The organism is Mycobacterium sp. NGS69, from assembly GCF_059812165.1.
In genome coordinates this window covers 1-454,275 of sequence record NZ_JCALCD010000005.1, presented here as the reverse complement: position 1 = coordinate 454,275, position 454,275 = coordinate 1, and the positions used below count along the sequence as shown (strand labels likewise).

At 68.8% G+C, this 454,275-nt stretch carries 428 protein-coding genes, 3 tRNA genes, 1 other RNA gene, 12 pseudogenes and 1 riboswitch (1 of these 445 only partly in view); of the genes and pseudogenes, 196 read left to right on the top strand and 248 right to left on the bottom strand.

From position 1 onward, the window contains the following. From AC5Y2S_RS18175 to AC5Y2S_RS18155, 5 genes are all read right to left on the bottom strand, one after another. Positions 1–870, bottom strand: the 5' portion of a protein-coding gene (locus AC5Y2S_RS18175) for an MCE family protein (protein WP_499957384.1). The gene continues 582 nt to the left of window position 1, outside the view; 870 of the gene's 1,452 nt are visible here — the first part of the coding sequence; its start codon is at positions 868–870; the stop codon falls past the left edge of the window. A gap of 16 nt (positions 871–886) precedes the next feature. After that, positions 887–1,738, bottom strand: coding sequence for an ABC transporter permease (locus tag AC5Y2S_RS18170; RefSeq protein ID WP_499957383.1), 852 nt, complete (start codon positions 1,736–1,738; stop codon positions 887–889). Then, the gene (locus AC5Y2S_RS18165) at positions 1,735–2,445 is read right to left on the bottom strand and encodes an MlaE family ABC transporter permease (protein ID WP_499901140.1); all 711 of its coding nucleotides are present in this window, start codon (positions 2,443–2,445) and stop codon (positions 1,735–1,737) included. The genes AC5Y2S_RS18170 and AC5Y2S_RS18165 overlap by 4 nt, the downstream gene beginning before the upstream one ends. A 181-nt stretch (positions 2,446–2,626) precedes the next feature. Further along, positions 2,627–3,082, bottom strand: coding sequence for a CAP domain-containing protein (locus AC5Y2S_RS18160; RefSeq protein WP_499957382.1), 456 nt, complete (start codon positions 3,080–3,082; stop codon positions 2,627–2,629). A gap of 41 nt (positions 3,083–3,123) precedes the next feature. Continuing rightward, entirely contained in the window at positions 3,124–3,510 is a 387-nt protein-coding gene (locus AC5Y2S_RS18155) for a SpoIIAA family protein (protein ID WP_499957439.1), read from the bottom strand. Between the two features lie 670 nt (positions 3,511–4,180). Between AC5Y2S_RS18155 and AC5Y2S_RS18150 the strand changes: the two genes are divergently transcribed. Continuing rightward, positions 4,181–5,710, top strand: coding sequence for an Hsp70 family protein (locus tag AC5Y2S_RS18150; RefSeq protein ID WP_499957381.1), 1,530 nt, complete (start codon positions 4,181–4,183; stop codon positions 5,708–5,710). Here AC5Y2S_RS18150 and AC5Y2S_RS18145 read toward each other — a convergent pair whose 3' ends face one another. Beyond that, positions 5,711–6,175 carry a cyclic nucleotide-binding domain-containing protein gene (locus AC5Y2S_RS18145; RefSeq protein ID WP_499901143.1) on the bottom strand — a complete coding sequence of 155 codons (465 nt, stop codon included), beginning with the start codon at positions 6,173–6,175 and terminating at the stop codon, positions 5,711–5,713. Positions 6,176–6,494: 319 nt separating this feature from the next. Here AC5Y2S_RS18145 and AC5Y2S_RS18140 point away from each other — a divergent pair, with 319 nt between their 5' ends. Beyond that, a complete protein-coding gene (locus tag AC5Y2S_RS18140) occupies positions 6,495–7,319 on the top strand; it encodes an oxidoreductase (protein WP_499957380.1) in 825 nt (274 codons plus the stop codon). Here AC5Y2S_RS18140 and AC5Y2S_RS18135 read toward each other — a convergent pair. The 6 genes from AC5Y2S_RS18135 to AC5Y2S_RS18110 form a co-directional block, all read right to left on the bottom strand. Further along, complete coding sequence (locus AC5Y2S_RS18135) at positions 7,303–8,838, bottom strand: AMP-binding protein (protein ID WP_499957379.1); 1,536 nt, start codon at positions 8,836–8,838, stop codon at positions 7,303–7,305. The genes AC5Y2S_RS18140 and AC5Y2S_RS18135 overlap by 17 nt on opposite strands. A gap of 3 nt (positions 8,839–8,841) precedes the next feature. Next, positions 8,842–10,359 carry an aldehyde dehydrogenase family protein gene (locus AC5Y2S_RS18130; protein ID WP_499957378.1) on the bottom strand — a complete coding sequence of 506 codons (1,518 nt, stop codon included), beginning with the start codon at positions 10,357–10,359 and terminating at the stop codon, positions 8,842–8,844. A 13-nt stretch (positions 10,360–10,372) separates the two neighbouring features. After that, positions 10,373–10,501 (bottom strand): hypothetical protein, encoded by a 129-nt coding sequence (locus tag AC5Y2S_RS18125; protein ID WP_499957377.1) that lies wholly within the window; start codon positions 10,499–10,501, stop codon positions 10,373–10,375. A 9-nt stretch (positions 10,502–10,510) separates the two neighbouring features. Further along, a complete protein-coding gene (locus tag AC5Y2S_RS18120; protein WP_499957376.1) occupies positions 10,511–11,617 on the bottom strand; it encodes an NDMA-dependent alcohol dehydrogenase in 1,107 nt (368 codons plus the stop codon). Between the two features lie 15 nt (positions 11,618–11,632). Next, positions 11,633–12,907, bottom strand: a complete 1,275-nt coding sequence (locus tag AC5Y2S_RS18115) for a cytochrome P450 (protein ID WP_499957375.1) — start codon at positions 12,905–12,907, stop codon at positions 11,633–11,635. An 88-nt stretch (positions 12,908–12,995) separates the two neighbouring features. After that, entirely contained in the window at positions 12,996–14,294 is a 1,299-nt protein-coding gene (locus AC5Y2S_RS18110) for a sensor histidine kinase (protein ID WP_499957374.1), read from the bottom strand. 36 nt (positions 14,295–14,330) lie between these two features. On the opposite strand from AC5Y2S_RS18110, the gene AC5Y2S_RS18105 reads away from it, so the two are divergent. Beyond that, complete coding sequence (locus tag AC5Y2S_RS18105; RefSeq protein ID WP_499957373.1) at positions 14,331–15,005, top strand: response regulator; 675 nt, start codon at positions 14,331–14,333, stop codon at positions 15,003–15,005. Here the strand turns inward: AC5Y2S_RS18105 and AC5Y2S_RS18100 are convergent. After that, complete coding sequence (locus tag AC5Y2S_RS18100) at positions 14,998–15,192, bottom strand: ferredoxin (protein ID WP_499880043.1); 195 nt, start codon at positions 15,190–15,192, stop codon at positions 14,998–15,000. The two genes, AC5Y2S_RS18105 and AC5Y2S_RS18100, sit on opposite strands and share 8 nt — an antisense overlap. A gap of 137 nt (positions 15,193–15,329) precedes the next feature. Here AC5Y2S_RS18100 and AC5Y2S_RS18095 point away from each other — a divergent pair, with 137 nt between their 5' ends. After that, the gene (locus AC5Y2S_RS18095) at positions 15,330–16,106 is read left to right on the top strand and encodes an enoyl-CoA hydratase/isomerase family protein (RefSeq protein WP_499957372.1); all 777 of its coding nucleotides are present in this window, start codon (positions 15,330–15,332) and stop codon (positions 16,104–16,106) included. Positions 16,107–16,128: 22 nt separating this feature from the next. After that, a complete protein-coding gene (locus AC5Y2S_RS18090) occupies positions 16,129–17,478 on the top strand; it encodes an acyl-CoA dehydrogenase family protein (protein ID WP_499957371.1) in 1,350 nt (449 codons plus the stop codon). Here AC5Y2S_RS18090 and AC5Y2S_RS18085 read toward each other — a convergent pair. Continuing rightward, entirely contained in the window at positions 17,475–18,161 is a 687-nt protein-coding gene (locus AC5Y2S_RS18085; RefSeq protein WP_499957438.1) for an MspA family porin, read from the bottom strand. The genes AC5Y2S_RS18090 and AC5Y2S_RS18085 overlap by 4 nt on opposite strands. A 164-nt stretch (positions 18,162–18,325) precedes the next feature. Between AC5Y2S_RS18085 and AC5Y2S_RS18080 the strand changes: the two genes are divergently transcribed. Further along, the gene (locus AC5Y2S_RS18080) at positions 18,326–18,571 is read left to right on the top strand and encodes a hypothetical protein (RefSeq protein WP_499957370.1); all 246 of its coding nucleotides are present in this window, start codon (positions 18,326–18,328) and stop codon (positions 18,569–18,571) included. A 7-nt stretch (positions 18,572–18,578) separates the two neighbouring features. Here the strand turns inward: AC5Y2S_RS18080 and AC5Y2S_RS18075 are convergent, their stop codons facing one another. After that, complete coding sequence (locus tag AC5Y2S_RS18075; RefSeq protein ID WP_499957369.1) at positions 18,579–19,523, bottom strand: phosphotransferase family protein; 945 nt, start codon at positions 19,521–19,523, stop codon at positions 18,579–18,581. Continuing rightward, positions 19,524–20,324, bottom strand: a complete 801-nt coding sequence (locus tag AC5Y2S_RS18070; RefSeq protein ID WP_499957368.1) for an SDR family NAD(P)-dependent oxidoreductase — start codon at positions 20,322–20,324, stop codon at positions 19,524–19,526. It abuts the gene before it with no gap. A gap of 150 nt (positions 20,325–20,474) precedes the next feature. Here AC5Y2S_RS18070 and AC5Y2S_RS18065 point away from each other — a divergent pair, with 150 nt between their 5' ends. Then, positions 20,475–20,720, top strand: a complete 246-nt coding sequence (locus tag AC5Y2S_RS18065) for a hypothetical protein (RefSeq protein WP_499957367.1) — start codon at positions 20,475–20,477, stop codon at positions 20,718–20,720. On the opposite strand, the gene AC5Y2S_RS18060 is transcribed toward AC5Y2S_RS18065, so the two are convergent. Then, a complete protein-coding gene (locus AC5Y2S_RS18060) occupies positions 20,677–21,126 on the bottom strand; it encodes a DoxX family protein (RefSeq protein WP_499957366.1) in 450 nt (149 codons plus the stop codon). The two genes, AC5Y2S_RS18065 and AC5Y2S_RS18060, sit on opposite strands and share 44 nt — an antisense overlap. After that, positions 21,123–22,019 carry an alpha/beta hydrolase gene (locus AC5Y2S_RS18055; RefSeq protein ID WP_499957436.1) on the bottom strand — a complete coding sequence of 299 codons (897 nt, stop codon included), beginning with the start codon at positions 22,017–22,019 and terminating at the stop codon, positions 21,123–21,125. Before AC5Y2S_RS18055 ends, AC5Y2S_RS18060 begins: the two co-directional genes overlap by 4 nt. Positions 22,020–22,075: 56 nt before the next feature. On the opposite strand from AC5Y2S_RS18055, the gene AC5Y2S_RS18050 reads away from it, so the two are divergent. After that, positions 22,076–22,789 carry a C39 family peptidase gene (locus AC5Y2S_RS18050; RefSeq protein WP_499957435.1) on the top strand — a complete coding sequence of 238 codons (714 nt, stop codon included), beginning with the start codon at positions 22,076–22,078 and terminating at the stop codon, positions 22,787–22,789. Here the strand turns inward: AC5Y2S_RS18050 and AC5Y2S_RS18045 are convergent. Both AC5Y2S_RS18045 and AC5Y2S_RS18040 read right to left on the bottom strand, forming a co-directional pair. After that, the gene (locus AC5Y2S_RS18045) at positions 22,779–23,624 is read right to left on the bottom strand and encodes an alpha/beta fold hydrolase (RefSeq protein ID WP_499957365.1); all 846 of its coding nucleotides are present in this window, start codon (positions 23,622–23,624) and stop codon (positions 22,779–22,781) included. The two genes, AC5Y2S_RS18050 and AC5Y2S_RS18045, sit on opposite strands and share 11 nt — an antisense overlap. Positions 23,625–23,882: 258 nt before the next feature. Further along, a pseudogene (locus tag AC5Y2S_RS18040) lies at positions 23,883–24,181 on the bottom strand (MFS transporter); the annotation flags it as partial. A gap of 30 nt (positions 24,182–24,211) precedes the next feature. On the opposite strand from AC5Y2S_RS18040, the gene AC5Y2S_RS18035 reads away from it, so the two are divergent. Together AC5Y2S_RS18035 and AC5Y2S_RS18030 are read left to right on the top strand one after the other, a co-directional pair. Further along, on the top strand, positions 24,212–24,817 hold the full coding sequence (locus AC5Y2S_RS18035) for a hypothetical protein (RefSeq protein ID WP_499957364.1): 606 nt from the start codon (positions 24,212–24,214) through the stop codon (positions 24,815–24,817). A gap of 217 nt (positions 24,818–25,034) precedes the next feature. After that, on the top strand, positions 25,035–27,482 hold the full coding sequence (locus tag AC5Y2S_RS18030; RefSeq protein ID WP_499957434.1) for a glycogen/starch/alpha-glucan phosphorylase: 2,448 nt from the start codon (positions 25,035–25,037) through the stop codon (positions 27,480–27,482). A 1-nt stretch (position 27,483) separates the two neighbouring features. Here AC5Y2S_RS18030 and AC5Y2S_RS18025 read toward each other — a convergent pair whose 3' ends face one another. The 3 genes from AC5Y2S_RS18025 to AC5Y2S_RS18015 form a co-directional block, all read right to left on the bottom strand. After that, positions 27,484–28,302 (bottom strand): SDR family oxidoreductase, encoded by an 819-nt coding sequence (locus tag AC5Y2S_RS18025; RefSeq protein ID WP_499957363.1) that lies wholly within the window; start codon positions 28,300–28,302, stop codon positions 27,484–27,486. Between the two features lie 18 nt (positions 28,303–28,320). Next, positions 28,321–28,563, bottom strand: a complete 243-nt coding sequence (locus AC5Y2S_RS18020; RefSeq protein WP_499880186.1) for a long chain fatty acid-CoA synthetase Faa4p — start codon at positions 28,561–28,563, stop codon at positions 28,321–28,323. 117 nt (positions 28,564–28,680) lie between these two features. Continuing rightward, on the bottom strand, positions 28,681–30,168 hold the full coding sequence (locus AC5Y2S_RS18015) for a PE family protein (RefSeq protein WP_499957362.1): 1,488 nt from the start codon (positions 30,166–30,168) through the stop codon (positions 28,681–28,683). A gap of 109 nt (positions 30,169–30,277) precedes the next feature. On the opposite strand from AC5Y2S_RS18015, the gene AC5Y2S_RS18010 reads away from it, so the two are divergent. Both AC5Y2S_RS18010 and AC5Y2S_RS18005 read left to right on the top strand, forming a co-directional pair. Further along, positions 30,278–30,559 carry a hypothetical protein gene (locus tag AC5Y2S_RS18010; protein WP_499957361.1) on the top strand — a complete coding sequence of 94 codons (282 nt, stop codon included), beginning with the start codon at positions 30,278–30,280 and terminating at the stop codon, positions 30,557–30,559. A gap of 325 nt (positions 30,560–30,884) precedes the next feature. Then, entirely contained in the window at positions 30,885–32,087 is a 1,203-nt protein-coding gene (locus tag AC5Y2S_RS18005; RefSeq protein ID WP_499957360.1) for a PPE family protein, read from the top strand. A 6-nt stretch (positions 32,088–32,093) separates the two neighbouring features. Here AC5Y2S_RS18005 and AC5Y2S_RS18000 read toward each other — a convergent pair whose 3' ends face one another. Genes AC5Y2S_RS18000 through AC5Y2S_RS17985 form a run of 4 tightly spaced genes read right to left on the bottom strand, consistent with a single transcriptional unit; the run spans position 32,094 to position 36,337 of the window. Further along, complete coding sequence (locus tag AC5Y2S_RS18000) at positions 32,094–33,374, bottom strand: amidohydrolase family protein (protein WP_499957359.1); 1,281 nt, start codon at positions 33,372–33,374, stop codon at positions 32,094–32,096. A 14-nt stretch (positions 33,375–33,388) separates the two neighbouring features. Then, positions 33,389–34,603 (bottom strand): amidohydrolase family protein, encoded by a 1,215-nt coding sequence (locus AC5Y2S_RS17995; protein WP_499957358.1) that lies wholly within the window; start codon positions 34,601–34,603, stop codon positions 33,389–33,391. A 4-nt stretch (positions 34,604–34,607) separates the two neighbouring features. Further along, complete coding sequence (locus AC5Y2S_RS17990) at positions 34,608–35,411, bottom strand: acetoacetate decarboxylase family protein (protein WP_499957357.1); 804 nt, start codon at positions 35,409–35,411, stop codon at positions 34,608–34,610. Continuing rightward, entirely contained in the window at positions 35,408–36,337 is a 930-nt protein-coding gene (locus AC5Y2S_RS17985; RefSeq protein WP_499957356.1) for an SDR family NAD(P)-dependent oxidoreductase, read from the bottom strand. The genes AC5Y2S_RS17990 and AC5Y2S_RS17985 overlap by 4 nt, the downstream gene beginning before the upstream one ends. Before the next feature lie 64 nt (positions 36,338–36,401). Between AC5Y2S_RS17985 and AC5Y2S_RS17980 the strand changes: the two genes are divergently transcribed. Continuing rightward, positions 36,402–37,304: an IclR family transcriptional regulator gene (locus AC5Y2S_RS17980; RefSeq protein ID WP_499957355.1), complete on the top strand. Its 903-nt coding sequence runs from the start codon at positions 36,402–36,404 to the stop codon at positions 37,302–37,304. A 64-nt stretch (positions 37,305–37,368) separates the two neighbouring features. Here the strand turns inward: AC5Y2S_RS17980 and AC5Y2S_RS17975 are convergent, their stop codons facing one another. Next, positions 37,369–37,713 (bottom strand): hypothetical protein, encoded by a 345-nt coding sequence (locus AC5Y2S_RS17975; protein ID WP_499957354.1) that lies wholly within the window; start codon positions 37,711–37,713, stop codon positions 37,369–37,371. 137 nt (positions 37,714–37,850) lie between these two features. On the opposite strand from AC5Y2S_RS17975, the gene AC5Y2S_RS17970 reads away from it, so the two are divergent. From AC5Y2S_RS17970 to AC5Y2S_RS17950, 5 genes are all read left to right on the top strand, one after another. Further along, positions 37,851–39,257: an adenylate/guanylate cyclase domain-containing protein gene (locus AC5Y2S_RS17970; RefSeq protein WP_499957353.1), complete on the top strand. Its 1,407-nt coding sequence runs from the start codon at positions 37,851–37,853 to the stop codon at positions 39,255–39,257. A gap of 71 nt (positions 39,258–39,328) precedes the next feature. After that, positions 39,329–39,964, top strand: a complete 636-nt coding sequence (locus AC5Y2S_RS17965; protein ID WP_499957352.1) for a TIGR03085 family metal-binding protein — start codon at positions 39,329–39,331, stop codon at positions 39,962–39,964. 119 nt (positions 39,965–40,083) lie between these two features. Next, complete coding sequence (locus AC5Y2S_RS17960) at positions 40,084–40,896, top strand: DUF1906 domain-containing protein (RefSeq protein ID WP_499957351.1); 813 nt, start codon at positions 40,084–40,086, stop codon at positions 40,894–40,896. Between the two features lie 296 nt (positions 40,897–41,192). After that, positions 41,193–42,251, top strand: a complete 1,059-nt coding sequence (locus tag AC5Y2S_RS17955) for a cytochrome P450 (RefSeq protein ID WP_499957350.1) — start codon at positions 41,193–41,195, stop codon at positions 42,249–42,251. A 319-nt stretch (positions 42,252–42,570) separates the two neighbouring features. Beyond that, a complete protein-coding gene (locus AC5Y2S_RS17950) occupies positions 42,571–44,802 on the top strand; it encodes a molybdopterin-dependent oxidoreductase (protein ID WP_499957349.1) in 2,232 nt (743 codons plus the stop codon). Positions 44,803–45,706: 904 nt separating this feature from the next. On the opposite strand, the gene AC5Y2S_RS17945 is transcribed toward AC5Y2S_RS17950, so the two are convergent. Beyond that, entirely contained in the window at positions 45,707–46,774 is a 1,068-nt protein-coding gene (locus AC5Y2S_RS17945) for a permease (protein WP_499957348.1), read from the bottom strand. Positions 46,775–46,869: 95 nt separating this feature from the next. On the opposite strand from AC5Y2S_RS17945, the gene AC5Y2S_RS17940 reads away from it, so the two are divergent. Next, entirely contained in the window at positions 46,870–47,025 is a 156-nt protein-coding gene (locus AC5Y2S_RS17940; RefSeq protein ID WP_499957347.1) for a hypothetical protein, read from the top strand. A gap of 602 nt (positions 47,026–47,627) precedes the next feature. Here AC5Y2S_RS17940 and AC5Y2S_RS17935 read toward each other — a convergent pair. Continuing rightward, positions 47,628–48,086: a DUF8243 domain-containing protein gene (locus tag AC5Y2S_RS17935; protein WP_499957432.1), complete on the bottom strand. Its 459-nt coding sequence runs from the start codon at positions 48,084–48,086 to the stop codon at positions 47,628–47,630. A gap of 256 nt (positions 48,087–48,342) precedes the next feature. On the opposite strand from AC5Y2S_RS17935, the gene AC5Y2S_RS17930 reads away from it, so the two are divergent. Continuing rightward, positions 48,343–48,567 (top strand): hypothetical protein, encoded by a 225-nt coding sequence (locus AC5Y2S_RS17930; RefSeq protein ID WP_499957346.1) that lies wholly within the window; start codon positions 48,343–48,345, stop codon positions 48,565–48,567. 221 nt (positions 48,568–48,788) lie between these two features. Here AC5Y2S_RS17930 and selD read toward each other — a convergent pair. Next, positions 48,789–49,758 (bottom strand): annotated as a pseudogene (selD, locus tag AC5Y2S_RS17925) (selenide, water dikinase SelD). Between the two features lie 86 nt (positions 49,759–49,844). On the opposite strand from selD, the gene AC5Y2S_RS17920 reads away from it, so the two are divergent. The 3 genes from AC5Y2S_RS17920 (at position 49,845) to selB (ending at position 53,080) form a co-directional block, all read left to right on the top strand. Beyond that, positions 49,845–49,940 (top strand) — tRNA-Sec (locus AC5Y2S_RS17920). Positions 49,941–49,967: 27 nt separating this feature from the next. Next, a complete protein-coding gene (selA, locus tag AC5Y2S_RS17915; RefSeq protein ID WP_499957345.1) occupies positions 49,968–51,287 on the top strand; it encodes an L-seryl-tRNA(Sec) selenium transferase in 1,320 nt (439 codons plus the stop codon). A gap of 2 nt (positions 51,288–51,289) precedes the next feature. Then, a complete protein-coding gene (gene selB, locus AC5Y2S_RS17910) occupies positions 51,290–53,080 on the top strand; it encodes a selenocysteine-specific translation elongation factor (protein WP_499957344.1) in 1,791 nt (596 codons plus the stop codon). A gap of 1,364 nt (positions 53,081–54,444) precedes the next feature. On the opposite strand, the gene AC5Y2S_RS17905 is transcribed toward selB, so the two are convergent. From AC5Y2S_RS17905 to pgm, 4 genes are all read right to left on the bottom strand, one after another. Next, entirely contained in the window at positions 54,445–54,744 is a 300-nt protein-coding gene (locus AC5Y2S_RS17905) for a protein kinase domain-containing protein (protein ID WP_499957343.1), read from the bottom strand. Between the two features lie 83 nt (positions 54,745–54,827). Continuing rightward, positions 54,828–54,900 (bottom strand) — tRNA-Ala (locus tag AC5Y2S_RS17900). 53 nt (positions 54,901–54,953) lie between these two features. Further along, positions 54,954–56,105: an MFS transporter gene (locus tag AC5Y2S_RS17895; protein ID WP_499957431.1), complete on the bottom strand. Its 1,152-nt coding sequence runs from the start codon at positions 56,103–56,105 to the stop codon at positions 54,954–54,956. A 71-nt stretch (positions 56,106–56,176) separates the two neighbouring features. Then, positions 56,177–57,808 carry a phosphoglucomutase (alpha-D-glucose-1,6-bisphosphate-dependent) gene (gene pgm / locus AC5Y2S_RS17890; RefSeq protein WP_499957342.1) on the bottom strand — a complete coding sequence of 544 codons (1,632 nt, stop codon included), beginning with the start codon at positions 57,806–57,808 and terminating at the stop codon, positions 56,177–56,179. Between the two features lie 80 nt (positions 57,809–57,888). On the opposite strand from pgm, the gene crcB (AC5Y2S_RS17885) reads away from it, so the two are divergent. Both crcB (AC5Y2S_RS17885) and crcB (AC5Y2S_RS17880) read left to right on the top strand, forming a co-directional pair. Continuing rightward, complete coding sequence (gene crcB / locus AC5Y2S_RS17885) at positions 57,889–58,287, top strand: fluoride efflux transporter CrcB (RefSeq protein WP_499957341.1); 399 nt, start codon at positions 57,889–57,891, stop codon at positions 58,285–58,287. After that, positions 58,284–58,652: a fluoride efflux transporter CrcB gene (gene crcB / locus AC5Y2S_RS17880; protein WP_499957340.1), complete on the top strand. Its 369-nt coding sequence runs from the start codon at positions 58,284–58,286 to the stop codon at positions 58,650–58,652. The genes crcB (AC5Y2S_RS17885) and crcB (AC5Y2S_RS17880) overlap by 4 nt, the downstream gene beginning before the upstream one ends. A 9-nt stretch (positions 58,653–58,661) precedes the next feature. Here the strand turns inward: crcB (AC5Y2S_RS17880) and AC5Y2S_RS17875 are convergent, their stop codons facing one another. Together AC5Y2S_RS17875 and AC5Y2S_RS17870 are read right to left on the bottom strand one after the other, a co-directional pair. Then, positions 58,662–59,291 carry a GNAT family N-acetyltransferase gene (locus AC5Y2S_RS17875; RefSeq protein WP_499957339.1) on the bottom strand — a complete coding sequence of 210 codons (630 nt, stop codon included), beginning with the start codon at positions 59,289–59,291 and terminating at the stop codon, positions 58,662–58,664. A gap of 26 nt (positions 59,292–59,317) precedes the next feature. After that, positions 59,318–59,683 carry a DUF488 domain-containing protein gene (locus tag AC5Y2S_RS17870; protein WP_499957338.1) on the bottom strand — a complete coding sequence of 122 codons (366 nt, stop codon included), beginning with the start codon at positions 59,681–59,683 and terminating at the stop codon, positions 59,318–59,320. Positions 59,684–59,711: 28 nt separating this feature from the next. Between AC5Y2S_RS17870 and AC5Y2S_RS17865 the strand changes: the two are divergent. Then, positions 59,712–60,967: pseudogene (locus AC5Y2S_RS17865) on the top strand (HNH endonuclease). Here the strand turns inward: AC5Y2S_RS17865 and AC5Y2S_RS17860 are convergent. From AC5Y2S_RS17860 to AC5Y2S_RS17850, 3 genes are all read right to left on the bottom strand, one after another. Continuing rightward, positions 60,929–61,645 (bottom strand): mycothiol-dependent nitroreductase Rv2466c family protein, encoded by a 717-nt coding sequence (locus AC5Y2S_RS17860; RefSeq protein WP_499957337.1) that lies wholly within the window; start codon positions 61,643–61,645, stop codon positions 60,929–60,931. The pseudogene AC5Y2S_RS17865 and the gene AC5Y2S_RS17860 overlap by 39 nt on opposite strands. Before the next feature lie 17 nt (positions 61,646–61,662). After that, positions 61,663–62,583 carry an HpcH/HpaI aldolase/citrate lyase family protein gene (locus AC5Y2S_RS17855; protein ID WP_499957430.1) on the bottom strand — a complete coding sequence of 307 codons (921 nt, stop codon included), beginning with the start codon at positions 62,581–62,583 and terminating at the stop codon, positions 61,663–61,665. A 73-nt stretch (positions 62,584–62,656) separates the two neighbouring features. Further along, entirely contained in the window at positions 62,657–63,481 is an 825-nt protein-coding gene (locus AC5Y2S_RS17850; protein WP_499957336.1) for a hypothetical protein, read from the bottom strand. A gap of 131 nt (positions 63,482–63,612) precedes the next feature. Between AC5Y2S_RS17850 and AC5Y2S_RS17845 the strand changes: the two genes are divergently transcribed. The 3 genes from AC5Y2S_RS17845 to AC5Y2S_RS17835 all read left to right on the top strand — a co-directional run bounded on the left by AC5Y2S_RS17845 (position 63,613) and on the right by AC5Y2S_RS17835 (position 66,041). Then, positions 63,613–64,179: a hemerythrin domain-containing protein gene (locus tag AC5Y2S_RS17845; protein ID WP_499901195.1), complete on the top strand. Its 567-nt coding sequence runs from the start codon at positions 63,613–63,615 to the stop codon at positions 64,177–64,179. Between the two features lie 28 nt (positions 64,180–64,207). Further along, complete coding sequence (locus AC5Y2S_RS17840) at positions 64,208–65,671, top strand: protein adenylyltransferase SelO (protein ID WP_499957335.1); 1,464 nt, start codon at positions 64,208–64,210, stop codon at positions 65,669–65,671. 118 nt (positions 65,672–65,789) lie between these two features. Continuing rightward, on the top strand, positions 65,790–66,041 hold the full coding sequence (locus tag AC5Y2S_RS17835) for a hypothetical protein (protein WP_499957334.1): 252 nt from the start codon (positions 65,790–65,792) through the stop codon (positions 66,039–66,041). Positions 66,042–66,050: 9 nt separating this feature from the next. Here AC5Y2S_RS17835 and AC5Y2S_RS17830 read toward each other — a convergent pair whose 3' ends face one another. Beyond that, on the bottom strand, positions 66,051–66,878 hold the full coding sequence (locus AC5Y2S_RS17830; protein ID WP_499901198.1) for an LLM class F420-dependent oxidoreductase: 828 nt from the start codon (positions 66,876–66,878) through the stop codon (positions 66,051–66,053). Continuing rightward, entirely contained in the window at positions 66,860–67,270 is a 411-nt protein-coding gene (locus AC5Y2S_RS17825; protein WP_499957333.1) for a DUF4267 domain-containing protein, read from the bottom strand. The genes AC5Y2S_RS17830 and AC5Y2S_RS17825 overlap by 19 nt, the downstream gene beginning before the upstream one ends. A 383-nt stretch (positions 67,271–67,653) precedes the next feature. Here AC5Y2S_RS17825 and AC5Y2S_RS17820 point away from each other — a divergent pair, with 383 nt between their 5' ends. The 5 genes from AC5Y2S_RS17820 (at position 67,654) to AC5Y2S_RS17800 (ending at position 71,194) form a co-directional block, all read left to right on the top strand. Then, positions 67,654–68,346: a TetR/AcrR family transcriptional regulator gene (locus tag AC5Y2S_RS17820; RefSeq protein WP_499957332.1), complete on the top strand. Its 693-nt coding sequence runs from the start codon at positions 67,654–67,656 to the stop codon at positions 68,344–68,346. A 125-nt stretch (positions 68,347–68,471) separates the two neighbouring features. Beyond that, a complete protein-coding gene (locus tag AC5Y2S_RS17815) occupies positions 68,472–69,119 on the top strand; it encodes a TetR/AcrR family transcriptional regulator (protein WP_499957331.1) in 648 nt (215 codons plus the stop codon). A 119-nt stretch (positions 69,120–69,238) separates the two neighbouring features. Then, positions 69,239–69,829: a DUF732 domain-containing protein gene (locus tag AC5Y2S_RS17810; protein WP_499957330.1), complete on the top strand. Its 591-nt coding sequence runs from the start codon at positions 69,239–69,241 to the stop codon at positions 69,827–69,829. 193 nt (positions 69,830–70,022) lie between these two features. Then, positions 70,023–70,490, top strand: a complete 468-nt coding sequence (locus tag AC5Y2S_RS17805; protein ID WP_499901203.1) for a DUF732 domain-containing protein — start codon at positions 70,023–70,025, stop codon at positions 70,488–70,490. Positions 70,491–70,501: 11 nt separating this feature from the next. Beyond that, positions 70,502–71,194 carry an N-acetylmuramoyl-L-alanine amidase gene (locus AC5Y2S_RS17800; protein WP_499957329.1) on the top strand — a complete coding sequence of 231 codons (693 nt, stop codon included), beginning with the start codon at positions 70,502–70,504 and terminating at the stop codon, positions 71,192–71,194. Between the two features lie 7 nt (positions 71,195–71,201). Here AC5Y2S_RS17800 and glnA read toward each other — a convergent pair whose 3' ends face one another. Continuing rightward, positions 71,202–72,638 carry a type I glutamate--ammonia ligase gene (gene glnA / locus AC5Y2S_RS17795; protein ID WP_499957328.1) on the bottom strand — a complete coding sequence of 479 codons (1,437 nt, stop codon included), beginning with the start codon at positions 72,636–72,638 and terminating at the stop codon, positions 71,202–71,204. 289 nt (positions 72,639–72,927) lie between these two features. Between glnA and AC5Y2S_RS17790 the strand changes: the two genes are divergently transcribed. Further along, the gene (locus AC5Y2S_RS17790) at positions 72,928–74,688 is read left to right on the top strand and encodes an NAD-binding protein (RefSeq protein WP_499957429.1); all 1,761 of its coding nucleotides are present in this window, start codon (positions 72,928–72,930) and stop codon (positions 74,686–74,688) included. Positions 74,689–74,714: 26 nt separating this feature from the next. Beyond that, a complete protein-coding gene (locus tag AC5Y2S_RS17785) occupies positions 74,715–75,437 on the top strand; it encodes a M15 family metallopeptidase (RefSeq protein ID WP_499957327.1) in 723 nt (240 codons plus the stop codon). An 8-nt stretch (positions 75,438–75,445) separates the two neighbouring features. On the opposite strand, the gene AC5Y2S_RS17780 is transcribed toward AC5Y2S_RS17785, so the two are convergent. The 15 genes and pseudogenes from AC5Y2S_RS17780 to prfB all read right to left on the bottom strand — a co-directional run bounded on the left by AC5Y2S_RS17780 (position 75,446) and on the right by prfB (position 89,339). Then, positions 75,446–77,029 carry a serine hydrolase domain-containing protein gene (locus tag AC5Y2S_RS17780; RefSeq protein WP_499957326.1) on the bottom strand — a complete coding sequence of 528 codons (1,584 nt, stop codon included), beginning with the start codon at positions 77,027–77,029 and terminating at the stop codon, positions 75,446–75,448. A gap of 28 nt (positions 77,030–77,057) precedes the next feature. After that, complete coding sequence (locus AC5Y2S_RS17775; RefSeq protein ID WP_499957428.1) at positions 77,058–77,957, bottom strand: N-acetylmuramic acid 6-phosphate etherase; 900 nt, start codon at positions 77,955–77,957, stop codon at positions 77,058–77,060. Positions 77,958–78,044: 87 nt separating this feature from the next. Further along, positions 78,045–78,662, bottom strand: a pseudogene (locus tag AC5Y2S_RS17770) (BadF/BadG/BcrA/BcrD ATPase family protein); the annotation flags it as partial. 115 nt (positions 78,663–78,777) lie between these two features. Then, the gene (lipY, locus tag AC5Y2S_RS17765; RefSeq protein ID WP_499957427.1) at positions 78,778–79,941 is read right to left on the bottom strand and encodes a triacylglycerol lipase LipY; all 1,164 of its coding nucleotides are present in this window, start codon (positions 79,939–79,941) and stop codon (positions 78,778–78,780) included. 135 nt (positions 79,942–80,076) lie between these two features. After that, a complete protein-coding gene (locus tag AC5Y2S_RS17760) occupies positions 80,077–81,102 on the bottom strand; it encodes an aldose epimerase family protein (protein ID WP_499957325.1) in 1,026 nt (341 codons plus the stop codon). 198 nt (positions 81,103–81,300) lie between these two features. Beyond that, positions 81,301–81,668, bottom strand: a transfer-messenger RNA (tmRNA) gene (gene ssrA / locus AC5Y2S_RS17755). Positions 81,669–81,810: 142 nt separating this feature from the next. After that, positions 81,811–82,779, bottom strand: coding sequence for a ferritin-like domain-containing protein (locus AC5Y2S_RS17750; protein ID WP_499957324.1), 969 nt, complete (start codon positions 82,777–82,779; stop codon positions 81,811–81,813). Between the two features lie 133 nt (positions 82,780–82,912). Then, positions 82,913–83,758, bottom strand: a complete 846-nt coding sequence (locus AC5Y2S_RS17745; protein WP_499957323.1) for a maleylpyruvate isomerase family mycothiol-dependent enzyme — start codon at positions 83,756–83,758, stop codon at positions 82,913–82,915. A 33-nt stretch (positions 83,759–83,791) separates the two neighbouring features. Beyond that, a complete protein-coding gene (locus AC5Y2S_RS17740) occupies positions 83,792–84,637 on the bottom strand; it encodes an EamA family transporter (RefSeq protein ID WP_499957426.1) in 846 nt (281 codons plus the stop codon). Then, positions 84,634–85,143 (bottom strand): SsrA-binding protein SmpB, encoded by a 510-nt coding sequence (smpB, locus tag AC5Y2S_RS17735; protein WP_499957322.1) that lies wholly within the window; start codon positions 85,141–85,143, stop codon positions 84,634–84,636. The genes AC5Y2S_RS17740 and smpB overlap by 4 nt, the downstream gene beginning before the upstream one ends. A 2-nt stretch (positions 85,144–85,145) precedes the next feature. Continuing rightward, positions 85,146–86,039, bottom strand: coding sequence for a permease-like cell division protein FtsX (gene ftsX, locus AC5Y2S_RS17730; protein WP_499880121.1), 894 nt, complete (start codon positions 86,037–86,039; stop codon positions 85,146–85,148). Then, a complete protein-coding gene (gene ftsE / locus AC5Y2S_RS17725) occupies positions 86,039–86,728 on the bottom strand; it encodes a cell division ATP-binding protein FtsE (RefSeq protein ID WP_499901835.1) in 690 nt (229 codons plus the stop codon). The genes ftsX and ftsE overlap by 1 nt, the downstream gene beginning before the upstream one ends. A gap of 43 nt (positions 86,729–86,771) precedes the next feature. Next, positions 86,772–87,248, bottom strand: coding sequence for an Rv3103c family proline-rich protein (locus AC5Y2S_RS17720; protein ID WP_499901216.1), 477 nt, complete (start codon positions 87,246–87,248; stop codon positions 86,772–86,774). Next, a complete protein-coding gene (locus AC5Y2S_RS17715) occupies positions 87,245–88,243 on the bottom strand; it encodes a mechanosensitive ion channel family protein (RefSeq protein WP_499957321.1) in 999 nt (332 codons plus the stop codon). Before AC5Y2S_RS17715 ends, AC5Y2S_RS17720 begins: the two co-directional genes overlap by 4 nt. Further along, positions 88,233–89,339 (bottom strand): peptide chain release factor 2, encoded by a 1,107-nt coding sequence (prfB, locus tag AC5Y2S_RS17710; protein WP_499957320.1) that lies wholly within the window; start codon positions 89,337–89,339, stop codon positions 88,233–88,235. The genes AC5Y2S_RS17715 and prfB overlap by 11 nt, the downstream gene beginning before the upstream one ends. 142 nt (positions 89,340–89,481) lie before the next feature. Here prfB and AC5Y2S_RS17705 point away from each other — a divergent pair, with 142 nt between their 5' ends. After that, complete coding sequence (locus AC5Y2S_RS17705; protein ID WP_499957319.1) at positions 89,482–90,852, top strand: FAD-dependent oxidoreductase; 1,371 nt, start codon at positions 89,482–89,484, stop codon at positions 90,850–90,852. 9 nt (positions 90,853–90,861) lie between these two features. On the opposite strand, the gene AC5Y2S_RS17700 is transcribed toward AC5Y2S_RS17705, so the two are convergent. After that, complete coding sequence (locus AC5Y2S_RS17700) at positions 90,862–91,503, bottom strand: response regulator (protein ID WP_499957425.1); 642 nt, start codon at positions 91,501–91,503, stop codon at positions 90,862–90,864. An 18-nt stretch (positions 91,504–91,521) separates the two neighbouring features. Continuing rightward, the gene (locus AC5Y2S_RS17695; protein ID WP_499957318.1) at positions 91,522–92,313 is read right to left on the bottom strand and encodes a universal stress protein; all 792 of its coding nucleotides are present in this window, start codon (positions 92,311–92,313) and stop codon (positions 91,522–91,524) included. 304 nt (positions 92,314–92,617) lie between these two features. Here AC5Y2S_RS17695 and AC5Y2S_RS17690 point away from each other — a divergent pair, with 304 nt between their 5' ends. The 4 genes from AC5Y2S_RS17690 (at position 92,618) to AC5Y2S_RS17675 (ending at position 97,636) form a co-directional block, all read left to right on the top strand. Further along, positions 92,618–94,834 carry a nitric-oxide reductase large subunit gene (locus AC5Y2S_RS17690; RefSeq protein WP_499957424.1) on the top strand — a complete coding sequence of 739 codons (2,217 nt, stop codon included), beginning with the start codon at positions 92,618–92,620 and terminating at the stop codon, positions 94,832–94,834. A 3-nt stretch (positions 94,835–94,837) separates the two neighbouring features. Next, positions 94,838–95,464, top strand: a complete 627-nt coding sequence (locus AC5Y2S_RS17685) for a hypothetical protein (RefSeq protein ID WP_499957317.1) — start codon at positions 94,838–94,840, stop codon at positions 95,462–95,464. Beyond that, the gene (locus AC5Y2S_RS17680; RefSeq protein WP_499957423.1) at positions 95,461–96,258 is read left to right on the top strand and encodes a slipin family protein; all 798 of its coding nucleotides are present in this window, start codon (positions 95,461–95,463) and stop codon (positions 96,256–96,258) included. Before AC5Y2S_RS17685 ends, AC5Y2S_RS17680 begins: the two co-directional genes overlap by 4 nt. A gap of 220 nt (positions 96,259–96,478) precedes the next feature. Next, positions 96,479–97,636: a PPE family protein gene (locus AC5Y2S_RS17675; RefSeq protein ID WP_499957316.1), complete on the top strand. Its 1,158-nt coding sequence runs from the start codon at positions 96,479–96,481 to the stop codon at positions 97,634–97,636. Here the strand turns inward: AC5Y2S_RS17675 and AC5Y2S_RS17670 are convergent. Next, positions 97,633–97,962: a hypothetical protein gene (locus tag AC5Y2S_RS17670; protein ID WP_499901222.1), complete on the bottom strand. Its 330-nt coding sequence runs from the start codon at positions 97,960–97,962 to the stop codon at positions 97,633–97,635. The genes AC5Y2S_RS17675 and AC5Y2S_RS17670 overlap by 4 nt on opposite strands. A 99-nt stretch (positions 97,963–98,061) precedes the next feature. On the opposite strand from AC5Y2S_RS17670, the gene hisN reads away from it, so the two are divergent. The 30 genes from hisN to nuoN all read left to right on the top strand — a co-directional run bounded on the left by hisN (position 98,062) and on the right by nuoN (position 128,372). Next, complete coding sequence (hisN, locus tag AC5Y2S_RS17665) at positions 98,062–98,841, top strand: histidinol-phosphatase (RefSeq protein WP_499957315.1); 780 nt, start codon at positions 98,062–98,064, stop codon at positions 98,839–98,841. A gap of 89 nt (positions 98,842–98,930) precedes the next feature. Next, on the top strand, positions 98,931–100,340 hold the full coding sequence (locus AC5Y2S_RS17660; RefSeq protein WP_499957314.1) for an acyl-CoA dehydrogenase family protein: 1,410 nt from the start codon (positions 98,931–98,933) through the stop codon (positions 100,338–100,340). 44 nt (positions 100,341–100,384) lie between these two features. Then, positions 100,385–101,590, top strand: coding sequence for an acyl-CoA dehydrogenase family protein (locus tag AC5Y2S_RS17655; RefSeq protein WP_499901225.1), 1,206 nt, complete (start codon positions 100,385–100,387; stop codon positions 101,588–101,590). Between the two features lie 116 nt (positions 101,591–101,706). Further along, positions 101,707–102,705 (top strand): acrylyl-CoA reductase family protein, encoded by a 999-nt coding sequence (locus AC5Y2S_RS17650; protein ID WP_499957313.1) that lies wholly within the window; start codon positions 101,707–101,709, stop codon positions 102,703–102,705. Positions 102,706–102,727: 22 nt separating this feature from the next. Further along, the gene (locus AC5Y2S_RS17645; RefSeq protein WP_499957312.1) at positions 102,728–103,699 is read left to right on the top strand and encodes an NADPH:quinone oxidoreductase family protein; all 972 of its coding nucleotides are present in this window, start codon (positions 102,728–102,730) and stop codon (positions 103,697–103,699) included. A gap of 92 nt (positions 103,700–103,791) precedes the next feature. After that, positions 103,792–104,883 carry a homogentisate 1,2-dioxygenase gene (locus AC5Y2S_RS17640; protein ID WP_499957311.1) on the top strand — a complete coding sequence of 364 codons (1,092 nt, stop codon included), beginning with the start codon at positions 103,792–103,794 and terminating at the stop codon, positions 104,881–104,883. Further along, positions 104,883–106,058, top strand: a complete 1,176-nt coding sequence (locus AC5Y2S_RS17635; protein WP_499957310.1) for an alpha/beta hydrolase — start codon at positions 104,883–104,885, stop codon at positions 106,056–106,058. The genes AC5Y2S_RS17640 and AC5Y2S_RS17635 overlap by 1 nt, the downstream gene beginning before the upstream one ends. Then, positions 106,055–107,254: a CaiB/BaiF CoA transferase family protein gene (locus AC5Y2S_RS17630; protein ID WP_499957309.1), complete on the top strand. Its 1,200-nt coding sequence runs from the start codon at positions 106,055–106,057 to the stop codon at positions 107,252–107,254. The genes AC5Y2S_RS17635 and AC5Y2S_RS17630 overlap by 4 nt, the downstream gene beginning before the upstream one ends. After that, positions 107,251–108,144 carry a hydroxymethylglutaryl-CoA lyase gene (locus tag AC5Y2S_RS17625; RefSeq protein ID WP_499957308.1) on the top strand — a complete coding sequence of 298 codons (894 nt, stop codon included), beginning with the start codon at positions 107,251–107,253 and terminating at the stop codon, positions 108,142–108,144. Before AC5Y2S_RS17630 ends, AC5Y2S_RS17625 begins: the two co-directional genes overlap by 4 nt. Continuing rightward, the gene (locus AC5Y2S_RS17620; protein WP_499957307.1) at positions 108,144–108,755 is read left to right on the top strand and encodes a TetR/AcrR family transcriptional regulator; all 612 of its coding nucleotides are present in this window, start codon (positions 108,144–108,146) and stop codon (positions 108,753–108,755) included. The genes AC5Y2S_RS17625 and AC5Y2S_RS17620 overlap by 1 nt, the downstream gene beginning before the upstream one ends. Positions 108,756–108,764: 9 nt before the next feature. Continuing rightward, positions 108,765–110,003 carry an acyl-CoA dehydrogenase family protein gene (locus tag AC5Y2S_RS17615; protein ID WP_499957306.1) on the top strand — a complete coding sequence of 413 codons (1,239 nt, stop codon included), beginning with the start codon at positions 108,765–108,767 and terminating at the stop codon, positions 110,001–110,003. Between the two features lie 38 nt (positions 110,004–110,041). Next, complete coding sequence (locus AC5Y2S_RS17610) at positions 110,042–110,995, top strand: phosphotransferase family protein (RefSeq protein WP_499957422.1); 954 nt, start codon at positions 110,042–110,044, stop codon at positions 110,993–110,995. After that, positions 110,992–111,333, top strand: a complete 342-nt coding sequence (locus AC5Y2S_RS17605) for a DUF6285 domain-containing protein (protein ID WP_499901235.1) — start codon at positions 110,992–110,994, stop codon at positions 111,331–111,333. The genes AC5Y2S_RS17610 and AC5Y2S_RS17605 overlap by 4 nt, the downstream gene beginning before the upstream one ends. 8 nt (positions 111,334–111,341) lie before the next feature. Beyond that, positions 111,342–111,743: a nuclear transport factor 2 family protein gene (locus tag AC5Y2S_RS17600; protein WP_499957305.1), complete on the top strand. Its 402-nt coding sequence runs from the start codon at positions 111,342–111,344 to the stop codon at positions 111,741–111,743. A gap of 34 nt (positions 111,744–111,777) precedes the next feature. Next, positions 111,778–112,314 (top strand): YceI family protein, encoded by a 537-nt coding sequence (locus tag AC5Y2S_RS17595; protein ID WP_499957304.1) that lies wholly within the window; start codon positions 111,778–111,780, stop codon positions 112,312–112,314. 29 nt (positions 112,315–112,343) lie between these two features. Then, on the top strand, positions 112,344–112,745 hold the full coding sequence (locus tag AC5Y2S_RS17590) for an Rv3143 family two-component system response regulator (protein WP_499957303.1): 402 nt from the start codon (positions 112,344–112,346) through the stop codon (positions 112,743–112,745). Between the two features lie 263 nt (positions 112,746–113,008). Further along, positions 113,009–113,386: an NADH-quinone oxidoreductase subunit A gene (locus AC5Y2S_RS17585; protein WP_499880145.1), complete on the top strand. Its 378-nt coding sequence runs from the start codon at positions 113,009–113,011 to the stop codon at positions 113,384–113,386. 7 nt (positions 113,387–113,393) lie between these two features. Next, positions 113,394–113,948 carry a NuoB/complex I 20 kDa subunit family protein gene (locus AC5Y2S_RS17580; protein ID WP_067150846.1) on the top strand — a complete coding sequence of 185 codons (555 nt, stop codon included), beginning with the start codon at positions 113,394–113,396 and terminating at the stop codon, positions 113,946–113,948. After that, positions 113,945–114,673 (top strand): NADH-quinone oxidoreductase subunit C, encoded by a 729-nt coding sequence (locus tag AC5Y2S_RS17575; protein ID WP_499957302.1) that lies wholly within the window; start codon positions 113,945–113,947, stop codon positions 114,671–114,673. Before AC5Y2S_RS17580 ends, AC5Y2S_RS17575 begins: the two co-directional genes overlap by 4 nt. Beyond that, positions 114,673–115,971 (top strand): NADH dehydrogenase (quinone) subunit D, encoded by a 1,299-nt coding sequence (gene nuoD, locus AC5Y2S_RS17570; RefSeq protein WP_499957301.1) that lies wholly within the window; start codon positions 114,673–114,675, stop codon positions 115,969–115,971. The genes AC5Y2S_RS17575 and nuoD overlap by 1 nt, the downstream gene beginning before the upstream one ends. Continuing rightward, positions 115,968–116,723, top strand: coding sequence for an NADH-quinone oxidoreductase subunit NuoE (gene nuoE / locus AC5Y2S_RS17565; protein WP_499957300.1), 756 nt, complete (start codon positions 115,968–115,970; stop codon positions 116,721–116,723). The genes nuoD and nuoE overlap by 4 nt, the downstream gene beginning before the upstream one ends. Next, positions 116,720–118,039, top strand: coding sequence for an NADH-quinone oxidoreductase subunit NuoF (gene nuoF / locus AC5Y2S_RS17560; protein WP_499957299.1), 1,320 nt, complete (start codon positions 116,720–116,722; stop codon positions 118,037–118,039). Before nuoE ends, nuoF begins: the two co-directional genes overlap by 4 nt. Beyond that, positions 118,036–120,453, top strand: coding sequence for an NADH-quinone oxidoreductase subunit G (locus tag AC5Y2S_RS17555; RefSeq protein ID WP_499957298.1), 2,418 nt, complete (start codon positions 118,036–118,038; stop codon positions 120,451–120,453). The genes nuoF and AC5Y2S_RS17555 overlap by 4 nt, the downstream gene beginning before the upstream one ends. Positions 120,454–120,461: 8 nt before the next feature. Continuing rightward, positions 120,462–121,721 (top strand): NADH-quinone oxidoreductase subunit NuoH, encoded by a 1,260-nt coding sequence (gene nuoH, locus AC5Y2S_RS17550; protein WP_499957421.1) that lies wholly within the window; start codon positions 120,462–120,464, stop codon positions 121,719–121,721. Further along, a complete protein-coding gene (gene nuoI / locus AC5Y2S_RS17545) occupies positions 121,714–122,259 on the top strand; it encodes an NADH-quinone oxidoreductase subunit NuoI (protein WP_499957297.1) in 546 nt (181 codons plus the stop codon). Before nuoH ends, nuoI begins: the two co-directional genes overlap by 8 nt. Beyond that, a complete protein-coding gene (locus AC5Y2S_RS17540; RefSeq protein ID WP_499901245.1) occupies positions 122,256–123,035 on the top strand; it encodes an NADH-quinone oxidoreductase subunit J in 780 nt (259 codons plus the stop codon). Before nuoI ends, AC5Y2S_RS17540 begins: the two co-directional genes overlap by 4 nt. Continuing rightward, a complete protein-coding gene (nuoK, locus tag AC5Y2S_RS17535; protein ID WP_007168303.1) occupies positions 123,032–123,331 on the top strand; it encodes an NADH-quinone oxidoreductase subunit NuoK in 300 nt (99 codons plus the stop codon). The genes AC5Y2S_RS17540 and nuoK overlap by 4 nt, the downstream gene beginning before the upstream one ends. Before the next feature lie 12 nt (positions 123,332–123,343). After that, on the top strand, positions 123,344–125,230 hold the full coding sequence (gene nuoL, locus AC5Y2S_RS17530; RefSeq protein ID WP_499957296.1) for an NADH-quinone oxidoreductase subunit L: 1,887 nt from the start codon (positions 123,344–123,346) through the stop codon (positions 125,228–125,230). Then, complete coding sequence (locus AC5Y2S_RS17525) at positions 125,227–126,786, top strand: NADH-quinone oxidoreductase subunit M (RefSeq protein ID WP_499901247.1); 1,560 nt, start codon at positions 125,227–125,229, stop codon at positions 126,784–126,786. Before nuoL ends, AC5Y2S_RS17525 begins: the two co-directional genes overlap by 4 nt. Further along, complete coding sequence (nuoN, locus tag AC5Y2S_RS17520) at positions 126,783–128,372, top strand: NADH-quinone oxidoreductase subunit NuoN (protein WP_499957295.1); 1,590 nt, start codon at positions 126,783–126,785, stop codon at positions 128,370–128,372. The genes AC5Y2S_RS17525 and nuoN overlap by 4 nt, the downstream gene beginning before the upstream one ends. A 1-nt stretch (position 128,373) precedes the next feature. Here the strand turns inward: nuoN and AC5Y2S_RS17515 are convergent, their stop codons facing one another. Genes AC5Y2S_RS17515 through AC5Y2S_RS17495 form a run of 5 tightly spaced genes read right to left on the bottom strand, consistent with a single transcriptional unit; the run spans position 128,374 to position 132,471 of the window. Next, positions 128,374–128,808, bottom strand: a complete 435-nt coding sequence (locus tag AC5Y2S_RS17515; RefSeq protein ID WP_499957294.1) for a hypothetical protein — start codon at positions 128,806–128,808, stop codon at positions 128,374–128,376. Next, positions 128,805–130,064: a DUF58 domain-containing protein gene (locus tag AC5Y2S_RS17510; protein WP_499957293.1), complete on the bottom strand. Its 1,260-nt coding sequence runs from the start codon at positions 130,062–130,064 to the stop codon at positions 128,805–128,807. The genes AC5Y2S_RS17515 and AC5Y2S_RS17510 overlap by 4 nt, the downstream gene beginning before the upstream one ends. Before the next feature lie 6 nt (positions 130,065–130,070). Next, the gene (locus tag AC5Y2S_RS17505) at positions 130,071–131,039 is read right to left on the bottom strand and encodes an AAA family ATPase (protein WP_499957292.1); all 969 of its coding nucleotides are present in this window, start codon (positions 131,037–131,039) and stop codon (positions 130,071–130,073) included. Continuing rightward, on the bottom strand, positions 131,036–131,518 hold the full coding sequence (locus tag AC5Y2S_RS17500) for a hypothetical protein (RefSeq protein ID WP_499957291.1): 483 nt from the start codon (positions 131,516–131,518) through the stop codon (positions 131,036–131,038). The genes AC5Y2S_RS17505 and AC5Y2S_RS17500 overlap by 4 nt, the downstream gene beginning before the upstream one ends. Next, complete coding sequence (locus AC5Y2S_RS17495) at positions 131,515–132,471, bottom strand: DUF4129 domain-containing protein (RefSeq protein ID WP_499957290.1); 957 nt, start codon at positions 132,469–132,471, stop codon at positions 131,515–131,517. The genes AC5Y2S_RS17500 and AC5Y2S_RS17495 overlap by 4 nt, the downstream gene beginning before the upstream one ends. 543 nt (positions 132,472–133,014) lie before the next feature. Here AC5Y2S_RS17495 and AC5Y2S_RS17490 point away from each other — a divergent pair. Genes AC5Y2S_RS17490 through AC5Y2S_RS17445 form a run of 10 tightly spaced genes read left to right on the top strand, consistent with a single transcriptional unit; the run spans position 133,015 to position 142,481 of the window. Beyond that, on the top strand, positions 133,015–133,824 hold the full coding sequence (locus AC5Y2S_RS17490; RefSeq protein WP_499901838.1) for an MlaE family ABC transporter permease: 810 nt from the start codon (positions 133,015–133,017) through the stop codon (positions 133,822–133,824). Between the two features lie 8 nt (positions 133,825–133,832). After that, positions 133,833–134,693, top strand: coding sequence for an MlaE family ABC transporter permease (locus AC5Y2S_RS17485; RefSeq protein WP_499901839.1), 861 nt, complete (start codon positions 133,833–133,835; stop codon positions 134,691–134,693). Positions 134,694–134,696: 3 nt separating this feature from the next. Further along, a complete protein-coding gene (locus AC5Y2S_RS17480) occupies positions 134,697–135,776 on the top strand; it encodes an MlaD family protein (RefSeq protein WP_499957289.1) in 1,080 nt (359 codons plus the stop codon). Then, entirely contained in the window at positions 135,773–136,783 is a 1,011-nt protein-coding gene (locus AC5Y2S_RS17475; RefSeq protein ID WP_499957288.1) for an MlaD family protein, read from the top strand. The genes AC5Y2S_RS17480 and AC5Y2S_RS17475 overlap by 4 nt, the downstream gene beginning before the upstream one ends. Next, complete coding sequence (locus tag AC5Y2S_RS17470; RefSeq protein ID WP_499957287.1) at positions 136,783–137,805, top strand: MlaD family protein; 1,023 nt, start codon at positions 136,783–136,785, stop codon at positions 137,803–137,805. Before AC5Y2S_RS17475 ends, AC5Y2S_RS17470 begins: the two co-directional genes overlap by 1 nt. Position 137,806: 1 nt before the next feature. Continuing rightward, positions 137,807–138,964 (top strand): MlaD family protein, encoded by a 1,158-nt coding sequence (locus AC5Y2S_RS17465; RefSeq protein ID WP_499957286.1) that lies wholly within the window; start codon positions 137,807–137,809, stop codon positions 138,962–138,964. Continuing rightward, complete coding sequence (locus AC5Y2S_RS17460) at positions 138,961–140,010, top strand: MlaD family protein (protein ID WP_499957285.1); 1,050 nt, start codon at positions 138,961–138,963, stop codon at positions 140,008–140,010. Before AC5Y2S_RS17465 ends, AC5Y2S_RS17460 begins: the two co-directional genes overlap by 4 nt. After that, positions 140,007–140,972: an MlaD family protein gene (locus tag AC5Y2S_RS17455; protein WP_499957284.1), complete on the top strand. Its 966-nt coding sequence runs from the start codon at positions 140,007–140,009 to the stop codon at positions 140,970–140,972. Before AC5Y2S_RS17460 ends, AC5Y2S_RS17455 begins: the two co-directional genes overlap by 4 nt. A gap of 20 nt (positions 140,973–140,992) precedes the next feature. Beyond that, positions 140,993–141,697, top strand: a complete 705-nt coding sequence (locus AC5Y2S_RS17450) for a hypothetical protein (protein WP_499957283.1) — start codon at positions 140,993–140,995, stop codon at positions 141,695–141,697. 46 nt (positions 141,698–141,743) lie between these two features. Continuing rightward, on the top strand, positions 141,744–142,481 hold the full coding sequence (locus tag AC5Y2S_RS17445; RefSeq protein ID WP_499957420.1) for a hypothetical protein: 738 nt from the start codon (positions 141,744–141,746) through the stop codon (positions 142,479–142,481). A 2-nt stretch (positions 142,482–142,483) separates the two neighbouring features. On the opposite strand, the gene AC5Y2S_RS17440 is transcribed toward AC5Y2S_RS17445, so the two are convergent. Beyond that, positions 142,484–142,870 carry a hypothetical protein gene (locus tag AC5Y2S_RS17440; protein ID WP_499957282.1) on the bottom strand — a complete coding sequence of 129 codons (387 nt, stop codon included), beginning with the start codon at positions 142,868–142,870 and terminating at the stop codon, positions 142,484–142,486. A 98-nt stretch (positions 142,871–142,968) separates the two neighbouring features. Here AC5Y2S_RS17440 and AC5Y2S_RS17435 point away from each other — a divergent pair, with 98 nt between their 5' ends. Next, a complete protein-coding gene (locus tag AC5Y2S_RS17435; protein ID WP_499957419.1) occupies positions 142,969–144,348 on the top strand; it encodes an HNH endonuclease signature motif containing protein in 1,380 nt (459 codons plus the stop codon). Between the two features lie 10 nt (positions 144,349–144,358). Here AC5Y2S_RS17435 and AC5Y2S_RS17430 read toward each other — a convergent pair whose 3' ends face one another. Both AC5Y2S_RS17430 and AC5Y2S_RS17425 read right to left on the bottom strand, forming a co-directional pair. Next, complete coding sequence (locus tag AC5Y2S_RS17430; protein WP_499957281.1) at positions 144,359–145,231, bottom strand: SDR family NAD(P)-dependent oxidoreductase; 873 nt, start codon at positions 145,229–145,231, stop codon at positions 144,359–144,361. After that, on the bottom strand, positions 145,228–145,830 hold the full coding sequence (locus tag AC5Y2S_RS17425; RefSeq protein WP_499957280.1) for a TetR/AcrR family transcriptional regulator: 603 nt from the start codon (positions 145,828–145,830) through the stop codon (positions 145,228–145,230). Before AC5Y2S_RS17425 ends, AC5Y2S_RS17430 begins: the two co-directional genes overlap by 4 nt. Positions 145,831–145,904: 74 nt before the next feature. Between AC5Y2S_RS17425 and AC5Y2S_RS17420 the strand changes: the two genes are divergently transcribed. Together AC5Y2S_RS17420 and AC5Y2S_RS17415 are read left to right on the top strand one after the other, a co-directional pair. Continuing rightward, positions 145,905–147,038 (top strand): phosphotransferase family protein, encoded by a 1,134-nt coding sequence (locus AC5Y2S_RS17420; RefSeq protein WP_499957279.1) that lies wholly within the window; start codon positions 145,905–145,907, stop codon positions 147,036–147,038. Further along, a complete protein-coding gene (locus AC5Y2S_RS17415; protein ID WP_499957278.1) occupies positions 147,038–148,153 on the top strand; it encodes an Rv3169 family protein in 1,116 nt (371 codons plus the stop codon). The genes AC5Y2S_RS17420 and AC5Y2S_RS17415 overlap by 1 nt, the downstream gene beginning before the upstream one ends. A gap of 3 nt (positions 148,154–148,156) precedes the next feature. Here AC5Y2S_RS17415 and AC5Y2S_RS17410 read toward each other — a convergent pair whose 3' ends face one another. After that, the gene (locus AC5Y2S_RS17410) at positions 148,157–149,146 is read right to left on the bottom strand and encodes a TIGR03617 family F420-dependent LLM class oxidoreductase (RefSeq protein WP_499957277.1); all 990 of its coding nucleotides are present in this window, start codon (positions 149,144–149,146) and stop codon (positions 148,157–148,159) included. Between the two features lie 80 nt (positions 149,147–149,226). Between AC5Y2S_RS17410 and AC5Y2S_RS17405 the strand changes: the two genes are divergently transcribed. After that, positions 149,227–150,573, top strand: coding sequence for a flavin monoamine oxidase family protein (locus AC5Y2S_RS17405; RefSeq protein ID WP_499957276.1), 1,347 nt, complete (start codon positions 149,227–149,229; stop codon positions 150,571–150,573). Here the strand turns inward: AC5Y2S_RS17405 and AC5Y2S_RS17400 are convergent. Next, entirely contained in the window at positions 150,568–151,515 is a 948-nt protein-coding gene (locus tag AC5Y2S_RS17400; protein WP_499957275.1) for an alpha/beta fold hydrolase, read from the bottom strand. The genes AC5Y2S_RS17405 and AC5Y2S_RS17400 overlap by 6 nt on opposite strands. A gap of 158 nt (positions 151,516–151,673) precedes the next feature. Here AC5Y2S_RS17400 and AC5Y2S_RS17395 point away from each other — a divergent pair, with 158 nt between their 5' ends. Beyond that, entirely contained in the window at positions 151,674–153,029 is a 1,356-nt protein-coding gene (locus AC5Y2S_RS17395) for a flavin monoamine oxidase family protein (RefSeq protein WP_499957274.1), read from the top strand. A 7-nt stretch (positions 153,030–153,036) separates the two neighbouring features. Here the strand turns inward: AC5Y2S_RS17395 and AC5Y2S_RS17390 are convergent, their stop codons facing one another. The 5 genes and pseudogenes from AC5Y2S_RS17390 to AC5Y2S_RS17370 all read right to left on the bottom strand — a co-directional run. Further along, positions 153,037–154,113 (bottom strand): helix-turn-helix transcriptional regulator, encoded by a 1,077-nt coding sequence (locus tag AC5Y2S_RS17390; RefSeq protein WP_499957418.1) that lies wholly within the window; start codon positions 154,111–154,113, stop codon positions 153,037–153,039. Next, positions 154,095–155,252, bottom strand: a complete 1,158-nt coding sequence (locus AC5Y2S_RS17385; RefSeq protein WP_499957273.1) for a glycosyltransferase — start codon at positions 155,250–155,252, stop codon at positions 154,095–154,097. Before AC5Y2S_RS17385 ends, AC5Y2S_RS17390 begins: the two co-directional genes overlap by 19 nt. A 248-nt stretch (positions 155,253–155,500) precedes the next feature. Next, positions 155,501–155,654: pseudogene (locus AC5Y2S_RS17380) on the bottom strand (CheR family methyltransferase); the annotation flags it as partial. 42 nt (positions 155,655–155,696) lie between these two features. Then, positions 155,697–156,467: an STAS domain-containing protein gene (locus AC5Y2S_RS17375; protein ID WP_499957272.1), complete on the bottom strand. Its 771-nt coding sequence runs from the start codon at positions 156,465–156,467 to the stop codon at positions 155,697–155,699. Further along, positions 156,460–156,795, bottom strand: a pseudogene (locus AC5Y2S_RS17370) (chemotaxis protein CheB); the annotation flags it as partial. The gene AC5Y2S_RS17375 and the pseudogene AC5Y2S_RS17370, both read right to left, overlap by 8 nt. Before the next feature lie 224 nt (positions 156,796–157,019). Here AC5Y2S_RS17370 and AC5Y2S_RS17365 point away from each other — a divergent pair. Continuing rightward, on the top strand, positions 157,020–159,149 hold the full coding sequence (locus AC5Y2S_RS17365) for a catalase (protein WP_499957271.1): 2,130 nt from the start codon (positions 157,020–157,022) through the stop codon (positions 159,147–159,149). Between the two features lie 20 nt (positions 159,150–159,169). Beyond that, complete coding sequence (locus AC5Y2S_RS17360) at positions 159,170–159,427, top strand: DUF7218 family protein (protein ID WP_499957270.1); 258 nt, start codon at positions 159,170–159,172, stop codon at positions 159,425–159,427. Between the two features lie 123 nt (positions 159,428–159,550). On the opposite strand, the gene AC5Y2S_RS17355 is transcribed toward AC5Y2S_RS17360, so the two are convergent. After that, positions 159,551–160,120, bottom strand: coding sequence for a nucleotidyltransferase (locus AC5Y2S_RS17355; RefSeq protein WP_499957269.1), 570 nt, complete (start codon positions 160,118–160,120; stop codon positions 159,551–159,553). 153 nt (positions 160,121–160,273) lie between these two features. Between AC5Y2S_RS17355 and AC5Y2S_RS17350 the strand changes: the two genes are divergently transcribed. The 3 genes from AC5Y2S_RS17350 to AC5Y2S_RS17340 are packed head-to-tail and all read left to right on the top strand — an operon-like array spanning position 160,274 to position 162,821. After that, positions 160,274–161,218 carry an acyl-CoA dehydrogenase family protein gene (locus AC5Y2S_RS17350; RefSeq protein WP_499957268.1) on the top strand — a complete coding sequence of 315 codons (945 nt, stop codon included), beginning with the start codon at positions 160,274–160,276 and terminating at the stop codon, positions 161,216–161,218. A 10-nt stretch (positions 161,219–161,228) separates the two neighbouring features. Continuing rightward, positions 161,229–162,002: a PIG-L deacetylase family protein gene (locus AC5Y2S_RS17345; RefSeq protein ID WP_499957267.1), complete on the top strand. Its 774-nt coding sequence runs from the start codon at positions 161,229–161,231 to the stop codon at positions 162,000–162,002. A 54-nt stretch (positions 162,003–162,056) separates the two neighbouring features. Next, on the top strand, positions 162,057–162,821 hold the full coding sequence (locus AC5Y2S_RS17340; RefSeq protein ID WP_499957266.1) for an endonuclease/exonuclease/phosphatase family protein: 765 nt from the start codon (positions 162,057–162,059) through the stop codon (positions 162,819–162,821). Between the two features lie 11 nt (positions 162,822–162,832). Here AC5Y2S_RS17340 and AC5Y2S_RS17335 read toward each other — a convergent pair whose 3' ends face one another. After that, positions 162,833–163,120: a DUF3349 domain-containing protein gene (locus AC5Y2S_RS17335; RefSeq protein ID WP_499957265.1), complete on the bottom strand. Its 288-nt coding sequence runs from the start codon at positions 163,118–163,120 to the stop codon at positions 162,833–162,835. Between the two features lie 101 nt (positions 163,121–163,221). Then, complete coding sequence (gene mbp1, locus AC5Y2S_RS17330; protein ID WP_499957264.1) at positions 163,222–163,458, bottom strand: microaggregate-binding protein 1; 237 nt, start codon at positions 163,456–163,458, stop codon at positions 163,222–163,224. A 356-nt stretch (positions 163,459–163,814) separates the two neighbouring features. Between mbp1 and AC5Y2S_RS17325 the strand changes: the two genes are divergently transcribed. From AC5Y2S_RS17325 to AC5Y2S_RS17310, 4 genes are all read left to right on the top strand, one after another. Beyond that, the gene (locus AC5Y2S_RS17325) at positions 163,815–164,213 is read left to right on the top strand and encodes a heme-binding protein (RefSeq protein WP_499957263.1); all 399 of its coding nucleotides are present in this window, start codon (positions 163,815–163,817) and stop codon (positions 164,211–164,213) included. 110 nt (positions 164,214–164,323) lie between these two features. Then, positions 164,324–165,379 (top strand): DNA topoisomerase IB, encoded by a 1,056-nt coding sequence (locus AC5Y2S_RS17320; protein ID WP_499957417.1) that lies wholly within the window; start codon positions 164,324–164,326, stop codon positions 165,377–165,379. Positions 165,380–165,865: 486 nt separating this feature from the next. Beyond that, positions 165,866–166,801 (top strand): sensor domain-containing protein, encoded by a 936-nt coding sequence (locus tag AC5Y2S_RS17315; RefSeq protein WP_499957416.1) that lies wholly within the window; start codon positions 165,866–165,868, stop codon positions 166,799–166,801. A 21-nt stretch (positions 166,802–166,822) separates the two neighbouring features. After that, on the top strand, positions 166,823–167,791 hold the full coding sequence (locus AC5Y2S_RS17310) for an aldo/keto reductase (RefSeq protein WP_499957262.1): 969 nt from the start codon (positions 166,823–166,825) through the stop codon (positions 167,789–167,791). Here the strand turns inward: AC5Y2S_RS17310 and AC5Y2S_RS17305 are convergent. The 5 genes and pseudogenes from AC5Y2S_RS17305 to AC5Y2S_RS17285 all read right to left on the bottom strand — a co-directional run bounded on the left by AC5Y2S_RS17305 (position 167,788) and on the right by AC5Y2S_RS17285 (position 173,575). After that, positions 167,788–168,555 carry an SDR family oxidoreductase gene (locus AC5Y2S_RS17305; RefSeq protein ID WP_499957415.1) on the bottom strand — a complete coding sequence of 256 codons (768 nt, stop codon included), beginning with the start codon at positions 168,553–168,555 and terminating at the stop codon, positions 167,788–167,790. The genes AC5Y2S_RS17310 and AC5Y2S_RS17305 overlap by 4 nt on opposite strands. 91 nt (positions 168,556–168,646) lie before the next feature. Beyond that, positions 168,647–170,428, bottom strand: coding sequence for a diguanylate cyclase domain-containing protein (locus tag AC5Y2S_RS17300; RefSeq protein WP_499957261.1), 1,782 nt, complete (start codon positions 170,426–170,428; stop codon positions 168,647–168,649). A 102-nt stretch (positions 170,429–170,530) separates the two neighbouring features. Continuing rightward, complete coding sequence (glgX, locus tag AC5Y2S_RS17295; RefSeq protein ID WP_499957260.1) at positions 170,531–172,690, bottom strand: glycogen debranching protein GlgX; 2,160 nt, start codon at positions 172,688–172,690, stop codon at positions 170,531–170,533. Positions 172,691–172,758: 68 nt separating this feature from the next. Then, positions 172,759–173,025 (bottom strand): annotated as a pseudogene (locus AC5Y2S_RS17290) (glutathione-dependent formaldehyde dehydrogenase); the annotation flags it as partial. Positions 173,026–173,212: 187 nt separating this feature from the next. Next, positions 173,213–173,575, bottom strand: a complete 363-nt coding sequence (locus tag AC5Y2S_RS17285) for a MerR family transcriptional regulator (RefSeq protein WP_499957259.1) — start codon at positions 173,573–173,575, stop codon at positions 173,213–173,215. 153 nt (positions 173,576–173,728) lie between these two features. On the opposite strand from AC5Y2S_RS17285, the gene AC5Y2S_RS17280 reads away from it, so the two are divergent. Then, positions 173,729–174,178, top strand: coding sequence for an Hsp20/alpha crystallin family protein (locus AC5Y2S_RS17280; protein ID WP_499957414.1), 450 nt, complete (start codon positions 173,729–173,731; stop codon positions 174,176–174,178). A 64-nt stretch (positions 174,179–174,242) separates the two neighbouring features. Continuing rightward, complete coding sequence (locus AC5Y2S_RS17275) at positions 174,243–174,932, top strand: PAS and ANTAR domain-containing protein (protein ID WP_499957258.1); 690 nt, start codon at positions 174,243–174,245, stop codon at positions 174,930–174,932. Here AC5Y2S_RS17275 and AC5Y2S_RS17270 read toward each other — a convergent pair. Next, positions 174,922–176,310 carry a WS/DGAT/MGAT family O-acyltransferase gene (locus tag AC5Y2S_RS17270; protein ID WP_499957257.1) on the bottom strand — a complete coding sequence of 463 codons (1,389 nt, stop codon included), beginning with the start codon at positions 176,308–176,310 and terminating at the stop codon, positions 174,922–174,924. The genes AC5Y2S_RS17275 and AC5Y2S_RS17270 overlap by 11 nt on opposite strands. A gap of 113 nt (positions 176,311–176,423) precedes the next feature. Here AC5Y2S_RS17270 and AC5Y2S_RS17265 point away from each other — a divergent pair, with 113 nt between their 5' ends. Genes AC5Y2S_RS17265 through ppsA form a run of 4 tightly spaced genes read left to right on the top strand, consistent with a single transcriptional unit; the run spans position 176,424 to position 185,096 of the window. Next, entirely contained in the window at positions 176,424–178,094 is a 1,671-nt protein-coding gene (locus AC5Y2S_RS17265; protein ID WP_499957413.1) for an NAD(P)-binding protein, read from the top strand. Beyond that, complete coding sequence (gene nifJ, locus AC5Y2S_RS17260) at positions 178,091–181,663, top strand: pyruvate:ferredoxin (flavodoxin) oxidoreductase (RefSeq protein ID WP_499957256.1); 3,573 nt, start codon at positions 178,091–178,093, stop codon at positions 181,661–181,663. The genes AC5Y2S_RS17265 and nifJ overlap by 4 nt, the downstream gene beginning before the upstream one ends. Continuing rightward, a complete protein-coding gene (locus AC5Y2S_RS17255) occupies positions 181,663–182,673 on the top strand; it encodes a dihydroorotate dehydrogenase-like protein (RefSeq protein ID WP_499957255.1) in 1,011 nt (336 codons plus the stop codon). Before nifJ ends, AC5Y2S_RS17255 begins: the two co-directional genes overlap by 1 nt. Positions 182,674–182,699: 26 nt before the next feature. Further along, complete coding sequence (gene ppsA, locus AC5Y2S_RS17250) at positions 182,700–185,096, top strand: phosphoenolpyruvate synthase (RefSeq protein WP_499957254.1); 2,397 nt, start codon at positions 182,700–182,702, stop codon at positions 185,094–185,096. Positions 185,097–185,175: 79 nt separating this feature from the next. Here the strand turns inward: ppsA and AC5Y2S_RS17245 are convergent, their stop codons facing one another. The 5 genes from AC5Y2S_RS17245 to AC5Y2S_RS17225 form a co-directional block, all read right to left on the bottom strand. Beyond that, on the bottom strand, positions 185,176–186,045 hold the full coding sequence (locus AC5Y2S_RS17245; protein ID WP_499957253.1) for a 3-oxoacyl-ACP synthase: 870 nt from the start codon (positions 186,043–186,045) through the stop codon (positions 185,176–185,178). After that, positions 186,029–187,132, bottom strand: a complete 1,104-nt coding sequence (locus tag AC5Y2S_RS17240) for a 3-oxoacyl-ACP synthase III family protein (protein WP_499879554.1) — start codon at positions 187,130–187,132, stop codon at positions 186,029–186,031. Before AC5Y2S_RS17240 ends, AC5Y2S_RS17245 begins: the two co-directional genes overlap by 17 nt. Positions 187,133–187,147: 15 nt before the next feature. Further along, positions 187,148–188,152, bottom strand: coding sequence for an Acg family FMN-binding oxidoreductase (locus tag AC5Y2S_RS17235; RefSeq protein WP_499957252.1), 1,005 nt, complete (start codon positions 188,150–188,152; stop codon positions 187,148–187,150). A 109-nt stretch (positions 188,153–188,261) separates the two neighbouring features. Beyond that, positions 188,262–189,728 carry a bifunctional aminoglycoside phosphotransferase/ATP-binding protein gene (locus AC5Y2S_RS17230; RefSeq protein ID WP_499957251.1) on the bottom strand — a complete coding sequence of 489 codons (1,467 nt, stop codon included), beginning with the start codon at positions 189,726–189,728 and terminating at the stop codon, positions 188,262–188,264. Positions 189,729–189,747: 19 nt separating this feature from the next. Beyond that, positions 189,748–190,635, bottom strand: coding sequence for a universal stress protein (locus AC5Y2S_RS17225; RefSeq protein ID WP_499901302.1), 888 nt, complete (start codon positions 190,633–190,635; stop codon positions 189,748–189,750). Between the two features lie 125 nt (positions 190,636–190,760). Between AC5Y2S_RS17225 and otsB the strand changes: the two genes are divergently transcribed. Both otsB and AC5Y2S_RS17215 read left to right on the top strand, forming a co-directional pair. Next, a complete protein-coding gene (otsB, locus tag AC5Y2S_RS17220; RefSeq protein ID WP_499957250.1) occupies positions 190,761–194,402 on the top strand; it encodes a trehalose-phosphatase in 3,642 nt (1,213 codons plus the stop codon). Between the two features lie 102 nt (positions 194,403–194,504). Then, a complete protein-coding gene (locus AC5Y2S_RS17215; RefSeq protein ID WP_499957249.1) occupies positions 194,505–195,299 on the top strand; it encodes a universal stress protein in 795 nt (264 codons plus the stop codon). Positions 195,300–195,328: 29 nt separating this feature from the next. On the opposite strand, the pseudogene AC5Y2S_RS17210 reads toward AC5Y2S_RS17215, so the two are convergent. The 14 genes and pseudogenes from AC5Y2S_RS17210 to AC5Y2S_RS17145 form a co-directional block, all read right to left on the bottom strand. Next, positions 195,329–196,631: pseudogene (locus AC5Y2S_RS17210) on the bottom strand (HNH endonuclease signature motif containing protein). Positions 196,632–196,719: 88 nt separating this feature from the next. Beyond that, the gene (locus AC5Y2S_RS17205) at positions 196,720–197,088 is read right to left on the bottom strand and encodes a SpoIIAA family protein (protein ID WP_499901305.1); all 369 of its coding nucleotides are present in this window, start codon (positions 197,086–197,088) and stop codon (positions 196,720–196,722) included. After that, positions 197,085–197,969 (bottom strand): universal stress protein, encoded by an 885-nt coding sequence (locus AC5Y2S_RS17200; protein ID WP_499901306.1) that lies wholly within the window; start codon positions 197,967–197,969, stop codon positions 197,085–197,087. The genes AC5Y2S_RS17205 and AC5Y2S_RS17200 overlap by 4 nt, the downstream gene beginning before the upstream one ends. Next, positions 197,957–198,505 carry a GNAT family N-acetyltransferase gene (locus tag AC5Y2S_RS17195; RefSeq protein ID WP_499901307.1) on the bottom strand — a complete coding sequence of 183 codons (549 nt, stop codon included), beginning with the start codon at positions 198,503–198,505 and terminating at the stop codon, positions 197,957–197,959. Before AC5Y2S_RS17195 ends, AC5Y2S_RS17200 begins: the two co-directional genes overlap by 13 nt. Before the next feature lie 58 nt (positions 198,506–198,563). Then, a complete protein-coding gene (locus AC5Y2S_RS17190; protein WP_499901848.1) occupies positions 198,564–200,216 on the bottom strand; it encodes a sensor histidine kinase in 1,653 nt (550 codons plus the stop codon). Between the two features lie 250 nt (positions 200,217–200,466). Then, positions 200,467–201,138 (bottom strand): response regulator, encoded by a 672-nt coding sequence (locus AC5Y2S_RS17185; RefSeq protein ID WP_499901308.1) that lies wholly within the window; start codon positions 201,136–201,138, stop codon positions 200,467–200,469. A gap of 59 nt (positions 201,139–201,197) precedes the next feature. Then, positions 201,198–202,028, bottom strand: coding sequence for a universal stress protein (locus AC5Y2S_RS17180; protein ID WP_499901309.1), 831 nt, complete (start codon positions 202,026–202,028; stop codon positions 201,198–201,200). A gap of 11 nt (positions 202,029–202,039) precedes the next feature. Beyond that, positions 202,040–202,810 carry a universal stress protein gene (locus AC5Y2S_RS17175; protein ID WP_499901310.1) on the bottom strand — a complete coding sequence of 257 codons (771 nt, stop codon included), beginning with the start codon at positions 202,808–202,810 and terminating at the stop codon, positions 202,040–202,042. A gap of 87 nt (positions 202,811–202,897) precedes the next feature. Next, complete coding sequence (locus tag AC5Y2S_RS17170; protein WP_499901311.1) at positions 202,898–203,890, bottom strand: 1-phosphofructokinase family hexose kinase; 993 nt, start codon at positions 203,888–203,890, stop codon at positions 202,898–202,900. Between the two features lie 25 nt (positions 203,891–203,915). Continuing rightward, complete coding sequence (locus tag AC5Y2S_RS17165) at positions 203,916–205,964, bottom strand: erythromycin esterase family protein (RefSeq protein ID WP_499901312.1); 2,049 nt, start codon at positions 205,962–205,964, stop codon at positions 203,916–203,918. Between the two features lie 4 nt (positions 205,965–205,968). Continuing rightward, positions 205,969–206,403, bottom strand: coding sequence for an Hsp20/alpha crystallin family protein (locus AC5Y2S_RS17160; protein WP_499901849.1), 435 nt, complete (start codon positions 206,401–206,403; stop codon positions 205,969–205,971). Positions 206,404–206,517: 114 nt separating this feature from the next. After that, positions 206,518–206,760, bottom strand: coding sequence for a hypothetical protein (locus AC5Y2S_RS17155; protein WP_499901313.1), 243 nt, complete (start codon positions 206,758–206,760; stop codon positions 206,518–206,520). Between the two features lies 1 nt (position 206,761). Further along, entirely contained in the window at positions 206,762–207,031 is a 270-nt protein-coding gene (locus AC5Y2S_RS17150) for a DUF1918 domain-containing protein (protein ID WP_499901314.1), read from the bottom strand. Next, positions 207,028–208,014 (bottom strand): Acg family FMN-binding oxidoreductase, encoded by a 987-nt coding sequence (locus tag AC5Y2S_RS17145; protein WP_499901315.1) that lies wholly within the window; start codon positions 208,012–208,014, stop codon positions 207,028–207,030. Before AC5Y2S_RS17145 ends, AC5Y2S_RS17150 begins: the two co-directional genes overlap by 4 nt. A gap of 176 nt (positions 208,015–208,190) precedes the next feature. Here AC5Y2S_RS17145 and acsA point away from each other — a divergent pair, with 176 nt between their 5' ends. The 7 genes from acsA (at position 208,191) to AC5Y2S_RS17110 (ending at position 215,061) form a co-directional block, all read left to right on the top strand. After that, positions 208,191–209,990 carry an acetate--CoA ligase gene (gene acsA, locus AC5Y2S_RS17140; RefSeq protein ID WP_499901316.1) on the top strand — a complete coding sequence of 600 codons (1,800 nt, stop codon included), beginning with the start codon at positions 208,191–208,193 and terminating at the stop codon, positions 209,988–209,990. A 50-nt stretch (positions 209,991–210,040) separates the two neighbouring features. Further along, positions 210,041–211,018: a pyruvate dehydrogenase (acetyl-transferring) E1 component subunit alpha gene (pdhA, locus tag AC5Y2S_RS17135; RefSeq protein WP_499901317.1), complete on the top strand. Its 978-nt coding sequence runs from the start codon at positions 210,041–210,043 to the stop codon at positions 211,016–211,018. Continuing rightward, complete coding sequence (locus AC5Y2S_RS17130) at positions 211,015–212,004, top strand: alpha-ketoacid dehydrogenase subunit beta (RefSeq protein WP_499901318.1); 990 nt, start codon at positions 211,015–211,017, stop codon at positions 212,002–212,004. The genes pdhA and AC5Y2S_RS17130 overlap by 4 nt, the downstream gene beginning before the upstream one ends. Then, complete coding sequence (locus tag AC5Y2S_RS17125) at positions 212,001–213,215, top strand: dihydrolipoamide acetyltransferase family protein (RefSeq protein WP_499957248.1); 1,215 nt, start codon at positions 212,001–212,003, stop codon at positions 213,213–213,215. Before AC5Y2S_RS17130 ends, AC5Y2S_RS17125 begins: the two co-directional genes overlap by 4 nt. A 6-nt stretch (positions 213,216–213,221) precedes the next feature. Beyond that, complete coding sequence (locus AC5Y2S_RS17120) at positions 213,222–213,476, top strand: acyl carrier protein (protein ID WP_499901320.1); 255 nt, start codon at positions 213,222–213,224, stop codon at positions 213,474–213,476. Between the two features lie 111 nt (positions 213,477–213,587). Beyond that, positions 213,588–214,565, top strand: a complete 978-nt coding sequence (locus AC5Y2S_RS17115; protein ID WP_499957247.1) for an Acg family FMN-binding oxidoreductase — start codon at positions 213,588–213,590, stop codon at positions 214,563–214,565. Between the two features lie 61 nt (positions 214,566–214,626). Next, a complete protein-coding gene (locus AC5Y2S_RS17110) occupies positions 214,627–215,061 on the top strand; it encodes a pyridoxamine 5'-phosphate oxidase family protein (protein ID WP_499901321.1) in 435 nt (144 codons plus the stop codon). A 1-nt stretch (position 215,062) separates the two neighbouring features. On the opposite strand, the gene AC5Y2S_RS17105 is transcribed toward AC5Y2S_RS17110, so the two are convergent. The 11 genes from AC5Y2S_RS17105 to AC5Y2S_RS17055 form a co-directional block, all read right to left on the bottom strand. Then, complete coding sequence (locus AC5Y2S_RS17105; protein ID WP_499901322.1) at positions 215,063–216,442, bottom strand: bifunctional lysylphosphatidylglycerol flippase/synthetase MprF; 1,380 nt, start codon at positions 216,440–216,442, stop codon at positions 215,063–215,065. Between the two features lie 48 nt (positions 216,443–216,490). Continuing rightward, on the bottom strand, positions 216,491–217,333 hold the full coding sequence (locus tag AC5Y2S_RS17100; RefSeq protein WP_499901323.1) for a slipin family protein: 843 nt from the start codon (positions 217,331–217,333) through the stop codon (positions 216,491–216,493). 59 nt (positions 217,334–217,392) lie between these two features. Then, positions 217,393–217,914 carry a hydrogenase maturation protease gene (locus AC5Y2S_RS17095; RefSeq protein WP_499957246.1) on the bottom strand — a complete coding sequence of 174 codons (522 nt, stop codon included), beginning with the start codon at positions 217,912–217,914 and terminating at the stop codon, positions 217,393–217,395. Then, positions 217,911–219,203: a Ni/Fe hydrogenase subunit alpha gene (locus AC5Y2S_RS17090; RefSeq protein ID WP_499957245.1), complete on the bottom strand. Its 1,293-nt coding sequence runs from the start codon at positions 219,201–219,203 to the stop codon at positions 217,911–217,913. The genes AC5Y2S_RS17095 and AC5Y2S_RS17090 overlap by 4 nt, the downstream gene beginning before the upstream one ends. Continuing rightward, complete coding sequence (locus AC5Y2S_RS17085; RefSeq protein ID WP_499957244.1) at positions 219,200–219,958, bottom strand: NADH-quinone oxidoreductase subunit B family protein; 759 nt, start codon at positions 219,956–219,958, stop codon at positions 219,200–219,202. Before AC5Y2S_RS17085 ends, AC5Y2S_RS17090 begins: the two co-directional genes overlap by 4 nt. Beyond that, the gene (locus tag AC5Y2S_RS17080; protein WP_499901327.1) at positions 219,959–220,813 is read right to left on the bottom strand and encodes an FAD/NAD(P)-binding protein; all 855 of its coding nucleotides are present in this window, start codon (positions 220,811–220,813) and stop codon (positions 219,959–219,961) included. After that, the gene (locus AC5Y2S_RS17075; protein ID WP_499901328.1) at positions 220,806–221,930 is read right to left on the bottom strand and encodes a 4Fe-4S dicluster domain-containing protein; all 1,125 of its coding nucleotides are present in this window, start codon (positions 221,928–221,930) and stop codon (positions 220,806–220,808) included. Before AC5Y2S_RS17075 ends, AC5Y2S_RS17080 begins: the two co-directional genes overlap by 8 nt. A gap of 42 nt (positions 221,931–221,972) precedes the next feature. Continuing rightward, positions 221,973–222,950 (bottom strand): Acg family FMN-binding oxidoreductase, encoded by a 978-nt coding sequence (locus AC5Y2S_RS17070; protein WP_499901329.1) that lies wholly within the window; start codon positions 222,948–222,950, stop codon positions 221,973–221,975. A 127-nt stretch (positions 222,951–223,077) separates the two neighbouring features. Further along, positions 223,078–223,302 carry an Rv2628 protein family gene (locus tag AC5Y2S_RS17065; protein WP_499901330.1) on the bottom strand — a complete coding sequence of 75 codons (225 nt, stop codon included), beginning with the start codon at positions 223,300–223,302 and terminating at the stop codon, positions 223,078–223,080. 99 nt (positions 223,303–223,401) lie between these two features. Further along, positions 223,402–224,550: a cation:proton antiporter gene (locus tag AC5Y2S_RS17060; protein ID WP_499901331.1), complete on the bottom strand. Its 1,149-nt coding sequence runs from the start codon at positions 224,548–224,550 to the stop codon at positions 223,402–223,404. Further along, positions 224,547–224,996 (bottom strand): cupin domain-containing protein, encoded by a 450-nt coding sequence (locus AC5Y2S_RS17055; RefSeq protein ID WP_499901332.1) that lies wholly within the window; start codon positions 224,994–224,996, stop codon positions 224,547–224,549. Before AC5Y2S_RS17055 ends, AC5Y2S_RS17060 begins: the two co-directional genes overlap by 4 nt. Before the next feature lie 131 nt (positions 224,997–225,127). Between AC5Y2S_RS17055 and AC5Y2S_RS17050 the strand changes: the two genes are divergently transcribed. Continuing rightward, positions 225,128–225,523: a hemophore-related protein gene (locus AC5Y2S_RS17050; RefSeq protein ID WP_499901333.1), complete on the top strand. Its 396-nt coding sequence runs from the start codon at positions 225,128–225,130 to the stop codon at positions 225,521–225,523. 14 nt (positions 225,524–225,537) lie between these two features. Then, on the top strand, positions 225,538–225,825 hold the full coding sequence (locus AC5Y2S_RS17045; protein WP_499901334.1) for a hypothetical protein: 288 nt from the start codon (positions 225,538–225,540) through the stop codon (positions 225,823–225,825). 13 nt (positions 225,826–225,838) lie between these two features. Here the strand turns inward: AC5Y2S_RS17045 and AC5Y2S_RS17040 are convergent, their stop codons facing one another. From AC5Y2S_RS17040 to AC5Y2S_RS16990, 11 genes are all read right to left on the bottom strand, one after another. Continuing rightward, entirely contained in the window at positions 225,839–226,165 is a 327-nt protein-coding gene (locus tag AC5Y2S_RS17040) for a hypothetical protein (protein WP_499901335.1), read from the bottom strand. A 51-nt stretch (positions 226,166–226,216) separates the two neighbouring features. Next, entirely contained in the window at positions 226,217–228,463 is a 2,247-nt protein-coding gene (locus tag AC5Y2S_RS17035) for an acyltransferase family protein (RefSeq protein ID WP_499901336.1), read from the bottom strand. Between the two features lie 142 nt (positions 228,464–228,605). Then, a complete protein-coding gene (locus tag AC5Y2S_RS17030; RefSeq protein WP_499901337.1) occupies positions 228,606–228,944 on the bottom strand; it encodes a hypothetical protein in 339 nt (112 codons plus the stop codon). Positions 228,945–229,093: 149 nt separating this feature from the next. Further along, positions 229,094–229,468, bottom strand: a complete 375-nt coding sequence (locus AC5Y2S_RS17025) for a DUF732 domain-containing protein (RefSeq protein WP_499901338.1) — start codon at positions 229,466–229,468, stop codon at positions 229,094–229,096. Between the two features lie 76 nt (positions 229,469–229,544). Continuing rightward, complete coding sequence (locus tag AC5Y2S_RS17020; RefSeq protein WP_499901339.1) at positions 229,545–229,847, bottom strand: hypothetical protein; 303 nt, start codon at positions 229,845–229,847, stop codon at positions 229,545–229,547. A gap of 593 nt (positions 229,848–230,440) precedes the next feature. Further along, positions 230,441–230,926 carry a MarR family winged helix-turn-helix transcriptional regulator gene (locus AC5Y2S_RS17015; RefSeq protein ID WP_499901340.1) on the bottom strand — a complete coding sequence of 162 codons (486 nt, stop codon included), beginning with the start codon at positions 230,924–230,926 and terminating at the stop codon, positions 230,441–230,443. Positions 230,927–230,965: 39 nt separating this feature from the next. Continuing rightward, positions 230,966–231,157 (bottom strand): SDR family NAD(P)-dependent oxidoreductase, encoded by a 192-nt coding sequence (locus tag AC5Y2S_RS17010; protein WP_499957243.1) that lies wholly within the window; start codon positions 231,155–231,157, stop codon positions 230,966–230,968. A 72-nt stretch (positions 231,158–231,229) separates the two neighbouring features. Then, on the bottom strand, positions 231,230–232,171 hold the full coding sequence (locus AC5Y2S_RS17005; RefSeq protein WP_499901342.1) for an NADP-dependent oxidoreductase: 942 nt from the start codon (positions 232,169–232,171) through the stop codon (positions 231,230–231,232). Between the two features lie 118 nt (positions 232,172–232,289). After that, a complete protein-coding gene (locus AC5Y2S_RS17000) occupies positions 232,290–232,673 on the bottom strand; it encodes a DUF4267 domain-containing protein (RefSeq protein WP_499957242.1) in 384 nt (127 codons plus the stop codon). A 22-nt stretch (positions 232,674–232,695) separates the two neighbouring features. Then, positions 232,696–233,013 carry an NIPSNAP family protein gene (locus AC5Y2S_RS16995; protein ID WP_499957241.1) on the bottom strand — a complete coding sequence of 106 codons (318 nt, stop codon included), beginning with the start codon at positions 233,011–233,013 and terminating at the stop codon, positions 232,696–232,698. 36 nt (positions 233,014–233,049) lie between these two features. Next, on the bottom strand, positions 233,050–233,526 hold the full coding sequence (locus tag AC5Y2S_RS16990; RefSeq protein ID WP_499957240.1) for a DUF1772 domain-containing protein: 477 nt from the start codon (positions 233,524–233,526) through the stop codon (positions 233,050–233,052). 100 nt (positions 233,527–233,626) lie between these two features. Between AC5Y2S_RS16990 and AC5Y2S_RS16985 the strand changes: the two genes are divergently transcribed. Continuing rightward, a complete protein-coding gene (locus AC5Y2S_RS16985; protein WP_499957239.1) occupies positions 233,627–234,217 on the top strand; it encodes a TetR/AcrR family transcriptional regulator in 591 nt (196 codons plus the stop codon). Positions 234,218–234,245: 28 nt separating this feature from the next. Here the strand turns inward: AC5Y2S_RS16985 and AC5Y2S_RS16980 are convergent, their stop codons facing one another. From AC5Y2S_RS16980 to AC5Y2S_RS16970, 3 genes are all read right to left on the bottom strand, one after another. After that, positions 234,246–234,980 (bottom strand): SDR family NAD(P)-dependent oxidoreductase, encoded by a 735-nt coding sequence (locus AC5Y2S_RS16980; protein ID WP_499957238.1) that lies wholly within the window; start codon positions 234,978–234,980, stop codon positions 234,246–234,248. Then, positions 234,967–235,866, bottom strand: a complete 900-nt coding sequence (locus tag AC5Y2S_RS16975) for a TIGR03619 family F420-dependent LLM class oxidoreductase (RefSeq protein ID WP_499957237.1) — start codon at positions 235,864–235,866, stop codon at positions 234,967–234,969. Before AC5Y2S_RS16975 ends, AC5Y2S_RS16980 begins: the two co-directional genes overlap by 14 nt. Before the next feature lie 100 nt (positions 235,867–235,966). Next, positions 235,967–236,590, bottom strand: a complete 624-nt coding sequence (locus AC5Y2S_RS16970) for an NADPH-dependent F420 reductase (RefSeq protein WP_499957236.1) — start codon at positions 236,588–236,590, stop codon at positions 235,967–235,969. 96 nt (positions 236,591–236,686) lie between these two features. Here AC5Y2S_RS16970 and AC5Y2S_RS16965 point away from each other — a divergent pair, with 96 nt between their 5' ends. Continuing rightward, the gene (locus AC5Y2S_RS16965) at positions 236,687–237,175 is read left to right on the top strand and encodes a MarR family winged helix-turn-helix transcriptional regulator (RefSeq protein WP_499957235.1); all 489 of its coding nucleotides are present in this window, start codon (positions 236,687–236,689) and stop codon (positions 237,173–237,175) included. Between the two features lie 56 nt (positions 237,176–237,231). Here the strand turns inward: AC5Y2S_RS16965 and AC5Y2S_RS16960 are convergent. The 5 genes from AC5Y2S_RS16960 to AC5Y2S_RS16940 all read right to left on the bottom strand — a co-directional run bounded on the left by AC5Y2S_RS16960 (position 237,232) and on the right by AC5Y2S_RS16940 (position 242,191). Next, positions 237,232–237,308, bottom strand: a tRNA-Met gene (locus tag AC5Y2S_RS16960). A gap of 65 nt (positions 237,309–237,373) precedes the next feature. Next, positions 237,374–237,985, bottom strand: coding sequence for a DsbA family oxidoreductase (locus AC5Y2S_RS16955; RefSeq protein ID WP_499957234.1), 612 nt, complete (start codon positions 237,983–237,985; stop codon positions 237,374–237,376). Beyond that, positions 237,978–239,123 (bottom strand): glycerate kinase, encoded by a 1,146-nt coding sequence (locus AC5Y2S_RS16950; RefSeq protein WP_499957233.1) that lies wholly within the window; start codon positions 239,121–239,123, stop codon positions 237,978–237,980. The genes AC5Y2S_RS16955 and AC5Y2S_RS16950 overlap by 8 nt, the downstream gene beginning before the upstream one ends. Further along, positions 239,123–240,820, bottom strand: coding sequence for an L-lactate permease (locus AC5Y2S_RS16945; RefSeq protein WP_499957232.1), 1,698 nt, complete (start codon positions 240,818–240,820; stop codon positions 239,123–239,125). The genes AC5Y2S_RS16950 and AC5Y2S_RS16945 overlap by 1 nt, the downstream gene beginning before the upstream one ends. Beyond that, positions 240,821–242,191, bottom strand: coding sequence for an FAD-binding oxidoreductase (locus AC5Y2S_RS16940; RefSeq protein WP_499957231.1), 1,371 nt, complete (start codon positions 242,189–242,191; stop codon positions 240,821–240,823). A gap of 248 nt (positions 242,192–242,439) precedes the next feature. Between AC5Y2S_RS16940 and AC5Y2S_RS16935 the strand changes: the two genes are divergently transcribed. The 4 genes from AC5Y2S_RS16935 to AC5Y2S_RS16920 all read left to right on the top strand — a co-directional run bounded on the left by AC5Y2S_RS16935 (position 242,440) and on the right by AC5Y2S_RS16920 (position 246,813). Further along, positions 242,440–243,300 carry a hydroxypyruvate isomerase family protein gene (locus AC5Y2S_RS16935; protein ID WP_499957230.1) on the top strand — a complete coding sequence of 287 codons (861 nt, stop codon included), beginning with the start codon at positions 242,440–242,442 and terminating at the stop codon, positions 243,298–243,300. After that, positions 243,297–244,181 (top strand): 2-hydroxy-3-oxopropionate reductase, encoded by an 885-nt coding sequence (locus tag AC5Y2S_RS16930; protein ID WP_499957229.1) that lies wholly within the window; start codon positions 243,297–243,299, stop codon positions 244,179–244,181. The genes AC5Y2S_RS16935 and AC5Y2S_RS16930 overlap by 4 nt, the downstream gene beginning before the upstream one ends. A 4-nt stretch (positions 244,182–244,185) precedes the next feature. Beyond that, positions 244,186–245,952: a glyoxylate carboligase gene (gene gcl, locus AC5Y2S_RS16925; RefSeq protein WP_499957228.1), complete on the top strand. Its 1,767-nt coding sequence runs from the start codon at positions 244,186–244,188 to the stop codon at positions 245,950–245,952. Positions 245,953–246,042: 90 nt separating this feature from the next. Then, positions 246,043–246,813: an IclR family transcriptional regulator gene (locus tag AC5Y2S_RS16920; RefSeq protein ID WP_499901363.1), complete on the top strand. Its 771-nt coding sequence runs from the start codon at positions 246,043–246,045 to the stop codon at positions 246,811–246,813. Between the two features lie 6 nt (positions 246,814–246,819). Here AC5Y2S_RS16920 and AC5Y2S_RS16915 read toward each other — a convergent pair whose 3' ends face one another. The 3 genes from AC5Y2S_RS16915 to AC5Y2S_RS16905 are packed head-to-tail and all read right to left on the bottom strand — an operon-like array spanning position 246,820 to position 248,753. Then, positions 246,820–247,356: a cupin domain-containing protein gene (locus tag AC5Y2S_RS16915; protein WP_499957227.1), complete on the bottom strand. Its 537-nt coding sequence runs from the start codon at positions 247,354–247,356 to the stop codon at positions 246,820–246,822. Between the two features lie 24 nt (positions 247,357–247,380). Continuing rightward, on the bottom strand, positions 247,381–248,085 hold the full coding sequence (locus tag AC5Y2S_RS16910) for a nitroreductase family protein (RefSeq protein ID WP_499957226.1): 705 nt from the start codon (positions 248,083–248,085) through the stop codon (positions 247,381–247,383). Positions 248,086–248,102: 17 nt separating this feature from the next. Continuing rightward, complete coding sequence (locus tag AC5Y2S_RS16905) at positions 248,103–248,753, bottom strand: HD domain-containing protein (RefSeq protein WP_499957225.1); 651 nt, start codon at positions 248,751–248,753, stop codon at positions 248,103–248,105. A gap of 79 nt (positions 248,754–248,832) precedes the next feature. On the opposite strand from AC5Y2S_RS16905, the gene AC5Y2S_RS16900 reads away from it, so the two are divergent. Further along, positions 248,833–249,807, top strand: a complete 975-nt coding sequence (locus tag AC5Y2S_RS16900; RefSeq protein WP_499957224.1) for a GlxA family transcriptional regulator — start codon at positions 248,833–248,835, stop codon at positions 249,805–249,807. A gap of 24 nt (positions 249,808–249,831) precedes the next feature. Next, positions 249,832–250,848 (top strand): TIGR03617 family F420-dependent LLM class oxidoreductase, encoded by a 1,017-nt coding sequence (locus tag AC5Y2S_RS16895; RefSeq protein WP_499957223.1) that lies wholly within the window; start codon positions 249,832–249,834, stop codon positions 250,846–250,848. 72 nt (positions 250,849–250,920) lie between these two features. Here the strand turns inward: AC5Y2S_RS16895 and AC5Y2S_RS16890 are convergent, their stop codons facing one another. Further along, entirely contained in the window at positions 250,921–253,923 is a 3,003-nt protein-coding gene (locus AC5Y2S_RS16890) for a UPF0182 family protein (protein ID WP_499957222.1), read from the bottom strand. Positions 253,924–254,291: 368 nt separating this feature from the next. Beyond that, positions 254,292–255,323 carry a YlbL family protein gene (locus AC5Y2S_RS16885; RefSeq protein WP_499957221.1) on the bottom strand — a complete coding sequence of 344 codons (1,032 nt, stop codon included), beginning with the start codon at positions 255,321–255,323 and terminating at the stop codon, positions 254,292–254,294. Positions 255,324–255,400: 77 nt separating this feature from the next. Between AC5Y2S_RS16885 and AC5Y2S_RS16880 the strand changes: the two genes are divergently transcribed. The 3 genes from AC5Y2S_RS16880 (at position 255,401) to AC5Y2S_RS16870 (ending at position 258,474) form a co-directional block, all read left to right on the top strand. Continuing rightward, on the top strand, positions 255,401–256,759 hold the full coding sequence (locus tag AC5Y2S_RS16880) for a zinc-dependent metalloprotease (RefSeq protein WP_499957220.1): 1,359 nt from the start codon (positions 255,401–255,403) through the stop codon (positions 256,757–256,759). 237 nt (positions 256,760–256,996) lie between these two features. Further along, on the top strand, positions 256,997–257,557 hold the full coding sequence (locus AC5Y2S_RS16875; protein ID WP_499957219.1) for a C39 family peptidase: 561 nt from the start codon (positions 256,997–256,999) through the stop codon (positions 257,555–257,557). Between the two features lie 56 nt (positions 257,558–257,613). Continuing rightward, positions 257,614–258,474, top strand: a complete 861-nt coding sequence (locus AC5Y2S_RS16870) for a cyclodehydratase (protein ID WP_499957218.1) — start codon at positions 257,614–257,616, stop codon at positions 258,472–258,474. On the opposite strand, the gene AC5Y2S_RS16865 is transcribed toward AC5Y2S_RS16870, so the two are convergent. Further along, positions 258,471–258,644 carry a hypothetical protein gene (locus AC5Y2S_RS16865; protein WP_499957217.1) on the bottom strand — a complete coding sequence of 58 codons (174 nt, stop codon included), beginning with the start codon at positions 258,642–258,644 and terminating at the stop codon, positions 258,471–258,473. The genes AC5Y2S_RS16870 and AC5Y2S_RS16865 overlap by 4 nt on opposite strands. Before the next feature lie 73 nt (positions 258,645–258,717). Here AC5Y2S_RS16865 and AC5Y2S_RS16860 point away from each other — a divergent pair, with 73 nt between their 5' ends. Beyond that, the gene (locus tag AC5Y2S_RS16860; protein ID WP_499957216.1) at positions 258,718–260,061 is read left to right on the top strand and encodes a macrolide-binding ATPase MABP-1; all 1,344 of its coding nucleotides are present in this window, start codon (positions 258,718–258,720) and stop codon (positions 260,059–260,061) included. A 3-nt stretch (positions 260,062–260,064) separates the two neighbouring features. Here the strand turns inward: AC5Y2S_RS16860 and AC5Y2S_RS16855 are convergent, their stop codons facing one another. Further along, complete coding sequence (locus AC5Y2S_RS16855) at positions 260,065–260,334, bottom strand: WhiB family transcriptional regulator (protein ID WP_499957215.1); 270 nt, start codon at positions 260,332–260,334, stop codon at positions 260,065–260,067. Between the two features lie 384 nt (positions 260,335–260,718). Further along, positions 260,719–262,830: an ATP-dependent DNA helicase UvrD2 gene (locus tag AC5Y2S_RS16850; RefSeq protein WP_499957412.1), complete on the bottom strand. Its 2,112-nt coding sequence runs from the start codon at positions 262,828–262,830 to the stop codon at positions 260,719–260,721. Between the two features lie 101 nt (positions 262,831–262,931). On the opposite strand from AC5Y2S_RS16850, the gene mrx1 reads away from it, so the two are divergent. After that, positions 262,932–263,174, top strand: coding sequence for a mycoredoxin Mrx1 (gene mrx1, locus AC5Y2S_RS16845; RefSeq protein WP_499901378.1), 243 nt, complete (start codon positions 262,932–262,934; stop codon positions 263,172–263,174). Positions 263,175–263,180: 6 nt separating this feature from the next. Here the strand turns inward: mrx1 and nudC are convergent, their stop codons facing one another. From nudC to AC5Y2S_RS16825, 4 genes are read right to left on the bottom strand one after another with little or no spacing between them, the layout of a single operon-like run. Further along, entirely contained in the window at positions 263,181–264,107 is a 927-nt protein-coding gene (gene nudC, locus AC5Y2S_RS16840) for an NAD(+) diphosphatase (RefSeq protein ID WP_499957214.1), read from the bottom strand. After that, positions 264,107–265,177, bottom strand: coding sequence for a potassium channel family protein (locus tag AC5Y2S_RS16835; protein ID WP_499957213.1), 1,071 nt, complete (start codon positions 265,175–265,177; stop codon positions 264,107–264,109). Before AC5Y2S_RS16835 ends, nudC begins: the two co-directional genes overlap by 1 nt. A 5-nt stretch (positions 265,178–265,182) precedes the next feature. Continuing rightward, positions 265,183–268,491, bottom strand: a complete 3,309-nt coding sequence (locus AC5Y2S_RS16830) for an ATP-dependent helicase (RefSeq protein WP_499957411.1) — start codon at positions 268,489–268,491, stop codon at positions 265,183–265,185. Continuing rightward, positions 268,458–271,577, bottom strand: a complete 3,120-nt coding sequence (locus tag AC5Y2S_RS16825; protein ID WP_499957212.1) for an ATP-dependent helicase — start codon at positions 271,575–271,577, stop codon at positions 268,458–268,460. Before AC5Y2S_RS16825 ends, AC5Y2S_RS16830 begins: the two co-directional genes overlap by 34 nt. 86 nt (positions 271,578–271,663) lie before the next feature. Here AC5Y2S_RS16825 and AC5Y2S_RS16820 point away from each other — a divergent pair, with 86 nt between their 5' ends. From AC5Y2S_RS16820 to AC5Y2S_RS16810, 3 genes are read left to right on the top strand one after another with little or no spacing between them, the layout of a single operon-like run. Continuing rightward, positions 271,664–271,861 (top strand): Rv3202a family protein, encoded by a 198-nt coding sequence (locus AC5Y2S_RS16820; protein WP_499957211.1) that lies wholly within the window; start codon positions 271,664–271,666, stop codon positions 271,859–271,861. Next, the gene (locus AC5Y2S_RS16815; protein ID WP_499957210.1) at positions 271,858–272,643 is read left to right on the top strand and encodes an alpha/beta fold hydrolase; all 786 of its coding nucleotides are present in this window, start codon (positions 271,858–271,860) and stop codon (positions 272,641–272,643) included. Before AC5Y2S_RS16820 ends, AC5Y2S_RS16815 begins: the two co-directional genes overlap by 4 nt. 2 nt (positions 272,644–272,645) lie before the next feature. Further along, positions 272,646–272,954 carry an MGMT family protein gene (locus AC5Y2S_RS16810; RefSeq protein ID WP_499957209.1) on the top strand — a complete coding sequence of 103 codons (309 nt, stop codon included), beginning with the start codon at positions 272,646–272,648 and terminating at the stop codon, positions 272,952–272,954. A gap of 139 nt (positions 272,955–273,093) precedes the next feature. On the opposite strand, the gene AC5Y2S_RS16805 is transcribed toward AC5Y2S_RS16810, so the two are convergent. From AC5Y2S_RS16805 to AC5Y2S_RS16795, 3 genes are all read right to left on the bottom strand, one after another. Next, a complete protein-coding gene (locus AC5Y2S_RS16805; RefSeq protein ID WP_499901386.1) occupies positions 273,094–273,948 on the bottom strand; it encodes a TIGR02569 family protein in 855 nt (284 codons plus the stop codon). A gap of 36 nt (positions 273,949–273,984) precedes the next feature. Beyond that, complete coding sequence (gene moeZ / locus AC5Y2S_RS16800; RefSeq protein WP_499957208.1) at positions 273,985–275,187, bottom strand: adenylyltransferase/sulfurtransferase MoeZ; 1,203 nt, start codon at positions 275,185–275,187, stop codon at positions 273,985–273,987. Positions 275,188–275,368: 181 nt separating this feature from the next. After that, positions 275,369–276,403: a DUF3152 domain-containing protein gene (locus AC5Y2S_RS16795; protein WP_499957207.1), complete on the bottom strand. Its 1,035-nt coding sequence runs from the start codon at positions 276,401–276,403 to the stop codon at positions 275,369–275,371. Positions 276,404–276,574: 171 nt separating this feature from the next. Here AC5Y2S_RS16795 and fasR point away from each other — a divergent pair, with 171 nt between their 5' ends. Further along, positions 276,575–277,261: an HTH-type transcriptional activator FasR gene (fasR, locus tag AC5Y2S_RS16790; protein ID WP_499901389.1), complete on the top strand. Its 687-nt coding sequence runs from the start codon at positions 276,575–276,577 to the stop codon at positions 277,259–277,261. On the opposite strand, the gene AC5Y2S_RS16785 is transcribed toward fasR, so the two are convergent. Next, on the bottom strand, positions 277,248–277,520 hold the full coding sequence (locus AC5Y2S_RS16785; RefSeq protein ID WP_499957206.1) for a DUF3107 domain-containing protein: 273 nt from the start codon (positions 277,518–277,520) through the stop codon (positions 277,248–277,250). The genes fasR and AC5Y2S_RS16785 overlap by 14 nt on opposite strands. A 202-nt stretch (positions 277,521–277,722) precedes the next feature. Here AC5Y2S_RS16785 and AC5Y2S_RS16780 point away from each other — a divergent pair, with 202 nt between their 5' ends. Beyond that, complete coding sequence (locus AC5Y2S_RS16780; protein WP_499957410.1) at positions 277,723–278,442, top strand: MmpS family transport accessory protein; 720 nt, start codon at positions 277,723–277,725, stop codon at positions 278,440–278,442. A 4-nt stretch (positions 278,443–278,446) separates the two neighbouring features. Here AC5Y2S_RS16780 and AC5Y2S_RS16775 read toward each other — a convergent pair whose 3' ends face one another. Beyond that, positions 278,447–279,154, bottom strand: coding sequence for a ferritin-like fold-containing protein (locus AC5Y2S_RS16775; RefSeq protein ID WP_499957205.1), 708 nt, complete (start codon positions 279,152–279,154; stop codon positions 278,447–278,449). Between the two features lie 267 nt (positions 279,155–279,421). Between AC5Y2S_RS16775 and AC5Y2S_RS16770 the strand changes: the two genes are divergently transcribed. Further along, positions 279,422–280,936: a DEAD/DEAH box helicase gene (locus AC5Y2S_RS16770; protein WP_499957204.1), complete on the top strand. Its 1,515-nt coding sequence runs from the start codon at positions 279,422–279,424 to the stop codon at positions 280,934–280,936. A gap of 15 nt (positions 280,937–280,951) precedes the next feature. Further along, a complete protein-coding gene (locus AC5Y2S_RS16765) occupies positions 280,952–282,166 on the top strand; it encodes an Rv3212 family protein (RefSeq protein ID WP_499957203.1) in 1,215 nt (404 codons plus the stop codon). Positions 282,167–282,287: 121 nt separating this feature from the next. Here AC5Y2S_RS16765 and AC5Y2S_RS16760 read toward each other — a convergent pair whose 3' ends face one another. Beyond that, positions 282,288–283,088: a ParA family protein gene (locus AC5Y2S_RS16760; protein WP_499901394.1), complete on the bottom strand. Its 801-nt coding sequence runs from the start codon at positions 283,086–283,088 to the stop codon at positions 282,288–282,290. Positions 283,089–283,201: 113 nt separating this feature from the next. Between AC5Y2S_RS16760 and AC5Y2S_RS16755 the strand changes: the two genes are divergently transcribed. Genes AC5Y2S_RS16755 through AC5Y2S_RS16745 form a run of 3 tightly spaced genes read left to right on the top strand, consistent with a single transcriptional unit; the run spans position 283,202 to position 285,386 of the window. Continuing rightward, on the top strand, positions 283,202–283,813 hold the full coding sequence (locus AC5Y2S_RS16755; protein WP_499957202.1) for an acid phosphatase: 612 nt from the start codon (positions 283,202–283,204) through the stop codon (positions 283,811–283,813). Next, positions 283,810–284,907, top strand: a complete 1,098-nt coding sequence (locus AC5Y2S_RS16750) for an isochorismate synthase (protein WP_499957201.1) — start codon at positions 283,810–283,812, stop codon at positions 284,905–284,907. The genes AC5Y2S_RS16755 and AC5Y2S_RS16750 overlap by 4 nt, the downstream gene beginning before the upstream one ends. Beyond that, positions 284,904–285,386: a GNAT family N-acetyltransferase gene (locus tag AC5Y2S_RS16745; RefSeq protein WP_499957200.1), complete on the top strand. Its 483-nt coding sequence runs from the start codon at positions 284,904–284,906 to the stop codon at positions 285,384–285,386. Before AC5Y2S_RS16750 ends, AC5Y2S_RS16745 begins: the two co-directional genes overlap by 4 nt. Here the strand turns inward: AC5Y2S_RS16745 and AC5Y2S_RS16740 are convergent. Then, complete coding sequence (locus AC5Y2S_RS16740) at positions 285,338–285,769, bottom strand: hypothetical protein (RefSeq protein ID WP_499957199.1); 432 nt, start codon at positions 285,767–285,769, stop codon at positions 285,338–285,340. The two genes, AC5Y2S_RS16745 and AC5Y2S_RS16740, sit on opposite strands and share 49 nt — an antisense overlap. A 69-nt stretch (positions 285,770–285,838) precedes the next feature. Between AC5Y2S_RS16740 and AC5Y2S_RS16735 the strand changes: the two genes are divergently transcribed. Together AC5Y2S_RS16735 and whiB1 are read left to right on the top strand one after the other, a co-directional pair. After that, on the top strand, positions 285,839–286,804 hold the full coding sequence (locus AC5Y2S_RS16735) for a diacylglycerol/lipid kinase family protein (RefSeq protein WP_499957198.1): 966 nt from the start codon (positions 285,839–285,841) through the stop codon (positions 286,802–286,804). Positions 286,805–287,074: 270 nt separating this feature from the next. Further along, positions 287,075–287,329 carry a transcriptional regulator WhiB1 gene (whiB1, locus tag AC5Y2S_RS16730; protein ID WP_066932419.1) on the top strand — a complete coding sequence of 85 codons (255 nt, stop codon included), beginning with the start codon at positions 287,075–287,077 and terminating at the stop codon, positions 287,327–287,329. 62 nt (positions 287,330–287,391) lie between these two features. On the opposite strand, the gene AC5Y2S_RS16725 is transcribed toward whiB1, so the two are convergent. Both AC5Y2S_RS16725 and AC5Y2S_RS16720 read right to left on the bottom strand, forming a co-directional pair. Next, entirely contained in the window at positions 287,392–288,894 is a 1,503-nt protein-coding gene (locus AC5Y2S_RS16725) for a sensor histidine kinase (RefSeq protein WP_499957197.1), read from the bottom strand. 31 nt (positions 288,895–288,925) lie between these two features. After that, positions 288,926–289,141, bottom strand: coding sequence for a biotin/lipoyl-binding carrier protein (locus tag AC5Y2S_RS16720; protein ID WP_066932464.1), 216 nt, complete (start codon positions 289,139–289,141; stop codon positions 288,926–288,928). A 173-nt stretch (positions 289,142–289,314) separates the two neighbouring features. On the opposite strand from AC5Y2S_RS16720, the gene AC5Y2S_RS16715 reads away from it, so the two are divergent. Further along, positions 289,315–289,389: a 50S ribosomal protein bL37 gene (locus AC5Y2S_RS16715; protein ID WP_003416889.1), complete on the top strand. Its 75-nt coding sequence runs from the start codon at positions 289,315–289,317 to the stop codon at positions 289,387–289,389. A 23-nt stretch (positions 289,390–289,412) separates the two neighbouring features. Here AC5Y2S_RS16715 and rsrA read toward each other — a convergent pair whose 3' ends face one another. Both rsrA and AC5Y2S_RS16705 read right to left on the bottom strand, forming a co-directional pair. Then, the gene (gene rsrA / locus AC5Y2S_RS16710) at positions 289,413–289,715 is read right to left on the bottom strand and encodes a mycothiol system anti-sigma-R factor (RefSeq protein ID WP_499957196.1); all 303 of its coding nucleotides are present in this window, start codon (positions 289,713–289,715) and stop codon (positions 289,413–289,415) included. Further along, positions 289,712–290,362 carry a sigma-70 family RNA polymerase sigma factor gene (locus tag AC5Y2S_RS16705; protein ID WP_499901853.1) on the bottom strand — a complete coding sequence of 217 codons (651 nt, stop codon included), beginning with the start codon at positions 290,360–290,362 and terminating at the stop codon, positions 289,712–289,714. The genes rsrA and AC5Y2S_RS16705 overlap by 4 nt, the downstream gene beginning before the upstream one ends. A 269-nt stretch (positions 290,363–290,631) precedes the next feature. Here AC5Y2S_RS16705 and AC5Y2S_RS16700 point away from each other — a divergent pair, with 269 nt between their 5' ends. Next, complete coding sequence (locus AC5Y2S_RS16700; RefSeq protein WP_499957195.1) at positions 290,632–291,480, top strand: SDR family oxidoreductase; 849 nt, start codon at positions 290,632–290,634, stop codon at positions 291,478–291,480. Between the two features lie 2 nt (positions 291,481–291,482). Further along, positions 291,483–291,968 (top strand): YbaK/EbsC family protein, encoded by a 486-nt coding sequence (locus AC5Y2S_RS16695; protein WP_499957194.1) that lies wholly within the window; start codon positions 291,483–291,485, stop codon positions 291,966–291,968. A 93-nt stretch (positions 291,969–292,061) separates the two neighbouring features. Here the strand turns inward: AC5Y2S_RS16695 and AC5Y2S_RS16690 are convergent, their stop codons facing one another. From AC5Y2S_RS16690 to AC5Y2S_RS16680, 3 genes and pseudogenes are all read right to left on the bottom strand, one after another. After that, positions 292,062–292,883, bottom strand: a complete 822-nt coding sequence (locus AC5Y2S_RS16690) for an alpha/beta fold hydrolase (protein WP_499957193.1) — start codon at positions 292,881–292,883, stop codon at positions 292,062–292,064. Between the two features lie 27 nt (positions 292,884–292,910). Further along, positions 292,911–294,603, bottom strand: a pseudogene (locus AC5Y2S_RS16685) (PHA/PHB synthase family protein). A gap of 2 nt (positions 294,604–294,605) precedes the next feature. Next, positions 294,606–296,117 carry a long-chain-fatty-acid--CoA ligase gene (locus AC5Y2S_RS16680; protein WP_499957192.1) on the bottom strand — a complete coding sequence of 504 codons (1,512 nt, stop codon included), beginning with the start codon at positions 296,115–296,117 and terminating at the stop codon, positions 294,606–294,608. 140 nt (positions 296,118–296,257) lie between these two features. On the opposite strand from AC5Y2S_RS16680, the gene AC5Y2S_RS16675 reads away from it, so the two are divergent. Next, entirely contained in the window at positions 296,258–297,490 is a 1,233-nt protein-coding gene (locus tag AC5Y2S_RS16675) for a PucR family transcriptional regulator (protein ID WP_499957191.1), read from the top strand. Here AC5Y2S_RS16675 and AC5Y2S_RS16670 read toward each other — a convergent pair. After that, positions 297,487–298,068, bottom strand: a complete 582-nt coding sequence (locus AC5Y2S_RS16670) for an HdeD family acid-resistance protein (protein ID WP_499957190.1) — start codon at positions 298,066–298,068, stop codon at positions 297,487–297,489. The two genes, AC5Y2S_RS16675 and AC5Y2S_RS16670, sit on opposite strands and share 4 nt — an antisense overlap. Positions 298,069–298,181: 113 nt before the next feature. On the opposite strand from AC5Y2S_RS16670, the gene AC5Y2S_RS16665 reads away from it, so the two are divergent. After that, entirely contained in the window at positions 298,182–299,600 is a 1,419-nt protein-coding gene (locus AC5Y2S_RS16665; RefSeq protein ID WP_499957189.1) for a phytoene desaturase family protein, read from the top strand. A 48-nt stretch (positions 299,601–299,648) separates the two neighbouring features. Further along, positions 299,649–299,879, top strand: a complete 231-nt coding sequence (locus tag AC5Y2S_RS16660) for a hypothetical protein (protein ID WP_499957188.1) — start codon at positions 299,649–299,651, stop codon at positions 299,877–299,879. 9 nt (positions 299,880–299,888) lie between these two features. Here AC5Y2S_RS16660 and AC5Y2S_RS16655 read toward each other — a convergent pair whose 3' ends face one another. From AC5Y2S_RS16655 to AC5Y2S_RS16645, 3 genes are all read right to left on the bottom strand, one after another. Further along, on the bottom strand, positions 299,889–300,752 hold the full coding sequence (locus AC5Y2S_RS16655; RefSeq protein WP_499957187.1) for a 3-hydroxyacyl-CoA dehydrogenase family protein: 864 nt from the start codon (positions 300,750–300,752) through the stop codon (positions 299,889–299,891). Beyond that, positions 300,749–302,149, bottom strand: a complete 1,401-nt coding sequence (locus AC5Y2S_RS16650; RefSeq protein WP_499957186.1) for a PE family protein — start codon at positions 302,147–302,149, stop codon at positions 300,749–300,751. The genes AC5Y2S_RS16655 and AC5Y2S_RS16650 overlap by 4 nt, the downstream gene beginning before the upstream one ends. Before the next feature lie 87 nt (positions 302,150–302,236). Next, on the bottom strand, positions 302,237–303,004 hold the full coding sequence (locus tag AC5Y2S_RS16645; protein ID WP_499957185.1) for an SOS response-associated peptidase: 768 nt from the start codon (positions 303,002–303,004) through the stop codon (positions 302,237–302,239). 36 nt (positions 303,005–303,040) lie between these two features. Between AC5Y2S_RS16645 and aroA the strand changes: the two genes are divergently transcribed. Then, positions 303,041–304,324, top strand: a complete 1,284-nt coding sequence (gene aroA / locus AC5Y2S_RS16640; RefSeq protein WP_499957184.1) for a 3-phosphoshikimate 1-carboxyvinyltransferase — start codon at positions 303,041–303,043, stop codon at positions 304,322–304,324. After that, positions 304,321–305,301: a ribosome small subunit-dependent GTPase A gene (gene rsgA / locus AC5Y2S_RS16635; protein WP_499957183.1), complete on the top strand. Its 981-nt coding sequence runs from the start codon at positions 304,321–304,323 to the stop codon at positions 305,299–305,301. Before aroA ends, rsgA begins: the two co-directional genes overlap by 4 nt. 77 nt (positions 305,302–305,378) lie before the next feature. Here the strand turns inward: rsgA and AC5Y2S_RS16630 are convergent, their stop codons facing one another. After that, positions 305,379–305,852, bottom strand: coding sequence for a winged helix-turn-helix transcriptional regulator (locus AC5Y2S_RS16630; RefSeq protein WP_499957182.1), 474 nt, complete (start codon positions 305,850–305,852; stop codon positions 305,379–305,381). A 94-nt stretch (positions 305,853–305,946) separates the two neighbouring features. Between AC5Y2S_RS16630 and AC5Y2S_RS16625 the strand changes: the two genes are divergently transcribed. Beyond that, positions 305,947–307,128 (top strand): thiolase family protein, encoded by a 1,182-nt coding sequence (locus tag AC5Y2S_RS16625; protein ID WP_499957181.1) that lies wholly within the window; start codon positions 305,947–305,949, stop codon positions 307,126–307,128. A 4-nt stretch (positions 307,129–307,132) separates the two neighbouring features. Beyond that, positions 307,133–307,618 carry a DUF302 domain-containing protein gene (locus AC5Y2S_RS16620; protein ID WP_499957180.1) on the top strand — a complete coding sequence of 162 codons (486 nt, stop codon included), beginning with the start codon at positions 307,133–307,135 and terminating at the stop codon, positions 307,616–307,618. Positions 307,619–307,637: 19 nt separating this feature from the next. Here the strand turns inward: AC5Y2S_RS16620 and AC5Y2S_RS16615 are convergent, their stop codons facing one another. The 9 genes from AC5Y2S_RS16615 to AC5Y2S_RS16575 all read right to left on the bottom strand — a co-directional run bounded on the left by AC5Y2S_RS16615 (position 307,638) and on the right by AC5Y2S_RS16575 (position 315,573). Further along, on the bottom strand, positions 307,638–308,609 hold the full coding sequence (locus tag AC5Y2S_RS16615; protein WP_499957179.1) for a carbon-nitrogen hydrolase family protein: 972 nt from the start codon (positions 308,607–308,609) through the stop codon (positions 307,638–307,640). Positions 308,610–308,649: 40 nt separating this feature from the next. Further along, entirely contained in the window at positions 308,650–309,036 is a 387-nt protein-coding gene (locus tag AC5Y2S_RS16610; protein ID WP_499957178.1) for a hypothetical protein, read from the bottom strand. A gap of 49 nt (positions 309,037–309,085) precedes the next feature. Further along, positions 309,086–309,418, bottom strand: a complete 333-nt coding sequence (locus AC5Y2S_RS16605) for a DUF732 domain-containing protein (protein ID WP_499957177.1) — start codon at positions 309,416–309,418, stop codon at positions 309,086–309,088. 88 nt (positions 309,419–309,506) lie between these two features. Next, the gene (locus AC5Y2S_RS16600) at positions 309,507–310,043 is read right to left on the bottom strand and encodes a hypothetical protein (protein ID WP_499901425.1); all 537 of its coding nucleotides are present in this window, start codon (positions 310,041–310,043) and stop codon (positions 309,507–309,509) included. A gap of 57 nt (positions 310,044–310,100) precedes the next feature. Beyond that, on the bottom strand, positions 310,101–311,381 hold the full coding sequence (locus AC5Y2S_RS16595; RefSeq protein ID WP_499957176.1) for a fatty acid desaturase family protein: 1,281 nt from the start codon (positions 311,379–311,381) through the stop codon (positions 310,101–310,103). A gap of 87 nt (positions 311,382–311,468) precedes the next feature. Beyond that, positions 311,469–312,614, bottom strand: a complete 1,146-nt coding sequence (locus AC5Y2S_RS16590; RefSeq protein WP_499957409.1) for a ferredoxin reductase — start codon at positions 312,612–312,614, stop codon at positions 311,469–311,471. Positions 312,615–312,743: 129 nt separating this feature from the next. Beyond that, positions 312,744–313,244 (bottom strand): DUF6912 family protein, encoded by a 501-nt coding sequence (locus tag AC5Y2S_RS16585; RefSeq protein ID WP_499957175.1) that lies wholly within the window; start codon positions 313,242–313,244, stop codon positions 312,744–312,746. Continuing rightward, complete coding sequence (ppk2, locus tag AC5Y2S_RS16580) at positions 313,241–314,110, bottom strand: polyphosphate kinase 2 (protein ID WP_499957174.1); 870 nt, start codon at positions 314,108–314,110, stop codon at positions 313,241–313,243. The genes AC5Y2S_RS16585 and ppk2 overlap by 4 nt, the downstream gene beginning before the upstream one ends. A gap of 44 nt (positions 314,111–314,154) precedes the next feature. Continuing rightward, positions 314,155–315,573 (bottom strand): WS/DGAT/MGAT family O-acyltransferase, encoded by a 1,419-nt coding sequence (locus AC5Y2S_RS16575; protein WP_499957173.1) that lies wholly within the window; start codon positions 315,571–315,573, stop codon positions 314,155–314,157. A gap of 163 nt (positions 315,574–315,736) precedes the next feature. Here AC5Y2S_RS16575 and AC5Y2S_RS16570 point away from each other — a divergent pair, with 163 nt between their 5' ends. Next, complete coding sequence (locus AC5Y2S_RS16570; protein ID WP_499957172.1) at positions 315,737–316,246, top strand: Rv3235 family protein; 510 nt, start codon at positions 315,737–315,739, stop codon at positions 316,244–316,246. Here AC5Y2S_RS16570 and AC5Y2S_RS16565 read toward each other — a convergent pair. From AC5Y2S_RS16565 to mddA, 5 genes are all read right to left on the bottom strand, one after another. After that, positions 316,243–317,382: a cation:proton antiporter gene (locus tag AC5Y2S_RS16565; RefSeq protein ID WP_499957171.1), complete on the bottom strand. Its 1,140-nt coding sequence runs from the start codon at positions 317,380–317,382 to the stop codon at positions 316,243–316,245. The genes AC5Y2S_RS16570 and AC5Y2S_RS16565 overlap by 4 nt on opposite strands. 4 nt (positions 317,383–317,386) lie before the next feature. Continuing rightward, a complete protein-coding gene (locus tag AC5Y2S_RS16560; RefSeq protein WP_499957170.1) occupies positions 317,387–317,869 on the bottom strand; it encodes a cation:proton antiporter regulatory subunit in 483 nt (160 codons plus the stop codon). Positions 317,870–317,911: 42 nt separating this feature from the next. Then, positions 317,912–319,852, bottom strand: coding sequence for a potassium transporter Kup (locus AC5Y2S_RS16555; protein ID WP_499957169.1), 1,941 nt, complete (start codon positions 319,850–319,852; stop codon positions 317,912–317,914). Positions 319,853–319,900: 48 nt separating this feature from the next. Beyond that, positions 319,901–320,374, bottom strand: a complete 474-nt coding sequence (locus AC5Y2S_RS16550; protein ID WP_499957168.1) for a GtrA family protein — start codon at positions 320,372–320,374, stop codon at positions 319,901–319,903. An 82-nt stretch (positions 320,375–320,456) separates the two neighbouring features. Beyond that, on the bottom strand, positions 320,457–321,221 hold the full coding sequence (gene mddA, locus AC5Y2S_RS16545; RefSeq protein ID WP_499957167.1) for a methanethiol S-methyltransferase: 765 nt from the start codon (positions 321,219–321,221) through the stop codon (positions 320,457–320,459). A 196-nt stretch (positions 321,222–321,417) separates the two neighbouring features. Between mddA and AC5Y2S_RS16540 the strand changes: the two genes are divergently transcribed. After that, complete coding sequence (locus AC5Y2S_RS16540) at positions 321,418–323,145, top strand: ABC transporter ATP-binding protein/permease (protein WP_499957166.1); 1,728 nt, start codon at positions 321,418–321,420, stop codon at positions 323,143–323,145. Positions 323,146–323,167: 22 nt separating this feature from the next. Here the strand turns inward: AC5Y2S_RS16540 and AC5Y2S_RS16535 are convergent, their stop codons facing one another. The 3 genes from AC5Y2S_RS16535 to AC5Y2S_RS16525 all read right to left on the bottom strand — a co-directional run bounded on the left by AC5Y2S_RS16535 (position 323,168) and on the right by AC5Y2S_RS16525 (position 326,625). After that, positions 323,168–323,962 (bottom strand): adenylate/guanylate cyclase domain-containing protein, encoded by a 795-nt coding sequence (locus AC5Y2S_RS16535; RefSeq protein ID WP_499957165.1) that lies wholly within the window; start codon positions 323,960–323,962, stop codon positions 323,168–323,170. A gap of 76 nt (positions 323,963–324,038) precedes the next feature. Then, positions 324,039–325,589, bottom strand: coding sequence for an HD domain-containing phosphohydrolase (locus AC5Y2S_RS16530; RefSeq protein ID WP_499957164.1), 1,551 nt, complete (start codon positions 325,587–325,589; stop codon positions 324,039–324,041). A 118-nt stretch (positions 325,590–325,707) separates the two neighbouring features. Further along, on the bottom strand, positions 325,708–326,625 hold the full coding sequence (locus tag AC5Y2S_RS16525) for an alpha/beta fold hydrolase (protein WP_499957163.1): 918 nt from the start codon (positions 326,623–326,625) through the stop codon (positions 325,708–325,710). 51 nt (positions 326,626–326,676) lie between these two features. Here AC5Y2S_RS16525 and AC5Y2S_RS16520 point away from each other — a divergent pair, with 51 nt between their 5' ends. Then, positions 326,677–327,294: a TetR/AcrR family transcriptional regulator C-terminal domain-containing protein gene (locus AC5Y2S_RS16520; protein ID WP_499957162.1), complete on the top strand. Its 618-nt coding sequence runs from the start codon at positions 326,677–326,679 to the stop codon at positions 327,292–327,294. On the opposite strand, the gene secA is transcribed toward AC5Y2S_RS16520, so the two are convergent. The 16 genes from secA to AC5Y2S_RS16440 all read right to left on the bottom strand — a co-directional run bounded on the left by secA (position 327,295) and on the right by AC5Y2S_RS16440 (position 345,769). After that, positions 327,295–330,135 carry a preprotein translocase subunit SecA gene (gene secA / locus AC5Y2S_RS16515; protein WP_499957161.1) on the bottom strand — a complete coding sequence of 947 codons (2,841 nt, stop codon included), beginning with the start codon at positions 330,133–330,135 and terminating at the stop codon, positions 327,295–327,297. It abuts the gene before it with no gap. An 85-nt stretch (positions 330,136–330,220) separates the two neighbouring features. Beyond that, positions 330,221–330,910 (bottom strand): ribosome hibernation-promoting factor, HPF/YfiA family, encoded by a 690-nt coding sequence (gene hpf, locus AC5Y2S_RS16510; RefSeq protein ID WP_499957160.1) that lies wholly within the window; start codon positions 330,908–330,910, stop codon positions 330,221–330,223. A 285-nt stretch (positions 330,911–331,195) separates the two neighbouring features. After that, positions 331,196–331,828: a ComF family protein gene (locus AC5Y2S_RS16505; RefSeq protein WP_499957159.1), complete on the bottom strand. Its 633-nt coding sequence runs from the start codon at positions 331,826–331,828 to the stop codon at positions 331,196–331,198. Between the two features lie 38 nt (positions 331,829–331,866). Beyond that, entirely contained in the window at positions 331,867–333,165 is a 1,299-nt protein-coding gene (gene oxlT, locus AC5Y2S_RS16500; protein ID WP_499957158.1) for an oxalate/formate MFS antiporter, read from the bottom strand. 402 nt (positions 333,166–333,567) lie between these two features. Further along, complete coding sequence (locus AC5Y2S_RS16495; protein WP_499957157.1) at positions 333,568–334,287, bottom strand: SDR family NAD(P)-dependent oxidoreductase; 720 nt, start codon at positions 334,285–334,287, stop codon at positions 333,568–333,570. A 31-nt stretch (positions 334,288–334,318) separates the two neighbouring features. Continuing rightward, a complete protein-coding gene (locus AC5Y2S_RS16490; protein WP_499957156.1) occupies positions 334,319–335,347 on the bottom strand; it encodes a nitronate monooxygenase in 1,029 nt (342 codons plus the stop codon). A gap of 150 nt (positions 335,348–335,497) precedes the next feature. Further along, entirely contained in the window at positions 335,498–337,255 is a 1,758-nt protein-coding gene (lpqB, locus tag AC5Y2S_RS16485; protein WP_499957155.1) for an MtrAB system accessory lipoprotein LpqB, read from the bottom strand. Further along, positions 337,255–338,922 (bottom strand): MtrAB system histidine kinase MtrB, encoded by a 1,668-nt coding sequence (mtrB, locus tag AC5Y2S_RS16480; RefSeq protein WP_499901447.1) that lies wholly within the window; start codon positions 338,920–338,922, stop codon positions 337,255–337,257. The genes lpqB and mtrB overlap by 1 nt, the downstream gene beginning before the upstream one ends. Positions 338,923–338,935: 13 nt before the next feature. Further along, positions 338,936–339,622 (bottom strand): two-component system response regulator MtrA, encoded by a 687-nt coding sequence (gene mtrA, locus AC5Y2S_RS16475; protein WP_055576516.1) that lies wholly within the window; start codon positions 339,620–339,622, stop codon positions 338,936–338,938. A gap of 80 nt (positions 339,623–339,702) precedes the next feature. Next, the gene (locus AC5Y2S_RS16470; RefSeq protein WP_499957154.1) at positions 339,703–340,335 is read right to left on the bottom strand and encodes a dTMP kinase; all 633 of its coding nucleotides are present in this window, start codon (positions 340,333–340,335) and stop codon (positions 339,703–339,705) included. A gap of 91 nt (positions 340,336–340,426) precedes the next feature. Beyond that, positions 340,427–341,899 (bottom strand): adenosylhomocysteinase, encoded by a 1,473-nt coding sequence (ahcY, locus tag AC5Y2S_RS16465; RefSeq protein WP_499901449.1) that lies wholly within the window; start codon positions 341,897–341,899, stop codon positions 340,427–340,429. A 52-nt stretch (positions 341,900–341,951) separates the two neighbouring features. After that, complete coding sequence (alkX, locus tag AC5Y2S_RS16460; protein WP_499957408.1) at positions 341,952–342,563, bottom strand: TetR family transcriptional regulator AlkX; 612 nt, start codon at positions 342,561–342,563, stop codon at positions 341,952–341,954. A gap of 35 nt (positions 342,564–342,598) precedes the next feature. Next, on the bottom strand, positions 342,599–342,781 hold the full coding sequence (gene rubB, locus AC5Y2S_RS16455) for a rubredoxin RubB (protein WP_068100530.1): 183 nt from the start codon (positions 342,779–342,781) through the stop codon (positions 342,599–342,601). Beyond that, complete coding sequence (locus AC5Y2S_RS16450) at positions 342,778–342,951, bottom strand: rubredoxin (RefSeq protein ID WP_499957153.1); 174 nt, start codon at positions 342,949–342,951, stop codon at positions 342,778–342,780. The genes rubB and AC5Y2S_RS16450 overlap by 4 nt, the downstream gene beginning before the upstream one ends. Further along, entirely contained in the window at positions 342,948–344,183 is a 1,236-nt protein-coding gene (locus AC5Y2S_RS16445; RefSeq protein WP_499957152.1) for an alkane 1-monooxygenase, read from the bottom strand. The genes AC5Y2S_RS16450 and AC5Y2S_RS16445 overlap by 4 nt, the downstream gene beginning before the upstream one ends. A 101-nt stretch (positions 344,184–344,284) precedes the next feature. Then, on the bottom strand, positions 344,285–345,769 hold the full coding sequence (locus AC5Y2S_RS16440; RefSeq protein WP_499957151.1) for an amino acid permease: 1,485 nt from the start codon (positions 345,767–345,769) through the stop codon (positions 344,285–344,287). Between the two features lie 107 nt (positions 345,770–345,876). Between AC5Y2S_RS16440 and AC5Y2S_RS16435 the strand changes: the two genes are divergently transcribed. Then, entirely contained in the window at positions 345,877–347,247 is a 1,371-nt protein-coding gene (locus AC5Y2S_RS16435; RefSeq protein ID WP_499957407.1) for an FAD-dependent oxidoreductase, read from the top strand. On the opposite strand, the gene manA is transcribed toward AC5Y2S_RS16435, so the two are convergent. The 4 genes from manA to AC5Y2S_RS16415 form a co-directional block, all read right to left on the bottom strand. Next, positions 347,225–348,451, bottom strand: coding sequence for a mannose-6-phosphate isomerase, class I (manA, locus tag AC5Y2S_RS16430; protein ID WP_499957150.1), 1,227 nt, complete (start codon positions 348,449–348,451; stop codon positions 347,225–347,227). The two genes, AC5Y2S_RS16435 and manA, sit on opposite strands and share 23 nt — an antisense overlap. Before the next feature lie 8 nt (positions 348,452–348,459). Beyond that, complete coding sequence (locus tag AC5Y2S_RS16425; RefSeq protein ID WP_499957149.1) at positions 348,460–349,560, bottom strand: TobH protein; 1,101 nt, start codon at positions 349,558–349,560, stop codon at positions 348,460–348,462. After that, the gene (locus AC5Y2S_RS16420) at positions 349,557–350,942 is read right to left on the bottom strand and encodes a phosphomannomutase/phosphoglucomutase (protein ID WP_499957148.1); all 1,386 of its coding nucleotides are present in this window, start codon (positions 350,940–350,942) and stop codon (positions 349,557–349,559) included. The genes AC5Y2S_RS16425 and AC5Y2S_RS16420 overlap by 4 nt, the downstream gene beginning before the upstream one ends. An 83-nt stretch (positions 350,943–351,025) precedes the next feature. Then, the gene (locus tag AC5Y2S_RS16415) at positions 351,026–351,475 is read right to left on the bottom strand and encodes a DUF3499 domain-containing protein (RefSeq protein ID WP_499901456.1); all 450 of its coding nucleotides are present in this window, start codon (positions 351,473–351,475) and stop codon (positions 351,026–351,028) included. A gap of 186 nt (positions 351,476–351,661) precedes the next feature. On the opposite strand from AC5Y2S_RS16415, the gene AC5Y2S_RS16410 reads away from it, so the two are divergent. Further along, on the top strand, positions 351,662–352,084 hold the full coding sequence (locus tag AC5Y2S_RS16410; RefSeq protein ID WP_499957406.1) for a metallopeptidase family protein: 423 nt from the start codon (positions 351,662–351,664) through the stop codon (positions 352,082–352,084). Between the two features lie 21 nt (positions 352,085–352,105). On the opposite strand, the gene AC5Y2S_RS16405 is transcribed toward AC5Y2S_RS16410, so the two are convergent. Continuing rightward, positions 352,106–352,444 carry a WhiB family transcriptional regulator gene (locus AC5Y2S_RS16405; RefSeq protein WP_066940771.1) on the bottom strand — a complete coding sequence of 113 codons (339 nt, stop codon included), beginning with the start codon at positions 352,442–352,444 and terminating at the stop codon, positions 352,106–352,108. A gap of 320 nt (positions 352,445–352,764) precedes the next feature. Between AC5Y2S_RS16405 and cofD the strand changes: the two genes are divergently transcribed. Genes cofD through AC5Y2S_RS16385 form a run of 4 tightly spaced genes read left to right on the top strand, consistent with a single transcriptional unit; the run spans position 352,765 to position 357,230 of the window. After that, a complete protein-coding gene (gene cofD / locus AC5Y2S_RS16400; protein ID WP_499957147.1) occupies positions 352,765–353,757 on the top strand; it encodes a 2-phospho-L-lactate transferase in 993 nt (330 codons plus the stop codon). After that, positions 353,754–355,103, top strand: a complete 1,350-nt coding sequence (locus AC5Y2S_RS16395) for a coenzyme F420-0:L-glutamate ligase (protein WP_499957146.1) — start codon at positions 353,754–353,756, stop codon at positions 355,101–355,103. The genes cofD and AC5Y2S_RS16395 overlap by 4 nt, the downstream gene beginning before the upstream one ends. A gap of 10 nt (positions 355,104–355,113) precedes the next feature. Continuing rightward, positions 355,114–356,688 (top strand): Eco57I restriction-modification methylase domain-containing protein, encoded by a 1,575-nt coding sequence (locus AC5Y2S_RS16390; RefSeq protein ID WP_499957145.1) that lies wholly within the window; start codon positions 355,114–355,116, stop codon positions 356,686–356,688. After that, entirely contained in the window at positions 356,631–357,230 is a 600-nt protein-coding gene (locus AC5Y2S_RS16385) for an NUDIX hydrolase (protein ID WP_499957144.1), read from the top strand. The genes AC5Y2S_RS16390 and AC5Y2S_RS16385 overlap by 58 nt, the downstream gene beginning before the upstream one ends. Positions 357,231–357,286: 56 nt before the next feature. On the opposite strand, the gene manB is transcribed toward AC5Y2S_RS16385, so the two are convergent. Genes manB through rfbD form a run of 3 tightly spaced genes read right to left on the bottom strand, consistent with a single transcriptional unit; the run spans position 357,287 to position 360,153 of the window. Then, the gene (manB, locus tag AC5Y2S_RS16380; RefSeq protein WP_499957143.1) at positions 357,287–358,366 is read right to left on the bottom strand and encodes a mannose-1-phosphate guanylyltransferase; all 1,080 of its coding nucleotides are present in this window, start codon (positions 358,364–358,366) and stop codon (positions 357,287–357,289) included. Position 358,367: 1 nt separating this feature from the next. Further along, positions 358,368–359,267: a glycosyltransferase family 2 protein gene (locus AC5Y2S_RS16375; RefSeq protein ID WP_499957142.1), complete on the bottom strand. Its 900-nt coding sequence runs from the start codon at positions 359,265–359,267 to the stop codon at positions 358,368–358,370. Beyond that, entirely contained in the window at positions 359,260–360,153 is an 894-nt protein-coding gene (gene rfbD, locus AC5Y2S_RS16370; RefSeq protein ID WP_499957141.1) for a dTDP-4-dehydrorhamnose reductase, read from the bottom strand. The genes AC5Y2S_RS16375 and rfbD overlap by 8 nt, the downstream gene beginning before the upstream one ends. A 74-nt stretch (positions 360,154–360,227) precedes the next feature. On the opposite strand from rfbD, the gene AC5Y2S_RS16365 reads away from it, so the two are divergent. From AC5Y2S_RS16365 to AC5Y2S_RS16340, 6 genes and pseudogenes are all read left to right on the top strand, one after another. Further along, positions 360,228–361,706: an LCP family protein gene (locus AC5Y2S_RS16365; protein ID WP_499957140.1), complete on the top strand. Its 1,479-nt coding sequence runs from the start codon at positions 360,228–360,230 to the stop codon at positions 361,704–361,706. Beyond that, the gene (locus AC5Y2S_RS16360) at positions 361,694–362,416 is read left to right on the top strand and encodes a TIGR03089 family protein (protein WP_499957139.1); all 723 of its coding nucleotides are present in this window, start codon (positions 361,694–361,696) and stop codon (positions 362,414–362,416) included. Before AC5Y2S_RS16365 ends, AC5Y2S_RS16360 begins: the two co-directional genes overlap by 13 nt. A 99-nt stretch (positions 362,417–362,515) precedes the next feature. Beyond that, positions 362,516–362,797 carry a DUF1490 family protein gene (locus AC5Y2S_RS16355; protein WP_499879391.1) on the top strand — a complete coding sequence of 94 codons (282 nt, stop codon included), beginning with the start codon at positions 362,516–362,518 and terminating at the stop codon, positions 362,795–362,797. Between the two features lie 58 nt (positions 362,798–362,855). Continuing rightward, positions 362,856–364,949: a manganese-exporting P-type ATPase CtpC gene (gene ctpC, locus AC5Y2S_RS16350; protein ID WP_499957405.1), complete on the top strand. Its 2,094-nt coding sequence runs from the start codon at positions 362,856–362,858 to the stop codon at positions 364,947–364,949. Positions 364,950–365,023: 74 nt separating this feature from the next. Then, a complete protein-coding gene (locus AC5Y2S_RS16345; protein WP_499957138.1) occupies positions 365,024–366,094 on the top strand; it encodes a helix-turn-helix transcriptional regulator in 1,071 nt (356 codons plus the stop codon). A 272-nt stretch (positions 366,095–366,366) separates the two neighbouring features. Beyond that, a pseudogene (locus tag AC5Y2S_RS16340) lies at positions 366,367–367,920 on the top strand (PE domain-containing protein); the annotation flags it as partial. Positions 367,921–367,947: 27 nt separating this feature from the next. Here the strand turns inward: AC5Y2S_RS16340 and AC5Y2S_RS16335 are convergent. After that, positions 367,948–369,591 carry an AMP-binding protein gene (locus AC5Y2S_RS16335; RefSeq protein WP_499957137.1) on the bottom strand — a complete coding sequence of 548 codons (1,644 nt, stop codon included), beginning with the start codon at positions 369,589–369,591 and terminating at the stop codon, positions 367,948–367,950. 91 nt (positions 369,592–369,682) lie between these two features. Further along, positions 369,683–369,846, top strand: a riboswitch (cobalamin riboswitch). Between the two features lie 42 nt (positions 369,847–369,888). On the opposite strand from AC5Y2S_RS16335, the gene AC5Y2S_RS16330 reads away from it, so the two are divergent. Further along, positions 369,889–371,454: a PPE family protein gene (locus AC5Y2S_RS16330; RefSeq protein WP_499957136.1), complete on the top strand. Its 1,566-nt coding sequence runs from the start codon at positions 369,889–369,891 to the stop codon at positions 371,452–371,454. Positions 371,455–371,458: 4 nt separating this feature from the next. Here the strand turns inward: AC5Y2S_RS16330 and AC5Y2S_RS16325 are convergent, their stop codons facing one another. Further along, positions 371,459–372,115, bottom strand: coding sequence for a cation efflux transmembrane domain-containing protein (locus AC5Y2S_RS16325; RefSeq protein ID WP_499957135.1), 657 nt, complete (start codon positions 372,113–372,115; stop codon positions 371,459–371,461). Positions 372,116–372,269: 154 nt separating this feature from the next. Between AC5Y2S_RS16325 and AC5Y2S_RS16320 the strand changes: the two genes are divergently transcribed. Together AC5Y2S_RS16320 and AC5Y2S_RS16315 are read left to right on the top strand one after the other, a co-directional pair. Further along, entirely contained in the window at positions 372,270–373,184 is a 915-nt protein-coding gene (locus tag AC5Y2S_RS16320) for a class I SAM-dependent methyltransferase (RefSeq protein ID WP_499957134.1), read from the top strand. A 13-nt stretch (positions 373,185–373,197) separates the two neighbouring features. After that, positions 373,198–374,373 (top strand): CoA transferase, encoded by a 1,176-nt coding sequence (locus AC5Y2S_RS16315; protein ID WP_499957133.1) that lies wholly within the window; start codon positions 373,198–373,200, stop codon positions 374,371–374,373. On the opposite strand, the gene AC5Y2S_RS16310 is transcribed toward AC5Y2S_RS16315, so the two are convergent. The 6 genes from AC5Y2S_RS16310 to AC5Y2S_RS16285 all read right to left on the bottom strand — a co-directional run bounded on the left by AC5Y2S_RS16310 (position 374,370) and on the right by AC5Y2S_RS16285 (position 380,667). Further along, positions 374,370–374,819, bottom strand: coding sequence for a response regulator (locus tag AC5Y2S_RS16310; RefSeq protein WP_499901474.1), 450 nt, complete (start codon positions 374,817–374,819; stop codon positions 374,370–374,372). The two genes, AC5Y2S_RS16315 and AC5Y2S_RS16310, sit on opposite strands and share 4 nt — an antisense overlap. Next, the gene (locus tag AC5Y2S_RS16305) at positions 374,794–376,377 is read right to left on the bottom strand and encodes a sensor histidine kinase (protein WP_499957132.1); all 1,584 of its coding nucleotides are present in this window, start codon (positions 376,375–376,377) and stop codon (positions 374,794–374,796) included. The genes AC5Y2S_RS16310 and AC5Y2S_RS16305 overlap by 26 nt, the downstream gene beginning before the upstream one ends. Further along, a complete protein-coding gene (locus AC5Y2S_RS16300; RefSeq protein ID WP_499957131.1) occupies positions 376,374–377,555 on the bottom strand; it encodes a PP2C family protein-serine/threonine phosphatase in 1,182 nt (393 codons plus the stop codon). Before AC5Y2S_RS16300 ends, AC5Y2S_RS16305 begins: the two co-directional genes overlap by 4 nt. A gap of 191 nt (positions 377,556–377,746) precedes the next feature. After that, positions 377,747–378,916, bottom strand: a complete 1,170-nt coding sequence (locus tag AC5Y2S_RS16295) for an acyl-CoA dehydrogenase (protein WP_499957130.1) — start codon at positions 378,914–378,916, stop codon at positions 377,747–377,749. Between the two features lie 25 nt (positions 378,917–378,941). Beyond that, entirely contained in the window at positions 378,942–379,457 is a 516-nt protein-coding gene (purE, locus tag AC5Y2S_RS16290) for a 5-(carboxyamino)imidazole ribonucleotide mutase (RefSeq protein WP_499957129.1), read from the bottom strand. Continuing rightward, positions 379,450–380,667: a 5-(carboxyamino)imidazole ribonucleotide synthase gene (locus tag AC5Y2S_RS16285; protein ID WP_499957128.1), complete on the bottom strand. Its 1,218-nt coding sequence runs from the start codon at positions 380,665–380,667 to the stop codon at positions 379,450–379,452. The genes purE and AC5Y2S_RS16285 overlap by 8 nt, the downstream gene beginning before the upstream one ends. A gap of 66 nt (positions 380,668–380,733) precedes the next feature. Between AC5Y2S_RS16285 and AC5Y2S_RS16280 the strand changes: the two genes are divergently transcribed. Then, complete coding sequence (locus AC5Y2S_RS16280) at positions 380,734–381,393, top strand: GtrA family protein (RefSeq protein WP_499957127.1); 660 nt, start codon at positions 380,734–380,736, stop codon at positions 381,391–381,393. Here the strand turns inward: AC5Y2S_RS16280 and AC5Y2S_RS16275 are convergent. The 3 genes from AC5Y2S_RS16275 to AC5Y2S_RS16265 all read right to left on the bottom strand — a co-directional run bounded on the left by AC5Y2S_RS16275 (position 381,348) and on the right by AC5Y2S_RS16265 (position 384,346). Further along, entirely contained in the window at positions 381,348–381,866 is a 519-nt protein-coding gene (locus AC5Y2S_RS16275) for a PH domain-containing protein (RefSeq protein WP_499957126.1), read from the bottom strand. The genes AC5Y2S_RS16280 and AC5Y2S_RS16275 overlap by 46 nt on opposite strands. A gap of 19 nt (positions 381,867–381,885) precedes the next feature. Beyond that, entirely contained in the window at positions 381,886–382,701 is an 816-nt protein-coding gene (locus AC5Y2S_RS16270; RefSeq protein ID WP_499957125.1) for a biotin--[acetyl-CoA-carboxylase] ligase, read from the bottom strand. A gap of 76 nt (positions 382,702–382,777) precedes the next feature. Next, entirely contained in the window at positions 382,778–384,346 is a 1,569-nt protein-coding gene (locus AC5Y2S_RS16265; protein WP_499957124.1) for an FAD-binding protein, read from the bottom strand. Between the two features lie 89 nt (positions 384,347–384,435). On the opposite strand from AC5Y2S_RS16265, the gene AC5Y2S_RS16260 reads away from it, so the two are divergent. From AC5Y2S_RS16260 to AC5Y2S_RS16230, 7 genes are all read left to right on the top strand, one after another. Further along, on the top strand, positions 384,436–386,076 hold the full coding sequence (locus AC5Y2S_RS16260) for an acyl-CoA carboxylase subunit beta (protein ID WP_499901484.1): 1,641 nt from the start codon (positions 384,436–384,438) through the stop codon (positions 386,074–386,076). After that, positions 386,073–386,291: an acyl-CoA carboxylase subunit epsilon gene (locus AC5Y2S_RS16255; protein WP_499957123.1), complete on the top strand. Its 219-nt coding sequence runs from the start codon at positions 386,073–386,075 to the stop codon at positions 386,289–386,291. The genes AC5Y2S_RS16260 and AC5Y2S_RS16255 overlap by 4 nt, the downstream gene beginning before the upstream one ends. Next, entirely contained in the window at positions 386,288–386,923 is a 636-nt protein-coding gene (locus AC5Y2S_RS16250) for a Maf family protein (RefSeq protein ID WP_499957122.1), read from the top strand. Before AC5Y2S_RS16255 ends, AC5Y2S_RS16250 begins: the two co-directional genes overlap by 4 nt. 10 nt (positions 386,924–386,933) lie before the next feature. After that, the gene (locus AC5Y2S_RS16245; RefSeq protein WP_499957121.1) at positions 386,934–387,824 is read left to right on the top strand and encodes a sulfurtransferase; all 891 of its coding nucleotides are present in this window, start codon (positions 386,934–386,936) and stop codon (positions 387,822–387,824) included. After that, entirely contained in the window at positions 387,824–388,243 is a 420-nt protein-coding gene (locus AC5Y2S_RS16240) for a SufE family protein (RefSeq protein WP_499957120.1), read from the top strand. The genes AC5Y2S_RS16245 and AC5Y2S_RS16240 overlap by 1 nt, the downstream gene beginning before the upstream one ends. A 130-nt stretch (positions 388,244–388,373) precedes the next feature. Further along, entirely contained in the window at positions 388,374–390,167 is a 1,794-nt protein-coding gene (locus AC5Y2S_RS16235; RefSeq protein ID WP_499957119.1) for an acetyl/propionyl/methylcrotonyl-CoA carboxylase subunit alpha, read from the top strand. Positions 390,168–390,359: 192 nt separating this feature from the next. Continuing rightward, the gene (locus AC5Y2S_RS16230; protein WP_499957118.1) at positions 390,360–390,779 is read left to right on the top strand and encodes an STAS domain-containing protein; all 420 of its coding nucleotides are present in this window, start codon (positions 390,360–390,362) and stop codon (positions 390,777–390,779) included. Here the strand turns inward: AC5Y2S_RS16230 and AC5Y2S_RS16225 are convergent. Beyond that, on the bottom strand, positions 390,750–391,538 hold the full coding sequence (locus tag AC5Y2S_RS16225; protein WP_067010372.1) for an RNA polymerase sigma factor SigF: 789 nt from the start codon (positions 391,536–391,538) through the stop codon (positions 390,750–390,752). The two genes, AC5Y2S_RS16230 and AC5Y2S_RS16225, sit on opposite strands and share 30 nt — an antisense overlap. Next, on the bottom strand, positions 391,535–391,972 hold the full coding sequence (locus tag AC5Y2S_RS16220) for an ATP-binding protein (protein ID WP_499957404.1): 438 nt from the start codon (positions 391,970–391,972) through the stop codon (positions 391,535–391,537). The genes AC5Y2S_RS16225 and AC5Y2S_RS16220 overlap by 4 nt, the downstream gene beginning before the upstream one ends. 254 nt (positions 391,973–392,226) lie before the next feature. Here AC5Y2S_RS16220 and AC5Y2S_RS16215 point away from each other — a divergent pair, with 254 nt between their 5' ends. Both AC5Y2S_RS16215 and usfY read left to right on the top strand, forming a co-directional pair. Further along, complete coding sequence (locus tag AC5Y2S_RS16215; RefSeq protein WP_499957117.1) at positions 392,227–392,649, top strand: hypothetical protein; 423 nt, start codon at positions 392,227–392,229, stop codon at positions 392,647–392,649. A gap of 36 nt (positions 392,650–392,685) precedes the next feature. Then, the gene (usfY, locus tag AC5Y2S_RS16210; RefSeq protein ID WP_499901492.1) at positions 392,686–393,003 is read left to right on the top strand and encodes a protein UsfY; all 318 of its coding nucleotides are present in this window, start codon (positions 392,686–392,688) and stop codon (positions 393,001–393,003) included. Position 393,004: 1 nt separating this feature from the next. Here usfY and AC5Y2S_RS16205 read toward each other — a convergent pair whose 3' ends face one another. Next, a complete protein-coding gene (locus AC5Y2S_RS16205) occupies positions 393,005–393,388 on the bottom strand; it encodes a hypothetical protein (protein WP_499901493.1) in 384 nt (127 codons plus the stop codon). Positions 393,389–393,752: 364 nt separating this feature from the next. Here AC5Y2S_RS16205 and AC5Y2S_RS16200 point away from each other — a divergent pair, with 364 nt between their 5' ends. From AC5Y2S_RS16200 to AC5Y2S_RS16185, 4 genes are read left to right on the top strand one after another with little or no spacing between them, the layout of a single operon-like run. Beyond that, positions 393,753–394,418: a TetR/AcrR family transcriptional regulator gene (locus AC5Y2S_RS16200; protein WP_499901494.1), complete on the top strand. Its 666-nt coding sequence runs from the start codon at positions 393,753–393,755 to the stop codon at positions 394,416–394,418. 49 nt (positions 394,419–394,467) lie between these two features. After that, positions 394,468–399,051: an ATP-dependent helicase gene (locus tag AC5Y2S_RS16195; protein WP_499957116.1), complete on the top strand. Its 4,584-nt coding sequence runs from the start codon at positions 394,468–394,470 to the stop codon at positions 399,049–399,051. Between the two features lie 3 nt (positions 399,052–399,054). Further along, positions 399,055–399,819: an endonuclease VIII Nei2 gene (gene nei2, locus AC5Y2S_RS16190; RefSeq protein ID WP_499957115.1), complete on the top strand. Its 765-nt coding sequence runs from the start codon at positions 399,055–399,057 to the stop codon at positions 399,817–399,819. Between the two features lie 59 nt (positions 399,820–399,878). Next, positions 399,879–400,199, top strand: a complete 321-nt coding sequence (locus AC5Y2S_RS16185) for a DUF732 domain-containing protein (RefSeq protein ID WP_499957114.1) — start codon at positions 399,879–399,881, stop codon at positions 400,197–400,199. A gap of 7 nt (positions 400,200–400,206) precedes the next feature. Here the strand turns inward: AC5Y2S_RS16185 and pstS are convergent, their stop codons facing one another. After that, positions 400,207–401,319 carry a phosphate ABC transporter substrate-binding protein PstS gene (pstS, locus tag AC5Y2S_RS16180; protein ID WP_499957113.1) on the bottom strand — a complete coding sequence of 371 codons (1,113 nt, stop codon included), beginning with the start codon at positions 401,317–401,319 and terminating at the stop codon, positions 400,207–400,209. A 44-nt stretch (positions 401,320–401,363) separates the two neighbouring features. Then, positions 401,364–402,221: an extracellular catalytic domain type 1 short-chain-length polyhydroxyalkanoate depolymerase gene (locus AC5Y2S_RS16175; protein WP_499957112.1), complete on the bottom strand. Its 858-nt coding sequence runs from the start codon at positions 402,219–402,221 to the stop codon at positions 401,364–401,366. A gap of 203 nt (positions 402,222–402,424) precedes the next feature. Between AC5Y2S_RS16175 and AC5Y2S_RS16170 the strand changes: the two genes are divergently transcribed. The 3 genes from AC5Y2S_RS16170 to AC5Y2S_RS16160 all read left to right on the top strand — a co-directional run bounded on the left by AC5Y2S_RS16170 (position 402,425) and on the right by AC5Y2S_RS16160 (position 403,567). Further along, positions 402,425–402,778 (top strand): DUF732 domain-containing protein, encoded by a 354-nt coding sequence (locus tag AC5Y2S_RS16170; RefSeq protein WP_499957111.1) that lies wholly within the window; start codon positions 402,425–402,427, stop codon positions 402,776–402,778. Positions 402,779–402,928: 150 nt separating this feature from the next. Beyond that, complete coding sequence (locus AC5Y2S_RS16165; protein ID WP_499957110.1) at positions 402,929–403,240, top strand: DUF732 domain-containing protein; 312 nt, start codon at positions 402,929–402,931, stop codon at positions 403,238–403,240. A 156-nt stretch (positions 403,241–403,396) separates the two neighbouring features. Continuing rightward, entirely contained in the window at positions 403,397–403,567 is a 171-nt protein-coding gene (locus AC5Y2S_RS16160) for a hypothetical protein (RefSeq protein WP_499901500.1), read from the top strand. A gap of 10 nt (positions 403,568–403,577) precedes the next feature. On the opposite strand, the gene AC5Y2S_RS16155 is transcribed toward AC5Y2S_RS16160, so the two are convergent. The 4 genes from AC5Y2S_RS16155 to phoU form a co-directional block, all read right to left on the bottom strand. Then, positions 403,578–406,481, bottom strand: a complete 2,904-nt coding sequence (locus tag AC5Y2S_RS16155) for an arylsulfatase (protein ID WP_499957109.1) — start codon at positions 406,479–406,481, stop codon at positions 403,578–403,580. A 54-nt stretch (positions 406,482–406,535) separates the two neighbouring features. Next, positions 406,536–408,053: an APC family permease gene (locus AC5Y2S_RS16150; protein ID WP_499957108.1), complete on the bottom strand. Its 1,518-nt coding sequence runs from the start codon at positions 408,051–408,053 to the stop codon at positions 406,536–406,538. A 15-nt stretch (positions 408,054–408,068) separates the two neighbouring features. Then, positions 408,069–410,711 carry a magnesium-translocating P-type ATPase gene (gene mgtA, locus AC5Y2S_RS16145; protein WP_499957107.1) on the bottom strand — a complete coding sequence of 881 codons (2,643 nt, stop codon included), beginning with the start codon at positions 410,709–410,711 and terminating at the stop codon, positions 408,069–408,071. A 131-nt stretch (positions 410,712–410,842) separates the two neighbouring features. Beyond that, the gene (gene phoU / locus AC5Y2S_RS16140) at positions 410,843–411,508 is read right to left on the bottom strand and encodes a phosphate signaling complex protein PhoU (protein ID WP_499957106.1); all 666 of its coding nucleotides are present in this window, start codon (positions 411,506–411,508) and stop codon (positions 410,843–410,845) included. A 193-nt stretch (positions 411,509–411,701) separates the two neighbouring features. On the opposite strand from phoU, the gene AC5Y2S_RS16135 reads away from it, so the two are divergent. From AC5Y2S_RS16135 to AC5Y2S_RS16125, 3 genes are read left to right on the top strand one after another with little or no spacing between them, the layout of a single operon-like run. Next, the gene (locus AC5Y2S_RS16135; protein ID WP_499957403.1) at positions 411,702–416,153 is read left to right on the top strand and encodes a cation-translocating P-type ATPase; all 4,452 of its coding nucleotides are present in this window, start codon (positions 411,702–411,704) and stop codon (positions 416,151–416,153) included. A gap of 16 nt (positions 416,154–416,169) precedes the next feature. After that, positions 416,170–416,778: a DUF5994 family protein gene (locus AC5Y2S_RS16130; RefSeq protein ID WP_499957105.1), complete on the top strand. Its 609-nt coding sequence runs from the start codon at positions 416,170–416,172 to the stop codon at positions 416,776–416,778. A gap of 17 nt (positions 416,779–416,795) precedes the next feature. Further along, positions 416,796–419,519 carry a cation-translocating P-type ATPase gene (locus tag AC5Y2S_RS16125; protein ID WP_499957402.1) on the top strand — a complete coding sequence of 908 codons (2,724 nt, stop codon included), beginning with the start codon at positions 416,796–416,798 and terminating at the stop codon, positions 419,517–419,519. On the opposite strand, the gene AC5Y2S_RS16120 is transcribed toward AC5Y2S_RS16125, so the two are convergent. Together AC5Y2S_RS16120 and AC5Y2S_RS16115 are read right to left on the bottom strand one after the other, a co-directional pair. Then, complete coding sequence (locus AC5Y2S_RS16120; RefSeq protein ID WP_499957104.1) at positions 419,438–420,976, bottom strand: FMN-binding glutamate synthase family protein; 1,539 nt, start codon at positions 420,974–420,976, stop codon at positions 419,438–419,440. The genes AC5Y2S_RS16125 and AC5Y2S_RS16120 overlap by 82 nt on opposite strands. Continuing rightward, a complete protein-coding gene (locus tag AC5Y2S_RS16115) occupies positions 420,973–421,389 on the bottom strand; it encodes a CBS domain-containing protein (RefSeq protein ID WP_499957103.1) in 417 nt (138 codons plus the stop codon). The genes AC5Y2S_RS16120 and AC5Y2S_RS16115 overlap by 4 nt, the downstream gene beginning before the upstream one ends. A gap of 132 nt (positions 421,390–421,521) precedes the next feature. Here AC5Y2S_RS16115 and AC5Y2S_RS16110 point away from each other — a divergent pair, with 132 nt between their 5' ends. Next, on the top strand, positions 421,522–423,816 hold the full coding sequence (locus AC5Y2S_RS16110; protein ID WP_499957102.1) for a heavy metal translocating P-type ATPase: 2,295 nt from the start codon (positions 421,522–421,524) through the stop codon (positions 423,814–423,816). Here the strand turns inward: AC5Y2S_RS16110 and AC5Y2S_RS16105 are convergent. From AC5Y2S_RS16105 to AC5Y2S_RS16050, 12 genes are all read right to left on the bottom strand, one after another. After that, positions 423,805–424,941: a PPE family protein gene (locus AC5Y2S_RS16105; RefSeq protein WP_499957101.1), complete on the bottom strand. Its 1,137-nt coding sequence runs from the start codon at positions 424,939–424,941 to the stop codon at positions 423,805–423,807. The two genes, AC5Y2S_RS16110 and AC5Y2S_RS16105, sit on opposite strands and share 12 nt — an antisense overlap. Before the next feature lie 4 nt (positions 424,942–424,945). After that, entirely contained in the window at positions 424,946–426,079 is a 1,134-nt protein-coding gene (locus tag AC5Y2S_RS16100) for a PPE family protein (protein ID WP_499957100.1), read from the bottom strand. A 241-nt stretch (positions 426,080–426,320) separates the two neighbouring features. Next, positions 426,321–428,081, bottom strand: a complete 1,761-nt coding sequence (locus AC5Y2S_RS16095; RefSeq protein WP_499957099.1) for a PE family protein — start codon at positions 428,079–428,081, stop codon at positions 426,321–426,323. Positions 428,082–428,325: 244 nt separating this feature from the next. Then, positions 428,326–429,042: a DinB family protein gene (locus tag AC5Y2S_RS16090; protein ID WP_499957098.1), complete on the bottom strand. Its 717-nt coding sequence runs from the start codon at positions 429,040–429,042 to the stop codon at positions 428,326–428,328. Positions 429,043–429,126: 84 nt separating this feature from the next. Continuing rightward, a complete protein-coding gene (locus tag AC5Y2S_RS16085) occupies positions 429,127–429,291 on the bottom strand; it encodes a hypothetical protein (RefSeq protein ID WP_499957097.1) in 165 nt (54 codons plus the stop codon). A 212-nt stretch (positions 429,292–429,503) separates the two neighbouring features. After that, complete coding sequence (locus AC5Y2S_RS16080) at positions 429,504–430,313, bottom strand: SDR family NAD(P)-dependent oxidoreductase (RefSeq protein ID WP_499957096.1); 810 nt, start codon at positions 430,311–430,313, stop codon at positions 429,504–429,506. Positions 430,314–430,412: 99 nt separating this feature from the next. Continuing rightward, positions 430,413–431,087, bottom strand: coding sequence for a TetR/AcrR family transcriptional regulator (locus AC5Y2S_RS16075; RefSeq protein WP_499957095.1), 675 nt, complete (start codon positions 431,085–431,087; stop codon positions 430,413–430,415). Beyond that, the gene (locus tag AC5Y2S_RS16070; RefSeq protein ID WP_499957094.1) at positions 431,080–432,333 is read right to left on the bottom strand and encodes a cytochrome P450; all 1,254 of its coding nucleotides are present in this window, start codon (positions 432,331–432,333) and stop codon (positions 431,080–431,082) included. The genes AC5Y2S_RS16075 and AC5Y2S_RS16070 overlap by 8 nt, the downstream gene beginning before the upstream one ends. A 292-nt stretch (positions 432,334–432,625) precedes the next feature. Further along, complete coding sequence (locus AC5Y2S_RS16065; RefSeq protein WP_499957093.1) at positions 432,626–432,769, bottom strand: hypothetical protein; 144 nt, start codon at positions 432,767–432,769, stop codon at positions 432,626–432,628. Between the two features lie 40 nt (positions 432,770–432,809). Next, positions 432,810–433,649, bottom strand: a complete 840-nt coding sequence (locus AC5Y2S_RS16060; RefSeq protein ID WP_499957092.1) for a pseudouridine synthase — start codon at positions 433,647–433,649, stop codon at positions 432,810–432,812. Between the two features lie 7 nt (positions 433,650–433,656). After that, on the bottom strand, positions 433,657–435,381 hold the full coding sequence (locus tag AC5Y2S_RS16055; RefSeq protein ID WP_499957091.1) for a glycerol-3-phosphate dehydrogenase/oxidase: 1,725 nt from the start codon (positions 435,379–435,381) through the stop codon (positions 433,657–433,659). 56 nt (positions 435,382–435,437) lie between these two features. Further along, positions 435,438–436,853 carry an NAD(P)H-quinone dehydrogenase gene (locus AC5Y2S_RS16050; RefSeq protein WP_499957090.1) on the bottom strand — a complete coding sequence of 472 codons (1,416 nt, stop codon included), beginning with the start codon at positions 436,851–436,853 and terminating at the stop codon, positions 435,438–435,440. An 84-nt stretch (positions 436,854–436,937) separates the two neighbouring features. Here AC5Y2S_RS16050 and AC5Y2S_RS16045 point away from each other — a divergent pair, with 84 nt between their 5' ends. Then, the gene (locus AC5Y2S_RS16045) at positions 436,938–437,417 is read left to right on the top strand and encodes a gamma-glutamylcyclotransferase family protein (RefSeq protein ID WP_499957089.1); all 480 of its coding nucleotides are present in this window, start codon (positions 436,938–436,940) and stop codon (positions 437,415–437,417) included. A 67-nt stretch (positions 437,418–437,484) separates the two neighbouring features. Here the strand turns inward: AC5Y2S_RS16045 and AC5Y2S_RS16040 are convergent, their stop codons facing one another. From AC5Y2S_RS16040 to AC5Y2S_RS16030, 3 genes are all read right to left on the bottom strand, one after another. Next, entirely contained in the window at positions 437,485–438,366 is an 882-nt protein-coding gene (locus AC5Y2S_RS16040) for a type IV toxin-antitoxin system AbiEi family antitoxin (protein ID WP_499957088.1), read from the bottom strand. 108 nt (positions 438,367–438,474) lie between these two features. Then, on the bottom strand, positions 438,475–439,641 hold the full coding sequence (locus AC5Y2S_RS16035) for a M20 family metallopeptidase (RefSeq protein WP_499957087.1): 1,167 nt from the start codon (positions 439,639–439,641) through the stop codon (positions 438,475–438,477). Further along, the gene (locus AC5Y2S_RS16030; RefSeq protein ID WP_499957401.1) at positions 439,638–440,825 is read right to left on the bottom strand and encodes a M20 family metallopeptidase; all 1,188 of its coding nucleotides are present in this window, start codon (positions 440,823–440,825) and stop codon (positions 439,638–439,640) included. Before AC5Y2S_RS16030 ends, AC5Y2S_RS16035 begins: the two co-directional genes overlap by 4 nt. A gap of 121 nt (positions 440,826–440,946) precedes the next feature. Here AC5Y2S_RS16030 and AC5Y2S_RS16025 point away from each other — a divergent pair. Continuing rightward, positions 440,947–441,051 (top strand): annotated as a pseudogene (locus AC5Y2S_RS16025) (PPE domain-containing protein); the annotation flags it as partial. Between the two features lie 139 nt (positions 441,052–441,190). Here the strand turns inward: AC5Y2S_RS16025 and AC5Y2S_RS16020 are convergent. Continuing rightward, positions 441,191–441,808 carry a cutinase family protein gene (locus AC5Y2S_RS16020; RefSeq protein ID WP_499901864.1) on the bottom strand — a complete coding sequence of 206 codons (618 nt, stop codon included), beginning with the start codon at positions 441,806–441,808 and terminating at the stop codon, positions 441,191–441,193. 88 nt (positions 441,809–441,896) lie between these two features. Here AC5Y2S_RS16020 and AC5Y2S_RS16015 point away from each other — a divergent pair, with 88 nt between their 5' ends. From AC5Y2S_RS16015 to AC5Y2S_RS16005, 3 genes and pseudogenes are all read left to right on the top strand, one after another. Beyond that, positions 441,897–442,703, top strand: a complete 807-nt coding sequence (locus AC5Y2S_RS16015; protein ID WP_499957086.1) for a purine-nucleoside phosphorylase — start codon at positions 441,897–441,899, stop codon at positions 442,701–442,703. A 13-nt stretch (positions 442,704–442,716) separates the two neighbouring features. Beyond that, positions 442,717–444,192: pseudogene (locus tag AC5Y2S_RS16010) on the top strand (phospho-sugar mutase); the annotation flags it as partial. A 35-nt stretch (positions 444,193–444,227) separates the two neighbouring features. Continuing rightward, positions 444,228–444,878, top strand: coding sequence for a hypothetical protein (locus tag AC5Y2S_RS16005; protein WP_499957085.1), 651 nt, complete (start codon positions 444,228–444,230; stop codon positions 444,876–444,878). On the opposite strand, the gene upp is transcribed toward AC5Y2S_RS16005, so the two are convergent. Then, complete coding sequence (upp, locus tag AC5Y2S_RS16000) at positions 444,875–445,498, bottom strand: uracil phosphoribosyltransferase (RefSeq protein ID WP_499957084.1); 624 nt, start codon at positions 445,496–445,498, stop codon at positions 444,875–444,877. The two genes, AC5Y2S_RS16005 and upp, sit on opposite strands and share 4 nt — an antisense overlap. 72 nt (positions 445,499–445,570) lie before the next feature. Here upp and AC5Y2S_RS15995 point away from each other — a divergent pair, with 72 nt between their 5' ends. The 3 genes from AC5Y2S_RS15995 to AC5Y2S_RS15985 are packed head-to-tail and all read left to right on the top strand — an operon-like array spanning position 445,571 to position 448,835. Then, positions 445,571–446,446, top strand: a complete 876-nt coding sequence (locus tag AC5Y2S_RS15995; protein ID WP_499957400.1) for an alkaline phosphatase family protein — start codon at positions 445,571–445,573, stop codon at positions 446,444–446,446. 44 nt (positions 446,447–446,490) lie between these two features. Beyond that, the gene (satS, locus tag AC5Y2S_RS15990; protein ID WP_499957083.1) at positions 446,491–447,795 is read left to right on the top strand and encodes a protein export chaperone SatS; all 1,305 of its coding nucleotides are present in this window, start codon (positions 446,491–446,493) and stop codon (positions 447,793–447,795) included. A gap of 56 nt (positions 447,796–447,851) precedes the next feature. After that, positions 447,852–448,835 (top strand): VWA domain-containing protein, encoded by a 984-nt coding sequence (locus AC5Y2S_RS15985; RefSeq protein WP_499957082.1) that lies wholly within the window; start codon positions 447,852–447,854, stop codon positions 448,833–448,835. Positions 448,836–448,839: 4 nt separating this feature from the next. Here AC5Y2S_RS15985 and AC5Y2S_RS15980 read toward each other — a convergent pair whose 3' ends face one another. Both AC5Y2S_RS15980 and AC5Y2S_RS15975 read right to left on the bottom strand, forming a co-directional pair. Next, entirely contained in the window at positions 448,840–449,847 is a 1,008-nt protein-coding gene (locus tag AC5Y2S_RS15980; protein ID WP_499957081.1) for a VWA domain-containing protein, read from the bottom strand. Between the two features lie 52 nt (positions 449,848–449,899). Beyond that, complete coding sequence (locus AC5Y2S_RS15975; RefSeq protein ID WP_499957080.1) at positions 449,900–450,121, bottom strand: hypothetical protein; 222 nt, start codon at positions 450,119–450,121, stop codon at positions 449,900–449,902. Positions 450,122–450,361: 240 nt separating this feature from the next. Between AC5Y2S_RS15975 and AC5Y2S_RS15970 the strand changes: the two genes are divergently transcribed. Continuing rightward, a complete protein-coding gene (locus AC5Y2S_RS15970; RefSeq protein WP_499957079.1) occupies positions 450,362–450,646 on the top strand; it encodes a GlsB/YeaQ/YmgE family stress response membrane protein in 285 nt (94 codons plus the stop codon). 35 nt (positions 450,647–450,681) lie between these two features. Here AC5Y2S_RS15970 and AC5Y2S_RS15965 read toward each other — a convergent pair whose 3' ends face one another. Further along, positions 450,682–453,309, bottom strand: coding sequence for a helix-turn-helix transcriptional regulator (locus AC5Y2S_RS15965; protein ID WP_499957078.1), 2,628 nt, complete (start codon positions 453,307–453,309; stop codon positions 450,682–450,684). A 271-nt stretch (positions 453,310–453,580) separates the two neighbouring features. Between AC5Y2S_RS15965 and AC5Y2S_RS15960 the strand changes: the two genes are divergently transcribed. Next, positions 453,581–454,275: PE family protein (locus tag AC5Y2S_RS15960; RefSeq protein WP_499957077.1), on the top strand; the 695-nt coding region annotated here is incomplete at its 3' end.

Genomic DNA, 454,275 nt, shown 5'->3' with positions numbered 1-454,275 from the left:
CATGCAGGTCAGCCCGGGGTTGTACTTCATCAGCAGACTGGTCGTCGGGTCGAGCAGGCTGGCGGCCTTGATGAGGTTGTCCTTGTTCGGGCCGATGAGCCGGATACCGCTGCGGGAGAGGCCGATGATCTCGGCGAGCAACGCGTCCAACGCCTGTGAATCGTCGGTGATGGTCGCACTGGTGACGGCCGAGGAGTCGAGTACCTTCAGGATGTCTTGCGCGGCAGCGCCGTAAGTATCGGTGAACCCCTTGGCGGCCCGCGCGTCCGCCCGGATGGTCTCGGTGCGCGGATTGACCTCGCGCAGCACCTGGTCGGCGTCGGTGATGCTCTGCCCGATGATGGCGCCCCGGCCGCGCAGGCCTTCGGCGAGAGCGGACAGCACACCGTTAAGCTTCGCCGGGTCAATCTGATCCAAGATCTTGACCAGGTTGGCGAACATGTTGTTGACCTCGGTGCCGACACTCTCGGCCTTGATCACACTCCCGGCGGCCAGGGGCTTGCGGCTGGGATCGCTCGGATAGACCAGGTCGACATATTTGGCGCTGAACAACGTCGTGGCGCGGATGCGGGCCCGCACGTTTGCCGGGATGTATCTGACTTCATCCGGGAAAATCTCCAGCTCGAGGCGCACCTGATCTTTCGTGGAGCTGATCTCGCTGACGCGGCCCACCTGCACGCCGCGCATCTTGACCTTGCTGCCGTGGTCCATCACCAGGCCCGCCCGGTCAGAGATCAGCGTCACCGAGACATACGACTTGAACGAGCCGCTGAACAACCCGGCTGTCAGGGCGACGATTCCACCGATCGCGACCACCAAAATGAGCGTCCACCATGCGGGATGCATTCCCTGCGAGCGTGATTCCGACATCGTTATCCCTACCGGGCTATCCCGAGAGGTTGAAGTGTCCGGACTGGCCGTGCACGGAAAGCGAGATCGCCAGCACTATGAGCGTCAACACGATGAGGGAGGTCCGCACCGAGTGGCCGACCGCCTCGCCCACCCCGGCGGGCCCTCCCCTGGCGTGGTAGCCGTAGTAGGTGTGCACCAGCATGATGGCGACCGCTGCGGTAATCACGGTGACAAACGACCACAGCAAATCCGTCGAGTTGAGGAAGGTGTGGAAGTAGTGGTCGTAGACGCCGGTGGACTGGCCGTAAATCCCCGTCGTGCCGAATCGGGCGGCCTGAAAAGCGCATACCACGGCCACGCAGTAGAGCGGAATTACCACCACCACGCCCGCCACGACGCGGGTGGAGACCAGGTAGGCGACAGACCGCACGGCCATCACTTCGAGCGCGTCGATCTCGTCGGCGATCCGCATCGCACCCAGTTGCGCGGTTGCTCCCGCGCCGATGGTGGCGGCCAGGCCGACGCCGGCCACCGCCGGTGAGATGATGCGCACGTTGACGTAGGCGGAGATAAAGCCGGTCATCGCCTCAACGCCGATGCCGGACAGCTGGTTATAGCCCTGCACAGCGATGACCGCGCCGGTCGACAAGGTGAGAAAGCCGACGATCACCACCGTGCCCCCGATCACCGCCAGCGCGCCGGTACCCAGGCTCATTTGGGCGATCAGCCGGAGGATTTCCTTGCCGTAGCGACCGAATGCGGTCCGCATCTCGGACAAGGTCTTCGCGTAGAAGGCCACTTGCGTGCCAACGTGATTCCAGCTGCCGGCAACGCCGCTCGCCGCGCGCGCCAACCACGCGAATCGCCGATCCACCGCGCTAGTCATTGGGGCCCGGTATAGAAGACGGCCGTCGCGATGATGTTGATCACGAACAGGGCGATGAACGAGTAGACGACGGTTTCGTTGACGGCATTGCCGACACCTTGCGGGCCCCGGCGGACCGAGATGCCTTTGTAGCAGGCGATAAGGGCGGCCGCCATACCGAACAGTGCGCCCTTGACCAGACCCAGCATCAGATCGGGCAGGCGGGTCAGCAGCGTCAGGCTGGCCGCAAAAGCGCCGGGCGTCACGTGCTGGACGAACACCGAAAAGACGAATGAGCCGGCCAGACCGACCAGCGTCACCAGCGACACCAATGACACCGCAACGACGGTGGCCGCCAGCACCCTTGGCGCAGCAAGCCGACGAACGGGGTCGACACCGAGAACCCGCAACGCATCGAGTTCGTCGTGGATGGCGCGGGAGCCGAGGTCGGCACACATCGCTGTCGCTCCCGTGCCGGCGACGACGAGGACCGTGACCACCGGCCCGATCTGGGTGACCGAGGCCGTCGCCGCCCCAGTGCCGGAGAAGTCCGCGGCGCCGAACTCGACCAGGAGAATATTCATGGTGAACACGACGAGCACGGTGAAAGGAATCGCGAGCAACAACGTCGGAATCACGGATACTCGCGCCACAAACCAGGTCTGCAACAGAAACTCACGCCACGGGAAGGGCAGCTTGAACATCGCCACGAAGGTGTCCAATGACATGGCGAAGAATTCACCTATGGAGCGGAGGGGCTTGACGGCCGCGTCATAAGACATCAGGGCCTTGACCTCCCGCGCTCATAATGTGATCGGCGAGCAAATACGAAATTCGTTTTTTCAGAACGGCATTCATCACCTGATAACACGTCCGGGCTTTCGAAGAGTGTAATCAGAATCCAACCGTTCATCTCGACGCCCGACCGGCTGGCGCCCCGTACATGGCAACGACCACGCTGCGGTCAAGGCTGTTCTGCGACCACACGCCCATCTGCGTGTAGGCGCAGTTCCGCATGATCGCCAAGTAGGCGGGGTTGTAGTACCACTGATTGATGACCTCGACGTTGTTGATGGCCATCGCAGGGTTGATCGCGACGGTCTCGGCGACACCGCCTTCATAGCCGGCCGCGTTTGCCCGCTGCTGTGGAGTCGAACCATCGGAGCCGATGTCGCCGTCCAGAGAGCGGTCGCCGAGTACGTCATCGGTGTGCCATTGCGCCGCCAGTTGCAGCTGTGGGTTGATTTTCACATCATTGGTGCAACCGGCATTGTGTTGGACGGTGTAGACGTTGGCGACAACGCCGTCGTTGAGTCGCTTGTTGTCCGCCTTCGCAATTGGTGTGCCGCCGAGGGATTGACCCATGACAACGACGGTCAGTATCGGCAGCCACGCGTCGTGAGGTTTCATTCGCCAACGCGCTTGCCGTGGGGTTGCACGATCCATTGGCGCGCATCATCGGCTTTCGCCTCGTCAAACGTGCGGTACCTCCCGGGCCAAAGAAATCCGAAAAGCTCACTGAATTTGGCCATCTGCTTGACCCATTCCACATCGCTGACGATCGCGCAGCGATCCCAGTCGAAGTAGTGGCCGATACCGAACTTGGAATCCGCCCAGACGGCTCCCGGACCGAAACTGGCAAAGTCGGGCGCGATCTCGAGATAGATCCCCACCCTGTCGTGCCGAGTCAGCTTGTCTTCGAAGCCGGGTATGAGAACACCGTCGTAATCCGCCTTGGTCACGTGCCCGTGGAAAGCAAACGCGGCGACGTCGTCGGGGAAACCCTCGAGCATCTCGATCACGCCGCCTCCTCACCGAACAAAATCGCAGGTGGAGACATCGTCTCTGCGACGGACGTGGCCGCCTAGGGGCCAAAGTCATCGGAAGATGCGACCGGTGGCAGCTATTTCGAAGCCCGCATTTGGACATCGGCGGCCCGCGCGCGCCGCGCGCGGTTGAGGTAGTCGACTACGCATGCCACGGAGCGATCGCCGACCTTACGGTGGTAACGCCAAAGACCCGCCCGGTCAAGGCGCCGCATCGGAAAGAAGGTGGACGATGTTGGTATCACCAACGGGACTCGACGAGCCCATCAGTCAACAGCCCTCGGCTGCTCCGCCCGTGGAGGTGACATCCACCGAGGTTCTGATCAGCACCCAGCAGGTGGTTTTCAGCACCGCGGCAGCTCTGGGCGCACGCCGCGACAGCGCCGGCCCGCCGCGAAGGCACTACCCGAAGCATTACGGGTTCCTCGAGAGCGCCCTGATGTCTCGCGAAATGGAAAGACTATGAACGTCGTCGTCACTCTCGCGTCCGCGGTCGTGATGGTGATGATCGCGAAGGGCACCTACAGCCTGCAATGGCGGCTCGAGCGCGCCGACTACAACCGCCATTTCGAGGATTGACCGCCCACGCCGGGAAAGGATGGTGCCGGAAAGCGTGGCGCAGTCCTAAAATTGCGCGATGAGAGTCGGCATCGACTTCGGCACCACTCACACCGTCGTTGCGGCCGTCGACCGGGGAAACTATCCGGTCATCTCGTTCGACGGCCTGGACGCGTGGCCTTCGCTCATCGCCGCCAACACCGACGGGCGGTTGCGGTTCGGGGTCGACGCCGCCGCCGCGCGCCACGAGCCTGGCTGGTCGGTGCTGCGATCGTTCAAACGCCTCCTCAACGACGCCGGCCCGCAGACCGAGGTGACCCTGGCCGGCCGTGACCACCGGCTGGCCGACCTGCTCACCGGTTTTCTGGCGCAGCTGAAGACCGACCTGCAAACCCGTTCGAACGCCACCCTCGCACCCGGCGAGACCGTCGAGGCCGCGATCAGTGTGCCCGCCAACGCCTCCAGCGCCCAGCGCCTGCTGACCCTGGACGCCTTCGTCGCGGCGGGTTTCCACGTCGTCGCGCTGCTGAACGAGCCGTCGGCCGCCAGCCTCGAGTACGCGCACCGGTACCGCTCCACCATCACCGCCAAGCGCGAGCATGTCCTCATCTACGACCTCGGCGGCGGCACCTTCGACGCGTCGCTGCTGCGGATGACCGGGCACGAGAACGAGGTCGTGGTCAGCGAGGGCATCCAGCGCCTCGGCGGTGACGACTTCGACGAGGCGATCGTCGACCTGGTCCTCGACCGGCTGAACCTGCGCGGGGTGGATCCCGCCACGCGCGAGCTGCTCAAGGACGAGTGCGCCGCCCGCAAGGAAGCGGTCGGGCCGCAGACGCGCCGCTTCCTGGTGGACCTCACCGGAATCGACCCGGTCGACCGGCCCCCGTTCTCCTGCGGCATCGACGACGTCTACTCGGTGTGTGCGCCGCTCGTCGACCAGACGACCGAACTGCTGCACCGGGTCCTCCACGATCCCGCGCGGGGCGGCAAGGACGTGGCCTGGTCGGAGGTGGCGGGCATCTACGTGGTGGGCGGGGCCGGGGGCTTCCCGCTGGTCGCCCGGATGCTGCGCACGGCCTTCGGCGAGAAGCGGGTGAAACGCTCCCCGCACCCCTTCGCGGCGACGGCCATCGGCCTGGCGGTCTTCCTGGACAAGGAAGCGGGTTTCGCGCTGTCCGAACGCTTTTCGCGGCACTTCGGGGTCTTCCGGGAGGCGCAGGCCGGAACCGACGTGGTCTTCGATCCGATCGTGCCCAAGGACGCGTCGCTTCCGGCCGACGGGCGCACCCCGCTGGTGATCCGGCGGACCTACCGGGCGGCGCACAACATCGGCCACTTCCGGTTCGTGGAGTGCAGCCGCCTGGTCAACGGGCGGCCCGACGGCGACGTCACGCCGTATGACCCGGTGCTCTTCCCGTTCGACCCGGCCCTGCGCGACCGCGACGACCTCGGGCGCCAGCCGGTCGGGCGGTGGAGCGAGGGCCCGGATGTCGAGGAGCGCTACGTCGTCGCCCCCAGCGGCGCGGTGGAGGTGACGCTGACGACGCGGCCGGCCGGCTTCGAGCGCACCTTCCGGCTGGAGCGCTGCGCCGCTCCGGGCGCGTGATCATTCGATGGCGTCGGCGTAAATGTCCAAGAGCCGGAACCGGGTCGCGTCGAGATGCTCGCCGAGAATCGCGATAACCCGCTTCTGCAACTCGTAACCGAGTTCGTGATCCTCCTCGCACTTCCGCCGCAGGCACTTGCCGTCGAAGACGATCGCTCGCGTCGGCTCCGCCGCGCGCGCATCGAACCGCGAATTGTACGGCGGCACCAGCCATGACCAGCCGAGGATCTCCCCGTCTCCGAGAGTCTGCACCGTCACAGGGCCGCGACCCGGAAGATGGGTTTCGAGCGCGATCCTGCCGCTGCGAATGAGATAGAAATGATCAGCCGGGCTGCCCTGCCGGAAGATCAACTCACCTGCGGCGAAGCGCACGTTGGCCGCGCACCCGACCGCCAATTCCAAATAGCGCGGTTCGATCCCGCCGAAGAACGGGTGCCCGGCCAGAACGCCTTCCAGCGTCCTCATCACTTCGTCCCTTCGCTGGTGGCAGTCAGCGCTGAACACTGACCCTTGATGACTATTAGGGCACCGTCGGGGTCCGGCCACAAGGCCTGCGACCCTGATGGCGGCGGCGTAGAGCCCGCCGCCCAAGCAACTCCAAATCGCGCGCTTGTTTCTTCATGGGTCGATGCCGCGCCGGGAATACCCGCACTATGGCAAAGATAGATCTGGACGCCCTTCGACTACGACGACAAGGACCATCAGGTCGTGGGCGAGCCGGACCCGCAGATCTTGGGACGCGCTTTGATGGACTGAGCCGCGCCCGACCGGAAGGAGACACGCCATGTCCACCTGGCTCATCACCGGCTGCTCGACCGGGCTCGGCCGCGCCCTCGCCGAGGCCGTCATCGCGGCCGGGCACAACGCCGTCGTCACCGCGCGTGACATCGCGAAGGTATCCGACCTGGGCCCGACGGAGCGGGTGCTCGCCGTCGCGCTCGACGTCACCGACCCCGCGCAGGTCGCCGCCGCGGTGCGGCAGGCCGACGAGCGGTTCGGCGGTGTGGACGTTCTGGTCAACAACGCCGGCTACGGCTATCGCGCCGCGGTGGAGGAAGGCGACGACGCGGAGGTGCGCGAGTTGTTCGAGACGCACTTCTTCGGCAGCGTCGCGATGATCAAGGCCGTCCTGCCGGGGATGCGCGCACGCCGCAGCGGCGCGATCGTGAACATCTCCTCGATCGGCGCAACCGTCACCCCGGTGGGATCCGGGTACTACGCGGCCGCCAAGGCCGCCATCGAGGGGATGAGCGGGGCCCTGCGCGGTGAGCTGGCGCCGCTGGGCATCTCGGTGACGGTCGTGGAGCCCGGCGCGTTCCGCACCGACTTCGCCGGCCGCTCGCTCGCGCAGACGGCCACCGTCATCGACGACTACGCGGGCACCGCGGGGCAGCGCCGCAAGGAGAACGACACGATGCACGGCAACCAGGCCGGCGACCCCGGCAAGGCGGCCACCGCGATCATCGCGGCGGTCGAGTCGAGCGAGCCGCCCGGATTCCTGCTCCTCGGGCCGGACGCCCTGGGCCTCTACCGCTACGTCGCCGATGCCCGTGCGGCCGAGATCGCGAAATGGGAACCGCTGACTACGGGAACTAACCTGGGACCGTAACCTTTTGCCGCAGCTTGCTTTTGACGAGCTTGCCGGTCGGGGTTCGGGGTAGGTCGTCGACGAAGTCGACCGTCCGGGGCGCCTTGTAGTGCGCGATCCGATCGCGGACGTAGTCGATGAGTCCTTTTGCGAGGGAATCCGATCCGCGCACACCGGGCGCGAGCTGGACGAGCGCTTTCACTTCCTCGCCCATCTCGGGATGCGGTACGCCGATGACGGCGACATCGAACACCGCGGGGTGCAAGGCGAGGGCATTCTCTACCTCCTGTGGGTAGATGTTGACCCCGCCGGAGATGATCATGAAGGACTTTCGGTCGGTCAGGTACAGGAAGCCCTCATCGTCGACATAGCCGAGGTCGCCGACGGTCGTCCAGAACGGATGTTTCGGGTGGCAGGCTGCGGCCGTCTTTTCGGCGTCGTTGTGGTATTCGAAGGGCAAATGATCGCGTTCGAAGTACACCGTGCCGACCGCACCCGCGGGCAGCTCGCCACCGTTGTCGTCGCAGATGTGCAACACGCCGAGCACGCTTCGGCCGACCGACCCGGGGTGGGTGAGCCATTGCCGAGAATCGATGAACGTAAGGCCGTGCGCCTCGGTGGAGCCGTAGAACTCGTAAAGGACTGGGCCGAGCCACTCGATCATCGCCCGTTTGACGTCGATGGGGCAGGGCGCGGCCGAATGCATGAGCATCCGCAGACTCGACAGGTCATAGCGGCGGCGGGTGGTCTCGCCGAGTGTGAGCAGGCGCACGAACATGGTGGGAACCAGCTGCGCGACGGTGACCCCGTACCGCTCGATGTAGCGCAGGGTGGCCTCGGCGTCGAACTTCTTCGCCAGTACCACCGTCCCACCGAGTGCCTGCACCATGCCGCACCAGCGCAGGGGCGCGGCGTGGTAGACGGGCGCCGGAGAGAGGTATACGTCGGTGGCTTGGATACCGTAAAAATGGCTGGCCATCGCCACGATCGGATCCCCCGGTTCGTCGACTCGCCGGTCCGGTAGCGGGGGCTTGACGCCCTTGGGGAATCCCGTTGTGCCAGAGGAGTACAGCATGACGGCGCCGGATGGTTCGCCGTCCAAGCGGGGACCGGCCTCGGCGAGGGCGGTTTCGTAAGAGGCGTAACCGGGCACATCGCCGGCGAAAGCCAACCGCAGTCCGGGGTTGTCGGCCTGCGCGGCGACTTGGGCCGCCAGGTCGGCCAGCGCAGCCGAGGCAATCAGGGCGCGCGCCCCAGAGTCGCGCACGATGTACGCGGCCTCCTGTGCTGTCAGATGGTGATTGACGGCCGTGATGTAGAGGCCCGATCGTTGCGTCGCCCAATACACCTCGAAGACCTGGGCGGCGTTGTCGGACAGCAGGGCGACGACATCGCCACGGCGGAGCCCGGCGTCGTGCAGCACCCGCGCCAGCGCTGCGGAGTTGTCGTCGAGTTGCCGGTAGGTCAACACATTCCCGGTCTCGGCGAGGACGACGGCTGGGCGATCAGGCCCTTTCTCCGCATGGGTGCCCGGATACACCGATCAGGCCGTTTCCGCGGCCGCCACCACAACGGCATAGACCCGCTTGGCACGGTCGTTCGTCAAATCCATATGCACGAACTTCTGTTCGGTGTACTCGTCGAGCGCGTGGGGCCCGAGCTCGCGCCCCAAACCGCTTTGCTTCATACCGCCGAAGGGGAACATCGCATTGACCATGTGCCAGTCGTTGATCCACACCGTGCCCGATTCCAACTGGCGGGCGATACCCAGCGCGCGTTCATTGTCCGTGCTCCACACGCCCGCGGACAATCCGTACTCGCTGTCGTTGGCGATGGCGACCGCCTCCGCGTCGTCGGCGTACTTGATCACCACCAGCACCGGCCCGAAGATCTCCTCGCGCGCCACCCGCATGTCGTTTGTCGCGTCGCTCAGAATGGTCGGCGCGACCCAATGGCCATCCGCGAGTTCGGCTTCGGCAGGCACCGCGCCCTGGAACGCGACCTTGCATCCGGCCTCTTGGCCGAGCGCGATGTACTTTTCCACTCGCGCCTTCTGTTCGGCGGATATCAGCGGGCCAATGTCCGTGGTCGGGTCCATCGGATTACCCACGACAAGCGTGGACGCGCGCGTGACCAGCCGTCGCACGAACTCGTCGTGAATTGATTCATGTAGCAACAGCCGCGTTCCAGACTCGCAGGCCTGGCCACCCATCAGCAGGAATCCGAACAACGTGCCGTCGACCGCGAGGTCCAGATCGGCGTCGTCGCAGACGATGTTGGCGCCCTTGCCGCCTAACTCGAGGGTGACCTTCTTCACGTTGCCGGCGGCGGCGCGCATCACCGTCTTACCGACCTCGGTTGAGCCTGTGAAGGCCACCTTGCGAACATCGGGGTGTTCGGCGAGCCGGGCGCCGACGACCGGGCCGGGTCCCGTGACAACGTTCAGCACACCCGCCGGCAGCCCGACTTCGTCTGCCGCCCTGGCCAATTCGAGCAGCGTTAGCGGGGTCTGATCGTCGGGTTTCAGCACGATCGTGTTGCCGGCGGCCAAAGCGGGGCCCAGCTTCCACACCGCCAGCAGCAAGGGAAAGTTCCACGGCACTATTCCGGCGCACACCCCCACCGGCTCCCGGCGAAGCACGCCGGCCGCCAGCGTGGGCGCTTCCATCAAGGGCCCGGTCTCCTCGAACGCATACGACCGCGCCAACGAGGCGAAGTATTTCAGGTGGGCGATCGAGTAGCCCAGAAGAAAGGCACCCGCGGACCGCACCGTTGCACCGTTTTCACGCACCTGCAGGGCGGTCAACTCGTCGAACCGTGCGGCGAGGTTGTCAGCGATCGCGTCCAGGATTCGAGCGCGCTCCGCCGCGGGTGTCAGGCGCCAGGTACCGGAAGCATGTGCCGCCTTGGCCGCTGTGACCGCCTCGTCGGCCACGGTGACATCGCCGTGCGCGACGGTCGCGACCAACTTATCGGTCGCGGGATCACGCACCTCCAACTTGCGTAAGGTGTCCCGCCAACGGCCGTCAATGTACATCGGATAGTGCGGAATTTCGGTCATCTCGCCCTCGCTTTCATCGGACCCGTCGGCGCCGTCGGGTGAAGCTCCTGAATCGGCCGGCGGCGTGATGCACGACGCTGACCCCCGCGGGAATGCCCAACGGGGCCGCATAGATGGCGGCGATGGTGATGAGACTGATCATCGAGGCGGCTCAAAACCGGATCAGCCCGCGGAGGTTCACCCCGGCGTGCATGTCGGCGTAGCCCGCGTTGATCTCCTCGAGCGTGTACTCGCGCGTGACGAGTTCGTCGAGCTTCAGCTGCCCGGCGCCATACAAATCGAGCATGCGGGGAATGTCCCGACGGGGATTGGACGAGCCGAAAAGCGATCCACGAACCTGCTTTTCGTACAGGGTCAAATCGAACAGCGACAGATCGACAGACGTGTCGGTCGGGTGCGGAATCGCGGTCATCACCACCCTGCCGCGCTTGCCGACCAGGCTCAGGGCCTGCGCCACATAGCTACCCTCGGCCGAATCGGTGCTGACCACGCAGACGTCGGCCAGCTGTCCGCGCGTGAGGTCGGTGATCAGGGCTTGGGCCTCGTCGATGGTCGCCGCGGTGTGGGTGGCGCCGAACTCGAGGGAGCGGCTCCTTTTGTACTCCACGGGATCGAGCGCAACGATGACGCGGGCGCCGGCGATCCGAGCGCCCTGCACCGCGTTCATGCCGATGCCGCCCACACCCATGACCACCACGGTGTCGCCGTCACGCGCTTCGCCGGTGCGCACCATGCTGCCGTAGCCGGTGGTGACCCCGCACCCGACCAGGGCGGCGGTGTCCAACGCGGTGGACCGATCCACCTTGATCACCGAGGCCAGCGGCACCACGGTGTATTCGGAGAACGTTCCCAGCACGCACATTTGGCCCAGGTCTTGGCCTTTCGCATGGAACCGGAAGGTGCCGTCGAGTTGCGGTCCGGCGATGATGGCGGCCCCGAGCACGCACAGGTTGCTCATGCCGCGCGAACACGGTTCGCAGCGACCGCAGGCCGGGATGAAACTCAGCACCACCGAGTCGCCCTGGGCGACTTCGGTGACGCCCGGGCCGACTTCGACGACGACACCCGCGCCCTCATGGCCACCGACCACCGGTAGCTGCATCGGCATGTCGCCCGTGATCAGGTGGTCATCGGAGTGGCACAGCCCAGCGGCCGCCATCTTGACCAGGACCTCGTTCTCCTTCGGCCCGTCAAGGTCGACCTCTTCGACTTCCCACTTGTGGTGCAGCCCCCAGAGCACCGCCGCTTTCGTTTTCATCGAAACTCCTCGCGATCAAGGCTTCTCGGGTGTCCAGGTCGCCGGCAGGCTGTTGACACCATTGATGAAATTGGCCAGGGCGTAGTTGGGCTCCGGCGCCGAGATGTCCGGGATGCGCGTATAGACCTCGGTCAGCAACGCCTTGAGCATGGTGCGGGCCAGCGCAGCGCCCAGGCAGAAGTGCGGACCACCCCCACCGAAGGCAATATGCGGGTTCGGGTTTCGCAGGATGTTGAACGAATGCGGATCCTCGAAGACGTCCTCGTCCCGGTTGCCCGAGTAGTACCACAGCACGACCTTGTCGCCGGCCTTGATGTCCGAGCCCCGCACGGTGATGTCCTGGGTGGCGGTGCGGCGCATGTGCAGCAGCGGCGATCCCCAGCGCAAGACCTCCTCGACGGCGGTGCCGACGCGACCCTCGACGTCCTCGACGAGCAGCGCGCGCTGGTCTTCGAACTTCGAAAGTGCGGCGATGGCATGGGCCGAGGCGTGCCGCGTGGTGTCGTTGGACGCGACGCCCATCAACACGAAGAACGCCTTCAGCTCGTCGTCGGTCATCTTCTTGCCGTCGAACTCGGCCTGCACCATCCAGGTCATCAGGTCATCACCGGGGTTGGCCCGCCGCTGGGGGATCAGCACCGTCGCCACCTCGTGCAGGTCCATCACGGCGCCCATGAACAGTTCGAGTTCGCTCTGCTCGCCGCGGATGTTCGGGTCTGTCCATCCGACGAGCCGCTGGGCGGCGGTCACTGCCTTGTCCCGCAGTTCGCCTTCGGGCAGCCCGAAGAAGCTGCCGAAGATGCGGCCGGGCAGCTTGACGGACACGAGCTGGACGAAGTCGCCCTCGCCGAGGCGGGCCATCTCGCTGACGAGGTCGTGGGCGTGACCGCGGATCCAGCCTTCCAGCCGGCGCACGTTCTTGGGCTTGAACGCCTCCGTGGTGATGCCGCGCAGCTGGGTGTGCCGGGGGGCGTCCATCGCGATGAACGACTGTGCGATCTCGACGGCTTCGGGGGCGAAGTCCTCCATCGTGATGCCTTGCGCCGACGAGAAGATCTCAGGGTGGCGGCTGGCCATCCGGATGTCCTCTTGCTTGGTCAGCGACCAGAAGCCCTTGGTATTGAGCTCGGGGGGCAGCAGATCCGACTCCGCCGGGCGGCTCCACGGCACGGGGTTCTCCGCGCGCAGGACGGCGAACGCGGCGTCCCGCTCTTCCGGGGGTTTCGCCCAGAACGCGCGGGCGCTCAGATCGATGTCCTTATGGGTGGGGGCCGTTGTGGGTGCGGTCATGTGGCCATGCTGACGAGCGCGGCGCCGACGCGGCACAGCCCCGAGTGCCAATCACTGGCCTGTACGGGCCAACGGGTGGAACCGGCGATCAGGCGATGGGTGCGCGGAAGGTGGCGACCAGTCCGCCGCCGTCGCGCGCGCCGAAGTTGACCCGGCCGCCCATCGCTTCGGCGATCTGCTGCACGATCCACAAGCCGAGCCCGGTAGTGCCACGTTGGCCGCCGACGCTGACGTACTTGGTGGTCAGCTCGCCGAAGCTTTCGGGCGGGACACCCGGCCCCCGGTCCGCCACCGTGAAGACCAACTCGTCACCTTCCCGCGAGCACGTGACGTCGACCGGCTCACGTCGGCCGTGCCGCGAGGCGTTCTCCAGCAGGTTGGTCAGCACTCGGCGCAGCCCCTGAGCGTTCACGGCCACGGCGTCGACGTCGCCGCTGACGCTCAGCCGCAACCGCGGTGCCGCGAGCCCTACAGCGTCGGCGGCGGCAACGATGAGATCGGCCACGTCGACGCGGCGAACCCGGCCCGCCGAGAACGTCGGCCTGCGGCTCAGCGCGACGTCGGACAGGGCGTCGAGCATGTCGGCCAGGTGGCGCACGTGCCGGGCCACCAGCTGCAGACTTGTGTCCCGGTCGACATCCGACATTGGTTGCGTTGAAGTCAGCGCCTCGGTCAGCGCCTCCAAGGACGTCACAGGGGTGCGGAATTCGTGCACCAGCACCTGCAATCCATCCTGCTGCGACTGGTAGGAGCGCAGCAGGCGCGCCCGCAGGTCGCGTTCCTCCTCGGCGGCGGCGTGCTCGGCCTCGGCCTCGACCAGCGCATGCAGCCGGGAGCGGTGTTCGCGTTCGGCGAGCGCGGACAGCCCCGCGGTGATGATCGCGACGAAGATCAGAAACACCGCCGACCAGCCCGCCTGTAGTCCCGGAGCCGCGGTCACCGGAAGCCTCGGCGACGACGTCAGCGCCACGGGGATGTAGGCGGCGCCCAAAAGCACCGCGACCAGCAGGGTTTCGCCGAACGACAGCCGCGCCGCCGAGGCGATCACCGCCAGCGCCAACACCGGGACCACCGGGCTGTACACGCCGCCGCTCAAGGCGATGAGCGCAAGCGTAAACGCCGAGTCGAAGCCGGTGACCAGCCACGAATACCGGGTGCGCCGGACCTCCAGCTGCGGATAGGCCATCACGACGCCCGCGTAGACGATCGCGGCGCCCAACACCGCCACGGTGGCCGCGGTGTGCTGACGGAGCCACTGGGGTCCGATCGCCAGCAGCACGCCGATTGATATGACCACGGCGACCCGCACCGCGACGACGGTGCGGGCCAGCCCGTAGTCCTCGCCGTCGAAGTCCACCGTGGTTCTGAGCTGATCGAGCGGTCTCACCCGGCTGACCATAGAGTTGGGGCTAGCATCGCGGCAATGACTCGCACGCCGTATGTCGTGGTGATCGTGGACGACCATGAGCTGTTCGCGCAGGGCCTGGCCCTGCTGCTCACCCGCGAATGGGGCGAACTGTTCACGGTCGGCGGCCAGACGACATACGTGGAAGAGGCCGCCGACCTGGCGGCCCGCTGTGACGCCGATGTCGCGATCATCGACCTGTCAATGCCGCCCCTGGGCGGGGTGGCCGCCATCCGCCACATCAAGGCACGCCGGCCAACGACCCGGATCCTCGCGCTGTCGGGGACCGACGACCTGGCGTTGGCCGAGGAGGCGTTGCGGGCCGGCGCCGACGGCTTTCTACCCAAAACCGCGCGGCCCGAGGCGCTGGCGGGGCCGCTATGGACGATCGCGGAGGGCCTGCGGGTCATCGACGGCGCGCTGCTCGATGCGCTGCTGAGCAACATCCGCAAGCCGCCGCCCGAGCTGCTCGACAACCTCAGCGCCCAGGACCTCCAACTGTGGACCCTTCTCGCTACCGGCATGGAAACCGGCGACATCGCCGACCGGATGCTGGTGTCCGAGCGCACCGCCAAACGCATGGTGGCGACGCTGCTGCACAAACTCGGTGTCAGCAACCGCGTTGCCGCCGCCGCATTGGCCGGGCGCTACCGGTTGCTCGACGACGTTGCGGAAACGGGCCGGATCAGTTAAGGATCCGGATCGCTTGGGCCGGGCACATCGCGGCTGCCCGAATCACCCGTTCGCGGTCCGCTTCGGGCGGGTCCGGCTGGAGTACCACCACTTGTTCGGCGCCGTCGGGAATGTCGAAAACATCGGGAGCCCCCAGTAGGCACTGCCCGTGTCCCTCACACAGGTCGTAGTCGACGGTGATGTGCATGCGAGCCAGTATCAGCCCCGGCCGGCCACCGCCGTCGGTCCGTAAGCGCCAGATATGGCCCGTTCGGGCCAGAGAATAGCTTCGCGTTTTTGGAGAAGATTATTCTCCTGAGCCGAGAGACGCTTTACGATCGGTGGGTGCCACACACGCTCGAACTCGACCGGCCGGCCGACGGCGTCGTCGTCGTGCGGCTGAACCGCCCGGAACGGCTGAACGCGATCAACGAGGCCATGCAATCCGAATTGGCCGCGGCGCTGGGTGATTTGGCGAGCGACCGGTCGGTGCGTGCGTTTGTCCTCACGGGCGCCGGTCGCGGCTTTTGCGCCGGGATCGACATGCGCGACTTCGGGCCCAATATGCCCGAGGCGAGCGCCCCCGCACTGGACCGGATGCGCTTCCAGGAGGGCATGGCCGCGCTCGCCGAGGGCGTGCGCAACCTCGCGCAGCCCGTCATCGCCGCCGTCAACGGCCCCTGCGTCGGCGCGGGGTTCGCGCTGTGCCTGGCCGCCGACATCCGAATCTGTTCGGCCGACGCCTCGTTCGGCAACGCCGCCATCCTGCTCGGGCTGTCCGGCGCCGAGATGGGCATGAGCTACCACCTCCCCCGCATCGTCGGCACCAGCGTCGCGGCCGACTGGATGCTCACCGGGCGCACGGTCTCGGCCGCCGAGGCCGATCGGCGCGGGCTGGTCAGCGAGATCGTCGAACCCGACAGGTTGCTCGAGCGCGCGACGGAGTTGGCAGAGCTGATCGCCGGCCTGGCCCCGCTCGGCGTGCAGCTGACAAAGCGTGCGCTGCAGGTGAATACCGACGCGGCGAGCCTGTCGTCGGCCCTGGAGCTGGAGAACCGCAACCAGGTGCTCTCGCACGCGACCGAGGAAGCGGCCGAACGCCGAAAGAAGTGGTCCGGGTGACCGAACCAAGGAAGGACGACGGATGTCGTGGGACTTCTCCACCGACCCGCAGTGGGCCGAGCAGCTGAACTGGGTCGAGGAGTTCGTGCGCAGCGAGTGCGAACCGATCGACCTGATCGTCAACGAGTCTCATGACCTGAACGACCCGGTGCGCCAGGCGCTGATCCCGCCGCTACAGGAGGTCGTGAAGGAGCGCGGGCTCTGGGCCACCCACCTCGGTCCGCACCTGGGCGGGCCGGGCTACGGTCAGGTGAAACTGGCGCTGCTGAACGAGATTCTGGGTCGTTCGGAATGCGCGCCGATCGTGTTCGGCTCGCAGGCGCCCGACTCGGGCAACAGCGAGATCCTGGCGCACTACGGCACCCCCGAACTCAAAGCGCGCTACCTCGAGCCGCTGCTGGACAACCGCATCGTGTCGTGCTTCTCGATGACGGAGCCGCAGGGCGGCGCGGACCCCAAGGTGTTCCGCACCACCGCGGTGCCCGACGGTGACCACTGGATCATCAACGGGGAGAAGTGGTTTTCGTCGTTTGCGTCGATGGCGTCGTTCCTCATCGTGATGGCGATGACCGACCCCGACGCGCCGCCGTACCAGCGCTACTCGATGTTCGTCGTGCCCGGCGACACCCCGGGCATCCATGTGATGCGCGACGTCGGGCTCGGGTATCAGCCGATGGGCGGCGGGCGCGAAGGGTACGTCCGTTATGAAAACGTGCGCGTGCCCGCGGATCACATGCTGGGCCCGCGCGGCGGGGCGTTCGTCGTCGCACAAACCCGCCTGGGCGGCGGGCGAATTCATCACGCCATGCGCACGGTGGGCCTGGTCCGCCGCATCTTTGAGATGATCTGTGAGCGCGCGGTGTCGCGCTACACCCAGGGCGAGGTGCTGGCCAACAAGCAACTGGTCCAGGAGATGGTCGCCGACTCGTGGATGGAAATCGAGGCCTTCCGGCTGCTGACCCTCCAAACCGCTTGGAAGATCGACCAACTCAACGATTACAAGGCGGTGCGGGCGGACATCTCGGCGGTCAAGGCGATGATGCAGAAGGTGTTGCACGACGTGTCGTCGCGGGCGCTTCAGCTGCACGGATCGCTGGGCACCACGCACGAGATGCCCTTCGTGCGGTACCTGGTCGAGTCGTTCGTGCTCGGCCTTGCCGACGGCCCCACCGAAGTGCACAAGGTGACGCTGGCCCGCCTGTTACTCAAGGACCGCCCGCCGGCGCCCGACCTCTTCCCCTCCGAGCACCTGCTCCGGTTGCGCGCGGCCGCCGAGGCGAAGTTCGCCGACAAGCTTGCGGGCATCCCCCGCGGCGTGGCGATCGCTAGCCCGGCGGAGCCGGGCGAAGCGGGTCGCCACCATCGGCCCTAGACGGCTTTGGTGGTGCCGACGTAGGACAAAATCACGTCGGACTGGTCGGTGATCCGCGTCAGCGTCGCATACGAGCGGATGAACGACTGGCCCACGCACCCGTCGATCTTGACGTGGAAGTTGCTGATCATCACCCACGGACTCGCGCCCTTGAACTCCTTCTTGATCACCGGCACCACGATCACCAGGCCGGGCTTGAGACCGACGCTGAGCACACCGTTAATCGGCGTGGAGATCAACGGCAGAATGCCCGCCGTCACACCGGGGATCAGGGCCGTGGCCCCGAGCGACGGCGTGACGCCCGCGCTACCCGCCATCGTGACGCCGTTGGAGGTGCTCATGTCGATGCCACAGCCGATCTCGTAGCCCACCTCGAGCTCGCCCCGCGGCTGTTCCGGCCCGATCAGCGAGCCGACGAAGATTCCGCTCGACAGGTATTCGCGGGACGACGCGGCGGTTGTCAACGGCGCCACCGGAACCTGCGACTCGTCCTTCGCGCCGAGGCCCAGGGTCCAGCCGTCGGGGGTTTGGAGGGTTGCTGGCGGGTTCGACGGGACCAGTCCGTCGGCCGGCGGCGTCGTGGCGGCGGCCGGGTCGACTTCGGGGTCGGCGCCGGCCTGGGCCGCGCTCGTCACGAGCGTGACAAGGCAGACCGCGACAGCCGCGGCGCGGCGGACGACCACGGCGATGGGCCTCACGCACGACACCGTAGGCAGTGCCGAATTCACCTCGCGGTATTTGCTGGCCGAACCGTCGCAGTTGTTTTGCATTCGTGATTGAAATGCGACTTCGGGCCGTATTGCTGAGGGCGACCATTTCCTGCTCCGGAGCGCTACGATCGTCTGCTATGAAACGTCACCCGTTCGCCCTGGGCCTGCTGGCCGGTGGGATGACGGCCGTGGCGCTCGCGGTCGGCGCCGGCACCGCAAACGCGGACCCGGTGGACCCCTTCACGCCGGGACCCGGCCTGATCGACCGAATAGTCACGGAGACGCCCGACCTGTACGCGTCGCCGCGCGACGAGGTCGGCCCGTCAAAGCGTTCGGATCGGGTCGGGATGGTTTGCCAAAATTTGTATGCGCGGTGCCGCTGAGCCGCTGCTAGTCCAGCAGTGACCGGGCGCGTTCCAGCAATCTCGGCAGACTCGCCGTCATCGCTTCCAATTCGGTTCGCGGGGAACGCCTTCGGCGGTTGTGCTTGACGATCAGCGACCAGGTCGCCGCCGACTTGAAGCATGCCAAGGCGGTGAACCAGCCCAGGTCGTTGACGTGGCAACCCAATTCGTGTTGATAGATGTCGGCGAGCTCGCCGGTCGGGGGCGCGATGCCGGACGATCCGCCGCGCCGGTAGGTGTCCGGGTCACAGATGATCAGGAACCAGCCCACGTCGATCCGCGGGTCACCGATCGCCCAGATCTCCCAGTCGATCACCGCATTGATTCGGGCCCCGGCGGCCAACAGGTTGCCCAGCCGGAAGTCACCGTGGACCACGCTGGGGCCCATGGCCGCCGGGGCGCAGGCCAGCAACGCGTCCCGCACCCCCGGCCAGCCGGGCACCAGCGCCGCGTCGACGGTCCGCAGCGTGTCGGACCAGCGCCGCACCTCCGCGACCGGTTCCATCAGCGGTTCATCGCCCAGGCCGAGGTCGGCCGGTGCCAACCGGTGCAGGGCGGCCATGACGCGGGAGGCGTTGCGGTAGCGCCCGGCCAGCTCGGCGACCGGCGGGCAACCGTCGAAAAGGGGCTCCACGCAGTCGCCTTCGACCCGCGACATCACGAAGAGCGGCGGGCCGCCCGCGTCCTCCCACAACACCTCGGGAACCGGAACCCCGCTCCCCGCAAGCGCTTTCATGACGCGCGCCTGCCGCAGCACGTCGCGGTGCGCGACCGGCTCCACACCGGGCGGCGCAACCTTGATCACCACCGCCCGCCCGCCGCGCACACCGGAGAACGTGAGGCTGGACGCGCCGCCGGCGAGCGGCGCGACGTCGGCAACACCCGCCGCCGCGAGCCGCGTCCGCAGCTCGTCCAGGTCGAGCTCGGTCACTCAGCCGGCCGGCTTCGACCAGCCGACTTCGGCCAGGAAGGGCTGGGTGTGCGCGATGCGCCCGGTCATGGACTTGGGATCTCCGGTGCACAGCCGCAGGGCGGTCTCGGTGATCAGTTCGATGTCCTCGGTGTCGGTCTTGGCCAGGTCCAGGGTGCCGGCCCCGGGGGTTGCGACCGGGTTGGACGGGGCGGCGGCGTTGACGGCGATGCCGTCGTCGTACAGTTCGGCGGCAAGGCTTTTGGTGAGCCGGTTGAGCGCGGCCTTGGCCGTTCCGTAGACGCCGAACCCCGCGGTCCGGTCGAATTCGGAGAACGGCGGTCCCGGCGGCAGGTCGCCGCCCACCGACGTCAGGTTCAGGATCCAGCCCCGCCCGCGCTCCCGCATCGCCGGGATCGCCAACTGGCTCAGATGCAACGGGCCGAGCACATGCATCTCGATCATCAGCCGGGCGCGCCGCTCGGGGAACCCGTCGAGCGGCCGCAGGAACGTGACGGCGGCATTATTGACCAGGATGTCCGGGGCGCCGACGGCGCTCACCACCTCCGCGAAAAGCCGTTCGCGCTCGTCCGATTGGGAAAGGTCCGCCGGGACCGCGATGGCGCGGCCACCGGCGGTCGCGATCTCGTCGCGGGTCTGGCTCAGCGATCCCTGGTATTTGGCGTCGGGTTCCATCGTGCGGGCGGTGAGCGCCACGGTGGCGCCGTGCGCGGCGAGTCGCGCGGCGATCGCCTTGCCCAGGCCGCGGCTGCTTCCCGTGACGAGCGCGACCATTCCGTCGCATCGTCGGTCTGCGCCCATTCGAATGTCCTCCAGTCCCGCCAGGTATGGAAATGGCTTCTCCAATACAGAGAATGCCATTATCACCGGGTCGAGCGGAAGCACGGGCCGGATCGGAGAACCTGTCGGTGACAAGATTCCCTGGTCATCCAAAGGGGAACCTGATGTGGCATGGCCACACCCCGGGAGGTCATCGAACTCATCGACGCGCTCGCCGAAGACATCTACGACGCCTACGACAACCCCCGCCTCTACCCCGCGCCCGAGAAAGCCAAGGCGCTGACGGCGTCGCGCTACCTGGCCAGAAAGCTGGTCAGGAAGGGCTGGCGCAAGGGCGGCGGCATCTATCTGCCCCGCTGCCCGTACGGAACCGTCACGTGCTTTGACCCGGAACCGCACCGGCACTGCGAAACGTAGGCCGCCCGGCGCGTGCGTCGATCGAATACGTCCCACCGCCCAGGAAGACGAGCAGGAAGAAAGCGAAGCAGAACAGGATCGCCAAAAGTCCACCGTTGCCCGCCGGTGGATCCCCCACGGGCCAGAGCGCTTTGGGTTGATGCATCCAGAAATAAGCGACCGCCATTTGCCCCGAGGCGATGAAAGCCGCGGCGCGGGTGAACAATCCGGCCGCGATCAGAAGCCCGGTGACAACCTCGATCACACCGGCGTACCAACCGGGCCAGGTTCCGGCCGCGACCGCATACGTCGGATGGACGGGCCAGGCGAACACGATATTCGAGCCACACGCGGCGAAGAGCAAGCCGTACACGAGACGGAAGAGGCTCAGCACGGCGGGCGAATACTGGTCGAGAGTTTTCGTCATGCCCCCGAGGTTACGGTCGCCGCCCAATCGAGCACGCGCCTCCACAGCCGCTGCCGGCTGGACGCCATGTTGTGGCAGTGCGCGCTGTCGGGCAGCACGACGGTCGTGAGGGCGGGGCTGCGGCGATACAGGCCGGCCTCCGTGCGGGGGTCCGGTGAGACGTCGACGACCCCGAAGCCGACGAGCACCGGAACGTCGATCTGTGCGGCGTGCTCGGCGACCACGCCGGGGATCATCGCGGTGCCGAATACCCTCGGTACCACCGACTTTGCCGTGACGCAGTCCGCCGCCACGACATCGGCGGGCACATCGGCCAGGTGGAACCAGCTCTGCAGGTACTCGCGCGGGCCCTCGGCATAGGGCTCGGGAAGGGCGGCGAGGATCTGGCGGGCCAGCTCGGCGCGGCCCTCGGCGGTCCCCGCCCGGGCGATGAAGGCGGCATCCAGGTTCAGCGGCGCGACGTGTTGATTGGTGCAGCCGAGGACCGCCAGCCCCGCGTAGCTGGAAAACAGGGACTGCTGAACGATGGCGAGATACCCGCCCAGCGAATGCGCCACGGCGAGGGTGGGGACGCGCTCGCCGGTTTCCTCTGGCAGCGTGGAGACGGCCCGCGCGAGCGCGGCGGCGATGTCGGTGAAGTCGAAATCGCATGCCGGCTTGGAACTTTCGCCGGTGCCCAGCGGATCGATGGTCACCACGCCGTAGCCGTTCCCGGTGGCGAAGTCGGCGAAGCTGTAGCCGCCGCGGCCCGGGAACTTCAGGTCCCAGTATTCGCGGCTGTAGGTGCCGCCCGGCAGGCAGACGAGCAGGGCGTCGGCGCCACGGGGCGCGGGGTAATAGGTCGCCGCCAACCATGCCTGTAGGCCGATGACGTCGCTGACGTCGAAGCGCATGGGACGTGGCACCTCAACAAAGTAACGCCGTGCCGCTCCGCTCGGATATTCACGGCATGATCGGCAACCGCACTGCGACCGCGGCCCGCGCCGCCGGCGTCGCGATGCTGGTCGGCGCCACCGCGCTGGGCCTGGCGGTGGGCGCCGCGCACGCCACGCCCGACCCGCCGCGCGGCGAGGGCACGCTTTACGGCAACCCGGTGGCCGCCGCCCCGTTCTGGCGCTACCAGGGATACGACGACGACTGCGTGGAGATGGCCGTCGCCGATGTCGTCGGTGAGCTGACCGGCAAGCCGCCCTCCGAGCAGGCCATCGTCAAGCTGGCCCAATCCACCCCGAGCACCGTCCACTCCGGGCCGATCTACACCAAGCCCAAGAAGCGCAAGCCCGGCAGCGGCACGTCGTTCGACGACGAGCCGGCGCTGCTGGCGCACTACGGCATCCACTCGACCTCAACCGACGAGCAAAGCGCCGCGAAGAGCGGTGTCGCAACGGGGATGTCGGCGCTGGAGCAGGATCTGGTCAAGGGCCGCAAGGTGATCGTCGGAGTCAACTCCGAAGTCATCTGGGGCGAGCCCATCGAGGACAAGACCCCGGACGGCCAGCCGGAAGCCAACCACGCCGTGGTGGTCACCGGCGTCGACACCGCGGCCGGCATCGTGCACCTCAACGACAGCGGCAGCGAGGAGGGCCGCGACGAGCAGGTGCCGATCGACGTCTTCGCCAGGTCGTGGGCCAGCAGCGACGACCAGATGACCGTCACCGGTTAGCGACGGGAGCGGCATTCAACAGGCCGACCAGTGCCGCGGTCACCTCGCGGGGGCGCTCCTCCATGACGTAGTGGTCGGCACCGGGCAAGTGGACCAGCCTGGCATTGGGAATGCGGTCGGCGAGTTCGCGCGCCGTGTCGAACGGGATGTAGGGGTCGCGCTCACCCCAGATCACCGCGGTCGGGCACCGGACGGTCGCAAGCCCGTCCGCCAGCCAGCCGACGGCGGGAACCGGGTAGTGGGCGAAGAATTCCCAAAACGTGCGCCGGCCTTGCGGTGTCCTCATCCAGCCCAGGTATTCGGCTTGCAGCGCGGTGTCGAAGCAGCCGAGTTTTCGGTAACGGGCCAGAGCCACGTGGTGTATCGCGGCCAACGGCAGCCGTCGCGCGGCCGCGGACAACACGGGGTTGGTCGCGATCCGGTGCTCCGCCGACGAGAACCGGTAGAACCACGGCCGGAAGATCCCATGCGCCCGGGTGTTCAGCAGCGCGAGCCGTTGCACCCGGTCGGGGTGGCGAATGGCGTAGCCGAGCCCGATGAAGCCGCCGTAGTCGTGGGCGCACAGGTTAAATCGCTGCCACCCCAGCCGCTCCACGAGCCGCTCGAGGCGGTCGACCTCGTTGTCGTACGTGGGCGGCGTCGACGGCGGGTCGGACCGGCCGAATCCCGGCCAGTCGGGTGCCACGACGTGATGGGTGTCGGCCAGCGCCGCGATCTGGTGGCGCCAGCAGGAGGCGCTCTGCGGATACCCGTGCAGCAGCAGCACCGGCTCGCCGCTGCCGGCAGCCACGCCAAACACCCTGCGCCCGTCGACATCCCACGTCGTCGCCGTCATGCCCGGAAATCTATTGGAAATTCACCGGGCGCCGCCCCACGTTTCGAGACGAACGCCGCTCGATTACGGCCGGCGTCTGGTGCACGGGTCCTGACAGGCGCGGTTGATGCCGGGCAGCATCTGATGCGCGAAGTCCGCGCCGGTGCGGACGGTCAATGCCACGACGACGGCGCCCACCAGGCATGCGGCGGCGGCGATGAACATCTCCACCGAGAACCCGGGACCGAGCGGCTGCCCGGGACCGGCGCTGATGCCGGCCGTCGGCGAAAGACCGCAGACCACCGAGGCGGCGGTGAACACGACCAGCCGGCGACGAAAACCCGCCGGCGGCCGTAGCGGTCGCCCGCGGCGCCGCCGGTGAGCAGCAGCGCACTCAGCGTCAGCAGGTAGCCGTCGAGGACCCACTGCTGACCGGTCAAACCGCCGCCGAGGTCGCGCCCGATCGCCGGCAGCGCCACATTGACGACGGTGCCGTCCAGCAGCGCGATGCCGGAACCGAGGACGGCCGCGGCAATCAGCCAGCGCGCCCCGGCCGAGGCCAACGGCAATTGGTCCATGATTGAGGATTCTGGCCTACGATCTCCCGCATGCCGATCCTCGGAAACGCGACGGCCGTCGCCGCGAAAGTGTCTCGGGCGACGTCCAACGCGTTGCGAGTTGAGCTCACCACCCCCGACGGCGCCGAAGTGGCGCGCGCTCAACAGAAGGGCGGCGTCGGCGTCCTGCTCGGATTCAAGAACGGCGGCAAGAGCGACTACACCCTGTCCAGCCCCGCCGGCGAGGAACTCAGGCTATCGGTGGCCGCGACGACCACCGTCACGAACCAGAACACACCCGTGGGAAAGATCGTCCCATCCGACGGCGCGGCACGGTTGGAAGACGGCGGCGGCACCGTCCTGGCGGCGATCCGGCCGCACACCGGGGCCAAGGGCGACAGCGCCTGGCATCACCCGATCGTGTCCCCCACCGGCGACCAGCTGGGCGTGCTCACGCTGATGAGAGTCCACACCGGTTGGCGCGACATCGAATTCGAGGCCGCCCAGTTGCTGTTCAACACGAACGTCGCCACCCTGAAAGCGCCGTCGGCCGGTGCGATGCTCGAACTGCGCGCGCCCGTCCATCCCGTGCTGGGCGACATGCTGGCCGCGGCGTGCGTCGACTTCTCCGTGCTGCCACGCGGATACATCGCATAACCCCGGAACGCCGTCTCGTCGCTCGCGCGTGGGCTGGCGTTCATTTCGGCGACGTCAGTTGCGCGCCTGATGTGCAAACACCGCTGCCACACTGACTCACCTGCCACCCATCCCTAGCGAGTAGGTATCCACGATGACCGATGTCGAGCAGACGCCCTCCGACGGCCTTTCCGCCAGCCCCACGCGGGCCGACCTGGCCGAGCACTCCCGCACCGGGATGGGAGCCGCGGCGCTGCAACGGGCAATCACCGATCACCTGCGCTACTCGGTCGGTCGCCCCGCCGCGGCGCTGCGCCCGGAGCATTACTACCGGGCGCTGGCCCTCGCGGTGCGCGACCGCATGCAGGACCGCCGGGTGGCCTCGACGCAGACCTCGCTGGACCTCGGCCGCAAGGTGACCTGCTATCTGTCGGCCGAATTCCTGATGGGCCCACAGCTGGGCAACAACCTGCTGAACCTCAACATGGAGCTGGCGGCAAAGACGGCGCTGGCGGCGATGGGACAGAATCTCGAGACGGTCCTGGCGTGCGAGGAGGAACCCGGACTGGGCAACGGCGGCCTGGGCCGGCTCGCGGCGTGCTACCTCGACTCGCTGGCCACGCTGGAGCGGCCGGCGATCGGCTACGGCATCCGCTACGAATTCGGCATCTTCGATCAGGAGATCCGTGACGGCTGGCAGGTCGAGCAGACCGACAACTGGCTGGACCACGGAAACCCTTGGGAAATACCGAAACCCGACGTCAACTACTTGGTCAAGTGGGGCGGCTACGCCGCGCACTACACCGATGACACCGGCCACGATCGCGTCCGGTGGGTGCCCGGGCGCGTCCTCAAGGGCGTCGCCTACGACACGCCCATTCAGGGTTACGGCGTCAACACCTGCAACGTGCTGACGCTGTGGAGCGCGCGCGCCGTCAAGTCGTTCGCGTTGGATGCCTTCAACACCGGCGACTACTACGGCGCGGTCGAGGACGAGGTCATGTCCGAGACCGTCACCAAGGTGTTGTACCCCAACGACGAGCCGGAGGCGGGCAAGCAACTGCGCCTGCTGCAGCAGTACTTCTTCGTGTCCTGCTCGCTGCAGCACGTCCTGCACATCATGGACGATCTCGCCGACGCCGGCGTGCGGGAACTCCCCCAGCGATTCGCCCTGCAGCTCAACGACACTCACCCCTCGATCGGGGTCGCCGAGCTGATGCGGTTGCTGGTCGACGAGCGGCAGCTGGACTGGGACGAGGCGTGGGACATCACGGTCGCGACGTTCGGATACACCAACCACACCCTGCTGCCCGAGGCGCTGGAGACCTGGCCGCTGGACATGTTCTCCGAGGCGCTGCCGCGCCACATCGAGATCATCTACGAGATCAACCGCCGATTCCTCGACGAGGTCCGCGCCCGCTTCCCCGGCGACGAGGACCGGCTGCGCCGGATGTCGCTGATCGGCGAGGACAGCGGCAAGAACGTCCGGATGGCCCACCTCGCCACGGTGGGCAGCCACGCCATCAACGGAGTCGCGGCGCTGCACTCCGAGCTGCTGAAAAGCAGTGTGCTCAAGGACTTTTACGAGTTGTGGCCGGAGCGGTTCAGCAACAAGACGAACGGCGTGACGCCGCGCCGTTTCCTCGCGCTGGCCAACCCCGGGCTGCGGGAGCTGCTGGACCGCACCGTCGGTGACGGCTGGCTGACGGACCTGAGCCGCCTGCGCGGGCTGGAGCCGTTCGTCGACGACGCGGCCTTCCGCCGGGAATGGCACGACATCAAACGCACCAACAAGGCGCGCCTGGCCAAGTACATCCGCTCGGTGGCGGGCGTCGAGCTGAGCCCGGACTGGATGTTCGACGTCCAGGTCAAGCGCATCCACGAGTACAAACGCCAGCACCTCAACGTCCTGCACATCGTCGCGCTGTATCACCGGCTCAAGCAGGACCCCGGGCTGTCGATTCCGCAGCGCGCCTTCATCTTCGGCGGCAAGGCCGCGCCGGGCTACTTCATGGCCAAGCGGATCATCAAGCTGATCAACGCCGTCGGCGAGACGGTCAACGCGGACCCGGACGTGAACCGCTTCATCAGGGTGGCGTTCGTGCCGAACTTCAACGTGCAGAACGCGCACATGATCTACCCCGCCGCCGACCTGTCAGAGCAGATCTCCACCGCGGGCAAGGAAGCCTCCGGCACCGGGAACATGAAGTTCATGATCAACGGCGCCCTGACCATCGGCACGCTCGACGGAGCCAACGTCGAGATGCGCGACGAGGTCGGCGCGGAGAACTTCTTCCTGTTCGGCCTGACCGAGCAGGAGGTCGAGGCCGTCAAGGCGAACGGGTACCGGCCCGCCGATTACATCGACGGCCCCCAAGCTGGAAACGACGAGCTGAGCGCCGTGCTGGATCTGATTGCGAGCGGCACCTTTTCGCACGGCGACACCGAGGTGTTCCGGCCGCTGGTGGACAACCTGCGCCACGACGACCCCTTCCTGGTGTGCGCCGACTTCGCGTCCTACCTGAGGTGCCAGGATCAGGTGAGCGCGGCGTGGCGGGACACCGAGTCGTGGACGAAGATGTCCATCCTGAATACCGCGCGCAGCGGCAAGTTTTCGTCAGATCGCGCCATCACGGAGTACTGCGACGAGATCTGGAACGTCTGGCCGCTGACCGTCAAGATGTGAATCAGTCTCGGTGATAGCCGGGCAGATCCGGCACCCCGTTGGCGGTCAACCAACCGCCGCCGTCGACGACCACGACGGCTCCCGTCACGTAGGACGCCGCATCGCTGGCCAAAAACAGCACCGCTTCGGCGACCTCGGTGGTGGAACCGGGGCGTCGCAGCGGGTTCTGGGTGGTGCGGTGCTGGGCATCGCCGGTGATTCTCTTGACTCCCTCGGTTCCCGACATCGCGCCGGGGGCAACGACATTCACCCGCACGCCGTCGGGGCCCCATTCGATCGCACAGGCGCGGCTGAACGCGTCGACGCCGGCCTTGGCCGAAACGACGTGCGCCTGCAGGGCCATGCCGCGGTACTGGATCGCGGCGCTGATGTTCACCACCGCGCCGCCGTGCTCGCGCAGCCAGAGTTCGTAAGCGGCCTTCGACACGTTGAAGGTACCCAGCAGGTCGATATCGACGACGGCCTTGAATCCCTTTGGGCTGAGGTCGCTGATCGGCACGGGGAAGTTTCCGGCGGCGTTGTTGACGACGATGTCGAGTTGGCCGAACGTTCGCAGCACCTGCTCGACGACGGCCGTCACCTCGTCGTCCCGACGGACGTCGCAGACGCCGTAGCAGGCCTCGATGCCCTCTTCCCGCAACGCCGCAACCGCCGCTTCGAGATTGGGTTCCTTGCGGCTGCAGATCGCGACGCTGGCCCCGTGTTTGCCGAGAACGCGGGCGACCTCCAGGCCGAGCCCGGTGGCGCCGCCGGTGACCAACGCGACCTTGCCTTGTAGGAGGTCGGTCCGGAACGGACTGCGGCGGGTGGTCACGGTCACGGCAACCGCTATTCGGTGTTAACCGCTCTCCCGCGAGACATAGACCGCGACATACCCGATCGGGATGCCGGTGCGGTTCGCGATGCACTTCCGCGCCCCGAGCTCGACCGCGGCCCGTCGGCTCACGCGGGTGACCCCACCGATCTCGGGGATCCGGATGATCCATCCGTCAGTGACGCGGCTGACCTCGATGTCGAAGCACTGGCCGACTGTCGGGCACTGCAGGCGGCGAGCGACCCGGCGCGTAGCGCTGGTGCGCATCAGGTTTGGCCGCCGCAAAGTGGGCTGTATGGGCATGGCTGCTTTCCCGAGTCGAAGAGGAACCGCGCGCAAGAGTAATGCGACTCGGGCCCAAAAACCTAATCGGCCGAGGCCGCCTCAGCTCTCCCAGGCGGGGATCAGACCCATCGCCCGCATCAGCTGGCCCTCGAAGCCGGTGAGCAGCGAGACGCCGGTCACCGACGACTGGGGCAGGGGGAAGTTCAGGCCGGGATCGAGCACCGGATTGAACGGGTAGCCGGTGGGCATCATCGACGGCGGCAGGAACCCGAGATCCACCAGCGCCGCCTGCGGGCCCTGGACCGAGCCGTGCACCAGATCCGGGACGATCGTGAACGGGTTCGGCAGTTCGAACAGGCTCGCGGGAGTGGGGATGTCGGCGTACTCCCCGGACCCGTAACCCATGTCGACGATCACCCGCAGGTCCGGCTGCAGCAGGTCGGCCAGCGCGTTGCCGAACGGCTGCGGCAGGACCAAGCGCAGCGGCGCGACCAGCGGCAGGTTCTGCGTCAGCAGCTCGTAGTACCTGGTTTCACCGGCGTAGCCCGGCGACGTCGGCAGTTGGATCGCGTTGGCGATCTGTCCGGGCGTCGGGTCGACGTAGTCGTGCGTGCCGTGGAAGAGCGCGAACCCCATGAACGCGTTGAGATCGCTGACCGGGTTGAGCACATACCGCGGCAAGTTGGTCACCATGTCGTACTGATTGCTGAAGATCACGGTGGGATACGGCGAGTTGGGCGGCGTCGCGCCGTTCATCAGTACGTCGAACAACGGGATGTACAGGCCGGGGAAGCGTTCGAAGAACCCGCCGTTGGGGTTGCCCGGGTCGCCGGTCAAGAAGAACGACAGTTTGCTTGGGTCCGGCGGGTTGGCCATCGCCATCAGGTTGCGGATGTCGTCGGTGGCGATCAGCGAACTTTGTGAGGTGCCGTAGACGACCACCTTGTTGCCCGCCGCGAGTTCGGTGTTGATGGCGGTGTTGAGCAACTGCACGCCCTGTGCCACCGACTGGCCCAGCGTCAGTTTTCCCAGTTGCGGGGTGAACGGCCAGAACTGCTCCGGCGTGTAAAGCGCCTGCCCCGACGCCCCGAGGAGTGGCGACAACGTGGGGTTGTCGAGGAAGTTGGCCATGATCGAGCTGACATACTTGCCGTCCGCCAGGGGGAACGTTGTGCCGCCGACGATCAGTGCCACCGAGCTGTTCTGCGGCACGTTCAGCGGCGGGATGCTCGTCGGCGCCGGGTTCTCGGCCAGCGTGGCGAACGGGGCGAGGGGCGCTTCCAGCTCGCCGATCGCGTCGCGCAGCGCCTGCAGCGCGGCCTGCTCGGTCGCAGTGTAGGCGACGCCCGCCTCGCTCAGCAGCTGCACGAACCGCTGCTCGAACGCCTGGCCCGCCGCGAGCAGTTCCCGGTAGATCCTGGACTGGTTGATGAACAACGGCGCGATCGCCGCGCTGACCTCATCGGCCCCGGCGGGCGGGATGCTGCTCGTCCGCAGCGCCGCGAGGGCGTTGGCCTCGTCGAGCGCGGCACCGATCTTGCCGACGTCCTCCGCCGCCGAAACCAGCCCCTCAGGAACGACCTGCACCCGCCCATTCTGGTCAACGACGGCGACGGCCGAGCCGTCTTCGATGAATTCCTGCCGACGCCGCGCCTTACACTGGGCCCTCGGAAGCGCGACCGAAGGTGATGAACCGGTGAGGACCCTGACGAAGATCGCCGCCGGCGGGCTGGTTGCCCCGGCGTTGCTGTTCGGCTCGGGCGTCGCCCGCGCCGATAGCTTCCAGGAAAAAGAAAAACAGGCCTGCCAGCTGATGGACGATCCGGCCGGCCCCGAATCGGGTTATGCGCCAGCCGAATATGCATTCATGACGCTGCGCGCCAAGATGTCGGCCGAGGACGCGCGGAATGCCATGTCACAGGGCGCCCAGGACTTTTGCCCGAACCACATAATCGACCTGCCGGCGAGCTGGCGGTAATAGCCGATCAACTCCAACCATTGCCGCTTCTAGCGCGCGGCAATCAAGATCGGCAATCTTATTTTTTCGCAGTTCAGCCCTATCTTTACTCAGTCGAAATTCATAGGGTTCACCAGAGATAGTCACCGAAACCGCAAAGGTGGCTGGACATGCACAGTTCGCGTGGACCGCCTAGACCCAAATAAACCGTCACTGCCCGGAAACCGGGCCGCGGTACCAATTCGTCCGATATCGCCCGGCGCATTTGCAAAGCAAACACGGCATATTTCCGCGCCGCCAAGAAGGGGGGTTTGCCACCGAAGTCAAGCTAAGGAGATGTGACACAATGGATTTCGCGATATTACCCCCGGAGATCAACTCCGCCCGGATGTACACCGGCCCGGGGTCGGGTTCGCTTCTAGCCGCCGCGGGCAGCTGGGATTCCCTGGCCGCCGAGTTGACCACCGCGGCCGAAACCTACCAATCGGTGGTCTCGGGCCTGACCACCTTGAACTGGCACGGCCCCGCGTCGGAGTCGATGACGGCCACCGCCACCCCCTACATAGGTTGGCTCTACACGACCGCCGAGCAGACGAAACAGACGGCCATGCAGGCCAGGGCCGCCGCGGCGGCCTTCGAGCAGGCGTTCGCGATGACCGTGCCCCCGCCGGTGATCGCGGCCAACCGCACCCAACTGGCTTCGCTGATCGCGACGAACTTCTTCGGCCAAAACACCGCGGCGATCGCGGCTACCGAGGCGCAGTACGCCGAGATGTGGGCCCAGGACGCCGCCGCGATGTACGGCTACTCCAGCGCCTCGACCGCCGCGGCGACGTTGGTGCCGTTCACCCCGCCGAACCAGGCCACCAACCCGGCCGGCGCGTCGGCCCAGGCCGATGCGGTCGCGCAGGCTAAGGCGTCGATACCCAACCCGCTGCAAGGACTCAGTAATTTGTGGACGAACCTCCAGCAGTGCCCATTAGTGCAAATCGTCGAAGGCGATTTTGGCCAGGGCACCTACAGCGCGTTTGACGGCTTGTATGGGCCCGACGCTCCAATGTGGGGCTTCCTAGCCTCAAGTGGGGTATTCCAGCTACCGACCGCGCTTAACATTGCCGGTTTTGTAGGCAAGAGCACCGCGGACGCAGACCAACTGGCGGGCGCCGCCGGGGCAGGAGCACAGGGTGCAACGAGCGCTGCCGCGGCGGCAACACGGGCCACAGCGGACGCCGCCTTGGGCGGGATCAGTGGCGGTGCAGCACACAGCGCGACTGAGGCGGCATTCACCGGAGGCGGCGTCTCAGCGATGCTTACCAGCGCCAAATCGATCGGCCCGCTATCTGTGCCGGCGAGCTGGTCCACCCCGGCGGTCAGCCACATATCGGCCCTGTCGGGCACCGGTTTAACCACGCTGCCGGGAACCGAGGAGGCAGTCGGGGCGGGAATACCCGGCGTGCCCGGAATGCCGGCGGCCACGCGAGCCTCGGGCGTCATACCGCGATACGGGACCCGGTTGACAGTGATGCCACGCCCGCCGGCGGCGGGCTGACACCCCTCAGTTCTCCACGAGGTCGGGGATAGGCTCCGCGTCGGTCAGCCAGTGCCGTCCGACCTGGCGGGCCGCCTCCCACTTGGGAATGCTCACCGCATCGTCCTGTCCCAGGTCCTCGGGGGTCGGGCCGATGCGCTCGACCAAGTCCGCGAGCGCACCCACATCGAAGTTGTACACCTCGGCTGCGGTAAGCCCGAGGATTTGTCGCGTCTCGTCTATTGGAATGTCCCAGAACGAGCGCCGCAACCAGTCGCGGGTATGCGGCCATGTTCCTTCCGGATGAGGATAATCGTTGCCCCACAGCATGTTTGGAACACCGATCTCGTAGCGACGGGCTAGTTCCCGGCGCTCGGTCGTGGTGGCACCGATGAAGCAGTTCCGGTCGAAGTACGCCGAGGGTGGCATCGTCAGATCGCCCTCCAGCAGACGGCTCATCTTCTTGGCCGAGTGCTCACGCATGAACCGGGTGTCCATCAGCCACAGCAGGTCGTTAGCCCAGTAGGCACCGCACTCGGTGGCCCCCCAGCGCAGGTTCGGGAAGCGCTCGAACACGCCGGCCCACAACGCGAACCACAGCGGCCGGACTCCCCACCAGCGCACCTCGGTCGTATAGATACCCAGGTGTGGGCCGTACTGCTCACTCGGTGCAGGACCGACGTGGGTGTGAACTGGCATCCGCAGGTCCTGGCAGGCGGCCCACACCTTGTCGTAACGCCGGTCATGGTAGGGCGGATAGTCACCCCAGAGCACCGGAATCATGATGCCGCCGCGCAACCCGGCTTCGGCCGCTCGAGCGATCTCGGCCACCGCCGCGTCGACGTCCGCCAGGATCGGCACGACGGCGACGCCGGCCCGCCGCTCGGGGCTGTGGCTGCATAGCTCGGCCAGCCAGCGGTTGTGGGCCCGTGCCCCGGCCATCGCACGTCCCGGGTCCAGGTCGCCAGACTGCCCCAGGCCCGCACCGAACGGAGCCCCGGCGACACCGGTGACGGCGTCCGCGTCGGGAAAGATGACCTCGCCGGCAACGCCGTCGCCGTCGAGTTCGCGGTCGCGCTGGGCGACGTCCCAGCCACCCGCGATGCCGTCTCCGTGTTCGTCGAACCACGCTTGCGCGAATTCCTCGTCGATGAAGCCGCTGGCCTGCGCCGCCGCGGCAATTTTCTCGGCGAGGAATGTTTCGAAGTCCTCCCGGTATTCCGGGTCGATGTACTCGCGGTACTGCTCAGTGGGCAGCTCGGCGTGGGTGTCTGCGGAGATGATCAGATAGGGCGCGGCGTCGTTCATGGAGGTCCTCTCGCTTACCAGGCACGAATCGGGTCGGGCTCGAAGACGGTGCTGCTGGCGCCGGCGGGCACGGCCGCCAGCGGCTCGGCAACCTCGGCCACGGTCGGGCCGATTCGGTCGACGAGGGGCGCGAGGGCGTCGAGGTCGAAGCCGTAGACGGCGGCCGCATTGCCGCCGACCATGGCCGCCACCTCGTCAGCCGGGACACCGCTGAAGGTGTGGCGCAACGCTTCTCGGGTGTAGGGGGCGGTGCCTTCCAGGTGCGGGTAGTCGCTTCCCCACATGATCTTCTCGACGCCGATCCGGTGACGCTCGGCGCACTCGACGGGCCGCATGAAGCTGGCCCCGACGTAACACTGGCGGGCCCAAAATTCGCTGGGCCGCAGCGTCAACGAGCCCGCGGTGGGCCCGGCGAATCGGGCGATCGCCGAGTTCGCTCTCCCGTAACGGGCCGCCGCCACATCGAGCGAGTCGAGGGTTGCCGGTATCCATCCGGCGCCCTGCTCGGTGAAGACGACGGTGAGGTCCGGATGGCGATCCAGTGCGCCGCTGAAGATCAGGTGCCACAGCGCTCGGTGCGCGAACCAATGCGTCTCATAAACCCATACCGCGAACGAGCTGCCCCATCCGTCCGTCGGGTTGGGTCCGGCGTTACCGCCGTGGTGGTTGACCACCAGGCCCGCGTCCGCGCACGCCGCCCAGAGCGGCTCCCAGTGCTCGGCGTAAAGCTGGGGAATGCCTGCGCCGGGCGGGATTCCGGGCAGCAGCACGCCGCCGCGCAGGCCCAACTTGGCGATCTGCGCTATCTCGGCGACGGCCTCGTCGAGGTCCCCGAGCAGGATCTGGCCCACCCCGGCGCGCCGCTCGGGCGAGGACGAGCAGAAGTCGGAAAGCCAACGATTGTGCGCACGCAGCCCGGCCCAGCGCAGCTCGAGCTCGCGGGCGTCCACCGGCTGGGGGGCGGCCAGACTTGCCTGCGGAAAGAACGGCGGCACGGTATTGGGGAAGATGACCTCCCCCGCGACACCTTCGGCATCCAGATCCGAGTTTCGTCGGGCACTGTTCCAGTTGCGCTGGGCGTCAGCCTCAGTGAGGTCGCCGAACGGGTTGACGTATGTCTTTGCCCAGCCGTCGAATTCGTCCCGGTACTGCGGATCGAGATATTCGCGGTAGTCGAGCAGGTCAGCGCCGGCGTGGCAGTCGGCCGAGATGACCGTGTACCGGTCCATGGCGCTAGGCCCGGGCCGGCTCGGGCCTAGGGGCCGCGAGCAGGGCCACGTCGTCGTAGCGCTGGTGCACGTACGGCAGCAGCCATTCCTGCGGCACCCGCTCCGCTATCCGGCCCACCTGGATGGTGCGCCGGCGACACCAGGTGATCGAGGTGATCCGGCGAATCACGATGTCGGCAACCGGGTCCAGCGGCGACTCACCCAATTCCACTGTGCCGTCGATGTTTTCCAGCAGCTCGTAGTGCCGGTGGTATTCGCCGTAGACCAGGTGGGGGTCGGTGATACCGCCGCCGTCGGGGGCCCGCAGGAACTTGAAGTAGAACTCGGTGTTCACCTGGTCGGGCGGCAACTCCGCCGGGCCGGTGATCCGCCCGGTCACCCTGATGAGCTGATAACCCAGCCGGTCAACGGCGGCGCTGACGCGATCGCCGTCGCGCTGCACCTCGATGTGGGCGAGCTTCTTTGGCTCACCGAACGTTTCGCGCCCGCCGGTGACCGACTGTTCGGTCGACTGGGGCATGAAGAGCGGGTAGTCGCCCGCCCGGTCGCCGTGCCGCGCGGTCACCGAGAACACCGCCGACCCGAACGGCGGCCTGCCCTCGATCTGCACCCGCTGAAGCTGAAGACGCACCAGCGGTTCGGCCGCCGGCTCCAGCGGCTTGGGCAGCACCGCCGCCACGATCTCCGGATCGGTGAGATACGTGACGGTGATCGCCTCGGTGGCGATCGGCGCCTTGGTGGCGTCGATCTCGTGGTCGACTTGCGCCTCGGGTGCGCGAGGACCGTAGCGAATTTCGTTGGCGCTCACCGTGTTCCTCCTTCGGTTTTTTCGGCATGCTGGCCCAGCACGTCAACCAGATAGTCGGGCTCGCCGCGGGCGAGGATCGACGCGGCCTTCTTGCTCACGACCTGATCGCCCGGAGTGGGCGGCTCCATCATCCAGAAGCGGTCCGCCCGAAGCCCTTCCACGACGAGGTCGGCGACCGTCTCGAGCGGGGTGAACTCGACATGTGCGCCGGCGGCCTCGAAGCGGGCCACCACCTTTTCCAGCGTCTGGTCGGGTGTGCGGCGTTCCTGCGTCGCGGCATAGCGCTCCGGTCGGTGCCGCCACGATTCCCAGATGCCGGTGTTCAAGAAGCCGCCGGGGAAAAGGACGTGCGCCCGCACCCGCGTCCCGGTCATCTGCAGGTGGGTGTAAAGGCTTTCGGTCAGACAGAGCACCGCGGCCTTAGTCATCGGATAGACGGCCGTGGCCGGTCCCCCCATGGCCCCCCGGGCAATCGGCGCGAACCCGCCGTTGCCCGAGCAGGTGTTGACCACGTGTCCGTCGCCCTGCTCGAGCAGGATGGGCACGAAGGCCTTGATGCCGTGGATGACGCCCAGCACGTTGACGTCGATCCCCCAGCGCCAGTCCGCCAGGTCGTGTTCCCACATGTAACCCTCGGAGACCCCGCCGGTGCCGGCGTTGTTGCACACCACGTGCACCGCGCCGAAGCGATCCAACGCCTCCTTGGCCAGCGACTCGACGGAGGAATAGTCGGTGACGTCGGTGACCACGCCGACCGCGTCGATGCCCTCGTCCACGAGCGCCTGGGTCGCCTCGCCCAGCGGTTCGTGCAGGACGTCGGCCAGCACGACCTTCATGCCTTCCCGGCCGAAGCGCCTGCCCATGGCCTGGCCGATGCCCCCGGCTCCCCCGGTTACGACGGCGGTCTTGCCTCGAAGGTCAGACATTGTGGTCATGGTCACACGGTCGCGCATGCCACCGCAAGAAGTCGCATTATGCGACCATTGACCGATGGCTCCGCGCCCTTCCCCGCAGACCGAACGGGTCGTGAACCTGTTCGAGCAGTTGGCGGGTGACGGCAGCCCGGGGATGACGTTGGCCGAGGTGTCGCGGCACTTGAGCGTTCACAAGGCCAGCTGCCACTCGATGCTGTCCGAGCTGCTCCGGGCCGGCTGGCTCCTGCGCGACCCGGTTCGCAAGACCTACCACCTCGGTCCCGCTCTGGTCCGCCTCGGCCGAGAGGCGGCGGGCCGCTACCCGGCCCTGGTGTTGGCCCGCTCAGCGATGGCCGAGCTGTCGGCCGCGACCGGCGCGCACTGCGTTGCCTTTTCGGTGAGCGACGACTACTCCACCGTCGTCGATCAGGTCCGAAGCCGTCGCGGCGGCGGCCACCCGATGCCCATCGGTACCCAGTTCCCGCACCGGCCGCCGTATGGGGCGTCGACCGTGGCCTGGGCCGGGCCGGAGGCTCGGGAGCGCTGGCTGGCCATCCTGCCCGAGGACGTGCAAGATCGCTATCGCCGGGCCATCGCCGCCGCCGGGCAGCGTGGCTACGCGGTGGGCCTGCACATCCTGCCCGATCTGCGCCTGCGGGAACTGGCGCAGATCGTGCGCAGCGCCGAGGTCCGCTCCACCCGGCTGAGCCAGCTCGCGCAGGAACTGACCGACGAACTGATCCATCAGGAGGAGTGGTTCCCGATCAGCCTGGACCCGGAGCGCACTTACGAGGTGAGCCACATCGACTCGCCCATCTTTGCGGCCGAATCCCGCATCGCCCTCATGCTCAGCCTGGTGCCCAGCGCCGAGCCGATGAGCGGCGCGGCGGTCACCGATATGGGCGCGCAGCTCGCTGCTGCGACCCGCCGACTCAGCGCCGCCTTGACCGAAGAGTCCCCGTCCCGGCGGACCAAATAGGTTGGTAGCCAACGCCTCCCGGCCCCCAAAGAATTACCGCCTTGCTGGCCGCGATTCCCAGTCCTCAGGACGACACCCCTCGGCCCCCTAGCCACAGCGGGGGCTCCTGCCCGTTGTACATGCTCTTGGGCTGCCAGCGCTGTCTGCGCAAGAGTCGACCGGCGTGGTGTTCGGCAACGTCCTTCAGGTACTCGACGTCGTCGCTGGTCCACGGGTGCTGGCCGGTCCCGTCCAACCACCACCTCGGTTGGCCGTCCTGCTCATACCGGGTTATCCGGTAACGCCAGGCGACGTGCCTACCCTTGGCGTCAATCTCCCAGTCCAGCAGCCGAGGGCGGACGGCCTCGGGCGTCGACCGGAGAGATTCCCAGGGAAGCGTTATGCGGATCTCGACGAACTCGCCACCCATGAATCAACCCTAATCGAGTTGATCGAGGCCGCATCGGATCAAATTCGAAGCGTCTGGTGTTGAAGGGCTTATGCCCAGGCACCTGTGTGTCAACGAAGCTTTAGCCGCCAGGTTGCGCTGATGTTTAGGTTGGAACCATGAGCGACCTCCAGTCGCAATTTTCGGCCCTGAAGCGAACCGCCGATCCGGACGTCGCGGACGCTATCGCGCGGCTGATCGAGGACGGCGAAGATCATGAGCTCAATCGAATCAACGCCCTGGACTTTTCCAAGCGCACCGGCCTCGACGAAGAGAAGGTGATTTCCGGCTTCCTGCATGCCTCGCGGCTTGGCCTGTTCGATCTCACTTGGAACGTGCTTTGTCCCGGTTGCAGCGGCGTGCTGGACGCGCATGACACGCTGAAATCGCTGCGTGATGACGACTATCGCTGTGGACTATGCGCCTGCGGTTATGAGCCTTCCGTCGATGAGCAGGTCGAGGTGGCGTTTACGGTCAGCCCCAAGGTCAGGCGGATTGCCGCCCACGATCCCAACACGCTCCCGCTATGGGACTACTACACGCAGGTGTTCTGGAGTTCGGGCATCGATCTCGGCGAGGATTCTTTTGCTTTGCTGACCGGCGAAGCGACGTTGGATGCCATGGAGCTGGCCGCCGGCGAAAAGGCTGTGCTGTCGTTGGAGCTTCCGCCGCAATTCATCATCGTTTTCGAGCCGGTGACACATACCGCACACTTCATCGACGTACAGGGCGAGCCGACCGAGGAAAGTCAGCAGCTCGGGCTGACCTTCGACAAAGGCCATCCGCCGACCGAGTCGATCACCTTGCGGCCAGGCCCGTTGCGGCTCGCACTCGACAATCGGTGCAGCGTGCGGACACTGCCCACCGTCTTTGTCGCCGACGAGCTCCACAATGTGCTGGCCAAGCGCCGGCCGTTCCTCACCGCCAAGCGGATGCTGTCGAATCAGACGTTTCGCGATGTGTTCAAAGCCGACAACCTCACCATCGATCAGCGTCTCAAAATCACCTCGTTGACCTTTTTGTTCACCGACCTCAAGGGGTCGACCGCGCTTTACGAGCGGGTCGGTGACCTCGCCGCTTTTGACTTGGTGCGCGCGCACTTTCATGCGCTCCTGGAAATCATCGCGGCCGAAAAGGGCGCCGTGGTCAAGACCATCGGGGACGCGGTGATGGCGACCTTTGTCCAGCCGGACCACGCGCTCGCCGCGGCATTGCGGATGCGGGCGGCGATGGACAAGCTCAATGCCGAGCGCGGCAGGACCGACCTGATCGTAAAGATCGGCATCCATGAGGGGCCGTGTCTCGCGGTGATGCTGAACGAGCGGCAGGACTATTTCGGCCAGACCGTCAACATCGCGGCGCGGGTGCAGAGCCTGTCCACCGCGCAGGAGATCCACATCACCGGTCCCGTGATCGACGCGCCCGGCGTCGCCGCGATCCTGGAGAAGGAGTCGATCCGACCGGTTCGGAAGGAGGCTGCCCTGCGCGGCATCGCCGACAAGATGGTCGTGTACGAGATCCCATAAGAACCTCGGTGGCACGTTCGGAGACTTCTGCGTCGCTGTGATCGACGAGGCCCTCGGCCTATCGTGGGGCGATGTCGATAGCCCAGCGCGAACGTTCCGCCATCGTCGGAATCATGCGAGCGGCGGGACCGGATGCTCCCACCCTGTGCGAAGGCTGGACCACCCGCGACCTTGCCGCGCACCTGGTCGTGCGCGAACGCCGCCCTGATGCGTTGCCCGGCCTCGTGTTCGGGCCGCTGGCGTCACACACCGCGCGCGTGCAAGACCGGTTGGCCGCCTCCACGACGTACGAGGACCTGGTCGAGCTGCTTGCCTCCGGCCCGCCGGTTCTTTCGCTGTTCAAGGTGCTCGACCCGCTGGCAAGTATCCACGAGATGTTCGTCCATCACGAGGACCTCCGCCGTGCGCAAACCGGCTGGAAGCCAAGGGAACTCAATGCGAGGACCACTGCAGCGGTGAGGCGGCGCATCCCTTGGGTCAGCCGAGTCGGGTTGTCGAAGTCAATGGCAGCGCTGCCCGCTCGACTGACGCTGAACACCCCCGACGGTCGGACGGTGGTGGCGGTCGGTAGCGGTTCGCCGGTAACCGTGACTGGCGAACCGCAAGAACTGTTGCTCTTCGCGTTCGGCCGCAACGCTGTTCACGTCGACTTCAGCGGGGACGACGACGTCGTCGCGGCGGTGCGGGCCGCCAAGCGGGGCTTTTGAGCGGTGCCCGCGTGACGTCTTGCGATGCTAGCTGCTGTCCGGTCAACGACACGGACGCGGTTTGATATCACTTCAAACACGCCATCTTTTAACACCAGTCACGTTGTTAACATCACGCGATGGACTTGTCGGCGTGTCTAAACCTCCGGCGGCCGCGCCCAATTTCCCGGCGTGACGTATTGCGCTACACCATCGCTATGTCCGCGCTGCCAGGATTGTCCGCGGCATCGGCCATGGCATCTGCCGCCGCCCCGGCGGCGGCCGCTGCGACTCCCAAACTGATCGACTTCGCCATGAGCCAAATTCCAGCGGAGCACATCCGAGCCGCCGGCTATTCCGGCGTCATCAACTACGTGTCGCTATCGCGTCCCGGCTCGTCCTTTGGCGCCAAACCGATCACCCGGCCCTACGCCGACCAACTGAAAGCAGCTGGGCTGATGATCGTCAGCAACTACCAATACGGCAAGCCAGGCGGGACAGCATCATCGGACTTCAAGCGCGGGTTCGACGGCGGGGTCGCGGACGCTCGCACCGCCTGGCAGCTGCATACCGCGGCGGGCGGCGGTCAAAGTGCCCCGATCTTCTTTACCATCGACGAGGACATCAACCACGACACGTGGAACAACCTGGCACTCAAGTGGTTTCGCGGCATCAATTCGGTATTGGGAGTGCAGCGTACCGGCGTCTACGGCGGTCTCGATGTATGCCAGTGGGCCGCCGCCGACGGCGTGATCGGAAGTTCTCGCACCCCGGGCCACCGGTGGGCCTGGCAGACCAAGGCCTGGTCGCGCGGGCAGATCGACCCCGCCGCAGTTCTCTACCAACGCGTGGTGAGTACGCCGTCGAATCCAGGTCCAGTTGTCGGGGGACAACAAGTCGACGTCAACGACGTCCTTGCCCGGGATTTTGGTCAGTGGAGCCTACATCCCTGAGCCTAGGGCGTCGTCGTCGCTCGTCAGCGACTCTTGACTGACGATATGGTCGTATGTGACGATTTCGTCACCTGAGGGTCGAAGCGCACAGTGCGTTGAGCGCAGCACCCTCGTCCTGTCCATGCACGCGGGCGGGAATCGAGCTCAACGATTAAGGCGATCTTGTGGTGCACCGACCTTGCGACATTCCGTCGTACCGGCCTGACGTCTACAGCACATCGGCCATCCTCGACCCTTACCCGCACTATCGGACTCTGCGACGCCTTGGCCCCCTCGTCTGGCTGCCTCGCCGCCGGATGATCGCTCTCCCCCGCTACGCCGAGTGCAAGGCCACCCTGCGAGCCGACGACTCGTACCTCTCCGGACATGGTGTCGCCGCCAACGCTGCCGCCAACCGGTTGTCCCGCGGCACCACGCTCAACAGCGACGGGGCCGACCACGACCGGCGTCGCAAGCTCGTTGCCCACCGTCTGATGCCCAGGGCGCTGCGTGGAGTCGCTACCTCCGTGGAAGACGCGGCGGGCGCCATCGTCGACGTCGCGCTCACCAGGGGCCGGGTCGACGGTGTCGCCGATCTGGCGACCGCGCTGCCGCTGGCTGTGGTCCCGGATCTGGTCGGCTGGCCCCAGGACCAACGCGAGCACCTGATCCCTTGGGCCGCAGCGACCTTCGACCTCCTCGGACCGCTCAACCGTCAGGCGATCCGAGCCATCCCGCGCAGCATGCAGATGCTGCGCTTCGCGCGTGCTGTGGTGCGTGACCGAAACGTCCTGCCCGGCAGCATGGCTCACGAACTATTGGCTGCCGTCGATGAAGGCAATTTGTCGTTCGAGGACGTGCCGCCGCTAGTAATCGACTACATCGCACCGTCGTTGGACACCACCATCAGCGCCATCTCCAGTGCGATCCACCTATTCGCGACCCACCCCGAGCAGTGGGAAATCCTCAGAGCGGAACCAGAATTGCTACCGAACGCGATCAACGAGGTGGTGCGGTACGAATCGCCGGTCCGGGCGTTCACCCGGAAGACCGCCCGCGATACCTCGATAGCCGGAACGAACATCCCCGCCGGAACCCGATTACTGGTGCTGTACGCCTCGGCCAACCGCGACGAACGCGAATGGGAGAACTCTGAGTTGTTCGACATCCGCCGTGACGCTGGACGCCACATCGGGTTCGGCAACGGCGCGCATGCCTGCGCCGGCCAGGGTCTGGCCAGGATGGAGACCGCCGCCATCCTCTCCGCGATGCTCGAACGCGTCAAGCGCATCGAAGTCGACGGGACTCCAAAGTGGGCAGTCAACAACGTGATTCGTCGGCTCGAACGGTTGCCGGTCACGCTGATTCCGGCGTGACCTCCCGGTCACGACGATTAGGCGGCAGAGTACGGCTGCGTCAGCTCGAGATACCGTGCAGCAGAGCGTCTATCACCCCGCGGTAACGCGTGGTCGTTTCTCGTCGCGGATCTGGCCGGCCGAGACTCCGACGCGCAAGCGGTGCGATACAGCTTCGTGGACGCGGCCGGTCGGTTGTCGTTACAGGGCGTCACGATCGCGTAGGTCAACGCGCGCGAGGCTGGCCGCTGGAACCGCGCACAAAGACCAGACCAGTGCGTCGCTCGGGGCGTACGCGTTTGCACTGGAAATCGCCAAGTCGCCGGGGCAGAATGCGTGAATGTCTGATACCCGGACGGCCCTGCGGATCTGCCCCTTGTGCGAGGCCACCTGCGGCCTGACGCTCACGATCTCCGAGGGCCGGGTGGTGGGCGCTCGCGGCGACCGTGATGACGTGTTCAGCGCTGGCTTCATCTGCCCGAAGGGCGCGAGCTTCGCCGAACTGGACAACGATCCCGACCGACTGTCTGGTCCGCTCGTCCGGCGTGACGGGGTGCTGACCGAAACCACCTGGGATGAGGCCTACGCGGTCGTCGCAGACCGCCTGGGTGAGGTGGTTCGCGAGCACGGCGGCCCATCCGTCGGCGTCTACTTCGGTAATCCGAGCGCACATACCATCGCGGGAAGCCTGTACGCGCCGTTGGTAATTCGCGGCCTTGGCACCAGGCAGGTGTACAGCGCAAGCACGCTCGATCAGATGCCCAAGCACGTCGCGCTCGGCCTCATGTTCGGCAGCCCGGTCGCGTTCACGGTGCCCGATCTCGACCGCACCGATTACCTGGTCATCATCGGCGCCAATCCCTTAGTGTCCAACGGCAGTTTGGCGACTGCCCCCGACTTTCCCGGTAAACTGCGGGCGTTGCGCAAACGCGGGGGCAAGCTCGTCGTCATCGATCCCGCCCGCACCCGCACGGCCGAACTGGCTGACCGCCACCTTGCGCCGCGACCCGGCACCGATGCCGTATTGCTGTTCGCCATCGTGCACGTGCTTTTCGAAGAGGGTCTCGTCGAACCGAATTTCGGCGGAATAGCGCAACACGTCAACGGCGTCGACGAAATTCGCGCGCTGGCCGATGAATTCGCACCGGAAGCCGTCGCTTCGCACTGCGGGATATCCGCCGATGACATACGCGTGCTGGCCCGCGAGATCGCGGCGGCGCCGACTGCGGCTGTGTATGGGCGAATCGGCACCTCCACAGTGGAATTCGGCACGGTTGCCAGCTGGTTGGTAGACGTGATCAACGTCCTGACCGGAAACCTCGACCGACCGGGCGGAGCCATGTTCCCCCTCGGCGCGACGGCGCCCGCGCCCCGCCCGCCCAAGCCGGGCCGAGGGTTTCGCATCGGGCGTTGGCACAGCCGCGTCTCGGGCCACCCGGAGGTGCTGTCCGAGTTTCCCGCCGCGGCGCTCGCCGAGGAGATCGACACCGCGGGTGAAGGCCAGATCAAGGCGATGATCACGATCGCCGGAAACCCCGTGCTGTCCGCGCCCGACGGCGATCGGCTCGACCGCGCGCTTGACAGCGTTGATTTCATGCTCAGCATCGACCCCTACATCAACGAGACCACCCGTCACGCCGACGTGATCCTGCCGCCGCCTGCGCCGGCGCAAAGCGCCCACTTCGACTTCGCGCTCAACAACCTCGCGGTGCACAACAACGTGCGCTACTCGCAGCCCGCTCTGCCGCTGGACGCAAGGCCGGACGAGCCGGAGATCCTGTCGCGCATAGCCCTGATTCTCTACGGCCTGGCACCGGACGCCGATGTCGCGCTAGTTGACGATCAGGTGATTGCGACGACGTTGACCAAGGAGACCGCCGACCCCGAGTCACCCGTCGCCGGCCGAGCGGTCGACGAATTGACCGCGATGCTCGTCCGGGGTCCAGGCTACGAACGACGCCTCGACATGATGCTTCGTCTCGGGCCGTACGGCGACGCGTTCGGCGCCAACCCCGACGGGCTTACCCTGGAGCGGCTTGAGGCGGCGCCGCACGGGGTCGACTTGGGTCCGTTGCAACCGCGGCTGCCCGAGGTGCTCCGAACCCCAACGGGGCGAATCGAACTCGCGCCCGAGCCGTTGATCGCCGACGTGGGGCGGCTGCGCGAATCTGTCGGCCGTGCAAACGATCCGTTCATGCTGATCGGCCGGCGCCATCTGCGCTCCAACAACAGCTGGATGCATAACGTGCCCGCGCTGTCGCGCGGCACCAACCGGTGCACATTGCAGATCCACCCTGACGACGCCGCCGATCTCGGGCTCAGCGATATTGCGGTAATCAAGGGCTCGGGCGGCGAGCTGATTGCTCCGGTCGAGCTGACCGACGGCATGCGCCGCGGCGTGGTCTCGCTGCCGCATGGATGGGGACACGATCGCGGCGGCACGGGACAGCAGCTCGCAGCAAGCCAGCCCGGTGTCAACGTCAACCAGCTCAACGACGGCACGCACCTCGACCCGCTGTCGGGCACCGCTGTGCTTAACGGCATCCCGATCGACATTGCCCCCGCGGGCTGATAAGCAGACCAGTCGGGGGTTCGGCCGGCGGCGGCAGCGCAAGCGGGGCATTGCCCCGATGTTATTTCGCGCCCTCGATGGGCGCGTGCCAAAGCGCCGAGGTCCGCAACTCGAAAAAGTGCCCCTGATCTGCGTGTTTTGTGGTGGAGCTAAGGGGACTCGAACCCCTGACCCCCACACTGCCAGGAGCAGGTCCCAGGCGTGACCAGGCACAATATCGGCGTTTTCATGCTGTAGCGGTGGTGGTTTGAGGAGGAATTGTCGTCACGGTTGTCGTCAGAACTGTCGTCAACGAGCGCACTCCGCGTCACCTGGCAAAGTCGCCATTCGACACGCTCTTTGCATTGGTGGGTAATGCAACCGCGTACGTCGCGAACGAGCCGTTAAGTCTGGACTTGCTCAATGACGAGGACAGGTTCGAGATCGACATGTCGCTGACCGCGACGCGAGCCCTAGAGTGTGGTTTGGTCGCGCGTGGCGGCTGGCGAAGCCGGTGTCCTGTACATGGCCGCCGATGATGAAGAAGTCCATTCAAGTTACGGGCGAAACCCAAAAGAACTGGCACTAACGAGCTGTTGGAGCAGGATGGTTTCCATCGGTGACGGACGCGGCGATCACGCCGAGATACTAGTGTCAGTGCTGGTCAATGCCGGTTTTTGCCCATAGCGGGCAATGGCCATGCGATCTGTGTGCGGTCTGATGCTCCGCTCAGGCGTCCAGTTCGGCTAGCCTGCCGGGATGCGTCGGCATGGTGGCGACGAAACGCTCCATCTGACGGACGAGTTGCCGACCGAGCCGCGGGCGGGGCTTGAACCCGCGACCGTCGGATTAGCCGTGCTCGGCGCACATTCCGCTGGCATCGTTGTCACTAGCACTTACGCACGCATTGCTCAGAAACGCAAACCTAAAACCCGAGTCCGACGGTCATTAGTCCGCCGACCACGCCCAAGACCACGACCACCGCGCCGACGAGCATGAGCAGGTGCCGCTGAAAAGAGCCTGCGAGCATCGCGAACGATGGAACGCTCACGGGCGGTAGCGTCATAAGCAGCGCCCCGGCGGGGCCTACACCCATGCCGAGCGCGAGCATAGCCTGAATGATCGGCACTTCGCCCGCGGTCGGGATCACGAACAACATCCCTGCCACCGCAAACGCGACGATCGAGCCGATACTACTGGTAACGCCAGGCCCGATATGTGGAAACAGCCACGCGCGTGTCGCGCCGAGCAGCAGCACCAGCACGATGTATTCGGGCAAGAGCCGCAGTGCCATGCGCGCGAAGATACGCAGCCAACGCATGAACACGTTTCCTTCCTCGGGCTGCGGCTGCGCGAGTAGCCCGGGGTGGTCGTCTGCGGCACGTGCATTCTGTCGCAAGAGGAGCCGGTTCGCGAGCCAGCCGAGGCCAAACACCGTCGGTACGCCCAGTACGACCCGCAGCGCGCTCCATTGCCAGCCGAGCACGAAACCCATGAAGACAAGCGTCGCCGGATTGAGGACCGAATTGCTGAGCCAGAACGCAATCGCGCCGCCGGGCGACGCGTTGCGCGCACGGAGGCCCGCCACGACGGGCGCCGAACAGCACGTGCACATCATGCTCGGCACTCCGAGCATGCCGCCGGCCGCGACGCTGCCGAAGCCGTACCGACCCAGCACGCGCGCGACCCAATGCACCGGTAATAGGGCCCGAACCGCGGAGCCGACCAGCAGGCCCAGCACCATCGCCTGCCAAATGGCCTTGCCGTACGCCCACGTGTACTCGAACGCGGCGGCAAGCGACGGCGCGGGTGGGTTCGCCCTACCGCCCGTTAGGATCGATTTGCCGATCGAGTGCGCCGTTTCAGCAGTGATGGCACGGTGATAATACGGAAACCACTTGACGTAGAAAAGACCGCCGATTACAAGCAGAATGAAAGTGAAGACGGCCCAGCTGTAAGAGAGCCACGATTGCGTTTTGGATGGGCTCGTCATTATGGCCTTCGCTAAAGCACTGTGTTGTTACTTCGCAAAGCTCAAACTAGTCCCCTCTCGGCAGGCGGCACCGAGCGGCGCTTCTAGGATCGCACATGTCTCCGGAATCGCCAACGGTTTTGGTGCGCGCGCACGTCGCACCGCGCCGCGACATCCGCAGGGACGCCATGATGGCGATTTCGCTGCGGCCGCCCTACACCCTACGCGGGGCCAGCGGGGAGGTCCGTCAGATGGGAACGGTGACAATGTGATCTGCATTTTCAGCAGCGTCCGCCACCAGTCAACTACCGACGTCATGCGCTGGCTGTACTACATCTCGGAACGTGCCGAAGTTGTGCGCGTAAATGCGGTGAACCGGAGCCCATCAGAGAAATCCGTATTACGAACAATTCCATTCGATTTTAGATCGATTAACCCGACATCGACGCCTCAGCCTCGGATTTGGTCTGGTATCGCAAGGGGAGATATTGACTCTGCAACCTCTTTTCCCCGATCGAATTGCCACACCTGCCGCAGCTGCAGCGCTACCTCGAAGTAAAGCTCGAGACTGAAATGATAAAAGCTGGTCACAGTGTGTCCATGCTGCGATAGAGCGATGTGTATGTCCCTATGGCTCAGAGATGAACTCAATAAGCTGCTCGTGCTCGATGCCACTCGCTCGGGCGGCCTAAAGATCCCCGAATTTCCCATCTCGACTAAGACAGGCTCACTCGCAGCACAACTTTCGACGACGCACGCAATGACAAAGGCCATCTTTGATGGTCTCTACTCATTTTGATAATGCTGAGAGCTGCCATGGTTATTACAGCTATACCTTCGCCGTGCGCCTAGACCTAGGCGCTTAGCCTTCGCATCAATAGTCGGGTCCGTCGTAACCAGCTCTGACCGTGTTTGTCGTTCCGCATGAGCTGCATGTGATCTCGAGCCCCCGCCCTTGCGGTTGGATGTGCAGATGACGCTCACCGCCTGCGAACACCTTGCGAACGTGGTCGTCGCCGTGCACTCTCCGTCCCGTCTGGAGAACGTCGTAGAACGTCAGTGTCCGCCCACACCCGGAGCAGCTGTGCGTCCCCCGCAATATGTAATCAGTCTCGATCCAGGAGGTACCAAGGAACTCGTTCAGCTCCTCACGCTCGGTTGGGCTGACGGGCACGGGATCGCCCGACATCTTCGACCGGAAGAGATCGAATGCCTGAGGGGTAACCTTGATCAGCACATCCCGGCTCGGCGCCTCGCGCACGTGATCCTCCGCGAAGCGAACGACCGCCTCGGGGTTCAGCTCGGCTGCGCTCAGGTCTACATGGATCGTCATCGTCACCGTCGCTTCTTTTCGGTAATAGCCATGCTTCGTACGAGGCTACCTTCGATCGCGTCGAGCTAACAGAGGTTGGGCAATCTCGGCAAGGCTACCTATTGACTACCGATGATCAAGAGAAGCGCAAATCTCGACGAACACCAACCTCGTCGACTTGACCATCGTTTTCGAGCCGTGCGATCGCACGGGCCCATCGTGTCTGGCTGACAATTAGCCTTGGACAGTAAAGCTCAGACCCGCCGACATTCGAATCGTGGAAGATATCGTCGGTGGGCGCACGTACCCCGACGACGGCTATCGCAGTGCTGTTGCGCGGAGTTGGATTCGCCGCGCCGAGGCATTGTTCAATGGCAGTACCCGCAGGAGCACGCCGGCAACGCGGAGCCGGATCGGGCTCACCTCTGCTGCTACGCGCGCCAGCACATCCGGCACAACAGAGACGGTATCTGGTGCGGTATTCGAGGAAACCAAAGTCTGACTAGCCCAGAGACTCAGCGAGCCACGCGGCTTCCTAGGACAGAGTCGATTGCCGCGTGCGCGCCCTCATTCAGACCGGCGTGGCCGAGCTCGAGCAGACTGATGTGCACATGGCCAAAAGTTTCGCATAACGGCATTGTGTAAGACCTGCTGTGATTCGGTTTTCACCTTCACCCGCGGCGGAAATCAGTTCGACGACTCGACCACTCCGCTGGCTGATGGTCAGCGCAAGCCGATGCCGTTACCGGCCACGGTGTGCCCTACGACCGGATAGCCGGGCAGTTCACCGACGACAAGCAGACCCCCTGAGGTCTGGGCATCGGCGAGCAGCAGCAGCTCCACATCGGTGACGCAGGACTCGGAACGCAGGTGCGGTCGGACCCAATCGAGGTTGCGGCGGGTGCCGCCCGAGATGAAGCCGTCGCACAGCGCTCCCGCGCACCTTCGACGACGGGCACCGCGCCGCAGTCGATGACGGCGCCCACCTCTGACGCACGGCACATCTTGTGCAGATGGCCGAGCAGCCCGAATCCGGTAACGTCGGTCGCCGCGCGTACGCCTGCGGTGACTGCGGCCGCAGCGGCATCACGGTTGAGCCGGGTCATGGTTTCCAGGGCTTGCGCGAACACCTCGCCTGTCTGCTTGTGCCGGTTGTTCACAGCCCGACACCGATGGGCTTAATGAGGGTGAGCGGCAGGTCCGGCTCGGCGGCGTCATTGCGCAGCAGCCGCGTGGGATCGGCCACCCCCGTCACCGCCATACCGTACTTCGGTTCCGGATCGTCGATGCTGTGTCCGCCGGTGACCGGACAGCCCGCCTCCCGCGCCACCGCCAGCCCGCCGCGCAGCACCTCGGTCATCAGCTCGAGGGGTAGCACGCCGCGCGGCCAGCCAACGAGGTTGATCGCTACGACTGGACGGCCACCCATCGCGTAGACGTCCGATAGCGCATTGGCAGCGGCGATGCGACCCCAGTCATAGGCGTCATCGACGACCGGGGTGAAGAAGTCCGCCGTCGAGAGCACCGCCAAGTCGTTACCGATCAGCACGGCGGCCGCGTCATCCCCGCTGTCGAGACCGACCAAAATATGGTCTCCAGACTGTCCGGTAAGGTCGCGGACCACCGCTTCCAGCTCGCCCGGGGGGATCTTGCAGGCGCAGCCGCCGCCGTGCGCATAGCCGGTCAACCGCACACGCCCCTCTGCACCCGCTGGCGTGGCCGTAATCGTGTACCCATCTCTAGAGCCTAAGACCGTGGCATTGGCTAGGTTTAACTCTCGGAGGCGTTTGGGTTCCTGGTGGTCCCCCCGGTCTTCAAAACCGGTGAGGCCGAGCAGCTCGGTCTGGCGGGTTCGATTCCCGTCCGCCTCCGCCAGCAGCCCTTCGGCGCCGAGGAGGACCCGTGCCCCAGGTCGATCAGCGCCGACATATCCCGCGCACTGATCAGCTGCTGGCGTTGCCGACAGTCCGTGCCGCGCGCGCCCGCCTAGGTGAACAGGTGGTTTACAAGCTCGTTACCGAGGCTCAGGAGCGGGCGCGGCGCCGCGAGCTGGCGCCCGACGAGGTGGAGGCGGTCCTAGCGGAGTCGCTGGCCGCGCGCACGGCGACGACGTTGCGCCCTGTGGTCAATGCCACCGGCGTTGTCGTGCACACCAACTTGGGCCGAGCGCCATTGTCTGCGGCCGCTGTCGAAGCGCTGATTGCTGCCAGCGGGTACGTCGACGTGGAGTTCGACCTTGCCACCGGCACCCGCTCCCGCCGTGGCGCCGCGGCTCGCGCGGCGCTGCTTACGGCATGCCCTGCAGCCGAAGACGCCCTCGTGGTCAACAACGGTTCCGCCGCTTTGGTGCTGGCCACCACGGCGCTGGCTGCTGGCCGCGAAGCGGTCGTAAGCCGGGGCGAGCTGATCGAGATTGGCGCCGGGTTTCGGCTGCCCGACCTGATCGCCTCCACCGGCGTGAGGCTGCGCGAGGTCGGGACCACCAACCGCACTCACCCGAAGGACTACGCCGACGCCATCGGCGAGCAGACCGGTTGCGTGCTCAAGGTGCACCCGAGCAACTTCCGGGTGGAGGGCTTCACCGCTGCCGTCGGACTGCGCGAGCTGCGGAAGCTGACCACGGCCCGTGGGGTAACACTGGTTGCGGATCTGGGTAGCGGATTGCTCGCACCCGATCCGCTGCTGCCCGACGAACCTGACGCTGCCACTTCGCTCGCCGACGGCGCCGACATCGTCACAGCGAGCGGAGACAAGCTGCTCGGTGGGCCACAGGCCGGCGTCATCCTCGGACGATCAGATGTGGTGGCCCGGATGGCGCGACATCCGCTGGCCCGCGCCGTTCGCGCCGACAAGCTGACGCTCGCCGCGCTGGAGGCAACCCTCTGTGGCGGCGTCGCGCCGGTCATGCAGGCCTTGCACGCCGATGGCAGCCAGCTGCGGGTCCGCACTGAGCGGTTGGCCGCCGCCGTGGGCGCAACTGTCGTCGCACACGAGGGGCGCGTCGGCGGTGGCGGCGCTCCTGGTGTGCCACTGCCGGGTTGGGCGGTACGGCTTCCCGAGGCGAGCGCTACCCTGCTGCGAGCCGGTGACCCCCCGGTGCTTCCACGGCTACACGGCGGCGCTTGCCTGCTCGACCTGCGCTGCGTTCCCGACACAGACGACGATCGACTACTCGCCGCGGTGCGGAGAACGTTGGCGTCCCTGGACGGCAGAGACCGCTGACGGTGTACGTCGTCGCCACCGCGGGACACGTCGACCACGGCAAGAGCACCCTCATCCGGGCCCTCACCGGCATGGAGCCCGACCGGTGGGAGGAAGAGCGCCGCCGCGGGCTGACCCTCGACCTGGGCTTCGCCTGGACCACGCTGCCGTCCGGTCACGAGGTGGCATTCGTGGATGTGCCTGGTCACCAACGCTTCCTCGGCAACACGCTGGCCGGCCTCGGCCCGGTACCGGTGGTCTGCTTCGTCATCGCCGCCGACGATGGTTGGCAGGCCCAATCCAGTGACCACCGCGACGCCATCGCGGCCCTCGGCATCCAGCGCGGCCTGATCGTCATCACTCGCGCCGACCGAGCCCCCGACCGCACCGGTGAGGTACTCGCACAAGCACGCGCGGAGCTGGCCGAAACCGGCCTGCACGACGCGCCGGCCGTCGTCGTGTCGGCCGTCGACGGCACCGGCATGACCCGGCTGCGCTCCGCCCTCGACGACGTTCTCGCCCAAGTGCCCGCACCAGCGGCCACAGGTCGGCTGCGGCTGTGGGTCGATCGTTCCTTCACCATCACCGGAGCGGGCACCGTGGTGACAGCCACACTGTCGACCGGCACCCTGGCCCGTGGCGAGCGGCTACAGCTGCTCGGCCCGGGGCCTGCTCGTACGGTCGTGATCCGTGGCCTGCAAAGCCGCGGCGCGCCATACCCAGCCCTCGGGCCCGTGAACCGGGTAGCGCTCAACCTTCGCGGGGTCTCCGCCGGTGAGGTAGCCCGCGGTGACGCGCTGGTCAGCCCGGACGCATGGCCCACCACCCAGACGCTCGATGTGCGCCGCACCACCGGCGATCCGCTGACCGAGGCTCCCGAGCAACTCACCGTGCATGTCGGCACCGCAGCAGTGCCAGCCCGGGTACGTCCCTTCGATCAGAATCACGCCCGACTCACCCTCGCCCGACAGCTGCCACTGGTGCTCGGCGACCGGCTAGTGCTGTGCCACCCCGGGAGCCGCCGAGTCCTCGGCGGGACACAAGTGCTCGACGCCGAGCCGCCGCCGCTGCGGCGACGCGGCGACAGTGCTCGCCGAACCGACGCGCTCGCCCGGATGGATCCAGGGGGCGACGTCGCCATCGAGGTGGCCCGCCGCGGTGCCGTCGAAGAGGGACACTTGCATCGACTGGGCCTGCTAGCCAGCGTCAACGAGCCACCTGCCAGTGTCCGGGTGATCGGCGGCTGGTGGGTGCACGTCCGAACCTACGACGCCTGGCAGCAGCGGCTGCGCACTGCGCTGCATGAACTGCATGCCCGAAACCCGTTGGCAGCCGGTCTGTCCCGAGGCGCCGTCCGCAACCTGCTGGCACTGCCCGACGAGGCCCTCGTCGACGCGCTCGCCCGTGACACCGGACTCGAACAAGGCAGTGGGCACATCCGGCTGCCCGGCACCGGGAGCGACCTTGGGCCCGCCGAAGCCGCGGTGGCCCAGCTCGAGGGTTGGCTGCGGACCGAGCCGTTCCGTGCACCGGAAGCCCAGGACCTGGCGAACCTGGGTCTGGGTAGCAATGAACTCGCCGCAGCAGAGCGTGCCGGACGGGTGCTGCGCTTGCGCGACGACGTCGTTCTGCTCCCGACAGCACCGGCCCTCGCGATGCGCGAGCTGGCTCGGCTAAAGCAACCCTTCACCACCAGCGAGGCCCGGCAGGCGCTCGGCACCACACGCCGCGTTGCGATTCCGCTGCTGGAACACCTCGACGACCGCGGCTGGACGCGTCGACTAGATGCCGGCCACCGCGAGACGGTGTGCTGACGTCAGATCGACTGCTGCATAATCCCTTTCACCTCACTGATACTCTGCACCACCACCGGCGACAACAGCCAGACACTCGGGGTGGTCGAGGGAGGTATATGTCGCCCCGCACGCGACGGTGGCGCCGCGTGGATCTCGGTCTGGCCACCGGGACATGCATGGAACGCCCTCTCCCTCACCAGCCATCATCCAGCGTCCCAGTTTTTGTGTCCAATGGACAAACACTGGACACAAAAACCGGGACATGGACACGAGAATGGGATTATGAAGGAGGGCTGCAGTTTGCAGCCGTTCAGATATGCCACAGCGCCGGATGGCTAGTACCCAAATTGGAGACTTGCGCGGTTGTCTGGGCATTTCGGGCCTCTAGTCCGTCCACCAAACTTGCCGTGCGCCTCCGGTATTACACTTCCTGCATACCATCCCTCTGCCAGACGTGCGTACGAATTCCACAAGGCAGCCAGAGGTTTTCCAATAATCACATTCTTTGTTCTTGCACCGCCAAAGTTCCCGAGCAGGCATACTGCAGGAGGGACATTTAGTCGACTCGAATGCCATTTATGGCCCTTCCTTACCATATTTTTGGGACCGGAAAACGCTTGAACACGTCGTTTACTCCACTGGGCAGCCCCCAACAAACTACCCAAGGCCACCACAGAAACTGCCAAATGAACAGGTCAACCCCTGGCGACCACCACCTCCGAACGTCGTCGGCTGGGCCGTTAATCCCTGGCGGTTTCACGCGGTGGATGCAACAGCCGGTGGTTTGAACGGGTCTGAGAGTAGTTCATCGAGCGCCTGCATCCCCTCAGTGGGGACCATATAGGCACTACAGCGGAACGAAGCGTTGCACCCAGCTGGTGTTCAAGCGCTACTCGGAACTATGCTTCGCAACAATGGTCGCAATAGCACTTACCGTTTCTCCACGTGCAGCAGCTGTGGCTGCCACCACATCCCGCGGCGTATTGGCACGCGCGCTCCTTTATAGGCTCACGTGGCTCCGAGGTGGAACCCGCAAGGGTCTCACCAATGCGGTGCATCTGCACCGACACGGTCTCAACGATAGCTCCGAATGGCAATGTGAGGCGGTAGCGCTCTTGGCCGACGAAGCCCGCCTGAGCTAACTCACGTTCGGTCCACTCGTGCACATCATCGTGCAAATCCGTTCTTAGTACCCGAAGATAGTGCCGTCTATCCAGCGGATCTGGATAGACGTCTATGAAGGTACTGTCTGGACGTGATTCCACAAGTCCATCTATGTGAAACAGTCCAGCTGGCGCAGGCGAAGAAACCGTCCTCTTTGCAAGTAGATCGGAAAGCTTCATCGATGTCCCCTCATAGGTGTCGGATTCGATCCCCCGCTGTCAAGTAGACCACCCGTGGCGTGCACACGCGAGTCCTCCTCGAAAGCCATGTCGCCGCCAGGCCACAACTGTCAACAGATGATAGCCGGTCGCGGCCACCAGCGAGTATTGGTCTGCCCGGCCGTCCATCGGCAAAGCCATAAGCTGTTCAGGAGCGGCGTAGGCCACCGTTCCGACGGTCATGTTGGTTGCGGTAAGACCGCTGACGTCCTTGACATCGCGAGCAATACCGAAGTCGCTCAACAGGATTCGTCGCTCATCATCTTCAAGTTCCGCGAGCAGGATGTTGGCCGGTTTCACATTTGTCGTCAAAACTGTCGTCAGAGCGACGTTAGGGGATCGTTCGGAGCGGCGAGATTCGGGAATCTGCCTGGTAAAACGAGTGGAGCTAAGGGGACTCGAACCCCTGACCCCCACACTGCCAGTGTGGTGCGCTACCAGCTGCGCCATAGCCCCAAGTCGTGCCCATCGAAGCTACACCACCCGCTACCGTCCTTCAAAGTTGCTGGTCAGGCGGGCTCGAGGGCCGTCCGCGTCTCCGGCGCCGGCACCCAGGCGACGGCGGCGACCAACAGAACAACCCCACTGATCGCGAACGCCCAGCCATAGCTCAGCCGCTCGGCGACCCAGCCGACCGCTATCGAGCCGACGATCGCGCCCAGATCCGACGCCATCTGCACGGCGGCCACCGGCGTGCCGGCGCGCGCCTCCCTGCCGAGGATGTCGGCGACGGCGGCCTGCATGGGCGACATGAAGATGCCCGTCGTCACGCCGGACACAAACCCCACGACCATGAACGCGGGCAGCGACGTCGCGATGCCCAGCCCGGCGGTGGCCGCACCGGACGCCGCCAGGCCGACGATCAACAACATGCGCCGACCCATCCGGTCCGATAAATAGCCGCTGGGAATGACGGCCACCGCATTGCCGGCCGCGAACGCCGCGAGCACCACGCCGATGACGCCGACGCTCCGCCCCATGACGTCGGAAATGAAGAGCGGGACCAGCGCGACGCGGAGCCCAAACGCCGACCAGCCCATCGCAAAATTGGACAACAGCGCCGACCGATACGCGCGGAACCCCAACGCCTCTCGGATCGTCACCGTCGACCGTGTCGGCGGCAACGGCGCGGCCAGCGCCGAGTTCCGCAGTCCGTAGAACAGCACCACGGCCACCCCCAGCATTGCGGCGCCGTAGACGATGAAGGGAGCCGTCAACCCCCAGCCCGCCACCAGGGCGCCGACCGCCGGCCCGCCGACCGCGCCGATCATGAACGAACTGGTAAAAATGCCCGCGATTCGCCCACGCGCGTCGGGCGGGCTGATGTGGATCATCAGCCCCAAGGCCGCGACGTAAAACAGCGTCGACCCCAAGCCGCTGAGGGCGCGGAAGAACAGCAGTTGCCAGTACGCCTGGGAGAACGCGCAAGCGGCGGTGGCCAACCCCACGATCAGCAAACCGCCGATGTAGATCCGCCGTTCACCCAACCGTTGCGCCAACAGTCCGCTTATCGGTGCGAAACACAGTCGGGTCAACGAGAAGACGGTGACCAAGAAAGTCACCGCCTCGATGCTGACCCCGAAAGTACGGGCGAAGGCGGGCATTGCCGGCGAAATGACGCCGTACCCCAGTGCCACCATGATGTTGGCCCAGCTGAGGATCCAAACTTCGCGCGGAAGCCGCGCAGAAGAAGAGCCGCGTCCCCCCGGGCGGGCAAGTCGGAGGGAACAAGTCACCCAATGACTTTATTAACTACCTCGCGCGCGGTTTCCTGCACCTCCACCAAATGCTCGGGTCCGTTGAAAGACTCGGCATAAATCTTGTAGACGTCCTCGGTGCCCGACGGCCGCGCAGCAAACCACGCGTTGGCGGTCGTCACCTTCAATCCACCCAGTGGCGCACCGTTGCCGGGAGCGGTGGTGAGTTTCGCGGTGATCGGCTCCCCCGCCAATTCGGTGGCGGTCACCTGCTCGGGCGAGAGCTTGGAAAGCCGCGCCTTCTGGTCCCGGTCGGCCGGCGCGTCGACGCGCGCGTAGAACGGGGTGCCGTACTCGGCGGTCAGCTCCCGATACCGCTGCGACGGGCTCAGGCCGGTGACGGCCAGGACCTCCGAGGCCAGCAGCGCCAGGATGATGCCGTCCTTGTCGGTGGTCCACACCGAGCCGTCGCGCCGCAGGAACGACGCCCCCGCGGACTCCTCGCCGCCGAAACCGATGGTGCCGCCGATGAGTCCGTCGACAAACCACTTGAACCCGACCGGCACCTCGACGAGCTTGCGGCCGATGCCGGCGACCACGCGGTCGATGATCGACGAACTGACCGCCGTCTTGCCGACGGCGATGCCGTCCGGCCACGAGGGCCGGTGCGTGTAGAGGTAGTCGATGGCCGCCGCCAGATAGTGATTCGGGTTCAGCAGACCCTCGTCGGGCGTGACGATGCCGTGCCGGTCGGAGTCGGCGTCGTTGCCCGTCGCGATCTGGTAGTGGTCGCGGTTGGCGATCAACGAGGCCATCGCGTCCGGCGAGCTGCAGTCCATCCGGATCTTGCCATCGTGGTCGAGCGTCATGAACCGCCACGTCGCGTCGACCAATGGGTTGACGACGGTCAGGTCCAGGCCATGCCGCTGGGCGATCTCGCCCCAGTAGTCCACGCTGGCGCCGCCGAGCGGGTCGGCACCGATCCGGATCCCGGCCTCCCGGATGGCCGCCACATCGACCACGTTGGGCAGGTCGTCGACGTAGGTGCCCAGATAGTCGTAGCGCTCGACGCTGTCCAGCGCGCGGGCCAGCGGGACCCGCTTCACCTCCGCGCCCCTGGCACGCAGAATCTCGTTGGCGCGCTTGGCGATTGCGTTGGTCGCGTCGGTGTCCGCGGGACCCCCGTTGGGCGGGTTGTACTTGAAACCGCCATCGGGCGGCGGGTTGTGCGACGGCGTGACGACGATCCCGTCCGCCAGGCCCTCGGTGCGCCCACGGTTGTAGGTCAGGATGGCGTGGCTGACCGCCGGCGTCGGCGTGTAGCGGTCGCGGCTGTCGACCATCGCCACCACGTCGTTGGCGGCCAGCACCTCCAGCGCGGAGACCCACGCCGGCTCCGAGAGGCCGTGAGTGTCGCGTCCGATGAACAACGGCCCCGTGGTGCCGTGAGCGGCGCGGTATTCGACGATGGCCTGGGTGATGGCCAGGATGTGCGCCTCGTTGAATGCCCCGTTGAGCGCCGACCCGCGGTGACCCGACGTGCCGAACACCACCTGCTGAGCGACGTCGTCCGGGTCGGGCTCGATCGAGTAGTACGAGGTGACCAGGTGGGGCAGGTCGACGAGGTCTTCGGGCTGGGCCGGCTGACCGGCGCGCGGGTGGGCCATGGTTACCAATTCTGCGCGTTGCCCCAGGCGCGTGTCCCTCTATGCTGCGAAGCGTTCATCCGCTGGAAAGGAAGCGATTCGTGGCACGACCCGACTATCGCGAGCTGGCCGCGGTTTTCGTCGGCGGGGCGATCGGCGCCGTGGCCCGCGCGGCGCTGAGCACGGTCCTCGTCCGCGACACCGAACAGTGGCCGTGGCCGACGTTCATCGTCAACATCGTCGGCGCCGCACTGGTCGGCTACTTCACCACGCGGCTGCTCGAGCGGCTGCCGGTCTCGAGTTACCGCCGCCCGCTGCTCGGCACCGGATTCTGTGGCGGCTTAACGACTTTCTCGACGATGCAGGTCGAAACCGTGCGGATGATCGAGCACGGCCACTGGGCGATGGCCGCCGCCTACAGCGTCAGCAGCATCGTGCTGGGGTTCGTGGCCGTCTATCTCGCCACGGCTTTCGTTCGTCGGGTCCGGGTGCGCGGATGACGACAGTCTTGGTCTGGTCCGGCGTAGCGCTCGTCGGCGGCATCGGGTCGGTGCTGCGGTTCGTGATCGACCGCGCGGTGGCCCGGCGCGTGGCCCGGTCGTTTCCGTTCGGAACGCTGGCGGTCAACATCAGCGGCGCATTTCTGTTGGGATTCCTCGGGGGGCTGGCACTGAGCAAGGACGCCGCGCTGGTCGTGGGGACCGGCTTCGTGGGCGCCTACACCACCTTTTCCACCTGGATGCTGGAAACGCATCGCCTCGGCGAGGAACGGCAGACGTGGACGGCGCTGGGCAACATCGTCGTCAGCGTCGCCCTCGGCATCGCCGCGGTGGTACTCGGGCAGTGGGTGGCGTCGCAGGTTTGAGCCCGGCGCTCAGGCCTCGCGGAGCTTGGGTACGTCGTCGGGGGTGCGGGGCAGCGCGTACAGCGCCATTCGCCGATTCGACATGTCGTGCTCGCCCAGGAACACGCAACCGGCGCGCTCACAAAATCGCCGTGCCGTCTTGTTCCGGTAGTCGGGATCGAACATGATCCGGCGACACCGTGGGTCCTGGCTGAGAACGCTGGCGACGAAGTAGGGCAATATGTATCCGGCGATGCCCCGATTCACGAATTCGTCGTCGGCGATGGCGGCATGTATCCCCAAGTCGTAGGGGTCGGCCTCATACCGGGTGGCAATGGAATCCTTTGCGGCCCGGTATAATTCGATGTAAGCGTGGTCTTGCCCATCCTGGCTGGCGAAAAACGGTCGAGAATAGCTTCCGTCGAGTTGCGCGCTGAGGTATCGATGCCAGCGCTGGGGCGGCCAGGCGTATTCCCATGATTCGACGAGGGCGGGCCGGTTCATCCACTCCGAGATCATCTCGGCATCGGCGTCCGGGTCGGCAAGCCGGAACGCATACGGGTCGGGAACCTCGGCGGCACCGGGCGGCGGCGGCACGCGACGCACCTCGTCGTCGATTTCGGTCAGTTCCCGCGGCAGGATCACTTCGGGTTCGCTCATATCAAATGCGCAGCCTACTTATCGGCTCACAGAAGCGTCGCCAGCACCGCCGCGTGGCTGCCATCCACCTCGCAGACGGCGGTCACCAGGGTCACGACGCCGCGCTTCGCCAGCCTGCGCAGCTCCGCCAGGGCCGCATTGCCATGCAACTCCTCGGTGTAGCGCGCCTTGAATTCGTCGAACCGTTCGGGGACATGGTGGTACCACTCGCGCAGCTCCTTCGACGGCGCGACGTCTTTGCACCAGATGCCCACCCGCGGGTCGTCCTTGCGGACCCCGCGCGGCCAGATGCGATCGACCAGCACGCGCTGGCCGTCGTCGGGATCGACGTCGTCATACACGCGCGCCACACGGATTCGGCTTTTGGCGCTCACACCGACCACGGTAGCCATGTCGGCGGCATCGGTTAGTATCGAAAGTATGTTCGAATGCAGTGGCGACGAGGCCGCCCTCATCGAGGGGATTGCCGAGTTGGAGCGGGAGAAGTCCGCGGCGGCCGCCGGCCAGGCGCGTTGGCAGCGGCGCTGGATGCGCTGCGCCGCTCGAACGAGGCCGAGGCCGGGGTGCCTGCCGCCCAGCGCGGCCGTGGGCTGGCCAGCGAGATCGCCTTGGCGCGACGCGATTCCCCGGCCAGGGGCGGCCGGCACCTGGGCTTCGCCAAGGCCCTGGTCCACGAGATGCCGCACACGCTGGCGGCCCTGGAATGCGGCGCGCTGTCGGAATGGCGGGCCACCCTGATCGTGCGCGAGAGCGCGTGTCTGGACGTGGAGGATCGCCGCACGCTGGACGCCGAGCTGTGCGCCGACCCGGCCGGCCTCGACGGCATGGGCGACGCGCGGGTGGCCGCCGCCGCCAAGGCGATCGCCTACCGACTCGACCCGCACGCCGTGGTCGAACGGGCGGCGAAGGCCGAGAACGAGCGCACGGTCACCATCCGGCCGGCGCCCGACACGATGACGTATGTGACCGCGCTGCTCCCGGTGACCCAGGGAGTTTCGGTGTACGCGGCGCTGCGGCGCGAGGCGGACGTCCGCTGTGACGGGCGCTCCCGCGGCCAGGTCATGGCGGACACCCTGGTGGAGCGGGTCACCGGACGCGACGCGGCGGTCCCCACCCCGATCGCGGTCAACTTGGTGCTGTCGGACGCGACGCTGCTGGGCGGTGACAACGCGCCGGCCGACCTCTATGGCTACGGCCCCATTCCGGCGGCGGTCGCCCGGGCGATGGTCGCAAGCACACTCGCCGACCGGCGCTCCCGGGCGACGCTGCGCAGGCTCTACGCGCATCCGCGTTCGGGGGCGCTGGTGGCGATGGAGTCACGGGCGCGCCTGTTCCCACGCGGCCTGGCGACCTTCATCGAGCTGCGCGATCAACGTTGCCGCACGCCCTACTGCGACGCGCCGATCCGGCAGCGCGACCACGCGCGGCCGTGGGCAGCGGACGGGCCGACCACCGCGGACAACGGCCTGGGCTGCTGCGAGCGGTGCAACTACGCCAAGGAGGCTGCCGGGTGGCGGGTTCGCACCAGCATGGACGAAAATCACACGCACACAGCCGAATTCACCACGCCGACGGGCAAGACCTACCGGTCGACAGCCCCGCCGCGCGCACCCACGATCGAATACACCGAGCTCGAACTACGAATCGGCGTCGCCCTGGCTCGACACGCCGCTTAGGCCAGCGAGGTCAATGACCTCACCGCGATTGATGCTGACCCAGTCGCGCCCATCGAGATACGGGCGAAGGCTTCGGCCGATGAGGTCGAGATCGGCCGGCGCCTTGGGTCGCTGCAGTTCGTAGACGTGCGGCAGCTCGGCCATCCCGGCCACGACGTTCCACAACGTCACGGCAGGCGGACCGGTCGGAGGATCCACCAACACGGGCCCAAACAGGCACTGCCCCAACAGAAACAGGGTCGGCACGCCGAACCCGCCCGCGTCGACGACGCGCTGATGGTCTTCGCGGATCTCGTCGTGGGTGGTGGGGTCGGCCAGGGCCTCGTCCAAGACCGCCGCGTCAACCCCGATGTCGCCCAGCAGCTTTCGCGCCACTGCAGGATCGTGCGGCTTGCCGCCCAGGGTGTGCAGTTCGCGTCCGATGGCGCCGTACCAGCGGTCCAGCAACGCCATGTCCGTCCGGCGCAGCAGCGCCCCGATCCGCATCAGCGACCAGCCGTAGGACCAGTCCCGCTCCCACGGGTGCTTTTGGCCCTCCGACCGGTTGATCTCCTCGAGGCTGAAGAAGCGCCAATTGACGGTTAGGCCGAGCTGCTCACGAACGTCGCGGATCCACAACGACGTCTGGTAGGCGAACGGGCACATGGGGTCGAAGTGAAAGTCCACGGTCCCGCTCATCGGACTCGCTCCCTGGCCTAGTAGTGATAGGTATCCGACGGCGCGGGCGAGTGAACCCGTTCCTCGTCGTCGAACTCCGACACCTCGATGCCGTACGCGCGGGCCAGCTCGAGGATCTTCGTGGCCCTCGCGATCCGCGGCAGGTCCGACCCGTTGCGGATCTCTCCCCCGTCACGTTCGAACTCGGCGAAAAACTCCTTGGCCCAGGAGATTTCGTCCTGCGAGGGGGACAGCCCCTCGTTCACCACCGCGCACTGATCCGGTGTCAGGCAGATCTTGCCGGTCATCCCGAATTCGACGGAAACGGCCGTGGCCTCGATGAGTTTCAACGCGTTGGAGCCGATCGTCGGCCCATCGATCGCGCTGGGTAGGTTGGCGGCCTTCGCGGCGATGGTGAAGCGCGAGCGGGCGTACGCCAGGGTGCTCGGGTCCTCCCCGAAGCCGGTGTCGCGGCGGAAATCGCCGATCCCGAACGCGAGCCGGAAGGTGCCTTTGGCCGCGGCGATCTCGGTGATGCGCTCCAGGCCCCGGGCCGTCTCGACCAGCGCCACAATGGGCACATTCGGCAAGCGTTGGGCGGTCTCTGTGACGTGGTCCACCGATTCGACCATCGCCAACATCACCCCGCCGACGGGCGTACCGGCCAGCGCCGCGAGATCGTCGGCCCACCATGGGGTGCCGAAACCGTTGATGCGGACCCAGTCGGTGTTGTCGGCGCCGAGCCAGCGCACCACGTTGTCGCGGGCGGCCTGCTTGTCCTTGGGTGCCACCGCGTCCTCGATGTCGAGGACGACGATGTCGGCGCGGGAATGCGCCGCGGACTGGAACCGGTCGGCGTGCGCGCCATTGACCAGCAGCCAACTGCGGGCAAGCACGGGATCGATGCGCCAGCCGATGTCGGCGGGATCCGGCGCCTGGTCGTCGACCTGTTCATACATCTGATCTGTCGCCATGTTCATTCCGTTGGGTGAAATTCGTGTTTCTTACCGTAGTCGCCGGGCGAACCGACGATCACACGGGCTTGTGCGAGCGCCGCCAGAGCAAGCCACCCACCGCCAGGACGGCGAACACCAGGAACGCGGCCAGCAACGACTGCAGCGCAAAGACCGCGAAGTCGTTGACGTCGTAGGAGTCACCGTCGGAGACACACTGGAAGCTGACGCTGGTCCCCGACTGGCCCGGCTTGTAGCTGTAGTGCGAGGTGTTGTACGCCATCTCGTATCCGCTGCGACACACGATGGGGCTCATCCACAGCGCGCTGGAAGGGATGAGGGCGGTGGCCGCCGCCGCGATGCCGACGCAGAGGCCGATCCCCCCGCCCACCAGCGCGACGATCGGCCCGATCCACCCGGCCCCGAATAGCTTGCGTCGCGGCGCGGCGAAGCCCTGACCGCCATAGGCTCCCCGCGGGCGCGGTGCCAGGAAAGCCGGATCTGAGGGGTCGCAACGCTGGAAAACGACCTGTCCCCCGACTTTGATGCCGTCGCCCGCGCGCAGGCCCGCGCGGTCCAGGGCGTCCCTGTACTGCTGCTGCGACAGGCCCGCATCGACGATTGCGCGTTTAAGGACCTCCCGCAGTGGCGTAGCACCCGGTCCCCCGAAGGGTTGCCCGCGATCGGCCTGCAGGGCCTGCGCCAGCCGGCGCGCGTGCTCGTCGATGGCGGCCATCTGCGCGGCGGAGACCTCGGCCGGCTCCGCATGGGGGCTTGGGGGCTGGACTGCACCCGCGGCCGCCCTGGCGTCGGCCAGCTGACGCTCCAGATCCGCGATGCGCTTCTGCTGGGCGAGCTGAAGCTCCAGCTCGGCGATGCGCTGTTGCGGGTCCTGCTGATCCATCAGCAAAACGATCGTACTTTGCAGACGGCCGCGTCTGCGCGTTTACGCGTCCCGCGGTCGGGTATGTCTGGCAAAGCGGTGCACAGCCCATAGCCCGCACCCCCAGTCCCCTATCAATGGAGGTATCGGCGATGGCCGAGATGATTGTCCAATCCCCCGAGGAGGTTGTCGCGTTCCTCAAAGCGCAGCACAACCTCATCGAGGACATGTTCGACGAAGTGCTGCACGCGTCGGATCCCAAGGCGCGTGAGAAGCCGTTCGTGGAGCTGCGTCAATTGCTGGCCGTGCACGAGACGGCCGAGGAGATGGTGGTGCATCCGCGGATGCGCCGCGAGGGCAACGACGGCGACGCGATCGTCGACGCCCGGCTGAAAGAAGAGCACGACGCCAAGGAGCTGCTGTCGCGGATCGAAAAGCTCGATACCACCTCACAGGAGTTCGTCGACGAGCTGACCAAGCTGCGCGACGCGGTGCTCGACCACGCCCGGCACGAGGAGGACGAGGAGTTCCCCGTGCTGCAGCGCGAAGTCGACCACAACGACCTCAAGCGGATGGGCTCGGCGGTGCGCGCGGCCGAGGCCATCGCGCCCACGCGCCCGCATCCGGGCGTGGAATCGGCGAAGCTGAATTTTGCCGTCGGGCCGTTCGCCTCGATGCTCGACCGCGCCCGGGACCTGATCGGCAAGGCCGTCGGATAGCGCACGGCTTTTCCGTAGTCTCGGTGAAGTGAGCGTTGCGCCGGGCACCACCGTTGCTTTGCAGGACCGGTTCTTTCGCCAGCTGCCGGAAATGGCCGTCCGCTGGCGGGCCGAAGCGACCCCCGACTTGCGGCTGCTCGCGATCAACGAGCCACTGGCCGCGGAGCTCGGCATCGACGACGGCTGGCTGCGCAGTCCCGACGGGCTGCGGTTTCTGGCGGGCAACCTCGTCCCCAGCGGCGCCACCCCGGTGGCCCAGGCCTACTCGGGCCACCAGTTCGGCGGGTACGTCCCGCGGCTGGGCGACGGGCGCGCCCTGCTGCTGGGCGAGCTCGTCGACGACGGCGGGCGCCTGCGCGACATCCACCTGAAGGGTTCCGGCGCGACGCCGTTCGCGCGCGGCGGCGACGGCCTGGCCGCGGTGGGCCCAATGCTGCGCGAGTACATCGTCAGCGAGGCGATGCACGCGCTGGGTGTCCCCACGACGCGATCGCTGGCCGTGGTCGCGACCGGACGGCCGGTGCAGCGCGAGACGGTGCTCCCCGGCGCGGTGCTCGCCCGCGTCGCCAGCAGTCACCTGCGGGTGGGCAGCTTCCAATACGCGTCGGCCACCGGCGACATCGATCTGCTGCGGCGCCTCGCCGACCATGCGATCGCGCGCCACCACCCCGGCGCGGCGGAGGCCGAGCGGCCCTGCCTGGCCCTGTTCGAAGCGGTGGTCGCCGTCCAGGCGTCGCTGGTCGCCCGGTGGATGCTGATCGGTTTCGTGCACGGGGTGATGAACACCGACAACATGACGATCTCGGGCGAAACCATCGACTACGGTCCGTGCGCCTTCATGGAGGCCTACGACCCGGACACCGTCTTCAGCTCGATCGATTTCTGGGGGCGCTACGCGTACGGCAACCAGCCGGTCGTCGCCGGATGGAACCTCGCCCGGTTCGCGGAGTCACTTATTCCGTTGCTCGCCAACGACGTTGAGGAGGCGGTGGCGCTCGCCGAGGAGGCGTTCGGAATCTTTCGACCCAGCTACGACGCGGTGTGGTCGGCCGGGATGCGCGCCAAGCTGGGCTTGTCCGACGACGTCGAGGCCGAGGTCCTCGGGCCACTGGTCGACGAGTTGCTCGCGTTGCTGAACGAGAGCAACGTCGACTACACGTCGTTCTTTCGCCACCTCGGGCGGGCGGCGCGAGGTGAATCCGCAAGCGCGCGCGGGCTTTTCATCAATCTCGCCGGTTTCGACGACTGGCTGTCACGCTGGCGAACCCTGCGCCCCGACGCCCAATCGATGGACCGCACCAACCCCGTCTACATTCCGCGCAATCACCTCGTCGAGGAGGCTCTGACCGCGGCGACGGCCGGCGATCTCGATCCGCTGACGCGCCTGCTCGCCGCCGTCACCGCCCCGTATGACGAACGGCCGGGCCTTGAGCGGTACGCCAGCCCCGCACCAGAGGATTTCGGGGCGTACCAAACGTTTTGCGGCACTTGAACTTATTGCACGACAGCGCGGTTCTCGTAGGCCGCCCCGCGCCGCGAGCGATAAGCCGCGATCGCCGATCGCTGGTCGGCCTCCTCGGGCGACGGGCGGGACGTCCCAGAAGACGAAGATGAACCTTGTTGCCATGGCGTTCGCCCGGGCCGCCAGGGTCGAGCCGAACCCGGATGATTGGCCGCAGTTGCGGCGCGCCCTGCTGTTCGGTCCGCTGGCACCGAGTTGTTTCCGGCTCGACGGCCCGGACGCGCTGCCCGACGCGCCGGCCCGGTTCGCGTGCGACGCCGCCACCTTCGGCGCGATCACGTCCAACGAGCTGACCGAGCGGGAGCGCAAGCATTTGTCACTGCTGCAAACGGCCGGTTAGGTCAACCGTTTACGCCAGCTGCGCGAACTCGGCGCGCAGCTCGTCCAACAGGCGAAGCGTCTCGTCGCGAGGCTCGGTGGGCAGCTCCACCAAAACCTGCTCGACCCCCAATTGGAGGTAGCCCGCGAGTTCCTTCGCCGAGTGCGTGCCCATGTGAGTGTTGATCACCGGCACGTCATGGTCGGCGATGGCGCGCAGCTCCTCAAGCTGGCCGGAGAGCGCCTGCGCCGACGGAGCCATCGCGAGCCAGCCGGCGTTGAGCCGGGCGATGCGCTTGAAGCCCGCCGGCCCGCCACCGAGATACAGCGGCGGATATGGCTTTGTCATCGGCTTGGGCCAACTGTAGATCGGATCGAAGTCCACGAATTCGCCGTGGAACTCGGCTTTCTCCTGCGTCCAGATCTCGATCATCGCGCGCAGCCGTTCCTCGACCACGCGGCCGCGCACCGCCGGATCGACGCCGTGGTTGGCGATCTCTTCGCGCAGCCAGCCGACGCCCACGCCGAAGCGGAATCGCCCACCCGACACCAGATCAAGCGAGACCACCTCCTTGGCCGTCAGGATCGGGTCTCGCTGCGGGACCAACGCGATCCCGGTGCCCACGACGAGTTTCTGGGTCGCCACCGCCGCCGCCGTCAACGCCACGAAGGGATCCAGCGTGCGGTAGTACTTCGGGGGAATCGGACCGCCCATCGGATACGGCGTCTTGGCGTCGACCGGGATGTGCGAGTGCTCGGCCAGGAACAGGGAGGCGAACCCGCGCTCCTCGAGCGCCCGGCCCAACTCGACCGGGCCGATCCCTTCGTCGGTGATGAAAGTCAGGACGCCGATTCGCATGTGCGCTCCCCCTTAACCCCACCCGGGGCCCGTCGAGTCGCGCCCCAAAGCCCAACGCCGATACCGGCGATGGCGCCCCCGAGCCCGATGAGCCGCTGAGACGGCTTCAACTTGTCGTGCACGCTCATCCCGCCGAGCAGGTCGGCCGCGTCGGCACCGCCGGAGGCCAGGAACCAGCCGCGGGTACCCTTGCCGCGCAGCGCCGCCGTGGCGAGCAGCCCGCCGATCAACGCATCGCGATAGCCCATGGAACGCAGCAACAGTCGCGCCGTCGGCGTCGGCTCCTCGGGATCTCCCCACAACCGGTTCGCCCCGAGCGGGTCGACAAGGAACGAGATGCCCGACGCCAGTCGGATGCTGCCCGCGAGGAGCGCAGCCCGGTCAATAGCCATGCCCGCAGCCTAGAGCCAATCGCTCCGGTCCACGAGTATGAGGGTTCGCCCGGCGGTGAACCATAGTTCACTGAAATCGCCGTTTTCAGTTAATAATTTGTTCCAACGGGGGTCACAACAAAGTTGTGGCTCGCTGGCCGACATCAGCAAACCTGTTCCTGTGAAACGCAATTGAGTTACCGCCGTTAACAACGTGCGCGCAGACCCGCCAAAATCCCCGAGACCAGCTACAAGTCCACAAGTTCAATATCGAGCGAAACAATTGTGCATTCGTCTAATAATGGTCTCGGCCAACATTTCTCGGACACACACGCAAACTCTCCCGACACGGGGTTCCCGAAAGTGGCAGTGCACGGGCGATCAGCAGATTATTTTTACTACCTATGACGGGACAGGGGGATCCGCGGGCGCGTCCGCAGCAATATGCCGGTCACACGGTCATGCCACGGCGCAGGAAGCTTCAGCCCGACCCCGACGTGCGCCGCGCGATCGTCGACGCCGCCTCGAAATCGGTTCGCGAGCAGGGGGTTCGGGGGCTCAGCGTCGCCACGGTGCTGGAACGCGCGCAGCTGAGCACACGGGCGTTCTACCGGCACTTCGAATCGAAGGACCAGTTGGTTGCGGCGGTCTTTCTTGAGATGACACGCAGCGAGGTGTCGCGGCTGCGGGCCAAGATGTCGGACGCCACCGACCCGATCAAGGCGGTGGCCGCATGGATCGACGGGCGGCTCGACCTCGCGTTCGACGAGGACATCCGGGCGGAGCTGCGGCAGGTGTCGCTGGAGGCCCAATCGAAAGCGTTCTCCACGCCCGAGACGGTCACGCCCGCGTATAGCGCCATCCTCGAGCCGCTCGTCGAGCAGCTCCAGCGGGGCCTGGAACTTGGCGTGTTCAAGGACATCGTCCCGACCGTCGCGGCCAAATCGATTCACGGCGTCGTATGGGCCGGCACGCAGCGGCAGTGGGCGACAAAACATTGGGACCGCGACGACGTCCGCGACCGCGCGGTGCGGTTCTGCCTGCGCGGGCTAGGCGTGGCGCCCCAGACGATCGAACAAGTCACCGCCGCGAGTTAGGCGACGCGGAGTGAAACCAACAATTTTGACTCGGTTGACATTGACAGGTTTCCGGGACCGGATCGGCGGGGTACCTAGGCATCTATGAAACGTCTGTATAACCGGGCCGCCCTCGTCTGACCCTCATGACCAGCTCGTTAACGCAACGACGGAACAAGCTCGCCCCCGATCCCGACGTGCGGTGCGCCATCGTGGACGCCGCCTCCCAGTCGATGCACGATCACGGCGTCCGGGGGCTCAGCGTTGCTGCCGTGCTGGAGCGCGCTCAGCTGAGCACCCGCGCCTTCTACCGCCACTTCGACTCGAAGGATCAATTGGTCGCGGCGGTCTTTCTAGAGCTGGCACGCCTGGAGACGCAACGGTTGAGAGGCAGGATGGCGCTTACCGCCAATCCGGTCGAAGCGGTGGTCGCCTGGGTCGACGGGCGACTCGAGCTCGCATTCGGCGAGAACGGCGACTCCGGTGCTCGCCGCCTGTCGCTGGAGGCTCATTCGAGGGCGTTCTCCTCCCCGGAGATGGTCGCGCCCGCAGACGGTGCGATACTCGAGCCGCTCATCGAGCAGCTCGAGCGCGGCCTCGAACTCGGCGTGTTCGAGGACATCGTTCCGTCGACCGCCGCGAAATCGATTCACGGCGTGGTGTGGGCGGGCACCCAGCGGCAGTGGGCCACGCATCGTTGGGACCGCGCCGTCGTTCGCGAACGCGCGCTGCGGTTCTGCCTGCGCGGGCTGGGCGTGGCGCCCCGCACGATCGAACGGGTCACCGCGGCCTAGTCACTTGGCCGGGTACCCCTCGGCGATTTGGATCGAAGCGGGCCACAACGCGGCCGTCAGGCCGAGGGCGGCCACGTCGGAGGCCGTCGGGAGCACGTTCTCCAGCTACGATGGCCGTCATGGCCGAGCCGTCTCCGGCTGCCGACGAAACGTTCGGGCTCAACCGCGCCGAGACGGTTGCCGTACCCAATCACGGGGCTTCGGATGAAGCCGACCGCACGTCCGCGCGCGACTACGACGACGTCACGGCCGAAGCGCCGGCCGAGCGCGAATCATGGAGCGCCACTTGGCGTAAGGCCGGCGCGCTACTGATGGGCGGTCTGGGGTTGGCCGGGGTGATCGTCCTGGGCTTCTGGCTCTTCAGCCCGCCCCCCAAGAGTCCGCAACCGGCCGCGCCCAACTCCAGCTCGACCACATCCGCGGCGCCGTCGGCCTCGGCGACGGGACCATCGTCAATCGTGTCCACGCCGGATCAGGACAACAAGTACGTGCAGAACCTGAACGACCACGGCATCTCGTTCGCCAATCCCGAGGCCGCCATCCACAACGGCAAGGTGGTGTGCGACGACATCCGCCAAGGGATGACGGTGCCGCAGATCGTCGGGGCGTTTCGGACGAGCAATCCGGGCCTCGACGCCGACACCTACGTGAGCATCTCCGTCCGCGCGTACTGCCCGCAGAACGCCAACCTGCTTGGCCCGGCGTCCTAGCGCGCACTGTACGGACCGCCGCCGCCGTGACAGACTGCGACATCGGCCATTGACGTGTCGTTGAACTCCGGAGCGCAAACGGTGCGATATTGATTGGACTTGGGGTTGCCTGGGGAGCCCGGGCGAGGGGTCGGCGTAGTCCACGAAGCGCGCGCGCCCTTGGCGACCATCCGGGAGTCGGAGGAGGCCGGGCATGACGGGAGGCCAAACCAGGCAGACGCCGGTTGGGGTCCTCATCGGAGGGGCGGCGCTCGCGGTGGCCGCCCTGGCGGGTCTCATCTCCGTGGGCGTGTACCTGTCGCGAGACAAAACGGCGATGTCGCCGGGGCCCGCAACGGTGACGGTCAGTGCCTCGAGCGCGGCCAACGCCCCGGCCGATGGGGCGGACGCTCAATTCCTGTCCACGCTCGACAGTTACGGCATCGGCGATAGCGGCAAGGAGGCCATCCGTCAGCGGTTCATGGAGCTCGGACACCACACCTGCTTCCTGATGTTGCCGCCACGGCCGGAGCCGCTCGAGTCCACGGTGAACAACATCCTGGCCGCACAGAATCAGGACAGAGCCGCGGGCAATCCGTGGCCGAAGCGGTTCAGTAACGACGACGCCCTGCATTTGGCGCAGGCCGCCGTCGCTGCGTACTGCCCGGGTGCGGCGAAGTAGGAGCATCGGCCATGGACCGCCGTCAGCTGCTCCGGCTGGCCGGCGGCGTCGGCCTGGCGTCCGCGGTCGGCGCGGGTGCGACACGGGTGGACGTCGCCTCGGCGGCCCCGACCGCTAGGTCGGCGCAATTGCTCTGCCGAGACGCATGGGGCGCGCGGCCTGCCCGCGCTGGCGGGAAGCCCCACACCATCACGCGGATGACGCTGCACCACGAGGCGGTCGTCCTCGGCGACAACCGTAATGCCCCGAGCCACTTGCGCCAGGACCAGCGGTACCACCAAGACGACAAGGGATGGATCGACATCGCGTATCACGTCGGCGTAGATCGCAACGGCAACGTCTACGAGCTGCGAAGCACTGAATTCGCGGGCGACACCGCGACCGACTACAACACGACGGGCCATTTCCTGGTCCTCTGCGAAGGCGACTTCGATCAAGAGGCCGTGTCGGAGGCCCAGCTTCAGGCAGCCGCTCTCGCGTTCGCCTGGGCCGCCCAGAACTTCCACGTCGCCAGCAGCACATTGGCGGGCCATCGCGACCTGGTCGCGACTTCGTGCCCGGGCGCGAACCTCTACGCCCATCTCTCGTCGGGTGACCTCAAGCGGCGCATTGACGACCTGCTGGCCGCAGGCCCGGTGGACCTCCAGCGGTTTTGCGGACCCGACGCGGCCGCGAAAGTCGCGGCCATCGAGGCGGGGAATTGACCACGCTTCACACGTCGTAATACAGCGCGAACTCGTACGGGGTCACGCGGAGGTTGAACGGCGCGATCTCGTAGTCGCGCTTGTAGTTGATCCACGTCTCGATCAGGTCGGGCGTGAAAACGCCTCCCTCGGTTAGATATTCGCTGTCCTCCTCGAGACGGTCGATCACCGTGGACAGCTGGGTGGGGGCCTGCACGATCTCCGCGGCCTCCTCGGGCGGCAGCTCGTAGAGGTCCTTGTCGATCGGGGGTGGCGGCTCGATCTTGTTCTTGATGCCGTCCAGGCCGGCCATCAGCATGGCCGAGAACGCCAGGTACGGGTTGCCCGACGAGTCGGGGCAACGGAACTCCAGCCGCTTGGCCTTCGGGTTGTTGCCGGTGATCGGGATGCGCACGCAGGCCGAGCGGTTGCGCTGGCTGTAGACCAGGTTGATGGGGGCCTCATAGCCGGGAACGAGGCGCTTGTAGGAGTTGACGGTGGGATTGGTGAACGCGAGCAAGGAAGGAGCGTGGTACAGCAGGCCGCCGATGTAGTGCCGCGCGGTATCCGACAGGCCGGCGTAGCCCTCCTCGTCGTACATCAGCGGGACCCCGTCCTTCCACAGCGACTGGTGGCAGTGCATGCCGGAGCCGTTGTCACCGAACAGCGGCTTGGGCATGAACGTCACGGTCTTGCCGGCCTGCCACGCGGTTTGCTTGACGATGTACTTGTACATCTGCAGGTCGTCGGCCGCGTGCAGCAGCGTGTTGAACTTGTAGTTGATCTCCGTCTGGCCGCCGCTGCCCACCTCGTGGTGGCCCTTCTCCAAAGAGAAGCCGGCGTTGGTCAGGTTCGTCAGAATCCTGTCGCGCAGGTCGACGTAGTGGTCGGTGGGGGCGACAGGGAAATAGCCCCCCTTGGGGCGGACCTTGTAGCCGCGGTTGGGGCTGCCGTCGGACTCGGTCTCTTCGCCGGTGTTCCACCACCCGGATGTCGCGTCCACCTTGTAGAACGAGCTGTTGATGTTGGAGTCGAACTTGACCGAGTCGAAGATGTAGAACTCGGCCTCCGGACCGAAGTAGGCGGTGTCCGCGATGCCGGAGCTGATCAAGTAGTTCTCGGCCTTGCGGGCGACGTTGCGCGGGTCGCGAGAGTACAACTCGAGCGTGAAGGGGTCGTGCACGAAGAAGTTGACGTTCAGCGTCTTGGCTTCGCGGAACGGGTCGACGGTCGCGGTTTCCGGATCAGGCAGCAGCAGCATGTCGGACTCATGGATCGATTGGAACCCGCGAATCGACGAACCGTCGAAGGCCAGGCCCTCCTCGAACACGTTCTCGTCGAACACATAGATCGGAATCGTGAAGTGCTGCATGGTGCCCGGCAGGTCGCAGAAGCGGACGTCGACGTACTCGATGTTCTCGTCCCTGACGAGTTTGAAGATGTCGTCGGGCGAGTGTTCTGACACGGCGTCCTCCTTCGCTTTGACGGGGCGCCCGGCGGACCTCGCCAGCGTTTTGTACACCTCGACTATTTCGTCAACGTGACGAGCGCGAGTCGAACCTGTTGCACCGCAGGACTTTCTGTATCCGCGCTCCTGCGGTGGCATGACCCGCACCGGTGGCCGATAGTCATAGGAACGAAAAGCGAAAGGCCGAACCATGAAGACGATGTCATCGGTTCCCGGGCTCAGGCCACAGATCGACCATATAGACGGGCGCATGGAGCAACCCGGTTCCCGCCCGGCGCGCGAGATCATGCATCGCGAGATCATCGTCGCCGGTGACGACGCGCTGTCGAGAACGATCGCCGAGGAGCTGCGGGGCGCCGGCGCGCGGATAATCAAGATCAACACCGCCGCCGATCTGCTCGGCGCCGGGGTACATCGCGCTCGGGCCGTCGTCTGCGCCGGGCCCAATGACGCGATAAATCTCGAAATCGCTTTGCTGGCAAGGCAATACAGCCCAAACGTCCGCGTGGTGGCCCGGCTGGCCAACGATGTGCTGCGCGAAGCGGTGTCGACGGTCAACGGCCCCGGCGCGATCCTGGACGTCGCCGAACTTGCGACGCCATCCCTCGTTGAGGCGGTGCTGTCGCGCAACGCGCACCAGTTCGAAACGGCCGGTATCGAATTCGTCGTCTGGGGAGCCGAGGCGCCGCACGACGGGACGCTGCGTGAGATCTACGGCGACCTGGCGCCGGTGGCGGTGGTCCACGGCAAGAAGTCACCCGCCCCCGGCGAGGTGGTGCCGTGTCCGGGACGGGATCAGCGCGTCTACGCCGGCGACTGGACCTCGATGATCGGCGTCAAAGACGAATTGGAAGCCCGTGGGATCAAGGTGCCCTCCGCGACCGCGACGCGCTCTCGCCACTCCCGGGTGCGGCGCATAATCGATGCCACACGCGCCATGCGCGACGACATCAACCCCATGCTTTATCCCTCGTTGGCATTCGCGCTATTCCTCACGCTCGGTTCGACAGCCGTGGTGCACTTCACCTACCGGAACCCGCGGATGTCGTGGATCGACGCCCTGTACTTCACCTCCGAGACGATTACCACCGTGGGCTATGGCGAATTCAACTTCACCCAACAACCCGTTTGGCTGCGACTGTTCGCTGTCGGGTTGATGTTCAGCGGCGCGATCGTCACGGCCATCCTCGTCGCGTTCCTAGCGGACCTGCTGCTGTCGCGCCGCTTCGTCCAGTTGGCCGGACTCCGGCGGGCCCGGCAAATGCGCGACCACGTTGTCGTCATCGGTCTGGGCTCCGTCGGCATCCGTGTCGTGAGCGACCTGGCCGCGGCCGGATATGACGTCCTGGTCATCGAGAACGACGAGAACAACCGCTTCCTGCCGACCGCGGCGGAACTCGACGTCCCCGTGATCTTCGGGGATCCAGCGATGCGCCAGACGCTGGAGTCGGCGCGCGTGGACCGCGCCCGAGGGGTGGCGGTGGTGACCGGCGACGACATGGAGAACATCGAGACCGGGATCGTCCTGCTGGAGATCCTGGGATCCAATACCAAGACGCCCATCGTCATGCGCGTTCAAGGCCGCGCGCTGGGCACCGCGGTGAATCAGCGTTTCGGTTTCGAAAATGTGCGGTCGATCGTCGATCTCGCCGCCCCCTGGTTCATCGGCGCCGCGATGGGACTGCAGGTGCTGGGGACGTTCTGGGTGGGACAGCGCTCGTTCATGGTGGGCGGGATGCTCGTTGCGGAGGGCAGCGAGTTGGACGGACTGACGATGATGCACATGTCCACCCAAACCCGCGTGATCGCCATCATCCGGCCGGAAGGGCCGATCAGGCTGCGGCCCCGCCGCGATGCCCGTTTGCAAGCCGGCGACACCGTTTACCTCATCGGCCCGTACCGCGAGCTGATCGCGACGCTGCGCAAGGGGCAGCCCCCGCCGCTGACCGCGATCAACGGTGGCAGCGCGGCCTCACTGGCCGCGGCGCGTTCGCCGCATGCCCGACAAGCACGCCGGCCCAGATGGGCGCAAGACACCGAGGTTTGAGTAAGTGGCGCGGTAGCGTTGGGACGATGCCCTTCCAGCGGCCGAGTGCAGTGCTGGCAGAAGTGCTCGCAGCCGGCGTCGTGCTGGTGCAATGCACTGCCGCGCCACAGCACACGGCCGCGCCGTCGCCGTCCGCCGCACCGTCATGGTCGGCCGCCGTGTCGTCGGCGGCGAGTCCACCGCCGGCACCCGCCGGTGCGATCGTGGAGCCGGTCAGCGCCGCCGAACTCGGCGCGACCTGGCGGCCGGGCTGTCCCGTCGAGCCGGAACAGCTGCGACGGGTCGACGTCAACTTCGTCGGCTTCGACGGCCAGACCCACCGCGGCCAGTTGATCGTGCACGAGGACCTGGTGCCCGACGTCATCGCGATCTTCGAGCAGCTTTACCGTCTGGGCTATCCCGTCGAAAAGATGCAAACGGTCGACCACTACGCGGACGCGGACGACGAGTTGTCGATGGAGGACAACAACACGTCGGCGTTCAATTGCCGACTCATCCCCGGCACCGACGAGTGGTCGCCGCATGCCTACGGGCGCGCGATCGATATCAATACGCGTCTCAACCCCTGCCTCTACGCCAGTGGATATTTCGAACCACGCAACGCCGCGGCTTACCTGGACCGCACCCGCACCGACCCGGGGCTCCTGCATATCGGCGACCCCGCGGTGCACGCCTTCACCGATCGCGGCTGGCGTTGGGGCGGCGAGTGGACGGCGCCCCTCGACTATCAACACTTCGAGCGGGTTTAGAGACCCCGCTAAAGACCTAGGGCTCGTGCCGCCGCCGTCGCCACTTCACCGCGCAAATCGGAGATCGGCTCGCTGCCCCGCGTATGGATCGAGTTCGTCAGCAGGACCACATAGGTGTCCGAGCGCGGGTCTATCCAAACCGAGGTCCCGGTGAAGCCGGTGTGGCCGAAGCTGCCGATCGGAAAACTCGCGCCGCGCGCCATCGACAACGGGGTGTCGATGTCCCAGCCAAAGCCGCGCAGGTTTTGCCCCGGTATCGCCGGATAGTGCGGGGCGAGCAGCGAACGCGTCGCATTCGGTCTCGTCGCGACCGCCTCCCGGATAGCGTCGTTGGCCGCCTGCAGTTGCCGAGGCGTGTGGCCCGGCTGCTGGGGAGCCGTCATCGCCTCCAAAGTCGTTTGGGTCAGCGGAAATTCGCTCGGGCGGCCCGCAAGCCGATCGAGCAACGCCTGTGCGAAGACGCCGATGTCGTGCGCCGTCGAGAACACACCGGCGTGCCCGGCCACCCCACCCATGCGCCGCGCCGTCGTGTCCTGCACCGTGCCCCGCAGCAGGTAGTCAAGGTCGGGATTCCTGGGCGGATCGGCCCTGCCCTCTTCATCGCGCGCCGTCGGCGCGATGCGCGGCAAGAGATCCGTGCTCCACGCGCCCGCGGGACACGCCTCCCCCGTTGACGTGGGAGCCCAGCCGATCGCGGCTCCCCGCACGGTGTGTGCACCGCAGGCCTTTGCGACCGGGAGATAGCGGGTGTCTTGCAGTCCGAGCGGCGCAAATACGTGTTCGGCGACGTATTCGTCTTCGGGCTCGCCGGTGAGTCTCTCGATCAGCGCGCCAAGCAGAATGAAGTTGATATCGGAGTAGCGGAAACCCTCGCCGGGCTCGGACTCCAGCGGCGTCGTGAGCGCACGATGAACGCCTTCCGCTTTGTCCGCCCCGTCCAGTCCCCATGGATCTTTGAGTTCGACGTCGCCCGTCTCGCCGGACGTGTGGGTCAGCAACATGCGAACGGTCACCTTCGTGCGCCGCGGATCGTTCGCCTCGTTGAAGTCAGGCAAGTACTGCTGCACGGGATCGTCGAACTGAACCTTGCCCTGTTCGTACAGCTGCATGACGGCCGGCGCGGTGGCGAGGATCTTCGTCAGGGACGCCATGTCGAAGATCGTGTCCTCGGTCATCGGCTCGGCCGGCGCGGGCGATCCGTCCAGCCCGGGTTCGCCCGCGAGCTTGCGCGAGCCATAGGCCTGGTGGAAGGCGATCCGGCCGGCGTGGCCGATCACGACGACGGCACCCGGCAGCCTGTTCGCGGCAATCGCATCGTTGATCAGCTTGGAGACCGTGGCGAAGTCAGCGGCGGGGGCCGCTTCGGGGGGCTTGGCGATTGTTGGTGGGATGGGCGCAGGCGCAGGCGCAGGCGCGGGAGCGGGAGCGGCGGCGGCAGCCGGCGACGGCGTCGGCTGCGAACTGTCGCTCACCGCCGTGTTCGACGCCTGGCCGCGTGAGCAACCCGCCACGAGCGCAAGCACGGCAACTCCAACGGCGATGGCCTTCCGCTTACCGAAGGCGTAGCCGTTGAACGAGCTGTCAACGTTCACGTGATTCCCCTGTGTCGGCCGGTGCCCATTATCGTGCCCTCCCGATAACTGCGTCACGCACGCGTCCCCGCGCCCGGTCGAGCCGCGCCGCGGCCTCGGCCGCGTCGACGCGGGCCAGCAGCGCCACAATCGCGGTCTTGGCGTGACCGCCCGCGGCGGCGAGCGCGGCGGCCGCGGACTCTTCGTCCACGCCGGCCGCGTCGCGGACGATCCGCACGGCGCGGCGGCGCAGCTTGGCGTTGGTGGCGCGGACGTCGACCATCCGCGGCCCGTAGGCCTTGCCGAGCCCGATCATCACGCTCGTCGAGAGCGCGTTGAGGACCACCTTCTGCGCCGTCCCCGCGGTCAGCCGTGTTGAGCCGGCGAGCATCTCCGGCCCGGTCGGCAGCTCGATCACGATGTCGGCGGATGCCTCGCTGCCCGGGTTGTTGACGATCGCGACCGTCAGCGCGCCCGCCGCGCGCGCATGCGCGAGCGCCCCGAGCACGTACGGCGTTCGGCCGGACGCCGTGACCCCGACGAGCGCGTCGGCAAAAGTCAGATCGGCGAGATCCGCGGCGTCGAACGCGTCCTCCGCGCCGTCGATCGCCTCGGTCAATGCCGCACTGCCCCCGGCGATTACGGCCCGCACCAGGTCGGTGCCGAACGTCGGTCCGCACTCGGCCGCGTCGAGCACTCCCAGCCGCCCGGGCGTGCCCGCGCCGGCATAGATCAACCGGCCTCCCCGCTCGAGCCGCGCGACGATGGCCTCGGCCGCCGCCGCGATCCGCGGAACCGCCGCCGCGACCGCGCCGTGCGCCTCACCCTCGGCGGCGACGAGCAGCGCCACGACTTCGCCGATGGGCCTCAAGTCGAGGTCGTCGAGGCCGGGCCGGGAGGCCTCGGTGGCGAGCGCGTCGAGACCATGGCGGGGAGCCGCCGACCGCACCCGGATCACGTGCGGCTCGTGAATCGCGCCGAGCCGCAGCGCGCCGTCGAGCGCGTCGCCGGCGGCCGGGATCAGGTCGAGCCGTTTGCGTAGCGCCGCCGCCCCCGCCAGGCCGCCGACCATCGCGACCGGGCCATCCCCGGCCGCTCGGGCCGTCGCGGCGAGCGCCTCGGCGGCGGCGCCGACGATCGCCGACGCGACCGGATCATCTTCCGCGGCGAGGACGGCGGGCGCGAACGACGCCAGCGCCGCGGCGTCGCAGAGCTGCGCCGGCCAGGTCTTCGGCGCACCGAATCGGGCGCGGGCCGCGTCGAGCAGTGCGGTGGACGGGCCGCGGCCGTCGTGGGCGCGCAGCGCGGCGCGCAGGCCCGCGGCGCCGATCCACGCGCCGCCACCCTCGTCGCCCAGCCACGGGCCCCAGCCGTCGGCGGTACGCAGCGCGCCGTCGGCGTCGATGGCGAGCGCCACGACCCCGGTGCCAGCGACCAACACGACACCCGGCTCCCCGTCGAGCGCGCCCGCGTGCGCCATCACGCCGTCGCTGGTCACCGTGACCCGCTCGGCCCGCAGCGAGGCCAACAACGCCTCGCCCAGCGCGCGCGCCGCGTCCGGCGCCGCCAGCGCCCCGGCCGCGCCCACGATCACCTCGTCGACCGGCCCGAAATCGCGCGCGACGGCCAGGATCGCCGCCTGCGCGGCCCGCATTCCGCCGGGCTCCGCGAGGCCCGGCGCGCCGGGCCCCTCGGCCCTGCGGCCGCCCACGGACGCCCGGCACGACGTCTTGCCCAAATCGATGGCGAGAATCATCGGATCACCCGCGTCAGTGCACGAGGCCAAGTTCCTGGTCGATCTGCGCCCAGAATCGGGGGCCGGTCGGGGTGAGCAGGATCCAGTCGTGCACCTGGCCCTGAGCCAGCACGAAGCCCATCGGTGCGTGGTCGGCCAGCGCCTCCTGCTGGAGGGCGAGCGTCTCGCTATAGAGCGAATCGAGCGAGCCCGAGTACACATACGTCGGCGGGAGCCCGGTGAGCGACCCATACAGGGGACTCACCTCATAGTTGGCCACCGGAAGGTTGTTCGCCCACACCCTGCCGATCTGCCCCCCGTCGTGCGCCAGGTCCAGCCAGGGGGACAGCAGCACAATCGACGCGGGGACGGCTTGGCCGTGGGCCACCAGGTATTCGGCGGACGCCAGGGCGAGGTTGCCGCCCGCGGAGTCACCGATCACGCTGACGTGCGAGGCCCCATGCAACCCGATCTCCGAGGAGATCAGGCCGGCAATGTTGGGCACCACCGTGCCGGCGGTGCCGCCCTGCTGCAGCAGCGGGTAGATCGGCACCTCGATGGTCGCGCCGGTCTGGTAGGCCATCACCGTGTAATCGATCCAATGGAAGATCGACGGCGGCAAGATGAACGCGCCGCCGTGAATGGCCACCACGTAGTCCCCGTTGGGATGGGCCGGCGTGATCTGCACGACGGGCATCCCGTTATACGTGGTCTGCTGCACCGTTTCGCCTAGCAGCGCCGGCAACCACCGCGGCGGGGTGTTGCTCCCGATGACACCGGTTAGCGGATTGTCGCCGGTAAGCAGCGCTAGGAGCGGTGAGTGTGGGTCCGCGAACAGAGCGTCGAATCCCTGGCTGAATCCGTTCCCCAGCGCCGTGGGGATCTGCTGGATTTCCTGCTGCACACCGAGCAACGCCTGCTCAAAGAGCGCCAGAGGCGATGCGTTGGCCGCCTCGGCGGCGGCATACGCGCCGGACGCGCCGGACAAGGCCTGCACGAACCATTTCTGGTAAGCCGCCGCCTGCGCGCTGAGAGCCTGGTAGCCCTGGCCGTGGGCGGAGAACACGGCGGCGATCGCCTCGGAGACCTCGTCCTGGGCCGCGGCCAAGACCCGCGTGGTGGCGGCCGCCACGCCTTGGTCCGCCGTCGCCACCGTCGAGCCGATCGAGGCGACGTTCGTGGCCGCGGCGGACATCATCTCTGGCACCGCAAGAACAAAGGACACCGCGCCGCTCCCATTACCCTCTGCGATCGCCGAACAGCCAGAGCTTATGCCCGCCGCGCGGAGTCAGGTAGCTGTTTGAAAGGACTAACCGGGCGCCGGCACCCACGCTCATTCCGTGCCGAAGGCAAAAACCGTTGTCGAATCGTAGGTCTGGCCGGGATTGAGCGTCGTGGTCGGGAAGTTCGGGTGGTTCGGCGAATCCGGGTAGTGCTGGGTCTCCATCGTGAATCCCGCCCCCTGCCGGTAAGCATGCCCGCTGGTGCCCGTGAACGCGCCGGCGAGGTAGTTGGCCGTGTAGAACTGCACCCCGGGCTCGGTCGTCGAGACGGTCAGGGTGCGCCCGGTCCGCGGATCTTCCGCCTTGGCCGCCTGGACCAGCCCGGTGTTGTTGGCGCGGTTGACCACCCAGTTGTGGTCGTAGCCATGGGCCAGCAACAGCTGCGGGTCATTGGCGGTGATGTGCGCGCCGATCGCGGTGGGTGATGTGAAGTCGAACGGTGTGCCCTGCACCGGGGCGATCTGCCCGGTCGGGATCTGCGTGGGGTCGGTCGGCGTGTAGTGGTCGGCATCGATGGTGACCTTCTCCTCGTAGACGTCGAGCGTTTCCTCACCCGCCAGGTTGAAGTAGCTGTGATTGGTCAGATTGATCACGGTCGGCGCATCGACGGTCGCGTGGTAGTCGACGCGCAGTTCGTTTTTCCGGTTCACGGTGTAGGTGACGGTGGTGGTCAGGGTCCCGGGATAGCCCATTTCGCCTGCGGGGCTGACGTATTGGAGCTTCACGCCCACGCCGTCGCCGCCGTTGTGCTGGCTGGCCTGCCACACCTTCGTATCGAAGCCCGCAGTGCCGCCATGCAGGCTGTTGCCGTTGTTGTTGATCGGCAGGTGATACTCGTTGCCGTTCAACGAGAAAGCCCCCTTGGCGATCCGGTTGCCGTAGCGGCCAATGATCGCGCCGAAGTAGGTCTTGGCGGGTCCGGTGTTGTCCAGGTAGCCGGCCAGCGTCGGAAAGCCCAGCACCACATTGCCGACGTGTCCGGCGCGATCGGGGACCTCGATCGACTGAATGATGCCGCCGTAGGTCAGGATTCGCACGCGCATGCCGTGCCCGCTGGTGAGCGTGTAGCGACTCACCGGGGTCCCACCCACCTGACCGAACGGCTCGCTGGTGATCGACGGCGCCTCTGCGGGTTTAGTCCTCGGGTGACTACATGCCGACAAGCCCGCTACAGAGGCGACGGCGATCAGTCGAAGCAATCGTTTGCCGCGCAGGGCACCCCTCGCACTCATTCGATCCGATCAACCGAAAGGGCCGCTGGGCGGCGGCCCGTTTGGTGGAGCTGCCGGGAATCGAACCCGGGTCCTACGGCATTCCCTCAAGGCTTCTCCGTGCGCAGTTCGCTATGCCTCTACTCGGATCTCCTGGTCACGCGAACCAGCCAGGATGACGATCCCAGTCGCTGTGTATGTCCCGATGAGTCCCGCGACCGGACTCACCGGTGGATCCCTCTAGCTGACGCCAGGCTCCGGGTCGAGGGCGTTCCCGGTCTGACGGACTAGCTGTCGCTTAGGCAGCGAGAGCGTAGTCGCGCTGATGTGAATCGGCGCTTATATGGTTGCAACGACGCTTACGGTGGTCTCTTGCCTGCACCGGCACGCTTCCCTTGATTCGATGCGCGAAGTCGAAGCCGTTCAGCCCCTCGCATCCCCGCCGACTTTCGGCAGGAGTATCAATGGTACGCGGTTAGCAACAACGGGCAACGCAATTAATTCCCGACAAGCCGAGTACCCCCTGGTCTGACGACTGCAGGGGGTACCCGGTTGCCTAGGCGGCGCTGTTGGCTATCGGTTACTTATGCCCACGACATCCTGCGCGATGGATGCGACGTGGGTCTGCGCGGCTGAAACGATGCGCTGCCGGTTCTTGTGCGCCTCCTCGTAGGCGATGATCGTGCGAACGTCGTCGGGAGCCGTCAGCTTCCTGATCGCGGCCACCGCGTCGTTGACGTTCAGGTCGTCGTACTTGCGGATCGGCAGCTCCCTGGCGTCCAGAACACCGGCGGCGCTGCGACCCGAGTGCAGCGCGTCGGCGGCCCCGTCGGCAACCTCGGAGCGGGTGACGCGCTCGGCGGCCCGCAGAGCGGCACTTTGCGACGCGGACAGCGCCTTGGCCGCGATCTCGCCCGCGTTGCCACCCCGCTTGACCAGGTCATTGAACGCCGGCCCCGCCGAGCGCAGCGCCTCAACGGTCCGATCGACCCCCCTCGCCGACCACGCGGCCGGCAGGTTGACCAGCTTCACCGCGGTGCCGGCGGCTGCCTGCAGCGGGGTGCGGCGCAGTGCGGCCGGCCCGCCGAGCGCGTCTTCGGCCAGCACGGTGGTCAGCCAGTCCACGGTGGCCGAGTGCGCGGTGATCAGGCGCTCCGCCAGGTTCTCGACGTCCTGGCGCTTGGCGGCGACGGCCAACGCCTTGGCATAGCGGGCGCGGTCCAGCAGCTGGTCCTCGAGCGCAAGGTCGCCCAACAGGGCCTCGTCGAACGGTTGCGCCTGCTCGGTCAGCGCCTTGACCGCCGCGGCGGCGCGGCCGAGGAACGGGCCGAGGACGTCGGGGTAGCCCCCCAGCTTGCGGATCGCGGCCTCGAGGGACTCGGCGCGCTTGCGGCCGTTCGCGGCGTTCTGCGAGAGCTCGCGGCGCACGGCCTCGGTGCGTGCCTGCACGACGCGGGTTTCCGCGACTTGGATTTCGGTGTTGGTCAGGTCGAGCAGCGTGCGCAGCTGCGCGAGCAATCGGGTGGTGTCGGGTGCAGTCATAGCTATCGGCCCTCCTGGCGTTGACGATTCGGTGTCGGCGCGAGGCGCGCCTGTACCTTTTCGGCTACCCAATGAGGCGGCATGGATACACCTACGCCGCGAAGTGTGATTCGCAGCGCGGCCAAAAGCGCTGTTAGATCACGAAATTGAGGTTTTCGACGATCTTGGCGCCCACCTCGTTCTCGCCGCCGAGCTCGACGTCCTGCGCGCGGGCCGGGCACATCGGCCGCCCGCCGGACAGCCTGGTGAACTGCAGGCCGTCCAGCCGGATCGTCGCCGTCGGTTCCCGGCCGCCGAAGTCGTCGACGAGCTGCGCGCGTCCGTCGACGTTGACGCGGATGTCGCGGGCCACCGGGCCGGTCAGCTCGAACAGGATGCGCGAGCCGTCGGGCGCCTTGCCGCGCTTGCCCACCACGTAACCCATGGTGGACGCGATCTCGTCGAGGGACAGTTCCGCCGCTGTCGAGTCGAGCTCGGCGTCGGACGACGGCCGCGCCAGCGCCTCCCGGATGTCCTGCTCGTGCATCCAGCAGTCGAACGCGCGCACCCGCATGAACCGGCCGTAGCTTTCCGGGCCCACCGGCGTCACGGTCACGGCGTTCCATTCCTCGTCCGACATGCTGGTCAGCGCCTTGCGCCGGTCGGCGGTGATGTCCCTGAACCGTGTCAGCACTTCGGCGCCCGACTCCCCGCGCAGGTGGCGCACCCAGCACTCGTTCATCACGCCGATGTCGTTGCGCACGTGGTCGAGCGCCGAGACGTCGATGTCGGGCGGCGGGGCGGCGATGCCGGCGAGGAACGACTCGGTGCCGATGATGTGCGACACCACGGCCTTGACGTCCCACCCGGGCAGCGGCGTCGGCGCCAGCCAATCGTCCTCGGGAAGCCCGTCGAGCAGCGCGTCGATGGAGTCCCACACGGCGAAGAGCCCGGACAGGACGTCGGATTTATCCAGCAGTGTGACGGGGCGGTCGGCCATGGTCGGATAGTAGGCCGACCGCGCGCCGATCCGTTAGCTTGCGGCGATCATCGCCACGGAACCCATGGCCATCACCATGCCGACGCCCTGGCATCGGCTCACCCGCTCCCGCAGCACCACCATCGCCAGCACGACCGTCGCCGCCGGATACAGCGAGATCAGGATGCTGGCCAGCGAGAGCAGCCAGGTGTGCAGCGCCAGCAGCATGGTCACGTTCGCGCAGATGTCCAATACGGCCACGCCCAGGGCCAGCTTGAACGGCTTGCCGCGCGGCATCTTGAGGTTCTTGCTCATCGCGGACATGGCGAACACCACCGCGGAGGCCGACAGCCGGGCGAACACCAGCGGCCAGAGTTTGGTCTCGTGCGGCGCCTGATGAAGGAACACCAGGTTCAGCCCCATCGCCGAGCCCGCCACGACCGTGAGCCAGGCGACCTTCGGCGTGAACCGATACGGCGTCACCCCCTCGACGGTGGCCTCGCGGCTGACCAGCATCACCGCGACCAGGGCCAGCACGACGCCCAGCGAGGCCGCCTGGCCGGGCCGCTCCCCCAGCGCCACGCCCACGGCCACCGGCACCGCGGCATTGAGCACGGCGGCCAAGGGCGAGACCACCGATATCGGCCCGGCACCCAGCGCGGCGAAGAACGCCCACATGCCGAACGCCATCCCGATGCCGTACAGGCCGCCCCAAATGATCGCGCCGGGCTGAATGGGCCCGCCCACCACGACGGCCAGCAGACCCAGCAATACCGCCTCGATCGGGTAGGCCACGAGCATCACCCGCAGCGCCGCTACCCGTCGAGCGGCCACACCGCCCACGAAATCGCTGACGCCGTACGTAACGGCAGACAGCTGGGCGTAAGCCGCCCCGATCAGCTCATGCCCTTGGCTCGCCGGCCCAGTTCGCGATGAACCTCGCGCTGGGCATCGCGGCGGGCCACGTCCTGACGCTTGTCGTAGGCTCGCTTGCCGCGCGCAAGCGCGAGCTCGACCTTGACCTTTCCTTCGGTGAAATACAGAGACAACGGCACGAGGGCGAGGTTACCATCCCGTATCTTGCCGACCAGTCTGTCGATTTGTTGCCTATGTAACAACAACTTTCGGTTGCGACGCGGATCATGGTTGGTCCAGCTACCGTGCTCGTACTCCGGAATGTGCAAGTTACGCAACCAGACTTCACCGTCGTCAACGGTTGCGAACGCGTCGGCCAGCGACGCATGGCCCTCGCGCAAGCTCTTCACTTCGGTGCCCTGCAGAGCCACGCCTGCCTCGAAAAGCTCGAGGATCGAATAGTTGTGCCGCGCTTTGCGATTGGTCGCCACGATCTGTTTGCTGCCGCGCTTGCCGCCCGTCGCCTTGGCCCGGCTGGAGTCGTTGGCCACAGCTACCGCCGTACGTACAGGCGCAACGTCACGTAGGCGGTCAACGCGGCCATCGACACGCCGAGCAGAAACAGCCACGGGGAAATGTAGATGATGTCGGCATAGTCGACCCGGGCGATCAGGTTGGCTTGGTAGAACTGGTTCAGCGCGTTGTCCAAAAACGTTGCCCGGACCAGGATTAACCCCGCGACCGCGATGGCGACACCGACCGCCGCGGCGACCATCGCCTCGACCAGGAACGGCAATTGGGTGTACCAGCGGCTGGCGCCGACCAGGCGCATGATCCCGATCTCCGTGCGGCGCGTATACGCCGCGACCTGGACCATGTTGGCGATCAACAGGATCGCGCCGACGGCCTGCACCAGGGCGACGGCGAACGCGGCCTTGCTCAGGCCGTCCAGGACCGCGAACAGCCGATCGATCAGGTCCTTCTGGTTGAGCACCGATAGCACCCCGGGCTGCCCCTGCATAGCGGAGTCAAAGTCCTTGTGCTGTTCGGGATTATCCAGCTTGACGATGAACGAGGCTGGGAAGGAATCCTTTCCGGCAACGTCCTTGTACTGCGGGAACTTCCGGATGGCGTCGTCGTAGGCGTCCTGGCGGTTGAGGAACCGCACGGATTTGACGTCTTGTCGGGCTTCGATCTTCTCGCGCAGCGCCTTGCATGGGTTGGTGCCACAGGACGGGTCGTTGGCCGATACGTCCTCGGTGAGGAAGACCTGCGTCTCGACCCGGTCGAGGTAGATGGCCCGCGAGTGGTCGGCCAACAGGACGACCAGCAGACCCCCGCCGAACAGGCCGATCGAAATGGCGGTGGTCAGGATCATCGCGGTAGTCATGGTGACGTTACGACGAAGGCCGGTCAGGACCTCGTTGAGCAGGAAGCCGAAGCGCACTAGCGATCCATCCCGTAGATGCCGCGCTGCTCGTCGCGAACGAGCCGGCCCAGCGACAGCTCGACGACCCGCTGCCGCATGGAGTCGACGATGTGGTGGTCGTGCGTGGCCATCAGGACCGTGGTGCCCGTGCGGTTGATCCGCTCCAACAAATCCATGATGTCCTTACTGGTGTCCGGGTCGAGGTTGCCGGTCGGCTCGTCGGCCAGCAGCACCAGCGGGCGGTTGACGAACGCGCGGGCGATGGCGACCCGTTGCTGCTCGCCACCCGACAACTCGCCGGGCAGCCGGCTGGCCTTGCCGGACAGGCCGACCGTTTCGAGCACCTCGGGCACGGTCCGGTTGATCGCCTCCCGGCGCTTGCCGATGACCTCCAGCGCGAACGCGACGTTTTCGTACACGGTCTTTTGCTGCAGCAGCCGAAAATCCTGAAACACGCAGCCGATGACCTGACGCAGCTTCGGGACGTGACGTCCCGGGAGCTTGTTGACGTGAAACTTCGAGACCCGAATGTCGCCGGTGTTCGGGCTCTCCTCGGCCAGCAGCAGCCGCATGAACGTCGACTTGCCGGAACCCGAAGGGCCGATCAGGAAGACGAATTCACCCTTGTCGATCTTGACGTTGATGTCGTCCAGCGCCGGCCGGGCCGACGCTTTGTACTTCTTGCTGACGTTGTCAAGGGTGATCATCACGGCACGCCAGTGTAGCCGTGAATTTCGCTGGCGAGCCAAGTCAGCCGGCCGGTGGCGGGGAACTCGGCGCCGGACCCGGCCCCGGCTGGGGCAGCTGCGGCGGCGGTGGCGTCGGGCTGGTACTGGGCGGGCAGAACGGCGGCGGCAGCAGACACGGCGGCGTGGGCAGCTGGAACGGCGGCGGCGTGGTCGTCGTCGTGGTCGGCGGCGTGGTGGTCGGCGGCACGGTCGTCGTCGGCGTGGGCGTGAACGTCACGGTGGCCGGCGGCTGCTGCACGCGGCTGCGTGGCACCCAGGTGTAGTTCGGGTCGGGCACGAACCCCGGCGGCACCACCTGCGGGGCCGGCGGCTTGGGTGCCGTTTCCGGACGGTAGGTGTCGTAGACCCACCACACGGCGAAGAACGCGACGATCAAAACCAGCGTGGACGTGCGCATCCGGCCGCCGAACAGGTGGCTCCAGCGCCGTCGTTGCTTGTCCTCGCTGCGCCTCTCGAGGATGCTCACGGTGAACTTCACCGCCGTTGCACCGCATCTTCGGCTTTGCCGTCGTTCGACTTCTCGGCGGCCTGGGCGGCCGGCACCGAGGGGTCGTCCTCAACCAGGCCTATCGTCGCGTCCGCCGCGGTCACGATGCCCACCCGGGCCAGCGCCCGAATGACCAGGACACGCAACTGCCGCCCGACCTCGAACTGTTTGCCGGGCAGGGTGCGGGCCACCACACGCAGGGTGACGGTGTCGACCTCGATGCTTTCCACGCCCATCACGGTCGGCGGGTCCAACAGCAATTCCCCGAGCACCGGGTTCTCCATCGCGCGGTCGCACTCCTGGTGCAAGACCTCGTTGACCCGGTTCAGGTCGGCGCTGGTCGACACCGGGATGTCCACCACCGCGCGCGCCCAATCCTTGGACAGGTTGACCACCTTGACGATCTGCCCATTGGGAATGGTCAGCACCTCGCCATCCGGCGAACGCAGTCGCGTCACCCGCAATGTCACGTTCTCGACGGTGCCGGTGGCTTCCGTAGCGGAGACGACGGTCAGGGTGACCAGGTCACCGAACCCATACTGCTTCTCCACCAGGATGAAGAAGCCGGAAAGCAGATCCCGCACCAACTGCTGGGCACCGAAACCCAGCGCGGCGCCGACCACGGTGGCGGGCGCGACCAGTCCCCCCACGGAAAACTGCAGCACGTCGGCGATCTGCATGATGACCCAGATGCCGATGATGACGACCGACACCCAGGAGATCACCGACGCCAGCGCCTGACGGTGCTTGGACGTCTCCGAGCGCACCAGCGCGTCGCTCTCGGCGAAGCCCTCGGTGAGCTGACGGGTCACCTGTTGCGCCACCCAGTTGACGAACCGGGCCATCAGCACCGCCGCGATCAGCACCATGACGATGCGCAGGCCGCGGGTGATGATCCATTGCCCGGCTTCGCCGCGCCAGAAGTCGTGCCAGCCCAGCGCCTTTAGCGAAGCGGTCGATGCAAGAACAGTCGTATTAGTCGTCATCTTTTCGGTTGCGCCACCGGATTCCCGCTTCCAGGAACCCGTCGATGTCTCCGTCCAGGACGGCGGCCGGATTGCCCACCTCGTAGTCGGTTCGCAAATCCTTGACCATCTGATACGGGTGCAGTACGTAGGAGCGCATCTGGTTACCCCAGGAGCTGCCGCCCTCACCCTTCAACGCGTCCAGCTCAGCGCGTTCTTCTGATCGCTTGCGCTCCAACAACTTTGCCTGAAGCACTCGCATCGCCGAGATCTTGTTCTGCAGTTGCGATTTTTCGTTCTGGCAAGTCACGACGATACCCGTTGGGATGTGTGTTAAACGAACCGCCGAGTCGGTGGTGTTCACCGACTGACCGCCCGGACCGCTGGAACGGTAGACGTCCACCCGCACGTCGCCGTCGGGGATGTCGATGTGGTCGGTGGTCTCCACCACCGGAAGCACCTCGACTTCGGCAAAGGACGTCTGGCGCCGGCTCTGGTTGTCGAACGGGCTGATCCGGACCAGCCGGTGCGTGCCCTGCTCGACCGACAGCGTGCCGTAGGCGTACGGCGCATGCACCGCGAACGTCGCGCTCTTGATCCCGGCTTCTTCGGCGTAGGAGGTGTCGAACACCTCGACGCCGTACTTGTGTTGCTCGGCCCAGCGGACGTACATCCGCATCAGCATCTCGGCCCAGTCGGCCGCGTCCACCCCGCCGGCGCCGGAGCGGATGGTGACCAGCGCCTCGCGCTCGTCGTACTCGCCCGACAGCAGCGTGCGCACCTCGGCGGCCTCTATATCGGCGCGCAGCGCCTTGAGTTCGGCGTCGGCCTCGGCCAGGGCGTCCGCCGCATCCTCCTCGGCCGCCAGCTCGTACATGACCGGGAGATCGTCGAGGCGCTGCCGCAGCTCCTCGATGCGGCGCAGTTCCCCCTGGGCGTGGGATAACTGGCTGGTCACCCGCTGCGCGTTGGCCTGGTCATCCCACAGTTTGGGATCGGACGCCTCGTGCTCCAGCTTCTGGATGCGGCTGCGCAGACCCTCCACATCGAGCACCCGCTCCACCGTGGTCAGGGCGGAGTCCAGGGCGGCGATATCGGCTTGACGGTCGGGTTCCACAGCCGCCCACGTTACCGGCGACGAATGCACAGCTCGTCGTCCGGGCCGCAGCGTTTAGCATCAGGTGACCAGTACGTGCAGCCCGGACCGCGACGCTCAGCCCCCTTCGCGCGTGGCCCGGCACGACCCAGAAGGCTGGAGCATGCGGCCATACCACATAGCGATCGTCGGCTCCGGGCCGTCGGGATTCTTCGCAGCGGCGTCCCTGCTCAAGGCGGCCGACGCGGCGGAGGACGTCGACGTGACCGTCGACATGCTCGAAATGCTGCCGACGCCCTGGGGGCTGGTCCGCTCCGGCGTCGCGCCCGACCACCCGAAGATCAAGTCGATCAGCAAACAATTCGAGAAGACCGCCGAAGACCCCCGGCTGCGCTTCTTCGGCAACGTGGTGGTCGGTGAGCACGTGAGCGCCGCCGAACTCGCCGAGCGCTATCACGCGGTGATCTATGCGATCGGGGCGCAGTCGGATCGGTCGTTGAAGATCCCGGGCGAGGATCTGCCGGGCAGCATGGCCGCCGTCGAATTCGTGGGCTGGTACAACGCGCACCCGCACTTCGAGCAGGCGACCCCGGATCTGTCGGGTGCCCGGGCCGTGGTCATCGGCAACGGCAACGTGGCGCTCGACGTCGCCCGCATCCTGGTGACCGATCCCGACGCGCTCGCCCGCACCGACATCGCCGACCACGCCCTGGAGTCGCTGCGCCCGTGCGGCGTCGAGGAGGTGGTGGTCGTCGGCAGGCGCGGGCCGCTGCAGACCGCGTTCACCACGCTGGAGTTGCGCGAGCTGGCGGACCTCGAAGGGGTCGACGTGATCGTCGACCCGGCGCAATTCGACGGCATCAGCGAGGAGGACGCGGCCGCGGCGGGCAAGACGACGAAGCAGAACATCAAGGTGTTGCGCGACTACGCCGCGCGCGCGCCGCGGCCCGGGCACCGTCGCATCGTCTTTCGCTTTCTGACCTCGCCGATCGAGATCAAGGGCGACGGCAAGGTCGAGAGCATCGTGCTGGGCCGCAACGAACTCGTCAGCGACGAGAGCGGGCGGGTGGCGGCCAAGGACACCGGCGAGCGCGAGGAACTGCCGGCCCAGCTGGTGGTGCGGTCCGTCGGATACCGCGGGATGCCCACGGCGGGGCTGCCTTTCGACGACGCCAGCGCCACGATCCCCAACACCGACGGCCGGGTGCATGGCAGCCGCAACGAATACGTCGTCGGGTGGATCAAGCGCGGGCCGACCGGTGTGATCGGTACCAACAAGAAGGACTCCCAGGACACCGTCGACACCCTGCTGAGCGACCTGGCCGGCTCCGAACAACAAGGGGCGCTCGCGGCGTTCCCCCCCGACCACGCCGGCACGCTGGCCGATTGGCTGGCGTCGCGGCAGCCGAAGGTGGTGACGTCCGCCCACTGGGAGGTCATCGATCGCCACGAGCGTGCGGCCGGCGAGCCGCACGGGCGTCCGCGCGTCAAGCTGCCGAGCGTGGCCGAGATGCTACGAATCAGCCACGGCTGACGGGGCGCCTCAAAACCATTGGCGGTAAGTGCGATTGGGCTGGCGCGCCAGACCCAATTTGACCAGCAGGCGCGACACGTGGTTCTTGACGACGTCTTCGGCAAGCAACGTCCGGTCGGCGATTTGCCGGTTGGTCAGGCCGTCGCCGAGCAATCCCAATAACGTTCGTTCCCGGTCGTTGAAGGCCCACACGCCGTCGCTGTTCTCGATGGTCCACCACAGTCTCGCCATCAGTGCCGCCGCGGCCTGGGTGTCGAGCAGCGAGCGTCCGGCGCCCACTTGTTTGATGGCGGAAGCCAATTCCATTCCCTTGACGTCTTTGACGACATAGCCGCTGGCGCCGGCCAGGATCGCGTTCAGCATCGCCTCGTCGGAGGTATGTGACGTCAGGATCAAGCAGCGCAGATCCAGCATGCACGACAACAGTTCGCGGCATAGTTCGACGCCGTTGCCGTCCGGCAACCAGTCGTCGAGCACCGCGACGTCCGGGCTGATCGCGGGAATCGCGCTCATCGCTTCGGCGACGGATCCGGCCTCGCCCACGCAGTCGAGTTCGGGGTCCGCACAAAGCAAATCGACCAGGCCGCGCCGCACCGGCTCGTGATCGTCGACCAGAAACACCCTCAGCGTTGTCCGGCCGGAGCCCAACAGACTTCCCACCCGCACGCCCTACAGGTTGCTCGAACGCGTGGCGAGAACGGAGGTTCCCGGGTTGTGCGCGCCGCACAGGTCGTGACAGGCGCGCACGTCGGTGACCAACAACTGGTCCCGCTCGCCATCGGCGGCCAGGTATTCCTCGAGGGTCCCGCGGACGACCGCGAACTCGACGCGCACCTTGGGATACGCGCGGGTCCAGCGTGCGAGGCGTCGCCTCAGCTGGGCCGCCGCCGAACGTTTCGTGTCGGCATCGCCCTCCCCCGCGGCCACCACGATTGCCAGCAGCGGAGCTTGCCGCAGTGTCGCTTCCTCGAAGGCGTGACCCAACGCTACGGCGTTGTCCGCCTGCACGATGACACGACTGACCTTGGCGGTTACCGGCCCGCCCGCCGGGCGGCGGACGACGGCCACCGGGCAGAGCGCTGACGCGGCCAGGCTCGCCGAAGTGGAGCCGACCCCATGCGCGGCGTGGTTGAGTCCGATGGAGCCGACACAGATCATCGCCGCCGACCTCGACTCTTCCATCAGCTTGGCAAGTGGGCTGCCCCAAAGGATTTCGGCTTCAATCTTCACCTGCTCCCCGGTCGCCTCGACCACCCGACGGGCGTCGTGCAACACGGCGCGGGCGGCGGCCAGTCGGCGGTCGTGGGCCCAGCGCGGCTGAGAATCCGGGCGGGCGACCACGTACACCAGTCGCAGCGGGATGTCGCGGCTGACCGCCTCGTCGACCGCCCAGCGCGCCGCATCGGTGGCGGCTTTCGACCCGTCGACACCGACGACGACAGTCGGGGCTGGCTGAAGCATCGCGGTCTCCTATTCGTCCCCCTCGACGCTATTGAGAAAAGACTGGCGCGACCCAGGGGCATTCGGTTCACAAATGGGGGCCATTGGTCCCTATCGATGACGGCGTGGGACTGTTGCCGCGCGCCGAGAACCGGTTGGATGTCTAGGTGGCATCGCCGCAAGCGAGACCCTGGGCGGTGCGGCCGTCGCCGAAAGGGTACAGCGCGAAATGACACCTCAGGATTTGTCGTCAACGCCGCAATCGAATCAGCCGTCGTCGCTACCCCTGGTTTCGAGAGCCTGGCTGCAGGGCGTCGCCCTGGTGATGATCTTCGGCTTCCTGGTGATGGGCATCCTGGCCTACCGCACCTACTCGGCATCGATGCCGCTGCCGGACCGGGTGGTCAACGAATCGGGCCAGCTCCTCTTCACCGGCGACGACATCACCCGGGGCCAGGAGATATACCAGGCCCGCGGACTGATGGAGTACGGGTCGGTGTTGGGACACGGCGCCTACCTGGGGCCCGACTACACCGCCGAGTACCTGCGGATGGCGACCGATGACGTCGCCGACCAACTGCGCGCGCAAGGCGTGGCCGACCCGCGCGATCGCGTGGTCACCGAGTTCCGGACCAACCGGTTCAACCCCGACACGAAGACGTTGGTGTTCACCGAGCGGCAGGTCGCCGCGTTCGACCGCATCCAAAGCCACTACGCGGCTTACTTCGGTGAGAACTCGACCAAGTACGGGCTGCTGCCCCAGATGATCACCGATAAGGCGCAGATCCGCGACCTGACGGCGTTCTATGCCTGGACGGCGTGGGCGGCGGCGGCCGAACGCCCGGGCCACAGGTACAGCTACACCAACAACTGGCCGGCCGAGCCGCGAGTCGACAACGGTCCCACCGCGCCGGTGATCGTATGGTCGGCGCTGTCGCTGATCGCGTTGCTGGGCGGCATCGGAATCATGTTCGCCGTCTACGGGCGGTGGAGCCAGAAGGTCGGCTGGCACAGCGCCGAGGCGTCGACGCTGTCGTTTCGCCAGCCCGGCGAGGTGAGCCTGACGCCCGCGCAGCGGGCCACGATCTGGTTTTTTGCGATCGTGTCGGTGCTGTTCTTGGCTCAGACGCTGTTGGGCGCCGCCGCCGAGCACTACCGCGCCGACCTGTCGACGTTCTTCGGCCTGGACCTGGCGCGCCTGCTGCCCTACAACCTCGCGCGCACGTGGCACGTCCAGCTGTCGCTCTTCTGGACCGCGGCGGCGTTCCTCGCGGGCGGCATCTTCCTGGTGCCGTTCATCGCCCGTCGGGAGCCGCGCCGCCAGGGCTTGCTGGCCTACGTGCTGTTGGGCGCGGTCGCGGTGGTGGTGTTCGGCTCGCTTATCTGCGAGGCCCTTTCGATCTACGGGGTGATTCCCCACGGCTCGCTGGTCTCCCAGCAGTGGGAGTATCTCGACCTGCCGCGACTGTTCCAGATCCTGCTGATCATCGGTCTGTTCGTATGGATCGCGATCATCTGGCGCGGCATGCGCTCCCGGCTCAGGGGCGAGTCAAAGATGAACATGCCCTGGTTGTTCTTCTTCTCCGGGCTGGCGATCCCGGCGTTCTACGCCGTCGGACTGCTGGCCAGCAGCGGCGCGCACTACACTGTCGCGGAATTCTGGCGGTTCTGGGTGGTGCACCTGTGGGTGGAGGACTTCCTCGAGCTGTTCACCACCGTGATGGTGGCGTACATGTTCGTGTTGCTGGGCGTGGTGCGCGAACGAATCGCGCTGGGCGTCATTTTCCTTGACGTCATCCTGTACTCCGCGGGTGGCGTCATCGGCACGATGCACCACCTGTACTTCTCAGGCACCCCGGTGGAACACATGGCGCTGGGCGCCTTCTTCTCGGCCGCCGAGGTCATCCCGTTGACCTTCCTGACCGTCGAGGCGTGGGCCTTCCTGCAGCTGGGTTCGCGCCAGCAGGCGGGTGACAGCAAGCCGTTCCCGCATCGCTGGGCGGTGATGTTCCTTGTCGCCGTTGGGTTCTGGAACTTCCTGGGTGCGGGGGTTTTCGGATTCCTGATCAACCTGCCGGTGGTGTCCTACTACCAGATCGGCACGGCGCTGACGGCCAACCACGCGCACGCGGCCATGATGGGGGTCTACGGCATGCTCGCCGTCGGGCTGGCTATGTTCGCGTTCCGCTACGTGATCCCGGCGGACAAGTGGCCGGAGAAGTGGGCGCGAATTTCGTTCTGGAGCATGAACGTCGGCCTGGCGTGGATGGTGTTCGTCACCCTGCTGCCGCTGGGTGTGCTGCAGCTCTACCATTCGGTCAGCGACGGCTACTTCGAGGCGCGCTCGCTCGGCTACATCACCAAACCCGGTAACGCGGTGCTCGAATGGCTGCGGCTCCCGGGTGACGTCATCATGATCGTCGGCGGAGTCCTGCCATTCGTCTGGATCGCCTGGACCGCGCTGCGCAACTTCCGATCCGGTTCGGCCGTTCGCGAGTGGACAGAGCACCCGCTCTACACCGATTCCGTGGCGAAGGACTGAACGGTGACTCCGCCGGCCACATCGGTGTGGCTGATCGCCGGGTACTCGCTGGCATTGGTGGCAGTCGGATGGAGCTTTGACGGGATGGCGCGACGAGCCTCGGTGCGGGCGGCGCGCTGGCGCACGGGTCAATTCACCTATCGGCCCGACCACGACGCCTGGGTGTGTCCCCAGGATCACTGGCTCTGGCCGAGCTCGTTCGATCCCCGGCACCGGGTGATGCGCTATCGGGCGTTGCCGGTGGTGTGTAACAGCTGCCCGGTCAAATCGAGTTGCACGACATCGGATCACGGCCGCGAGATCAGCCGGGAAGTCGATCCGTGGCCGCATTCGGATGCGGGGCGATTCCACCGGGGAATCGCCTGCTGCGTGGCCGCATTCGGCGTGGTGCTGCCGCTCGCGACGCTGATCACCAACCACTCCATCAGCGAGGCGCTGGTGCTGACGGGCGCGGCGGTGCTGGTCGGGCTGCTGGGACTGCCGCTGGCGCAACACCTTTGGAGCACCCCATGCAACGCGCCGGAACACCTGCCGCACCGCACTGCGTACGAGGATCAGGTGGCCGCCGCGATCGACCGATACTCGACCCGATGGGGCGGTTGGGAAGGCAAGGAGGACAAGGAGTCGTGACTGCATTTGTGATCGCCGTCGTCACCGCCGTCGTCACTATCTTGGTCGTGCTTTCGTTGCTGTCACTTACGGTGTTGCGCGAGTACGAACGCGGGGTCGTGTTCCGAATGGGCCATGTGCGGCCGCTCTACCGTCCCGGGCTTCACTTGCTGGTTCCGCTGGTTGACAAGATGATCAGGGTCGACCAGCGGCTGGTGACGCTGACCATCCCGCCCCAGGAGGTGATCACCCGCGACAACGTGCCAGCCCGGGTCAACGCCGTCGTCATGTTCCAGGTGATGGACCCGCTGAAAGCGATTCTGGCGGTGGAGAATTACGCGGTGGCGACCTCGCAGATAGCGCAAACGACGCTGCGCTCGTTGCTGGGCCGCGCCGACCTGGACACCCTGCTGGCACACCGCGAAGACCTCAACAACGACCTGCGCACGATCATCGAGAAAATGACCGAAGCGTGGGGCATCCTGGTTCGGGTGGTGGAGATCAAAGATGTCGAGATCCCCGAATCGATGCAACGGGCGATGGCCCGCGAGGCCGAGGCCGAACGCGAGCGTCGCGCCAAGGTGATCAACGCCCGAGGGGAACTGCAGGCATCGGAGGAGTTGCGCGAAGCCGCCGAGACCCTTTCGAAGAGCCCGGCTTCACTGCAGTTGCGCTATTTGCAAACGCTGCTGGAGTTGGGAGCGGATCAGAACTCGACGGTGGTTTTCCCCCTGCCGGTTGACATCATCACCCCGTTTCTGCGGCACCCCGAGATATTGCAGGGCATCGCCGACGGCTTCAGCCGCCCTGGGTGACAGTTCGCGGCGGCATTAACGAATTTGGCGATTTTCAGTTGTGGGCAAGATAGGGCGGCCGTCATCGTCTGACCCACTTGCCTTTTCGTCCTAAAACTCCAGTACAAACGCGGATTCGCGCCTACATTCTTATGACCACCGCCAATGGGACGGCGGAGGAAAAAGTGCCGATTCGGGTTCGGCACGGTTCACCAGGCACACCCATAAGGGAGATCTGACAATGGATTACGCCTTTTTTCCGCCCGAAATCAATTCCGCGAGGATGTACAGCGGCCCCGGTTCCGGGTCGCTCATGGCCGCGGCGGGAAGCTGGGACTCGCTGTCCGCCGAATTGGGCACCACGGCCGAGACCTATGGCTCGGTGCTCTCGACCCTGACCACCCTGCACTGGCACGGCCCGGCGTCGGCGGCGATGACCGCCGCGGCGACCCCGTATGTGGAGTGGCTGACCACGACCGCCCAGCAGACCAAGCAGACGGCCATGCAGGCCAGGGCCGCAGCGGCGGCGTTCGACCAGGCGTTTGCCATGACGGTGCCGCCGCCGCTGATAGCGGTCAACCGCGCGCAGCTGCAGGCGCTGATCGCGACGAACTTCTTCGGCCAGAACACCGCGGCGATCGCCGCCACCGAGGCCCATTACGCCGAGATGTGGGCCCAGGACGCAACCGCGATGAACGGCTACGCGGTCAGCTCGGCGGCCGCTTCCCGGTTGACCTCGTTTGCGTCCCCGCAGCAGAACACGAATTCCGACGGCGTGGCGGCGCAGAACGCCGCGGCCAACCAGGCGGCCGCCAACCCGTTTTCCGATTTGTACTCGACACTGCAGGCGTGGAGCGATGAGATTTACGACAACCTGAACGCCCTGCTGAAACTCAGCCCCATTCCCATCACCGCCAACGGCCTAGACAGCCTTAACGTGCTCGACGGCATCCTTGCCACGAACACGGCGACGAGCTCGCTGGCCAACATCGAGGGCATTCCGGTTTCGCTGATCGGCGCCCAAAGCAACCTGACGTATCTGGCCGGCGTGGCCGGGCCCGCGCCCGCGCTCGGGCCGATAGGGCTCGGGCAATTGCAGGGTGCGGCCAGCGCGACGGGGGCCGGCGGATTACCCAACGCGATCACGGTGGGCATGGGCCGGGCGAACGCGATCGGGCCGATGTCGGTGCCGGCCAGCTGGTCCGCGCCGTCGACCAGCAGCATCTCGGCGCTGCAGCCGGCCGGCCTGACCACGCTTGCGGGCACCGACGAGTTGGCCGGTTCGGGCTACCCGGGTGTTCCCGGGATGCCGGCGGGGACGTTGGCCCGGGCCTCGGGCGTCCTGCCGCGCTACGGAACCCGGCTCACCGTGATGACGCGCCCGCCCGCGGGAGGCTAGGCGGCCGGCGGCTGGGCCGGGGCGAACCTCCAGTTGTCCGGGTTCTTCGGCGAATACACGACCGGGAGCAGCTGGCCCACGGCCGGCCAGTGGTCGACGTCGACCGCCATGCGCTGATACACCTCGTGCTCGTTGACCGTTGGTCCGTTGATGACGCCGGCGACGGTGACGTATTGCTCGCCGGCCGCATCCGGCCGCGGGCTGACGCCGGTCACCAGCAGGGTGCCGCTCGCGAGCTCACCGCGGGGGCCACGCGGGGCGAACCGCTGGGCAAGCGCCACCCCGAGGACCGCCACGAGCAGGATCAGCACACCGTATTCCCACATCCGGCCATGGTAGGACTGCTCCATGAGCCGCGCCTGCGACGATGCAGAACGTAGTGATGTGGGGGTACCACCCGCTTGCGGGGGAGAGGAGCGGCGCCAATGACCGAGGACGATCTGGCGCTGGCGCTCGCGCTGGCCGACCGCGCCGACGCGCTGACCTCCGCGCGGTTCGGCGCGCTTGACCTGCACATCGACACAAAACCCGATCTGACGCCGGTCACGGACGCCGATCGCGCGGTCGAAACCGAACTGCGCGGCGTGCTGGGGCGCGAACGGCCCCAGGACAGCATCGTCGGCGAGGAGTTCGGCGGGACCGCCACCTTCAGTGGGCGGCAATGGATCATCGATCCGATCGACGGCACCAAAAACTTCGTGCGCGGGGTGCCGGTGTGGGCCAGTTTGATCGCGTTGCTCGAGGACGGCGTTTCGTCGGTCGGCGTCGTGAGCGCGCCGGCCCTGCACCGTCGCTGGTGGGCGGCGCGTGGCCGCGGCGCGTTCGCCTCCGTCGACGGCGGTCCCCCGCGATCGCTATCGGTTTCCTCAGTGGGACAACTGGATTCGGCCAGCCTGTCGTTCTCCAGCCTGTCGGGGTGGGCGCAGCGCGGGCTGCGCGATCGCTTCGTCGGGCTGACGGATGCGGTGTGGCGGGTGCGAGCCTACGGCGACTTCCTGTCCTACTGCCTGGTCGCCGAGGGAGCGGTCGACATCGCCGCCGAACCGGAGGTGTCGGTGTGGGATCTGGCGGCGCTCGACATCCTGGTGCGCGAGGCGGGCGGGACGTTCACCGGCCTGGACGGGACCGCGGGCCCGCACGCCGGCAGCGCCGTGGCGACCAACGGTCTGCTGCATGAGCAGGTGCTTTCGCGCCTGCGGGCCTAGTCTTTGTGAATTAGTTAACACGCGGTCGCTTCTATCTTACTCCGGAGTAAGATAAGTTCCATCCGCGACGCCCATCGACAGAGGCTGAAATGACCGACACCCGTTCCGGTTCAAAGCAGACTTCAGAAAACAACCGCTCACGGTCCAAGCGGCACGGCCGCAAGACCGGCGTCGGGCTGCAACCGCACAAGCGGACCGGCATCGACATCACCCTGGCGCTGCTCACCCCGCTGGTCGGCCAGGAGTTTCTGGACAAATACCACCTGCGTGACCCGCTCAACCGGGGCCTGCGCTACGGCACGAAGACCATCTTCTCCACCGCCGCCGCCACGTCCCGCCAGTTCAAGCGGGCCCAAAACCTGCGCGGCGGACCGGCCCGGCTGAAGTCCAGCGGCAAGGACTACTTCGACCTGACCCCCGACGACGAGCAAAGGATGATCGTCGAGACCCTCGACGAGTTCGCCGCGGAAGTCCTGCGTCCCGCGGCGCACGACGCCGACGAGGCCGCGACCTACCCACCCGATCTGATCGCGAAGGCCGCCGAGCTGGGCATCACCGCGATCAACATCCCCGAGGATTTCGACGGCATCGCCGCGCACCGCTCCAGCGTGACCAACGTCCTGGCGGCCGAGGCGCTCGCCTACGGCGACATGGGCCTGGCGCTGCCGATCCTGGCGCCGGGCGGCGTCGCCGCCGCGCTGACCCATTGGGGCAGCGCCGACCAGCAGGCCACCTACCTTCACGAGTTCGCCGGCGAGAACGTCCCGCAGGCCTGCGTGGCGATCGCCGAACCGCAACCGCTGTTCGACCCCACCCGGTTGAAGACCACCGCGGTGCGCACGCCGAGCGGCTACCGGCTCGACGGCGTGAAGTCGCTGGTTCCGGCCGCGGCCGAGGCCGAGCTGTTCGTCGTCGGCGCCCAGCTGAACGGGAAGCCGGCACTGTTCATCGTCGAGTCGTCCGCCAAAGGCCTTACCGTCAAAGCGGATCCGAGCATGGGAATCCGCGCCGCGGCCCTGGGCCAGGTCGAGCTGTCCGGCGTGTCGGTGCCGCTGAGCGCCCGGCTGGGCGAAGACGAGGCTTCCGACGAGGACTACTCCGAGGCGATCGCGCTGTCCCGGCTCGGTTGGGCGGCGCTCGCGGTCGGCACCTCGCACGCGGTGCTCGACTACGTCGTCCCGTACGTCAAGGAACGCCAGGCCTTTGGCGAGCCGATCGCGCATCGCCAGGCCGTGGCCTTCATGTGTGCCAACATCGCCATCGAGTTGGACGGGCTGCGGCTCATCACGTGGCGCGGCGCGGCCCGCGCCGAGCAAGGGCTGCCGTTTACCCGGGAGGCGGCGCTGGCCAAGCGGCTCGGCACCGACAAGGGCATGCAGATCGGTCTGGACGGCGTGCAGCTGCTCGGCGGCCACGGCTTCACCAAGGAGCACCCGGTAGAGCGCTGGTACCGCGACCTGCGGGCCATCGGCGTCGCCGAGGGCGTTGTCGTTATCTGAGTCGTCATCTAGGTCGTCATCTAACTCGAGCCGAAAGACCAATCATGGCAATCAATCTGGAACTGCCCCGCAAGCTGCAGTCGGTGATCGTCAAGACCCACCAGGGCGCCGCCGAGATGATGCGGCCGATCGCACGCAAGTACGACCTCAAGGAGCACGCCTACCCGGTCGAGCTCGACACCCTGATCAGTCTTTTCGAGGGGGCGTCCGAATCGGTGGCGTTCGCCGGGGCCGACGCGCTGCGGGACGAGGACGAGGACAGGGACCGAAACCACAACGGCGCCAACATGGCCGCGCTGCTGCAGACCATGGAAGCCTGCTGGGGCGACGTCGCGATGATGCTGTCGGTCCCCTACCAGGGGCTGGGTAACGCCGCCATCTCCGCGGTCGCCACCGACGAACAGCTGGAACGACTGGGCAAGGTATGGGCGGCGATGGCCATCACCGAACCCGGCTTCGGATCCGACTCGGCGGCGGTGTCCACCACCGCCAAGCTCGACGGCGACGAATACGTCATCAACGGAGAGAAGATCTTCGTCACGGCGGGCTCGCGCGCCACCCACATCGTGGTGTGGGCCACGCTGGACAAATCACAGGGCCGCGCCGCGATCAAGTCTTTCATCGTGCCGCGCGACCATCCCGGCGTCACCGTCGAACGCCTCGAACACAAGCTCGGCATCAAAGGTTCGGACACCGCGGCGATCCGGTTCGACAACGTCCGGATTCCCAAGGACAACCTGCTGGGCAATCCCGAAATCGAGGTCGGCAAGGGCTTTTCGGGGGTGATGGAGACCTTCGACAACACCCGCCCGATCGTCGCCGCCATGGCCATCGGGGTCGGCCGCGCCGCGCTGGAGGAAATTCGCAAGATCCTCACCGAGGCGGGTGTCGAGATCTGTTACGACCGGCCGTCCCACGCCCAAAGCGCCGCGGCGGCCGAGTTCCTGCGGATGGAGGCCGACTGGGAGGCCAGCTACCTGTTGTCGCTGCGGGCGGCGTGGCAGGCCGACAACAAGATCCCCAACTCCAAAGAGGCGTCGATGAGCAAGGCCAAGGCCGGCCGGATGGCCAGCGACGTCACCCTCACCTCCGTCGAATTGGCAGGCACCGCAGGGTATTCCGAGCAATCACTGCTGGAGAAGTGGGCGCGCGACTCCAAGATCCTGGACATCTTCGAGGGCACCCAACAGATTCAGCAGCTGGTGGTCGCCCGCCGCCTGCTGGGCCTGTCGTCGGCGCAGCTCAAGTAGCGACGCCGTTCAGCGCGGTTGCGGCGAACGCTCGACGGACGCGACGTCCACGCTCAGCGTCCACGCCGGGCCGGGCAGTGGACAGGATTCCATCCGGTGCGGTTAGCGTCGTCGGTATGGAAACGTTTCAAGCGCTGGTGGCGCGCCAAGACGGTGACCGGATAACCGCGTCGGTCGAGACGCTGAGCGCGTCCGACCTGCCGCCCGGCGAGGTGACGATCCGCGTGGAGTATTCGAGCATCAACTTCAAGGACGCGCTGGCGGTGACGCCCGGTGGGGGCGTGGTGCGCAACTACCCGGTCGTCCCGGGCATCGACCTGACCGGCGAGGTCGTCGAGTCGCACTCCCCCGACTTCGCCGTCGGCGACAAGGTGCTGGCGCACGGCTATGCGATCGGCACCGGCCACCACGGCGGCTACGCCGAGTACGCCCGGCTGCCGGCCGACCAGGTGGTGGCCCTCGGCAACCTGAGCCCGTATGAGGGCGCCGCGATCGGGACCGCCGGCTTCACCGCCGCCATGAGCGTGCAGGCGCTGATCGACTGGGGTGTCGAAGCCGGCGCCGGGTCGGTGGTCGTCACCGGCGCCTCCGGCGGCGTCGGCTCGGTCAGCGTGGACCTGTTGGCGGCCGCCGGCTACCGGGTGGTGGCCTCGACCGGCAAGGAAACGGCGGCCGGTCTGCTGAAAGGGCTTGGCGCCGCGGAGGTTATCGGACGGCTACCGGAAGACCCCGAGGCCAAGCCGCGGCCGCTGGCCAAGGCGCGCTGGGCGGCGGGGGTGGATTGCGTCGGCGGCGCGACGCTGGCCGATGTGCTGAGCGCCGTGGACTACGGCGGTGCGGTGGCCTGTAGCGGCCTGACGGGTGGTCCCGCGTTGCACACCACGGTGATGCCGTTCATCCTGCGCGGCATCGCGCTGCTCGGGATGGACTCGGTGCTGCTGCCGATCGGCCCGCGCCGCAAGCTGTGGGCGCGGCTGGGCGATTCGTTGCGGCCGCGTCACCTTGATTCGCTCACCAGCGACGTCGACGTCAAAGACGTGGTCGGCGTGCTCGATCAGCTGCGCGCGGGCGCGTTCACCGGCCGGGCGGTGGTGCGGGTCGCCGGCGGGTTTTGAGTCGGCGTTAGGCTGACCGACCATGCGGGCGGCACGGGTGACTCGGCTGGATGGTCCGGATGCGATCGAGGTGGCGGAGGTCGACGAACCCTCCGGCGACGGTGTGGTGGTCGAGGTGCACGCCGCCGGCGCGGCCTTCCCCGACGCGCTGCTGACCCGCGGTCTGTATCAGTACCGGCCCGAGCCGCCGTTCGTGCTCGGTGCCGAGATCGCCGGCGTGGTGAGGTCGGCGCCGGACGGCGCCCATGTGAAAGCCGGCGATCGGGTCGTCGCGTTGACGATGCTGTCCGGAGGCATGGCCGAGGTGGCCGTCGTGCAGCCCGACCGGGTGTTCAAGCTGCCGGACAACGTGAGCTTCGAGGCGGGCGCAGGCCTGCTCTTCAACGACCTGACGGTTTACTTCGCGCTGACCGTGCGTGGCCGCCTGGCCGCCGGCGAGACCGTGCTGGTGCACGGCGCGGCCGGCGGGATCGGGACCTCGACGCTGCGGCTGGCGTCGCTGCTCGGGGCGTCGCGAACCATCGCGGTCGTCAGCACCGAAGACAAGGCCGAGGTCGCGACGGCGGCCGGGGCCACCGACGTGGTGCTCGCCGAGGGGTTCAAGGACGCGGTCAAGGAGCTCACCGGCGGCCGCGGCGTCGACGTGGTGGTCGACCCGGTCGGCGGTGACCGGTTCACCGATTCGCTGCGCTCGCTCGCCCCCGGCGGGCGGCTGCTGGTCATCGGGTTCACCGGCGGGGAGATCCCGACCGTCAAGGTGAACCGGCTGCTGCTCAACAACATTGACGTCGTCGGCGTGGGCTGGGGAGCGTGGACGGCGACGCACCCGGACGCGCTGGCCGAGCAGTGGGCCGGGCTGGAGGCCCTGCTCAGCTCGGGCCGGCTGGCCGCCCCGACGCCCGAGGTCTACCCGCTGGAGCAGGCGGGCGCGGCGGTCGCCTCTCTCGAGAACCGCACCGCCAAGGGGAAAGTCGTGGTGCGCGTCCGCGATTGAGCGTCGCTCCTTTCGGCCCTTGTGCGCGGCGAAAACAAAAAGTAATGTCACTTTCAGTTTTTCTACCGATCGCCGGAGCCCGGGAGCCAGCCATGGAATCCTTCGTTCACTTGCGAAAAGGCAAGACGCCGCGCCGGCTTCATGCCGATCTCGACGGGCTCAAGGACGACGAGCTCGGCCGGGGCGGATTCACCGGCCGGACCGCCAACATGTACCGGCGCCACGACCCCACCGCCTATCGGGCGGTCGGCCCGCTGCGCCCCGTCGACGTGCTCGCCGGCGAGCTGAAGCCCAGCGACGCGACCGACGCCGGCGGCGGGCCCCTGCTGATCTTCAGCAACGACGACTGCCGAATCTCGTTGAGCCGCCGCCACGAGGCGATGCCGTTCTCCACCCGGCACGTCGACGGGGACCTGCTGTGCTTCGTGCATCGCGGCGCGGGCCTGCTGGAGACCGAGTTCGGGCCGCTGCGCTACCGGGAGGGCGACTGGGTCTACCTTCCGAAGGCGTGCACCTGGCGCCAGGCGCCCGACAGCGAGACCACGCTGTTGATGATCGAGGCCAGCGACGAGTTCCGGGTGCCGCCGCCGGGCGCGCTGGGTCGCCACTTCCCGTTCGACCCGTCGCAGGCCACCATCCCCGAACCCGCCCCGATCGCCGACGACGAACGCGACGAGTACGAAGTCCGGCTCATCCACACGGGCGGCCCGACAACGCTGTACTACCAACACAATCCGATCGACGTCGAGGGCTGGCGCGGCGACAACTTCGCGTTCACCTTCAACATTGCCGACTACAACGTGGTCACGTCGGACAGCGTTCACCTGCCGCCGACCGTCCATCTGTTCATGCAGGCCACCGGCGTCTACGTGATGAACTTCCTGCCCAAGCCCGCCGAAAGCGTGCCCGGCACCGAGCGCACGCCCTGGTATCACCGCAACGTCGACTACGACGAAATCGCCTTCTTCCACGGCGGGTCGCTCTACGGTATCCCGATGCCGCCGGGCCTGATCACCCATGCGCCGCAAGGGGTTCACCACGGCGCACCCGAGAAGGCTCGGGAACGGGCGCGCCGCAAGTTCGAGGAGCATTCACGGGTGGACTGGCAAGTCATCGCGGTCGACACCCGCCGGCGGCTGACACCGTCGCCCGAGGTGCTGGCGCACGACCTCGGACAGCACTGATGAAACACGAATACGACCGCATCCCCTATCTCGTTGCGTTTCAAAACAATTCCGGGGTCCGCGACGTGTACGGCGGGCTGGCGGAGATCACCGTGCTGGAGAGCTATCTGCTCAAGCCCAGGGACAAGCCGTCCGACACCGTGCTGGTGTTCATGCATCCCATCGGCGGCGGCGCGTACCTGCCGATGATCAATGCGCTGGCCCGCGCAGGCCACCACGTCATCTACTGCAACAGCCGGTTCCGCGGCACGGATTCGGCGCTGCTGATGGAGAAGGTGGTCGAGGACCTCGGCGAGTGCATCAGGGACGCCAAGAACCGGCTGGGCTACGCCAAGGTGGTGCTGGCCGGATGGAGCGGCGGCGGCTCGCTGTCGATGTTCTACCAGCAGCAGGCCCAGCACGCGACGATCACGGCGAGCCCGTCCGGGGACGGCCCCGACCTGACGCGGCTCGACCTGCCCGCGGCCGACGGCGTCATGCTGCTCGCCGCGCACATCAGCCGGCACGGCACCCTCACCGAATGGCTGGACGCGTCGATCCTCGACGAATCCGACCCCACCAAGCGCGATCCCGAGCTGGACCTCTATGACCCGGACAACCCCAACCAACCGCCCTACACCTCAGAATTTCTGGCGCGGTACCGGCAGGCGCAGATCGACCGCAACCGGCGAATCACCGCCTGGGTCAGGGACAAGCTGGCCGAATTGAGAGCCTCCGGCCGCCCGGACGACGAGTTCGGGTTCGTCGTGCACGGCACCATGGCCGACCCGCGCTGGCTCGACCCGAGCGTCGATCCCAACGAACGCACCCCCGGAACGTGCTACCTGGGCGACCCTCGGGTGGTGAACATGAGCCCGGTCGGGTTGGCCCGGTTCTGCACGCTGCGCGGCTGGCTGTCGCAATGGAGTTACGACGACGCCCGCGGCGACGGGGTGGCCTGCGGGCGTGATCTCGCGGTCCCGGCGCTGGTGATCGGTAACCTGGCCGATGACGCCTGCACGCCCAGCCACACCCGACGGCTCTACGAGGCGATCGGGCACCCGGACAAGGAGATGCACGAAATTCCCGGCGCCACTCACTATTACGCGGGCCCCGACCAACGGGACAAGTTGCGCCACGCCGTCGACGTCGTCACCGACTGGCTGGTCCGGCACGACTTCGCGAGCGCCGAATGACAGGTGCACTGGACGGCATCCGGGTGCTCGAGCTGGGCACCCTGATCGCCGGGCCGTTCGCCGGGCGGCTGCTCGGTGACATGGGCGCCGACGTCATCAAGGTGGAACCGCCCGGCGCGCCGGACCCGCTGCGCACCTGGGGCCAGGCCGAACTGGACGGGCACCACGTGTTCTGGACGGTGCACGCGCGCAACAAGCGAGCCATCACGCTCGACCTGCGCAAGCCCCGCGGCCGCAGGCTGTTCCTCGACCTCGTCGCGAAATCCGACATCGTCGTGGAGAACTTCCGCCCGGGCACGCTGGAGAAATGGGAGCTGGGCTACGACGCGCTGTCCGAGCGCAACCCGGGCATCATCCTGGTCCGGGTTTCCGGCTACGGCCAGACCGGGCCCGATGCGCACAAGGCCGGCTACGCGTCGGTGGCCGAGGCCGCCAGCGGGCTGCGGCACCTCAACGGCTTTCCGGGCGGCCCGCCGCCCCGGCTGGCGCTCTCCCTCGGCGACAGCCTGGCCGGCATGTTCGGCGCCCAGGGCGCGATGGCCGCGCTGTATCGCCGCACCATCACCGGGCGCGGACAGGTGGTCGACGTCGCGCTGACCGAATCCTGCTTGGCCGTGCAGGAATCCACGATCCCCGACTACGACGTCGGTGGCGTGGTGCGCGGGCCGTCGGGCACCCGGCTGGAGGGCATCGCGCCATCGAACATCTACCGCAGCGCCGACGGCTCCTGGGTAGTGATCGCCGCCAACCAGGACACCGTGTTCGCCCGCCTGTGCAAGGCGATGGGACGCCCGGAACTGGCCACCGACGACCGCTTCGCCAACCACGGCGCCCGCGGCCGCAACCAGGACGAGCTCGACGAGATCATCGGCGCGTGGGCCGCCGACCGCCAACCCGGCGAGATCATCGAAACCCTTTCCGCCGCCGGCGTGATCACGGGCCCCATCAACACCGTCGCCGAGGTGGTCGACGACCCGCAGCTGCGGGCGCGCGGCATGCTGGTCGAGCACTACGACGAACGGGTCGGCCGCAACGTGCTGGGGCCGGGCGTCGTCCCGGTGCTCTCGGAGTCCCCCGGCGGCGTCCGCACCGCCGGCCCCGCCCGCCCGGGCCAACACAACGACGACGTGTACATCGGGCTGCTCGGCAAGACCGCCGGCGAGCTCGACGAGCTGAGGGCGCAGGGGGTGCTATGACGCACGTGTACCTTCGCGAGGTGTCGCTGCGCGACGGCCTGCAGATCGAAAAACCAATCCCGTTGGCCGCCAAACTGGAACTGCTGGCGGCGGTGGCCGCCACCGGGGTGCGGGAGGTCGAGGCCACGGCGTTCGTGTCGCCGTCGAAGGTGCCGTCGATGGCCGACGCCGCCGAGCTCGCCGCGCACCTGCACGACTACCCGGACATCGAGTTCTCCGCGCTGGTGGCCAGCCCCAACGGCGCCCGGCGCGCCGTCGCCGCGGGGCTGCGCTCGGTCGAATACGTGGTGGCCGCCAGCGACGCGTTCAGCGAGGCCAACGTCGGGCGCGACAGCACCGAGGCCACCAAACAGATCGAGGAGATCGTCGCCATCGCGCACGACGCCGGCGTCACCGTCGAGGTCATCGTCGCCACCGCGTGGGACTGCCCGTTCGAGGGGCCGACCCCGCCCGAGCGGGTGCTCGAGATCGCCGCGGCCGCCAAGGATCAACGCGTCGACCGATTCTCGATCGCCGACACCATCGGCACCACCACCCCGCGCCGGGTAAGTTCGCTCGTCGCCCAACTGCGTCCGGTGATCGGCGACATGCCGCTGGGCGGGCACTTCCACAACACCCGCGGCACCGGGCTGGCCAGCGCCTACGCGGCCGTCGAATCCGGGGTCACCCGGTTGGACGCGTCGGTCGGCGGGCTGGGCGGCTGCCCGTTCGCGCCGGGGGCCACCGGCAACATCGCCACCGAGGACCTCGTCTACCTGCTGACCGACAGCGGCGTCGGCGTCGACGTGGACCTGCGGGCCGCGATCGCCGCCGCCGGAGTCGCCAAATCCCTTGTCGGCCATGATCTGCCGAGCGCCCTGTTGCGCGCCGGTGACCGGATCCGGAACTGATGCCGACCGAAACGCTGACCGCAAAGGGCCGCCAGACCAGGCAGGCCATCGAAGCGGCCGCGCGGAAACTGTTCGCCGAACGCGGCTTTCACGGCACCACGCTGGCCGACATCACGTCGGCCGCGGGCAAGTCGCCAGCGGTGTTCTACCGGTATTTCGCCGACAAGGAAGACCTGCTGGCCGCGCTGGCGGAGTCGTTTCTGCACGAGGTGGTGGCGCCGCCCGGGCTGCGGCTCGAGCTGCCCGAATCTCCAGATGACGACGCGTTCTTCACGTCAGTGGTCACCGGATACTGGAACATGTTCAAGCAGAACATCGGCATCATGATCGCCGTGGCGCAGTTGGCCGCCACCCAGCGGCGGTTCGCGGGCGTGCAGAACGAATTCCGGCGCTTCGGCATGGACATCGTGGCCGCGTCGGTGCGCCGCGCGCAGGAGCAGGGCTACGGAACCGAGCTCAACCCCCAACACACGGCGGCCGCGATCGCGCTGCTGTTCGAGAACTTCACCACAGTCTTCGCCGGCCCCTCCGGCCTGGGCCTTCAGATCAGCGACCAGGACGCCATCGCCACCCTGTCCACGGTCTGGAAGAAAACCCTCTACGGCACGTAAGGAGTTCACATGGATTTCACTCTGCCAGAACATCTTCCGGGACTGCTCGCCGAGATGGACGCGTTCATCGAGTCGGAGATCAAGCCGCTGGAACGCGACCACATCCAGTACTTCGACCATCGCCGCGAACATGCCCGCACCGATTGGGACAACGACGGCATCCCGACGCGCGAGTGGGAGGACCTGCTCGCCGAGATGCGCAGGCGGGCCGACAAGGCGGGCTGGCTGCGCTACGGCCTGCCGGCATCGCTGGGGGGCCGCGACGGCACCAACCTCGACATGGCCGTCATTCGGGAGCACTTGGCGCACAAGGGCCTTGGCCTGCACAACGACCTGCAGAACGAGTCGTCGATAGTCGGGAACTTCCCGCAGGTGATCATGATGGAGCGCTTCGGCACCGACGAGCAGCGCCGCGACTGGTCGGAGGCGTTGATCACCGGGGAACGGTCGATGGCGTTCGGGCTGACCGAGCCGCGGCACGGCTCCGACGCGACGTGGCTGGAAACCCGCGCCGCACGCGACGGGGACGGGTGGGTGCTCAACGGCTCGAAGCGGTTCAACACCGGGGTGCACCGGGCGACGCATGACCTGATCTTCGCGCGCACCTCCGGCGAACCGGGGGCCGCGCTGGGCATCACCGCGTTCCTCGTCCCAACCGATGCGCCCGGATTCCGCGTCCCCTACTACTGGTGGACGTTCAACATGCCCACCGACCACGGCGAGGTCGAGCTGACCGACGTCCGGGTGCCCGCCGACGGGGTGCTCGGCGAGGTGGACCGCGGACTGGAGGTCGCGCAAACCTTCCTGCACGAGAACCGGATCCGGCAGGCGGCGAGCAGCCTGGGCGCCGCCCAATACTGCATCGACCGCGCCGCGGAATACGCCGGCAGGCGCACGGTCTTCGGCAAGCCGCTGTCGGTCAACCAAGCCGTGCAATGGCCGCTGGCCGAGCTGCAGACCGAGGCCCAGATGGTGCGGCTGCTGGTGCAATACGCGGCCTGGCATCTGGACCGCAACCACCACATGGAGGTCTCCGACAAGGTGTCGATGGCCAACTACCGCGCCAACCGGCTGGTCTGCGACGCGGCCGACCGGGCCATGCAGGTCTATGGCGGCCTCGGCTACAGCCGCCATGAGCAGTTCGAGCACATCTACCGCCATCACCGCCGCTACCGCATCACCGAGGGCGCCGAGGAGATCCAGATTCGGCGGGTGGCGCAGCGGCTGTTCAAGTTTGGCCACAAGTGACCGACACCGGTGAGCTGGCCGCCAAGCTGGCCCGGGTTATGGCGCCGGCGCTGGGTGCGACCCCCGCGATCGAGAACCTGCGGGCGCTGACCGGCGGCGCCAGCCGCACCACGTGGGCGTTCGACGCCGTCACGGGCGAGCAGCGCCGTTCGCTGATCCTGCGCACCGGCCCGCCCGACGACATGCACGCCGGCATGGAGCTGGAGGCCCGCGCCCAGGCCGCGGCCGCCGCGGCCGGCGCTCCGGTCCCGCACATCCTGGTGGCCGAGGATTCGGTTGCCGCACTGGGCAATCCGTTCCTGATCTGCGACGAAATCAAGGGCGAGACCATCGTCCGGCGCATCCAGCGTCAGCTGGACGCCGGCGACGGGCACGCGGGCCGCACCCGGCTGCTGCACCAGTGCGCGCAGGCGCTGGCCGCCATCCACCGCGCCGACGCCAAGATTCCCGGACTGGCACAGGAGGACCAACTCGCGCACTGGCGCGAGCGGCTCGACGCCATGGGCGACACCACCGGCACCTTCGAGTGGGCGTTTCGCTGGCTCGAGGCGAACCGCCCACGAGAACCCGGGCCGTCGAGCCCCGTCCTGGTGCACGGGGACTACCGGATGGGAAACCTCATCGTCGACGGCTCCGACCTGGCGGCCGTCCTCGACTGGGAGCTGGTCCACCTCGGCGAGGCGTACGAGGACCTGGCCTGGTTCTGCATCCGGGCCTGGCGGTTCGGCGCTCCAGCCGGCCTGGCGGCCGGGGGCCTCGGCAGCATCGAGGCCTTCATCCGGGCCTACGAGGACGCCGGCGCCACTAGCGTCGACCGGGTGGCGTTTCACTGGTGGCTGGTGCTGGCCACGCTGCGCTGGGGTGTCATCTGCCGCTACCAGGCGGAGCGGCACCTGAGCGGCGAGTTTCGCTCGGTGGAGTTGGCGACGATCGGCCGCCGCGTCTGCGAGACCGAGTGGGACCTGCTCGACCTGCTGGAGCTGGGCGCGTGATCGGCGCGTACGGGCGCCCGCTCGCGGCCGAACTGGTGGCCGCGGTGGCCGAGTTTCTCGAAACCGATGTCCGGGCGGCCACCAGCGGGCAGGTCAACTTCCACGCCAGGGTGGCCGCCAACGCGTTGCGCATCGTCGAGCGCGAACTGCTCGACGAAAGCGATGCGGAAGCGGGCGCGGCGCTGGCCGGCCTGGGATTCGCCGACGAGGAAGAGCTCGCCGCCGCGATCCGGGCCGGCGAGCTGGACGGCCGCGCCAACGACGTCACCGCCTGCCTGCGCACCCTGGTCCGGCGTCGCCTCGCCATCGCCCATCCCGGATACGAGCAATCGGACTAGGAGGCCCCATGCCCGCTGCCACCGCCCAGACCATCGTCGGCGTGGCCGACCGCCTGTTCGAGGCGATCGAGAACGGCGACGCCGCCGCCGTCGACCGGCTGTGGAGCAATGACATCGCGGTCTGGCGAGTCGGCGCGCGCCGCGATAACGACAAGGCCCGCGCGATGCGGGTCATCGACTGGTTCATCACCGCCACCACCGAGCGTCACTACGAGATCCTCGACCGGCGGCTCTTCGACGATGGCCTCGTCGCGGGCTTCGTTCAGCAGCACATCCTGCACGCCACCGGCCATGCCGGCCAATCGATCTTCATGCGGGTCTGCATCGTGATCAGGGTGGGCGCCGACGGGCTCATCGATCGGATCGACGAATACTTCGACCCCGCCGAGATCGCGCCGTTGCTCGCCTAACGGCTAGATTCACCACGAGTCACGGGGGAGGACGATGACGACTCTGGAAATACTGCTGAGCGATCCCGACCTGGCCGGCGTGTGGAACCTGGTTCCCGATCGCTCGGCCATCACCTTCAAGGTCAGAAACTTCTGGGGCCTGCTGAACGTCAAGGGCCGCTTCGGCGAGTTCACCGGCGACGGGCAGCTCACCGGCAAGGGCGCGATCTTCGGCCGCCTCGACATCCGCGCCGCCTCGCTGTCCACCGGCATCGGCCGTCGCGACAAGCACCTGCGCTCGGCCGACTTCTTCGACGTCGAGCGTTTCGGTGAGATCAGCGTCGTCGTCACCGCGGTAAACCCGACCAAAGGCAGCGCCGCCGACCTTCGGGCCAGCTTCACCATCAAAGGCGTCACCGCGCCGCTGCCCCTGCCTGTCACGATCACCGAGCTGGACGACGGCTCAATTCGGGTCTCCGGCGAAACCAAGGTCGATCTCTCCCGATTCGACCTGGGCTGGAACAGGTTCGGCATGATCGGCCGGACGGCGACGGCGGCCGCACAAGCGGTCTTCGTTCGGGCGACCCGGTAGGGTTTGCCCGCCACCAGTACCATCTGAGCGTGCCCGACTCCAGCAGCGCCCTGCGGATCCTTGTCTACAGCAGCAACGTCGAAACCCGCGAACGGGTGATGCGCGCATTGGGCAAGCACCTGCACCCGGACCTACCCGAGTTGACCTACGTCGAGGTGGCGACCGGCCCCATGGTGGTCCGCACGATGGACGAGGGCGGCATCGACTTGGCCATCCTCGACGGCGAGGCGACCCCCACCGGCGGCATGGGCATCGCGAAACAGCTCAGGGACGAACTCGAAACCTGCCCGCCGATCGTGGTGCTCACCGGCCGCCGCGACGACGAGTGGCTGGCCACCTGGTCGCGCGCCGACGCGGCCGTGCCGCATCCACTGGACCCCATCGTGCTGGGCCGCACGGTGCTCGGGTTGCTCCGCGCCCCCACTCACTAGCGATTACCCCTCTCACCTGCGCCGACACGGAAACGTAGCCCGTGTGGGCGGGTGCTCAGCACCCCCGCGGCGACTCGCCCGGATGCGGGGACGTTAAAACCGGGCAAATAGCACCACCCCGAGCACGTGCGCCGACGCCAACGACGCTATGTTGAAAGTCACTGTGACGGGCCACAGACCCGGTTCGTCACAGCAGCCCGGTCACCGCCTGGCCGCCCGCTCAATTGAGAAGGCGGCCACATTACGACGGATCTTGGAGCGAGTTGAACGTCTACATACCCATCCTGGTGCTCGGCGGGATAGCCGCCGCCTTTGCCGTGGGCTCGGTCGCGATCGCGAGCATCGCCGGCCCGAAGCGCTACAACAAGTCGAAACTGGCGGCCTACGAATGCGGCATCGAACCCACGGAAACCCCGGTGAGCGGCCCGCACGCGACGGCCGGGCAGCGATTCCCGGTGAAGTATTACCTGACCGCAATGCTGTTTATCGTCTTCGACATCGAAATCGTGTTCTTGTATCCCTGGGCCGTTAGCTACGACGCGCTGGGAACCTTCGCGTTGGTCGAGATGGTGGTGTTCATGCTGACGGTGTTCGTGGCCTACGCCTACGTGTGGCGCCGCGGCGGCCTGACATGGGATTGAGGTAAAAGTGGGCCTGGAAGAACAGCTGCCCGGTGGCATCCTGCTGTCCACCGTCGAGAAGGTGGCCGGCTACGTGCGCAAGAACTCGCTCTGGCCGGCGACGTTCGGGCTGGCGTGCTGCGCGATCGAGATGATGGCAACCGCCGGACCGAGGTTCGACATCGCGCGCTTCGGCATGGAGCGGTTCTCGGCGACGCCCCGGCAGGCCGACCTGATGATCGTGGCCGGGCGGGTCAGCCAGAAGATGGCCCCGGTGCTGCGCCAGATCTACGACCAGATGGGCGAGCCGAAATGGGTGCTGGCCATGGGCGTGTGCGCATCGTCGGGCGGGATGTTCAACAACTACTCGATCGTCCAGGGCGTCGACCACGTCGTGCCGGTCGACATCTACCTGCCGGGCTGCCCGCCCCGCCCCGAGATGCTGCTGCACGCAATCCTGAAGCTGCACGAGAAGATTCAGGAAATGCCGCTGGGCGTCAACCGCGAAGAAGCCATCGCCGAGGCCGAGCAGGCCGCGCTGGCCGCCACGCCCACCATCGAGATGCGCGGACTGCTGCGATGAGCTCTCCCGACCACGACCCGACGGTGGCGGCCAGCGAAGTGGGTGGTTCCGTCCCCACCGCCGACGAAGAAGTCATCGACGTTCGCCGCGGCATGTTCGGGGTACGCGGCAGCGGCGACACCTCCGGCTACGGACGGCTGGTGCGCGAGATCACGCTGCCCGGCGGCAGCCCCCGGCCCTACGGCGGCTACTTCGACGCCATCACCGACCGGCTGGCGGAAGCGCTGGGCCGCAACGACATCGAATTCGACGACGCGATCGAGAAGGTCGTCGTCGACCGCGACGAGCTGACTCTGCACGTGCGCCGCGAACTGCTGCCGCAGGTCGCGCAGCGGCTTCGCGACGAACCCGAGCTGCGCTTCGAGATGTGCCTGGGCGTCAACGGGGTGCACTACCCGCACGAAACGGGACGCGAGCTGCACGCCGTCTACCCGCTGCAGTCGATCACCCACAACCGTCGGCTGCGGCTGGAAGTGGCTGCACCGGACAGTGATCCGCACATCCCGTCGCTGTATGGCGTCTACCCGACCAACGACTGGCACGAGCGCGAGACCTACGACTTCTTCGGGATCATCTTCGACGGGCACCCGTCGCTCACCAGGATCGAGATGCCCGACGACTGGCACGGGCACCCGCAACGCAAGGACTATCCGCTGGGCGGCATCCCGGTCGAGTACAAGGGCGCGCAGATACCTCCGCCCGACGAACGCAGGGGTTACAACTAATGACTCAAGCTGAAACGGTCCTGGTCGCCGGCGGTCAGGACTGGGACCAGATCGTCGATGCCGCCCGCAATGCGGACCCCGGCGAGCGCATCGTCGTCAACATGGGCCCGCAGCACCCGTCCACGCACGGCGTGCTGCGGCTGATCCTCGAGATCGAGGGCGAGACCGTCACGCAGGCCCGGTGCGGAATCGGCTACCTGCACACCGGGATCGAGAAGAACCTCGAATACCGCTACTGGACCCAGGGCGTCACCTTCGTGACCCGAATGGACTACCTGTCACCGTTTTTCAACGAGACCGCCTACTGCCTGGGCGTGGAGAAGCTGCTCGGCATCACCGACGAGATACCGGAGCGGGTCAACGTCATCCGCGTGATGATGATGGAGCTCAACCGCATCTCGTCGCACCTGGTCGCGTTGGCCACCGGCGGCATGGAACTGGGCGCGATGACCCCGATGTTCGTCGGCTTCCGGGGCCGCGAGATCGTCCTGAAGCTGTTCGAATCGATCACCGGCCTGCGGATGAACAGCGCCTACATCCGGCCGGGCGGCGTCGCGCAGGATCTGCCGCCGGGCGCGGAAACCGAGATCGCCGACGCCCTCAAGGAACTGAAGCAGCCGCTGCGCGAAATGGGCGAGCTGCTCAACGAAAACGCGATCTGGAAGGCGCGCACCGAGGGCGTGGGCTACCTGGACCTGACCGGCTGCATGGCGCTGGGCATCACCGGGCCGATCCTGCGTTCCACCGGGCTGCCGCACGACCTGCGCAAGAGCGAGCCCTACTGCGGCTACGAGAACTACGAGTTCGACGTGATCACCGACGACGGCTGTGATGCGTACGGGCGCTACATCATTCGCGTCAAGGAGATGTGGGAGTCGATCAAGATCGTGGAGCAGTGTCTGGACAAGTTGCGGCCGGGGCCGACGATGGTCGAGAACCGCAAGATCGCCTGGCCCGCCGACCTGAAGGTCGGCCCGGACGGCATGGGCAACTCGCCCGAGCACATCGCGAAGATCATGGGCAGCTCCATGGAGGCGCTCATCCACCACTTCAAGCTCGTCACCGAGGGCATTCGCGTTCCGGCCGGCCAGGTTTACACAGCGGTGGAATCGCCCCGCGGCGAGCTCGGCGTGCACATGGTCAGCGACGGCGGCACCCGGCCATACCGGGTGCACTACCGGGACCCGTCCTTCACCAACCTGCAGTCCGTCGCCGCGATGTGCGAGGGCGGGATGGTCGCGGACCTGATCGCCGCGGTCGCCAGCATCGACCCGGTGATGGGCGGGGTGGACCGATGACCGGGCCGCAGGGTCAGCCGGTGTTCATCCGGCTCGGACCGCCGCCCGAGGAACCCAACGCGTTCGTGACCGAGGGTGCGCCGCAGTCGTATTCGCCCGAGGTGCGCGCGCGCCTCGAGGTCGACGCCAAGGAGATCATCGGCCGCTACCCCAACAAGCGCTCGGCGCTGCTGCCGTTGCTGCACCTGGTCCAAGCCGAGGATTCCTACCTGACACCGGCGGGACTCGAATTCTGCGGCGAGCAAATTGGATTGACCGGTGCGGAGGTGTCGGCGGTCGGCAGCTTCTACACGATGTACCGCCGCGGCCCCACCGGCGATTACCTGGTCGGCGTCTGCACCAACACGCTGTGTGCGGTTATGGGCGGCGACGCGGTATTCGACGCGCTCAAAGAACATCTCGGCATTGGAAATGATGAGACCACCGACGACGGCTCGGTCACGTTGCAGCACATCGAATGCAACGCGGCGTGCGACTTCGCCCCGGTGGTGATGGTCAACTGGGAGTTCTACGACAACCAGACCCCGGAGTCGGCACGCGAACTCGTCGACTCGCTGCGGTCCGGAAATCCCAAGCCTCCCACCCGCGGTGCGCTGTGCAAGTTCCGCGAAACCTCGCGCATCCTGGCCGGCCTGCCCGACGAGCGCCCCGACGAAGGCCAAGGCGGCGCCGGTGCGGCCACTTTGGCCGGGCTGCAGGTGGCGAAGGAGAAGGGCATGGAAGCCCCGCAGGCTCCCGGAGGCGAGTCATGACCACCCCGCTGACCCCGGTCATCAGCCGCTACTGGGACGACCCGAAGTCGTTCACGCTGGAGACCTACCAGCGCCACGACGGATACCAGGCGCTGAAGAAGGCCCTGAAGATGGAGCCCGACGCGGTGATTGGGGCCGTGAAGGACTCGGGCCTGCGCGGTCGCGGCGGCGCCGGCTTCTCGACCGGGACGAAGTGGTCGTTCATCCCGCAGGGCGACTCGGGTCCGGCCGCCAAGCCGCACTACCTGGTGGTCAACGCGGACGAATCCGAACCCGGTACGTGCAAAGACATTCCGCTGATGCTGGCGACGCCCCACCTGCTGGTGGAGGGCGCCATCATCGCCTCCTACGCGATCCGGGCCAGCCATGCCTTCATCTACGTGCGCGGCGAAGTGGTGCCGGTGCTACGCCGGCTACAGAACGCGGTCGCCGAGGCTTACGCCGCCGGCTATTTGGGCCGCGACATCGAAGGATCCGGCTACGACCTGGAGCTGGTGGTGCACGCCGGTGCGGGCGCTTACATCTGCGGCGAGGAAACCGCGCTGCTGGAGGGTCTGGAGGGCCGGCGCGGCCAGCCCCGGCTGCGGCCGCCGTTCCCCGCCGTGGCCGGGCTTTACGGTTGCCCCACGGTGATCAACAACGTCGAGACGATCGCCAGTGTGCCGCCGATCATTCTCAACGGCGTCGAATGGTTCCGATCGATGGGCAGCGAGAAATCGCCTGGCTTCACGCTGTATTCACTGTCCGGGCATGTCACGCGCCCCGGCCAATACGAGGCCCCGCTCGGCATCACGCTGCGCGAATTGCTCGACTACGCCGGCGGGGTCCGCGCCGGGCATCGCCTGAAGTTCTGGACCCCGGGCGGGTCGTCGACGCCGCTGCTCACCGACGAACATCTGGACGTGCCACTGGATTACGAGGGCGTCGGTGCCGCCGGCTCGATGCTGGGCACCAAGGCGCTGGAGATCTTCGACGAGACCACCTGCGTGGTGCGCGCCGTGCAGCGCTGGACGTACTTCTACAAGCACGAGTCGTGCGGGAAGTGCACCCCGTGTCGCGAGGGCACGTTCTGGCTGGACCAGATCTACACCCGGCTCGAGACCGGCAAGGGCACTCACGAGGATCTCGACAAATTGCTCGACATCTCCGACGCGATCCTCGGAAAGTCGTTCTGCGCGTTGGGCGATGGCGCCGCCAGCCCGGTGATGTCGTCGATCAAGTACTTCCGCGACGAATACGTCGCCCACGTCGAGGGGGGCGGCTGCCCGTTCGACCCGCGCGACTCGATGCTCGTGCCCAACGGAGGTGGTAAGTGACCCAGGCGGCCAAGCCTCAGACCGGCGACGGGGTTAGCCAGCCGGAGATGGTGACATTGACCATCGACGGCAACCAGATCTCGGTTCCCAAGGGAACTCTGGTGATCCGCGCGGCCGAGCTGATGGGCATCCAGATCCCGCGGTTCTGTGACCACCCGCTGCTCGACCCGGTCGGCGCGTGCCGGCAGTGCATGGTCGAGGTCGAGGGACAACGCAAGCCGATGGCGTCGTGCACCATCGTGTGCACCGACGACATGGTGGTGCGCACCCAGCTGACCTCCGAGGCCGCGGACAAGGCCCAGCACGGCGTCATGGAGCTGCTGCTGATCAACCATCCGCTGGACTGCCCGATGTGCGACAAGGGCGGCGAATGCCCGCTGCAGAACCAGGCAATGTCCAACGGGCGGGCCGATTCCCGCTTCGCCGATGTCAAGCGCACGTTCGCCAAGCCGATCAACATCTCCTCGCAGGTGCTGCTGGATCGCGAGCGCTGCATCCTGTGCGCCCGCTGCACGCGGTTCTCCGAGCAGATCGCCGGTGACCCCTTCATCGACATGCAGGAGCGCGGCGCCCTGCAGCAGGTCGGCATCTACGCCGACGAGCCGTTCGACTCGTACTTCTCGGGCAACGCGGTACAGATCTGCCCGGTGGGCGCGCTTACCGGGACCGCGTACCGCTTCCGGGCCCGCCCCTTCGACCTGGTCTCCAGCCCGAGCGTCTGCGAGCACTGCGCCTCGGGCTGCGCGCAGCGCACCGACCACCGCCGCGGCAAGGTGCTGCGCCGGCTGGCCGGCGACGACCCCGAGGTCAACGAGGAGTGGAACTGCGACAAGGGCCGGTGGGCGTTCAACTACGCGACCCAGCAGGACGTCATCACCACTCCCCTGCTGCGGGACGCCGACGGGACGCTGCAGCCGGTTTCGTGGTCGCACGCGATCGCGGCGGCGACCCGGGGACTCGAGGCCGCCCGCGGGCGCACCGGCGTGCTGGTCGGTGGCCGGGTGACCTGGGAAGACGCCTACGCGTACAGCAAGTTCGCCCGAATCACGCTGGACACCAACGACATCGACTTCCGCGCCCGCCCGCACTCCGCGGAGGAGGCCGACTTCCTGGCCGCCCGCGTCGCGGGCCGGCCGGTGACCGTGAGCTACTCCGACCTGGAGTCGGCGCCCGTGGTGGTGCTGGTCGGTTTGGAGCCGGAGGACGAGTCGCCCATCGTGTTCCTGCGGTTGCGCAAGGCCGCCCGCAAGCACCGGTTGCCGGTGTACGCGATCGCGCCGTTCGCCACCCGGGCGCTGACGAAGATGTCGGGCCGACTGGTCAAGACCGTTCCCGGCGCCGAAGCCGCCGCGCTGGACGGGCTGACCACCGGCGAGGCCGGCGAGCTGCTCTCGAAACCGGGCGCGGTCATCATGGTCGGCGAGCGCCTGGCCACGGTGCCAGGCGGGCTATCCGCCGCGGCCCGCCTCGCCGACGCCACCGGCGCCCGGCTGGCGTGGGTGCCGCGCCGCGCCGGCGAGCGCGGCGCGCTGGAAGCGGGCGCGCTCCCCACGCTGCTGCCGGGCGGCCGCCCGGTCGCCGACGACTCCGCCCGCGCACAGGTCGCCGCGGCGTGGAACGTCGACGAATTGCCTTCCGCGCCAGGGCGCGACGCCGACGGCATCCTTGCCGCCGCCGCCGACGGGTCGCTGGGGGCGCTGCTGATCGGCGGCATCGAACCCAACGACTTCGCCGATCCGGAGGCGGTGCTGGCCGCGGTGGACGCCGCCGGCTTCGTCGTCAGCCTCGAGTTGCGGCACAGCCCGGTCACCCAACGCGCCGACGTGGTGTTCCCGGTCGCGCCCACGACGCAGAAATCCGGTGCCTTCGTCAACTGGGAAGGCCGCTACCGGGCGTTCGCGCCCGCGCTGCGCGGCACCACCGGCGAGGCCGGCCAGTCCGACCACAAGGTGCTCGACACGCTGGCCGACGAGATGGGTATCTACCTGAACACCGGCACCGTCGAGTCGGCCCGCGAGGAACTCGCCGCCCTCGGCACCTGGGACGGCGGACACGCCGACGACCCGCAGGTCGCGGCGCCGGAACCGGCCACCCCCGAGCAGGGGCAGGCCGTGCTGGCCGGATGGCGGCTGCTGCTCGACGAGGGTCGAATGCAGGACGGCGAACCGCATTTGGCGGGCACCGCGCGCAAGCCCGTCGTCCGGCTGTCGGCCGAAACCGCGGCCGAGATCGGCGCCGCCGACGGTGACAACGTCACGGTCAGCACGCCGCGCGGCTCGATCATGCTGCCGCTGGCCATCACCGACATGCCCGACCGGGTGGTGTGGCTTCCGCTGAACTCGCCGGGTTCGGCGGTGCACCGGAAATTGGGCGTAACCCTGGGCAGCATCGTCACGATCGGAGCGGGAACATGACCGTCCCCTTGTCCGCCTTCGGGCACGACCCCTGGTGGTTGGTGCTCGGCAAGGCGCTGGCCATCTTCGTGTTCCTGATGCTGAACGTGCTGGTCGCGATCCTGCTGGAACGCAAGATCCTCGGCTGGATGCAGCTGCGGCCCGGCCCCAACCGCGCGGGCCCGTGGGGCGCGCTGCAGAGCCTCGCCGACGGAATCAAGCTGGCGCTGAAGGAGAGCATCACCCCCGGCGGCATCGACAAGTTCGTTTACTTTGCGGCGCCGGTCATTTCGACGATTCCGGCGTTCACCGCGTTCGCGTTCATCCCGTTCGGTCCGGTGGTGTCGGTGTTCGGCCACCACACGCCGTTGCAGCTGACCGATCTTCCGGTCGCGGTGCTGTTCATCCTCGGCCTGTCGGCGATCGGGGTGTACGGCATCGTGCTGGGCGGCTGGGCGTCGGGGTCCACCTACCCGCTGCTCGGCGGGGTGCGCTCCACGGCGCAGGTCATCTCCTACGAGGTGGCGATGGGGCTGTCCTTCGCCGCGGTGTTCCTCTACGCCGGCTCCATGTCGACCTCTCAGATCGTCGGCGCGCAGGACCGGGTCTGGTACGTCTTTTTGCTGTTGCCGTCGTTCGTGATCTACCTCGTCTCGATGGTCGGTGAAACCAACAGGGCGCCATTCGATCTGCCCGAGGCCGAGGGCGAGCTGGTCGCTGGATTCCACACCGAGTACTCGTCGCTGAAGTTCGCGATGTTCATGCTGGCCGAGTACGTCAATATGATGACGGTCTCGTCGCTCGCCACCGCCATGTTCTTCGGCGGCTGGCACGCGCCGTGGCCGCTCAACATGTGGGCGGGCGCCAACACCGGGTGGTGGCCGGTGCTCTGGTTCACCGCCAAGATGTGGACCTTCCTGTTCATCTACTTCTGGCTGCGGGCCAGCCTGCCCCGGCTGCGCTACGACCAGTTCATGGCGCTGGGCTGGAAGCTGCTGATCCCGGCCTCGCTGGTGTGGGTGTTGATCGCGGCGGTGATCCGCACCGCGCGCAACCAGGGGTACGCGCATTGGACGCCGATCCTGGTGGTCAGCAGCCTGGTCTTCGCGGTGGTGCTGGTGCTGCTGTTGCGAAAACCGTTCAGCACGCCGACGATTCGCGCGATGGAGCGCGAGCTGCGCCGCCAGGGCGAGTCGATCCCCGCCACCGCGGCCGCCGAGCCGGCATTCCCGACACCGCCGCTGCCGGCGCAGAAAGTCGGCGCGAGCAAGGAGAAAGCACGTGCCTAAATTCTTCGACGCCGTAGCAGGTTTCGGCGTGACGTTCGGGTCGATGTTCAAGAAGAGGGTCACCGAGGAGTATCCCGAAAAGCCGGGCCCGGTCGCGCCGCGCTACCACGGGCGCCACCAACTCAACCGGTATCCCGACGGGCTGGAGAAGTGCATCGGGTGCGAGCTGTGCGCTTGGGCCTGCCCAGCCGACGCCATCTACGTCGAGGGCGCCGACAACACCGAGGAGCTGAGGTACTCGCCGGGCGAACGCTACGGCCGGGTCTACCAGATCAACTATCTGCGCTGCATCGGCTGCGGCCTGTGCATCGAGGCCTGCCCGACCAGGGCGCTGACGATGACCAACGACTACGAGATGGCCGACGACAACCGCGCCGACCTCATCTACGAGAAGGACCGGCTGCTCGCGCCGCTGCTGCAGGACATGCTCGCGCCGCCGCACCCCCGGGCGGAGGGCGCCACCGACAAGGACTACTACCAGGGCAACGTGACCGCGCAGGGGTTACGCCAGCGCGAGAACGCCGGGGACACAAGATGATCGCAACGCTCGCCTCCGAGACCATCGTTCGCACCTCCACCGGCGAGGCGGTCACGTTCTGGGTGCTGGGTGCGGTGGCGCTGATCGGCGCGCTCGGGGTGGTGCTCGCGGTCAACGCCGTGTACTCGGCGATGTTCCTGGCGATGACCATGATCATCCTGGCGGTGTTCTACATGATCCAGGACGCGCTGTTTCTCGGCGTCGTTCAGGTCGTGGTCTATACCGGCGCGGTGATGATGCTGTTCCTGTTCGTCCTGATGCTCATCGGCGTGGACAGCGCGGAATCGCTGAAGGAGACGCTGCGCGGGCAGCGCGTCGCGGCCGTGTTGACGGGCGTCGGGTTCGGCGTGCTGCTGCTGGCCGGCATCGGCAACGTGGCGACCGGTGGCTTTGTGGGACTCACCACCGCCAACGCCAACGGCAACGTGGAAGGCCTGGCGGCGCTGATCTTTTCGCGTTACCTGTGGGCCTTCGAGCTGACCAGCGCCCTGCTGATCACCGCGGCGGTCGGCGCGATGGTGCTGGCGCACCGGGAGCGCTTCGAGCGGCGCAAGACCCAGCGTGAGCTTTCCGAAGAGCGCTTCCGGGCCGGCGGGCGCCCCACCCCCCTGCCGAATCCGGGCGTCTACGCGCGCCAGAACGCGGTCGACGTCGCCGCGCTGCTGCCCGACGGCTCGTACTCGGAGTTGTCGGTGTCGCCCATCTTGCGGATCCGCGGCGCGGACGGCGGAGAGGTCCGGGAGACACGCCCCACGGTGAAAGGTGGTGCGTCGTGAATCCGGCCAACTACCTGTACCTTTCGGCCCTGCTGTTCACCATCGGGGCCTCGGGCGTGCTGTTGCGCCGCAACGCCATCGTGATGTTCATGTGCGTCGAGCTGATGCTGAACGCCGTCAACCTGGCCTTCGTCACGTTTGCGCGCATGCACGGCCACCTCGACGGCCAGATGATCGCCTTCTTCACGATGGTGGTGGCCGCATGCGAGGTCGTCGTCGGCCTAGCCATCATCATGACGATTTTCCGTGCCCGCAAATCCGCGTCGGTCGACGACGCGAACCTACTCAAAGGCTAAAAGAACGCCGAGATGACTGACTACACCTGGCTGCTGGTGGCGCTGCCGTTGGCGGGTGCCGCGATCTTGTTGTTCGGGGGCAGGCTCACCGACGCGTGGGGCCACCTGCTGAGCTGCGCCACCGCGCTGGCGGCGTTCGCGGTGGGCGCGACGCTGCTCGCCGACATGCTCGGCCGCGGCGAGGCCGATCGCACCATCCACCAGAAGCTGTTCACCTGGATTCCGGTCGGGCAACTGCAGGTGGACTTCGGGCTGCAGCTCGACCAGTTGTCGATGTGCTTCGTGCTGCTGATCTCCGGCGTCGGATCGCTGATCCACATCTATTCGGTCGGCTACATGGCCGAAGACCCCGACCGCCGAAGGTTTTTCGGCTACCTCAACCTGTTCCTGGCCTCGATGCTGCTGCTGGTGGTCGCCGACAACTACCTGGTGCTCTACGTCGGCTGGGAGGGCGTCGGCCTGGCCTCCTACCTGCTCATCGGTTTCTGGTACCACAAGCCGTCGGCGGCCACCGCGGCTAAGAAGGCCTTCGTCATGAACCGGGTCGGTGACGCCGGCCTGGCGGTGGGAATGTTCTTGATGTTCGGCACCTTCGGCACGCTGTCGTACGCCGGGGTATTCGCCGGCGCGCCTTCGGCTTCGAGCGGCGCGGTGACCGCGATGGGGTTGCTGTTGCTGCTGGGCGCCTGCGCCAAGTCCGCGCAGGTTCCGCTGCAGGCCTGGCTGGGCGACGCGATGGAGGGCCCGACGCCGGTGTCCGCCCTGATCCACGCCGCCACCATGGTGACCGCCGGGGTGTACCTGATCGTGCGGTCCAACCCGCTCTACAACCTCTCGCCGGGCGCGCAGCTGGGCGTCGTCATCGTCGGCGCCGTCACCCTGCTGTTCGGGGCGTTCATCGGCTGCGCCAAGGACGACATCAAGCGCGCGCTCGCCGCTTCGACGATGAGCCAGATCGGCTACATGGTGCTGGCGGCCGGCCTCGGCCCGGCCGGCTACGCCTTCGCGATCATGCACCTGCTGACCCACGGCTTCTTCAAGGCCGGGCTGTTCCTCGGGTCGGGGTCGATCATCCACGCGATGCACGAGGAACAGGACATGCGCCGCTACGGCGGGCTGCGCAAGGCGCTGCCGGTCACGTTCGCCACGTTCGGGCTGGGGTATCTGGCGATCATCGGCGTGCCGCCGTTCGCGGGCTTCTTCTCCAAGGACAAGATCATCGAGGCGGCGCTGTCGACCGGGGACACCCGGGGCTACGTGCTGGGCGGGGCCGCGCTGCTGGGCGCCGGCGTCACCGCGTTCTACATGACCCGGGTCATGCTGATGACGTTCTTCGGTGAAAAGCGTTGGGCCCCTGGCGCCCATCCGCACGAGGCGCCCGCCGTGATGGCGTGGCCGATGATCCTGCTGGCCGTCGGCTCGGTGTTCTCGGGCTTCCTGTTGTGGTGGGGCGGCGCCCTGCAGCACTGGCTCGAGCCCGTCGTCGGGGTGCACGAAGAGGCGGCGCACGCCCTGCCCGCCTGGGTCACCACCGTCGTCGCGCTGGGCGTCGTCGCCGTCGGTATCGCGGTGGCCTACCGCATGTACGCCGCCGCGCCCATCCCGCGGGTCGCCCCCGTAAGGGTGTCGGCGCTCACGACCGCCGCGCGCGCCGACCTCTACGGCGACGCGTTCAACGAGGAGGTGTTCATGCGCCCCGGCGCGCAGCTGACCGACGCACTGGTCGAAGTCGACAACGCGGGCGTCGACGGCTCGGTCAACGCCCTGGCGGCACTGGTGAGCCGGACGTCAAACGGCCTGCGGCGCTTCCAAACCGGCTTCGCCCGCAACTACGCGTTGTCGATGCTGGCGGGCGCCGTGCTGGTGGCCGCTCTGATCCTGGCGGTGAGGGTGTGGTGAGTAACGTGCCGTGGCTGAGCGTCCTGTGGCTGCTGCCGCTGGCGGGCTCCCTGCTGATCATCCTGCTGCCCCCGGGGCTGCGACAGCTCGCCAAGTGGACCGGCCTGGTCGTCGGCGTGCTGACGCTGGCCGTGGCGATCGTGGTCACCGTCGGCTTCAAGGCCGGCGGCCCCACCTACCAGTTCGTCGAAAGCCACCAGTGGATACCGGCGTTCGGCGCGGGCTACTCCCTCGGCGTCGACGGCATCGCGGTGGTGCTGGTGCTGCTGACCGCGGTGCTGATCCCGGTGCTGCAGGTGGCCGGCTGGAACGACGGCGGCAAAGGCACCCGGGGCGTGCATGCCTACGTCGCGCTGACGCTGGCCATCGAGTCGATGGTGCTGATCTCGGTGGTCGCCCTGGACGTGCTGCTGTTCTACGTGTTCTTCGAGGCCATGCTGGTGCCGATGTACTTCCTGATCGGCGGCTTCGGCCCGGGTCCCGGCAGGTCGCGCGCGGCGGTGAAGTTCTTGCTGTACAACCTGTTCGGCGGGCTGATCATGCTGGCGGCGGTCATCGGGCTGTACGTGGTCACGGCGCAGCACGGCTCGGGCACGTTCGACTTCCGCGACATCGTGGCGGGCGTCGCGTCGGGCCGCTACGGCGCCGACCCGGCGGTGTTCAAGGCGCTGTTCCTGGGCTTCATGTTCGCCTTCGCGATCAAGGCCCCGCTATGGCCGCTGCACCGCTGGCTGCCCGATGCCTGCGTCGAGGCCACCCCGGCGACGGCGGTGCTGATCACGGCCGTGATGGACAAGGTCGGCACCTTCGGCATGCTGCGCTACTGCCTGCAGCTGTTCCCCGACGCCTCAACGTATTTCCGTCCGGCGATCGTGACGCTGGCGATCATCGGCGTGATCTACGGCGCGATCGTGGCGATCGGCCAGGCCGACATGATGCGCCTGATCGCCTACACGTCGATCTCACACTTCGGGTTCATCATCGCCGGCATCTTCGTCATGACCAGCCAGGGGCAGAGCGGGTCGACGCTCTACATGCTCAACCACGGCATCTCCACCGCCGCGGTGTTCCTGATCGCCGGATTCCTGGTGACGCGGCGCGGCAGCCGGGCGATCGCCGACTACGGCGGCGTCCAGAAGGTCGCACCGATCCTGGCCGGCACCTTCCTGGTTTCGGCCATGGCCACCCTGTCGCTGCCCGGGCTGGCGCCATTCGTCAGCGAATTCCTGGTCCTGCTGGGCACTTTCAACCGGTACTGGCTGGCCGGTGCGTTCGGGGTGACCGCCCTGGTGCTCGCGGCCATCTACATGCTGTGGCTCTACCAGCGGGTGATGACGGGCCCGGTGGCCGAGGGCAACGACCGGATCACCGACCTGCGGGCGCGCGAATTGGTCGTCGTGGCACCGTTGCTCGCGCTGCTGTTCGTGCTGGGCGTCTATCCCAAGCCGGTGCTCGACATCATCAATCCCGCCGTCGAGAACACCATGACCACCATCGGCCAGCATGACCCAGCGCCGAGTGTGCCACCCCGGACTGCTGAAGGACCGCACCGATGACCCTGCCCACCCCAAGCGTCGAGTACTTCCTGCTGTGCCCGATGCTCATCGTCTTTTCCGTCGCGGTCGTCGGCATGCTCGTCGAGGCATTCGCACCCAGGCGGATTCGCTACGCCACCCAAATGACGCTGGCCCTGGGCGGCCTGCTCGCGGCGCTTTTCGCGGACATCGAAGTGGCCGAGTCGGTTCCGTCGTCCGGCCGCGCCGCGGTGCTGGGCGCGGTGGCCATCGACCGGCCGACGCTGTACCTGCAGGGCACCGTGCTGCTGGTCGCGGTGCTCGCGGTCATCTTCATCGGCGAACGGGCACAGGCCAAGGCGGAAGCCAAGGTCGCCGTGGGCGCCAAGGCCGTCGGGTCGGGCGGGCTGGATTCCTTTACGCCGCAGGCGTCCGCGGTTCCCGGCAGCGAGCCCGAGCGCGAGGCCGAGCGGGCCGGCGCCGCGCAGACCGAACTCTTCCCGCTGGTGATGCTGTCCGTCGGCGGCATGATGGTGTTCCCCGCCTCCAACGATCTGTTGACAATGTTCGTCGCGCTGGAAGTCCTGTCGCTGCCCCTGTACCTGATGTGCGGCCTGGCCCGTCATCGCCGCCTGCTGTCCCAGGAAGCGTCGATGAAGTACTTCCTGCTGGGCGCGTTCTCCTCGGCGTTCTTCCTCTACGGCGTCGCGCTGCTCTACGGCGCGACGGGCACGCTGCTGCTGCCCGGGATCCGGGATGCCCTTGCCGCCCATGGCGATAGCTCGATGGCGCTGATCGGCGTCGCGCTGCTGTCGGTCGGCCTGCTGTTCAAGGTGGGCGCGGTCCCGTTCCACTCCTGGATCCCCGACGTCTACCAGGGCGCGCCCACCCCGATCACGGGGTTCATGGCGGCGGCCACCAAGGTGGCGGCGTTCGGCGCGCTGCTGCGCGTCGTCTACGTCGCGCTGCCGCCGCTGCACCACGAGTGGCGCCCGGTGCTGTGGGCGATTGCGATCCTGACCATGGCCGTCGGCACCGTCACGGCGGTGAACCAGACCGACGTCAAGCGGATGCTGGCGTATTCCTCGGTCGCGCACGTCGGCTTCATCCTCACCGGCGTGATCGCCGACAACACCGCGGGGCTGTCCGCCACGCTGTTCTATCTGGTCGCCTACAGCTTCAGCACCGTCGGCGCGTTCGCCATCGTGAGCCTGATCCGCAACGCCGACGGCGTCGAAGACGCCAAGATCTCCCACTGGGCCGGGCTCGGGCAGCGCTCCCCCATTGTGGGCGTGATGTTCTCGATGTTCCTGTTGGCCTTCGCCGGCATCCCCCTGACGAGCGGATTCGTCAGCAAGCTGGCGGTGTTCAAGGCCGCCGCCCAGGGCGGCGCGGTGCCCCTGGTCATCATCGGTGTCATCGCCAGCGGTGTCGCCGCGTACTTCTACGTGCGCGTCATCGTGTCGATGTTCTTCACCGAAGCGACCGACGACACCCCGCACGTCGTGACGCCAGGCATCCTGAGCAAGATCGCGATCGCGGTATGCGCCGCGGTAACAATACTTTTGGGGATCTTCCCGCAGCCGCTGCTCGACCTGGCCGATCAGGCCGCCCAGCTGCTGCACTGAGTCAGCTCACGAACGGGCGGGTGGCCAGGACGTAGATCGCCAGGACCCCCAGCGGCGCGGCGAGCGGCAACCACGGCAGCTGCAGCGGGAACGACGTCGCGACCAGGCCGACGCAGGAAAAACCCACCGCCGCAACGACGGTCGGCCAGCTCCACATGACGCCGCCGGACGCCTCGACCGCGTGGCGGCACACCAGGTAGGCGACCGCGCACAGTCCGGACCAGGCGGCGAAGACGAGCGAGGGGTCCGACGCCAGGATCGTGACCGCCGCCAGCAGCACGGCGATCGTCGCCGCCGGCCGGTAAACCACCCCGGCGCCCACCGCGATCAGCGCTGCCGCCCCCGCGGCAACCGCCACGCCGTGCGACCCGGCGGCGGCCAAGCCCACCATCACAACGCCGATGATGGTTGAGACGACCAGGGCGATCCACTTCATGCCCGCAGCCGTCCCCGCACGCGATGGCGGCGGTCGGGCAGGACGGCCATCGACTGATCCAGCGTGCTGTCCCCCCGCCACGCCACGATGTCCACGCCGACGGTCGCCATGTCGCGATACATGGCCGAGCGCTGCAGCGCCCACATCCGATCGATCAGCGGATCCTGCTGGCTCTCGAAGGGCGAGCTGTCGAGGATGTCGACGGCGATCACCACGTGGCCGCGCTTGCGCAGGTCGATCAGCGCCAGCGCGAATTCCGTGTCGAGCAGCGTGGAGAACGCGATGACGATCGAGCCGACGGGGACCGCCGCGCGGGGCGCCAGTGTGCCGGTGGTGTTTTCGAATCGGTCGCCGGCCCCGAGCACGGTGTCGAGCACCCGGTAGAACTGGCGCTGTCCGATGTCGGCACCGAGCCAGCGCGGGCGGTTGCCGCCGAGGGCGACGATCCCGGCGCGGTCGCCGTGCCGCAGGGCGGTCTGCACCACCTGCGCGGCGCCGCGCACCACGCGTTCGGTGGCCTCGGTTGCCGGGCCCGCCGGCTGCCGGTAGGTGTCGATCAGCACCACCACGTCGGCGGCGCGGTCGGTCAATCGCTGCGTCACGTGCAGCTGGCGCCGGCGCGCGCTCACCGGCCAGTTCACCGCCCGCAGCTGGTCGCCGGGCACGTAGGGGCGGATGTCGGCGTACTCGACGCCCGGGCCGATATGCCGGGTCAGGTGGGCGCCCAACCGGTCGAGCAACTCGATCTGCGGGATCGGCGTCGGCTGCGGGGGCGTCAGCGGGAACACGATGACGTCGGCGGCGTCGACGGTGCCCGTCCCCGTCAGCAACCCGCCCCGCGCCAGCACCTCGACGCGCGCCCGGACGGGGTAGCGGCCCCAGCGCTGTGCCGTCACCGCAACGGTTTTCGCGTCGCGGGACTCCGCGTCGAGCGCTTCGAGCCGCATGCCCGCGACGGGCCGCACCGTCAGCTCCACCGCCGAGGCCGCGGTGTCGCCCTCTTCGCTCAGCCACACGCGGACCCGCGCCTGCTCGTTTTCGAAGCATCGCTGCGAATCGGGCTTTCCGTGCACCCGGACCTTCGGCACCGGAGGTTGCCAGCTGACCGAACACAGCACGCCGAGCAGCGGCGCCGCGAAGGCGAGCAGCTGCCAGCGCGCGCCGATCACGGCGGCGGCCAGCGCGACCCCGGCACAGGTCGCCACGGACCGGGCCAACGGCGATGCGCGCCAACGAAACTCGACCTCAGTGCCCATCGGAGATCAGCCCGTCCCGCCGCCCGTACGGGGCACCGGCAACCGCCGCAACAATTCTGCGACGACGTCGGCGCCCTGGATCTTGCGCACCCACATCTCCGGCCGCAGGGTGATGCGATGGGCGACGGCCGCCACGGCGAGGGCCTTGACGTCCTCGGGGATCACGTAGTCGCGGCCGAGCAGCAACGCCCGGGCGCGCGCGAGTTGAACGAGGTCGAGTTCGGCGCGGGGGCTGGCGCCGACCGCGACCTGCGGGTGGTGCCGCGTCGCGGTGGCCAGCGACACCACGTAGTGCAGCACGTCCTCGTGCACGGTCACCTGTTCGACCGATTCGCGCATCGCGAGCAGATCGTGCCCGTCCACCACCTGGTTGACCGTCGGCTCGGCCGACCCGCGTTCGAGGCGGCGGCGCAGCATCGAGGTCTCGTCCCGCTCCGAGAGGTATCGCAGTTCCAGCCGGATCGCGAACCGATCCAGCTGCGCCTCGGGCAACGGATACGTGCCCTCGTACTCGATCGGATTGTCGGTCGCCAGCACGATGAACGGTGTTGGCAGCTTGTGGGTTTCGCCGTCGATGCTGACCTGGCCCTCGGCCATCGCCTCCAGCAGGGCCGCCTGCGTCTTCGGCGGCGTGCGGTTGATCTCGTCGGCAAGCAACAGGTTGGTGAAGATGGGTCCGGACCGGAACGCGAAGTTGCCGGACTGCATGTCGTAGATCGTCGACCCGAGCAGGTCGGCGGGCAGCAGGTCCGGGGTGAACTGGACCCGGGTGAATCGGAGCCCCAGCGCGGCGGCGAAGGATCGCGCGATCAGCGTCTTGCCGAGGCCGGGCAGGTCCTCGATGAGCACGTGGCCGCGCGCGAGGACCGCGGTCAGGATGAGTGTCAGCGCCGAACGCTTCCCCACCACCACACGTTCGATTTCGTCGAGGACCGCGTCGCAGCGTGCGGTGGTGGTGGCGACCGGCAGCGTCATATTTGCTCCAACCTTCGCAGAATCTCTTCGAGCACCCCGCGGCCCGGCCCGGGTTCGCGGTCACCGGTGCGGGTGACGTTGTTGGGATTGACCCATTCCCACAGTTCCGGTCCGAAAAGCATTCGGCCGCTTGCGTGATAGGCGCCTGCGTCCTTGGATTGCTTGTGCCCCGTCGTCATTTCGTAGCGGCGCGCGAGCATGGGGCGCAGGTGCCGGTCCCAGTCCGCCCGCGTGGAGTCCGAGCGCCGGATCGTCGTCTCGGTGGTGGATAGCCAGCGGCGCAACGAGTCCCCCAGCTCGTCGTAGTCCGGCTCGGCCGCGGGTTCGTTGCCGCGCCCCACGTAGCGACGAACGGTGAGCAACACCAGGGCCAGGGCCACGCCCGAGGCGGCCAGCAGGAACCGGCGCCCGTGCAGTGTCAACGCCAGCAGCTCTATCCCCACGACGAGGCAAACACCCAGCACGATAAGCCTTTTCACACGGGGCTCCGCAACTCCGCCAGCACGAGCCGCAGGACGTTGACCGCCACCTCGCGATGCCCCTCGTTCATCACGTGCGGGGAGAAACGCGCCTCTTCGAACAGGTTGACCAGGCGCTCGGCGTTATCGGCGTGCAGCGCATGGTGTTCGACGGCCCGCACCAGCACCTCGGTCGGCGTATCGAAGTCCTGGGGGGCGGCCCCGGGCACCCGGGCGAGTTCGCGTTCCATGGCGGCGTAGCAGGCGATGATCGCCTCCCGGGGTTCGCGGTTGAGGTCGCCGATCTCGGCGAGTCCGACTTCGGCCGCGCGGGCCAGCGATTCCGAACGCGGCTCGGGGGCCGGCGGCGCGAGGCGGTCGGCGGCCGCGACGACCGGGCCGGCGGCGCGCCACCGCCGGCGCGCCATGAGCAACGACCCGGCGACGATCACCAGCATCATCGGGATCGTGCCGGCGAGCAGGACGCCGAACATGTCCCCCGAACCGTGGCCCGGATGCCGCTGGGTCGCCGAGCCGCTGTTCTGCCCCGGCGGCCGCGCGGCGGGGACTCCGGTGGGGGCCGAGGGGTTGGCGTCGTGCGGCATCAGGTGGTGAACCAGCAGGGTCACGATCAGCAGCCAGGCCACGATGAGCACGAGCCCGATCAGCAGCACGCGCCAGCTCGGCCGGCCCTTGCCGGTGCCGAGCAGGTCGGACAGATCCGCCTGCTTGGGTGCCGCGGCCCGCGGATCCCGCAGGCGGGCGATGACCGCGATCGTCAGCAGCGCGAGCGTCCCGCTCAGCGCCGCGATGACGAAAAGCAGAGCCGCCCGGCCGCCGCCCGGCTCGGCACGCGCCGCATGGCCCTGGGCCGGGAAGTACCCGCGGAGGGCGGCGGCGACGAGGATCAAGAGGACGATCAGGGCAACCACGCGCCCCGTCGGCTTGTCGATACCGGGCTTCATAACGGGCATGGGCACCACCCGACCGGTTGCGTACGGCGTTGCGGCTCTGTCTTGGTTCATACTGGCACGTCAGGAGGCCATCCCGCCAGGAACGACGCCCGCGCCCGGGCGCGGCGCCGGTCCCGCGCCGGTCCGCAGTTGCGGCTCTATCCACAGGCCAGGAGCGCCGCTGCCCGCGGTGCGGAGTTCTACGGATTGTGGCGTATGTCACACTCAACTGCTTCTGGGTAGAACACCCGTACTCGATGCCACTATTGAACGCACGTCGACCAAGCTCCCAATCTTTGATTGGCTGAGAATCCGTGGCAGCGATTAAGGAGGGACCCGCCGTTGACCGCTGTATACAACGCGACAGCGGCTGAACCACCGGGTGGGACCGCAGGCGGACCAGTCGCCTGCGTCGACGCCGACGCGGGCACCATCACGAACGGCGCGGACGTCACGAGTCCCGTCGTCGCCAGTCCCGTCGTCGCTGGTCCCGTCTCGGCGCCCACCGAGCCCGACGAGCGCCACGCCGCCGCCGAGGCGCCCACCCGCGGCCGAACCGCCGCGGTGCTGGGCAAGCCGTTTCGGTACAGCGCCAGGCAGCTCGATTCCTCGTTGCAGACGCTGGGCCGCTTCTTCGAGCTGGCCGCCCAGTCCTTCAGGTACCTGATCACCGATTTGATCAAGTTGCGCCACCCCTGGCGGGACACCGTCAACCAGGCCTGGTTCATCATCAGCGTCACGGCGATACCCGCGCTGCTGGTGTCCATCCCGTTCGGGGTCATCGTCGCGGTGCAGGTGGGCAACTTCATCCAGCAGGTTGGCGCATCGTCGGTCTCGGGCGCGGCCGGCGGCCTCGGGGTGATCCGGCAGGGAGCGCCGGTCGTGGCCGCGCTGCTGCTGGGCGGCGCGGCCGGTTCGGCGGTGGCGACCGATCTCGGCGCACGCACCATCCGCGAAGAGGTCGACGCGCTGCGCGTGATGGGCATCAACCCCGTGCAGCGGCTGGTCACCCCCCGGCTGGCCGCGATCGTGATCGTGGCGCCGGTGCTGTGCTCCTTCATCATCTTTATGGGGCTGGCGGCCGGCTACGCGATCAACGTGGGCTTCCAGTCCGGCACCCCGGGTAGCTACATCGCGTCCTTCGCGTCGTTCGCCAGCGTCAACGACGTCGTGGTCGCCGTCCTGAAGACCTGGCTCTTCGGCGTGGTGGTGATCCTGGTGGCCTGCCAGCGCGGCCTGGAGGCCAAAGGCGGCGCACGCGGCGTGGCGGACGCGGTCAACGCCTCCGTCGTCATCGGCATCGTCGCGGTGTTCGTGCTCAACCTGCTGATCACCCAGGGACTGTCGATGTCCATGCCGCTGAGGGTGGGCTGATGGCCCGGATGTCGGTGCCGGCACGTTACGTACCCACGCCGCTGCGGGCGTCGCGATGGGTCGCCGAGCGGGGCGACTCGCTGATCCAGCGCCTCGGCCACCAGGTCACCTTCGGCTCGCAGGTGCTCGGCGCGATTCCGCACACGCTGAAGCGCTACCGGCACCAGACCGGAGTGCTGCTGGTCGACATGATCTGGGGGAACGGCTCGCTCATCGTCGGCGGCGGCACCATCGGCGTGCTGGTGTTCATGGGCGCGGCGGTCGGCGGTTCGGTGGGGATCGAGGGATACGGGGCCCTCGACATGGTCGGGATGGGCCCGCTGACCGGGTTCGTCTCCGCCTATGCGAACACCCGCGAGATGGCGCCGATGATCGCGGGGATCGGCTTCGCGGCCCAGGCCGGGTGCCGGATGACCGCCGAGATCGGTGCCATGCGGATCTCGGAGGAGATCGACGCGCTGGAAGCCCTTGCCATTCAGTCGATCCCGTTCGTGGTCACGACCCGGGTGATCGCCGGGATGATCACCATCGTTCCGCTGTACGTGGTGACGCTCGCGTTGAGCTACGTGTCGTGCGCGACGGTGGTCAACGTGCTGCACGGGCAGTCGTCGGGCACCTACTACCACTATTTCGACTCGTTCATCCAGCCGTCCGACGTGGTGTTCTCGGTGCTCAAGGCCGCGATTTTCGTGACGCTGATCATCGCGATCCACTGCTATCAGGGCTATTACGCCAGCGGCGGTCCCGAAGGCGTCGGGCGGGCCTCGGGGCGGGCCATCCGGGCCAGCATCGTGACCGTGGTCGCCGCCGACATGGTGCTGACGCTGTTGTTCTGGGGCAACAACCCCGGCATCCGGATATCGGGGTAGCCCATGGGAGTATCTCCAGACCACGGAGCGCGCGCACCGAGTGCGCGCTCGTTGCGGATCCGGGGCGTGATCGCCGCGGCGGTGCTGGGCATCGCGTGCACACTTCTGTATCAGCTGGGCAACGGCGGCTACACCGACACGTTCCGGCTGACCGTGGTGGCCGATTCGATCGGCGAGGGTCTGACGCCGGGCGCGGAGGTGAAGTTCCGCGGCCTGACGATCGGATCGGTGAAAACGCTGCAATCGGTCGGATACAACAGGCAGAAGATTACGGTGGAGCTGGAGCCGCGACAGGCGCGGGCCCTCGCGTCGGACACCACCGCCAACTTCATGTCGTCCAACACCTTTGGGCTCGCGGCCGTCGAACTGGTCAGCAGCGGCACCGGCCCCCGGTTGAGGCCGAACCAGACGCTGTTGATCGGCGCCAACGCTCGGTCGGCGTCCATCACCGGACTGCTGCGCCAGGGCCAGAAGCTCGGCCGGCTCGCGGATTCGCCCGATGTCGACCGCATCATCGAGGTGGTGCGCCGGCACGCCGACCTGACCGAGCCGGTGACCCGGTCCTACTTCGATCTGGTCAAGATGCTCGTCGATTCCCAGAAAGTGCCGTTCTCCCATTCGCTTTCGGTGTTCGCCTCGGTGGTCAACGGGGCCAGTGACTCCATCCCGCTGATCGGGCTGGCGTATGACCTGCTGAACGGGATGGAATTCCTGGCCCATCCCGACGGGGTCGAACGGATGAATGTCATCCTGGACCAGACCGCGAAGCTGCTCTTCACCAGCGACCAGATGTTCGCGCGGAACGTCCCGTGGCTGGCCCCCTTCATGGGCTCGGTGATGAACGTCTTGCTGCCGATCTCGTACCTACAGGGCAGCATGGCGCCGGTCTACGACCGGCTCTCGGGCCTGCTGGACCGCACCAGCGCGGCGTTTCCCATCGTCGACGGCAAGGTGCGCATGCAGATCGAGGTGACGCTGGACGCGATGCCGGGGCTGGCCGCGGCCCTGCCGTCCCAGCCAGCCCAGCCGGCCCTGCCGTCCCAGCCGTCCCCGCCGCCCGCGCCGCAGGCGGGTAGCCGATGAGGAACGTCACGAAATCGGTTGTGTGGCTGACCATTTTCACCGCGGTCGCGGTGGTGTGCACGCTGATAGTGCTGACCGCCCTGCGCAGCCCGGTCACCGGGGCGCTCTCCCGTTACACCGCCGCGTTCTCCGATGTGTCGGGGCTCTACGTCGGTGACGACGTTCGCATCTCCGGCGTGCAGGTCGGCAAGGTGCAAACCATCCGGCTCGACGGGCGCACCGCCAAGGTGGATTTCACCGCGCAAGACGACCACCCGGTGTTCGCCAACACCGTCGCCGCGGTGCGCTACCAAACCCTGCTCGGCCAGCGCTACGTGGAGCTCGTCCAGCCGGCCAAGCCGGACCGGCGGTTGCGGCCCGGGGACACCATTGGCCTGGGGCAGACGATTCCGTCGTTCGATGTGGCGAAGCTGTTCAACGGGTTTCGGCCGATATTCCAAACCCTCGACCCCGCCCAGTTCAACCTGCTGGGCGAGAACCTACTTCGGCTGATTCAGGGCGACGAAAACGGCATCGGCCCGTTCCTGCACGACCTGGACGTCATTTCCAAGCTGGCGGTGAAGCGCCAGGCGGTCATCGCCGTCGTGCTGCGCAACCTCAGTGCGATCTCGGCGGACCTGGGCGGCAAGTCACAACAGCTGTTTCACCTCATCGCCACGCTCACCGATGTGGTGACGAAGTTCGGCTCCAAAGCCGAGGAGTTCCGCGAGGCGATGGAAACCGGACTGCCCGTCCTGCGCGACACCACCCACATCCTGCAATACAACGAGCGCATTTTTGACGGGACGACGGTCCCGCTCTACGACTTGTTCAACCGGATGTGGCCGCAGAGCGCGACGATCATCGCGGGCATGTCGCTGGCCCCGTCGTTGATCCAGGGCATGCGGGACTGGCTGGCCGACGACCAGCCCGCCGCACCGACGTTCTCCTGCTCGCGCGGCGAAGTCACCCTGCCGGGGATCGGGCAGGTGTCCTTCGCGCAACAGAACCTGGTGGTGTGCCGGTAATGGCGTTCGGCGACAAGCTGTTCGGACGACAGCGCGCCGTGCTCGATGAGCATGCGGCCGCCGGCCGCAATCGCCGGCACGGCATCGTCGGCGTCGTCGTCATCGTGTCGGCATTGGCCGCCACCGCGATGGCCTACCTGAATCCGACCGGTCAGACCGGCTACACCGCGCACCTGCCCAACTCCGGCGGCGTGCGCGCCGGCGACCAGGTTCGCATCGCCGGCATCCCGGTCGGGAAGGTCACCGGCGTCCGGCTCGACGGCGCGGTCGTCGAGATGAAATTCGACGTCGAGCGCTCGGTGGTGGTCGGTTCGGAATCCACCCTGGACGTCAAGCTGCTGACCCCGCTCGGCGGCCACTATGTGGCGCTCGACCCGAAGGGCCCGCTACCGCTGGGCCGCAACGTGATCCCGCCGCAACGCGTGGGGTTGCCCTTCGAGGTCAACGACATAATCCAGGCGGCGACGCCGCTGATCAAGGAAGTCGACGGCCAAGTCATCCACGACACCTTCACCGAGGTGGCCAACGCGGCGAACAGATACCCCGACGCGGTGCGCGACCTGCTGCGGTCGGCCAACGCGTTGACGGCTTCGTTGAGCAAGTCCACCACCGATTTCCATCGCGGGCTGGACTTCGCCAACAACGGCCTGCGGGCCACGGTCGCGCAACGTAAGCTGCTCATCACGCTGTTCGAGCAGCTCGACATCCTCGGCAGGTCGTACACCTCGAGGTCGGTCGACATCGTCGAGTTCTTCAGCCTGCTGAGCGAATTGGCCCGCATCATGGACCGCATAGTCGCGTTTTACGGCAGGGAGGTCGAGCCGATCGTCGACGGACTCGACGACATCACCACCACGCTGGCCGTCCATCCCGAGCGCTGGGGCCAGGCGCTCGACGGCCTGGGGCAGACCCTGGGCATCGTGGGGCCGATGCTCAGCGGGAACGGCGTCGTCTTCGACAAGCACAACCGGCTGGTTCCCGGGCAGGATCTGTGCCTGCCCAACATCATGAGGAACTGTTGACATGGCCAGGATGTCGGCGCCCGGCTCGCGGCTGCGTTCCCCGGCGGGCATCGCCACGGTGCTGGCCGTCGTCGCGGCCGTCGCGGCGGCCGTCGTCATCGGCGCCAAGCTCGTCATGCCCAAACCCACCAGGGCGATGTGCGCCGAATTCACCGACGCGGTAGGGCTTTACCCCGGCAACAAGGTGGCCCTGCTGGGCATCGAGGTCGGCTCGACGACCGCGATCGTCAACAAGCCCGACCACGTCGAGGTGGACTTCACCGTGCCCCCCGACCTCGACCTGCCCGCGGACGTCGGCGCGGTCACCTACTCGCAATCGATTGTCACCGACCGGCATATCGAGCTGACCAAGCCCTACACGTCGGGCCCGAAATTCACCGGGCCGGGATGCATCAAGCTGAGGTCGACCAGGACGCCGATCAGCGTCAGCGAAACCTTCTCCGCGATAGGCAAACTCGCCGACACGATCATGGGGCCCCAACCTGGCCAGGACCTGTCTCGCGCGCCCGGCGTTCAGGCCATCAACGACAGCGTGCGCGCGTTCAGCCGTTCCCTCGACGGCACCGGCCCCGCCCTCAACGAGACGCTGGGCAATTTGGTCACCATGCTCGCCGACCCCTACAAGGCCGACGCCGACTACCGGCAGCTGTTCGAGAACACCGAGATCCTCAGCTCCGAGTTTCTCAGGAACTGGAACAGCTTCGCCTCGGTGATCCAGACGCTGCCGGCCACCACCCAGCTGATCGAGGGCCTGTCGGACAACTTCGGTGCGGCCCTGAGCCATATGTCGCACCTGCTGCCCATCTTGGTCGAGGCGCTGAACCGGTGGGGGCCACGGCTCTACCAAAAACTGGACAAGGGCATCACCTGGCTGCGGGACATGCTGAACCGCCACACCCCAGCCATCCTCGCGATGATCAACTCGTGGCCGCAGTTCAGCCACTGGATCAGCGACATCTACGAACCGGCGTGGGGAACCCACAACGTCACCTATATCCCACCGCAAGTGGCGATTTCGCCGACGCAAGCCGGCGCCATCTGCGAGGGGCTGCGGCAGCGCAACGTCCCCGGCGCCGCGGCGGCGTGCGCGTCGGGCACCGCGTCGGATCCGGTCACCCTCGGCCTCACCAATCTCATCCTGGGGGCCGCGCTGTCATGACCCGACGACCGATGCGCGTACTGCCGGCCTTGCTGGCGATCGTTTTCGCGGCGGCGTGTTCGCTGGATCCGACCCGGCTGCCGGTCCCGGGCGCCTATAGCCCGCACGACGTCTACCGCATCAAGATCCAGTTCTCCAGCGTGCTCAACCTGCCCGCCCGGGCCAAGGTGGACTCCGGCGGGGTGCAGATCGGCGTGCTCGACCACGTCCAGCTCGACGGCACGATGGCGGTCGCATACGTCGATATCGCCGGGGGCAGCAGGCTTCCCGACAATACCCGCGCCGAGCTGCGCCAGGCCACCCCCCTCGGCGACGTCTACATCGCGCTGGTGCCGCCGGAGGGCCGAACCGGGGATCTGTCGGGTGCGCTGTTGCACGACGGCGACATCATCCCGTTGCGCAACACCGCGCCGGCCGACAACGTCGAAGACCTCCTGCGGTCGGTGTCGAACCTGGTGGCCGGCGGGGCAATCGGCACGTTGCAGAGCACCGTGGTCAACCTCAACAAGGCGTTCCCCAAGGACCCCGGCGAACTGACCCGGACGCAGCAGACCGTCGCCGGCGTGCTCAACGACCTGGCGGCCAACCAGGACACCATCGACGGCATCCTGTCCAGCATGGAGAACATCACCGCCAACGTGGCGGCCAACACCGGGGTGTTCAACCGGCTGGTCACCGAGGGCCCGCCGAAACTCGAAGGGCTATCGGCGATCACGGTGGCCATCCTCAACGTCGTCGGGGACTCCCGAGACATCGGCACCCTCGGCGGGCAAGTCATCGAACCGATCGTCGGCGACATCATGCAGATCATGTCCTACCTCACGCCGATGGTCGGAACCATCGCCACCGCCGACACCACCATTCCGGTGCTCGCCGACAAGCTGATCGCGTTCCTGCACTACAAGCTCCTCGGGTGGTTCCGCAACGGAGGCCCGAAATACATTGTCTCCGAACTACATCCCCCGACCGGGCGTGAGGGCGTGGATCCCGCCGACAAGGCCGACGCGGCCGTGAAGGCGATGCAGAGCATGGGGATGCTGCCATGAAGTTCAACGCCCGCGCGACGTTGATCATCCTGGCGGTGATGACGCTGCTGGGCGCGGCCTACATGTCGATCGGCGTACTCGACATCAGCCCGACCAAACAGGTCACCCGACTCACCCTGATGCTCAACACTTCCGGCGGCCTGATGCCCACCTCCGAGGTGACGATGCGCGGTATCAAGGTCGGCCGGGTGACCGGCATCCAGACCACGACGACCGGGCTGGCGGTCTCGATCGATCTCGACCGCGCGCACCCGGTGCCCGCCGACAGCGCGATCAGCGTGGAGAACCTCTCCGCGGCCGGCGAGCAGTACATCGACTTCAAACCGAAACTGATCGCGCCGCCTTACTTCGCCGACGGCGCGGTGATCCCCGCGGCCCGGGTCGCGCCGATGGTTACCGGCGCCGACTTGCTCACCAAGGCCAACGCCTTGGTCTCGGCGCTCAACCTCGACCAGGTGCACACGATCATCGTCAACGCCTCCGCGGCGCTCGGCGGCAACGACGACACCGTCGACTCGCTGGCCACCACCGCCGGGTTGACCGCCAAAGTGATCCGGGACGACAAGCAATTGATGGCCACCCTGTTCAACAACGTCTCCACCATGACCACCAACCTGGGCGACATCAACGCCGGCGAAGTGATCAGTGAGACGGGCAAATTGCTGCCGCGCTCGGTGCCGGCGTTCCTGAAGATGATCCACGAGATCGAGACGCTTTCGCATAGTGGCGTGGGGGTGGTCGGTCCGGACGATCCGGCCGGGATCCTGGTGGCCAAGATCAGCCAGTACCTCGACATGCTGGCCGGCCCGCTCAGCACCTTCACCACCGTCCTGCAACCCGCGCTCGCCCCGCTACACGACGTCAAGGTGGACGCCGGGCACTGGCTCGACTTCTGGGAATCGACCTTCAACGACACCGGCGGCATGCGGGTTCAACTCAACGTCCCCGAATGGCATCAATGATCAAGAAAGAAAGAACCGACGTGACCAACTCAACTGTCAGCGAAGACGAAAAAGTGGACGACACCGAGGGCGAGGCGGTGGCCCCCGAGGAGACCGCACGCCCGTCGCTAACGGCGCGGCTGCGGTCCATGGGCCGGAAGCAATGGGGCGCAGCCGTTCTCGTCGCGGCGGTGCTCGCCGCCGGGGTGTTCGGGTTCGTCAAATACCACCAGGTGACGGGCCAGCTCGCGCAGCTACGCCAACAGCAGGCCGATCGTGACGCCGTGGCGCAGCTGGCCAAGGAGTATGCGCTGAAGTCGCTGACCTACAGCTTCGAAGAACCAGACGCCTTCTTCCGCTCGGTCGAAGACGGTGTGTCGCAACAACTTAAGGACAAGTACGTCAACGCCAGTGACCTGCTGAAAAGCATCATGCTGCAGGCGCAGGTCACGTCCACCGGCGAGGTGCTGGCCACCGACCCCATGCCTCAGCCCGGCGGGGTCTATCAGGTGGTGGTGTCGGCCCATCAAACGACGCGCAATCTGCAAAACCCGACGCCGAAGGTGTCGATCATCCTGCTGCAGGTCACGGTGAACAAGGTGGGCAATGCGTGGCAGGTCTCCGATATAGGCCCCAAGACCGGCTCCCGCCCGCCGATCGAGGAGCAGCTGCCACCGGCCGGGCCCCCTCCCCCCGCGGCTCCGGCTCCGGCTCCGGCTCCCGTCAAGCCGGCACCGAGACGCTAGGCGCGCACCCGTGCAGCGGCTGCCAGTGCTGATCGCCGTCGCGGCGATGGCCACCGCGGGTGCCGTCGGGCCCGTCGCGTCCGCCGACACGTCGTTGCCGCCGTGCCCGCAGACGGCCGCGCTGATCAGCCCGACGGCCACGTCGCCGCATACCGACTGCCGAATGCATTCCGGCGCTTTGGATTTCGCGGTCACCTACTGGAGCTCGCCCGAGCTGACCGGGCCCGCGGCGGTGAAGATCGTCGTGACCGACCCGTCGGGCGAGGTGGTGCAAACGATCGATGAGCTACTGGAACCGTCGAGCCCGGGCGGAGTCGGGTTGCAGGATGTCGACGGCGACGGCCGCGACGAGCTGATCATCCCGATCGCCCGGCACCCGTTCAACGGCAGCCCGAACACCCGGTTCACGGTGTGGCGCGCGCCGGGCGACCGCAACCATTTCGAACGCACCCAGATGGTCGGACAGGCCCTCTATCCCAGCGGCGACGGCTATCTGGTGACCAACGGTGGGGCGCTGGACAGCCGAGACCTGACCTTCTATCTGCCGACGGGAGCCGGCTACACGCTGGTGGTGGTGCTGACCATCGAAGCCGAGCAGGTGGACCCGGACACCCACCGGGTTATGACCGTCATCTGCCGCGCCCACCAGGAAGACGGCCTCCATGCGGTCGACATGAGCCTGCGCCAGGCCGAGGAAGCCTTCTGCGCATCACCGGCCGCCAAAGCCATCTGGCCGGACGCCGAGCGCCTTGACATCAGGCGCTGGCGCCGAGGGCAGCAATAGCCCTACGGAGCGCAGTAGGCGCGGGCGGCGGCCAGCTGCTGTCTCGCCTTGGCGAGATCGCTCGCGAGTTGTTCCGGGCTCGCCGGCCGGTAGGGGTCACTGGCGTCGATCTGCGAGGCCAGCATGTCCGACCGAAGCCGGAGGTCGAGCGCCGCCGGACTGCGTAAGCCCTGCAAGGGAGACAGGGCGTTGCGGATCTGGCCCGCCAGATAAGGGGGCGCCCCGGACGGCGAAACCAGGTTGAACACGTTCTCCAGCCGATCGGCCGCCGGCAGGATGACGGCGCAGTCCCCGTCGCCGGCGGCCGCCGTCGGCGCGGCCGTCAGGCACATCGCGGCCGCGGCAACCGCCAGCGGAACACCGAGGATTCGTCGTGAAGGTTCGAGCATTGGCCCTACCTTTATCCACAGTTGCGGTTTTATCCACAGATTGGCCGTCGGCGGGCCTGATTCGCACGTTTGTTCGATAGGTTGGCGACGTGGGTTTCATCGGCGCAGAGGAGGCACAACAGCGGATCAACGCTGCTCTGGACGCCATCGACGCCGCCCACGACGTGTTGCGGGAGACCAGCTCGGATCTGGTCGGCAACGACATTCGGGTGGACGTGGCCGAGCGGCTCGAGACCCAGCAGCGGGTCAACCGGGGGTTGATGTACCGGGCGTTCGGCGAGATCGCCGAGCCCCCCGACGGCGCCGAGTTCCTGCCGGCGGTGCGGGGCCGGTTGTGCGCGCGGCTGCGCCTCACGCCCGGGGAGCTGACGCGCCGGTTCAAACTCGCCGCGCGGATTCGGCCGCGGCGCTCGCTAACCGGGCCCCCGCTGAGCCCACAGCTGGCCGAGGTGGCGGCGGCAGTCGAAGCCGGCGCGTTGGGCGAGGACCACATCCGCGCCATCTGCCACGCCCTCGACGTGCTGCCCGCCGCCACGGCACCGGCCGACGCGGCCGAAGCCGAACGCGTCCTGGTCGAACACGCCACCAAGCTCGACTCCGGGGTGGTGACCCGGCTGGGGCGGCGCATCGCCGACTACCTCAACCCCGACGGGCATTTCACCGACGAAGACCGCGCGCGGCGCCGCTCGCTGCGGCTGGGTCCACAAGGCCCCGACGGCATGTCACGCCTGTCGGGGCTGCTCGATCCCGAGGCCCGCGCCTACTTCGAAGCCATCGAGGCCGCGGTCCGGCCCGGACGCCACCAACCCGACGCCACCCCCACCGAGGAGCGCGACACCCGCTCACCCGCCCAACGCGGCCACGACGCCCTCAAACTCGCCATGCAGACCGCCATCGGCTCCGGCCAGCTCGGCACCCACCGCGGACACCCCGTCACCGTGGTGATCACCACCACCCTGGGCGAACTCAACCAGGCCGCCCACGCCGTGGTCGATCCCGCGATCCCGATGCCACCGCCCGCGCGCACCGGCGCCGGCTCCCGGCTGCCCATGGCCGACCTGATCCGCATGGCCGCCAGAGCGATTCACTACTTGGCCGTCTTCGACGACCACACCAGCCGCCCGCTGTATCTGGGCCGGCAAAAACGCGTCGCCACCGCCGACCAACGCCTCATCTGCTACGCCCGCGACCGCGGCTGCACCCACCCCAACTGCCTCGAGCCGGGCGACCACTGCGAGGTACACCACGCCCCGGACTGGGCGGCCGGTGGGCAAACCGACGCCGACAAACTCTTCTTCGCCTGCGGCCCCCACCACGCCGCGGCCAGCCGCGGCGACCAACAGACAACCGTCACCGACACCGGGCGCCTCGCCTGGACCGACGGCACCGGCCCCCCACAGACCAACCACGCCCACCACCCCGACGAACTGCTCCACAGCGATCCCGACCCACCCGGGTCCGACGAGAGCCAAGAGTGAACCGGCGCCTCTAGCCCAGGGTGAATGGGGAGAAGCTGCCGTCCAGCACGTTCAGGTGACCGATCGTGCGCCCGGTGACCACGGCCGGGTCCACCAGCGCCAGTTCGACTGCCGCGCGCGCGAATTCGTCGGCGGGGGCGGTGTCCACGAATTCGCGGGCGTAGTAGGCCAGGCCAGGCGTGAGGATCGGTTTCGACGGCGATAGCGCGTTCACCGCGATGTTGTGGTCGGCCAGATCGTAGGCCGCGCACTGGGTGAGGTGCTCGAGCGCCGCCTTGGATCCGCCGTAACCGGGCAGGACCCCGCCGCTGCGGTCGGCGTAGGGCCCGTCACCGGGCATCCGCGACGCGACGGAGGTGATGTTGATGATCGAGCCGCCGCCCGCGTCGAACATGTCGGGACACACCAGCTGCATCAGCTCGTAGGCGGCGAACACCGCGATGTCGAAATGCCGGCGAAACGCCTGCAGCGGCGTGCTGACGAACCCCGGCCAGGCGGGCTTGCCGCCACCATCGGCGGCCTTGGGGGGCTTTGCGCGGGGCTCCGCACCGGGCACCGGTGGGCGGCCGGGCGCGGTGAAGGCCGCGTTGTTGACCAGGATCGTGATGGGCCCCAACGCCTCTCGGGCCTCGCCCACCAGCCGGGCGACGTCGTCGCGGTCGGTCAGGTCGGCGCGGATCGGCACGGCCCGGCCGCCCGCCGCCTCGACCTCGGCGACCGTGTCGCCGATGGTCCCGGGCAGGCGGTCGTCCCAGACCTGTTCGGTGCGCCCGGCGACGGCCACCGCCGCGCCCTCCCCCGCGAGGGCCAGCGCGATCGCCCGGCCCAGGCCGCGGCTGCCGCCGGTGACGATCGCGGCCCGGCCCGCCAGTCGCCCCGTCATCCCGTCACCCCGTGCACGACGATGGCGGTCGTCTGCTCCACCCAGGTATCGTCCAGCTTCTCCTCCGGGCGCAGCAACATCCGCAGCATGGTCGCTCCCCCCATCAACTCGATCAACCGGTCGGGGTCCACGTCGGGGTGCGCCTCGCCCCGGTCGATGGCCTCGCGCAGTCGCACCCGCACCGCGGTGAACACGCCGGCGAAGCGCGACATCACCCGTGCGTTGAGGGCGGGATCGGCGGTCATGTCGGCCACCAGGCCGGGCAGCGCCGCGCGCACCACCGGCGTGGTGAACACGTCCCTGGTGGCCTCGATCATCATCCGGACGTCGGCGGCGATGTCGCCGGCCGGGGCCTCCAGGGCGGTGGGCGCCGTCGGGAACGCGGCCTCGTGCACCAGCTCCGCCTTGCTCGACCACCGCCGATACAGCGCCGATTTGGTGGTCCCGGCGCGTTCGGCCACCGCGGCCAGGCTGAGGTTCGAATAGCCGATCTCCACAAGCAGTTCCGCGGTCGCCGACAGGATGGCCGAGTCGATGCGCGGATCCCGGGGCCGCCCGGCGCCCGGGGCCTTGTCAAGGTAGGACGGGTCTGCTTTCATAACGCTACCTACCGTATCGTAATTGCCTCACTGAAGTCTCTAAGAACTGAAGTCTCTAAGAATGGAGGCACCCCATGCCGAACGAACCGGTGCTGGATCAAGTCGACCGACTTCAGCGCTCCAGCCGGGACGTCACCACGCTGCCCGCGGTGATGTCGCAGTGGCTGTCGACCGTGCTACCCGGCGGCGCGAAGCCCCAGGTGACGGTGGAAAGCGGCGTCGACTCGACCGGCATGTCGTCGGAAACCATCATCCTGACCGCGCGCTGGGAGCAGGACGGCGAGCCGATCGAGCAGAAGCTGGTGGCCCGGGTGGCGCCGACCGCCGAGGACGTGCAGGTCTTCCCGACGTATCGGCTCGACCACCAATTCGAGGTGATCCGCGAGGTCGGCGAACTCACCGACGTCCCCGTCCCGCGGGTGCGCTGGCTCGAGCCCACCGGCGACGTCCTGGGCACCCCCTTTTTCGTCATGGATTACGTCGACGGCGAGGTGCCGCCGGACGTCATGCCCTACACCTTCGGCGGCAACTGGTTCGCCGACGCACCCCCCGAACGCCAGCGCGAACTGCAGGACGCCACGGTGGGCGTGCTCGCCAAGCTGCACTCAATCCCGGACGCCCAGAACGTATTTGGGTTCCTCGCCGCAGGGGACGGCGACACCGCGCTGCGCCGGCACTTCAACTGGGTCCGCGGGTGGTACGACTTCGCGGTGCCCGACATCGGCCGATCACCGTTGCTGGAGCGGAGCTTCGCATGGCTGGAGGACAACTGGCCGGAGGAGGCCGCCGCCCGCGAGCCCGTGCTGCTCTGGGGTGACGCACGGGTGGGCAACGTGTTGTACCGCGACTTCGCGCCGGTGGCGGTGCTGGACTGGGAAATGGTGACGCTGGGGCCGCGGGAGCTCGACATCGCCTGGATGATCTACGCGCACATGGTCTTTCAAGAACTCGCCGGCCTGGCGACCCTGCCGGGACTGCCCGGCGTGATGCGCGAGGACGACGTCCGCGCCACCTACCGGCAACTCACCGGTATCGACGTGGGCGACCTGCGCTGGTTTTACGCCTACTCCGGCGTGATGTGGGCATGCGTGTTCATGCGCACCGGCGCGCGCCGGGTGCACTTCGGCGAGACCGATAAACCCGAAGACGTCGAATCGCTTTTCTACCACGCTGGATTGATGAGGCGTTTGATTGGAGAGGACAACTAATGCTTGGCCCGCTCGACGAGTTCCCGGTACATCAGGTTCCCCAGCCGATCGCGTGGGCGGGTTCCTCGGACCGCAACTTCTACGACCGCTCCTACTTCAACGCCCACGACCGCACCGGCAACATCTTCGTGATCAGCGGCATCGGCTACTACCCCAACCTCGGCGTCAAGGACGCGTTCTTCCTCGTCCGGCGCGGCGACACCCAGACGGCGGTGCACCTGTCCGACGCCATCGACCAGGACCGGCTCAACCAGAACGTCAACGGTTATCGCATCGAGGTCATCGAACCGCTGCGCAAGCTGCGGCTGATCCTCGACGAAACCGAGGGCATCGCAGCCGATCTCACGTGGGAGGGCCTGTTCGACGTCGTCCAGGAGCAGCCGCATCTGATGCGGTCGGGCAACCGGGTGACGCTGGACGCCCAGCGATTCGCCCAGCTCGGCAGCTGGAGCGGACGCATCGCCGTCGACGGCGACGAGATCGCCGTCGACCCCGCGACCTGGCTCGGCAGCCGCGACCGGTCCTGGGGCATCCGGCCCATCGGCGAGCCCGAACCGGCGGGCCGGCCCGCCGACCCGCCGTTCGAGGGCATGTGGTGGCTCTACGTGCCGATGGCGTTCGACGAGTTCGCGATCGTGCTGATCATCCAGGAGGAGCCCAACGGCTTCCGCTCGCTCAACGACTGCACGCGGGTGTGGCGCGACGGCCGCGTCGAACAGCTCGGCTGGCCCCGCGTCAAGATCCACTACCGCTCCGGCACCCGCATCCCGACCGGCGCGACCATCGACGCGACCGCCCCCGACGGCACCCCGGTCCACTTCGACGTCGAGTCCAAGTTGCCCGTCCCCATCCACGTCGGCGGCGGCTACGGCGGCGACTCGGACTGGCTGCACGGCATGTGGAAGGGCGAAAAGTTCGTCGAGCGACTGACTTACGACATGACCGACCCGGCCATCATCGGGCGGTCCGGCTTCGGCGTGATCGACCACGTCGGCCGCGCGGTGTGCCGCGACGGTGACGGCGATCCGGTGGAGGGCTGGGGGCTCTACGAGCACGGCGCGCTGGGCCGCCACGACCCGTCGGGCTTCTCCGACTGGTTAACCGTCGCGCCCTAAGCGTCAGCGCAACTCGTCGACGATCTCGGCCAGCGTCTCCACGCCGATCGGTGCCGGCTGGTACAGGCACACGGTGTCGGAAACGCCGGCCACGCGATCCCGGATATGGGCCGCGATCTCCTTCGGCGTCCCGCAGGCGGCGATGGTGTGCAGTATCTCGTCGTCGACGAGCCCGCCCATCTCCTCCCAGCGGCCCTGCTTGGACATCGCGTTGAGTTCGGGCTGCAGGTCCTCCCAGCCGTGCGCGGCCAGCACCGGCCGGTACGCCGGGGTCGACCCGTAGAAGGCCAGCAGCCGCCGGGTGCCCGCGTGATCGGGACCCCCGTCTGAGCCCGAAGAGACGATGATCTCGGGAATGACGGCGAACTCCGCGGGCCGCCGGCCGGCCGCGCGCAGGCCGTCGCGCACCGCGGGCATCGTGTGCTCGTGCAGAAAACGCTTGGAGCCGAACGGCATCACCAGCAGGCCGTCGGCGTGCTCGGCGGTGGCGCGGGTCAGCCGCGGACCCAGCGCGCCGACATAGATCGGCGGCGGACCGAAGGGATTGGGGCCGGGGCTGAACGTCGGCGTCATCAGGGTGTGCCGGTAGTAGTCGCCGCGAAAGTCCAAGCGGCCGCCGGTGTTCCAGGCCTCGAAGATCGCGCGCAGGGCCGCGATCAACTCGGTCATGCGGGCCACCGGGTGCTCGAACTGCGCGCCGAATCGCTTCTCGATCTGCGGACGAACCTGGGTGCCCAGGCCGAGAAAGAACCGCCCCCCGCTCAGCAGCTGGTGATCGTTGGCCTGGTGCGCCAGGTGGATCGGATTGCGCGGAAACGCGATGGCCACATTGGTCATCAGGTCCAGGCCGCCCACCGTGGCCGCCAGCGTCAGCGGGGCGAACACGTCGTGCTGCCCCTCGAAGGTGGCGACACCGCTGGCCCCGGCGTCGCGCAGCGCCCGCGCGCGTTCGGCCGCGTCCGTGGGCCCGTACAACGCCGTAAAGACCTTCATCTGCCCACCTTGAGCGCGTACTTAGACCAGCAATGGAAATTTATCCTACGAAATCGTCAAAATGCTGTTGACTAGACGGCGTGACAAAGCCGCCGCCGGTCGTCGACGTCGTCGTGGTCGGTGCCGGATTTGCCGGGCTGTCCGCGGCGCGCGAGCTGACGCGGCAGGGGCATGATGTTCTGGTCTTCGAGGGCCGGGACCGGGTGGGCGGCCGCTCGTTCACCGGCAGCGTCGCCGGGCTGCCCGCCGACCTGGGCGGCACCTTCGTCGGCCCGACCCAAACCGCCGTCCTAGCGCTGGCGGCCGAGCTCGAGGTGCCGACCACTCCCACCCACCACGACGGCAAGAACGTGATCCACTGGCGCGGCTGGGCCCGCCCCTACCGCGGCACCATCCCGCGCGTGTCGCTGACGGGACTGCTCGACATCGGCCGGCTGCGTTGGCAATTCGAGCGGATCGCCCGCAGCGTCCCGGTGGCGGCGCCCTGGGACGCCCGCCGGGCGCGCGAGCTGGACGGCATGTCGCTGGGCGGGTGGTTGCGCTCGGTGCGCGCGTCGGCGTCCTCGCACGACCTGATGGCCATCGTGGCCCGGGTGACGTGGGGGTGCGAACCGGACGAGGTGTCGATGCTGCACGCCGCGCGCTACGTGCACGCGGCCGGCGGCCTGGACCCGCTGCTCGACGTCGAAAACGGCGCCCAGCAGGACCGTTTCCCCGGCGGCACCCAGCAGATCGCCGAGGCCGCGGCCGCCGAGCTCGGCGCGCGCGTGGTGCTGGGCGCGCCGGTGCGGCGCATCGAGCGGCACGGCGCGGGGGTCACCGTCACGACCGACGCCGGCTCGGCCGAGGCCGGGTTCGTCATCGTCGCGATCCCGCCGGCCCACCGCGCGTCGATCGAGTTCGCTCCCCCGCTGCCCGCGGAATACGAGCAACTCGCCCGGCACTGGCCGCAGGGCCGACTCAGCAAGGCGTACGCGGCCTACGAGACGCCGTTCTGGCGGTCCGACGGGTTTTCCGGGCAGGCGCTGTCCGACACGGGCCCGGTGTTCATCACCTTCGACGTCAGCCCGCACCCCGACGGCCCGGGCATCCTGATGGGATTCGTCGACGCCCGCGCCTTCGACTCGCTGTCCAGCGAGCAGCGCCGCGAACACACGCTGCGTTGCTTCGCGTCGCTGTTCGGCGACGACGCGCTCAAACCCCTCGACTACGTCGACCAGCGTTGGGGCGCAGAGGATTTCGCTCCCGGTGGCCCCACTGCGGCGGTACCGCCGGGCTCGTGGACACGGTTCGGCCCGTTGTTGCGTGCGCCGGTCGGGCCGATTCACTGGGCCGGCACGGAGACGGCGGACGAGTGGACCGGGTTTCTCGACGGCGCCGTGCGGTCCGGGCAGCGGGCGGCCGCCGAGATCGCCGCCCTGCTATGAGCTGATCCGCTGCACCCGCGCGTCGTGGGTCATCCGGCCCACCGATTCCACCAGGGCCCGCAGGTGGCGGTTTACCTCGCGCGGCTGTTCCAGCATCGAGCAGTGGCCGCCGGGCAGCTCGACCAGGCCGACGACGTTGGGCGCGGTGTGCGCGATCCTGCGGGATTGGCCGATCGGTGTGAGGCGGTCGCGCTCGCTGCCGATCACCAAGGTCGGCACCGTCAGCCCGTCCAATTCGAGATGCCGCGACCCCAGCGCGTCGACGAGCATCTTGGCGCAGCCGCCGCGCCCGGCCGGCGAGGTCTGCGCGAACAGCTCGTAGACGACCCGCGCCGCGCCCGGGTCGGCGTCCTTGGCGACCGCCAGCATCGCGACCACATAGCGGCTCGGGATCCGCGCCGCGGCCGGCACGGGAAACCCGCCGAACGCGGTGATCAGACCCCGGGCCGCCAGGACCCGCGCTCCCGATAACCCAGAGAGCTCGCGCGGCACCGACAGCAGCTTCACCTCTCGCACCAGGTCCCCGGTGGTGGTGTTGATCAGCGCGACGGCGTCGGCGCGCCGGCGGACCTTGTCGCGGTAGTGCGCCGACCACGCGGCGATGGCGATGCCGCCCATCGAATGCCCGGCCAGCACCGCGCGCTCGCGCGGCGCCAACGTTGCCTCGAGCACCGAATCCAGGTCTGCCGCAAGGTGTTCGAGGCTGTAGCCGCCGCGCCGGGGCACGCCGCTACGCCCGTGGCCGCGATGATCGAACGCGATGACCCGGTAGTCGGTGGCCAGGTCCGAGATCTGGTGGGCCCAGGCGCGGATCGCGCAGGTGATCCCGTGTGTGAACACAATCGGATAGCCGTCGGGCGGGCCGAACACCTCGGCGTGCAGCGCGGTCCCGTCGGCCGCTCGCACGGTCAGGGTGCGGCTTGGTGGCAGCTCGGCACTCATCGCCGTTCCCCCTTCGAACACGGCCCCATCGCCAGTTCCGGACGTAGGCGAAGTGTAGCCCCGCCTCAACGAGGAACGGGTGAAAACGGCCCATTACACGCGGCGATTTCGGGCACGATCGTGCAACAACTTGTGAGACGCTGACTGCCGTGTACCCGATGTCCCGTCGGGAGTTCTTCGCGGCCACGACCACCCTCGTGGGCGGCGGGCTGGCGGCCGGCTGCGCCTCGGGCCCGCCGCCCGCGCCGGACACCAAGGCGGTGCTCGTCGTGGGCGCCGGCATGGCCGGCCTGTCCGCCGCCCGCAGCCTGGCCGACGCGGGATGGCCCGTGCGCGTCATCGAGGCCCGCGACCGCATTGGCGGGAGGGTGTACACCGACCGGGGCTGGGGCGCGCCGCTGGAGATGGGCGCGTCGTGGATCCATGGCACGACCGACAACCCGCTGATGGAGCTGGCGCAACGGGCACGCGCGCAGCTCGCCACGACCGACTACTACGGGTGGGCGAAGCTGGCCGTCGATCCGCGGCTCCCGCCGCTCGCCTACGACCCCCACACGTGGCGCACCTTCGTGAAACGGGCGCGCGGCCGCGTCGACGACGGGAGCCTCGGTGCCGCCGTCGACGCCGCGGCGACCCGCGCCGAACTCGCCGATTCCGAGCGCGCCCAATTGGCCTTCTACCTCACCTCCGAGATCGAGAACGAGTACGCCGCCGGCGTGGATCAACTGTCCGCCAAGACCTTTGACCGCGGCGAGTACGCCGATGGCGACCAGGACGTGATCACCAACGGCTACGACGCCCTGCCCCGGCTGCTCGCCGAGGGTCTGCCGATCCAGCTCAAGACGCCGGTCACCGCGATCGCGCGCCGCGACAGCTCCGTCGTGGTGCGGGCCGGCGACCGATCGTTCGAGGGTCCCGCCGCGATCGTCACCGTTCCCGTGGGGGTGCTCAAATCCGGCGCGATCGCCTTCGACCCGCCACTCCCGGACGAACATCGAAAAGCCGTGCAGGCGCTGGGCTTCGGCGTGCTGTCCAAGAGCTACTTTCGCTTCCCCCGGCGCACGTGGGACGTGGAGAACGCCTTCTACCAGTACATCGGCAGCCAGCCGGGCGCGCGGTCACAACTCTGGTCACAATGGTTCACGTTGCCGAGCGAGGCGGGCCCAATCGTGTTGGCGTTCAACGCCGGTGAGCGTGGCCGGTGGGCGGAGTCGGCCGCGCCGGGCGACCTGATCGCGAGCGCGCTGCCCATCGCGCGCCAGCTGTTCGGCGGCGCCGGCGCCGTCGACGTGCGAACGTCGAACTGGACGGTGGACCCCTACGCGCTCGGTTCGTACTCGTTTCACGCGCCCGGTTCCGGCCTGGCCGACCGGCGCCGGCTGGCCGAGCCGATCGGCGACCGGCTCTACCTGGCGGGTGAGGCCGTCGGCGTCAACAATCCGGCCACCGTCACCGGCGCCATGGCCAGTGGCCGATACGCCGCGGGCCAAGTCATGCACCGGCTGAGCGGGTGAAACGCCGCTACCTCGCCTGTTTGAGCGTGGCGTGGGGGCTCTGGCCATAGGTCTGCCGATACAGCACCGCGAACCGGCCGGTGTGCGCGAAGCCCCAACGCTGGGCGACTTCGGTGACGGTGGTGCCGGCACGCTCACCGGCGAGCAGATCCTGGTGCGCGCGATGCAGCCGGACGCGACGCATGTACTCGGTGGGAGTGGTGTCGAGATGACGCCGGAACAGGTATTGGACCGCCCTGGGTGTCAGGTGCACGGCCGCGGCGATGTCGTTGATGCTCACGTCGCCGGCGGCGTGCCGGTGGATGAAGGCCAACACTTCCTTCAGCGTTGCGGGCAGCGACGGGTCACCCGCCGGGTCCTGCTCGGTCACGTCGGAGGGGTAGCACTCGAGCAGCGCGCCGGCCAGCAGCGGTGCCATCGCCGCCACGATCATCGGCTGCTGGGCGGTGTCCGGCGCGGCCAGCGCGGCGGTCACGTATTCGAGTGCCCGATGCCACGCGCGCACGGCGGCCCGCGACCGTGGGCGCCAGTTGAGGAACCGGATGCGTTGCGACAGCGGCGCGTTCCAGTCCATGGTGATCTTGTGCAACGCGTCGGGCGCGATGGTCACCACATCGAAACGCGCGCCGTTCACCTGCATCGCACACGACATGCCGTGGGCGACCAGGACGGGGCAGTCGACGTTCGGGAACAGTCCACCCGTCACGGTCAACGATCCGGCCCGGGGCTGAATCACAAGAACGGTATCGGCGGGCGGGATTTCGAAGGTGGCCGGCCCGTGAATCAGCACTTCGTCGATCGTCAGCGAATCCGCCCCGCAACGCCGATGGGTGACGGCCGATCGGGTCGTGAGGCCGCCGACGCGCCAGCCCGGCCTGTACGCGCCGGCAAAGTAACGGCGCATCGCGTCGGGCTGGGCGGTGCGGAATTGCTGGTACGGGATCGCCGCCGCACTCTGGGGCGGCGCCGGGTCGCGCGCGACGGCGAGCCGCAGGTCGACCTGGATCTCGTCGGGTTCGCCCGCTATACCGACGGCGCCGGGCGCCGCGCCGTCGACGGTGGTCGTCACGGTCCGGCGGCCGATCGCCTCACCGACGCCCCCTGGCCCGCGAGTGCGACGGGAGCCGAAGTTTGCGTGACAAGTTGTCGATAGATGTTGAGCGCGTCGAGCCCGATCCTGTCCCAGGAGAAGCGGGATACCGCGCGGCTTCTTCCCGCCGCGCCCATGCTGTCGCACTGAAAGCTTTGGGCCAGAAGGCTTCTCAACGCCGCGGCCACCGCGGCGGGGCTGCGTCGCGACACCACCAGACCCGTGACGCCGTCCACCACCGCGTCGGTCAGGACACCGACCGGCAGCGCGACGACGGCCACCCCGCTGGCCATGGCCTGCAGTACCGGCGTCGCCCGCGGTGGCACTCGGGGTGTGCACGCAACCACGTCGGCGGATCGCAGCAGCGCTGGCATTTCATCGTCGCCGACCGTGCCCGCGAAGCGGACCCGGTCGGCGACGCCCGATTCGGCGGCGAAACGTTGCAGCTGGGCCCGCGCCCGGTCGTGGCCGGGCTCGCTCGCGGCGGTCTCGGCGATGACGAGCTCCGCGCCGACCACCTTGGGCAGTGCCCGAATGGCGACGTCGAACCCGTTGCTCGACAACGGATTCGGCGCCACAGAAACAATGCGGCGACTGGCATGGCGGGCGGCCGCGGGGCCGACCGGGCCGTATCGCTCGACGTCGACGCCGCCGCACAGGATGGAGACTCGAGCCCGTCCGTGCCGCAACCGGGCCAGCACGTCGGCGTCGGCGCTGCATTCACCCGTCGCCCACGCCGCACCGCGCGCCAGCAACGGCTCGATGCGTTCTCGTTCACGCCAATGGTGCGGGGTGGCGGCACCGCTGGTGCGTGACGTCACCGCCAAGCCCCGGAAGCTCTGCACCGTGGGTATCCGCAGCCGTCGTACGGCCAGCTGGGCGGCCAATCCGCCCAGCCAGCCGTACGCGTGCACAACCTCCGGGCGGTCCGCGGTCCACAGGCGCTCGAGCGCGGCCGCCCATTCTCCGACATACGGCAGCACTTCGCGGGCGGGGGCCGCGCCGAGGCCGAGGACGCCGCGCTGGCCTCTGACATAGGGCGTCGCCTGATGCCCCCGGGCCTCAAGAGCGGCGCAAAGTTGCTGAGGGTCATCGCCGACGATGTCGTCACCCGTGACGATTGCGATCTTCACCAAGGCGGCTCCCCTGGAAATCGGGCTACATCGGCCAAAGAGTCCTACCCGGAACGACAGAAACGAAACGCCACCTTCGCCCCCTTCGTCCGGTGTCCCATGTTGCGCACAGCGGATCGCCCGCGGGTGAACACCAGGGGCATGACGTCCGACGAGCAGCGTCCCTGCGGGCGGAATTTTCCGCCGCCGTCGTCGTGCAGCAGCACCTCGGCGGCCTGAGCAGCGTGCTGCCGACGATCCAGGACGTCGTACTCCTCGAAGGAAACAGATCCGGTTTGATCCATCCGGTGCCGGACGCGCCGCATCAGAGACGAGCGCTTATAGCCGGTGAAATCGAACCCCCGCGCGCCGCGCATATAGCGCAGCAAGGCCTCGAGAGGCCTCGTCGGTCGTGCTGTCCATCAATGTCGCATTCACAAGAGCATCGCTGAAGGACCTTGAACATTACTCGGAGCGATGGAAGAGATTCTCGCGCCCGACCATCGCCCACACCGTCTTCCCCGACGAGGTCGGGGTGGTGCCCCACGCCCGGCACAGTGCGGACACGATGGCGAGGCCGGACACGATTTCGGCACCGCGATCGGGGTCTTCGTGCCGACCCGGCAAGCGGTCGCTGCGATCCTCCACGGCGACGGTGACGGTATTCCGATAGCTTTCGACAATCAGCACCGGCGCGCTATCCGTGTGATCGAGGACGTTTTCGACGAAGACGGTCGCCACGGTCGACGCGACCGGAATCAGCTCACGCGCGTCCCAACGGGTGAGCCACTCGTTGACCATCGTGCGGGCCATACCGACGCCCATCCTCGTGGCGGGAAGTTTGGCGCGCGACCGGCGCCGGACGCACAACGACTGGCAGCGAACGGCGTCCAGCGCTTCCCGCCGGCTGGGATGCACCGGAACGTACCGGGTCACGCCGACGCCGGCGATCGCCCGGCGCACCTGAGGCCGCGTGCACACCAGCAGAATCGGCACGTCCGGCCAGACGCTGACGTGCCACCGGGCGCTGGTTAACACCGTCCAGGCCGAGGAGGACGGGACGGATAGCCCGTCGACATCGACGATGACCGCGGGCGGCTCGTCGAGCGCGGCCTTGATCACGGTGTCACGCACGGTCCGGTACGTGGAGCTGTCCAGCACCCCATCCATCACCAGGATCGGCACTTCGTGCTCGGGTGCCGCGTCGACACGGATCGTCGACCGCGGCTCAGCCACCGGAATCACCGCGATGAGGAGCGTGGGCCGCCCGCCGTTCGCCAAGCACGCCCAGCGCCCGTTCGCTTTCGTCGGCCAGGGCGCCGCAGTGCCGGGAAAGCGGGCCCGGGCCGGCTTTTTCGGCCAATCGCCGGGCCAGTTTGGCCTTCTCCCGCAGACTGCGCAGCGCGACCCAGAGCGCACCCTCGAGTTCCTGGTCGGGCGCGGCCAGCAGGGCGTCGGCCAGCCAGGCGTGACCGACGTGGCAGCGGAAGTGGCCCTCGCTGATCGAGATCAGCGCGCCGTTGCAGTCCGGGCAGGTGTAACCCGATGGGGCACCCAGGTCCTGCGGGTACGGCAAATCGGCCGACAGGCCGGCGGCCAGGCGCGAAAGGGCTTCGATTCCCCCGGACGAGGCGCCGACCGCGACCACTCCGTGCAACTCGTCGCCACCACTGGTCGCGTCAATCACCACCCTCGACTACCCCCCACCACGGTACGTAACCGCGCAGGCGGTTGGTAGATGCTTCGTCGCACCGGTTTACGACGGAGGAGCGGTGGTAATCGAACGCCATGGGAACCGACCACGCATCAGATCCGAAGCAGCGCGCACTCGATCCGTCGCGAGTCCGCCGCGACACCGGCTACCTGACCACCCAGCAGGGCGTCCGAGTCGACCACACCGACGACTCCCTGACCGCCGGCGAGCGGGGACCCACGCTGCTGGAGGACTTTCACGCCCGAGAAAAGATCACCCACTTCGACCACGAGCGAATTCCGGAGCGCGTCGTTCACGCGCGCGGCGCCGGCGCGTACGGGTTTTTCGAACCGTATGACGACTGGCTGGCCGAATACACCGCGGCGAAATTCCTGACCACGCCGGGCGCCCGGACCCCGGTGTTCGTGCGGTTCTCCACGGTGGCGGGATCGCGCGGCTCGGCCGACACCGTGCGCGACGTGCGCGGCTTTGCCACGAAGTTCTACACCGAGCAGGGCAATTACGACTTGGTGGGCAACAACTTTCCGGTCTTCTTCATCCAGGACGGCATCAAGTTCCCCGACTTCGTCCACGCGGTGAAACCCGAGCCGCACAACGAGATTCCGCAGGCGGCGTCCGCGCACGACACGCTGTGGGACTTCGTCTCGCTGCAGCCCGAGACGCTGCACACCATCATGTGGCTGATGTCGGATCGCGCGCTGCCGCGCAGCTACCGCATGATGCAGGGGTTCGGGGTGCACACCTTCCGGCTGGTAAACGCCGGCGGTGAGGGAACTTTCGTGAAGTTCCACTGGAAGCCCCGCCTCGGTGTGCACTCACTGATCTGGGACGAATGCCAGAAGATCGCCGGCAAGGACCCCGATTACAACCGCCGCGATCTGTGGGAGGCCATCGAGGCGGGCCAATACCCCGAGTGGGAACTCGGGGTGCAGCTCATCGCCGAGGCCGACGAGTTCAACTTCGATTTCGATCTCCTCGACGCCACGAAACTGATTCCCGAGGAACGGGTTCCGGTCCGGCCCGTGGGCAAGATGGTGCTCAACCGCAACCCCGACAACTTCTTCGCCGAAACGGAGCAGGTGGCATTTCACACGGCCAACGTGGTGCCGGGGATCGACTTCACCAACGACCCGCTGCTGCAGTTCCGCAACTTCTCCTACCTCGACACCCAGCTGATCCGCCTGGGCGGCCCCAACTTTGCGCAGCTGCCGGTCAACCGGCCGGTGGCCGACGTCCGCAACAACCAGCAGGACGGCTACTCCCAGCACGCCATCCCGCAGGGGCGGTCCAGCTACTACAAGAACACCCTCGGCAGCGGATGCCCCGCGCTGGCGAATGACGGCGTGTTCCGCCACTACACCCAGCACATCGACGGCGCCGCGATGCGTAAGCGCGCCAAGTCCTTCGAGAATCACTACAGCCAGGCGCGGATGTTCTGGAAGAGCATGTCGGCGGTCGAGGCCGAACACATCGTCGCCGCGTTCACCTTCGAACTGGGCAAGGTGGAAGTGCCCGACATCCGTTCGGCCGTGGTCGCCCAACTGGGTCGCGTCGACCACGGGCTGGCCACCCGGGTGGCGGCGAAGCTGGGGCTGCCCGCGCCGCCCGACGAGGCGGTCGACGGCGAGGTGGCCTCGTCACCGGCGCTGTCCCAGATCGGCGCTTCCAATGCCGGGGACACCATCGAGTCGCGCAAGATCGCCGTGCTGGCCGCCGACGGCGTGGATGTCGTTGGAACGCAACGCTTCAAGGAGCTGATGGCCCAGCGCGGCGCGATGGTCGAGGTCCTGGCCCCCGTCGCCGGCGGCACCCTGCGCGGCGGGTCCGGTGGGGAACTCCCCGTCGACCGGGCGTTCACGACGATGGCGTCGGTCCTCTACGACGCGGTGGTGGTGGCGTGCGGGCCGGATTCGGTGGCCACGCTGTCGGGCGACGGCTACGCCGTGCACTTCGTGGTCGAGGCCTACAAGCACCTGAAACCGATCGGCGCGTACGGCGCGGGCATCCGCCTGCTGCGCGCCGCGAACATCGACGCGCGGCTGGCCTCCGACAGCGACGCGGCCACCGACGTAATCACCGACCGCTCCGTCGTGACCACGACCGCGGCCGCCGACGACTTCCCCGACCAATTCGCCGAGGAATTCGCCGCAGCGCTGGCCCGCCACCGCTGCTGGGAGCGCCAGACCGACCCGGTGCCGGCATAACCGAGACAGGAGGATGAGCGATGCCACGGTCGTCGATCAAGAACGAGAAGATGTATCAGGAGCTGCGCAAAAAGGGCGATTCCAAAGAAAAAGCCGCACGGATCTCCAATGCGGCCGCGAGCCGGGGCAAGTCGTCGGTCGCCCGCAAGGGCGGCAAGTCCGGGTCCTATGCCGACTGGACGGTTCCGCAGTTGCGGAAGAAGGCCAAAGAGCTTGGCATGTCGGGCTATTCGAGCCTGACCAAGGACAAGCTGGTCGCCAAGCTGCGCAACCACTAACGGGCGGCGCGTGGGCCTTCGGACATTGCGTGTGAATTGTGGGCCTTGCGTGTGAACCCTGGGCGGAAAACTCGCCGGAATCCCGCCCGGAGCGCCCACCGAAAACCGCCACACTCAAAGCGACTAGCTGGTGAGCCCGAGCCGGTCGGCCAGCACCAGAAACGCTGCCGCGTAATCGTTGTCGGTGGCCCGCTCCCTGATGCGGTCCCAGTCCAGCCGTTCGCGGACCGCCCGCACCGGCGGCAGCAGCTTGGCGAAGTCGCAGTGATGTTCGTTCAGCGAGCGCAGCTTCTGGATGACGACCATGGTCGGCGGCAGCACCGGCATCGCGATAGCCAACACGTCGCGCTGTTCGGCGCAGTCCAGCGTGGCCGGCTCCACCCGCTCGCCGTTGATTCGGTGCAGGACGTCGACGACGGTATCGCCCGTGCGCGCCTTGAACAGCCAGTCCTCCGGGGGGTGTTCGACGGTGAATCCGGCGCCGGCGAGGGTGGCCTCGGCGCTCGCCACGTCGGTCTCGGCCACGACCAGATCGACGTCGTGGCTGGGTTCGGGCGCACCGAAGGCCCACAACGCATACGTGCCCGCCAACGCGAAGCGCGGCCCGTTCTCCTTGAGCGCTGACGCCGCGCCGCGCAACGCCTCCCGCAGTTGGCTGCAGGACACATCCGCGGGGGTCGGGGTGTGCGTCATCGTGCATAGGTGATACCCCGCCCGTCGGCCGGGCAACCTGTCCGGAATTCGCGTGACATCGTTCGTCCCCCGTTTAAGCGGCCGTCACACTGGCAAGTCTTGTGTTATGTCAGCCCCAGTGTTCCGCGGTAGTTCGGCGGCGGGGGCTTGCGCGTGACGGCGGGGTTGGTGAAGCACTGGCTGGAGACGGGACGGCTCGAGCTGCCGTTGCCCGCCTCCGGGCGAACCGCCGAACGGTGGCAACGCCTGGCCCGGCTGGCCGAGGAGGACATCGTGGCGGCGCGGATCGCCGAGGCGCACGCCGACGCCGTCGCGATCCTGCACGAGCTGGGCGGCAAGCCACCCGATTCCGATCAGCTGTGGGGCGTGTGGGCGGCCGAGTCGTCCGACGACGCGCTGATCGCCACCAGGATCCGCGGCGGCGCGATCATCCTCAACGGGACCAAGGTGTGGTGCTCGGGCGCCGGGTTCTGCACCCACGCGCTGGTGACCGCCCGGCTCGACGACGGACGATGCGGGCTGTTCGCGGTGCCGGTCACCGAACCCGCCGTCAAGGCGCTGCCGACCACCTGGTGGAACGTCGGGATGGCCGGCAGCGACACCCGGGCGGTGCAGTTCACCAACGCGCACGCCGTCGCCGTGGGTGACCCCGACGACTATCTGACGCGGTCCGGGCTATGGCACGGCGCCATCGGCGTCGCCGCATGCTGGCTCGGCGGGGCGCGCCGGGTTGCCGAGCCGTTATACCGCTGCGCCACAAGCGAATCGGCGGACGCCTACTCACTGGCGCACCTCGGGGCCGTGGACGCCGCGCTGGCCGCCGGCGACGCCATCCTGACCACGGCGGCGGCGCACATCGACTCCGATCCGTTCGACCGGTCCAACACCGCACAGCTGCTGGCCCGGCGCGCCCGCACGGTGGTGGAACACGCCGTCGACGAGGCCATCACACGCACCGGCCGCGCACTGGGGCCGGGGCCGCTGTGTCAGGACGGGCGGCACGCCCAGCGCGTCGCCGACCTGACCATCTACATCCGGCAGAGCCACGCCGAGCGGGACCTGGCCGAGCTCGGGCGCCTCGCCGGGCGACGATCATGAAAACCGGGCCATGAAAACCCTGCGGGCAAGCAATTGCGCCAAATTCGAGGCCAAGCCGCTGACCCGCGGCGGCACCCCGGTGCCGATGTGGCTGGCCGCCCTCGATTCCGAGCCGCTGCCCGCGCTGGACCTGAGCGCGTGTCCCGGGTTGGTCGTCGTCGCGGCCCACCCCGACGACGAGACGCTGGGACTCGGCGCGGCCTGCGCCCAACTGGTCGCCTCGGGCGTCGACGTGCAGGTGGTCTCGGTCACCGACGGCGGCGCGACCCGGCCGGGCGCGACGGCGCGCGAGCGCACGCGCTGGGAGATCACCCGCAGGTATGAACTTTGCCGGGCGGCAAGCATTTTGGGGATCCCGAAGCCGGTATCGCTGGGGCTGCCCGACGGGCGGCTGGGCGAGCGCGAGGGCGAAGTCGCCGACCTCCTCGCGGGCATCCTCGACGCCGCCGCGCCCGGGACGTGGTGCGCCGCCACCTGGCGCGGCGACGGGCACCCCGACCACGAAGCCGTGGGGCGCGCGGCCATCGAGGCGTGCCGGCGCACGGGCGCCGCGTTGCTGGAATATCCGGTGTGGATGTGGCACTGGGCCAGCCCGGCCGACCCCACGGTGCCCTGGCACCGCGCCCAGTCGGTGCGCGTGCCCGGTCGCGCGCTTGCCCGTAAACGCCTCGCCGCCCACTGTTTTCGCAGCCAGCTCGAGCCGGCCGCGGCCGGGGCGGCGCCGGCCGTCCCGCCGTTCGTGCTGCAACGGCTGCTCGCGGTGGGCGAGGTGGTGTTCCGGTAACGGCGGCCAGCCGCGATTGGTGAGCGCACTCCGGGAGTGGGTATCGAAAAGGGTATGCGCGTAGCGACCTTCAACATCCTGCACGGCCGCACCGTCGGAAACGGGGTGGATCCAGCGCGGCTGCGGGACTGCGTGCGCCGCCTGGATCCCGACATCCTCGGGTTGCAGGAGGTGGACTGCGAACAACCGCGATCCGACCGCGCCGACCTCACCGCGGTCGCGGCCGAAGCCATGGGGGCCGTGGAGCACCGGTTCGTGGCCGCGATCTCCGGCACGCCCGGCGCGACCTGGATGGCGGCCACCGGCCGCGAACAACCCGGCACGGCGGCCTACGGGATCGCGCTGCTGTCCCGCTTCCCGGTGGCCAGTTGGCAGGTGGTGCGGCTGCCGCGGATTCCCATGCGGTTTCCCATGTATCTGCCCGGACCGAACCGGGTGATGGTCGTCGACGAGGAGCCGCGCGCGGCGGTGATCGCGCAGCTGCACACGCCGTGGGGCGGGCTCACGGTGGCCAACACGCATCTGTCCTTCGTGCCCGGCTGGAATCGCCGCCAGCTGCGCCGGCTGGTCAGCGACCTGCACGGCTTTCCGGGCCCGCGGCTGCTCACCGGCGACCTCAACATGACGCCCCAGGCGGTGCGCCGCTGGTCCGGCATGCGGCCCCTGGCGGTGGCCGCAACCTTTCCCGCGCAAACCCCCAACCGCCAGCTCGACCACATCCTGACCGACGACCCCGGCCTGCGCGGCGGCGCCGTGCGCGCCGACGTGATGCCGATCTCCGATCACCGGCCGCTGGTGGTCGACCTGGAACACGCGTAACGCGGCGAGGCTTACCCGCCGGCCCATCCCATCCTGTCGAGCCGCCGGTGGACCCGATCGATGTCGTCGGGTGAGGGCAGCTCGTCGGTGACCCCGAGGATCTCCACCCCGACGTCGGCGTCGGCGATCGACCGGCGCTCGCGCCCAGCGAGGGTGGTCGCGATCGTAATGACCTCGTCGTCACACATTCGGCGCGGCAACAGCGCCAGCACCGGCGCGTAGCCGAAGCGCGGCGCGCCGCTCGGGTAACCGGCGCGCAGAAACGCGATGATGCTCGACACCGTGTCGCGCAAGACCATCTCTCACCTCCCGCCGGTTCTTGCCAGGAATAACCCGGCGTGCCGGTTTGAAACAACACGGGCCCGGTCCGACTGCCGGACCGGGCCCCAGTGGAATCGGCCTACTGGTTTTCCTTCTGGCGCTCTTCGGCGGCCTTCGCGCCGGCGCGCGCCGATTCGGCTTCGGCTTCCTTCTTGCCCGCGTCGCGTTGGGCGTCGGCCTTGTCCTGCTGCGCCTGGCCCTCTTCGACCAGGTCGTCACGACCGGTGACGGTCCCGCCGACCTCCTTGACCTTGCCCTTGACCCCTTCAACGGTGCCCCGCACGGCCTCTTGCGGTCCGCTCTTGTGATCGCCCATGGCTCGAACGGCACTCCCCCGGCGCGGCTGAGGGCGCGCGATCTCTCCCCCACCAGTCGTTAGTCCTGGCCGCGAAACGAACACTTCGCCCCACGCCGGGTCACGGTTGCGTCACGATCGGCGTCACGATTGCTTAAGAACCGGCTGCGTTCTCTAAGAATTCTCAACATTGCCGCGCAAATTTGTTTGCTCGCATAGCGAAATTGGGGCTGGTGAGGCGAACGAGCCCTGGGTGGTTCGTGGTGCCTCATTTCCGGCGAACCCCACCATTTTTAGCTTCCGCTACTTTGGTTTTCGAGGATCGGGAGCCTCTCTGAAAGAAATCAATTGATCAATTTCGAAGGACAACACTGATCATGAAAAACAGCAGTATCGTCGCGCGCCGGAAAGTTGCCGGCATCAGCGCCGGCTTCCTGCTCGGGGGATTGACCGTGGGCGTCATCGGCGCCGCGTCGGCGGCCGCAGCACCCGACTGCAGCCCCGCCGGCGTGAACGCCACCGTGTCGTCGGCGCAGGGCGCGGCGCAGCAGTACCTGGCCGCTCACCCGGACGCCAACCAGGTGGTCACGGCCGCCTACGGCCAGCCGCGCCCGGAAGCCGCGTCGAACCTGCGCGGCTACTTCACCGCGCACCCGCAGCAGTACTACGACCTGCGTGGCATCCTGGCACCGATCGGCGACACGGAACGGCAGTGCAACGTCACGGCCCTGCCGCCGTTCCTGGAGTCGGCCTACCAGGAGTTCATGGCCGGCTGATCCCGCCCAGAGACGACCCGCCACAACGCCGTGGCGGGTCGTTTCGCGTGTCCGGCCGGCGGGTACTGAGCGGGTAATTGTGCAGTCAGCCAATGCGACTGGAGGCAACGATGCGGCTGCGTCGCAGCGATCCGGGCAAGCCGGGGATCGCACGCAAGCGCCGGGGCAAGGGCTTCGCGTACTACGACCCCGAGGGCAACCTGCTGTCCGATCCGGACACCGCGGCGCGCATCAAGGACCTCGTCATCCCGCCCGCCTGGAAGAAGGTGTGGATTTCGCCCGATCCGAAGGGCCACATCCAGGCCGTCGGCACCGACGCGGCCGGGCGGCGCCAGTACCTCTATCACACCGCCTGGCAGCAGGAGCGCGCCGAGGAAAAGTTCGACCGCGTGCTGGAGCTGTCGGTGCAGCTGCCGATGTGGCGGGCGCGCATCGCGAAAGACCTGGCGCGGCGCGGCTTGACGCGCGAGCGCGTGCTGGCGGTCGCGCTGCGCCTGCTCGACCGCGGCTACTTTCGCGCCGGCGGTGAGCAGTACGCCGAGGAGCACGAGTCCTACGGACTGGCCACCCTGTTGTGCAGCCACGTGACGGTGCGCCGCGACGCGGTCGAATTCGACTTTCCGGCCAAGAGCGGGGTGCGGCGCACGGTGGAGATCCAGGATGCCGAGATCGTTCGCGCGGTGCGCGCCCTGATCCGGCGCCCGCAGCGCACCGACCGACTGCTGGTGTGCCGTAGCGGATCCGGGTGGGTCGACATCCGCTCCGAGGACCTCAATGCCCGCTTCAAGGAGATGGTGGGCGAGGAGTACACGGTCAAGGACCTGCGCACGTGGCACGGCACGGTACTGGCGGCGGCCGCGTTCGCGGAGGCCGACCCGCCCGTGTCACAGCGGGTGGTCAAGCGCGTCGAGACCGCCGTGATGAAGGAGGTCGCCGAGGAACTCGGCAACACCCCGGCGGTGGCTCGCGGATCCTACGTGGACCCGCGCGTCGTCAGCGGTTACGAGCAGGGGCTGACAATCGAAGCGGCGGTGCGTCGCGCCGAACGCCTCCGCCGACCCGAGGCCAAGCAAGAAACGCTGGAGAAGGCGACCCGCCTGCTCATTCGCCGAGTCGCCAAGGACCACAGCGCATCCGGCGCGTCCCCACTGCCCAGGAGCGCGTGAACCGACGACGCGGGTGAGCGCACGTTTGACCGGTTGCGCACCGAGCTGCGCGCACTGTCGCATCTGATCGATCGATTCCGGCTCGCGCAACCGAACTTCACGGCGTCCCCGCCCGTGACGACGAAGCGCCTCCCTCCCCGGATCTTGCACTGAGAAAGTCCTTCGCGGACAGGCCGATTGCGCTCCGCGCCGACCCAGCGTCCCTTGAGTGGCTAAGGCATAGACGTGCGTCGCCGCGACGCCGACGAGCAGGACCGCGCCCAGGCCCGTCACCACCTTGGGCAGGTTGAAGGCGACGTACCCGCCTGCGGTGCGCACGTACCCGGGCGCGGGTTTCTCAAGCACGGACTTAGAGGAATTGCCGCTTCGACGGCGCGCCGCCGCTCGGCTACATTCGGGTCAGGATGCCGGGCTAAGGAGGCCACTGGCGTGAATCCTCAGGATCCCGACGGGTACGGCCCGCTCAGTTACGACCCGCTCGGTCGCATGCCCCCCGCCGGCCCGCCGGTGCAGCCCGTCCTGCCGCTGCCGCCCGCCGAGCCGTACCGCCCGCCGACCAACGCGATGGCCACCCAGTCGCTGGTGTTCGCCTTCGCGTCCCCGCCCGTCGGCGCCGTGCTGGGACATCTGGCGCTGGCGCAGATCCGCCGCACCGGTGAGCTCGGCCGAAACCGTGCGCTCGCCGCGGTGGCGCTGTCCTACGCCTTCATCGGCCTTGTGGTCCTCGCCCTGGTCGCGTGGGGCACCGTGGCCGCGTTCACGTCCGCCCCGAATCGCAGGGCGCCACCGGCCACCACCGTGGCGGCGCCGCCGGGCCCCACGGTCGCGCCGGACACCGTCGCCACCGTCCTGCCCGGCCTGGGTGACCTGAAGACGATCACCGACGACCAGAACCTCGAGTCCGGCCAGACGTGGGACCATCCCTCCCGGTCCGACCGGGAGGGAACCATCGACCGTCCGGAGTGCTGGAGCAGCATCGGCCCCGGGACCCCGGACGCCTACAACGTCGAAGCCATCACCGGCTACCGCGCGGCGGAATTCTCCGACACCCGCAGCCTGCTCAAGTCGGTCCAGGTCATCGAGGCCGTCGCGGCCTTTCGCGACGCGCCGGCCGCGCAGGCGCAGCTGGCGAAGCTGCTGGACGGGTGGCACCGATGCGGCGGCACGACGGTAAGCGTGACGATCCCCGAGGCGGGGGCGATCCCGTTCTCGCTGAGCGCGCCCGCCGACGCGGGCAACGGCGTCACCACGATGGACCTGACGCCCAAAGGCCTCGAGGTGCGCTCCACCCGCGCGGTCGCGGCCAAGGCCAACGTCGTCGTCGACCTGTACGTGTCCTGCAGCGGCACCACCGACGGCACGCGGGCCCGGCAGGCGGCCGCGAGCGTCGCCAACGCGGCGCTGAACAAGATTCCGGGGTAGGGATCTCCTAGGGTGGGCAACATGAAATATCTCGACGTCGACGGGGTCGGGCGGGTCAGCCGAATCGGCCTGGGCACCTGGCAGTTCGGGTCGCGCGAGTGGGGCTACGGCGAGGGCTACGCCTCCGGCGCCGCGCGCGACATCGTGCAGCGCGCACGCGCGTTGGGGGTGACGCTGTTCGACACCGCCGAGGTGTATGGGCTGGGCAAGAGCGAGCGGATCCTCGGCGAGGCGCTCGGGGACGAGCGCGCCGAGGTCGCGGTGGCCAGCAAGGTCTTCCCGGTGGCGCCGTTCCCCGCCGTCATCAAGCAGCGCGAGCGCGAGAGCGCGCGGCGGCTGGGGCTCGAGCGCATCCCGCTCTACCAGATCCACCAGCCCAACCCGGTGGTTCCCGACTCGGTGATCATGCCGGGCATGCGCGACCTGCTCGACGACGGCAAGATCGGCGCGGCCGGCGTCTCCAACTACTCGTTGGCGCGGTGGAAGAAGGCCGACGCCGCGCTCGGGAGGCCGGTGATCAGCAACCAGGTGCATTTCTCGCTCGCCCACGCCGGCGCGCTGGAGGACCTGGTGCCCTTCGCCGAGCGCGAGAACCGCATCGTGATCGCCTGGAGCCCGCTCGAGCAGGGGCTGCTGGGCGGCAAGTACGGCGTGGACAACCGTCCCGGCGGCATCCGCGCGGTGAACCGCTACTTCGGCACCGAGAACCTGCGCCGCATCGAGCCGCTGCTGCAGACGCTGCGCGATGTCGCCGCGCAGGTCGGCGCCAAGCCCGCGCAGGTGGCGCTGGCCTGGCTGATCAGCCTGCCGGGCGTGGTGGCCATCCCCGGCGCGTCCAGCCTCGAGCAGCTCGAGTTCAACGTCGCCGCCGCCGACATCGAGCTGCCCCCGGAGTCCCGCGACGCCCTCACCGACGCGGCGCGCGCGTTCCGGCCGGTGTCCAACGGGCGATTCCTGGTCGACAAAGTGCGCGAACAGCTGGGGGTTTAGGACTGCGTCGTCTCCGCGAACGCCGGCGGGTTCGCCGGGGCGCCCCGCGCCACCACGAGCGGCATCGACGTCGACGCGTTGGTGCGCAGGATCGTGTGGACCACGTCGATCAGGTCTTCGACCGGCATCAGCTTGCCGGGCATGCAGCCGCGCGACGCCCACAGCGGGGCGGCCTTCATCGCGAGGTCCATGTCCCAGCCGGTGGTCATCCCCGTGGCCGCGTCGCCCTCGCCGCCCCCGCATTCCCCGACGATCAGGTTGGTGAAGCCGATGTCGGGATGTTCGGCCCGCCACGCCTCGACGAGCCGCTCGAGGGCCGCCTTGCTGACGCCGTAGGCGCCGAGGCCCGGCCAGGGCGGCCCAAAGGTACCGGCATCGGAGGCGAGGTAGACCACCTTGCCCGCCGACTCGGTCAGGTGCGGCACGGCGGCCGCCGTGACCAGCGCCGCGCCGATCACGTTGGTGTCGAAGACGCGCCGCCAGGTGTCGGCATCGGTGTCCACCAGCCGCGCGAGCGGGCCGATGGCCGGGGTGTAGACGAGGTTGTCGATGCCGCCGAACGCTGCGGCCACACCGGCGACCGCCGACCGGCAGGACCCCTCGTCGGTGACGTCGCATTCGATGGCGATCGCACCCGGGCCCGCCTCCTTCGCCGCGGCCTCGATGCGCTCGCGGCGCCGCGCGAGCAGCGCCACCTGATCGCCGCGCTGCGCCAGGCCGACGCCGATGCAGCGCCCGAGTCCGCTCGACGCGCCCACCACCACTGTCCTTGACATATTTGCCCTCTCTTGTAACGAGCTGCCGTCGGCCAAAACCTACCGGATATCGCCAGTCGCATGGCGAGAGCTCGGCTGATCAGTTGCTTACGACGGTGTTCCGGTGCCCCAACTTGGCCTGGTACATGGCCGCGTCCGCGCGGGCCGTGATCGTGTCCTCGGAGTCCCCGGGAAGGGCAAGCGTGGCGCCGATGCTCAGGGTCGCGGAAAAGGTCTTGCCGGATACGTGGATGGGTTCGGCGGCACTACAGCGAATCTTCTCCGCGATCTGGGCAAGCTCGTCGACGCCGCCGACGCCGGGCAGCAGGACGAGGATCTCGTCGCCGCCCGTGCGGCCGACGGTATCCCCGCGGCGAACGCTCGCTCGAATCCGTTCGGCCAGGGTTGCGAGCACGAAGTCGCCGATGCCGTGTCCCCACGTGTCGTTGATGTCCTTGAAATGGTCCACGTCGCAGAACAACACCCCGACGTGCGTTCCGGCGGGTCGCGTTTGCTCCAGCGCGGAGGCGAGCCGGTCCATGGCCTCCGCCCGGTTCACCAGGCCGGTGAGGGTGTCGAACCGCGCCAACCGTTCGAGCCGCTGCTCCGCCTCGACCTGATCGTCGACGATGCGCACCGCGGCGATCAGACCGTCGGTCTTGCCCTCGGCGTCGACGTACGGTTTCCCGTGGCCCTCGACCCAGTGGTAATGGCCGTCGTCGGAGCGAACCCGGAACCGTTGCAGGACCGATTCGCCGGCCGCGACCCGCCGCAGCGCGGCGATGACCGGCTCGAGGTCCCGCGGATGGATGTGGCGGTTGAAGTCCGAGCCGGTCCAGGCTTGCGGTGGCCGGCCCAGCGCGGCCTCCACGGACGGTGAGATCCACGCGATCTCGCCCTCGCGGAGGTGCACGATGATGTCGACCGCGTTCTCCGCGAGGATGCGATAGCGCATCTCGGCGTCGGCGCGTTCCTTGCTGACCAGCTCCTTCTCTATCAGCAGTTTCTGCTCGCGCTGGCTGAGGTAGAACGTCACCGCCCCGACGACGAGGGTCCCCAGCAGTACCGAAAAGGTCCACTCCGCGTGCTCGCCCAGCCCGAGCCCCAGGAAGACCGGCCGCGACACTGCGACGACGACCGGAAAACCGGCGAGGATCCCCACCAGCCTGAGCAATGACGTCCGGTCGGGCCGGGCGAGCAGCCAGGCGACCGGAAACCGGTCGGGGCGCGCCAGCGACGTCGCGGCGGCGAGCAACAGGAGCGCCAATGCGGTCATGAACGCCTGGCCGGTCGAAGGCGTGTAGCCCACCAGCGCCAAAGCGCCGAACAGGTACGCCCCGACGGTGACCAACGGGATGGCCGCACCCGCCGCCATGCAGGCGGGCCACACCACACGGGTCCACCGATCCGCTCGGATCAGCGCCGCCGCGGCCGCCAGGAGCAGCGCCGATGCCGCCGTCTGCGGGCTCGGGCGACCTGGCCAGGTCTGTTGCGACGCGCGCACGGCGTCGCCGAACCACACCTGGTCCAGGGCCGACGACCCACCCGCCACGTACTCCGCAAGGATCATGGCGGCGAGGCCGCCGACCACCAGGGCGAACCCGCGCCCCGCCCAGACGCGACCCCGCGACGGGCGGCCCGACTGTGCCAGGATCGCCGCACTCAGCGCCGCCAGCCACAACGCGGTCCACGGCATCATCTGCGGCCAGCTCGGATCGACCCGGGTCAGCCGGTCGACACCGGTCGCCCACCCCACCCACGTCGCGGCGGCGAGGGTGAACCCCACCAGCAGGGCACCCCGTCGGCACCAGGCCACATCATTCAGGCACGCCTCGTGTCCCGGCCCGTCCGTCGGCTGCCTTTTCCTCTCCCGCAGCGGCACAACCGAAATTGTGAGCGGGCAGCTAACCCATGTCTGGGGGAAAAGGTAATAGATCCCGGGGCGAAGGTCACCGATGCGTGACCGAGCAATCGTCCGGGCTCGTCAGTCGCCGTCGGGGGCCCGAAGCACCACGGCGGTGTGGGCGTCCACCGCGAGCGTGCCCCCGCCGGGCACCTCCTCGGCGGGCGTCTCCTCCTCGGGCCCGGTGAACACCACCAGGGTCCAGGATGCGCCGAATTCCTTTGGCGGAAGCGTGAATTCGATCAGCTCGTGGTGGGCGTTGAAACACAACAGGAACGAGTCGTCGAGCACCCGCTGCCCCCGCGCGTCGCTGTCGGGGATGCCGTGGCCGTTGAGGAAGACCGCGACGGACTTGGCAAATCCCGCGCCCCAGTCCTCGTCGGTCATCTCCGTGCCCTCGGGCGTGAACCAAGCGATGTCGGGCAGCCCCTCCGGGCCGCGCCGGCCCAGCGGCTTGCCGGAGAAGAACCGGCGCCGGCGGAACACCGGGTGCTGGGCGCGCAGCTCCGAGACCAGGCGGGTGAACTCGAGCAGGCCCGCGTCGGCGTGGGCCCAGTCGATCCAAATGAGCTCGTTGTCCTGGCAGTAGCCGTTGTTGTTGCCGTCCTGGGTACGGCCGAGCTCGTCGCCGTGGGAGATCATCGGCACTCCCTGGGACAGCAGCAGGGTCGTCAGGAAGTTGCGCTGCTGCCGAGCGCGCAACGCATTGACGCCGGGGTCGTCCGCGTCGTCGGTCGGCCCCTCCACACCGCAGTTCCAGGACCGGTTGTGGCTCTCGCCGTCCTTATTGTCCTCGCCGTTGGCCTCGTTGTGCTTTTCGTTATAGGACACCAGGTCGCGCAGCGTGAACCCGTCGTGGGCGGTGACGAAGTTGATCGAGGCCACCGGCCGTCGCGAGGTGTGCTCGTAGAGGTCGGCCGATCCGGACAGCCGGTAGGCGAACTCGTCGAGCGTGGCGGGCTCGCCGCGCCAGAAGTCGCGGACGGTGTCGCGGTACTTGCCGTTCCACTCGGTCCACTGCGGCGGGAAGTTGCCCACCTGGTAGCCGCCCGGCCCGACGTCCCACGGTTCGGCGATGAGCTTGACCTGGCTGACCGTCGGATCCTGTTGCACCAGTTCGAAAAACGTCGCCAGCCGGTCGACGTCGTAGAACTCGCGGGCCAGCGTCGCGGCCAGGTCGAAGCGGAAGCCGTCGACGTGCATCTCGGTCACCCAGTAGCGCAGCGAGTCCATGATCAGCTGCAGCGCGTGCGGGTGCCCGGCGTTGAGGCTGTTGCCGGTGCCGGTGTAATCCATGTAGTAGCGCTTGTCGTCGTCGACCAGCTGGTAGTACGCGGCGTTGTCGATCCCGCGCATGCACAGGGTCGGACCAAGGTGGTTGCCCTCGGCCGTGTGGTTGTAGACCACGTCGAGGATGACCTCGATGCCGGCCTCGTGCAGTGCGCGCACCATCGCCTTGAACTCCTGCACCTGGCCGCCCGGGGACGTGGCGCTGGAGTACTTGAAGTCGGGCGCGAGGAACCCGATTGTGTTGTAGCCCCAGTAATTTGACAGGCCCTTGTCGATGAGGGTCGAGTCGTTGGCGAAGTGATGCACCGGCATCAACTCGATCGCGGTCACGCCGATGCTCTTCAGGTGGTCGATGATCACGGGGTGCGCCACGGCCGCGTAGGTTCCGCGGATCTGCTCGGGGATGTCGGGATGGGTCTGGGTGAGGCCCTTGACGTGCGCCTCGTAGATGACGGTGTCGGCGTACTGGTGGTCCGGCGGCCGGTCGTTGCCCCAGTCGAAGTAGGGGCTGATGACCACCGACTTCGGCATGCTGGGGGCCGAGTCCTCGTCGTTGCGGCTGTCCGGGTCGCCGAAGTTGTAACCGAACAGGGACTGGTTCCATTCGAAGCTGCCGTCGATGGCCTTCGAATACGGGTCCACCAGCAGCTTGTTCGGGTTGCACCGCAGGCCGTTCTCCGGCTCGTAAGGCCCGTGCACGCGGTAGCCGTAGCGCTGGCCGGGTTCGATGCTGGGGATGTAGGCGTGCCAGACGAATCCGTCGACCTCGGGCAGGGCGATCCGGCTCTCGGTGCCGTCCGCGTCGAACAGGCACAGCTCGACGCGCTCGGCCACCTCGCTGAACACCGCGAAGTTGGTGCCCGCGCCGTCGTATGTCGCGCCGAGCGGGTAGGCCCTGCCCGGCCAGACTTCTCCGGTGGGTGTGGGCGCGTGGAGTCCGGGGCCGGTCATGGCGCACTTGATACCCCGCCCGCCCCGGGGTCAAACACTCGTTCGAAATCGCCTGTCTTACAAGGTGCTTAGGGCTTCAGCATGACCTTGACGGCCCCGTCCTGCTTCTTCTGGAAGATCTCGTAGGCGTGCGGGGCCTCGTCGAGCGGCAGCACGTGGGTGGCGAACGTGTCGACGCCCAGCGGATCGTCGTCGGTCAGCAGTCCCATGATGTCGTCGACCCACCTCTTCACGTTGGCCTGCCCCATCCGCAGGGTCACCTGCTTGTCGAACAGGGTGAGCATCGGCAGGGGGTCGGCCATCCCGCCGTAGACCCCGATCAGCGAGATAGTTCCCATCACCCCCTCGAGGGCTTTCCGGCCGGGGCGCCGCGGTGGCGAATCCAAGGCGTCGAGCCATGAAACGAGGCCTACGGGCCAAACAACGAAGTGCAAACATGTGAAACGAACCGCCCCGAAGGCGCCGGCCCGCCGATCATCGCACGGCTCGGTAACACCGTTGGTGGCCAACGGACTTCGCGGGTCAGTCCGCGTTCCTCTCGCCCCCCGCGCCCCTGGCCGCGTTGCGCAGAGTGCGGTTGGAGGACCGCAGATCGGTGTTGACCGCCGACAGCTCGGCGTTGTGGTCTTCCAGGCTCAGGATGCGCGCGATGCCGGCGAGGTTCACCCCGGCGTCGACCAGGGCGCTGATCCGCTGCAGCCGGGCCAGGTCGTCGGCGCTGTAGCGCCGGGTTCCGCCGTCGCTGCGGGCCGGCCTCAACAGACCGTGCCGTTCGTAGAGGCGCAGCGACTGCACCGGGATCCCGGAAAGTTCGGCGGCCACCGAGATTCCGTACACCCCGCGATCCGGCGCCGGCGCGCCGGGGTCGCCAGTGCTCTCGGTCATCGGACATCTCCCCAGGTGGTTCACTCAGGAAATCTGTTTATCACACTTGCGCTCTTCTGTCGACAGTGCTATATCAAATCTATGTCTTCTGACATAGAAAGACACGGAAATACGCCACTTCAGAACCGCAGATTGGAGTGAGAGGTGACCGCCATGCTGATGCGTACCGACCCCTTCCGTGACCTCGACCGATTCGCCCAGCAGGTGCTGGGCACGGCCGCCCGTCCGGCGGTGATGCCGATGGACGCCTGGCGCGAAGGAGAGCAGTTCGTCGTCGAGTTCGACCTGCCTGGCATCGACGCCGACACGCTCGACATCGACATCGAGCGCAACGTCGTGACCGTGCGAGCCGAGCGCCCCGGCGTCGATCCCAACCGGGAGATGCTGGCCACCGAACGGCCGCGCGGAGTGTTCAGCCGCCAGCTCGTGCTCGGCGAAAACCTGGACACCGACAGGATCGACGCGTCCTATTCCGAGGGCGTCCTGCGCCTGCGCATCCCGGTGGCCGAGAAGGCCAAGCCGCGCAAGATTTCCGTCGCGCGCGGCAACGGGCACAAGGCCATCAACGACGACACGGCCAAGAGGGAGGTGATCGACGCCTGACGACCGGCGGGTGGGGCGGCGTTCGACGCCGTCCCACCCTTGCCCAGTGAGGCGAGGTCCCACGATGAAATGGCATCTGGACGGGCAAGCGCCCGACATCGAAGCGGCGCTGGCGGGCGGCGTTCCGCAGCGCGTCGGCTGGTTCCGGTTCCACTTCACCGACCAGCGCTGGGAGTGGTCCGACCAGGTGCAGCGGATGCACGGCTACGAGCCGGGCAGCGTCACGCCGACCACCGAGCTGGTGCTCGCGCACAAGCACCCCGACGACCGCGGACAGGTCGCGGCCACGATCGATCAGATCCTGAACACCCGCCAGGCGTTCAGCACCCGCCACCGGATCATCGACACCGCCGGCAACGTGCGCCACATCGTCGTCGTCGGCGATCAGCTCTTCGACGATCACGGCGACGTGATCGGAACGTACGGGTTCTACGTAGACGTCTCGCCGTCCCGGGAACGTGCCCAGGAGGAGCTGGTCACCGCGCGGCTGGCGGAGATCCGCGAGAACCGCGCCAGCATCGAACAAGCCAAGGGCATGCTGATGCTGGTCTACCGGATCAACGACGACGCCGCGTTCAACCTGCTCAAATGGTTGTCCCAGGAGACGAACGTCAAGCTGCGGCTGCTGGCCGAGCAGATCGCCGAAGACTTCCTGGGCGCCGGCCTGCCGCTCAACTCGCAGGAATTCGACCACCTGCTGCTGACCGCGCACCAGCGCGTCAGCCGCTCCGACGATCGACCCGTCAAGGGCTGACGGAATCGCGGGCGGCGGCCACCAGCTGCGCGACGCCCTTCTCGATCCCGGCGGCGAGCGCCTCGATGTCGGGCGCGGTGTCGTAGTCGGCGGTGATGCCGAAGACGAACGTGTCCGCGTAGCTGAGCATCGCGATGCCGGTGCGCAATTGCAGGGCGATCGGCGGGATCGGAAAGATCTCCAGCACCCGCCGGCCCATCAGTTTCTGTCGCTTGCGTGGACCGGGAACGTTCGTCGCCAGGGCGACCACCGCCCGCTGGGGAAGCCGCGCCAACAGGCGAATCGCCCACGCGGAGAACGCGAACGGCACGTTCTTGGCCGCTGAGATCAGCGCGGTGCCACCCTCGCGCTGGCCGCTGGCCTTCGCCCGGGTAAGCCGGCCGTGCACCAGCCGCAGCTGCTCGACCGGGTCGCCCTCGTCGACCGGCAACAGCGGCAGCATCGCCGAGACCTGGTTGTCGGTCATGTCGAAGTTGTTGGTGGGGCGGACCGAGACCGGAACGAGCGTGCGCAACGAGTTGCGCGCCGGCTGTTCGCCACGATCGATCAGCATCGCGCGGTAGCTGTCGGTGATCGCCGCCAACGCCACGTCGTTGAGGGTCACGCCGAACGCCGTCGCGACCTCCTGCAGATCGGCCAGGCGGACCCGGGCGACACTGAAGCGGCGCATCGCCGTGACCGGACCGTTCAGCGAGGATCCCGGCGTGGGGCTGAACAGGCTGGCCGTCAGTTCGGCGGCGCCCACCGCGACCTGTTCGGCCGTCGCCGCCGCGGCGAGCGCGCTTCGCGCGATCCCACTCACCCAGCTCACCGGGTTGAAGCTGAACTTGGGCAGGCCCAGCCCGCGCGTCGCGGGCTCCTTGGCGGCGCGGATCTCGGTGGCGAACGTGTTGGGCTCGCCGTGTTTGTCGCGGTCGTCGCTGAACCTGGCCAACATCTGCGTCGTCGCGATGCCGTCGGCGATGCAGTGGTGGATCTTGGTCAGCACGGCCCACCGGTCGTCGCTCAGCCCCTCGATGACGTAGCACTCCCACAGCGGGCGCTCGCGGTCGAGCCGGCGCTCCATCACGGCCGCGATCGTCTCGAACAGCTCGGCGTCGCCGCCCGGGTGCGGCAGCGCGAGCCGGTGCACGTGGCGCGCGATGTCGAAGTGCGGGTCGTCCACCCACTCGGGTGCGCCGAGATCGAGCGGGTGCGTCCGCAGGATCTGCGTGCACCGCGGGATGGTCGGCGCGCGTTTGGCGAAGGCGGCGACGAACTCGTCGAAGGCGGGAGCGGGACCCTCCATGATCGATACGCCGCCGACCGCCAGGCTCACGTGTGGGTCGGAGTCCTCCACTTCGAGGAAGGTGGCATCGAGGGCGGTCAATTGCTCCATCTCGCCACTTTCCGCCCCCGGGCGGCCCCGCGGTCAGAGTCAGAAGTCCCCAACTTTCGGGGCCTAATGACGGCAGCGCGGCGGCATACCCCGGCCATATCGTGAGCACCATGATGGCCGGGCGGTCCAGCAGCGATTTCAACGGTTTCGGTGCCGTTGTTCGCGGCGACGCGACCGCCCTGCCCGACTTGCTGCACGGCAGGCCGCGCGCCGGCCCCGTCCGCGATCGCCGCCCGGTCTACGTCGACCTGAGGCCGCCGTGCAACGCCGGGTGCCCCGCCGGCGAGAACATCCAGGCATGGCTCGCGCATGCTCGCGCCGGGCGCGCCGAGGACGCGTGGCGTCAGCTCACCCTCGACAACCCCTTCGCCTCGATTCACGGCCGCGTCTGCTACCACCCGTGCGAATCCGTATGCAACCGCACACATCTCGATTCGTCGGTGTCGATCCACGCTGTAGAGCGGTTCCTCGGGGACACCGCCCGCGAACGGGGTTGGCTCTTCGGGCCGGCACCGCAACCGACGGGCAAGCGCGTTCTCGTCGTCGGGGCCGGGCCCAGCGGGCTGTCCGCCGCCTACCACCTGACGCGGCTCGGCCACCAGGTGGAGGTCCGCGACTCCGGCGCCGAGCCGGGCGGAATGATGCGCTACGGCATCCCGAACTATCGACTGCCCCGCGACGTACTCGACGCCGAGATCGACAGGATCGCCGCGCTCGGCGTGCAGCTGACGTGCGAGCACCGGGTTGACGATCTCGCCGCCGAGCGGGATGCCGGACGCTTCGACGCGGTATTCGTCGCGGTCGGCGCCCATCTCGCCAAACGCGTCGACATCCCGTCCCGCGACGCGGGATCGCTCCTGGACGCCGTGTCGTTCCTACGCGGCGTCGCCTCCGGCGAGCGACCTGACCTCGGCCGCCGCGTCGCCGTCTACGGCGGCGGCGACACCGCGGTGGACGCCGCCCGCGTCGCCCGCCGCCTGGGCGCCGAGGACACCGTCATCATCTACCGCCGTACGGCGGCCCAAATGCCCGCCCACCAGCACGAGGTCGACGAGGCCGAGCGCGAGGGCGTGCGGATCACCTGGTTGCGCACGATCACCGCCTTCGAGGGCCCCGAGCTGCGAGTGGAGCTGATGCGCCTCGACGAGTCCGGACGCCCGTCGCCGACCGGACAATTCGAGACGCTCGCTGCCGACACCGTGATCATGGCGCTGGGCCAGGAGACGGAGTCGGCGTTCATGCGCAGCCTGCCCGGCGTGGAGTTCGACGACGACGGGTCTGTGCGGGTGTCGTCGTCGCTGATGACCGGCTGCCCCGGCGTGTTCGCCGGCGGTGACATGGTGCCCTGCGAACGCACCGTCACGGTCGGCGTGGGGCACGGCAAGAAGGCGGCCCACCACATCGACGCGTGGCTGCGCGGCGGCTCGTGGGAGCGCCCGCCGAAGCACCCGACCGCGGAGTTCGACGGGCTGCACCTGTGGTACTTCGGTGATGCGCACCGGCGCCCACAGCCGGAACTCGCTCCCGCGCAACGGGTCACGGGGTTCGATGAGATCGTCGGCGGCCTGTCGGCGCAGGCCGCGGTATTCGAGGCCGGCCGGTGCCTGTCCTGCGGCAACTGCTTCGAGTGCGACGGCTGCCTGGGCGCCTGCCCGGAGGACGCGGTGATCAAGCTCGGGCCCGGTAACCGCTACCGCTTCGACTACGACAGGTGTACCGGCTGCGCCACCTGCTACGAGCAGTGCCCGGTGCACGCCATCGAGATGACGCCGGAGCCGAGATGACGCGTATCACGGTGGACGGCAACGAGGCCGCGGCCTCGGTGGCCTACCGGCTCAACGAGGTGTGCTGCATCTACCCGATCACGCCGTCCTCGCCGATGGCCGAGCTGGCCGACTCCTGGTCGAGCCAACGGCGGCCGAACGTGTGGGGCACGGTGCCGACAGTGGTGGAGATGCAAAGCGAGGGCGGGGCGGCGGGCGCCCTGCACGGCGCCTTGCAGGGCGGGGCGTTGGCGACGACGTTCACCTCGTCGCAGGGCCTGCTTTTGATGATCCCGAACATGTACAAGATAGCCGGTGAGCTGACCGCGGCGGTGATCCATGTCGCCGCGCGATCCATTGCCGCACAGGGCCTTTCGATATTCGGTGACCACCAGGACGTGATGGCGGTGCGCCAGACCGGCTTCGCGCTGCTGTCGTCGGCCTCGGTGCAGGAAGCCCACGACCTGGCGCTGGTCGCCCAGGCGGCGACGCTGCGCACCCGGGTGCCGTTCGTGCATTTCTTCGACGGCTTTCGCACCTCGCACGAGCTCAACACCATCGACTCCCTCGGCGACGACGACCTGCGCGCCCTGGTCCCCGAGCCGTTGATCCTGGCCCACCGCGACCGCGCGCTGTCGCCGGACCGGCCGTTCATCCGGGGCACCGCGCAGAATCCCGACACCTACTTTCAGGCCCGCGAGACCGTCAACCCGTTCTATGCCCGGGTGCCCGAGGTGGTCGAGGAACTGATGGACGAGCTCGGCCGGCGCACCGGCCGGCCGATGCGCATCGTCGAGTACACCGGGCATCCCGAAGCCGAGCGGGTGCTGGTGCTGATGGGATCCGGCGGGGAGACCGCGGCCGAGACCGTGTCGGCCCTGGGCGCACGCGGCGAACGCGTCGGGGTGGTGCAGGTGCGGCTGTATCGGCCGTTTCCCGCGAAGGCGCTGCTGACGGCGCTGCCCGCCACCGTCCGCGTCGTCGGGGTGCTGGACCGCACCAAGGAACCGGGTTCGCTGGGCGAACCGCTGTACCTGGATGTCGTTGCCGCACTGGCCGAGGCGTACAACGGCGGCGACCGGTCGTCGCTGCCGCGGGTGTGCGCCGGGCGGTACGGCCTGTCCTCCAAGGAATTCACCCCTGGAATGGTGGCGGGCGTGTTCGGCGAGCTGGGCCAGGAGCGGCCGCGGCCGCGATTCACCGTCGGCATCGACGACGACGTCAGCGGCACGAGCATCGACTACGACGCCCGCTTCGACATCGAACCCGCCGACACGGTGCGCGCGGTGTTCTTCGGGATGGGCTCCGACGGCACGGTCGGCGCCAACAAGAACACCATCAAGATCCTCGGCGCCGAGCAGAATCTGTACGCGCAGGGCTACTTCGTCTACGACTCCAAAAAGTCCGGTTCGCAGACCGTTTCGCATTTGCGGTTCGGGCCCGAGCCGATCCACGCGCCCTACCTGGTGCAGCACGCCGACTTCGTCGGCTGCCATCACGAACGGTTCATGCACCAGATCGACGTGCTGGGTCGCGCCGCCCAGGGCGCCGCACTGTTGCTCAACAGCAGGCATGCACCCGAGCGGGTGTGGGACAGCCTGCCGGGCACCGTGCAAAAGGAGATCATCGACAAACAGATCCGGTTGCATGCCGTCGACGCCAGCGCCATCGCCCGCGAGGTCGGGCTGGCCGGGCGGATCAACATCGTCCTGCAGACCTGCTTTTTCGCGATCTCCGGCGTACTGCCCACCGACGAGGCGCTCGCCCGGATCAAGGACAGTGTCGCCAAGTCCTACGCCGGGCAGGGCGCCGACGTGGTGGCCCGCGAAGTCGACGCGGTGGATCGCACCCTGCAGCGACTGCACCGGGTCGACGTCCCCGACCGGATCAGCTCCAGCTACGAGCCCGAGCCCCTCATCCCCGCCGGCGCACCGGATTTCGTGCGCAGAGTGACCGGTGAAATGATCGCGGGCCGCGGGGATGCCGTGCCGGTGAGCGCCCTGCCGGTGGACGGCAGCTATCCCAGCGGCACCGCCGCCTACGAGAAACGCAACATCTCCGACCTCGTCGCGGTGTGGGATCCAGACACCTGCATCCAGTGCGGCAATTGCGCATTTGTCTGCCCGCACAGCGTCATTCGCACCACCTTCTACGACCGGGAGCGACTGCGCGACGCGCCGGAGACGTTTCCCTCAGCGCCGCTCAACGCGGTGGGTGTGCCCGAGACCCGCTACACGCTGCAGGTCTATGTCGAGGACTGCACCGGATGCAATCTGTGCGCGGAGGCCTGCCCGGCCGTCGTCCCAGGCTCGCCGGTCACCAAGGCGATCAACCTGGCGCCGCGCGAGCCGCTGGTCGCCGCGGGACGCGAGAACATCGCGTTCTTCGAAACGCTGCCGGTGGCCAACCGCTCGATGGTGGACTTCGGGACCGTGCGCGGCGCGCAGTTCCTGCAGCCGCTTTTCGAATTCCCCGGCGCGTGCGCGGGTTGCGGGGAGACCCCCTACCTGAAACTGCTTTCGCAGCTGTTCGGCGACCGGTTGATGATCGCCAACGCCACCGGCTGCTCGTCGATCTACGGCGGCAACCTGCCGACCACGCCCTGGACGACCAACTCCGAGGGGCGCGGCCCCTCCTGGTCCAATTCGCTTTTCGAAGACAACGCAGAATTCGGCCTCGGCCTTCGGCTGGCCGCCGACGCTCACCTGCACCAAGCCCGTCAGCTGCTGACCGTACAACGCGAGGTCCTGGGCGCCGACCTCGTCGACGCCATCCTGGCCGCCCCGCAGCAGCGCGAGTCGGAGCTGCACGCCCAGCGCCAGCGCGTGGCCGAACTGGCCGACCGGTTCGACAGGCTTCCGCCCGCGCTCGGCGACGAGTTGCGCAGCGTCATCGATCACCTGATCCGCCGCAGCGTGTGGATCGTCGGCGGCGACGGCTGGGCCTACGACATCGGCGCCGGTGGCCTCGACCACGTGCTGGCCAGCGGGCGCAACGTCAATGTGCTGGTACTCGACACCGAGGTGTACTCCAACACCGGCGGGCAGATGTCCAAGAGCACACCGCTGGGCGCGGTGGCCAAGTTCGCCGCCGCCGGCAAGACGGTACCGCGCAAAGATCTCGCGCTACAGGCCATTTCGTACGGCAACGTCTACGTCGCACGCGTCGCAATGGGCGCCGACCCGCAACAGACCCTGCTGGCCTTCCGTGAGGCCGAGGCCTACGACGGCCCGTCGATCGTCATCGCCTACAGCCACTGCATAGCTCACGGATTCGAGCTGCGTTACGGACTCGACCAGCAACACCGTGCGGTGGCCAGCGGACACTGGCCGTTGATCCGGTACAACCCGGTGCTTCGTGCCACCGGCACACCTCCGTTCCTGCTGGATTCCCACCGCCCCCGCCTCCCGCTTGCCGACTACCGCTACCGGGAACTGCGCTACCGCAGCCTGGCCAACTCCGACCCCGATGAGGCCGAACGGCTCCTGGAGCTGGCGCAGGAGTCAATCGACCAGCGCTGGAGCACCTACGAGGACATGGCTTCCCTTGCCCCGCACCACTTTCCGTCCGACGCACGGAGGACGGACTGATGGACCTGTCCACCCGCTACCTCGGTCTGAACCTGCGCAACCCGCTGGTGGCCTCCGCGTCACCCCTTTCCGCCACGGTCGATGACGTGCGCCGGCTCGCAACCGCCGGGGTCGGCGCGGTGGTGCTGTACTCGCTGTTCGAGGAACAGCTGCGCCGCGAGGCCGCACACAACGAGCGGATGGCGACCCAAGGCAGCGAAAGCTACGCCGAGTCGCTCAGTTACTTTCCGGACACCGTCGACGATGGTCGCAGCGGTCACCGGTATCTGCGGCTCGTCGAGCGCGCGGCCGCCGCGATCGACATTCCCGTCATCGGCAGCCTGAACGCATCGACACCCGGCGGCTGGGCGCGCTACGTGCGCTGGATACAGGACGCCGGCGCGGCAGCGATCGAGCTCAACATCTATTACCTTCCCGGGGACACCGCCGTTACCGGCGCCGAGGTCGAGCAGCGCCACCTCGACGTACTGGCCGAGGCCAAAAGCGCGGCAACGATTCCGGTCGCCGTCAAGCTCAGCCCCTACTTCAGCGCCACCGCCGACATGGCGCACCGCCTGGACGCCGCGGGCGCCGACGGGCTGGTGCTGTTCAACCGGTTCCTGCAGCCCGACATCGACCCCGAGACGCTGTCCATGGTGCGCACCGTCTCCCTGTCAACGCCTTCGGACACACGATTGCCGCTGACCTGGATCGCGTTGCTGCACGGGCGGATACGCGCCTCACTGGCGGCCAGCACCGGCGTCGAGCACGCCGGCGACGTGGCCAAGTATCTGCTCGCCGGGGCCGATGTTGTCCAGTGCGCGTCGGCGTTGCTGCGCCATGGCCCCGACTATGCGGGTGTCCTGTTGCGGGAGTTGAAGAACTGGATGAACCGCAAGCGATTTCACGACCTCAACCAGGTTCGCGGGCTACTGGCCGCCGCCCAAGCGGAGGACTGCGAGGCACAGGAACGCGCGGACTACATCTGGGCATTGCGCAAAGCCAACAGCGGTATCTACGAAACCTATTGAACGCAGCAACCACGGAGGAACACATCATGGGCAGTTTCAACTACATTCGCTTCTTCGAAGAAATCGGCATCGACGACGTGCCGGTGGTCGGCGGCAAGAACGCCTCGCTCGGCGAGATGTACCAGAAGCTGTCCGGGCGGGGCATCCGCGTCCCGCACGGGTTCGCCACGACGGCCCAGGCGTACCGGCACATCCTGGACAGCGCCGGCGCCTGGGACGCGCTGCACGCCGAACTCGACGACCTCGACCCGGACGATGTCGCCGCGTTGGCCCGCCGGGGCAAACGCGCCCGCGAGATCGTCTACGGCGCGGGGCTTCCCGACGACCTGGCCGCAGAGATCGTGTCCGCCTACCGCATGCTGCAGCAGGAGTACGGCGAGGAGGTCAGCCTCGCGGTGCGCAGCTCGGCGACCGCCGAGGATCTGCCGACGGCGAGCTTCGCCGGCCAGCAGGAGACCTTCCTCAACATCAAGGGCCCGGAGAGCCTGCTCGACGCGTGCCGTCGCTGCTTCGCCAGCCTGTTCACCGACCGGGCCATCCACTACCGCATCGACCAGGGTTTCGACCACTTCAAGGTCTCGCTGTCGATCGGGATCATGAAGATGGTGCGCTCCGACCTCGCCTCGTCGGGCGTGATGTTCACCATCGACACCGAATCCGGCTTCAACGACGTCGTTTTCGTGACCGGCGCCTACGGGCTGGGCGAGAACGTGGTTCAGGGCGCCGTCGACCCCGACGAGTTCTACGTCCACAAGCCGACGTATCAGGCCGGCCACCGCGCCGTCCTGCGCCGCCTGGTCGGCGACAAGGCGGTGAAGATGGTCTTCGTCGAGGGCGGTACCAAGAACACGGTCCGAAACATCCCCACGCCGAAGGCCGACCGCGCCCGGTTCTGCATCACGGACGACGACGTCCTCGAGCTGGCCGGCTACGCGTGCACCATCGAGCAGCACTACGGGCGACCGATGGACATCGAGTGGGCCAAGGACGGTCTGGACGGGCGGCTGTACATCGTCCAGGCGCGCCCCGAAACGGTTGCCTCCCAACGCAGCCCGAGCACGGTGGAGACGTACGTGCTCGAGGGTCGCGGCGAGATACTCACCGAGGGCCGCTCGGTCGGCGAGAAGGTCGCGTCGGGTAAGGCGAAACTGATCGACAACCTCGAGCACCTCTCGGACTTCCAGCCCGGCCAGGTGCTGGTCGCCGACACCACCACACCGGACTGGGAGCCGGTGATGAAGATCGCCGCCGCGATCGTCACCAACCGCGGCGGGCGCACCTGCCATGCGGCGATCATCGCGCGCGAGCTGGGCATCCCGGCCGTGGTCGGCGCGGGCGACGCCACCACCAGCGTCCCGAACGGCGAGGCCGTCACCGTGTCCTGCGTCGAGGGCGACACCGGGCGCGTGTACCGCGGCGAGGTGGGCTTCCACGTGGATCGCACCGAAGTGGCCGGCCTGGCCCGGCCGCGGACCCAGATCATGGTCAACCTCGGCAATCCCGACCTCGCGTTCAAGACGTCGTTCTTGCCGAATGACGGTGTGGGACTCGCCCGGATGGAGTTCATCGTCAGCGAATACATCAAGGTCCACCCGTTGGCCCTGCTGCACCCGGAAAAGGTCGGCGACGCCGAGGCCCTCCGCACGATCGAACGGCTCACCCGCGGCTACCCCGACGGCGGCGCCTTTTTCGTCGAGCGCCTCTCCGAGGGTATCGGCACGATCGCGGCCGCCTTTTGGCCGAAGCCCGTGGTGGTCCGGATGTCGGACTTCAAGACGAACGAATACGCCAGCCTGATCGGGGGCAGCGCGTTCGAGCCGGTTGAGAGCAATCCGATGATCGGGTTCCGCGGCGCGTCGCGCTACGCCCACCCGGCCTACGCCGAGGGCTTCGCGCTGGAATGCCGTGCGATGAAACGGGTCCGCGAGGAGATGGGCCTGACCAACGTCGTCATCATGCTGCCGTTCGTGCGCCGGGTGACCGAGGCAGACCTGGTGCTGAAGACCATGGCCGAACTCGGCCTGCAGCGCGGCCAGAACGGACTCGAGGTGTACGCGATGTGCGAGATCCCGAACAACGTGATCCTGCTCGATCAGTTCGCCAAACGCTTCGACGGCTTCTCCATCGGCTCGAACGACCTGACCCAGCTCACCCTCGGCGTCGACCGCGACAGCGAGATCGTGGCCTTCGACTACGACGAGCGCGACGAGGGCGTCAAGGAGATGATTCGCCTGGCCGTGGAGGGCTGTCGGCGCAACGGAATTCACTCGGGGCTGTGCGGGCAGGCGCCCTCGGACTACCCGGACATGGCCGAGTTCCTGGTCCGCATCGGCATCGACTCGATAAGCCTGAACCCCGACGTGGTGGTGAAGACCACCCGCCAGATCCTCGAGTTGGAGCGCCAGGCGGTGCCGCTGCAGTGACGGGGCCCGGTCGCTAAGCCGAGCGTTACGCTGGCGTGGCGCTCGAGCTCCAGCGTTACGCTGGCGCGGATCTCGGCGGCTACGGCTGGCGATACAGCGCCGCACCGGCGGTGATGCCAGCGCCCGCCGCGACGAACAGCACCCGGGCGCCCCCCGGAAGCCGCTCGGCCTCGGGCTCGAAAGCCGCCGCCAGGGCGGCCGTGTGCATGCGGTGATCGGCTGCGACGCAGATCTTTTCGGCCGGCACGCAGAGCAGGCGGCTCAGCGCCGCGCGGTACTCGGGCCGGGCCGGGGCGGCGACGATCAGGTCGACGTCGTCCAGGCCCACGGATTGCGCGTCCAGGCACGCCCGCGCGGCCGCGGCGGCCGCCGCGGCGAACCGCTCGTCCATGTCGGCCGAACGATTGAATCGCAACACATTTCGCGCGTCGGCGAATCCGACCGTCGCCGAGAACGCGTCGGTGTCGTCGGTGTTCACCCAGGACACCCGGCTCAAGCCGGAGTCGTCGTCGGTCCAGCGGCACAGCAGGGCCGCGCCGGCGGCCGAGAACGGGAAGTGCTCGCTCATCCCATGACCCGGATCGGCGTCGCTGGCCACGACGAGCGCGCGGTCGATGCTGCGTGACCGCAAGAACCCGTCGACGATCTGCAGCCCGGTCAGGACCCCGCAGGCCCCGTTGGCGATGTCGAACGAAAAGGTGCCGTGCGCGCCCGCGTGCGGATCCTCCGGGTTGGCCCCGATGTCGTCCTGGATGAGCGCGGCCAGCGCCGGCTCCCCCAGGTTGCGGTCGCGGTAAATCCCGGCGTTGACGACCAGATCCAGGTCGTCGGGGTCACATCCGGCCCGGTGCAGGCAGTCCTTGGCGGCGGTTACCGCAAGATGCAGCGCGCTGTGCCGGCCCCGCAACCGCGGATGTGCGACGTCGACTCGATCAATCACCGTGCCCATAGCGCTTCACCAAATCCTCATCCAGTGTCAACAGGACAACGCCGATCTCCAGGCCGGAGGCCAGCGCGAGCAGGGCGACCCGTTCCCCGGGCCGGATGTTTCCGGCCTCGAGCTCCTCGACCAGGGCCACCGTGTGGGTCGTCGACGCGGTGTTGCCGTACCGGTCGACGGTGATCACCGCGTCGTGGCGCGGGCTGTCACCGAACGTCTCCGACATGCGCGCCATGCCCTTGCGGATGGCCCGCGCCGAGGTCTGGTGGGTGATGACGTGGTCGATGTCGTGAATCGAAAGGCCCACCGCGTCAAGCACTTCGCTCAACAACAGCGGGGTGTTGGAGATCGCAGCCTTCTGAATGGCGCGCGAGTTGGTGAACATCCGCGCGCCCGGGTCGTGGCCTTCGGGATAAGCCAGGCAGAGCCGGCTGTAATCGGCGACGGTGGTGAACCCGGCCAGGCCGATCCCGGCGGATCCCGCGGGGGCCCGCTCGAGCAGCAGCGCCGCACCGGCGTCGCCGAGGGTCAGGCAGGCGAGTTCCTTGCTCATGATGTTGCGGATGTGGCGGGCGGCGTTGTGGCTCAGCTGCGAGATGTACTCGCCGCTGACGACGAGCCCGCGTTCGACGATGCCCTGCCGGATCCAGTTGTTCAAAATGGTGACCCCGGTGAGCATCCCGGCGCACGCGTTGGACACGTCGAAGGTCATCGCCTGCGGCGCACCGATCGCGCGGGCCACCGCGCTGCTCATCGTCGGCTCGAGCCATTGGGTGAGCCCGCCGCGAAATTTCGTGATGCTGCAGCTGATCACCACGTCGAGCGCGGCGGGGTCCTGTTGCGCGGTGGCCAGGCAGTTCAACGCCGCCGAGGTGGCGAGGCTGTAGGAGTCCTCGTCGCCCACCGATACGCGGCGCTCGCGGATCCCGGTGAGCCGCTCCAGGTCGATGTGGGTGTGGTGGCGCGTGGTCGCCATCAATTCGTCCGTGGTGAGCCGGGTTTCGGGTAGTTGCCGGCCGGCGCCGGCCAGCCGGGCGACGAACGGGGCCGGGACGCCCTCCCCGGCGGTCTCCATCACGAGCCAGTGCCGAGCCATCGGCGCCACCTCCTTTCACTCCCCTCGCGGGTCGCTGCGAAACTTCAGGACCTCCGTCACCAGCCGCCGGGCGGTGGGCTCGACGTGGTGGCCGTTCGGCGCGGACTTGCCGACCCGGATCAGCAGCTGGGGCTGCCCGGCGGTCCCGGTGATCTGCGCGATGATGTGGCGGCTCATCGCCATTTCGGTCATGTGGGTCAGCGTGCAGGTGGCCAGGCCGGCCACCGTGCACTCGAGCAGCACCGCCGACAGCGCCTCGCCGCAGCGCAAGACGTCCAGCCGGTCGTCCTCGTGGAGGGTGGACAGCACGACGATCTTCGAGTGGTCGCGATCGAGGGCGGCACCGCGGTGGCCCCCGCCCGCCGGCGGGAAGGTCCGGGCCACGTCGACCTGGGCGGCCTCCGCGCTCGACACCAGCGAGCTTTCTGGCACGTGGGTGGCATCCGACTCGAACGGTGAAGTCCACCAGCGTAATTCGGACAGGTAGGCCGAGTCGTTACGCCGTAGCTGCTCGGTTACCGCGGACGCCTCCGCCAGGGTCGGCCGGTCATCGTCGGCGACCACGTCGAGCAGCACGTCATGTGGATGGACCGCGAGGCGTAGCTGCGCCTCCACCACCGGCCAGCCGGCGGGAGCGGCGAACGGCAGCCGGTCGGTACGACGGTTATGGATCGCGGCGGCGCGCAGGCGCTGCGACTCCGTCACGGTGTCGGCGGGCCGGAACTCGAGCGTCGCGAGGTGGTCCGGCTCGGCGGGATCCGGGAGGCGCTCGGTGGAGCTGTCCCAGCCGGCGGCGGCCATGGCGACCCGAAGATGGTCGAGGACCGCGCCGCAGCTCAGCGTCAGTTCCCGGCCGGAGCGGTCGGTGGCGTACATCAGCCGGCGGGGGTCGGCCCACAGCTGCAGCCGCGCGCCCTCGACCACCCACCGCCACGGCTGGCTGTTGTGCAGCGACGGGGCCCGGCTCGCCAGCATAACGGCGTCGCGGATGACTTCGGAATCCGGCGCTTTCAACAGCATCTCAACCACTCCACTCGGGTCTCTCGAACTGACCATAAGGAGCTGGTTCGCCGTGCTGACAGGGCCGTTGGTCCCCTACGACCGGGGCGTTCGACTCCTGGGATCGGACCTAAATCGCCCGGCGCCAGGCGTCGAGGGCCGCGCGCGCCGAGTCCTCGACGGCCCCCGAGGTGTCGATCCGGTGGGCGGTGTCCCAACCGGCGCGTTCGGCGGCCATCGCCGCGGCGATCTCGGGGGTCACCTCCGAATTGCCCGGCCGCCGGGTGGTGATTCGGCCGGCCGCCGTGTCGGCGGCCGACGCGCACATGAGTTCCACCGTCGCCGAATGTGTTTCGGAGGCGAGGTCACGGGCCCGCGCGCGGGTCCGGGGATCGCGCCAGGTGCCGTCGAGGATCACCGACTGCCCGTCGCCCAGCAGCGGGCGGGCCCGGCGCAGGGCGGCCTCGTACACCACCGCGACGTTGTCCGGGCTGTACAGTCCCTGGTCCAGGACGCCGGCGTCGCCGGCGATCGCGCCGGAGTCCCGCAGTTCGCGGCGCACGTCGTCGGTCGAGATGACCTGGGCCCCAGTCCGTTCCGCGAGTGCACGGGCGACCGTGGACTTGCCGGTGCCGGGGTTTCCGCCGACGAGGGCCAAGCGCACGGCGCCGCCGCGCAGGTGTTCGTCGGCGATCGCGAGGTGCCGGGCGGCGGCGTCGGCGGCCTGCGGCTTGCCCTGCGACAGCCGCACGCAGTCGGTCTTCGCCCGAACTCCGGCGCGATAGGCGACGTAGAAGTGGGCGAGCGCCGGCGGCGCCGTCCGCGCCGAGTGCGCCGAGTAGCGGTGCAGGAAGTGCTCGCCGAGATCCTTGCGGCCGAGGAACTCGAGGTCCATGGCGAGGAACGCGGCGTCATCGACGCAGTCGACGTAGCGAAGTTGGTCGTCGAACTCCAGGCAATCGAGCAGCGCCGGTTCGTCCTGGCCGCAGAAGATGTCGTCGGCGAGCAGATCGCCGTGGCCGTCGACGACGAGCCCGTCGGCGATGCGGCGCCGGAACAGGGGTCCGCGGCCGGCGATGAATTCGGTGACGAGCCGCCGGATTCGCGACAGCGTCTCGCTCGGCAGGGTGCCCGCGTAGCGGTCGAGCTCCGCCAGGTTGTCATTCCAGCGTTTCTCGATCGCCGCGGCCTCGCCCTGCGCGTCGATCGCCGGGCCGCGCTCGGCGCGCTCGTGAAAGCGGGCCAGCACGGCGGCGATGGTGTCCAGCAGCCCGCGCACCGAGCCGTCGGCGTCGCGGCCGACGATGGCCGCCAGCCGGTCCTCGTCGCGGTAGCGCCGCATCACGACGATCGGTTCGGCCGGCCCGCCGCCCGGGTCGGACAGGTGGGCGACCCCGAGGTAGCTGTCGGGTGCGAGCCGGCGGTTCAGCTCGACCTCGCGGCGGCACACGCGTTCGCGCCGCTCCGGCGTGCGAAAGTCCAGAAAGTCGGTCAGCACCGGCTTCTTCGCCTTGAACGCCCGATCACCGGCGAGCACCACCACGCCCGTGTGGGTTTCGTGCACAGCTGCATAGGGCACGAAGGGCACGTCGGGCACCGAATTATTGTGCCAAGCCTTACTCAGGCCGCGCCACGATCACCGGCATCCGGACCGAGTGCACGACGGCGTTGCTGACCGAACCCAGCAGCGTCCGGGCGATGCCGCCCCGGCCGTGACTGCCGACGACGACCAGTTGCGCGGCCTCCGATTTCTCGATCAACTGGCGGGCCGGCTGATCGCACACCAGGAGTCGGTGCACGGTGACGTCCGGATAGCGTTCCTGCCAGCCCGCGAGCCGTTCGGCGAGGCTGCGCTCGGCTTCGGCCTTCACCACCTCCCAATCGAACCCGGGCAGCTCGAGCACCTGAACGTCGCTCCACGCGTGCAGCGCATTCAGGTCGACCCCGCGCCGCGATGCCTCGTCGAACGCGATCGCCGTCGCGAGCTCGGAGGCCGGCGAGCCGTCGATGCCCAGCAGCACGGGAGCCTGCTGCGGGTGCGCCATCAACATGTCCTCGTCCCGGACGACGGCGACAGGGCACTTCGCGTGCCGGACGACGCCGGAACTGACCGAACCCAACAACGCCCGGCCCAAGGCCCCGCGCCCGTTGCTGCCGACGACGATCATCTCGGCCCCTTCGGACAGGTCGATCAGCGTCGGCACCGGCGGCGAGCACTTCAGTTCACTGGTCATGGCAAGCCGTTGGTGACCCTGAACGGCCTCCTCGGCGATCTTGAGCGCCTGCTCGAGCACCTGCTGTCCGTCCTCCTCCTGCCACACCGTGACGCCGGCCGGAAGTGGTATCTGGGGGAAGGTCGGCACGTACGTGCTGTACATGTGAACCAGCTTCAGCGGCACGTTGCGCATCGCCGCATCGCGGGCCGCCCAGCAGACGGCGGCATTGGAAGCGGGCGATCCGTCGACTCCGACGACGATGCCGTCGCGGTTCATGGGTGTAGACATCTTTTCCTCCCTTAGTCAGGAAAAACGCTATTGGCCGTACGGTGGCCGAGCATGAGGCTTTAGTCCCCAAAGCCATGGCCATCAGGCCCCGTTGACCCGGGCCGCGAAGTGGCATCGTCACAGGCGTGACCGAATGGCCCGCCACCGTCGACAAGCGCTACCACGATGCGGTGATCCTCGGCCTGGACAGCGTCGTGACGGAGACCGCGACGGGTGGCGTCGAGGCGCAGGATTCGACCGTCCCGTTGCTGCGGCGGCTGCGGGATGCCGGCGTCGCGACGGCCGTTTACGCGCCCGAGCGGGACTGCGTGCCCGTCCTGCGCAGCGCGGGAATCGACGACCTGGTGGGCGTCGCCAACGGCGACGTGGCCCAGACGGCGCACCAGCTGGGGGTGCACCCCGTCCGGTGCGTGGTCATCGGCCACGACCCGGCCGGCGTCAAGGCCGGCAGGGAGTCCGGCTTCGGCCTCGTCATCGGCCTTACTCGCAACGGAGACGCCGACGAGCTGCTGTCCTGCGGGGCCGACACCGTGATCGCCGACCTCGGCGGGATATCGGTGCGCAGCGGTGAAGCGACCCTGTCCACGATCATCGACGCCCTGCAGGCGTACAGCCAGGTGAAAGAACTGGTAGCGAACCGGCAACCGGTTATCTTCCTCGACTTCGACGGCACGCTGTCCGAAATCGCCGAACAGCCGGACTCGGCGTCTCTCGTCGAGGGCGCCGGCGACGCGCTGCGCGCGCTGGCCGCCCAGTGTCCCGTGGCCGTGGTCAGCGGCCGCGATGTCAGCGACGTCCGAGACCGGGTCAACGTCGACGGGGTCTGGTACGCCGGCAGCCACGGGTTCGAATTGGTGGCGCCGGATGGCACTAGCCACCAGAATGCCGCCGCCGGCGTCGCCGACGCCCTGGCCCGCGCCGCCAATCGCCTCGCCGAGACACTGAGCGCTATCCCGGGAATAGTGCTGGAACGCAAGCGCTTCAGCATCGCAGTTCACTATCGCCATGCCGATCCCTTTAACGTCGACCGGGTGATCAGGACCGCCCGTGAACTCGGCCGCTCCGAGGGCCTCCGGGTCACCCCCGGTCGCAAGGTGATCGAACTGCGCCCGAGCACGGACACGGGCTCGACGCTCACTTGGCTGCTCGAGCGCATCATCGGCGCCGATCCGGGTGCCGTGTTGCCGATCTATATCGGCGACGACATCACCGACGAGGATGCTTTCGACGCGGTCCAGTTCGACGGCGTGGGAATCGTGGTGCGGCACGAAGAGCATGGTGATCGCACGTCCGCCGCGCTGTTCAGCCTCGAAAGCCCCGCCGCAGTAGCCGAGTTCGTAGGCAGGTTGGCTCAGGACCTGGCATCCGCCGCGCCGAGAGCCGACGACGCGTGGGAACTCGTGTACGAGGGCTATGACCCGCAGTACGAGCGGTTGCGCGAGGCGCTGTGCACCGTCGGCAACGGCTACGTCGCGACCCGGGGCTGCGCACCCGAGGCGGCCGCGTCCGACTCCCATTACCCCGGCACCTACGCCGCCGGCGTGTACAACACGCTGGCGGATCGGGTCGCGGGCCGGACCATCGAGAACGAGAGCCTGGTCAACCTCCCGAACTGGCTGTCGCTGACGTTCCGGGTCAACGGCGGCCCGTGGTTCCATGTCGATGATGCCGAACTACTTTCCTATCGACAGACATTCGACCTGCGTAGCGCGACGCTGACCCGCAGTCTGCGATTCCGGGACGGATCCGGCCAGATCACAACGCTCGACCAGCAGCGCTTCGCGTCCATGCACCAGCCGCACCTGCTCGCCATGCAGACCACCGTCAGCGCCGAGAACTGGTCGGGCACAATCGAGTTCAGCTCCCTGCTGGACGGAAGCGTGCAAAACACCATGGTCGAGCGCTACCGGTCGTTGTCCAGCGCACACCTCACCGGAACGGTGATCGACGAAATAGGGCCCGACTCCGTGCTGTTGCGCACGGAAACGTCGCAGTCGCACATCTCGGTCGCGGTCGCGGCCCGCACCACCCTGTGGTGCGGGGACGGCCGAGCCGATGCCGAGTACACCGTCGTGGCCGACGGCGACCGCGGCGGTCACAACATCGCGGTCGCCCTCTCGGCGGGCCAGTCGGTCGCCTGTGAGAAGGTCGTGACGATCTTTTCCGGCCGCGACACCGCCATCTCCGAATCGGCAAGCGCCGCCCAGCAATACCTCGACGCCGCCGGCCGGTACGCCGACCTGCGCCGGCAGCACGCCCGGGCGTGGGACCGGCTATGGGAGCAGTGCAACATCGGCATAGCCGACAACACGCTGATGCTGCGGGTCCTCCGGTTGCATCTGGTGCATGTGCTGCAGACGATTTCGCCGCACACCGCCGAACTCGACGCCGGGGTGCCGGCGCGGGGGCTGCACGGCGAGGCCTACCGCGGGCACGTGTTCTGGGACGCGCTGTTCGTCTCGCCGGTGCTGAGTCTGCGTATGCCCAACGTCGCCCGCTCGCTGCTGCTCTATCGATACCGCCGGCTCCCCGAGGCGCGCCGCGCTGCGCGGCGGGCCGGGTATCGCGGCGCGATGTACCCCTGGCAATCGGGCAGCGACGGGCGCGAGGTGAGTCAGGAAGTGCACCTCAATCCGCAGTCCGGCCGGTGGAACCCGGACGCCAGTGCGCGCGCGCATCACGTCGGCCTCGCGATCGCGTACAACGCGTGGCAGCACTACCAGGTGACCGGTGACCGTCAGTGGCTTGGCGACTACGGCGCCGAGATGCTGGTCGAGATCGCACGCTTCTGGGTAGGCCTGGCGACGTTCGACGACACCCGCGACCGCTACACGATCCGCGGAATCATCGGCCCCGACGAGTTCCATTCGGGTTACCCCGGCAAGGAGTACGACGGGATCGACAACAACGCGTACACCAACGTGATGGCGGTCTGGGTGATCATGCGGGCCATGGACGCGCTGGACCTGCTGCCGCTGCGCGACAGGCTCGATCTGGTCGGAAAGGTCGACCTGACGGCCGACGAGCTGGACCGGTGGGATCACGTGACGCGGCGCATGTTTGTGCCCTTCCACGACGGGGTGATCAGCCAGTTCGAGGGCTATTCGGAACTGGGCGAACTGGATTGGGAGGGCTACCGACAGCGCTACGGGAACATCCAAAGACTCGACCGCATCCTGGAGGCCGAGGATGACAGCGTGAACAACTACCGGGCGTCCAAGCAGGCCGACGCGCTGATGCTCTTCTACCTGCTGTCCTCGGAGGAGTTGCTGGGCCTGTTCGGCCGGCTCGGCTACCGGTTCTCGGCCGAGCAGATTCCCAAGACGATTGAGTACTACCTGTCCCGGACCTCAGACGGATCGACGCTGTCCGCGATCGTCCATTCGTGGGTGCTCACCCGTGCCCACCGGCACCACGCCATGCGCTACTTCGTCCAGGTGCTGAGCTCCGATGTCATCGATATCCAGGGTGGCACCACTTCGGAAGGAATACACCTCGCGGCGATGGCGGGCAGCGTCGATCTGCTGCAACGATGCTTCACCGGGCTGGAAACGCGTGACGATCGGCTGGTGCTCGGCCCGCACTGGCCCGAGGCGCTCGGCCCCATCGAGTTCCCATTCGTCTACCGGGGTCAGCGGGTTCATCTGCGGATCAGTGGACGGACCGGCGTTCTGACGTCCGAGGCGGGCAATGCCGGCCCGATCATGGTCGAATGCCGCGGCCGCGTGCAGCGTCTCTCGCCCGGGCAGAGCATCGAGGTCGCGTGAAGCCCTAATGCTCCGGAATGTGGGTCGAACGACCCTGCCGAAAAGGTAGGTCGCGCAATAACGTCTGCGATTGGCGGCCCGGCCGCCGGATCGGGAGGAATCATGGACCAGACGCAAACACCGGCCAAGATCGTGGTAGGCATCGACGGCTCAGAAGCCGCCGTCAACGCCGCGAAATGGGCCCTTACGGAGGCGATAGGCCGCAACATCGCGCTGCGGCTGGTCCAGGCCGTGCCCGATCGATCCGGCGATTCGACAAGCATGGAGGTCCAGTACGCGCAGGGGGCGCTGCGCGACGCCGATGCAGCGCTGCAGGCCATGGGCAAGCCGGTCAAGGTCGAATGCGACATCGTGCGCGGGTCGCCGGAGGGCGTCCTGATCGACGAATCACGAAGCGCTGCCATGGTTTGCGCGGGTTCCGTGGGGATCGGACGCGTCGCTCGCAAGCTGCTCGGCTCGACCGTCGACGCCGTCGCCCGAAAGGCCCAATGCCCGGTCGCGGTCGTACGGGCCGACGGCCAGGAGGCGGAACCGGGATGGGTGGCCGTCGTCGTCGACGATTCGCCGGCCAACGATGCCGTGCTCGAGCTCGGCTTCCACGAGGCGCGGCTGCGTGGAGCACCGATCCTCGCGCTCGGGGTTTGGCGGTGGGGCCTGGGCGAGATCCCCTACCGCCAGCTCGAGCAGCGGCTTCGCCAGTGGGTATCCCGCTATCCCGAAGTGCATGTCATGCCGGCCGCCGCGAGGCGCGGGCCCGCCGAATTCCTCGCTCACACGCAGGAATCCGTCCAGCTGGCGGTGGTGGGCAGCGAGGACGCCGACAAGGTGTCGCAGATGATCGGCCCGCCGGGACAATCCGGCCATGACGGATGCTCGGTGCTGGTGGTGCGCGACTGAGGCCAGCGCCTCGCGAAAACTGCCCGGCGTCAAACGGGTTCGTCGTCGTCGGTGTCGCGGAGGAATCGTTCGGGGTGGTGAAAGCTGTTGGTGCGGGGTTGTCCGCGTCGTGGGGGTACCTCCCGCTTGCGGGGGAGTGTGGTGGGGGTAGCCATTCGGTTTCGCCGCGGGCGTTGGTGCGGGTGGTCCAGCCTTGTTCGGCGAGGCGGTTGTCGGGTCCGCAGGCCAGGGTGAGGTCGTCGATGTCGGTGCGGCGGGTGGTTTTCCAGCCGGTGACGTGGTGGACCTGGCTGTGATAGGCCGGGGCGTCACAGCCCGGTTTGGTGCAGCCGCGGTCCCTGGCGTGGAGCATGATTCGCTGTGCCGGGCTGGCCAGGCGTTTGGTGTGATAGAGCGCCAAGGGCTTGGCCTGGTCGAAGATGGCGAGGTAGTGGTGGGCGTGGCCGGCCCAGCGGATCACATCCGACATCGGCACCAGGCTGCCGCCGCCGGTCAGCGCCTTGCCGGTGGCTGCCTCCAGCTCCTGCAGCGTGGTGGTCACGATGATGGACACCGGTAACCCGTTGTGGGTGCCCAGCTTGCCGGAGGCGAACAGGGCAAGCAGCCCTGCGAGGAAGGCGTCGTGGTTGCGCTGGGCGCCGGTTCGGGTGTCGCGGCGCACCGCCTGTTCGTCGGGTGTCTCGTCGACGACCGGGTTTTCATCGTCGGGGTTGCACGCGCCGGGGGCGGCCAGCTTAGCCAACATCGCCTCGATCGCGGCCCGCAATTCGGGAGTCACCAGCCCGCTGATACGTGACATGCCGTCGAATTCCTGGTTGCCCAGCACGATGCCGCGTTTACGGGCCCGCTCGGCGTCGCTGAACTCGCCGTCGGGGTGCAGCCAGTCCATGATCCGGCGGGCGTACTTGGCCAACTCGTCGGGACGGTAGTGGCGGGCCTTGTCGGCCAGGTCGGCCTCGGCGGCTTCCCGGGTGCCCGGGTCGACCTCGGCGGGCAGGTGAGCGAAAAAGCTGCGGATCACCCGCACATGCCCGTCGCCGATCAGCCCCTCGCGTTGGGCGGTGGCGGTCGCGGGCATGAGCGGCGGCAACGACTCACCCGTGAGCGCGCGGCGTTCACCTAAAGTTCTTCGGCGCTGGCTTGGACGCCGACCTGATTGATCAGCGTGTGCTGCGGGGCGCGCAGCCCGCGCGCGAAGGATTCCAGTTGTTCTAGGGCCGAAAGTCGTTCCGGGGTGGTCAACACGTCAAAGGACAAATCGCGCAGCCGTTTCAGATTCCCCTTGAGATCGTCGAACACCTCGACGATCTCCTCACGACTGCCCGAACCCATACCCCAAGATTAGGAACACCCACCGACAAGAATCCCAGATTTGTGACGCCTGAAACCACGGTGACACAAGGGATTACGAATAGACCGCCTAGGCGGCGGCCCACTCCTTGGCGCGGTCAAGTTCGTCGAGCCCGAACACGGCGAGCTCGCCGGGCATCATCCAAGCGACCGCGTGCATCACATGGCCGACCCAGTCCTTGTCGGACACCACGGCGATCCGCTTGAAGTCCGAGTAATGCGTGAAAAGCATGCCGAACCCGAGCTTGAGGTCCTCGGCGAACCCGCCCGGCCCGAAGCCCTCGTAATCGGGCGCGATGACCTCCACGATCCTGATCTCGCCTTTTTTGAGCATCTCTTCCATCTCGGGCTTGAAGTGGCGTAGCTCGTCACCACGCAGCCGGCCCGACACACGGATGCCGGTCACCCCTTCCGGCATGTCCTCCAGCTGTTCGATCATCGATTCTCCTCACGGACAACAATCACGGGAACCTTCGCCGATTGCGCGACGGCCGAGCCCACCGACCCGAGCAGCATCCCGGGAAACCCGCCGCGCCCGCGGCTGCCGACCACCACCAGCTGGGCCCGCTCGGACTCCTTGAGCAGCCAGTGGGATGGCTTGTCGCAGAAGAGCAATCGCTCGACCTGCACATCCGGATACTGTTCCTGCCAGCCCGCCAGGCGTTCGGCGAGGATCTCCTGGCCCTCCCGCTCGCGGTCGTGCCAGTCCATCCCCAGCACCGGGAACACCGCGACGTCGCTCCACACGTGCAGCGCGCGCAGCCCGACGCCGCGGCGCGACGCCTCGTCGAAGGCCAGGGCGGTCGCCGCTTCCGACGCGGGCGATCCGTCGATGCCCAGCAGCACCGGCGCGTCGGCGTCCGCGGGGACATCGGAGTGGATGACCGCGACCGGGCAGTGGGCGTAGTGCACCAGCCCCGTCGTGACCGAGCCCAACAGCAAGCGGCCCATCGCGCCCAGGCCCTGGCTGCCGGCGACGATCATCAACGCGTCTTTCGAAGCCTCGATCAATGCCGGCACGACGCCGGAATAGACCGTCTCGGTGCGTGTTTCGGGTGGCTGTGCGCCCGCCAGGGCCGCGCTCAGCGTCTTGCGGGCCTGATCGATGACGTGCCGTGCGTCGTCTCGCTGCCACTCGGGCATCTCGTCGTACAACTGGCCCACCGGCCAGCCGACCACCACCGGTGCCACCGCGTGCATCAACGTGAGGGGCAGCTTGCGCATGATGGCCTCGCGCGACGCCCAGGCGACGGCGGCATCGGATGCCGGCGAACCGTCGACGGAGACCAGGATCCCGAATTTTTTTGTCACGCCAGACATTTCGCGTCCTCGTCGTCGAAGTCGGGCAGTTCGATCTCGAGGTGCCGGACGGATCCGTACTCCGCGGGCTCGCACCGCCAGCCGAGGTCGAACACGACCATCAGCATCAGGTGGTTCTCGCTCAGCACGTCGGCGACAAAGTGCCCGATTCGCCGGCCCCGCGCGATCCGGGCCAGGTGTTTGAGCAGGGCCGTTCCCACACCGAGCGAATGATCTTCGTGCGCGACCACGATCGCGAACTCGGCGGCCTTCGGGTGCTCGCGCACGACGGTGTAGTTGGCCACGCCGATCAGCCGGCCCGCGTCGAACGCCCCAAGCGCGTACCGGCCGGGGGCGGGTGTGGTCAGCTCGTCGACGACCTCGTCGAGCTGGACCGGCTGGAGCGTGAAGAAGCGGTAGTAGCGGTCGTGATCGCTGAGGTGTTGATGCAGATCCATGACGGCCTCCGCGTCCCCGGCGCCGAGTGGCCGCAACGACACGACACGTCCGTCGAGCAGTTGGACCGTGTCCGCGGCTTCCACCGCCCGATCGCTCATGATCCATGACGCTATTCGGATCTGGCGCCGCTCGGCAGGGCCGTTAGACCCCAGCCCGTTAGCCGTCGGTCAGCGGGGCGATCCAGTGGACGCGGGCGCCACCCTCCGGTGGATTGGTGACCTCGCAGGTGCCGCCGAGTTGTTCGGCGCGGTATTTCATATTGGCCAGCCCGCTGTTGCGGACGTTGTCGGCGGGGATGCCGCAGCCGTTGTCGCTGACGTCGAGGATGAACATGTCGGCGACGTCGACCTCGACGGTCAGCCGCGACGCACCCGAGTGGCGGAGGCAGTTGCTGACCGCCTCCGCGGTCACCGCCTCAGCGTGCTCGGCGAGTTCGCCGTCGACCGCGGTCATCGGCCCGTGCAGGCGCATCGTCGTGACGATCTCCCGATTTTGGGTGAGGTCGGCAACCACCTGCTGGATCCGCTGCCGGAAGTCGGCGCCCTTCCCCAACGGCGATTTGAGCTGGAAGATCGTCGTTCGGATCTCCTCGATGATGGTCTGCAGATCGTCCAGGGTGCGGTTCAGGCGCTCGGCCACCTCCGGGGAACGGGACCGGGCCAGCGTGCCCTGCAGGTCCATGCCGGTGGCGAACAGCCGCTGGATGACATGGTCGTGCAGGTCGTGGGCGATGCGCTCGCGTTCGGCGACGATGGTCAGCTGACGCGAGTCGTCCCGCGCCGCCGCCAGGACCAGGGCTATCGCGGCGTGGGTGGCGAAATCGCTGACCAGGTCGAGGTAGCTCTCGTCGAACGGTGGCGCCTCCGCGCCGCGTGCGATCGCGATCACGCCCGCGACTTGGTCGTCGGTGCGCAGCGGCATCAGGATCGCGGGGCGCTGCCCGACATCGGTGAAGGCCTGGATCGGGTAGCGCAACGACTCGGTGATCATCGGTTGGCCGGTCCGGAAGACCTCGCCGCTGGAGGAACCTTCCACCGGGACCTGGCGGCCGATTACCTCGTCGGCGTGAACACCCACCGCGGCGGACACCACCAGCGTGTCGGTTTCGTCGTACGGCAGGTCCGCGTCGGCCGGGACGAGGACGATCGCCTGTTCGGCGTCGGTCAGCCTGCGCGCGCTCTCGGCGATCAACTGCAGAGGGCGGCGGTGCGGCTCGGTGGTGGACAGCAGCGCGGTCGTGATCTCGCGGCTCGCATCCATCCACTTCACCGACAGCCGCTCGCGCTCGAAGAGTTGGGCGTTGTCGATGCTGGCCGCGGCCGCGAACGCGAGCGCGCGGGCGGCCACCTCGTCGGACTCGGAGAACACCCGCGTCGGATCGACGTGGGTCAGGTAGATGTTGCCGAAGACGATCCCGCGGATGGTGATGGGCACCGCGAGGAAGGCGCGCATGGGCGGGTGGTGCGCGGGGAACCCGGCGGCGGCCGGGTGTGCGCTCATGTCGTCCACGCGCAGGGCCGGGGTGTCGAGGAGCGACAGGCTAAGCAGGCCCTTGCCCACCGGCAGGGGTCCGATGCGTTCGACGGTGTCGGCGTCCATGCCCTCGTGGATGAACCTGAGCAACGTGCCGTCGGGATCGCGGATGGCGAGCGCGCCGTAGGGGGCGGAGGTCAGCTCCCTGGCCGCGCCGATGACCCGGTGCAACGTGGCGTCGAGGTTATCGACGTTCGTGCCGATCTCGACGAACACGCGCAGCAGGTGCTCCATTTGATCGCGCGCCGCCAGCAACTCGTCCAGCTGCGCGTGCATCCTGGTCACCAGCCCACGCCGGCCTAGCCCGGCTAACGCCGAGCTGCGATCGTCGCCGTCGGCCACCCGACCTCATACCTCCACGACAACTCAGCCATGAGGCAGCTCTGCGTTGGCAAACAGCCAGTATCCGCGAAACGCGAAGATGCCACAGTCAGCTTAACCCCAAGAGGTCGGGCACCCAAGGTGAGCGGCCGGGTGGGTGTCGGGCCAGCCCGCGAACCGGGCGGCGACTGTGTCGAGCTGTCGGCTATCCCCGCGGGGCGTCCGGCGGCGCGGGCGGCCGCCCGGACCGTTGGTCCAGCTTGGAGGCGAACACGGCCGCCTGCGTCCGGCGCTCCATGCCCAATTTGGCCAACAACCGCGACACGTAGTTCTTCACCGTCTTTTCGGCAAGGAACATCCGGGCGGCGATCTGCCTGTTGGTCAAGCCCTCACTGAGCAGCCCGAGCAGCGTTCGCTCCTGTTCGGTCAGCCCGGAGAGCGGGTCTTCGTGTTCCGTCGTCCCACGAAGCTTTGCCATCAAAGCAGCGGCGGCCCGGTTGTCCAGCAACGACTTGCCGGCGCCGACCTCTTTGATCGCGTGGGCCAGCTCCATGCCCTTGATGTCCTTGACGACGTATCCGCTGGCGCCGGCCAGGATCGCCTCCAGCATCGCCTCGTCGGAGGTGAACGACGTCAACATCAGGCACCGCAGATCCGGATGGTCGGAGACCAGGTCGCGGCATAGTTCGATGCCGTTTCCGTCGGGAAGGCGGACGTCGAGGACCGCAACATCTGGCCGCAGAGCCGGAATTCTCGCTTTGGCCTCCGATACGGAACCGGCCTCGCCCACGATCTCCAGTTCGGGGTCCGACGCGAGCAGATCGGCAAGACCGCGGCGGACGACCTCGTGGTCATCGACGAGGAACACCTTGACCATTAAGAGCCCTTTCTGCAGCGACCGACTCTCAATATCGCACGTTTTCATTATCGCCCGCCTCACAAATGCTGTTGGTTGACGACCAACAGCGAGCAGTCGGCTTCTTGCAGCACCGCACTGCCGGCCGGCCCGAGGAGCTCCCTGAGCCGCCGACGGTCGCGGGCGCCGGCGATCACCAGCCCCACCGACCGCCGGTTGCAGGCCAGGTACTCGAGCAGGCCGCCGTGCACGGCCACCGACTCCACCCGCAGGTCCGGATACTGCCGCGTCCAACGGGCCAGCCGGCGATCCAGGTCGGCGAGGGCTCGGCGATCGCCCTCGGCCCCGCCCGGCCCCGTTTCTTCCGTCGTCCTTCGGCAGGTGATCGCCCGGATGGCGGCGTTGCGCAGCCGCGCCTCCGCGGCGGCGGCGCCCAGCAGGACGCCGTTGTCGGGCGACCCGTCCAGCTCGACGACGATGCCGTCCGGGCGGTGCGGGTGGTCGTCGCGGGCGCGAATTATCGCCACCGGGCAGTGTGCCGACATCGCCACGGCCGCGGCGGTGGAACCCACCCGGCCCGGCCGGAAGTGACGCAAGCCGACCGCGCCGACGCACACCATGGCCGCCGACGCCGACGCGCTGATCAGGCAGCCGATCGCCGGACCGTGGACCACCTCGGTTTCGATCTTTACCGGCTTGCCCGCGGCCTCAATTGCCTTGACCGCCTGGCGAATTGCCGCCTGGCCGGCGGCCTGCCCGCGCTCCTGCTCGGACTGCTCGGTCGCGCAGACCAGGCGCAGGGGGGCAGCACGACTCACCGTCTCGTCGATGGCCCAGAGCGCCGCCCGTATCGCCGCCTTCGAGCCGTCGATGCCGACCACGATCGACCGCGGCGTAGCCAATTCGTTCACGGACTGGCCCTCTAATGGCGGACCACGAGCACGGAGCAGTCCGGATAGCCCACGATCGGGTGGCAGTTCGGCGTGGACAGACCGGCGATCTCGGCGGCGTCGGCGCTCCCCACCACTGCCAAACTGACGGCGCCGCCCTGCCTCTCGCCGGTTCTCACGCCGGTGCCCGCGGCGACGGTCTGGACCTGCACGTCAGGGTAGCGCCGGACCCAGCTGTTCAGCCGCCGATCGATCTGTCGCACGGTCGCGTGGCGGCGCCGCCCCTGTTCCATTGCCTGATGTACGACCTCGTCGTTGTCCGGCTCGTCGTTGAGCACGACGGCGATCACGCCGAGATCGGTCGGCGACCCGTCGGGGTTGGTGCGGATGATCGCCACCGGGCATTTCGCTTCCGCGACCAACGCGGTGGCGGTCGGCCCCAGCAGGCCGTCGGACGCCCACCCGCGCCGGGAGGTGCCCACACAGATCAGCGCCGCGTCCCGCGATTCGTCGACCAACACTTTCCCGGGATCGCCCGAGAGGATTGCCGTTTCGACCTCGACCGGCTTTTTCGCCTGTTGGATGGCGCACTCCGCCTGGGACAGCGCCATCTCGGCGCGCTCCAGCTCCCACTCGGAGACGGGGTGGGCGCCCGTTTGCCCGTCCCGGCGAGGCACGACATACACGAGGCGCATGGGCAGCTGCCGGCTCAGCGCCTCGTCGATCGTCCACTTGGCGGCGTTGACCGCGGCTTGTGATCCGTTGACGCCCACCACCACCGACTTGGCGTCCAGCTCGTTCATGTCGGCTCCTGAAACGTTCGAGTCCTCAAATTCAGGCTCTCAAATAGGCTATTGCCGCGCCGCTCGTTACAGAGGGGTCGTTAGGCCTCACCTGGGTAGCCGTTCGTCATCTGCGAGGTCGCACGGTTCCGCCGATTGGGCGAACAACTTCTCCACGTCCGCCCGAAGGCAGGCGGCCGTGCCGGGCGTCATCAGCATCGCCGCCCCCGCCGCGATGCCCAGCCGAACGGACTTGACCAGCGGCCAGCCACGGGTGAGCCCGACCGTGATCGCCGCGACCATCGCGTCGCCGGCCCCCACACCGCTGCCGCCGGGCATCGGAATCGCCGAAAAGCGCTGGCTGGCATGCGCTGTCGCGAGGAGCGCGCCTTTCGATCCCAGGGACACCAGCACCGCTTCCGCGCGACCGTCGTCGACGAGTTCGTGTGCGGCGGCGAGTTGTTCGGCCTCGGTTTCTAGCGGGCGCCCGACGCATTCCCGCAGCTCTCGCACGCTGGCCTTGAGGAGGAACACGCCGGAGGAGACGTGTCGCAGGCCGCCGCCGGAGGTGTCGAGGATGAGGCGGGCGCCCACGTGCCGGCACATGTCGGCGACCCGCTGGTAGAAGTCGGTGGTCACGCCCGGCGGCAGGCTGCCGCTGGCCACCACGTATTCGGCCGACTTCGCCGTCATGCGCAGCTGCTCGAGGCAGTGCGCCTGTTCGCGCAGCGTCAGTTGCGGCCCCGGCAGGACGAAGCGGTACTGCTTACCGCTGCTGCCCTCGTTCACGGTGAAGCTCTCGCGCGTGGCCGCCCCGATGGGAACCTGCCAGAACGGCACGCCCTCGTCGGCAAGCAGCTTTGCGATCAAGCCACCGGTCGTGCCGCCCGCGGGGAAAACCGCCAGCACCGAGCCGCCCAGCTCGTGCGCGACGTGCGCGACGTTGATGCCGCCACCGCCCGGGTCGTAACGGGTTTCGGCGCAGCGCAATTTGTCGGTCGGGCGCACGACGTCGACGCTCGTGGTGATGTCGAGCGCCGGGTTCATGGTCAGCGTGACGATTTGCGGTCGGCTCGCAGGCGGTCGTGCCGGCGTCTGCATGTTCGTTGGCTCCGCTCGTCGTCAGTTATAGGCCGGAGGGGTACGTTTCCGGGGTTTCGCCGGCGATCCACAGGCTCGTCACCTCGAGGGGTTCGAGCGCCGTGGTGGTGTCGATGTGGATCATCGCGTCGAATTGGTCGGCCGGACGCACGTGGAAGTAATGGCTTTGCCGTTCCGTCTCGGGCCGGTAGATCACGCCGATGGCGCGTCCCAATCGAACCGTGCTGAGCGGATCCGCGGCCGCGGGACTGATGGCCGCCGACACCAAGAACGCGCCCCTGCCGGTCTCGTGCAGCAGTTCCTCGATGCTGCCATTGAGCGCCGGGCGCACCGCCTTTCGCTCGGCAACGCCGCCCCATTCGCTGGCGGCGGTCACCGTGCCGGAGTAGGTGCTGAACCCGATGAGGCGCGAATCCTCGCCGTATCGCTGACGGGCGAGTTGGCCGAGCGTGAGTTGCCCGTCGGCCCACACTTCGGTGGCCCGGGCGTCCCCGACGTGAGAGTTGTGGGCCCACACCACGATTCGGGCGGGGGGCACATCCTGTGCGTCCTGGTGGCGGTCCAGGTGATTCAACAGCGCCTCGAGGGTCTGCGCCATGTGCTTGTCGCGCAGGTTCCACGAGTTGACACGCCCACTGAACATCGCGCGGTAGTACACCTCCGCGTTGCGCACCGTTTGCGCGTTCTGCTGGGCGTAGAACAGCTCGTCCTCGGCCAGCAGCCCGTCCCTGCGCGCGTAGGCCAGCGCGTTGCGCTGGATCTCCACCAGCTGCTCGATCGCCTGATTTTCACAGGACGGGCCCGCACCGTACGCCGCCGCAAAGCCATACGCCTGACCGTCGTCGGCCGACGCGTGGTCGAAGCAGGCGTAGCGCTCGCGTGCCCGCGCCGCCGCCTTGGGGTCGATCTTGTCAAGGTAGGCGATCACCTCGTGCATCGACCGGTGCAGGCTGTAGAGGTCCAGGCCGTAGAAGCCGGCCTGCCGGCCGTTCGACTCGTGGAGTTTGTTGTGCGCGCGCAGCCAGTCGACGAACTCGCACACGACGGTGTTGCGCCACATCCAGGCGGGAAAGCGCTCGAACCCGCTCAGCGCGTCGTCGGCGCTCTTGTCGTCGCCCAGGCCGCGAACGTAGCGGTTGACCCGGTACGCGTCGGGCCAGTCCGCCTCGGCGGCGACGGCACAGAAACCCTTTTCCTCGATCAGCCACTTCGTGATGACCGCCCGAGCCTCGTAGAACTCGTGGGTCCCGTGCGAACTCTCGCCGATCAGCACGATCCGCGCGTCGCCGATCAGCTCCTCCAGCGTTTCGCGCGACGGGATGCCCTGCGGCGCATCGATGGCCACGCTGCCGATTACCTCGGCCGGTGTCCGGGCCGCTGCTTTGTTTGTCGATGCCCCGGTGGTCGGGGTGGCGAGCAGCCGCCGAACCTCGTCGTCGGTGACCTGGCGGAAATCCCAGAACGACTCGCCCACCGCATGGAAGGGGGTGGGCATCGACGCGCACACGACATCGTCGACCTGGCCGGCGAGTTCCCGGCAGGTGGATTCCGGCGCCGCCGGCACGGCGACCACGATGTGTGCGGGCTCGGCCTCGCGCAGCGCCTGCACGGCCGCGAACATGCTTGCGCCGGTGGCCAAGCCGTCATCGACGAGGATGACCGTCTTGCCGGTCACGTCGACGGGCGGCCGACCGTCGCGATAGGCCGCCTCGCGCCGGACGAGCTCGCGGCCTTCGCGCTCGGCGACGGCGCGCAGTTCCTGCGGTGTCATCCGCAGTCCCCGCACGACGTCGTCGTTGAGCACGACGCGGCCGCCGCTCGCCAGCGCCCCGACCGCAAACTCTTCGTGGCCGGGGGCCCCGAGTTTGCGCACGATGAAGGCGTCCAGCGGGGCATTTAGCGCGGCCGCCACCTCCCAGGCAACCGGGAGGCCGCCCCGCGCCAGGCCCAGCACGATCACGCCCGGCCGGTCGCGATAGGCGCCGAGGAGGCTCGCCAGTACCCGGCCCGCCTCGGCGCGGTCACGGAACACGCGCCGCGGGGCGCGGCGGGTGGCATCAGCTGCTCTGGTCATGGCGTCAGTCGGCCGTTCGTACCTGGACGCGCCGCTCGGTCGGCTTCGGCTCCGAAATGCCCACGGAGACAGTCAGGATGCCCTTGTCGTAGGTGGCCTCGATGCTGTCTTCGTCTGCGCCGGCCGGCAGGGACACGGTGCGGGTGAACGAGCCGTAGGAGAATTCCGAGCGGCCGTCGAAGTCCTTCTTCTCGCTGCGCTCGGCCTTGATGGTGAGCTGTCCGTCGCGCACCGTGATCTCGACGTCCTTGGCCGGATCCACCCCCGGCATCTCGGCGCGCACCACGTAGCGGCCGTCCTTCATCTCGTCTTCGAGCCGCATCACGCGGGCCTCGTAGACGGGGCGGAGTCCGGCCAACGGGGGGAAGCCGGCGAACAGCTCAGAGAACTCAGGGAAGAGCGACCTTGGCTGACGCCTAACAGAAAGGGTGCTCATGATGTCTCCTAGAACTCGACATTTGTGGCAGTTACGAGTCCATCCGACCAGTCCGGCGCGACCGCCGGTAGGGACGGAAGTCCCGGCGTCGCGGGCCGTTCGTCGGCTCCGTCCCCGTCAGTCGGAAAGCCGGGCCCGGGCGGCGATGTAGGCCATCACGCGATCGAGAATCAGGTCGTACGTGTCGCCGTCCTCGACGAGGCGGGCCAGCCCCTCACGACGAAGGAAGCCGTCGAGGCGTCGGTCCAGCGGCCAGTCGGCGTAGCTGTCGTCCGCGTACGGCGAACGCAGGAACTGCCAAGCGAGCGTATCGACGTCACCGTCGGTCAGCAGCGGCGGACCGCCTGGCAGAAGGGACATTTCAGTGGCCCTTAGCCTGGCCCGCTATGGCCGCCTGCATCGCGGCGAACCGCGACCGCGCTCTCTCGTCGGCGGCCCGCTGCTCGGCCGCCGTGACGACGATCGCGTCCGGGCCCGGGAACACGGTCGCCCGTTCGCCGGTGTCCAGCCACCGAACCAGGAACGGCGGCTCGCCGTCCTTCGAGGGCACCGCGGTGATCAGCCCACGCAGGTCCCGACGCCCGACCGTGCCGCCCTTGATCACCAGCCAGTCCCCGACTTCGGCCTTCATCGCCGGATCTCCAACACGTCGCTCATGGGCCGCCGCGGCGTCGGGCCGGGCGTCAGCCCGCCCTCGGGTTCGATGCCGACCCGGATCAAAACCTGGGGTACCGCGGCGGGATCGGCCGTGAGATCGGAAATGACGTCGCGACTGGATTGCAGCTCCGTGAGATGCGTTACCGGGCAGGTGGCCAGGCCGGCCATCGTGCACTCCAGCAGGATCGCCGAAAGCGCCTCGCCGCAATTGAGCGCATCGACCCGCGCGTCCCGGGGTGTGGACAACACCAGGATCTTCGCCTGGTCGTAGGTGCCGGCGGAACTGTGCTCGTCGGCCGGGTCGATGGGGAACCGGCGGTTGACGTCGACACGGCGGGCGTCCGATTCCGAGGTGAGCGCGCTGTCGGGGATGCCCTCGGCCTCCCGCAACGGCGATGTCCACCAAAGCAATTCATTCTGATAGGAATCGTCGTAGCGGCGCAGCGCATCGGTGAGCCGCGACGCCTCGGCCAACCGCGGGCGCGCATCGTCGGTCAGCACGTCGAGGGTCACCAACTCGTTGTCGAACGAGCTGCGCAACACCGCTTCCAGCGACGGCCAGCGACTCGGCGCGCGAAACGGCAGCCGGTTGGTCCGGCGACGCGGTATCGCGTCGGCGCGATCGCGCCTCGCCTGCGTCACACAGTCCAGGGAAGTGAAGTCGGCCGAGGCGAGGTGGTCGAGGTTGTTTGGGTTGGGGAACTGATCGACGTTGGTTTCCCAACCGGCCGCGGCCATCGCGACGCGAAAGTGATCGAGCGCCGCGCCGCAGCTGATGATCGCCTCGCGACCCGACCTGTCGGTCGCGGTGACCGTCCGGTGCGGGTCGACGAACAGATCGACGCTCGCGCTGCCCGCCACCCATCGCCACGGCTGAATGTTGTGCAGCGAGGGAGCCCGGCACGCCAGCTCCACCGCACTGGTGATCACACCGATATCCACCATCGTCTGGGTCATTGCGCACTCTCACTTCCTGTCCCACGTCGACCCTCGGGCATGCGCGCCTTTGGCCGCCAGGGTCCTTGGTCCCCGGGTCGTGAGTTGATGACTTTTGTCTCTATTGCGGCATCGCGGGCCGGGCAAACGATGAACATGCCCAGGCGACAGCGCAGGCCATACCGCAAGGATCCCTTATGGATGTCATCCACAAAACCCTCGAGGACTGCACCGTCCGCCCCAACCTCACCGAATACGAACGGGCGCGCGCGCGGTTCCACTGGTCCGACGTGCCGCCCTTGTGCGAGGGCATGGGGCCCGGCCGGTGCAACATCGCCTACGCCGCCGTGGACCGTCACGCCGAGGGCCCGACCGCGACGCGCACGGCGTTGCGATTCGCCACCGACGGGGGCTGTGACGGCGCGATCACCACCCGCGACCTCAGCTACGCGGACCTCGGCCGGTTCACCAAACGATTCACCAGCGCGCTGCGCTCGCTCCGCATCGGCAAGGGCGACCGCGTTTTCACGATGATGAACCGCTCGCCCGAGCTGTACATCGCGATGTTGGGCGCGCTGCGCAACGGCAGCGTCGTTTCGCCGTTGTTCTCGGCTTTCGGGCCCGAGCCGATCGCGACCCGGGTGAACATCGGGCAGGCCGACGTCCTGGTCACCACCGCGACGCTCTACCGGCGCAAGATCGCCAAGATCCGCGATCGGCTGCCGTCGGTGCGGCACATCTTCGTCGTCGACCAGGACGAGACCGCCGATCCCCCACCCGGAACGCTCAACTTCTGGAACTGGGTGGACGCCGCCGACGAGAACGCGCCGATCGCGCCGACCACCGCCGAAGACCCCTCGCTGCTGCACTTCACCAGCGGCACCACCGGGACCCCGAAGGGCGCCGTCCACGTGCACGGCGCCGTGGCGATGCACTATGTCACCGGCCTGTACGCGCTCGACCTGCATCCCGACGACACCTATTGGTGCACAGCGGATCCCGGCTGGGTGACGGGAACGTCCTACGGCATCATCAGCCCGCTGCTGCACGGGGTCACCTCGATCGTCGACGAGGCCGAATTCGACGCCCAGCGGTGGTATCAGATCCTGCAGGACCAGGGCGTGTCGGTGTGGTACACGGCGCCGACCGCGATCCGGATGCTGATCAAAGCGGGTCCGGAGCTGCCCGCGCAGTATCGCTTTCCGCGCCTGCGTTTCATCGCCAGCGTGGGCGAGCCGCTCAACCCCGAAGCCGTCTGGTGGGGAAAGCGGGTGCTGGGCTTGCCGATTCACGACAACTGGTGGCAGACCGAGACGGGCGGCATCATGATCGCCAACACGCCGGCGTTCGACATCAAGCCCGGCTCCATGGGGCGGCCGCTGCCCGGCGTGGACGCGTTCATCGTGCGCCACAACGACGACGGATCGACCACGGTCCTCGACGAACCCGACGTCGAGGGCGAGCTCGCGCTCAAGCCGGGCTGGCCGTCGATGTTCCGCGGCTATCTCAACGCGGAGGAGCGCTACCGCAACGCCTTCGTCGACGGCCTCTACCTGAGCGGGGATCTCGCGAAAAAAGACGCCGACGGCTACTTCTGGTTCGTCGGGCGCAAGGACGACGTGATCAAGTCCGCGGGGCATCTGATCGGCCCGTTCGAGGTCGAAAGCGCGCTCACCGACCACCCGGCGGTTGCCGAGGCGGCGGTCATCGGCATCCCCGACCCGACGGTCGGCGAAATGGTGAAAGCCTTTGTCACGCTTAAGAACGGCGTGGTCGGCGACGAGGACCTGCGCCTGGAATTGATCGGCCACGCGCGCAAGCGGCTGGGGGCCACCGTGGCGCCCAAGGAGCTCGAGTTCGTCGACGCGTTGCCGCACACCAGCAGCGGCAAGATCATGCGCCGGCTGCTGAAGGCCCGCGAACTCGGGCTGCCCGAGGGCGACACCTCCACCATCGAAAGACAACCCGACCACCACGCCGAGGGGGTGCCGTCATGACGCGCGCCAGTGACGATGCAGAGCGAAGCGATGAGGAGGAGCGGCGCCCGATGGACGGTGTGAAGCTGGCCCATGAACTGTTGTCGGACATGGTTCGGGTGCGCCGCATGGAGGAAAAATGCGCGGAGCTGTACAGCGCGGCCAAGATTCGCGGGTTCCTGCATCTCTACGTCGGCGAGGAGGCCGTCGCCGCCGGGTCGCTGCGCGCGTTGGCCGACGATGACGCGGTGGTCGCGACGTACCGCGAGCACGCGCACGCGCTGCTGCGCGGGATCCCGATGACCTCGATCATGGCCGAGATGTTCGGCAAGCGGGAGGGCTGCTCGCGTGGCCGCGGCGGGTCGATGCACCTGTTCGACGCGGCCAAGCGGTTCTACGGCGGCAATGCGATCGTCGCCGGCGGTCTGCCGCTCGCGGTGGGCATCGCCCTGGCCGACTCAATGCTGCAGCAGAAGCGGGTGACGGCCTGCTACTTCGGTGACGGCGCGGTGGCCGAGGGCGCGTTTCACGAGTCGTTGAACATGGCCGCGCTGTGGCACCTGCCGGTGCTGTTCTGTTGCGAGAACAACCTTTACGCGATGGGCACCGCGCTGGACCGGGCGCAGTCGCAGACCGACCTCACCGTCAAGGCGGCGTCGTACCGCGTCCCCACCGTGGCCGTCGACGGAATGGACGTCGAGGCGTGCCATGTCGCCGCGCAGCAGGGCGTCGATCACGTCCGCGACACCGGCGGCCCGTTCTTCATCGAGTTCCGCACCTACCGGTTCCGGGCGCATTCGATGTTCGACCCGGAGCTGTACCGGGACAAGGGCGAGGTCGAACGCTGGCGCCAGCGCGACCCGATCCGGTCGTTCACCGACCGATGCCTGGGCGACGGCACACTGTCCGCCGACGACGTTCGGGAAATCGAGGATTCGGCCGTCGCCGAGATCGAGGCCGCGGTGGCGTTCGCCGAGGCGGGTACGTGGGAGGACGTGGCGGATCTCGAACGCGACGTGCTCACACCCACTGCGGAGGAGGCACGATGAAGACGGCGAAGACGACCTACCGGGCCGCCGTTCACGACGCGATTCGCGACGCGCTGCGCGACGACCCGCGCGTGGTGCTGATGGGCGAGGACGTCGGCCGGTACGGCGGGACATACGCGGCGTCCAAGGGCCTGCTGGACGAATTCGGACCGGAGCGGGTGCGTGACACGCCGCTGTCGGAACTCGGATTCGTCGGCATCGGCATCGGGGCCGCCCTCAACGGATTGCGCCCGATCGTCGAAGTCATGACCGTGAACTTCAGCCTGCTGGCGCTCGATCAGATCGTCAATACCGCTGCGGCCCTTCGCCATATGTCGGGCGGGCAGTTTTCGGTCCCGCTGGTCGTGCGCATGGCCACGGGCGCCGGACGCCAGCTCGCCGCGCAGCACTCGCACAGCCTGGAGCCGTGGTATGCGCACATCCCCGGCATCAAGGTGCTGGCGCCGGCGACCGTCGAGGATGCCTACGGCATGCTGGGCCCGGCACTGGCCGACCCGGACCCGGTGGTGATCTTCGAGCACGTCCAGCTCTACAACACCTCGTCGGACATCGAGGCCCTCGGCCCCACCGACATCTCCGGGGCGGCCATCCGGCGCGGCGGCACCGATGCCACCGTGGTGGCCTACGGCGGCTCGCTGTGGAAGGCGCTCGACGCGGCAAATGAGCTGTCGCTGGCCGGAATCGATTGCGAGGTAATCGATCTGCGGGTCCTGCGACCGCTCGACGAGGACACCATCCTGGAATCGGTGCGCAAGACGCATCGGCTGGTCGTCATCGACGAGGCGTGGCGCAGCGGCAGCCTGGCCGCCGAGATCACCGCGCGGGTGGTGGAGGGCGCGTTCTATGACCTCGACGCCCCCATCGCGCGGGTGTGCAGCGCCGAGGTCCCGATGCCGTATGCGAAGCACCTGGAGCAGGCGGCGCTGCCGCAAACCGCCCAGATCGTGGCCGCGGTCCAGAACCTGTTCGGCGAGCCGCAGCAATGATCGAGTTCAAGATGCCCGCTCTGGGCGCCGACATGGACGAGGGCACGCTCAACGAGTGGCTGGTGAAGCCCGGCGACAAGGTGACGCGCGGCCAGATCGTGGCGGTCGTCGAAACCACCAAGGCGGCGGTGGAAATCGAATGCTGGCAGGAGGGCACGGTCGGCGAGCTGCTCGTACCGGTCGGTGAAACCGTCCAAGTGGGAACCACTTTGGCGACTCTGCTGGCCGAGGGCGAGCGCGCCGAAAAGCGAAAGAAACAGCGGGCCCCGGTGAGCGACGAGAAACCGGCGGCGGCACCGGCCAAGACGCCCGTCGCCGTCCCCGCCGCCCCACAGCATCGTCGGTGGGTATCCCCGGCGGCTCGTCGCCTCGCGACGAGCCTGCACGTCGACATCGACGCGCTCGACGGCACCGGTCCGCAGGGCGCCGTCATCATCAGCGACGTCGAGCACGCCGCCGCCACAATCCAGCACGCCGCCGCGGTCCAGAAAGCGAAAGAACCGAAAGGCGGCGCGCCGAGCAAGAGCACGGCGGCCGACCGCGCGGCCGCGATGCGAAAGTCGATCGCCGCCGCGATGAGCCGGTCGAAGCGGGAGATCCCGCACTACTACCTCGCCGACGAGATCGTGCTGGAGAAGTCGCTGACGTGGCTGACCACCCGAAACGCGCAACGATCGATCGACGAACGCGTGTTGCCGGCCGTCCTGCTGTTGAAGGCCGTCGGCCTCGCCGCGCAGCGATTCGGCGAGTTCAACGGCTTTTGGCGCGACGACGGGTTCGAGCCCGCGAACGGGGTCCATGTCGGCGTCGGGATCTCGCTGCGCGGCGGCGGCCTGGTCGCGCCGGCCATCCATGACGTCCCGGAGAAGAAGCTCGACGAGTTGATGGAAGACCTCACCGATCTCGTGGCGCGGGCGCGCTCCTTCTCGCTGCGAAGTTCGGAAATGTCGGACCCGACGATTACCGTCACCAACCTCGGCGACAAGGGCGTCGACACGGTCTTCGGCGTCATCTACCCGCCCCAGGTGGCGATCGTCGGTTTCGGTCAGCCGGCCCAGCGGGTCTGCGTCATCGACGGCGGAATCCGGGTCGTGAGCACCGTCCAGGCGACGCTCGCCGCCGACCATCGCGCGAGCGACGGCCACCGGGGTGCGCTGTTCCTCACCGCGATCAACGAGCTGCTCCAGCAGCCCGACCTCTTGGAGAAGTGAGTGCAAATGACGACAACGAACGAAGACACCCGGGCGGCAGTCCTTTCCGTGCTGACCAGCATCGCCCCCGAGGTCGAGCCGGACGACATCAGCGACGACGTCCTGCTGCGCGATCAGGTCGACCTCGATTCAATGGACTGGCTGAGCTTTCTGCGCGGCATCCACCGGCAGCTGCACGTGGACATCCCCGAATCGGACTACGGATCGCTTCGCACGCTGGCCGACGTCGTCGGTTACGTCGAAAAGAACTCTTCTGCGTAGGCCTTTCGGCACCCGACCTGCCCCGCCGCCCGGGACAAATGACCCTGGCCACCAGCCGGGTTGCGGCCTACCGTGATGGCGAAGCGAAACTTCGGCAAGGAATTGGCGGCCATGAAAACGACCGTGGACACCCAGACTCTCAGCAAAGCGGTGCAGCTCGCGTGTAGGGCCCCGTCAGTGCACAACAGCCAGCCGTGGCGGTGGGTCGCCGAGGGCGGGGCTTTGCGACTGTTCGTCGACCGCGACCGGACGGTGCCGGGCACGGACCGCTCCGGCCGGGAAGCGATCCTCAGCTGTGGCGCCGCCCTGGATCACCTTCGGGTCGCCATGCTCGCCTCGGGTTGGGGCGCGGACGTCGAACGGTTTCCCAATCCCAATGACCCCGACCATCTGGCGACCGTCGAATTCCATCCCGTCGAGCACGTCACGCGCGCCCAGCGCGACCGCGCCAACGCGATCCTGCACCGCCGAACCGACCGGCTGCCGATGGGCGAGCCCACGTACTGGGACCTCTTCGAACCCGTGCTGCGCAGCACGGTCGACGAGGACCTGGTGACCCTCGACGTGCTCGGCGACCACGAGCGGCCCACGCTGGCCAAGGCCTCACAACTCACCGAAGCGCTGCGCCGCGACGACGCGTCATATCACGCCGAACTCGAATGGTGGACTTCGCCGTTCGCGGCGAACGCGGGCGTCCCGCCGAGCGCGCTGTTGTCCGGCAAGGAAATTGGCCGCGTGGATGTGGCGCGGGAATTCCCGGCGCGGACCGAGCAGGATCGGCGTCCCGAGGTCGCGGTGGACTGGTCGAAGATTCTGGTGCTGTCCACCCCCGAGGACACCAGGGCGGACGTGCTGCGGTGCGGCGAAGCGTTGTCGACCGTGCTACTGGAATGCACGATGGCGTTCCTGGCGACCTGCACGCTGACCCACCTGATCGAGCTGGACGAAAGCCGTGACGTCGTGCGCGGCCTGCTGGACCACGACGGCCAGCCGCAGGTGCTGATCCGCGCCGGCATAGCGCCGCCGATGGAGGCGGTTCCGGCGCCGACTCCGAGACGAGCGCCGAAGGACGTGCTGCGGATTCGCTAGCTACACTTGCACGAACGGCCAAGCGGTTGAATGACTTTGACCTATCGCAGAAGGGTGGCTGATGTCCATAACCGATGACGGCGTGACGATCCTGCCGGAACACGAATGCTGGGACCTGATGTCCGGGGTCGCCCTGGGACGACTGGTCACCAGCGTCGACGGCCTGCCCGAGATCTTCCCCGTCAACTTCGTCGTCCAGCACAAGTCCATCCTGTTTCGCACCTCGGAAGGCACCAAGCTGGTCAGCACTGCGATCAACAACCGCGTGCTGTTCGAGGTCGACGAGCACAACGTCGCCGAGGGATGGAGCGTGATCGTCAAAGGCCGGGCGCGCTCGCTGCGCACCGACGAACAGATCCAGGAAGCCGAACGCGCGCAGCTACTGCCGTGGCTGTCCTCCGAGAAGACGCATTACGTGCGGGTGCTTCCCGACGCGGTCACGGGGCGCCGGTTCCGGTTCGGCCCGCCGCTGCTGGGCAGCCGCGACCGCGCCTGAGTCATCTCACCAGCCGGTGACGGCGCGGGCGCGGCAGGAACTCCAGCGACAGCAACACGGCCAGCGCGGCCGGGATGTGGTGGGCACACAAGACCACGTAGCGCCGCTCGGCCACGCAATGGAACTTGTAGAGGTAGCGGTACAGCGACTCGAGGCGGATCAACGGGTCCAGCAGGTGGATCAACCGGTACGCGGCCCGTTGCAGCGGCGTCGGGTCCGTTGCGTCGAAGATCTCCGGGAACGCGGCGAAAGCCAGCGAAAGACGCAGCGCCCCGGCGGCTTTCGCGTCGCTGATCATGTCCACGCTGAGCCGCTCGTCGACACCGTTCGGCGCGTCGGGGCGGCGAAACGGCGCGTCGAGGCTGACCTCCAGACCCGCGTCGGCGGTCGTGTAGCGGTGAAAAGCCACCACCCGCCCGAACCGATCGCGCGCGATGGCCAGCTTGATACCCGGATAGCGGCCCTGCAGCGCGCCGTCGAGGTTCATGCAGAACCCGCGTTCGGTGCGCGCCGCGCGATGCGCGGCGTACAGCACGTCGGTCAGCTCGGCGCTCAGCGCACTGTCGAGCTGTTGCTCGTCGACGATCCGCGTGGTGACGCCGCTGTTGCGGGTGCGCTGCACCGCCTGGCGCAGGTTGCGAAAGCGGCGCCCCGCCAACGTGAAGTGGGGGACGTCGACGACGACGTCGCGGCCGATCGGCACCGCGAGCATCCGCTGACCGACGACCTCGTTGCGCCACAGGCTCACGTGCCGCTCGCCGGCGGCCAGCACGATGACCTGCCATCCCCGGCTTCGGCATATCCGGACGAAATCTGCCACCAGCTCGTCGAATTGGGTGGCGTCGCCGATCGGGTCGCCGCTGACGACCGCGAACCCCAGCCGGGTGCGGTATGCGATCGCCGCGGAGTCGTCGGCGTTGAAGTGGTAACTCTTGCTCGAGTGCATGGCGAAGGGCGACAACGGATCCTCGCGGGTGGCGTCGACGAGCGGCCACACCCGGTCCAGCAGCTCCGGTTGCGGCTTCGCCGTCGTCGGCACGACGAGCGCGAGCCCACTGCCGGCGATGAGGAAGTTCCCGAGCACGCCGTACGAAAGGAAGTGAGCAAACACTCCGGCGCCTATCGCGGCGGCGGCGATCGTCGCATGTCCGGCGGTGACCGGCCGGCCAAGAAACACGCCGCGCGCGATAAATGCGGCCGAGGCGAGCAACGCCACCGACCAGCCGAACCTGCCGGGCGCCGCCCGATAGAAGCCCAGGTGTTCGCGCACCTCCAGCAGTATCAACCAGCCCAGGGCGCAGAGCAGGATCACGACGCTGCCGATGCGGGCCGCCGGAATATCGGCTCTGACCAGGACCCGTTCGCGACTGCGTGCCGCCACGCCGCTGCCGCTTCCCTGGTTAGTTCTCACGGCGTGCTCGCGCCACGTTCACTGCAGGGTCGCGGCATGGACCAGCTTGTCGTCGGCCAGTTCGACGGCTTGCCGGGTGGACCTCGAGGCGTCCGACTCACGGGTCAGGAAGGCGGTGAGTTCTCCGATCGCGGTCATCAGCGGGGCGGGGAAGACGATGGTCGTGTTCTTCTCCACCCCGAGTTCGAGCAGGGTCTGCAGGTTGCGCAGTTGCAAGGCCAGCGGGTGCCTCATCATGGTGTCGGACGCATCGCCGAGGGCGGCCGCTGCCCGGGCTTCCCCTTCCGCGGCAATGATTTTGGCCCGCTTCTCCCGTTCCGCTTCGGCTTCGCGGGCCATCGCGCGCTTCATGCTGTCCGGCAGCTGGATGTCCTTGAGTTCAACCAATGTGACCTCGACACCCCATTCCACGGTCGTGGTGTCCAGGATCTGACGAATGCTGCCGTTGATCTTCTCGGTCTGGGCGAGCACCTCATCGAGGGAATGCTGTCCGACAACGTTCCGCAGGGTCGTTTGCGCGATCTGGTCGATAGCGGCGTTGACGTTTTCGATCACGACGACTGCCTTGCGGGCATCGACGACGCGGAAGTAAGCCACCGCGGCGATGTCGACACTGACGTTGTCGCGGGTGATGATGCCCTGCGACTGGATCGGCATCGTGACGATGCGCATCGAAATCCGCCACAGGCGGTCGATGATCGGGATGATGAACCGCAAACCGGGTTCGCGCACCGCGATAACCCGGCCGAGCCGAAAGTGCACGCCACGCTGATACTGCTGCACCACCCTGATCGACGCGAGCGCCAGCAGCAGCACCACCACCAACCCGGAAACCGTCCAAATCGCTGCGATCTGGCTCATGACGACCACCTCTCCATCGCACCAACCAGCGCTGCGGCGACAACGCCGTGTCACCAACGCTAGGGCAGCGGCCGGCGTCGGTCAGCGGCCAAAAGTCCCCGCCCGTCCGACCGAACGGCCCTTCCTGCTCGCCCCCGGTTGATTTCGGCCACCGTCATGCCCACGACCTCGGGGACGGCGCGAGCAACCTGGGGGGTCAAACCCGTCCCGTGATCGGTGTCGGCGACTTCCACCGTGAGCAGGACCAGTTCGGCGGGTACCCGGCCAAGCGCCTCACCCAGCGCGTGCGTGCGAACCACGTCGACGCTGTGCGAACTCAATCCGTCGCCCGCCGCCACGTCGCCCAGGCCGCACCGGCGGATGCGGCCCGGCGTCGGCGACCTGCCGACCGCGGCGTCGATCACCACGGCGAGCGTGGCGCCCGACCACGCCTCGAGCAGGCTCGTCGGTTCCGCGATGTCGGTCACCACGCGAACCCCGGGCAGCGCCATCCGGTCCAGCTCGGCGGCCGCGGCGACACCGACGCCGTCATCGCCGCGATAGCGATTGCCGAGGCCGATAACGACGACGGGTGCGGTCATCCCCGTTGCACCGTCAGCGTCAGGAAGTGCGCGGAACACGAGATGCACGGGTCGTAGCTGCGAATCAGCTGCTCGCACAACGCGGTCAGCGCGGCGTCGTCGAGGGCGAGGTTTCCGGAAACCAGGTTGGCCAGGTCGGCTTCGATGGCCGCCTGGTTCTGCGAGGTCGGCGGGACGATGGTCGCCGCCGAAATCAGCCCGTCCTCGCCGATGCGGTAGCCGTGGTAGAGCAGGCCGCGGGGGGCCTCGCTGACCCCGTGGCCGACGCCGGCGCGCGCCGGGACGTCGACGAACGGGCGCGCCGGGCGCTGGTATTCGTCGATGATGCGCAGCGCCTCTTCGATCGCGTAGACCACCTCGACGGCACGGACGATGATGCTGCGAAACGGGTTTCGGCATTCGCCCGACAGGCCGGCCTGCGCGGCGGCCTGCGCCGCGACGGGTGAAAGCGCCGCGGAATTCAGCGAGTACCGGGCCAACGGCCCGGTCAGGTGGCGGCCGCCGTCGAGCGTCGCGTGCAGGGCGGTGGAGTGGGGCACCTGGGACTCGACGACGTGGTCGGTGAACTCGGCCACCGGAAACGGCGGCCCGGCGCTGCGCGCGATGGTTCCGTTCTCGATCGCGTACCGGCCGGGTGCCGTGAGCGCGAGGAACTCGTGGTCCAGCTCGAGGTCGGGGAACTCGAAGCGCGACACCCACTCGACGGTCGCGATCGCGTCATCCAGGGCGCGGCGCAACTTCTCGGCGAGCGGCGCGAAGTCGGATCGCGTTGGCACCGAATAGAATCCCCCGAGTCGCACGTTGACCGGGTGGATCGCGCGCCCGCCGACGAACTCCATCAGCTGGTTGCCCGCCTTCTTCAGCGACAGCCCGCGTTCGACTTCCGGCGCGTGGTCGCGCGCCATCCCGATGATGTCGGGGTAGCCCAGGAAATCCGGTGCGTGCAGCAGGTAGACGTGCAGGATGTGGCTGTGGATCCATTCGCCGCAGTACAGCAGGCGGCGCAGCGCGACGATCTCCTCGTCGACTTCGACACCGCAGGCGTCTTCGATCGCGTTGCACGCGCTGACCTGATAGGCGACCGGGCAGATGCCGCAGACCCGCGCCGTCAGGTCGGGCGGCTCGGTGTGGGCGCGGCCGCGCAGGAACGCCTCGAAGAACCGCGGCGGCTCATAGATGTTCAGCTCGACGCTTTCCAGCCGCCCGTCCTTCAACGCGACGTGCAGCGCGCCCTCGCCCTCGACGCGGGTCAGCGTGCCCACGCTCAGGGTCCGCGTGGACGGGTTCACTGGTCGCTCCGCTCGGCGGCGAACGAGGCGACGTTGAACGTCGAGAACACCCGATCGATGTCGCCACCGGACATGCCGTCGCGGCGCAGCAGCGGGATCAACGTCGCCGTCTGGGGCGCCGCCGACGGCCCGAAACAGCCGAAGCAACCGCGGTGGTGCCGGGGGCACAGCGCCCCGCAGCCGGCGTGGGTGACCGGCCCGAGGCACGGAATGCCTTCCGAGACAACAACGCATGTGACGCCGCGGAGCTTGCACTCGGTGCACACCGTCTTGGCCGGGATCCGGGGTTTGCGCCCGATCAGCAGCGCGGCGAGGGTGTCGAGCAGTTGCCCGCGGTCGATCGGGCAGCCGGGCAGCTGGTAGTCGACCTTGACGTGCGCCGACGCCGGCGTGGAGGTGGCCAGCGTGTCGACGTACTCCGGTTTGGCGTAGACGACGGAGGCGAACTCGGCGACGTCGGCGAAGTTGCGCAGCGCCTGCACTCCCCCGGCCGTCGCGCACGCACCGATGGTGACGAGAACCTTTGACTGCTCCCGGATCTCGCGGATGCGCTGCTCGTCGTGGTGGGTGGTGACCGAGCCCTCGACCAGCGACACGTCGTAGGGTCCGCCGACCATCGCGCTGGAGGCCTCGGCGAACGTGGCGATCTGCACCTGGTCGGCCAGGGTGAGCAGCTCGTCCTCGCAGTCCAGCAGGGTGAGCTGACAGCCGTCGCAGGACGCGAACTTCCACACGGCCAGTGTGGTCGGGCTCATCTAAAGCTCCTTCACGGAAAGCAGTGGGCCGGCGACGTCGTAGCCGACGACCGGGCCGTCGCGGCACAACAGCAGCGGTCCCAGCTGGCAGTGGCCGCACCACCCGATTCCGCATTGCATGTTGCGTTCCAGCGAGACCCGAATGTCCTGGGCGGCCAGGCCTTTCGCCAGCAGGGCCTCCGCGCCGAATCGCAGCATGGGCTCGGGCCCGCACAGGAAGGCGGTGGTGCGGTCGGGGTCGATCGTGAGCCGACGCAGCGGCTCGGTGACCAGGCCGACCTCGCCGCGCCAGCCCTGGACCGGGACGTCGACCGTGACGTGCAGTTCGATTTGCGGGTCCGCGGCCCACTTTTCGAGCTGTTCGGCGAACACGAAATCCGCCCGCGAGCGCGCGCCCACGATCAGCGTCACCTTGCCGTAGCGCGATCGCCCGGCCAGCGCGCCCAGCACCGCCGGGCGCAACGGGCACAGGCCCACGCCCCCGGCGACCATGACCAGGTCGCGGCCGGCCGCCTCCTCCAGACCCCACGTGGTGCCGAAGGGACCGCGGACGCCGATGACGCTGCCGGGCTCGGCGTCGTGCAGCGCGCGGCTCACCGCCCCGACCGCGCGGATGGTGTGGGTGATCGAGCCGTCGGTCACGGTGGGGTCGCCGCTGATCGAGATCGCGGCCTCACCCACGCCGAACGCGTAGAGCATCATGAACTCCCCGGGCTGCGGGGGCCGCAGGGATTCGCCGACGGGTTCCAGGCACAGCGTCGCCGAATCGGGGCTCTCCACAATGCGGCTGCGTACCCGGTACGGCACCGGCGCCATGGCCGATGCGAGCTCGCCGCGTTCGGCCCGTTCACTCATCGCCGGCCATCTTGTTCATCTCCGCGGTGATGTCGATTCCGGTGGGGCACCAGGCGATGCACCGGCCGCAGCCGACGCAGCCCGAGGTGCCGAACTGGTCGTGCCAGGTGCTCAGCTTGTGGGTCAGCCAGTGCCGGTAGCGCGAGGCGCCGGACTGGCGCACGCTTCCGGCGCCGTGGACGTAGGTGAAGTCGAACTCGAAGCACGACGCCCAGTGGCGCCAGCGCTCGGCGTGCTCGCCGGTGAGGTCGCTGACGTCCTCGGTGGTGGTGCAAAAGCAGGTCGGGCACACCATCGTGCAGTTGCCGCAGGTCAGGCAGCGGCTGGCGACCTCGTCCCACTGCGGTGATTCGCGCGAGGCGATCAGCAGCTCGCGCAGGTCGGTGTCCGGCATGTGCCGCCCCATGTGATGCGCTGCTTCCTCGACATCGGCGCGCGCGGAAGCGATTTCGTCATCGCCGGCCGCCCGGTGCGCCACCGCCGCGAGCACGTCGGCGCCCTCCTCGCTGCCGACGTCGACGAGGTACGACGGCGCGTCCCCGTCGAGGCGCTCCGTCAGGGCCAGGTCGTAGCCCGGTCCGGCCGCGGGGCCGGTGCCCATCGACGCGCAGAAGCACAGCCCGCCGGGCTCGGTGCAATTCACCGCGACCACGAAGGCCCGCCGCCGGCGGCCCACGAAGGAGCTGTCCGGGTACTCGGAGCGGCCGAGCACCCCGCCGAGGGTCGCGATCGCGGCCAGGTCGCACCCGCGCACCCCGAGGAACGCGTAAGCCGGAACCGGGTCGTCGGGCAGGGCCTCGCCGGCCCCGTCCCGGGTGCCGGCCCACAGCCGCTGCCGCGGGGGATGCAGGAATTGTTTCCACGACTGCGGCCCGGCCGAGTGCCCGAACGCGGCGTCGTCGTCGCGGCGGCGTACCCGATAATGCCCCGGCCCGACGTCGACGCCCCAGCCGCGCGGCAGGTCGTCCGCGGACTGCAGTTCGGCCAGCACGATCGCGTTATCCCGCAACGTCGGGCCGACCACGCGGTAGCCCCGCTCGATCAGCACCTCGACCAGCCGCTGCAGCCCGGCCGCGTCGAACGACGCGACCTGATGGTGTTCGCCGTCTGCGTTCACCGACACATCATCCATCCAAATCGCGTGCGCTGCTTGCCTTCTTTATTCGTTCACCCAGTCGACGAAATCGGTTAGTTCGCGCCGCGGTGTCGCGGGCAACGGGTCGGCGTTGATGGGCGCCCAGCCCACCCGGAGCAGCATCTGCGGGTAGTTGCCCCCGCCGAAGATGTCGGAGCGAACCAGCTCGCGGGTGTCGGCGATCTCCAGTGGCTCGGTGACCGGGCAACTGGCCAGCCCCATCGACGTCGCGGTCAGCAGCACGACGCTGGTGGCCTCGCCGGCACGCAGCCGCGCCAGCCGGTCGTCGGCCCGCGTCCCCAGCGCGAGCACCACGGCGTTGTCCTCCGCGGACGACGCTTCGGGCGCCTGGTGCAGCGTGGGGCCGGCGAAGAACCGGCCCGGGATCTTCGCCGCGGGGTCCGAGGCCGGCGTGCTGTGCGCGGGAACGCCCGCCACCGACGCGTAGCGCCCGCTCCAGGCCGTCAGCTCGGCGAGGTAGTCGCGATTGAAGTGTTCCGCGACGGATTCGGCGACGATCTCGTTCAGCTTGTCGAGGTCCTCGACCTGGCACAGGGTCACGCCGTTTCGGGCGGCCCGCGCGGCCATCAGGGCGATGTCCCCGACCGGCACCGGCCACGCGCTGTAGTGGCGACGGTCGGTGCGGCGCCGCGGTATCGCCGCGGCGAGCGCGATGTCGACGGCGTCGGCGGGGTATGGCGACAACTCGATCGCGGCAAGGTGATTGGGGTCGTCGGGATTCGGCAGCCGGGTCACCTTGGACAGCCACCCGACGGCGGCGAAGGCGATGACGCAGTGATGCAGCGCCGTGCCGCAACTCAAGATCAGGTCCCGCCCGTCGGGGTCGGTGTTGGGCAGTTGGCGTTCCGCATCCGCGTACAGGTGCAGACTGGTGTCGTCGACCCGCCACCGCCACGGTTGCGTGTTGTGCACCGAGGGTGCGCGGCCCGCCAGGGTTAGGACAGTCCGGACTGTGCCGGCATCCGGAAAGCGCGCGTTCATCGCTCTGGTTCCCTTCGGTAAAGCTTCGTCACGTTCACGATGGCGTAATCACGTGCGGCGATGCGAGAGCAGGACGGCACTAGGCAAAAGGACTTTGGGCCAATTGCGGAGCTCGACATGACAAGTCCTAGGCCGCGATGACGGCCACGTCGACGGATAACTGGTCACCGACCATGCGGGCCGCCGCCCAGTCGCCGACGCGCACCGCCCGCTCGAGATCGTCCGCCAGTGGGCTGTCCGCGCCCAACTCGGCGAGCCAGCCCGACACCACGTGTGCGATCTCGTGACCGGGCACCGCGACGGTGCGGCCCTGGTGCAGGCGATCGGAGACCCGATACAAACGATCCCTCATGGTTGCCCCCTAGATCGGCCGAAGGTTTCATCCGACCACTGGGTCGAAGGCGGCCCGTAGGGCCGAATGGACCCGGATGGGAGTTCTTCGGTCCCTTCCTCACACGGCGGGGGCCGGCCGACCGCGAGCAGCCAGCGCGCCCGCGAGCGAGGTGCCGGCGATCGTCAGCAAGGCGCCGAACATCAGCGCCGATGCCTCGCCCGGGACGAGAAGGTGTTCCTCGTTGCCGATGGTGGCCGCGGCCACCGGCACGCCCAGCTGCGCGGCGGACAGCGCCGCGAGCGTCAGCGGCTGGCCGAGCAGCCGTCCCACGCAATGCGCCAGCACGGCACCCAGCCCCAGGCCCAGCCCCAGCAGGATGAGCTTGGGGTGCGCGCCCAACTCGCGCACCTGCAGCGAGGCGCCCAACCACACGAAGAACAGCGGGCTGAAAAACCCCTCGGTGATGCCGAACAGCTGACGCGCCAGCCGTCGCGGTTCGCCGACCATCGCGATCACCAGACCCAGGGCGAAGCCCGCCAGCATGATCGACACGTGGGTGCTGGAGGCCAGCGCCGCCAGGGCGAACAGCACGGCCAGGTTGGTGCGCAGTTCCAGCGCGAAGCGCTGCTTCTCGGAGTACTTGTGCAGGCGCTGACGCCAGCCCTTGCGGTCGGCAGCGTGCAGGAGGGCGAAGAACACCGCCGCGCAGGCCGCGACCGCAAGCCCGCCGAGCGCCGCGATCGGCGCGCGTTTCAGGTCAATTACTAACGGCAGCAACACAATACACGCGGCATCGGCGATGGCGATCTGCACGGTCACCGACAACACGTCGGGCCCCTGCAACCGCAGCGAATCGATCACCGGCAGCGCCAGCGCCGCCGACGACGACGCCATCAGCACCGCGTAGAGCGCGGCGTGGCCGGTGCCGAACGCCTCGCCCAGCCCGACACCGATCACCGCCGCGACCGCGCCGATCACGACCGCGCGCAGCAGCGCGCGCGGCGCCGCCGAGCGCAGCGCGGGATCGCGAATCGGGACGTGGGTGCCCACCACGAACATCACCAGCGCGAAGCCGATGTTCGCGAGCAACTGAAGGGTCGGGTTGGCGTCGTCGATGATGCCGAGGCCGGTCTTGCCGACGACGAGCCCCGCGGCCAGCTCGCCGATGATGATCGGGATTCGCAGCCGCGGCACGGACGCCAGCAGCGGCCCGGCGAAACCGATCGCGGTCAGCAGCGCCAGGGTGTGAAAACCGAATGTGCTCATGAGAAGTCGCAGCCGGGGTTGGCCGCGCTGTCGGAGGTCGGCGCGCCCGCCGGATCTATGTAGGTCACATCGAGGACCAGCGGCGTCGTTCCGAGGTTGCGGGCGAGGTGAACGTGCTCCGGGCCCGTGGGATCGGTGATGGCGGCCCCCGGGCCGTAGACGCCGTCTTCCCGGCAGTCCGACCCGTAGTGGGTCAGCATGCCGGACTTGATGACGCCGTAGATCTCACCTTGGTGGGTGTGCCAGCCGGTGCTCCCGTTCGGCGCGACCGTGATCTCGCTGACGATGTAATCCTTGCCGTCAATGGTTTGCTTCGACAGGGTCACCGCGGTGATCCCGATGGGCGGCGTCGCGTGTGCCGTCGCGGGCACCACAATGGCGGCGCACAGCCCTACTGCGGTTGCCACGGACGCGAATCCGGCGGCCCGCGGATGCAATCGGTTCATTGCGGTCCTTCCTGTCGGCCTTTGGACACTAACGGAACTTGGCGGCGATCAGCCTGGTCTTGGCTGCTCGCGACCCTTCCGCATCCGGCGACGTTGGCAGAAGATGGTCTATGCGCAGGAAGGGGCTCGCCATGTTTCTCCCAACCACCTCCATTCGGCGCCGGGTTGTCGTCGGTGCGATCGGTGCCGGCGCGGTCACCGGCACACTGCTGTTTGCCGCCGCGGGAACCGCCGCGGCCGATCCGCCACCACGGCCCGCCAACTGCACTGCCGGGGACGTGGCGGGTGTCGCCGCCGGTGTCGCGGCGTCGCTCTCGACCTATTTGTTCACCCACCCGGACGTCAATGGGTTCTACACCGGCCTTCAGGATCGGCCCAAAGATCTGATCCGCGACGACGTGCAGAACTACTTCAACGCCAACCCGCAAGAGCAGGCCGACCTGGAGAACATCCGTCAGCCGCTCGTCGACATCAGGCAGCGTTGCCAGTGGACTCCGCTGCTCGGCGACAGCGGCGCCACCCCGTAGGAAAGGAGATCGCGATGAATCTGTGGGCGCGGTCGTGGACCGTCGCGGGAGCCACGGTGCTGGCCCTTACCGCGATCCCGGAAATCTATGCCGTCGTGCAGCCCCCCGGCGTGGCCAACGCCGACGTCTGCGCGAGCGTCGGCCGGCGCGTTTCGGTGAGCGGGTGCACCAACGTCGCCGACACCGTCAACACCTACGCCCCGCCGCCGGGCGACTATGCGCCACTGCCGCAAGACTTCACGCCGAACGTGAACGTCTGCGCCGGGGTGGGCCGGCGAGTTCATGTGAGCGGGTGCTTCTAACAGCGCGACGGCACTAGTCCTCGGACTTGTCGGAGTCCTCTGACTTATCGGACTCGTCTGACTTGTCGGAGTCGTCGGACTCGTCCTCCGACTTATCCGCTTCGTCGGAGTCCTCAGACTTGTCGGAGTCGTCGGACTTCTCGGACTTATCCGAGTCCTCGGACTTCTCCGCTTCGTCGGCCTTGTCGGCGTACTTGGTCAGGAGCCCGGCTAGCTTGCGGGCCTCCTCGGGTGCCAACGTATCTTCGAATAACTGCTTGTCGCCGTCAGAGATGCGCTCAAGGCAAACCGCGTTGCTCTTGACGCTGACATCCCACCGGCCCTCCTCCTGACGAACCATGCGATTCGGTTACCCATTTCTGCGGCAGGACAACGGCTCAGCGGCGTCGTGTCAGTGCAACGCGCGGTCGGCCAGGGCCGCTATCGCCGGCGCCAGCAGCCGGGAGTATTCGAGCGTCAGGTGGCCCGCGTCGACATAGACCAGGGTGTTTCCGACGACGACGGGGCAGCGCTTCGCGGTGCAGAACAGCTCGGACAGGTCGGCGTACTGTCCGCCACCGGCCTTGACCGCGGCGGCCTCGGCCGCCATGCCGGGCCGGTCGAAGGCGTACGACATGGGCGGCGAGCAGGCCGTCGCGTCATCGAGGTGCTCGGACAGGCAGCCCGGCACCGAGGTCGTCAGGTGCGGGAGCGGCCCGAGCACCAGCACCTTGGCGCCGGTTTCGCGCAGTTGACGCACCAGGCGGGTCAGGCCGTCGTTCCATGCCTGGTCGTATGACGAGAACCCCGACAGGAATCCGTTGCTGTGGGTGGCCGTGTACCCGCGAAACACGCTCACCATGACGAGCGCCGGGTGCTCGGCGCGTAGCCGGTCCATGATCTGACCGCGCCATTGCCCGCATTTCTGCAGGTATTCGACCAGCGGACTGACGATCGGGTTGGCGACGGGCAGGTCCATCATCGGGCAGGCCGCCTTCGCCATGGCTTCGAGCCGCCACGGCCGCTGCTTGCCGATCTGCTGGAACGCCGGAATCCACATCGAGGAATGCGAGTCGCCGACCATGGCCACCGTCGTCTTGGAGGCGGTGTCACCCATCGCGCATTCGGGTTGTCCGCTCTGGAAGGGCGCGCGCAGGCAGCCGTTGAACAACATCGCCCCGATTTCGCCCGCCGCGTCGCCGAGCGTCGGGCTCATGTTCGACGGCACGGCCTTCACATCGGCGGACGACGCGACCGCGGCCTGCACCTGTGAGAACACGTCCTGCACCGCCGCGTCATAGGCCTCGATGCTGTCCCCGGTCGGGCGGGCAGGCGCGGTGATCGTCAGCGGCGTGGCCTGCGCGCCGCGCGCAACCGCGACGGGCATCGGCATGGACGACACCCACATCAGCAAGGCGACGCCGACACAGGCCGCGGCCGACGTGGCGACACCGCCGACCGCCAGGCTTTTCATCGGGGACTTGCGCAGCACAGCGGCGTATCGCAACGGGTTCTCGATGAACCGCAGCGTGAGCCACCCCAGCCCGCCAGAGACGACGACCGCCGCCACGAACCTGCCGGCCAGCCCCAGCGGGTGACCCACCAGGATCGGCGCGAACACCAGCACCGGCCAGTGCCACAGATACCACGAGTAGGACAGCCGCCCGATAAACCGCATCGGTGACCAGCCGAGGACGCGCCCCGCGCCCCGCGACGGGGTCGAACACCCGGCGCCGAGCACCAGCGCGGTGCCCACCACGGGCAACAGCGCGGCGGTGCCCGGATAGGGAACGTCCGGGGTCAAGAAGACGCAGGCCCACAGGACCATGGCCATCCCGCCCCATCCCGTGATCACCGCCGCTCGCGCCGGGAGCCGTCGCCAGTACTCGGCCGTGAGGGCCACCAAGGCGCCGGCGGCCAACTGCCAGGCCCGCGTGAACAGCGAGAAGTACGCCGCCAGCGGCATCACGTAGGTGATCAGCAGCGACAGCGCGAACGACACGGCCGCGATCACCGTCACGAGGACCAGGTACGGGCTTCTCGATGGACTCGGTGCAGGGGCCTCACCGGCCTTCGCGCGCCGCGGCAACCGCCGGATCAGCCACGCCGTGCCGACGATCATGGGCGGCCACAACAGGTAGAACTGTTCCTCCACGCCCAATGTCCAGTAGTGCTGGAACGGCGAGGGCGTGCCGCCGGAGAAATAGTCGACCTGCTGGACGATGAACCAGAAGTTCGGGACGTACAGCGCGCACGCGATCGCGTCCTTCAAGGCGCTTTGCGCCTGCACCAGGGGCAGCAGCAGGGCCGCGGCGATCGCGGTGGCGACGCCGACCGTGGCCGACACCGGCAGCAGCCGGCGGGCGCGGGCCCCATAGAACTTGCGCAGCCCGATGGTGCCGGTAGTGCTCACCTGGCGCCAGAGCTGCCCCGTGATGACGAAGCCCGAGATCTCGAAGAAGATGTCGGGACCGACGAAGCCACCGCTGACGCCGGGCATGGAGATGTGGAAGCCGAGAATGGCCAGCAGCGTGAAGCCGCGCAAGCCCTCGATATCGTCGCGGAACCCGGGCTCCGCCGGCCGCTGGGCCGACCCCCCTTGAGCATGGCTTACGACGCCGCGAGCGGTGCTTACGGCGTCGGCTTGGCGCACAGTCACGCGCTAATGGTCCCAGAGGTGTCCCCGTTGGGCAGGAAAATGGCCCCCGCAGTCACTCCGAGGGCCATTTCCGCTAGTGGCTGTCAAATGGACTTGGTCACACGCCGAGGAAGTGGAGTGAAAGCCACGAAGCCCGGTTGCGCTAACCGGCGGCGCCCCAAACCAGCAGTGACTGCGGATCTGCGGGATCCACCTTGACGTTGATCCGAGCCCCCTCGGAGATTCCGTTGAGGGTTACATCGTGCATCGACTGCGATACCCGCACCTGGTAGTCAGCACCGCTAGCCGGGTGCACTGTGAGCTCGAAATCGATTTGGTGCCCACCGCCGAGCTGAGTGCCCGTTTCACGCATCGAGTCCACCGTGGCCGGCGTCAGCACACCTGACTGGTTCAGCCTCATGATCTTGTCGCGCGTGGCCGCCTGGCCCACCGGGTTCATCGCCTGCATGGCGGTGCCCTTCAGCTTGTCCATAAATCCCATGTCGCCTGCTCCTTGTCTCGGGAAGCCTGTTCGTTCCTTGCAGTACGACTAGACGCCGCTCGCGCAGCTACCGATCCCAACGTGGCGCCGAGCACGGAAATGGCCCCCGGGCGGGTCTTAGGGGCCGACCGGCGTTATGGCCATTGCGATCACATCATCGGGGGAAACGGCAGCAGCCAGATCACCGATGGGTCGACAGAGCCTCGATATTGGGGGCAATATGCTGCCACCGAAGCGCCGACGAAGAACCCGGCGTCCCGCCTCGACGAGATGTCGAGCTTCGAGTCGTTCATCAGCTTGAGCGCAATGACGCTTGAGTCTTGGCCCTTGTCGAGTGCGGCGCACACCCCATGGCCGTGCGCAATCACGGTGTCGCGGTTGTCGGTGTTGATTCCGTAGTTCGACAGCGCCCCGATGAACGCATCATCGTTGGGGTCTGCCGACGCCGACGCTGCGGGAACCAGCGCGGTCGTGCATAGCAGCGCCGCGCAGACTCTCCACCACTTCACGGGACCGGCGTTCATGCGGGTCGCGGCCTCCTGTCTGTGCGGGCGATCGCATTCCAGTCAACGACGACCCAAATGAACGAGCGCTGCTCTATCAACCCGATTTTGACAGCGGCACTTGCGGCGGGCTCGCGCCTTGCTTGCTTTGCCCGTTTGTTTCAGGTGCGGTCACCTCGTGCAGCTTGACGGGCTGCGAGCGCCAGCCCAGGTACCCGAGGGCCACGCTGATGGCGGTGTAGACAATGGCCTCAGTCCACATGAATCCGACGCCCCACTTCCGCCCCAGGAAGATCGGCTCATCGATGATGCCGTTGGATGCGGCTATGGCGTAGCCTGCGTGGGCGTAGGCAATTCCACCGAAGGCTCCACTGAAGAATTTGCTCACTTCGCGGTTCATTTTTCTCTCCTGTCCGACCAAGCCAGCAGGTCGTGCGATCTCACTGTCGGCCCTCCACTTCCATTGGAAGTAGGGGCCAAAGTCCTTCGACGTCGGACCCTTTGTCGCATTCCGGTTGCCGCCGGCAGGGCGAGGAGGCCGCGATTCCCGGCGACCGGGATCTCCCCCGAAATTGGGAAACTCGAATACCGTTACGGAATATGGAGTTTCGCATCCCCGACGTGTCGCGTAGTAGTCGAGCGGGGCAACCCTTTCGAGCGACTAACGCTTAGGAATCCGGAATCAGCGGACCCAGCGGGATGGAGGGAGCGTCAACGATGCCAGGCGGGAGGTCGGGCCCCGGCGGCTTGGAGGGTTTGGTCGGGCGCGTGGGCGTGGGCACCGGAGACGACGGGTCGCTTTGTGCCACGCCCGCACCCAGTCCCACGGTGGCCAAACTCAGTCCGCCGGACACCACCGCCATAGCGACGAGTTGCTTAAGCTTCAGTTCCCAACTCCCGGTCCCGTTTTTCGTCCATGACCCAGTTTCTGCTCAACACTCGTTGAGCGCCTAGGGCCAAACGGCTCCACGTTTGACGGCAACACGCAGCCGGTCAGCGTGCGCGCCGCGCGCGTGCGGCGGAACGGGGTGGCCGAGAACGCATGTGGTCGCGGGCGCGGCCCATCATCTCGCCGAGGGTGCGGACGTCCCGATCGGAGAGCGAGTCGAACAGCGCGTCGCGCACGACGTCGATGTGGCCGGGTAGGACCTGGGCGACGCGGGCTCGGCCGTCGTCGGTGATGCTGACGACGGTGGCGCGCTGGTCGTCGGGCGAAGCGGCCCGCGTGATCAGGCCCTCCTTTTCCAATAGCCCGGCCTGATGGGTCAGGCCGGAGCGGCTGTACACCACGCCGTCGGCCAGGTCGGTCATGGTGAGTGGGCGCCCCGCGTCGGCAAGCTTGGCGAGGATCTCGAATTGCACGTAACTCAGGCCGCCGTCGGCCTGTAGCTGCTCGCGCACCGCGTACTGCAGCAGGCTGACGGCCTCCATCAGGGCGAAGTACGTCCGCAGCTGGACGGGGTTGAGGGCCTTGGCCACGGTTCGAGCGTAGTGCTTCGACATCGAAGCGCCATCGGTTCAGCCGGCGGTGTTCGAAAGATCCGCGACCACGGTTCGGACCTTCACCTCGGGGTGCGCGTCGGCGAATTGCGCCAACCGCTCAGCGCGCCTGCCGACGATCACCAGGTCGTAGCCTTCGGCGGCGAGGCGTTCGGCGTATGCGCGACCGATTCCCGAGGTGGCCCCGGTGACGAGTGCGAGCTTGCCCATGATGCTGTTCCTTTCGGGTGGGGCCGTCGCGGGCGACGGCCCCATCTCACTGAATGTGGTTGTGGCAGTGCGTTACTCGGCCGGAATGAGGATGGTCTTGCCGTGCAGGTGGCCGGCGTCGGAGTCGGCGTGCACGGCCGCGGCCCGCTCGAGCGGGCGGCGATCGGCGACCTCGATCCGCAGTTGACCGTCGTCGACGCGACTGACCAGGGCGGCGAGCTGGGCGGCATCGCTGCGGACGAAGACCCGCTGCGAGCGCACTCCCCGGCCCGGGTTTTCTGGTCCGAAAACCATTGTGCCGACGTGGAATCCGCCGTCGGTGACCACGCCGATGAGGGCTTCGGTCTGCTCGTCGGTGGTGCTGACCAGGTTGAGCACCACGTCGAACGGCCCACCCTCGACGTCGATCGGCGAGTGGGTGTAGTCGATGTAGTCGACGATGCGGTCGGCACCCAGGCCGCGCAGCCGCTCGGCGTCGCGCGCCTTGGCGGTCGCGGTCACCACTGCGCCGGCCTGCTTGGCCAACTGAACGGCGTAGCCGCCGACCGCACCCGAGGCCCCGTTGATCAGCACCGACTGCCCGGCGGTGAGCCCGGCGATCTCGAACAGGGCCTGCCATGCGGTCAGCGCCGGTTCGGGCAGGGCCGCCGCATCGGCCAGCGGGACCGACATCGGGGCGGCGGCCAGCGAGTCGGCCGGCACCAGCGCGTACTGGGCGGCGGCGCCGTCGGCGTCCAGGGGCAGGAACGCCACCACCGCGTCGCCGGCCTTCCAGCCCGTCACGCCCTCGCCGAGCTCGGCTACGGTCCCCGCCACGTCGACGCCGGGAGTGTGCGGGAAGCTGACCTGGTACACCTCGGCCAGATAGCCCCCGCGGATGCCGGCGTCGACCGGGTTTAACGAGGTGGCAGCGACCTTCACCAGCACTTGCTGCGGGCCCGGCACCGGGCGCGGGGCCTCCTCGTATCGCAGAACGTCGCTACCGCCGTACTCGTGGTACCGCACAGCCTTCATGGTGTCCCTCCTTGGTCGGTTGCTTCGAGTTCGAAGCAGTTACGCCGCTTACAACTCGCTTCGATATCGAAGCAATTCCCCGGGTGTTATGTGATCGTCGCCATACCGGCGTCGTCGCTCAGGACACCAACAGGAGCGCGGTCGTGACGAGCATGACGGCGGCGGTCCCGCCGTGGACACCCCAGGCGACCGACTTGGAGCCGCCGTTGCGCAGCACGATGGCGGCGTCGGCAACCGGAATGATCGTGGCGGCCAACATCACCCAGCCGACGAGGTGGGTCGCGCCCGCGATCATCAGGATGATGACGAACAGCCCCGAGGCGATGTCGCGCACACCCTTGACGCTGAGGTAGGCGCCCGCACCCGGTTGGTCCAGATCGGGTACCACGCCGTAGCCGGCGGCCGCGACGCGCGGCGCGGCGAGGAAGCGGGCGCCGATGAAGATGATGGCCGCGGCGAGCAGGCCGGCGAGGACGTAGCCGATGATGGCGATGACGGTCATGTCGAGCACTCCTAGAGTTTCGTCAGCGAATTGGTGAAAACGGTGTCGGGTCAAGCAGTCTCGTCTGGACATCGACGATGTCCTCGACGTCGAAGCCGGCCATGTCGGCGGCGAACTCCGGGCTGGCCATGATGTGGCGCGTGAGTTGGTCGGGGTCGGCGCCCGCGGGGTAGCCGATCAGCGCGACGAGTCGGTTCGCGTCGCCGCCGCGCTCGGTCCAGACACCGTGCGTGGCGACCCCGAACTTCTCGAAGGTGGGCAGGTGCCGCGCCCAGTGCACCGTCGCATATTGGTGCAGAGCCTCCGGCGATCGCAGCGTGTAGATCCTGAGCTGAAACATCGGAATCGGTCTCCTCGCAGTCGAATTCGGTTGGCATCAGAGCACCAGCGCCGCGCACAGGGCCGCCACCGCCAGACCTTGCAGCGTCGCGCGGACGGCGATGATCGAGTCCCATTTCGCCTGCAGCGCAATCCCGTTAGGGAGCACGTGGCCCGCGTCGCTGGCCGCCGTCATCTGCCGGTTGATCGGTGCGCTGATCCGGGTGTAGAGCACGAGCCACACCACCAGCAGGACCAGCGCGGCGCCCGCCGCGATCGCCTGCGCCCAGTGCGCGGAGACCGCGGCCAGTGCCGCGCTCACCGCCGCGGCCACGACGCCGAGCACCCCGGGCACCGGCATGCGCCGGTCTCCGTACCGGTGCACCCGTCCCATGACCGCGACCAGGGCATCGTTGTCCAGCGACGCCAGGGCCGGTCGCATCACCATGGCGCAAAACACGTCGGTGCCATAGACCGCGGCGGTGCCCAGCACCGCGATCAGCGCCGCGGCCCGGGTGATGTCGTCCAAGTTCATTTCGTAGCTCCCCTCGGTGGTAGGTGTTAGCAACGCTAACCCTTCGGCCGGGTCTGCGTCAATAGCATTGCTAGTCTTTATAGCCGTGATATCTTGGGCCATGCCCATCGAGGATCGTCGTGAGCGCGAACGGACCGCCCGCCGGCGGCTGATCGTCGGAACCGCACGCAGGCTGGCCGAGGCCGAGGGCTGGGATGCCGTCACCACCCGTCGGCTGTCCACCGAGATCGAGTACAGCCAGCCGGTGCTGTACAAGCACTTCGCCGGCATGGAACAGATCGCCGACGCCGTCGCCCTCGACGGGTTCGCCGAACTCGCCGAAGTGATCCGGGCCGCCCATTCCGACACCGGCGCGGCCGGTGACACCCTGACCCGGGTGGCACGCGCCTACCTGGATTTCGCCCGCGACAACCCGGCGGTGTACGACGCGATGTTTACCCGCACGACCACTTTGCAATTCGCCGCCCAGGACACCCCGCCCCAGCTGATGGAGGCCTTCTCCGCGTTGCATCAAGCGGTCGGCGCTGTCGCCGGTGAACAGGATGCAGACACGCTCACCGAAGTGTTCTGGGCCGCGCTGCACGGCCTGGTCACCCTGGGCCGTACCGGACGGCTGCGCCCCGAGTACGAGTCGGAGCGTCTCCAACTTCTCGTCGACGAGTTCACCGGCAGACTACAAAAGAGCCGCTAGGCCGAGCATCGATCCGAACAGTGCGTAGTCAGACTGCCGTGGTGCCGCCGTCGACAATCAACTCCATACCGTTGACATAGCTCGAGTCGTCCGAGGCGAGGAACAGGGCGACCGTCGCGATCTCCTCAGGGCGGCCCATCTTTCCCCGCGGGATCAGGGATTCAAACTGTGCCTTGGTCTCCTCGTCGAACAGCTGCTCCTGTATCGGTGTGGCGACTTGCCCCGGGGTCAGCACGTTGACCCGAATCCTCCTGCCCTTCAACTCGTTCAACCACACGCGCGCGTAGGCGTGCAGGACAGCCTTGCTGCCCGCGTACACACTCCAGGAAGGAAAACCCTTGACCGAAGCGATCGACCCGGTCATGAAGATCGAGCCCCCGTCGTTGAACAGGGGCAAGGCCTTCTGCACCGTGAACAGCGTGCCGCGTGCGTTCAGCCCGAAAGTCGCATCGAAGTGCTGCTCCGTGATCTCGCCAAGCTTGCGCGGCTCACCCATCCCGGCACTGGCCCACAACACGTCGACGGCGCCCTTTTCCCGCCCGACCGCGTCGAACAAGCGGTCCAGATCGTCCAGGTTGGCCGAATCCGCTTGCACGCCCGTCACGTTCCGGCCGATCAGCTCGACGGCTTCATCCAGCGCTTCCTGCCGCCGACCCGAGATGAAGACGTGAGCTCCCTCGTCGACGAACAACTTGGCACCAGCCACCGCCATCCCGCTTGATCCACCGGTGATCACCGCTACCTTGCCGTCAAGCTTTCCCATCATTACCCCATCGATCGATCACCTGGCCGGCGAAGTCGAGCATCTGGTCGAGGGTGGGAAACATTGCGAAGGCATCCAGGATCGCCTCATCAGCCCCCGACTGGGCGAGGCGCTCGAGCCTGACGGCAACCGAGTCAACGGACGTGCCCGGTTCGAGGTTGATCCGCATCGCCGTCTTCAGCGCGTCAGGATCGCGGCCGGCGTCCTTCGCCGCACGGCGCGCAATCGACCACAGGTGGTCGGTGACCTCGTCCTGCAGCCCCTCCACCCCGAGCCAACCGACGCCGCTGCGGCCGACCCGGCGCATCGCGGCCTCGCTCGCACCGCCGATCCAGATGGGCGGGCCGCCGGGCTGGACCGAACGCAGGTCGGCATGGACCGGCGGCAGCGAGAAGAACTCGCTATCCCAGGACACCGGGGTCGTCGTCCACCACTCGCGGAGGAACGCCAGCAGGTCATCGAGCATCTGCCCGCGCCGGCGCCAGTCCGCGCTACGGGCGATGTCGTGTTCGTCCTTCATCCACCCGATTCCCACGCCGACGTCGAGGCGGCCGTCGCTGAGCACGTCGAGCGTGGTCAGCAGCCGGGCCAGGTGCACCGGCTCGTAGTAAAACGTGCTGAGCGTGCTGGCGTTGAGCCGCACCCGGCTGGTCGCGGTCGCGGCGACCGTCCAGAGCAGCACCGGATCGAGGTAACGCGTCATTTGTGCCGGGTACGGCTGCTCTTTGCCCGGATAGGTGCTGTGCATGTCGACCGGCGTGACCAGCCGATCGCCGACCCACAGCGTGTCGTAGCCAAGGTCCTCGAGTCCGCGGCAGAACGCGCTCAGACCCGCGGCGCTGGTGATAGCGGGCCCGACTATGGGAAGTGCGAAACCGAGCTTCATCGCGGAAATCCTCTCCAAAATTCTTTAGATGATCCATCAACCATTATTTGGGTGCACGGCGCTCTTGCTGATTCACGGCTCGAACCCTCGGCAGCCCGGCTCAGCCCGGAACTGCGGCGCCGAGGGCGAAGTCGAAGCTCCCCACCCCGTGGCGGGCGAGGCCCATCACGACAAGGCCCGTTCCTTCCAGCCAATGCGCCATGTTCAAGCCGCCGACGTCCAGCGGACGCAGCCCGAGGCTCTCGACGAACTCCGCCACGCCCGCCTTGGCGCGCGCGTCGTCGCCGGCGATGAAGACGTCGAGGGGCCGGCCCTTGGACAGGACGACACCGAAGATGGTGTTGAACGCCTTCACCACGCTGGCGCTGGCCGGGGCCGCCTTGGCAACTTCCAGCGCGATCGAGGTGTCGTCGGGGATGGCCAGCCCGTCGGCGGCGGAATTGAAGGGGTTGCTGATGTCGACGATGACTTTGCCCGCGAGGGCGTCTCCGTACCGGGCGACGACCGGAACGACATCGGCGTACAACAGGGCCACGATGACGATGTCCCCGGCCGGGACGGCCCCGAACTCTCCCGTCGTGGCGCCGCCGCCGAGGACCTTGGCCAGGTCGGCCGCCTTGGCCGGGTCGCGGCCGATGACCTCGACGGTGTTGCCGCCCGCTACCGCCAGCGCGCCGATGGCGCGGGCCATGTTGCCGGTGCCGATGATGCTGATGCTGCTCATGGAGGTTCCCCCTGGAAAGCGATGATCGAAAGGTTGACGTGTCTACCTTAGGGATATTTTGGTGACGCGTCAACCAATCGGTTAACATGGGAGCTAATGGAACCGAACTGGCTGAACCCTGGTGAAGACCGCGCCTGGCGGGCCTTCCAGCATGCGCATCATCAGCTCGATGTGCACCTGAACCGGGGCCTGCAGAAATCGGGTCTGTCCGGGGCCGACTACGAGATCCTGGCGGTGCTCTCCAGTCACGACGGGGACCGCATGCCCGCCCGCGACCTGTGTAACGCGCTCGGCTGGGAGAAGAGCCGTGTCTCCCACCAGGTGCGACGCATGCAGAAGGCCGGGCTGATCTGTCGCGAGCCCAACCCCGGCGACGCCCGGAGCACCATGGTCTGCCTCTTGCCTGCCGGCCGCGCCGCCATCGAGAAGGCGGCGCCCGGGCACGTGGAGGACGTCCGCCGGAACTTCATCGACCTGCTCACCCCGGCAGAGCTCGACATGCTCGCCGCCCTCAACGAACGAGTCCTGCGCCACCTGGCCGAAGACGGCGACTCCCCCGCCGAAGACGAGCCCGGACGCGGGTAAGCGTCCCAGCGGGCACGAAAATGGCCCCCGGAGAAATCTCCGGGAGCCATTTCACCTGGTAGCGGGGACAGGATTCGAACCTGCGACCTCTGGGTTATGAGCCCAGCGAGCTACCGAGCTGCTCCACCCCGCGTTGGTAAATGACAGGTTACCGAACGCGCGTCGCGGCGGCCAAATCGCCGCCTGACCAGCCCGTTCTCACCGGCGCACGCGCGCGGTCAGCTCGCCGAGGCGCGCGAAGTCGCGCGCGGGCTGTAGGCCGACCATCAACCGCCCGTCGACCAGCCACGCCGGCGTGCCGTCGACGCCGCGGTGCCGCGCGACCCACTCGGCCTGGGCGACGGACGCCGCCGCGCCGCCGTCGGACAGGGCGGCGTGCAGGCGGCCCACGTCGACCCCGGCCAGGAGGGCGTGCCGGTCGACGACGGCCTGGTCGTCGATGTCCTCGCCGAAAACGAAGTGCGCGTCGAACAGCCGGCGGTGCAGTTCGGCGAACGCGTCGGGCTGATTGAGCCGCGCCCACTCGGCGGCGGCCAGCGCCCTGCGACTGTGCGGCATCCGCCTGGGCCAGTGCAGGGGCATCCCCACCGCTCGGGCCTGCCGTTCGATCAGCGCGTGCCTCGGCCCGTGGCCGAACCTCATCGGCACGCCGCCGGGCGGCATGCCCGGGTGCGCCTGGAACGGCAGCAGGACCACGTCGAACCCCGCCTCGACGAGGATGGCCGTCCGGTGCTGCCCGACATAGGAGAACGGGCAGGCGAAGTCGTACCAGTGCAACACCGTGCGTTCGTCGTAGTAGGGCTCACTCATCGTTTCCTCCCTGGCGCGGCGTGGATTCCCGGATCAGCGCTTCGGTGGCCCGCGTCAGCAGGCCGGCGGCGTGGGTGGTGCAGCGCCGAAGGTCGGGCTCCAATTCGTTCAGGGTGCGGACGGCGGCGAAGCCGGCCGCGCGAGCCTGGGCGCCGGTCAGGGTCGACACCCCGGCGATGGCGAACGTCGGCACGCCGTGCCGGTGGGCACGCCGGGACACGCCGACGGGCGCCTTGCCGCGCAGGGATTGGACGTCGAGCGAACCTTCCCCGGTCAATACCACCCTGGCGCCCAACAGGTTTCGGTCCAGCTCGATGAGTTCGAGGATCATTTCGATGCCGGGACGCATACGGGCACCCAGGACGGACAGCGCCGCGAAGCCGACGCCGCCCGCGGCGCCGGCGCCGGGTTGGTTTCGGCAGTCGGTACCGGTCGCCCGGTCGACGATGTCCGCCCACCGGGACAGGCCGCGGTCGAGCGCGGCCACCTGGTCGCCGTCGGCTCCCTTCTGGGGCCCGTAGACGATCGCGGCACCGTTCGCGCCGCACAGCGGGTTGTCCACATCGGCGGCGAGCGTGAAGGCGCTCCGCCCGATCGCGGGATGCAGCCCGCTCAGGTCGAGCCGATCGGCCCGCGCCAGACCGTGACCGTCGGGCGGGACCGAGTTCCCGTGGTGGTCAAGGACTTCGGCACCCAGCGCGACCAGCATGCCGGCGCCGCCGTCGGTGCTCGCGCTGCCCCCGACGGTGACGACGATGTCGCGGCAACCGTCGTCGAGCGCGCGGCCGATCATGCTGCCCAATCCGTAGGTGGTGGCGGTCATCGGGGCGGGCGTCGCGGACGGCAGCCGCTGCAGGCCGCACACGTCGGCCAGCTCGATGACCGCGCGCCTGCCCCTGCGCGCGTAGGCGGTGTGCACCCCCGCACCGGTCGGTCCGCTGACATAGGCGGGCATCCGCTCAAACCCGGTGGCCAGGACGGCATTTAGCGTGCCCTCCCCGCCGTCGGCGACGGGGCAAGCGACGATGGTCGCCCGCGGGTCGGCCCGCCACACGCCCTGCTCCATCGCCCGCGCGGCCTCGTCCGCCCGCAACGATCCCTTGAACTTGTCTGGCGCCAGGACGATGTGGCCGCCCATCAAACGACCATCCAGCCGAGCCACGGGGTGCTCTGCAGGTACACCAGGACACACATCAGCGCCAGCAACAGCAGGCTCCACTTGAGCACCGTGCGGAACAGGTCGCCCTCTTTGCCCTTCATCTGCACCGCCGCGGTGGCGATGACCAGACTCTGCGGCGAGAGCATCTTCCCGATCACGCCGCCCGACGAGTTGGCCGCCGCCAGCAGGGTCGGGCTGAGACCGGCCGCGTGCGCCGCGCTGACCTGCAGCACCCCAAAGAGCGAGTTGGAGGAGGTGTCGGAACCGGTGACCGTGACCCCCAGCCAGCCGATGATCGGCGAGACGATCCCCAACAGGCCGCCGGCGCCTGCGATCCACAGGCCCAGCGTGGTGGTTTCGCCGGACAGGTTCAGCAGATAGGCGAGCGCCAGCACCAATCCGACGGTGATTGCGGCGCTGCGCAATTGGATCGCCGCCTGCGCGTACGCGCGTCCCGCCTGGCGCGGGGAAGTGCGCAGCACGAGCATGGTGAGCAGGCCGCTGACGAGAAGCAACGTACCCGCGGCGGCAAGGAAGTCGAGCTTGTAGGTGGTCAGCGGCGAGGCCTTGTGCGCGGCGTTGGCGACGTGCAGGCCGGGCCAGGAGACGCTGGTACCGCCGCGCTTGAGCAGCGCGGTGAACGGCTTCCACATCGACAGCGAGAAGATCACGGTGACCATCACGTACGGCGCGTACGCCAGCAGGATGTCCTTGCGGGAGTCGGTCACCTCGTCGCGCACCCCGCTCGCCGGCTTTGCGGTCAGCACCGATCCATTCGGAAGCACGGCGTGCGGGCGACTCAACGGCCCTGCCGCGCCTTCGGTTTCGCTCCTGCCCGCAACCTCCGCGCCGTCCAGCGGGACCTTCGGGCGCCAGACCCGAAGCAGCAGCACGATGGAACCGGCGCTGATGATCGATCCGGCGATGTCGGTGAGCTCGACGGAAAAGAAGTTGGAGCAAAGGAATTGGACGATCGCGTAGACGCCGCCGCCCATCGCGGCCGCCGGCCACGCCTGCTTGAGGCCGTTGCGGCCGTCGACCATGAAGATCAGGATGAACGGGACGATGCACGCCAGGATCGGGGTTTGCCGCCCGACCATCGCGCCGAGCGTGTCGAGGGGCAGCCCGGTCACCCCCGACAGCGCGACGATCGGAATCCCCAAGGAGGCGAAGGCCACCGGGGCGGTGTTGGCCACCAGCGCCACGGCGGCGGCCCTCAGCGGCGAGAAGCGCAGCGCGACCAACATCAGCGACGTGATGGCCACCGGGGTCCCGAAGCCGGCCAGGCCCTCGATGAGCGCGCCGAAGCAGAAGGCCACGATGACGGCCTGAATCCTATGGTCCGGCGAGATCGACGCCATGGACCTGCACAACACGTCGCGATGGCCGGTCTGCACGGTCAGGTTGTAGATCCAGATCGCGTTGAGCACCAACCACATAATGGGAAACATGCCGTAGGCGAACCCGAGCGCGGCGGAGTCGGCGACCTGGGCCGCGGGCATGTGATAGACCCCCCACGCGATCAGCGCCGCCGTGGCGACCCCGACGGCGGCCGCGATGGGCGCCCGCACCCGGAGGCCGCCCAGCAGGACGAACATGATCACCAGCGGCACCGCCGCGACGGCGGCGCTCCACCCGAGGGAATGGGCGACGGGCGTGTAGTCGGGCTGAAACATTTAGAGCACCACCCCGGGGTTGAGGATGTTCTGCGGATCCAGGGCCGCCTTGATGCGCCGGGTCAGTTCCATCACGTCGGGGCCCACCTGATCCGGCAGCCAGGCCTTCTTGAGCCGGCCCACGCCGTGCTCGCCGGTGATGGTGCCGCCGAGTTCGATTGCCAGGTGCATGATTTCGCCGAAGGACAAGTGCGCGCGCCGAGACTGGTCGGCGTCGGCCGGGTCGTGCACGATCAGCGGATGGGTGTTTCCATCGCCGGCATGGGCGATGACCGCGCAGACGATGCCACGCCGGTCCGCGATGGCCTCGATGCCCTCGATCAGCGCCGGTAGCGCCGGCAGTGGCACGCCGACGTCTTCGAGCAGGAGGTCACCGAGGCGCTCGACGGCCGGGATGGCGAATCGCCGCGCGGCGGTGAAGGCCTCGCCCTCTTTCGGGTCGTCGGTGGCGAACACGTCGGTGGCGTTGGCGTGCGTGAAAGCCTGGGCGATGAAGGCCATTTCGTTTTCCCGGTCGCCGGGCGAGTCGGACTGGGCGATGAGCATCGCCCGGGCGCCGAGATCCAGGCCCATCCGGAGGTGGCTTTCGACCGCCGCGATCGCGGTGCGGTCCATGAACTCGAGCATCGCGGGCCGCATGACCCGGGTGATGTTGCAGACCGCTTCGGTCGCATCGCGCACCGAGGCGAACGACGCCACCACGGTGCTGGCCGGCGGCTGCGGCGGCAGCAGGCGCAGCGTCAGCTCGGTGATGACGCCGAGCGTCCCCTCGCTGCCCACGAACAGCTTGGTCAGCGACAAGCCAGCCGAGTCCTTGAGGCGCGGCCCGCCGAGGCGCACGACCGTCCCGTCGGCCAGGACCACTTCCAGCCCGAGAATGTAATCGGTTGTCACGCCGTACTTCACACAGCACAGGCCCCCGGCGTTGGTCGCGGCGTTGCCGCCGATGGAACAGAACTCGAACGACGACGGATCGGGGGGATACCACAGACCATGCTCGGCGACGGCTCGTTTGACGTCGGCGTTGATGAGCCCCGGCTGCACCACCGCGGTGCGCGTAACGGGATCGACGTCGATGCCGCGCATCAGCTCGGTGGTGAGCACGATGCCGCCGCCGACGGCCGTGGCGCCGCCCGACAGACCGGAGCCCGCGCCGCGGGGCACGACCGGGATGCCGGAAGCGCTGGCCCAGCGCAGCACCGCCTGGACGTCCTCCGTGCTCCGGGCGCGCACCACCGCCAACGGGCGCCCGGCGTCTGGATCCTTGGCCCGATCTTGTCGATAGCTCTCGACCACGTCCGGGTCGGTGAGCACAAGCACGTCTGGGATGCCGGTGAGCACGTCACCGCCGCGTTCGTCCAGTGCCGTCATTGGCGAGTTCCATTTCGTATGTCGGAATTTTCATTTCGCGTTTTTCACCGTGGCATGGCTCACGTTTGACTGTCAAAGGAAACCTCGGTTGTCAGTAAGTCCTTTCCCCAACTTCACCGCGCCTGACCGGCCATCACCGGAAAACCGACTCCGCGCCGGTTGACAACGGGCCCGAGGGGGGCCTTCACTGATTCCAGTATTCGACTTATCTATTTCGCATTACGAAATGACTGTGGGAGGGGAGTGCCGTGTCGCCTGCGACTTACACGGTGAACTGTTCGATCCTGTTCACCGACCTGCCCCTGCTCAAGCGGCCGGCGGCGGCCCGGGAGGCGGGCTTTGCGGCGGTGGAATTCTGGTGGCCGTTCGCCGAGGCGGCACCGCCGGACGGCGACGTGGATCCGTTCGTCCGCGCGATCCGCGACGCCGGCGTCCAGCTGAGCGGGCTGAACTTCGCGGCGGGTGACATGCCGGCCGGCGACCGGGGCATCGTGTCCGACCCCGCGTCGGTGACCGCGTTCCGGGACAGCGTCGACGTCGCGGTCGAGATCGCGAAGGCGCTCGACACCCGGGCCTTCAATGCGCTGTACGGCAACCGCATCGAGGATTTTTCGCCGGCGGCCCAAGACGACGTGGCGGCCGAGAACCTCGCGTATGCGGCCCAGGCCGCTCAGCGCATCGGCGCCACGGTGCTGATCGAACCGGTCAGCGGCGCGCCCCGCTACCCCGTCCGGACCGCGGCGGACGCGGTCCGGGTCGTCGAGCGCGTGCGCAGCCGGTCGGGGTACGAAAACCTGCGCGTGCTGGCCGATCTCTACCACCTGTACGTCAACGGCGACGACGTGGCGGCCGCGCTGCACGCGCATGCCGACCGGGTCGGCCACGTCCAGATCGCGGACGCGCCCGGTCGCGGCGAACCGGGCACCGGCGAGATCGCGCTCGACAAATACGTCGGAATACTGCTCGACCGCGGCTACGACGGGTACATCGGCCTGGAGTACAAGCCCAGCCGGCCCGACACCTTCGACTGGCTGCCGGCTACCGACCGGGGCCGCGGCGGCGTCAACATCGAATCCCTTGCGTTACAAGCGGGAATGAGGAGCAAATGAGCACCATCGCGTTCATCGGGTTGGGCATCATGGGCAGCCCCATGGCGTGCCACCTGGCCCGTGCCGGCCACCGGGTCGTCGGCTACAACCGTTCGCCGGAGCGCGCCGCCGCGCTGGTAGAAGCCGGCGGGGTCGCGGCGGAGTCGATCGCGGAGGCGGTGAAGGACGCCGACGTGGTGGCCGTCATGGTTCCGGACTCCCCCGATGTGCGCGACGTGTTGTCCTCGGATGGCGGGGTTTTCGCGCACGCCCAGCCCGACACCCTGGTGATCGACTTCTCCTCGATCCGCCCCGACGTCAGCAGGGAGCTGGCCGAGGAGGCGCGGCGGCGGGGCTTGCGCATGATCGACGCCCCGGTCTCCGGCGGGGAGGCCGGCGCCCAGAACGCGGCGCTGTCGATCATGGTCGGGGCCATCGACCGTGACTTCGACTCAGCCAAGCCGATTTTGGAGGCCGTCGGCAAGACGATCGTCCACGTCGGCCCCAACGGGGCGGGTCAGACGGTCAAGGCCGCCAATCAACTGATCGTCGCGGGCAACATCGAACTCCTCGCCGAGGCGATCACCTTCCTGCGGGCCTACGGGGTGGACCTCGACGCGGCGATCAAGGTGCTGGGCGGGGGCCTGGCCGGCTCGGCGGTCCTCGATCAGAAGGCCGCGAAGATGTTGGCCCGCAACTTCGACCCGGGCTTCCGGATCGAGTTGCACCACAAGGACATGGGCATCGTGACCGACGCGGCCCGCGAGGTCGACGTCGTCATCCCGCTGGGCGCCGTCGTGGCTCAATTGATGGCGTCCGCGCTCGCCAACGGCGACGGGGCGCTCGATCACTCGGGCCTGCTGCTGGGCGTCGAGCGGCTGTCGGGACGCGGGGAAAGTTAGCGCCATGACGCGGATGCGCACGGTCGACGCGGCCGTCAGGATTCTCGAGATCGAGGGTGCCACACAGGCGTTCGGCCTGCCGGGCGCGGCGATCAACCCCTTCTATTCGGCCATGCGCGCCCACGGTGGGATCAGGCACGTGCTGGCCCGCCACGTCGAGGCCGCCAGCCACATGGCCGAGGGTTACACCCGCGCCGCGCCCGGCAACATCGGCGTCTGCGTCGGCACCTCCGGCCCGGCGGGAACCGACATGATCACCGGGTTGTATTCGGCCAGCGCGGATTCCATCCCGATCCTGGCGGTCACCGGGCAGGCGCCGGTGAACAGGCTGCACAAGGAGGACTTCCAGGCCGTCGACATCGCGTCGATCGCGGCGCCGGTGACCAAGATGGCCATGACGGTGCTGGAGCCCGGGCAGGTGCCCGGCGCGTTCGCCCAGGCGTTTCACCTGATGCGGTCGGGCCGGCCCGGCCCGGTGCTGATCGACCTGCCCATCGACGTGCAACTCGCCGAGATCGACTTCGACCCAACGGCTTACGCCCCGCTGCCCGTCTACAAACCGTGTGCCGGCCCCGCGCAGATCAACAAGGCGCTCGACATGCTGCAGACGGCGCGGCGCCCGCTCATCGTCGCGGGCGGGGGCATCATCAACGCCGACGCGTGCGACCTGCTCGTCGAGCTGGCCGAGGTGCTCGACGTCCCCGTCGTGCCCACGCTGATGGGCTGGGGCGCGATCCCCGACGACCATCCCCTGGCCGCCGGCATGGTCGGGCTGCAGACCGCGCATCGCTACGGCAACGCCAGCATGCTCGAGTCCGATTTCGTGCTCGGGATCGGAAACCGCTGGGCCAACCGCCACACCGGCGGGCTGGACACCTACCGGCGCGGGCGTCGCTTCGTGCACATCGACATCGAGCCCACCCAGATCGGCCGCGTGTTTGCGCCCGACCTCGGCATCGTCTCGGACGCCAAAGCGGCGTTGGAGCTGCTGGTGGCGCTCGGGGCGGCGCGGGCCGCCGCCGGCTCGCTGCCGGACTGGAGCGGATGGGTCGGCGCCTGCCGGCATCGCAAGGAAACCCTGCACCGCAAGACCCACTTCGACGACGTTCCGATCAAGCCGCAGCGCGTGTACGAGGAGATGAACCGCGCCTTCGGCCGCGACGTCCGCTACGTCACGGCGATCGGCCTCTCGCAGATCGCCGGCGGCCAATTCCTGAAAGTGTTCAAGCCCCGGCACTGGATCAACTGTGGTCAGGCGGGACCGCTCGGATGGACGGTGCCCGCCGCGCTGGGCGTGGCCGCCGCCGACCCGACCGCCACGGTTGTCGGGCTGTCGGGTGACTACGACTTCCAATTCCTTATCGAAGAACTCGCCGTCGGCGCGCAATTCAACCTGCCCTACGTCCATGTGGTGGTGAACAATTCCTACCTCGGGCTCATCCGACAGGCCCAGCTGAATTTCGACATGGACTACTGCGTCTCGCTGGCCTTCGACAACATCAACGCCCAGGAATCCGGCGACACCGACCTGCCAAAGGGATACGGCGTCGATCACCGCAGCGTCGTGGAAGGGTTGGGCTGCAAGGCCATTCAGGTGACCGAGCCGTCCGACATCGGCCCGGCGCTGAGCCGGGCGCAACAACTGGCGCGCGAACACAAGGTCCCGGTTGTGGTCGAGGTGTTCCTGGAGCGGATCACCAACATCGCGATGGGCACCGAGATCGACAACATCACCGAATACGACGAGCTCGCGACGCTGCCCTCCGACTGACCGGCGGGCTGCTTGCTGCCGGCGCCAATTTCGTGATACGAAAAAGCGCAGGCGGGATGACGGGCCCTCGGGGCTGGATCGGAAGCGGTGATGGCTCGCGAAGCTGCACGTACGGGCGGCGTTCAGTCGGTAGAGCGGGCGTTCGAGCTGCTGGAGATCCTGGCGACCATGGGCGGTACGGGCGCGCTCGGCGACCTGGCGACGCGGGCGGACCTGCCGGCGCCGACCATCCATCGGCTCGCGCGCACCCTGCTGGGCATGGGTTACCTGCGGCAGCTGCCCAACCGCCATTATTCGTTGGGGCCCAAGCTGATCCGGCTCGGCGAGAGCGCGGCGCACCTCGTCGGTACCTGGTCGCGGCCGCACCTGCTCGAGCTGGTGGAGCGCACCGGTGAAACGGCGAACATGGCGCTGATGGACAACGACATGGCCGTCTACGTCGCGCAGGTGCCCTCGCCGCACTCGATGCGGATGTTCACCGAGGTGGGCCGCCGCGTCTACCCGCATTGCACCGGCGTCGGCAAGGCGCTGCTCATGCAGCTGCCCAACGACGCGGTTTGCGCCCTGGTGGCACGAACCGGGATGCCCGCCGCGACCGAGAACTCCCACACGACCCCCAAGGAGCTGCTCCGGGACATCGAGTTGTGCCGGTCACGCGGCTACGCCGTCGACGAGGGCGAGCAGGAGGTGGGCGTGCGGTGTTTCGCCGTGCCCGTGCCCGACGCGCCGTCGTTGACGGCGATCTCGATCTCGGGCCCCGCGGCGCGCGTCACGCTGAAATCCGCCACCGAGGTCACCCCCCTGCTCAAGCGCGTCGCCCGCGACATCGCCTCGGAGTTCGACAAGGAGGCCGCCGGGTAGGGGGGCTCAGTGCGACGGCGGGTTCAGCCCGTATCGCCGCGCGATGTCGTCCATCCACTCCGGGTTCCCGTACGTCAGCCCGTATTTGTCTGCCAGCTCGCCGAATTCGGGCAGCTCGTGCAGGGCTTTGCCGACGGGGTCGTTCGCGTGTTCGACGAGCAGCTCACCGAGCTCGCGGAAGTAGTTCTCGAATCCGCCGGGGGTGATGATCTCGATGATCCGGCCGGGCTCCGTGCCGGCGTTCCACATCGCGTGCATCTGCCCGCGTGGCTTGGTGATGTAGCCACCCGGACCGAGAACCACCTCGCTGTCGTCGGAGCGGAACCCGATCTCGCCCGCCAACACGATCGAATGCTCGTCCTCGCGGGTGTGCCGGTGCGCCGCGGTCAGCAGGCCGACTTCGAACGGGTGCTCGACGATGGAGACCTCGCCCCCGTTGTTCTTGCCGGACAGCTTGAACACCGCGCCGAAACCGGGCAGGGCTACGTAGTCACCCTGACCCGGCTGCACCACCGTGACCGGGATGCCATTCGCCTCGACCATCTGCTCACCCTCCCGTTTTCGGCTTCATCCCACGGCGGCCAGGCCGGTCGTCATGTCGTCTTGAGGCGACCATAGCGGTTGCGGCACCTCGACACCGAACGGCGCGTCCCAGCTGTTGCGGGACGAAACCTCGTGCACGGGGCGGCGATTGGCCGCCACGCCCCACTTGCCCAGTGGGTAGCCGAGGGTCAGCATGGCCGACATCTTCCAGCCTTCCTCGACGGGCACACCCAGCATCTCGTTCACCTTGTCCCGGAAGTTGTTGAGCACCATCGTCATGACGCCGCCGATGCCCTCGGCGCGGGCGGCGAGCAGGGCGCTCCAGATTGCGGGGTAGATGTTGGCGCCGCCGAGATCGTCGATCGCGAACACGAAGAGCAGCAGGGGAACTTCGTCGAAGTGGTCGGCCAGGTAGTTGCCGGAGCCCTTGATCCGGCGCATCGTCTCGGCGTGAGCGCTGAGGTCCGCGCCGGGCCCGGGCACGACCATCGGTCCCTGCCCCGTGCGGAACTTCTCGTATTCCAGCGCGCGGGCCTGCCGGAACAGTTCGCCGAACTCGTGGATGAGTTTGGGATCGTCGACCGCGACAAAGTGCCAGCGTTGGGTGTTACCGCCGTTGGGTGCGCGGACGGCCGCATCGAGGATGCGGGCCTGCACGTCCAGCGGGATCGGGTCCGGCCGCAACCGCCGCATCATCCTGGTGGTGTACAGCGCCTCGTGGATCTCCATTTGTCCGCTCCTCTCCGTTATTCGGGCCAGCCGTTGCTGAGAATGAGGTCGACCATGTTCCAGCGCTTGAAAGTGGGGTCGAAGTGCGCCAGCACGTCGGCGTTCATCGTCCCGAAAGTCGTGGCGGGGCGATGCTTCATGCCGTCGTTGAAGGCCGCCAGGATGCGGTTCTTGAAGTCGGGACGCGGGTGGGCGGCAGTCACCGCGTCGACCGCTTCCGGGTCCAGGGCCTCGAGGCCGACGCCGACCACGTCGGTCTCGACACCCGCTGTGACCAAGGCGATTTCGGGTTCGAGGAATTCGGGAATTCCCGGCGTCGTGTGCAGCGCGATGCCCAGCCACACCTTGTGGGCGTCGGCCTTGTCGACGCCGTGTTGCAGGAGGAAATCGCGCGCCGCGTTGGCGCCGTCCACCTCGAAGCGCTGGGTGGAGCTGCGGTAGCGCTCGGTGAGACCGAGGTCGTGAAACATGGCCCCGACGTAGAGCAATTCGAGGTCCGGTTGCAGTCCCCGGCGCCGGCCCTGCAGCGCACCGAACAGGAACACCCGGCGGGAATGGTCGAAGAGCAGATCGTCTTCGGCCTCGCGAATGTACTCGGTGACCTCGCGCACCAGCGGGGTGTCCGGGATGACGATGTCGGCGATGGTTTCGATCGGCTGAGTGAACATGCAGCCAGTGTGCGGGCGCGGGGTGCGGTCCACCCACGGCGATTGAGCCGTCTTTACCCCAGATTGAGACAATGGGCCCGTGGCGGAAGCCGGGGTGCGGTCGCGGGTCGTGGTCATCGTCGTCTTCGATGAGGTGACGATGCTCGACGTCGCGGGGGCCGGTGAGGTCTTCGCCGAGGCGAACCGATTCGGCGCCGACTACCAGCTGAAGATCGCGTCGGTGGACGGCCGCGACGTGACGACCTCGATCGGGACCCGACTGGGCGTCACGGACGCGCTGTCGACGATCGAGTCGGCCGACATCATCCTGGTCGCCGGCAGCGACAACCTGCCGCGGCGGGCCATCGATCCCGCGCTGGTCGACGCGGTCAAGTCGGCCGCGGAGCGGACCCGGCGCCTGGCGTCGATTTGCACAGGGTCGTTCATCCTGGCGCAGGCCGGCCTGCTCAACGGCAGGCGCGCCACCACGCACTGGCATGACGCCCGGCTGTTCGCCCGGGCCTTCCCCGACGTCGCCGTCGAGCCGGACGCGCTGTTCGTCCGCGACGGCGACGTCTTCACCTCGGCCGGGGTGTCGTCGGGCATCGACCTGGCGCTGGCGCTCGTCGAAATGGATCACGGCACCGAGCTGGTCCGCGACGTGGCCCGGTGGCTGGTCGTTTACCTCAAGCGGGCGGGCGGCCAGTCGCAATTCTCGACGCTGGTCGAGGCCGACCCCCCGCCGCAGTCCCCTCTGCGCAAGGTCACCGAGGCGATCGCGGCCGACCCGGCGGCCAACCACAGCGTGAAATCGCTTGCCGCGCAGGCCTCCCTGAGCACGCGGCAGCTGACCCGGCTATTCCAGTCCGACCTCGGCACGACGCCGGCCCGCTATGTCGAGATGGTGCGCATCGACGCCGCCCGCGCCGCGCTCGACGCCGGCCGCAGCGTCGCCGACACGGCCCGCATCGCCGGGTTCGGCAGCCCCGAAACCCTCCGGCGGGTGTTCGTCGACCACCTCGGCGTCTCGCCGAAGGCCTACCGGGACAGATTCCGGACCGCGTCCCGCGGCTGAGCGACGGGAGCATACTGTTCCGCCATGCACATTGACGTGATGGCGGTCCCGCAGCCGCTGGACAGGGTCGGCGACCTCGCCCGTCGCACCCAGGCGGCGGGGTTCTCCGGCCTGCTGCTCACCGAGACCGGACGCACGCCCTACCTCAACGCCGCCGTCGCCTCGCAGGCCGCGCCCGGCCTCGAGCTGTCCACGGGCGTCGCGGTCGCCTTCCCGCGCAGCCCCTTCATCACGGCGGCCACCGCCTGGGAGCTTCAGGAGGCGACCGGTGGGAAGTTCCGGCTCGGTCTCGGCACGCAGGTGCGCACGCACGTCGTGCGGCGATATGGCATGGCGTTCGAACGCCCGGGCCCACGGCTGCGCGACTATGTGCTCGCGGTGAAGGCGTGCTTCACCGCCTTCCGGACGGGCAAGCTCGATCACCACGGCGACTTCTACAGTCTCGACTTCATCAGCCCGCAGTGGAGCGCCGGACCCATCGACGCGCCGGACCCGAAAGTCGATGTGGCGGCGGTCAATCCGTGGATGCTGCGGATGGCGGGCGAGGTGGCCGACGGCGTGCATGTCCACCCGCTCGGCGAGCCGGGCTACCTCGCCCGTCACGTCGTGCCCAACATCGCGGACGGGGCGGCGAAGGCGGGGCGCGCGCCGTCGGACATCGCGGTGATCGTGCCGGTGATGGCGATCGTCGGGGACACCGACGAGGAGCGCGACAACGAACGCGAGTCGGTGCGCGCCAGCATGTCCTTCTACGGCAGCACACCCAACTACGCGTTCATCTGGGACGAGGCCGGGTTCGAGGGGACGACGGCGCGCATTCGCGAGAAGCAGAAGGCCGGGGACTTCGCCGGGATGGCGGCCCAGATCAGCGACGAGCACATCGCCGCCTTCGCCACCGAGTCCACATGGGACGGCCTGGCCGGCGCGTTGAGGAAGAAGTACGGTCGGATCGCGACGCGCCTGGTGTTCTACAACGCCCAGGGCAACCACGAGCGCTTCGAGCGCTACGGCGAGGTGGCCCGGCGGTTGCAGGCCCCTTAGCGCTGCGCGAGGGTGCGCAGAATGCCAACGTTTACAGCGTGTCGCCGTACCAACACGCGCGTTCGCGGCAAGTTATTTCGTGGCGTTGTACTTGTTGATCGCGTCGTCCAGCCGCTGCAGCGCCGCACCGTAGGCGGCGAAATCGCCCTTCTTCTGGGCGTCTTTCGCCGCGCCGATCGCGGCCTGGATCTCCTGCAGGGCGGCCGCCTTGGCCGGGGACAGCGTGGTCGAGCCGTCCGGGGATGGCGGCACGGCGGTGGGCGGCGGCGGGCCGGGTGGCGCCGCGGGCACCGGCGGGCCGGCGGGCCCGGCCGGGCTGGCCGGCGGGGTCGGGTTCGGGGCCGCGCCGGGCTCGGTGGGCTGTATCCCGGTCGCGGTCGCGCCCGCGCCGGGCCCGAAGAGCCCGTTGAGGGCGTCACCCACCGTCGGGCCGTATCCGATCTTGTCGTTGTACATCATCGCCACCCGGATCAACCGCGGGTACGACGACGCGGCGTCGCTGGCCCCCGGCGAGGCGTAGACGGGTTCGACGTAGAGCAGCCCACCTTGGCCAACCGGCAGCGTCAGCAGGTTGCCCCACCGGATCCGGTTCTGGTTGTCGCGCCCGATCACGCCGAGGTCCTGGGACACCGCCGGGTCGGTGGTGATCGCGTTGTTGGCCAGCTTCGGGCCGTTGACCTGACCCGGGATGGTCAACACGGTGATCTTGCCGTACGTCGCCGGGTCGGAGCTGGCGCTGATGTAGGCGGCCAGGTAGTCGCGCTTGAACCGGTTCATCGCGCTGATCAACTGGTATGACGCCGAATTGTCGTTCTTGGCAATGTTTTTCGCGACGATGTAATAGGGCGGCTGGTAGCTGCTGGCGGTGGGGTTCGGGTCCAGCGGCACGTCCCAGAAATCCGACGTGGAGAAGAACGTCACGGGGTCGTTGACGTGGTACTTGGCCAGCAGCATCCGCTGCACCTTGAACAGGTCCTCGGGGTAACGCAGGTGTTCGGAAAGCTCGGGGGTGATGTCGCTCTTGGGTTTGACGGTGCCCGGAAACACCTGCATCCAGGCCTTGAGGACCGGATCGGATTCGTCCTGCTGGTACAGCGTGACGGTGCCGTCATAGGCGTCGACGGTGGCCTTCACCGAGTTTCGGATGTAGGAGACCTTCTTGTCGGGCGCCAGGCGGTTGAACGCCACCTCGGTGGAGTCGGCGGTCGCGGACTCCAAGGAAGTCAGTTCCGAGTACGGGTAGTTGTCCAGGGTGGTGTAGCCGTCGATGATCCACACCAGCCGCTTGTTGACGATCGCCGGGTACACGGCGCTGTCGGTCGTCAGCCACGGCGCCACCGCCTCCACCCGGCGGGCGGGATCCCGATTGAACAGGATCTTGCTGTTGGACCCGATCACGTTGGAGAACAAGAAGTTCCGCTCGGCGAACTTCGCCGCGAACACGCTGCGCGAGATCCAGCTGCCGATCGGCACTCCCCCGAGCCCGCTGTAGGTGTAGTTCTTGGTTTCGGCGCTGGTCTCGTAGTCGTATTCGCGGTCGTTGCCGTTCTTGCCGACGATCGCGTAGTCGGCGGAGGTGTTGGAGATGACGGGCCCGTAGTAGATGCGCGGCTGGTCCAGCGGCGCCGGCCCGTCGGACACCACGCTGCCATTGGCGCCGACGACGTTGACCAGGAACTCGGGGTAGCCACCGTTTTGGTTGGGGTCGTTGGCGATTCCGCGCACCGTGTTGGCCGGCGACGCGATGAACCCGTTGCCGTGGGTATAGACGCTGTGCCGGTTGATCCAGTCGCGCTGGTTGTCGATCAGCCTGTCCGGGTTGAGCTCCCGGGCCGCGACGACGTAGTCGCGCAACGCCCCGTTGCGGTCGAGATAGCGGTCGATGGACAGCTGGTCGGGGAAGAAGTAGAAGTTCTTGCCCTGCTGGAACTGGGTGAACGCCGGGCTGACGATCGTGGGGTCGAGTAGGCGGATGTTCGAGGTCGTCGCGCGGTCGGCCGCGACCTGCTGGGCGGTGGCCTGCCCGTCGCCGGTGTAGTTGCGGTAGCTCACCTGGTCCGACGTCAGGCCGTAGGCCTGGCGCGTCGCGGTGATGCTGCGGCTGATGTATTCGCTTTCCTTTTGCGCGGCGTTGGGCCGGACGCTGATCTGCTCGACGATCAACGGCCACCCGGCCCCCACGATCAGCGACGACAGCAGCAGCAGGACCAGGCCGATGGCGGGAATCCGCAAGTCGCGCAGCACGATCGCCGAGAACACCGCGGCGGCGCAGATCAGGGCGATCGCCATCAGGATCAGCTTGGCCGGCAGTACCGCGTTGATGTCGGTGTAGCCGGCGCCGGTGAACGGCTTCCCGCCGCGGGTGTGCGACAGCAGCTCGTAGCGGTCCAGCCAATAGGCGACGGCTTTGAGCAGCACCAGCACCCCGACCAGGCTCACCAGCTGGATGCGCGCCGAGCGGCTCAGCGCCCCGGTCCGGCCGGACAACCGGATGCCGCCAAAGATGTAGTGCGCCAAGATGTTCGCCAATAACGCCAGGAACACCGCCACGAACATGTAGCTGAGCAGCAGCCGGTAGAACGGCAGCTCGAAAGCGTAGAACCCGAGGTCCTTGCCGAATTGGGGATCCCTGATGCCGAAGGTCCCGCCGTGCATGAACAGCTGGACCCGCACCCAATAGCTCTGCGCGATGATGCCCGCCAGCAGACCGACGGCAGCGGGGATTCCGATGCCGACCAGCCGTAGGCGCGACATCACGACGGCGCGGTAGCGCGCCACGGGATCGTTGGTGTTGCTCGGCACGAACACCGGCCGGGCGCGGTAGGCCAACGCGAGCCCGGTGAACACGATGCCGCCCACCAGCAGGCCCGCGACCAGGAACACGACGATGCGGGTGACCAGCACCGTGGTGAACACCGAGCGGTAGCCGAGCTCACCGAACCACAGCCAGTCGACGTAGGCGTCGATCAGCCGCGGACCGGCGAGCAGCAAAACGATCACACCCAGTGCGATCAGGATCAGAATCCGGCTGCGCCGGGTCAGCTTCGGCATCCTTGCGGTGGGCCGCATCCCCACTGGCTACGCTCCCTGATCTTGCTGGTTGCTAGAGATTTTCTAGAACGGTCACAACTCTACGCATTGCTGGACGCCGGGTGTGGTCTGCTTGGGCAGTGGCGGATCAGAGCGGAAGCGCCGGCCCGACAATCGCCAAGGCGGTGTGGACCGACGCGGACTTCGACCAGATGAGCTGGCACGACTGTGCCGTGCACGCCGTCGCGGTCGAGCCGGCGCCGCCCCATCCCGGCCGGTTGCTCGTCGACCTCGACTACATCGTCGAATGGGTTCGCCCAGTACCTGCGCCGCCCACCCGTTCGCAGCCCGCATCAGCGGCTCTCCGTTTCGGAGAGAGGGGGCCTCGGTTTCGACCGGCGGGGCTACACGGGCTAGCAGCTGGGGGTCTGACCGCCCGACTTGATGGCGTGCAGCGCGTCCACCGCCTGGCTGAGGTTTTCGACCTTCACCAGGCGCAGGCCGGACGGATTGTCCGAGGTCGCCTCGTAGCAGTTCTTCGCCGGCACCAGGAACACGGTGGCGCCGGCCGAGTGGGCGGCGGCCATCTTGTGCGTGATGCCGCCGATCTGGCCCACCTTGCCGTCGACGGAGATGGTGCCAGTTCCCGCGATGAACGTCGACCCGGCCAGGTCACCGGTGGTGAGCTTGTCGACCACCGCCAGGCTGAACATCAGCCCGGCCGACGGCCCGCCCACGTTGGCGAGGTTGAAGTCGACGGTGAACGGCGCCCACGGCGCGTCGAGGACCGCCACACCCATGAAGCCGTAGTCACGATCCTTGTTCGTGCCCAACGTGATTTGCGTGGTGCCGATCGGGCCGGACGCGTCGTTCTTGCGGCGATAGTCGATCGTCACCACCTGACCGGGTTTGGTGCCCTTCAAAAATCCGGTGAACTGCTCGACGCTGGCGACCGGGGTGCCGTTGACCGCGTCGATCGCGTCGCCGGACTTCAGCTTGCCCGCCGACGGGCCGGGGTCGGTGACCGTCGCGACGGTGACCGCGGCCGGGTACTTCAAGAACCCCAGCGCGGCATAGGCGGCGCTGTCCTCGGAGTTCTTGAAGTCGGCGTTGTTGGCCTTGTCGACGTCCTCGCGCGACTTGCCCGGCGGGTAGACGAGGTCGCGCGGGATCAGCTGTTCCTGGCCGGACAGCCACAGCGTCAGCGCCTCGCCCAGCGACAGGTCGTCGCGCTGGGAGACCGTCGTCATGTTGAGGTGGCCCGTCGTCGGTTGCGTCTGGGTGCCTTCGATCGCGACCACCTGCTTGCCGTCGACCTCACCGAGCGTGTCGAACGTCGGGCCCGGTCCCAGCGACACGAACGGCACCGTCACCACCGCGAGCAGCACGCCGAAGGCCACGATCGGCACCAGCGCGACGATCAACGTGAGAATCCGCCTGTTCACGGGCTTACCCTATCCGGCGCCCGCTCGGCCTCGTTCAGCTACGAGCGTGACCACAGATGGCGCGTCGGGTGCCCGCGGTGAGTACCGTTGACGTTATGCCTGACCTGCCATTCGGCTTTTCCTCCGGCGACGACCCGGAGCGGGAGAAGAAAGATCCCGGTTCCGGCTCGGGAGGATCCGACCCGTTGGGCGCCTTCGGCCTGGGCGGCGAGTTCGGCATGGGCGACCTCGGGCAGATCTTCACCCAGCTGGGCCAGATGTTTTCCAGCGCGGGCACCGTGATGGCCGGCGGCAAGGCGTCGGGCCCGGTGAACTACGAATTGGCGCGCCGGGTCGCGTCGAGCTCGATCGGGTTCGTCGCGCCCATTCCCGCCTCCACGACCAAGGCCATCGCCGACGCGGTCCACCTCGCCGAGACCTGGCTGGACGGCGCGACGGCGCTGCCCGCGGGCACGTCGAAGGCGGTGGGCTGGAGCCCCGGCGACTGGGTCGACAACACGCTGGAGACCTGGAAGCGGCTGTGCGACCCGATGGCCGAGCAGATCGCCACGGTGTGGGCGTCGTCCCTGCCCGAAGAGGCCAAGAGCATGGCCGGCCCGCTGATGGCGATGATGTCGCAGATGGGCGGCATGGCGTTCGGCTCGCAACTCGGCCAGGCGCTGGGACGGTTGTCCCGCGAGGTGCTGACCTCGACCGACATCGGCCTGCCGCTCGGCCCCAAGGGGGTGGCCGCGATCATGCCGGACGCCGTCGACTCCTTCGCCTCCGGACTCGAGCAGCCGCGCAGCGAGATCCTGACCTTTCTGGCCGCCCGCGAGGCGGCGCACCACCGGCTGTTCAGCCACGTGCCCTGGCTGTCCAGCCAGTTGCTGGGCGCGGTCGAGGCCTACGCCAGCGGCATGAAGATCGACATGTCCGGCATCGAGGAGCTGGCGCGCGACTTCAATCCGGCGTCGCTGTCGGATCCGGCGGCCATCGAGGAGTTGCTCGGGCAGGGCGTCTTCGAGCCGAAGGCGACGCCGGCGCAGAAGCAGGCGCTGGAGCGGCTCGAGACGCTGCTGGCGCTGATCGACGGCTGGGTGCAGGTGGTGGTCACCGCCGCCCTGGGCGATCGGATCCCGGGCACCGCCGCGCTCAGCGAGACGCTGCGCCGCCGCCGGGCCAGCGGCGGGCCGGCCGAGCAGACGTTCGCGACGCTGGTCGGCCTCGAGCTGCGCCCGCGCAAGCTGCGCGAGGCGGCCGCGCTGTGGGAGCGGCTGACGGAGGCCGCCGGGGCCGACGCGCGCGACGCCGTCTGGCAACACCCCGATCTGCTGCCCGGGGCCGAGGACCTCGACGAGCCGGCCGGCTTCATCGACCGGGTCATCGGCGGCGACACCAGTGGCATCGACGAGGCCATCGCCAAGCTCGAGGATCCCGATTCCCACGATGGCTGATTAGCTCGCGGCCGTTTGCTGGCGGTGCTACGTTGCACACCAGTCGAATGTCGGGCCGACTATTTGCGAGCGAACATGGTCAGGATTGCCACCGCTGTGCGCGCTGCCCTGGTTTGCGCTTGCATCGGTCTGGCGGGCGTTGCCACGGTGTCGGGATGCGGCCCGGCGACCCCGTCAGCCACCACAACCCACGGCAGCTCGCCGCCGACGGCGACGGTACGGAGTACCGCCGACGGCGTGTACGGCGACCCCGAGGCGGCGGCCAAATACTGGGTGCAGCAGTCGCTGGAGGACACCTGCGGGCTGGCGTCGGTGGCCGACGTGGTCGGCGAGGTCACGGGCAACGCCCCGACCGAGACGCAGATCATCAAGCTGGCCCAGAACACACCCTCGGTGATCCGCGACGGCCCGATCTACCTGCCCACCGGCGACCCCGGGCACGAGACGGAGAAGGGCGGCATCGACATGGCCGACACCGTCGTACTGCTCGAGCACTACGGCATCAAATCGCAGATGATCTACGACACCGAGCCCGACCAGACCGGGCTGCCGGCGCTGGAGCAGTACCTCGGCGCCGGCCGCAAGGTCATCGCGTGGGTCAACGGCGGAACCATCCTGGACGGCGACGACCAGCGCAGCGCGCCCGACCACCTGCTCGTGGTCACCGGGGTCGACACCAACAACGACACCGTTCACCTCAACGACCCCTACGCCGACCACGCGGACACGAAGGTCAGCATCAAACGCTTCATGACCGCCTGGAAGGTCGGGCAGAAATCGATCGTCGTCACCGGGTGACGGCGCTGTGGATAACCGAGCGCGGCGCGGCCGTCGGGCTGGCACAGTCTGGACCCATGACCCGGGCCGCCGTGCTTTCGCTGTACGCGCTGGATCCGGCGCTTCCGGTGCTGCTGCGGCCCGACGGCGCCGTGCAGGTCGGCTGGGACCCGCGCCGGGCCGTGCTGGTGCGCCCGCCGTGCGGCCTGGCCGCCGCCGAGCTGGCCACGCTGCTGCGGTCGATGCGGTCACCGACGCCGCTGTCCGAGCTGCGGCGCCAGGCCGTCGACCGCGGCCTGCGGGATTGTGACGGTCTGACACACCTCGTCGCGCAACTGGTGGGCGCGGGCGTCGCGAGCGAATGCCGTCGCCCCCGGGGCCGGGCGGCATCGATCCGCATCCATGGCCGCGGACCGCTGTCCGAGCTGCTCGTGGATTCGCTGCGCTGCTCGGGGGCCCGCGTGGCGCACAGCAGCCAGCCGCACGCCGCGGTGTCCCCCGACGCCGTCGACCTGGTGGTGCTGTCGGACTACCTGGTCGCCGACCCGCGCATGGTGCGCGAGCTGCACGCCCGGGGCGTGCCGCACCTTCCCGTTCGCGTGCGGGACGGCACCGGACTGGTGGGCCCGCTGGTCATCCCCGGCGTGACCAGCTGCCTGGGGTGTGCCGACCTGCACCGCAGCGACCGCGACGCCGCGTGGCCGGCCATCGCCGCCCAGCTGCGCGACACCGTCGGCGTGGCCGACCGGGCCACCCTGCTGGCGACCGCGGCCCTAGCCCTCAGCCAGGTGAACCGCGTCATCGCGGCGGTACGCGGCCAGCAGGCGGTGCCCGACCCCGCGCCGCCGCCCGCGCTGAACGCGACGCTGGAGTTCGACCTGGGCGCCGGGTCGATCGTCGCGCGTCAGTGGACCAAGCATCCACTGTGCTCGTGCTAGCCGAGCCGCCCCTGGTCCGGGACGCACGTCGAGACCGAGGCGTACGCCCTGGCCAGTTCCTCCAGCACCGGCGCCGTCAGGGTGCCGTCGTTCCGGTTCTTGTCCAGCGTTTCGATGATCGCCCGATACAGCGCGTCGGCGGCGTCGTGCTGGGCTTGCTTTGCTGCCATGGCTTTGTCTCCTCGTCTCCCAAGTGCAAAGACAACCTATGGTCCGGATCACGGGTCCCGCGCGCCGACCGTCGTGGATGATGGATACGTGGCAGACATCAAACGCGGCCGCGCTGCGCGCAACGCGAAGCTGGCCAGCATCCCCGTCGGCTTCGCCGGCCGGGCGGCCCTGGGCTTCGGCAAGCGGCTGACGGGCAAGTCCAAGGACGAAGTCCAGGCCGAGATGCTCGAGAAGGCCGCCAACCAGTTGTTCACCGTGCTGGGGGAGCTCAAGGGCGGGGCGATGAAGGTCGGCCAGGCCCTGTCGGTGATGGAGGCCGCGATCCCCGAGGAGTACGGCGAGCCCTACCGCGAAGCGCTGACCAAGCTGCAGAAGGACGCCCCGCCGCTGCCCGCCGCCAAGGTGCACCGGGTGCTGGACGCCCAACTGGGCACCAAGTGGCGGGACCGGTTCAGCTCGTTCGACGACACCCCGATCGCCTCGGCCAGCATCGGCCAGGTGCACAGGGCGGTGTGGTCGGACGGCCGCGACGTCGCCGTCAAGATCCAGTACCCGGGCGCCGACGAGGCGCTGCGCGCCGACCTCAAGACCATGCAGCGGATGGTCGGCGTCGTCAAACAGCTCTCGCCGGGCGCGGACGTCCAGGGCGTGGTCGACGAGCTGATCCAGCGCACCGAGATGGAACTCGACTACCGGCTGGAGGCCGACAACCAGCGCAAGTTCGCCAAGGCGTATCACGAGAGCCCGCACTTCCTGGTGCCGCACGTGGTGGCCAGCGCGCCCAAGGTGGTGGTCCAGGAGTGGATCGAGGGGATCCACATGGCGGAGATCATCCGCACCGGGACCCGCGAGCAGCGCGACCTGATCGGCACCCGGCTGCTCGAGCTCACCTTCGACGCGCCGCGCCGGCTGGGGATGCTGCACGGCGACGCCCACCCGGGGAATTTCATGCTGATGCCCGACGGCCGGATGGGCGTCATCGACTTCGGTGCGGTCGCGCCGCTGCCGGGTGGCTATCCCGTCGAGCTCGGCATGACGATCCGGTTGGCGCGCGACAAGAACTACGACCTGCTGTTGCCGACGATGGAGAAGGTCGGCTTCATCCAGAAGGGCCAGCAGGTGTCGGTCCGCGACATCGACGAAATGCTGCGCCAGTACGTCGAACCCATCCAGGTCGACGTCTTCCACTACACCCGTAAGTGGCTGCAGAGGATGACCCTGGTTCAGATGGACCGGTCGGTTTCGCAGATCAAGACCGCCCGGCAGATGGACCTGCCGCCCAAGCTGGCGATACCGATGCGCGTCATCGCGTCGGTCGCCGCGATCCTCTGCCAGCTGGACGCGCACGTGCCGATCAAGGCGCTGTCGGAGGAACTGATCCCCGGTTTCGCCGAGCCCGACACCGCGGTCGTCTAGGCGTTAGGCCGCCACGACATCCTTGCGCGGCCGGCCACGCGGTCGTTTGCGGCTGACGATCGAGCCGCGCTCGAGGATCTCGCCGCCCCACACGCCCCAGGGCTCGGCCCGTTCCAGCGCCGCCGTCAGGCACTGGCGGCGGACCGGGCAGCCCGCGCACAGCGTCTTGGCGCGCTCGAGGTCGGCCGGGGCCTCGGCGAACCACAGGTCGGGATCGTCGACGTGACAAGGCAATTCCGGCAGCGTCGGTCTTCGGACTGGCAGTGCCGACATGTCCTGCTCACCTGCTTCCTGGTCGGGTTTCCTTCGTGGTGATCCGGACCAGGCTGGGAGGCTTCCCAGATAACTGTGGCCACGGATCCTTTTGACTTCGGGTCCGTGGCCATCTGGGCAAAACCGGGCTAGTTAGGTATGACCCCGATTCACGGACGCGTCGGTCGCGGCGGCGACACGGTGCTTAACCGCTGCCGCCGACACGGCGGCGTGGGAGGCATGGGAGGTAGCCGCGGGGAACACCGCGGCGGCCACGCATACACCAAACGCGTTGGTGATCATCGTGGCGAACCTCCTCTCGGCTGGCAGCAGTCTGCGGTTTCGAGGGTAAATGTTAGCGGCCGCCGCCCACAACTTATTTTCTGACCTGGGATTTCGGCACCCTCAGCGGGCCTGGCGGACCAGCTCGAGCACGTCGGGCCCGTACTGCTCGAGCTTTCGCGCGCCGATACCCGGGATCGCGATGAGCGCCGCCTCGTCGTCGGGAAGCAGCTCGGCGATCGCGATCAGGGTGTTGTCGCTGAACACGATGTACGGCGGCATCTTCTGTTCGGTGGCGATGTTGAGGCGCCACGCCTTGAGCTTGAGCAGCAGGTCCTCGTTGACGTCGCCTGCGCACGTCGTGCAGCGGCGCAGCATGATGGCCGCCGGGGTGGTCAGGTTGTTGTTGCAGATCCGGCAGCGCGTCGCGGCCCCGCGGTTGCGCCGGGACCTGGCCGGCGCGGCGTCGCCGCGTGTCTGCGGCGCGATGCCGTTGAGGAACCGGGACGGCTTGCGGCTCTGCCGTCCGCCGGGGCTGCGGGCCAGCGCCCAGCTGAGCGCCAAATGTATTCGCGCCCTGGTGATTCCGACATACAGCAGCCGACGCTCCTCCTCGACGGCCTCGCTTTCGGGTCCGTGCGCCAGCGCGTGCGAGATGGGCAGCGTGCCGTCGGCCAGCCCGACCAAGAACACCGCGTCCCACTCGAGTCCCTTCGCGGCGTGCAGCGAGGCCAGCGTGACGCCCTGGACCACCGGCGGGTGGCGCGAGTCGGCGCGCATCCGCAGCTCGGCCAGCAGCCCGGGCAGGTCGAGCTGCGGGCGCTGCGCCACCTCGTCGTCGACCAGCTCGGCCAGCCCGGCCAGCGCCTCCCAGCGATCCCGGGCCCGGGTGCCGGTCGGCTCCTCGGCCGTCAGCCCCAGCCGCTCCAGGACCGCACGCACGACGTCGGGCAACGGGGCTTGCGGGTCCGGGTCGCCCCGGTCGGCCGCGCGCTGCAGCGCCAACAGCGCCTGCTTGATCTCCTGACGGTTGAAAAACCCCTCGCCACCGCGGATCTGGTAGGTGATGCCGGCCTCGGTCAGGGCCTCCTCGTAGACCTCGGATTGCGCGTTGACCCGGTAGAGCACCGCGATTTCCGATGGTGCGGTGCCGGATTCGATCAGCCGGGCGATCGACTTGGCGACCGCGGCGGCCTCGACGGTTTCGTCGGGGTGCTCGTGAAACGTCGGCGCGGGGCCGGGCGGGCGCTGGCCGGACAGCTGCAGCTTGCTGCCGGCGACACGGCCGCGCGCGGCGGCGATCACCTGATTGGCCAGCGACACCACCTGCGGGGTGGAGCGGTAGTCGCGTTCCAGGCGCACCACCGTGGCTTCCGGGAACCGCCGGGAGAAATCGAGCAGGAACCGGGGGGTGGCCCCGGTGAACGAGTAGATGGTCTGGTTGGCGTCGCCGACGACGGTCAGGTCGTCGCGGTCGCCCAGCCAGGCCGCGAGCACCCGCTGCTGCAGCGGGGTGACGTCCTGGTACTCGTCGACGACGAAGCAGCGGTAGCGGCCGCGGAACTCGTCGGCCACGGCCGCGTCGTTCTCGATGGCGGCGGCCGTGTGCAGCAACAGGTCGTCGAAGTCCAGCAGCGTCACCGACTCGTCGCGGACCTTCAGCGCCTCGTAGGCGGTGTAGACGGCGGCGATCTGCTTGGCGTCCATCGGGACGTCGCGGCCGGCGTCGGCGACGGCGGGCGCGTACTCCTCGGGACCGATCAGCGACGCCTTGGCCCACTCGATCTCCCCGGCGAGGTCGCGCACGTCGTCGGTGCTGACGTTCATCCGGCACCGGCTGGCCGCGCGGGCGACGACCGCGAACTTGCTGTCGAGCAGCTGCCAGCCCGTGTCGCCGACGACCCGCGGCCAGAAGTACCGCAGCTGGCGGTGCGCGGCCGCGTGGAAGGTCAGCGCCTGCACGGCGCCGACGCCGGGACCCGCGTCGCCGGAGTCGGCGAGCGCGCGCAACCGCGAGCGCATCTCCCCCGCCGCCCGCTGGGTGAACGTGACCGCGAGGACCTGGCCGGCGGCGACGTGGCCGCCCGCGACGAGCTGGGCGATGCGGTGCGTGATGGTGCGGGTCTTGCCCGTTCCGGCGCCGGCGAGCACACAGACCGGCCCGCGGGGCGCCAGCACGGCCTCGCGCTGCTCATCGTCCAGTTCCGCGGTCAGCGGATCGGCGAGCATCGGCATGGCGTCCATCTTGTCAGCGATGTCCGACAAACCGGGCGCATCGCCACGCGTGAATCGCGTCGCTTCGGAATTCATCGTCGACGCGCTACGTTAATGCGGCTATGTCCATCACCGTGTACTCGACGTCCTGGTGTGGTTATTGTCACCGGCTCAAGACGGCGCTGCGCTCCGACGGCATCTCCTACGACGAGGTCGACATCGAACAGGACCCGGCCGCCGCGCAGTTCGTCAGCTCGGTCAACGGCGGCAACCGGACGGTCCCGACGGTGAAGTTCGCCGACGGGTCCACGCTGACCAACCCGAGCGCGGCCCAGGTCAAGGCGAAGCTGGCCGAGGCCGGTTGACGGGGCTCAATCCAGCCCGGCCCACGACTCGATGATCACCCGGGCGATTGAAATCGAGCCGGGCAGTAGGAGTTTCGACTCCGAGGCGCTGGTCCAGTCGCCGGCCGCCAGCGCCGCGCGCACCTCGTCGCGGGTGAACCATTGCGCCTCGGCGATCTCGCCGTCGTTGAACGAGAACTCCTCGCCCGGGTCGCCCACGGCGTGGAAGCCGACCATCAGCGAGCGCGGGAACGGCCACGGCTGGCTGCCCAGGTAGCGCACGTCGCGCACGGTCAGGCCGATTTCCTCGCGGATCTCGCGGGCGACGCACACCTCGAAAGACTCACCGGCCTCGACGAACCCGGCCAGCAGCGAGAACATCCGCTCGGGCCACACCGCCTGGCGGGCCAGCACCGCGCGGTCGCCGCCGTCGTGGACCAGGCAGATCACCGCCGGGTCGATGCGCGGGAACTCCTCGTGGCCGGTGACGGGGTTGACGCGCGCCCAGCCGCCCCGGGCGGGTCGCGTCGGTGAGCCGTCCACCGAGCTGAATCGCGCGCTGTCATGCCAATTCAGCAGCGCGATGGCCGACGACACCAGCTGGCTGCTGGTGTCGTCGAAGATCGGGCCGAGGCTGCGCAGGTTCAGCACTTCGGTTTTCACGTCGGGGTCCTCGGGCGCCTGCAGCGCGCCACGGACGGCCCAGACGTGGCGGCCGCCCTCGATGCGGCCCAGGAACACCGCGTCGGGCGGCGGTTTGTCGGCCAGCGCGGCCGCGGCGCCGAGCACCACCCGCCCGTCGGCGACCAGCACCTGGTTGCGCGAATCCACCCGCAGCAGCGCCGCATCCGCCCATCCGGCCGTCGCCGCCTCGACGTCGGTGCGGAGTTGGTCGGCCCGGTCGGCGCCGACGCGCGACAGCAGTGGAACGCTCTGCAGCTGAAAATCCGGCACTAGTGCCCCGCGTGCTTGATGTAGAGCAGCCGGTCGGTGGCCTCGATGGCGTCCACTTCGGGGGCGCCGATGCGCAGCAGGTGGCCGTCGCGCACCACACCGAGCACGATGTCGCGCAGATGCCTTGGGGATCCACCGATTTCGGTCGGTTCGACCTCGCGTTCGGCGATGGCCAGCCCGGCGTCGGGAGTCAGCAGATCCTCGATCATCTCCACCACACTTGGGGTGCTGGTGGCCAGGCCGAGCAGCCGGCCGGCCGTCTCCGAGGAGACCACCACCGAGTCGGCGCCCGATTGCTGCAACAGGTGCTGGTTCTCGGCCTCGCGGATCGAGGCCACGATCTTGGCCTTGGGCGCGATCTCCCGCGCCGTCAGCGTGACCAGCACGGCGGTGTCGTCGCGGCTGGTGGCGACGACGATGGAGGCCGCGTGCTGCGCCCCGGCCAGCCGCAGCACATCGGATCTGGTGGCGTCGCCGCGCACGGTGACCAGCCCGGCCGTCGCGGCGTGTTCGAGGGCGGACGGATCCATGTCGACGACGACGACCTCGCCCTGGGAGGCCTCGTCGCCGAGGATGGCGCCCACCGCCGTTTTGCCCTTGGTGCCGTAGCCGATCACGATGGTGTGGTTGCGCACTTTGCTCCTCCAACGCTGAATCTTCCACGCCTGCCGGGACCGCTCCGAGAGCACCTCCAGCGTGGTGCCGACCAGCACCGCCAGAAACGCGATCCGCAGCGGCGTGAAGACCACCGTGTTGACCAGGCGCGCGGTTTCCGAGTACGCGGTGATGTCGCCGTAGCCGGTGGTCGACAGCGACACCGCCGAGAAGTACAGGCAGTCCAGGAACGTCAGGCGCCCGCCCCGCACATCGCGGTAACCGCCGCGATCCAGGTACACGACGACGGTGGCGGCCAACAACACCAGCAGCGCGATCGCGACCCGGCGGGTGATGACGCGGGTGGGGCTGGCGGGGTCCTCGGGGATGCGCAGCACGCCGACCAACTGGTGACCGGGCTGAGCGGTCAGGGTTTCGTCCAGGCCGCTGAGCTTGCGCGCCCTACCGTTGCCCACGACTCCTATGTAACCACGCTGGCTGGCCGCCCACCGGGTATCGGGTCGCCCAGCAATGCGGCCAGCTCGGCGGGATCCGGCAGTTCGTCGGGGGTGACGGTGGCGCCGGTGCGCACGTAGTAGAAGGCGGTGCGCACCGACGACTCCGGGACTTGCGTTAGCGCCGCCCAGGCCAGGCGGTAGACGGCGAGCTGGACCGCGGCCTGCCGCATGGCTTCCGCCCCGCGCGGGGGCTCGCCGGTCTTCCAGTCCACGACGGTGGCCCCGCCGTCGGGGTCGGCGAACACGGCGTCGATGCGACCGCGCACCACCGTCTCGCCGATCGGCATCTCGAACGGCACCTCGACGGCCACCGGCGTGCGGGCCGCCCACCGCGATTGGGCGAACGCCGCCTGCAGCGCGGCCAATTCCCGGGTGTCGCCGACCTCGGAGTCCGCCGCGCCGGGCAGGTCGCCGAGATCGAACAGCGAGTCGGCGCCGTAGAACCGCTGCACCCACGCGTGAAAGGCGTTGCCGAGCAACGCATGCGGGTCCGGGCGCGTGGGCAGCCGGTGCACCAACCGCTGCGCCGCGGCCACCGGGTCGCGCGCCAGGTCGACCAGCCCGCTCACCGAGACCTGGCTGGGCAGCGCGTGGACGGGTGGTGCGGCCGACCGCACCCGCTCGGCCAACAGCGCGTCGACGTCGGCCGCCCACCCGTCGACGTCGGCGCCGGCCCCGTCCAGCTCGCCCGCCATGGCCCCGGCCACCAGCGCGGCCCCGGCTTCGACGGCGGCGCGCCGCGCGGCCAACGGGTCGGCGGGCCACACCGCCTCGACGACGTTGTCGCGCATGGGATTTCGCTCGCCGTCGGCCGGGTCGGGCGCCCAGTGGTCCACCACCCCGCACGGATCGCCGTCGGCGGCCGAACGGTCGATGATGTCCTTGAGCTCGCATAGGAACTCCGACGGGCCGCGCGGTTTGACCCCGGTGGCTCCCCACTGGTGGCCGGACAGCAGCAGGGTGTCCTCGGCCCGGGTGATCGCCACGTACAGCAGCCGGCGTTCCTCGTCGACGCGCCGCTGCTCGAGTTGGCGCCGGTGCTCGAAGATCTTGTCCGACAGCTGCTTTCGATGGGTGACAGCCGAAGTGTCCAGCACCGGGATGCCCAGCGCGCCCGCCGAGGCGCGGTCGCCGCGCAACAGGGGCGGCAGCTCGGCGGGGTCGGTGAGCCAGGTGCTGCGCGACGCGGTCGACGGGAAGATGCCGCCCGACAGGTGCGCGACCGCAACGACCTGCCACTCCAGGCCCTTCGCCGAGTGCACCGTGAGGACCTGCACCCGGTCGCGCGCGACCGCCGCCGGGGCCGGCGGTAAACCGTTCTCCACCGCCTCGGCGGCGTCGAGGTAGGCCAGCAGGCCGGCGACCGACGCCGTCACCGGCTGGTCTGCCGCGGCGCGTGTTCGCTCGGCGTAGCCTGCGACGACGTCGGCGAAGGCGTCGAGTTGCTCGGCGCCGGTCCATCCGGCCGAGATCGCCGCGCCGGCGCGGACCTCGCAGTCGACACCCAGCGCCCGGCGCACCTCGGCGACCAGGTCGGGCAGCGAGTGACCGAGGTGGCCGCGCAGAGCGCCCAGTTCGGCGGCCAGCGCGGCGATGCGCCGATAGCCCGTGACCGAGTACGCGCCGGCCGGGCCGGGATCGCTGATCGCGTCGGCCAGGCAGGCCGTATCGGGGTCGGGCCCGGCCGCCATCGCGATCGACTCGGGCGACGTCGCGCCCGGGCGTTCCCCGGCCAGGGCCACCGCACGCTGCCACAGCGCGGCGATGTCGCGACCGCCGAGGCGCCAGCGCGGGCCGGTCAGCACCCGCATGGCCGCCGCGCCGGCGGTCGGATCGGCCACCAGCCGCAGCATGGCCACCACGTCGGCGACCTCGGGGATCGACAACAGGCCGGCCAAACCCACCACCTCGACCGGGATTCCGCGCGCGCGCAGCGCGTCGGCGACGGGCGCCGCGTCGGCGTTGCGGCGCACCAGCACCGCGGCGGTCGGCGGGGCGGCGCCGTCACCCTGCCGGTACCGCTCATGGATCTGGTCGGCAATCCATTCGCGCTCGGCCGCCACGTCGGAGAGCAACGCGCAGCGCACGGTGCCGGGCGCGGCGCCCGGGCGGGGGCGCAGGGCGCGCACCGCGACCGACCGGCGCCGCGCCTCCGCCGAGATCGCGTTGGCCACCCGCAGGGCGCGCGGCGGGTTGCGCCAGCTGGTCCGCAGCTCCAAGACCGGCGCCGGGGTGCCGTCGGAGCGGGGGAAGTCGGTGGAGAACCGCGGCAGGTTGGTCGCCGAGGCGCCGCGCCAGCCGTAGATCGACTGAATCGGATCGCCGACGGCCGTCAGCGCCAGCCCGTCGTCGGCGCCGCCGCCGAACAGCGCCGACAGCGCGATGCGTTGGGCGTGCCCGGTGTCCTGGTACTCGTCGAGCAGCACCACGCGGTAGCGGTTCCGCAGCTCCTGACCCACCTGCGGGAAGGCCACCGCCAGCCGCGCGGCCGACGCCATCTGCATGCCGAAGTCCATCGCCTTCGCGGCGTGCATCCGCTGGTGCAGCGCGTCGAGCAGCGGCACCAGCTCGGCGCGCTCGGTCTGGGTGGCCAGCAGCCGCAGCAGCCACTGGCTGGGCCCGCGGTCGCGCTGGTAGGGGCCTGCCGGCAACGCGTGGATCAGCCGCTCCAGCTCGACGTGGGTGTCGCGCAGCTGGCCGGTGTCGACGAGATGCTCGGCCAGCTGCCCCCACAGCCGCAGCACCATCGAGGTGACAGCGGCCGGTGTTTTGTCGGTCCGCAGCTCGCCCCGGTACCCACTGACCACGTCGAAGGCCAGCTGCCACAGCTCGGTCTCGCCGAGCAGCCGGGTGTCCGGCTCGACGGGCAGCAGCAGGCCGTGGTCGCGCAGCAGCGAGCCGGCGAAGGCGTGGTAGGTGCTGACCGCGGGGGTCGCGTCCGCTTCGCCGGTCGCCCCGAGGCCGATGCCGGCCAGCCGGGCCAGTCGGGACCGGACCCGGCGCAGCAGCTGCCCGGAGGCCTTGCGGGTGAACGTCAGCCCGAGCACCTGGCCGGGCGCCGCGTAGCCGTTGGCGACGAGCCACACCACCCGCGCGGCCATCGTCTCGGTCTTGCCGGCGCCGGCGCCGGCGATGACGACCAGCGGCCCCGGCGGTGCGGCGATGACGGCGGCCTGCTCGTCGGTGGGCGGGAAAAGCCCCAGCGCGCAAGCTAATTCGGCCGGGCTGTAGCGTGGGGTCACGGCGTTGCCCCGTCGACGTGGGCCGGGCAGCACCGCCGTATCGGGCAGTGGGTGCAGCCGTCGTTGCGCCGGGCGATGAACTGCGGCCCGGCCGTCGCGTCGGCGGCCCGCCGGACGAGGTCGCGCCAGTCGTCGAGCGCCGCCGCGGTCAGCGGATCCTGCTCACGCACCGTCGCGCCGCCGGCCCCGGTCTTGCCGACATAGACCAGCCGCGCCCCGCCGGGCTCGGCTCCCGCGTCGATCATGCCCTCGGCCACCGCCAGCTGATACATCGCGAGCTGCGCGTGTTGTTGGGCATCGTCCTTGCTGACGGGGCTCTTGCCGGTCTTGATGTCGACGATCACCAGCCGGCCGGCCGCGTCGCGTTCCAGCCGGTCGACTCGCCCGCGCAGCCGGATCTCGCCGCCGTTATCGCGCGGCTGGGTCAGCGTTCCGTCGACGCCCACCTCGACGCCGACCTCGGTCAGCTCGCCCCGGGTCTGCGCCCGCCACTGCACGAAGGCCGCGACCATCGCGCGGTGCCGGGCCAGCTCGTTGGCCGAATGCCACCGCGCGTCGAAGGGCAGGTGCTTCCAGGCCCGGTCCAGCTCGGCCAGCAGTTCGGATTCCGTCCTGGCCGGTTCGGCGATCAGCGCGTGCAGCACCGAGCCGATCGTGGACCGCAGATCCCGCGCGTCGGTTCCGCCGTGCCGTTCAGCCAGCCAGCGCAGCGGGCAGTCGTTGAGCGTCTGCAGGGTCGAGGGCGTCAGCGTGACGGGCGCCGCGGCGGACCGCAGCGGCTCCGTCGTGCTGACCGGGATCAGGCCATGCCAGCCGGCCGGGTCGGCGCCGGGCACACCCGCGTCGGCCAACCGGGCCAATTGCATTGCCGCGCAACGGCGCACGGCGTCATCCACCGCCCCGCCGGGCGCACACACGACGCCGCGCAGCCGGCCCACCAGCGCCGCCGCGGACAACACCCGGGGCGCCGAGATCGGTTGCCCGTCAACGGGATCGTCGTCGGCCCACTGCGCGACCTCGGAGAAGAACGCCGACGGCAGCGCGGCGTCCCCGTCGGTCCCGTCGGTGTCGCTGTCCACGGCCGTCACCAGCAGCCGGCGCCGGGCCCGGCCCATCGCCGCCACCAGCAGCCGGCGCTCCTCGGCCAGCAGCGGTGCCCGCACCGACGCGTCCGCGGTGACGCCGTCGAGCGCGTCGAGCAGCCGCTGCGTGTTCAGCACGCCGCCGCGCGGAATCGTGTTGGGCCACAGCCCTTCCTGCAGCCCGGCGACGATCACGAAGTCCCATTCGTGCCCCAGCGCGGCGTGGACGCTGAGCACCCTGACCTGCTCCGCCTGCGACACCGGCTCGGGGTTGGCGCCGGGCAGCTGAAGCGCGGCGACGTGCTCGACGAGCCCGCGCAGCGACGCGCCGGGCGTGCGGGACACGTACTGATCGGTGACGTCGAACAGGCCGGTCACCGCCTCGAGGTCCCGGGTGGCCTGGGCGCCGGCCGGGCCGCCGCGCTCGCTGGCCGACAGCCAGCGGCGCTGCAGGCCCGACCGATGCCAGGCGGCCCACAGGGTGTAGCGCGGGTCTTGGCCCGCGCCGTGGCAGCGCGCGGCCGCGTCCAGCACCGCGCGCACCCGCCCCAGCGCCCGGGCGTGCGGTCCGTGCGGCGGCGAGTCGGCCCGCAGGGCCTCCACCAGCAGGCCGCCGACGTCGCCGGGCGCACGATCAGCGTTGGCGCGCTGCAGGGTTCGGCGCAGCTGCCGCAGCGCCACCGGGTCGACGCGGCCAATGGGGCCGGTCAGCAACGCCAGCGCCTGGTCCCCGTCGAGACTTCCCGCGGTGGCGGCCAGAACGGTGAGCAGCGCGCGCGCCGCCGGCTCGTCGGACAGCGGTCCGCTTGACGCGGGTGCGGCCACCGGGACGCCGGCGGCGGCCAGAGCGCGCGGCAGCCGCGCCCCGGCGCGCGGCACCGACCGGACGATGACGGCCATCTGAGACCACGGGATCCCGTCGATCAGGTGGGCGCGCCGCAGCGCGTCGGCGATCAGGGCCGCCTCCGCGTGCGCCGACGCGGCCAGCCGCGCATGGACGGATCCGTCCTCGGGCCCGACGCCCTCGATGCACCTGCCGGCGCTGCCGCCGGGCAACCGGCGCGCGACGCCGCTGACGGCGCGCGCGACGGCTGGAGCACAGCGATGGGATCTCGTGAGCGTCACCGCCGGTGAATCGTCGGTCAGCAGCCCCGACGCCTCGCCGCCCCGGAAGCCGAACACCGCCTGGTAGGGGTCACCGGCGGTCAGCGTCACCTCGGTGCCCGCGGCCAGCACCCGAACCAGCCGGGCCGCCTGCGGGTCGAGCTGTTGCGCGTCGTCGATCAGCAGGACGCGGACCCGGGCGCGCTCGGCGGCCAGCAGTTCCGGATCGACGGCGAAGGCCTCCAGCGCGGCTCCGACCAGCTCCGCGGCGCCGAACGCCGGCGACGTGGCCTGCGGCGCCGCCGTCCCGACGGCCGCGCGCAGCAGCATCACCTGCTCGTACTGCCGCGCGAATTGGCCGGCAGCGGTCCATTCCGGGCGCCCGCAGCGACGGCCGAGCCGCTCCAATTCCTGCGGATCGACACCCCGTTCGGCGCAGCGCGCCAACAGGTTTCGCAGCTCGGTGGCGAACCCGGCGGTGGCCAGCGCGGGCCGCAGGTGGGCCGGCCACGCGCTCGCCCCGTCCTCGAGGTCACCGGCCAGCAGTTCCCGGATGATGGCGTCCTGTTCGGCGCTGGTGACCAGCCGCGGGGGGGCGTCGCCGGCGCGTTCGGCGGCCCGGCGCAGCACCGCATATGCGTAGCTGTGCACGGTGCGCACCAACGGCTCGCGAACCGCGGCCCGGGCCGCGCCGGCGGAACGCGATCCCAGCAGCGCCGTCGTCAACGCAGCGCGCGCCCTCGGCCCCATCCGGCCGGAACCGGTAAGCAGCAGAACCGATTCCGGAGCGACGCCCGCGCCGATCTGGGCGACGGTAGCGTCGATGAGCAGGCTGCTCTTGCCGGTGCCCGGCCCGCCCAGGACACGCACCCGGCCGCGCAGGCCGGGCGCCAGGAGCGCACCCGCCTCGTCGTCCCAGGTGTATGACATGGCTGCATGCAATCACGTGGGTCTGACAGAATCCGGATACTGGATAGAAGGAACCCGAAACGCCCCGCTAGGCAAGGAGAGATTGGATGGGTATTGGTCCCGACGACGTAGTGCCCGAGGCGGACGCGGCGGAGCAGCGTCAGGCTCTCGAAGCCGAGGACGAAGCCGGCCTGGACACCGACTACCTGGCCGACGCCGCCGATCGCGATGCCAACGAGGCGGACGTCATCGAGCAGGCGTTCGTCCTCCCCGCCGACGACGACCGGGATGACACCGCCGGGTGACCGCCGACCTGCACGTGCACCGCTTCGGCCCGGGCGGTCCGGTGCGGATGCTGGCCCTGCACGGCCTGACCGGTTACGGCGGGCGCTGGCAGCACCTGGCCGGCTATCTGCCCGAAATCGACATCGCCGCACCGGATTTGCTCGGCCACGGCGCGTCGTCGTGGGCGGCGCCGTGGACCATCGACGCCAACGTCTCGGCGCTGGCCGCGCTGCTCGACGACACCGCCGACGCGCCGGTGCTGGTGGTTGGGCACTCGTTCGGCGGCGCGCTGGCGCTGCAGGTGGCCGCGGCGCACCCGGAGCGGGTGGCGGCGCTGCTGCTGCTCGACCCGGCGGTCGGGTTGGACGGGGGCTGGATGCGTGACATCGCCGCGGCGATGTTCGCCTCCCCCGACTACCCCGACGTCGACGAGGCGCGCCTGGAAAAGGCCGCCGGCTCCTGGGCGGACGTCGATCCCGCGTGGCTCGACACCGAGATCGACGAGCACCTGATCGAGCTGCCCAACGGGCGCTACGGCTGGCGCGTCAGCCTGCCGGCCATGATGTCCTACTGGAGCGAGCTGGCCCGAAACGTCGTGCTGCCGCGGGCCGGAACCGCGACGACCCTGGTTCGGGCCAAGCAGACGTCGCCGCCGTACGTCAGCGATCAGTTGATCGAGGGGCTGCAAGGGCGCCTCGGATCCGATTTCCGGCTGCTGGATTTCGACTGCAATCACATGGTGCCGCACTCCAGGCCCACCGAGGTCGCGGCGTTGATCCGCGAGCTGTCAGAAGCCCGCTGACCGTGGCGCCGGTCACCGATGAGCAGGTCGAGCGGGTGCGTGCCCTGGTCGCGGCGATCCCGTCGGGCCGGGTCGCCACCTACGGCGACATCGCCGCTGTCGCAGGGCTTTCCAGCCCCCGCATCGTCGGGTGGGTGATGCGGACCGATTCCTCCGACCTGCCCTGGCACCGGGTGATCACCGCGTCCGGGCGCCCCGCGCGGCACCTGACCACCCGGCAGCTGGAGCTGCTGCGCGCCGAGGGCGTCCTCGCGAAAGACGGCAGGATCGCGCTGGACGAGGTCCGCTACGAGTTTCCCTCGGGGGCCTAGTGCACCCGCCGGAGCTTTTTACTGAATTCCATTGTGCGCTCATGGCTTTGAGTGAGCGTCTTCGGGGCACATTTCGCGGAAATACCGCTCCCATTGCACATTGAAAGCCGTGAGCTCACACTCCGGTGCGCGATCAGGCCTAGAGAACCAGCCGGACCAGGGCCGCGGTGCGGGCCAGGCCCGGGAATGCCTCGGCGGTAGACCGCGGGTGCAGCGCGTGCACGGCTAACCGAAACATCAACGCCCGCAACAACATCTGCGGCCACTCCGGCAGCGCGTTCCAGCGTTCGATGAGCCCGTCGTCGGCCTCGCCCCAGGACAGCGCGTCGACGACGACGACGCCGGCGGCCCACGACGCGGGCCGCCAGTAGGGGGTGATGTCGGTGATGCCGGGCGCCGCGGTGCCGATGAAGAGCACCGTGCCGTAAAGGTCCCCGTGGACCAGCTGGTTGGGGCTCTTGGTCGGCTTGCGCAGGCTGGCGAGCTGGCCGATCAGCTCGACCGACTTCTCGGCGTCCGACGACGGCGGCGCCGTGCGCGCGCCCGGCGGCACGGACGCCAGCGGCCGCTCTTCCCACGCGGCCCGGTCGGCGGCGATGAACACGTCGACGTCGCCCCAGGGTGCGGTGGGGCCCTGGGTCAGGAAGCGGGGGCGTTCCAGTTTTCCGGTCGCCTCGTGCAGGCGCACGGCCGCGGAGACGACCTCGTCATGGCGGGGCTCCGGCGTGCCCGCGACGAAGGTGTCCGCCCGCCATCCCGACACCACGTAGCGCCCGTCGGTGGAGCGAACCGGCCGGGCCAGCCGGACGCCGTCCACGAACAACGTCTCGCGCACCCTCGCCGACCAGGCGGCGCGGGCGTGGTCGGCGACGATCGACAGCACGACCTCGCCGCAGCGCCAGCCGCCCTCCCAGCTGGCCCCCAGCAGGACGGGCTTCACGCCGGTCAAACCAAACGCCGCCAGCACATGCTCCGGCGGTGGCTCGACTGTCACACCGGTAGCGTAATGGAGCCGATCGGCCGGATCGGGTCAGTACATCACCATGTCGGGCTGCATCTGTTTGGCCCACGCCACGATGCCGCCCTGCAAATGCACCGCGTCGGAGAAGCCGGCCTTCTTAACCGCGGCCAGCGCCTCCGCCGAGCGCACGCCGGTCTTGCAGTACAGGACGGCCTTGCGGTCGTGCGGCAGCCGCGCCAGGCCCTCGCCGGAGCTGAGCAACGACTTCGGGATCAGCTGGGCGCCGTCGATGTGGTTGATGTCCCACTCCACCGGCTCGCGGACGTCGATCAGGGCCAGCTTCTTGCCCGAGTCCAGCAACTCGCGCAGCTCGCGCGGGGTGATGGTGGAGTCGGCGGCCGCGGCGGCGCCATCTTCGGACACCGCGCCACAGAAGTCCTCATAGTCGATCAGCCCGGTGATCCTCGGCGTCGACGGGTCCTTGCGGATGCGGATCGTGCGGTAGCTCATCTCCAGCGCGTCGTAGATCATCAACCGGCCCAGCAGTGGCTCCCCGATCCCGGTGATCAGCTTGATCGCCTCGGTGCCCATCACCGACGCGATGGACGCGCAGATGATGCCCAGCACCCCGCCCTCGGCGCAGGACGGGACCATCCCGGGCGGCGGCGGCTCCGGGTAGAGGTCGCGATAGTTCAGGCCGCGCTTATTGCCGCCCTCATCGGCCGGCGCGTCCTCCCAGAACACCGACACCTGGCCCTCGAAGCGGTAGATCGACCCCCACACGTAGGGCTTGCCGGCCAGCACCGCGGCGTCGTTGACCAGATACCGGGTGGCGAAGTTGTCGGCGCCGTCGATGATCAGGTCGTACTGGCGGAACAGGTCGACCGCGTTGTGCGGCTCGAGCCGGAACTCGTGCAAGCGCACGTCGACCAGGGGGTTGATGGCGGCGATCGAGTCGCGCGCCGACTGGGCCTTGGACCGCCCGACGTCGGCGACGCCGTGGATGATCTGGCGCTGCAGGTTGGACTCGTCGACGACGTCGAAGTCGACGATGCCGATGGTGCCGACGCCCGCGGCGGCCAGGTAGAGCAACGCGGGGGCGCCGAGGCCGCCGGCGCCGATCACCAGCACCCGCGCGTTCTTCAGCCGCTTCTGCCCGTCGACACCCAGGTCCGGGATGATCAGGTGCCGGCTGTAGCGGGCCACCTCGTCACGACTCAGCCGGGCCGCGGGCTCGACCAGTGGCGGCAGTGACGTCTCGGATGTCGACACCGAACAACTCCTCGGTAACTTTCGTCAGCTCTATCCATCACAGCAGTTGCGCCAATCAACGGCAAACAAACCACCGTTGCTTCCCGCGGCCGGCGCGAACGCTGCGCCGGCGTGACGGTGGCCGGGCAGGGCCCGACAAACACCGCTGGATGTCGCGCTGGCGCGACGTTCGATGCGCGCGTCAGGCGATCGGATACGGCCAGGGGTTGAACCGGCAGGTCTTGCCGTCGGCCTTGACGAAATCGGGGTCGAACTTGGCCGCGTCGTCGTTGGAGGTGGAGAACGTCTGCTGCATCATCACCGGCGCCAGGCCGCCCTGCTGCTCGCAGGGCTCGTGCCGCACGTACCCGATGGCGTGGCCCACCTCGTGGTTGATCACGTACTGCCGATAGGAGCCGACGTCGCCCTCGAACGGCACGGCCCCACGAACCCAGCGCGCCTCGTTGATGAAGACCCGCGCCTGCCGGTCGGGCCCGAAAACCGGGTTGTAGCAGGAGGTCTCCAGCCGGAATTCGTAGCCGCATCCACCGCGCACCGTCACCGGGGACACCAGCGAGATCCGGAAGTCGGGCTTGGCCCCGCCCGTTCCGTCGATCCGGATGAACGCGAATTGCGGGTTGTGCGTCCAACCCTTGGGGTTGTCGAGCGTCTGGTCGACCATCTCGGCGAAGGCCTCGTCGCCGCCGAACATCGTTGGGTCGATGCCGTTTTCGACCTCGACGGTGTAGCGGAACACCTTGGCGGTGCCCTGACCGACCTGTGGCATCGCGCCCGGCACGATGTGCCACATCTTGTCGCCCGCCTCGGTGAACGGGCCGCCGTCCGGCAGGGTGCCGGCGGGCAGGTTGGCGTCGAAGGCGGCGAGCCCGCGGGGCGGCGCGTCGATGATCGACGTGCCCACCGCGCCGATGTCCGGCGTGCCCTGGATGGATTGCGTCGCCGTCGGTTTCGGCACGCTCGTTCCGGTGACGGTCTGATAGATCACCAACCCGGTGAGCACCGCCAGAACCGGCAACGCATAGGCCCGCCAGCCGTAGGTGGAGACGAAGCGCCCCAGCCACGTCTGCTTGCGCCACTGGCGCTGCCGCTCGCGGTCGGCGCGGGTGCGTCCAGCCCCGGGGCCGATCGGGTCACGCAGCGCGCGAAGTGGTTCTCGCCACTCGTCGCGCACCATGGGAACCCGACCGGTGCCGCGCACGGGCCGCTGGGACGTCATTGCCCCAGGATTGCACAGCAGGCACGGTGACCGCCCTTGGCGCGCCCGAATGCGGCCCGCGACACCGTGTCTGCCAGCGCAGACGGCGGCGATGACGATCACGAACGGACCACGGGTAGTAATGTCTTTGCGACGAGCCGCGAGCGGCGGCGACAAGCAGATGAGGACTCGATGAGCGATCTCGCCAAGCCGGCGGCACGACGCGCCGTCAAATCGGCCGACCGCGGTCGGCCGGGAGACGGCGTCGTGGCCGCCAACCGGCGCGGCAACCGCTTGCCCCGCGACGAGCGCCGCGGCCAGCTGCTGATCGTCGCCAGCGACGTCTTCGTCAACCGCGGCTATCACGCGGCCGGCATGGACGAGATCGCCGACCGGGCCGGGGTCAGCAAACCGGTTCTGTACCAACACTTTTCCAGCAAGCTGGAGCTCTACCTGGCGGTGCTGCACCGGCACGTCGAAAACCTGGTCTCCGGTGTGCAGCAGGCCCTGAGCACCACCACCGACAACCGGCGGCGGCTGCACGCGGCGGTGCAGGCGTTCTTCGACTTCATCGAGCACGACAGCCAGGGCTACCGGCTGATCTTCGAGAACGACTACGTCACCGAGCCCGAGGTCGCCGCGGAGGTGCGGGTCGCGACCGAATCCTGCACGGACGCCGTGTTCGATCTGATCAGCGCCGATTCCGGGCTCGACCCCCACCGCGCCCGAATGATCGCGGTGGGATTGGTCGGCATCAGCGTCGACTGCGCCCGGTACTGGCTGGACTCCGACCGCCCGATCTCCAAGGCCGACGCGGTCGACGGCACGGTCCAGTTCGCCTGGGGCGGGCTGTCACACGTGCCGCTTACTCGCCCTTAGCGGCCTTTCCCGCGTGCTTGCCCGCCGACTCGGCGCCGATGCCGAACCCGACCCGGCGCGCGTCCGCGACACCGATTTCGACGTAGGCGATCTTGGAGCTCTGAATCAGGAAGCGACGGCCCCGCTCGTCGTTCATGCTGAGCAGGCCTGAGCCGTCGCGCAGCGCGGCCGCCACGAGCTCTTCGACTTCGGCTTGCGTCTGCGTACTGGACAGGACCAGCTCCCGCGGACTGTCCGTGATACCGATTTTGACCTCCACGGTGGCCCCTTCCGTTCGTATCAAAGGCTTTGAAGTTCCTCAGACGTGTCAGCAGCAGGCTAGTGGACGCGCCTGGGCCGCATGTCTCCCCGGCCCCCCGGTTCGCGATAAGCGAACCGCGGCCCGACCGAAGATAACGATTCGCTCCCAGCTCGGCCAACATGGCCTTCGCCGCCCGGTTCGCGATAGTCACATCGGTAACATCGGCACCATCAGAAACATGCTCACCGATCGTCTCGGCCCGGTTTACGACTACCCCGACGACGACTACGACGGAGCCGACACCGACGTCCTGGGCGGCTACGGCGATCTGGCCTGGCCGGCCGACACGCGCTGGCGCCCGGCCGCCGCGATCCTCGGCGCGGTGGTGGCCATCGGCGCCATCGCGACCGCCGTCATCGTCAACAGCGGCGACAGCGCGTCGACGAAGGCGACCGTCGGGGCGACACCGCCCCGGACGCTGACCTCCGCGCCGCCCGCGCCCAGAACCCCTGTCGCCCAGCCCAGCCCGTCTCAGACCCCGTTGCCGCCCGAGACGGTGACCACCGTCGCCCCGCCGCCCAGCGCCTCGCCCAGCCCGTTGCCGACGCCGGCGCAGACGCCGACCGCCCTGCCGCCCCCGGCGGAAGCACCGCCGCCGGTCGCGCTGAACCCGCGCACCGTCGTCTACACCGTCACCGGGACGAAACAGCTGCTGGACCTGGTGAACGTGGCCTACACCGACGCCCGCGGCTATCCGCAGACCGAGTTCAACGTGTCGCTGCCGTGGTCGAAGATGATCGTCCTGAACCCCGGGGTCCAGACGGTGTCGGTGATCGCGACCAGCTTCTACGGCCGGCTCAACTGCTCGGTCGTCAACGCCGCCGGTCAGCCGGTGGTGACGTCGGCCAACAACGGCGTCGTGGCGACCTGTACCCGCTGAGGCGTCAGCTCAGGCCGAGTTCGCGCATCCGCCGGTCGTGCGTCTGCTGCAGGCGGTCGAAGAACGCGGTGAGCTGGCCCAGGCCGCCGGGCCCGGACACCACCAGGTCGACCAGCTCGTCGTGCTCGGCCAGCACGTACTGGGCCTGGGTGATCGCCTCTCCGAACAGCCGGCGGGACCACAGCGCCAGCCGGCTGCGCTGTTTGCCACTGGATGTCACCGCGGCGCGCACCTCGGCGACGACGAACTGCGAATGCCCGGTCTCCGACAGCGCCGCGCGCACCACGTCGGCGACCTCGTCGGGCAGCCCGTCGGCGATCTCCAGGTACAGGTCGGCGGCCAGCGCGTCGCCGACATAGGTCTTCACCAGCGCTTCCAGCCAGGTGCTCGGCATGGTCAGCCGGTGATAGTTCTCCAGCGCCGAGACGTACTTCGACATCGCCGGCACCACGTCGACGCCGCGGCGTTCCAACGCGTCCCGCAGCAGCTCGTAGTGCTGCATCTCGGCGGCGGCCATGCTCGCCATCGAGATCCGTCCCCGCAGGTCGGGCGCCATCCGCGCCTCGTCGGTGAGCCGGTAGAACGCGGCGACCTCGCCGTAGGCCAGCACCGCGAACAACTCGTTGACGCCGGGGTGATCCGCCGACAGCCGCGAGGCAGGCGGATCGTCCACCTGATCGGCATGGGAGGGCCCGGAAAGGGGCGGGGTCATGGCAACACTCTAGTCGGCGGGATTAGCACCAAATGGGCGCCAGCTTGCGACCAGCTATCATGGACACAGGTATTGGCTGAATTTTTACCGCCCGCCAGTATCTGCGAAATGTGCGTGCACAGCTGGCCCGCCCGTCCTGACCCGGTCAGGCCGTATCAAGGGCCGCGCCTCGGCGACGTATTCGGAGTCGGAACTCGTGCGCGCGTGACCGCGACAGAGAAACACCGACACAAACCGATATGTCACCGAAAGGCTTACCACCCACGCATGAGCACAACTGAACTGACTTTTGCCAACCTCGGCGTTCGCGACGAAATCGTCCGCGCCCTCGCCGAAAAGGGCATCGAGCGGCCCTTTGCCATCCAGGAACTGACCATGCCGCTGGCGCTCGCCGGCGACGACGTGATCGGCCAAGCTCGCACCGGCATGGGCAAGACCCTCGCCTTCGGCGTCCCGCTGCTGAACCGCATCACGTCCGGAATCGGCGTCCGGGAGCTCAACGGCACACCCCGGGCCCTGGTCGTGGTGCCCACCCGCGAGCTCTGCCTGCAGGTGACCGAGGACCTGGCCGCCGCTGCCAAGTACCTCACCGCCGACAAGGGCCGCCGCCTGTCCGTCGTCTCGATCTACGGCGGACGGGCCTACGAGCCACAGATCGAGGCGCTGCAGGCCGGCGCCGACGTCGTGGTCGGCACCCCCGGCCGGCTGCTCGACCTGGCCCAGCAGGGCCACCTGCAGCTGGGCGGGCTGTCCATGCTCGTCCTCGACGAGGCCGACGAGATGCTCGACCTGGGCTTCCTGCCCGACATCGAGCGCATCCTGCGCCAGATCCCCGAGGACCGGCAATCCATGCTGTTCTCGGCGACCATGCCGGGCCCGATCATCACGCTGGCCCGCACCTTCATGAACCAGCCCACCCACATCCGCGCTGAGGCGCCGCACTCGGCGGCCACGCACGACACCACCGAGCAGTTCGTCTACCGGGCCCACGCGCTGGACAAGGTGGAGTTGGTCAGCCGCGTGCTGCAGGCCGAGGGCCGCGGCGCGACGATGATCTTCACCCGCACCAAGCGCACCGCGCAGAAGGTCGCCGACGAACTGGCCGAGCGCGGCTTCAAGGTCGGCGCCGTGCACGGCGACCTGGGCCAGATCGCGCGCGAGAAGGCGCTGAAGGCGTTCCGCAACGGCGACATCGACGTGCTCGTCGCCACCGACGTCGCCGCCCGCGGCATCGACATCGACGACATCACCCACGTCATCAACTACCAGATCCCCGAGGACGAACAGGCCTACGTGCACCGGATCGGCCGCACCGGCCGCGCCGGCAAGACCGGTATCGCCGTCACCCTGGTGGACTGGGACGAGCTGCCCCGATGGTCGATGATCGACAAGGCGCTGGGCCTGGAAAACCCCGAGCCCGCCGAGACCTACTCGAACTCGCCGCACCTCTACGACGAGATGGGCATCCCCGCCGAGGCGGCTGGCACGGTCGGCTCGCCGCGCAAGTCACCGGTCAAGCGCCGCGACACCGACCGCGACGGCCGCCAGGGTGCGGACAAGCCGGAGAAGTCCGGCCGTTCGCGCTCCGGCGCGCCGCGCCGGCGCACCCGCGGCGGCCAGCCCGTCACCGCCCACCGCGCCACCGCCAACGGCGAAGCCGCCGTGACGACGTCGGAGACAGCCTCGGGCGCGCCCACCGGGACCTCCAGCAGCAGCCGGCGCCGCCGCCGGCGCCGCAAGCCCGCCTCGCAACCGAGTACAGCCCCCGCCGCAGCCAACTGAGGCCCGCGCCGCCGCATGGTCAAACCGGAGCGCCGCACGAAGGGCGATATCCTGGCCGCCGCGGCGATCGCGGTCGTCGTCGCCGTCGCGGCGGCGCTGATCTGGTGGACCAGCGACGCGCGGGCCACCGTCAGCCGTCCCGCCGCCACTCCGGCGCCCGCGCCGACGCCCGCCCGCGACGTCCCCGCCACCCTCAAGCAGCTGTGGACGGCGCGCAGCCCCGGCACCACCGCGCCCGTCGTGGTCAGCGGGACGATCGCGACCGCCGACGGCCGCCGGGTCGACGGGCGCGACCCCGGCACGGGACAGTCCCACTGGAGCTACGCCCGCGACAGGGACCTGTGCGGGCTGTCCTGGGTCTACCACTACGCCGTGGCCGTCTATCAGGACGACCGCGGGTGCGGGCAGGTCAGCACCCTCGACGGCGCCACCGGCCGGCGCGGCGCCGCCCGCAGCGGCTACGCCGACCCGAGCGTGCGCCTTTCCTCCGACGGCACCACGGTGCTATCGGCCGGCGACACCCGGCTCGAACTGTGGCGCTCCGACATGGTCCGGATGCTGGCCTACGGCGAGACGGACGCGCGGGTGAAACCGTCGGCGCGCGGGCTGCACTCGGGATGCCGGCTGATCTCGGCGGCGGCCAGCTCGTCGGCGGTGTCGGTGCTGGAGAGCTGCGCGCCCCAGGGCGACCTGCGGCTGGTCCTGCTGCGCCCGGGCAAGGAAGACGACGAACCTCAGCAACACGTCGTGGCCGAACCCGGGATCGGGGCCGATTCGGGCGCCCGGGTGCTGACGGTTTGGGAGAACAACACCGCGGTGTATCTGCCGTCCCCGCAACCCCGGATCGACGTCGTCGACGACACCGGCACCACCGTGGCGAGCACGCTGCTGGCCAAGCCACCGTCGAGCTCGGCGGCGGTGTCGCAGACCGGCAACCTGGTGACCTGGTGGACCGGTGATTCGCTGATGGTCTTCGAGGCGACCAACCTGACCCTGCGCTACACGATCGCCGCGGGCGAGACGACGGCGCCGCTGGGGCCGGGCGTCATGATGGCCGGCCGGCTGCTGGTGCCGGTCACCGGCGCGATCGGCGTCTACGACCCGCTCAGCGGCGCGAACGAGCGCTACATCCCGGTGAACCGGGCGCCGGGCGACGCGGCGGTGGTCCCGGCCGTTTCGGGCTCCCGGGTGTTCGAGCAGCGCGGCGACACCGTCGTGGCCCTGGGCTGAGCCCGGGGTTTGGGTGTGAATCCTGGGCTTCGGGTGTGAACCCTGGGCGGCGACACGCCGAACGGCGACGCCGTCAGCGCACACCCAACGCCGTCAGTTCACACTAACGCCGTCGCCGCGGCTAGATCTCGACGGCGAACGTCGGCAACGGTTTGCCGGTCTTCCAGTGCTTGAGCAACGCCTTCGCCAGCTCGGCGTAGGCCACCGCCCCTTTGTTCTTGCGCCCGGCCATCACCGACGACCCCGACGCGCTCGCCTCGGCGAACCGCACCGTGCGCGGGATCGGCGGGGCGAGCACCGGCATTTCGTAGCGGTCGGCGACGTCGACCAGCACGTCGCGGGTGTGGGTGGTGCGGGAGTCGTACAGCGTCGGCAGGGCGCCCAGCAGCCGCAGGTCCGGGTTGGTGATCTGCTGGACGTCGGCGACGGTGCGCAGGAATTGGCCGACGCCGCGGTGCGCCAGCGTCTCGCACTGCAGCGGCACGATGACCTCGTCGGCCGCCGTCAGCCCGTTGAGGGTGAGCACGCCCAGCGACGGCGGGCAGTCGATGACGACGACGTCGAACTGGTCGGAGAGCTTGGCCAGCGCGCGTTTGAGCGCGTATTCGCGCCCGGCCCGCATCAGCAGCATCGCCTCGGCGCCCGCGAGGTCAATGTTGGCCGGCAGCAGCGTCATTCCCTCCATCGTCGTGACGAGCGCGGCGTTCGGCTCGACCTCACCGAGCAGGACCTCGTGCACCGACACCGGCAGCTTGTCGGGATCCTGGCCCAGCGAGAAGGTCAGGCAACCCTGCGGATCCAGATCCACGAGCAGCACCCGCTGGCCCTCGTCCGCCATCGCCGCCCCCAGCGAGGCCACCGTGGTCGTCTTGGCGACCCCGCCCTTCTGGTTGGCCACCGCCAATACCCGGGTCTTACTCACGAACGCCCGCCCCTCCATTGTGTTGCCGCGGTCACAGTGCCCATCCTGGCATGTTCGACCGCCATGCGCTTCGGCCGACGGCCCGGCATGTCCGTCCGGCAGAATCGGTCGGCATGGGCATCTACAACCACCGGCTGGTGCTGCTCCGCCACGGCGAAACCCCGTGGTCCAAGTCCGGCCAGCACACCGGACGCACCGATCTCGAGCTCACCGATCACGGCCGCGTCCAGGCCGAGCTCGTGGGCCGCGTTCTGGCTGAACTGAATCTCGCCGACCCGCTGGTGGTCAGCAGCCCGCGCATCCGCGCGCTGACCACCGCCAAGTTGGCCGGCCTCACCGTCGACGAGGTGTCGCCCCTGCTCGCCGAGTGGGACTACGGCTCCTACGAGGGGCTGACGACCCCGCAGATCCGGGAATCCGACCCCGATTGGCTGGTGTGGACGCACGGGTGCCCGGGCGGCGAGAGCGTGGCTCAGGTCAGCGACCGCGCCGACAAGGCCGTCGAATTCGCGTTGGGGCACATGGGCACGCGCGACGTGGTGTTCGTGGGCCACAGCCACTTTTCCCGCTCGGTGATCACCCGCTGGGTCGAGTTGCCGCTCGTCGAGGGCAGCCGGTTCTGGATGCTCGCCGGCTCGGTCGCCGTGTGCGGGTTCGAGCACGGCGTGCGACAGCTCGCCGCGCTCGGATTGACGGGCAACCCTCAGGCGATCGCACCCGGGTGAGCACCGAACCGCCATTCGCGCTGTGCGGTCCCCGGGGGACGCTCCTCGCCGAGGGGGTGCGCGCAAGTTACCGCGACCTGGGCGCGGCCCAGGCCGCGCTGCGCTCGGGCTCGGCCCCAATAGTGTTGGGCGCGTTGCCTTTCGACGTGAACCGGCCCGCGGCCCTGCTGGTGCCCGGCGCCGTGATATCCACCGACGGGCCGCCTGACTGGCCGGCGGGCCCGCTGCCGCCGGTGCGCGTCGCCGCCGCGGTCCCGTCGCCGGCTGACTACCGCGCCCGGATCATTCGCGCGCGGGACGCACTCGCGGCACCCGACAACCCGCTGCACAAGGTGGTGCTGGCCCGTGCCCTGCGACTGGTCGCCGACGCGCCGCTGGATGCCCGCGAGATCCTGCGCCGCCTGGTCGCCGCCGACCCGGCCGCCTACGGCTACCTCGTCGACCTGACCGCAGCCGGCGACGACTACGCCGGCGCGGCGCTGGTGGGCGCCAGCCCCGAACTCCTGGTCGCGCGCAGCGGCGATCGCGTGGTGTGCCAGCCGTTCGCCGGTTCGGCCCCGCGGGCCGCCGACCCGGAGGTCGACGCGGCCAACGGGGCCGCGCTGGCCCGTTCCGCCAAGGACCGCCACGAGCATCGGCTGGTGATCGACACCATGCGCGCGGCGCTGGAGCCGCTGTGCGACGAATTGACCATCGCGGGAGAACCACAGTTGAGCCGCACCGCGGCGGTCTGGCACCTGTGCACCCCGATCAGCGGCCGGCTTCGCGAGAAGTCAACCACCGCAATCGATCTGGCGCTGGCGCTGCACCCCACCCCGGCGGTCGGCGGCGTTCCGACGAAGGCCGCGACCGAGCTCATCGCCGAGCTGGAGGGTGACCGCGGCTTCTACGCCGGCGCCGTGGGCTGGTGCGACGCCGGCGGCGACGGCCACTGGGTGGTGTCGCTGCGCTGCGCACAGCTGTCGGCCGACCGCCGCACCGCGCTTGCGCGCGCCGGCGGGGGCATCGTCGCCGAATCCGATCCCGACGACGAAGTCGCGGAAACCACAACGAAATTCGTCACGATATTGAACGCGCTGGAAGTTGAGCAATGACGGAAAACATCCGCCGCGCCATCCCGCAGGACGCCGGCGATATTGCCGACATGATTCACGCGCTCGCCGAATTCGAACACGCCGCCGAGCAATGCACCGTCACCGAACCACAAATTTCCACAGCGCTTTTCGGTAATTCGCCCGTCGTGCACGGGCATGTGGCCGAAGTCGACGGCGCGATCGCCGCCATGGCGTTGTGGTTCCTCAACTTCTCCACCTGGGACTGCGTCGCGGGCATCTACCTCGAGGACCTGTTCGTACGGCCCGGTTTTCGCCGCCGCGGCCTGGCCCGCAAGCTCCTGGCGGCGCTGGCCCGCGAATGCGTCGACCAGGGCTACACGCGGTTGTCGTGGGCGGTGCTGAACTGGAACGTCGACGCCGTCGCGCTCTACGAGGGCGTCGGCGCCGCGCCGCAGCGCGAGTGGACCACCTACCGGCTGTCCGGCCCGCCGTTGGCCGAGCTGGCGCGGCGGCCCTGATCGCCGGCGGCGGCCCAGCGCACGGCCGCCGGGGTGAAGAGCAGCACCAACACGCTCAGCGCCACCACCCCCACCGGGACGCCGAAGGCCGGCCGGTGCGAGCCGACTGCGATGTACCACGCCACGGGCAGCAACAGCAGCTGCGTGAAGACGCCCACCCCGCGGCCCCACCGCTTGCCGAGCAGCAGCGCGCGTCCCGCGGCCAGCACCACGCCGCCGACCAGAACGAACCACGCCGCCGTGCCCAGTCCGTCGACCACGCGCTGGTCGGCCCCCGCGATGCCGCGCACCACCAACACGATGGCCATGACCAGGGCGGCCGCGCCCTGCACCGCGACGATCACGCCCGCCGCACGGACGGGGGACGGGGCGCGCGGGGTCACAGCGACAGCGTAGTCAGGCCCGCTTGCCCCAAAGCGGGGCCTTAACCGCCACGCATAAGCTCGTGCATCATGCGCGCCGTGCTGATCGTGAATCCCACAGCCACGTCCACCACTCCAGCCGGTCGCGACCTTCTCGCGCACGCGCTCAAAAGCCGCCTGCAGCTGACCGTCGAGCACACCACCCACCGGGGCCACGGCACCGAGCTCGCGCACCGGGCGGTCCAGGACGGGGTCGACCTGGTCGTCGTGCACGGCGGCGACGGCACGGTGAGCGGCGTGGTCAACGGCCTGCTGGGCCATCCGGGCACCGCTGCGGCGGGGCCCGTGCCCGCCCTGGCGGTGGTGCCCGGCGGGTCGGCCAACGTGCTGGCCCGGTCGCTGGGCATTTCCCCGGATCCGGTGGCGGCGACCAACCAGCTCATCCAGCTGCTCGACGACTACCGCCGCCACCAGACGTGGCGGCGCATCAGCCTGATCGACTGCGGCGAGCAGTGGGCCGTGATCAACGCCGGGATGGGCGTCGACGCGGAGGTGGTCGCCGGGGTGGAAAAGCAGCGCAACAAGGGCGTCAAGGTCACCCCGCTGCGGTATTGGCGCGTGGCGATACCCGTCACGCTGGCCTTCCGCCGTCGCGAACCGCTCCTCACGGTGGAGCTGGCCGGCCGCGAGCCCGTCACCGGCGTGCACTTCGCCTGGGTGTCCAACACCAGCCCCTGGACCTACAGCAACAGCCGCCCGCTGGTGACCAACCCCGGCTGCAGCTTCGAGTCGGGCCTCGGGGTGTTCGCCCTGACCGAGATGAAGGTGTTCCCCACGCTGCGGCTGGTCAGCCAGTTGCTGGGCAGCGGGCCGAAGGGCGACCCGCCACAGCTCGTCCGCGACGACGACGCCGCCTGTCTGCGGGTGGCCTCGACCGCCGGCCCGGTGGCGAGCCAATTCGACGGCGACTACCTCGGGCTGCGCCAAACCATGACGTTCAGGTCGGTTCCGGATGCGCTGGCCGTGGCCGCCCCGCCCGGCAAAAATCACCTCTGAGCTGCGGCGACCAGCGTTCGGGAGCAATATCACAGCGGAAACGGCCCCGCAGTGTAGTACAACGGACTAAGGGCTTGAATAAGAAGTCGGTGAAGTGAGATAGCCCACGAGGCTGCGCACGACTATTGACATCTGTTGAGCCTGTGAAACGATCGAAAGGTTGCATGCAGAAATTCATGTAGGGGCGCGGACCCTTTTCTTGTGCACGCTTTAACAGCCGAAGAAAAAGACCGTGCGCCTTGCTGCGCACTCAGTGAGGAGTAACAACTTATGGATTGGCGCCACAAGGCGGTCTGTCGCGACGAGGATCCGGAGCTGTTCTTCCCGGTAGGGAACAGCGGCCCGGCGCTCGCGCAGATCGCTGACGCGAAACTGGTCTGCAATCGGTGCCAGGTGACCACGGAGTGCCTCTCCTGGGCCCTGAACACCGGCCAGGACTCGGGCGTCTGGGGGGGCATGAGCGAAGATGAGCGGCGCGCACTCAAGCGTCGCAACGCCCGGACGAAGGCCCGCAGCGGAGTCTGACGGCAGCTTGCATACGGTGCGGCCCCGACGGATCGTCGGGGCCGCACCGTTGTGTGGGGCACTTACAGCAACAGCCGCGTCCGCCGGCCGATCGGCACCCGCAGCACCACGTCGGTGCCCCGGGCCGGGGCGTGCCGCATCCCCAGCGTGCCGTCCAGCTCCGCCGACACCAGGGTCCGCACGATCTGCAGGCCCAGGCTGTCGGAGTTCTCCAGGCTGAACCCGTCGGGCAGCCCGCGCCCGTCGTCGTGCACGACGACGTCGAGCCAGCGCGCCGAGCGCTCGGCCCTGATGGTCACCGACCCTTCCTGGGCGGCCGGGTCGAAGGCGTGCTCGATCGCGTTCTGGACGAGCTCGGTGATCACCATGATCAGGGCCGTCGCGCGGTCGGAGTCCAGCACGCCCAGGTCGCCGACCCGGTTGATCCGGATCGGCCGGTCCACCGACGCCACGTCGTTCATGATCGGCAGGATCCGGTCGATGACCTCGTCGAGGTTCACCTGCTCGTCCACCGACATCGACAGCGCGTCGTGGACCAGGGCGATCGACGACACCCGGCGCACCGACTCGATCAGCGCCTCCCGGCCCTCGGCGTTGGCGGTCCGCCGGGCCTGCAGGCGCAGCAGCGCGGCCACCGTTTGCAGGTTGTTCTTCACCCGGTGGTGGATCTCGCGAATGGTGGCGTCCTTGGAGATCAGGGCCCGGTCGCGGCGCTTGACCTCGGTGATGTCGCGGATCAGCACCGCGGCCCCGGCGCCGGCGCCGTGGACCACCAGCGGCAGCGTCCGCAGCAGCACGGTGGCGCCCCCGGCGTCGACCTCCATGCGCATGCTCCGGCCGCCGGCCAGCAGGTCGCGCACGTGCTCGGCCACCTCCTGCGCCTCGAAGGGGTCGGAGATCAGCGGCCGCGTCGCGTCGACGAGGTGGTGGCCCTCCAAATCCGACGTCAGCCCCATCCGGTGGTAGGCCGACAGCGCGTTGGGGCTGGCGTACGCGACGACGCCGTCGACGTCGAGGCGGATGAAGCCGTCACCCGCGCGCGGCGTGGAGCGCGACATGACCACGTCGCCGACGTCGGGGAAGGTGCCCTCGGCGAGCATGTGCACCAGGTCCGCGGCGCACTCCCGGTACGCCCTCTCCAGCTGGCCGGACGCGCGGTCCGCGGCCTCCGCGGTCTGATGCCGCGTCAGCACCGCGACCACGTGGCCGCCGTACCGCACCGGGGAGGCCGCGACGTGGGTGCCGGGCAGCTCCCACGAATGTTGTTGGCCCGCATCGCTTTCGGGCGCGACGGCGCCGGTGTCGAAAGTCTCGGCGACGAGCGGCAGCCGGTCGGCGGCGACGACGGTCCCCACCGCATCGGTTTGCAGCACCGTGGGCGCGGTGTTGGGGCGGCACTGCGCCACGCACACCAGCTCGCCGTCATCGCGGCGAACCCACATCAGGTAGTCGGCGAACGACAGGTCGGCCAGCAGCTGCCACTCCCCCACCACCGCATGCAGGTGGTCCACCGCGTTGCCCGGCAGCATCGTGTGTTCGGCAAGCAGATCACCGAGCGTGGACATGCGGATACGAGGGTTTCGGGTGGCCCGGCGGCTAGCTGATCACGGCGATGAGGTCGCCTGCCTGGATGACGTCACCCACCGACACGCTCACCTTGCTGACGGTGCCGTCGACTTCGGCCAGGACCGGGATCTCCATCTTCATGGACTCCAGCAGCACCACGATGTCGCCCTTGCCGATCGAGTCGCCCTCGTTGACGACCACCTCGAGCACGCTGGCCACGATCTCGGCGCGAACATCCTCCGCCATCTTCACCCCACTCATCCTGGCCATCGACGCATGCTGGCTGCTGGTCTATCAAGCTCATGTATATCGAACCACAGGACCGGTGCGGGCCGCGGCACGCGGGGCGTGAGACAATGTGAGACAAGCTAACGGGTGCGCGGCGCCCGATCGATGCACAATCACGGAGGTTGGAAGAAATGGCCAAGCGTGGCCGGAAGAAGCGCGACCGCAAGTACAGCAAGGCCAACCACGGCAAGCGGCCCAATTCCTGACGGGCCCCATTCCTGAGGGGTAGCTACTCCATCCCGCGGATGATGGTGGTCCGGCGAATCTCCAGCCGGAGACGTTCCTTCAGGCCTTCGGGGGCCTTCTCACCCGTGCACTTGGTCGCGATCAGCGCCTTGAGCCGCTCCTCGATCCCGTAGTGCTGGAAGCACCCGGGGCACGCCTCGAGGTGCTGGCGCAGCCTCTCCTTCGCCTCGGGGGTGCACTCGCCGTCGAGCAGGGTCCATACCTCGGCGATCACCTCGGCGCAGCCCAGACCGTGGGAATGACTGTCGTCGGCGCGGGGCTCGGCGGGGCCGGCAGACTCGCTCATGACGGCACCTCCTCGTGCGCCTGTTGACCGCGGGTGAAGCCGCGCTCCTTGGCCACGTCGGCCAGGAGACCGCGCAGCTGACGTCTGCCGCGGTGCAGCCGAGACATTACCGTCCCGATGGGCGTGTCCATGATCTCAGCGATTTCCTTGTACGGGAAACCCTCGACGTCGGCGTAGTAGACGGCCATCCGGAATTCCTCCGGCAACGCCTGCAGCGCCTCTTTGATCTCGTTGTCGGGCAGCGCCTCGAGCGCCTCGACCTCGGCCGAACGCAGGCCGGTCGAGGAATGCTCGGCGTTGGACGCAAGCTGCCAGTCGGTGATCTCCTCGGTCGGATACTCCGCCGGCTGGCGCTGCCGCTTGCGGTAGCTGTTGATGTAGGTGTTGGTCAGGATGCGGTAAAGCCAGGCCTTGAGGTTGGTCCCGGCCCGGAACGAGCGGAACCCGGCGTACGCCTTCACCATCGTTTCCTGCAGCAGATCCTCGGCGTCGGCGGGGTTGCGCGTCATGCGCAGCGCGCCACCGTAGAGCTGGTCCAGCAGCGGAATCGCGTCGCGCTCGAAGCGCGCCGTGAGCTCCTCGTCGGTCTCCCGTGGTGGTGCCGGTTCGGCAGCCTCCAGGCCCGTCTCCCCGTCGGTGTCGGCCATCTCGATTAACACGGTCCCTTCTGCAGCGGTGACGCCGGTGGGCACCGAAAGCGCCGCCGAACTCGCAAGCGAGCGGGTCAACTGCTCGTCCTCCAAGAGGCACGTCGCGGTTGGCACCAGACTGCTCCTCCCAATCTAAAGGCTGCTCCCGACAGTGTCCGTCCGGGCTGCGCATCTGCATCAGAAACCGACTGTTTTAACAGCATCCGCCAGCCGGCTATTTCCCGGGCGGAATCGGGGCGGTTCGGGCATGGCGTTAATGTGACGCCATGTCCCTGAACGGCAAGACCATGTTCATCTCCGGAGCCAGTCGCGGAATCGGCCTCGCGATCGCCAAACGGGCCGCGCAGGACGGCGCCAACGTCGCGCTGATCGCCAAGACCGCCGAGCCGCACCCCAAGCTGCCGGGCACGGTGTACACGGCCGCCAAGGAGCTCGAGGAGGCGGGCGGGCAGGCCCTGCCGATCGTCGGGGACGTCCGCGACCCGGATTCGGTCGAGTCTGCGGTGGCCAAGACCGTCGAGCAGTTCGGCGGCATCGACATCTGTGTGAACAACGCGTCGGCGATCAACCTGGGCTCGATCACCGAGGTGCCGATGAAGCGGTTCGACCTGATGAACGGCATCCAGGTGCGCGGCACGTACGCCGTCTCGCAGGCCTGCCTGGCGCACATGAAGGGCCGGGAGAACCCGCACATCCTGACGCTGTCGCCGCCGGTGCTGCTGGGCAAGGAGTGGTTGAAGCCGACGGCCTACATGATGGCCAAGTTCGGCATGACGCTGTGCGCGCTGGGGATCGCCGAGGAGATGCGTGACGAGGGCATCGCCTCCAACACGCTGTGGCCGCGCACGCTGGTGGCGACCGCCGCGGTGCAGAACCTGCTCGGCGGGGACGAGGCGATGGGCCGGGCCCGCAAGCCCGAGGTGTACTCCGACGCGGCCTACGTCATCCTCAACAAGCCCGCGCGCGAGTACACCGGCAACATGCTGCTGTGCGAGGACGTGCTGGTGGAATCCGGCGTCACCGACCTGTCGGTCTACGACTGCATTCCGGGTTCGAAGCTGGGCGTCGACTTCTGGGTCGACGGCGTCAACCCGCCGGGGTACACGGGCCCCTAGCCGTGCCCGGCGCTGCCACGCCGGCTCTGGCCGCTCTGACCAAAGCCGGTGTGCCGCATGAGATCGTCAAGTTCGGTCACGATCCCCGGGAATCGTCGTTCGGCGTCGAGGCGGTCCAGGCGCTGAGCCGGGCCGGCGTGGCACCCGAGCAGATCTACAAAACCCTGATCATCGCCGTGCCCCACGGGCTGGCCGTCGCGATGGTGCCGGCGGCGGCGAAGTTGTCGCTCAAGGCCGCCGCCGCGGCGCTGGGGGTGGCCCGGGCCGGCATGGCCGAACCCGGTGCCGCCGAACGGGCGACGGGCTATGTGGTCGGCGCGGTTTCTCCGTTCGGGCAGCGCAACCGCTTGCCCACCGTCGTCGACGCGAGCGCGCTGGGCTGGGAACGCGTGTACTGCAGCGCGGGCCGGCGCGGCTGGGACGTCGCGGTCTCGCCGCACGACCTGATCCGGCTGACCGGGGCGGTCACCGCGGACATCCGGGCCTAGGCGCGTTCCGGCTCCGCGAGCCTAACCGCAGTGCGAAAATCCCCGCCGGATGTCGCAGCCGGGTTAGGCTCGTGCACCAGAAGGTGTTGCCGCCTAGGCGCGGTCGCCCGCCTCGCTGAGAAAGCCCTCGATGACGGGGGCGAGTTCGGTCGCGTTGTGCACGATGTCGATGTGACCGCCCGGATGCAGGTACAGAATCGAATGGGGCAGCAGCCGGTGCAGGATGTGGGCGTTGACCACCGGGATGATCGGGTCGTCGGTACCCGCGACGATCAGCGTCTCCTGGCGCACGGCGGGCAGCGCGAACAGGCTCGTCCAAATCGACCCGGCGAGCAGTTGGTGCAGGTAGCCCATCTTCGATCCGGCGTGCAACCGCCGCACGAACAGGCGCGCCACGTCTTCACCGTGGGCGCGCACGGTACCGCCGTAGAGGTCACCGGCGATCGAAGCGGCGTAGTCGGGATCCGAAAACCTGCGCGGGGTAATCATTTTGGACAGCACCGATAAGCGAGCGGGCACCATGAGCACGCCGGTGCCGGTCGCCACCAACACCATGCGACGGCAACGACGCGGGTTCTGGAAAGCGAACTGCTGCGCCAGGGCACCGCCCCAGGACAGCCCGAGGATGTCGACCACGCTGATGCCGAGTTGGGACAGCACCCGGCCCAAAACCCAGGCGAGGTAGGGAATCCCATACGGCAGCGGCGAGGTCGGCGATCCCCCGGTGCCCGGCACGTCGAACCTGATCACGGTCATCGGCAGCTGTTCGACCAGCGGATCGAGCACCTCGAGGCTGGCGCCGATGCCGTTGCACAGCACCAGCGGCACGCCCGTCCCCCGGCGCACGTTGACGCGGATGCGCTGCCCGCCCGCGCTGACGTAGCGCTCCTCGCCGAGCGTGCTCGGCGTAACCACCCGTAGCCGCCTGCGTTGTGCCGTCACTCACTTGTCCATCACGTAGCGGCCCGGGGCGGGCCCGAGCGGCGGGAGTCCTTCGCCGCCAAGCTGTTTCGGCGCCCTGACCTCGGGGCCGCTCCGCCCGGCGAGCCAATTCGCGTAGTCCGGCCACCAGGAGTCGCTGGACTTCTGCGACGACTCCAGCCACTGCTGGGGATCTTCGGCGTCGACGGCACCGGTCCGGAAGGACGCCTTCGGGTTGCCCGGCGGGTTGACCAGCGCCGCGATGTGGCCGCTGGTGGACAGCACGTAGCGGTTATCCTTGCTGCCGAGCAGGCGCGCGCTGCGATAGGTGGCCTGCCACGGCGAGATGTGGTCGGCGACCCCCCCCGACGACGTAGGCGTCGGACGTGACCTTGCCCAGGTCGACGGGGCTGCCCAGCATGCTGACCGCGCCGGGGGTGACCAGCGCGTTCCGCACCGCCATCAGCACCATGTCGCGGTGCAGCGCGGCGGCCATCCGGGTGGTGTCGGCGTTCCAGAACAACACGTCGAACGCCGCCGGCTTCCGGCCCTGCACATAGTTGTTCACCCAGTACCGCCACACCAGGTCGGTGGGCCGCAGCCAGGCGAACATCTCCGCCATGTCGCGCCCGTCCAGGTAACCCTTGCGGCCCGAAACCCGGATCGCCGCCTGGGCCGCGCGGTCGCTCATCGCCGCCGCGGCGAATCCGGCGCGGGTCTCGTCGAGCACGGTCACCGACAGGTTCAGGCCCGCAATGCGATCGCCCTGGCCGATGTCGGCGAGGTGGGCCGCCGTCATAGCGGCCAGGATGCCTCCCGAGCAGGTGGCCAGCAGGTGGGTGCTGTCGGTCCCGGCGATCTTCTGCACCGCGTCCATCGCCTCGACGATCGCGGCGCCGTACGCATCGAATCCCCAATCCCGGTGTCGCTTTTGCGGATTTCGCCATGAGATCGTGAAGACCTGTTGGCCCTGCTGGACGAAGTACTCGATCATGCTGCGGCCCGGCGCGATATCCATGATGTAGAACTTGTTGATCACCGGCGGCACCATGAGCAGCGGAACCTCGCGCACCTTGGCCGTCTGCGGGGCGTACTGGATCAGTTCGAACATCGGGGTCTGCAGCACGACCGCCCCCTTGGTGACGGCCAGGGTCTCGCCGACGGCGAACGCGTCGGGTTCGACCATCGCCGGCACCCGTGGCTTCGAAAGCATGTCCCGCGCAAAGGCTTTCAGGCCGCGGACCGCGCTCAGGCCCGCGGTGTCGATCATCGCCTTCCAGCCCAGCGGGCTGATCAGCGGGTTGTTGCTGGGGGCCAGGCCCTCGACGAGGTTGTCGAGGACGAACCGCATCCGCTCGTTGTCGCGCCAGTCCAGCTGGGCGTCGGCGAGCAGCCCGTCCGCGGTCTCGGCGCCGGCGAGGTAGGCCTGCATGATCCGGTGCAGCACCGGATTCTCCTGCCAGGCAGGGTCACTGAAGCGCTTGTCGGCCCGCGCCGGGACGCGGTGCGAATCCCCCACCGCGATGGCGCCCAGCTCGCGCGTCAGCGCGCCGATCCGGTCGGCCACCGCGCCCGGCCGCCGGGCGAGGCTCGCCCCGAAGTGGCTCCAGGTTGCATCGGGCATCATGCGGCTGACGAACGGTTTGGTAGCGCTGGTCAGCAGCAGGTCGAGCGGCGCGGCGAGCTCGTCGGGTTTCGTGTTTACAGTTGCCATGATTATCGTGCGCTTTCCGTTGTCGGAGGGGTGATTTCGCGTTTCAGGACCTTTCCGGTCGGCCCCTTGGGCAGCGCGTCGACGAGCCACACCAGGCGCGGGTACTTGTACGCGGCGACCCGCGCCTTGACGTACTCGCGCAATTCTTCCGGAGTTGCGGCCGCGCCCTTCTTGAGCGCGACGGCGGCGCCGACGTCTTCGCCGAGCGAGTCGTGCGGGACGCCGATGACGGCGGCCTCGGCCACCGCCGGATGCTCGTAGAGCACCTCCTCGATCTCGCGCGGATAGACGTTGTATCCGCCGCGAATGATCATGTCCTTGGTGCGGTCGACGATGTAGAAATAGCCGTCCTCGTCGACGCGCCCGACGTCGCCCGTGTTGAGCCAGCCGTCGGCGGTGATCGTGGCCTTGGTGGCGTCCGGCAGGTTCCAGTAGCCCTTCATCACGTTGTGGCCGCGGATCTGAATCTCGCCCGCCTCCCCGCGCGGAACCTCGACCCCGTTCAGGTCGACCACCCGCATCTCGACGCCCTCGATCGGGGTGCCGATCGAACCCGCCTTGCGGGGCCGGTCGGGATGGTTGAACGCGGCCGCCGGGGAGCTCTCGGATAACCCGTACCCCTCGAGAACGGAGCAGCCGAAAGCCTCCTCGAAGTCGGTGAGCACCTGGACGGGCAGCGCGGCGCCGCCGGAGACGCAGGTCCGCAAGCTCCGGGTGGCGTCGGGTCGGGCCTCGTCGGCGACGCCGAGCAGCGCCGAATACATCGTCGGCACCCCTTGGAACACCGTCACCGCGTCGCGCTCGATGACCTCGAGCGCCTTGCGCGGGTCGAATCGGGGAACGAGGGTCAACGTCGCGCCGGCGAGGACGGCGCCGTTGAGCCCGCAGGTGAGGCCGAAGACGTGAAACAGCGGCAGGCAGCCCATCACCACGTCGTCGGGACCGATCTCGACCAGGGTGCGCACGCTGACCTCGGCATTGCGACCCAGATTGCTGTGAGTGAGCATGGCGCCCTTGGGCTTTCCGGTCGTTCCCGAGGTGTGCAGGATGACCGCGACGTCCTCGTCGTCACGCCGCACCGGGGCGTGCCCGGCGGGCAGGTCGGCGATCAGGGCGCCCAGCGCGGCGTCGTCGACGAGCACGCATTGCGCCCCGGTCTCGGCGGCGCCCGCGGTGGCCTCCTCGCCGAAGGCCCGCGTCGCGAACAACGCCTTGGCGGCCGTGTTGGACAGGTAGTAGGCCACCTCGCGGCGCTTGAGCAGGGGGTTCATCGGGACCGCGACGGCGCCGCGGTACATGATGCCGTAGAACACGATCGCGAACGCGGGTGTGTTGGGCAGCATCACGCCCACCCGGTCACCGGGCTCGATTCCGGCACGTTCCAGCAGCGTCGCGACCCGGGCCGCGGCGGCGTCGAATTCGGCGTAGCTGAACCGCAATTCGTCACACCGCAGCGCCACCCGGTCCGGGTGACGGTCTTTCGACGCAACGAGATTGGCGCTCAAGGCGGTCATGGGGTGCCTCCGGGACGTGCTTTCCTGTGCTTCAAGCGTGATCCGGCCGTGCCCGGCCAGCAATGTTCGCGAAAACAACAACCGCGCCGGTTGGCTGTGACCGCTCACACTCACCGGCGCCCGGGCATAAGGTTTGCGGTATGGGCGTGGCATCGAAAAGCCGCGGCGTCCGGCCCGGCGCGACGACAGTGGACCCCCACGTCGTCGAGCTCGGCAGGCTCATGCTGTCCCGGGCACCGGAACTGGGACGAGCGATGGCGGACGTGCTGTGCCGCGACATCGACGCCTACCGGGACGGCACCGTCGTCACGACGGAGCAGGTGGCCGAAAGCTGCGTGGCGAACGTGACGTTCATATTCAACTCGCTCGCCGGCGCCGCCGACGTCGACGTCGATGTTTCGCGCGCGGAGCGTACCGGCACCGAGCGCGCGCTCGCCGGTGTGCCGCTGCCGGCGGTGATGACCGCCTACCGGATCGGTTTTCGGTTCGTGTGGGAGGAGACCCTGTCCGTCGCCCGCGCCGCGGCAATACCGACCGACGCGGTCCTGGACGCCACCGCCCGGATCTTCTTTGCGCAGGACACCTTCACCCAGGCGATGGCCAACGCCTACCGTCAACAGCTGACCGCGCAGATCGTCGAGCGGGAAGAAGAACGATCGGCGTTGGTCGAAGCGCTGCTGGCGCACCGGATCACCGACAAGCAAAGCCTCTGGGAGGCAGCCGATCTGCTGCGGCTGCCCACCGTGGGACCCTACGTCGTGGTGGCGGCCGAGCTGCCCGCGATCGGGAAGCTGGGGTTGCTGGCGATCGAGAACAAGCTGTCCGCCCGCGACATCCGGTCCGCGTGGCGGCTCCTGCCCGACCTGCAGGTGGGCATCGTCCATCTTCGCGGGCCGGCGAATTCGGCGACGGTGGAGCCCCTCGTCGAGGTGCTGCACGAGGCCGCGACGGCGCGAGTCGGCATCAGCCCGGCGTTTCGCGACCTGGCCGAGACCAGCGACGCGTTGCGACTGGCCAGGGTCGCGGTGACCGGCAAGCCCTCCGGCGACTCGCTGATCTCCCTGTTCGATGACACCCCACTGGCCGTCGCGGCGGTCAGCGCGCCCGAAGTGATGGCGAGGATCAAGGCGCTGGTGCTCTCCCGCGTCGAGGAACTGCCCGCCGAGGAACGCAGCATCCTGATCGACACTTTCCGGGCCTGGGTCGAGGCGGGCGGCTCGGCCAACGACACCGCGACGCGGATCTTCTGCCACCCCAACACGGTGCGCCACCGGCTGCACCGCATCGAGGAGCTGACGAGCCGCTCCCTCTCGCGGCCAAGGGATCTCGCCGAGCTGTGCCTCGCGTTCGAGGTCGAGCGCCGACTGCCCTAGCCGGGCAGGTGCTTCGCCCGGCTGCGGGTCTGGAACGCGGTGACGATGTCCATGACGCCGATGACGATCAACCACCAGCCGGCCACCAGGGTCAGGATCGCGATCGACCGGAGCGGCGAGACGATCATGACGGCGCCGCCGATCACGATGATCAGCCCGGTCAGCGCCTGCCAGGCGCGCCCCGGCATGTGGTCGAACGACAACGCCGCGGCGAGCAGCGTCATCCCGCGGAACAGCCAGCCGATGCCGATCCAGATGGCCAACAGCCAGACCGCCTCGAATTCTTCGCGGAAGCAGAAGAATCCCAGCACCAGCGAGACGACACCGGTGATGAATGTCAGAACTCTCATTGCCACCCCGGCGTGGGTGCCGAAGGCAGCAAACATGTATCCGATCCCGGACACCACCAGGTAGATGCCGAACAAGACCCCCGCAACGAACAGTGTCTTGCCTGGCCAGACCAGCACGATGACGCCCAGCGCCACGGCGGCGAGGCCGATGAGCAGCAGCAGCTGCCACGCGCTGCGAGCAAGCTGCTTCAGTGGACCTTCAAAAACGGTCTGATCGGTATTCGTCATGTGAATATGATTCGCCCTCGTCGGCGTAAAGAAAATGTCTCTGGCGACACGATTCGGTATCGCGCACGGGTATCGCGAACAACGTCCACCCAAAATTCCTGTTGTATGGAGGCATGACAACCGCGCTGGTGGTGGGCGCCGGGCCCAACGGCCTGGCGGCCGCCGTTTGCCTGGCCGCCGAGGGCGTGCAGGTGACGCTGCTCGAGGCCGCCGACGAGGTGGGCGGCGGCACCCGCAGCGGCGAGGCGATCGTCCCGGGTCTGCTGCACGATCACTGCTCCGCGATCCACCCGATGGCCGTCGGCTCGAGTTTCCTGGGCCGCTTCGACATGGCGCGGTACGGGCTGAGGTGGCGCTGGCCCGAGATCGATTGTGTGCACCCCCTCGACGGCGGCGGCGCGGGCGTGCTGCACCGCTCGGTGGACCAGACCGCGGCAGGCCTGGGCCCCGACGGGCCGCGCTGGCGGCTCGCGTTCGGTTACTCCGCCGCCCGGTTCGACGCCCTTAGCGAGGACATCATGGGGCCGCTGCTGCGGGTCCCGCATCACCCGATGATGCTGGCCCGGTTCGGCGCGCCCACGCTCCTTCCGGGATCGACGTTCGCCCGGCTGTTCCGCACCGACGAGGGCCGCGCGTTGTTCGGAGGCGTTGCGGCGCACACCTTTCGGCCGCTGCACTACCCGATGACCTCCGCCATCGCCCTGGGCCTGATCGCCGCGGGCCACCGGCACGGCTGGGCGGTGGCCGAAGGCGGATCGCAATCGATCGCCAACGCCCTGGCCGCGCTGCTGACCGACCTGGGCGGCAAGATCGAGACCGGCGTGCGGGTCAAGGCGGCCGCGCAGTTGCCGCCCACGGACATCACCATGTTCGACCTGGATCCGGGCGCGGTCGCCCGGATCCTGGGGGATCGCCTGCCACGCCGGGTTTCCCGCGCCTTCAGCAGGTTTCGCCGCGGCCCCGGCGCGTTCAAGGTCGACTTCGCCGTCGAGGGCGGCGTGCCGTGGGCGAACCCCGACGCGCGCCGGGCCGGCACCGTGCACCTGGCCGGCACCTACGCCGAGCTGGCCGCGACCGAGCGGGAGATCCACGCCGGCCGCATGCCCGAGCGGCCGTTCGTGCTGGTCGGTCAGCAGTATCTCGCCGATCCGCAACGCTCGGTGGGCGATACGCACCCGGTGTGGACCTACGCGCACGTCCCCAACGGCTACGCCGGCGACGCCACCGAGGCCATCGTCGCCCAGATCGAGCGATTCGCCCCCGGATTCACCGAACGCGTCGTCGGCCGCGCGGTTCGTTCGACCGCCCAGATGGCGACCTTCAACCCCAACTACGACGGCGGCGACATCATGACCGGCGCCAAGGACATCCGACAGCTGACGTTCGGACCCCGAATCACGCTGTCGCCCTATACCATTGGCGTTCCCGGGATGTACATCTGCTCCGCGGCGACACCGCCGGGCCCCGGGGCGCACGGCATGTGCGGCGCCAACGCCGCCCAGCTCGCGCTGCGCACCCTTGTGCGAGCGTAGTCATATGACTACGCTCGTCGCATGCATCGAGCGCGCTAGGAGGATGCGGTGAACAAGATTGTCGCAGCGGTCGTGCTGGCCTTTGCCGGGTTACTGACGACCGGCGTGGGCATCAGCAAGGCGGACACGATCCAGACCGAGGGCAGTTATCCGACCCGGGAGGCCTGCCAGGACGCCGGGCCGGGCGTGAAGGCATCGACGCCGGGGAACTGGAACAACTTCTGGTGTGTCCCCGACCGCACGGCCGCCGGCCAGTGGCGCCTGGTGCTCAGCAACTGAAAAGCCAAGTCAATACTTGTAGAAACCCTCGCCGGTCTTGACGCCGAGCTTGCCGGCATCCACGTAGGACGCCAGCAGGTCGCGCACGCTCTTCGGTAGGTGCGGAAACTCTGCGGCGTAATGGTTTTCGATGTCGAGCACCACGTCGAGGCCCACCAGGTCCATCATCTGGAACGGCCCGGCCGGCACGCCCCAGTTCGCCTTGAACATCCCGTCGACATCCTCCGGGCGGGCCACCCCCTCGGCGACCACGGCCAGCGACTCGCGCTTGATGGCCGCCCAGATGCGGTTGAAGATGAAGCCGGTGGACTCCTTGCGGGCCTCGAAGGGCGCAATGCCGAATTCGGGCAGCACGGCCAGCAGCGTGTCCAGCAGGCCGCGGTCGGTCTGGCCGTCCGACATCAGGTCGACCGCGTTGAGCTCCGGCGGCATGTAGAAGTGCATGTTGCACAAACGCGTTTTGTCGCGGACCTTTTCGGCCATCAGGCGCGACGGGTACGACGACGAGTTGGTCGCGAAGATCGTGCCCGGCGGCGCCGCCCGGTCGATCTCGCCCCACAGCGGGATCTTGATCTCGAGCTTCTCCGGGACGGATTCCACGACGAGCCACGCGTCCTCGAGCGCCTCGTCCAGCGATCCGACGCCCGTCGCGGCACCGGCTTCGCCAAAGCCCCTCTGCTGCAGCACCCTTGGCAGGGTCTCGTCCACATACCGGGTGGCCGCTTCCAGTTGCTCCGCACGCCGCGCGTGGATTCGCACGGTTCCACCGCGGCTGGCGAACATCACCGCGATGCGCCGGCCCAGCGTTCCGGCCCCGACCACCGCCACCGGGCGGTCGCGGACGTCCTCGAATGTGTACGTATAGGCGGTCACAGCACGATCCCGGCGGCGTTGCCGAGAATGATCGGCTGGCCGCCGGGGGGCAGGTAGCCGCCGGTGGGCCCGTAGACGCCGTAGATCGGGTCGGTCGGGCCCGCCCCGGCGTAGATGTCGTTGATCCAGCCCGTGGCCAGGGTGTACACCGCCGCGGTGTTGCCGGGCGGGGAGAACCTGGTCACCAGCTGGGCGACGAAGTCGACAAGGGGATGCCCGCCCACCATCGAGTCGACATGCGAGCCGTTGACGAGCTCGACCCCGACGAACTGCCCCGGGTACAGGCTGATCAGTTGGTTGGTGGTGGCGCCGAACGCGTTCCACGGCTGGGGCGGCGCGGCCACCACGTAGTCGGGAATGTGCAACGCCTGCAGGTTGGCCACCGCCGTCGCGAAGGCCGAGGAATCCATCGCGACCCCGTCGAACATCACCACGCCGAGGAGGTGATTGCTGGCGGTGTTCGTCCCGAGGTCCGCGATGTAATCGCCGGCGGCGATCGTGGCGAGGCCACCGCCGGCGGAGTGTCCGGCCAGGATGAAATCCACCGGCAGCGTGCCCTGGTAGCCGGCGTGGTTCGCGCTGATGTTCAGCGCCGTCTCGCTGCCGAGGAACAGCGAGGCCACGCCCTGCTGCAGCTGCGGGCCGCCCAGCCAGGCGCCGAACGGCAACGGAAGCGACGGCACGGTGGGCACCACCACGATGCTGTCGGTCTGCTGGGCCAGCTGCATGGCCAGCGGGTCGTAGAACCACCCGATCGCCCCGAAGCCGTGCTGCAGGTAGATCACGCCGTTGGCGTGCACCGAGCCGTCGGCCTGGGTCGGGAAGTACCAGTGCGCGGGGGCTGGGAGGCTGAGCTGACCAAGCGGAATTCCGAAGATCGAGGCCTCGCCGAGCGGGATCTGCAGGAAGGAGAACCCCGTCTTGACCCCGGTCACCCCGTTGGTGGTCGGCGCGGTGGTCACCGCCCCGCCGGTGGGGGTCGTGGCAAGCAGCGACCCGGTTTGACCGGCGGGGGTGGCGCTACCGAACAGCGGGTGCCCGAGCAGCCGCTCGATGGGCGCCAACACGCCCAGGCTCTCGACCTGTTGCTCCAGCGCCTGCAGCGGCGGCACGTTCGCGGCCTCGGCCGCCGCGTACGCGGCGCCGGCCGCACTCAACGCCCGCACGAACTGGGTCTGCATCGCCATCGTCCGCGCGGTCAGCGTCTGAAATTCCGTGGCGCAACTGCCGAAAACGTTCGCGACGGCCGCCGAAACCTCATCGCCCGCCGCGGCGACAACCCCCGTCGTCGGCGCAGCCGCCCCGGCGGCGGCCGCCTTGATCGCGTCCGCGATCCCGGTCAGGCCCTGCGACGCTTCGACAAGGGCCACGGGCGCGGCGATCACGTACGACGACATCGGTGGCTCCCATCTCCAGCACCGCCAGGCTCAAGATGCTAGCCAGGTTCGACCCGGCTTCGGGCGCGATCCGACAATCGGGGCGCGCTAGAGCAGCTTCATCTGCTCCGACTGCTCTTCGACCGGCTCGAGCAGCTGCGGCCCGTTGTTGCGCACGCTGTTGACCAGCGTCGACACCTCGCGCATGCGGATGTCCCGCACGTCGGGCGCGCGGGTGAGCAGCTCCTCGTCGACCGGGGCGTCCGGGTCCAGCCAGCGGTCCCAGTCGCGTTCGGGCAGCGCCAACGGCATCCGGTCGTGGATCTCCGCCAGCTCGCCGGGCGCGTCGGTGGTGATGATCGTGCAACTCAGCAGCGGCGCGGCGTCCTGCTGGTCCTTGGGCTTCCACACCGACCACAGGCCCGCCATGAACAGCGGCTCGCCGTCCTCGCGGTACATGAAGAACGGCGTCTTGCGCGACTTCTTGCCGTCGCGGTCGGGGTTGACGCGCCATTCGTAGTAGCCGTCCATCGGGATCAGGCAGCGCTTCGACTTGGCGCTGGAGCGGAAGGCGGGCGAATTGGTGACCTTGTCGGCGCGCGCGTTGATCAGCAGCGGGCCGTTGCCCTCCGGCGCCCCGTCGGGACCGGCCTTGACCCAGGGCGGGATCAGGCCCCACCGCATCAGCCGGACGCGCCGGGTGGGGTCGTCGTCGGGCTCGGTGTGCCGGGTGACCACGGTCGCGATGGTCGCGGTGGGGGCGACGTTGTAGTTGGGCCCGCCCGCGCGTTCAGACGTGCCGGTCGCCTCGTCGATCGCCTTGATCTTCTCGGCCAGCTTGGCCGGATCGGTCGTCACGGCAAAACGTCCGCACATAACACCCATGGTGCCCGGTACGGCAGGATGAAGCACGTGAGCTCGTGGACGGCCCCCCAGGCGACCGGACCGGTGCGCGCGACCGTCACGGTCCCCGGCTCGAAGTCGCAGACCAACCGGGCGCTGGTGCTGGCGGGGCTGGCGGCCGCGCAGGGACAAGGCACCTCGACCCTCAACGGGGCGTTGCGCAGCCGCGACACCGACCTGATGATCGGGGCGCTGCGCACCCTGGGCCTGCGTGTCGACGGGCCCGGCTCCGAGCTGACCGTCGGCGGCGGGATCGCGCCGGCGCCGGGCGCCACGGTGGATTGCGGCCTGGCGGGCACGGTCCTGCGGTTCGTGCCGCCGCTGGCGGCGCTGGCCGATTCGGTGGTCGAGTTCGACGGCGACGAGCAGGCCCGGGCCCGGCCCATCGCGCCGCTGCTGGACGCCCTGCGCGGCCTGGGCGTGAAGATCGACGGCAGCGGTCTGCCGTTTCGGGTCCACGGCGGCGGGTCGGTGGCAGGCGGCACCGTGGCCATCGACGCGTCGGCGTCCTCGCAGTTCGTTTCGGGCCTGCTGCTGTCCGCGGCGTCGTTCACGCAGGGCCTGACCGTCCAGCACACCGGGTCCGCGGTGCCGTCCGCGCCGCACATCGCGATGACGATCGTGATGCTGCGCCAGGCCGGGGTCGACGTCGACGACTCCGTCCCCAACCGCTGGCGCGTGCGCGCCGGCGCGGTCGCGGCCCGGCACTGGGAGGTCGAACCCGACCTCACCAACGCCGTCCCGTTCCTGGCGGCGGCCGTGGTCAGCGGCGGAACGGTGCGCATCACCGGCTGGCCGGCGACCAGCGTGCAACCCGCCGGCGACATCCTGAGCGTCCTGGGCAAGCTCAATGCCGTTGTGACGCAAACCGATTCGTATCTCGAGGTGAGCGGGCCGGCCGGGTACCCCGGCTTTGGCGTCGACCTGCGCGCGGTCGGGGAGCTGACGCCGTCGGTGGCGGCGCTGGCCGCGCTGGCCACCCCCGGGTCGGTGTCCCGGCTGTCGGGCATCGCCCACCTGCGCGGCCACGAGACCGATCGGCTGGCCGCGCTGAGCGCCGAGATCAACCGCCTGGGCGGCGACTGCGTCGAGACGCCCGACGGCCTGGTGATCACCGCGAAGCCGCTGCACGCCGGCACCTGGCGCGCCTACGCCGACCACCGGATGGCGATGGCCGGCGCGATCGTCGGGCTGCGGGTCCCCGGGGTGGCGGTGGACGACATCGGCTCAACCGGCAAGACGCTGCCGGAGTTTCCGCGGTTGTGGGCCGACATGCTGGAGCCCGGCGTTTGAAGCCCGGCGACTACGACGAGTCCGACGTCAAGGTCCGCTCCGGCAGGGGCTCGCGACCGCGAACGAAGACCCGTCCGGAGCACGCCGACGCCGAGGCCGCCATGGTGGTCAGCGTCGACCGCGGGCGCTGGGGGTGCGTGCTGGGCGGCCGGCCCGACCGCCGGGTCACGGCCATGCGGGCGCGCGAGCTGGGCCGCACCCCGATCGTCGTCGGCGACGACGTCGACCTGGTCGGCGACCTGTCCGGGCGGACGGACACCCTGGCCCGCATCGTGCGCCGCAGCGAGCGGCGAACGGTGTTGCGGCGCACCGCCGATGACACCGACCCCACCGAACGCGTGGTGGTCGCCAACGCCGACCAGCTGCTGATCGTCGTCGCGCTGGCCGACCCGCCGCCGCGCACCGGGCTGGTCGACCGGGCGCTGATCGCCGCCTACGCCGGCGGTCTGACGCCGATCCTGTGCCTGACCAAGACCGACCTCGCCCCGCCGGGGCCGTTCGCCGAGCACTTCGTGGACCTGGACCTGACGGTGGTCGCCGCCGGCGTCGACGATCCGCTGCTGGCGGTGGCCGGGCTGATCGCCGGGAAGATCACCGTGCTGCTCGGGCACTCCGGCGTCGGCAAGTCGACCCTGGTGAATCGCCTTGTGCCGGAAGCGGATCGGGCCGTCGGCGCGGTCACCGAGATCGGCCGGGGCCGGCACACGTCGACCCAGTCGGTCGCACTTCCGCTGGAAGGATCCGGCTGGGTGATCGACACCCCGGGAATCCGCTCGTTCGGGCTGGCCCACATCCGGCCCGACGACGTCCTGGACGCGTTCTCGGACCTGGCCGAGGCAATCGACGACTGCCCCCGCGGCTGCGGACACATGGGCCCGCCGGCCGACCCCGAATGCGCGCTGGACACCCTGTCCGGACCGGCGGCGCGCCGCGTGGCCGCGGCCCGGCGGCTGTTGGCCGTGCTCAGGGAGAGCTGACAAGCTCGGCGAGCGTGCGTGTTGGTGCGCCGACGCGCCGTAATAGGCGTACATTTTGCGCACCCTCGCGCCGGTGCTCAACCGGACTTGGCCAGCCGCATGCCCAGCTCGCCCGGCGGCACCAGATGCCCCTCGGTGCAGCGGATTTCGACGCTCGCCTCGGCGCCGCAGCCCACGTGCGTGAGCCGCAGCCGGTTGCGGCCGGGCAGATGGCGCCGGCCCCACTCGAACATCGCCCAAACCACCGGCATGAAGTCGACTCCCGCGTCGGTCAGCACGTACTCCTCGCGGCCGCGCTGCCCGGGTTCGCGGTAGGGCCGCCGCTCCAGCAGGCCCAAGTCGACGAGTTCGGCCAGCCGCGCCGACGTGGCCGCCTTGGTGATGCCGACCCGGCGGGCGAAGTCGTCGAACCGGGTGGTGCCGTAGTAGGCCTCGCGCATGATCAGCATCGCGGACTTGGTGCCGATCACCGCCATGGTCTTCTCGATCGCGCATTCGCCGACCGGCGACCACTTCTCGCGGTCCGCCAGCGCGCCCTGAAGAAATGTCACGCAGATCACCTCCCAGTCTGGGTTGATTTTAGTGTACCTAGATGTTTACCTGGGTACAGCTAGTGATACCCAGCTTCGGACTCGAGGAGGAGCCATGGTTCAAGGTCGCGACGCCGTCATCGTCGATGCCGTGCGCACCCCGATCGGCAAGGGCAAGGCCAGCGGCGCGCTGCACGACGTGCTGCCCGCCGACCTGCTGGCCCACAGCCTGCGCGAACTGGTGGCCCGCACGGGCGTCGACCCGGAGCGCGTCGACGACGTCATCGCCGGCGCCGTCACCCAGGTCGGCGACCAGGCCGTCAACATCGCGCGCAACGCGCTGCTCGGCGCCGGATTCCCGGATTCGGTCCCCGGTGTCACCATCGACCGCCAGTGCGGCAGCAGCCAGCAGGCCATCAGCTTCGCCGCCCAGGGCGTGATCGCCGGCGCGTATGACCTCGTCGTCGCCGGTGGGGTGGAATCGATGGGCCGGGTACCGATGGGCACCCAGGTGCTGCCCGGCAGCAACCCGTTCGGCGCGGGCATGGACGCGCGCTACCCCGACGGGCTCGTCCCGCAGGGCATCAGCGCTGAGCTGATCGCGGCCAAGTGGGGCTTCTCGCGCACCCAGCTCGACGAGTTCTCCGCCGGCAGCCACGACAAGGCCGCCCGGGCCACCAAGGACGGGCTCTTCGACAACGAGCTGATCCCGATCGCCGGGCTGACGACCGACGAGATCATCCGGCCCGGCACCACGGTCGAGACGCTGGCCGCCCTGCAGCCGGCGTTCTACAGCGACGCGATGAAAGAGCGCTTCCCGCAGATCAATTGGGAGATCACGCCCGGCAACTCCTCGCCGCTGTCCGACGGCAGCGCGGCGGTGCTGATCACCAGCAGCGAGGTCGCCAAGAAGCTGGGCTTGCGCCCGCTGGCGCGGATCCACACCACGACCGTGGTGGGCTCCGACCCGCTGTACATGCTGACCGGGGTCATCCCGGCCACCGAGAAGGTGTTGCAGCGCGCCGGGCTGACGCTGGCCGACATCGACCTGTTCGAGGTGAACGAGGCGTTCGCGCCCGTCGTCCTGGCCTGGGCGCACGACACCGGGGCGGATCTGGCCAAGACCAACGTCAACGGCGGCGCCATCGCGATCGGCCACCCGCTGGGCGCCAGCGGCGCGCGGATCATGACCACGCTGGTCAACGCGCTCGAGCAGCGCGGCGGACGGTACGGGCTGCAGACGATGTGCGAGGGCGGCGGCATGGCCAACGCCACCATCATCGAACGGCTGGGGTAGCCCGATGACCGAAATCAGGTTCGACGGCGTGCGGGTCCGGCACGACAGCGCCAAGGGTTTCGACGAGCTCCTAGCCGCGCTACTGGCCGACATCGGCGACAACACGGTGCCGATCAACGAGATCGCCAAGACGCATGACGACTGGGAGTCATATCGGCAAGAGGTCGGAAAATACGTCGGACCAAGCGGATTCATGTTGTTCGGTTTGTTCGACCACGGCGCATGGATCGCGAAAGCCGGCATCAACCGAAAGGTGTTACGCGTCATCCTCGGCAACCCGCTGATCGCGATCACGATGTTGCGCCACGACGTGAGCGCGGGCCTGTTCGCCCCGGTCGAGCTGCTGATCCTCGATGAGGGGGCCGGCTCCAGCCTGACCTATGTCAAGCCGTCATCGCTGATGGTGGTCGAACCCAACGCCGAATTACTGAGCGCAGCAGAAGAACTCGACGCCAAGCTGGCTGCGCTGGCCGAAAAGGTAACGGCCTGAATGCAAGCTGCGGCCCGAGTCAGCGAATGAACATCTCCCGGACGTAGGGCAGCGTGGTCGACAAGTAGTACTGGTGGCCGGTCTCGAGGTCACGTTCCCATTGGCGATAAACCGCTTCGGGAAAATCGGCGATCCAGAAGCTGTCCGGTATCGCTTCCGGCTCATTCGCTACGGGACCGAGCGTGACGTCAGCGGTGATGACGCCTTCGCCTTCTTCGCGGGACATCCGCGCGAGAATGCGGCCGTTACCGTCGACGATTTGAGCCTCGCCCAGGTAGCGAGACGGGTAGCTCTCGCCCGCATCGGGCCAGGACTCCCCCACGAACCGTCCCGCGTGCGCGGCGTGAACCACCGGCACGCCAAGCATTCTGGCGAATCGGCTCGGCGCGGCTTTCATCACTTCAAGGCCGAACTCGGCCGAAGGGCCATCCGATTGGCCGCTGTCCTTCCCGCCCCACCATCCCGAACCGCCCACCACGATGTCGACCTTTCCCTTCAACCGCGTCGCCGTCCTGGATCGGATGAACTCCCAACACAGCGCGGCGCCTATGGTGCCCTGGGGGGTGTGCAGAACGCCGTCATCGTCTCCTCCGATGTAATAGCAGTTCTCCCAGAAGGTTGGGGCATCCTTGTCGTGCCGGTGGGTGCTTCCGTCCGGCAGCGCCAGAACAAAGGTGTTATAGACGTGGCCGTCGCGCCACGCCAGAAACGAGCCGCCGACCATGGCGTTGCCTTCGCGCGCCAAGTCCACGAGCAACTGGGCCGGCGGGCCGTCGATCGCCCGAGTCGTCGACGCCATGTGGGGGAAAAACGCATTGCCGGAGGCAAACAGCTCCGGCAGGATGACCAAGCTTGCCCCGCGTTCGAAGGCGACCCGCACGAGGCGTTGCGCCATCGCCAGGTTGGCGTCGACATCGCCCAATTCGGCGAGCATCTGAATCGCCGCAACACGAATCGTCGGACAGCGGGCTGCCGCGTTGTCGTTCGGCATCGACCGGATGATACACGCCTGGCCGAACTACTTGCGCCCCTTACGGAGTGCCCTGCCAATGTTTGGCAAGCGGGGTGCCGGAGTACTTTTCGAGCATCAGACGGGAGAACGACAGCAACGCACTGCGAGGCCGGTGGTTCACCACGACTTGCTGCGTCTGCCCCGCGGCGTTGAAGCTGACCCAGACGATTACGTTGGTTCGCACGCCGCGGATCTCGGTCGTGTAGTCCTCGACGAAGCCGTAGTCGCCAGCGGGTCCGGCGAAATTGAACTCCTGGTCGTCGTACACGTCGCGGGCGGTCACCACGATTGAGCGAACGTCTTCCGCGCCGTGGGCGCTGCCGTCCATTGCCGCGGCTTCCAAGGTGACGTCCTCGGCGAGGTTGTCCAGCCATATCGGGTAATAGGGCTTGCCCATATAGGTCACGGGTGCGCCTCCCTCGAAACCCGGTCGGCCAGCTGGACGCTGCGCTCGCTCAGTCGAACTTGCTGGAGTACTGCGGGCAGTAAACGCCGGTCGCCGCACCCATGATCTTGGCCAGCGAGGTGTCCTGCAACTGCGGGAGCCCCTGTTTCGCATCGGCGAAGGTCTGCTCGAACGTGAACCCGTGAGACCAGTCCGTGCAAACGGCGTGCCCGATCTGGACCATCGTCTGGTCCGCGCTGCTCGGCCAGGTGATTCCCTTGTCCTTCAGCGTTTGCAGGTACGCGTCATCCATTGAGTCGGCACTCGCGATCGCGGCGGTGAAGACGGCGATACCGCCCACGACGGCGGCGAGCGGGGCGGTCAATCGTGCGGCCTTCTTCATTCGTTGACTCCTCGGTGTGGCCCCCCTGGTGCCTACGCGGCAGCAAATAGATTATCTGGATCCGGCTGCCTCGCAAATCGCGACGGGTCTACAGCCAGCCGGTGCGGGCGGCGGCAACCGGCTCGGCGGGGGCGGGGGCCAGCGTCCCGTCCCGCACGCCGTCGAGCATCCGTTTCACCGCGGCGACGATCTCCGGGGCCGCCGCGACCAGCCCGGCCAGATCGGCCTCGCTGACGTCATCCAGCGCGACGCCCGCCCGTTCCAGCACCGCGGCCGGGTCGGCCAGCTGGCCGGCGAGCCAGGCCACCGGGTCGGCCGACAGTTCGGGGACGAAGTGCCGGCGACCCGGCTCCCAGCCGTCGAACCGCGGATGGTGATGGGCCCGGTCCAGCGTCCCGGGCGGGCTCTCGGTGGACCCGAAGAGGTCCACCCGCCACACCGGGCGGGTGAAGGCGATCGGGACGCCCGCGTAGATCGATCCCTGCGGCTCGTCCTTGTCGATCAGGCGAAGTTCCAGCCTGACTCCCCGCTCCGGCGTTTCCTGTCCGGCCAGCGGGGTCGGGTCGACGAAATACATGTCCCCGACCACCACACCGAGGTTTTCGAATCCGAATGCAGCGAGCATCGCGTGCCTTTCTAGTCCCGGCGTCGAGGTCCCGCATCGAGCCTAGGACCCCGGACGTCAGGCGGCCAGGCCGTCGCGATACCCCTGCTTCAGCTGCTTCTTCGCGCGTCGCCAATCCCGCACGGTGGCGATGGCGGTCTTCAGGCCGCGGCGGCGTCCGGTGGCCGGATCGGTGCCGGCGAAACCGGGCTCCAATTCGGCGAACATCCGCTCGCTACGCGTCTCGGGCGCGTTGTCGGCGTCGTCGCGCAGGTACTTGTTCGGCAGCGACAGCTTGGCCAGCGTGCGCCACGTCTTGCCGTACTGCACCAGGAAAGAGCCCGTGGTGTACGGCAAGTCGTACTTGTCGCACAGCGCGCGCACCCGCACCGAGATCTCGTGCAGCCGGTTGCTCGGCAGATCCGGGTACAGGTGATGCTCGATCTGATGGCAGAGGTTGCCGCTCATGAACCGCAGCAGCCAGCCACCCTCGAAGTTGGCGCTGCCCAGCATCTGGCGCAGATACCACTGGCCCTTGGTTTCGCCGATCATGTCGGTCTTGGTGAATTTCTCGGCGCCGTCGGGGAAGTGGCCGCAGAAGATGACGGCGTTGGCCCACACGTTGCGAATGATGTTGGCGACCGCGTTGGCCGTCACCGTGGAGCGGTAGGTCGCGCCGGGCGACAGCGCGGTCAGCGCCGGGAACGCGACGTAGTCCTTGACGACCTGCCGGCCCGCCTTGGCCAGGAATTCGTCCACCCGCTGCCGGGCGTCGTCCTGCGCCATCCGCTTCTTGACGATCTTGCCGAGCTCCACGTGCTGCAGACCGACGCCCCATTCGAAGAGGAGCGCGAGCATGGTGTTGTAGAACAGGTTGAAGATGTTGAAGCGCTTCCAGCGCTGATCCCGGGTGACGCGCAACAGACCGTAGCCGACGTCGTCATCCATCCCGAGGATGTTGGTGTACTTGTGGTGCACGAAGTTGTGGGTGTAGCGCCAGTGCTTGGACGACCCGCTCATGTCCCACTCCCACGTCGAGGAGTGGATCTCCGGGTCGTTCATCCAGTCCCACTGGCCGTGCATGACGTTGTGGCCGATCTCCATGTTCTCGACGATCTTGGCCACGCCCAGCGTGACGGTGCCCGCCCACCAGGCCGAGCGGCGCGAGCTCGCGGCCAACAGCAGCCGGCCGGCCACCTCGAGCGCGCGCTGCGCGGCGATGGTGCGGCGGATGTAGCGGGCGTCGCGCGCCCCCCGAGAGTCTTCGATGTCCTGGCGGATGGCGTCCAGCTCAACGGCCAGGTTCTCGATGTCAGCGTCCGTCAGATGGGCGAATACGTCGACGTCTGTGATTGCCACTCGTCGTCATCTCCCTACGGTCGTCTTGTCGGTGCAATACCTACGCTATCGTAACCTACGAATCCGTAGGTTACCTTTGAGTAGCCTTTAGATGTCGAGCACACAATCGCCGGACGCGGCCGACACACAGGTCTGAATCCGGGTTCCGGGATCGTGTTCGGCGCCGGTTCGCAGATCGCGAACGTGGCCTTCCACCAGGCTTACCACGCAGGACTGGCAGATGCCCATCCTGCAGCCGAAGGGCATCTGCACACCGGCGCCTTCGCCGGCGTCCATCAACGACGTCGCGGCGTCGGCCGCGACCTCGCGCCCGCTGCGCACGAACGTGACGGTTCCGCCTGCCCCGGCGGGTGCGGCCTTGGTCACCGCGAACCGCTCCAGGTGCAGCCGGTCGCCGATGCCCGCCGACGACCACACCTTCTGCGCCTGGGTGAGCATGCCCTCCGGCCCGCACGCCCAGGTCTGACGCTCGCGCCAGTCCGGAACCTGTTGGTCCAGCGAGGAGAGGTCGAGCCGGCCCTGCGTGCGGGTTTCGCGGACCTGCAAGCGGTAGCCCGGCTGGTTGGCGGCCAGGGCGGCCAGCTCGGCGCGGAACATCACGTCGGATTCGGTGGGCGCCGAATGCAGGTGCGTGACGTCACCAATCTGGTTGCGGCGCACCAACGTTCGCAGCATCGACATCACCGGCGTGATCCCGGACCCGGCGGTCAGAAACAGGATCGACGGCGGCGCCGGGTCGGGTAGGACGAAGTTGCCCTGCGGCGCGGCCAGCCGCACGATGGTCCCGGGCTCGACGCCGGCCACCAGGTGGGTGGACAGGAACCCTTCGGGCATCGCCTTGACGGTGATGGTCACCGTGCGCGGCGAGCCGGAGGTCTCGGCCGGGCTCGAGGTCAGCGAGTAGGACCGCCAGCGCCAGCGCCCGTCGACGAGCAGCCCGATCCCGATGTACTGGCCCGGCTGGTAGTCGAAGCTGAATCCCCAGCCCGGTTTGATCACCAGCGTCGCGGAGTCTTCGGTCTCGCGGCGGACCTCGAGGACGCGGCCCCGCAATTCGCGCGCGGACCACAGCGGGTTGGCCAGATGCAGGTAGTCGTCGGGCAACAGCGGGGTGGTGATGCGGGCGGCGAGCTTGCGTAGCGCGTGCCAGCCGGGGTGCCGCTCGGCGCCGGCCACAACGGGTCGCTTGGTGTCGACGACGTTGCCCCGGATCGATGGGTTACGTCTGCCCAGCGGAAGCTCCTGCTCACTAGCCGGCGTCTGGCTTACGCCCAATATTGTCGCCGATTCTGTGCGCTTCACGAAACCTACGGTACCGTAACCTACGATGTCGTAGCTAGCTCGAATTCCTCACATTCGACGTCAGAGCAGGTCAAGCACGAACGGCAATTCCTGGTTCGCGTACCAGGCGAGGTCGTGATCCAGCGCGTCCCCGACGATCAGCTCGGCGTCCTCGTCGCCCAGGTCGGCGGCGTCGATGATCTCGATGGCCCGGATGACGTCCGGCTCGGCGGCGGCATTGTCGACGTAGGCGGCCACCACCTCGTCCATGGTGACGGGCCCGGCGAGCCGAACGACGGCGTCGTCGAGATCGGGGCGGTACGTGGCGTCCTCGACCTCGGCGGCCAGCACCGCGCGCCGGGGCGGCAGACCGGCGTCCACGCCGGCCGCGAGCAGCCGCAGCGACGCGAGCGCCGCCTCGCGCAGCGCCACGTCGGCAAGCTCGTCGTCGTCGCCCTCGGCGTAGGCCTCGCGCAACGTCGGCGTGACCGCGAACGCGGTGCCGTTGACCGGCCACAGGGAGCCGTCGGCGACGAGCCGCTGCAGCATCTCGAGCGTGGCCGGGATGTAGACCTGGATCATTGGCTCCCGACCAACGTGGCCGCATAGTCGTCGACGTAGTTCGACAGCTCGCGCGGCGGGCGCTGATAGTTCTCGGCCGCCACCGGCTCCTTGGGCAGCTTGACCTTGGGCCGGCCCACGTCGTAGTACTCGATCGTCGACAGCAGATGCGCCATCATGTTCAGCCGCGCGTGCTTCTTGACGTCGGATTCCACTATGTACCAAGGGCTTACAGGGGTGTCGGTGTGGACCATCATCTCATCCTTGGCGCGCGAGTAGTCCTCCCACCGATACAGCGACTCCATGTCCATGGGGCTGAGTTTCCATTGGCGGACAGGGTCATTCAGGCGCGCTTTGAACCGGCGCAACTGCTCGACCTCGGAGACGGAGAACCAGTACTTGCGCAACAGGATCCCGTCGTCGATCAGCATCTGCTCGAAGATGGGTGTCTGCCGCAAGAAGAGCACATACTCCTGCGGCGTGCAGAATCCCATCACCCTTTCCACGCCGGCGCGGTTGTACCACGACCGGTCGAAGAGCACGATTTCGCCCCGGGCGGGCAGGTGCTCGATGTAGCGCTGGTAGTACCACTGGCCCTTTTCCCGGTCACTCGGCGCGGGCAACGCCGCGATCCGGGCGACGCGCGGGTTCAGGTATTCGGTGATCCGTTTGATCGTTCCACCCTTGCCGGCCCCGTCGCGGCCCTCGAAGATGACCACGACGCGCGCGCCGACGTGCCGCGCCCACTCCTGCAATTTAACGAATTCCGTTTGCAACCGGAATATTTCGGTTCGGTAGACATCGTCGGGAATTCTGCGCACGGTCGCGGTGCTCGATTTCTTCGCGCTCGCCTTCGCCGACGCCCCGTCATTTGTCGCGGTGCTCACAAGAACGGATCATAGAACCAGGCACCGATTTTCACCCCGACTAATCAGCGGGAAGCTTCGAGAAGTTCCTCGAGCGATTGGCTCAACAGCCCGGGCAGCAGGTCGACGTCGCTCATCGCCTCACGGTCGGCGTTGATCCCGAAATACAGCATGCCGTTATAGGACGTCACGCTGATCGCCAGCGCCTGATTGTGCAACAGCGGTGGGACGGCGTAGGTCTCCAGCAGCTTGGTGCCGGCGATGTACATCTGCGACTGGGCGCCCGGGGCGTTGGTGATCAGCAGGTTGAACGTCCGCTTGGAAAAGCTCGGGAAGCCGGTAGCGACCCGGATGCCCATGGCGTGCAGGGTCGGTGGCGCGAATCCCGACAGGGTGACGATGGTGCGGGCGTCGACCAGGCTGCCGGCGGTCGGGTTGGATTCGGTGGCGTGGGCGATCTGCGACAGCCGCACCACCGGGTTCGCCTCCCCCACCGGCAGATCCACCAGGAACGGCGTGACCTGACTGATCGTCTGGCCCGGGCCGGTCGAGTCGAGGCCGTCGTCGGCGTAGATCGACAGCGGCGCCATCGCGCGGATCGTCGCCGTCGGTGACACCGCCACCCCACGGGACAGGAGCCAATTGCCCAGCGCGCCGGCCACCACGGCGAGCACCACGTCGTTGATGTCGCAGTCGTAGCGCGCGCGCACGGCCCGGTAGTCCTCGAGGTTGCCGCGTGCGACCGTGAACCTTCGGTGCCGCGACACGGTCGCGTTCAGCGGGCTGCTGGGCGCGGTGCCCCGCGTCACCGCGCGCGCGATGTCGACCGCGCGGCGGCCGGCTTCGAGCAGCTCGCCATAGTTCGTCACCAACCCGGCCACCGCCGACCCGACGGCCTGCAGCTGCGTGCCCGGCCCCGCCATCCAGTCGCCGATCGCGCCCAACACCAACCGCGTGTTGCCGGGGTCGCGTTCCGGTATCCAGATGTCTTCGGGGAACGGTGGCGGCCGGCGCGTCCGGTCGGCGATGACGTGGCCGATCTCCACCGCCGTCATGCCGTTGATCAGCGCCTGGTGGGACTTGGTGTACAGCGCGATCCGGTTCTTGGCCAGGCCCTCGACCAGGTACATCTCCCACAGCGGCCGCGACTTGTCCAACGGCCGCGCGGCCAGCCGCGCGACCAGCTCGTGCAGCTGCTCGTCGCTGCCCGGGGACGGCAGGGCCGAGCGCCGCACGTGATAGGTGATGTCGAAGTCGCTGTCGTCGAGCCACACCGGCCTGGCCGTGCCGATCCGCACCTGCCGAACCTTTTGCCGGTAGCGCGGTATCTGGGGCAGCCGCTGTTCGATGGTGGCCAGCAGCGTCTCGTAGCTCAGCCCGGCGCGCGGACGCTGCAGGATGGACAGCGACCCCACGTACATCGGGGTGGCCGTGTTCTCCAGCCGATAGAAGGACGCGTCCGTCGGGGACAACCGGGTCACCATTACGGCGCGTCCCTCCTGGTCAATTCGTCCTCGGTTCCTTGGGTGAACGGATGTACCCGCCCACGGTAATCGAGCGGATACGCGCCGGCCCGACCTGTGCCATGATGACCACTTACCAGCCCGTCTGCCACTCTCCAGCAGGCCTATCCATGGAGAGTGCGCGTTGACCGTTTTCGCTGTGACGCCCGTCGTCGACTACGAGCCGCCCAGGCGGGATGTCCCCAAACGCTGGCAGCCGCCCCGTGCGACGCCGCGCCGCCGCGCGCGTGCGCCCCGCCGGCCCTCGGCCGGGCAGCCGGCCGGGCCGCCGGGACCGTCCGCGCCTATGCGCCAGGCGGCCGCCTTCGCGGACGCCGCGCTGCGCCGGGTACTCGAGGTCGTCGACCGCCGCCGTCCCGCCGCGCAGCTGCGCCCGATGCTGGCGCCCGGCCTGGTGGACTCAGTGGTCGCGATCGGCGGTTCGGCGGGCGCCCGCGGGCGCGGACGGGACGGGGCGGCGGTGCTGCGCCGGTTGCGGCTGCAACCCTCCGGGCGCCGCGACCCGGAGGCCGCGGCCGAGGTGTTCGGGTCCTACAGCCGCGGGGACCGGATCCACGCAATCGCTTGCCGCGTGGAACGGGTCCCGTCCGGCGCCGGGACGCGCTGGCTGATGGTGGCCCTGCACATCGGTTAGGTGGCCGCGCGGCCACCCGCGTACCGGGCCAGCACCGGGCCCATGATCGCCATGACGAACACATACGACGTCGCCAGCGCGGCTACCACGGGGATCGAGGTGCCGACCAGGCCGATGATGATCAGCGAGAACTCGCCCCTGGCGATGAGCGCGGCGCCCGCGCGCAGCTGCCCGCGCCGGGCCACGCCGTCGCGCCGGGCGGCGAGCATCCCGGTGGCCACCTTGGTCGCCGCGGTGACGGCGGCCAGGACCAGCGCCACCGGGAGCATCGGAAGGAGCTCGTGCGGGTCGACCGAGAGGCCGATCGCCAGGAAGAAGATGGCGGCGAACAGGTCGCGCAGCGGGCCGAGCACCTCCCGTGCCCGGTCGGCCGTCGCACCGGTCAGGGTCAGACCCACCAGGAAGGCGCCGACGGCGGCCGACGCGTGCAGGACCTCGGCCACCGCCGCCACCATCAGAGTGATGCCCAGGACCCGCAGCAACAGCTGCTCGGAATCCGGGTGTTCGACCAGCCGGCCGACGTGGTGCCCCCACCGGTAGGAGGCGGCGAACGCGGCCAGCAGCGCGCCTACCGCGGCGGCCATGCCGACGACGGCGTGCACCCAGCCCCCACCCGACGCCAGCACCGCGAACAGCGGCAGGTAGGCGGCCATCGCGAAATCCTCGAGCACCAGCACCGAGAGCACCGCGGGCGTTTCCCGGTTGCCGAGCCGGCCCAGGTCGACCAGCACCCGCGCGATGACGCCGGACGACGAGATGTAGGTGACCCCGGCCAGGGCCAGGACGGCGACGCCGTCCAGCCCGAGCAGCCAGCCGGCCACCGCGCCGGGGGTGGCGTTGAGGACGATGTCGACTGCGGCCGACGGCAGGTGATGTCGCAGGCTGCTGGCGAATTCGGTCGCCGAGAATTCCAGGCCCAGGGTCAGCAGCAACAGCACAATGCCGATGGGCGCGGCCGTCTCGATGAACTCGCCGGCCGCGGCGACGGGCAGCAGGCCACCCTTGCCCAGCGAGAGGCCCGCCAACAGGTAAACCGGTATGGGCGAAAGCGCGAAACGCCTTGCGAGAGCGCCCAATACGGCCAGCGTGGCCAGGAGGGCGCCGAGTTGAAACAGTAGCGCCCCCGAAACCTGCATCGGCTCAACCCTTGTCGATGATCTGCTCGACACCGGCGATGCCGTCTTCGGTGCCGATCACGATCAGAACGTCTCGCGCGTGCAACATTTCGGCCGGGCCGGGCGAGGCGAGCACTTCCTCGTTGCGCACGATCGCGACGATCGACGCCCCGGTGCGGGTCCGGGCTCGCGTGTCACCCAACGGGTGGTCGACGAACGGGCTGCCGGCCACGATGTGGACCTGCCCGGTCTCGATGCCCGGCAGCCCTCGGGAGAGCTCGGTGAACCGCTCGGCGATGCGCGGCGCGCCCAGGATCTGGGCCACCGCCTCGGCCTCGGCGTCGGTCAGGTGCAGAACCGGCTTGGCCTGGTCGGGATCGTCGGGGCCGTACAGGACGACGTCGAAATCGCCGCCGCGGCGCGCGATGATCCCGATCCGCTCCCCGGTGTGGCTGGTGAATTCGTACCGAAGGCCGACACCGGGCAGCAACACCTCCTTGACATCCATACCGTCCATCCTTCCAGCCGGACGGCCCGCGCTACATCTGAGCTACACCTGAATTCGCGCGCCCATGATCACCGTCCGGTCGATGGGCAGGCCGAAATATTCGGCGGCGTCGGCGGCGATGTAGGCGGTGGCGATGAAGAGGCGCTTGCGCCAAGGTGCCATGGTCGGCGCGGTGCCGGCCCTCAGCTCCAGCTTCGAGAGGAAATACGAGGCCTCGTCGACGGCGATCCGGCCCTCGGTTTGCTTCGGGTCGAGCAGGCGCAGCGCGGCCGGGATGTTGGGCCGTTCCATGTATCCGAACTTCGCCGTGACGTGCACGACCCCGTCCTCGGCATAGCCCAGGGGATCGACCTCGATTCGTTCCTCGTCCGCCACGCGCGGCACCGGAAGCGTCTCGATCGACATGATCACCGACTGCTCGTGCAGCACACGGTTGTGTTCGACGTTGGCCCGCATCGCCAGCGGCGCGGTCTCCTTTCCGCGGTTGAGGAATACGGCCGTCCCGGGCGCTCGCACCAGCGGTGGCTTACAGCCGGCCAGCTGATCGACGAATTCGCGCAGCGGTCCCTCGGCCCGCGCCCGGGCCTGGGTGACCAGTTCGCGGCCCCGCTGCCACGTGGTCATCACGGTGAATGCCGCGGCGCCGATCAGCAGCGGCACCCACGCCCCGTGCACCAGCTTGGTCAGGTTCGCCGCCACGAACAGCAGGTCCACCGACAACAGGGCCCCGGCGCCGATGACGACCAGCCACACGGGCGTGCCCCAGCGGGTGCGGGCGATGTAGAAGAAGAGCAACGTGGTGATGGTGATCGTCCCGGTCACCGCCATGCCGAACGCGAACGCCAGCGCCGCCGAGCTGCGGAACGCGAAGACCAGGATCAGCACCGCGAGCATCAGCATGCCGTTGATCCAGGGCACGTAGATCTGGCCGATCGTCGACTCGGACGTGTGCACGACCCGCACGCGCGGCAGGTAGCCGAGCTGCGCGGCCTGCGACGCGACCGAGAAGGCGCCGGTGATCACCGCCTGGGAGGCGATGACCGTCGCGGCGGTCGCGAGCAACACCATCGGCAAGCGCGCCCAAGCCGGCGGGAGCAGGAAGAAGGGCGCGGCGACGACGCTCTTGTTGCCCAACAGCAGCGCGGCCTGACCGAAATAGCTGAGCACGCACGCCGGCATGACCACGAACAGCCAGGCCCGGGTGATCGCCGGCCGGCCGAAGTGGCCCATGTCGGCGTACAGCGCTTCGGCACCCGTCACCGCCAGCACGACCGCGGCCAGCGAAAAGAACGCGACGTCGAAGTGCCCGACCATGAACGTCAGCGCGTACGTCGGTGACAGCGCCTCAAGGATTTCCGGGTGGGCGGTGATCCCGGCGACACCGCACGCGCCGATCGCGACGAACCACACGACCATCACGGGTCCGAAGAAGCGCCCGATGGTGGCGGTGCCGCGGTCCTGAAAGGCGAACAGCGCCACGATGATCACCGCGGTGATCGGCACGACGAAGTCACCCAGGTGCGGCTGTATCACCTTGAGGCCCTCCACCGAGGACACCACCGAAATCGCCGGGGTGATCATGCTGTCACCGAAGAACAGCGACGCGCCGAAGATGCCGAGCACGGCCAGCATCGCCGCCGTGCGACGCCCCCGGTGGCCGCCCAACCGGCGCACGAGCGTGATGAGCGCCATGATGCCGCCCTCGCCGTCGTTGTCGGCGCGCATCACCAGGGTGACGTAGGTGAGGGTCACGATGGTCATCACCGACCAAAAGACCAGGGACACAACCCCGTACAGGTTGGCCGTGGTGATCGGTATCGGGTGCGGGTCGTGGGGGTCGAAGATCGTCTGGATCGTGTAGATCGGGCTGGTCCCGAGGTCTCCGAACACGACGCCGAGCGCGCCGATCACGAGCGACGAGCGAGCTTTTTCGGTGCCGAAGACGGCGCGCAGCGGCGACGCGGGCTTGACGGGCGTGGGCATGGCGGCGCTCCTCCACCGGGGGCTAGCGGGAGGTCGATCGTAAGGCGGTCAGCGCCGGAAGACCAACCACCGCATAGCGCAGTACATGTACACCGCTTCGCAGACACCCGCCAGCACCCGCGACAGCTGGTATTGCACCCCGATTGCCGTCAGCGCGCTGGACACACCGAGGATCAGCGCCAGGTAGTTGACGACGACCACCACGACGTACACAGCGACCTGTTGTCCGACCGGCGCGTGGGATTGAAAGTTGAAGGTGCGGTTGAGCACATAGCTGAGCGCGAAGGCGCACGCGTAGGCGACCGTGACGGCGATCGGCACCGGAAGGCCGAGCCCGCCGCGCAGGCCCGTGAGGATCGCCAAGTCGATGCCGAAGGTGAGCCCGTTGATCAGGCAGAAGCCGAGAAACGTGGGCGCGACGACCGATCCGAGCCCGAACGGCAGCCGATCGACGACCGCCTCGCACCACTGGTGGAACCGGTCCACCCGGCGCGCTTGACCGACCCGCGACCCGGTTTGCACACGAGTACCGTGCCATGTTCAGGTATCCGCCATGTGATCAATTGGCCAACGCCGGGCAGAGCGTTTGACGCTGCGTCGAGAGCTAGTGCTGGCCAACCGCTTCCGCCGAACGCCGGCGCGGCCGGTGCTTCAGCGGGACCAGCATGGGGACCTCGCGACGGTATTGGCGGTAGTCCTTGCCCAGCGCCTTGACGAGGCCGCGCTCTTCGATGTGCACGGCGATCAGAATGTACCCCGTCATGGCGATCGCGAAGAGCAGATGCCCGGTCGTCATGGTGGGGGCCGCCCAGAAGGAGATGAGGAATCCCAGCATCAGCGGGTGGCGCACCAGCCGGTAGAACAAATGGGTGCGGAAATGTAGTTCGGTGTAAGGCTTTTGGCGCCAGGCCAGATACACCTGCCGCAGCCCGAACAGGTCGAAGTGGTTGATCATGAACGTCGCGCCCAGCGCGATCACCCAGCCCAGCCAGAACAATGCCCAAACTGCCAGCCGCGCCGCCGGCTGCCGCACGTCCCATACGACGTCCGGCATCGTGCGCCACTGCCAATAAAGCAGCAGCAGCACGGCGCTCGACAGCACCACGTAGGTGCTGCGCTCGATCGACCGCGGCACGAATCGGGTCCACCACGCCTTGAACGCCGGCCGCGCCATGACGCTGTGCTGGATTCCGAACGCGCCGACCAGCAACACGTTGACCACAATCGCCTCGCCGATGGACGACGTGATCCCGTGATCGACGGTGCGCGGCACCCACAGGTTCGCCACGAACGCAACGAGATACAGGAAGGCGACGAGGAACAGCAGGTAAGCCGCCGCGCCGTAGGCAACAGTCAAGTAACGCTTCATGGCCCCAGTGTCGACCGCATCGGCAGCCCGGTATATAGGTCATCTGCCTCATCTTTGTGCGGCGGCGCCCTAGTTATTTTTGACTATTCCGTCCTGGGCTCGAGCATTTGAGGCAAACGCCTCATGCGGCCGTCGCAGCGGTGGACCGATGATCGCCCACGACAAGGCCACTTCGAGAAGACACGGAGACCGGATCATGAGCGAAACGACATGCGACACATCAGCCATCGAGGTACTCGGTACCCGGTCCGCCGAGCCGCCGGGTGGCGCGCGGATCGATGCGATCGACGTAGGCCGGCGCGTCGCCGGCCGGCAGATCCTCGACAAGCTGTCGCTCTCGGTGGAACCCGGCGAATTGGTCGCCATCGCCGGCGGCAGCGGAGCGGGGAAGACCACGTTGCTGGAGATCCTTGCGGGCCTGCAACCGCCGTCCGCCGGTGAGGTTCGGCACGACGGAGTCGTGCGCCGCGCGCGCGTCAGCGCCGATGCGAAAGTCGGCTTCGTGCCCCAGGACGACATCATCCACCTCGAGATGCCCCTGCGCCGGACGCTGCGCTACGCGGCGCTGCTGCGGCTCCCGGCGGGCACACCTGCGGTCGAAGCGGAGCGGATCGTCGAGGAGACCATGCGCGACCTCGACTTGGCCGATCGGGCCGACGTGCCGGTGCGTTCCCTGTCCGGCGGCCAGCGCAAACGGGCCAGCATCGCCGTGGAGCTCCTGACCAGGCCCCGCCTTTTCTTCCTGGACGAACCCACCTCCGGGCTCGACCCCTCGACTGCGGCTGACGTCATGCGCCTGCTGCGCCGGCTCAGCCAGCGCGGGGTCACCATCGTTCTCACCACCCACGAGCCCACCGGCATCGACCAGTGCGACCGGGTGGTCTTCCTGGCCCGCGACGGCCACCTGGCCTTTGCCGGCAGTCCGGCCGCGGCGCGGCACTACTTCGGCGTGGAGAATCTCACGGCGGTCTACGAGCGCCTGGCCGCGGAGCACACCCCGCGGATCTGGGCCGAGCGTTTCGCGCAGAGCCGCGCGAGGTCAAACGCCCGGCCCGGCTTCCCCCGGCAGGCCGTCTCGGCGACCAAATCCGACGTCAGGCGAACCGGCATGGTCCGGCAATGGTGGCTCCTAACCCGGCGCAACGTCGACGTTCTCGTCCGCAACCGGCTGACCCTTGCGATCCTGCTCGGATCACCGGTGCTGGTGACGGCGATGATGGCGACACTGTTCAAGCGCGGTGCGTTCGATCCTGGTGGCGCGGCCGACATCGGCCCGGCCCAGATCGTGTTCTGGATCGCTTTCGACGGCTTCTTCTTCGGGCTGACGTACGGCCTGCTGCAGATCGTCGGCGAGATGGCCGTCTTCCGGCGTGAACGCTTTGCCGGGCTCAGCGTGGGCGCGTACGTGGCGTCAAAGGTGACGGCGCTGCTTCCGATTCTCGCGGGCGTGAGCGCGGTGTTACTGCTTGTGCTGCGCGCGCTCGGGAGGCTGCCCGCGGCGGGATGGGACGTCTACGCCTCGCTGTTCGCGACGATTGTGATCGAAGCGATCTCGGCGCTGGCCCTGGGCCTCTTCGCCTCGGCCGCCGTCTCCAACGCCGCGCAGGCGGCCCTCGCCCTGCCGATGCTGTGCTTCCCTCAGGTGCTGTTCGGCGGTGCGATCGTGCCCACCGACCAGATGGCCACCCCCGGACGCCTGATGAGCCTGGCCCTGTCCAACCGCCACGCCTTCGATGCGTTGGGGCGCGACCTGGAACTCGACCGCTATACCGCGACGCTGCCGGCCATGTCCGTGTACCGCGAGACCTTCCAGGGAGGCAACGCCGCCAGTCTCATCGCGCTCGCCTCGTTCGCTATCGCCCTCACGGTGGCAACCGCCTGGCTGTTGGACCGGCGATCCCGGCCCGGAGCGCCCATGCGATGACGGGAGCGAGCCGAACGAAGGCTCAAAGCCCGTGGACGAAGACGTTGATCGGCTCGTCCTGCCCTCGCAGAATCAGCGTGCGTTGCTGCATGCCGGCCGTCATTTCGTCGGCGACCCCACTGGCCACGAGCAACTCCCCGGCCGCGGCGCGTTGTTGCATCCGAGCCGCAGCGTTGACCGGGCGGCCGAGGGCGGTGAAGTCGACGACGGCCCCACCGACGTTGCCGACGTATGCGACGCCCGCGTGCACGGCGACGCCGACGTCCAGCCAAGGTCCGTTCGGCGTGCCGCAACCGACGGCTCGGAGCAGCTCGATTCCCGCCTCGACGGCTCGTTGCCGGTACCGGGGGCCGCTGATGCCGCGGACGAAAAACGCCATCACCTCGTCGCCGATGAGCTTGTCGATCACGGCGTCATGGCGCAGCAGGGTCTGCGTCGCGGCGCCGTAAAACCGGTTGAGCAACGCGGCGAAGTCTGCGGCGGCCCGGCGGTGACCCAACGCCGTGGAGCCTCGAACGTCAACGAACAGCACCGCGATATCGACCTCAGCTCCTCCGCGCGGCAGCGCATCGCAACATCGCGTGCACAGGTTGGGGTTTTTGCGCGATCGGCGGAATCCGACAACGGCAAAGAGCCGGCCGACAGGGCCGCCGAACGGGTTGTTACACAGCTTGCATCGTGGCGCCGACGGCAGGTAGCGGAAAGCGTGCCGCGCCCGGACCAGCGACGAGTGGCCCTCGGTCAGCACCTTGTCCCACAACCGCGGCGAGAGCCCCGTGTGCGATTCGTAAGGGTGGCTTCGGCCAATGCTAAACATGCAGAAATGGTCGCCTCGATTTCCCGCGTGCACATGAGGCATTCGCCCCAAACATTCGGCCGCCCGGGGCCGGTTTTCAGTTGGGCGCGCTGCCGGTCAGGCCGTGCCGGGTCGCATACAGGCTGGCCCCGATCCGGTTCGAGACCCCAATCTTGGCATAGATGTGCTCGACGTGATTGCGCACGGTCTTCTCGGAAATCCAAAGAGCCGAGGCGATTTCGCGGTTGGACCGCCCCTGCGCCACATGGAGCAAGACCTCGGCCTCGCGCCGGGTCAGGCCCGACGGCCTGGCGGCTCTGCGCGACGGCCGGTGACCCGCGGCCTCCAGCACGGCTTCAACCGCGTCGCCGTCCAGGCGAGCGCGCGCCGCCTCGCTGCGCAATTGCGTGGCCGCGGCTGGCCCATCCAGCGCATCGCGATACGGTCGCGGCTCGGTTGAGCCGCAATAGCTTTCGGCGGCGGCGAGTATCCGCTCGCATATCGAAAGATCGTCGCCACGGAGCCCGTTCGGGTAACCCGACCCGTCCAGCCGTTCGTGGTGGTTGACCGCGACCTCCCGGACGGCCTTGAGTCCACCGACGCGGGCCAGGATCCTGCCGGTCAGATACGGATGCAAGTGCACACGCTCGCGCTCCGCGTGGGTCAGTTCACCCGGCTTTTCCCACACCCGGTTGGACACACCGATCCGGCCGAGATCGTGAACGTAGCCGGCGCGGCGCAGCGTGTCGATCTCGTCTGTCGCCAGCCCGGCGCACTTGCCGGCCTTCTCCGCCAGCTCGGCCACCGCTCGCGAATGGCCAAGGGTGAAGGGGCATTTCAGGTCCACGAAATCGCCCATCGCACGCAAGAGCCGGTCCAGCGCCGAACCACTCAGCGTTTCCCCGGGATCCGGCGCCAAGCCGGCGGCCGTCTCCCACGCGTCTTCGTCGTCGCGCAGCAGCTGGTCGGCGACGTCGCAGAACACTGCGACGATGTCGGGGTCGAATTGTTTGCCGCTGCGACGGCGAACCTCCGCGATCGCGCCGCTCGCGCCGAAGGCGCGATGATGCACTTCGGCGATGTCGGCGAGCTGCGCCACCCGCATGGTCACGGGTATCCGGCTTCCCGCGGCACCGGTGGGAAGACCGCTGCCATCCCACCGCTCGTAGGCAAAGGGCAGGGCTTCGCACACGTCCTCGCCGAGGCCGATCTCCTCGGCAAGCAGCGCGGCCGACTGGCAATGGGAGTGCATCAGCGTGCCGAGGTTTCCGCGTGCGTCCAAAAACAGCTTCGCCGCCAGCTGGGCCCGTTTCGGCAACGTCGACCCGCGGCCCAGGTTGCTGACGAGGAATCGCCGGAACTCCGGGCCGGACCAGTCGATGAAGTGGCTGTCATGTCGGACCGCGATGTCGTCGCCGAACCACCGCGCGTACTCGTGCGAGTCGGCATGACACCCGATCCACATCACCAGGCCCGTGTAGAAAACCGTCCCGCGCTCACACTCGCCGAGGCCGAGGCGCTCGGCAAGCCTCGTCCCCATCGCCGCCGACCGCAGCATGTGATCCATTGGCTGGCCGAGCCCGAGGTCGATCGCCAAAGACAGCGCCGCCAATACCTCAGTCCGCGACACCGCTCCGTCGAAGGGCATGAACCCGCGCCTTTCTCGACCGGTTACGCGACGAGGAACGGCAGGTAAGCCGCCGCGCCATAGCCAAGAGTCAAGTAACGCTTCATGGGCCAAGTGTCCGTCGCGCATGCAATTCTGACTAGGCCTGTGCTACCCGAGCCGATACCCGCTCGATCGCGGCGGCGACGACACCCGGCTGCACGATCGGCAGCATGTGGCCGCCGGGCACCTCCACGAGTTCCGCGCCACCAAGCGCCGCGGCCAACCGTCGACCGTGACGAATCGGGATCGGACGATCGCCCTGTGCCAACACGACGACGGCGGGCACCCTCAGCGAGGCGAGGCGGCGGTCCACCCAGTCGATGTTGCGGTGGTACGCCAGGCGATCTTCGGCCATCGCCCGCAGGTTGTCGTCATGCAGGGTGACCTCGCCGAGCCGGCCGCGGTACACCGGGTCGACCGGATCGGGCGCAAAAGCGAAGCGCCCGTCGATGATTGCGCCGACACGCCGGACGAGACCGCCGACCGTCAGGTCGTTGAGCTGCCGCACGCCCGGCAGCTGGGTGGCGCGAACCAGCCACGCCGCTCCCATCCGGAACGGCCCCGAACGCAGCCCACCACCCGACGGCGCGATGAGCGCGAGGCCGGCGACGATCTCCGGGAAGCGCGCCGCGACGCCGAGCGACAACAACCCACCGAACGAGTGGCCGACCAACACGCCTCGCTCGATGCCCAGGTGGTCGAACAGCGCGGGGATCATGTCGATCTGGCTCTGAAAGTCCAGCGGGCCGGCTTCTGACCAGCCGTAACCCGGACGATCGGCGGCGATGGTGTGAGCGCCGGGGAGCTCGGCGACCACCCGCTCGAAGTCGCGGTGAGTGCCCGGCATGCCGTGCAACAGGACTATGGGAACGCCGGCGCCCGGGCGTTCGACGTAGTGGATGCGACGGCCGGCGATATCGGCGAGCCGGCCGGCGGGTGGGGGCTTTGGCGGGCGGCGACCCCAAATCGCGTTCGCGAGAAGGGTTCCCGTCGCGAGAGCGGCAAGTGCGTGCATCGGCATCCTTTGCTTACGTTGTAAGCGGAGACTATCGCTTACACTGTAAGCATGCAAGCCCGACTTGGTCGCGACGCCATCGTCAGCGCGACGCTGGAATTGATCGAGGAGGACGGAGTCGACGCCGTCACGATGCGCGCGGTCGGAGCGCGGCTCGGCTGCGAGGCGATGTCGCTCTATCGTCACGTCGCGAACAAGGCCGACCTGTTGCGGTTGGTCGGCGAGGCGGTCATCGCGGAGATCCGCGTGCCCCGGGCCGCGACCGGGTGGGACGCCGCGCTGCGTGCCCTACTCCGTGACCTGCGACGGGTGGCACTCAAGTACCCCGCCGCCTTCGGCCTTGTCAGTCAGGGCGCCGTGACCGCGGTCAGCGCCACCGCGCTGCAGGCCGGCATGGAGGCGCTCACCGAGGGCGGCTTGTCCGAGGACGAGGCGGCGCGGGCGCTGTGCCTCTGTCTCACCTATGCGACCGGGGCGATCAACAACGAGCTCGCCGCGAATCGACTCGGCGGTCCGCTGGCCCGCTCCGACAACCCCCCCGCGGATTTCAGCGAGGCGCCGTTGGCGGCACACTTCCTGGAGGTCATGGCCCGGACGAACTACAAGCGCGAGTTCGAGGCCGGCATCGACGTGCTCCTGCGCGGGCTGGCACCGGCCCGAGCGCAATGACTAGCGCCGCTTGACCGACTTCGGCGGCTTGGCGCCGCGCCCCTGCTGTCGCGCGGCCGCGCGACGCTCGCGTCGGCTGCCGCCGCCCGCCACACCGGCCGGCGTCTTCTGCGCACCACCGCCGTTGCGCTGCACCTGCGCCGAGCCGTCCTCGGACGGCCCGGAATAGGTCAGCGCAGGCGCCTCGTCATCAATGCCCTTGGCGCGCAACACGCTTGGGGTCTCTTCGCGGGCCGCGGCGGGGGCTTCGCCTTCGCCGTCGGGCTGTCCGGACGAGCCGCTGCCCAATTCCGCCAGCCCCTCGGGCGTCGCCTGCGGGGCGACCTGGGGAGCGGGCACCGCTTCCACGGTGACGTTGAACAAGAAGCCGACCGACTCCTCCTTCATGCCGTCGAGCATGGCCATGAACATGTCGTAGCCCTCGCGCTGGTACTCCACCAGCGGATCGCGCTGCGCCATCGCCCGCAGCCCGATGCCCTCCTTCAGGTAGTCCATCTCGTAGAGGTGCTCGCGCCACTTGCGGTCGATGACGTTGAGCAACACGTTGCGCTCGAGCTGACGCATCGCGCCCTCGCCCGCGATCTCCTCGAGCTCGGCTTCCCTTGCCGCGTAAGCCTTTTCGGCGTCCTCGACCAGCGCCTCGAGCAGCTCGTCGCGGGTGAGGTCGTCGCGGTCGGAGTCGGCGTCGCGGTGCGTCAGCGTCTCGTGCGAGATGCCGACCGGGTACAGCGTCTTGAGCGCCGTCCACAGCGCGTCCAGGTCCCAGTCCTCGGCGTAGCCCTCGGCGGTCGCCCCGTCGACGTAGGCCGTGATGACGTCGCGGACCATGTCCAGCGCCTGCTCCTTGAGGTTCTCGCCCTCGAGGATGCGGCGGCGCTCGGCGTAGATCACCTTGCGCTGCTGGTTCATCACCTCGTCGTACTTGAGGACGTTCTTTCTGACCTCGAAGTTCTGCTGCTCGACCTGGGTCTGGGCGCTCTTGATGGCGCGGGTCACCATCTTGTTCTCGATCGGCACGTCGTCGGGCAGGTTCAGCCGGTTCAGCATCGCCTCGAGCGCGGCGCCGTTGAAGCGGCGCATCAGCTCGTCGCTCAGCGACAGGTAGAAGCGCGACTCCCCCGGGTCGCCCTGCCGGCCGGACCGGCCGCGCAGCTGGTTGTCGATGCGCCGCGACTCGTGGCGCTCGGTGCCCAGCACGTACAGGCCGCCGGCCTCGATCACTTCTTCGGCCTCCTTGCCGGCCTCCTGTTTGACCAGGACCAGCTCCTCGTGCCACGCCGTCTCGTACTCCTCGGGCGTTTCCACCGGATCCAGGCCGCGCTCGCGCAGCCGCTGGTCGGTGAGGAAGTCGACGTTGCCGCCCAGCACGATGTCGGTGCCGCGGCCGGCCATGTTGGTGGCGACCGTGATGCCGCCGCGCCGGCCCGCCACGGCGATGATGCCCGCCTCCTGCTCGTGGTACTTGGCGTTGAGCACGTTGTGCGGGATGCGGCGCTTCGTGAATTGGCGCGACAGGTACTCCGAGCGCTCGACGCTGGTGGTGCCGATCAGGACCGGCTGGCCCTTCTCGTAGCGCTCCTCGACGTCGTCGACCACCGCGATGTACTTGGCTTCCTCGGTCTTGTAGATGAGGTCGGACTGGTCGGTGCGGACCATCGGCTTGTTGGTCGGGATGGAGACCACGCCCAGCTTGTAGATCTCGTGCAGCTCGGCCGCCTCGGTCTGGGCGGTGCCGGTCATGCCGGCCAGCTTCTCGTAGAGGCGGAAGTAGTTCTGCAGCGTGATGGTGGCCAGCGTCTGGTTCTCGGCCTTGATCTCGACGTGCTCCTTGGCCTCGATGGCCTGGTGCATGCCCTCGTTGTAGCGGCGGCCGATCAGCACGCGGCCGGTGAACTCGTCGACGATGAGCACCTCGCCGTCGCGGACGATGTAGTCCTTGTCGCGGTTGAACAGCTCCTTGGCCTTCAGCGCGTTGTTGAGGTAGCTGACCAGCGGCGAGTTGGCCGCCTCGTAGAGGTTGTCGATGCCGAGCTGGTCCTCGACGAACTCCACGCCCTTCTCGTGCACGCCGACGGTGCGTTTGCGCAGGTCGACCTCGTAGTGGACGTCCTTTTGCATCAGCGGGGCGATGCGGGCGAACTCGAGGTACCAGTTGGAGGCGCCGTCGGCCGGGCCGGAGATGATCAGCGGGGTGCGGGCCTCGTCGATCAGGATGGAGTCGACCTCGTCGACGATGGCGTAGCTGTGCCCGCGCTGCACCAGGTCGTCGAGCGAGTGCGCCATGTTGTCGCGCAGGTAGTCGAAGCCGAACTCGTTGTTGGTGCCGTAGGTGATGTCGGCGTTGTAGGCGACGCGCCGCTCGTCGGGCGTCATCTGCGCGAGGATCACCCCGACCTGCAGGCCCAGGAAGCGGTGCACCCGGCCCATCCACTCGCTGTCGCGCTTGGCCAGGTAGTCGTTGACGGTGACGATGTGCACACCCTTGCCGGCCAGCGCGTTGAGGTAGGCCGGCAACACGCAGGTCAGGGTCTTGCCTTCACCGGTCTTCATCTCGGCGACGTTGCCCAGGTGCAGCGCGGCCGCGCCCATCACCTGCACGTCGAAGGGGCGCTGGTCCAGGACCCGCCACGCGGCCTCGCGGGCCACCGCGAACGCCTCGGGCAGCAGGTCGTCGAGGGTTTCGCCGTCGTCGAGGCGCTTCTTGAACTCGTCTGTCTTTGCCCGTAGCTCGGCGTCGGTCAGCTTCTCGACGTCGTCGGACAGGGTGTTGACGTAGTCGGCCACCTTCTTGAGGCGCTTGACCATGCGACCTTCGCCAAGGCGCAGCAACTTATCCAGCACAGCTATATCCCCTGTTGATAGGAGTCTTCTTCTTCGTTAGACCGACCCCCATCGTAGGTGACGAGCCGCCGACGGCCGCCGAACCTCAAGCCAGCCTGATCAGCCCGTAGTCGTAGGCGTGCCGGCGGTACACGACGGACGGCCGTTCGGTCTCCTTGTCGTAGAACAAGAAGAAGTTGTGCCCGACCAGCTCCATCTCGTAGAGCGCCTCGTCGACCGACATCGGCGTGGCCTGGTGCTCCTTGGTGCGCACCACCCGCCCCGGCTCGTGGTCTTGCAGGTCCCCGTGGTCGAGACCCACTCCGTCGTGTTGGTGCGGCTCGACGGGTTCGGCGTTGAAGGCCTTCGCGGGAAGCGGCGCCGCGGTGGCGGCGGACAGCGACACCGGCGTCTTGTCGCCGTAGTGCACCTTGCGGCGGTCCTTGACGCGGCGCAGCCGGCTCTCCAGCTTGTCGACGGCCGACTCGAAGGCGGCGTAGAAGCTGTCGGCGCAGGCCTCCGCGCGGCTGACCGGCCCGCGGCCGCGGGCGGTGATCTCGACGCGCTGGCAGGACTTGCGCTGGCGGCGGTTGGGCGCGTGTTTGAGCTCGACGTCGAAGAGATAGATGGAGCGATCGAATCGTTCGAGGCGGGCGAGTTTTTGCGAGACGTAGAAGCGGTAATGATCGGGGATTTCGACGTTGCGGCCCTTGAACACGACTTCGGCGTTGAGGGTCAGTTCGGCCGGCTCGCTGCTTTCTGCCGGCGCTTGGTCGAGAGTCTGACCGGAATCCACGGTAAGCCTTGACATACGTGTCAACTCGTTTCCTTTTCCACGTCGCACGCGGGGCGTGCCGGCTTCTACAAGACGCGCCGACGGGGGTTGGGAGCGGTTTCCTATAGGTCACCGCCGCAGGCAGCCCGCCGATGCAAGGTGCCGAATTCTCACCCCCTCGTTGTGGCCCGGGCCAAGGATGTTCCTGAAGGTTGTCCTCGACGTTAGCTCGTGTTCGCCTTGGGATGCCACTGATTTCGCACAGCTGTTGCGAGTTCTTCACAACCGCTTGGCCGCCGCACAGGTTCAGGCGGCGGCGACCGCCAGCACGGCGGCGACGCGGATCCCGGCGCCGCGCAGCGTCCGCACCGACTCACGGGCCGTCGCACCGGTGGTGACGACGTCGTCGACGATGACGACCTCGCTGGCCGGGCGCCGGCCGCGCAGCACCACCCGGCCCGCGATGTTGCGCTCGCGGGCCGACGTGCCGAGGCCCACCGAGTCGCGGGCCAGCGCCTTCATCCGCAACACCGGCGCGACGGCGATGTCCGGGTGCCCGGCCACGGCGGCCCGCGCCAGCCGCGTGACGGGGTCGCCGCCGCGGGCCCGCGCCGCAGAACGCCTCGTCGGCGCGGGCACGATGGTCAGCGGCGTCTCGACCATCCCCCACGTCAGCAGACGGTGGATTCCGAGGGCGAGGCTGCGGGCCAGCGGGGTCACCAGGTCGCCGCGCCCGTTCTCTTTGCACGCGAGGATCGCGGCGCGGCGGGCGCCGGCGTAGCGGCCGAGCGCGAACACCGGCGCCTCGGGGTCGATGCGGGGGTTGACGACGTGCGGCTCGTCGGGCCTGACCCCGAGCTCTGCCGCGCAGGCGCCGCACCAGCGGGTCGACGGCGCGCCGCAGCCGCCGCATTCCAGCGGCAGGATCAGGTCGAGCATGCCTGCCAGTGTGGCGGTGACGGGTGACAACGGGGCGCTCACGACGGCGCGATCGGTGCTGCTTCGACGAAATGCCTGCGCGCCGGCTTCAACACGAGCACGGCCAGCGCCGCGGTTGCCAGATCGAGTGCAATCGCACACTCGAACACCGGAATCCAGCTGCCGGCTTGCTGATGCAACAGCGCCGCGAGCGGGCCGCCGAAGACCGAACCGATCCCGAAGGAGATGTAGAGCCAGCCATAGTTCGCCGTGGCGTAACGGGTCCCAAAGGTGTCGGTCAACGTGGAGGGGAACAGCGAGAAGATCTCGCCCCATCCGAAGAACACCAAACCCGAAAGGAGGACGAACATCGTGGCGTCGTGCCGCGTCAGCAACCAGAGCGTCATGGCGACACCCTCCAACGCGAAGGCGACACCCATGGTGTTCTCGCGGCCCAGCCGATCCGATATCCAACCGAACAACGGGCGGGTCAGCCCGTTCGTGAAGCGATCGATGGTCAAGGCCAGCGGCACGGCGGCGAGCCCGAACACCAAGACCTTGCTCACACCGAACTCTGTGGCGAACGTCGCCATCTGCGACGTGACCATCAGGCCCGAGGTAGCCATCATCGTCATCATCAGGAACATCAACCAGAAGACCGGCCGTCTGAGCATTTCGGACGGCCGATAATCGCGCACGGTGGTGGACGCGCGGGAGCTCGGTGCGTTCAATGCCGGACCCAGCGGTGGCGCGTGCAACCCCTGCGCCGCAACGAAACCCACGGCGGCGAACGCGATGCCGAACAACCACAACGTGGAGTCGACGCCGCGCGCGGCCAGCGATGAGGCAATCGGAAAAGTGGTGAGGATCGCGCCCATTCCGTAGCCGGCCGCCACCACACCGGCAGCGAATCCGCGTCGAGCCGGAAACCACTGGACCATCAGCCCGACGACGCCGACGTACACAATCCCCGTGCCGATGCCGCCGACACCGCCATAGGTGAGATACAGCACCGAGACGGTATGCGCGTAGGAGGCGAGCACCCAGCTCGCGCCCGCCAGCAACGTGCCGATCGAGATCAACCGGCGGGGCCCGAAACGATCGACCAGCGACCCCTGGAAGGGTGAGCAAAAGGCCTGCAACATCACGAGAATCGAGAAGGTCACCTGCAACTCTGGCAGGGCAATCCCAAGTTTGGCGGCGAGCGGCTTCGTCATCAGCGTCCACACGTATTGCGGACTCGATATCGTCATCATGCACACCAGACCGAGGCCGAGCTGAAGCCAGCGGCTGCGCGCGATGGCCGGCGCGATCGCCGGGGCCGCGCCGTCCAGTATGTCCGTGCGAGCAGTCACCATGGTCCTCCGTTTCGATTTCGCCCTGGGCTACCGCCCCGCGGCCAACCCGTCTGATACCGCCGCGGCCCTGCCACACGACCGCTTCCGTCAAGGTCGTTTGAATGGGATCGCTGCGACGTCAATCTGCGCCGCCAACGGTAAATTTGGCGTGTTACCCGGAGATTTCCCACCGTAGCGGGCACGTCAACATCCACTCACAGAAGTAGGGCTAGATCATGAATTATCTTCTGCTACAGGATAATTCACTCATCACCGCTGGCGATCCGGACGATGACAAACGGTGGGGATTTACCCCGATACAACGGGCGATGTCACTTTGTCTGCGCACTACCGGTGTTAAGCGCCCAGTGTTATTCTTCGGCCTTACAACGGATATCGATAAAATCGACTACCGGGCGCGGGTCAGTGGCCCGCGCTCTGTCCGCCGTCGACGTGCAGGATCTCGCCGGTGACGAAGGGCGCGGTCTCCAGATAGAGCACGCCCTGCACGACGTCGGCGATGGCGCCGATCCGCCGCTGGGGATGCATGCCCGCGTAGGCGGCGGACGCGTCCACACCGGCGTGCATCGGGGTGTCGATGACGCCGGGCGATATCGCGTTTACGCGTATCCCTTCGCGGGCGTATTCGATGGCCAGCGATTTGGTGACGGCGGTAAGCCCGCCCTTGGTGAGTGCGGTCAATGCCGACGGGACGCCGGAATGCGCGTGTTCCACCAGCGTGGTGGTGATGTTGACGATGTGGCCGCCGCCGCCCTGCGCGAGCAGTTGGGCGACGACGCGCTGCGTGATCCCGAAGAAGCCGAGCGTGTTGACCGACGTCACCAACTCGTAGTCCTCGGGGGTGTAGCGGGTGAAGGGCTTCGCGAGGAAGACGCCGGCGTTGTTGATCAGCGTGTCGATGCGGCCGAACCGCGCCAGCGCCTCGTCGACGAGAAGTCCGGGCGTGCCGGGTTCGCCGATATCCGCTGCGACGCAGTGGACTTCGGGATGCGGCGAGGCCGTGATGGCGCGCGACGTGGCGACCACCCCGTAGCCCCGCTTGCGGTACGCCTCGACCAGGCCCGCGCCGATCCCTCGCGATGCGCCGGTGATGACCGCGACTTTGCCGTAGCCGGATTCCATTGTGTGCGAACCTCCCTGGTTGCCCGGGCGCTCAGCCCGCCATGTAGTGCATGATGTCTGCGGCCGGGCCCGTTTTGGCCTTGCGGAAGGCCGTGCCCGCCCACATGGCGATGCCGTGTGGATCACCGATTTTCAGCGCGGCGGCCTGAAGCGGCGCGGTGAGCATCGCCACCTGAGGGAAACCGGAAATCGCATCGGCGTCGTAGGCGTCGATGAACCGGTTGCGCAAGGCGCGCGCGTGGCGCCCGGTGAACGCGCGCGTCACTGCCGTGTCGGCGAACGCCGGATCACGCAACGCCGCGCGGTGCACGGCGTTGGTTCCGGCCTCGTCGGCGAGCAGGAACGCAGTGCCGAGCTGGACGGCGGCGGCGCCGGCGTCGCGCAGCCGCCCCACGTCGTCGGGCGTCCCGAGGCCCCCGGCGGCGACGACGGGACGATCGAAACAGGCCACCAGGGCGGTGACGAGGTCGTCGAGCGAATCGTGGGGCGGCGCGGCGAGCGGGTCGAACGTCGCCCGATGCCCGCCCGCGTCGGGGCCCTGGGCCACCAAAGCGTCCACTGGGCAGTTCAGCGCGATCACCGCCTCGCGAACAGTGGTGACGGTGGCGACGGTCGAGACGCCGGCGTCGTGCATCGACCTGCACACCGCGGCGCCGGGCGAGCCGAAGGTGAATGACACCGCCTCCGGCCGAAGCTCGTGCACCACATCGAGTTTCGCGTCCCATTCGTCGTCGTACGCGGAAGCGGAAGGTTCTTCGAGCGATACAGCGCAGTGGTGCGCTTGGCGCGCCAGGGTTTTCCTGAACGCGGTGAGCTGGTCCACGTCGGCTGTCGGCCCTTGCGGGACAAACAAATTCACGCCCAAGGGTCCGGACGTCAGCCTTCGCGCCGCGACGATCGCGTCGGCCAGCTCCGTCGCGGACGACATGCCGCCCGCCAGGAAGCCCAGGCCGCCGGCATTGGATACCGCGGCGGCCAGCGCCGGCGTCGACGGCCCACCCGCCATGGGCGCACCGAACACCGGAACGGTCAAGTCCGCCAAGGTGAATCGATCAAACACCGCGAAGCTCCGACTCTCTAGCGAGGGTTTTCATGCTGGTAAACGCGACGCTAGCCCCGCCCGCATTGCCGCGCGACGCCGATCATGCGACCCCGCGCTATTCGGCCAGGGCGCCGCGTAATTCGGCCGGCAGGCCGCTGCGGTGCCCGCTCAGCCCGGCAAAACCGGCAACGCGCCGGGCGTCGACAACCCGGACACCTCCGACCAGCTCTGCTGGCTTTCGGGTGCCGACGCCGAATACTGCAGCACCCCTTCCGGGGCCGCGACGTACACGGCCGACGGGTTGGCCGCGACCGTCGTGACGGGCATCTGCAGGCCGCGGGACGGGGCGTCGGAGTTCACCCCGTCGAGGTTGACGTAGGACACCGGATGGTTGGCGTCGGTGCGGGTCACCACGATGTCGTCGCCGGTGCGCCACGACAGCGACACCACCGAGTTGCCCAGGCCGAAACCCAGCCGCCGCGGGTAGGTCAGCGCGTACTGCCCGGCCTGCGTCTGCTCCACACCGGCGAGGATCACCTGGCCGTTGATCACCATCGCGGCGCGCGTGCCGTCGCGGGACAGCTGCAGGTCGGTGATGGGTCCGGGGAAGCTGGAGGCCACCACCGCGGAATCCACCGGGATGCGGGCGGGCTGCCCGGTCGCCGGTTCCTGAATCGCGCGCAGCACGTTGTTGTTGTCGACCACCACCCACACGGCGTCGTCGAGCGACCAGCTGGGCCGCGTCAGGGTGCGCCCGTCGGCGGCCTGGACCGCCTCGCCGCCCAGATCGCCGATCCACAGCGACGCCGCCTGGTCCGGCGCGCCGCGGCGCAGCGTCACCACCGACGCCACCTGCCGCCCGCTGCGGGACAGCGCGGCGCCGGTCTGGTCACCCACCCGCCCGAACGCCCCCGGCACGGTGTTGGCGTGCTGTCCGTCCAGCCCGACCAGCGACCCGTTGACCAGCGCGTGCAGCCCCGCGCCGGCGCCGTCGGCCACGCCCGGGTCGGTGGCGGCGACGTCGGAGGTGGTCCACCCCTCGGCGAACCTGTCGTCCAGCGGTGCGCCGTCGGCGTTGATCACGTACGGGCCCCTGATGTCGGCCCGGGCCAGCGTCCAAATGATCTGTGCCGCAAGCAATGCCCTGCTGTGCGGGTCGGTGGTGGACAGCTTCTCCAGGTCGATGCGGGCGCCGCCGTAGCCCTTGCCGATGCCGTTCTTGCCGCCGTCGGCCCGGGTCACCGGCCCGCGCAGCCGCAGCGGCGGGGCCAGCAGGTTACGCACGGTGTGGGCCATCTCGGGCCGCGGCCCGGCCAGCATCTTGGACACCAGCTCGGTGGCCAGCTGGTCGTGGTCGGACACCGCGACGTAGCGGGGGTCGGGCACCACCGTCTTGCCGGTCGGGTCGGCGAAGTACAGGGTGTTGCGTTTGTAGGTGGACTGGAACTGCTGCCAGTCCAGGAAGACGCCGTTGGGCAGGCGGTCGATTCGCCAGCCGCCCGACGTCTTGACCAACTCGATCGGCCCCGGGTCCGGCAGCACGCCCTCGGCCGTTTCGAACACCCCGACATCCGACAGCGAGCCCAGGATGTCGGCACGCATGGTCGCCGAAACCCGTTCGGCGCCACGGGTTTCCACGAACACCACGTGGTCGATCAGCAGGGCACTACCAGCGTCGTCCCACGCGTTGGACGCCGACTGTGTGAGAAATTGCCGGGCCGCCAGGTGCCGGTTCGCCGGATCGGCGGTGGCCTTGAGGAATTCGCGCAGCAACACGTCGGGGTCCATGCCCGGGGTCGGCTTGGGCAGGTTCGACGGCGCCGGCCGCTCGACGGTGCCGATGGCCTGCGGGGCCGACGAGCTGGGCACCCCCGCGCAGCCGGCCAGGACGAACGCCAGCGAGAGAACCGCGAGCAACCGCCGCATCAGACGCTCCGCTCGGCGTGCTCGCGTGGGCGCGGCGCGTCCGGGCGCGGCGGCGCGGGCGGCTCCGGGATCGGCTTCAACGGCAGCGGGCTGGTGGTGACCTTGTGGCCGCGCACCAGGGGCAGCGTCAGCCGGAAGCAGGCGCCCTGGCCGGGCTCGCCCCACGCCTCCAGCCGGCCCTGGTGCAGCCGCGCGTCCTCGATGCTGATCGCCAGGCCCAGCCCGGTGCCCCCGGAACGGCGCACCCGCGACGGGTCCGAGCGCCAGAACCGGCTGAACACCAGCTTCTCCTCGCCGGGCCGCAGCCCCACCCCGTAGTCGCGGACGGTGACCGCCACGGTGTCCTCGTCGACGCCCATCCGGATCTGCACGGGCTTGTGTTCGGCGTGGTCGATGGCGTTGGCGATCAGGTTGCGCAGGATCCGCTCCACCCGACGCGCGTCGACCTCGGCGATCACCTCCTCGTCGGGCAGGTCGACGAGCAACTCGATCCCGGCCTCCTCGGCCAGGTGGCCCACGTTGCCCAGCGCGCTTTGCACCGTGGCGCGCAGGTCCACCGCCTCGACGGACAGCTCGGCCACACCGGCGTCGTGCCGGGAGATCTCGAGCAGGTCGTTGAGCAGCGTCTCGAACCGGTCCAGCTCGTTGACCATCAGCTCGGTGGACCGGGCCAGGGTGGGATCGAGGTCGGCGCTGTGGTCGTAGATCAGGTCGGCGGCCATCCGCACGGTGGTCAGCGGGGTGCGCAGTTCGTGGCTGACGTCGGAGGTGAACCGGCGCTGCAGGTTGCCGAACTCCTCGAGCTGGGTGATCTGGCGCGACAGGCTCTCGGCCATGTCGTTGAACGACACCGCCAGCCGCGCCATGTCGTCCTCACCGCGCACCGGCATCCGCTCGGACAGGTGCCCCTCGGCGAACCGCTCGGCGATCCGCGACGCCGACCGGACCGGCACCACCACCTGGCGCGAGACCAGCAACGCGATCCCGGCGAGCAGCACCAGCAGCACCGCGCCGCCGGTGATCATCGTGCCGCGCACCAGCTGGATGGTGGCCTGCTCGTTCTTCAGCGGGAAGATCAGGTACAGCTCGAGGTTGGCGACCTGCGACGACGTCGGCGTGCCGATGACCAGCGCCGGTCCGGAGAACCCGTCGGTGTGCACGGTGGCGTACTGATAGGCCGCCTGCCCGGCCTTGACGAAGCCGCGCAACGCGTTGGGCACCTGGTCGACGGGCCCGGCCGCGCTGGCGGCGCGCGGCCCGTCGCCCGGCACCATCAGCACCGCGTCGAACGCGCCGGCCAGGCCGGCGCCCGAGGCCGGGTCGGTCTTGGACGTCAACGTGTTACGGGCCAGCTGCAGGCTGCTGTCCAGCGAGCGGGTCTCCTCGCCGTTGACGATCCCGGCGACGGTGGTGCGCGCCCGCTCGATCTGCTCCATGGCGGCCCGGACCTTCACGTCCAGCACGCGGTTGGTGACCTGGCTGGTCAGCACGAAACCCAGCGCCAGGATGACGGCGAGCGACAGGCCGAGGGTCAGCGCCACCACCCGCAATTGCAGCGATCGGCGCCAGGCAGCGCCCACGACCCGACTCACCGCACCCATGCCACGCGTCATGGGGCCAGAACGCCCCCAGCGACTCCTAGTGCGTTGCCGAGACCCCCAGATCAACGAACCTCCCGGATCACGGAGGTCCGGCCTTGTATCCCACTCCTCGAACGGTCAACACCACGGTCGGGTTCTCCGGGTCCTTCTCGACCTTGGCCCGCAGACGCTGGACGTGCACGTTCACCAGGCGAGTATCCGCCGGGTGCCGGTATCCCCACACCTGTTCGAGCAGCACATCACGAGTAAACACCTGGCGCGGTTTGCGTGCCAGCGCGACCAACAGGTCGAACTCCAGCGGTGTGAGGGAGATCTGCTCGCCGTTGCGGGTGACCTTGTGCGCCGGCACGTCGATGTCGACGTCGGCGATGGAAAGCATCTCGGCGGGCTCGTCGTCGTTGCGCCGCAGCCGCGCCCGCACCCGGGCGACCAGCTCCTTGGGCTTGAACGGCTTCATGATGTAGTCGTCGGCGCCCGACTCCAGGCCGAGCACCACGTCCACGGTGTCGGTCTTGGCGGTCAGCATCACGATGGGCACGCCGGAGTCGGCGCGCAACACCCGGCACACGTCGATGCCGTTCATGCCCGGCAGCATCAGGTCCAGCAGCACCAAATCGGGGCGCAACTCGCGCACCGCCGTCAGGGCCTGGGTCCCGTCGCCGATGACCGCGGTATCGAAGCCCTCCCCACGCAGCACGATGGTGAGCATCTCGGCCAGCGAAGCGTCGTCGTCGACGACCAAAATCCTTTGCCTCATGGAGTCCATGGTGTCACCAGATCGGGACAAATTCGGCGCACCACACGGGCGTTTCGTATTCGATACGGGCAAATCGTGACAATTTTGTGCTAATCGGCCGTCAAAGACGCCGCCAGCCGCCCCGGATCGACGTCGGCGTCGACGACCAGCCAGCGCCCGCCCCAGCCCGCTTCGGCCAACTCGGCGTAGACCGCGCCGGTGCGCTGCTGCAGCCCGTCGTCGCGTTCGTAGCTGTCGCGCTCGCGGCCCGGCTCGTGCTCGGCGCGGTGCCGGGCCCGCCGCGCCGCGAGCTCGGCGGGCACCGCGAGCAGCACCTGACAGTCGGGCGCGGGCACCCGCAACCGCTCGTATTCCAGCCGGTGCACCCAGGCCGCCGCCTCGCCGGCCGCGTCCTGGTGCAGCCGCGCCGCGCTGTAGGCGGCGTTGGAGGCGACGTAACGATCCAGGATCACCACGTCGTGGTCACGGCCCAGCGCCGCGATCTCCCCGATCGCGCCGGCGCGGTCGAGCGCGAACAGCGTGGCCATCGCATACACCGACGACGCCAGGTCGCCGTGCCCGCCGTGCAACGCCTCGGCCGCGATGTCGGCGGTCACCGACTGCCCGTAACGCGGGAAAGCCAGTGTGGCAACCGACTTGCCGGCGCGTTCGAAGGCCTTGCGCAGGCCGTCGGACAGGGTGCGCTTGCCGGAGCCGTCGACCCCTTCGATCGCGATCAACACGGCGCGAGCCTATCGCCGGTATGCCGAGCAGACGCAGAATCGCACGCGAGTGGCTTCGGTGGTGCGATTCTGCGTCTGCTCGCGCAGGAAATCAGTAGCGGTAGTGGTCGGCCTTGTAGGGGCCGTCGACGTCGACGCCGATGTACTCGGCCTGCTCCTTGGTCAGCTTGGTCAGCTGGCCGCCGAGCGCCTCGACGTGGATGCGCGCCACCTTCTCGTCGAGGTGCTTGGGCAGCCGGTACACCTCGTTGTCGTACTCGTCGTTCTTGGTCCACAGCTCGATCTGCGCGATCACCTGGTTGGAGAAGCTGTTGCTCATCACGAACGACGGGTGCCCGGTGGCGTTGCCCAGGTTGAGCAGCCGGCCCTCGGACAGCAGGATGATCGACTTGCCGCTGTCGCCGAACGTCCACACGTCGACCTGGGGGCGGATGTTCACCTTGGTGGCGCCGGACTTCTCGAGCTGGGCGACCTGGATCTCGTTGTCGAAGTGGCCGATGTTGCCGAGCACCGCGTGGTCCTTCATCGCCTTCATGTGCTCGAGCGTGATGATGTCCTTGTTGCCGGTGGCGGTGATGACGATGTCGGCCTCGCCGATCGCGTCCTCGACCGTCTTGACGTCGTAGCCCTCCATCAGCGCCTGCAGCGCGTTGATCGGGTCGATCTCGGTGACGACGACGCGCGCGCCCTGGCCCTTGACCGAGTCGGCGCAGCCCTTGCCGACGTCGCCGTAGCCGCAGATCAGCACCTTCTTGCCGCCGATCAGCACGTCGGTGCCGCGGTTGATGCCGTCGATCAGGGAGTGCCGGCAGCCGTACTTGTTGTCGAACTTGGACTTGGTGACCGAGTCGTTGACGTTGATGGCCGGGAAGGCCAGGTCACCGGCCGCGGCGAACTGGTAGAGCCGCAGCACGCCGGTCGTGGTCTCCTCGGTGACGCCCTTGACCGACTCGGAGATCTTTGTCCACTTGTCCTTGTCGGTCTCGAAGCGGTTGCGCAGCAGCTCCAGGAAGACCTTCCACTCGGTGGGGTCGTCGTCCTCGGCGGGGGGCACCACGCCGGCCTTCTCGTATTGCGCGCCGCGCAGCACCAGCATGGTGGCGTCGCCGCCGTCGTCGAGGATCATGTTCGCGGGCTCGTCGGGCCAGGTGAGCATCTGCTCGGCGGCCCACCAGTACTCCTCCAGCGTCTCGCCCTTCCAGGCGAACACCGGGACACCCTTGGGCTCCTCCGGGGTGCCGTACGGGCCGACGACCACCGCGGCGGCGGCGTGGTCCTGGGTGGAGAAGATGTTGCACGACGCCCAGCGGACCTGCGCGCCGAGCGAGACGAGGGTCTCGATGAGCACCGCGGTCTGCACGGTCATGTGCAGCGAGCCGGAGATCCGCGCCCCCTTGAGCGGTTGCACGTCGGCGTATTCGCGGCGCAGCGACATCAGACCCGGCATCTCCTGCTCGGACAGCTCGATGTCCCGCCGGCCGTAATCCGCCAGCGACAGGTCGGCGACCTTGAAATCGATGCCGTTGCGGACGTCGGCGGTTAACGAACTTTCGGTCGTCGTCATAGCGTTTGCGCTTCCTTTATCAGTGGCTTAAGGGTTCCAAGCGGTACTTAGCTTAGGTATGTTCTTCCGCCACTGTAGCCGCGACCCCATGACGCTCCGCGAACGGCGTCATCAGCCGGGCCAGGTCCGCCGCCACGTCGTGGTCGGCCTCCGGCGGCATCGACACGTAGCTCAGCGCCAGCCGCACGATGGCGCGGGCCAGCACCCCGGCGTCCTCGTCGCTGGTCGCGACCCAGCTCTGGGTCAGCGACGTGGTCAGGCGCGCCGACGCCCGGGTGATGATGGGCCCGCTGTCGGTGGTGATGATCTGCAGCAGGTCGGGCTTGGCGACGCCGGTCAGCAGCGAGATCACCAGCGGGTCGGCGGCCGACTCCGCGAAGAAGGATCGGAAACCCTGCAGGAATGCCTCGTGGATGTGCCCGACGTTGGCGTCGATCGCGGACCCGACGGCGTCGACCAGTCGATCGGCCAGCCGCAGGGCGTACCCCTGCGCCAGGCCCTGGCGCGAGCCGAACTCGTTGTAGATGGTCTGCCGGCTGATGCCCGCGGCGCGGGCCACGTCCGACAGCGTGATCGCGGACCAATCCCGCGCCAGCAGCAGGTCCCGCATCGCGTCGAGCACCGAGTCGCGCAACAGGACGCGCGACGCCTCGGCGTAGGGCATCCGCTTCACAGGCGCGACAGTAGTGGTCGAGGCGTTCACGGTCTGGCCACTTCCACCATTTCGAAGTCCGATTTCGCGGCGCCGCAGTCCGGGCAGCTCCAGTCGTCGGGGATGTCGTCCCAGCGAGTGCCCGGCGCGATCCCGTCCTCCGGCCAGCCCAGCGCCTCGTCGTACTCGAAGCCGCATTGGATGCAGCGGAACAGCTTGTAGTCGCTCATGCCGTAGCTCCTATGGTCTCGAAGTCCACCTTCTCGCGCACCGCGCAGTCCGGGCAGCCCCAGTCGTCGGGAATATCCTCCCACCGCGTCCCGGCGGGAAAGCCTTCCCGCGCAGCGCCTTTCGCCTCGTCATAAACGTAGCCGCAGCCCGGGCAACGGTAGGCGATCATGCCGCCACCCCGCGCTTCGCGAGCAGCTTCTCGCGCAGCCGCGGCTGCACGTTGACCCGGGTGATGTCGCCGTCGTAGTGCGCCAGCACGCGGTGGTCCATCACCCGGCGCCACAGCGGCGGGAAGTAGGTGAGCGAGATCATCGACGCATACCCGCTCGGCAGGTTGGGCGAGCCCTCGATGCTGCGCAGCGTCTGGTAGCGACGGGTCGGGTTGGCGTGGTGATCGCTGTGCCGCTGCAGGTGATACAGGAACAGGTTGGTCACGATGTGGTCGGAGTTCCAGCTGTGTACCGGCGCGCACCGCTCGTAGCGCGCTTTCCCGGAAGGCGAGTCGAGCTTCTGCCGCAGCAGGCCGTAGTGCTCCAGGTAATTGACCGCCTCCAGCAGGCTGAACCCGAAGACCGCCTGGACGATCACGAACGGGATCAGCGCCGGGCCGAAGATCGCGATCAGCGCGCCCCACAGCACGACCGACATCGCCCACGCGTTGAGCACGTCGTTGGACGGGTAGGTCCGGGGGTCCCACGGGCTCTTGCCCAGCCGGCGCAGCCGCTGCGCCTCCAGGCCCAGCGCCGAGCGCAGGCTGCCGAACACGCTGCGCGGCAGGAACTCCCAGAACGTCTCGCCGAAACGCGCCGACGCCGGGTCTTCGGGGGTCGAGACGCGCACGTGGTGGCCGCGGTTGTGCTCGATGTAGAAGTGGCCGTAGCAGGACTGCGCCAGGGTGACCTTGGACAGCCACCGCTCCAGCGAGTCCTTCTTGTGCCCCATCTCGTGGGCCGTGTTGATCCCCACCCCGCCGAGGACCCCGACAGACAGCGCCACGCCCAGCTTGCCCGCCCAGCCCAGGCCGCCATCAAATCCGAGCCAGCTCAGGTTCGACGCGGTGAACAGGTAGGCGCCCAGGACCACGCTGAGGTACTGGAACGGGATGTACACGTAGGTGCAGTAGCGGTAGTACTTGTCGTTCTCCAGCCGTTCCATCACCTCGTCGGGCGGGTTCTGCCCGTCGGGCCCGAACCGCAGGTCGAGGATCGGCAGCAGGACGTAGAGCAGGATCGGCCCGATCCACAGCGGCACCTGCGCGGCGGCGTGCCAGCCGAGCCGGTTCAACGCCCAGACGATCGGCAGCATCACGAACAACGCCGTGGGCGCGATCAGCCCCATCAGCCACAGATGGCGCTTCTTGTCCCGCCAGACCGGCGCCTCGTCGGGCCTCAGTGTGGTCATCTGCCAAACCTCCTTGTGAGTCATGCCACGTCGAGATTGGACAATACAATCGTTTGCGTCTCGTGTCTAGACACAGAGCGCTGTTTTGTAAACCGCAGTGCTCAGCCGACCGAGGAGAGCTCCCCGGATTGCCGACGCCCCTGAACGGAGTGCCGGTACCCGTAACCGGCGTAGATCGCGGTGCCCACCACCAGCCACACGCCGAAGCGCACCCAGGTCAGCGCGCTGAGGTTCAGCATCAGCCACGCGCAGGCGGCGATCGACGCGATGGGCAGCAGTGGCACCCAGGGCGCCCGGAACCCCCGCTCCAGGTCGGGCCGGGTGCGCCGCAGGACCAACACGCCCGCCGACACCAGCACGAACGCGAACAGCGTGCCGACGTTGACCATCTCCTCCAGCTTGGCGATCGGAAACACCGAGGCCGTCGCCGCGATCACGATCGCGACCAGCACGGTGATCCGAACCGGGGTCCCGCGCGCGCCGGTCTTGGCCAGCGACCGCGGCAGCAGCCCGTCGCGGGCCATCGCGAACAGCACGCGGCACTGCCCGAGCACCAGCACCATCACCACCGTGGTCAGGCCCGCCAGCGCGCCGATCGCGATGATCTTGCTGGCCCAGTCGATGCCGTTGGCCGCGAAGGCCGTGGCGAGGTTGGCCGGCTTACCGCCGGGCACGGTCTTGAGCTGGGTGTAGGAGACCATGCCGGACAGCACCACCGACACCGCGACGTAGAGGACGGTCACGATCGCCAGCGACGCCAGGATGCCCCGGGGCACGTCGCGCTGCGGCTTCTTGGTTTCCTCCGCCATGGTGGCCACGATGTCGAACCCGATGAACGCGAAGAACACGATCGACGCCCCCGCCAGCACGCCGTACCAACCGTAGTGGCTGCTGTGCGCCCCGGTCAGCAGCGACAGCACGGACTGGTTGATGCCCGACGCCTCGTGCCCGGACTCCGGCTTCGGGATGAACGGCGAGTAGTTGGAGCCCTTGATGTAGAAGACGCCGACCAGCACCACGAAAATCACCACCGACACCTTGATGCCGGTGATCACGGCGGAGAAGCGTGACGACAGTTTGGTGCCCAGGGTGACCAGGGTGGCGACCACCGTGACGATCAGCAGCGCGCCCCAGTCGAGGTTGACCGATCCGAGTTGCACTGTGCCCCCGGCGAATCCGAACACGTTGCCCAGGTAGCTCGACCAGCCCTTGGACACGACGGCGGCCCCGATTGCCAACTCCAGCACCAGGTTCCAGCCGATGATCCAGGCGATGAACTCACCGAAGGTGGCATAGGAGAAGGTGTAGGCGCTGCCCGCCACCGGCAGCGTGGAGGCGAATTCGGCGTAGCACAGGGCCGCCAGCGCGCAGGTGACCGCGGCGATCACGAACGAGATCCAGATGGCCGGCCCGGTGATGTCGCCGGTGGTCGACGCCGTGACCGTGAAGATGCCGGCGCCGATCACCACCGCGACGCCGAACACGACCAGGTCCCACCAGGTCAACTCCTTGCGCAGCCGGGTCTCCGGCTCGTCGGTGTCGGCGATCGATTGCTCGACCGATTTCGTCCGCCATCGATTTGCCATTGGCCGCCTTTCCGCCCCGCCGGGGCCCGTTGGGACCCGTTGGACCGCACAGTACTGGGTAGTCTGCGGGCATGCGGGAGAGCGGGGGAAACATGAGGGACCACGCCGTGGTGATCGGGGGAAGCATCGCCGGCCTGTGCGCCGCGCGGGTGCTGTCGGAGTGCTATTCGCGGGTCAGCGTCTACGAGCGCGACGAGCTGCCGAGCGCGCCGGCGCACCGCGCGACGGTCCCCCAGGACCGGCACCTGCACATGCTGATGGCCCGGGGCGCGGCGGAGTTCGAGAGCCTGTTCCCCGGCCTGCTGGACGACATGGTCGACGCGGGCGTGCCCATGCTGGAGAACCGGCCCGACTGCATCCACCTGGGCGCCGCGGGCCACGTCCTGGGGACGGGGCACACGCTGCGCGACGAGTTCACCGCCTACGTGCCCAGCCGCCCGCACCTGGAGTGGCAGCTGCGCCGGCGCGTCCGCGACATCGACAACGTCGAGATCATCCGCCGTTCGGTCGCCGAGCCGCGGTTCGACCCCGCGCGCCAGCGGGTCACCGGCGTGCTGCTGGATCCGCAGGGTGACGGCGAGCCCGAGTTGGTGCCGGCCGACCTCGTCGTCGACGCCGCGGGCCGGGGCACCCGGTTGCCGGTTTGGTTGGAGCAGTGGGGATACCGGCGCCCGGTCGAAGCGACCATCGACATCGGCATCAACTACGCCACCCAGCAATTCCGCATGCCGGAGGGCCTGATCGCCGAGAAGGTCGTGGTCGCCGGGGCCTCCCACGACGAGTCGCTCGGGCTGGGCATGCTGCACTACGAGGACCGCGTGTGGGTGCTGACGACTTTCGGCGTGGCCGGCGCCAAGCCGCCCGCGACGTTCCCCGAGATGCTGGCGCTGGCCGGCAAGCTGCTGCCCGCGCACTTCAATGCCGCACTGGCGCAGGCGGAACCGGTGGGCGAGCCGGCTTATCACGCGTTTCCGGCCAGCCGGTGGCGCCGCTACCACAAGCTGGACCGCTTCCCGGCCGGCATCGTCCCGCTCGGTGACGCCGTCGCCAGCTTCAACCCCACCTTCGGGCAGGGCATGACGATGACGGTGCTGCAGGCCGGCCACCTGCGGCGGGCGCTGGCATCGAATGACCTTGCCGGTGAACTGAATCGGGCCACGGCCAGGACGACCTACCCGGTGTGGATGATGAACGCCATCGGCGACGTCACCTTCCACCACGCCCGGCCCAAGGGGTCGGCGCCGTGGTGGTGGCGGCCGTCCGGCGCGCTGTTCGACCAGTTCCTCGGCGCCGCCGAGACCGATCCCGTGCTGGCCGAATGGTTTTTGCGCCGGTTCTCGCTGCTGGACAGCCTGTACATGGTCCCGCCGCCGCGGATCGTCGGCCGCGCCATGGCGCACAACATGCGGCTGTGGCTGCGCGAGCGCCGGACGGCCGCCAAGCCCCGGCGGCCCCTCACAGCCCTACGGTCGCCCTGAAAAGTTTGGCGGGCTCGCGCGCGACGAGGCGGATCGGTCCGTCGTCGGCCGCCACCCATGCCGCCATTCCACGCTCCAGCGTGAGCGATCCGGACTTGGCGTGCACCGTGGTGCAGCCCTGGGTGGACAACAAGATCTGCGGGCCCTCGTGGGCGCAGCCCGCGTCGACCTCGTGGCCCAGGTACTCGCCGTCGAGCGCCAGCAGCGCGACCGCGAACTCGTCGGTCGGGGTCTGGTAGATCCGGCCGAACCCCTCCCGGCGGATGGGCGGGTGCAGCTGCGCCTCGGTGGTGGGCGTGAAGTCCAGCACCCGCAGCAGCTCGGGCACGTCGACGTGCTTGGGGGTGAGCCCGCCGCGTAACACGTTGTCGGAGTTGGCCATCACCTCGACGGCGAAACCGCGCAGATAGGTGTGCAGGTTGCCAGCCGCCACGAAGATGGCCTCCCCCGGGGCCAGGGTGATGCGGTTGAGCAACAGCGCCGCCAGCACCCCGGCGTCACCGGGATAGCGTTCGCCCAGTTCCAGCACCGTCTTGGCTTCGGCCGCGAATTCCGTTGCACCGGAGCTGACGTAGTGGATCGCGCCGTCCAGCACGGCGGGCACCAGCACGTCGATGTCGGGCTGGGGTGCGGTGATCCAGGTGGTGAACAGCGCGCGCAGTCCGTCGGCGTCGGACTGGTCGTTCAGCAGGTCGATGTAGGGGTCGAGGTCGGAGACGGCCAGCGCGCGCAGCAGCTCGACGGTCCGCGACGCCTGACGAAAGCCGGCCAGCGCCTCGAACGAGTGCAGCGCCACCAACAACTCCGGCTTGTGGGAGGTGTCGCGGTAGTTGCGGACCGGCGAGGTCACCGGGATGCCCAGCCGCTCCTCGCGCAGGTAACCCTCGACCGCCTGCTCGGCGCTCGGGTGGGCCTGCAGGGACAGCGGCTCATCGGCGGCCAGCACCTTGACCAGGAACGGCAACACGTCCCCGAAGCGGGCGCGCGACCTCGGGCCGAGCTGCCCCTCCGGGTCGGCGACCAGCGCCTCCAGCAACGAGACCTCGCCCTTACCCGTCTCCAGCCAGGCCGGGTCGCCCGGGTGCGCGCCGAACCACAGCTCGGCCTCCGGGTGGGCCGCCGGGACCGCCCGCCCGGTGAATTCCGCCAGGGCGGTGCGCGATCCCCACGCGTACGTCCGTAAGGCCCCGCGAAGCAGTTCCACTTGTCTCTTTATCCCCGCACCAGTCGCATATAAACCGCGGCCATCTCCAGCCGAACGGCCAATACTGCCAGTTGCTGCTCGGCGCTGATGGCGCCCCCCAACGCCGGCGCTACCGTGGAGCCGGCCGCGCCGCCGGGCCCGTCGGGCACATCCTCGGCGGCGAGCAGGTAGACGTTGTCGAGCCCGGCGGTGCGGGCGGCCACCACCGTCTGCTCGTCGCGCAGCGTCAGCGCCAGCACGCGGAGCCGGTCGGGCCGCGGCCCGTCGATCTCCTCGTCGTGGAAGAGGTCCTCGACCGAGGACGCGGCGCCCCCATGGGCCGCCGCCCGCAGCGCCGCCACCGCGTCGGCCAGCCCCGTGGCGGCGACCACCTCGTGGGCGACCCGCAGCAGCACCGAACTGCCGTGCCGGGCCAGCGCGAGCGTCGCGGCGCAGTCGCCGGCCAGCGCGGCCCGGCGATTGGCCAGCCGCTCGGCGATCGTCTTGGCCGGGTTGGTAAACAGCTCGCGGCCGGCACTGTTGCGCAGCGCCTCGGCGTCCAGCTCATCGGCGAGCGACCCAAGGTCGACACCGGGTCGCGGGTCGACGGTTCGCAGCACGGCCAGGCCGGCGGCCAGGTACCGGCACAACCCGAACTCGGCGGGAACCAAGACCCGCGGCTCGAGCACCGCGGCCCGCCCCGCCGTGGAGTCGCGCAGCGGACCCTCGTACGGCGCCGCCACGACGACCCGCGCGCCCCGGCGCACCCCGGTCGCGGCGGAGCTGACCAGCGCGGGATCGCCGGGGTCGTCGCCGGCGACGATCAGCACGTCCAGCGGGCCGACCCACGGCGGCGCCTCGCCGACGACGGTGATCGGCTGGGATGCCGACCCGCCCAGCGTCGCGGCCAGCAGGGCACCGGCGGTCTCGGCGGTCCCGCGGCCGGCCACCCAGATCACGCTGCGCGCGCGGTCGTCGGCCCGCAGCCCCTCGAGCGCGCCTTCGTCGGCCGCGGCGCCGATCGCGCGCACCTGCGCGCCCGCCGACGACGCCGCCCGCAGCAGGCCCTCCCGGTCGGCGTCCAGCAGGCCGCCGGTGTCCTCCAGGTCGATCACCCGGGTGGTGCTCACGGGGCGGCCTCTTGGGCCGCGATCTGGGTGCTGATCGCGGCGACCAGCGCGTCGACGTCCTCGGTCGTGCGGCCCTCCACGTTGAGCCGCAGCAGCGGCTCGGTGTTGGAGCTGCGCAGGTTGAACCAGCTGCCGTCGCCCAAATCGACCGTCACCCCGTCCAGATGATCGATGGACTGAATCCGGGTGCCGAACGACTTCAGCACCGCGTCCACACAATACGACGCGTCGGCCACCTTGAAGTTGATCTCGCCGGAGGACTCGTAGCGCTGGTAGTCGGCGGTCAGTTCCGACAGCGGCCGGTCCTGCTCGCCGAGCGCGGCGAGCACGTACAGCGCCGCCAGCATCCCCGAGTCGGCGCCCCAGAAGTCGCGGAAGTAGTAGTGCGCGGAATGCTCGCCGCCGAAGATCGCGCCGGTGTCGGCCATCAGGCCCTTGATATAGGAGTGGCCGACCCGCGAGCGCAGCGGTGTGCCGCCGCGTTCGGTGACCAGCTCGGGCACCGCGCGGGAGGTGATCACGTTGTGGATGATCGTGGCGCCGATCTCGCGGCCCAGTTCGCGCGCGGCCACCAGGCTGGTCACCGTCGACGGCGAAACCAGGTGGCCGCCCTCGTCGACCACGAAGCACCGGTCGGCGTCGCCGTCGAAGGCCAGCCCGATATCGGCGCCGCTGTCGCGGACGAACTTCTGCAGGTCCACCAGGTTGGCCGGGTCGAGCGGGTTGGCCTCGTGGTTGGGGAACGAGCCGTCGAGCTCGAAGTACAACGGCAACAGCGTGATCGAGTCGATCGCGCCGAGCACCGCCGGGGCGGTGTGGCCGGCCATGCCGTTGCCGGCGTCCACGGCCACCCGCAGCGGGCGCAGCCCGGAGGTGTTCACCAGCGACCGCAGGAACTTCCCGTAGTCCGCCAGCACGTCCTGATCGGTGACCGTGCCGGGTTGCCCGTCGTACGCCGCGACCCCGGCGATCACGTCCTCGGTGATGACGCCCAGCCCGGTGTCGGCGCCCACCGGTTTGGCGCCGGCCCGGCACAGCTTGATGCCGTTGTAGGCGGCCGGGTTGTGGCTCGCGGTGAACATCGCGCCGGGGCAGTCCAGCAACCCCGAGGCGAAATAGAGCTGGTCGGTGGACGCCAGGCCGATGCGCACCACGTCGAGGCCCTGGCCGATCACCCCGCCCGCGAACGCGGCGGCCAGCCCCGGCGAACTGTCCCGCATGTCGTGGCCGATGGCCACCCGGCTGGCCCCCTCGGCGCGCATCAGCCTGGCGAACGCGGCGCCGAGGTCGGTGACCAGTGACTCGTCGAGCTCCTCGCCGACCAGCCCGCGCACGTCGTACGCCTTGACGACACGGCGAACGGTCGCGGCGGACCGGGGCATGCGAAACTCCTGACGCTCCTGACAGTGTGGCTCTTGGCGCCAGCCTATCGGCCCGGGAAAAACCTGTGGCGCGTTAGCCGCGGCTAGTCAGCCGGGTCGGGCAACACCCGCAGATGGCCCCGGCGCCGACCGGAACGATGTTCGGGGGGCGCGAGCAGCCCGCTGCTCGGCGCGGTGGCATGGGCCCCCGCGTGCTGAATGTGGGGATCGGCAAAGCCGTTGACCGGCGCGGCCCCGTACGGCATCGCCGCGTCGGCCGGGCGACCCTCGCGCACCGCGTCGGCCAGGGCGACCAGGTCGTCCTCGTCCGGATGGGCGGGCTCGGAAAGGAGGGGTCCGGCGTGCCGCACCAGCTCCCACCCGCGGGGCGCGGTGATCCGGCCGGCGTGGCCGACGCACAGGTCCCACGAGTGCGGTTCCCGCGCGGTGGCCAGGGGGCCAACCACTGCCGTCGAGTCCGAGTAGACGAACGTCAAGGTCGCCACGGCATAGTGCGGACACCCGGGCCGGCAACAGCGACGGGGAACGTTCACGATCGAAAGGCTATCGTGCGGAAACGTCGTGGAAGCGCCGGACACGCGCATCCGCACGACCCGCGATTCCCAACCGTTACCATCGGCCCGATGAGCGATTCCCGCGGCGATTCCCGCGGCTCCCCGCAAAGCGATCGGTCGCGGCGCCGTTCGGCTTCCTACCGTGCGTCGCGCCGCGGCCGCGATATGCGGGGCCCGTTGCTGCCGCCGACGGTGCCGGGCTGGCGAAGCCGGGCCGAGCGGTTCGACATGGCGGTGCTGGAGGCCTACGAACCGATCGAGCGGCGCTGGCAAGAACGCGTCTCGGAGCTCGACGTGGCGGTCGACGAGATCCCCCGCATCGCCGCGAAGGATCCCGATGCCGTGCAGTGGCCACCCGAGGTGATCGCCGACGGGCCGATCGCGCTCGCCCGCTTGATCCCGGCCGGCGTCGACGTCCGCGGCAACTCCACGCGGGCACGAATTGTCTTGTTCCGCAAGCCGATTGAGAGACGGGCCAAGGACACCGTCGAACTTGGCGAGTTGCTGCACGAAATCCTGGTGGCCCAGGTGGCCATCTACCTGGACGTCGAGCCCTCGGTCATCGATCCCACGATCGACGACGAATGACGTTGCGGGCGGGCGCCGGGGTCAGATGATGCCGCGTTTGAGGCGGCGGCGCTCGCGCTCGGAGAGGCCGCCCCAGATGCCGAAGCGCTCGTCATGGGCCAGGGCGTACTCGAGGCACTCGTGGCGCACCTCGCAACCGAGGCAGATCTTCTTGGCCTCGCGGGTGGAGCCGCCCTTCTCCGGGAAGAAGGCCTCGGGATCCGTTTGCGCGCACAGCGCGCGGTCCTGCCACTGATCCGGGGTCGGCAGCGGTTCGGGCTCGGGCTCGAAAACGACTGGGGCGTCGGGAACCACAGTCAGGTGCGGGCGGACGGGTGCCGCCGGCATCGCGCCGATGGTGCTGTGCGGTGTGCTTGTCATAACGCCCCGAAGGTGCTCATAAGACATGCTTCGTCCGCCTCCTCAGGTTTGATTTGAGAGAGTGAGTGAGTTCCCACTGTTCTGATGTACAGACAATTCGAACATGTGATCGAATCTCGGTCTGCGACACCGGAATCGGCCGGCCAACCGGGAAATGACACTGATGTGATTAGACACTTGTTGACCTGCCTGGTCAAGCGTAATGGCGAATTTCCATATCATCTCGTGACCAAATTCCGGCGTTTCCGTTGTTTTGCGGTCTTCGGCGTGTCGATCACAGTCCCCACGCGGGCAGTACTGTCGAGCCCTGTGAAGGTCAAGTGAAGGTCACGGTTTTGGTCGGCGGGGTGGGCGGCGCCCGGTTCCTGCTGGGGGTTCAACAGCTGCTCGGGCTCGGTCAGTTTTCGCAACAGGGCCAAAATGGCGGCGGACACGAACTGACCGCGGTCGTCAACGTCGGCGATGATGCGTGGATCCACGGGGTGCGCGTCTGTCCGGATTTGGACACCTGCATGTACACCTTAGGTGGAGGTGTCGACCCGGAGCGAGGGTGGGGTCATCGCGACGAAACCTGGCACGCCAAAGAGGAATTGGCGCGCTACGGCGTGCAGCCGGACTGGTTCGGGCTCGGCGACCGCGACCTGGGCACCCACCTGGTGCGCACTCAGATGCTGAACGCCGGCTACCCGCTGTCGCAGATCACCACCGCGCTGTGCGACCGCTGGCAACCCGGCGCGCGGTTGCTGCCGGCCACCGACGACCGCTGCGAGACGCACGTGGTGATCACCGATCCCGCCGACGACGGCCGGCGCGCGATTCACTTCCAGGAGTGGTGGGTGCGCCACCGGGCCCAGGTGCCCACGCACAGTTTCGCGTTCGTCGGCGCCGAAAAGGCCAGCGCCACAGCCGAAGCGGTGGCGGCCATCGGCGAAGCCGACGTGATCCTGCTGGCGCCGTCCAACCCGGTGGTCAGCGTCGGCGCCATCCTGGCGGTCCCCGGCATCCGCGGGGCGCTGCGCGCGGCCACGGCCCCGGTGGTCGGCTACTCACCGATCATCGGCGGAAAGCCGTTGCGCGGCATGGCCGATGCATGCCTTTCGGTGATCGGGGTCGAGTCCACCGCGGAGGCGGTCGGCCGGCACTACGGGGCGCGGCGGGCCACCGGGATCCTGGATTGCTGGCTGATCCACGAGGGCGATGAGGCCCACATCGAGGGGGTGGCGGTGCGCGCGGCGCCGCTGATCATGCGCGACCCCAAGGCGACGGCCGAGATGGTCGCCGCGGGGCTGGAGCTCGCGGGCGTGAACCTGTGACCGAGCACGGCACCGGCGCGGCGATCGAGATCCTCCCCGTCACCGGGCTCCCCGAATTCCGGCCCGGCGACGACCTGGGCGCGGCCGTCGCCGCCGCGGCGCCGTGGCTGCGCGACGGCGACGTCGTGGTGGTGACCAGCAAGGTGGTGTCCAAATGCGAGGGCCGCCTGGTGCCGGCCCCGCGGGACGCCGAGGAGCGCGACCGGCTGCGCCGCAAGCTGGTCGACGACGAGGCCGTGCGCGTGCTGGCGCGCAAGGGCCAGACGCTGATCACCGAGAACCGGCTCGGCCTGGTCCAGGCCGCCGCCGGGGTGGACGGATCCAACGTCGGCCGCGACGAGCTGGCGCTGCTGCCGGTCGACCCCGACGCCAGCGCCGCCGCGCTGCGCGCCGGGCTGCGCGAGCGCCTCGGCGTCGGCATCGCCGTGGTCATCACCGACACGATGGGCCGCGCCTGGCGCAACGGGCAGACCGACGCGGCCGTCGGCGCGGCGGGCCTTCGCGTGCTGCACGGCTATTCGGGGGCCGTCGATGCGCACGGCAACGAGCTGCTGGTCACCGAGATCGCGATCGCCGACGAGGTCGCGGCCGCCGCCGATCTGGTCAAGGGCAAGCTGACCGCGATGCCGGTGGCCGTGGTGCGAGGGCTGCCCGGCGGCGTTGTGACCGACGACGGCACGACGGCGCGGCAGCTGCTGCGGCCCGGCGAGGAGGACCTGTTCTGGCTCGGCACCGCCGAGGCCCTCGACCTGGGCCGCCGCCAGGCCCAGCTGTTGCGCCGGTCGGTGCGCCGGTTCAGCGCCGAGCCGGTGCCACCCGAGCTGATCGAGGCCGCCGTCGCCGAGGCGCTCACCGCGCCGGCCCCCCATCACACCCGGCCGGTCCGGTTCGTGTGGCTGCGCACCCCGGCCACCCGGACCCGGCTGCTGGACCGCATGAAGGACAAGTGGCGCTCCGACCTCACCGGGGACGGCCGGCCCGCCGACTCGGTCGAGCGGCGGGTGGCGCGCGGCCAGATCCTCTACGACGCGCCCGAGGTCGTCATCCCGTTCCTGGTCCCCGAGGGCGCCCACGCCTATCCCGACGCCGCCCGCACCGCCGCCGAACGCACCATGTTCACGGTCGCGGTCGGGGCGGCCGTGCAGGCGCTGCTGGTCGCGCTCGCGGTGCGCGGTGTGGGCAGCTGCTGGATCGGCTCGACGATCTTCGCCGCCGACCTGGTCCGCGCCGAGCTCGAGCTGCCCGCCGACTGGGAGCCGTTGGGCGCCATCGCGATCGGATACGCCGAGGAGCCGCCCGGGCCCCGCGCCGCGCCGGAACCCGGGGATCTGCTGCTGCGCAAGTAATACTGAGCCCATGCGTTTCGCGGGCAAGGCGGCGGCGTCGGCCGACAAGGTCCGCGGCGGCTACTACACCCCGCAACCGGTGGCGCGGTTCCTGGCCCACTGGGTCCGCGAGGCCGGCCCGCGCATCGTCGAGCCGTCCTGCGGCGACGGCCGCATCCTGCGCGAGCTGGCGGGCCTCAGCGACCGGGTGCGCGGGGTGGAGCTGATCCCCGAGGAAGCGGCCAAGGCCCGGCGGTTCGCGCCCGTCGACGCCGAGAGCCTGTTCGCCTGGCTGGCCCGTGCCGAGCCCGGCGGCTGGGACGGTGTCGCCGGCAACCCGCCCTACATCCGCTTCGGCAACTGGGCGCCCGATCAGCGCGACCCGGCGCTGGAGCTGATGCGCCGCGAGGGGCTGCGCCCCAGCCGGCTGACCAACGCCTGGGTGCCGTTCGTCGTCGCGAGCGCGGTCCTGGTGCGCGACGGCGGACGGGTGGGGCTGGTGCTTCCGGCCGAGTTGCTCCAGGTCGGCTACGCCGCGCCGCTGCGCGAGTTCCTGCTGAGCCGGTTCCGCGAGATCACGCTGGTGACGTTCGAGCGGTTGGTGTTCGACGGCGTCCTGCAGGAGGTCGTGTTGTTCTGCGGGGTCGCCGGGCCGGGCCCGGCGCGCATGCGCACGGTCCACCTCAGCGACGCCGAGGCTTTGGCGGGCGCGGAACTCGGTGCCGCGTGGGCCCCCGCGCTGCTGCACGAGAAGGAGAAGTGGACCAAGTACTTCCTCGATCCCGCCGCGATCCGGCTGCTGCGCGGGCTCAAGGCGTCGCCGGCCATGGCCAGGCTCGGCTCGCTCGCCGACGTGGACGTCGGGATCGTGACGGGCCGCAACAGCTTCTTCACCTTCACCGACGAGCAGGCCGGCGAACTGGCGCTGCGGCCGCACTGCGTCCCGCTCGTTTCCCGCAGCGCGCAGCTGTCCGGGCTGGTTTACGACGGCGACTGCCGCGCAAGCGATCTCGCCGCGGGACATCGGACGTGGCTGCTCGACGCGCCGCCCGAGCCGGCCGACACCGCCCTGCTGGGCCACATCGAAGCCGGGGAGGCCGCCGGGGTGCACCGCGGCTACAAGTGCTCGATCCGCGAGCCGTGGTGGATCACCCCGTCGCTGTGGATGCCCGACCTGTTCCTGCTGCGCCAGATCCACCGGTCCCCGCGGCTGACCGTCAACGCCGCCGCGGCGACGAGCACCGACACCGTGCACCGCGTCCGGCTCGCGCCCGGCGTCGACGCGAGCGCGCTGGCCGCGGTGTTTCACAACAGTGTGACGTTCGCCTTCGCCGAGATCGTGGGCCGCAGCTACGGTGGGGGCATCTTGGAGCTGGAACCCCGCGAAGCCGAGCAGCTGCCCATTCCCCCGCCCGCCTATGCCGGCGACGGACTCGCCTGCGACGTCGACCTGTTACTGAAGGCGGGCGAGGTCGACAAGGCGCTCGACCTCGTCGACCGGCGCGTGCTGATCGACGGGCTCGGCCTGTCCCCCGACGTCGTGATCCGATGCCGCGCGGCCTGGGTCTCGCTGCGGGATCGCCGAACGAGGCGGGGATCGCGGTGAGCCTTTGGGAGTCGGCGGTCTCGATCCTCGGCAACTGGCGCGCCCCCGACCCGGGGCAGGACTCGTTGCGGCACGCGGTGCTGGCCTTCGTGCACGGCCGTCCCGACGCCTGCCGCCGCGAGTGCGTGCCCGGGCACGTCACCGCGTCGGCGCTGGTGCTCGACCACACCGGTTCGCAGGTGCTGCTGACGTTGCACCCCCGCCTGGGCCGCTGGGTGCAACTGGGCGGGCACTGCGACGAGGATGACGCCGACGTCGTCGCCGCCGCGTTGCGCGAGGCGACCGAGGAATCCGGCGTCGACGGCCTGCGCATCGAGCCCGAGCTGGCCGCCGTGCACGTGCACCCGGTGACCTGCTCGCTGGGCGTGCCCACCCGCCACCTCGACCTGCAATTCATCGCCCACGCGCCCGCCGGCGCGCGGATCGCCATCAGCGACGAGTCCGACGATTTGCGGTGGTGGCCCGCCGACGCCCTGCCGGACGGCACCGATCACGCGCTGACGTATCTGGTTTCGCGGGCTATGGGCCGTGCGTCACGCTAGCGTGGCTGTCGGCGCCGAGCGGTACGCCAGCGTGACGTTCGGCGCAAACAACTGCCTCACACGTCGGACGAGTAGCGGATCCCGCCGTCGGGAATGGCGACGCCGGGCCACACCCGGGCGCCGCGCAACAGCTCGCAGCGCGCCCCGATGTCGGCGCCGTCGCCGATCACGCCGTCACGGATCAGCGCCCGCGGGCCGACGCGCACCCCGAAGCCGATGATCGAGCGCTCGATCACGCTGCCGGCCTCGACCTTCACACCGTCGAAGATCACCGCCCCGTCCAGCCGCACGCCGGGGCCGATCTCGGCGCCGCGCCCGACGACCGTGCCGCCGATCAGCACCGCCCCCGGCGACACCGCCGCGCCGTCGTGCACCAGCTGCTCGCCGCGGTGGCCGTGCAGCGCCGGCGACGGCGCGATCCCGCGGACCAGGTCCGCCGACCCGCGCACGAAGTCCTCCGGGGTGCCCATGTCGCGCCAGTAGGTGGCGTCGACGTAGCCGCATACCTTCACGTCGGGGTCGGACAGGAGGGCCGGGAACACCTCGCGTTCTACCGAGACCTCACGGCCGCGTGGGATCCGGTCGATGATGGCGCGCTTGAAGACATACGTGCCGGCGTTGATCTGGTCGGTCGGCGGGTCCTGCGTCTTCTCGAGAAAGGCGACGACACGGTTGGACTCGTCGGTGGACACGCAGCCGAACGCGCGCGGGTCGCCCACCCGCACCAGGTGCAGGGTGACGTCGGCGTGCTGGTTCTCGTGGAATTCGAGCAGCTGGCCCAGGTCGGCGCCGGACAGCACGTCGCCGTTGAACACCATCACGGTGTCGTGGCGCAGGTGGTCTGCGACGTTGGCGATGCCCCCGCCCGTGCCCAGCGGCTGTTCCTCGGTGACGTATTCGAGCTGCAGGCCCAGCTTGGAGCCGTCGCCGAACTCGGCCTCGAAGACCTGGGCCTGATAGGACGTGCTCAGGATGACGTGCTCGATGCCGGCCGCGGCGATCCGCGACAGCAGGTGGGTCAAGAACGGCAGCCCGGCGGTGGGCAGCATGGGCTTGGGCGCGGAAAGCGTCAGCGGCCGCAGCCGGGTGCCCTTGCCGCCGACGAGGACCACCGCGTCGACCTGTGAGGTTCCCATTTCAGTGCCGCCCTCCCGCCGCGTTCCGTCTACTCAGGCGACGCGCGCTGCGCACCATCAGCCGCGAACGCACCACCAGCGAGGCCCGCAGCGTCCAGCGCAGCGGCGCACGCCACCAACCAGAATGCCGGTCGGCGAGGAACAAATAGGTGCTTTTGTGATGAGCGGCCAGGTGGCGTGCCGGGTCGTGGCCGGTGGAGTGGCCCTTGTCGTGCAGTACCTCGGCCGTCGGCACGTAGACGTTCAGCCAGCCGGCCTTGCCCAGCCGGTCACCGAGGTCGACGTCCTCCATGTACATGAAGTAGCGCTCGTCGAACCCACCGACCTGGTGAAACGCCGACCGCCGCACGAGCAAGCAGGACCCCGACAACCAGCCGACCGCCCGCTCGCTGGGCTCCAGCCGTTCCTGGCGGTAGGCCGCCGTCCACGGGTTGCGCTTCCAGAACGGCCCGATCACCGCGTGCATGCCGCCGCGGATGAGGCTGGGCAGGTGCCGCGCCGACGGATACACCGACCCGTCGGGGTCGCGGATCAGCGGCCCCAGCGCGCCGGCGTGCGGCCAGCGGGCGGCGGCGTCCAGCAGGGCGTCGATGCTGCCCGGGCCCCACTGCACGTCGGGGTTGGCCACGATCACCCAGTCGTCGTCTACTCCCCCGCCCTCGGTCAGTTGCGCGACCGCGCGGTTCACCGCGGTCCCGTAGCCGAGGTTGGCGCCGGTGTCGAAGAACCGAACGTTCGGGAAGCGCTCGACGGCCGCCTGCGGCGACCCGTCCGTGGATCCGTTGTCGGCCAGCAGCACGCTGACCGGGCGCTCGGTGGCGATCGACAGGGAGGCCAGGAACCTCTCGAGGTGCGGGCCCGGCGAGTAGGTCACCGTCACGACCGGCAGGACGTCAGTCACGCGTCGAGGGTAACGGTCGATCGCCGGCGGACGCGGCCAGCGCCGCGACAAGCGCAGGGCGCCAGGGCCTTAACGGTGTCAGGCCGAGCGCGGCGGACTCGCGGCTGCCCAGTGCGGAGTAGGACGGGCGCGGCGCGGGGCGCGGGAAGTCGTCGGTCTTGACCGGTCGCACCCGGTCCGGGTCGGCGCCGCATTCGGCGAACACCGCGCGGGCCTGCTCGAAACGCGACACGGCCCCCTCGTTGGCGGCGTGCAGGATGGGCCCGGGCACCCGCTCGTCGGCGACCTGCAGCAGCGCGACGGCCAGGTCGCCGACGTAGGTCGGCGATCCGACCTGGTCGTCGACCACGTCCACCGGGCCGTCCCCGGCGGCCAGGCGGCGCATGACGGCGACGAAGTCCTTGCCGGTTCCGCCGGTGTACAGCCACGCGGTCCGCACCACCACCGCGTCGGGCAGCGCCGCCAGCACCGCCTCCTCACCCGCCAGCTTGGACAGCGCGTACACGCCGCGCGCGTCGGTCTTGTCGCTCGGCTCATACGGGCGCGGCCCGCTCTCGGGTGGAGGGCCGGTGAACATGTAGTCGGTGGAGACGTGGATGAGCCGGGCGCCGACCTTCGCGCACGCTCGCGCCAGGTGCCCCGGGCCGGTCTCGTTGACCGCGTAGGCCCTCGCCTCGTCGCTTTCCGCGCCGTCGACGTTGGTGTACGCGGCGCAGTTGACGACGACGTCGCCGGCCCGGATGATCCGTTCCGCCGCGGCCGGGTCGGTGATGTCCCACTGCGCCGACGTCAGCGACAGCAGGTCGCGGCCCCGATCGGCGGCCAGCGCCGTCAGAGAAGTGCCCAATTGCCCGCCCCCGCCGCTGATCACAAGCCTTTCCGACATGTGTTGAGTCTGGCATGGCACAGGCACGCCGCTTTCAGCTACCCGAGAAGCGGCTGTGTCACAAGTAATCTGTTGTGATGCCTGTGCAACGTGTGGTTCGTGTGGTTGCCACTGTGCTGACCGTCGCGGTCGTTTTCGGGACCGGAATCGCCTGGAGCAACGTCCGCGCCTTCGAGGACGGCATCTTCCACATGTCCGCACCGTCGCTGGGCAAGGGCGGCGACGACGGCGCGATCGACATCCTGCTGGTCGGCCTCGACAGCCGCACCGACGCGCACGGCAACCCGCTGTCGGCCGAGGAGCTGGCGACGCTGCGGGCCGGCGACGAGGAGGCGACCAACACCGACACGATCATCCTGGTCCGGATCCCGAACAACGGGAAGTCGGCGACCGCGATCTCGATCCCGCGGGACTCCTACGTCTCGGCGCCCGGCCTGGGTAAGACGAAGATCAACGGCGTCTACGGCCAAACCCGGGAGGCCAAGCGGGCCAGCCTGGTCAAGGCCGGCGCGTCGGCCGCCGAGGCCGAGGCGCAGGGCACCGAGGCCGGCCGCGAGGCCCTGATCAAGACCGTCGCCGACCTGACCGGGGTCACCGTCGACCACTACGCCGAGATCGGGCTGCTGGGCTTCGCGTTGATCACCGACGCGCTCGGCGGCGTCGAGGTCTGCCTCAAAGAGCCCGTGTACGAACCGCTTTCGGGCGCCGACTTCCCGGCCGGCCGGCAGAAGCTCGACGGCCCGCAGGCGCTGAGCTTCGTCCGCCAGCGCCACGACCTGCCGCGCGGCGACCTGGACCGGGTGGTGCGCCAGCAGGTGGTGATGGCCTCGCTGGCGCACCGGATCATCTCCGGCCACACGCTGTCCAGCCCCACCACGCTGAAGCGGCTGGAGGCGGCCGTCCAGCGCTCGGTGGTGATCTCGTCGGGTTGGGACGTCATGGATTTCGTCCAGCAGCTGCAGAAGCTGGCCGGCGGTAAGGTCGCCTTCGCCACGATCCCGGTGCTCGACGGGGCCGGCTGGAGCGACGACGGCATGCAGAGCGTGGTCCGGATTGACCCGCACCAGGTCGCCGACTGGGTGGGGAGCCTGCTGCAGGACCAGGCGCAGGGCAAGACCGAGGAACTGGCCTACACGCCGGCCAAGACCACCGTCGACGTGGTCAACGACACCGACATCAACGGGCTGGCGGCCGCGGTGTCGAACGTGTTGAGCGCCAAGGGGTTCAGCTCCGGGACCGTCGGCAACAACGATGGCGGCCACGTCAAGGGCAGCCAGGTGCGCGCCGCCAAGACCGACGACCTGGGCGCGCAGCAGGTCGGCAAGGAACTGGGCGGGTTGCCGGTCATCGCCGACCCGTCGTTGCCGGCCGGATCCGTCAAGGTGGTGCTCGCCAACGACTACACGGGGCCGGGCTCCGGCCTCTCCGGCGGCCCGGACACCCAGGTGCTGCCCGCCGGGGCGTCCAACGCGGGCGGCGCCGGCGGCCCCAACACGCCGCCGCCGTCGCCGATCCTGACCGCCGGCTCCGACAAGCCCGAGTGCATCAACTGAGCACCCTGTCGGGCGCGATCCTGGACCCGATGCTGCGGGCCGACCCGGTCGGTCCGCGCATCACCTACTACGACGACGCGACGGGCGAGCGCATCGAGCTGTCCGCCGTCACGCTGGCCAACTGGGCGGCCAAGACCGGCAACCTGTTGCGCGACGAGTTGGGCGCCGGGCCGGCCAGCCGGGTCGCGGTCCTGCTGCCGGCGCACTGGCAGACGGCGGCCGTGTTGTTCGGGGTGTGGTGGATCGGCGCCGAGGCGGTGCTCGAACCGGGCGCGGCCACCGACCTGGCGCTGTGCACCGCCGAGCGGCTCGACGAGGCCGACGCTTCGGTGGCGGGCGGCGAGGTCGCGGTCCTTTCGCTCGACGCGTTCGGCCGTCCCGCGCCCGACCTGCCGATCGGCGTCACCGACTACGCCACCGCCGTCCGGGTGCACGGCGACCAGATCGTCGCCGAACGCCACCCCGGCCCGGCGCTGGCCGGCCGATCGGTCGAAGAGGTCCTGGCCGATTGCGAAAGGTCGGCCGCGACAAGGGAATTGACATCCGGCGACCGGGTCCTGTCCACCGCCGCCTGGTCCGATCCCGACGAATTGGTGGACGGCCTGCTGGCGATCCTGGCCGTCGGCGCGTCGCTGGTGCAGGTCGCCAATCCCGACCCGTCGGCGCTGGAGCGCAGGATCGCGACCGAAAAGGTCACCCGGGTCCTTTAACGCCGCCGGCGCGCACCGACACATATTGATATCGCAATATTTGGATGTTAACGTCGTGCAAGCATTAACCGACGCTGTGACGACAGGAAGGGTGCGGCGATGGCGGTCTACGGGCTCCTGGCAAAGGCGGCGGGGACGGTGGTCACCGGGCTGGTGGGCGTGACGGCCTACGAGGTGGTGCGCAAGGCCATGGCCAAGGCGCCGCTGCACGAGACCGCCGTGTCGGCGGCGGAGCTGGGGCTGCGCGGTACCCGCAAGGCCGAGGAGGCCGCCGAGTCGGCGCGCCTCAAGCTCGCCGACGTCATGGCCGAGGCCCGCGAGCGCATCGGCGAGGAGGCGCCCACGCCGTCCGTCACCGAGGCCCACGAGCACGACCACTGATCGCGTGACGCAGGCGAAAGACCCCGCCCTGCATGTGCTTTCGGACGCGGCCGGGCGCATGCGGGTCTCGGTCGGGTGGGTGCGCGCCAACTCGAGGCGCGCCGTGGCGGTCGAGGAGGCCGTCGGCAAGGTGGCGGGGGTGCGCGCGGTGCACGCCTACCCGCGCACCGGCTCCGTGGTCGTCTGGTATTCGCCCCGCCGCGCCGACCGCTCGGCGATGCTGGACGCGGTCGCCGGCGCCGCCCGGGTCGCCGCGGAGCTGATCCCGGCGCGCGCGCCGCACTCGTCGGAGATCCGCAACACCGACGTGCTTCGCATGGTCATCGGCGGCGCCGCGCTGGCCCTGCTCGGCGTGCGCCGGTACGTGTTCGCGCGGCCGCCGCTGCTCGGCCCCAGCGGCCGGCTCTTCGCCACCGGCGTCACCGTCTTCACCGGCTACCCGTTCCTGCGCGGCGCGCTGCGCTCGCTGCGCTCCGGGCGGGCCGGCACCGACGCGCTGGTGTCGGCGGCCACCGTGGCGAGCCTGGTGCTGCGGGAGAACGTCGTGGCCCTCACCGTGCTGTGGCTGCTCAACATCGGCGAGTACCTGCAGGACCTGACGCTGCGGCGGACCCGCCGCGCCATCTCCGAGTTGCTGCGGGGCAGCCAGGACACGGCGTGGATCCGGCTGGCGGACGGCGAGATTCAGGTGCCGATCGACACCGTCGAAATCGGCGACGAGGTGGTCGTGCACGACCACGTCGCGATACCGGTGGACGGCGAGGTGGTCGACGGCGAGGCGATCGTCGACCAGTCGGCGATCACCGGCGAGAACCTGCCCGTTTCCATCATGGTCGGCGCGCACGTGCACGCCGGCTCGGTCGTGGTGCGCGGGCGGCTGGTGGTGCGCGCGCAGGCCGTCGGCAACCAGACCACCATCGGGCGGATCATCGCGCGGGTCGAGGAGGCGCAGCACGTCCGGGCGCCGATCCAGACGGTCGGCGAAAACTTCTCCCGCCGTTTCGTTCCCACCTCGTTCATCGTCTCGGCCATCACCCTGGCCGTCACCGGGGACGTCCGCCGGGCCATGACCATGCTGCTGATCGCGTGCCCGTGCGCGGTGGGCCTGGCCACCCCGACCGCGATCAGCGCGGCCATCGGCAACGGCGCGCGCCGCGGCATCCTGATCAAGGGCGGCTCCCACCTCGAACAGGCGGGCCAGGTCGACGCGATCGTCTTCGACAAGACCGGCACCCTGACCGTCGGGCGCCCCGTCGTCACCAATATCGTTGCGATGCATAAGGATTGGCAGCCGGAGCAGGTGCTGGCGTATGCGGCCAGCTCGGAGATCCACTCCCGCCATCCGCTGGCCGAGGCGGTGATCCGCTCGACCGAGGAACGCCACATCAGCATCCCGCCGCACGAGGAGTGCGAGGTGCTGGTGGGCATGGGCATGCGGACCTGGGCCGACGGCCGGACGCTGCTGCTGGGCAGCCCCTCGCTGTTGCAGTCCGAGAAGGTCAAGGTGTCGAAGAAGGCGAAGGAGTGGGTGGACAGGCTGCGCCGCCAGGCGGAGACGCCGTTGCTGCTCGCGGTGGACGGCAGCCTGGTCGGGCTGATCAGCCTGCGCGACGAGGTGCGGCCCGAGGCGGCCGCGGTGCTGAAGAAGTTGCGCGCCAGCGGGATTCGCCGGATCGTCATGCTCACCGGCGATCATCCCGAGATCGCCGAGGTGGTCGCCGCCGAGCTCGGGATCGACGAGTGGCGCGCCGAGGTGATGCCGGAGGACAAGCTCGAGGTGGTGCGCGAGCTGCAGGGCGACGGCTTCGTCGTCGGGATGGTCGGCGACGGCATCAACGACGCCCCGGCGCTGGCCGCCGCCGACATCGGGATCGCCATGGGCCTGGCCGGAACCGACGTGGCCGTCGAGACCGCCGACGTGGCGCTGGCCAACGACGACCTGCACCGCCTGCTCGACGTGCGCGACCTGGGCGCCCGGGCCGTCGACGTGATCCGGGAGAACTACGGCATGTCCATCGCCGTCAACGCGGCCGGGCTGATCATCGGCGCCGGCGGGGCGCTCTCCCCCGTGCTGGCCGCGATCCTGCACAACGCGTCGTCGGTCGCGGTGGTGGCCAACAGCTCCCGGCTGATCCGCTACCGGCTGGACTGAACCGCCCGCGAAAATACGGCAGACCACGTATGTTCTGCTCCAAGCGCGCCATATCGGAGCATCGGACTCGCAGAATGAGAAGTCTCAACAGCGATAGCCTCGCCGCCGTCATGGAGGTGGCGCTGGCGGCCTACGCGTTTGACGGGCTGGAGAGCTTTCGCCGCGAGCTGTTGCCTTGTGTGCGGCGTCTGATTCCAGGTGACCTGCATGGTTACAACGAGCTGGACTTGGAGACAGGCCAGGCAATCGTTTTTGTCGAGTCCCCGGAGGCGACCTACGCCGGACTTGTCGAGGCGTTCGCCGCGACCTCGCACCAGCATCCTGGAGTGCAGTTGTGTCAGCGTGGCGACTTCCGCCCCCACTTCCTCTCGGACCTGCTGACCACCCGCGAGTATCACCGCTTGGACCTCTACCAGGAGGTCTACCGGCACCTGGGGATGGAAGACCAGATCTATTTCAACCTCACCGAGTCGGCCAATTTGGTCACCGTCGCCATCAGCCGATCCCGGCGCAGCTTCACCGGGCGTCACCGCGCGATGGTCGAGCTGCTGGAACCACACTTGCGTCGCGCCTATCTACAAGCGCACCAACGCGATCTGGCCAAGGCGGTCATCGCGGCACAGGCGGCGGGCTTGGAAGAGGCGGACACGGCGGTGATCGTTCTCGACGACCGCGGGCACGTACTGCACGCATCGGGTTTGAGCCGACAGCTGCTCGACACGTATTTCCCGGGGCAACACGACATCGGCGGCATTCTGCCCGAATCGTTGGCCAACTGGCTGCACACTGGCAACGGCGACGTCCTCAACAGCATGTGCGTCACCCGGCCGCAGGGCCGGCTGCGGGTTCGCGCCCTGTCCGGTCGCACCGCCGAGGGATGGCGCACCCTGCTGCTCGATGAGCTGCCCGCCGATCCCCTGCCCTCTGTCGAATCACTACTCGCCCTGGGGCTGACGAACCGTCAAGCGGAGGTGCTACGCCTACTTTCCAACGGAAACAGCACCCAGACGATTGCCGACCAGCTGTACCTCAGCCCCGCCACGATCCGCAAACACCTCGAAAACATCTACACCCGACTCGGGGCGCGATCCCGGACCGAAGCCGTTGCGATGGCCCTGCGACAGGGCCATCGCCCAGTCCGCTAAGCGTCGGATCGCCCGAACTCGTTGGCGCGCAACCTATCTCATTGGATAACACACCGAGAGGCCTTCCGTCTCCACAGTTTGGATAGCTGAGCGAGTCGGCAGGGGCCAGCTCGACCAGCCTCGGCGAAGATACGCGCTTTGCCGTATGTCGTGCCGCTCAGTGGCGAAATAAACTGCCGTTCAACCACGCCCCCGGCGTGGTCAAGCCTCTGACCTGGTGGGCGGCGGGAACGACCGGTGAAAGGCCAGCTATGACCTACCTGATCGCAGCTCCGGACCTAATGGCCCAGACGGCAACCGAGGTCGCCGATATCAGATCAACCCTCACCGCAGCCCACGCCGCGGCGGCGTCCTCGACGACGACGGTGACCGCGATGGCCGCCGACGAAGTCTCGGCGGCCATCGCCGCGCTGTTTGCCGGTCACGGCCAGCAATTCGCCGCGCTGGGCAGGCAAGCCGGGGCGTTTCACGATGAGTTCGTGCGGGCACTGGCCGCGGCGGGAAGCGCATATGCGGGCGCCGAGGCCGCCAGCGTGGCGCCGCTGCAAACCCCCGCGCAGACGCTGCAGGACCTCCTCGCCACCCTGCCCAACCTGGGCGTCGGCAACAAGGGCAACGCGAACGTGGGCAGCGGGAACACCGGCAGCCAAAACCTCGGCAGCGGAAATACCGGCAACTCCAACCTCGGTGGCGGAAACAACGGCAGCGGCAACGCCGGCCCGGGGAACTTCGGCAACTCCAACATCGGCGGCGGCAACGCCGGCAACGCGAACTTCGGTTTCGGCAACACCGGCACCAGCTACCTCACCTCGACGGACGGCGCCGACCACAACGTGGGCATGGGCAATACCGGCAACAACAACGCAGGCTTCGGCAACACCGGCGCCTACAACACCGGCGGCGGGAACACCGGCAACGGAAACATCGGCGCCGGCAACACCGGGAACAACAACATCGGCTTCGGGCTGACCGGCAGCAACGAAATCGGCATCGGCAACACGTATTTCAACACCGCGACCAATCAGTTCAGCTTCGGCGGGCTGAACTCGGGCAGCGGCAACATCGGCCTGTTCAACTCGGGCAACAACAACGTCGGCTTCTTCAACTCCGGCGACGGCAACATCGGCATGTTCAACACCGGCAGCAACACCTATAACGCGAACATTCCCAACAACTTCGGCTTCGGCAACTCCGGCGCCGTCAGCACCGGCATCGGCAACTCCGGCGGCTACGACACCGGCTTCGGGAACTCCGGCGCGCAGGACACCGGCTTCGTGAACGCGGGCGCGGTGAACACCGGTGCCGGCAACGCGGGCTTGGCCAACACCGGCTTCGGCAATTCGGGGAACTTCAACACGGGCAACGGGAATTCGGGCAGCACCAACACGGGCTACTGGAATTCGGGCAACGTCAACACCGGCTTCGGGGCCGCCACCGACAGCGGCGCGGCGAATTCGGGCTTCGGCAACACCGGAACCGGTGTGTCCGGCTTCTTCAACTCGACCACCGGCGGGTCCGGCGGCGATGGCGATGTCTCGGGCTTCGGCAACAACTTCAGCGGCTCGGACTCCCTCTTCGGTTTTGACGGCGTGGGCTCGGGCTTCTTCAACTCGGCCAGCGGACCGTCGTTCTTCAACGGCGACGTCTCGGGCATCTTCAACTCGGCCACCGGTGGGTCCGTCGTCAACGGCGAGAATTCCGGCTTCTTCAACGTCGGCATCCCGGGCAGCGTGGTGGGGCCCGGCAGTAGCGGTCAGCTCTCCGGGTTGTTCAACACCGGCACCCTCGTGTCCGGGCTCTTCAGCCTGAGCCGCCTGCTGCCCTGAGGCCCTCGGCGGAAGCAGGCCAACAGCTCACGGCTGATCCGGTACCGACTGGACCGATTGCGCCGCTTGCACGCCCAGCAGCCGCTTGAGCACCTTGCCGCCGGCGTTGCGGGGCAACGCGTCGACGAACAGCACGTCGCGGGGAGTCTTGAAGCGCGCCAACCGGTTCCGCACATACTCCTGGACGTCGCGCTCGGTCAGCGACGCGCCCGCCCGCGGCACGACGTAGGCGCGCAGTCGCTGCCCGAACTCGTCGTCGTCGACGCCGACGACAGCCACGTCGAGGATGTCGGGGTGCTGCGCAAGCGCATCCTCGACCTCGCCCGGGTAGACGTTCTCCCCACCGGACACGATCATCTCGTCGTCGCGCCCGTCGATGAACAGCCGGCCGGCGGCGTCGAAATGACCGACGTCGCCGGTGGACATCATGCCCCCGATCGACTCCTTGGTGCCGCCGCCCGTGTACCCCTCGAAGGCGAGCACGTTGCCGACGAAGATCCGTCCCGGCGTCCCGACGGGCGCCTCCTGCCCCTCGCCGGTGAAAACCTTGACCACCGACCCGGGCACCACCCCACCGACGCACCCCGGCGCGACGGACAGGTCGGCCGGCGTGGCGATGGTGGCGTAGGCGACCTCGGTCGAGCCGTACATGTTGTAGACGACGGGCCCCAGGTCCCGCAGGGCCCGGGTGGCGAGCGCGGCGCCGAGCTGGGATCCGCCGACGAACACGATGCGCAACGAGGTCAGATCGTGCTCGGCCAGCGCCGAGAAGCCCAGGTCGAGAATGCGCCGCAGCATGACCGGCACGACGATCATCGCGCTGGCCCGGTGCGCGGCCACGCTGTCCAGCGTCCGCTCGGCGTCGAAGTGCCGGCGCAACACCAGCGTCGAGCCCAGCACCATCGCGTACATCGCATGGCTGAAGCCCATCGAATGAAACAGCGGCACACAGCATTCGGTGACTTCCCGACCCCTAAACGGCACCTTGCCGAGCAGCCCGCCGACCGGGATCAGCGAGGCGGGCTCGGAGCGCAGGGCGCCCTTCGGGACACCGGTCGTCCCGCTGGTCGAGATGACGATCTTGGGCCGGCCGCCGGAGCTGGGGGGCGGGCCGGGGTCGCCGCGCTCGATCAGCGCATCGAGGGTGTCGGCCCCCGGCGTGTCCGCCCACGCCCGAAGGCGGCCCAATCGCGGATGGGCGTCGGCGACCACGCCGGCGTACTCCTCGTCGTAGACCAGGAGGTCGGCACCCTCGCGGGCCAGCACCTCGGCCAGCTGGGTGCGACCGAAGCCGGTGTTGAGCAGCAGCACACCGGCGCCCGACTTGGCGGTGGCGAAGACCGCCTCCAGGAAGCCCCGGTGATTGCCGGTCAGGATTGCCACGCTGGCGCCCGGGCCGAGGCCGCGCCGGCGGAACTCGTTGGCCAGCGCGTTGGTTTGCTCGTCCAGCTCGCCGAACGTCAGCGGCCCACGCTCGTCGATCAGCGCCAGCCCGTCGCGATCCCGCGCGGCCGCGATCACCGTCGCCGCGCCCATCAGGCCGTAGCGGTCGAGCGCGCGGAGCACCGGCGCGATCCGGCCGGGCGGCATCGTTCGCAATCCCCCGGACCGGGCATACATCAGCAGCGACGAAGCTTCCAACCCGAGACGCCTGAGCAGTTTCGCGGTCATTGCTTTAACTCTGCCGATCGATCGCGGCGTGGCTTAGGGCGCAACGCCACCCCCTGCCGGGACTTTGGTCACGGCGCGGCAACCGCGGGCGTGCAACAATACTGCGCGTAAGGCGATGACGATGCAGGAAGCCGGTGCGAATCCGGCGCGGTCCCGCCACTGTCATCGGGGAGCGACCCTCAGCAGCCACGGCGTGAGCTGGAAGGCGAGGCGAGCAGCGATCCGAGAGCCAGGACACTCGCGTCGTCGCATCCTGCGACCCGGGGCGGTGTACCCCGAGAGAGCTGGCAATCCCTCATGCCACATTCGTCATGGCATCGCGCCCCGATCTGGATGGCGTCCCCGCCGGAAGTGCATTCAGCGTTGATCGGCAGCGGCCCCGGGCCGGGTGCGTTGCTCGCGGCCGCCGCGGCGTGGGGTGCGCTCAGCACCGAATACGCGGCGGCGGCAAAGGAACTCGAGGCGCTACTGGCCGCGGTGCGGGCGGGCTCGTGGGCCGGGCCGGCCGCCGAGTCCCATGCGGCCGCGCACGCCCCGTATCTGGCGTGGCTGGAGCGGGCCGGCGCGGACAGCGCCGCGACGGCCGCCCAGCAGGAGATCGCAGCCGCCGCCTACGCCGCCGCGCTGGCGGCGATGCCGACCCTGGCGGAGCTGGCCGCCAACCACGCGACCCACGCGGGGTTGGTGGCGACGAATTTCTTTGGCATCAATACGATCCCGATCGCGCTGAACGAGGCCGACTATGCGCGGATGTGGATTCAGGCCGCGACCGTGATGAGCGCGTATCAGGGCGCGACGACGGCGGCGGTGGCGGCGGCACCCCGGACCACCGCGGCGCCGCAGATCGTGACGGCCGATGCGCTCGTGGCCGCGGCCGCCGCGCCATTACCCCCCGACCGGCAGGACGACGTCCTGCAATGGTTGCAGCAGAACGGGTTTACCGACTTCTACTACGCCCACCTGCAGCCGTTGATCGACTCGCTGATGCTCGACCCGTTTTTCCAGTCGCTGTTCTCCGGCTTCGATCCGTGGCTGCCCGTGCTCGGCAATCCCCTGAGCTTCCTCAGCCCGTTCAACATCGCGTTCGCCCTCGGCTACCCGATGGATTTCGGTTCGTACTCCGCCTTTCTGGCGGAAACGTTCGCGTTCATCGCGGTGGATGTCACCGCGGCGCTCGCCTCGGGTAATCCCACGACCATCGGCTGGACCCTGGTTTTCGTCACCGTCGAGGCCGTCGGCACGATCATCACCGACACTATCGCGTTGCTCAAGACCCTGCTGGAGCAGAACATCGTGCTGCTCGCGGTCTTCCTGCCGCTGATCAGCGCCTCCTTGGCGCCGCTGGCCGCCGTCCCCGCCACGCTGGGCGGCCTGTCCGGCCTGGCCGGCATCAAGGGCCTGATCGTCGTGGTGCCGCCCGCGCTGCCCGCCGCCATGCCGCCGGTGGTCGCGCTCGCCCCGGCCATGCCGGCCCCGAGCCCGCCGCCGCCCGCTCCGGTCCCGGCGCCGGCTCCGGCCGCCGCGACGGCGGCCGCTCCCACCGCCGGGCCGCCGCCGCCGGCCGGTACGCCACCGACGCTGACCGGGGCGGCCATGGGCGTCGGCATGGACGGCTCGGCCTACCTGGTCGGTGGGCTGAGCGCGGATACTCGTCGGGCGGCGGGCGCCGCCGCGCGGAAGGGGGCGCCGGAGCCGGACAGCGCCGAGGCTCCGGTGGTCGCCGCGACGCCCGAGGAAGCCGGATCGCCGCGGCGCCGCCGTCGGCCCAAAGCGACGCGGCCGGGCCGTGGCTACGAATACATGGACCCCGAGCCCGAGGCGCCGCGGCTGCCGATGCTCCCCCGGACGTGGGAACCGCAGTGACGGCTCAGCAGCCGCAGGAGTGGCCGCGCCAGGTCCGGACGCCCTGCCAGGCCGCGGCCCCGGCGACCCCAAGACCCACCGCGGGGTCAACCCACCACGCGCCCGACCAAAGTCCCGTCAGCGCGAGGGTGATCAGCACCCCGGCGGCCTGCACGCCGCACAGGTAGTTCTGCGTGCCTTCGCCCTCGGTGGCCTCCGAGCCGAGCCGCGCGCCCAGTCGGCGGTTGGCCCGCCCGAGGATCGGCATCAGCACCAGGCCGAGGGCGGCGAGCGCGATGCCGATCACCGACGTCTCGGCGTGGTGCTCCTCGGTCAGGTCCCGGATGGATTCGGCGGCGATGTACGGGGCGGTCAGCCAGAACGACACCGCCACACCGCGTTGCGCGCGCCGCTCGGCCGTCTCGGAGAGCTCCCGTGCGCCGCTGAACCGCCAGATCACCATCGCGCTGGCCAGCGCCTCGGCCCCGCCGCCGAGCGCCCACCCGGTCAGCGCGATGGACCCGACCGCCAGTCCCTGCCACAAGCCGACGCCGCCCTCGACAAGCACCACGACCAGGCTGATCCAGGCCAACTGGCGCGCCCACCGGGCGTCGGTCCGCCAGCCCACATCCCGGCTCCCGGCGGCGTGGCATTCGCCGACGACGGCGGGCGAAATGGTCATTGCGCGAGGCTAGCGACGGCGGGGTGGGCCTGCGGGCCCGCACACGCGGACGTAACACAACCGTGTCCGGGCTCTTACACACCGCACCCGCGGGCGGCCGGCGCCCGGGCGCCGTCGTTATTGTGGCTAACCAGTAGCGGCGAGAAGGGACGGCATGGCGCGCACCGACAACGACACCTGGGACCTGGCGACCAGCGTGGGAGCCACCGCCACCATGGTGGCCGCGGGACGCGCCCGCGCGACCCGGGACGCGCTGATCGACGACCCGTTCGCCGAGCCGCTGGTGCGCGCCGTCGGAGTCGACTTCATGACCCGGTGGGCCGCCGGCGAATTGAGCACCGAGGACGTCGACATGCCCGGCGCCCCGTGGGGTATGCAGCGCATGACCGACATGATGGCCGCCCGCACCCGCCACATCGACGCGTTCCTCGCGGAGGCGCAAAGCGCGGGCATCCGCCAGGTGGTGATCCTGGCCTCCGGCCTGGACGCGCGCGCGTACCGGCTGCCGTGGGCGCCGGGCACGACGCTGTTCGAGATCGACCAGCCGCGGGTCATCGAGTTCAAGAGCGCCACCCTCGCCGAGCTCGGCGCCGGGCCCACCGCCGAGGTGCGTAACGTGCCGATCGACCTGCGCCACGACTGGCCGGAGGCTCTGCGGCAGGCCGGGTTCGACACCGCCCGCCCGGCCGCGTGGGTCGCCGAGGGCCTGCTCGGTTTCCTGCCGGGCGACGCCCAGGACCGGCTGCTCGACGACATCACCGCGCTGTCCGCCGACGGCAGCCGGCTGATGGCCGAGGTCTTCTTCAACACGGGCGTCAGCGGGGACGCGCTCAACGCGCCCAGCGAGAAGTGGCGGGAGAACGGCCTCGACATCGCGCTGGGCGACCTCGGTTTCCCGGGCGAGCGCAGCGACGTGGCGACCTACCTGACCGGGCGCGGCTGGCGGCCGTCCCGCACGCCGCTGAATCGGGTGTTGGCCGACGCGGGATTGCCGTTGCAACCCGAAGGCCCCGACGCCCCCTTCGCACGCAACTACTACTGCACCGCGGTGCTGCACCGGGCAGCCTAGAGGAAGGCCGCACATGCCAAACAGCAAGCCCGCCAAGCCACTTGACGGGTACCGGGTACTCGATTTCACCCAGAACATCGCCGGGCCGCTGGCGGGGCAGGTGCTGGCGGACCTGGGCGCCGAGGTGATCAAGGTGGAGGCCCCCGGCGGCGAGGCGGCCCGGCAGATCACCGCGGTCCTGCCCGGGCGCCCGCCGCTTCCGACCCTGTTCCTGCCCCACAACCGCGGCAAGAAATCGGTGGCGGTGGACCTCACCGACGACGAGAACAAGCAGCAGATCCTGCGGCTCGTCGACACCGCCGACGTTGTGCTGGAAGGGTTTCGGCCCGGGGTGATGGAACGGATGGGTCTGGGTCCCGACGAGCTGCGGGCGCGCAACCCGAGGCTGATCTACGCGCGGCTGTCGGCCTACGGCGGCAATGGCCCGCAGGGCAACCGGCCGGGCGTCGACCTGATGGTCGCCGCCGAGTCGGGCATGAGCACCGGGATGCCCACGCCGACCGGCAAGCCGCAAATCATCCCCTTCCAGCTCGTCGACGCCGCGAGCGGTCACGTGCTGGCCCAGGCGGTGCTGGCCGCGCTGCTCAACCGGGAGCGCCACGGGGTGGCCGACGTCGTCCGGGTCGCGATGTACGACGTCGCGGTCAACCTGCAGGCCAGCCAGCTCACCATCCACCTCAACAAGCCGAGCGAGCCGAAACTCGATTCGGAGCCGAAAGCCAAGAAGCGCAAGGGAGTTGGCTTCGCCACCCAGCCGTCGGACGCGTTCAGGGCCGCCGACGGCTACCTGGTGATCAGCGCGTACGTGCCCAAGCACTGGGCGAAGCTGTGCGAGATCATCGGCCGCCCCGAGCTGCTGACCGACGAGCGGTTCATCGACCAGCGTTCCCGCGCAATGAATTACCACGAATTGACCGAGGAGTTGGAATCGGCGCTGGCGGCCAAGACCGCGGCCGAATGGGTCCAGCTGCTGCAGGACGGCGGCCTGATGGCCTGCCACGCCTACACCTGGAAGCAGGTGGTCGGCACCCCGCTGTTCGCCGAGAACGAACTCGCCCTGCGGGTCGGCGGCGGCGAGGACGCCATCACGGTCGTGCGCATGCCGGCGCGCTACGCCAGCTTCGACGCCGCGGCCACCGATCCCCCGCCCGCGCCCGGGCAGCACAACGCGGAGTTCCTCACGGGCTAGAGCCCCGGGAGCCGCACCACCTGAATGAAGAACTCGTCGATCTGCCGAACCGCGTTGATGAACTGGTCGAGGTCGACCGGCTTGGTGACGTAGGCGTTGGCGTGCAGTTGGTAGCTGCGCAGGATGTCCTCCTCCGCCGAGGAGGTGGTGAGCACGACGACCGGTATGCGGGCCAGGTCCGGGTCGGACTTGACCTTCTCCAGCAGCTGTCGGCCGTCGTATTTCGGCAGGTTCAGGTCGAGCAGGACGAGGTCCGGTCGCGGCGCGTCCGCGTACGGACCGCGCCGGTAAAGGAAGTCCAGGCCCTCCTCGCCGTCGTGGGCGACGTGCAGGTTGTTCTTGAGCTTGTTGTGCTCGAACGCCTCTCGCGTGATCAGCTCGTCGCCCGGATCGTCCTCGACGAGCAGGATCTCGATCGCTCTACCGGCCGATGATGGCGATGTCATCGTGGCCTCCTTCCGAAGTCGCGATGGGCAGGGTGAACTGCAGCCGGGTTCCGTCGGTGTAGGTCGAGTCGACCCAGATGGCGCCGCCGTGCTGCTCGACGATCTTCTTGCACAGCGCCAGACCGACCCCGGTTCCCGAGTACGCCTCACGGCCGTGCAGCCGTTGGAAAATGATGAAGACCTTCTCGGCGAATTCTTCGGCAATGCCAATGCCGTTGTCCGACACGGACAATAGCCACTCGTCGGTACGCCGTTCGCAGTCGATGACCACGCGCGGCCGGCGGTCTTTGTGCCGGAACTTCACCGCGTTGCCGATCAGGTTCTGCCACAGCATGGTCAGCAGCGTGGGATCCCCGATGATGACCGGCAGCGGCTGCGCGGGCCGCACGATTTCGGCGTCCGTCTCCTCGATGGCGGCGGCGAGGTTGGCCAGGCCGTGGTCCAGCGCCGTGCCGAGGTCGACCTCGGTTTGCATGGTTGCCAGGCGACCCACGCGGGAGAAGGTGAGCAGGTCGTTGATCAGCACCTGCATGCGCTTGGCCCCGTCGACGGCGTAGCCGATGTATTCGATCCCGCGCTCGTCGAGCTGGTCGCCGTACCGCTTCTCGAGCAGCTGGCAGAACGAGGCGACCTTGCGCAGCGGCTCCTGCAGGTCGTGGGACGCGACGTAGGCGAACTGCTCGAGCTCGGCGTTCGAACGCCGCAATTCGACGGCCTGCTCGTCCAACAGGGCTCGGGCCGAACGCGATACCTCGAGCTCCTCGACGAGGCGCTTCCGCATGTTCTCCACATCGATTGCCATGCCGCGAATGTCCTTGGGACGCTTGGGCGGTGAGATGCTCTCGCCGAAGTCGCCCCGCGTGATCCGCCGGCACGCCGCGGCCAGCGCCGCCAGCGGGACGGTGACCGCGTCGCGCATCAACAGCCCGAGCGCGGCGGCCGTAGCGAAGAACAGCAGCACCATCGCCCCGAGCACCCTGTCCCGCCAGACATCGGTGCGCTGCAGATCGGCGGCCGCGCTCGCCGAGGCCCCCGCCAGGTTCGCGTTTTGCCTGTCGAAAAGCGCACGCAGATGGTCGAATTCGGCTTTGCCGCGTTCGGTGGCGGGCCGGTTCGTGACGTTCCGGGAGTCCGGGGCCACGCTGGCGATCGCCGGCTCGGCATAGTTCGTCCGCCAGTTGGCGGCGGCCTTCTCGATCGAGTCCAGGTCGGCGACCAGGTCCGCGCGCTGCCCCAGCCGGCGCCGGATGTCTTCGGCCGCTTCCCGTTCGGCGTGCTCGCCGTCGTAGTACGGGGTGAGGAACTGCCGATCGGCGGTGATCAGGTAGCCACGGACGCCCGTTTCCTGGTCCCGCAGCGCCGACTGCAGTTGGAACGCCGCCACCCGCGCGGGCTGGATCGCGTCGGTCAGCGTGCGCGACGTGTCGTCGGTGCGGTGCAGCAACAGCCCACCGATCACGGCGCCCGCGAGCACCATCACGCCCATGGTGGACAGCAGCAGCGCCTGCCATCCGCGCACGGTGAGCTGCGCCAGGCGCAGCGGGCGGACGGCGCTCACCGCGTCGTCCGCTCGACGCGCAGCACCGCGATGTCATCCGTGAGCCCGCCGCGGGGGCGGGCGAGTTCCTGCGCGCCGTCGATCAGGGCGTCGACGAACTGCGGACCGGGCAGCCGTGCGTGCGTGCGGGCCAGCGCCAGCAGGCCGTCCTCGCCCAGGCGCCGCGCGCCGTGCCCGGAGTATCCCTCGAAGAGCCCGTCGGTCAGCAGCAGCAGCCCGGTGCCCGGGGGCAGTTCGAGCTCGTGCCGCGGCCAGTCGTCGTTGCCCAGGCCCAGGGCCGGTCCGGCCGGTGGCTCGAGCCATTCCACCCCGTCGTCGCCGTGCAGCAGCATCCCCGGATGGCCGGCCCGGACGGCGGTGACGCCGGTGCCCTCTGGCTGGATTTCCAGGCTGAGCACCGTCGCGAAGATCCCCGTGCCGGTGCGTTCGGACTGCAGGACCCGCTCGAGCCGGCGCAGCAGCTCGACGCCATGCACGCCGGCGAAGGTGAGCGCGCGGAACGCGATGCGCAACGCCGCGCCCAGCGCCGCCTCGTGCGGTCCGTGGCCGGCGACGTCGCCGATCACGACGTGCACGACCCGGTCGGGCGTCTGCACGACGTCGTAGAAGTCCCCGCACAACAGCGCGTCCTCGCGGCTCGGCCGGTACCGGGCGACGATGTCGATGCCGGGCTCGTCGAGCAGCAGCGGCGACGGCAGCAGGCCGCGTTCCAGCAGCGCGTTCTCCCGGGCCCGCAGCCGGCTTGCGTGCAGGGCGGCCGCGATGAGCTCGGCCCGTTTGCGCTCGATCGCGTAGAGCAGCGCCCGCCGCAGCATCTCGGGTTCGACGCGCCCCTTGACGAGGTAGTCCTGCGCGCCGGCCGCGACCGCCGAGGCGCCGAAGTATTCGTCGTTCAACCCCGTCAGCACGACGATGGGGACCGTCGCGTCGCGCTTGGCGATGCGGTCCAGCGCGTCCATCCCGCTGGCGTCGGGCAGGTTCAGGTCCAGCAGCACGCAGTCGGGCCGCGCCGACGCAAGCTCCTCTTCCGCCTGCGCGATCGACTGCGCCCAGGTCACCCGGATGTCGGCAAGCGCGTCGGCGATCAGCTCTTCCACGAGCAGCGCGTCGGCGCGGTCGTCCTCGACCAACAGCAGCGACAGGGGAGAGCGCACGGGCATCAATTCCCGGTCACCCATGGAAGCCCATGGGAAGCCATGTCAGGCATTGGACGCTCCCCTGGCCGCGATAGGACTTTGCTCTGGGACGACGGTCGGAGTGGATAGCCGGTGCCTGTTTACCGACGCTGGGGTCGGACTTACCGGCCCATCTCGTTGCCGTCGGAGATCCTATTCGGTGCGCCGACGCGATCCCAAACGGAGCCCCGCGATCAGCGCAGCAACGCCCGCGACATCACCACGCGCTGGATCTGGTTGGTGCCCTCGTAGATCTGGGTGATCTTGGCGTCGCGCATCATCCGCTCGACCGGGAAGTCGGTGGTGTAGCCGGCGCCGCCGAACAACTGCACGGCGTCGGTGGTCACCTCCATCGCGACGTCCGAGGCGAAGCACTTCGACGCCGCGGAGATGAAGCCGAGGTCGGATTCGCCGCGCTCGGCGCGGGCGGCCGCCTGGTACACCAACATTCGCGCGGCCTCGACCTTCATCGCCATGTCGGCCAGCATGAACTGCACCGCCTGGAAGCTGCTGATCGACTCGCCGAACTGCTTGCGGTCCTTGGTGTAGGCGATCGCGGCGTCCACCGCGCCCTGCGCGATGCCGACGGCCTGGGCGCCGATGGTGGGACGGGTGTGGTCCAGCGTGGCCAGCGCGGTCTTGAAGCCGGTGCCCGGCTCGCCGATGATGCGGTCCCCCGGGATGCGGCAGTTCTCGAAGTAGAGCTCGGTGGTCGGCGACCCCTTGATACCCAGCTTCTTCTCCTTGGGACCGACGGTGAAGCCCTCGTCGTCGGAGTGCACCATGAACGACGAGATGCCGTTGGCGCCCTTGTCCGGGTCCGTCACCGCCATCACCGTGTACCAGGTCGACTTGCCGCCGTTGGTGATCCAGCACTTGGCGCCGTTGAGGATCCAGTCGTCGCCGTCGGCCTTGGCCCGGGTGCGCATCGACGCCGCGTCGCTGCCGGCCTCCCGCTCACTCAGCGCGTAGGACGCCAGCAACCCGCCCTCCGCGAGCTGGGGCAGCACCTGCTTCTTCAGCTCCTCCGAGCCGCGCAGGATCAGGCCCATGGTGCCCAGCTTGTTGACGGCGGGAATCAGCGAGGCGGACGCGTCGACGCGGGCCACCTCCTCGATCACGATGCACGCCGCGACCGAGTCCGCGCCCTGCCCGCCGTACTCCTCCGGCACGTGCACGGCGTTGAACCCCGAGGCGTTCAGCGCCTCCAGCGCCTCCTGGGGGAACCGCGCGTTCTCGTCGACGTCGGCCGCGTACGGCGCGATCTCCTTCTCCGCCAGCGCGCGGATCGCGGCGCGCAACTCCCGGTGCTCCTCGGGCAGTTGGAACAGATCGAACGACGGGTTTCCGGCCCATCCAGCCATGTTCGGCCTCCTAGCACTCTTCCGGTTACTGGCCGGTAACTTTACCCTGGCGCTGTTGCAGCGCCGCATCCTTGGCCTTCACGCTCTCGGCCAGCTGGTCGGAGAAGGCGACGAGCCGCGCCCGCAGCGCCGCGTCGGACGAGGCCAGGATGCGCACCGCGAGCAGGCCCGCGTTGCGGGCGCCGCCGATGGAGACCGTGGCGACCGGAACGCCGGCCGGCATCTGCACGATCGACAGCAGGGAGTCCAACCCGTCCAGCCGGGCCAGCGGCACCGGCACCCCGATCACCGGGAGCGGCGTGGCCGAGGCGACCATGCCGGGCAGGTGCGCGGCGCCGCCGGCGCCGGCGATGATCACCTGTAGCCCGCGGTCGGCCGCCGTGCGGGCGTAGTCGAACATCACCTGCGGCGTGCGGTGCGCCGAGACCACCCGGACCTCGGCCGGGACGTCGAACTCGGCCAGCGCCTCGGCGGCCTCGTGCATCACCGACCAGTCGCTGTCGCTGCCCATGATGACCCCGACGCGGGGACTGTTAGCCATGCGGATCCCATCCGTCCGTCCACTGCCCGTGTGACAACCAGTGTGCCGCCAGCTCGGCGCGCTCCCGCAGCTGGACCAGCCGCCCCGGGTCGGCGCCCAGGAAGTTGACGTGCCCGATCTTGCGCCCGGGCCGTTCCTCCTTGCCGTACAGGTGAACCCGGGCATCGGGCATCCGCCCGAACAAGTGATGCAGCCGCTCGTCCATGCTCATCGCCGGGCGCTGCGGGGCGCCCAGCACGTTGGCCATCACGGTCACCGGCGCGATGGCGTCGGTGTCGCCGAGCGGATAGTCCAGCACCGCGCGCAGGTGCTGTTCGAACTGGCTGGTGCGCGCCCCGTCCATGGTCCAGTGCCCGGAGTTGTGCGGTCGCATCGCGAGCTCGTTGACCAGCAGCGCGCCATCGGTGGTCTGGAACAGCTCGACCGCCAGCACGCCGACGACACCGAGCTCGGCACCCAACCGCAACGCCAGCTGCTGGGCTCCGGCGGCCACGTCGTCACCCAGGTCCGGCGCGGGCGCGATCACCTGCACGCAGATCCCGTCGCGCTGCACCGTCTCCACGACCGGCCAGGCCGCGCCCTGCCCGAAGGGCGAGCGCGCCACCAGGGCCGACAGTTCGCGGCGCAGGTCCACCTGCTCCTCGGCCATCACCGGCACCCCATCGGCCAGGAAACTTTCCGCGATTTCGCGGGCGTGCGAGGGGTCGCGGGCCATCCGTACCCCGCGCCCGTCGTAGCCCCCGCGGACCGCCTTCACCACCACCGGGCCGCCCACCCGGACGGCGAACGCGTCGAGCTCGTCGAGGTTGTCTATCCCGGCGTAGCGCGGCACCGGCGCGCCCAGGGCCTCCAACCGCCGCCGCATCACCAGCTTGTCCTGCGCGTGCACCAGGGCATGCGGGGGCGGCGCCACGTTGACGCCCTCCGCGACGAGCTTTTCCAGCAGCTCGGACGGGACGTGCTCGTGGTCGAAGGTCAGCACGTCGGCCCCGGCCGCGACCCGGCGCACGTCCTCGAGCTCGGTGTGCGATCCGATCACCACGTCGGGGCTGACCTGCGCGGCCGGCTCGTCGGGGGCGGTGGCCAGCACCCGCAGCGTCTGGCCCAGCGCGATCGCGGCCTGGTGGGTCATGCGGGCGAGCTGACCGCCGCCGACCATCGCAACCACGGGGGCGGCCTTCGGTGAGCGCGTGTTGGGCACGGCCCTCATGGTGTCACGGCCCCCGGCGAGACACATTTTGCGTCGTTTTTGCGTCCGTCCGTACACTGGCGTGTTGTGTCCTTCGCCGATGCCGTCATTACGCGCCTGCCAGAGGCCGTTCAGCCCTATTTGCTGCGCCATCACGAGCTGATCAAATTCGCGATCGTCGGCGGCACCACATTCGTCATCGACTCGGCGATCTTCTACACCCTGAAGCTGACCGTCCTCGAACCCAAGCCGGTGACCGCCAAGGTGATCGCGGGCATCGTCGCCGTCATCGCCTCCTACGTGCTGAACCGCGAGTGGAGCTTCCGCGACCGCGGGGGCCGCGAGCGCCACCACGAGGCGTTGCTGTTCTTCGCGTTCAGCGGCGTGGGCGTGCTGCTTTCCATGGCCCCGCTGTGGTTCTCGCACTACGTGCTGCTGCTGCGGGTGCCCGAGGTGTCGCTGACCCTGGAGAACATCACCGACTTCATCTCGGCCTACATCATCGGCAACCTGCTACAGATGGCGTTCCGCTTCTGGGCGTTCCGGCGCTGGGTGTTCCCCGAGGAGTTCGCCCGCAACCCCGACAAGGCGATCGAATCCGCGCTTACCGCAGGCGGTTTCGCCGAGGTGCTGGAAGACGAGCTCGAAGGCGGGAACGTCACCCTGTTGCGGTCCTGGCGCAAGAAGGCGCGCCGGTCTCCTCAGCTCGGCGACTCCTCCGAACCCAGGGTGTCGAAGACTTCGTGATAAAGCAGCGCGTGCACCTCGCGCAGCCGCGGAATGTCGTAGAACTCCAACGGATCTTGTGACGCCGACTCGATGATCAGCGTCCCGGTGCGAAACATGCGCTCGGACAAGCGGTCCCGGAACTCCACGCTGTTGATGCGCGCCAGCGGGATGTCGATGCCGCTGCGGGTCAGCACCCCGTGCCGGAACATCACCCGGCGGTTGGTGACGACGAAATGTGTGGTCAGCCAGCCCAGGAACGGCCAGAGCGCGAGCCAGCCGACGACCACCAGCCAGATGCCCCAGATGACTCCGTAGAGGATGTTCTTGGCGAGCTGCTCCCAGTGCGTCGAGTTGAGGTAGCCGGAGCCGAACGCGGCCAGCGCGGTCGCCAGCACGAGAACCACGACGGGCCAGATCAGGCGCTTCCAGTGCGGGTGGCGGTGCAGGACGACCTGCTCGCCGGCGGCCAGGGCGTTGTCCGGATAGCTCACGTGCCGAAGTTACCGCTTCCTAACGTAGATGCACCACGTCGCCGGCGGAAACCGTGACGGTTTGGCCGCCGGCCTCCAGGCATAACCGGCCCTGGTCGTCGACGGCGGTCGCGGTGCCCACGACCTCCTTGCCGCCGGGCAGCACGGCGCGCACCGCGCGCCCGATGGTCAGGCTGCGCGCCCGGTAGTCGGCCGCCAGCGCCCAGTCGGCGCCCCGCGCGGCCCGCCAGGCCACGATCCGCCGGCCCAGTTCGGTCAGCACCGCGCCCACCAGCCGCCCGCGGTCGGGCGCCGCCACGCCCAGGTCGAACAGCGACGTCGCGCCGGGCCCGTCGACCTCCTCGGGTGCCTGAGTCACGTTGAGCCCCAAGCCGATTACCACGACCGGGCGGGCCACCTCGGCGAGGATGCCGGCCAGCTTGCCCGGCGAGTCCGGCGGGCCGGCCAGCACGTCGTTGGGCCACTTGAGGCCGGCCTGCACCCCGGTGACGGCCAGCACCGCGTCGACGATCGCCACCCCGGTGGCCAGCGACAGCCAGCCCCATCCCTCGGTCGGCACGTCGACGACGCTGACGCCCACCGACATCGTGATCTGGGCCCGCGGGCTGGCCGTCCATCCGCGCCCGTGGCGCCCCCGGCCGGCCGTCTGGTGCTCGGCGATCAGCACCGCCCCGGCGACGTCGTCGCCGGCCGCCGCGCGCGCCAGCAGGTCGGCGTTGGTGGAGCCGGTCTGCTCGACGACGTCGAGCTGGCGCCAGCCCAACCCGGTCCCGATCAGCTCGGCGCGCAGCGCGGCCTGATCCAGCGGTAGCCGAAGCGAAGCGCGATCCGTCACTCCACCCAGCCTAGATCGCATGTCGGTCGGGTTGGGCTCACCGGACGCGTCGAGCAACCGGGCAGCAGGTGTCGTGTCAGTGGCGCCGGTTTCTCATGTCCATCACGGCCAGGTGACTGAAGAGCATGCTGGTCCCGATCGGGTTGCCGCCGCCGGGATACGCGGTGCCGCTAGGCGCGGCCATCGTGTTGCCGGCCGCGTACAGGCCGGGGATCGGGTTGCCCGACCCGTCGAGCACCCGCGCCGCTGTGTCGGTGCGCAGGCCGCCCTTGGTGCCCAGATCGGACAGGCCGAACGCGGCGGCGTGAAACGGCGGCTTGTCGATGGACACCAACGGCGACGCGCCCGCGGAGAACGCGCGGTCGAACGCCTCGTCGCCGCGGCCGAAGTCCTCGTCGACGCCGGCGGCGACGAAGGCATTGAACCGGGCCACCGTCGCCGCCAACCGGTCCGATGGCACCCCGATCTTGGCCGCCAGCTCCTGGAGTGTGTCCGCGGAGTGCCACAAGCCGGCGGCGACGTATTTCTCGGTCCCCACAATCGAGACGTTGGCCGCCTTGACGGGTGGCACCTCGCCCTCCTTGTCGTCGTAGATCATCCAGTACGGCAACGTGATCGAGCCGTCCTGGAGCTGAGCGAGAATCTCGCGTCCGGCGCGGTCGTACGCGCGGGATTCGTTGACGAATCGGTCACCGGACTGGTTCACGAAGATGCCGCCGGTGAACCACAGCGCGAACGCCGAGCGTCCATCGGGATGAGTCATGCCCGGCGACCACCAGGCCTGATCCAGCAGGTCGGTGTCCGCGCCCGCAGCGATGCCGGCCTGCAGCGCCTGGCCACGACTTCCCGGGCCGCCCATGGTGTCTCGCGCCTCGCCCGGCACGCCGTATCGACGGCGCAGGACGTCGTTGTTTTCGAATCCGCCGGCGGCCAGCAGCACCCCGAGGCGGGTGCGGATCGCGCGGCGCAGGCCGTCGCTCTCCACGATCGCACCCTCGACGCGCCTTTCGGGGCCGTCCGAGCGCACCAGCTCGACGAGCGCGGTGTCGCGTTGCAGCGTCGCGGTCGGGTACTGCCCGATGGCCTTGAGGAAGCGGGCGATCAGCGCGCGGCCGCCCACGTAGTAGTCGGGCGGGGTCTCGGCGCCGAGCCTGTCGGTGTCCAGCGGTCCGCGGATCGCGTCACGCAATTCCGGCGCGGCGGCGACCTTCAACGGCTTCGCCGCGATGTGACGCTGGCCGTCGAGACGGGCTTTCGGCGCCTTGCCGTAGTAGTCGGGCCAGGGCAACGGCACGAACTTGATGTCCGGATCCTGCTCGAGGTACTCGATCAGCGGCGCGCCGCCCCGGACGAATGCCTCCTGCAATTCGCGGGGCGTGCGGTCGCCGACGACCGCGTGGTAGTAGGTGAGGGCGTCCTCGATGGTGTCGTCGGTGCCGGCCCGGACCAGCACCGGATTGCACGGAAACCAGACCCCGCCGCCACCGGAGTAGGCGGTGGTGCCGCCGAATTTGTCGGTCGCCTCGACGAGCAGGACGTCGAGGCCTTCGCGGGCCGCGGTGTAGGCGCCGGTGACACCGCCGCCGCCGGATCCGGCGACGAGCACGTCATGTTCTTCGACCCAGTCGACTCCCGCGCCGCGCATGTTCCGGAGATTACTTGTCCGGAGACTGCTTAAGGAGTTATTAAGGGCCTCCGACGGGTCGAGCTGGTCTGCCGATAGCATCGAGTCCCATGACAAGCGTTACCGACCACACGGCCGAGCCGGCCGCCGAGCACACCATCGACATCCACACCACCGCGGGCAAGCTGGCCGAGCTGCACAAGCGGCGGGAGGAGTCGCTGCACCCGGTCGGTGAAGAGGCCGTCGAGAAGGTGCACGCCAAGGGCAAGCTGACCGCTCGCGAGCGCATCCTGGCCCTGCTCGACGAGGACTCGTTCGTCGAGCTCGACGCGCTGGCCAAGCACCGCAGCACCAACTTCGGGCTGGAGAACAACCGCCCACTCGGCGACGGCGTGATCACCGGCTACGGCACCATCGACGGGCGCGACGTGTGCATCTTCAGCCAGGACGCCACGGTGTTCGGCGGCAGCCTGGGCGAGGTGTACGGCGAGAAGATCGTCAAGGTGCAGGAGCTGGCGATCAAGACCGGCCGCCCGCTCATCGGCATCAACGACGGCGCCGGCGCGCGCATCCAGGAGGGCGTCGTCTCGCTGGGCCTGTACAGCCGGATCTTCCGCAACAACATCATCGCGTCGGGCGTCATCCCGCAGATCTCGCTGATCATGGGCGCGGCCGCGGGCGGCCACGTCTACTCCCCCGCCCTGACCGACTTCGTGATCATGGTCGACCAGACCAGCCAGATGTTCATCACCGGCCCCGACGTCATCAAGACGGTCACCGGCGAGGACGTCACCATGGAGGAGCTCGGCGGCGCCCACACCCACATGGCCAAGTCGGGCACCCTGCACTACGTCGCCTCCGGCGAGCAGGACGCCTTCGACTGGGTCCGCGACCTGCTGAGCTACCTGCCGCCGAACAACGCGACCGACCCGCCGCGCTACGCCGAGCCCGCCCCCGCGGGGCCCATCGAGGAGAACCTCACCGACGAGGACCTCGAGCTGGACACCCTGATCCCGGACTCGCCCAACCAGCCCTACGACATGCACGAGGTGATCACCCGCATCCTCGACGACGACGAGTTCCTGGAGATCCAGGGCGGTTACGCGCAGAACATCGTCGTCGGGTTCGGCCGCATCGACGGCCGGCCGGTCGGGATCGTCGCCAATCAGCCGACCCAGTTCGCCGGCTGCCTGGACATCAACGCCTCGGAGAAGGCGGCCCGCTTTGTGCGGACCTGCGACTGCTTCAACATCCCGATCGTGATGCTGGTCGACGTCCCGGGCTTCCTGCCGGGCACCGGCCAGGAATACAACGGCATCATCCGGCGCGGCGCCAAGCTGCTGTTCGCCTACGGCGAGGCGACCGTGCCGAAGATCACCGTCATCACCCGCAAGGCCTACGGCGGCGCCTACTGCGTCATGGGTTCCAAGGACATGGGCTGCGACGTCAACCTGGCCTGGCCGACGGCCCAGATCGCGGTGATGGGCGCCTCCGGCGCGGTCGGGTTCGTCTACCGCCAGCAGCTGGCCGAGGCCGCCCGCAACGGCGAGGACGTGGACGCGCTGCGCCTGCAGTTGCAGCAGGAGTACGAGGACACGCTGGTCAACCCCTACGTCGCGGCCGAGCGCGGCTACGTCGACGCGGTGATCCCGCCGTCGTACACCCGCGGCTACATCGGCACGGCGCTGCGCCTGCTGGAACGCAAGATCAGCCACCTGCCGCCCAAGAAGCACGGGAACATTCCGCTGTGACCGAGCACGATCCGCACATCCACATCGTCAAGGGGAATCCCACCGATGCGGAGCTGGCGGCGCTGGTGGCCGTGCTCGGCGGCGTGGGCGCCGCCTCCCCCGAGCCCGCCCAGCCCGAGAGCACCCGCTGGGGGCTCGCGGTCGACCGGCTGCGCTACGCGATGTCGAACTACCAGCGGCTGACCCTGCAGCAAATGACGCACATGAGGCATTGACCCGGCTGGTGCTGGGGTCGGCCTCGTCCGGCCGCCTCAAGGTGCTGCGCCAGGCCGGCCTCGAACCGGCCGTCGTGGTGTCCGGCGTCGACGAAGATCTGATCGCCACGGGCCTGGGGTCCGACGCCTCGCCGGACGACGTGGTCTGCGCGCTGGCCGCGGCCAAGGCCGACGACGTCGCGGGCCGGCTCGACGCCGCCACCGCGGCGGACTGCGTTGTCCTGGGCTGTGATTCGATGCTCTGGGTCGACGGCCGGCTGTGCGGCAAGCCGGGATCGGCCGACGCCGCCGTCGACCAGTGGCGGCTGATGGGCGGGCGGTCGGGCCGGCTGCATACCGGGCACTGCCTGCTGCGGCTGCGCGACGGCGCCGTCGCCCATCGCGATGTCCAATCCGCCTGTACCACAGTGCATTTCGCCGTACCGGCCGAGGCGGACCTGCGGGCCTATGTCGCCCACGGCGAACCGCTGGGCGTGGCGGGCGGCTTCACCCTGGACGGGCTGGGCGGCTGGTTCGTCGACGGGATCGACGGCGACCCGTCGAACGTGATCGGCATGAGCCTGCCGCTGCTGCGCGCGCTGCTGGGCCGGGCGGGGCTCTCGGTGGCCGCGCTGTGGACGGCCCAGCGGTAGGCTCGAAGTCGTGTCATTACCCCCCGATCCACACCCGTCCCTGACCGAATACGCCCACCCCGAACGACTGGTCACCGCCGACTGGCTGTCCGCCAACATGGGCGCCCCGGGCCTGGCGATCGTCGAGTCCGACGAGGACGTGTTGCTCTACGACGTCGGCCACATTCCCGGCGCGGTCAAGATCGACTGGCACACCGACCTCAACGACCCGCGGGTCCGCGACTACATCAACGGCGAGCAGTTCGCCGAGTTGATGGACCGCAAGGGCATCGCCCGCGACGACACCGTGGTGATCTACGGCGACAAGAGCAACTGGTGGGCGGCGTACGCGCTGTGGGTCTTCACGCTGTTCGGCCACCCCGACGTGCGCCTGCTCAACGGCGGGCGCGACCTGTGGCTGGCCGAGCGCCGCGACACCACCCTGGACGTCCCGACCGCGACGTCGAGCGGCTACCCCGTCGTTCAGCGCAACGACGAGCCCATCCGCGCGTACAAGGACGACGTGCTGGCCATCCTCGGCGCCGAGCCGCTCATCGACGTGCGCTCGCCGGACGAATACACCGGCAAGCGCACCCACATGCCCGACTACCCCGAGGAGGGCGCGCTGCGGGCCGGGCACATCCCCACCGCCGTGTCCATCCCGTGGGGGAAGGCGGTCGACGAGAGCGGCCGCTTCCGTCCCCGCGCGGAGCTCGAGGAGCTCTACGGCTTCCTGCAGCCGGACGACAAGACCGTCGTCTACTGCCGCATCGGCGAGCGGTCCAGCCACACCTGGTTCGTGCTCACCCACCTGCTGGGCAAGCCGGGGGTGCGAAACTACGACGGATCCTGGACCGAGTGGGGCAACACCGTGCGCGTGCCGATCGTCGCGGGCGAGCAGCCGGGAGCCGTTCCGGTCTGATGAGCATGCCCGCCCCGCTGGCCGAGGTGGTGTCCGACTTCGCCGAAGTCCAGGGCCAGGACAAGCTGACGCTGCTGCTGGAGTTCGCCAACGACCTGCCCGCACTGCCGTCCGACCTCGAAGAGGCGGCGATGGAGCCGGTGCCCGAGTGCCAGTCGCCGCTGTTCCTGCACGTCGACGCCAGCGACCGCAACCGGGTGCGGCTGCACTTCAGCGCGCCCGCCGAGGCGCCCACCACCAGGGGATTCGCGTCGATCCTGGCCGCCGGGCTGGACGAGCAGCCCGCCGCCGACATCCTCGCGGTGCCCGAGGATTTCTACACCGAGCTGGGCCTGGCCGCTCTGATCAGCCCGCTGCGGCTGCGCGGCATGTCGGCGATGCTGACCCGCATCAAGCGGCGATTGCGCGAGACGGCCTGATCAGAAAGGGATTTGGAGACCGGGTGACAGCCCGCGCGGCGCGGCGCATAAACTTCCCCGGACAAGACTTGTAAGAAATTCTCTTAGAGACGAAGAGACGAGAGAGACGTCCAGCCGAACAGGAGGCGAAGTGGCTAGTCACGCCAGCTCGAGGATCGCCAAGGTGCTCGTCGCCAATCGCGGTGAGATCGCCGTCCGGGTGATCCGCGCGGCCCGCGACGCGGGCCTGCCCAGCGTGGCGGTGTATGCCGAGCCCGACGCCGACGCGCCGCACGTGCGGCTGGCGGACGAGGCGTTCGCCCTCGGCGGTCAGACGTCCGCGGAGTCCTACCTGGACTTCGGCAAGCTCCTCGACGCGGCGGCGAAGTCCGGCGCCAACGCCATCCACCCCGGCTACGGCTTCCTGTCCGAGAACGCCGACTTCGCCCAGGCGGTCATCGACGCCGGCCTGATCTGGATCGGTCCCAGCCCGCAGTCGATCCGCGACCTCGGCGACAAGGTCACCGCCCGCCACATCGCCGCCCGCGCCCAGGCGCCGCTGGTGCCCGGTACCCCCGACCCGGTCAAGGACGCCGACGAGGTGGTGGCCTTCGCCAAGGAGTACGGCGTGCCGATCGCGATCAAGGCCGCCTTCGGCGGCGGCGGCCGCGGCATGAAGGTCGCCCGCACCCTCGAGGAGATCCCCGAGCTGTTCGAGTCGGCCACCCGCGAGGCCGTCGCGGCGTTCGGCCGCGGTGAATGCTTCGTCGAGCGCTACCTGGACAAGCCCCGCCACGTCGAGGCCCAGGTGATCGCCGACCAGCACGGCAACGTCGTCGTCGCCGGCACCCGCGACTGCTCGCTGCAGCGCCGCTTCCAGAAGCTGGTCGAGGAGGCGCCGGCGCCGTTCCTGACCGACGCGCAGCGCAAGGAGATCCACGAGTCGGCCAAGCGGATCTGCAAGGAGGCGCACTACTACGGCGCCGGCACCGTCGAGTACCTGGTCGGCCAGGACGGCCTGATCTCCTTCCTGGAGGTCAACACCCGCCTGCAGGTCGAGCACCCGGTCACCGAGGAGACCGCGGGCATCGACCTGGTGTTGCAGCAGTTCAAGATCGCCAACGGCGAGAAGCTGGACATCACCGAGGACCCCATCCCGCGCGGGCACGCCATCGAGTTCCGGATCAACGGCGAGGACGCCGGCCGCGGCTTCCTGCCCGCCCCCGGCCCGGTGACCAAGTTCCACCCGCCCGCTGGCCCCGGCGTGCGGATGGACTCCGGCGTGGAGACCGGCTCGGTGATCGGCGGCCAGTTCGACTCGATGCTGGCCAAGCTGATCGTGTACGGCGCCGACCGGCACGAGGCGCTGGCCCGCGCGCGGCGCGCCCTGGCCGAGTTCGAGGTCGAGGGCCTGGCCACCGTCATCCCGTTCCACCGCGCCGTGGTGAGTGACCCGGCGTTCATCGGCGACGACAAGGGCTTCTCGGTGCACACCCGCTGGATCGAGACCGAGTGGGACAACACCATCGAACCGTTCACCGGCGGCGAACCGATCGACGAAGAGGACGCCCGGCCCCGCCAGACGGTGGTCGTCGAGGTCGGCGGGCGCCGGCTCGAGGTGTCGCTGCCCGGCGACCTGGCGCTGTCGAACGGTTCCGCCGACCCGGCCGGGGTCATCCGCAAGAAGCCCAAGCCGCGCAAGCGCGGATCGCACGCGGGCGTGGCCGCCTCGGGTGACGCGGTGACGGCGCCCATGCAGGGCACCGTGGTCAAGGTCGCGGTCGAGGAGGGCCAGGAGGTCGCCGCTGGGGACCTGGTGGTGGTCCTCGAGGCGATGAAGATGGAAAACCCGGTGACCGCGCACAAGGACGGCACCATAACCGGGCTTGCCGTCGAGGCCGGCGCGGCCATCACCCAGGGCACGGTCCTCGCCGAGATCAAGTAGATCCGGGATCAATTGAATCCCAGATCAACCAAATGTTGTCCGACTCTGCCCGTCGCGGGTAGGGTCGGGTCAGGTTGAGTTCACAGCCGCCCGGATCACGCCAGGCACGCGGGGTGCGAACTCCCGGTGTTGAACTATTAACGACCACCTGACGTCATCCACAGCAGGATCCTCCAAATGACGGAGACAAGCATGTCTGTGGCCCAATCCTGGCAACAAAGCCGCACCGCACAATTCACCTCACGCTGGAGCGCGCGGGGGGCGCTGATCACCGTCGACGGTGAGCTCGACGCCGCCAACGCCGACCAGCTCGCCATCTACGCGCAACGCAGCGTCAGGCGCGCCCGCCGGATCATCGTCGACCTGCGTGGCCTGGGATTCATTGGCACCGCGGGCTTTTCGGCGCTACACCGAATCAACGTCGCGTGCTCGGGCGCCCAGGTGCACTGGGCCATGGTGCCGAGCCCGGCCGTGGCGCGGTTGTTGAGAATCTGCGACCCCGACGGCACCCTGCCGGTGACGACGCCGCAGGCCGAGCCGCTGCTGAGGCCGGCGCGGGCCGACCGCGACGGGTCCCGGCCGCTACTTCAGTTGGTCCCGCAGCCGCGTTAGCGACTTGGCCAACAGCCGCGACACGTGCATCTGCGAGATGCCGACCCGCTCGGCGATCTGCGTCTGCGTCATCGACTCAAAGAACCTGAGCACCAACACCATTCGTTCCCGCTCGGGCAGCGCCTCGAGCAGGGGGCGCAACGCCTCGCGGTCCTCGATGCGGTCGAGGCCGGCGTCCACGTCGCCCAGGGTGTCGGCGATGGCGCGGGCGTCGTCGTCGTCGCTGCCGCCGCCGGTGTCGATGGACAACGTGTTGTAGGAGCTGCCGGCCACCAGGCCCTCGACCACCTCGTCGCGCTCCATGCCGAGTTCGGCGGCGAGTTCCGTCGCGGTCGGCGCCCGGCCGAGCCGCTGCGACAGATCCGCGGTGGCGGTGCCCAGCCGCAGGTGCAGTTCCTTCAGGCGCCGCGGGACCTTGACCGACCAGCTGTTGTCGCGGAAGTGACGGCGGACCTCGCCCATGATCGTGGGCACCGCGAAAGAGACGAAGTCCGAGCCGGTCTCGACGTCGAAGCGGACCACGGCGTTGACCAGGCCCACGCGCGCCACCTGAACCAGGTCGTCGCGCGGTTCGCCGCGGCCCTCGAACCGGCGGGCGATGTGGTCGGCCAGCGGCAGGCAACGCTCCACGATCTTGTCCCGCTGGCGCTGGAATTCCATCGAGTCGGGGGCAACGCCGGCCAACTCCCGGAACATGTCCGGGACGTCCGCATACTCGTTCGGTCGCGAAACCGAACCGCCGGCAGCTCGCGCTGTCACCTGCTAGAGGCCGCCCGTCGCGCGGTCAGCGTGATCCCGAAAACACTGCCGGTTTCATCGGGTTCGCGACCGTCGTGGAAGGTCTGGACTTCGTCGGCCAGGGAAGTCAGGACATGCCAGCTGAAGCTGCCGGGCGCCACCACATCGTGGGTGTCGCACGCGGCGGAGGCCTCCACCACCAGCTCGTCGTCGTGCGGGTCCACGACGACCACCAGCGTGGCGCCCGGGGTGGCCGAGCGGATCAGGCGGGTGCACACCTCGTCGACCGCGAGGCGCAGATCGGCAACCGCATCGAAATCCAAGTCCTCGAAGGTGCCGATCGCACCGACCAGCGTGCGCAGCATCGCCAGGTTCTCGAGGCGTGCCGCGACGTGGAGCTCGACGGCCCGCTGGCCGCGTTGACGCTTGCTCGCGCGAAATCCCGCATCGGTCATCTGGTCTCCCGGCAATGTCTGCTTGACACTACTATTGCCGCGCAGCCCGCCGTCGACCGTGGGCTCTAACCGATTAGTCACAATCGCCGCCGCTGGTCATGTCGATGGTTATGGCAGTGGGCATCGATGTCGGTGTCGCCAACGCAACCCTTCCGGCACTCATCATGGTTTAGAGCTGATACCCATTTGCGGCGGCGGATAACCCCGTCAGCAGACCCTTAACACCGTCTCCCCCGCGACCTACACTTATTGGCATGAAGCAGTCTCTGCTTCGGGCGGTTGTGCTCCTGACGTCGTGGGCCGTCGGCCTGCTGGCGGCTGCCTGGGTAGTACCGGGCGTTTCGGTGTCGGCCTCGGGGTTCATCGTCGCCGTGGTGGTGTTCTCGGCGGCGCAGGCGGCCCTGTCGTTGCTGATCGTGAAGTTGCCACGGGCCTATGCGTCGCTTCTCCTGGGGGGCAGCGGGCTGGTGCTGACCCTGGTCGCGTTGAGCCTCGCCACGGCGTTCACCCACGGGCTTACCATCCGCGGCGCCGCCTCTTGGCTCGCCGCCACGATCGTCGTGTGGCTGGTGACCACGATCGGGGCGATTTCGCTGCCCGAGGCGCCCGTGCGCGAAAACGCGAGTTTCATCGGGTCCGCCGAACTTCGCCCCCACGGCGGACGTGTCACTGAGTAGGTGTCCTTAACTCGTCCGACGACGGAAGGAGAGGTGATGAGCGACAGGCATCGCGATCCGACAGATCACTTCCGGACGACCCAACCGCACGCCGGTTTCACGATGAAGGACAACCTCTACTGGCCCGGGTTCATCCTGCTCCTCGTGGCCATCGGGGGAATGATCAGCACCACGGCCGCCGCGGCCTACGGCCACTACGAGTGGATCGCCACGACGGTGCTCGTCGCCGTGCTCGGGACGATCGCCGGGGCGCTGTGGTTCGTCATGGAGCATCGCCGCGTGAGCCGCATCGACGAGCAGTGGCACCCCACCCCACGCACCCAGAGTCCCGGGACTCCCGCGTCGAGTCGATAGGTCAGAGGGCCAGCACCGGGCCGGCGATCGGCGAAACGCCCAGGCCCAGCGTCACCACCATCAGCGTGAGCAGGAACCAGCCCGCGCCGTGCCACCCCCACCAGGTGCCGTGGGCCTTCCACACCCGATACGTGCGCAGGAACGCCCAGAGCCCCCCGGTCAGCAAAATCAGCGGGCCGCCCAACGCCAGCATCGTGCGCTGGGGCGTGCCACAAGCCACCGTGTCGACGCCCGTCCCGGGGCAGGTGCTGACCCACAACGCGGCAAGGACGACGAAGCCGATGCCCGCGGTGGCGGCCAGGGCGGCGAACCGGATGGCGGCGTGCACCTCGCGGTCTTCCTGCCCCAGGCGGTCACCGGGCGACCGCGGATCTGCTGTTTGCATCCCTGATCCCCCGAGTCGTGATTCTGATTAGCTCTTAATCCATCGTTCGCTGCGTCGCAATGGTTACGCGCCACGACGGTGAAGATGTGGGTACCCTGCGCCACGCCACGATAAACCGCCATCGGCCCGGCTCACGGGCGCCAACGCGCCGCTCGGGGCGCACGCCGGCGCGCCGGTTTCCGCCCGGTTTCGGGCGCAGCCCAACCCAATCACGCGGCGTTGCCACGGCATCGCCAGCGCGACGGCGAGCGGCCGAACTGCGAATACCGTCAATTATTCCGGCGCATTACCGCTGGCCCAGGGCGTGCGGTTTGGTTGAGCCAATGTGGCGGGGCTCTCATACCGTATGAGTACTATCTGACACATGCCGACAGCCAGAAGGCGGTTATCCCCCGAGGATAGACGCGCCGAGCTGCTCGCTTTGGGGGCAGAAGTCTTTGGGAAGCGACCCTATGACGAGGTCCGCATCGACGAGATAGCCGAGCGCGCGGGCGTGTCCCGCGCGCTGATGTACCACTACTTCCCGGACAAGCGGGCGTTCTTCGCCGCCGTCGTCAAGGACGAGGCCGACCGGTTGTACGAGGCGACCAACAACCCGCCGCCCCCGGGCCTGACGATGTTCGAGGAGATCCGGATGGGTGTGCTGGCCTACATGGCCTATCACCAGTCCAACCCGGAGGCCGCCTGGGCCGCGTACGTCGGCCTGGGCCGGTCCGACCCGGTCCTGCTCGGCATCGACGACGAGGCCAAGAACCGCCAGATGGAACACATCATGTCCCGCATCGGCGAGGTCGTCAGCGGGATGCCGGACACCAGCGCGCTGGCAGCGGACGTCGAGCGGGACCTGCGGGTGATCATCCAGGGCTGGCTCGCGTTCACCTTCGAGATCTGCCGGCAGCGCATCATGGACCCCACCACCGACGCCGACCGGCTCGCCGACGCCTGCGCGCACACCCTGCTCGACTCCATCGCCCGGGTCCCGGAGATCCCGGACGAGCTGTCACACGCCATGGCCACCGCGAGGCTGTGAGAAGCCGCTCACCCAAGCCGATGTCGGTGCCCGTTGGCACCATGGTTGGGTGAGCACCCGCGCCGACCCCCGAGCACCCGACCCATTGGGCCGGTTCAGCGCGGTCACCCGCGAGTGGTTCGCCGGCACCTTCGCCGCCCCGACCACCGCGCAGGCGCAGGCCTGGGACGCCATCGCCGACGGCGACGACACCCTGGTCATCGCGCCGACCGGGTCGGGTAAGACCCTCGCGGCGTTCCTGTGGGCCCTGGATTCCTTGGCCAACCTCGCCACGTCGGCCGACCGCCCGGCCGGCACCCGCGTGCTCTACGTGTCCCCACTCAAGGCGCTGGCGGTCGACGTCGAACGCAACCTGCGCACCCCGCTGGCGGGGCTCACCCGCATCGCCGAGCGGCGCGGCCTGCCCCCGCCCGGCATCAGCGTCGGGGTCCGCTCCGGCGACACCCCGCCCGCAGCGCGCCGCCAGCTCATCGCGCACCCGCCCGACGTGCTGATCACCACCCCGGAGTCGCTGTTCTTGATGCTGACCTCGGCGGCGCGCGAAACGCTCGCCGGCGTTCAGACGGTGATCGTCGACGAGATCCACGCCATCGCCGGCGGCAAGCGCGGCGCCCACCTGGCCCTGTCCCTCGAACGCCTGGACGACCTGCGTGAGGGACCGCCCGCGCAGCGCATCGGGCTGTCGGCGACCGTGCGCCCGCCCGAGGAGCTGGCGCGCTTCCTGTCCGGCGCGGGCCCGGCCAGCCGGACACGGATCGTGGCGCCGCCGTCGGCGAAGACCATCGAGCTCACGGTGCAGGTGCCCGTGCCCGACATGGCCAATCTGGCGAACAACACGATCTGGCCGGACGTCGAGGCGCGCCTGGTGGACCTGATCGAGTCGCACGGCTCGACCATCGTGTTCGCGAACTCGCGGCGGCTGGCCGAGCGGCTGACCTCCCGGCTCAACGAGATCCACGCCGAACGCGCCGGCATCTCGCTCGACGCGGACCTCAACCCCAAGGTCGCGGGCGGCGCCCCGGCGCACCTGATGGGTAGCGGCCAGAGTTTCGGCGCGCCGCCGCTGCTGGCGCGCGCCCACCACGGTTCGGTCAGCAAGGAGCAGCGCGCCCTGGTCGAGGAGGACCTCAAACGCGGGCTGCTCAAGGCGGTGGTGGCGACGTCGAGCCTGGAGCTGGGCATCGACATGGGCGCCGTCGACCTGGTGATCCAGGTGGAGGCGCCGCCGTCGGTGGCCAGCGGCCTGCAGCGCATCGGCCGGGCCGGCCACCAGGTCGGCGAGGTCTCGCGGGGCGTGCTGTTCCCCAAGCACCGCACCGATTTGATCGGGTGCGCGGTGACGGTGCAGCGCATGCTCGGCGGGCAGATCGAGACGATGCGGGTGCCCGCCAACCCGCTGGACATCCTGGCGCAGCAGACCGTGGCGGCCGCCGCGCTGGAGCCGCTGGACGCGGACCGGTGGTTCGACACCGTGCGGCGGGCCGCCCCGTTCGCGACCCTGCCGCGCAGCGTGTTCGAGGCCACCCTGGACCTGCTGGCCGGCAAGTACCCGTCCACCGAGTTCGCCGAGCTGCGCCCGCGCCTGGTCTACGACCGCGACGCCGGCACGCTGACCGCGCGGCCCGGGGCGCAGCGGCTGGCCGTCACGTCCGGCGGCGCCATCCCCGACCGCGGGCTGTTCACCGTGTACCTGGCCTCCGAGGTCGAAAAGCCGTCGCGGGTCGGCGAACTGGACGAGGAGATGGTGTACGAGTCGCGTCCCGGCGACGTGATCTCGCTGGGGGCCACCAGCTGGCGGATCACCGAGATCACCCACGACCGGGTGCTGGTGATCCCCGCGCCGGGGCAGCCGGCCCGGTTGCCGTTCTGGCGCGGCGACGACGTGGGCCGCCCGGCAGAGCTGGGCGCCGCGCTCGGCGCGTTCACCGGGGAGCTGGCCGGCCTCGACCGCGGCGCATTCGACAAGCGTTGCACCACTTTGGGTTTCGACGCCTATGCGACCGACAACCTGTGGGGGCTGCTGGACGAGCAGCGTACCGCCGCCGGGGTGGTCCCCACCGACGCCACGCTTCTGGTCGAGCGGTTCCGCGACGAGCTGGGCGACTGGCGGGTGATCCTGCACTCGCCGTACGGGCTGCGGGTGCACGGGCCGCTCGCGCTGGCCGTGGGCCGGCGGCTGCGCGAGCGCTACGGCCTGGACGAGAAGCCGACGGCCTCCGACGACGGCATCGTGGTGCGCCTGCCCGACACCCTCGAAGAGACGCCGCCGGGCGCGGACCTGTTCGTCTTCGACGCCGACGAGATCGACCCGATCGTCACCGCCGAGGTGGGCGGCTCGGCGCTGTTCGCGTCGCGGTTCCGGGAATGCGCGGCGCGGGCGCTGCTGCTGCCCCGCCGGCACCCGGGGAAGCGATCGCCGCTGTGGCACCAGCGCCAGCGCGCCGCCCAGCTGCTGGACGTGGCCCGCAAATACCCCGACTTCCCGGTGGTGCTGGAGGCCGTCCGCGAATGCCTGCAGGACGTCTACGACGTCCCGGCCCTGACGGCGCTGATGGCCGGCATCGCCCAGCGCAAGGTCCGGGTGCTCGAGACGGAGACGCAGCGGCCGTCGCCGTTTGCCGCCTCGCTGTTGTTCGGTTACGTCGGCGCGTTCATGTACGAGGGCGACACTCCGCTGGCCGAGCGCCGAGCCGCCGCGCTGTCCCTGGACAGCACGCTGCTGGCCGAGCTGCTGGGCCACGTGGAGCTGCGCGAACTGCTCGACGTCGACGTCGTCGCCGCGACCGGGCGGCAGCTGCAGCACCTGTCGGCCGACCGGGCCGCCCGCGACGCCGAAGGGGTCGCGGACCTGTTGCGGCTGCTGGGCCCGCTGACCGAGGAGGAGGTCGCGGCCCGCACTGACGTCGCCGACGGCAAAAGCGTTGCCGGGTGGCTGGAGGGGCTGCGGGCCGCCCGGCGCGCACTGACCGTGCCGTTCGCCGGCCGCAGCTGGTGGGTGGCCGTCGAGGACATCGGCCGGTTGCGCGACGGGGTCGGGGCGGCGGTCCCGCTGGGCGTCCCGGCCGCGTTCACCGAGGCGGTGGCCGACCCGCTGGGCGAGCTGCTGGGTCGCTACGCGCGCACACACACCCCGTTCACCACGGCCGAGGCCGCCGCCAGGTTCGGCCTGGGGTTGCGCGTCACGGCCGACGTGCTGAACCGGCTGGCCACCGACGGCCGGCTGGTGCGCGGCGAGTTCGTCGCCGCCGACCTGACCGCGGGCGCCGGCGGCGAGCAGTGGTGCGACGCCGACGTGCTGCGCATCCTGCGGCGCCGTTCGCTGGCGGCGCTGCGCGCGCAGGTGGAGCCGGTGAGCACCGCCGCCTACGGGCGGTTCCTGCCGGCCTGGCACCACGTGTCGTCGCCCCAGTCGGGCATCGACGGCCTGGTCTCCGCGATCGATCAGCTGGCCGGCGTCCGAATACCCGCCTCGGCGCTCGAACCGCTCGTCCTGGCCCCGCGGGTACGCGACTATTCCCCCGCGATGCTCGACGAACTGCTCGCCACCGGCGAGGTCACCTGGTCGGGCGGCGGGTCGATCTCGGCCGGCGACGGCTGGATCGCGCTGCACGCCAGCGATTCCGCCCCGCTGACCCTGCCCGGGCCCGCCGAGCTCGACTTCACCGACGCCCACCGCGCGATCCTGGACACCCTGGCCGGGGGCGGCGCGTACTTCTTCCGTCAACTGGCCCAGGGCCCGATCCCCGAGTCGGAACTGAAAACCGCGCTGTGGGAACTGATCTGGGCCGGCTGGGTCACCGGCGACACGTTCGCGCCGCTGCGCGCGATGCTCGCCGGCACCGGGGCCCGCAAGCGCTCCGCCCCGGCACACCGGACGCGGCGCGCGCCGCGGCTGAGCCGTTACAGCGTCGCGCACGCCGCGCACCGCAGCGCCGACCCGGCCGTGGCCGGCAGGTGGTCGGCCCTGCCGGCCCCCGAGCCGGATTCCACGTTGCGCGCCCATTACCAGGCCGAGCTGCTGCTGAACCGCCACGGGGTGCTGACCCGGGGCGCGGTGGCGGCCGAATCGGTGCCGGGCGGATTCGCGACCCTCTACAAGGTGCTGAGTACGTTCGAGGAGGCCGGCCGGTGCCAGCGCGGCTATTTCGTCGAGTCGCTGGGCGGCGCGCAATTCGCGGTGGCCTCCACGGTCGACCGGCTGCGCAGCTACACCGACGACGTCGACCAGGAACGGCCGGAATACCGGGCGGTCGCGCTGGCCGCCGCCGATCCCGCCAACCCCTACGGCGCCGCCCTGCCGTGGCCCGCCGCCCGCGCGGCCGGCGAGGCCCCGGCGGCCCGGCCGGGCCGCAAGGCGGGCGCACTCGTCGTGCTGGTGGACGGCGCGCTGGCCTGGTTCCTGGAGCGCGGCGGCCGATCGCTGCTGACGTTCACCGACGACCCAGCGGCCCACCATGCCGCGGCCGCGGCACTGGCCGAGCTGGTGGCGGCGCGGCGCGTCGCGTCGATCCTCGTCGAGCGCATCGACGGCACGCCGGCGCTGCACCCCCACGCCGGGGGACCGGGCCCCGTCGCCGAGGCGCTGGCCGGGGCCGGGTTCGCCCGCACCCCGCGCGGAATGCGGTTGCGATAACCCATGCCCGAGGGCGACACCGTCTGGCACACCGCGGCCCTGCTGCGCGAGCACCTGGCCGGGCAGACGCTGACGCGCTGTGACGTCCGGGTGCCCCGCTTCGCCGCCGTCGACCTGACCGGGCAGACCGTCGACGAGGTGCTCAGCCGCGGCAAGCACCTGTTCATCCGGGTCGGGCGGGCCAGCATTCACTCGCATTTGAAGATGGACGGCAGCTGGCGGGTCGGCAACCGGCCGGTGCGGGTGGATCACCGGGCCCGGATCATCCTGGAAGCCAACGGGGTTCGCGCGGTAGGCATCGACCTGGGCGTGCTGGAGATCCTGGATCGCGACACCGACGGCGACGTGGTCGCGCACCTGGGGCCCGACCTGCTGGGCGCGGACTGGGACCCCGCCCGCGCCGCCGCCAACCTGGCGGCGCGCCCGGACCGGCCGATCGCCGAGGCGCTGCTGGACCAGCGGGTGCTGGCCGGCATCGGCAACGTCTACTGCAACGAGCTGTGTTTCGTCACCGGGCATGCACCCACCGCGCCGGTCGGCGCGATCGCCGATCCGCGCCGGCTCGTCTCCCGCGCCCGAGACATGCTGTGGGCCAACCGCTTCCGCTGGAACCGCTGCACCACCGGCGACACCCGGGCGGGCCGGCAGCTGTGGGTCTATGGGCGGGCCGGGCAACCCTGCCGTCGCTGCGGCACCCCCATCCGTTACGACGATCACGCCGATCGCGTCAGGTATTGGTGCCCGTCCTGCCAGGTCGGCATGCGATGATCTCAGTGCGAAAACGGCCCGGATGGCCCTGAACCACTACCCGGCGGGAGGTCCCAGCGATGACGACCACCCGAACGCGCCTATCGGCCGGCCTCGCCCTGACCCTGTTGAGCCTCGCGGTGGCGGTCTCCCCGACCGCGAACGCCGACGCCGTCGACAACCTCTTCGTGACGGCGGTGAAGAACAAGGGCATCGAATTCGCCTCGCCGCAGGCCGCGATCGTCGCCGGTCACGAGGTCTGCGACGAACTCGACATCGGCAAGCAGAAGTCCGACATCGCCTCCGAGGTGATGGCGAACAGCAACCTGGACGGCTATCGCGCGGGGTTCTTCATCGGCGCGAGCATCGCCGCGTACTGCCCCAGGTACCGCGGAAGCTGAGGCCGGCTCAGGAGATGGCGTCGACCGCGGTCGACAGCCGCGACTTGAACTCCTGCGGAATGGGGACGTATCCGTTGTCCGCGAGGCCGTCCTGGCCGGCGCCGATGGTGCTGCGCAGGAACGCCTTTACCGCCGCGCCGACCTGCGGATCGGGGTATCTGGAGCACACGATCTCGTAGGTCGCCAGCACGATCGGGTACGCGTCGGGCTGGTTGGGCCGGTAGAACGAGATGGTGTCGAGGGCGAGGTCGTTGCCCTTGCCGATGAACCAGGCGGAGGCGATCGTCTTGCCCACGGACTCCGCGCTGATCGTCACCGGGTCCGGGCCGGCCGACGTGAGGACCTTGGCCGTATTCAGGTGCTGCGCCTGGGCGAACGACCATTCGAGGTAGCTGATCGCCCCCTCGGTGCCCTTGACGGCGGCGGCGGCGCCGTCGTTGCCCTTGGCCCCCTCGCCGACGCCGCCGTTGAACGTCTTGCCGGCGCCCTTGCCCCACGCGCCGTTGGAGGCGCTGTCGAGATACCGCTGGAAGTTGTCGGTGGTGCCGGACTCGTCGCTGCGGAACACGACGTGGATCGGCTCGGCCGGCAGGGTGACGCCGGGGTTGAGCACCGCGATCGCGGGATCGTTCCAGCCGCTGATGCCGCCGCTGAAGATCCGGGCCGCGGTCGCGCCGTCGAGGTTCAGCGAGGTCACGCCGTTGACGTTGTAGCCGATGACGATCGGGCCGAACACCACCGGCAGGTTCCACGAGGGCGAGCCGCACCGTTGCTGCGCCTTCGCGTGCTCGTCCTTGCTCAGCGGCGAGTCCGATCCGGCGAAATCGGTTTGATTGCCCACGAATTCGCCGATCCCGGCGCCGGAGCCATTGGCGGTGTAGTTCAGGGACTGGCCTGGGCAGGCCTGTTCGAAGGCCTTGACGAAACGGGTCATCGCGTTCGCCTGGGCGGTGGAGCCGCTGGCCCGCAGTGTCGGCTTGCCGCCGCACGCCACCTTTGCCGGCGACGGGCCCGTCGTGCCGCTTGCGCCACCCGGATGGTTGTCACTGCCGCACGCCGAAAGCATCGCCGCGCCGGTGGCCAGAACGGCCAGCGTCACACCAAATCGATTGAGTTTCAATGGGATGCCCTCGTCAAGGCCATGAGGCATAGTAACCGCTTCCGTTAGTTCCGGCCGTGCGCGAGGAAAAACTGGGCGATGACCTCCGAGGCGTCCAGGGCGCGCGAGGTGCGCCCGATGATGGCCTGGGGCAGGTATTGCTTGCCCCCCGGCCAGGTGTGGCCGCCGTTGTCGATCCGGTAGAAGATCACCTCAGTGGACGCCGCGCACGCCGCGGACTCGAACCGGTGCACGACGGTGCCGTCGCCGACGCCGGGCAGCACCTGCGTCGCCGGATCGCCTTGGCACCCATCGGCCGAGCGCCAGGTGTCCACCATGCCGGTCGCCGAGACGGAATGGCTGACTCCGCCCCGGCCGCGCACGTCCCCGCCCTTGAACGGCACCAGCGGGTCGGCGGTCCCGTGCGCCGCCAGCACGGACACCGGGCGCGACGGGTGGCAGGCCACGCCCGCGCCCAGCGTGCCGGCCACCGGCGCGATCGCGGCGAAGACGTCGGCGCGGTCGCAACCGAGCCGGTTGGACATGAAGCCCCCGTTGGACATGCCGGTGGCGAAGACGCGCCCGGGGGCGATGTTGTAGTCGGTTTGCAGCTTGCCCGCCAGCGCGACCAGGAAGCCGACGTCGTCGACGTGGTGGCGGTCCGCCGGGGACGCGCCCCGCCCGTCGGCCCAGCTCTTGTCGTACCCGTCGGGATAGGCCACCAGCAGGTTGTTGGCGTCGGCGACGGCGTCGAAGTCGGTCAGGCCCTGCTGGCCGGTTCCGGTGCCGCCGCCGCCGTGCAGGCTGAGCACCAGCGCGACGGGATCGCCGGGCGGCACGTGCAACGTGTACGTGCGGTCCATTCCGCCGGAATGCAAGGTGCCGGACAGATCCCGGGCGCTGGCCGCCGAGACGTGGCGCACGTCACATCCCACGACGCTCGCGGCGCACGCCGCCAGGACGACGAGCCAGAACCAGCGTGGGTACGCCGTGCGCGAACCATTGTTGCGTTGTTCGCAATATCCGCGATGATTAGATGACGGCGAGCTGTAACCTGCTTGCAACGTTGGCGGCCGAACCTTCAGTCGTCAAACAACGGAACTTCAGAACCTTGGGGGTATTAGAAATGACGAGTACCGGTACCCGCAAGCCTCGCCGGCTGCTCCCGCTGTTGGCCGCCGGCTTCATCCCGGCGGTCGCGCTGCTCGGCCCGGTGACGGCGGCCCCGTCGGCGTACGCCGACGGCACCGACGACGCCTTCATCACCGCGCTGCACAACCACGGCATCGAGCACGAGTCGCCCAAATCCGCCATCGCGGCGGGCCATTTGGTGTGCCACCAACTCGATATGGGTAAGACTCAGGAACAGATCGCGACCGACGTGATGAACAGCAGCGGCATCGACGGCGACGACGCCGGATACTTCGTGGCCCTGGCCGAACGCGCGTACTGCCCGCAATATGCGGACGTGCCGTCGTAACGGCGGAACAGCGGGGTAAATCGCGGAATCCGGCCGGGCGAACGCCTTTCGTGTCGTCCTGATTTGAATTCGTTGATCGCCGCATTGTGCAAAGCTGTAATGTGCGAAATTCCCGGCTCCGGCAAAGGCGCTGACGAGGGAGGAGGCGAGATGACGATGACCCGGATCGCCCAGCTGGTCGTGCTGGCCGCGCTCGCCCCCGTGGCGGCGACGGCCGCGATCGCCCGCGCCGACGCCAGCGACGACGCCTTCCTCGCGGCGCTGAGCGCGAAGGGCATCCACTTCGGTTCGCCGGAGAAGGCGTTGATCGCGGGCCACGAGGTCTGCGACGAGCTGGACACCGGCCGAACGGTGAACCAGGTCGCGTCCACCGTCATGAGCAACAGCAGCCTGGACGGCTACCACGCCGGCTACTTCGTCGGGGCGAGCATCCGGGCGTACTGTCCCAAATACGCGTCCTGACCTCACAGCGAACGTGCATTTTTCTTAACCTGACGGCAACGCGCACGGTCGCTCTCACGAGATCTGCCGGTCATACACTCCCGCTATCACCTACCAGCTCGGAGAACTGACTACGTGGTATCGAGAATTTTAACCGGCGCCGCCCTCGCAGTCGGGATGGCGATTTCGATCGCGGCACCGGCAGGCGCTGACCCCAGCGTGTTCAACGACCTGTCCTGCAGCTGCCCGCAGACGGTCTCCAACGGCGGGTCCACCGTCGCCGACCAGATCAACCGGGGCATCCAGTCCGGCCTCGCCGGCGGCAACGTCGCCCGGGCCCAGCAGTAATCGGCGGCCTTCAACCCGCGGCGCCCCGCCCGACGGCCTGCACCGCCGCGTGCTCGTGCAGCGCCTTCTCGGCTTCCGGGTGAACGGGTTTGAGGTCGAACACGACCTCCTTGACGGTGCCGGTGAACGCGTAGGGCGCCCGGTCCTCGTAATCGCGGTCCACGACCAGGCCGTTGTCACGCCCGATGTCCATCCCCGCGTACGACGTGAAGGCCAGCGGCACCGTGTTGGCCATCGCGCCCTCGCCGATCAGCCGGTCGCCGGCCCACAGCGTCACCCGTCCGCCCGAGCCCGGCACGGGCTGATCGGATTCGAAGAGCATGCGCACCGTCACGTCCCCGGAGGGAATCGGCTCGGTGGACACCTGCTTGTAGGTGTCCACGCCGAGGAACGAATACGTGTGGCGCAGCCGCCCGCCCTCGTCCACCCATAGCGCGAACCCGCCGATGAAGTCGGCGTCGGCGACGATCACGCCCTGCGCGCCGCCCTCGGGAACTACCAGCCGAGCCTCGATGGCATACGAGCGACCGAAGATCCGGGGCACCATGCCGCGCTGGATGTTCTGCACGTCCCCCTTGAAGGTGAACCGCGTGGTGGTCGGCAGCGGCGGCAGGCTGCCGAACATCACCGCGAGCCCACCGAGCAGGGGCAGCACCCGGTTTCGTTCGGCCTCCTGCCACCACAGCCGCGTGAGCTCCGCGACCTTGTCGGGATGCTCGGCGGCGAGGTCGCGCGCCTGGGAGAAGTCGTCGGGCAGGTAGTACAGCTCCCAGACGTCGCTGTCCGGGTCGTAGGTGCCGGGCGCGAACCGCGCCAGCGTCTGCGGGGATAGGTCCCACGGCGCCTTGTCCAGCCGGGTGCACGCCCACCAGCCGTCTTTGTAAATGGCCCGGCTGCCGAACATTTCGAAGTACTGCACGGTGTGGCGCTCTTCGGCCGCCGCGTCGTCGAAGGTGTGCGCGAAGCTGGTCCCGTCCATGGCTTCCTGGTCGAAGCCGTCGACACTGACCGGCTGCGGTAAACCGATGGCCTCCAACACCGTCGGCGCGATGTCGATGCAATGGGTGAACTGGCCGCGAATGGCGGCGTCGGGCTTGATCCGGCTCGGCCAGGCGACCACCATCGGGTCGCGCGTGCCCCCCAGGTGGCTGGCCATCTGCTTGCCCCACTGGAACGGGGTGTTGTTGGCGTGCGCCCAGGCGCTCGCGAAATGCGGTGCGGTGAACTCGTTTCCGAGCGCCTCGATCCCGCCGTACTGCTCGATGAGCTCCAGTTGGTGGTCGGCGTCGAGCAGCACCCCGTTCAGGAACGTCATCTCGTTGAACGAGCCGGTGACCGTGCCCTCCATGCTGGCGCCGTTGTCACCCCAGATGTAGAAGACGAGCGTGTTGTCGGACTCGCCGAGGTCCTCGATCGCGTCGAGCAGCCGGCCGACGTTCCAGTCCGCGTTCTCCGAGAATCCGGCGAACACCTCCATCTGGCGGGCGTAGAGCTTCTTCTGGTTGTCCGACAGGCCGTCCCACGCCGGGAACAGGTCGGGCCGCTCCGTGAGCTCGGCGTCGGGCGGAATGACGCCGAGCTGCTTTTGCCGTTCAAATGTCTTGCGCCGGTAGGCGTCCCAGCCCTCGTCGAACTGGCCGCGGTACCTGTCGGCCCATTCGGCGAACACATGGTGCGGCGCGTGGGTGGCGCCCGTCGAGTAATACATCAGCCACGGCTTCTCGGCGTCCTGCGCCCGCACGCCGTGCAGCCACTCGACGGCCTTGTCGGTGAGGTCGTCGGGAAAGTAGTAGGGCCCGCCGTCCTTGCCCTGGGGCACGCCGGTGACGGAGTTGTCCTGGGTGATGATCGGGTCGTACTGGCCTGCGGCGCCGGACAGAAAGCCCCAGAAATGGTCGAAGCCCCAGCCCACCGGCCAGTTGTCGAAGGGGCCCGCCGCGCCCTGGACGTTGTCCGGGGTCAGGTGCCATTTGCCGAAACCGCCCGTCACGTAACCGTTGTCGCGCAGGATGCGCGGCAGCGCGGCGCAACTGCGCGGCTTGACCGAGGAATAGCCGGGGAAGGGGCCGGGGAACTCGGTGACCGACCCGAACCCGACCCGGTGGTGGTTGCGCCCGGTGAGCAGGGCCGCGCGGGTCGGCGAGCAGACCGCGGTGACGTGAAAGCGGTTGTAGGTCAACCCATTCTGCGCCACGCGGGTCAGCGTGGGGGTCCGGATGGCGCCGCCGAAAGTGTCCGGGCCGCCGAACCCCGCGTCGTCGATGAGCACGATCAGCACGTTCGGCGCGCCGTCGGGCGCCTTGGCCCCGGGCACGATCGTCCAGTCGCCGACCGAGTCCGCCATGGTTCGGCCGATGGTGCCGCCGAAGGCGCGCTGCGGCAGCGGCAGGCGGGTTCGGTCGGGGTTGAACTTCCCCATCGCCTCTTCCAGCGCCGCACCCAGACTGCGCAGCGTCGAACGGCTCAGCTCCGCAACGGATTTCATCGGAGAGCCGGCGCACGCCTGCTCCACGCCCAGGCGGCCCTCCGCCGGCGTCACGGCGATGATCAGGCCGCTGCCCGCGGCCAGCGCCTGCCCGATCTTGTCGCCCAGCCCCGTCTTGATCCGGTGGTCGGCGAACGTGCCCGCCAGCGCGCCGGCCGCGGCACCGATGGCCGCAGTGGCAAGCAGCGCCGGCGAGAACAGCCCGACCGCCAGGCCGGCGCCGGCCCCCCACGCGGCGCCCCGGCGGCCCAGCCGGTTGCCCGTGTCGAGCAGCACGGCATTGCCGTCGGCGTCCTTGCCGACGAGCACCGCGCCGCGCAGCGCGACGTCCTTGGCCTTGGTTCGCTCCGTCAGCGTTTCGAAGTCGCGGCGAGCCGCGTCGAGGTCCTGGTAACCGGCGACAATGACCAGCGCTTGATCTTCGCTCATAGCGGGACTCCCTCGCAGACGGATAGCGGCGTCGTCGGTCCGAAATATAGACCTCTACTCTGGGGACCCTGTCGGTGTCGCATCGAGGATGGTGATCTCGGTGGCCGCATTGAGCGTCTTGCCGCGAAAGAAGTCGCGGCCACCGGCCGTGGCGCTGAGCACCGCGACCGGGACGCCCAGCACGACCAGACCCATGCCCAGGATGAACACGCCACCGACCGGTCCGACATGGGTTTTGCCGTAGTCGGGCGCGTACATGTCGACCGTGCTCTGCACGAACACCCACGTCATGCCCAGCGCGCCGAGGAGCGGAAGACCGCCTCGCAACCAGAAGTCGCGCGCCGAGGACAGCAGCGTGTGCCGGTAGGTCCACACACACGCGTAGGCGGTTATCGCATAGTAGAAAGCGGTCACCAGGCCCACCGAAGCCACCATGTCCGCCAGCGAGTCACGGCTGAGCAGCGTCATCACGAGGTAGATGGTGAATCCACCGACGCCGACGACCAGGGTGCCCAACCACGGCGTGCGGTATTGGTGGTGTACCCGGGCGAGCCGGCGGGGCAGGGCCCGGTAAACCGACATGGCCAGCATGTTTCGCGCGGTCTTCGCCAGCGAGGTCAGCGCCGAGGCCAATGCTGACGAGCTGATGGCGAGCAGCAGCAGCACCGCCAGGGCGCCGCCCACCACCGGGTCCCCCAGGATGCCGAGGGTGTCGTTGGCGTTTTGCGGATTTTTCAGACCGATTCCGGTGGTGCCGAACCCGGCGTAGGCCTGAATCGCGCAGCTGACCGTCGCATAGGTGCCCAACACCACGACCGTCGCGAGCACGGCGGCCTTGCCGGGGTTCTTGTGCGGGTCTTTGGTTTCCTCCGACACCGACAGGCAGGCATCCCACCCCCAGTATGCGAACACGCACAGGATCATTCCGTGGGCGATCGCCGACGCGGACAGCCCCGTGGGCGCCAGCCAGGACCACTGCGGCATGACTGCCTGCGCACCGGCGTGGTGAGTGAACACCTTCGTCAGAGCGACCATGCTGACCAGTGCCAGCATCGCAAACTGCGCGCCCACCAGCACGGCCTGAGTCCGCTCGGTGACGCCGATGCCCCGCACGCACAGCAGCGTCAATACGACGATGGCCAGCCCGGCCACTATGGTCTGCACGGCCATCGAATTCGCCGCGGCATGCAAGTGCAACGCCTCGAGCAGGTAGATGGCGGCGATCTGCGCGCCGTTGCCGACGGCCACGACGGCCGCGATCACTAAGCACCAGCCGGCCAGCCAACCCACCCACGGACCGAACGCGCGGGTTACCCAGGTGAAAGTGGACCCGCAGTCGGGGGTCTCGTGGGCCAGTTCACGAAAAGCAAAGGCGGTGAGCATCATCGGAACAAATCCGATCACGAATAGCGCGGGGGTCTTGGCGCCGGCCGCCGCAACCATACCGGCCAGCACGGCGGCCAAACTGTAGGCCGGAGCCACCGACGAGAGCGCGATGACGAGGCTGCCGGTCAGGCCGACAGCCCCCGACCGCAGCCCCTTACCGGCGACCGGGCTGGCGGCAAGACTCATCCGATGGCCGACCGATCAAGTCCGGGCGTGGTGCGAAATGCCATTGACGTAGTGGAAGCGCGCGGCGCGGCGCCGGATGCGGTGGGCGTCCCCGCGGGTGCGGTGTGGCAGGCCGGTGTGCATCGGCTCGACGTAGAACATCAGCTTGGCGAGCTCCACGAGGACCAGGTAAGTGCCGACGAAGCCGGCCAGCACGGCAAAGAACTGCCACGGCAACGTCGTGAAGCCGAGGGTGTGGGCCAGCGGCGAAATCGTCAGCACAACGCCGACCGCGACCACTGTCAGGCTGGTGATGGTCAGCGGGACGCTCGCTCGACTGCGGAAGAACGGCACCTTGCGGGTGCGGATGGCGAAGATGATCAACGTCTGCGTCGCAAGGGATTCCACGAACCAGCCGGTGCGGAACTCGACGGCGCCGGCGTGCAGCACGCCCAGCATCAACCCGAACGTCAGGAAGTCGAACAGGGAGCTGATCGGCCCGAAGATCAGCATGAACCGGCGGATGAAGGCGACGTTCCAGTGCGACGGCGCGTGCAGCTGCTCCGCGTCGACCCGGTCGGTCGGGATCGCGAGTTGCGAGCTGTCGTAGAGCAGGTTGTTGAGCAGGATCTGGCTGGGCAGCATCGGCAGGAAGGGCAACAGCGCCGAGGCGGCGGCCGCGCTGAACATGTTGCCGAAGTTGCTCGAGGTGCCCATCAAAACGTACTTGATGGTGTTGGCGAATATCCGCCGTCCCTCGGCGACACCGGTGGCCAGCACGCCCAGGTCCTTTTCCAGCAGCACCACGTCGGCCGCGTCCTTGGCGACGTCGGTGGCGCTGTCGACCGAGATGCCCACGTCGGCGGCGTGCAGGGCGAGCGCGTCGTTGACGCCGTCGCCGAGGAAGCCGACGGATCGCCCGTGGCGGCGCAGCGAGACGATCAGCCGCGCCTTCTGCTCGGGGGAGATGCGGGCGAAGATCGTGTTGTTGCGGGAGGCCTCGGCGAAGGCGTCGTCGTCGAGGGCTTCGAGGTCACCACCGGTGACCGTGCCCTTGGAGGCCAAATCGAGGTCGGCACAGACCTTTTCGGCGACCCGCGGATTGTCGCCGGTGGCGATCTTCAGTTCGATGCCCAGGGCTGACAGCTGCGACAGGGATTGGCGCGCAGCGGGTTTGGGTTCGTCGGCGAAGACGAGGAAGCCGACCAAGGTGAGGTCGCGTTCGTCGTCGGTGGTGACGGCACTCAGCTCGCCGGCGGGCCGGACGGCCACGGCCACCACCCGCCGGCCGGCGGCGAACAGGCCCGCCAGGGTCTCGTCCGCCGCCGCCGGCGTCTCGCCGCAGCGGGCCAGCACCTGTTCGGGCGCGCCCTTGACCACGAGCACGCGTTTCCCGTCGTCGTCGACCAACACCGACGTCGCGCGGCGCTCGTGGTCGAACGGCAGGATGGCTACCCGGCGCACCGCGTCGCCGACCAATTCCTGCGCCCCCGGGGATTCCCAGAGCGCGGCGTCGAGCGGATTGGCGCTGACGCCACCGGAATCCGGGTCGACGTCGGTGGCCAGCAGCCCCAGCCGGCGCACCGGGTCGGCGTGCGCGCCGGCCGGGTCGATCGCGTCGACCAGGCGGAGTTGGCCCTCTGTCAGGGTTCCGGTCTTGTCGGTGATCAGGATGTCGATGTCGCCCAGGTCCTCGATGCACACCAGCCGTTTGACGAGCACCTTCGACTTGGCCAGCTGCCGCGACCCGGTCGCGAGGCTGGTGCTGACCACCGCGGGCAGCAGCTGGGGCGTGATGCCGACCGCGATCGCCAACGAAAACAACACCGAATCGATGATCGGCTTGGCCAGCAGCAGGTTGCTGGCCAGGATAATCACCATCAGCGCGATCGCGACCTGCAGCAGCAGATAGGAGAACTTGCGCAGCCCCACCTGGAACTCCGTTTCGGGCTGCCGCTGATCCAAACCCGCCGCGATGCGGCCGAATTCGGCGTTGCGGCCGGTGGCGTAGACCACGCCGACGCCCTCCCCGGCGCTGACGATGGTGCCCATGAACGCCAGGTCCGTCGATTCCGCCAGCTCGGCGCCCGCGGGTACCGGCTGGGGTGATTTCTCCGAGCCCGTCGACTCCCCGGTGAGGATGCTTTCGTTGCATTCCAGGCCGGTGACCTCGATCAGCCGGACATCGGCGGGCACGGCCTCACCCAGCGACAGCCGGATCACGTCGCCGGGCACCAGGTCGGTGACGCTGACCGTGACGAATTTGGAGTCGCGGCGCGCCAGGGCGTTGTGGTGCACCCGGCCGTGCAGGTCGGCGGCGGCTCGCTCGGCGCGATACTCGTTGACGAAGCCCAAACCGATGCTGGCCGCCAGGATTATCCCGATGATGACCGCCTGCATGCTGTCGCCCAGGAAGTACGACACGATCGCGGTGCCGGCCAACAGGATCAGCACCGCGGAGCGTAGCTGGCGGCCCAGCACCGCGAGCGCGTTGACGTGATGGGTCCGCACGGCGTTGGGGCCGTGCCGCTCCAGCCGGGCCGCCGCCTCGGTGCTCGACAGCCCGGCGGCCGAGCTGTCCAGCCATTCCAGGACCGCCTCGGCGGGGGCCTCGGCGACCCGTTTGGCGGTCAGCGGCGCCGCGTCCGGCGTGGCGGTCAGGTTCGGCCTCAGCGACATTGCATGGGTCTCCTACGTCGATCCATCCCGGACGATGTCATGTGCGCCGCCCGTTCGCATTGGCAATACCGGTTGTTTGCCAACTCGCCACCCACTGGTCAATCACCGAAAGCCCGCGGGGCCAACCACTCTCAGTAGGTCGATATCTGGTCCTCGGCGGGTAGATCGCCGGTGACCGCGAAGATGACGCGGCGACCGACTTCCACGGCGTGGTCGGCGAAGCGCTCGTAAAAACGGCCCAGCAAAGCCGTTTCCACACCCACCGGGACGCCATGCTTCCAATCGTCATCGATCAGCACGCTGAACAAACCCCTGTACAGCTCGTCCATCGCGTCGTCCTGTTCGTGGAGTCGGGCGGCAGCCTTCGGATCCCGCGACACCAGCACCTGTTTTACGCTGTCGCCCAATGCAATCGCCACCTTGCCCATGTCGGCGAAACATTGGCGGACCTCCTCGGGCAGCACCTGCTTCGGGTGCGCCCGCTCGGCGATCTTGGCCACGTGTACGGCCAATGCGCCCATGCGTTCCACGTCGGCGATGATCTGTATGCCCGCAAAGATTGCCCGCAGGTCACCGGCTACCGGTTGCTGTAAGGCCAAGAGCGCGAACGCCTCTTTTTCGACTTGCGCTCGCATCGCCACGATCTGCTGGTGGTCGCGAATCACCCGCTCGGCGGCCGCGATGTCATCCTCCAGCAAAGCCTGGGTCGCGCGCTTCATCGCGATCCCGGCCAGTCCACACATCTCCCCCAATTGCGTGGCTAAGACCTCTAACTGTCTGCGATAGGAGGTTCGCATCGGTAGGAGCCTCTCGGAACCTGAGTTGTCGGAGTCCACGCCTGAGATGTTCGCCTGATTTCGGCGACTTCCGCAAGTGACGAAAGCCACCCGAAGGGGGTCTAATCGGCTCCTGCGACCGACCCCCCGCCGGATTAGTCTTCGACACATGTCGCGGACCCACTGGCTGGCAGCGCCAGTGCGCGTCGCCGCCATGAGCACCCGGATGGCCGTCACCGTCGGCGCGGTCGCCGCGGGGACTGCCGGAAGCACGGCTCTACTGGGCGGCAGCATTGCGGCCAGCCTGGGCCGGTCGGTAACCCGTGCCGCGCCGGACTTTTCGGCGTTGGCCCGCGCGGCGGTGGGCATGTCGATCGAGGCTGTGGGAGGCCCGCCGGCGCGGCGTAACAGCAGCAACGGGCCGCGGCGCTGGATCGAAGTGCGGGGCCTCGGCGGCGAGCACGCTTCGGCGATCGCCACCGACGTGCTGGCCGCAGTCCGCGCAGCGCCCGGCGTGCGCGAGGCTTTTCTGAACCCCACCCTCGCCCGCGTGGTGGTGACGGTGGACGCGGACGGGCCCTCGGTCGCCGAGCTCGGCCGGATCGTCGCCCGCGCCGAACAGCGAAACCGAGCGCGGGCCCTGCTGGCGCACCCGGCCAGCCTGCCCGGTGACGATGCGCTGCTGATGGGGCGGACGATGACGGCCGCGGCCGCAACTGTGGGGCTCGGCCTTTCGCTGACCGGCAGCCTGCTGCGCCTGCCCCGGCTGCCCGACTTGGTGGCCGTTCCTACCACGCTGGCCGACCACCACCCGCGGGTGCGCCGAGAGCTGGAGCGGCGCCTGGGGCCGGAAGGCACCGACGTGTTGTTCGGTTTCGTCAACTCCGCGACGGCCGCGTTGACCCTGTCGCCGACAGCCGCGGCCGCGGAGGCCGCCACCCGCACGATGCTCGCGGCCGAGGCGTGGAACTCTCGGCTGACATGGGCCCGGCATGAATGGGTGCTGGGCGGCCGGGCGGTGCCCGACGACGCGGCTCTGACACCTGTGCTGACACCAAGAAGCATCCCGAATCCGCCCGACGGGCCCGCGGAACGCTACGCCAACCGTATCGGCCTGGCCGGCGTCGGCGCCGCCGCCGCGGTCGGTGTGCTGTCGCGCAACCCCGACGCCGCCGGCGCCGCCGCGCTGACCGCCGTACCGAAGCCGTTGCGCACCGTGCGTGAGGCCTTCGGCGCCGCGATGAGCCGCGGCCTGACCACCCGGCACGACGCCCTCGTACTGCGTCCCCGGGCATTGCGCACACTCGACCGGATTGACGCGATCATGGTCGACCCGCGAGCGCTGTACACCGACGAATTGACGGTCAGTCGCGTTCTGGGGGTGGACAATTCGGAGCGCGCCCGTGCCTGGGAAGCGGTTCGAACGGCGCTCGACACCGACGGCGTGCGGCCCGGATGGCACCGGCTGGCCGACATCCCCGGAGCCGGCGACTCGGGCGAGGCACTGATCAGCCCGGTTCGCGATCCGTTCGCCGCGGCGGTGCTGACCGAGGCGCGGCAGGCGCAGCCACGGGTCTTCTCTCTCGACGACGACGGACTGCGTTCCCTGGCACAGGGATTCGACCAGCTGTATCCGGCGGACGGGTCGATCGACCACGCGGTGGCGGCGGCCGTCGCCGAATTGAAGGCCGGCGGTGCCACCGTCGCGTTGTTGACCACGTCGGAGATGCAAGCCTCGCACCGGTCCGACGTCACGATCGGCGTGCTGCGGGACGGACACCCCGCACCTTGGGGCGCCGATTTGATCGCGAAGGACCTCACCGGCGCTTGGCGGGTCTTGCACGCGCTACCCGCCGCGCGCGCCGCCACCGACGGCGCCGTCCGGTTGTCGGCCTCGGCCTCGGCGCTCGGCGCGCTGATGCTGATTCCCGGTGTGCCCGGACGCAGTTCGGCATCGGTCAATGTCGGCATGGTGGCCAGCCTGTGGTTCGGATACCGGGCGGCGCTGAAGGCGCTCCGGGACCCGCTGCCCGAGCCCGAAGCCGGGCACGAATGGCACGGCCTGCCGGTTGCCGAGGTGCAACGGCTGCTGCCCCGCCCTCCGGACGAGCACCACGAAGAGCTGTCCGCGTGGTGGCAGAAGCTGCCGCCGGTTCGCGCGCTGCATGACGCGAGCGTGGCATCGTGGGGATCCGTCCGCGATTTCGTCGACGAGATGCGGGGCGACCTGGCGGACCCGATCACCCCCCTGTTGGCCACCGGCGCGCTGGCCAGCGCGCTGCTCGGCTCGCCGCTGGATGCGGTCCTGGTGGGCAGCGTCCTGCTGGTCAACGCCGCGCTGTCGGCCGAGCAACAGCTGCACGCCGAAGGCATCCTGAATCGCCTACTGGCCGTGCAGGATCCGCCCGCGCGACGGCGCGTAGGCCCACTGGATGCACAGCGACGCGAGAAGGTGCCGACCGAGCGGCTGCGCCCGGGCGACATCATCGAGGTTCACGCCGACGAGGTGGTTCCCGCGGACGCCCGGCTGCTGCACGCACTGAATGTCGAGGTCGACGAATCCACGTTGACCGGCGAGTCACTGCCGGTAGCCAAGCAGACCGAACCCACGCCAGGCGCCCCGCTGGCCGAACGGACCTGCATGATCTATGCCGGCACCACGGTGGTCGCGGGCACGGCGGTGGCCGTGGTGACGGCGGTGGGTTCGCGTTCAGAGATGCGCCGCGCGTTGGCGATGGCACCGAGGAAGTTGCAGGAGATCGGCCTGCAGCGACAGTTGCGGCACATCACCCGCCGGGCGTTGCCGTTCAGCGTGGCCAGCGGGGGCCTGGTGGGATTGCTCAGCGTTGCGCGGGGCACCCCGTTGCGGGAAGCCGTGGGTAGCGCGGTCACGCTGATCGTCGCCGCCATTCCGGAAGGGTTGCCGCTCGTGGCGACGCTGGCCCAGCAGGCCGCCGCCCGCCGCCTCACCGGCGAATCGGTGCTGATCCGCAACGCCCACGCGATCGAGGCGTTGGCCCGGTTGAACGTGGTGTGCTTCGACAAGACCGGCACGCTGAGCGAAAACCGGCTCAAGGTCAAAGCGGTGCGTCCGATGGCCGGCTTCACCCCCGGTGAAGTGCTGGACGCGGCGGTCACCACGAGCTACGAACGGCACACCCACCGGGTGGAGCACGCCACCGACGACGCGATCAACCAGGCGGCCGACGACCCCTCGCTCCGCGACGGTTCGCCCCCGCAACCGCGACCGACACGCGACGCGTTCCTGCCGTTCCAGTCCGGTCGCCCGTTCGCCGCCGCACTCGTCGGCACCCGGCTGACCATCAAGGGCTCACCCGAGGTGCTCTCGTCGGCGTTGCTCCGGGACGACGAACCGCTGGCGCAACAGATCGACGCGATGGCGGCCGACGGGTTGCGGGTGTTGGCGGTCGCCGAGCGTCAACTCAGCACGGATCAAGCCGCGGCGGCCGCGGCCGATCCCGACCGGCTCGAGGCGCTCTGCACGTCGCAACTGACACCGATCGGTCTGCTCGGGTTGGCCGATACCCCCCGGCCCACGGCCCCGGCCGTGCTGAAGGCCCTCGCCGACCGCAACATCGGGGTCCGGTTGATCACGGGGGACCATCCCACCACCGCGGCCGCGATCGCCCGGGAGCTCGGCATCGACGTCACCGCCGAGCAGGTGATCACGGGCAGCGATTGGGAAGCGCTGTCGTCCGGCCAGCGGGCCGAGGCGGCGAAGTCGCGGCTGGTCTTCGCGCGGATGACGCCGGAACACAAGATCGCCGTGGTCCAGACCCTGGAGCGAGCGGGGTTGGTCACGGCGATGGTCGGTGACGGCGTCAACGACGCCGCCGCTATCCGGGCCGCCAGCGTGGGCGTCGGGGTGGCCGCGCGTGGCAGCGATGCGGCCCGCACCGCTGCCGACGTGGTGTTGCTCGATGAGCGGATCGAGGCCCTGCTGGACGCCCTCGACGAAGGCGAGCAGCTGTGGCGGCGTGTGCAGTCGGCGGTGTCGATGCTGCTGGGCGGCAACCTCGGCGAGGTGTGCTTCGCCCTGCTCACCACCATCCTGACCGGGCGCTCGGCGCTCAACGCCCGCCAGATGCTGCTGGTCAACATGCTGACCGACGCGCTGCCCGCCGCCGCATTGGCCGTCAGCCCGCAGAAGGGCACCGCCGAGGTCGACCGCGACGAGGCGGCAATGTGGCGGGCGATCGGGATTCGTGGCGCATCCACCACGATCGGCGCCACGCTGGGCTGGACGATGGGCAGCGTGACGGGCACACCGCGCCGCGCGGGGACGGTGGCATTGATCGCGTTGGTCGGCTCGCAACTCGCCCAGACACTGGTCGACTCGCAGGCCCCGCTGGTGGTGTTGACGACGGTCGGCTCCCTCGGCGCCCTGGTGGTGGTGATCAGCACCCCGGGGGTGAGTCAGGTGTTCGGCTGCACCCCCGTGGACCCGATCGCCTGGGGTCAGGGTTTGACCGCGGCCGCGGTGGCGAGCCTGGTGTCGGTGGTAGCTCCCGACCTGCTTCTCCGTGTGTCCGAGATCACGCAGCGACGGCTCAGGGATTGGCCGCTCGTGTCGCGGGTTGGTCAGCAAGCCCTTACCGTTGGAGGCAGCGTCCCCGGTGCGTCGGGCAGCAACCCCAGGAGTTAGCGGACAGGTGGTCGAGATGGAGCGCGAAAGTCGGTTGCAGCTCAAGCCATTTCGGGCTGCGGCGGAGCATGTCGACGGAGCCTGGTGGCCCCGGTCGAGGCACCTGGTCGACGAGTTGCCGGCGTTGGTGGCCTCGGTATCCGACCGGCTGGGGCAGGTCGTGATGATCGGCTACCGCCGCAATGGCTGGGACGCGACGCCGCCACTGGTCGAGATCGCCGGCCGCACTGTCGAATTGCTGGGGTTCACCAGTGACGAGCCGACCAGCGTCATCCTGATCGGCGCGGACGGTCGTCACATCACGCTGCACGTCATCCGGCCGGACACCAGCGAAGAGGCCGCCCGGCAGGCGTTGGACGAGGCGCGGGGAACCGCCGACGCCGGCGACGCCCCGGCCGGCGTTCCGACAGTAGCGAAGTCGGTCGCCGACGTCGCGGCCAAGCTCGACCGCCACGAAGGGCACAACGACCCCGAGCGAACCGCACAGATCATGCGCTGGTGTGAGGAGGCCGCTCGACAGTTCGTCGATGCCCCCGTCCAGGCCTTTGTTCCGATCCTCGTCGAACACATCGTCCGGAACCGGATGATGGAATCCCGCGTCAAGGCCGTCGCCCCCGCGCCCTAGCCAGCGCGACCGTGTCGGTGGTAGGCGCCCTTACCGATCCCGATCCCGCACGGCTCGATTCGCGAGCCGTCGTCGAACGCCTGCGGACCGATCCCGGCCGCGGGTTGACCACGCAGGAAGCCGCGCGGCGACTCGTCGAGGTCGGTCCCAACACCGTCGAGGGCGTCGCGCCGGTGCCGACGTGGAAGAAGATCGTCGCGCAGTTTCGCAGCCCGTTGATCTACCTGCTGTTGGCCGCCCTGATCGCGTCGCTCGCGGTGTGGGCCGTCGAGGGGGCCACCGGCTGGCCCGTCGACGCGGTGGTGATCGGCGTCATCCTCGTCCTCAACGCGGTGCTCGGTTACGTCCAGGAAGCGCACGCCGAGCACGCGGTTGATGCCCTGTCACGCATGACGGTCGGCACGGCAACCGTCGTACGTGACGGGACGCCGCACAAGGTCCCCGCGAGCGAGCTGGTGCCCGGCGATGTGCTGCTGCTGGCCGAAGGCGACGCCGTCGCCGCCGACGCCCGGCTGCTGTCGAGCGCCGGGCTGCAGGTGTCGGAGGCCGCACTCAACGGAGAAAGCGAACCCGTTGCCAAAGACGCCGGCGCCGTGGCGGACCCGGCAGCACTCGGGGACAAGCTCAACATGGTGTTCAAGGGCACCGCGATCACCAAGGGCGCCGCGCGGGCGGTGGTAACCGCCACGGCGATGGCAACCCAGACGGGTCAAATCGCGAGCCTGGTGCGCGCCGTCGGCAACGCCGAGACGCCGCTGCAGCGCGAGGTCGCCCGGGCCAGCCGGCTGCTGGGGATCGCCGTGCTGGCGATCGCCATGGTGGTGATCGCGACCATCTTCGTCGTCTTCGGCATCCACGGCGCCGACGACGTGATCACGGCCGTACTGCTCGGCATTTCGCTGGCCGTGGCCGCCGTGCCGGAGGGGCTGCCCGCCATCATGTCGGTGGTGCTCGCGCTGGGGATGCGGCGGATGGCCGCGCAAAGCGCGATCGTGAAAGAGCTGTCCTCCGCGGAGACGCTGGGTTCGGCGTCGGTCGTCTGCTCCGGCAAGACCGGCACCCTCACGACGGGCGAGTTGACGATCGAGCGGGTTGTCACGCCGCTGGGCGAGGTCGTCGTGACGGGCGCGGGATACCGGCCCGAGGGCCGCCTGGAGCGCGACGGGGTTCCGCTCGAGGAGGGCAGCGACCTGTCGCGCCAGGCCGCGTTGGTGCTCGACGGGGGCGGCGCCGAGGCCACGCTCCAGCAAAAGGACGGGCACTGGACCATCGAGGGTGATCCCATCGAGGCGGCGTTCCTGGTGGCCCGGGCGAAGACCGGAACGCGTCACCGCTCACCCACGGTCCCCGCGGAACGGGGCGACCCCGACGTGGTGCTCGACCACTGCGCGTACCTGAGGATCGGTGATCGGCTGGAACCGCTCGACGACCCGACGAGGGCGACGATCCGGGGCGACGCCGAGCGGCTCGCGGGCGACGCGTTTCATCCCGTGGCGGTGGCGTACCGGTTGCCGGACGCAACGGAGGGGGTCCTGGCCTACGTGGGCATGGTCGGCATCACGGACCCACCCCGCCCGGAGGCGGCCGAAGCCATCGCCAGCGCGCACGGCGCCGGGGTCAGGGTCGTGATGATCACGGGCGACCATCCCCGCGCGGCGGCCCGCATCGCCCGGCAGCTGGGCATCGAAGACGAGGAGTCGGCGGTATCCGGCGCCGAGCTGGCCGCGCTGGACGACGACGGCCTCCGGGAAACGGTCCGCCGCCACTCGCAGTACACCCAGGTCGGCCCACTGGACAAGCTGCGCATAATCGACGCCCTGCACGCCGACCACGAAATCGTCGCGGTCACCGGCGAGGGCATCAACGACGCTCCCGCGCTGAAATCGGCCGACATCGGCATCGCCATGGGCCGCACCGGCACGGAGGTCGCCCGGGAAGCGGCCAACATGATCCTGGCCGACGACAACTTCGCGACCATCGTGCAGGCCATTCGTGAGGGCCGCGGCATCTTCTCGAACATCAAGAAGTCGCTGCGCTACCTGCTCTCCTCCAACATGGGGGAAGTCCTGACCGTCTTTTTCGGCGTCGTGCTCGCCGGCGCGGTCGGCCTGACACAGGGGCACACCGTCGCACTGCCGCTGCTGGCCACGCAGATCCTGTGGATCAACCTGCTCACCGACGGCGCTCCGGCGTTGGCGATGGGTGTCGATCCCCAGACCGAAGACGTCATGAGCCGCCCGCCACGCTCGGCGACGGATCGGGTGATCGACGGCCGGATGTGGAACAACTTCCTGGTGATCGGCTCGGCCGTGGCGGCCGCGACCCTCGTCGCGATTCATCTGTATGTGCCCAGCGGTCCCCTGCCGTCGTCCGTCGACACGGCTCGGACCGCGGGCTTCACCGTGCTGGTGATCACGCAGCTGTTCAACACCCTCAACGCCCGCTCGGAGACGCAGACCGTGTTTCGCGGCTTCTTCGCCAACCGCTGGTTGTGGGCGGCGATCGCGCTGTCGGCGCTGCTCCAGGTGGCCGTGGTTCAGCTGCCCTTCCTCAACAAGGCCTTCACCACCGAACCCCTCTCGCTGGACCAGTGGCTGGTGTGCACTGCCCTGGCCAGCACCGTGGTGTGGGTCAGCGAATTGCGCAAACTGATACTGCGCTACGTCGACAAGCGACGCGCCATGAGTTCCGTGATGGCCGCGACGTCGGCCGGGCCGGGCACGCCCCAGCCGGGCCGGTAGTCGAGCAACTCGTCGGCCCGCACGGTCTTGAGGTCGACGTCGAGCAGCTCGATCGCCTCCAGCGGCACCAGGGCCGGGTGCACCTGGCCGCAGGCGCGCGCCAGGCACAGCAGCTCGAAGCGCAGGGTGGCCAGATAGTTGGCGCAGCGCACCGATTTCAGCGCCGGGTCGAGGCCGTGTTGCAGCCACGCGGACTGGGTGGCGACGCCGGAGGGGCAGCGGCCGGTGTGGCAGCGCTGGGCCTGGATGCAACCGATGGAGAACATGGCGGTTCGCGCGACGTTGATCATGTCGCAGCCCGCGGCCAGCGCCAGCAGGGCGTTCTCCGGGATGCCCAGCTTGCCCGAGCCGATGAACACCACGTCGTGGTGCAGGCCCGCCTCGGCGAAGGCCCGGTAGACGCGGGGCAGCGCCCACTTGAAGGGCAGGGCGACGTGGTCGCTGAACACGAGCGGGGCCGCGCCCGTGCCACCCTCGCCGCCGTCGACGGTCACGAAGTCGACGCCCCGGCCGGTGCGCGCCATGCGCTCGGCCAGCTGGAGCCAGAACGCATCCTCCCCGACCGCCGACTTGATGCCGACCGGCAGGCCGGTCTCGGCGGCGATGGTTTCCACCAGGTCGAGCAGCCCGTCGACGTCGCGGAACGCGGAGTGGCCGGCGGGGCTCTTGCAGTCCACCCCGACCGGAATGCCGCGGATGGCGGCGATTTCGGGGGTGACCTTGGCGCCGGGCAGCATGCCGCCCAGGCCCGGCTTGGCGCCCTGGCTCAGCTTGATCTCGATGGCCCGGATCGACGGCGTGGCGGCGACCCGGTCGATCAGGCGGGGCAGGCTGAACGTGCCGTCGTCGTCGCGGCAGCCGAAGTAGCCGGTGCCGATCTGCCAGACCAGGTCTCCGCCGCCCAGGTGGTACGGCGACACCCCGCCCTCGCCGGTGGTGTGCAGGGCACCGGCCAAAGCCGCGCCCTTGTTAAGCGCGGTGACGGCCGCGCCCGACAGCGAGCCGAAGCTCATCGCCGAAACGTTGACCAGAGACGACGGCCGGAAGGCCCGCGCCCGGCCACGCGCGCCGCCGAGCACCTTTCCGGCCGGCAGCGGCACCGACGGGTCCGGATGCTCGGGTTCGCCGGCGGGGGTGGGCACCGGGAACGCCGCGTGCTTGATGACCGGGTAGTTGTGCACCCGTTCCAGGTCATTGTCGGTGCCGAAGCCGAAGTAGCGGTTGCTCAGCTTCGCCGACGTGTACACCCAGCGCCGCTGGTCGCGGCTGAAGGGCCGTTCGGCGTCGTTGTCGGTGACGATGTACTGGCGCAGCTCGGGGCCGACGGCCTCGAGGAGGAACCGCAGGTGACCGACGATCGGGTAGTTGCGCAGAATGGTGTGGCGGCGTTGCAGCAGGTCCCAGGCCGTCAGGCCGGCCAGGCTCCCGCCGACGAGGCCGGCCAGCCGGGATTTCACGCGCCGTAGGCGCCGTAGACGCCGAGCAGGTCGCGGGCCGAGACGATCCCGGCCAGCGCGCCGTCGCGCTCCACCAGGACGTGGCGGATGTAGTGATCCATCATCCGGGCCGCTACGTCGTCGACCGTCGCCTCGGCGTCACACCACACAAGCTTGGTGCTGGCGATGTCGGACGCGAGGACGGTCGCCGGATCCTTGCCCGCGGCCACCACGCGGACGACGTCGCGCTCGCTCACCAGCGCCGCGGGCCGCTCGTCGTCGCCCACCACGACGGCCCCGACGTCGCAGTCCGCGATGGCCATGGCCACGTCCGCGACGGTGGCGTCGGCGGCCACGCGCGCCACCGGGTCGCCGGTGATGGTATGGATCGGGAGCGAGCCGGGGGTGAGCCCGGGTGCAGAAAAGCCAGTCACGCCAGCAATGTTCACCGGAACTTGGCCAACCTTTCTAGTGACCTGAGTCCCTAGTTCAGGGACACCCGGCCCTATTTAACGAGGCGAGGCCGGTTCAGGCTGGCTGCAGACCCGTCTCCCGAAGGGAATGGTGTGGGCGGTAGGGGATCCGCGATTTTGGTCGCGGGCAGTGTTGGCACGCTGGCGTCGGGCGGGATCGCCTGGCTGGCCGGCGCGCAGCGCGTCGCCGACGGCTGCTGGATCGCCGGCACGGTGGTGGCGCTTGTCCCGGCGGTGGTCTGGGTGGTGGCGGGGCTGCGCCACGGCCGGTTCGGGGTCGACCTGATCGCGGTGCTGTCGCTGATCGGCACGCTGGCCGTCGGCGAGTACCTCGCCGGCGCACTGATCGCGGTGATGCTGGCCGGCGGGCGGGCGCTCGAGGCCGCGGCCGAGCGGCGCGCGTCCCACGACCTGCGAGCCCTGCTCGAGCACGCCCCGCGGTTCGCCCGCCGGCGCGTCGGATCCACGGTCGCCACGATCGGGCTGGAAGAGGTCGCGATCGACGACCTGCTGGTCGTCGGCTCCGGCGAGGTGGTGCCCGTAGACGGGCGCGTCGTCGGCGCGGTCGCGGTGCTCGACGAGTCGGTGCTGACCGGCGAGCCCTTGCAGGTGGAGCGCGGCGCCGGCGAACCGGTGCGCAGCGGGGTGGTCAACGCCGGCGGCGCGTTCGAGATGCGCGCCACCGCCACCGCCGAAGCGAGCACGTACGCCCAGATCGTGCGGCTGGCCGCGGAGGCCGGGGCGCAGAGCGCGCCGGTGGTGCGCCTGGCCGACCGGTACGCCGCGTGGTTCCTGCCGTTGGCGCTGGCGGTGGCCGGCGCGGCCTGGCTGGCCAGCGGGTCGCCGGTGCGGGCCGTGGCGGTGCTGGTGGTGGCGACGCCGTGCCCGCTGCTGCTGGCCGCGCCGGTGGCGATCGTGTCCGGGCTGTCGCGTGCCTCGCGGCACGGCGTGGTGATCCGCAGCGGCGCGGCCTTGGAAAACCTCGGGCGCGCAACGACTCTGGTGATGGACAAGACCGGCACGCTGACCATTGGGCGCCCGGTCGTCATCGAAGTCGCGGCCGCGCCGGGGCGCGACGCTATGGAAATCCTGCGGCTGGCCGCCTCGGTCGACCAGCTGTCCCCGCACGTGCTGGCCGAGGCGATCGTTACCGAGGCGCTGGCCCGCGGCCTGCGGCTGGAGCTGCCGACCGACGTCGTCGAGGAACCCGGGCGCGGCGTCACGGCCACCGTCGGCGATCGGCGCATCCAGGTCGGCAAGCTGGGCGGCGACACCTCGACGGAATGGGCCCGGGCCGCCGCGAACCGGGCCTTGCTGGACACCGCCGCGATCGCGTGGGTGTGCGTCGACGGGCGACCGGCCGGTGCGGTGCTGCTGCGTGACCCGCTGCGCCGCCACGCCCCGCGCACCGTGCGGCGGCTGCGCGCCGCCGGGTTGCGCCGGGTGGTGATGCTCACCGGCGACCGCGCCGGGCCCGCCCGCGAGGTCGGCGCCGTGCTGGGGCTGGACGAGGTCTACGCCGAACAGAGCCCCGCGGACAAGGTCGCCGCGGTGCGCGCCGAACAGGAGCGCGCGGTCACCGTGATGGTCGGCGACGGGGTGAACGACGCCCCCGCGCTGGCCGCGGCCGGAGTCGGGGTCGCGATGGGCGCGCGCGGCGCCACCGCCTCCTCGGAGGCCGCCGACGTGGTGCTGACCACCGACCGGCTGGAGCGGCTCGCCGACGCGATGGACATCGCGCGGTGGTCGCGGCGCATCGCGGTGCAGAGCGCCGTCGTCGGCATGGGCCTGTCGCTGGTCGCGATGGCCGTCGCCGCGGTGGGCTGGCTGCCGCCCGCGGCCGGTGCGCTGCTGCAGGAGGGCATCGACGTCGCCGTCATCCTCAACGCGCTGCGCGCCCTGCGCGGCAACCCGGCGGTCGAGGTCGACCTGCCCGCGCGAACCGAACGGATGTTGCGCCGCTTCGACGCCGAACACGACGAACTGCGCGACGCCATCGGGCTGCTGCGCGAAGCGGCCGACCGCCTGGCAGAAGCGCCCGATCAGGCTGCACTGCAGGCGATTACGCGCGCACACGGCTTGCTGGTCGAGCGCGTCCTGCCGCACGAGCGCGCCGAGGAAACCGAGCTCTACCCCGCGTTGGCCCATCCCCTGGGCACCGGCGAGGCAACCGCGACCATGAGCCGGACCCACGCGGAGATACAACGGCTGTCGGACCGGATCGGCGCGCAGGTGGAGTTTGCCGCGGCCAACGGCTCCATCGGAGGAGACCAGGTCGACGACCTGCTCGCCTGCCTGTACGGGCTGTACGCCCTGCTGCGCCTGCACTTCGCGCAGGAGGAAGAGAACTACTTCACCCTGGCCACCGACGAGGCATCAACCGGCTGAGGGCGGGCGGGTCATGAAGGTGCCCTTGATCTCCAGCCCGTATTCGATGTCGTCGTAGTCGCGGCCCCCGCGCTTGCCCTTGTCGCGCGGCGCCACCGGCGGCATCATCGGCGGCGGCATGAAGGGGAAGCCGGATTCGTCGGCGGCCAGCGGGGACACCGCCGCGGCGAGCGCCACCGCCGGCTTCGACGCGGACAGAAGCCCCACCATGGCGGGCGGCGCGGTCAGCTTGCCGAGCGAAACCCCGACGCCCACCGCCGCCGTCGGCGCCGTTCCGGCCGCCCGGACCGCGTCGGCGAGACCGGCCTCGACCCCGCCCAGCGCGGCCTCCCCCTCCGCCAGACCCTGACCCACGTCGGTGCCCACGCTCTGCAACGCCTGGGCCGAATTCAGCTGCGCCAGGTAGCTGAGCAGGTTGACGGGAATTCCGCCCGCGATGAACTGGTCGCCGTACGCGTTGAGCAGGCCGAACCAGCCCTTCTGGGGGTTGAAGCCGAAAGGGGTGCTGAGCACGTTCGTCAAGAAATCCCCCAGCGGGGTCGACGCCGCCGGGGTGGTGGCGGCGGCGGACGTGGCGGTGGCCTGCGCGGCCGCCGCCGTCGGGCTGACGATCGCGGGCGGCGGCGAGAACTGCGCCAGCCGGGTGGCCTGTGCCGACGTCGCCGCGTAGCGATTCATCGCTGCCGAGTTGTTCACCCACATGCCCTCGTACTCGGCGTCGGTCTGGGCGATCGCCGCAAAGTTGGTCCCGAGCCAGTTGGTGGCGATCAGCTGCGCCAACCGGGTCCGGTTGGCCGCGACCTGAACCGGAAAAACCACCGTCCGGCGGGTCAATTCGAATGCCGCCGCGACGGCCTGCATCGAGGAGCCGACCCGCTCGCACTGCTGCGCGGTGGTGGCCAGCCAGGTGAGGAAGGGGTCGACGGCCCGGGTCATCGCCGCCTCGGACGGGCCGCCCCAGGCCTCACCCAGCGTCGAGAGCACCGAGCCGTAGCCGGGCAGGGATTCCTCCAGCTCGACGCCCAACAGCTCCCACGCGGCGGCAGCCTCGATCAACGACTCCGCACCGGGTCCGGAGTGGATCAGCGCCGCACTAATTTCTGGGGGCAGCGTCCCGAAGTCCATGCCTTCATCCGGCCGATGGCGGTGTGCGGATCACTTTGCCCTTGACCTCTGCGCCCACCTGGAGGTCTTCGAGCTTGGTCTGCTTGCGCTTGCGCCAACCGCTGCCCGCCGAGACCGGCGGGGGCATCAGCGGCGGAAGCATGCCGAACCCGGCGTCGGCGCCGTCGAGCGGCGACGCCGCCGAGGCGAGTTGGACCGGTGTCTGCGCGGCCGGCAGCAGCCCGACCACGGCGGGCGGCGCGGTCAGCTTGCCCATCGACACGCCGACGGCCATCGCCCCGGTGGGCGCCGATCCGAGCGACCGGACCGCGTTGGACAAGCTCGCCCCCGCCGCTCCCAGTGCCGACTCCCCCTCGGAGAGGCCCTGGCCGATGTCGCCGCCCACGCTCTGCAGCGCCTGGGCCGACGTGCTCTGCGCGAGGTAGCTGAGCAGGTTGATGGGGAACCCGGACGAGATGAACTGGTTGGCGTAGGTGTTCGCCAGCCCGAACCAGCCGGCGTTCGGGTCGAAGCCGAAGGGGGTGCTGAGGACGTTCGTCAGGAAATCACCGATCTGGGACGCCGGCGTGGCGGCGGCGGTGGACGTGGCCGTGGCCTGCGCTGCCGTCCCGGCCGGATCGGTGATCGCCGGCGGGGTGGTGAACTGCTGCAGGTCGAGCGCCTGCGCCGTCGCCGTCTGATAGCGCGTCAGCGCCGCGGAGTTGGTCGCCCACATGGCCTGGTACTGCTCTTCGGTCGCGGCGATCGCCGGAAGGTTGCGACCGAACCCGTTGGTGGCTATCAGCTGTGCCAGCCGCGTCCGGTTGGCGGTCACCGTTGCGGGCAGGACCACGGCCGACTGGGCGGCGGTGAACGCCGTCGCGGCGGTCTGCGTCGAGGAGGCCAGCTGCTGGGCCTGCTGGGCGGTGTCCCGCAGCCAGGTGAGGTAGGGCTGGACGGCCTGAACCATCGCCGCGGCGGACGGGCCGTCCCAGGAGTCCACCAGCGAAGACAGCACCGATGTATAGGTGCTTACCGAGCTGTCCAGCTCGTTGCCGACGCGCTGCCAGGCGGCCGACGCCTCGATCAGCGAGCCCGCCCCCGGACCGGTATGGACGAGCGCCGAGGTGACCTCTGGCGGCAGCGCTAAAAAGTCCATGACATCTCACATCCCTTATTCGGGAAACCATCCAGCAAAGTTGCGCTGACTGCGCCGCGACCAACGCGGAAACATTGCACGTCGACGCGTTTAACGTGCGGCCGGGGTCCTGCCCCGTTCACGTACCGCATGACACGAACAATACCGCTGGCGCTGGTCAGCGAAGAATTCCCCGCACGAGGCCGTCGGCCTTTTCGGGCAGCTAGGGGGCCGGTTTGAGGGCCACCGGCGTTGGTCGGTGCTAGGGACCGCCGCCGGTGCCGCCGTGGCCGCCGAGCAGGAGGGTGATCGGGGTGCCGAAGGCGCTGGCGAGGCCACCGCCGCCCCCACCGCCGATGCCGGCGGTGCCGCCCACGCCGCCGGGTGGTGACGGCAGGGCAGTACCGCCGGCCGTGCCGGCAGTGCCGCCTTGACCGGCACCGCTGTCGCCGCCGCCCGTTCCGCCGGTGCCGCCGGTGCCGCCGGTGATTCCGCCGCCGCCGCCACCCCCGCCCTCGCCCGAGGCGATGGTGCCTGCGGTCCCGACGACCGTCGCGCCGCCGCCGCCACCGCCCCCGCCGGTCGGGTTGCCCTGACCGGACTGGCCCAGGGCGCCAGCGGCCGACTCGTTACCGAAGACGGCGGCGGCACCGCCTCCACCGCCACCACCGGGGCCACCGGTGGCACCGGCGGGACCGCCGCCATCGCCGCCGCCACCGCCGCCGGCCGACGCGGTGGTGGTGGCGCCCACGGCATCGGCGTTCCCGCCGGCGCCACCGCGACCGCCGGTGCCGCCGGGACCACCGCCCGTGCTGTTGCCGCCGGCGCCGCCGCCCCCGCCAGCCCCACCGGACGCGCCGGCATCGGGGGCATGGACGATGGCCACACCACCGGCCCCGCCGTTGCCGCCGGCGCCGCCGATGACCCCGGTGCCGCCACGGCCGCCGGTGCCGCCGTCGCCCCCGTTGAACGCGGCGGCGCCGCTACCAACGGTGAAGTTGGCGAAGCCGCCGTCGCCGCCCCGGCCCCCGGTGCCGCCGATGCCGCCGGGGCTGTTGCCGCCAGCGCCGCCGTTGCCGCCGGTGCCGGCCGTGCCGGTGGCGCTCGAGGCGCCCGCGCCGCCGCCCGTGCCGCCGTTGCCGCCGGTGCCCCCCGTCCCGGCGTGGCCGACCAGCAGCGCGTGGTTGGCGCCACCGTCCCCACCGGCGCCGCCGGGCCCGCCGTGCCCGCCGTTCACGGATGAGGCCCCGCCAAGCCCGCCGGTACCACCGGCCCCGCCGGCCCCGGCCTGACCGCCGAACAGGTGCATGTTGGCGCCGCCGGCCCCGCCGTTGCCACCGGTCCCACCGGTCGCGCCGGTCGGGCCGACCACCAAACCGGCGGACCCGCCGTTGCCGCCTCTCCCGCCGGCGCCGCCGTTACCGCCGCCGAGCAGCCCGTTGGCCCCACCATTGCCACCGTTGCCGCCGCTTGCGCCCGTGCCGGCGAGGGCGTTACCGCCGGCCCCGCCGTTGCCGCCGTGGCCCCACAGGCCCGCCGACCCCCCGTTCCCGCCGTTTTGGCCCGTCGCACCGTTAGCGCCGTTGCCGCCGCTGCCGACCAAGATGCCGCCATCCCCGCCGTTGCCCCCGGGCGTGGTCGCGTTGGCGCCGTCGCCGATCAGCGGGCGATTCAACAGCAGCTCGGTGGGCGCGTTGATCGCGCCCAGCACGTCTTGCTCGATCGTTTGCAGCGGCGAGGCGTTGGCCGCCTCGGTCAGCGAATACGCGTTCCCCGCACCGCTCAAGGCGCGCACGAACTCGCCATGAAGCGCCGCCGCCCGCGCACTCAACGACTGGAAGGCCCGGGCATGGCCGGAAAACAGCGACGCGATCGCCGCCGACACCTCGTCATCAGCGGCGGCCATGACCGCGGTGGTTGGGGCCACCGCCGCCACATTCGCGGCGGTCACCGCCGAGCCGATGTTTGACAGGTCCGTTGCCGCCCGAGCCAAGAACTCGGGGGCCGCCACCACATACGACATCGCTGCCCTCCCGCCACGTCGTTGACATCTCGATGAATTGGACGAGTTGAGGGAGGTAAAAGTTCACGCCGGTTCCGGCCGATAGTTCAGGGGTCCGGCAAACGTTCAAGCCGTCAGAGGTGGGGCGGGTCACCGTCGGGAACTGCGGCGCACCACCCGGCTCGTTGAGGTCAGGATCAAGGCGCCGTCGCGCACGCTTTTAACCCACCTCAATCCCGAAGAGGTCCGCGCGGCCCCGACCTAGTTAGAGGTTCGGCAGATCAGCGAGAACCACCGCCAAACGCGGATCGGACACTTCAATCCTTCCGAAGAAGGCCAGGAGCAACTCGTCGGGTTCCGCGTCGATCGGCTCGTCACCGGCAGGTAGGGATCCGGAGGATGCCACGAATTCGACAGTGTCGTCTTCTCCCAGATGCACCCGATGCCGGGTCGAGGTCTTGCTCTCAACCTGCCGATTCATCGACTCAGCAGGGCCACGAATTGCCATGGATGCCGCCGCGGCCGGTATCGCCCAATCGTCTCCGGTTGCAGCGGCGATGTCGTAGCCGTGGACGAGCAGCTCGCACAAGATCCATCGCGCCCCACCGCCGGCAGAGATCGTTGATCCACCGTGGAAGGGATACAAACGGTCGAAGTCGACTTTGGGGTAGACGTGGTCGATCACTGCACGCAGATTTGCCTCGAGCCGGTCGGCGATATCGTTGATATCTCGGTCGGTGTACTCCGAGAGGCAGGTCGCATTCAGCTCGGCAACCCCCTCGTTTGTGGCGGCGCGTCGACGATCGCCAAGCAGCCTGCCGAGCACGGTTACCACGTGCGCCGCAGTCTCCACGGCCGTCCAGGCAAGCCCGGGCACCCGTCGCGCGGCGCGATCGGCATCGAGCCCCCGGACGATCGAGACGAGCCGCTTCCCACTGTCATCCAGCGCGGCGAGGATGTCGGCTTTGGTCGCCTGTTGCACCCGCCAAGCGTACGGCGGGCCAGTACTCGGATTTCGCGGCCAACGGCCGGTACCTTTCGGTGTTCCTGGTAGGTTGACCCGCGGTCAAAATGGCGGCGGTTCGTCGTCGTCGCGACCGGGCGGGGCGACCCCAAAGTAGCTGGGCCACTCGACTTTGCGGGCCAGGCGGGTCTCGCGGTTGTGGCGGCGTTCGGTTGCCACCCGGTAGGCGCGGTCTTGGGCGCGGGTGCGGCGGCGTCGGGGCATCATCGCGGCGCGTTGGTCACAGTAATCGAGCGGCGGTTCCGCTTCGGGGGTCGGGAAGACACCGCCGACCCCGCGACACAAACCGGGCAACAGCAACGCACTGCCCGGGGTGGTGACATAGGTGCGCCCGGCCGGGGTGGCCTGCCGAAAGATTACCCACCGTACCGGCCCACGCGAGTTTTAGAACCGGGTGTGCCTAGCCATAAGACAGCAGATCAGGCGGCGGTGGACTGCATCCGACGTTTTTGCCTAATCATGGCTTTTGCGACGAGCATCGACAACGCGGGCGAGAACCGCTCCAGGTACCAGAATGCCTTCCACCACGTCGGCAAGACAATGATCGCGTCTCCCTGCAACACGGCACGAAGGGCGCGCTCGGCGAACCGTTCGGGTTTTGACGTTTCTAGAAAGCGTTCTATTGGTCCTGGTGCCATCCCCCGATGTCTCTCCGTTAGCACCATCGGAGTCGAGACCATGCCAGGACACAGCACAGACACCTGCACGCCATGGCGATCGGCCTCGATGCGCAACGACTTGGAGATCCCGACAACGGCGTGCTTGGTGGCGGCGTAGCTGGCCGGCACTGCGCCGGTGGCGAGACCGGCGATCGAGGCTGTGTTCACGATGTGGCCGGAGTGCTGCCCGATCATGATCGGATAGACCGCCTGGATGCCGTGCACCACACCGCGCAGGTTCACATCGAACACGTCGTTCCAGTCATCGAGCGTGTACGAGTCGACCTCACCGTCGACCAAAATGCCTGCGTTGTTAAACAGGTAGTCGATCCGCCCGGACTGCCCTACCGCCTCGGCGACGGCACGCTCAAACGATGGGTAGCTGCGCACATCCAGCTCAATCGCGTGCGCCTTTGCGCCACCCCTGGCGAGGCGTTTCGCCAGATCCTGCGCGGCGCCGATCTGACGATCGGCAATCCAGACCTCGGCGCCCCCGTCGACCAACTTGGCCGCCAACGCGGCGCCAATGCCGGACGCCCCGCCGGTAACGAACGCAACCTTCCCCGACACGCTCGATGCCGTTGACGAAGGATAATCGCTCGCCCTTGCAGGGTAATTGCAAGCCTGTCCGTCAGATAGTGGCACCGTCGGCGGCCTCTCGTCCGAAGTTCACGATTCAGCGCACCTTTCCGGCTCGATGTGCTCGTCCGATGATGCGTGCCGTTCGTGGACCGGCAACGACGTCATCCGTGGATAGAGGATCGCTGGACCGAGCCATCGGGCAACGAAGCGGCGTAGTGTGAGGCCTTCGCGTGGCGGCTGCCCAGGATCGGTCAGAATGGACTGCACAGTGCGCAAGGTCATTTCAGCAAGCTCACGGAGCGCAGCGGTGTCGAAGCCGTGAAGCTTCCAATCGACATCGAAGCGGTGGAAGGCCGACAAGCAGAAAATGATCGCTGTGTCGGAGGTGAGCGAGGTGGCAGCTTCGCCCTCAGGTGGCCGGGTGAGCAAGCTTTCCAACTGTGGATCGCCGGTGAGGTTCTCGACCGCGAACGAGATTACTTCGACGATCGCAGTGACCGGGTCATTGAGGCCGCTGACGTGGTCAACACCTTGGTCGATGAAACCGTTGACCGCACGCATTGCGCTGGCAATGAGCAGCGCGTCGGCGTTGGGAAAATATCGGTACACCGTCTGACGAGTGACTCCGAGCCTTCGGGCGACGTCGGCAAGTCGTAGCGCCGGTCCGTGTTCAGCGATCACGTCGTCTACCGCATCCAGAATGCGGGCGATTGCCTCCTCATCCGAGGCGGGTGTGACACCCGCCCAGCCGCGACTACGCATCCGCTGCCACAAGCATTTCGCTGTCGAACTCGATCTCAAGCGTCGTCGGGCCGGTCATACCGAGCAGAGATTTCCACGGCGCAGGAGCGATGCGATGGGGTGCGGTGAGACGTCGGGTGAGGACTATGAGTGCTTCCGCCAATTCCCGGCGTGCGAGGTTCGCCCCAAGGCAATAGTGCGCACCACCACCGAAAGTCAGAATCGCAGGTGAGTCGTTGCGGGCGATGTCGAAGCGATCGGCATCGTCATAAATCGCTGGATCACGGTTGGCCGCAAAGGTGTTCACGACGACCAAGGTCCCCGCCGGGAACGTGTAACCACCGAACTCGGCATCCTCTGTGGCGGCTCGCACCGCGATACAGACCGCGGGCGAGTGCCGCATGCTCTCCTCAACCGCCTGCATCGCAAGCTCTGGTTGCTCACCGAGCTTCGCCCATTGATCCGGATGCTCGCACAGCACCTGCACCGACGCGGCCAGTTGGTTTCGCGTCGTGTCCGTCCCCGCCATCAAGAAGCCAGCCACCAGCATGCGCAGTTCATCCAGATTGAGCCTGTCGCCCTCGCTTTCGGCGAGTATGAGCTCAGACAACAGATCATCAGTCAGATGCCTCCGGCGTGCGGCGACCATGTCATCGACGTAGGCGTCCAGTTCGCTCCACGACCGCATGATCGCGGCTTCATCGAAGGTGACGTCGGGCTGAAAGTTGAAAGCCTTGAAGATTTGGTCGGTCCACTGTGCGAAAAGATGCCAGTCTTCCCGAGGCGCACCGATCAGCGCACACATGATCGGGGTGGGATAGGGCCGCGCGATGTCGGTCACCACGTCGCAACGACCCTCCTCTACTACTTGATCGATCAGCTCGTTCACCACCTCATGAATCGTGTCTTGTAAAGGTGACGTCGCGCGGGGAGTGAACGCCCTGGACACCAGCTTGCGTAAGCGAGTATGTGGCGGACCTTCGAGACCGAGAAGGCTGCTCATCAGCTTGTCGTATAGCGGACCTGAGGTGACGCCCTGCGCTGCCAGTGTGAGTCCGGGTGGCAACCGAAACCTGCTGTCGCGCAGGATATCCCGAGCCAAATCGTAAGCCAGTATTTCCGGACCGAGAGGGCCAATGGCAATGGGCGCACACGATTGCGCAGTTCGCACGTCTTCGAGAATGTCCTGCGGAGTGGCGGCAAAGTCGTAGCTGAACGTGGGAAGGCCAGCTTCGAAGACGCTGGGAGCGGCAGTGTTCACGTTCATCGCGATGTCTCAGCTTCCACTAGGCCCTCGTTGCGAGCGTTCCCGACATACTTTCTAGAAGCGTATGACCATCACCTCAGACTAGTCAATGAGTAGCATATTTATGCCGTTAGGACAATGTGCCGCCTACGCTGATCATACAATTCATGTGGATACGTCCGTATTGCGAGCAGCAGTTCTAGCGAAGGGATCTAGCCGCAAGACACCGCCGAAGCGAACACAGCACTGGATACGGACTAGCACTGATCGAGTCTGAGTGGACCTTGAATTGACGAGCGTGTGAGCGTATCGACTAGTTCCCTGGGCACCAGGTGAAGTGGTTGAGCGGCGCGGGGGCGGGCAAGGCTTGAGCGGTACCTGCGGCGAGGCCGACGCCGGCCGCCGCGAGCCCGCCCGACAGGAGCGCCCCGGCAACGGCCTTCCTAAGTGAATGCATGACGGAAGGCTAGAGACGGCCGCATGCGAAATTCTTGCGGTTAAGGACCCAGCCGCCCGCTGACGAATTCGCGGCGCACCCCGGACAGCGGGTCGTCGAACGCGATGCGCTGCGCCAGCAACCGCAGCGGCGTGCTGAAGTCGTCGGGGGCCACGTCAATGATGTTGGGGTACAAGGGATCACCCTCGATCGGCACGCCGAGCGAGGCCATGTGCACCCGCAACTGATGGGTGCGTCCGGTGCGCGGCGTCAGCCGGTACACGCCGTCGGCCAACAGCTCCACCACCGTCTCCGCGTTCGGCACACCGGGCTCGCAAGAGGCCTGTAAAACCCCGCGGCGCTTGATGATTCGGCTGCGCACCACCCGCGGCCACTCCAAAGAGGGGTCGACGGCGGCCCGCGCCAAATACGTCTTGCGAACCAATCCCCGGGAAAACAACGTCTGGTAGGCGCCGCGCACCTCCCGCCGGGTCGTAAAGAGCAGCACCCCGGCCGTGAGCCGGTCGAGCCGATGCGCCGGGCTCAGCTCGGGCAAATCGAGTTCGCGGCGCAGCCGCACCAGCGCGGTCTGCGCGACGTGGCGCCCCCTGGGCATGGTGGCCAAAAAGTGCGGCTTGTCGACGACGACGATGTCGCCATCTTGATGCAGGACCGGGATGCCGAAGGGCACCGGCACCTCTTCGCGCAGCTCGCGATACAGGTAGACGAACGAACCCGCCGGTAGCACCGTCGTCTCGCCAACCGGGGTGCCGTCGGCGTCGACAACCTCGCCGGCCGGCGCGCCGAACCGGGCGGTCAGCTCGGCCAGCACCGGGCCGCCGCGCAGCCGCACCCGTGCCGGGCCGAGCCCGTCGCGCACGGGAAGGGGCGCCGGCCTCACCGGAGACTCAACTGAGCGGCACCGGCTCGAGGATTTCGGCGCGCGCCTCGGGCGCGCTGGCCCGCAATTCGTCCGCCGACACGTCGTCGGGCTGGGCCTGCGAGAGGATTTCGGCCTCCACCCGCGCCGTGTAATTGGCGACCTCGCGGTCGACGTCCGCGGCGGACCACCCCAGCACGGGCGCGACCACGTCGGCGACCTCGCGGGCGCAGTCGACGCCGCGGTGCGAGTACTCGATGGAGATGCGCATCCGGCGGGCCAGGATGTCCTCCAGATGCAGCGCACCCTCGGTGGTGACGGCGTAGAGGGCCTCCACCCGCAGGTATCCCGGCGCCTCCTTGATCGGGCTGAGCAGGTCGGGGGTCTCGGCCGCCAGCTCCAGGACCTCGCCGATCAGCGAGCCGTAGCGGTCCAGCAGGTGGCGCACCCGGTACGGGTGCAGACCCTTCAGCGTGCCGACGTGCTCGACCTGGTTGACCAGCGCGAAGTACCCGTCGGCGCCCAGCAGGCTCACCTTCTCGGTGATCGACGGCGCCACCCGGGCCGGGACGAACTGGGCCGCGGCGTCGATCGCGTCGGCGGCCATCACGCGGTAGGTGGTGTACTTCCCGCCGGCGATCGCGACCAGCCCGGGCGCCGGCACGGCCACGGCGTGCTCGCGGGACAGCTTGGAGGTTTCCTCGCTCTCCCCCGCCAGCAGCGGGCGCAGCCCGGCGTACACGCCGTCGATGTCGGCGTGCGTCAGCGGTGTGGCCAGCACGGTGTTGACGGTGCCCAGGATGTAGTCGATGTCGGCCTTGGTGGCCGCGGGGTGGGCCAGGTCGAGGTTCCAGTCGGTGTCGGTGGTGCCGATGATCCAGTGGCCGCCCCACGGTATGACGAACATCACCGACTTCTCGGTGCGCAGGATGATCGCGACGTCGCTGACGATGCGGTCCCGCGGCACCACGACGTGCACGCCCTTGGACGCGCGCACCTGAAACCGCCCGCGCTGCTTGGACAGCGCCTGGATCTCGTCAGTCCACACCCCGGTGGCGTTGACGACGACGTGGCCGCGGACCTCGGTGATCGCACCGTCCTCGGAGTCGCGAACCCGCACGCCGGTCACCCGATCGCCCTCGCGCAGCAACGCGACCACCTGGGTGGACGATCGCACCACCGCGCCGTAGTGCGCCGCGGTGCGCGCGACCGTCATGGTGTGACGGGCGTCGTCGACGACGGTGTCGTAGTAGCGGATCCCGCCGATCAGCGACGCCCGCTTGAGGCCGGGGCTCAACCGCAGGGCGCCCGCCCGGGTCAAATGCTTTTGCGCGGGAACGGATTTCGCGCCGCCCAGGCGGTCGTAGAGGAAGATGCCCGCCGCGGTGTAGGGGCGTTCCCAGACGCGATGGGTCAGCGGGAACAGGAACGGCATCGGCTTGACCAGGTGCGGCGCCAGCTTGGTCAGCGACAGCTCCCGCTCGTACAGCGCCTCGCGGACCAGCCCGAATTCCAGCTGCTCGAGGTAACGCAGCCCGCCGTGGAACATCTTCGACGACCGGCTCGACGTGCCCGACGCGAAATCGCGGGCCTCCACCAGCGCCACCTTCAGCCCGCGCGTGGCGGCGTCCAGCGCGCACCCCGAGCCCACCACGCCGCCGCCGATGACCACCACGTCGAACTGCTCGGCGCCCAGCCGCTCCCAGGCCAGCGTGCGTTGCTGCGGTCCCAGCGCGTCGATCGGGTCGCTCACTGCGGGGGCTCCTGTCCGGTTACTCGTCGGTAGGCGTGCGGTTCCCAGGCTAAGCCCTAATCGAGATCGTCGTGGGCCATCAGCCGGCGCGCGGCCTCGGTGATCGAGCCGGACAGCGACGGGTAAACGGCCAGCGTCTGCGCCAGCTCGTTGACCGTGATGCGGTTCTGTACCGCCACGGCGATCGGCAGGATCAGCTCGGAGGCGATCGGCGCCACCACGACGCCGCCGATCACCACACCGGTGGACCGCCGGCAGAAGACCTTGACGAAGCCCTGCCGCAGGCCCGACATCTTGGCCCGCGCGTTGGTGCGCAGCGGCAGCATGATGGTCCGCGCCGACACCGAACCGTCGTCGATCATTGATTGCGGCACCCCGACCGCGGCGATCTCGGGCCGGGTGAACACCGTCGCGGCGACCGTGCGCAACCGGATCGGGCTGACGCCCTCCCCCAGCGCGTGATACATCGCTATCCGGCCCTGCATGGCCGCGACCGACGCCAACAGCAGCAGCCCGGTGCAGTCGCCGGCGGCATAGATGCCGGGCACCGAGGTGCGTGAAACCCGGTCGACGGTCAGGTAATTGCCGGGTCCCAGCTCGATGCCGACCCGCTCCAGGCCCAGGCCGCCGGTGTTGGGAACCGACCCGATGGTCATCAGGGCGTGGCTGCCCTCGACGGTGCGGCCGTCGGTCATCGTGACCAGCACCCCGGCGTCGGTGCGGGTGACCGACTCGGCGCGCGCGTTCTTGAACAGCTGCACCCCGCGTTCGGCGAACGACTCTTCGAGCACCAGCGCGGCGTCGGCGTCCTCGTACGGCAGCACCCGGTCGCGGCTGGCCGCCACCGACACGCGCACGCCCAGCTCGGTGTAGGCGTGCACGAATTCGGCGCCGGTCACCCCGGAGCCCACCACGATCAGGTGCCCGGGCAGCGCCTCGAGGTCGTAGAGCTGCCGCCAGGTCAGGATCCGCTCGCCGTCCGGCTTGGCGGTCGGCAGGATCCGCGGGCTGGCGCCGGTGGCGATCAGCACGACGTCGGCCTCGTGCTCGCTGGTGGTGCCGTCGGAATGGGTCGCCTTGATGCGGTGCTTGGCCAGCCCGGGCGTGGGGTCGACGAGCTCGCCGCGGCCCGCGACCACCTCGACGCCCACGGCCAGCAGCTGCGCGGTGATGTCCGCCGACTGCTCGGTGGCCAGCCGTTTGACCCGGGCGTGGATCTGCGGCAACGAGATCTTGGCGTCCTCGAAGTCGATGTCGAAGCCCAGCCGCGGCGCCCGGCGCAGCTCGGTGCGCAGCCCGGTGGAGGCGATGAACGTCTTGGACGGCACGCAGTCGTCCAGCACGGCCGCCCCGCCGATGCCGTCGGAGTCGATGACGGTGACGTGAGCCGTATCGGGATGGGAGGTCGCGGCGACGAGCGCGGCTTCGTATCCGGCCGGACCTCCCCCGAGGATGACGATGCGGGTCACCACGGCCCCTAACCTATCGGGACGGCCGGGACCCCGCGAATCGCTCGGGTGAATACCGCGCGAGCAGGCGACGTCTAAGCTTTCCCCGTGCCGCTCTACGCCGCGTACGGGTCGAACATGGATCCCGAGCAGATGCTCAAGCGCGCGCCGCACTCGCCGATGGCCGGAACTGGCTGGTTACACGGGTGGCGGTTGACGTTCGGTGGCGAGGACATCGGCTGGGAAGGGGCCCTGGCGACGATCGTCGAGGACCCCCAGTCGAAGGTGTTCGTCGTGCTTTACGACATGACGCCGGCCGACGAGACCAACCTCGACCGGTGGGAGGGCTCCGAGTTCGGCGTCCACAAGAAGATCCGGTGCCGGGTGGAGCGCATCTCGTCGGACACCACTACCGACCCCGCGCTGGCGTGGCTGTACGTGCTGGACGCCTGGGAGGGCGGCCTGCCGTCGGCGCGCTACCTCGGCGTGATGGCCGACGCGGCCGAAATCGCCGGCGCGCCGGAGGATTACGTGCACGATCTGCGAACCCGCCCGGCGCACAACATCGGCCCGGGAACCGGCGGCTGACTCCCCTTCCGCCGAGCGCGCTCATATGCACGCCGACACGCCGTCGCGGCCGGCATTTTGGGGCCACTCACGCTGCCCGACTTAATCGAGCGTTGAGCCGACGCACAAGTTGTGCGGGTTGATACCTGACATCCTCGGCGATGATCGGCACTACCACCCAACTCAGGTCCTGCAAGGCCGCGGACCTTTTGCGGTCCCGTCGAAATGCGTCGGGCCCGCTGTGCCAGTCGACTCCGTCGTACTCGGCAGCCACCCGAAACTCGGGCCAGGCGAAGTCGAGCCGCCAGAGGCGGCCGGTCAGGTCGATGACTTCGTACTGCAGCACTGGCCGCGGTAGGCCGCCATCGATCATGACCAGCCGAGCCTCGCTCTCCATCGGCGACTCGGCCAGCGGCGAAGCCAGGGAAAGGAGTTCCCGGACGTTGACGACGCCCCGACGACCGGACTGCAACCCGATGGCCCGCGCCAGCTCGCCGCGGCTGCACGTCCTGCTGCGCAGCGCGGCATCGAGGGTCGCGAGTGCGCGAGGCCGCCGCAGGCTGCGGGCAACTTCGATCGCCGTCCATGAGGGTGCCGTGGCCGGCCGACCCCGCATCACAGTCAGAGGTGCCCCTTCTCGACGGTGCACCACCAGACCGCGAGCCGAGCGCAAGCGCCGACCGCCGGGGTTAAGCACATGCAGATTCGAGGTGTCTTCGGTGTCGAATCCATAAGCGGCCGCTGCAGTGTGCATGCACGCCGCGACCGTCGTGCCGGCCAGCAGGTCCAGCCCCCGCAATCGCAACGCAGCGGTCACTTCGCCGCGGCCGTATATGCCATGCCAAACCTTCTGCAATGCAGCGGATTTGAGACTTGCCTCTAGGTTCCGGCGGGTCGCGAAAGCTAACACCTGGGCAGTGGTAACCACCCCGCCCTGTGCGGCTAGCACACGGTCGAGCTCAGCATGCATGCCGGATATCGTCAGTCCTCCGCGACGACTACGCCAGTCACTTGCCGAGCGTCCTCAAAATGCCGGCTTGGACGGCGTGTCGGCGTACAAATGAGCGCGCTCGCGGCCCTAGAACAGGGCCGCCTGCTCGACGATGTTGACCATCACGCGCAGCCCGATCGCCAGGGCCCGCTCGTCGAGGTCGAAGGTCGGCTGGTGCAGGTCCAGCTGCAGTCCCTCGCCCGACCACACCCCCAATCGCGCCATCGCGCCAGGAATCTCCTCGAGATACCAGGAGAAATCCTCACCGCCGCCGGACTGCCGGGTGTCGGCCAGCGCGTCGGGGCCGACGGCCTCGATCGCGTGGGTCAGGATCCGCGTCGAGACGTCCTCGTTGACCACCGGCGGCACGCCGCGCCGGTATTGCAGCGTGTGCTCGATCGCCAGCGGGGACAGCAGCGTGGACACGGTCTCGCGGATGACCTCCTCGAGCGCGATCCAGGTCTGGCGGCTCGCGGTGCGCACGGTGCCGGCCAGCACGCCGGTCTGCGGAATCGCGTTGGGGGCCACGCCCGCGTTGACCGCGCCCCACACCAGCACCGTGCTGTTGCGCGGGTCGATGCGGCGCGACAGCACCCCCGGCAGCCCGGTGATCAGCGTGCCGAGGCCGTAGACCAGGTCGGCGGTCAGGTGCGGCCGCGACGTGTGCCCGCCGGGCGAATACAGCGTGATCTCCATCTGGTCGGCCGCCGAGGTGATCGGGCCCTGCCGGACCGCGATCTTGCCGACCTCGAGGCGGGGATCGCAGTGCAGGGCGAAGATCCGCGACACCCCGGTCAGCGCCCCGGCGGCGATGGCATCGATCGCCCCGCCGGGCATCAACTCCTCGGCGGCCTGGAAGATCAGCCGCACCCCGACGGGCAGCTCCGGCACGGAACCCAGCGCCAGCGCCGTGCCCAGCAGGATCGCGGTGTGCGCGTCGTGCCCGCAGGCGTGCGCGACGTTGGGCATCGTCGAGGCGTACGGCGCGCCGGTCAGCTCGGCCATCGGCAGCGCGTCCATGTCGGCCCGCAGCGCGATCCTCGGCTCGTGCTCGGGACCCATGTCGCAGATCAGCCCCGTCCCGGGCAGCAGCTTCGGTTTCAGCCCCGCGTCGGCCAGCCGCTCGGCGACGAACTGGGTGGTGGCGAACTCCTGCCGGCCCAGCTCCGGGTAGCGATGGATGTGCCGGCGCCATTCCACCAGGTCGCCGTGGTGGGCGGCCAACCACGATTCGGCGGTGTCGACGAGGCTCATGTGCGCGCCCCGCCGGGTCGGCGGTCCCGCGCGGCCAGCACCCGGTCGCGCTGCTCGGGGACCTGGGCGAGGTGAACCACCGTGCGCGCCAACATGATCGCGCCGTCGACCACCGCGCGGTCGGCGCTGGGGCCGGCGGCGGCGGCCGCGAAGGCGCGCTGGTGCACGGTGGCGCCGCCGGCGTCGACCCCGACGATCGGATGGATGCCCGGCAGCACCTGCGTCACGTTGCCCATGTCCGTGCTGCCCATCGGCAGCGAAGCCTCCACCTCGCGGGCCACCGGCTCACGCCCCAGCCGGAGCATCTCGTCACGGAAGACGTCGGCCAACCATTCGTCGGGCTTGAGTTCGTCGTACGCGGGCGCCGGGTTGTCGATCTCGTATTCGCAGCCGGTGGCCAGCGCGCCCGCGGCGAAGCACGCGTACATCCTGCCCTCCAGCTGTCTCAGCGATTCCGATTCGACCGCCCGCATCGCATACTGCAGCGCCGCGTGCCCGGGGATGACGTTGACCGCCTGCCCGCCGTCGGTGACGATCCCGTGCACCAGCTGGCCCGGCGCCAGTTGCTGCCGCAACAGCCCGACAGCCACCTGCGCGACGGTCACGGCGTCGGCGGCGTTGATCCCCTGATGCGGCGCGACGGCAGCATGGGATTCCTTGCCACGGTAGTGCACGGTCGCTTCCGACAGCGCCAGCGAGCGGGCCGCGGCGATGTCGGCGGGTCCCGGATGCAGCATCACCGCCGCCGCGACGTCGTCGAACACGCCCGCCCGCAGCAGCAGCGCCTTGCCGCCGCCGGCCTCCTCGGCGGGAGTGCCGATCAGCGCCACCCGCAGGCCCAGGTCGTCGGCCACCTCGGCCAGCGCCAGCGCGGTGCCCACCGCCGACGCCGCGATGATGTTGTGCCCGCACGCGTGGCCGATCTCGGGCAGCGCGTCGTACTCGGCGCACACCCCGACGGTCAGCGGTCCGCTGCCGAAGTCGGCGCGGAAGGCCGTGTCCAAACCGCCCGCGGACGCGGTGATCTCGAAACCGCGCTCGGCGGCGAGCGCCTGCGCCTTGGCGCAGCTGCGATGCTCGGCGAACGCGAGCTCAGGCTCGGCGTGGATGGCGTGGGACAGCTCGACGAGGTCGGCACCGCGTCGCCGCACGACGTCCTCGACGCGACCTAACGGGTGGTCCAACGACGGAGCGGGCACCTTCGCAGTATCTCACCGCCGCGGTCGCGCCCCGCTGCCAAACCATTTAACTAGCGATCACACGTTCAACTGGACTTAAAATATGTAATTCCGCCATCTATGTGACATGAGTTTTTTAGTCTTGCCGCCTGAGACCAACTCGTTGCGAATGTTCGTCGGCGCGGGGTCGGCACCGATGTTAGAGGCCGCGGCGGCCTGGGACGGCCTGGCGGGCGTCGGCGGCCTTCACCGCGGGCATCAACGGCCCGCGCAACATCCTCGCGGGCCTGTAGCGGCGCGGGCCGGTCGCCAAGCTCGAGCCTGTAGTTTCGCAGCCCGTACTTCCCCTGTGGATTTACCGGCTCGGCGATCTACACCAGCCCGGCGATGAACGCCGCCGCTTGGCCGGGGAAGGGCGGCGCCTCGTAGACGTGGTGCGCGTCGCGGTCGCGACCGCCGACGACGCAGACCGGATCGCCGTCGCTGCACAGGTCGATGGCGCGACCGGCCCACGCACCCGTCGACGACAGGGGCGTGTTGAACCGGTTGCCCGGATTGCCGAACACCGCGACCGCCCGCACCCGGTCGGCCAGCGCGGGATCCAGCGCGGGCGCCGACCCGAAGTCGCCGATGCGCTGCCCGAGGGGCGGCACGCCGGCCAGCATCGACACCGCGGCGGCGCCCTGCGAAAAGCCACCGAGGACCAGCCGCGTCGCCGGGCACTGGTCGACCATCGCGGCTATGTGGTCGCGCGCGTCGTTGGCGGCGTCGGCGGTGGTCAGGAAGTTGTAGCTGGCCGGATAGTTCACCGGGTACGCGTCGACGCCGCGCGCCCCGAGCGAGGACTGCAGCGCGGCGAACAGCGCATCGCCCACCGCACCCAGGCCGGGCGGCTCGGCGGTGCCGCGGGCGAAGATGAGCTGGACAGCGGGACACGGGTCGGCCGCCGCCACCGGCGCGCGGCCGCACGCGATCGCGGCCACCGACACCGCAACCGCAACTACCAGACCAAAATTCGACCACCCCGGACGACGCATACGGCAGATCCTGACACATGCGGGGCTAAGCTCGCCGACTGTGGCCGAACCCCTGCCCGATCCCGACGAGCTCGCGCGGCGGGCCGCGCGGGCGATCGCCGAGCGCACCGGGGCCGCCGAGCACGACATCGCCATCGTCCTCGGCTCGGGATGGCGGCCGGCGGTGGCGGCGCTGGGCCCCCCGACCGTCACGCTCGCTCAGGCCGACCTGCCCGGGTTCGCGCCGCCAACGGCCGTCGGGCACACCGGTGAGCTGTTGTCGGTGCGCATCGGCGCGCATCGGGTGCTGGTGCTGGTCGGTCGCGTGCACGCCTACGAGGGACACGACCTGCGCCACGTCGTGCACGCTGTGCGCGCGGCCTGCGCGGCGGGTGCGCGCACCGTCGTGCTCACCAACGCGGCCGGCGCGCTGCGCCCCGAGCTGGCGGTCGGCGAGCCGGTGCTGATCAGCGACCACCTGAACCTCACGGCGCGCTCACCGCTGGTCGGCCCGCAGTTCGTGGACATGACCGACGCCTACTCGCCGCGGCTGCGCGAGCTGGCCCGCCTTGCCGACCCGGGGCTGACCGAGGGCGTCTACGCCGGCCTGCCCGGGCCGAACTACGAGACGCCCGCGGAGATCCGGGCGCTGCGGGCGCTGGGCGCCGACCTGGTCGGCATGTCGACGGTGTACGAGACGATCGCGGCCCGCGCGGCCGGCGCCGAAGTGCTCGGGGTGTCGCTGGTGACCAACCTGGCCGCGGGGCTCTCGGGAGAGCCGTTGAGCCACGCCGAGGTGCTGGCCGCCGGGACCGAATCGGCCAGCCGGATCGGCGCGCTCTTGGCCGACGTGGTCGCCCGGCTGTGACGACGTGACGCCGGCCCGCCCGCTGCGGTTCGGCACTGCGGGGTTGCGCGGGCCGGTGCGAGACGGGCCCGACGCGATGAACGTCGCGGTGGTGTCGCGCGCCACGTGGGCGGTGGCGCGGGTGCTGGGCGAACCGGGGCTGGTGATCGTCGGCCGCGACGCCCGGCACGGCTCGGCGGCGTTCGCCACCGTGACGGCCGAAGTGCTTGCCGCCGAGGGCTTTTCGGTGCTGCTCCTGCCGGGACCGGTGCCCACACCCGTCGTCGCGTTCGCGGTCCGCCACACCGGCGCGGCCGCGGGGGTGCAGATCACCGCGTCGCACAACCCGCCGGGCGACAACGGCTACAAGGTGTACTGGCAGGGCGGCATCCAGATCGTCTCCCCCACCGACCGCCGGATCGAGGCGGCGATGGCCGCCGCTCCCCCGGCCGACCGGATCGCCAGGACGCCCGTCGCACCCGCCGAGACCGACCTCGTCGAGCGTTACCTCGAGCGCGCGGCCGCGGTGCGCCGCGGCGCCGGATCGGTGCGGGCGGCGCTGACACCGCTGCACGGCGTGGGCGGCGCGGTGGCCGTTGCGGCGCTGCACCGCGCGGGATTCGACCAGGTGCACACCGTCGGGGCCCAGTTCGCGCCGGATCCCGACTTTCCCACCGTCGCCTTCCCCAACCCGGAGGAACCCGGCGCCACCGACGCGCTACTCGCGCTGGCCGAGGAAACCCGCGCCGACGTCGCGATCGCGCTGGATCCCGACGCCGACCGGTGCGCCGTCGGCATCCCCACCCCCGCGGGCTGGCGGATGCTGTCCGGCGATGAAACCGGTTGGCTGCTGGGCGATTACATCCTGTCCCGCGACAAGTCCGGCACGGCGGTGGTGGCCAGCACCGTGGTGTCGTCGCGGATGCTGGCGGCGATCGCCGCCGAACACGGCGCCACCCACGTCGAGACGCTTACCGGCTTCAAGTGGCTGGCGCGCGCCGATTCCGGTGTGCCGGGGGGCACGCTGGTCTACGCCTACGAGGAGGCGATCGGCCACTGCGTCGACCCGGACGCCGTGCGCGACAAGGACGGCATCAGCGCCGCGGTGCTGGTGTGCGACCTGGTGGCCGCGCTGCGGGCCCAGGGCCGTTCGGTACCCGACGCGCTCGACGACCTGGCCCGCCGCCACGGCGTGCACGACGTCGCCGCGGTGTCGCGCCGCGTCGCCGACGCCGACGAGGCCGCCGAACTGACGCGGCGGCTGCGGGCGGCCCCGCCGGGCCGGCTGGCCGGCTTCGCCGCGACCACCACCGATATCGGCGACGCGCTCGTCTTCACCGGCGGCGACGGCGAAACGTCGGCGCGGGTGGTGGTGCGGCCGTCGGGCACCGAACCGAAGTTGAAGTGCTACTTGGAGATTCGCTGCGCGCCGACCGACGACCTGCCCTCGGCCCGGCGGCGGGCCCGCGCGCTGCGCGACGAGCTGGTCTCGGCCGTGCAGGCGTGGTGAACTAGATCATGTTTCTCCGAAAATATGAGCAACGGTTGGCGCCGCAACTGTCATCGGAGCTCGGCGAAACGATCCTGCGCTGCATCGCGCTCAACGCCGCCGGGGCGCACGACCGGATGGACAACGAGAGCTTCGCACTCATGTGGCGGCCGTCGTTGACCGTCAACGGGCGGCCGCAGACCCGACTGCCGCGGACGATGTTCCTCATCCTGACACCGACGCGCGTCCTGATCACCGACACCAAGAGAGGCGGCACCGGCTATCGGCCCGTCCTCGGCTCGCCGATCCTCACGCTGACGCGAGGAGACGCCGAGATCACCGCCGTCAGAGACGCCGACGGGTTGTGGCTTTATCGCCTGAAATCCCTTGCCCAATCGGCGGAACTGGACTTGGAACTGTCCAGCGGCCGCGGCATCGCGGAAGAACTGGCCGCGCAGCTGCGGGAGTTCTCGGCCACCCAAGGCGCGGACGCCGCGGAGCAGCTGCTCGACGCCCGCCGGCGGTACCAGACCAAGTCATACCGGATGGCCGGCGTCTGGAGCGCCGTGTTTTCGCTGCTGTCCTTCGGCTTCGGCGCTTACCAGCTCTACGGACATCACGGCACGCCGTCCCCGAAGGCGTTGTTCATTTGCGGTGCGATTTTCGCGGTCGCAGCGGTCTGGCTGTTGGTGCCGCGTCGTCGCTAGCGCGGCCCGAATTGGCGGTCGCCCGCATCGCCGAGACCCGGCACGATGTAGGCGATCTCGTTGAGGCGGTCGTCGACGGCCACCGTGAACAGCCGCGCGTCCGGCGCCGCCTTCTCAAGCGCCGCAACGCCTTCCGGCGCTGCCACCGCGCACAGCACGGTGATGCCCGACGCGCCGCGCCGGTGCAGCAAGCCGATCGTGTGGCACATCGACCCGCCGGTGGCCAGCATCGGGTCGAGAACGATCACCGGCATGCCGGACAGGTCGTCGGGCAGCGACTCGAGATATCCCGTCGCGCAACGGGTTTCCTCGTCGCGGGCCACGCCGACGAAGCCCACCCGTGCCTCCGGAAGCAGCTCCAGGGCGCGCTCGAGCATGCCCAGGCCCGCGCGCAGCACCGGCACCAGCAGGGGCGGGTGGGCCAGGCGCACCCCGAGCGTCTCGGCCAGCGGCGTGCGGATCGGAAAGGTCTCGCGGGCGGCGTCGCGCGTGGCCTCGTACACCAGCATCGCGGTCAGGTCCCGCAGGCCGGCCCGGAAGTGGGCGTTGTCGGTGCGTTCGTCGCGCAACGTCGTCAGCCGCGACAGGGCCAGCGGGTGATCAATGACGCGCACGTCCACGGGATTTGACCCTATATAACGATTGCGAATAGCTACGCCGACACGCTCGCGTGGCCGCCGTCGGGCGGGCGGATCCGCCCATATACTCCCGGCGTGCTGCGCACAATCAGAAGCCTGGCCGGCGCGGCCGCGTTGGCGGGACTGGCGATCGTCCCGTCAGCGCCCCGGGTGGAGCTCACGGCCGCCGCGCTCCCGCAGCCCGCGCACGTGGTGATCGTGGTGGAGGAGAACCGCTCCGCGACCAACATCATCGGCAACAGGTCGGCGCCGTTCATCAACGCGCTGGCCGCGGGCGGGGCGAACATGGTGCAGTCGTTCGCCGAGGCCCATCCCAGCGAGCCCAACTACCTGGCGCTGTTCGCCGGCAGCACCCTCGGGGTGACCAAGGACTCGTGCCCGGTCGACGGCGGCGCCACCCCCAACCTGGGCTCCGAATTGCTGGCCGCCGGCTACACGTTCGTCGGTTACGCCGAGGGCCTGCCCGCGCCGGGGTCCACCGTGTGCAGCGCCGGCAAGTACGCGCGAAAGCACGTGCCGTGGGCCAACTTCACCAACGTGCCACCCGCCAACTCGCAGCCGTTCTCGGCCTTCCCGATGGGCAACTACGCCGGCCTGCCGACCGTGTCGTTCGTCATCCCCAACAACGACGACAACATGCACGACGGCTCGATCGCGCAGGCCGACGCCTGGCTGAGCCGCGAGCTGTCGGGCTACGCCAACTGGGCGGCGGCCAACAACAGCCTGCTCATCGTGACGTGGGACGAGGACGACGGCGGCCCGCGCAACCAGATCCCGACGGTGATCTACGGCGGGCACGTGCAGCCCGGCAACTACGCCGAGCAGATCAACCACTACAGCGTGCTTTCCACGCTGGAGCAGATGTACGGGCTGCCCAAAACCGGTTACGCGGCCGGTGCCGCGCCGATCGCGACGATCTGGGCGGGCTAGCCCGGGGCCGGGCGCCCGCGCCGCCCGTCGCTATTGTGTGCCGCATGGCTGCTGACCTCGTGCCGATTCGCCTGAGCCTGTCCGCCGGTGACCGCTACACGGTGTGGGCGCCGCGCTGGCGCGACGCCGGGGACGAGTGGGAGGCGTTCCTCGGCAAGGACGAGGACCTGTACGCGTTCTCCTCGGTCGCCGACCTGGTCGCGTTCGTGCGCTCGGGCGCCGACAACGATCTGGCGGACCACCCGGGCTGGCAGGACCTGACGTCGGCGCACGCGCACGACTTCGAGCCCGGCGAGGACCGCCAGTTCGACCTGGTCGTGGTGGAGGAGCTGGTGTCGGAGAAGCCCACCGAGGAGTCGGTGAGCGCGCTGGCCGGGGCGCTGGCGATCGTGTCGTCGATCGGATCGGTGTGCGAGCTGGCGGCGGTGTCGAAGTTCTTCAACGGCAACCCGAACCTGGGCACGGTGGCCGGCGGCATCGACACCTTCACCGGCAAGGCGGGCCAGAAGCGCTGGAACGCGATCGCCGAGGTGATCGGCCGCAGCTGGGACGACGTGCTGGGCGCGATCGAGGAGATCATCAGCACCCCCGAGGTCGACGACGACGCGTCCGAAAAGGCCGCCGAGGAGCTGGCCGAGGAGCGCGAGGAGCCCGAGGAAGAAGAGGACGAGGCGGAGGCCGAAGAAGAAGCCGTCGAGGCCGACGGGGACGCAGACGCCGAAGACGAGGACGAAGACGCCGAGGACGAAGACAGCGAGGAGGAGGCCCGCGCGCCCGGCGACACCGCCGTGCTGGGCGGCGACGAGGACTTCTGGGCGCAGGTCGGCATCGACCCGATCCGGATCATCACCAGCTCCGGCACGTTCTACACCCTGCGCTGCTACCTGGACGACCGCCCGATCTTCCTGGGCCGCAACGGCCGGATCAGCGTGTTCAGCTCGGAGCGGGCGCTGGCCCGCTACCTCGCCGACGAGCACGACCACGACCTGTCCGACCTGAGCACCTACGACGACATCCGCACCGCCGCGACGGACGGCTCGTTGGCGGTGGACATCACCGACGAGAACATCTACGTGCTGAGTGGGCTGGCCGACGACTTCGCCGACGGGCCCGACGCCGTGGATCGCGACCAGCTCGACCTGGCCGTCGAGCTGCTCCGCGACATCGGCGACTACTCCGAGGAGAGCACCGTGGACAAGGCGCTGGACACCGGCCGACCGCTGGGCAAGCTGGTGGGCCACGTGCTGGAGCCGGAGTCGGTCGCCAAGCCCACACCCCCGTACGCCGCCGCCGTGCGCGAGTGGGAGAAGTTGGAGCAATTCGTCGACGGGCGGCTGAGGCGAGAGTAGGGCGCGAATAGCGGCCGCGTTTGACGGGCCACCCAGACTGCTCTTTACTGGCGCAGGTGTCGCTTCCCGGCGTCGGCCCGTTGCCCCTGTACGGATTCCAGCGTCCGGGCATGCTCTTGTTCGGTTTGATCCCGCTGGCGCTGCTGGCCGTCTATGTCGTGGTGCAGGCCCGGCGCCGACAGCGGCTGCGCCGGTACACCGACGCCGACGTGCCCCAGTCGTGGTGGCAGCACCTTCCCATCGCGGTGTCGCTGCTGTCCCTGTTCCTGCTGACCGTCGCTCTGGCCACCCCCACGCACGACATGCGCATCCCCCGCAACCGCGCCTGCGTCGTGCTGATCATCGACATGTCCAACTCGATGCGCGCCACCGACGTCGAACCGAATCGGCTCAAGGCGGCCGAGCAGGCGGCCAGCCAGTTCGCCAGCCAGCTGACGCCGGGCATCAACCTCGGACTGGTCGGGTTCGCGCGGACGCCCTACCTGCTGGTGCCACCGACCCCGCAGCACGAGGCGACGCTCGAGGCATTGAAGAAGCTCGAGTTCGCCGACGGGACGGCGACCGGGGAGGCGATCTTCACCGCGCTGCACGCGGTCGGCGCCGCGGCCATCACGGGCGGGGACACCCCACCGCCGGCGCGCATCGTGCTGCTGTCCGACGGCGGCGAGAACAAGCCGACCGACCCGAGCGACCCGCACGACGGCGCCTTCACCGCGGCCCGGCTGGCCAAGGACCAGGGCGTGCCCATCTCGACCATCTCGTTCGGCACGAAGGGCGGCGAGATCGAGATGGACGGGCAGCGCGTCGCCGTCCCCGTGTCCACGGACCAGATGCGCAAGATCGCCCAGCTCTCCGGTGGCCAGTTCTACACCGCCACCAACATCAGCGAGCTGAACAAGAGCTACAACGCCATCGAGAACGACATCGGGTTCCGCACGGTGCCCGGACCCGGCAGCGCCGGCTGGCTGCGCCTGGGCGTCGTCGTCGCGCTGATCGCCGCGGCGCTGGCCCTGCTGATCAACCGGCGCCTGCCGGTCTGACCGCTCAGGCGGGCAGTCGCCGGTTCAGGAACTCACCCGCCAGGACGGCGCCGGCCAGCAGCACCGCGCCCAGCAGCATCCAGGCGAGGCTGGCGTCGCCCTTGACCGTCTGATAGCCGATCTGGCGCTGCAGCGTCGAGTAGACGCTCTCGAGCGATTCCAGGCTGTCCGCGTGGAACGCCTGGCCGTCGGTGATCTTGGTGATCTCCTGCAGCGTCTGGTCGTCGACGGGGACCGGGATGGTGGCGCCCTCGTAATCGACGGTGCCGTAGGGCGTGCCGAAGGAGATCGTCGAGATCTGCACCTCCTCGGCCTTGGCGGCCCGCGCGGCGGTGAACGCCCCCTGCGGGGCGTTAGGGTCCAGCGGCACGTTTTCGGCGCCGTCGGATTCCAGGACGATGCGCGCGGGGGGCGGCCCTTCGCCGCCGCCCATCACCGAGCCGACCGTGGCGATCGCCTGCAGCGCCGTGAAGATGCCTTCGCCCGTCGCCGTTTTCGGCGCCGGCTTCAACCCGTCGATCGCCGCCTTCACCGCGGCGCGGTTCGTCGTCGGGGAGACCAGCAGGGAGGCGTTGGCGGCGAATTCGACCAGGCCCAGGTTGATGGCCGGCGTCAGCTCATCGGCGAACTTCTTGCCGGCCTCCTGCGCGGCGGCCAGCCGGTTGGGGGCGACGTCGGTGGACGCCATGGATTCCGAGACGTCGATGACCAGCACCACGACCGCGCGGTTGAGCGGGATCCGGATGTCCGACGTCGGCCCGGCCATGGCGGTGGTCAGCAGCGCCAGCGACGCGGCGAGCAGGATCGTCGGCACGTGCCGCCACCGGCCGGAGCGCAGCGGCGCCACCCGCTCCAGCACCTCCATGTTGGCGAATCGCAGCACCCGGCGGCGCCGGGCGAACTGCACCACCACGTAGATCCCGATCAGCAGCGCCACGACCAGCAAGAACAGGAAGAACCAGGCGTTCTGGAAGCCCGTCAGCGACACGGGTCCCAGCAGCGGCAGCTTCATGTCCAGCCACCCTATTCGTCAAACGACGAGCCTGCATGGACCGCCCGCCCGGTCACGGCCGCTGGGGCGCGACCGTGTTTCCGTACAGGCAATCGTGAAGTTCCTGGCTGCCCGGGGCGAAGTCGAATCCGCAGTTGCACTCCCGGGCGTCCCGGGGAGGAAGCGAGTCGCAATACGGGGTGCCCGCCGAGGCCGACGGCGCGCTCCACAGCACACCGGCGGCCAGGGCCGCCGCCACCGCGCCGACCGCGGCCCGCACCGCTTTCGGCTTCATGTTCAGTCCTTTTCGGTACCACGTCATGGACAACTCATATCAGTGTCGAACGCAACGCGCAGCGCAGCGTTCGCGGGATCAATCGGTGATCCACCGGACGACGTCGGCCACGACCACCTCGTGCACCTGTGGCGGGGAGTTTGGACCCGATCGAATTGTGTTACAAGCCCGGCGGTTCGGGGAACTCTCATCCGAGATGGCGCCCGCACGGGGCGCCGTAGAAGACAACAGGAGCTGCAAATGATCGGATCAATCATCCTGGCGATCATCGTGGGCGCTGTCATCGGTTTGGTGGCGCGTCTGGTCATGCCGGGCAAGCAGAACATCGGCATGATCATGACGGTCGTACTCGGTGCCGTCGGTGGCCTGATCGGCTCGGCGGTGACCGCGCAGTTCGGATACCACAACGCCAACGGTGGGATCGCGTGGATTCCGTTCTTCGTCGGGGTCGGCGCCGCCGTCGTCCTGATCGCGATCTGGGAGGCCGTGACGGGCCGTCGCAGTCACACCGGGCTGCCCCGGTAACCGGGCGCTCAGGGCACTCCTTCGGAGGCCCGAAGTCAGTGGACCGCTTGGCGATTCGATTGGTAGACGGCGGCGGCCTGGGTGCGGTTGTTCACAGCGAATTTGGTCAGGATCGCTTCGACATGGTGGGCGACGGTTCTGGGGCTGATGCATAACGTGTTGGCGATGACGGTGTCGCTGTGGCCGGCGACGAGCAACACGAGCACTTCACGTTGGCGCCGTGTCAGCCGGTAGGGGTCGGCGAGGGTGTCGGCGCGCCGACCGCCCGGGGTACGCCCACGCAGCTCGGCCAACCGTTGTTGGGCGCGGCGCGCCGCCGCGCGGGCACCGAGCCCGCGGAAAGTGGTGAGCGCGGCCTGCACAGCATCGATGTCGCCACCGAGTTGGGCCACCGCGGCGTCGTAGGGGCAGCCGAGTCGCATCCACTCGGCCGCGGCGGCCTGCCAATCACCACTGACTTCAAGCCGAAACGGCGTGACGGTATCGACCACACCAGCCGTGTCCGGCACGCCGCCGGTCAGCTGTACCCAGCGCCGCAGATTGCCCACCACCCACGGGTCAGCCATGACTCCGGCGGCGGCCGCCAGCCCGTAGTGCGCCTCGGCGCACGCACTATCGTCATCGCCGGCCAGCCAGGCCGCCTCGGCGCGCGCGGCCCACACCGCCCCCAGCCGGAACACGTCACCGGGTTCGGCACAGGCGAGAGCTTCATCGAGCAGCGGCCCGACCGAGCGCTGCCCGCGGCGGCCCGAGATGAGCGCTGCCGTGATCAGCGGCAGAATCCGATGCACCGAGATGAGCCCGGGCCGGGTCAGCACATCCTCGGCAAGCGCTGCGGCGCGGCCCCAATCACCGCGGTCAAGCTGCACAAGCCCGTCGGCGGCGATGGCGAATATTTGAAACATGCCCAAGTCGTGATCGGCGCAGAACGTGGTGGTTTCGGCGATATAGCGATCCGCCCGGTCCAGATGGTGGTGCAATGCCGCGAAAACGCACAGCGATGACCCGATCATCCCGGCGTGTTCGGCGAGCCCCGGGGTTGCCATCGCGTCGCGCCACGCCGCTTCGAAGTCGTCCCACCCGGTGTCGCTGTGCAACACGGTGCCCAACGCGGCAGACCCACGGGCCCGAATCACGACGGCGGGTTCGCCCAGCTCGCTGCCGAGTGTTATGGCTCGGGCTGCATAGCTTGCGCACGCCGGGTCATAAGTATGCGCGGCCAAACCGGCCGAATTGACAAGTGCCCACGCCAGCTCACGAGAGCGGCCAAGCCCCTCGAACAGCCGCAACGACTCCCGCGCGGCCTCGATCGCCTCGGTCACCTGTCCCAGCGGCCACGACACCAAGGACAGCCAGCGCAGGTCGTCGCCCTCTTCGAGCCGATCGCCCATCTCATGGCGAAGCGTGATTGCCCGTCGCCACGACGTTGCCGCCGCGTCGGCGAACCCGCTCAGATAGCTTGCAAACGCGTGCTTTTCGAGCCACACGACCTTCTGCTCGCTTGAGGCGGTGCCGGCATGGTGCAGCACCGATGCGTACAGGCTGGCGGCCTCGCGGTTGGCGCCCAGCGCCGCGGCCCGCTCGGCCGCGGCCGGCCCGTAGCGAAGCACCGCGTCACGATCGCCGGCCTGATCGGCGTGAAAAGCCAACGCCGCCAACATGTCTGGGTCGACGGGCGGTTTGGCCAGCACGGCGAGGGCGTCGGCATGCAGCAGGCGCCGCCGGTGGTCAGAGATCTGATCGAGGGTGGCGCGCCGGGCCAGTTCGTGGCGAAATCCCACCACGCCGCCGTCATCGACCAGCACCCCCGCACCCAGGCACTCATCCAGCCCCTTCACCGCCGCAGGGCAGACCGCTTGCACCAGCGAAGGATTCGCGCGCGGGCCGCACACCGCTGCCACGTGCGCGGTCTCGCGCGCAGGAGCCGACAGGCGGCCCAGCCGACCCCGTACCGCCTCGGACACGCTGCGCGGCATCGCATTTTCGCGCAAGCCATCGCGGCCGGAGGCCAACACTTCGGTGACGAAAAACGGATTACCACCGGTGAGCCGGCATAAATGGTCGGCGTTGACGCCGCTGCCGGCGGCCAGCACCTCCACCGCCTCTCGGCTCAGCGGCCCCAGCCGGACCCGGGTCAGCGCCCGGCAGCCAGCCATATCCCCGAGCGCCACCGTCATCGGGTGCTGCTCGCCGAGCTCATCATCGCGGTACGACACGACCAGCAGCAGCGGCAGCGACTCGATGCGCCGCGCCACAAACCGCAGCAGATCCAGGGTTGCCCCGTCGGCCCAGTGCGCATCCTCGATCACCCACACCCAGCGATGACCCTCGCCGAGGAGCCGCAGCAGCGCGGTGTAAATCGCCTCGGATTCACCGCGATTGATCACCGCCGCCAACCCGGCCGCATCCGCGGCCGGCAGCTGGGTTGCCATGTCGATCAGCGGCCCCAATGGGCGCGGCGCCGCGAGCGGGTCACAGCAGCCCCGCAACACCCGGAACTGCCGACCCCGCTGCTCGAGGAAGCGGTCGATTACCGCGGTCTTGCCCACCCCGGCTTCCCCACGTAGCAACACCATCCCACCCGAACCGCCCCGACCTGCGGTGCGTCGGGCCAGCCCGGCCAGCCCGGCCAGCACCGGGTCACGCTCGAGCAGCGTCTTCACCAGTCCCTTGGCCTCCCGCCGTCCGGGGCTATCGGTTGAGTGGGGACCCCAGGGTGGCCGTCGACCAAAATAGGCAAATTTGCCCATGCGCCGCGGCGAGTCGCCCACCCACACTACGAACTGAGGTGCGCGGGGGCCTGCTGCGGCGCCCGCAAACGCATATCCGTCCCCAACGCGCCTCAAAGCCTATCGCTACCGCGGCGAAATGGACCGGCATGAACCCAACTGTGAACATCTCGCGACTTCCCAGTACGCACGGAGCCGCGGGCTGATGTCGTATCTGGTGACGGCCCCCGAGTTCCTGGCTTCGGCGGCAACGGATCTGTCCAACGTCGGTGCGGCGGTGACCGCCGCGACGGCCGCCGCGACGGCGCCAACTACCGGGGTGCTCGCGGCCGCCGCCGATGAGGTGTCGACGGCAGTGGCGTCGCTGTTTTCCGAGCACGGGCTGGCCTTTCAGCAGCTAAGCGCTCAGGCGGCGGCGTTTCATGCCCAGTTCGTGCAGGCCTTGAGCGGGGCGGGGGGCGCCTACACGGCCACCGAGGCGGCTAACGCCTCGCCGTTGCAAACCCTGGAGCAAGACGTGCTGGGTCCGATCAACGCGCCCTTCCTGGCGCTGACCGGGCGCCCGCTGATCGGCAACGGCGCCAGCGGGGCCCCCGGCACCGGGCAAAACGGCGCGTCCGGCGGGTGGCTGCTTGGCAACGGCGGGGCAGGCGGGTCTGGAGCGAGCTCCACGACCGGGGCCGGCGGCACCGGCGGTAACGGTGGGGCCGCCGGGCTGTTTGGTGTCGGCGGGGCCGGCGGAGCCGGCGGGGTCAGCGGCAACACCACCGGTGGCAACGGCGGGGCAGGCGGCGCCGGCGGGCTCCTGTTCGGTGCCGGCGGCACCGGCGGGGCAGGCGGGACCGGCTTCACCGCCGGCTTTGCCGGCGGGGCAGGCGGGGCAGGCGGCGCCGGCGGGCT

Bases quoted from the DNA above. Each gene is read 5' to 3' on its own strand.
- AC5Y2S_RS18170 (WP_499957383.1), bottom strand. From the start codon at position 1,738: ATGACTAGCGCGGTGGATCGGCGATTCGCGTGGTTGGCGCGCGCGGCG.
- AC5Y2S_RS18165 (WP_499901140.1), bottom strand. From the start codon at position 2,445: ATGTCATTGGACACCTTCGTGGCGATGTTCAAGCTGCCCTTCCCGTGG.
- AC5Y2S_RS18160 (WP_499957382.1), bottom strand. From the start codon at position 3,082: ATGGGTCAATCCCTCGGCGGCACACCAATTGCGAAGGCGGACAACAAG.
- AC5Y2S_RS18155 (WP_499957439.1), bottom strand. From the start codon at position 3,510: ATGCTCGAGGGTTTCCCCGACGACGTCGCCGCGTTTGCTTTCCACGGG.
- AC5Y2S_RS18150 (WP_499957381.1), top strand. From the start codon at position 4,181: ATGAGAGTCGGCATCGACTTCGGCACCACTCACACCGTCGTTGCGGCC.
- AC5Y2S_RS18145 (WP_499901143.1), bottom strand. From the start codon at position 6,175: ATGAGGACGCTGGAAGGCGTTCTGGCCGGGCACCCGTTCTTCGGCGGG.
- AC5Y2S_RS18140 (WP_499957380.1), top strand. From the start codon at position 6,495: ATGTCCACCTGGCTCATCACCGGCTGCTCGACCGGGCTCGGCCGCGCC.
- AC5Y2S_RS18130 (WP_499957378.1), bottom strand. From the start codon at position 10,359: ATGACCGAAATTCCGCACTATCCGATGTACATTGACGGCCGTTGGCGG.
- AC5Y2S_RS18125 (WP_499957377.1), bottom strand. From the start codon at position 10,501: ATGATCAGTCTCATCACCATCGCCGCCATCTATGCGGCCCCGTTGGGC.
- AC5Y2S_RS18120 (WP_499957376.1), bottom strand. From the start codon at position 11,617: ATGAAAACGAAAGCGGCGGTGCTCTGGGGGCTGCACCACAAGTGGGAA.
- AC5Y2S_RS18115 (WP_499957375.1), bottom strand. From the start codon at position 12,907: ATGACCGCACCCACAACGGCCCCCACCCATAAGGACATCGATCTGAGC.
- AC5Y2S_RS18105 (WP_499957373.1), top strand. From the start codon at position 14,331: ATGACTCGCACGCCGTATGTCGTGGTGATCGTGGACGACCATGAGCTG.
- AC5Y2S_RS18100 (WP_499880043.1), bottom strand. From the start codon at position 15,192: ATGCACATCACCGTCGACTACGACCTGTGTGAGGGACACGGGCAGTGC.
- AC5Y2S_RS18090 (WP_499957371.1), top strand. From the start codon at position 16,129: ATGTCGTGGGACTTCTCCACCGACCCGCAGTGGGCCGAGCAGCTGAAC.
- AC5Y2S_RS18080 (WP_499957370.1), top strand. From the start codon at position 18,326: ATGAAACGTCACCCGTTCGCCCTGGGCCTGCTGGCCGGTGGGATGACG.
- AC5Y2S_RS18070 (WP_499957368.1), bottom strand. From the start codon at position 20,324: ATGGGCGCAGACCGACGATGCGACGGAATGGTCGCGCTCGTCACGGGA.
- AC5Y2S_RS18065 (WP_499957367.1), top strand. From the start codon at position 20,475: ATGGCCACACCCCGGGAGGTCATCGAACTCATCGACGCGCTCGCCGAA.
- AC5Y2S_RS18060 (WP_499957366.1), bottom strand. From the start codon at position 21,126: ATGACGAAAACTCTCGACCAGTATTCGCCCGCCGTGCTGAGCCTCTTC.
- AC5Y2S_RS18055 (WP_499957436.1), bottom strand. From the start codon at position 22,019: ATGCGCTTCGACGTCAGCGACGTCATCGGCCTACAGGCATGGTTGGCG.
- AC5Y2S_RS18050 (WP_499957435.1), top strand. From the start codon at position 22,076: ATGATCGGCAACCGCACTGCGACCGCGGCCCGCGCCGCCGGCGTCGCG.
- AC5Y2S_RS18045 (WP_499957365.1), bottom strand. From the start codon at position 23,624: ATGACGGCGACGACGTGGGATGTCGACGGGCGCAGGGTGTTTGGCGTG.
- AC5Y2S_RS18035 (WP_499957364.1), top strand. From the start codon at position 24,212: ATGCCGATCCTCGGAAACGCGACGGCCGTCGCCGCGAAAGTGTCTCGG.
- AC5Y2S_RS18030 (WP_499957434.1), top strand. From the start codon at position 25,035: ATGGGAGCCGCGGCGCTGCAACGGGCAATCACCGATCACCTGCGCTAC.
- AC5Y2S_RS18020 (WP_499880186.1), bottom strand. From the start codon at position 28,563: ATGCGCACCAGCGCTACGCGCCGGGTCGCTCGCCGCCTGCAGTGCCCG.
- AC5Y2S_RS18005 (WP_499957360.1), top strand. From the start codon at position 30,885: ATGGATTTCGCGATATTACCCCCGGAGATCAACTCCGCCCGGATGTAC.
- AC5Y2S_RS18000 (WP_499957359.1), bottom strand. From the start codon at position 33,374: ATGAACGACGCCGCGCCCTATCTGATCATCTCCGCAGACACCCACGCC.
- AC5Y2S_RS17995 (WP_499957358.1), bottom strand. From the start codon at position 34,603: ATGGACCGGTACACGGTCATCTCGGCCGACTGCCACGCCGGCGCTGAC.
- AC5Y2S_RS17985 (WP_499957356.1), bottom strand. From the start codon at position 36,337: ATGTCTGACCTTCGAGGCAAGACCGCCGTCGTAACCGGGGGAGCCGGG.
- AC5Y2S_RS17980 (WP_499957355.1), top strand. From the start codon at position 36,402: ATGGCTCCGCGCCCTTCCCCGCAGACCGAACGGGTCGTGAACCTGTTC.
- AC5Y2S_RS17975 (WP_499957354.1), bottom strand. From the start codon at position 37,713: ATGGGTGGCGAGTTCGTCGAGATCCGCATAACGCTTCCCTGGGAATCT.
- AC5Y2S_RS17970 (WP_499957353.1), top strand. From the start codon at position 37,851: ATGAGCGACCTCCAGTCGCAATTTTCGGCCCTGAAGCGAACCGCCGAT.
- AC5Y2S_RS17965 (WP_499957352.1), top strand. From the start codon at position 39,329: ATGTCGATAGCCCAGCGCGAACGTTCCGCCATCGTCGGAATCATGCGA.
- AC5Y2S_RS17960 (WP_499957351.1), top strand. From the start codon at position 40,084: ATGGACTTGTCGGCGTGTCTAAACCTCCGGCGGCCGCGCCCAATTTCC.
- AC5Y2S_RS17955 (WP_499957350.1), top strand. From the start codon at position 41,193: ATGATCGCTCTCCCCCGCTACGCCGAGTGCAAGGCCACCCTGCGAGCC.
- AC5Y2S_RS17950 (WP_499957349.1), top strand. From the start codon at position 42,571: ATGTCTGATACCCGGACGGCCCTGCGGATCTGCCCCTTGTGCGAGGCC.
- AC5Y2S_RS17945 (WP_499957348.1), bottom strand. From the start codon at position 46,774: ATGACGAGCCCATCCAAAACGCAATCGTGGCTCTCTTACAGCTGGGCC.
- AC5Y2S_RS17940 (WP_499957347.1), top strand. From the start codon at position 46,870: ATGTCTCCGGAATCGCCAACGGTTTTGGTGCGCGCGCACGTCGCACCG.
- AC5Y2S_RS17935 (WP_499957432.1), bottom strand. From the start codon at position 48,086: ATGACGATCCATGTAGACCTGAGCGCAGCCGAGCTGAACCCCGAGGCG.
- pgm (WP_499957342.1), bottom strand. From the start codon at position 57,808: ATGGCCCACCCGCGCGCCGGTCAGCCGGCCCAGCCCGAAGACCTCGTC.
- crcB (WP_499957340.1), top strand. From the start codon at position 58,284: ATGACGACAGTCTTGGTCTGGTCCGGCGTAGCGCTCGTCGGCGGCATC.
- AC5Y2S_RS17875 (WP_499957339.1), bottom strand. From the start codon at position 59,291: ATGAGCGAACCCGAAGTGATCCTGCCGCGGGAACTGACCGAAATCGAC.
- AC5Y2S_RS17870 (WP_499957338.1), bottom strand. From the start codon at position 59,683: ATGGCTACCGTGGTCGGTGTGAGCGCCAAAAGCCGAATCCGTGTGGCG.
- AC5Y2S_RS17860 (WP_499957337.1), bottom strand. From the start codon at position 61,645: ATGAGCGGGACCGTGGACTTTCACTTCGACCCCATGTGCCCGTTCGCC.
- AC5Y2S_RS17855 (WP_499957430.1), bottom strand. From the start codon at position 62,583: ATGTATGAACAGGTCGACGACCAGGCGCCGGATCCCGCCGACATCGGC.
- AC5Y2S_RS17850 (WP_499957336.1), bottom strand. From the start codon at position 63,481: ATGGATCAGCAGGACCCGCAACAGCGCATCGCCGAGCTGGAGCTTCAG.
- AC5Y2S_RS17845 (WP_499901195.1), top strand. From the start codon at position 63,613: ATGGCCGAGATGATTGTCCAATCCCCCGAGGAGGTTGTCGCGTTCCTC.
- AC5Y2S_RS17835 (WP_499957334.1), top strand. From the start codon at position 65,790: ATGAACCTTGTTGCCATGGCGTTCGCCCGGGCCGCCAGGGTCGAGCCG.
- AC5Y2S_RS17830 (WP_499901198.1), bottom strand. From the start codon at position 66,878: ATGCGAATCGGCGTCCTGACTTTCATCACCGACGAAGGGATCGGCCCG.
- AC5Y2S_RS17825 (WP_499957333.1), bottom strand. From the start codon at position 67,270: ATGGCTATTGACCGGGCTGCGCTCCTCGCGGGCAGCATCCGACTGGCG.
- AC5Y2S_RS17820 (WP_499957332.1), top strand. From the start codon at position 67,654: ATGACGGGACAGGGGGATCCGCGGGCGCGTCCGCAGCAATATGCCGGT.
- AC5Y2S_RS17815 (WP_499957331.1), top strand. From the start codon at position 68,472: ATGACCAGCTCGTTAACGCAACGACGGAACAAGCTCGCCCCCGATCCC.
- AC5Y2S_RS17810 (WP_499957330.1), top strand. From the start codon at position 69,239: ATGGCCGAGCCGTCTCCGGCTGCCGACGAAACGTTCGGGCTCAACCGC.
- AC5Y2S_RS17805 (WP_499901203.1), top strand. From the start codon at position 70,023: ATGACGGGAGGCCAAACCAGGCAGACGCCGGTTGGGGTCCTCATCGGA.
- AC5Y2S_RS17800 (WP_499957329.1), top strand. From the start codon at position 70,502: ATGGACCGCCGTCAGCTGCTCCGGCTGGCCGGCGGCGTCGGCCTGGCG.
- AC5Y2S_RS17790 (WP_499957429.1), top strand. From the start codon at position 72,928: ATGCATCGCGAGATCATCGTCGCCGGTGACGACGCGCTGTCGAGAACG.
- AC5Y2S_RS17785 (WP_499957327.1), top strand. From the start codon at position 74,715: ATGCCCTTCCAGCGGCCGAGTGCAGTGCTGGCAGAAGTGCTCGCAGCC.
- lipY (WP_499957427.1), bottom strand. From the start codon at position 79,941: ATGATGTCCGCCGCGGCCACGAACGTCGCCTCGATCGGCTCGACGGTG.
- AC5Y2S_RS17750 (WP_499957324.1), bottom strand. From the start codon at position 82,779: ATGACTGCACCCGACACCACCCGATTGCTCGCGCAGCTGCGCACGCTG.
- AC5Y2S_RS17745 (WP_499957323.1), bottom strand. From the start codon at position 83,758: ATGGCCGACCGCCCCGTCACACTGCTGGATAAATCCGACGTCCTGTCC.
- ftsE (WP_499901835.1), bottom strand. From the start codon at position 86,728: ATGATCACCCTTGACAACGTCAGCAAGAAGTACAAAGCGTCGGCCCGG.
- AC5Y2S_RS17715 (WP_499957321.1), bottom strand. From the start codon at position 88,243: ATGACGACTAATACGACTGTTCTTGCATCGACCGCTTCGCTAAAGGCG.
- AC5Y2S_RS17705 (WP_499957319.1), top strand. From the start codon at position 89,482: ATGCGGCCATACCACATAGCGATCGTCGGCTCCGGGCCGTCGGGATTC.
- AC5Y2S_RS17695 (WP_499957318.1), bottom strand. From the start codon at position 92,313: ATGCTTCAGCCAGCCCCGACTGTCGTCGTCGGTGTCGACGGGTCGAAA.
- AC5Y2S_RS17690 (WP_499957424.1), top strand. From the start codon at position 92,618: ATGATCTTCGGCTTCCTGGTGATGGGCATCCTGGCCTACCGCACCTAC.
- AC5Y2S_RS17675 (WP_499957316.1), top strand. From the start codon at position 96,479: ATGGATTACGCCTTTTTTCCGCCCGAAATCAATTCCGCGAGGATGTAC.
- AC5Y2S_RS17670 (WP_499901222.1), bottom strand. From the start codon at position 97,962: ATGTGGGAATACGGTGTGCTGATCCTGCTCGTGGCGGTCCTCGGGGTG.
- hisN (WP_499957315.1), top strand. From the start codon at position 98,062: ATGACCGAGGACGATCTGGCGCTGGCGCTCGCGCTGGCCGACCGCGCC.
- AC5Y2S_RS17660 (WP_499957314.1), top strand. From the start codon at position 98,931: ATGACCGACACCCGTTCCGGTTCAAAGCAGACTTCAGAAAACAACCGC.
- AC5Y2S_RS17655 (WP_499901225.1), top strand. From the start codon at position 100,385: ATGGCAATCAATCTGGAACTGCCCCGCAAGCTGCAGTCGGTGATCGTC.
- AC5Y2S_RS17650 (WP_499957313.1), top strand. From the start codon at position 101,707: ATGGAAACGTTTCAAGCGCTGGTGGCGCGCCAAGACGGTGACCGGATA.
- AC5Y2S_RS17645 (WP_499957312.1), top strand. From the start codon at position 102,728: ATGCGGGCGGCACGGGTGACTCGGCTGGATGGTCCGGATGCGATCGAG.
- AC5Y2S_RS17640 (WP_499957311.1), top strand. From the start codon at position 103,792: ATGGAATCCTTCGTTCACTTGCGAAAAGGCAAGACGCCGCGCCGGCTT.
- AC5Y2S_RS17635 (WP_499957310.1), top strand. From the start codon at position 104,883: ATGAAACACGAATACGACCGCATCCCCTATCTCGTTGCGTTTCAAAAC.
- AC5Y2S_RS17630 (WP_499957309.1), top strand. From the start codon at position 106,055: ATGACAGGTGCACTGGACGGCATCCGGGTGCTCGAGCTGGGCACCCTG.
- AC5Y2S_RS17625 (WP_499957308.1), top strand. From the start codon at position 107,251: ATGACGCACGTGTACCTTCGCGAGGTGTCGCTGCGCGACGGCCTGCAG.
- AC5Y2S_RS17620 (WP_499957307.1), top strand. From the start codon at position 108,144: ATGCCGACCGAAACGCTGACCGCAAAGGGCCGCCAGACCAGGCAGGCC.
- AC5Y2S_RS17615 (WP_499957306.1), top strand. From the start codon at position 108,765: ATGGATTTCACTCTGCCAGAACATCTTCCGGGACTGCTCGCCGAGATG.
- AC5Y2S_RS17610 (WP_499957422.1), top strand. From the start codon at position 110,042: ATGGCGCCGGCGCTGGGTGCGACCCCCGCGATCGAGAACCTGCGGGCG.
- AC5Y2S_RS17600 (WP_499957305.1), top strand. From the start codon at position 111,342: ATGCCCGCTGCCACCGCCCAGACCATCGTCGGCGTGGCCGACCGCCTG.
- AC5Y2S_RS17595 (WP_499957304.1), top strand. From the start codon at position 111,778: ATGACGACTCTGGAAATACTGCTGAGCGATCCCGACCTGGCCGGCGTG.
- AC5Y2S_RS17575 (WP_499957302.1), top strand. From the start codon at position 113,945: ATGAGCTCTCCCGACCACGACCCGACGGTGGCGGCCAGCGAAGTGGGT.
- nuoD (WP_499957301.1), top strand. From the start codon at position 114,673: ATGACTCAAGCTGAAACGGTCCTGGTCGCCGGCGGTCAGGACTGGGAC.
- nuoE (WP_499957300.1), top strand. From the start codon at position 115,968: ATGACCGGGCCGCAGGGTCAGCCGGTGTTCATCCGGCTCGGACCGCCG.
- nuoF (WP_499957299.1), top strand. From the start codon at position 116,720: ATGACCACCCCGCTGACCCCGGTCATCAGCCGCTACTGGGACGACCCG.
- AC5Y2S_RS17540 (WP_499901245.1), top strand. From the start codon at position 122,256: ATGATCGCAACGCTCGCCTCCGAGACCATCGTTCGCACCTCCACCGGC.
- nuoL (WP_499957296.1), top strand. From the start codon at position 123,344: ATGACTGACTACACCTGGCTGCTGGTGGCGCTGCCGTTGGCGGGTGCC.
- nuoN (WP_499957295.1), top strand. From the start codon at position 126,783: ATGACCCTGCCCACCCCAAGCGTCGAGTACTTCCTGCTGTGCCCGATG.
- AC5Y2S_RS17515 (WP_499957294.1), bottom strand. From the start codon at position 128,808: ATGAAGTGGATCGCCCTGGTCGTCTCAACCATCATCGGCGTTGTGATG.
- AC5Y2S_RS17510 (WP_499957293.1), bottom strand. From the start codon at position 130,064: ATGGGCACTGAGGTCGAGTTTCGTTGGCGCGCATCGCCGTTGGCCCGG.
- AC5Y2S_RS17505 (WP_499957292.1), bottom strand. From the start codon at position 131,039: ATGACGCTGCCGGTCGCCACCACCACCGCACGCTGCGACGCGGTCCTC.
- AC5Y2S_RS17495 (WP_499957290.1), bottom strand. From the start codon at position 132,471: ATGCCCGTTATGAAGCCCGGTATCGACAAGCCGACGGGGCGCGTGGTT.
- AC5Y2S_RS17485 (WP_499901839.1), top strand. From the start codon at position 133,833: ATGTCGGTGCCGGCACGTTACGTACCCACGCCGCTGCGGGCGTCGCGA.
- AC5Y2S_RS17480 (WP_499957289.1), top strand. From the start codon at position 134,697: ATGGGAGTATCTCCAGACCACGGAGCGCGCGCACCGAGTGCGCGCTCG.
- AC5Y2S_RS17475 (WP_499957288.1), top strand. From the start codon at position 135,773: ATGAGGAACGTCACGAAATCGGTTGTGTGGCTGACCATTTTCACCGCG.
- AC5Y2S_RS17470 (WP_499957287.1), top strand. From the start codon at position 136,783: ATGGCGTTCGGCGACAAGCTGTTCGGACGACAGCGCGCCGTGCTCGAT.
- AC5Y2S_RS17465 (WP_499957286.1), top strand. From the start codon at position 137,807: ATGGCCAGGATGTCGGCGCCCGGCTCGCGGCTGCGTTCCCCGGCGGGC.
- AC5Y2S_RS17460 (WP_499957285.1), top strand. From the start codon at position 138,961: ATGACCCGACGACCGATGCGCGTACTGCCGGCCTTGCTGGCGATCGTT.
- AC5Y2S_RS17455 (WP_499957284.1), top strand. From the start codon at position 140,007: ATGAAGTTCAACGCCCGCGCGACGTTGATCATCCTGGCGGTGATGACG.
- AC5Y2S_RS17445 (WP_499957420.1), top strand. From the start codon at position 141,744: ATGGCCACCGCGGGTGCCGTCGGGCCCGTCGCGTCCGCCGACACGTCG.
- AC5Y2S_RS17440 (WP_499957282.1), bottom strand. From the start codon at position 142,870: ATGCTCGAACCTTCACGACGAATCCTCGGTGTTCCGCTGGCGGTTGCC.
- AC5Y2S_RS17430 (WP_499957281.1), bottom strand. From the start codon at position 145,231: ATGACGGGGCGACTGGCGGGCCGGGCCGCGATCGTCACCGGCGGCAGC.
- AC5Y2S_RS17425 (WP_499957280.1), bottom strand. From the start codon at position 145,830: ATGAAAGCAGACCCGTCCTACCTTGACAAGGCCCCGGGCGCCGGGCGG.
- AC5Y2S_RS17420 (WP_499957279.1), top strand. From the start codon at position 145,905: ATGCCGAACGAACCGGTGCTGGATCAAGTCGACCGACTTCAGCGCTCC.
- AC5Y2S_RS17415 (WP_499957278.1), top strand. From the start codon at position 147,038: ATGCTTGGCCCGCTCGACGAGTTCCCGGTACATCAGGTTCCCCAGCCG.
- AC5Y2S_RS17410 (WP_499957277.1), bottom strand. From the start codon at position 149,146: ATGAAGGTCTTTACGGCGTTGTACGGGCCCACGGACGCGGCCGAACGC.
- AC5Y2S_RS17400 (WP_499957275.1), bottom strand. From the start codon at position 151,515: ATGAGTGCCGAGCTGCCACCAAGCCGCACCCTGACCGTGCGAGCGGCC.
- AC5Y2S_RS17395 (WP_499957274.1), top strand. From the start codon at position 151,674: ATGTCCCGTCGGGAGTTCTTCGCGGCCACGACCACCCTCGTGGGCGGC.
- AC5Y2S_RS17365 (WP_499957271.1), top strand. From the start codon at position 157,020: ATGGGAACCGACCACGCATCAGATCCGAAGCAGCGCGCACTCGATCCG.
- AC5Y2S_RS17360 (WP_499957270.1), top strand. From the start codon at position 159,170: ATGCCACGGTCGTCGATCAAGAACGAGAAGATGTATCAGGAGCTGCGC.
- AC5Y2S_RS17355 (WP_499957269.1), bottom strand. From the start codon at position 160,120: ATGACGCACACCCCGACCCCCGCGGATGTGTCCTGCAGCCAACTGCGG.
- AC5Y2S_RS17345 (WP_499957267.1), top strand. From the start codon at position 161,229: ATGAAAACCCTGCGGGCAAGCAATTGCGCCAAATTCGAGGCCAAGCCG.
- AC5Y2S_RS17340 (WP_499957266.1), top strand. From the start codon at position 162,057: ATGCGCGTAGCGACCTTCAACATCCTGCACGGCCGCACCGTCGGAAAC.
- AC5Y2S_RS17335 (WP_499957265.1), bottom strand. From the start codon at position 163,120: ATGGTCTTGCGCGACACGGTGTCGAGCATCATCGCGTTTCTGCGCGCC.
- mbp1 (WP_499957264.1), bottom strand. From the start codon at position 163,458: ATGGGCGATCACAAGAGCGGACCGCAAGAGGCCGTGCGGGGCACCGTT.
- AC5Y2S_RS17325 (WP_499957263.1), top strand. From the start codon at position 163,815: ATGAAAAACAGCAGTATCGTCGCGCGCCGGAAAGTTGCCGGCATCAGC.
- AC5Y2S_RS17320 (WP_499957417.1), top strand. From the start codon at position 164,324: ATGCGGCTGCGTCGCAGCGATCCGGGCAAGCCGGGGATCGCACGCAAG.
- AC5Y2S_RS17315 (WP_499957416.1), top strand. From the start codon at position 165,866: ATGCCCCCCGCCGGCCCGCCGGTGCAGCCCGTCCTGCCGCTGCCGCCC.
- AC5Y2S_RS17310 (WP_499957262.1), top strand. From the start codon at position 166,823: ATGAAATATCTCGACGTCGACGGGGTCGGGCGGGTCAGCCGAATCGGC.
- glgX (WP_499957260.1), bottom strand. From the start codon at position 172,690: ATGACCGGCCCCGGACTCCACGCGCCCACACCCACCGGAGAAGTCTGG.
- AC5Y2S_RS17285 (WP_499957259.1), bottom strand. From the start codon at position 173,575: ATGACCGAGAGCACTGGCGACCCCGGCGCGCCGGCGCCGGATCGCGGG.
- AC5Y2S_RS17280 (WP_499957414.1), top strand. From the start codon at position 173,729: ATGCTGATGCGTACCGACCCCTTCCGTGACCTCGACCGATTCGCCCAG.
- AC5Y2S_RS17275 (WP_499957258.1), top strand. From the start codon at position 174,243: ATGAAATGGCATCTGGACGGGCAAGCGCCCGACATCGAAGCGGCGCTG.
- AC5Y2S_RS17270 (WP_499957257.1), bottom strand. From the start codon at position 176,310: ATGGAGCAATTGACCGCCCTCGATGCCACCTTCCTCGAAGTGGAGGAC.
- AC5Y2S_RS17265 (WP_499957413.1), top strand. From the start codon at position 176,424: ATGGCCGGGCGGTCCAGCAGCGATTTCAACGGTTTCGGTGCCGTTGTT.
- nifJ (WP_499957256.1), top strand. From the start codon at position 178,091: ATGACGCGTATCACGGTGGACGGCAACGAGGCCGCGGCCTCGGTGGCC.
- AC5Y2S_RS17255 (WP_499957255.1), top strand. From the start codon at position 181,663: ATGGACCTGTCCACCCGCTACCTCGGTCTGAACCTGCGCAACCCGCTG.
- ppsA (WP_499957254.1), top strand. From the start codon at position 182,700: ATGGGCAGTTTCAACTACATTCGCTTCTTCGAAGAAATCGGCATCGAC.
- AC5Y2S_RS17245 (WP_499957253.1), bottom strand. From the start codon at position 186,045: ATGGGCACGGTGATTGATCGAGTCGACGTCGCACATCCGCGGTTGCGG.
- AC5Y2S_RS17240 (WP_499879554.1), bottom strand. From the start codon at position 187,132: ATGGCTCGGCACTGGCTCGTGATGGAGACCGCCGGGGAGGGCGTCCCG.
- AC5Y2S_RS17235 (WP_499957252.1), bottom strand. From the start codon at position 188,152: ATGCTGTTGAAAGCGCCGGATTCCGAAGTCATCCGCGACGCCGTTATG.
- AC5Y2S_RS17225 (WP_499901302.1), bottom strand. From the start codon at position 190,635: ATGTCTACACCCATGAACCGCGACGGCATCGTCGTCGGAGTCGACGGA.
- AC5Y2S_RS17215 (WP_499957249.1), top strand. From the start codon at position 194,505: ATGGACCAGACGCAAACACCGGCCAAGATCGTGGTAGGCATCGACGGC.
- AC5Y2S_RS17205 (WP_499901305.1), bottom strand. From the start codon at position 197,088: ATGATCGAACAGCTGGAGGACATGCCGGAAGGGGTGACCGGCATCCGT.
- AC5Y2S_RS17200 (WP_499901306.1), bottom strand. From the start codon at position 197,969: ATGTCTGGCGTGACAAAAAAATTCGGGATCCTGGTCTCCGTCGACGGT.
- AC5Y2S_RS17195 (WP_499901307.1), bottom strand. From the start codon at position 198,505: ATGAGCGATCGGGCGGTGGAAGCCGCGGACACGGTCCAACTGCTCGAC.
- AC5Y2S_RS17190 (WP_499901848.1), bottom strand. From the start codon at position 200,216: ATGCACGCGCAGCTGGACGAGTTGCTGGCGGCGCGCGATCAAATGGAG.
- AC5Y2S_RS17185 (WP_499901308.1), bottom strand. From the start codon at position 201,138: ATGGTCAAGGTGTTCCTCGTCGATGACCACGAGGTCGTCCGCCGCGGT.
- AC5Y2S_RS17175 (WP_499901310.1), bottom strand. From the start codon at position 202,810: ATGAACGAGCTGGACGCCAAGTCGGTGGTGGTGGGCGTCAACGGATCA.
- AC5Y2S_RS17170 (WP_499901311.1), bottom strand. From the start codon at position 203,890: ATGCAGACGCCGGCACGACCGCCTGCGAGCCGACCGCAAATCGTCACG.
- AC5Y2S_RS17165 (WP_499901312.1), bottom strand. From the start codon at position 205,964: ATGACCAGAGCAGCTGATGCCACCCGCCGCGCCCCGCGGCGCGTGTTC.
- AC5Y2S_RS17155 (WP_499901313.1), bottom strand. From the start codon at position 206,760: ATGTCCCTTCTGCCAGGCGGTCCGCCGCTGCTGACCGACGGTGACGTC.
- AC5Y2S_RS17150 (WP_499901314.1), bottom strand. From the start codon at position 207,031: ATGAAGGCCGAAGTCGGGGACTGGCTGGTGATCAAGGGCGGCACGGTC.
- AC5Y2S_RS17145 (WP_499901315.1), bottom strand. From the start codon at position 208,014: ATGACCCAGACGATGGTGGATATCGGTGTGATCACCAGTGCGGTGGAG.
- acsA (WP_499901316.1), top strand. From the start codon at position 208,191: ATGGATGTCATCCACAAAACCCTCGAGGACTGCACCGTCCGCCCCAAC.
- pdhA (WP_499901317.1), top strand. From the start codon at position 210,041: ATGGACGGTGTGAAGCTGGCCCATGAACTGTTGTCGGACATGGTTCGG.
- AC5Y2S_RS17130 (WP_499901318.1), top strand. From the start codon at position 211,015: ATGAAGACGGCGAAGACGACCTACCGGGCCGCCGTTCACGACGCGATT.
- AC5Y2S_RS17125 (WP_499957248.1), top strand. From the start codon at position 212,001: ATGATCGAGTTCAAGATGCCCGCTCTGGGCGCCGACATGGACGAGGGC.
- AC5Y2S_RS17120 (WP_499901320.1), top strand. From the start codon at position 213,222: ATGACGACAACGAACGAAGACACCCGGGCGGCAGTCCTTTCCGTGCTG.
- AC5Y2S_RS17115 (WP_499957247.1), top strand. From the start codon at position 213,588: ATGAAAACGACCGTGGACACCCAGACTCTCAGCAAAGCGGTGCAGCTC.
- AC5Y2S_RS17110 (WP_499901321.1), top strand. From the start codon at position 214,627: ATGTCCATAACCGATGACGGCGTGACGATCCTGCCGGAACACGAATGC.
- AC5Y2S_RS17100 (WP_499901323.1), bottom strand. From the start codon at position 217,333: ATGAGCCAGATCGCAGCGATTTGGACGGTTTCCGGGTTGGTGGTGGTG.
- AC5Y2S_RS17095 (WP_499957246.1), bottom strand. From the start codon at position 217,914: ATGACCGCACCCGTCGTCGTTATCGGCCTCGGCAATCGCTATCGCGGC.
- AC5Y2S_RS17085 (WP_499957244.1), bottom strand. From the start codon at position 219,958: ATGAGCCCGACCACACTGGCCGTGTGGAAGTTCGCGTCCTGCGACGGC.
- AC5Y2S_RS17080 (WP_499901327.1), bottom strand. From the start codon at position 220,813: ATGAGTGAACGGGCCGAACGCGGCGAGCTCGCATCGGCCATGGCGCCG.
- AC5Y2S_RS17070 (WP_499901329.1), bottom strand. From the start codon at position 222,950: ATGAACGCGCGCTTTCCGGATGCCGGCACAGTCCGGACTGTCCTAACC.
- AC5Y2S_RS17065 (WP_499901330.1), bottom strand. From the start codon at position 223,302: ATGAGGGATCGTTTGTATCGGGTCTCCGATCGCCTGCACCAGGGCCGC.
- AC5Y2S_RS17060 (WP_499901331.1), bottom strand. From the start codon at position 224,550: ATGAGCACATTCGGTTTTCACACCCTGGCGCTGCTGACCGCGATCGGT.
- AC5Y2S_RS17055 (WP_499901332.1), bottom strand. From the start codon at position 224,996: ATGAACCGATTGCATCCGCGGGCCGCCGGATTCGCGTCCGTGGCAACC.
- AC5Y2S_RS17050 (WP_499901333.1), top strand. From the start codon at position 225,128: ATGTTTCTCCCAACCACCTCCATTCGGCGCCGGGTTGTCGTCGGTGCG.
- AC5Y2S_RS17045 (WP_499901334.1), top strand. From the start codon at position 225,538: ATGAATCTGTGGGCGCGGTCGTGGACCGTCGCGGGAGCCACGGTGCTG.
- AC5Y2S_RS17040 (WP_499901335.1), bottom strand. From the start codon at position 226,165: ATGGTTCGTCAGGAGGAGGGCCGGTGGGATGTCAGCGTCAAGAGCAAC.
- AC5Y2S_RS17030 (WP_499901337.1), bottom strand. From the start codon at position 228,944: ATGGGATTTATGGACAAGCTGAAGGGCACCGCCATGCAGGCGATGAAC.
- AC5Y2S_RS17025 (WP_499901338.1), bottom strand. From the start codon at position 229,468: ATGAACGCCGGTCCCGTGAAGTGGTGGAGAGTCTGCGCGGCGCTGCTA.
- AC5Y2S_RS17020 (WP_499901339.1), bottom strand. From the start codon at position 229,847: ATGAACCGCGAAGTGAGCAAATTCTTCAGTGGAGCCTTCGGTGGAATT.
- AC5Y2S_RS17010 (WP_499957243.1), bottom strand. From the start codon at position 231,157: ATGGGCAAGCTCGCACTCGTCACCGGGGCCACCTCGGGAATCGGTCGC.
- AC5Y2S_RS17005 (WP_499901342.1), bottom strand. From the start codon at position 232,171: ATGAAGGCTGTGCGGTACCACGAGTACGGCGGTAGCGACGTTCTGCGA.
- AC5Y2S_RS17000 (WP_499957242.1), bottom strand. From the start codon at position 232,673: ATGACCGTCATCGCCATCATCGGCTACGTCCTCGCCGGCCTGCTCGCC.
- AC5Y2S_RS16995 (WP_499957241.1), bottom strand. From the start codon at position 233,013: ATGTTTCAGCTCAGGATCTACACGCTGCGATCGCCGGAGGCTCTGCAC.
- AC5Y2S_RS16990 (WP_499957240.1), bottom strand. From the start codon at position 233,526: ATGAACTTGGACGACATCACCCGGGCCGCGGCGCTGATCGCGGTGCTG.
- AC5Y2S_RS16985 (WP_499957239.1), top strand. From the start codon at position 233,627: ATGCCCATCGAGGATCGTCGTGAGCGCGAACGGACCGCCCGCCGGCGG.
- AC5Y2S_RS16980 (WP_499957238.1), bottom strand. From the start codon at position 234,980: ATGGGAAAGCTTGACGGCAAGGTAGCGGTGATCACCGGTGGATCAAGC.
- AC5Y2S_RS16975 (WP_499957237.1), bottom strand. From the start codon at position 235,866: ATGAAGCTCGGTTTCGCACTTCCCATAGTCGGGCCCGCTATCACCAGC.
- AC5Y2S_RS16970 (WP_499957236.1), bottom strand. From the start codon at position 236,590: ATGAGCAGCATCAGCATCATCGGCACCGGCAACATGGCCCGCGCCATC.
- AC5Y2S_RS16965 (WP_499957235.1), top strand. From the start codon at position 236,687: ATGGAACCGAACTGGCTGAACCCTGGTGAAGACCGCGCCTGGCGGGCC.
- AC5Y2S_RS16955 (WP_499957234.1), bottom strand. From the start codon at position 237,985: ATGAGTGAGCCCTACTACGACGAACGCACGGTGTTGCACTGGTACGAC.
- AC5Y2S_RS16950 (WP_499957233.1), bottom strand. From the start codon at position 239,123: ATGGGCGGCCACATCGTCCTGGCGCCAGACAAGTTCAAGGGATCGTTG.
- AC5Y2S_RS16945 (WP_499957232.1), bottom strand. From the start codon at position 240,820: ATGTTTCAGCCCGACTACACGCCCGTCGCCCATTCCCTCGGGTGGAGC.
- AC5Y2S_RS16940 (WP_499957231.1), bottom strand. From the start codon at position 242,191: ATGACGGCACTGGACGAACGCGGCGGTGACGTGCTCACCGGCATCCCA.
- AC5Y2S_RS16930 (WP_499957229.1), top strand. From the start codon at position 243,297: ATGAGCACCATCGCGTTCATCGGGTTGGGCATCATGGGCAGCCCCATG.
- gcl (WP_499957228.1), top strand. From the start codon at position 244,186: ATGACGCGGATGCGCACGGTCGACGCGGCCGTCAGGATTCTCGAGATC.
- AC5Y2S_RS16920 (WP_499901363.1), top strand. From the start codon at position 246,043: ATGGCTCGCGAAGCTGCACGTACGGGCGGCGTTCAGTCGGTAGAGCGG.
- AC5Y2S_RS16915 (WP_499957227.1), bottom strand. From the start codon at position 247,356: ATGGTCGAGGCGAATGGCATCCCGGTCACGGTGGTGCAGCCGGGTCAG.
- AC5Y2S_RS16910 (WP_499957226.1), bottom strand. From the start codon at position 248,085: ATGGAGATCCACGAGGCGCTGTACACCACCAGGATGATGCGGCGGTTG.
- AC5Y2S_RS16905 (WP_499957225.1), bottom strand. From the start codon at position 248,753: ATGTTCACTCAGCCGATCGAAACCATCGCCGACATCGTCATCCCGGAC.
- AC5Y2S_RS16895 (WP_499957223.1), top strand. From the start codon at position 249,832: ATGCACATTGACGTGATGGCGGTCCCGCAGCCGCTGGACAGGGTCGGC.
- AC5Y2S_RS16870 (WP_499957218.1), top strand. From the start codon at position 257,614: ATGACCCGGGCCGCCGTGCTTTCGCTGTACGCGCTGGATCCGGCGCTT.
- AC5Y2S_RS16865 (WP_499957217.1), bottom strand. From the start codon at position 258,644: ATGGCAGCAAAGCAAGCCCAGCACGACGCCGCCGACGCGCTGTATCGG.
- AC5Y2S_RS16855 (WP_499957215.1), bottom strand. From the start codon at position 260,334: ATGTCGGCACTGCCAGTCCGAAGACCGACGCTGCCGGAATTGCCTTGT.
- AC5Y2S_RS16850 (WP_499957412.1), bottom strand. From the start codon at position 262,830: ATGCCGATGCTCGCCGATCCGCTGACCGCGGAACTGGACGATGAGCAG.
- mrx1 (WP_499901378.1), top strand. From the start codon at position 262,932: ATGTCCATCACCGTGTACTCGACGTCCTGGTGTGGTTATTGTCACCGG.
- AC5Y2S_RS16825 (WP_499957212.1), bottom strand. From the start codon at position 271,577: ATGTCATACACCTGGGACGACGAGGCGGGTGCGCTCCTGGCGCCCGGC.
- AC5Y2S_RS16820 (WP_499957211.1), top strand. From the start codon at position 271,664: ATGGGTATTGGTCCCGACGACGTAGTGCCCGAGGCGGACGCGGCGGAG.
- AC5Y2S_RS16795 (WP_499957207.1), bottom strand. From the start codon at position 276,403: ATGACGTCCCAGCGGCCCGTGCGCGGCACCGGTCGGGTTCCCATGGTG.
- fasR (WP_499901389.1), top strand. From the start codon at position 276,575: ATGAGCGATCTCGCCAAGCCGGCGGCACGACGCGCCGTCAAATCGGCC.
- AC5Y2S_RS16775 (WP_499957205.1), bottom strand. From the start codon at position 279,154: ATGACCCCGCCCCTTTCCGGGCCCTCCCATGCCGATCAGGTGGACGAT.
- AC5Y2S_RS16770 (WP_499957204.1), top strand. From the start codon at position 279,422: ATGAGCACAACTGAACTGACTTTTGCCAACCTCGGCGTTCGCGACGAA.
- AC5Y2S_RS16765 (WP_499957203.1), top strand. From the start codon at position 280,952: ATGGTCAAACCGGAGCGCCGCACGAAGGGCGATATCCTGGCCGCCGCG.
- AC5Y2S_RS16755 (WP_499957202.1), top strand. From the start codon at position 283,202: ATGGGCATCTACAACCACCGGCTGGTGCTGCTCCGCCACGGCGAAACC.
- AC5Y2S_RS16745 (WP_499957200.1), top strand. From the start codon at position 284,904: ATGACGGAAAACATCCGCCGCGCCATCCCGCAGGACGCCGGCGATATT.
- AC5Y2S_RS16735 (WP_499957198.1), top strand. From the start codon at position 285,839: ATGCGCGCCGTGCTGATCGTGAATCCCACAGCCACGTCCACCACTCCA.
- whiB1 (WP_066932419.1), top strand. From the start codon at position 287,075: ATGGATTGGCGCCACAAGGCGGTCTGTCGCGACGAGGATCCGGAGCTG.
- AC5Y2S_RS16725 (WP_499957197.1), bottom strand. From the start codon at position 288,894: ATGTCCACGCTCGGTGATCTGCTTGCCGAACACACGATGCTGCCGGGC.
- AC5Y2S_RS16720 (WP_066932464.1), bottom strand. From the start codon at position 289,141: ATGGCGGAGGATGTTCGCGCCGAGATCGTGGCCAGCGTGCTCGAGGTG.
- rsrA (WP_499957196.1), bottom strand. From the start codon at position 289,715: ATGAGCGAGTCTGCCGGCCCCGCCGAGCCCCGCGCCGACGACAGTCAT.
- AC5Y2S_RS16705 (WP_499901853.1), bottom strand. From the start codon at position 290,362: ATGGCCGACACCGACGGGGAGACGGGCCTGGAGGCTGCCGAACCGGCA.
- AC5Y2S_RS16700 (WP_499957195.1), top strand. From the start codon at position 290,632: ATGTCCCTGAACGGCAAGACCATGTTCATCTCCGGAGCCAGTCGCGGA.
- AC5Y2S_RS16680 (WP_499957192.1), bottom strand. From the start codon at position 296,117: ATGACCGCCTTGAGCGCCAATCTCGTTGCGTCGAAAGACCGTCACCCG.
- AC5Y2S_RS16675 (WP_499957191.1), top strand. From the start codon at position 296,258: ATGGGCGTGGCATCGAAAAGCCGCGGCGTCCGGCCCGGCGCGACGACA.
- AC5Y2S_RS16670 (WP_499957190.1), bottom strand. From the start codon at position 298,068: ATGACGAATACCGATCAGACCGTTTTTGAAGGTCCACTGAAGCAGCTT.
- AC5Y2S_RS16665 (WP_499957189.1), top strand. From the start codon at position 298,182: ATGACAACCGCGCTGGTGGTGGGCGCCGGGCCCAACGGCCTGGCGGCC.
- AC5Y2S_RS16650 (WP_499957186.1), bottom strand. From the start codon at position 302,149: ATGTCGTCGTACGTGATCGCCGCGCCCGTGGCCCTTGTCGAAGCGTCG.
- AC5Y2S_RS16645 (WP_499957185.1), bottom strand. From the start codon at position 303,004: ATGTGCGGACGTTTTGCCGTGACGACCGATCCGGCCAAGCTGGCCGAG.
- AC5Y2S_RS16625 (WP_499957181.1), top strand. From the start codon at position 305,947: ATGGTTCAAGGTCGCGACGCCGTCATCGTCGATGCCGTGCGCACCCCG.
- AC5Y2S_RS16620 (WP_499957180.1), top strand. From the start codon at position 307,133: ATGACCGAAATCAGGTTCGACGGCGTGCGGGTCCGGCACGACAGCGCC.
- AC5Y2S_RS16615 (WP_499957179.1), bottom strand. From the start codon at position 308,609: ATGCCGAACGACAACGCGGCAGCCCGCTGTCCGACGATTCGTGTTGCG.
- AC5Y2S_RS16605 (WP_499957177.1), bottom strand. From the start codon at position 309,418: ATGAAGAAGGCCGCACGATTGACCGCCCCGCTCGCCGCCGTCGTGGGC.
- AC5Y2S_RS16600 (WP_499901425.1), bottom strand. From the start codon at position 310,043: ATGCTCGCTGCATTCGGATTCGAAAACCTCGGTGTGGTGGTCGGGGAC.
- AC5Y2S_RS16585 (WP_499957175.1), bottom strand. From the start codon at position 313,244: ATGATCCAGGTCTACATCCCGGCCACGCTCGAGATGCTGCAGCGGCTC.
- AC5Y2S_RS16575 (WP_499957173.1), bottom strand. From the start codon at position 315,573: ATGGTGACCCGGTTGTCCCCGACGGACGCGTCCTTCTATCGGCTGGAG.
- AC5Y2S_RS16565 (WP_499957171.1), bottom strand. From the start codon at position 317,382: ATGCAGGTTTCGGGGGCGCTACTGTTTCAACTCGGCGCCCTCCTGGCC.
- AC5Y2S_RS16560 (WP_499957170.1), bottom strand. From the start codon at position 317,869: ATGGATGTCAAGGAGGTGTTGCTGCCCGGTGTCGGCCTTCGGTACGAA.
- AC5Y2S_RS16555 (WP_499957169.1), bottom strand. From the start codon at position 319,852: ATGCCCACGCCCGTCAAGCCCGCGTCGCCGCTGCGCGCCGTCTTCGGC.
- mddA (WP_499957167.1), bottom strand. From the start codon at position 321,221: ATGAAGCGTTACTTGACTGTTGCCTACGGCGCGGCGGCTTACCTGCTG.
- AC5Y2S_RS16540 (WP_499957166.1), top strand. From the start codon at position 321,418: ATGAGCGAAACGACATGCGACACATCAGCCATCGAGGTACTCGGTACC.
- AC5Y2S_RS16535 (WP_499957165.1), bottom strand. From the start codon at position 323,962: ATGTTTAGCATTGGCCGAAGCCACCCTTACGAATCGCACACGGGGCTC.
- AC5Y2S_RS16530 (WP_499957164.1), bottom strand. From the start codon at position 325,589: ATGCCCTTCGACGGAGCGGTGTCGCGGACTGAGGTATTGGCGGCGCTG.
- AC5Y2S_RS16525 (WP_499957163.1), bottom strand. From the start codon at position 326,625: ATGCACGCACTTGCCGCTCTCGCGACGGGAACCCTTCTCGCGAACGCG.
- AC5Y2S_RS16520 (WP_499957162.1), top strand. From the start codon at position 326,677: ATGCAAGCCCGACTTGGTCGCGACGCCATCGTCAGCGCGACGCTGGAA.
- AC5Y2S_RS16505 (WP_499957159.1), bottom strand. From the start codon at position 331,828: ATGCTCGACCTGATCCTGCCGCTGGAATGCGGCGGCTGCGGCGCGCCG.
- oxlT (WP_499957158.1), bottom strand. From the start codon at position 333,165: ATGGTGACTGCTCGCACGGACATACTGGACGGCGCGGCCCCGGCGATC.
- AC5Y2S_RS16495 (WP_499957157.1), bottom strand. From the start codon at position 334,287: ATGGAATCCGGCTACGGCAAAGTCGCGGTCATCACCGGCGCATCGCGA.
- lpqB (WP_499957155.1), bottom strand. From the start codon at position 337,255: ATGCGGCGGTTGCTCGCGGTTCTCTCGCTGGCGTTCGTCCTGGCCGGC.
- mtrA (WP_055576516.1), bottom strand. From the start codon at position 339,622: ATGGACTCCATGAGGCAAAGGATTTTGGTCGTCGACGACGACGCTTCG.
- ahcY (WP_499901449.1), bottom strand. From the start codon at position 341,899: ATGACGACGACCGAAAGTTCGTTAACCGCCGACGTCCGCAACGGCATC.
- alkX (WP_499957408.1), bottom strand. From the start codon at position 342,563: ATGCCCTACGCCGAGGCGTCGCGCGTCCTGTTGCGCGACTCGGTGCTC.
- rubB (WP_068100530.1), bottom strand. From the start codon at position 342,781: ATGAGCGACTACAAGCTGTTCCGCTGCATCCAATGCGGCTTCGAGTAC.
- AC5Y2S_RS16450 (WP_499957153.1), bottom strand. From the start codon at position 342,951: ATGATCGCCTACCGTTGCCCGGGCTGCGGCTACGTTTATGACGAGGCG.
- AC5Y2S_RS16445 (WP_499957152.1), bottom strand. From the start codon at position 344,183: ATGACCACACTGAGGCCCGACGAGGCGCCGGTCTGGCGGGACAAGAAG.
- AC5Y2S_RS16440 (WP_499957151.1), bottom strand. From the start codon at position 345,769: ATGGCAAATCGATGGCGGACGAAATCGGTCGAGCAATCGATCGCCGAC.
- AC5Y2S_RS16420 (WP_499957148.1), bottom strand. From the start codon at position 350,942: ATGCCCCGGTCCGCCGCGACCGTTCGCCGTGTCGTCAAGGCGTACGAC.
- AC5Y2S_RS16410 (WP_499957406.1), top strand. From the start codon at position 351,662: ATGCGGGGCCCGTTGCTGCCGCCGACGGTGCCGGGCTGGCGAAGCCGG.
- AC5Y2S_RS16405 (WP_066940771.1), bottom strand. From the start codon at position 352,444: ATGACAAGCACACCGCACAGCACCATCGGCGCGATGCCGGCGGCACCC.
- AC5Y2S_RS16390 (WP_499957145.1), top strand. From the start codon at position 355,114: ATGCGTTTCGCGGGCAAGGCGGCGGCGTCGGCCGACAAGGTCCGCGGC.
- AC5Y2S_RS16385 (WP_499957144.1), top strand. From the start codon at position 356,631: ATGCCGCGCGGCCTGGGTCTCGCTGCGGGATCGCCGAACGAGGCGGGG.
- manB (WP_499957143.1), bottom strand. From the start codon at position 358,366: ATGGGAACCTCACAGGTCGACGCGGTGGTCCTCGTCGGCGGCAAGGGC.
- rfbD (WP_499957141.1), bottom strand. From the start codon at position 360,153: ATGTCGGAAAGGCTTGTGATCAGCGGCGGGGGCGGGCAATTGGGCACT.
- AC5Y2S_RS16355 (WP_499879391.1), top strand. From the start codon at position 362,516: ATGGCGGTCTACGGGCTCCTGGCAAAGGCGGCGGGGACGGTGGTCACC.
- ctpC (WP_499957405.1), top strand. From the start codon at position 362,856: ATGCGGGTCTCGGTCGGGTGGGTGCGCGCCAACTCGAGGCGCGCCGTG.
- AC5Y2S_RS16345 (WP_499957138.1), top strand. From the start codon at position 365,024: ATGAGAAGTCTCAACAGCGATAGCCTCGCCGCCGTCATGGAGGTGGCG.
- AC5Y2S_RS16335 (WP_499957137.1), bottom strand. From the start codon at position 369,591: ATGACCGCGAAACTGCTCAGGCGTCTCGGGTTGGAAGCTTCGTCGCTG.
- AC5Y2S_RS16330 (WP_499957136.1), top strand. From the start codon at position 369,889: ATGCCACATTCGTCATGGCATCGCGCCCCGATCTGGATGGCGTCCCCG.
- AC5Y2S_RS16325 (WP_499957135.1), bottom strand. From the start codon at position 372,115: ATGACCATTTCGCCCGCCGTCGTCGGCGAATGCCACGCCGCCGGGAGC.
- AC5Y2S_RS16320 (WP_499957134.1), top strand. From the start codon at position 372,270: ATGGCGCGCACCGACAACGACACCTGGGACCTGGCGACCAGCGTGGGA.
- AC5Y2S_RS16315 (WP_499957133.1), top strand. From the start codon at position 373,198: ATGCCAAACAGCAAGCCCGCCAAGCCACTTGACGGGTACCGGGTACTC.
- AC5Y2S_RS16310 (WP_499901474.1), bottom strand. From the start codon at position 374,819: ATGACATCGCCATCATCGGCCGGTAGAGCGATCGAGATCCTGCTCGTC.
- AC5Y2S_RS16300 (WP_499957131.1), bottom strand. From the start codon at position 377,555: ATGGGTGACCGGGAATTGATGCCCGTGCGCTCTCCCCTGTCGCTGCTG.
- AC5Y2S_RS16295 (WP_499957130.1), bottom strand. From the start codon at position 378,916: ATGGCTGGATGGGCCGGAAACCCGTCGTTCGATCTGTTCCAACTGCCC.
- purE (WP_499957129.1), bottom strand. From the start codon at position 379,457: ATGGCTAACAGTCCCCGCGTCGGGGTCATCATGGGCAGCGACAGCGAC.
- AC5Y2S_RS16285 (WP_499957128.1), bottom strand. From the start codon at position 380,667: ATGAGGGCCGTGCCCAACACGCGCTCACCGAAGGCCGCCCCCGTGGTT.
- AC5Y2S_RS16265 (WP_499957124.1), bottom strand. From the start codon at position 384,346: ATGCGCGGCGCGGGAGTCGACTGGGTCGAAGAACATGACGTGCTCGTC.
- AC5Y2S_RS16260 (WP_499901484.1), top strand. From the start codon at position 384,436: ATGACAAGCGTTACCGACCACACGGCCGAGCCGGCCGCCGAGCACACC.
- AC5Y2S_RS16240 (WP_499957120.1), top strand. From the start codon at position 387,824: ATGAGCATGCCCGCCCCGCTGGCCGAGGTGGTGTCCGACTTCGCCGAA.
- AC5Y2S_RS16230 (WP_499957118.1), top strand. From the start codon at position 390,360: ATGTCTGTGGCCCAATCCTGGCAACAAAGCCGCACCGCACAATTCACC.
- AC5Y2S_RS16220 (WP_499957404.1), bottom strand. From the start codon at position 391,972: ATGACCGATGCGGGATTTCGCGCGAGCAAGCGTCAACGCGGCCAGCGG.
- AC5Y2S_RS16215 (WP_499957117.1), top strand. From the start codon at position 392,227: ATGAAGCAGTCTCTGCTTCGGGCGGTTGTGCTCCTGACGTCGTGGGCC.
- usfY (WP_499901492.1), top strand. From the start codon at position 392,686: ATGAGCGACAGGCATCGCGATCCGACAGATCACTTCCGGACGACCCAA.
- AC5Y2S_RS16205 (WP_499901493.1), bottom strand. From the start codon at position 393,388: ATGCAAACAGCAGATCCGCGGTCGCCCGGTGACCGCCTGGGGCAGGAA.
- AC5Y2S_RS16200 (WP_499901494.1), top strand. From the start codon at position 393,753: ATGCCGACAGCCAGAAGGCGGTTATCCCCCGAGGATAGACGCGCCGAG.
- nei2 (WP_499957115.1), top strand. From the start codon at position 399,055: ATGCCCGAGGGCGACACCGTCTGGCACACCGCGGCCCTGCTGCGCGAG.
- AC5Y2S_RS16185 (WP_499957114.1), top strand. From the start codon at position 399,879: ATGACGACCACCCGAACGCGCCTATCGGCCGGCCTCGCCCTGACCCTG.
- AC5Y2S_RS16170 (WP_499957111.1), top strand. From the start codon at position 402,425: ATGACGAGTACCGGTACCCGCAAGCCTCGCCGGCTGCTCCCGCTGTTG.
- AC5Y2S_RS16165 (WP_499957110.1), top strand. From the start codon at position 402,929: ATGACGATGACCCGGATCGCCCAGCTGGTCGTGCTGGCCGCGCTCGCC.
- AC5Y2S_RS16160 (WP_499901500.1), top strand. From the start codon at position 403,397: ATGGCGATTTCGATCGCGGCACCGGCAGGCGCTGACCCCAGCGTGTTC.
- AC5Y2S_RS16155 (WP_499957109.1), bottom strand. From the start codon at position 406,481: ATGAGCGAAGATCAAGCGCTGGTCATTGTCGCCGGTTACCAGGACCTC.
- AC5Y2S_RS16150 (WP_499957108.1), bottom strand. From the start codon at position 408,053: ATGAGTCTTGCCGCCAGCCCGGTCGCCGGTAAGGGGCTGCGGTCGGGG.
- mgtA (WP_499957107.1), bottom strand. From the start codon at position 410,711: ATGTCGCTGAGGCCGAACCTGACCGCCACGCCGGACGCGGCGCCGCTG.
- phoU (WP_499957106.1), bottom strand. From the start codon at position 411,508: ATGCGAACCTCCTATCGCAGACAGTTAGAGGTCTTAGCCACGCAATTG.
- AC5Y2S_RS16135 (WP_499957403.1), top strand. From the start codon at position 411,702: ATGAGCACCCGGATGGCCGTCACCGTCGGCGCGGTCGCCGCGGGGACT.
- AC5Y2S_RS16130 (WP_499957105.1), top strand. From the start codon at position 416,170: ATGGAGCGCGAAAGTCGGTTGCAGCTCAAGCCATTTCGGGCTGCGGCG.
- AC5Y2S_RS16105 (WP_499957101.1), bottom strand. From the start codon at position 424,941: ATGGACTTCGGGACGCTGCCCCCAGAAATTAGTGCGGCGCTGATCCAC.
- AC5Y2S_RS16100 (WP_499957100.1), bottom strand. From the start codon at position 426,079: ATGGACTTTTTAGCGCTGCCGCCAGAGGTCACCTCGGCGCTCGTCCAT.
- AC5Y2S_RS16095 (WP_499957099.1), bottom strand. From the start codon at position 428,081: ATGTCGTATGTGGTGGCGGCCCCCGAGTTCTTGGCTCGGGCGGCAACG.
- AC5Y2S_RS16085 (WP_499957097.1), bottom strand. From the start codon at position 429,291: ATGATGCCCCGACGCCGCCGCACCCGCGCCCAAGACCGCGCCTACCGG.
- AC5Y2S_RS16075 (WP_499957095.1), bottom strand. From the start codon at position 431,087: ATGCGTAGTCGCGGCTGGGCGGGTGTCACACCCGCCTCGGATGAGGAG.
- AC5Y2S_RS16070 (WP_499957094.1), bottom strand. From the start codon at position 432,333: ATGAACGTGAACACTGCCGCTCCCAGCGTCTTCGAAGCTGGCCTTCCC.
- AC5Y2S_RS16065 (WP_499957093.1), bottom strand. From the start codon at position 432,769: ATGCATTCACTTAGGAAGGCCGTTGCCGGGGCGCTCCTGTCGGGCGGG.
- AC5Y2S_RS16040 (WP_499957088.1), bottom strand. From the start codon at position 438,366: ATGCATGCTGAGCTCGACCGTGTGCTAGCCGCACAGGGCGGGGTGGTT.
- AC5Y2S_RS16035 (WP_499957087.1), bottom strand. From the start codon at position 439,641: ATGAGCCTCGTCGACACCGCCGAATCGTGGTTGGCCGCCCACCACGGC.
- satS (WP_499957083.1), top strand. From the start codon at position 446,491: ATGGCTGCTGACCTCGTGCCGATTCGCCTGAGCCTGTCCGCCGGTGAC.
- AC5Y2S_RS15980 (WP_499957081.1), bottom strand. From the start codon at position 449,847: ATGAAGCTGCCGCTGCTGGGACCCGTGTCGCTGACGGGCTTCCAGAAC.
- AC5Y2S_RS15975 (WP_499957080.1), bottom strand. From the start codon at position 450,121: ATGAAGCCGAAAGCGGTGCGGGCCGCGGTCGGCGCGGTGGCGGCGGCC.
- AC5Y2S_RS15970 (WP_499957079.1), top strand. From the start codon at position 450,362: ATGATCGGATCAATCATCCTGGCGATCATCGTGGGCGCTGTCATCGGT.